The organism is Streptosporangium sp. CA-115845 (genome assembly GCF_050943795.1).
In the GTDB taxonomy this organism is placed as follows: Bacteria; Actinomycetota; Actinomycetes; order Streptosporangiales; family Streptosporangiaceae; genus Streptosporangium.
In genome coordinates this window covers 3,761,968-4,217,448 of sequence record NZ_CP191988.1, presented here as the reverse complement: position 1 = coordinate 4,217,448, position 455,481 = coordinate 3,761,968, and the positions used below count along the sequence as shown (strand labels likewise).

The 455,481-nt window shown below is 69.6% G+C and carries 441 protein-coding genes, 1 tRNA gene, 4 pseudogenes and 3 CRISPR repeat arrays (2 of these 449 cut by a window edge); of the genes and pseudogenes, 158 read left to right on the top strand and 288 right to left on the bottom strand.

Features of this window, described 5'->3' with window-relative positions; translation table 11 throughout:
- Window positions 1-169 carry the end of an ATP-binding protein gene (locus tag ACQP0P_RS21470; RefSeq protein WP_433379825.1) on the top strand. Its footprint begins 359 nt before the window's first position, so 169 of the gene's 528 nt are visible here — the last part of the coding sequence; its start codon lies beyond the left edge, outside the window; it ends in the stop codon at window positions 167-169.
- Here ACQP0P_RS21470 and ACQP0P_RS21465 read toward each other — a convergent pair.
- The 4 genes from ACQP0P_RS21465 to ACQP0P_RS21450 form a co-directional block, all read right to left on the bottom strand.
- Window positions 56-1,492, bottom strand: coding sequence for a WS/DGAT/MGAT family O-acyltransferase (locus ACQP0P_RS21465; RefSeq protein ID WP_433379822.1), 1,437 nt, complete (start codon window positions 1,490-1,492; stop codon window positions 56-58). The genes ACQP0P_RS21470 and ACQP0P_RS21465 overlap by 114 nt on opposite strands.
- Before the next feature lie 3 nt (window positions 1,493-1,495).
- Complete coding sequence (locus ACQP0P_RS21460) at window positions 1,496-1,654, bottom strand: hypothetical protein (RefSeq protein ID WP_433379819.1); 159 nt, start codon at window positions 1,652-1,654, stop codon at window positions 1,496-1,498.
- Between the two features lie 29 nt (window positions 1,655-1,683).
- Window positions 1,684-2,763: a PucR family transcriptional regulator gene (locus tag ACQP0P_RS21455; RefSeq protein ID WP_433379816.1), complete on the bottom strand. Its 1,080-nt coding sequence runs from the start codon at window positions 2,761-2,763 to the stop codon at window positions 1,684-1,686.
- Between the two features lie 729 nt (window positions 2,764-3,492).
- The gene (locus ACQP0P_RS21450) at window positions 3,493-4,593 is read right to left on the bottom strand and encodes an NADH:flavin oxidoreductase/NADH oxidase (protein ID WP_433379813.1); all 1,101 of its coding nucleotides are present in this window, start codon (window positions 4,591-4,593) and stop codon (window positions 3,493-3,495) included.
- 150 nt (window positions 4,594-4,743) lie between these two features.
- Here ACQP0P_RS21450 and ACQP0P_RS21445 point away from each other — a divergent pair, with 150 nt between their 5' ends.
- Window positions 4,744-5,103 (top strand): ArsR/SmtB family transcription factor, encoded by a 360-nt coding sequence (locus ACQP0P_RS21445; protein ID WP_433379810.1) that lies wholly within the window; start codon window positions 4,744-4,746, stop codon window positions 5,101-5,103.
- Window positions 5,104-5,184: 81 nt separating this feature from the next.
- Window positions 5,185-5,403: a DUF2277 domain-containing protein gene (locus tag ACQP0P_RS21440; protein WP_350927548.1), complete on the top strand. Its 219-nt coding sequence runs from the start codon at window positions 5,185-5,187 to the stop codon at window positions 5,401-5,403.
- 72 nt (window positions 5,404-5,475) lie between these two features.
- Here the strand turns inward: ACQP0P_RS21440 and ACQP0P_RS21435 are convergent, their stop codons facing one another.
- The gene (locus ACQP0P_RS21435; protein WP_433379806.1) at window positions 5,476-5,646 is read right to left on the bottom strand and encodes a hypothetical protein; all 171 of its coding nucleotides are present in this window, start codon (window positions 5,644-5,646) and stop codon (window positions 5,476-5,478) included.
- 356 nt (window positions 5,647-6,002) lie between these two features.
- Between ACQP0P_RS21435 and ACQP0P_RS21430 the strand changes: the two genes are divergently transcribed.
- Window positions 6,003-6,182, top strand: coding sequence for a helix-turn-helix domain-containing protein (locus ACQP0P_RS21430; protein WP_433379803.1), 180 nt, complete (start codon window positions 6,003-6,005; stop codon window positions 6,180-6,182).
- Between the two features lie 36 nt (window positions 6,183-6,218).
- On the top strand, window positions 6,219-6,920 hold the full coding sequence (locus ACQP0P_RS21425; protein WP_433379800.1) for a LysR family transcriptional regulator substrate-binding protein: 702 nt from the start codon (window positions 6,219-6,221) through the stop codon (window positions 6,918-6,920).
- Between the two features lie 121 nt (window positions 6,921-7,041).
- Here the strand turns inward: ACQP0P_RS21425 and ACQP0P_RS21420 are convergent, their stop codons facing one another.
- Entirely contained in the window at window positions 7,042-7,254 is a 213-nt protein-coding gene (locus ACQP0P_RS21420; protein WP_433379797.1) for an AsnC family transcriptional regulator, read from the bottom strand.
- Between the two features lie 656 nt (window positions 7,255-7,910).
- Here ACQP0P_RS21420 and ACQP0P_RS21415 point away from each other — a divergent pair.
- Window positions 7,911-8,717, top strand: a complete 807-nt coding sequence (locus ACQP0P_RS21415; protein WP_433379794.1) for an AMP-binding protein — start codon at window positions 7,911-7,913, stop codon at window positions 8,715-8,717.
- Between the two features lie 134 nt (window positions 8,718-8,851).
- On the top strand, window positions 8,852-9,808 hold the full coding sequence (locus ACQP0P_RS21410) for a quinone oxidoreductase family protein (RefSeq protein ID WP_433379791.1): 957 nt from the start codon (window positions 8,852-8,854) through the stop codon (window positions 9,806-9,808).
- Window positions 9,809-9,840: 32 nt separating this feature from the next.
- Here ACQP0P_RS21410 and ACQP0P_RS21405 read toward each other — a convergent pair whose 3' ends face one another.
- Window positions 9,841-11,811: a Xaa-Pro dipeptidyl-peptidase gene (locus ACQP0P_RS21405; RefSeq protein WP_433379788.1), complete on the bottom strand. Its 1,971-nt coding sequence runs from the start codon at window positions 11,809-11,811 to the stop codon at window positions 9,841-9,843.
- A gap of 550 nt (window positions 11,812-12,361) precedes the next feature.
- Between ACQP0P_RS21405 and ACQP0P_RS21400 the strand changes: the two genes are divergently transcribed.
- The gene (locus ACQP0P_RS21400) at window positions 12,362-13,012 is read left to right on the top strand and encodes a nucleotidyltransferase domain-containing protein (RefSeq protein WP_433379785.1); all 651 of its coding nucleotides are present in this window, start codon (window positions 12,362-12,364) and stop codon (window positions 13,010-13,012) included.
- A complete protein-coding gene (locus ACQP0P_RS21395; RefSeq protein WP_433379782.1) occupies window positions 13,009-13,773 on the top strand; it encodes a nucleotidyltransferase domain-containing protein in 765 nt (254 codons plus the stop codon). Before ACQP0P_RS21400 ends, ACQP0P_RS21395 begins: the two co-directional genes overlap by 4 nt.
- Window positions 13,774-13,807: 34 nt before the next feature.
- On the opposite strand, the gene ACQP0P_RS21390 is transcribed toward ACQP0P_RS21395, so the two are convergent.
- The gene (locus ACQP0P_RS21390) at window positions 13,808-14,977 is read right to left on the bottom strand and encodes an MBL fold metallo-hydrolase (protein ID WP_433379779.1); all 1,170 of its coding nucleotides are present in this window, start codon (window positions 14,975-14,977) and stop codon (window positions 13,808-13,810) included.
- Window positions 14,978-15,298: 321 nt separating this feature from the next.
- Here ACQP0P_RS21390 and ACQP0P_RS21385 point away from each other — a divergent pair, with 321 nt between their 5' ends.
- From ACQP0P_RS21385 to ACQP0P_RS21375, 3 genes are read left to right on the top strand one after another with little or no spacing between them, the layout of a single operon-like run.
- The gene (locus ACQP0P_RS21385; protein WP_433379776.1) at window positions 15,299-15,991 is read left to right on the top strand and encodes an endonuclease V; all 693 of its coding nucleotides are present in this window, start codon (window positions 15,299-15,301) and stop codon (window positions 15,989-15,991) included.
- Between the two features lies 1 nt (window position 15,992).
- Window positions 15,993-16,958 carry an ankyrin repeat domain-containing protein gene (locus tag ACQP0P_RS21380; RefSeq protein WP_433379773.1) on the top strand — a complete coding sequence of 322 codons (966 nt, stop codon included), beginning with the start codon at window positions 15,993-15,995 and terminating at the stop codon, window positions 16,956-16,958.
- Window positions 16,959-16,979: 21 nt separating this feature from the next.
- Window positions 16,980-17,528, top strand: a complete 549-nt coding sequence (locus ACQP0P_RS21375) for a hypothetical protein (RefSeq protein ID WP_433379770.1) — start codon at window positions 16,980-16,982, stop codon at window positions 17,526-17,528.
- A gap of 13 nt (window positions 17,529-17,541) precedes the next feature.
- On the opposite strand, the gene ACQP0P_RS21370 is transcribed toward ACQP0P_RS21375, so the two are convergent.
- Genes ACQP0P_RS21370 through ACQP0P_RS21360 form a run of 3 tightly spaced genes read right to left on the bottom strand, consistent with a single transcriptional unit; the run spans window position 17,542 to window position 21,177 of the window.
- Window positions 17,542-18,729, bottom strand: a complete 1,188-nt coding sequence (locus ACQP0P_RS21370) for a M20 metallopeptidase family protein (RefSeq protein ID WP_433379767.1) — start codon at window positions 18,727-18,729, stop codon at window positions 17,542-17,544.
- Complete coding sequence (locus tag ACQP0P_RS21365) at window positions 18,726-19,898, bottom strand: amidohydrolase family protein (protein ID WP_433379764.1); 1,173 nt, start codon at window positions 19,896-19,898, stop codon at window positions 18,726-18,728. The genes ACQP0P_RS21370 and ACQP0P_RS21365 overlap by 4 nt, the downstream gene beginning before the upstream one ends.
- Entirely contained in the window at window positions 19,888-21,177 is a 1,290-nt protein-coding gene (locus tag ACQP0P_RS21360) for a glutamine synthetase family protein (protein WP_433379761.1), read from the bottom strand. The genes ACQP0P_RS21365 and ACQP0P_RS21360 overlap by 11 nt, the downstream gene beginning before the upstream one ends.
- A gap of 198 nt (window positions 21,178-21,375) precedes the next feature.
- Between ACQP0P_RS21360 and ACQP0P_RS21355 the strand changes: the two genes are divergently transcribed.
- From ACQP0P_RS21355 to ACQP0P_RS21300, 12 genes are all read left to right on the top strand, one after another.
- Window positions 21,376-22,173, top strand: coding sequence for an SDR family NAD(P)-dependent oxidoreductase (locus ACQP0P_RS21355; RefSeq protein ID WP_433379758.1), 798 nt, complete (start codon window positions 21,376-21,378; stop codon window positions 22,171-22,173).
- A gap of 201 nt (window positions 22,174-22,374) precedes the next feature.
- Window positions 22,375-23,685, top strand: a complete 1,311-nt coding sequence (locus tag ACQP0P_RS21350; RefSeq protein ID WP_433379755.1) for an ABC transporter substrate-binding protein — start codon at window positions 22,375-22,377, stop codon at window positions 23,683-23,685.
- The gene (locus tag ACQP0P_RS21345) at window positions 23,682-24,527 is read left to right on the top strand and encodes a polysaccharide deacetylase family protein (RefSeq protein ID WP_433379752.1); all 846 of its coding nucleotides are present in this window, start codon (window positions 23,682-23,684) and stop codon (window positions 24,525-24,527) included. Before ACQP0P_RS21350 ends, ACQP0P_RS21345 begins: the two co-directional genes overlap by 4 nt.
- A 28-nt stretch (window positions 24,528-24,555) precedes the next feature.
- Window positions 24,556-26,145 carry a gamma-glutamyltransferase family protein gene (locus ACQP0P_RS21340; protein WP_433379749.1) on the top strand — a complete coding sequence of 530 codons (1,590 nt, stop codon included), beginning with the start codon at window positions 24,556-24,558 and terminating at the stop codon, window positions 26,143-26,145.
- A gap of 87 nt (window positions 26,146-26,232) precedes the next feature.
- A complete protein-coding gene (locus ACQP0P_RS21335) occupies window positions 26,233-27,048 on the top strand; it encodes an SDR family NAD(P)-dependent oxidoreductase (RefSeq protein ID WP_433379746.1) in 816 nt (271 codons plus the stop codon).
- Entirely contained in the window at window positions 27,045-27,791 is a 747-nt protein-coding gene (locus ACQP0P_RS21330; protein WP_433379743.1) for an ABC transporter ATP-binding protein, read from the top strand. Before ACQP0P_RS21335 ends, ACQP0P_RS21330 begins: the two co-directional genes overlap by 4 nt.
- The gene (locus ACQP0P_RS21325; protein WP_433379740.1) at window positions 27,788-28,519 is read left to right on the top strand and encodes an ABC transporter ATP-binding protein; all 732 of its coding nucleotides are present in this window, start codon (window positions 27,788-27,790) and stop codon (window positions 28,517-28,519) included. Before ACQP0P_RS21330 ends, ACQP0P_RS21325 begins: the two co-directional genes overlap by 4 nt.
- The gene (locus tag ACQP0P_RS21320; RefSeq protein WP_433379737.1) at window positions 28,506-29,381 is read left to right on the top strand and encodes a branched-chain amino acid ABC transporter permease; all 876 of its coding nucleotides are present in this window, start codon (window positions 28,506-28,508) and stop codon (window positions 29,379-29,381) included. Before ACQP0P_RS21325 ends, ACQP0P_RS21320 begins: the two co-directional genes overlap by 14 nt.
- A gap of 5 nt (window positions 29,382-29,386) precedes the next feature.
- Window positions 29,387-30,385, top strand: a complete 999-nt coding sequence (locus ACQP0P_RS21315) for a branched-chain amino acid ABC transporter permease (protein WP_433381993.1) — start codon at window positions 29,387-29,389, stop codon at window positions 30,383-30,385.
- On the top strand, window positions 30,382-31,707 hold the full coding sequence (locus tag ACQP0P_RS21310; protein ID WP_355551795.1) for an ArgE/DapE family deacylase: 1,326 nt from the start codon (window positions 30,382-30,384) through the stop codon (window positions 31,705-31,707). The genes ACQP0P_RS21315 and ACQP0P_RS21310 overlap by 4 nt, the downstream gene beginning before the upstream one ends.
- Window positions 31,708-31,873: 166 nt before the next feature.
- On the top strand, window positions 31,874-32,794 hold the full coding sequence (locus ACQP0P_RS21305; RefSeq protein WP_433379733.1) for a MurR/RpiR family transcriptional regulator: 921 nt from the start codon (window positions 31,874-31,876) through the stop codon (window positions 32,792-32,794).
- A 389-nt stretch (window positions 32,795-33,183) separates the two neighbouring features.
- On the top strand, window positions 33,184-34,461 hold the full coding sequence (locus ACQP0P_RS21300) for a hypothetical protein (protein ID WP_433379730.1): 1,278 nt from the start codon (window positions 33,184-33,186) through the stop codon (window positions 34,459-34,461).
- Window positions 34,462-34,844: 383 nt separating this feature from the next.
- Here ACQP0P_RS21300 and ACQP0P_RS21295 read toward each other — a convergent pair whose 3' ends face one another.
- The 7 genes from ACQP0P_RS21295 to ACQP0P_RS21265 form a co-directional block, all read right to left on the bottom strand.
- Window positions 34,845-35,246, bottom strand: a complete 402-nt coding sequence (locus tag ACQP0P_RS21295) for a hypothetical protein (RefSeq protein WP_433379727.1) — start codon at window positions 35,244-35,246, stop codon at window positions 34,845-34,847.
- Window positions 35,243-35,491, bottom strand: coding sequence for a hypothetical protein (locus ACQP0P_RS21290; RefSeq protein ID WP_433379724.1), 249 nt, complete (start codon window positions 35,489-35,491; stop codon window positions 35,243-35,245). Before ACQP0P_RS21290 ends, ACQP0P_RS21295 begins: the two co-directional genes overlap by 4 nt.
- Before the next feature lie 604 nt (window positions 35,492-36,095).
- The gene (locus ACQP0P_RS21285) at window positions 36,096-36,593 is read right to left on the bottom strand and encodes a DUF1203 domain-containing protein (protein ID WP_433379721.1); all 498 of its coding nucleotides are present in this window, start codon (window positions 36,591-36,593) and stop codon (window positions 36,096-36,098) included.
- Window positions 36,594-36,803: 210 nt separating this feature from the next.
- Window positions 36,804-37,748, bottom strand: coding sequence for a hypothetical protein (locus tag ACQP0P_RS21280; protein WP_433379718.1), 945 nt, complete (start codon window positions 37,746-37,748; stop codon window positions 36,804-36,806).
- A gap of 11 nt (window positions 37,749-37,759) precedes the next feature.
- Window positions 37,760-38,350 (bottom strand): matrixin family metalloprotease, encoded by a 591-nt coding sequence (locus ACQP0P_RS21275; protein WP_433379715.1) that lies wholly within the window; start codon window positions 38,348-38,350, stop codon window positions 37,760-37,762.
- 418 nt (window positions 38,351-38,768) lie between these two features.
- On the bottom strand, window positions 38,769-42,305 hold the full coding sequence (locus ACQP0P_RS21270) for a protein kinase domain-containing protein (protein ID WP_433379712.1): 3,537 nt from the start codon (window positions 42,303-42,305) through the stop codon (window positions 38,769-38,771).
- A 184-nt stretch (window positions 42,306-42,489) separates the two neighbouring features.
- A complete protein-coding gene (locus tag ACQP0P_RS21265) occupies window positions 42,490-43,929 on the bottom strand; it encodes an MFS transporter (protein WP_433379709.1) in 1,440 nt (479 codons plus the stop codon).
- A gap of 146 nt (window positions 43,930-44,075) precedes the next feature.
- Between ACQP0P_RS21265 and ACQP0P_RS21260 the strand changes: the two genes are divergently transcribed.
- Window positions 44,076-44,531 (top strand): MarR family winged helix-turn-helix transcriptional regulator, encoded by a 456-nt coding sequence (locus ACQP0P_RS21260; protein WP_433379706.1) that lies wholly within the window; start codon window positions 44,076-44,078, stop codon window positions 44,529-44,531.
- 33 nt (window positions 44,532-44,564) lie between these two features.
- On the opposite strand, the gene ACQP0P_RS21255 is transcribed toward ACQP0P_RS21260, so the two are convergent.
- Window positions 44,565-45,851: an MFS transporter gene (locus ACQP0P_RS21255; protein ID WP_433379703.1), complete on the bottom strand. Its 1,287-nt coding sequence runs from the start codon at window positions 45,849-45,851 to the stop codon at window positions 44,565-44,567.
- A gap of 516 nt (window positions 45,852-46,367) precedes the next feature.
- On the opposite strand from ACQP0P_RS21255, the gene ACQP0P_RS21250 reads away from it, so the two are divergent.
- From ACQP0P_RS21250 to ACQP0P_RS21235, 4 genes are all read left to right on the top strand, one after another.
- Window positions 46,368-46,799 (top strand): Hsp20/alpha crystallin family protein, encoded by a 432-nt coding sequence (locus tag ACQP0P_RS21250; RefSeq protein ID WP_433379700.1) that lies wholly within the window; start codon window positions 46,368-46,370, stop codon window positions 46,797-46,799.
- Between the two features lie 410 nt (window positions 46,800-47,209).
- Window positions 47,210-48,319 carry a fructose-1,6-bisphosphate aldolase/phosphatase gene (gene fbp, locus ACQP0P_RS21245; protein ID WP_433379697.1) on the top strand — a complete coding sequence of 370 codons (1,110 nt, stop codon included), beginning with the start codon at window positions 47,210-47,212 and terminating at the stop codon, window positions 48,317-48,319.
- Window positions 48,320-48,424: 105 nt separating this feature from the next.
- Window positions 48,425-48,682: a DUF1876 domain-containing protein gene (locus ACQP0P_RS21240; protein ID WP_433379694.1), complete on the top strand. Its 258-nt coding sequence runs from the start codon at window positions 48,425-48,427 to the stop codon at window positions 48,680-48,682.
- A 167-nt stretch (window positions 48,683-48,849) separates the two neighbouring features.
- Window positions 48,850-49,290 (top strand): OsmC family protein, encoded by a 441-nt coding sequence (locus ACQP0P_RS21235; protein WP_433379691.1) that lies wholly within the window; start codon window positions 48,850-48,852, stop codon window positions 49,288-49,290.
- A 102-nt stretch (window positions 49,291-49,392) separates the two neighbouring features.
- Here ACQP0P_RS21235 and ACQP0P_RS21230 read toward each other — a convergent pair.
- Together ACQP0P_RS21230 and ACQP0P_RS21225 are read right to left on the bottom strand one after the other, a co-directional pair.
- Window positions 49,393-49,467, bottom strand: a pseudogene (locus tag ACQP0P_RS21230) (hypothetical protein); the annotation flags it as partial.
- 20 nt (window positions 49,468-49,487) lie between these two features.
- A complete protein-coding gene (locus tag ACQP0P_RS21225; protein ID WP_433379688.1) occupies window positions 49,488-49,685 on the bottom strand; it encodes a hypothetical protein in 198 nt (65 codons plus the stop codon).
- Window positions 49,686-49,689: 4 nt separating this feature from the next.
- On the opposite strand from ACQP0P_RS21225, the gene ACQP0P_RS21220 reads away from it, so the two are divergent.
- Together ACQP0P_RS21220 and ACQP0P_RS21215 are read left to right on the top strand one after the other, a co-directional pair.
- On the top strand, window positions 49,690-49,908 hold the full coding sequence (locus ACQP0P_RS21220; RefSeq protein WP_433379685.1) for a fumarylacetoacetate hydrolase family protein: 219 nt from the start codon (window positions 49,690-49,692) through the stop codon (window positions 49,906-49,908).
- The gene (locus tag ACQP0P_RS21215; protein ID WP_433379682.1) at window positions 49,905-50,807 is read left to right on the top strand and encodes a dioxygenase; all 903 of its coding nucleotides are present in this window, start codon (window positions 49,905-49,907) and stop codon (window positions 50,805-50,807) included. The genes ACQP0P_RS21220 and ACQP0P_RS21215 overlap by 4 nt, the downstream gene beginning before the upstream one ends.
- 117 nt (window positions 50,808-50,924) lie before the next feature.
- On the opposite strand, the gene ACQP0P_RS21210 is transcribed toward ACQP0P_RS21215, so the two are convergent.
- The 18 genes from ACQP0P_RS21210 to ACQP0P_RS21125 all read right to left on the bottom strand — a co-directional run bounded on the left by ACQP0P_RS21210 (window position 50,925) and on the right by ACQP0P_RS21125 (window position 69,980).
- Window positions 50,925-51,569, bottom strand: a complete 645-nt coding sequence (locus ACQP0P_RS21210; RefSeq protein WP_433379679.1) for a lysoplasmalogenase — start codon at window positions 51,567-51,569, stop codon at window positions 50,925-50,927.
- A 203-nt stretch (window positions 51,570-51,772) separates the two neighbouring features.
- Complete coding sequence (locus tag ACQP0P_RS21205) at window positions 51,773-52,483, bottom strand: nitroreductase (protein WP_433379676.1); 711 nt, start codon at window positions 52,481-52,483, stop codon at window positions 51,773-51,775.
- 19 nt (window positions 52,484-52,502) lie between these two features.
- Window positions 52,503-53,732 carry an NAD(P)/FAD-dependent oxidoreductase gene (locus tag ACQP0P_RS21200; RefSeq protein WP_433379673.1) on the bottom strand — a complete coding sequence of 410 codons (1,230 nt, stop codon included), beginning with the start codon at window positions 53,730-53,732 and terminating at the stop codon, window positions 52,503-52,505.
- On the bottom strand, window positions 53,729-53,920 hold the full coding sequence (locus tag ACQP0P_RS21195) for a ferredoxin (protein ID WP_386323198.1): 192 nt from the start codon (window positions 53,918-53,920) through the stop codon (window positions 53,729-53,731). The genes ACQP0P_RS21200 and ACQP0P_RS21195 overlap by 4 nt, the downstream gene beginning before the upstream one ends.
- Before the next feature lie 26 nt (window positions 53,921-53,946).
- The gene (locus tag ACQP0P_RS21190) at window positions 53,947-55,263 is read right to left on the bottom strand and encodes a phytoene desaturase family protein (RefSeq protein ID WP_433379670.1); all 1,317 of its coding nucleotides are present in this window, start codon (window positions 55,261-55,263) and stop codon (window positions 53,947-53,949) included.
- Window positions 55,264-55,267: 4 nt separating this feature from the next.
- On the bottom strand, window positions 55,268-56,131 hold the full coding sequence (locus tag ACQP0P_RS21185) for an SDR family NAD(P)-dependent oxidoreductase (RefSeq protein ID WP_433379667.1): 864 nt from the start codon (window positions 56,129-56,131) through the stop codon (window positions 55,268-55,270).
- Between the two features lie 43 nt (window positions 56,132-56,174).
- The gene (locus ACQP0P_RS21180) at window positions 56,175-57,326 is read right to left on the bottom strand and encodes an acyl-CoA dehydrogenase family protein (RefSeq protein WP_433379664.1); all 1,152 of its coding nucleotides are present in this window, start codon (window positions 57,324-57,326) and stop codon (window positions 56,175-56,177) included.
- Between the two features lie 3 nt (window positions 57,327-57,329).
- Window positions 57,330-58,541, bottom strand: coding sequence for an enoyl-CoA hydratase-related protein (locus tag ACQP0P_RS21175; RefSeq protein ID WP_433379661.1), 1,212 nt, complete (start codon window positions 58,539-58,541; stop codon window positions 57,330-57,332).
- Window positions 58,542-58,594: 53 nt separating this feature from the next.
- Window positions 58,595-59,788, bottom strand: a complete 1,194-nt coding sequence (locus tag ACQP0P_RS21170; protein ID WP_433379658.1) for an acetyl-CoA acetyltransferase — start codon at window positions 59,786-59,788, stop codon at window positions 58,595-58,597.
- Window positions 59,785-61,161, bottom strand: coding sequence for an OB-fold domain-containing protein (locus ACQP0P_RS21165; RefSeq protein WP_433381990.1), 1,377 nt, complete (start codon window positions 61,159-61,161; stop codon window positions 59,785-59,787). Before ACQP0P_RS21165 ends, ACQP0P_RS21170 begins: the two co-directional genes overlap by 4 nt.
- A gap of 2 nt (window positions 61,162-61,163) precedes the next feature.
- Window positions 61,164-62,375, bottom strand: a complete 1,212-nt coding sequence (locus tag ACQP0P_RS21160; protein ID WP_433379655.1) for an acetyl-CoA C-acetyltransferase — start codon at window positions 62,373-62,375, stop codon at window positions 61,164-61,166.
- A complete protein-coding gene (locus tag ACQP0P_RS21155; RefSeq protein WP_433379652.1) occupies window positions 62,372-63,625 on the bottom strand; it encodes an acetyl-CoA hydrolase/transferase family protein in 1,254 nt (417 codons plus the stop codon). Before ACQP0P_RS21155 ends, ACQP0P_RS21160 begins: the two co-directional genes overlap by 4 nt.
- Window positions 63,618-63,839 carry a hypothetical protein gene (locus tag ACQP0P_RS21150; protein WP_433379649.1) on the bottom strand — a complete coding sequence of 74 codons (222 nt, stop codon included), beginning with the start codon at window positions 63,837-63,839 and terminating at the stop codon, window positions 63,618-63,620. The genes ACQP0P_RS21155 and ACQP0P_RS21150 overlap by 8 nt, the downstream gene beginning before the upstream one ends.
- A gap of 12 nt (window positions 63,840-63,851) precedes the next feature.
- A complete protein-coding gene (locus tag ACQP0P_RS21145; RefSeq protein WP_433379646.1) occupies window positions 63,852-64,328 on the bottom strand; it encodes an aromatic-ring-hydroxylating dioxygenase subunit beta in 477 nt (158 codons plus the stop codon).
- Complete coding sequence (locus tag ACQP0P_RS21140) at window positions 64,325-65,575, bottom strand: aromatic ring-hydroxylating oxygenase subunit alpha (protein WP_433379643.1); 1,251 nt, start codon at window positions 65,573-65,575, stop codon at window positions 64,325-64,327. The genes ACQP0P_RS21145 and ACQP0P_RS21140 overlap by 4 nt, the downstream gene beginning before the upstream one ends.
- On the bottom strand, window positions 65,572-67,269 hold the full coding sequence (locus ACQP0P_RS21135; RefSeq protein ID WP_433379640.1) for a class I adenylate-forming enzyme family protein: 1,698 nt from the start codon (window positions 67,267-67,269) through the stop codon (window positions 65,572-65,574). Before ACQP0P_RS21135 ends, ACQP0P_RS21140 begins: the two co-directional genes overlap by 4 nt.
- 73 nt (window positions 67,270-67,342) lie before the next feature.
- A complete protein-coding gene (locus ACQP0P_RS21130; RefSeq protein WP_433379637.1) occupies window positions 67,343-68,989 on the bottom strand; it encodes an AMP-binding protein in 1,647 nt (548 codons plus the stop codon).
- A 190-nt stretch (window positions 68,990-69,179) separates the two neighbouring features.
- Entirely contained in the window at window positions 69,180-69,980 is an 801-nt protein-coding gene (locus ACQP0P_RS21125) for an enoyl-CoA hydratase/isomerase family protein (protein ID WP_433379634.1), read from the bottom strand.
- A gap of 94 nt (window positions 69,981-70,074) precedes the next feature.
- Between ACQP0P_RS21125 and ACQP0P_RS21120 the strand changes: the two genes are divergently transcribed.
- On the top strand, window positions 70,075-71,106 hold the full coding sequence (locus tag ACQP0P_RS21120) for an MBL fold metallo-hydrolase (RefSeq protein ID WP_433379631.1): 1,032 nt from the start codon (window positions 70,075-70,077) through the stop codon (window positions 71,104-71,106).
- 48 nt (window positions 71,107-71,154) lie between these two features.
- Here the strand turns inward: ACQP0P_RS21120 and ACQP0P_RS21115 are convergent, their stop codons facing one another.
- The 4 genes from ACQP0P_RS21115 to ACQP0P_RS21100 form a co-directional block, all read right to left on the bottom strand.
- On the bottom strand, window positions 71,155-71,964 hold the full coding sequence (locus ACQP0P_RS21115; protein ID WP_433379628.1) for an enoyl-CoA hydratase/isomerase family protein: 810 nt from the start codon (window positions 71,962-71,964) through the stop codon (window positions 71,155-71,157).
- Window position 71,965: 1 nt separating this feature from the next.
- Window positions 71,966-72,721, bottom strand: a complete 756-nt coding sequence (locus ACQP0P_RS21110; RefSeq protein ID WP_433379625.1) for an enoyl-CoA hydratase/isomerase family protein — start codon at window positions 72,719-72,721, stop codon at window positions 71,966-71,968.
- A gap of 64 nt (window positions 72,722-72,785) precedes the next feature.
- Window positions 72,786-73,535, bottom strand: coding sequence for a 3-oxoacyl-ACP reductase FabG (fabG, locus tag ACQP0P_RS21105; protein WP_433379622.1), 750 nt, complete (start codon window positions 73,533-73,535; stop codon window positions 72,786-72,788).
- Window positions 73,532-73,984, bottom strand: coding sequence for a MaoC family dehydratase (locus ACQP0P_RS21100; protein ID WP_433379619.1), 453 nt, complete (start codon window positions 73,982-73,984; stop codon window positions 73,532-73,534). The genes fabG and ACQP0P_RS21100 overlap by 4 nt, the downstream gene beginning before the upstream one ends.
- A 159-nt stretch (window positions 73,985-74,143) precedes the next feature.
- Here ACQP0P_RS21100 and ACQP0P_RS21095 point away from each other — a divergent pair, with 159 nt between their 5' ends.
- The 6 genes from ACQP0P_RS21095 to ACQP0P_RS21070 all read left to right on the top strand — a co-directional run bounded on the left by ACQP0P_RS21095 (window position 74,144) and on the right by ACQP0P_RS21070 (window position 80,915).
- Window positions 74,144-74,941, top strand: a complete 798-nt coding sequence (locus ACQP0P_RS21095) for an SDR family NAD(P)-dependent oxidoreductase (RefSeq protein ID WP_433379616.1) — start codon at window positions 74,144-74,146, stop codon at window positions 74,939-74,941.
- 66 nt (window positions 74,942-75,007) lie between these two features.
- Complete coding sequence (locus tag ACQP0P_RS21090) at window positions 75,008-76,162, top strand: acetyl-CoA C-acetyltransferase (RefSeq protein WP_433379613.1); 1,155 nt, start codon at window positions 75,008-75,010, stop codon at window positions 76,160-76,162.
- A gap of 2 nt (window positions 76,163-76,164) precedes the next feature.
- Complete coding sequence (locus tag ACQP0P_RS21085; RefSeq protein ID WP_433379610.1) at window positions 76,165-77,319, top strand: acyl-CoA dehydrogenase family protein; 1,155 nt, start codon at window positions 76,165-76,167, stop codon at window positions 77,317-77,319.
- Window positions 77,320-77,721: 402 nt separating this feature from the next.
- Window positions 77,722-78,879, top strand: coding sequence for an acyl-CoA dehydrogenase family protein (locus ACQP0P_RS21080; protein ID WP_433379607.1), 1,158 nt, complete (start codon window positions 77,722-77,724; stop codon window positions 78,877-78,879).
- Between the two features lie 80 nt (window positions 78,880-78,959).
- Window positions 78,960-79,658, top strand: coding sequence for a TetR/AcrR family transcriptional regulator (locus ACQP0P_RS21075; RefSeq protein WP_433379604.1), 699 nt, complete (start codon window positions 78,960-78,962; stop codon window positions 79,656-79,658).
- A gap of 90 nt (window positions 79,659-79,748) precedes the next feature.
- On the top strand, window positions 79,749-80,915 hold the full coding sequence (locus ACQP0P_RS21070) for a CaiB/BaiF CoA transferase family protein (protein WP_433379601.1): 1,167 nt from the start codon (window positions 79,749-79,751) through the stop codon (window positions 80,913-80,915).
- Between the two features lie 76 nt (window positions 80,916-80,991).
- Here the strand turns inward: ACQP0P_RS21070 and ACQP0P_RS21065 are convergent, their stop codons facing one another.
- Both ACQP0P_RS21065 and ACQP0P_RS21060 read right to left on the bottom strand, forming a co-directional pair.
- Window positions 80,992-81,999, bottom strand: a complete 1,008-nt coding sequence (locus tag ACQP0P_RS21065; protein WP_433379598.1) for a MaoC family dehydratase — start codon at window positions 81,997-81,999, stop codon at window positions 80,992-80,994.
- The gene (locus tag ACQP0P_RS21060; protein WP_433379595.1) at window positions 81,996-82,208 is read right to left on the bottom strand and encodes a hypothetical protein; all 213 of its coding nucleotides are present in this window, start codon (window positions 82,206-82,208) and stop codon (window positions 81,996-81,998) included. The genes ACQP0P_RS21065 and ACQP0P_RS21060 overlap by 4 nt, the downstream gene beginning before the upstream one ends.
- 120 nt (window positions 82,209-82,328) lie before the next feature.
- On the opposite strand from ACQP0P_RS21060, the gene ACQP0P_RS21055 reads away from it, so the two are divergent.
- Window positions 82,329-83,018 carry a TetR/AcrR family transcriptional regulator gene (locus ACQP0P_RS21055; protein WP_433379592.1) on the top strand — a complete coding sequence of 230 codons (690 nt, stop codon included), beginning with the start codon at window positions 82,329-82,331 and terminating at the stop codon, window positions 83,016-83,018.
- Window positions 83,019-83,141: 123 nt separating this feature from the next.
- Here the strand turns inward: ACQP0P_RS21055 and ACQP0P_RS21050 are convergent, their stop codons facing one another.
- The gene (locus tag ACQP0P_RS21050) at window positions 83,142-83,954 is read right to left on the bottom strand and encodes an SAM-dependent methyltransferase (protein ID WP_433379589.1); all 813 of its coding nucleotides are present in this window, start codon (window positions 83,952-83,954) and stop codon (window positions 83,142-83,144) included.
- Between the two features lie 317 nt (window positions 83,955-84,271).
- Here ACQP0P_RS21050 and ACQP0P_RS21045 point away from each other — a divergent pair, with 317 nt between their 5' ends.
- Window positions 84,272-85,870, top strand: coding sequence for a M4 family metallopeptidase (locus ACQP0P_RS21045; RefSeq protein ID WP_433379586.1), 1,599 nt, complete (start codon window positions 84,272-84,274; stop codon window positions 85,868-85,870).
- 252 nt (window positions 85,871-86,122) lie between these two features.
- Complete coding sequence (locus ACQP0P_RS21040; RefSeq protein ID WP_433379583.1) at window positions 86,123-87,565, top strand: MFS transporter; 1,443 nt, start codon at window positions 86,123-86,125, stop codon at window positions 87,563-87,565.
- A 12-nt stretch (window positions 87,566-87,577) separates the two neighbouring features.
- On the opposite strand, the gene ACQP0P_RS21035 is transcribed toward ACQP0P_RS21040, so the two are convergent.
- The 3 genes from ACQP0P_RS21035 to ACQP0P_RS21025 all read right to left on the bottom strand — a co-directional run bounded on the left by ACQP0P_RS21035 (window position 87,578) and on the right by ACQP0P_RS21025 (window position 91,104).
- On the bottom strand, window positions 87,578-88,750 hold the full coding sequence (locus ACQP0P_RS21035; protein WP_433379580.1) for an NADH:flavin oxidoreductase: 1,173 nt from the start codon (window positions 88,748-88,750) through the stop codon (window positions 87,578-87,580).
- Between the two features lie 78 nt (window positions 88,751-88,828).
- Window positions 88,829-89,113: a DUF1540 domain-containing protein gene (locus ACQP0P_RS21030; RefSeq protein WP_433379577.1), complete on the bottom strand. Its 285-nt coding sequence runs from the start codon at window positions 89,111-89,113 to the stop codon at window positions 88,829-88,831.
- A 275-nt stretch (window positions 89,114-89,388) separates the two neighbouring features.
- On the bottom strand, window positions 89,389-91,104 hold the full coding sequence (locus ACQP0P_RS21025; RefSeq protein ID WP_433379574.1) for a right-handed parallel beta-helix repeat-containing protein: 1,716 nt from the start codon (window positions 91,102-91,104) through the stop codon (window positions 89,389-89,391).
- An 82-nt stretch (window positions 91,105-91,186) separates the two neighbouring features.
- On the opposite strand from ACQP0P_RS21025, the gene ACQP0P_RS21020 reads away from it, so the two are divergent.
- A complete protein-coding gene (locus tag ACQP0P_RS21020; RefSeq protein ID WP_433379571.1) occupies window positions 91,187-92,059 on the top strand; it encodes a TetR/AcrR family transcriptional regulator in 873 nt (290 codons plus the stop codon).
- 91 nt (window positions 92,060-92,150) lie between these two features.
- On the opposite strand, the gene ACQP0P_RS21015 is transcribed toward ACQP0P_RS21020, so the two are convergent.
- The 18 genes from ACQP0P_RS21015 to ACQP0P_RS20930 form a co-directional block, all read right to left on the bottom strand.
- Window positions 92,151-93,320 carry a saccharopine dehydrogenase family protein gene (locus tag ACQP0P_RS21015; RefSeq protein WP_433379568.1) on the bottom strand — a complete coding sequence of 390 codons (1,170 nt, stop codon included), beginning with the start codon at window positions 93,318-93,320 and terminating at the stop codon, window positions 92,151-92,153.
- A 61-nt stretch (window positions 93,321-93,381) separates the two neighbouring features.
- Window positions 93,382-94,488: an LLM class flavin-dependent oxidoreductase gene (locus tag ACQP0P_RS21010; RefSeq protein WP_433379565.1), complete on the bottom strand. Its 1,107-nt coding sequence runs from the start codon at window positions 94,486-94,488 to the stop codon at window positions 93,382-93,384.
- A gap of 49 nt (window positions 94,489-94,537) precedes the next feature.
- The gene (locus ACQP0P_RS21005; RefSeq protein ID WP_433379562.1) at window positions 94,538-94,792 is read right to left on the bottom strand and encodes a hypothetical protein; all 255 of its coding nucleotides are present in this window, start codon (window positions 94,790-94,792) and stop codon (window positions 94,538-94,540) included.
- Window positions 94,793-94,996: 204 nt separating this feature from the next.
- The gene (locus tag ACQP0P_RS21000; RefSeq protein ID WP_433379559.1) at window positions 94,997-95,206 is read right to left on the bottom strand and encodes a hypothetical protein; all 210 of its coding nucleotides are present in this window, start codon (window positions 95,204-95,206) and stop codon (window positions 94,997-94,999) included.
- Window positions 95,203-95,457, bottom strand: coding sequence for a hypothetical protein (locus tag ACQP0P_RS20995; protein WP_362766762.1), 255 nt, complete (start codon window positions 95,455-95,457; stop codon window positions 95,203-95,205). The genes ACQP0P_RS21000 and ACQP0P_RS20995 overlap by 4 nt, the downstream gene beginning before the upstream one ends.
- Window positions 95,458-95,625: 168 nt before the next feature.
- The gene (locus ACQP0P_RS20990; protein ID WP_433379556.1) at window positions 95,626-95,997 is read right to left on the bottom strand and encodes a hypothetical protein; all 372 of its coding nucleotides are present in this window, start codon (window positions 95,995-95,997) and stop codon (window positions 95,626-95,628) included.
- Between the two features lie 3 nt (window positions 95,998-96,000).
- The gene (locus ACQP0P_RS20985) at window positions 96,001-97,158 is read right to left on the bottom strand and encodes a hypothetical protein (RefSeq protein WP_433379553.1); all 1,158 of its coding nucleotides are present in this window, start codon (window positions 97,156-97,158) and stop codon (window positions 96,001-96,003) included.
- A gap of 412 nt (window positions 97,159-97,570) precedes the next feature.
- Window positions 97,571-98,641, bottom strand: coding sequence for a helix-turn-helix domain-containing protein (locus ACQP0P_RS20980; protein ID WP_433379550.1), 1,071 nt, complete (start codon window positions 98,639-98,641; stop codon window positions 97,571-97,573).
- Between the two features lie 4 nt (window positions 98,642-98,645).
- On the bottom strand, window positions 98,646-99,656 hold the full coding sequence (locus tag ACQP0P_RS20975; protein WP_433379547.1) for a hypothetical protein: 1,011 nt from the start codon (window positions 99,654-99,656) through the stop codon (window positions 98,646-98,648).
- Window positions 99,653-101,089: a hypothetical protein gene (locus ACQP0P_RS20970; protein WP_433379545.1), complete on the bottom strand. Its 1,437-nt coding sequence runs from the start codon at window positions 101,087-101,089 to the stop codon at window positions 99,653-99,655. Before ACQP0P_RS20970 ends, ACQP0P_RS20975 begins: the two co-directional genes overlap by 4 nt.
- Window positions 101,090-101,194: 105 nt before the next feature.
- Window positions 101,195-101,629, bottom strand: a complete 435-nt coding sequence (locus tag ACQP0P_RS20965) for a hypothetical protein (RefSeq protein WP_433379540.1) — start codon at window positions 101,627-101,629, stop codon at window positions 101,195-101,197.
- Window positions 101,630-101,823: 194 nt separating this feature from the next.
- A complete protein-coding gene (locus ACQP0P_RS20960) occupies window positions 101,824-102,102 on the bottom strand; it encodes a holin (RefSeq protein ID WP_433379537.1) in 279 nt (92 codons plus the stop codon).
- Window positions 102,081-102,713, bottom strand: coding sequence for a peptidoglycan recognition protein family protein (locus ACQP0P_RS20955; protein WP_433379534.1), 633 nt, complete (start codon window positions 102,711-102,713; stop codon window positions 102,081-102,083). The genes ACQP0P_RS20960 and ACQP0P_RS20955 overlap by 22 nt, the downstream gene beginning before the upstream one ends.
- Window positions 102,714-103,054: 341 nt before the next feature.
- Window positions 103,055-103,342, bottom strand: coding sequence for a hypothetical protein (locus ACQP0P_RS20950; RefSeq protein ID WP_433379531.1), 288 nt, complete (start codon window positions 103,340-103,342; stop codon window positions 103,055-103,057).
- Complete coding sequence (locus tag ACQP0P_RS20945; protein ID WP_433379528.1) at window positions 103,335-103,631, bottom strand: hypothetical protein; 297 nt, start codon at window positions 103,629-103,631, stop codon at window positions 103,335-103,337. The genes ACQP0P_RS20950 and ACQP0P_RS20945 overlap by 8 nt, the downstream gene beginning before the upstream one ends.
- Window positions 103,631-104,221 (bottom strand): hypothetical protein, encoded by a 591-nt coding sequence (locus ACQP0P_RS20940; protein WP_433379525.1) that lies wholly within the window; start codon window positions 104,219-104,221, stop codon window positions 103,631-103,633. Before ACQP0P_RS20940 ends, ACQP0P_RS20945 begins: the two co-directional genes overlap by 1 nt.
- A gap of 3 nt (window positions 104,222-104,224) precedes the next feature.
- A complete protein-coding gene (locus tag ACQP0P_RS20935) occupies window positions 104,225-104,554 on the bottom strand; it encodes a hypothetical protein (protein ID WP_433379522.1) in 330 nt (109 codons plus the stop codon).
- A 26-nt stretch (window positions 104,555-104,580) separates the two neighbouring features.
- Window positions 104,581-105,435, bottom strand: coding sequence for a hypothetical protein (locus tag ACQP0P_RS20930; RefSeq protein ID WP_433379519.1), 855 nt, complete (start codon window positions 105,433-105,435; stop codon window positions 104,581-104,583).
- A gap of 247 nt (window positions 105,436-105,682) precedes the next feature.
- Between ACQP0P_RS20930 and ACQP0P_RS20925 the strand changes: the two genes are divergently transcribed.
- On the top strand, window positions 105,683-106,045 hold the full coding sequence (locus ACQP0P_RS20925; protein WP_433379516.1) for a hypothetical protein: 363 nt from the start codon (window positions 105,683-105,685) through the stop codon (window positions 106,043-106,045).
- Here the strand turns inward: ACQP0P_RS20925 and ACQP0P_RS20920 are convergent.
- The 22 genes from ACQP0P_RS20920 to ACQP0P_RS20815 all read right to left on the bottom strand — a co-directional run bounded on the left by ACQP0P_RS20920 (window position 106,042) and on the right by ACQP0P_RS20815 (window position 122,428).
- Window positions 106,042-106,272: a hypothetical protein gene (locus ACQP0P_RS20920; RefSeq protein ID WP_433379513.1), complete on the bottom strand. Its 231-nt coding sequence runs from the start codon at window positions 106,270-106,272 to the stop codon at window positions 106,042-106,044. The genes ACQP0P_RS20925 and ACQP0P_RS20920 overlap by 4 nt on opposite strands.
- Before the next feature lie 39 nt (window positions 106,273-106,311).
- Entirely contained in the window at window positions 106,312-106,473 is a 162-nt protein-coding gene (locus ACQP0P_RS20915) for a hypothetical protein (RefSeq protein ID WP_433379510.1), read from the bottom strand.
- A 62-nt stretch (window positions 106,474-106,535) separates the two neighbouring features.
- A complete protein-coding gene (locus ACQP0P_RS20910) occupies window positions 106,536-107,582 on the bottom strand; it encodes a hypothetical protein (protein ID WP_433379507.1) in 1,047 nt (348 codons plus the stop codon).
- A gap of 3 nt (window positions 107,583-107,585) precedes the next feature.
- The gene (locus ACQP0P_RS20905; protein ID WP_433379504.1) at window positions 107,586-108,911 is read right to left on the bottom strand and encodes a hypothetical protein; all 1,326 of its coding nucleotides are present in this window, start codon (window positions 108,909-108,911) and stop codon (window positions 107,586-107,588) included.
- Window positions 108,912-108,935: 24 nt separating this feature from the next.
- Window positions 108,936-112,811: a hypothetical protein gene (locus ACQP0P_RS20900; RefSeq protein ID WP_433379501.1), complete on the bottom strand. Its 3,876-nt coding sequence runs from the start codon at window positions 112,809-112,811 to the stop codon at window positions 108,936-108,938.
- 55 nt (window positions 112,812-112,866) lie between these two features.
- Complete coding sequence (locus ACQP0P_RS20895; RefSeq protein WP_433379498.1) at window positions 112,867-113,454, bottom strand: hypothetical protein; 588 nt, start codon at window positions 113,452-113,454, stop codon at window positions 112,867-112,869.
- 3 nt (window positions 113,455-113,457) lie between these two features.
- Window positions 113,458-113,949 (bottom strand): hypothetical protein, encoded by a 492-nt coding sequence (locus ACQP0P_RS20890; protein ID WP_433379495.1) that lies wholly within the window; start codon window positions 113,947-113,949, stop codon window positions 113,458-113,460.
- An 82-nt stretch (window positions 113,950-114,031) separates the two neighbouring features.
- Window positions 114,032-114,472: a hypothetical protein gene (locus ACQP0P_RS20885; RefSeq protein WP_433379492.1), complete on the bottom strand. Its 441-nt coding sequence runs from the start codon at window positions 114,470-114,472 to the stop codon at window positions 114,032-114,034.
- Window positions 114,473-114,613: 141 nt separating this feature from the next.
- Window positions 114,614-114,895: a hypothetical protein gene (locus ACQP0P_RS20880; RefSeq protein ID WP_433379489.1), complete on the bottom strand. Its 282-nt coding sequence runs from the start codon at window positions 114,893-114,895 to the stop codon at window positions 114,614-114,616.
- 64 nt (window positions 114,896-114,959) lie between these two features.
- Window positions 114,960-115,574 (bottom strand): hypothetical protein, encoded by a 615-nt coding sequence (locus tag ACQP0P_RS20875; protein ID WP_433379486.1) that lies wholly within the window; start codon window positions 115,572-115,574, stop codon window positions 114,960-114,962.
- Window positions 115,571-116,383, bottom strand: a complete 813-nt coding sequence (locus tag ACQP0P_RS20870) for a hypothetical protein (protein ID WP_433379483.1) — start codon at window positions 116,381-116,383, stop codon at window positions 115,571-115,573. The genes ACQP0P_RS20875 and ACQP0P_RS20870 overlap by 4 nt, the downstream gene beginning before the upstream one ends.
- 4 nt (window positions 116,384-116,387) lie before the next feature.
- Window positions 116,388-117,092 (bottom strand): hypothetical protein, encoded by a 705-nt coding sequence (locus tag ACQP0P_RS20865; protein ID WP_433379480.1) that lies wholly within the window; start codon window positions 117,090-117,092, stop codon window positions 116,388-116,390.
- Window positions 117,093-117,235: 143 nt separating this feature from the next.
- Window positions 117,236-117,820 carry a hypothetical protein gene (locus ACQP0P_RS20860; RefSeq protein ID WP_433379477.1) on the bottom strand — a complete coding sequence of 195 codons (585 nt, stop codon included), beginning with the start codon at window positions 117,818-117,820 and terminating at the stop codon, window positions 117,236-117,238.
- Window positions 117,821-117,825: 5 nt separating this feature from the next.
- Entirely contained in the window at window positions 117,826-118,398 is a 573-nt protein-coding gene (locus ACQP0P_RS20855; protein ID WP_433379474.1) for a hypothetical protein, read from the bottom strand.
- 36 nt (window positions 118,399-118,434) lie between these two features.
- The gene (locus ACQP0P_RS20850; protein ID WP_433379471.1) at window positions 118,435-119,154 is read right to left on the bottom strand and encodes a hypothetical protein; all 720 of its coding nucleotides are present in this window, start codon (window positions 119,152-119,154) and stop codon (window positions 118,435-118,437) included.
- On the bottom strand, window positions 119,151-119,624 hold the full coding sequence (locus tag ACQP0P_RS20845) for a hypothetical protein (protein WP_433379468.1): 474 nt from the start codon (window positions 119,622-119,624) through the stop codon (window positions 119,151-119,153). Before ACQP0P_RS20845 ends, ACQP0P_RS20850 begins: the two co-directional genes overlap by 4 nt.
- Before the next feature lie 65 nt (window positions 119,625-119,689).
- Window positions 119,690-120,121 carry a hypothetical protein gene (locus ACQP0P_RS20840; RefSeq protein ID WP_433379465.1) on the bottom strand — a complete coding sequence of 144 codons (432 nt, stop codon included), beginning with the start codon at window positions 120,119-120,121 and terminating at the stop codon, window positions 119,690-119,692.
- Entirely contained in the window at window positions 120,118-120,480 is a 363-nt protein-coding gene (locus ACQP0P_RS20835) for a hypothetical protein (protein ID WP_433379462.1), read from the bottom strand. Before ACQP0P_RS20835 ends, ACQP0P_RS20840 begins: the two co-directional genes overlap by 4 nt.
- Complete coding sequence (locus ACQP0P_RS20830) at window positions 120,477-120,920, bottom strand: hypothetical protein (RefSeq protein WP_433379459.1); 444 nt, start codon at window positions 120,918-120,920, stop codon at window positions 120,477-120,479. Before ACQP0P_RS20830 ends, ACQP0P_RS20835 begins: the two co-directional genes overlap by 4 nt.
- Window positions 120,920-121,540: a hypothetical protein gene (locus ACQP0P_RS20825; RefSeq protein WP_433379456.1), complete on the bottom strand. Its 621-nt coding sequence runs from the start codon at window positions 121,538-121,540 to the stop codon at window positions 120,920-120,922. Before ACQP0P_RS20825 ends, ACQP0P_RS20830 begins: the two co-directional genes overlap by 1 nt.
- Before the next feature lie 84 nt (window positions 121,541-121,624).
- On the bottom strand, window positions 121,625-121,948 hold the full coding sequence (locus ACQP0P_RS20820; RefSeq protein WP_433379454.1) for a hypothetical protein: 324 nt from the start codon (window positions 121,946-121,948) through the stop codon (window positions 121,625-121,627).
- Between the two features lie 228 nt (window positions 121,949-122,176).
- Window positions 122,177-122,428 carry a hypothetical protein gene (locus tag ACQP0P_RS20815; RefSeq protein ID WP_433379451.1) on the bottom strand — a complete coding sequence of 84 codons (252 nt, stop codon included), beginning with the start codon at window positions 122,426-122,428 and terminating at the stop codon, window positions 122,177-122,179.
- Between the two features lie 137 nt (window positions 122,429-122,565).
- Here ACQP0P_RS20815 and ACQP0P_RS20810 point away from each other — a divergent pair, with 137 nt between their 5' ends.
- Window positions 122,566-123,066: a hypothetical protein gene (locus ACQP0P_RS20810; RefSeq protein ID WP_433379448.1), complete on the top strand. Its 501-nt coding sequence runs from the start codon at window positions 122,566-122,568 to the stop codon at window positions 123,064-123,066.
- A 346-nt stretch (window positions 123,067-123,412) separates the two neighbouring features.
- Here ACQP0P_RS20810 and ACQP0P_RS20805 read toward each other — a convergent pair whose 3' ends face one another.
- From ACQP0P_RS20805 to ACQP0P_RS20750, 12 genes are all read right to left on the bottom strand, one after another.
- Window positions 123,413-123,988: a hypothetical protein gene (locus ACQP0P_RS20805; protein WP_433379445.1), complete on the bottom strand. Its 576-nt coding sequence runs from the start codon at window positions 123,986-123,988 to the stop codon at window positions 123,413-123,415.
- 221 nt (window positions 123,989-124,209) lie between these two features.
- On the bottom strand, window positions 124,210-124,752 hold the full coding sequence (locus tag ACQP0P_RS20800; protein WP_433379442.1) for a hypothetical protein: 543 nt from the start codon (window positions 124,750-124,752) through the stop codon (window positions 124,210-124,212).
- Entirely contained in the window at window positions 124,743-125,534 is a 792-nt protein-coding gene (locus tag ACQP0P_RS20795; protein WP_433379439.1) for a hypothetical protein, read from the bottom strand. The genes ACQP0P_RS20800 and ACQP0P_RS20795 overlap by 10 nt, the downstream gene beginning before the upstream one ends.
- Window positions 125,535-125,656: 122 nt before the next feature.
- Entirely contained in the window at window positions 125,657-126,343 is a 687-nt protein-coding gene (locus tag ACQP0P_RS20790) for a hypothetical protein (protein ID WP_433379436.1), read from the bottom strand.
- A gap of 189 nt (window positions 126,344-126,532) precedes the next feature.
- Window positions 126,533-127,423 (bottom strand): PIN domain-containing protein, encoded by an 891-nt coding sequence (locus tag ACQP0P_RS20785; RefSeq protein ID WP_433379434.1) that lies wholly within the window; start codon window positions 127,421-127,423, stop codon window positions 126,533-126,535.
- A 246-nt stretch (window positions 127,424-127,669) separates the two neighbouring features.
- Window positions 127,670-127,972 (bottom strand): hypothetical protein, encoded by a 303-nt coding sequence (locus ACQP0P_RS20780; protein WP_433379431.1) that lies wholly within the window; start codon window positions 127,970-127,972, stop codon window positions 127,670-127,672.
- Between the two features lie 11 nt (window positions 127,973-127,983).
- Entirely contained in the window at window positions 127,984-129,891 is a 1,908-nt protein-coding gene (locus ACQP0P_RS20775; RefSeq protein WP_433379428.1) for a hypothetical protein, read from the bottom strand.
- Between the two features lie 170 nt (window positions 129,892-130,061).
- Complete coding sequence (locus tag ACQP0P_RS20770) at window positions 130,062-130,376, bottom strand: hypothetical protein (RefSeq protein WP_433379425.1); 315 nt, start codon at window positions 130,374-130,376, stop codon at window positions 130,062-130,064.
- A gap of 3 nt (window positions 130,377-130,379) precedes the next feature.
- Window positions 130,380-130,826 (bottom strand): hypothetical protein, encoded by a 447-nt coding sequence (locus tag ACQP0P_RS20765; protein ID WP_433379422.1) that lies wholly within the window; start codon window positions 130,824-130,826, stop codon window positions 130,380-130,382.
- Window positions 130,827-130,931: 105 nt separating this feature from the next.
- On the bottom strand, window positions 130,932-131,606 hold the full coding sequence (locus ACQP0P_RS20760; RefSeq protein ID WP_433379419.1) for a hypothetical protein: 675 nt from the start codon (window positions 131,604-131,606) through the stop codon (window positions 130,932-130,934).
- Window positions 131,603-135,622 (bottom strand): hypothetical protein, encoded by a 4,020-nt coding sequence (locus ACQP0P_RS20755; RefSeq protein WP_433379416.1) that lies wholly within the window; start codon window positions 135,620-135,622, stop codon window positions 131,603-131,605. Before ACQP0P_RS20755 ends, ACQP0P_RS20760 begins: the two co-directional genes overlap by 4 nt.
- Window positions 135,623-135,687: 65 nt before the next feature.
- A complete protein-coding gene (locus ACQP0P_RS20750) occupies window positions 135,688-141,654 on the bottom strand; it encodes a hypothetical protein (protein WP_433379413.1) in 5,967 nt (1,988 codons plus the stop codon).
- 70 nt (window positions 141,655-141,724) lie between these two features.
- Here ACQP0P_RS20750 and ACQP0P_RS20745 point away from each other — a divergent pair, with 70 nt between their 5' ends.
- Window positions 141,725-142,042: a hypothetical protein gene (locus ACQP0P_RS20745; RefSeq protein WP_433379410.1), complete on the top strand. Its 318-nt coding sequence runs from the start codon at window positions 141,725-141,727 to the stop codon at window positions 142,040-142,042.
- Between the two features lie 94 nt (window positions 142,043-142,136).
- On the opposite strand, the gene ACQP0P_RS20740 is transcribed toward ACQP0P_RS20745, so the two are convergent.
- Window positions 142,137-142,976: a hypothetical protein gene (locus ACQP0P_RS20740; protein ID WP_433379407.1), complete on the bottom strand. Its 840-nt coding sequence runs from the start codon at window positions 142,974-142,976 to the stop codon at window positions 142,137-142,139.
- A 128-nt stretch (window positions 142,977-143,104) separates the two neighbouring features.
- Here ACQP0P_RS20740 and ACQP0P_RS20735 point away from each other — a divergent pair, with 128 nt between their 5' ends.
- Window positions 143,105-144,079: a hypothetical protein gene (locus ACQP0P_RS20735; protein ID WP_433379404.1), complete on the top strand. Its 975-nt coding sequence runs from the start codon at window positions 143,105-143,107 to the stop codon at window positions 144,077-144,079.
- 46 nt (window positions 144,080-144,125) lie between these two features.
- Here the strand turns inward: ACQP0P_RS20735 and ACQP0P_RS20730 are convergent, their stop codons facing one another.
- Window positions 144,126-145,766: a major capsid protein gene (locus ACQP0P_RS20730; RefSeq protein ID WP_433379401.1), complete on the bottom strand. Its 1,641-nt coding sequence runs from the start codon at window positions 145,764-145,766 to the stop codon at window positions 144,126-144,128.
- Window positions 145,767-146,031: 265 nt separating this feature from the next.
- Here ACQP0P_RS20730 and ACQP0P_RS20725 point away from each other — a divergent pair, with 265 nt between their 5' ends.
- Window positions 146,032-147,945, top strand: coding sequence for a hypothetical protein (locus ACQP0P_RS20725; RefSeq protein WP_433379398.1), 1,914 nt, complete (start codon window positions 146,032-146,034; stop codon window positions 147,943-147,945).
- 43 nt (window positions 147,946-147,988) lie between these two features.
- Here ACQP0P_RS20725 and ACQP0P_RS20720 read toward each other — a convergent pair whose 3' ends face one another.
- Genes ACQP0P_RS20720 through ACQP0P_RS20710 form a run of 3 tightly spaced genes read right to left on the bottom strand, consistent with a single transcriptional unit; the run spans window position 147,989 to window position 153,995 of the window.
- Window positions 147,989-148,117, bottom strand: a complete 129-nt coding sequence (locus tag ACQP0P_RS20720) for a hypothetical protein (RefSeq protein WP_433379395.1) — start codon at window positions 148,115-148,117, stop codon at window positions 147,989-147,991.
- Window positions 148,118-148,167: 50 nt separating this feature from the next.
- Window positions 148,168-151,284: a phage minor head protein gene (locus ACQP0P_RS20715; RefSeq protein ID WP_433379392.1), complete on the bottom strand. Its 3,117-nt coding sequence runs from the start codon at window positions 151,282-151,284 to the stop codon at window positions 148,168-148,170.
- Window positions 151,284-153,995: a hypothetical protein gene (locus tag ACQP0P_RS20710; RefSeq protein WP_433379390.1), complete on the bottom strand. Its 2,712-nt coding sequence runs from the start codon at window positions 153,993-153,995 to the stop codon at window positions 151,284-151,286. The genes ACQP0P_RS20715 and ACQP0P_RS20710 overlap by 1 nt, the downstream gene beginning before the upstream one ends.
- A gap of 272 nt (window positions 153,996-154,267) precedes the next feature.
- A CRISPR array of direct repeats spans window positions 154,268-158,688; the repeat unit is 29 nt; unit sequence GGGACCATCCCCGCGTGCGCGGGGAGCAC.
- Window positions 158,689-159,016: 328 nt separating this feature from the next.
- On the opposite strand from ACQP0P_RS20710, the gene cas3 reads away from it, so the two are divergent.
- The 12 genes from cas3 (at window position 159,017) to istB (ending at window position 173,473) form a co-directional block, all read left to right on the top strand.
- Window positions 159,017-161,818: a CRISPR-associated helicase Cas3' gene (gene cas3, locus ACQP0P_RS20705; RefSeq protein ID WP_433379387.1), complete on the top strand. Its 2,802-nt coding sequence runs from the start codon at window positions 159,017-159,019 to the stop codon at window positions 161,816-161,818.
- Between the two features lie 63 nt (window positions 161,819-161,881).
- A protein-coding gene (locus tag ACQP0P_RS20700; RefSeq protein WP_433359003.1) for an IS3 family transposase occupies window positions 161,882-163,065 on the top strand; the annotation gives its coding sequence in 2 pieces (ribosomal slippage) (window positions 161,882-162,092 and window positions 162,092-163,065; 1,185 coding nt in all).
- The gene (locus ACQP0P_RS20695; RefSeq protein WP_433379384.1) at window positions 163,062-163,208 is read left to right on the top strand and encodes a hypothetical protein; all 147 of its coding nucleotides are present in this window, start codon (window positions 163,062-163,064) and stop codon (window positions 163,206-163,208) included. The genes ACQP0P_RS20700 and ACQP0P_RS20695 overlap by 4 nt, the downstream gene beginning before the upstream one ends.
- Window positions 163,198-164,895 carry a type I-E CRISPR-associated protein Cse1/CasA gene (gene casA / locus ACQP0P_RS20690; RefSeq protein WP_433379381.1) on the top strand — a complete coding sequence of 566 codons (1,698 nt, stop codon included), beginning with the start codon at window positions 163,198-163,200 and terminating at the stop codon, window positions 164,893-164,895. Before ACQP0P_RS20695 ends, casA begins: the two co-directional genes overlap by 11 nt.
- Before the next feature lie 116 nt (window positions 164,896-165,011).
- Entirely contained in the window at window positions 165,012-165,668 is a 657-nt protein-coding gene (gene casB / locus ACQP0P_RS20685; protein WP_433379378.1) for a type I-E CRISPR-associated protein Cse2/CasB, read from the top strand.
- Window positions 165,668-166,867 (top strand): type I-E CRISPR-associated protein Cas7/Cse4/CasC, encoded by a 1,200-nt coding sequence (gene cas7e, locus ACQP0P_RS20680; protein ID WP_433379375.1) that lies wholly within the window; start codon window positions 165,668-165,670, stop codon window positions 166,865-166,867. The genes casB and cas7e overlap by 1 nt, the downstream gene beginning before the upstream one ends.
- On the top strand, window positions 166,864-167,568 hold the full coding sequence (cas5e, locus tag ACQP0P_RS20675) for a type I-E CRISPR-associated protein Cas5/CasD (protein ID WP_433379372.1): 705 nt from the start codon (window positions 166,864-166,866) through the stop codon (window positions 167,566-167,568). The genes cas7e and cas5e overlap by 4 nt, the downstream gene beginning before the upstream one ends.
- On the top strand, window positions 167,568-168,257 hold the full coding sequence (cas6e, locus tag ACQP0P_RS20670) for a type I-E CRISPR-associated protein Cas6/Cse3/CasE (RefSeq protein ID WP_433379369.1): 690 nt from the start codon (window positions 167,568-167,570) through the stop codon (window positions 168,255-168,257). The genes cas5e and cas6e overlap by 1 nt, the downstream gene beginning before the upstream one ends.
- A gap of 4 nt (window positions 168,258-168,261) precedes the next feature.
- Window positions 168,262-169,227 (top strand): type I-E CRISPR-associated endonuclease Cas1e, encoded by a 966-nt coding sequence (cas1e, locus tag ACQP0P_RS20665; RefSeq protein WP_433379367.1) that lies wholly within the window; start codon window positions 168,262-168,264, stop codon window positions 169,225-169,227.
- Window positions 169,224-169,592: a type I-E CRISPR-associated endoribonuclease Cas2e gene (cas2e, locus tag ACQP0P_RS20660; protein ID WP_433379364.1), complete on the top strand. Its 369-nt coding sequence runs from the start codon at window positions 169,224-169,226 to the stop codon at window positions 169,590-169,592. Before cas1e ends, cas2e begins: the two co-directional genes overlap by 4 nt.
- A gap of 123 nt (window positions 169,593-169,715) precedes the next feature.
- Window positions 169,716-170,903: direct repeats of the CRISPR family, unit length 29 nt; unit sequence GTGCTCCCCGCGCACGCGGGGATGGTCCC.
- A gap of 258 nt (window positions 170,904-171,161) precedes the next feature.
- Entirely contained in the window at window positions 171,162-172,697 is a 1,536-nt protein-coding gene (gene istA / locus ACQP0P_RS20655; RefSeq protein WP_433381987.1) for an IS21 family transposase, read from the top strand.
- The gene (gene istB / locus ACQP0P_RS20650) at window positions 172,694-173,473 is read left to right on the top strand and encodes an IS21-like element helper ATPase IstB (protein ID WP_433379361.1); all 780 of its coding nucleotides are present in this window, start codon (window positions 172,694-172,696) and stop codon (window positions 173,471-173,473) included. The genes istA and istB overlap by 4 nt, the downstream gene beginning before the upstream one ends.
- A 153-nt stretch (window positions 173,474-173,626) precedes the next feature.
- On the opposite strand, the gene ACQP0P_RS20645 is transcribed toward istB, so the two are convergent.
- A complete protein-coding gene (locus tag ACQP0P_RS20645; protein WP_433379358.1) occupies window positions 173,627-175,531 on the bottom strand; it encodes an ISL3 family transposase in 1,905 nt (634 codons plus the stop codon).
- A 184-nt stretch (window positions 175,532-175,715) separates the two neighbouring features.
- A CRISPR array of direct repeats spans window positions 175,716-181,049; the repeat unit is 29 nt; unit sequence GTGCTCCCCGCGCACGCGGGGATGGTCCC.
- 217 nt (window positions 181,050-181,266) lie between these two features.
- Here ACQP0P_RS20645 and ACQP0P_RS20640 point away from each other — a divergent pair.
- Window positions 181,267-181,902, top strand: a complete 636-nt coding sequence (locus tag ACQP0P_RS20640; RefSeq protein ID WP_343961070.1) for a hypothetical protein — start codon at window positions 181,267-181,269, stop codon at window positions 181,900-181,902.
- Here ACQP0P_RS20640 and ACQP0P_RS20635 read toward each other — a convergent pair.
- From ACQP0P_RS20635 to ACQP0P_RS20600, 8 genes are all read right to left on the bottom strand, one after another.
- The gene (locus tag ACQP0P_RS20635) at window positions 181,899-184,028 is read right to left on the bottom strand and encodes a B12-binding domain-containing radical SAM protein (protein WP_433379353.1); all 2,130 of its coding nucleotides are present in this window, start codon (window positions 184,026-184,028) and stop codon (window positions 181,899-181,901) included. The genes ACQP0P_RS20640 and ACQP0P_RS20635 overlap by 4 nt on opposite strands.
- 90 nt (window positions 184,029-184,118) lie before the next feature.
- On the bottom strand, window positions 184,119-184,946 hold the full coding sequence (locus ACQP0P_RS20630) for an endonuclease/exonuclease/phosphatase family protein (RefSeq protein WP_433379350.1): 828 nt from the start codon (window positions 184,944-184,946) through the stop codon (window positions 184,119-184,121).
- The gene (locus tag ACQP0P_RS20625; RefSeq protein WP_433379347.1) at window positions 184,946-185,992 is read right to left on the bottom strand and encodes an aldo/keto reductase; all 1,047 of its coding nucleotides are present in this window, start codon (window positions 185,990-185,992) and stop codon (window positions 184,946-184,948) included. The genes ACQP0P_RS20630 and ACQP0P_RS20625 overlap by 1 nt, the downstream gene beginning before the upstream one ends.
- 53 nt (window positions 185,993-186,045) lie before the next feature.
- Window positions 186,046-186,999, bottom strand: a complete 954-nt coding sequence (locus tag ACQP0P_RS20620) for a GNAT family N-acetyltransferase (protein ID WP_433379344.1) — start codon at window positions 186,997-186,999, stop codon at window positions 186,046-186,048.
- Complete coding sequence (locus ACQP0P_RS20615) at window positions 186,999-187,811, bottom strand: hypothetical protein (protein ID WP_433379341.1); 813 nt, start codon at window positions 187,809-187,811, stop codon at window positions 186,999-187,001. Before ACQP0P_RS20615 ends, ACQP0P_RS20620 begins: the two co-directional genes overlap by 1 nt.
- Window positions 187,812-187,816: 5 nt before the next feature.
- Window positions 187,817-188,605: a methyltransferase gene (locus tag ACQP0P_RS20610; RefSeq protein ID WP_433379338.1), complete on the bottom strand. Its 789-nt coding sequence runs from the start codon at window positions 188,603-188,605 to the stop codon at window positions 187,817-187,819.
- Complete coding sequence (locus tag ACQP0P_RS20605) at window positions 188,602-189,243, bottom strand: hypothetical protein (protein ID WP_433379335.1); 642 nt, start codon at window positions 189,241-189,243, stop codon at window positions 188,602-188,604. The genes ACQP0P_RS20610 and ACQP0P_RS20605 overlap by 4 nt, the downstream gene beginning before the upstream one ends.
- Window positions 189,240-190,766 carry a hypothetical protein gene (locus ACQP0P_RS20600; protein WP_433379332.1) on the bottom strand — a complete coding sequence of 509 codons (1,527 nt, stop codon included), beginning with the start codon at window positions 190,764-190,766 and terminating at the stop codon, window positions 189,240-189,242. The genes ACQP0P_RS20605 and ACQP0P_RS20600 overlap by 4 nt, the downstream gene beginning before the upstream one ends.
- A gap of 197 nt (window positions 190,767-190,963) precedes the next feature.
- Between ACQP0P_RS20600 and ACQP0P_RS20595 the strand changes: the two genes are divergently transcribed.
- Window positions 190,964-192,298 (top strand): helix-turn-helix domain-containing protein, encoded by a 1,335-nt coding sequence (locus ACQP0P_RS20595; protein ID WP_433379329.1) that lies wholly within the window; start codon window positions 190,964-190,966, stop codon window positions 192,296-192,298.
- A 346-nt stretch (window positions 192,299-192,644) separates the two neighbouring features.
- Here ACQP0P_RS20595 and ACQP0P_RS20590 read toward each other — a convergent pair whose 3' ends face one another.
- The 5 genes from ACQP0P_RS20590 to ACQP0P_RS20570 form a co-directional block, all read right to left on the bottom strand.
- Complete coding sequence (locus tag ACQP0P_RS20590) at window positions 192,645-193,730, bottom strand: DUF6744 family protein (RefSeq protein ID WP_433379326.1); 1,086 nt, start codon at window positions 193,728-193,730, stop codon at window positions 192,645-192,647.
- Window positions 193,731-193,778: 48 nt separating this feature from the next.
- Complete coding sequence (locus tag ACQP0P_RS20585) at window positions 193,779-195,410, bottom strand: VWA domain-containing protein (protein WP_433379323.1); 1,632 nt, start codon at window positions 195,408-195,410, stop codon at window positions 193,779-193,781.
- Between the two features lie 15 nt (window positions 195,411-195,425).
- Window positions 195,426-196,652 carry an AAA family ATPase gene (locus tag ACQP0P_RS20580; RefSeq protein ID WP_433379320.1) on the bottom strand — a complete coding sequence of 409 codons (1,227 nt, stop codon included), beginning with the start codon at window positions 196,650-196,652 and terminating at the stop codon, window positions 195,426-195,428.
- Window positions 196,653-196,813: 161 nt separating this feature from the next.
- A complete protein-coding gene (locus ACQP0P_RS20575) occupies window positions 196,814-197,203 on the bottom strand; it encodes a DUF7715 family protein (protein ID WP_433379317.1) in 390 nt (129 codons plus the stop codon).
- 140 nt (window positions 197,204-197,343) lie between these two features.
- Window positions 197,344-197,529 carry a hypothetical protein gene (locus ACQP0P_RS20570; protein ID WP_433379314.1) on the bottom strand — a complete coding sequence of 62 codons (186 nt, stop codon included), beginning with the start codon at window positions 197,527-197,529 and terminating at the stop codon, window positions 197,344-197,346.
- Between the two features lie 1,133 nt (window positions 197,530-198,662).
- Between ACQP0P_RS20570 and ACQP0P_RS20565 the strand changes: the two genes are divergently transcribed.
- The 5 genes from ACQP0P_RS20565 to ACQP0P_RS20545 all read left to right on the top strand — a co-directional run bounded on the left by ACQP0P_RS20565 (window position 198,663) and on the right by ACQP0P_RS20545 (window position 208,121).
- The gene (locus tag ACQP0P_RS20565) at window positions 198,663-201,011 is read left to right on the top strand and encodes a DNRLRE domain-containing protein (RefSeq protein WP_433379311.1); all 2,349 of its coding nucleotides are present in this window, start codon (window positions 198,663-198,665) and stop codon (window positions 201,009-201,011) included.
- A 39-nt stretch (window positions 201,012-201,050) separates the two neighbouring features.
- Entirely contained in the window at window positions 201,051-201,926 is an 876-nt protein-coding gene (locus tag ACQP0P_RS20560; RefSeq protein ID WP_433378005.1) for an IS5 family transposase, read from the top strand.
- A 77-nt stretch (window positions 201,927-202,003) separates the two neighbouring features.
- Window positions 202,004-202,348, top strand: a complete 345-nt coding sequence (locus ACQP0P_RS20555; RefSeq protein ID WP_433378008.1) for a hypothetical protein — start codon at window positions 202,004-202,006, stop codon at window positions 202,346-202,348.
- A 41-nt stretch (window positions 202,349-202,389) separates the two neighbouring features.
- On the top strand, window positions 202,390-207,420 hold the full coding sequence (locus tag ACQP0P_RS20550) for a NucA/NucB deoxyribonuclease domain-containing protein (RefSeq protein WP_433379308.1): 5,031 nt from the start codon (window positions 202,390-202,392) through the stop codon (window positions 207,418-207,420).
- An 86-nt stretch (window positions 207,421-207,506) separates the two neighbouring features.
- Entirely contained in the window at window positions 207,507-208,121 is a 615-nt protein-coding gene (locus tag ACQP0P_RS20545) for a DUF6461 domain-containing protein (RefSeq protein ID WP_433379305.1), read from the top strand.
- A 27-nt stretch (window positions 208,122-208,148) separates the two neighbouring features.
- Here the strand turns inward: ACQP0P_RS20545 and ACQP0P_RS20540 are convergent.
- The 6 genes and pseudogenes from ACQP0P_RS20540 to ACQP0P_RS20515 all read right to left on the bottom strand — a co-directional run bounded on the left by ACQP0P_RS20540 (window position 208,149) and on the right by ACQP0P_RS20515 (window position 214,506).
- Window positions 208,149-209,157: pseudogene (locus tag ACQP0P_RS20540) on the bottom strand (IS630 family transposase).
- 406 nt (window positions 209,158-209,563) lie between these two features.
- A complete protein-coding gene (locus ACQP0P_RS20535; RefSeq protein WP_433379302.1) occupies window positions 209,564-210,367 on the bottom strand; it encodes a recombinase family protein in 804 nt (267 codons plus the stop codon).
- A 41-nt stretch (window positions 210,368-210,408) separates the two neighbouring features.
- The gene (locus ACQP0P_RS20530) at window positions 210,409-210,660 is read right to left on the bottom strand and encodes a recombinase family protein (RefSeq protein WP_433379299.1); all 252 of its coding nucleotides are present in this window, start codon (window positions 210,658-210,660) and stop codon (window positions 210,409-210,411) included.
- Between the two features lie 149 nt (window positions 210,661-210,809).
- Window positions 210,810-211,445: a hypothetical protein gene (locus tag ACQP0P_RS20525; protein WP_433379296.1), complete on the bottom strand. Its 636-nt coding sequence runs from the start codon at window positions 211,443-211,445 to the stop codon at window positions 210,810-210,812.
- Window positions 211,446-211,603: 158 nt separating this feature from the next.
- Window positions 211,604-213,325, bottom strand: a complete 1,722-nt coding sequence (locus tag ACQP0P_RS20520; protein ID WP_433379293.1) for a hypothetical protein — start codon at window positions 213,323-213,325, stop codon at window positions 211,604-211,606.
- 158 nt (window positions 213,326-213,483) lie between these two features.
- Complete coding sequence (locus ACQP0P_RS20515; protein WP_433379291.1) at window positions 213,484-214,506, bottom strand: tyrosine-type recombinase/integrase; 1,023 nt, start codon at window positions 214,504-214,506, stop codon at window positions 213,484-213,486.
- A gap of 303 nt (window positions 214,507-214,809) precedes the next feature.
- Between ACQP0P_RS20515 and ACQP0P_RS20510 the strand changes: the two genes are divergently transcribed.
- Complete coding sequence (locus ACQP0P_RS20510) at window positions 214,810-214,989, top strand: hypothetical protein (protein ID WP_433379289.1); 180 nt, start codon at window positions 214,810-214,812, stop codon at window positions 214,987-214,989.
- A 59-nt stretch (window positions 214,990-215,048) separates the two neighbouring features.
- Complete coding sequence (locus ACQP0P_RS20505) at window positions 215,049-215,285, top strand: hypothetical protein (RefSeq protein WP_433379286.1); 237 nt, start codon at window positions 215,049-215,051, stop codon at window positions 215,283-215,285.
- A gap of 60 nt (window positions 215,286-215,345) precedes the next feature.
- Here the strand turns inward: ACQP0P_RS20505 and ACQP0P_RS20500 are convergent, their stop codons facing one another.
- Window positions 215,346-215,708, bottom strand: coding sequence for a hypothetical protein (locus tag ACQP0P_RS20500; protein ID WP_433379283.1), 363 nt, complete (start codon window positions 215,706-215,708; stop codon window positions 215,346-215,348).
- A gap of 740 nt (window positions 215,709-216,448) precedes the next feature.
- Between ACQP0P_RS20500 and ACQP0P_RS20495 the strand changes: the two genes are divergently transcribed.
- The 4 genes from ACQP0P_RS20495 (at window position 216,449) to ACQP0P_RS20480 (ending at window position 220,391) form a co-directional block, all read left to right on the top strand.
- Entirely contained in the window at window positions 216,449-216,733 is a 285-nt protein-coding gene (locus ACQP0P_RS20495) for a hypothetical protein (protein ID WP_433379280.1), read from the top strand.
- Between the two features lie 186 nt (window positions 216,734-216,919).
- Window positions 216,920-218,188 (top strand): DUF7224 domain-containing protein, encoded by a 1,269-nt coding sequence (locus ACQP0P_RS20490; protein WP_433379277.1) that lies wholly within the window; start codon window positions 216,920-216,922, stop codon window positions 218,186-218,188.
- A 281-nt stretch (window positions 218,189-218,469) separates the two neighbouring features.
- Window positions 218,470-219,930, top strand: a complete 1,461-nt coding sequence (locus tag ACQP0P_RS20485; protein WP_433379274.1) for a hypothetical protein — start codon at window positions 218,470-218,472, stop codon at window positions 219,928-219,930.
- A 104-nt stretch (window positions 219,931-220,034) separates the two neighbouring features.
- On the top strand, window positions 220,035-220,391 hold the full coding sequence (locus tag ACQP0P_RS20480) for a hypothetical protein (RefSeq protein WP_433379271.1): 357 nt from the start codon (window positions 220,035-220,037) through the stop codon (window positions 220,389-220,391).
- A gap of 296 nt (window positions 220,392-220,687) precedes the next feature.
- On the opposite strand, the gene ACQP0P_RS20475 is transcribed toward ACQP0P_RS20480, so the two are convergent.
- The 10 genes from ACQP0P_RS20475 to ACQP0P_RS20430 all read right to left on the bottom strand — a co-directional run bounded on the left by ACQP0P_RS20475 (window position 220,688) and on the right by ACQP0P_RS20430 (window position 231,131).
- A complete protein-coding gene (locus ACQP0P_RS20475; protein WP_433379268.1) occupies window positions 220,688-220,810 on the bottom strand; it encodes a hypothetical protein in 123 nt (40 codons plus the stop codon).
- A gap of 178 nt (window positions 220,811-220,988) precedes the next feature.
- Complete coding sequence (locus tag ACQP0P_RS20470) at window positions 220,989-222,566, bottom strand: terminase large subunit domain-containing protein (RefSeq protein ID WP_433379266.1); 1,578 nt, start codon at window positions 222,564-222,566, stop codon at window positions 220,989-220,991.
- A 255-nt stretch (window positions 222,567-222,821) separates the two neighbouring features.
- Window positions 222,822-223,400, bottom strand: coding sequence for a hypothetical protein (locus tag ACQP0P_RS20465; protein ID WP_433379263.1), 579 nt, complete (start codon window positions 223,398-223,400; stop codon window positions 222,822-222,824).
- A 131-nt stretch (window positions 223,401-223,531) separates the two neighbouring features.
- Window positions 223,532-224,320, bottom strand: coding sequence for a ParB N-terminal domain-containing protein (locus ACQP0P_RS20460; protein ID WP_433379261.1), 789 nt, complete (start codon window positions 224,318-224,320; stop codon window positions 223,532-223,534).
- On the bottom strand, window positions 224,287-226,521 hold the full coding sequence (locus tag ACQP0P_RS20455) for a Hint domain-containing protein (protein ID WP_433379258.1): 2,235 nt from the start codon (window positions 226,519-226,521) through the stop codon (window positions 224,287-224,289). Before ACQP0P_RS20455 ends, ACQP0P_RS20460 begins: the two co-directional genes overlap by 34 nt.
- Window positions 226,522-226,547: 26 nt before the next feature.
- Window positions 226,548-226,620 (bottom strand) — tRNA-Arg (locus ACQP0P_RS20450).
- Between the two features lie 14 nt (window positions 226,621-226,634).
- Window positions 226,635-227,060, bottom strand: coding sequence for a hypothetical protein (locus tag ACQP0P_RS20445; protein ID WP_350946919.1), 426 nt, complete (start codon window positions 227,058-227,060; stop codon window positions 226,635-226,637).
- A gap of 66 nt (window positions 227,061-227,126) precedes the next feature.
- Window positions 227,127-228,482 (bottom strand): RNA-guided endonuclease IscB, encoded by a 1,356-nt coding sequence (gene iscB, locus ACQP0P_RS20440; RefSeq protein WP_433379255.1) that lies wholly within the window; start codon window positions 228,480-228,482, stop codon window positions 227,127-227,129.
- Between the two features lie 420 nt (window positions 228,483-228,902).
- Window positions 228,903-230,045, bottom strand: a complete 1,143-nt coding sequence (locus tag ACQP0P_RS20435; protein ID WP_433379252.1) for a ParB/RepB/Spo0J family partition protein — start codon at window positions 230,043-230,045, stop codon at window positions 228,903-228,905.
- Between the two features lie 135 nt (window positions 230,046-230,180).
- On the bottom strand, window positions 230,181-231,131 hold the full coding sequence (locus ACQP0P_RS20430) for an IS3 family transposase (RefSeq protein ID WP_433379249.1): 951 nt from the start codon (window positions 231,129-231,131) through the stop codon (window positions 230,181-230,183).
- A gap of 69 nt (window positions 231,132-231,200) precedes the next feature.
- On the opposite strand from ACQP0P_RS20430, the gene ACQP0P_RS20425 reads away from it, so the two are divergent.
- The 6 genes and pseudogenes from ACQP0P_RS20425 to ACQP0P_RS20400 all read left to right on the top strand — a co-directional run bounded on the left by ACQP0P_RS20425 (window position 231,201) and on the right by ACQP0P_RS20400 (window position 240,950).
- Window positions 231,201-232,276, top strand: a protein-coding gene (locus ACQP0P_RS20425) for an IS630 family transposase (protein WP_433365717.1) whose coding sequence is annotated in 2 segments (ribosomal slippage) — window positions 231,201-231,744 and window positions 231,744-232,276 — 1,077 coding nt in all. Because the reading frame shifts where the segments join, the coding sequence is not laid out codon by codon here.
- A gap of 176 nt (window positions 232,277-232,452) precedes the next feature.
- Window positions 232,453-232,647: pseudogene (locus tag ACQP0P_RS20420) on the top strand (IS630 family transposase); the annotation flags it as partial.
- 152 nt (window positions 232,648-232,799) lie between these two features.
- The gene (locus ACQP0P_RS20415; protein WP_433379246.1) at window positions 232,800-239,165 is read left to right on the top strand and encodes a DNRLRE domain-containing protein; all 6,366 of its coding nucleotides are present in this window, start codon (window positions 232,800-232,802) and stop codon (window positions 239,163-239,165) included.
- A gap of 129 nt (window positions 239,166-239,294) precedes the next feature.
- Complete coding sequence (locus ACQP0P_RS20410) at window positions 239,295-240,152, top strand: DUF4240 domain-containing protein (protein WP_433379243.1); 858 nt, start codon at window positions 239,295-239,297, stop codon at window positions 240,150-240,152.
- Window positions 240,153-240,428: 276 nt separating this feature from the next.
- Window positions 240,429-240,743, top strand: coding sequence for a transposase (locus tag ACQP0P_RS20405; RefSeq protein WP_433379240.1), 315 nt, complete (start codon window positions 240,429-240,431; stop codon window positions 240,741-240,743).
- 9 nt (window positions 240,744-240,752) lie between these two features.
- Window positions 240,753-240,950, top strand: a complete 198-nt coding sequence (locus ACQP0P_RS20400; RefSeq protein WP_433381984.1) for a transposase — start codon at window positions 240,753-240,755, stop codon at window positions 240,948-240,950.
- A gap of 209 nt (window positions 240,951-241,159) precedes the next feature.
- Here ACQP0P_RS20400 and ACQP0P_RS20395 read toward each other — a convergent pair whose 3' ends face one another.
- From ACQP0P_RS20395 to ACQP0P_RS20175, 45 genes are all read right to left on the bottom strand, one after another.
- A complete protein-coding gene (locus tag ACQP0P_RS20395; RefSeq protein WP_433379237.1) occupies window positions 241,160-241,444 on the bottom strand; it encodes a hypothetical protein in 285 nt (94 codons plus the stop codon).
- 146 nt (window positions 241,445-241,590) lie between these two features.
- Window positions 241,591-242,052 (bottom strand): hypothetical protein, encoded by a 462-nt coding sequence (locus ACQP0P_RS20390; RefSeq protein ID WP_433379234.1) that lies wholly within the window; start codon window positions 242,050-242,052, stop codon window positions 241,591-241,593.
- Window positions 242,053-242,130: 78 nt separating this feature from the next.
- Window positions 242,131-242,370 (bottom strand): hypothetical protein, encoded by a 240-nt coding sequence (locus tag ACQP0P_RS20385; protein ID WP_433379231.1) that lies wholly within the window; start codon window positions 242,368-242,370, stop codon window positions 242,131-242,133.
- Between the two features lie 134 nt (window positions 242,371-242,504).
- Window positions 242,505-243,659, bottom strand: a complete 1,155-nt coding sequence (locus ACQP0P_RS20380; protein ID WP_433379228.1) for a DUF3560 domain-containing protein — start codon at window positions 243,657-243,659, stop codon at window positions 242,505-242,507.
- The gene (locus tag ACQP0P_RS20375; protein ID WP_433379225.1) at window positions 243,656-244,237 is read right to left on the bottom strand and encodes a DUF4192 family protein; all 582 of its coding nucleotides are present in this window, start codon (window positions 244,235-244,237) and stop codon (window positions 243,656-243,658) included. Before ACQP0P_RS20375 ends, ACQP0P_RS20380 begins: the two co-directional genes overlap by 4 nt.
- A gap of 45 nt (window positions 244,238-244,282) precedes the next feature.
- Window positions 244,283-244,459, bottom strand: coding sequence for a hypothetical protein (locus tag ACQP0P_RS20370; protein ID WP_433379222.1), 177 nt, complete (start codon window positions 244,457-244,459; stop codon window positions 244,283-244,285).
- Window positions 244,460-244,536: 77 nt separating this feature from the next.
- Window positions 244,537-244,788: a hypothetical protein gene (locus ACQP0P_RS20365; protein ID WP_433379219.1), complete on the bottom strand. Its 252-nt coding sequence runs from the start codon at window positions 244,786-244,788 to the stop codon at window positions 244,537-244,539.
- 157 nt (window positions 244,789-244,945) lie between these two features.
- On the bottom strand, window positions 244,946-245,773 hold the full coding sequence (locus ACQP0P_RS20360; RefSeq protein WP_433379216.1) for a hypothetical protein: 828 nt from the start codon (window positions 245,771-245,773) through the stop codon (window positions 244,946-244,948).
- 12 nt (window positions 245,774-245,785) lie between these two features.
- Window positions 245,786-246,289 (bottom strand): DUF6349 family protein, encoded by a 504-nt coding sequence (locus tag ACQP0P_RS20355; RefSeq protein WP_433379213.1) that lies wholly within the window; start codon window positions 246,287-246,289, stop codon window positions 245,786-245,788.
- Between the two features lie 49 nt (window positions 246,290-246,338).
- A complete protein-coding gene (locus ACQP0P_RS20350) occupies window positions 246,339-246,767 on the bottom strand; it encodes a hypothetical protein (RefSeq protein ID WP_433379210.1) in 429 nt (142 codons plus the stop codon).
- A 126-nt stretch (window positions 246,768-246,893) separates the two neighbouring features.
- Entirely contained in the window at window positions 246,894-247,376 is a 483-nt protein-coding gene (locus ACQP0P_RS20345) for a hypothetical protein (protein WP_433379207.1), read from the bottom strand.
- A gap of 121 nt (window positions 247,377-247,497) precedes the next feature.
- Complete coding sequence (locus tag ACQP0P_RS20340; protein WP_433379204.1) at window positions 247,498-248,103, bottom strand: hypothetical protein; 606 nt, start codon at window positions 248,101-248,103, stop codon at window positions 247,498-247,500.
- An 80-nt stretch (window positions 248,104-248,183) separates the two neighbouring features.
- A complete protein-coding gene (locus ACQP0P_RS20335) occupies window positions 248,184-248,537 on the bottom strand; it encodes a hypothetical protein (protein ID WP_433379201.1) in 354 nt (117 codons plus the stop codon).
- A 35-nt stretch (window positions 248,538-248,572) separates the two neighbouring features.
- The gene (locus tag ACQP0P_RS20330; RefSeq protein ID WP_433379198.1) at window positions 248,573-248,842 is read right to left on the bottom strand and encodes a hypothetical protein; all 270 of its coding nucleotides are present in this window, start codon (window positions 248,840-248,842) and stop codon (window positions 248,573-248,575) included.
- Window positions 248,843-248,956: 114 nt separating this feature from the next.
- Complete coding sequence (locus ACQP0P_RS20325) at window positions 248,957-249,610, bottom strand: hypothetical protein (RefSeq protein WP_433379196.1); 654 nt, start codon at window positions 249,608-249,610, stop codon at window positions 248,957-248,959.
- Window positions 249,607-250,065 (bottom strand): hypothetical protein, encoded by a 459-nt coding sequence (locus ACQP0P_RS20320; protein ID WP_433379193.1) that lies wholly within the window; start codon window positions 250,063-250,065, stop codon window positions 249,607-249,609. The genes ACQP0P_RS20325 and ACQP0P_RS20320 overlap by 4 nt, the downstream gene beginning before the upstream one ends.
- A gap of 355 nt (window positions 250,066-250,420) precedes the next feature.
- Window positions 250,421-250,723 carry a hypothetical protein gene (locus ACQP0P_RS20315; protein WP_433379190.1) on the bottom strand — a complete coding sequence of 101 codons (303 nt, stop codon included), beginning with the start codon at window positions 250,721-250,723 and terminating at the stop codon, window positions 250,421-250,423.
- Window positions 250,724-250,874: 151 nt separating this feature from the next.
- Window positions 250,875-252,137, bottom strand: coding sequence for a DNA polymerase III subunit beta (gene dnaN, locus ACQP0P_RS20310; RefSeq protein WP_433379187.1), 1,263 nt, complete (start codon window positions 252,135-252,137; stop codon window positions 250,875-250,877).
- Window positions 252,138-252,206: 69 nt separating this feature from the next.
- Entirely contained in the window at window positions 252,207-252,377 is a 171-nt protein-coding gene (locus ACQP0P_RS20305) for a hypothetical protein (RefSeq protein ID WP_433379184.1), read from the bottom strand.
- 154 nt (window positions 252,378-252,531) lie between these two features.
- Window positions 252,532-253,029: a hypothetical protein gene (locus ACQP0P_RS20300; protein ID WP_433379181.1), complete on the bottom strand. Its 498-nt coding sequence runs from the start codon at window positions 253,027-253,029 to the stop codon at window positions 252,532-252,534.
- Between the two features lie 26 nt (window positions 253,030-253,055).
- Window positions 253,056-253,367, bottom strand: a complete 312-nt coding sequence (locus ACQP0P_RS20295) for a hypothetical protein (RefSeq protein ID WP_433379178.1) — start codon at window positions 253,365-253,367, stop codon at window positions 253,056-253,058.
- 91 nt (window positions 253,368-253,458) lie between these two features.
- On the bottom strand, window positions 253,459-253,707 hold the full coding sequence (locus tag ACQP0P_RS20290; RefSeq protein WP_433379175.1) for a hypothetical protein: 249 nt from the start codon (window positions 253,705-253,707) through the stop codon (window positions 253,459-253,461).
- A 342-nt stretch (window positions 253,708-254,049) separates the two neighbouring features.
- On the bottom strand, window positions 254,050-254,391 hold the full coding sequence (locus ACQP0P_RS20285; RefSeq protein ID WP_433379172.1) for a hypothetical protein: 342 nt from the start codon (window positions 254,389-254,391) through the stop codon (window positions 254,050-254,052).
- Window positions 254,388-254,702 (bottom strand): hypothetical protein, encoded by a 315-nt coding sequence (locus ACQP0P_RS20280; protein ID WP_433379169.1) that lies wholly within the window; start codon window positions 254,700-254,702, stop codon window positions 254,388-254,390. Before ACQP0P_RS20280 ends, ACQP0P_RS20285 begins: the two co-directional genes overlap by 4 nt.
- Window positions 254,699-255,148 carry a hypothetical protein gene (locus tag ACQP0P_RS20275; RefSeq protein ID WP_433379166.1) on the bottom strand — a complete coding sequence of 150 codons (450 nt, stop codon included), beginning with the start codon at window positions 255,146-255,148 and terminating at the stop codon, window positions 254,699-254,701. The genes ACQP0P_RS20280 and ACQP0P_RS20275 overlap by 4 nt, the downstream gene beginning before the upstream one ends.
- Entirely contained in the window at window positions 255,145-255,402 is a 258-nt protein-coding gene (locus ACQP0P_RS20270) for a hypothetical protein (RefSeq protein WP_433379163.1), read from the bottom strand. The genes ACQP0P_RS20275 and ACQP0P_RS20270 overlap by 4 nt, the downstream gene beginning before the upstream one ends.
- Before the next feature lie 53 nt (window positions 255,403-255,455).
- Window positions 255,456-255,773 carry a hypothetical protein gene (locus ACQP0P_RS20265; RefSeq protein ID WP_433379160.1) on the bottom strand — a complete coding sequence of 106 codons (318 nt, stop codon included), beginning with the start codon at window positions 255,771-255,773 and terminating at the stop codon, window positions 255,456-255,458.
- Window positions 255,774-255,895: 122 nt separating this feature from the next.
- Window positions 255,896-256,156, bottom strand: coding sequence for a hypothetical protein (locus tag ACQP0P_RS20260; RefSeq protein ID WP_433379157.1), 261 nt, complete (start codon window positions 256,154-256,156; stop codon window positions 255,896-255,898).
- A 66-nt stretch (window positions 256,157-256,222) separates the two neighbouring features.
- Window positions 256,223-256,531, bottom strand: coding sequence for a hypothetical protein (locus ACQP0P_RS20255; RefSeq protein ID WP_433379154.1), 309 nt, complete (start codon window positions 256,529-256,531; stop codon window positions 256,223-256,225).
- 175 nt (window positions 256,532-256,706) lie between these two features.
- The gene (locus ACQP0P_RS20250; protein ID WP_433379152.1) at window positions 256,707-257,186 is read right to left on the bottom strand and encodes a hypothetical protein; all 480 of its coding nucleotides are present in this window, start codon (window positions 257,184-257,186) and stop codon (window positions 256,707-256,709) included.
- Window positions 257,187-257,336: 150 nt separating this feature from the next.
- Window positions 257,337-257,780, bottom strand: a complete 444-nt coding sequence (locus ACQP0P_RS20245) for a hypothetical protein (RefSeq protein ID WP_433379149.1) — start codon at window positions 257,778-257,780, stop codon at window positions 257,337-257,339.
- Window positions 257,773-258,159: a hypothetical protein gene (locus ACQP0P_RS20240; RefSeq protein ID WP_433379146.1), complete on the bottom strand. Its 387-nt coding sequence runs from the start codon at window positions 258,157-258,159 to the stop codon at window positions 257,773-257,775. The genes ACQP0P_RS20245 and ACQP0P_RS20240 overlap by 8 nt, the downstream gene beginning before the upstream one ends.
- Window positions 258,160-258,654: 495 nt before the next feature.
- Entirely contained in the window at window positions 258,655-259,044 is a 390-nt protein-coding gene (locus ACQP0P_RS20235) for an Acb2/Tad1 domain-containing protein (RefSeq protein WP_433379143.1), read from the bottom strand.
- 42 nt (window positions 259,045-259,086) lie between these two features.
- Complete coding sequence (locus tag ACQP0P_RS20230) at window positions 259,087-259,386, bottom strand: DUF7196 family protein (RefSeq protein WP_433379140.1); 300 nt, start codon at window positions 259,384-259,386, stop codon at window positions 259,087-259,089.
- Complete coding sequence (locus ACQP0P_RS20225; RefSeq protein WP_433379137.1) at window positions 259,383-259,568, bottom strand: hypothetical protein; 186 nt, start codon at window positions 259,566-259,568, stop codon at window positions 259,383-259,385. The genes ACQP0P_RS20230 and ACQP0P_RS20225 overlap by 4 nt, the downstream gene beginning before the upstream one ends.
- Window positions 259,565-260,044: a hypothetical protein gene (locus ACQP0P_RS20220; protein WP_433379134.1), complete on the bottom strand. Its 480-nt coding sequence runs from the start codon at window positions 260,042-260,044 to the stop codon at window positions 259,565-259,567. Before ACQP0P_RS20220 ends, ACQP0P_RS20225 begins: the two co-directional genes overlap by 4 nt.
- On the bottom strand, window positions 260,041-260,364 hold the full coding sequence (locus ACQP0P_RS20215) for a hypothetical protein (RefSeq protein WP_433379131.1): 324 nt from the start codon (window positions 260,362-260,364) through the stop codon (window positions 260,041-260,043). The genes ACQP0P_RS20220 and ACQP0P_RS20215 overlap by 4 nt, the downstream gene beginning before the upstream one ends.
- Entirely contained in the window at window positions 260,351-260,710 is a 360-nt protein-coding gene (locus tag ACQP0P_RS20210; RefSeq protein WP_433379129.1) for a hypothetical protein, read from the bottom strand. Before ACQP0P_RS20210 ends, ACQP0P_RS20215 begins: the two co-directional genes overlap by 14 nt.
- Window positions 260,711-260,721: 11 nt before the next feature.
- Window positions 260,722-261,012 (bottom strand): hypothetical protein, encoded by a 291-nt coding sequence (locus tag ACQP0P_RS20205; protein ID WP_433379126.1) that lies wholly within the window; start codon window positions 261,010-261,012, stop codon window positions 260,722-260,724.
- Window positions 261,013-261,049: 37 nt separating this feature from the next.
- Window positions 261,050-261,256, bottom strand: a complete 207-nt coding sequence (locus ACQP0P_RS20200; RefSeq protein WP_433379123.1) for a hypothetical protein — start codon at window positions 261,254-261,256, stop codon at window positions 261,050-261,052.
- Window positions 261,253-261,453: a hypothetical protein gene (locus tag ACQP0P_RS20195; RefSeq protein WP_433379120.1), complete on the bottom strand. Its 201-nt coding sequence runs from the start codon at window positions 261,451-261,453 to the stop codon at window positions 261,253-261,255. Before ACQP0P_RS20195 ends, ACQP0P_RS20200 begins: the two co-directional genes overlap by 4 nt.
- A gap of 64 nt (window positions 261,454-261,517) precedes the next feature.
- Complete coding sequence (locus ACQP0P_RS20190) at window positions 261,518-261,799, bottom strand: hypothetical protein (protein WP_433379117.1); 282 nt, start codon at window positions 261,797-261,799, stop codon at window positions 261,518-261,520.
- Window positions 261,800-261,875: 76 nt separating this feature from the next.
- On the bottom strand, window positions 261,876-262,457 hold the full coding sequence (locus ACQP0P_RS20185; RefSeq protein WP_433379114.1) for a hypothetical protein: 582 nt from the start codon (window positions 262,455-262,457) through the stop codon (window positions 261,876-261,878).
- A gap of 72 nt (window positions 262,458-262,529) precedes the next feature.
- Window positions 262,530-263,423 (bottom strand): hypothetical protein, encoded by an 894-nt coding sequence (locus ACQP0P_RS20180; RefSeq protein WP_433379111.1) that lies wholly within the window; start codon window positions 263,421-263,423, stop codon window positions 262,530-262,532.
- A gap of 17 nt (window positions 263,424-263,440) precedes the next feature.
- Window positions 263,441-263,794: a hypothetical protein gene (locus ACQP0P_RS20175; RefSeq protein WP_433379108.1), complete on the bottom strand. Its 354-nt coding sequence runs from the start codon at window positions 263,792-263,794 to the stop codon at window positions 263,441-263,443.
- Window positions 263,795-264,308: 514 nt separating this feature from the next.
- On the opposite strand from ACQP0P_RS20175, the gene ACQP0P_RS20170 reads away from it, so the two are divergent.
- Both ACQP0P_RS20170 and ACQP0P_RS20165 read left to right on the top strand, forming a co-directional pair.
- Window positions 264,309-264,776, top strand: a complete 468-nt coding sequence (locus tag ACQP0P_RS20170; protein WP_433379105.1) for a hypothetical protein — start codon at window positions 264,309-264,311, stop codon at window positions 264,774-264,776.
- Between the two features lie 147 nt (window positions 264,777-264,923).
- Entirely contained in the window at window positions 264,924-266,018 is a 1,095-nt protein-coding gene (locus ACQP0P_RS20165; protein ID WP_433379102.1) for a hypothetical protein, read from the top strand.
- 258 nt (window positions 266,019-266,276) lie between these two features.
- Here the strand turns inward: ACQP0P_RS20165 and ACQP0P_RS20160 are convergent, their stop codons facing one another.
- The 13 genes from ACQP0P_RS20160 to ACQP0P_RS20100 form a co-directional block, all read right to left on the bottom strand.
- A complete protein-coding gene (locus ACQP0P_RS20160; RefSeq protein ID WP_433379099.1) occupies window positions 266,277-266,684 on the bottom strand; it encodes a hypothetical protein in 408 nt (135 codons plus the stop codon).
- A gap of 218 nt (window positions 266,685-266,902) precedes the next feature.
- Window positions 266,903-268,066 (bottom strand): helix-turn-helix domain-containing protein, encoded by a 1,164-nt coding sequence (locus ACQP0P_RS20155; RefSeq protein WP_433379096.1) that lies wholly within the window; start codon window positions 268,064-268,066, stop codon window positions 266,903-266,905.
- A 506-nt stretch (window positions 268,067-268,572) separates the two neighbouring features.
- On the bottom strand, window positions 268,573-268,875 hold the full coding sequence (locus tag ACQP0P_RS20150) for a hypothetical protein (protein WP_433379093.1): 303 nt from the start codon (window positions 268,873-268,875) through the stop codon (window positions 268,573-268,575).
- Between the two features lie 149 nt (window positions 268,876-269,024).
- Complete coding sequence (locus ACQP0P_RS20145; protein ID WP_433379090.1) at window positions 269,025-270,266, bottom strand: hypothetical protein; 1,242 nt, start codon at window positions 270,264-270,266, stop codon at window positions 269,025-269,027.
- 21 nt (window positions 270,267-270,287) lie between these two features.
- A complete protein-coding gene (locus ACQP0P_RS20140) occupies window positions 270,288-270,572 on the bottom strand; it encodes a hypothetical protein (protein ID WP_433379087.1) in 285 nt (94 codons plus the stop codon).
- Window positions 270,573-270,836: 264 nt separating this feature from the next.
- The gene (locus ACQP0P_RS20135; RefSeq protein ID WP_433379084.1) at window positions 270,837-271,199 is read right to left on the bottom strand and encodes a hypothetical protein; all 363 of its coding nucleotides are present in this window, start codon (window positions 271,197-271,199) and stop codon (window positions 270,837-270,839) included.
- A gap of 215 nt (window positions 271,200-271,414) precedes the next feature.
- Entirely contained in the window at window positions 271,415-272,395 is a 981-nt protein-coding gene (locus tag ACQP0P_RS20130) for a hypothetical protein (RefSeq protein ID WP_433379081.1), read from the bottom strand.
- Window positions 272,396-272,725: 330 nt separating this feature from the next.
- Complete coding sequence (locus tag ACQP0P_RS20125; RefSeq protein WP_433379079.1) at window positions 272,726-272,875, bottom strand: hypothetical protein; 150 nt, start codon at window positions 272,873-272,875, stop codon at window positions 272,726-272,728.
- A 145-nt stretch (window positions 272,876-273,020) separates the two neighbouring features.
- A complete protein-coding gene (locus tag ACQP0P_RS20120) occupies window positions 273,021-274,472 on the bottom strand; it encodes a recombinase family protein (RefSeq protein WP_433379076.1) in 1,452 nt (483 codons plus the stop codon).
- The gene (locus ACQP0P_RS20115; RefSeq protein WP_433379073.1) at window positions 274,469-274,870 is read right to left on the bottom strand and encodes a recombinase family protein; all 402 of its coding nucleotides are present in this window, start codon (window positions 274,868-274,870) and stop codon (window positions 274,469-274,471) included. Before ACQP0P_RS20115 ends, ACQP0P_RS20120 begins: the two co-directional genes overlap by 4 nt.
- 419 nt (window positions 274,871-275,289) lie before the next feature.
- A complete protein-coding gene (locus tag ACQP0P_RS20110; RefSeq protein ID WP_433379070.1) occupies window positions 275,290-276,084 on the bottom strand; it encodes an ABC transporter substrate-binding protein in 795 nt (264 codons plus the stop codon).
- Window positions 276,081-276,848 (bottom strand): ABC transporter ATP-binding protein, encoded by a 768-nt coding sequence (locus tag ACQP0P_RS20105; protein WP_433379067.1) that lies wholly within the window; start codon window positions 276,846-276,848, stop codon window positions 276,081-276,083. The genes ACQP0P_RS20110 and ACQP0P_RS20105 overlap by 4 nt, the downstream gene beginning before the upstream one ends.
- A complete protein-coding gene (locus ACQP0P_RS20100; RefSeq protein ID WP_433379064.1) occupies window positions 276,821-277,648 on the bottom strand; it encodes an ABC transporter permease in 828 nt (275 codons plus the stop codon). The genes ACQP0P_RS20105 and ACQP0P_RS20100 overlap by 28 nt, the downstream gene beginning before the upstream one ends.
- Window positions 277,649-277,815: 167 nt before the next feature.
- Between ACQP0P_RS20100 and ACQP0P_RS20095 the strand changes: the two genes are divergently transcribed.
- Complete coding sequence (locus ACQP0P_RS20095; protein WP_355551681.1) at window positions 277,816-278,298, top strand: cation:proton antiporter regulatory subunit; 483 nt, start codon at window positions 277,816-277,818, stop codon at window positions 278,296-278,298.
- Between the two features lie 8 nt (window positions 278,299-278,306).
- Window positions 278,307-279,464, top strand: a complete 1,158-nt coding sequence (locus tag ACQP0P_RS20090; RefSeq protein ID WP_433379060.1) for a cation:proton antiporter — start codon at window positions 278,307-278,309, stop codon at window positions 279,462-279,464.
- Window positions 279,465-279,527: 63 nt separating this feature from the next.
- Here the strand turns inward: ACQP0P_RS20090 and ACQP0P_RS20085 are convergent, their stop codons facing one another.
- The 3 genes from ACQP0P_RS20085 to ACQP0P_RS20075 are packed head-to-tail and all read right to left on the bottom strand — an operon-like array spanning window position 279,528 to window position 280,980.
- Window positions 279,528-279,821 carry a hypothetical protein gene (locus ACQP0P_RS20085; RefSeq protein WP_433379057.1) on the bottom strand — a complete coding sequence of 98 codons (294 nt, stop codon included), beginning with the start codon at window positions 279,819-279,821 and terminating at the stop codon, window positions 279,528-279,530.
- Window positions 279,818-279,988, bottom strand: coding sequence for a hypothetical protein (locus tag ACQP0P_RS20080; protein WP_433379054.1), 171 nt, complete (start codon window positions 279,986-279,988; stop codon window positions 279,818-279,820). Before ACQP0P_RS20080 ends, ACQP0P_RS20085 begins: the two co-directional genes overlap by 4 nt.
- Before the next feature lie 38 nt (window positions 279,989-280,026).
- Window positions 280,027-280,980 carry an LLM class flavin-dependent oxidoreductase gene (locus ACQP0P_RS20075; protein WP_433379051.1) on the bottom strand — a complete coding sequence of 318 codons (954 nt, stop codon included), beginning with the start codon at window positions 280,978-280,980 and terminating at the stop codon, window positions 280,027-280,029.
- 219 nt (window positions 280,981-281,199) lie between these two features.
- Here ACQP0P_RS20075 and ACQP0P_RS20070 point away from each other — a divergent pair, with 219 nt between their 5' ends.
- Window positions 281,200-282,129 (top strand): hypothetical protein, encoded by a 930-nt coding sequence (locus ACQP0P_RS20070; RefSeq protein ID WP_433379048.1) that lies wholly within the window; start codon window positions 281,200-281,202, stop codon window positions 282,127-282,129.
- On the opposite strand, the gene ACQP0P_RS20065 is transcribed toward ACQP0P_RS20070, so the two are convergent.
- On the bottom strand, window positions 282,113-282,475 hold the full coding sequence (locus ACQP0P_RS20065) for an MmcQ/YjbR family DNA-binding protein (protein WP_433379046.1): 363 nt from the start codon (window positions 282,473-282,475) through the stop codon (window positions 282,113-282,115). The genes ACQP0P_RS20070 and ACQP0P_RS20065 overlap by 17 nt on opposite strands.
- Window positions 282,472-282,897, bottom strand: coding sequence for a MarR family winged helix-turn-helix transcriptional regulator (locus ACQP0P_RS20060; RefSeq protein ID WP_350957749.1), 426 nt, complete (start codon window positions 282,895-282,897; stop codon window positions 282,472-282,474). Before ACQP0P_RS20060 ends, ACQP0P_RS20065 begins: the two co-directional genes overlap by 4 nt.
- An 86-nt stretch (window positions 282,898-282,983) precedes the next feature.
- On the opposite strand from ACQP0P_RS20060, the gene ACQP0P_RS20055 reads away from it, so the two are divergent.
- Window positions 282,984-283,394 (top strand): organic hydroperoxide resistance protein, encoded by a 411-nt coding sequence (locus ACQP0P_RS20055; protein ID WP_433379043.1) that lies wholly within the window; start codon window positions 282,984-282,986, stop codon window positions 283,392-283,394.
- Window positions 283,395-283,400: 6 nt separating this feature from the next.
- On the opposite strand, the gene ACQP0P_RS20050 is transcribed toward ACQP0P_RS20055, so the two are convergent.
- On the bottom strand, window positions 283,401-283,763 hold the full coding sequence (locus ACQP0P_RS20050; protein WP_433379040.1) for a DUF2203 domain-containing protein: 363 nt from the start codon (window positions 283,761-283,763) through the stop codon (window positions 283,401-283,403).
- A 99-nt stretch (window positions 283,764-283,862) separates the two neighbouring features.
- Here ACQP0P_RS20050 and ACQP0P_RS20045 point away from each other — a divergent pair, with 99 nt between their 5' ends.
- Both ACQP0P_RS20045 and ACQP0P_RS20040 read left to right on the top strand, forming a co-directional pair.
- Window positions 283,863-284,090: a hypothetical protein gene (locus tag ACQP0P_RS20045; RefSeq protein ID WP_433379037.1), complete on the top strand. Its 228-nt coding sequence runs from the start codon at window positions 283,863-283,865 to the stop codon at window positions 284,088-284,090.
- Window positions 284,091-284,092: 2 nt separating this feature from the next.
- The gene (locus ACQP0P_RS20040) at window positions 284,093-284,641 is read left to right on the top strand and encodes a Clp protease N-terminal domain-containing protein (protein WP_433379034.1); all 549 of its coding nucleotides are present in this window, start codon (window positions 284,093-284,095) and stop codon (window positions 284,639-284,641) included.
- A gap of 106 nt (window positions 284,642-284,747) precedes the next feature.
- On the opposite strand, the gene ACQP0P_RS20035 is transcribed toward ACQP0P_RS20040, so the two are convergent.
- Together ACQP0P_RS20035 and ACQP0P_RS20030 are read right to left on the bottom strand one after the other, a co-directional pair.
- A complete protein-coding gene (locus tag ACQP0P_RS20035; RefSeq protein ID WP_433379031.1) occupies window positions 284,748-285,590 on the bottom strand; it encodes an amidohydrolase family protein in 843 nt (280 codons plus the stop codon).
- Window positions 285,591-285,851: 261 nt separating this feature from the next.
- Entirely contained in the window at window positions 285,852-287,246 is a 1,395-nt protein-coding gene (locus ACQP0P_RS20030; RefSeq protein WP_433379028.1) for a cation:dicarboxylate symporter family transporter, read from the bottom strand.
- Between the two features lie 89 nt (window positions 287,247-287,335).
- Between ACQP0P_RS20030 and ACQP0P_RS20025 the strand changes: the two genes are divergently transcribed.
- The 3 genes from ACQP0P_RS20025 (at window position 287,336) to ACQP0P_RS20015 (ending at window position 290,089) form a co-directional block, all read left to right on the top strand.
- Window positions 287,336-288,991 (top strand): sensor histidine kinase, encoded by a 1,656-nt coding sequence (locus tag ACQP0P_RS20025; protein ID WP_433379024.1) that lies wholly within the window; start codon window positions 287,336-287,338, stop codon window positions 288,989-288,991.
- Entirely contained in the window at window positions 288,991-289,662 is a 672-nt protein-coding gene (locus tag ACQP0P_RS20020) for a response regulator (protein WP_433379021.1), read from the top strand. The genes ACQP0P_RS20025 and ACQP0P_RS20020 overlap by 1 nt, the downstream gene beginning before the upstream one ends.
- Window positions 289,663-289,744: 82 nt before the next feature.
- Window positions 289,745-290,089: an anti-sigma factor antagonist gene (locus ACQP0P_RS20015; protein WP_433379018.1), complete on the top strand. Its 345-nt coding sequence runs from the start codon at window positions 289,745-289,747 to the stop codon at window positions 290,087-290,089.
- Here ACQP0P_RS20015 and ACQP0P_RS20010 read toward each other — a convergent pair whose 3' ends face one another.
- Both ACQP0P_RS20010 and ACQP0P_RS20005 read right to left on the bottom strand, forming a co-directional pair.
- Window positions 290,090-290,275: an HGxxPAAW family protein gene (locus tag ACQP0P_RS20010; RefSeq protein ID WP_433379015.1), complete on the bottom strand. Its 186-nt coding sequence runs from the start codon at window positions 290,273-290,275 to the stop codon at window positions 290,090-290,092.
- 64 nt (window positions 290,276-290,339) lie between these two features.
- On the bottom strand, window positions 290,340-290,777 hold the full coding sequence (locus tag ACQP0P_RS20005; RefSeq protein ID WP_433379012.1) for a MarR family winged helix-turn-helix transcriptional regulator: 438 nt from the start codon (window positions 290,775-290,777) through the stop codon (window positions 290,340-290,342).
- Window positions 290,778-290,865: 88 nt separating this feature from the next.
- Here ACQP0P_RS20005 and ACQP0P_RS20000 point away from each other — a divergent pair, with 88 nt between their 5' ends.
- The 12 genes from ACQP0P_RS20000 to ptsP all read left to right on the top strand — a co-directional run bounded on the left by ACQP0P_RS20000 (window position 290,866) and on the right by ptsP (window position 299,699).
- A complete protein-coding gene (locus tag ACQP0P_RS20000; protein WP_350927369.1) occupies window positions 290,866-291,048 on the top strand; it encodes a hypothetical protein in 183 nt (60 codons plus the stop codon).
- Window positions 291,049-291,246: 198 nt separating this feature from the next.
- A complete protein-coding gene (locus tag ACQP0P_RS19995) occupies window positions 291,247-291,444 on the top strand; it encodes a DUF5302 domain-containing protein (RefSeq protein ID WP_343960976.1) in 198 nt (65 codons plus the stop codon).
- Between the two features lie 136 nt (window positions 291,445-291,580).
- Window positions 291,581-292,024, top strand: a complete 444-nt coding sequence (locus ACQP0P_RS19990; RefSeq protein WP_433379008.1) for a type II toxin-antitoxin system PemK/MazF family toxin — start codon at window positions 291,581-291,583, stop codon at window positions 292,022-292,024.
- Between the two features lie 79 nt (window positions 292,025-292,103).
- Window positions 292,104-292,646: an RNA 2'-phosphotransferase gene (locus ACQP0P_RS19985; RefSeq protein WP_433379005.1), complete on the top strand. Its 543-nt coding sequence runs from the start codon at window positions 292,104-292,106 to the stop codon at window positions 292,644-292,646.
- Window positions 292,647-292,857: 211 nt separating this feature from the next.
- Complete coding sequence (locus ACQP0P_RS19980) at window positions 292,858-293,619, top strand: DeoR/GlpR family DNA-binding transcription regulator (RefSeq protein ID WP_433379002.1); 762 nt, start codon at window positions 292,858-292,860, stop codon at window positions 293,617-293,619.
- 26 nt (window positions 293,620-293,645) lie between these two features.
- Window positions 293,646-294,575: a 1-phosphofructokinase family hexose kinase gene (locus ACQP0P_RS19975; protein ID WP_433378999.1), complete on the top strand. Its 930-nt coding sequence runs from the start codon at window positions 293,646-293,648 to the stop codon at window positions 294,573-294,575.
- A 67-nt stretch (window positions 294,576-294,642) separates the two neighbouring features.
- Entirely contained in the window at window positions 294,643-295,749 is a 1,107-nt protein-coding gene (gene mtlA, locus ACQP0P_RS19970) for a mannitol-specific PTS transporter subunit IIC (protein WP_433378996.1), read from the top strand.
- Between the two features lie 3 nt (window positions 295,750-295,752).
- Window positions 295,753-296,061: a PTS lactose transporter subunit IIB gene (locus ACQP0P_RS19965; RefSeq protein WP_433378993.1), complete on the top strand. Its 309-nt coding sequence runs from the start codon at window positions 295,753-295,755 to the stop codon at window positions 296,059-296,061.
- On the top strand, window positions 296,054-296,527 hold the full coding sequence (locus ACQP0P_RS19960; RefSeq protein WP_433378990.1) for a PTS sugar transporter subunit IIA: 474 nt from the start codon (window positions 296,054-296,056) through the stop codon (window positions 296,525-296,527). Before ACQP0P_RS19965 ends, ACQP0P_RS19960 begins: the two co-directional genes overlap by 8 nt.
- Window positions 296,524-297,561: a zinc-dependent dehydrogenase gene (locus ACQP0P_RS19955; protein ID WP_433378987.1), complete on the top strand. Its 1,038-nt coding sequence runs from the start codon at window positions 296,524-296,526 to the stop codon at window positions 297,559-297,561. The genes ACQP0P_RS19960 and ACQP0P_RS19955 overlap by 4 nt, the downstream gene beginning before the upstream one ends.
- Window positions 297,562-297,772: 211 nt before the next feature.
- A complete protein-coding gene (locus ACQP0P_RS19950) occupies window positions 297,773-298,057 on the top strand; it encodes an HPr family phosphocarrier protein (protein ID WP_433378984.1) in 285 nt (94 codons plus the stop codon).
- On the top strand, window positions 298,050-299,699 hold the full coding sequence (ptsP, locus tag ACQP0P_RS19945; protein WP_433378981.1) for a phosphoenolpyruvate--protein phosphotransferase: 1,650 nt from the start codon (window positions 298,050-298,052) through the stop codon (window positions 299,697-299,699). Before ACQP0P_RS19950 ends, ptsP begins: the two co-directional genes overlap by 8 nt.
- Window positions 299,700-300,495: 796 nt before the next feature.
- Here the strand turns inward: ptsP and tnpA are convergent.
- Window positions 300,496-300,924 carry an IS200/IS605 family transposase gene (gene tnpA / locus ACQP0P_RS19940; RefSeq protein WP_433363332.1) on the bottom strand — a complete coding sequence of 143 codons (429 nt, stop codon included), beginning with the start codon at window positions 300,922-300,924 and terminating at the stop codon, window positions 300,496-300,498.
- A gap of 23 nt (window positions 300,925-300,947) precedes the next feature.
- Between tnpA and ACQP0P_RS19935 the strand changes: the two genes are divergently transcribed.
- The 3 genes and pseudogenes from ACQP0P_RS19935 to ACQP0P_RS19925 all read left to right on the top strand — a co-directional run bounded on the left by ACQP0P_RS19935 (window position 300,948) and on the right by ACQP0P_RS19925 (window position 303,482).
- Window positions 300,948-302,213, top strand: a complete 1,266-nt coding sequence (locus tag ACQP0P_RS19935; RefSeq protein ID WP_433378978.1) for an RNA-guided endonuclease InsQ/TnpB family protein — start codon at window positions 300,948-300,950, stop codon at window positions 302,211-302,213.
- Between the two features lie 58 nt (window positions 302,214-302,271).
- A pseudogene (locus ACQP0P_RS19930) lies at window positions 302,272-302,478 on the top strand (alpha/beta hydrolase); the annotation flags it as partial.
- Window positions 302,479-302,741: 263 nt separating this feature from the next.
- Window positions 302,742-303,482 (top strand): DUF3152 domain-containing protein, encoded by a 741-nt coding sequence (locus tag ACQP0P_RS19925; protein ID WP_433378975.1) that lies wholly within the window; start codon window positions 302,742-302,744, stop codon window positions 303,480-303,482.
- A 151-nt stretch (window positions 303,483-303,633) separates the two neighbouring features.
- Here ACQP0P_RS19925 and ACQP0P_RS19920 read toward each other — a convergent pair whose 3' ends face one another.
- From ACQP0P_RS19920 to ACQP0P_RS19910, 3 genes are all read right to left on the bottom strand, one after another.
- Window positions 303,634-303,906 (bottom strand): WhiB family transcriptional regulator, encoded by a 273-nt coding sequence (locus tag ACQP0P_RS19920; RefSeq protein ID WP_433378972.1) that lies wholly within the window; start codon window positions 303,904-303,906, stop codon window positions 303,634-303,636.
- A gap of 260 nt (window positions 303,907-304,166) precedes the next feature.
- Window positions 304,167-305,825, bottom strand: coding sequence for a catalase (locus ACQP0P_RS19915; RefSeq protein WP_433378969.1), 1,659 nt, complete (start codon window positions 305,823-305,825; stop codon window positions 304,167-304,169).
- Window positions 305,826-306,064: 239 nt separating this feature from the next.
- Window positions 306,065-306,829, bottom strand: a complete 765-nt coding sequence (locus ACQP0P_RS19910) for a hypothetical protein (protein ID WP_433378966.1) — start codon at window positions 306,827-306,829, stop codon at window positions 306,065-306,067.
- Between the two features lie 229 nt (window positions 306,830-307,058).
- On the opposite strand from ACQP0P_RS19910, the gene ACQP0P_RS19905 reads away from it, so the two are divergent.
- From ACQP0P_RS19905 to ACQP0P_RS19885, 5 genes are all read left to right on the top strand, one after another.
- Window positions 307,059-308,063 carry an AAA family ATPase gene (locus tag ACQP0P_RS19905; RefSeq protein ID WP_433378963.1) on the top strand — a complete coding sequence of 335 codons (1,005 nt, stop codon included), beginning with the start codon at window positions 307,059-307,061 and terminating at the stop codon, window positions 308,061-308,063.
- A gap of 331 nt (window positions 308,064-308,394) precedes the next feature.
- A complete protein-coding gene (locus tag ACQP0P_RS19900; protein ID WP_433378960.1) occupies window positions 308,395-309,483 on the top strand; it encodes a DUF58 domain-containing protein in 1,089 nt (362 codons plus the stop codon).
- Window positions 309,480-310,427: a VWA domain-containing protein gene (locus ACQP0P_RS19895; RefSeq protein ID WP_433378957.1), complete on the top strand. Its 948-nt coding sequence runs from the start codon at window positions 309,480-309,482 to the stop codon at window positions 310,425-310,427. Before ACQP0P_RS19900 ends, ACQP0P_RS19895 begins: the two co-directional genes overlap by 4 nt.
- 32 nt (window positions 310,428-310,459) lie before the next feature.
- A complete protein-coding gene (locus ACQP0P_RS19890; protein ID WP_433378954.1) occupies window positions 310,460-311,074 on the top strand; it encodes a class I SAM-dependent methyltransferase in 615 nt (204 codons plus the stop codon).
- Between the two features lie 76 nt (window positions 311,075-311,150).
- Window positions 311,151-311,708, top strand: a complete 558-nt coding sequence (locus ACQP0P_RS19885) for a TrmH family RNA methyltransferase (RefSeq protein ID WP_355628495.1) — start codon at window positions 311,151-311,153, stop codon at window positions 311,706-311,708.
- Between the two features lie 3 nt (window positions 311,709-311,711).
- Here ACQP0P_RS19885 and qcrB read toward each other — a convergent pair whose 3' ends face one another.
- A complete protein-coding gene (gene qcrB, locus ACQP0P_RS19880) occupies window positions 311,712-313,391 on the bottom strand; it encodes a cytochrome bc1 complex cytochrome b subunit (RefSeq protein WP_433378950.1) in 1,680 nt (559 codons plus the stop codon).
- A gap of 241 nt (window positions 313,392-313,632) precedes the next feature.
- Between qcrB and ACQP0P_RS19875 the strand changes: the two genes are divergently transcribed.
- From ACQP0P_RS19875 to ACQP0P_RS19860, 4 genes are all read left to right on the top strand, one after another.
- Entirely contained in the window at window positions 313,633-314,430 is a 798-nt protein-coding gene (locus ACQP0P_RS19875; RefSeq protein ID WP_433378947.1) for a glycerophosphodiester phosphodiesterase family protein, read from the top strand.
- A gap of 218 nt (window positions 314,431-314,648) precedes the next feature.
- Window positions 314,649-316,004, top strand: a complete 1,356-nt coding sequence (locus ACQP0P_RS19870) for an MFS transporter (protein ID WP_433378944.1) — start codon at window positions 314,649-314,651, stop codon at window positions 316,002-316,004.
- 148 nt (window positions 316,005-316,152) lie between these two features.
- Window positions 316,153-316,497 (top strand): RNA polymerase-binding protein RbpA, encoded by a 345-nt coding sequence (locus tag ACQP0P_RS19865; protein WP_030904469.1) that lies wholly within the window; start codon window positions 316,153-316,155, stop codon window positions 316,495-316,497.
- Window positions 316,498-316,655: 158 nt separating this feature from the next.
- Window positions 316,656-317,474 carry an isocitrate lyase/PEP mutase family protein gene (locus ACQP0P_RS19860; protein WP_433378940.1) on the top strand — a complete coding sequence of 273 codons (819 nt, stop codon included), beginning with the start codon at window positions 316,656-316,658 and terminating at the stop codon, window positions 317,472-317,474.
- A gap of 159 nt (window positions 317,475-317,633) precedes the next feature.
- On the opposite strand, the gene ACQP0P_RS19855 is transcribed toward ACQP0P_RS19860, so the two are convergent.
- Window positions 317,634-317,816 carry a hypothetical protein gene (locus ACQP0P_RS19855; protein ID WP_433378938.1) on the bottom strand — a complete coding sequence of 61 codons (183 nt, stop codon included), beginning with the start codon at window positions 317,814-317,816 and terminating at the stop codon, window positions 317,634-317,636.
- Window positions 317,817-318,071: 255 nt separating this feature from the next.
- On the opposite strand from ACQP0P_RS19855, the gene ACQP0P_RS19850 reads away from it, so the two are divergent.
- Entirely contained in the window at window positions 318,072-319,193 is a 1,122-nt protein-coding gene (locus ACQP0P_RS19850; protein WP_433378935.1) for a S1 family peptidase, read from the top strand.
- A gap of 64 nt (window positions 319,194-319,257) precedes the next feature.
- Entirely contained in the window at window positions 319,258-319,836 is a 579-nt protein-coding gene (locus tag ACQP0P_RS19845) for a snapalysin family zinc-dependent metalloprotease (protein ID WP_433378932.1), read from the top strand.
- A 103-nt stretch (window positions 319,837-319,939) separates the two neighbouring features.
- Here the strand turns inward: ACQP0P_RS19845 and ACQP0P_RS19840 are convergent, their stop codons facing one another.
- The gene (locus tag ACQP0P_RS19840) at window positions 319,940-320,428 is read right to left on the bottom strand and encodes a GNAT family N-acetyltransferase (protein WP_433378929.1); all 489 of its coding nucleotides are present in this window, start codon (window positions 320,426-320,428) and stop codon (window positions 319,940-319,942) included.
- Window positions 320,429-320,633: 205 nt separating this feature from the next.
- Here ACQP0P_RS19840 and ACQP0P_RS19835 point away from each other — a divergent pair, with 205 nt between their 5' ends.
- A complete protein-coding gene (locus tag ACQP0P_RS19835; protein WP_350919365.1) occupies window positions 320,634-321,077 on the top strand; it encodes an SRPBCC family protein in 444 nt (147 codons plus the stop codon).
- Here ACQP0P_RS19835 and ACQP0P_RS19830 read toward each other — a convergent pair.
- The 4 genes from ACQP0P_RS19830 to ACQP0P_RS19815 all read right to left on the bottom strand — a co-directional run bounded on the left by ACQP0P_RS19830 (window position 321,064) and on the right by ACQP0P_RS19815 (window position 326,930).
- Window positions 321,064-321,651 carry an FxsA family protein gene (locus ACQP0P_RS19830; RefSeq protein WP_433378925.1) on the bottom strand — a complete coding sequence of 196 codons (588 nt, stop codon included), beginning with the start codon at window positions 321,649-321,651 and terminating at the stop codon, window positions 321,064-321,066. The genes ACQP0P_RS19835 and ACQP0P_RS19830 overlap by 14 nt on opposite strands.
- Window positions 321,652-321,781: 130 nt before the next feature.
- Entirely contained in the window at window positions 321,782-322,534 is a 753-nt protein-coding gene (locus ACQP0P_RS19825; protein ID WP_433378922.1) for a polyprenol monophosphomannose synthase, read from the bottom strand.
- Window positions 322,534-324,237 carry an apolipoprotein N-acyltransferase gene (gene lnt, locus ACQP0P_RS19820; protein WP_433378919.1) on the bottom strand — a complete coding sequence of 568 codons (1,704 nt, stop codon included), beginning with the start codon at window positions 324,235-324,237 and terminating at the stop codon, window positions 322,534-322,536. Before lnt ends, ACQP0P_RS19825 begins: the two co-directional genes overlap by 1 nt.
- Window positions 324,238-324,818: 581 nt before the next feature.
- Window positions 324,819-326,930: a HelD family protein gene (locus tag ACQP0P_RS19815; RefSeq protein ID WP_433378916.1), complete on the bottom strand. Its 2,112-nt coding sequence runs from the start codon at window positions 326,928-326,930 to the stop codon at window positions 324,819-324,821.
- Between the two features lie 410 nt (window positions 326,931-327,340).
- Here ACQP0P_RS19815 and ACQP0P_RS19810 point away from each other — a divergent pair, with 410 nt between their 5' ends.
- The 6 genes from ACQP0P_RS19810 to ACQP0P_RS19785 are packed head-to-tail and all read left to right on the top strand — an operon-like array spanning window position 327,341 to window position 333,981.
- On the top strand, window positions 327,341-328,537 hold the full coding sequence (locus tag ACQP0P_RS19810) for an ROK family protein (protein ID WP_433378913.1): 1,197 nt from the start codon (window positions 327,341-327,343) through the stop codon (window positions 328,535-328,537).
- Between the two features lie 38 nt (window positions 328,538-328,575).
- Window positions 328,576-329,919, top strand: coding sequence for an ABC transporter substrate-binding protein (locus ACQP0P_RS19805; protein WP_433378910.1), 1,344 nt, complete (start codon window positions 328,576-328,578; stop codon window positions 329,917-329,919).
- 6 nt (window positions 329,920-329,925) lie between these two features.
- Window positions 329,926-330,867, top strand: coding sequence for a carbohydrate ABC transporter permease (locus ACQP0P_RS19800; protein WP_433378907.1), 942 nt, complete (start codon window positions 329,926-329,928; stop codon window positions 330,865-330,867).
- Window positions 330,864-331,757, top strand: a complete 894-nt coding sequence (locus ACQP0P_RS19795) for a carbohydrate ABC transporter permease (RefSeq protein ID WP_433378904.1) — start codon at window positions 330,864-330,866, stop codon at window positions 331,755-331,757. Before ACQP0P_RS19800 ends, ACQP0P_RS19795 begins: the two co-directional genes overlap by 4 nt.
- Complete coding sequence (locus ACQP0P_RS19790) at window positions 331,754-333,013, top strand: 6-phospho-beta-glucosidase (protein WP_433378901.1); 1,260 nt, start codon at window positions 331,754-331,756, stop codon at window positions 333,011-333,013. Before ACQP0P_RS19795 ends, ACQP0P_RS19790 begins: the two co-directional genes overlap by 4 nt.
- Window positions 333,010-333,981, top strand: coding sequence for an N-acetylglucosamine kinase (locus ACQP0P_RS19785; protein ID WP_433378898.1), 972 nt, complete (start codon window positions 333,010-333,012; stop codon window positions 333,979-333,981). The genes ACQP0P_RS19790 and ACQP0P_RS19785 overlap by 4 nt, the downstream gene beginning before the upstream one ends.
- A gap of 221 nt (window positions 333,982-334,202) precedes the next feature.
- Here ACQP0P_RS19785 and ACQP0P_RS19780 read toward each other — a convergent pair whose 3' ends face one another.
- Complete coding sequence (locus ACQP0P_RS19780; RefSeq protein ID WP_350919333.1) at window positions 334,203-334,463, bottom strand: hypothetical protein; 261 nt, start codon at window positions 334,461-334,463, stop codon at window positions 334,203-334,205.
- A gap of 455 nt (window positions 334,464-334,918) precedes the next feature.
- Here ACQP0P_RS19780 and ACQP0P_RS19775 point away from each other — a divergent pair, with 455 nt between their 5' ends.
- On the top strand, window positions 334,919-335,758 hold the full coding sequence (locus tag ACQP0P_RS19775) for a carbohydrate-binding protein (protein WP_433378894.1): 840 nt from the start codon (window positions 334,919-334,921) through the stop codon (window positions 335,756-335,758).
- A gap of 133 nt (window positions 335,759-335,891) precedes the next feature.
- Here ACQP0P_RS19775 and ACQP0P_RS19770 read toward each other — a convergent pair whose 3' ends face one another.
- Window positions 335,892-336,848: a nucleoside hydrolase gene (locus tag ACQP0P_RS19770; protein WP_433378891.1), complete on the bottom strand. Its 957-nt coding sequence runs from the start codon at window positions 336,846-336,848 to the stop codon at window positions 335,892-335,894.
- A gap of 67 nt (window positions 336,849-336,915) precedes the next feature.
- Window positions 336,916-337,392 (bottom strand): Lrp/AsnC family transcriptional regulator, encoded by a 477-nt coding sequence (locus tag ACQP0P_RS19765; protein ID WP_433378888.1) that lies wholly within the window; start codon window positions 337,390-337,392, stop codon window positions 336,916-336,918.
- 124 nt (window positions 337,393-337,516) lie between these two features.
- On the opposite strand from ACQP0P_RS19765, the gene ACQP0P_RS19760 reads away from it, so the two are divergent.
- Together ACQP0P_RS19760 and ACQP0P_RS19755 are read left to right on the top strand one after the other, a co-directional pair.
- Entirely contained in the window at window positions 337,517-338,467 is a 951-nt protein-coding gene (locus ACQP0P_RS19760; protein WP_433378885.1) for a pirin family protein, read from the top strand.
- A 271-nt stretch (window positions 338,468-338,738) separates the two neighbouring features.
- Entirely contained in the window at window positions 338,739-340,148 is a 1,410-nt protein-coding gene (locus ACQP0P_RS19755) for a dihydrolipoyl dehydrogenase family protein (protein WP_433378882.1), read from the top strand.
- A gap of 699 nt (window positions 340,149-340,847) precedes the next feature.
- Here ACQP0P_RS19755 and ACQP0P_RS19750 read toward each other — a convergent pair.
- Complete coding sequence (locus tag ACQP0P_RS19750; RefSeq protein ID WP_433378879.1) at window positions 340,848-342,002, bottom strand: acyl-CoA dehydrogenase family protein; 1,155 nt, start codon at window positions 342,000-342,002, stop codon at window positions 340,848-340,850.
- A 205-nt stretch (window positions 342,003-342,207) separates the two neighbouring features.
- Window positions 342,208-343,323, bottom strand: coding sequence for a M24 family metallopeptidase (locus tag ACQP0P_RS19745; protein WP_433378876.1), 1,116 nt, complete (start codon window positions 343,321-343,323; stop codon window positions 342,208-342,210).
- 225 nt (window positions 343,324-343,548) lie between these two features.
- Here ACQP0P_RS19745 and ACQP0P_RS19740 point away from each other — a divergent pair, with 225 nt between their 5' ends.
- The 3 genes from ACQP0P_RS19740 (at window position 343,549) to ACQP0P_RS19730 (ending at window position 347,185) form a co-directional block, all read left to right on the top strand.
- Complete coding sequence (locus tag ACQP0P_RS19740) at window positions 343,549-344,766, top strand: PP2C family protein-serine/threonine phosphatase (protein ID WP_433378873.1); 1,218 nt, start codon at window positions 343,549-343,551, stop codon at window positions 344,764-344,766.
- Between the two features lie 17 nt (window positions 344,767-344,783).
- Window positions 344,784-345,677 carry a 5'-3' exonuclease gene (locus ACQP0P_RS19735; protein WP_433378870.1) on the top strand — a complete coding sequence of 298 codons (894 nt, stop codon included), beginning with the start codon at window positions 344,784-344,786 and terminating at the stop codon, window positions 345,675-345,677.
- Window positions 345,678-345,757: 80 nt separating this feature from the next.
- Window positions 345,758-347,185 carry an RNB domain-containing ribonuclease gene (locus ACQP0P_RS19730; protein WP_433378867.1) on the top strand — a complete coding sequence of 476 codons (1,428 nt, stop codon included), beginning with the start codon at window positions 345,758-345,760 and terminating at the stop codon, window positions 347,183-347,185.
- Between the two features lie 54 nt (window positions 347,186-347,239).
- Here the strand turns inward: ACQP0P_RS19730 and ACQP0P_RS19725 are convergent, their stop codons facing one another.
- The 7 genes from ACQP0P_RS19725 to ACQP0P_RS19695 all read right to left on the bottom strand — a co-directional run bounded on the left by ACQP0P_RS19725 (window position 347,240) and on the right by ACQP0P_RS19695 (window position 354,471).
- Complete coding sequence (locus ACQP0P_RS19725; RefSeq protein ID WP_433378864.1) at window positions 347,240-349,969, bottom strand: DEAD/DEAH box helicase; 2,730 nt, start codon at window positions 349,967-349,969, stop codon at window positions 347,240-347,242.
- Window positions 349,970-350,053: 84 nt separating this feature from the next.
- Entirely contained in the window at window positions 350,054-350,929 is an 876-nt protein-coding gene (locus tag ACQP0P_RS19720; protein ID WP_433378862.1) for a diacylglycerol kinase, read from the bottom strand.
- A 17-nt stretch (window positions 350,930-350,946) separates the two neighbouring features.
- Window positions 350,947-351,882 carry a twin-arginine translocase subunit TatC gene (gene tatC / locus ACQP0P_RS19715; RefSeq protein WP_433378859.1) on the bottom strand — a complete coding sequence of 312 codons (936 nt, stop codon included), beginning with the start codon at window positions 351,880-351,882 and terminating at the stop codon, window positions 350,947-350,949.
- 58 nt (window positions 351,883-351,940) lie between these two features.
- Window positions 351,941-352,282, bottom strand: coding sequence for a Sec-independent protein translocase subunit TatA (tatA, locus tag ACQP0P_RS19710; RefSeq protein WP_433378857.1), 342 nt, complete (start codon window positions 352,280-352,282; stop codon window positions 351,941-351,943).
- A 66-nt stretch (window positions 352,283-352,348) separates the two neighbouring features.
- Window positions 352,349-352,537: a hypothetical protein gene (locus ACQP0P_RS19705; protein WP_433378854.1), complete on the bottom strand. Its 189-nt coding sequence runs from the start codon at window positions 352,535-352,537 to the stop codon at window positions 352,349-352,351.
- Window positions 352,538-352,561: 24 nt separating this feature from the next.
- Window positions 352,562-353,518: a helix-turn-helix transcriptional regulator gene (locus ACQP0P_RS19700; RefSeq protein ID WP_433378851.1), complete on the bottom strand. Its 957-nt coding sequence runs from the start codon at window positions 353,516-353,518 to the stop codon at window positions 352,562-352,564.
- Entirely contained in the window at window positions 353,515-354,471 is a 957-nt protein-coding gene (locus ACQP0P_RS19695) for a helix-turn-helix transcriptional regulator (RefSeq protein ID WP_433378848.1), read from the bottom strand. The genes ACQP0P_RS19700 and ACQP0P_RS19695 overlap by 4 nt, the downstream gene beginning before the upstream one ends.
- A 39-nt stretch (window positions 354,472-354,510) precedes the next feature.
- On the opposite strand from ACQP0P_RS19695, the gene ACQP0P_RS19690 reads away from it, so the two are divergent.
- Window positions 354,511-355,608, top strand: a complete 1,098-nt coding sequence (locus ACQP0P_RS19690; RefSeq protein WP_433378845.1) for a DUF3866 family protein — start codon at window positions 354,511-354,513, stop codon at window positions 355,606-355,608.
- Here ACQP0P_RS19690 and ACQP0P_RS19685 read toward each other — a convergent pair.
- The 9 genes from ACQP0P_RS19685 to ACQP0P_RS19645 all read right to left on the bottom strand — a co-directional run bounded on the left by ACQP0P_RS19685 (window position 355,554) and on the right by ACQP0P_RS19645 (window position 363,657).
- Window positions 355,554-356,030: a DUF3291 domain-containing protein gene (locus ACQP0P_RS19685; protein ID WP_433381981.1), complete on the bottom strand. Its 477-nt coding sequence runs from the start codon at window positions 356,028-356,030 to the stop codon at window positions 355,554-355,556. The two genes, ACQP0P_RS19690 and ACQP0P_RS19685, sit on opposite strands and share 55 nt — an antisense overlap.
- Window positions 356,031-356,061: 31 nt before the next feature.
- The gene (locus ACQP0P_RS19680) at window positions 356,062-356,703 is read right to left on the bottom strand and encodes a helix-turn-helix transcriptional regulator (RefSeq protein WP_433378842.1); all 642 of its coding nucleotides are present in this window, start codon (window positions 356,701-356,703) and stop codon (window positions 356,062-356,064) included.
- 48 nt (window positions 356,704-356,751) lie between these two features.
- The gene (locus ACQP0P_RS19675; RefSeq protein ID WP_433378839.1) at window positions 356,752-357,648 is read right to left on the bottom strand and encodes an FKBP-type peptidyl-prolyl cis-trans isomerase; all 897 of its coding nucleotides are present in this window, start codon (window positions 357,646-357,648) and stop codon (window positions 356,752-356,754) included.
- Window positions 357,649-357,790: 142 nt separating this feature from the next.
- Entirely contained in the window at window positions 357,791-358,741 is a 951-nt protein-coding gene (locus ACQP0P_RS19670) for an FKBP-type peptidyl-prolyl cis-trans isomerase (protein WP_433378836.1), read from the bottom strand.
- Between the two features lie 95 nt (window positions 358,742-358,836).
- The gene (gene pafA, locus ACQP0P_RS19665) at window positions 358,837-360,195 is read right to left on the bottom strand and encodes a Pup--protein ligase (protein WP_030904553.1); all 1,359 of its coding nucleotides are present in this window, start codon (window positions 360,193-360,195) and stop codon (window positions 358,837-358,839) included.
- Between the two features lie 162 nt (window positions 360,196-360,357).
- Window positions 360,358-361,017, bottom strand: coding sequence for a hypothetical protein (locus ACQP0P_RS19660; RefSeq protein ID WP_433378833.1), 660 nt, complete (start codon window positions 361,015-361,017; stop codon window positions 360,358-360,360).
- Window positions 361,018-361,140: 123 nt separating this feature from the next.
- Window positions 361,141-361,953 carry a proteasome subunit alpha gene (gene prcA / locus ACQP0P_RS19655; protein ID WP_433378830.1) on the bottom strand — a complete coding sequence of 271 codons (813 nt, stop codon included), beginning with the start codon at window positions 361,951-361,953 and terminating at the stop codon, window positions 361,141-361,143.
- 25 nt (window positions 361,954-361,978) lie between these two features.
- Window positions 361,979-362,797, bottom strand: coding sequence for a proteasome subunit beta (gene prcB / locus ACQP0P_RS19650; protein WP_433381979.1), 819 nt, complete (start codon window positions 362,795-362,797; stop codon window positions 361,979-361,981).
- A 650-nt stretch (window positions 362,798-363,447) separates the two neighbouring features.
- Window positions 363,448-363,657, bottom strand: a complete 210-nt coding sequence (locus tag ACQP0P_RS19645) for a ubiquitin-like protein Pup (RefSeq protein WP_030904562.1) — start codon at window positions 363,655-363,657, stop codon at window positions 363,448-363,450.
- A 328-nt stretch (window positions 363,658-363,985) separates the two neighbouring features.
- Between ACQP0P_RS19645 and ACQP0P_RS19640 the strand changes: the two genes are divergently transcribed.
- Both ACQP0P_RS19640 and ACQP0P_RS19635 read left to right on the top strand, forming a co-directional pair.
- Complete coding sequence (locus ACQP0P_RS19640) at window positions 363,986-364,780, top strand: serine/threonine-protein kinase (protein WP_433378827.1); 795 nt, start codon at window positions 363,986-363,988, stop codon at window positions 364,778-364,780.
- 277 nt (window positions 364,781-365,057) lie between these two features.
- Window positions 365,058-365,870 carry a serine/threonine-protein kinase gene (locus ACQP0P_RS19635; protein WP_433378824.1) on the top strand — a complete coding sequence of 271 codons (813 nt, stop codon included), beginning with the start codon at window positions 365,058-365,060 and terminating at the stop codon, window positions 365,868-365,870.
- Window positions 365,871-366,027: 157 nt separating this feature from the next.
- Here ACQP0P_RS19635 and dop read toward each other — a convergent pair whose 3' ends face one another.
- The 4 genes from dop to ACQP0P_RS19615 all read right to left on the bottom strand — a co-directional run bounded on the left by dop (window position 366,028) and on the right by ACQP0P_RS19615 (window position 371,897).
- The gene (gene dop, locus ACQP0P_RS19630) at window positions 366,028-367,542 is read right to left on the bottom strand and encodes a depupylase/deamidase Dop (RefSeq protein WP_433378821.1); all 1,515 of its coding nucleotides are present in this window, start codon (window positions 367,540-367,542) and stop codon (window positions 366,028-366,030) included.
- An 87-nt stretch (window positions 367,543-367,629) separates the two neighbouring features.
- Window positions 367,630-368,787, bottom strand: coding sequence for an acyltransferase family protein (locus tag ACQP0P_RS19625; RefSeq protein WP_433378818.1), 1,158 nt, complete (start codon window positions 368,785-368,787; stop codon window positions 367,630-367,632).
- Window positions 368,788-369,058: 271 nt separating this feature from the next.
- Window positions 369,059-370,822, bottom strand: coding sequence for a proteasome ATPase (gene arc / locus ACQP0P_RS19620; RefSeq protein WP_433378815.1), 1,764 nt, complete (start codon window positions 370,820-370,822; stop codon window positions 369,059-369,061).
- A gap of 205 nt (window positions 370,823-371,027) precedes the next feature.
- Window positions 371,028-371,897 (bottom strand): tRNA (adenine-N1)-methyltransferase, encoded by an 870-nt coding sequence (locus ACQP0P_RS19615; protein WP_350919231.1) that lies wholly within the window; start codon window positions 371,895-371,897, stop codon window positions 371,028-371,030.
- A 159-nt stretch (window positions 371,898-372,056) separates the two neighbouring features.
- Here ACQP0P_RS19615 and ACQP0P_RS19610 point away from each other — a divergent pair, with 159 nt between their 5' ends.
- A complete protein-coding gene (locus ACQP0P_RS19610; RefSeq protein WP_433378811.1) occupies window positions 372,057-373,163 on the top strand; it encodes a GNAT family N-acetyltransferase in 1,107 nt (368 codons plus the stop codon).
- 9 nt (window positions 373,164-373,172) lie between these two features.
- On the opposite strand, the gene ACQP0P_RS19605 is transcribed toward ACQP0P_RS19610, so the two are convergent.
- On the bottom strand, window positions 373,173-374,396 hold the full coding sequence (locus tag ACQP0P_RS19605; protein WP_433378808.1) for an aminotransferase class III-fold pyridoxal phosphate-dependent enzyme: 1,224 nt from the start codon (window positions 374,394-374,396) through the stop codon (window positions 373,173-373,175).
- A 67-nt stretch (window positions 374,397-374,463) separates the two neighbouring features.
- Entirely contained in the window at window positions 374,464-375,378 is a 915-nt protein-coding gene (locus ACQP0P_RS19600; RefSeq protein WP_433378805.1) for a carbohydrate kinase family protein, read from the bottom strand.
- Between the two features lie 84 nt (window positions 375,379-375,462).
- Between ACQP0P_RS19600 and ACQP0P_RS19595 the strand changes: the two genes are divergently transcribed.
- Window positions 375,463-376,062: a TetR/AcrR family transcriptional regulator gene (locus ACQP0P_RS19595; RefSeq protein ID WP_433378802.1), complete on the top strand. Its 600-nt coding sequence runs from the start codon at window positions 375,463-375,465 to the stop codon at window positions 376,060-376,062.
- Between the two features lie 62 nt (window positions 376,063-376,124).
- Here ACQP0P_RS19595 and ACQP0P_RS19590 read toward each other — a convergent pair whose 3' ends face one another.
- A complete protein-coding gene (locus tag ACQP0P_RS19590) occupies window positions 376,125-376,913 on the bottom strand; it encodes a serine/threonine-protein kinase (RefSeq protein ID WP_433378799.1) in 789 nt (262 codons plus the stop codon).
- 119 nt (window positions 376,914-377,032) lie between these two features.
- On the opposite strand from ACQP0P_RS19590, the gene ACQP0P_RS19585 reads away from it, so the two are divergent.
- Window positions 377,033-379,024, top strand: a complete 1,992-nt coding sequence (locus ACQP0P_RS19585; protein ID WP_433378796.1) for a cation:proton antiporter — start codon at window positions 377,033-377,035, stop codon at window positions 379,022-379,024.
- Window positions 379,025-379,122: 98 nt separating this feature from the next.
- Here ACQP0P_RS19585 and ACQP0P_RS19580 read toward each other — a convergent pair whose 3' ends face one another.
- From ACQP0P_RS19580 to ACQP0P_RS19565, 4 genes are all read right to left on the bottom strand, one after another.
- Window positions 379,123-380,586, bottom strand: a complete 1,464-nt coding sequence (locus ACQP0P_RS19580) for an FHA domain-containing protein (RefSeq protein WP_433378793.1) — start codon at window positions 380,584-380,586, stop codon at window positions 379,123-379,125.
- Window positions 380,583-380,978 carry a hypothetical protein gene (locus ACQP0P_RS19575; RefSeq protein ID WP_433378790.1) on the bottom strand — a complete coding sequence of 132 codons (396 nt, stop codon included), beginning with the start codon at window positions 380,976-380,978 and terminating at the stop codon, window positions 380,583-380,585. The genes ACQP0P_RS19580 and ACQP0P_RS19575 overlap by 4 nt, the downstream gene beginning before the upstream one ends.
- A gap of 55 nt (window positions 380,979-381,033) precedes the next feature.
- Window positions 381,034-382,569, bottom strand: a complete 1,536-nt coding sequence (locus ACQP0P_RS19570; protein ID WP_433378787.1) for a hypothetical protein — start codon at window positions 382,567-382,569, stop codon at window positions 381,034-381,036.
- A 158-nt stretch (window positions 382,570-382,727) separates the two neighbouring features.
- Complete coding sequence (locus ACQP0P_RS19565; protein WP_433381977.1) at window positions 382,728-383,816, bottom strand: site-2 protease family protein; 1,089 nt, start codon at window positions 383,814-383,816, stop codon at window positions 382,728-382,730.
- Between the two features lie 179 nt (window positions 383,817-383,995).
- On the opposite strand from ACQP0P_RS19565, the gene ACQP0P_RS19560 reads away from it, so the two are divergent.
- The 3 genes from ACQP0P_RS19560 to ACQP0P_RS19550 all read left to right on the top strand — a co-directional run bounded on the left by ACQP0P_RS19560 (window position 383,996) and on the right by ACQP0P_RS19550 (window position 386,873).
- Window positions 383,996-384,874 (top strand): RecB family exonuclease, encoded by an 879-nt coding sequence (locus ACQP0P_RS19560; RefSeq protein ID WP_433378784.1) that lies wholly within the window; start codon window positions 383,996-383,998, stop codon window positions 384,872-384,874.
- Window positions 384,875-384,990: 116 nt separating this feature from the next.
- Window positions 384,991-386,193 carry a sensor histidine kinase gene (locus ACQP0P_RS19555; protein WP_433378781.1) on the top strand — a complete coding sequence of 401 codons (1,203 nt, stop codon included), beginning with the start codon at window positions 384,991-384,993 and terminating at the stop codon, window positions 386,191-386,193.
- Window positions 386,193-386,873: a response regulator gene (locus ACQP0P_RS19550; RefSeq protein WP_386316624.1), complete on the top strand. Its 681-nt coding sequence runs from the start codon at window positions 386,193-386,195 to the stop codon at window positions 386,871-386,873. The genes ACQP0P_RS19555 and ACQP0P_RS19550 overlap by 1 nt, the downstream gene beginning before the upstream one ends.
- 79 nt (window positions 386,874-386,952) lie before the next feature.
- On the opposite strand, the gene ACQP0P_RS19545 is transcribed toward ACQP0P_RS19550, so the two are convergent.
- The 8 genes from ACQP0P_RS19545 to metH all read right to left on the bottom strand — a co-directional run bounded on the left by ACQP0P_RS19545 (window position 386,953) and on the right by metH (window position 398,080).
- Window positions 386,953-387,969 (bottom strand): ABC transporter ATP-binding protein, encoded by a 1,017-nt coding sequence (locus tag ACQP0P_RS19545; RefSeq protein WP_433378778.1) that lies wholly within the window; start codon window positions 387,967-387,969, stop codon window positions 386,953-386,955.
- Window positions 387,970-388,004: 35 nt separating this feature from the next.
- Complete coding sequence (locus ACQP0P_RS19540; protein ID WP_433378775.1) at window positions 388,005-389,042, bottom strand: ABC transporter ATP-binding protein; 1,038 nt, start codon at window positions 389,040-389,042, stop codon at window positions 388,005-388,007.
- On the bottom strand, window positions 389,039-390,052 hold the full coding sequence (locus ACQP0P_RS19535; protein WP_433378772.1) for an ABC transporter permease: 1,014 nt from the start codon (window positions 390,050-390,052) through the stop codon (window positions 389,039-389,041). The genes ACQP0P_RS19540 and ACQP0P_RS19535 overlap by 4 nt, the downstream gene beginning before the upstream one ends.
- Window positions 390,053-390,129: 77 nt before the next feature.
- Window positions 390,130-391,893 carry an ABC transporter substrate-binding protein gene (locus ACQP0P_RS19530; RefSeq protein ID WP_433378769.1) on the bottom strand — a complete coding sequence of 588 codons (1,764 nt, stop codon included), beginning with the start codon at window positions 391,891-391,893 and terminating at the stop codon, window positions 390,130-390,132.
- Between the two features lie 45 nt (window positions 391,894-391,938).
- Window positions 391,939-392,940: an ABC transporter permease gene (locus tag ACQP0P_RS19525; protein ID WP_433378766.1), complete on the bottom strand. Its 1,002-nt coding sequence runs from the start codon at window positions 392,938-392,940 to the stop codon at window positions 391,939-391,941.
- A gap of 266 nt (window positions 392,941-393,206) precedes the next feature.
- Complete coding sequence (locus tag ACQP0P_RS19520) at window positions 393,207-393,737, bottom strand: cellulose synthase (RefSeq protein ID WP_433378763.1); 531 nt, start codon at window positions 393,735-393,737, stop codon at window positions 393,207-393,209.
- Between the two features lie 201 nt (window positions 393,738-393,938).
- On the bottom strand, window positions 393,939-394,589 hold the full coding sequence (locus tag ACQP0P_RS19515) for an HAD family hydrolase (RefSeq protein WP_433378761.1): 651 nt from the start codon (window positions 394,587-394,589) through the stop codon (window positions 393,939-393,941).
- A gap of 26 nt (window positions 394,590-394,615) precedes the next feature.
- Window positions 394,616-398,080 carry a methionine synthase gene (gene metH / locus ACQP0P_RS19510; RefSeq protein ID WP_433378758.1) on the bottom strand — a complete coding sequence of 1,155 codons (3,465 nt, stop codon included), beginning with the start codon at window positions 398,078-398,080 and terminating at the stop codon, window positions 394,616-394,618.
- Window positions 398,081-398,175: 95 nt separating this feature from the next.
- On the opposite strand from metH, the gene ACQP0P_RS19505 reads away from it, so the two are divergent.
- Both ACQP0P_RS19505 and ACQP0P_RS19500 read left to right on the top strand, forming a co-directional pair.
- Entirely contained in the window at window positions 398,176-398,634 is a 459-nt protein-coding gene (locus tag ACQP0P_RS19505; protein ID WP_433378754.1) for a universal stress protein, read from the top strand.
- 65 nt (window positions 398,635-398,699) lie between these two features.
- Window positions 398,700-399,554, top strand: coding sequence for a PAC2 family protein (locus ACQP0P_RS19500; protein WP_350955563.1), 855 nt, complete (start codon window positions 398,700-398,702; stop codon window positions 399,552-399,554).
- Window positions 399,555-399,569: 15 nt separating this feature from the next.
- On the opposite strand, the gene ACQP0P_RS19495 is transcribed toward ACQP0P_RS19500, so the two are convergent.
- The 7 genes from ACQP0P_RS19495 to ACQP0P_RS19465 all read right to left on the bottom strand — a co-directional run bounded on the left by ACQP0P_RS19495 (window position 399,570) and on the right by ACQP0P_RS19465 (window position 409,516).
- Entirely contained in the window at window positions 399,570-400,313 is a 744-nt protein-coding gene (locus ACQP0P_RS19495; RefSeq protein ID WP_433378750.1) for a sirohydrochlorin chelatase, read from the bottom strand.
- Complete coding sequence (locus tag ACQP0P_RS19490; protein WP_433378747.1) at window positions 400,310-401,479, bottom strand: uroporphyrinogen-III synthase; 1,170 nt, start codon at window positions 401,477-401,479, stop codon at window positions 400,310-400,312. Before ACQP0P_RS19490 ends, ACQP0P_RS19495 begins: the two co-directional genes overlap by 4 nt.
- A gap of 55 nt (window positions 401,480-401,534) precedes the next feature.
- Entirely contained in the window at window positions 401,535-401,888 is a 354-nt protein-coding gene (gene nirD / locus ACQP0P_RS19485) for a nitrite reductase small subunit NirD (RefSeq protein WP_433378744.1), read from the bottom strand.
- Between the two features lie 92 nt (window positions 401,889-401,980).
- The gene (gene nirB, locus ACQP0P_RS19480; RefSeq protein WP_433378741.1) at window positions 401,981-404,428 is read right to left on the bottom strand and encodes a nitrite reductase large subunit NirB; all 2,448 of its coding nucleotides are present in this window, start codon (window positions 404,426-404,428) and stop codon (window positions 401,981-401,983) included.
- 119 nt (window positions 404,429-404,547) lie between these two features.
- The gene (locus ACQP0P_RS19475; protein ID WP_433378738.1) at window positions 404,548-405,951 is read right to left on the bottom strand and encodes an FAD-dependent oxidoreductase; all 1,404 of its coding nucleotides are present in this window, start codon (window positions 405,949-405,951) and stop codon (window positions 404,548-404,550) included.
- Window positions 405,948-408,029 (bottom strand): molybdopterin oxidoreductase family protein, encoded by a 2,082-nt coding sequence (locus tag ACQP0P_RS19470; RefSeq protein WP_433378735.1) that lies wholly within the window; start codon window positions 408,027-408,029, stop codon window positions 405,948-405,950. The genes ACQP0P_RS19475 and ACQP0P_RS19470 overlap by 4 nt, the downstream gene beginning before the upstream one ends.
- A 167-nt stretch (window positions 408,030-408,196) precedes the next feature.
- The gene (locus tag ACQP0P_RS19465; protein WP_433378732.1) at window positions 408,197-409,516 is read right to left on the bottom strand and encodes an MFS transporter; all 1,320 of its coding nucleotides are present in this window, start codon (window positions 409,514-409,516) and stop codon (window positions 408,197-408,199) included.
- A gap of 465 nt (window positions 409,517-409,981) precedes the next feature.
- On the opposite strand from ACQP0P_RS19465, the gene def reads away from it, so the two are divergent.
- Window positions 409,982-410,458, top strand: a complete 477-nt coding sequence (gene def / locus ACQP0P_RS19460) for a peptide deformylase (RefSeq protein WP_343961111.1) — start codon at window positions 409,982-409,984, stop codon at window positions 410,456-410,458.
- A gap of 213 nt (window positions 410,459-410,671) precedes the next feature.
- Window positions 410,672-410,875, top strand: coding sequence for a cold-shock protein (locus tag ACQP0P_RS19455; RefSeq protein ID WP_030904638.1), 204 nt, complete (start codon window positions 410,672-410,674; stop codon window positions 410,873-410,875).
- Between the two features lie 213 nt (window positions 410,876-411,088).
- On the opposite strand, the gene mshC is transcribed toward ACQP0P_RS19455, so the two are convergent.
- From mshC to ACQP0P_RS19430, 5 genes are all read right to left on the bottom strand, one after another.
- Complete coding sequence (gene mshC, locus ACQP0P_RS19450) at window positions 411,089-412,312, bottom strand: cysteine--1-D-myo-inosityl 2-amino-2-deoxy-alpha-D-glucopyranoside ligase (RefSeq protein WP_433378729.1); 1,224 nt, start codon at window positions 412,310-412,312, stop codon at window positions 411,089-411,091.
- Window positions 412,313-412,402: 90 nt separating this feature from the next.
- Window positions 412,403-413,131, bottom strand: a complete 729-nt coding sequence (locus ACQP0P_RS19445) for an NRDE family protein (protein WP_433378726.1) — start codon at window positions 413,129-413,131, stop codon at window positions 412,403-412,405.
- Window positions 413,132-413,223: 92 nt separating this feature from the next.
- On the bottom strand, window positions 413,224-413,985 hold the full coding sequence (locus ACQP0P_RS19440; protein WP_350955576.1) for an SCO1664 family protein: 762 nt from the start codon (window positions 413,983-413,985) through the stop codon (window positions 413,224-413,226).
- The gene (locus ACQP0P_RS19435) at window positions 413,982-414,554 is read right to left on the bottom strand and encodes a DUF3090 domain-containing protein (RefSeq protein ID WP_433378723.1); all 573 of its coding nucleotides are present in this window, start codon (window positions 414,552-414,554) and stop codon (window positions 413,982-413,984) included. Before ACQP0P_RS19435 ends, ACQP0P_RS19440 begins: the two co-directional genes overlap by 4 nt.
- Before the next feature lie 9 nt (window positions 414,555-414,563).
- A complete protein-coding gene (locus tag ACQP0P_RS19430; protein ID WP_433378720.1) occupies window positions 414,564-415,265 on the bottom strand; it encodes a histidine phosphatase family protein in 702 nt (233 codons plus the stop codon).
- Window positions 415,266-415,330: 65 nt separating this feature from the next.
- On the opposite strand from ACQP0P_RS19430, the gene ACQP0P_RS19425 reads away from it, so the two are divergent.
- Both ACQP0P_RS19425 and ACQP0P_RS19420 read left to right on the top strand, forming a co-directional pair.
- Window positions 415,331-416,275: an aldo/keto reductase gene (locus ACQP0P_RS19425; protein ID WP_350919132.1), complete on the top strand. Its 945-nt coding sequence runs from the start codon at window positions 415,331-415,333 to the stop codon at window positions 416,273-416,275.
- A gap of 176 nt (window positions 416,276-416,451) precedes the next feature.
- The gene (locus ACQP0P_RS19420) at window positions 416,452-417,351 is read left to right on the top strand and encodes a hypothetical protein (RefSeq protein ID WP_433378716.1); all 900 of its coding nucleotides are present in this window, start codon (window positions 416,452-416,454) and stop codon (window positions 417,349-417,351) included.
- Window positions 417,352-417,415: 64 nt separating this feature from the next.
- Here ACQP0P_RS19420 and fabI read toward each other — a convergent pair whose 3' ends face one another.
- Both fabI and ACQP0P_RS19410 read right to left on the bottom strand, forming a co-directional pair.
- A complete protein-coding gene (gene fabI, locus ACQP0P_RS19415; RefSeq protein ID WP_343961094.1) occupies window positions 417,416-418,180 on the bottom strand; it encodes an enoyl-ACP reductase FabI in 765 nt (254 codons plus the stop codon).
- Between the two features lies 1 nt (window position 418,181).
- Window positions 418,182-418,886, bottom strand: a complete 705-nt coding sequence (locus ACQP0P_RS19410; RefSeq protein WP_030904652.1) for a beta-ketoacyl-ACP reductase — start codon at window positions 418,884-418,886, stop codon at window positions 418,182-418,184.
- A 76-nt stretch (window positions 418,887-418,962) separates the two neighbouring features.
- On the opposite strand from ACQP0P_RS19410, the gene ACQP0P_RS19405 reads away from it, so the two are divergent.
- Window positions 418,963-420,462: a TldD/PmbA family protein gene (locus ACQP0P_RS19405; protein ID WP_433378712.1), complete on the top strand. Its 1,500-nt coding sequence runs from the start codon at window positions 418,963-418,965 to the stop codon at window positions 420,460-420,462.
- Window positions 420,463-420,524: 62 nt separating this feature from the next.
- The gene (locus ACQP0P_RS19400) at window positions 420,525-421,892 is read left to right on the top strand and encodes a metallopeptidase TldD-related protein (RefSeq protein ID WP_433378709.1); all 1,368 of its coding nucleotides are present in this window, start codon (window positions 420,525-420,527) and stop codon (window positions 421,890-421,892) included.
- A gap of 66 nt (window positions 421,893-421,958) precedes the next feature.
- On the opposite strand, the gene ACQP0P_RS19395 is transcribed toward ACQP0P_RS19400, so the two are convergent.
- Complete coding sequence (locus tag ACQP0P_RS19395; RefSeq protein WP_030904659.1) at window positions 421,959-422,171, bottom strand: dodecin; 213 nt, start codon at window positions 422,169-422,171, stop codon at window positions 421,959-421,961.
- 75 nt (window positions 422,172-422,246) lie between these two features.
- On the opposite strand from ACQP0P_RS19395, the gene ACQP0P_RS19390 reads away from it, so the two are divergent.
- Complete coding sequence (locus ACQP0P_RS19390; RefSeq protein ID WP_433378706.1) at window positions 422,247-422,558, top strand: DUF3099 domain-containing protein; 312 nt, start codon at window positions 422,247-422,249, stop codon at window positions 422,556-422,558.
- 196 nt (window positions 422,559-422,754) lie between these two features.
- On the opposite strand, the gene ACQP0P_RS19385 is transcribed toward ACQP0P_RS19390, so the two are convergent.
- The 13 genes from ACQP0P_RS19385 to ACQP0P_RS19325 form a co-directional block, all read right to left on the bottom strand.
- Entirely contained in the window at window positions 422,755-423,003 is a 249-nt protein-coding gene (locus ACQP0P_RS19385) for a DUF6457 domain-containing protein (protein ID WP_350919434.1), read from the bottom strand.
- Between the two features lie 2 nt (window positions 423,004-423,005).
- Window positions 423,006-423,632, bottom strand: coding sequence for a molybdenum cofactor guanylyltransferase (gene mobA, locus ACQP0P_RS19380; RefSeq protein WP_433378704.1), 627 nt, complete (start codon window positions 423,630-423,632; stop codon window positions 423,006-423,008).
- Window positions 423,629-424,618, bottom strand: a complete 990-nt coding sequence (gene moaA, locus ACQP0P_RS19375) for a GTP 3',8-cyclase MoaA (RefSeq protein WP_433378701.1) — start codon at window positions 424,616-424,618, stop codon at window positions 423,629-423,631. Before moaA ends, mobA begins: the two co-directional genes overlap by 4 nt.
- Window positions 424,619-424,837: 219 nt before the next feature.
- Complete coding sequence (locus ACQP0P_RS19370) at window positions 424,838-426,025, bottom strand: RtcB family protein (RefSeq protein ID WP_433378698.1); 1,188 nt, start codon at window positions 426,023-426,025, stop codon at window positions 424,838-424,840.
- Window positions 426,026-426,252: 227 nt separating this feature from the next.
- Window positions 426,253-426,984 (bottom strand): aspartate/glutamate racemase family protein, encoded by a 732-nt coding sequence (locus ACQP0P_RS19365; protein WP_433378695.1) that lies wholly within the window; start codon window positions 426,982-426,984, stop codon window positions 426,253-426,255.
- 137 nt (window positions 426,985-427,121) lie between these two features.
- Window positions 427,122-428,450, bottom strand: a complete 1,329-nt coding sequence (locus tag ACQP0P_RS19360) for an NAD(P)/FAD-dependent oxidoreductase (RefSeq protein WP_433378692.1) — start codon at window positions 428,448-428,450, stop codon at window positions 427,122-427,124.
- Window positions 428,451-428,487: 37 nt separating this feature from the next.
- On the bottom strand, window positions 428,488-429,363 hold the full coding sequence (locus tag ACQP0P_RS19355) for a family 3 encapsulin nanocompartment shell protein (protein ID WP_433378689.1): 876 nt from the start codon (window positions 429,361-429,363) through the stop codon (window positions 428,488-428,490).
- A gap of 27 nt (window positions 429,364-429,390) precedes the next feature.
- A complete protein-coding gene (locus ACQP0P_RS19350; protein WP_433378686.1) occupies window positions 429,391-430,242 on the bottom strand; it encodes a class I SAM-dependent methyltransferase in 852 nt (283 codons plus the stop codon).
- A gap of 37 nt (window positions 430,243-430,279) precedes the next feature.
- Window positions 430,280-431,107: an SDR family oxidoreductase gene (locus ACQP0P_RS19345; RefSeq protein WP_433378684.1), complete on the bottom strand. Its 828-nt coding sequence runs from the start codon at window positions 431,105-431,107 to the stop codon at window positions 430,280-430,282.
- 43 nt (window positions 431,108-431,150) lie between these two features.
- On the bottom strand, window positions 431,151-432,161 hold the full coding sequence (locus ACQP0P_RS19340; protein WP_433378681.1) for a sulfotransferase: 1,011 nt from the start codon (window positions 432,159-432,161) through the stop codon (window positions 431,151-431,153).
- Window positions 432,158-433,339: an MFS transporter gene (locus tag ACQP0P_RS19335; RefSeq protein ID WP_433378678.1), complete on the bottom strand. Its 1,182-nt coding sequence runs from the start codon at window positions 433,337-433,339 to the stop codon at window positions 432,158-432,160. Before ACQP0P_RS19335 ends, ACQP0P_RS19340 begins: the two co-directional genes overlap by 4 nt.
- Before the next feature lie 2 nt (window positions 433,340-433,341).
- Window positions 433,342-434,751, bottom strand: coding sequence for a DegT/DnrJ/EryC1/StrS family aminotransferase (locus ACQP0P_RS19330; RefSeq protein ID WP_433378675.1), 1,410 nt, complete (start codon window positions 434,749-434,751; stop codon window positions 433,342-433,344).
- A 604-nt stretch (window positions 434,752-435,355) separates the two neighbouring features.
- Window positions 435,356-435,925: a PadR family transcriptional regulator gene (locus ACQP0P_RS19325; protein WP_433378672.1), complete on the bottom strand. Its 570-nt coding sequence runs from the start codon at window positions 435,923-435,925 to the stop codon at window positions 435,356-435,358.
- A gap of 54 nt (window positions 435,926-435,979) precedes the next feature.
- Between ACQP0P_RS19325 and ACQP0P_RS19320 the strand changes: the two genes are divergently transcribed.
- Window positions 435,980-437,161: an FAD-dependent oxidoreductase gene (locus ACQP0P_RS19320; protein WP_433378669.1), complete on the top strand. Its 1,182-nt coding sequence runs from the start codon at window positions 435,980-435,982 to the stop codon at window positions 437,159-437,161.
- Window positions 437,162-437,181: 20 nt separating this feature from the next.
- Here the strand turns inward: ACQP0P_RS19320 and ACQP0P_RS19315 are convergent, their stop codons facing one another.
- A complete protein-coding gene (locus ACQP0P_RS19315; protein WP_433378666.1) occupies window positions 437,182-438,051 on the bottom strand; it encodes a UbiA family prenyltransferase in 870 nt (289 codons plus the stop codon).
- A 196-nt stretch (window positions 438,052-438,247) separates the two neighbouring features.
- Between ACQP0P_RS19315 and ACQP0P_RS19310 the strand changes: the two genes are divergently transcribed.
- Genes ACQP0P_RS19310 through ACQP0P_RS19300 form a run of 3 tightly spaced genes read left to right on the top strand, consistent with a single transcriptional unit; the run spans window position 438,248 to window position 441,083 of the window.
- Window positions 438,248-439,486, top strand: coding sequence for a 3-oxoacyl-[acyl-carrier-protein] synthase III C-terminal domain-containing protein (locus ACQP0P_RS19310; protein ID WP_433378663.1), 1,239 nt, complete (start codon window positions 438,248-438,250; stop codon window positions 439,484-439,486).
- A gap of 8 nt (window positions 439,487-439,494) precedes the next feature.
- The gene (locus tag ACQP0P_RS19305; protein ID WP_433378661.1) at window positions 439,495-440,073 is read left to right on the top strand and encodes an isoprenylcysteine carboxyl methyltransferase family protein; all 579 of its coding nucleotides are present in this window, start codon (window positions 439,495-439,497) and stop codon (window positions 440,071-440,073) included.
- On the top strand, window positions 440,070-441,083 hold the full coding sequence (locus ACQP0P_RS19300) for an NAD(P)/FAD-dependent oxidoreductase (RefSeq protein WP_433378658.1): 1,014 nt from the start codon (window positions 440,070-440,072) through the stop codon (window positions 441,081-441,083). The genes ACQP0P_RS19305 and ACQP0P_RS19300 overlap by 4 nt, the downstream gene beginning before the upstream one ends.
- Window positions 441,084-441,178: 95 nt before the next feature.
- Here the strand turns inward: ACQP0P_RS19300 and ACQP0P_RS19295 are convergent, their stop codons facing one another.
- Together ACQP0P_RS19295 and ACQP0P_RS19290 are read right to left on the bottom strand one after the other, a co-directional pair.
- Entirely contained in the window at window positions 441,179-442,015 is an 837-nt protein-coding gene (locus ACQP0P_RS19295; RefSeq protein WP_433378655.1) for a hypothetical protein, read from the bottom strand.
- A gap of 145 nt (window positions 442,016-442,160) precedes the next feature.
- Window positions 442,161-443,996 (bottom strand): AMP-dependent synthetase/ligase, encoded by a 1,836-nt coding sequence (locus ACQP0P_RS19290; protein WP_433378652.1) that lies wholly within the window; start codon window positions 443,994-443,996, stop codon window positions 442,161-442,163.
- Between the two features lie 180 nt (window positions 443,997-444,176).
- On the opposite strand from ACQP0P_RS19290, the gene ACQP0P_RS19285 reads away from it, so the two are divergent.
- Both ACQP0P_RS19285 and ACQP0P_RS19280 read left to right on the top strand, forming a co-directional pair.
- Window positions 444,177-445,676, top strand: coding sequence for a peptide MFS transporter (locus ACQP0P_RS19285; protein ID WP_433378649.1), 1,500 nt, complete (start codon window positions 444,177-444,179; stop codon window positions 445,674-445,676).
- A gap of 38 nt (window positions 445,677-445,714) precedes the next feature.
- A complete protein-coding gene (locus tag ACQP0P_RS19280) occupies window positions 445,715-446,326 on the top strand; it encodes a trimeric intracellular cation channel family protein (protein ID WP_433378646.1) in 612 nt (203 codons plus the stop codon).
- Between the two features lie 17 nt (window positions 446,327-446,343).
- Here ACQP0P_RS19280 and ACQP0P_RS19275 read toward each other — a convergent pair whose 3' ends face one another.
- On the bottom strand, window positions 446,344-447,807 hold the full coding sequence (locus ACQP0P_RS19275; protein ID WP_433378643.1) for a PLP-dependent aminotransferase family protein: 1,464 nt from the start codon (window positions 447,805-447,807) through the stop codon (window positions 446,344-446,346).
- 48 nt (window positions 447,808-447,855) lie between these two features.
- On the opposite strand from ACQP0P_RS19275, the gene ACQP0P_RS19270 reads away from it, so the two are divergent.
- The 6 genes from ACQP0P_RS19270 to ACQP0P_RS19245 form a co-directional block, all read left to right on the top strand.
- Entirely contained in the window at window positions 447,856-448,500 is a 645-nt protein-coding gene (locus ACQP0P_RS19270; RefSeq protein WP_433378641.1) for a YczE/YyaS/YitT family protein, read from the top strand.
- A 9-nt stretch (window positions 448,501-448,509) separates the two neighbouring features.
- Entirely contained in the window at window positions 448,510-450,270 is a 1,761-nt protein-coding gene (locus ACQP0P_RS19265; RefSeq protein ID WP_433378638.1) for a glycoside hydrolase family 15 protein, read from the top strand.
- Window positions 450,271-450,432: 162 nt separating this feature from the next.
- Window positions 450,433-450,687, top strand: a complete 255-nt coding sequence (locus ACQP0P_RS19260) for a hypothetical protein (RefSeq protein WP_386316350.1) — start codon at window positions 450,433-450,435, stop codon at window positions 450,685-450,687.
- 103 nt (window positions 450,688-450,790) lie between these two features.
- Window positions 450,791-451,612 carry a nucleotide exchange factor GrpE gene (locus ACQP0P_RS19255; RefSeq protein WP_433378634.1) on the top strand — a complete coding sequence of 274 codons (822 nt, stop codon included), beginning with the start codon at window positions 450,791-450,793 and terminating at the stop codon, window positions 451,610-451,612.
- Between the two features lie 142 nt (window positions 451,613-451,754).
- Window positions 451,755-453,584, top strand: a complete 1,830-nt coding sequence (locus tag ACQP0P_RS19250; RefSeq protein WP_433378631.1) for a dynamin family protein — start codon at window positions 451,755-451,757, stop codon at window positions 453,582-453,584.
- 65 nt (window positions 453,585-453,649) lie between these two features.
- Window positions 453,650-455,481: the 5' portion of a dynamin family protein gene (locus tag ACQP0P_RS19245; protein ID WP_433378628.1), read on the top strand. Its footprint extends 94 nt past the window's final position; the window shows 1,832 of its 1,926 coding nt (coding positions 1-1,832); it begins with the start codon at window positions 453,650-453,652; the stop codon falls past the right edge of the window.

Sequence of the window (455,481 nt, the reverse complement as noted above, 5' to 3'; positions counted from 1 at the left end):
CTCGATCGTCTGCCTGGAGAAGACCCTGCGCTTCGTCAAGGGCGCGCCCGGCCTGTCACTGCTGCTCAGCGAGGAGCTTCAGTTCCAGCAGGGCGTCCCTGAGATAGTCGGTGACGGCCCAGACATCGGGAACCATCTCACGGCAGGCGATCACGCCGACATCAAGTGAGCCGTCGTAGGAGAAGACCGTGATGTTGAGGCCGCCACTGGCGTCGGTCACCACCGAGACGGGGTAGTACGACAGCAGCCGGGCACCACTCACATAGAGGGGGAGTTGCGGGCCGGGCACGTTGGAGATCATCACGTTGATCGGGCCCGCGCTGTCAGCGAAGAGGTTGAAGGCCGCCCGGGAGGCCAGGCCGGTCAGCGCGGAGGGCATTATGTCGCTGAGCTCCTGAATCCAGCTGACCGGGGCCAGCGACGAGCGATCCTTGATCAGCCGCATCGCGTCACGTACCGCCAGCAGCCGTTCCAGTGGGTCGGCCACCTGCGTCGCCAGCGTGGTGATCATGATGGTGACCTGGTTGCCCACCCGCCGGTCACCGGGGACGCGGAGCGAGAACGGCACCCCCGCGACGAGAGGCTGCTCGGGCAGCGCATCGTGCTTGATCAGCCACTGGCGCAACGCCCCTGCGCACAGGGCCATCACCACGTCGTTCACCGTGACGCCGAGGGCGTTCTTGACCAGCTTGACGTCCTCCAGCGGCAGGGCGGCGTAGGCGAACCTGCGGTGCGCGCTGATCCTGCCGCTGAAGGGGGTACGTGGGACGGTCATCCGGGGCATGTCGGGCACCTCCGCGGTACCCGACAGGCGGTTGGCCAGTTGCCGGGTGAGCCGCGAGACCAGCCCGGCCCCGGGCACCTGGGAGATCAGCGGGATCTCGTCCAGGTGCGGGACGGCGTTGATCAGGAACCGTACCGTGTTGGCCGGGTTGACCACCGCCTTGACGATCCCCCTGGCGACCATCTCCCGCGTGTCGATCCGCTCCTCGGGATCGGCCGCAGGCGCCATCTCGACCTCGGCGGGCTCGGGGGAGGTGTCCAGCAGGCTGGCCAGCACGTCGGCGCCGGTGACGCCGTCGACCGCGGCGTGGTGGACCTTCGTGTAGAGGGCCGTACGGTCGCCAGCCAGACCGTGGATCAGATACATCTCCCAGAGCGGCCGCCGCCGGTCGAGACAGCGGGCGTGCAGCCTGGCCACCTGCTCACCCAGCTGCTCGTCGCTGCCCGGGCCGGGCAGCGCGATCTCGCGCACGTGGTAGTCGAGGTCGATCCTGGAGTCCTCGGTCCAGTACGGATGGTCCAGGCCGAACGGGACGGAGACGAGTCGCATGCGGAAGGGCGCGGCCAGGTGGAGCCGCCGGGCCAGCAGCGACACCAGGTCGCTCCGCGACAGCCTGCCCGACAGGATCGCGAGCCCTCCGATGTTCGCGACGTTCGTCGAGGTCTCGAAATTCAGGAACTGCGTGTCCACCGCGCTGAGCTGCCGCATCGTCTACCTCCGGGAAGTCGTTCTTCCATCCTGCTCCCGTGCTGTCGCCAGAGCCAACGCCGCGAGTGCGACGAGGACGACCATCGACACGATGACCAACGACAGCGGGATGAGCATGAGCACGATGACGACGGTCATGATCTCGCTGATCAACTGCGGCATCGCAGAGCTGTGCCCGGATTGTCCGGCCGTTACACCGCATTCCAGCGACCGAGCTTCAGCGCGAGATGAAGTTCTAACCTGTGGGTTCCGTTCTTGAGGTTGCGGCCGGCCAGCTGCTCGATTCTGGTGAGGCGGTAATAGAGGCTGGTGCGGTGCAGGTGGAGCAGCCGGGCGGTCTCCTGGGCGTCTCCCCCGCTGTCCAGGTAGGTCTCCAGGGTGACCAGGAGCGCCGGATGCTCCCGCAGAGCGTCAAGCGGACCGCCGAGCGCGCCGGGAGTACCGGGAGTACCGGCGACCGGCTCGGCGAGCAGCCGGTAGACGCCCAGGTCCGGCCAGTGGGCGACCGGCCGCAGCGCCGGTTCCGCCGCCACCGCCCTGGCCGCGGTGAGCGCCTCCTCATGTGCCCGTACGGCTGACTCAAGCCCCGGGTGCGGTGCGCTGACCCCGGCGCCCGTGCGGGCCCGCGCGGCCAGCCGCTCCCCCAGCGCCGTCACGTCCTCGCCACGGTTGAGCAGCAGCACGGCGTGCCGGTCCAGGATCGTGAAGGCCGGTGGCCGGCGCATCCTGGCCAGCTCCGCGCCGATCGCCTCACGCAGGGAGGCCGGGTCGCCCCGCAGCGCCAGGACGCGCAGCGGCCCCTCCCCGAGCACGCCGGCCGCACGCCGCACACCGATCTCGCCGGTGAGCAGGAGGCTCAGGGTGTGGGAGCTGCCGCCGTCGTCGAGCAGGGCCGCGATCGCGGCGGCGTCGCGCATGGCCCTGCCCTGCTCCTGCGGGTTCAACGGCCCCGGGCCCTCGATGATCCACAGGTAGCCGACACGGCGGTCCTGGTGGAGCAGGGGCACGCAGAGCCGGGCCGCCATACCCAGCGAGGGATTCTCCGGAACCCTGACCGGCTCTCGGGTCGAGGCCACCCCGTGCCTCTCCTGCCAGGCCCCCACCGCCGCGGGAACCGACCGTGACAGAATGGCGCGGGCCCTGACCTGGTCGACCTCCCCGTGATGGGCACTGTGCGCGACGACCCGACCCTCCAGGTCGTCGACGGACATACCCCTGCCCACGCTCGCGGCCAGCGCCTCCAGCAGATCCTGAACATCATCCGCGATCACGTTCTAATCCTACAGATGTAGGAAGGATCTCCGCTGGCGGAACGATGACTCCCTCCGGCACTGGCCGTAGCGTCACAGTGTTCGTTGTGGAGGGGTCCACCTTGTGAGAGCCGCCTGACAGCCCTGTGAAAGGAGCTTCGTGCAGGAGCGCAGCCGCGTCGCCCCGTGGGCACCGCCCCAGGCACAGCCGCGCCTGGCCGAGCCCGAGGCCGAGGTGGCGGGGCTGAACCTGGAAGCGGTGACCAGGCTGGTCGACGCGGTGCTGGCCGAGCACCGCGGCCGCCTCGACGAGGACGGGGTGATCCTGTACGCGGGCACCAACAGGATGAGCGAGCGCGCCAGGGCCGCCCATGAGATCTCCCTGAGCTGCTGGCCTTCGATGGGCCGGCCGGGGGACAAACGCCAGACCGGCCTGGAGGAGCTGGACGTGCTGGAGGTGCTGGTCCCGCTCCAGATCGCGGCGCTGATGGGCGGTGAGTTCGCCGAGGTGCGGCCGCAGAGTGCCACACTGGCCAACCTCGCCTGCTACAGCGCGTTCGCCGGCCCCCGCGAAGGTCCGCCAGGACACGCTGGCCCTGCGCCGCGCCATCCCATGATCCCGGACCGGCCCGCTCGACCCCCGGGGGTGCGCCCCCTGGCGGGCCGGTCCGCTGCATCCTCCCCTGACCGTCTCCACCCGCGCGTCCCTTCCTCCGGGGAGCGACCCGCGGGGTGGAGGCGGACGGAGCCTCAGACCGCGCGATGGTACTGGTCGGGCCAGCGGCCTCTGGCGGCGCCGAGCTCGCGGGCGGCGCGGTTCGGCCAGTACGGGTCGCGGAGCAGCTCGCGGCCGAGCATGACCGCGTCGGCCTGACCGGAGGCGATGATCTCCTCAGCCTGCCGGGGCCGGGTGATCTCTCCGACCGCGCTCACCGGCAGGTCGGTCTCGGCCTTCACCTTCGCCGCGAACGGCACCTGGTAGCCGGGGCCCGTGGGAATGCGCGCGCCGGCGACGTTGCCCCCGGTCGAGACGTCGAGCAGGTCGACGCCGTGGGCGAGCAGGTCCTTGGCGAAACGGACCGTGTCGTCGGCACTCCAGCCCTCACGGTCGTCCCGCGGGTCCTCTGCCAGCCAGTCCGTGGCCGAGATGCGGAAGAACAGGGGAAGCTCGTCCGGCCAGACCTCGCGTACCGCGTCGACGACCCGGAGCGCGAACCGGGTGCGGTTGTCGTACGAGCCGCCGTACGCGTCGGTGCGGCGGTTGCTGAAGGGCGACAGGAACTCGGCGATGAGGTAGCCGTGCGCGCCGTGGATCTCGGCCACCTGGAAGCCCGCGGCCAGTGCCCGCCGCGCCGCCGCGGCGAAGTCGCCCACCAGCCGGTCGATGTCACCGACGCTCAGCTCCGCGGGGGTGGGGTGGCCGTCGTTGAAGGGGACCGGGCTCGGCGCGATCGGCTGCCAGCCGTGCTCGCCTGGGCCGGTGGGCCCACCGCCCTCCCAGGTACGGCGGACCGAGGCCTTGCGCCCGGCGTGCGCGAGCTGGATGCCGGGCACCGCGCCGTGTTCCCGCAGGAAGCGGGTGACGCGGGTGAACGCCTCCCGCTGGCGGTCGTTCCAGAGTCCGAGGTCCGCCGGGCTGATGCGGCCCTCCGGCGAGACGGCGGTGGCCTCGGCCAGGATGAGACCGGCGCCGCCCACCGCGCGAGCGGCCAGGTGGGACAGGTGCCAGTCGGTCGGCGCCCCCTGGTCGGGCCCCTCGACCGCCGCGGAGTACTGGCACATCGGGGCCATCCAGATCCGGTTGGGGATGGTGAGGTTCCGCAATGTCACGGGCTCGAACAGGGCACTCACTGCCGTACTCCTTCTTCGGGGGATCGCGTTCTCCGGAGGCATCCGGTGGCGCTCCGGCAACCCTCTAGTACGATAATCGACGTACTACGATAGATGTCAAACTACGATTCCTTTCGTACAATCGGGCCGATCTCCAGGAAGGGAGCCGCCGTGTCGACCGCGTCCGTCAGGGCTCTGGCGCACCCCGCCTGCCAGGAGATCCGGCTGGAGGGCGTGCTGCACGCGCTGTCCGACCCGATGCGCCTGCGGATCGTACGCTTCCTGTGGCGACTGGGGGGGGAGGAGGGTGCCCCCTGCTCGGCGATCGAGCTGGAGATCACCAAATCGACCACCACACACCACTTCCGGGTGCTGCGCGAGGCGGGTGTGATCAGCCAGGTCTACCGAGGGACCGCCAAGATGAACGCGCTACGCCGCCACGACCTCGACACGCTCTTTCCCGGACTCCTCGACGCCGTGCTGACCGCCGACGCGATCCAGCGGGAGCGTGACGGTCTGCCGGCGACCTGACTCGGCCCGGTGACGGTGCGGCCCGCGGCCGGGATGGCCGGGCGGGACCGGGAGAACCACCGGACGGAGTACCGTCCTGTCATGTGCCGCAGCATCAAGACCCTCCGTGAGCCCTACGCCAGCGACGTGACCGACGACGACGTACGAGCTGCCGCGCTCCAGTACGTCCGCAAGGTGTCGGGTTTCCGCTCCCCCTCGGCGCGCAACGCCGAGGCCTTCGAAAGGGCCGTGGACGCGGTGACCGCCGCGACCCGGGCCCTGCTCGACGAGCTCCAGCTGAAGCAGGTGTCCCAGGACTGACCGGAGACGTCCGCCCGCCCGCCGGCGACACGGGGGTGCCGGCGGGCGGCTGCCGGGCTCACCGGGCGTCGGTCAGTCGCGCACGTTCGAGGAGCGGAAGAGCCTGCTCGCGAACATGACCACCACGCCCACCAGGCCGATGATCAGAGCCCACTTGAGGAGCGTGAACAGGAAGCCCAGAACCGAGCCCAGCACGATGAAGGCGATCACCACGGCCGCCGCGATCAGAAGAATTCGTCCCATGCCCTCAACGCTAGGCCCTGGCCGGGCCCGGCGGCAGACCCGCGAGCCGATGTCAGGGACAGGCCAGGGTTATCCCTCAGACGGGCCCCGCCCCGGTCCCCCACCCGGGACGCTCGATGGACACGCCGGCCCGCCAGGAGCGACGGCTTCCCCGATCCGGTGAGCAGGTACGCCGGGAACGTGCCCGCTCATCCGGATCGAGGTCGTGACCCTGGTAGGACGGGGATGCGCTGGATCTCGGTGAGTGTCACGCCCATGGCGATCACCTAACGCCCCCGCTGACCGCGCCTCAAGTAAACTGCGTCAACGAGTGACGACATGGGCCGTTAACGATTGTGACGCATCGCATGCTTGACATGGAGAAACTGATGATGCTGCGGGCGATCGCCGCAGCGGGGTCCATCGCGGCGGCCGCACGGGAATTGCGTTACACGCGTTCGGCCGCGTCGCAGCAGATGGCGGCATTGGAACGACTGGCGGGGATGCCACTTCTGGTGCGTGCGGGGAACCGCATCAGCCTCACTCCCGTGGCATGACAGCTCGTTGAACACACCGAGCGGATCCTCGTCCAGTTGCGCGCGGCGGAGGCGACGCTGCACCGGGAGGCCGGTGATGCCGCTGGGCTGCTGAGGGTCGGCGTGCCTTTCCGCGAGGGGCCCGCCATCATGAGCAGCGCACTGACCCAGGCACGGCAACAGTTCCCCAGGCTCGAGATCAGGCTCGCCGCGACAACGGACGAAGCCGCGGCGGAGGAGGTGCGGCTCGGCCGGCTGGACATGGTCATCCTGTCCCGGTACGGCGCCGCGACTCCGCACAGCCGGCCCGGACTCTGTGAGTGGGTTCTCGGTAGCGATCCGTTACGGCTGTGCGTCCCGGTCGGTCATCGGCTGTCGGGTGAGCGGAGTTGCGCCCTCGACGATCTGCGCGACGAGCCATGGGTCATCAGTCCGACCAGCACGCTCGGACGCATCACCACGACGTTGTGCATCGCCGGCGGCTTCCAGCCGAAGATCGTCGCGACGGTGGACGACGTGGCGACCGCCCTCGGCCTGGTTGGCATCGGCTGGGGCGTGACCATCGCCCCGGATCTCACGCCAGCAGATTCGGAGGCGTCGGTGCAACGCATCAGCCTCATCGGGGTCGACGTGGTCCGGCACAGCGTCCTCGTCGTGCGCGACGGTGAACAGCTTTCGCCCGGGATCGCGGCCGTCGTGTCCGCCGTACATGCCGTCAACGCTGCGTTGCGACTCGCCCAGGCGGACCGCCCGACCTGACGTCTCGGCGGATCGCCGGAGGTGTTCGTGACCCCGGTGGTCGCATATGCCTCGATCACGCCCGGCAGGCTGAGCAACAGGTCGCAAACCTCTTCGAGGCGGCTCTACGTGATCTCGAGCGTCACCAGCGCCTGCACGGGATATCCAGCGACCACGACGTCGACCTGCGGCCGTACCCCGTGATGACGCCGACAGCCTGCATCCGGTTCAGGCGGGCCGTGACCGTGGCCCGCGAGACCCGGGCAAGCCGGGCCGGCTCGAGGATGCCGATGCGTGGGTGCTCCTCGAGCAACTGCAGCAGGGCGACGTCCAGGGCGTCCAGCGAATTGGCCACCGCGACTCCTCCGCGCTGGGCCAGATCCCAAAGATTCGTCCCGCTCGCTGAGCTCCAGCGTGGTCGCCGGCCGCCCCCGAGATGCCGCACCTTGTCCGGCGCGAACCCGAGCCATGGCTATGTGGACAGAGCCACATAGCGGCCCCAGCCGGTCGGCATGGCCTCGGCGCCCGGCTGTGATCAATGAACACCCGGCTCCTCGGCCGGCGTGCGGGTCAGTCGAAGATCCCGGGGAGCGCCGCGGCTGAGTCCGCGAAGCGCGGAGACCGGCGGTCCGCTGTGCGTGGCGCCAGTTTCGCTAACGCGGTCCGCTGTGCGTGGCGCCAGTTTCGCTAACGGTGGGGGCCGGATGGTAACGGTGACTTACTTGCCTTGGTCGCAAACCGGATGTCCAATTGTCGAATAGCGGTCGGCGACGATATCGGAGGTTGATGTTACCTTTCTCAGCGCTGCGGCTGCCGGATGACCGCGGCACACGAGAATCCGAACTGTTCACCGTTGTACCTCCGGCCCGGAATAATCGGCCGTCATCTCACCCTGTCCTTCGCCTCGCGCATTTGCGACACTCCTTTGCTCGTCGCAATCGGGGCCGACTTCGCGCCGTACCTTGGGATGGCCTGTAAAGATAAAGGAGTACCTGATGATCCGCAGGATTGTTGAGTTCTTCCGTCGGCGTCGCCGCAGTAAGCGTCGTGACGACGGCTCCATCGCGCTGGCCAGAGGCCGATCTCTCGAGCATCCGTCGCCTCTTGTGCGGCGGTGCACCGGTACGCCTGGCGACGATCCGTCGTTACCTTGACCGGGGACTGAACTTCGGTCAGGGATACGGTCTTACCGAGACGGCTGCCGGAGTGCTGATGCTCGACCGCGCTCATCTGGAGATCAAAGCCGGATCCACTGGCGTGCCTTCGTTCTTCACCGACGTCCGGGTCGTCGACGCCGATCGGCGAGAGGTGCCCAAGGGTGTCCCGGGGGAGGTCATGGTCAGCGGCCCGAACGTGATGCGTGGCTACTGGGGTCAGCCTGATGCCACCGACGCGGTCTTCGACGCGGGATGGTTCCAGACCGGTGATGTCGGCGTCGTTGATGAGGACGGTTACTTCTTCATCGTCGATCGGATCAAGAACGTGATCATCTCCGGCGGCGAGAACGTGTACCCCGCGGAGATCGAAGGCCTGCTGCGCGGCCTTGACGGTGTCTCCGCCTGCGCCGTGATCGGCGTGCCGGACGAGAAGTGGGGCGAAGTCGGCAAGGCCGTGGTCGTCGTCGATCCGCGTGCTCGCATCGACGAAGCCACGGTGCTTGCTCAGCTGCGGCTTCACCTCGCCGCGTACAAGGTGCCCAAGTCGGTGCAGTTCGTCGACGCGCTGCCCACCACCACGTCCGGCAAGATCTCCAGATCCGAGGTCCGCCGACGCTACGGTGACGAAGGGGTGCTGCGAAAACGTGGTTCGGATCAGTGACCGGTATTACTTGTGCGGCGGTGCTCTTTGCACCTGATTTCTTTGACTGTTCGCCATACATCACACAGTCATATTGACCGGGCCACACCCGGCAAAGCATATCGTTCGTAACTTCTACCTCAAGGAGTCAATCGGTGCGTGCTGTACAGGTCGGCGAGTTCGGCGGTCCCGAGGTGCTCAAAGTGGTGGACCTGCCGGAGCCGGTCCCGGCTGACGGCCAGCTGCTGGTGAAGGTGAGCCGCGCCGGCATCAACTACGCCGACACGGATCAGACCGAGAACTCCTTTCCGTCCCCGCAGAAGCTGCCCTTCGTGCCCGGCTTCGAGGTCGTCGGCCGCGCACAGGACGGCCGCCGCGTGGTCGCGCTGAGCGTCGACGGCGCCTACGCCGAGTACGCCCTGGCCGACGAGCGGCCGGCATTCGACGTGCCCGACGACGTGTCCGACACCACCGCACTGGCACTGGTTCTGCAGGGCGTCACCGCGTGGCACCTGCTGCGCACCTCGTCGCGTATGCGGCCGGGCGAGTCCGTGCTGGTGATGTCGGCCGCGGGTGGAGTCGGCTCGCTGGCCGTCCAGTTGGCCAAGCTGTGGGGCGCCGGCCGGATCATCGGTACCGCGTCCTCGGCCGACAAACGCGACCTTGCCGTCGAGCTGGGCGCGGATGTGGCGATCGACGCCAGTCCGACCGAGGGACTGACCGAGCGGATCATCGAGGCCAACGACGGCAAGCCGGTCGACATCGTGCTGGAGATGACCGGCGGGGAGGCCTTCGATGCCACGCTGGGCGCGCTGGCCGGCTTCGGCCGCCTGGTCGCCTCCGGCTCGGCCTCCAGGACCGCCCGCCCGCCGGTCTTGCCGTCCAAGCTGATGGCGAACTCCACGTCGGTGGTCGGCTTCTTCCTACCGGACTGCTTCCACCGGCCGCCGATGATGCGCGAGCCGATGGACGAGTTGTTCGCGATGGTCGCCGACGGTCGGCTGGTTCCGCAGTTGGGCGGTGACTACGCGCTGACCGATGTGGTGCAGGCGCATGAGGGCCTTCGCTCCCGCAAGACCGTCGGCAAGCTCGTGCTGGACCCCGCGAGGTAACCGGTTCGAGCGGGCCGTCACCGAACGTGAACTTACCTTGCTGCGGCGGAGCGGCCGCCGACGAGGGGAAGGGTGACCGAGCTGGCGCGGGGGTCGACCGAGACGGCGGTGCCCGGGGGCAGGCGCAGCGTGAAGTCGCGGTCCGTGGAGATGAGCACGACACCGATCCGGTGACCGGCCTTGACGACGTAGTCGCCGGGCTGGAGGTCGAAGCGGAAGTCGTAGAAGCGGTCCTCGCGCAGCAGTTCGGTCTTGGCCGCGGAGTCGCGGTTACGGACGTCCAGCCAGCCCCTTGTGATGATCTTGTAGGGGGCGGTCACCGTGACGTGCTCGGCCAGCCGGGCGCAGCCGGTGTCGCCGGGCACGCCCTGGCCGTAGCAGACCTGGGTGGCACCGTAGGCGACGTCGCCGTAGGCGCGGGCGTCGGTGCCGTAGTCGACGAGCAGCGCCGTCAGGTACGGCGAGCGCCCGCCCTTGAACGCGGCCCGCACCGAGACCTCCGGGGTGCCGGACAGGCGCGCGTCGCGGGCCAGCGGACTCGACAGGTAGGCCAGGCGGTTGGGATCGGTGCTCTCGGCGTTCTCGACGAGCTGCTCGGCACCGCGGGCGCTCTGGTCGACGAAGGACTCGACGACGGCGCGGCCTCGGGGACGGTCGGCGCCCAGGGTGCCGTTGCGGCCGTCCTGCCCGGCGGCCAGCTGGAGCCGTACGTCGCGGGTGCCCGGCAGCGGCCACGAGGCGTGCTGCGCCCACTGCCCCGGACCCGACTCCACGTCCGCCTGCGGCTCGTCCATGATGCCGTTGCGCAGGCCGTACAGGTGGAAGTCGAACCAGCGGTGGAGCTGGCGCAGCCACTCGGCGTTGCGCCCGGCGAAGGAGAACGGGTTGAAGTGCGCGCCCTGGTGGAGCCAGATCTTGCGGGGCACGTTCCGCTTCGCGAGGGCGTCCCACCACTGGACGGCCTGCTTGGTCTTGACGTTCCAGTCGTTGAGGCCGTGCACCAGGAAGACCGCCGCGCGGACCTTGCGCACGTCGTTGAGGTAGTTGCGCCGGTCCCAGAAGTCGGAGTAGTCGCCGCTGACCCGGTCCTGGTCCTTCTCTATCCGGTCCATCAGCGCGCCGCAGGCCTGCTGGGCGTTCTGACGGGTCAGCACGTAGCGGGCGAGCACGTCGGCGTCCTCACCCTGGTAGCCGCCGGGGGCCAGCACGCCGCCGTTGGCCCGGTAGTAGTCGTACCAGGAGGAGATGGCCGCGATCGGCACGATCGCCTTGAGGCCCTTGACCCCGGTCGCGGCGACGGCGTTGGGCAGCGTGCCGTTGTAGGAGACGCCGATCATGCCGACGTTCCCGGTGGACCAGCCGGCTTTGACCTCGTTGCCGGCCGCGTCGAATCCGCGGGCACGGCCGTTGAGCCAGTCGATCGCGGCCTTGGGACCCGCGGTCTCGTTGTCCAGGCCGGTGGTGGGACAGCCGGTCGCCCGGCCCGAGCCGAGGTTCTCCACCAGCGCGATCGCGTAGCCGCGCGGCACGAAGTAGTTGTCGTAGTAACCGCGGAAGGGCGGAGCGACCGCGCGGGTCACGTCGGAGCCGTCGCCGAACATCTCGTCGTGCAGGTCGTTGAACTTGTTGCGCCGGTACTCCATGCCCGCGGGGTCGGAGCCGTCGAGGTCGACGACGTGGTTGGGCACGTCGTTGCCGCCCGCGTAGTAGGGGCTGGCCTCCATGATGACCGGGACCTTCATCCCCAAGGCGGTCTCCTTGGGTCGCATGATGTCGACGGCGACCCGGTCGGGGAGCCCGTCTGCGTCACTGTCGACCCCGGCGACCTCGACGAACACGGTCTCGGTCAGCGCGTCGGCGCGCGAGTAGACCGGCTGGGTCTCGCCGTTCTCTATCAGGGGGGCCGTGGATCGGGCGGCCACTGCGGGTGACGCGGCAGCCGGTAGGACACCGGCCGGCATGATGACCGCCAGCGCGACGATGATCGTCTTCCATCTGTTCATCGGAGGAAAGCTCCCAGAGGGTCGCATAAACCTGACAACTCCGGTCAATCTCCTGCGAAGCAATCTTGACCTGCAAGATAGAAGATATAACGAATAGGCGACTATCTCGCGTTAAGCGAGAGTTCCGGAGTGTATTCGGGGGAATCGGTCGCCGCACCGAGCCCTCACCTCCCACTCCCCGGCCGCCCGCGGGACGTCATGCGCCTTCGGGCGGGGGTGCAAAGCAACCGGTCGCCGCGCCCAGGCTCTCCCCGTTCCGCTCCTCCCGCCGCTCGCGGAACCCCCATGCGCGCATCGGACGGGGAGGGTGCCGCTGAGGCAAGAATCAAGGAAGGTTGGCCTTACTTCATGCCTTCCCTCGATACCGGTGAGACCGGCCCGATCGTCACGGTCGACTCGGAAGAAGAACTCCGCCGGGTCGTCGGCGAGGTCGGCGAGGTCGTCCTGCGCAAGGACATCGGGAGGCGCTCACGCACGCTCCACGCGCGGTGGACGAGTTGTCCGGGAAAACCCGTACCGGTGCCGGGCACGGGGCTGGCAGGCTGTGCGGATGGAGGTACGGTACGTCCCGGATCACTCGGTGCTGTCGGTGGTGGTCGGCTCGCGGGCATACGGGCTGGAGAGCGAGGACTCCGACGTCGACAGGCGCGGGGTCTTCGTGGCACCGACCCGGCTGTTCTGGCGGCTGGCCAAGCCGCCCACGCATGTCGAGGGGCCGCTGCCCGAGCAGTTCTCGTGGGAGGTCGAGCGGTTCTGCGCGCTCGCGTTGGAGGCCAACCCGACGGTGCTGGAATGCCTGTGGTCGCCGATCGTCGAGCATGCCACCACCGCGGGCGAGGAACTGCTCTCCATCCGGGGCGCCTTCGTCTCCGGGCGGGCCGGACGGACCTTCGTCGGATACGCCAACGCCCAGTTCCGCCGGCTGGATCCCGAGCGCCCCAGATGGAAGCAGGCCATGCACATGGTCCGCCTGCTGCTCAGCGGTCTGCACCTGGTCCGCCACGGCGAGCCCCTGGTCCGAATGGACGCCCACCGCGACCGGCTGCTCGCCGTACGGCGGGGAGAGCTCTCCTGGGATGAGGTCGACCGCTGGCGCTCCGAACTGACCGCGAGGTTCGACGGCACGGGCACGCTGCCCGCCGAACCCGACCGGCGGCGCGTGGAGGAATATCTGGCGAGTACGAGAGAGGCGGCGCTGTGACCGTGTCCCTGCCGTCCTGGCTGGCCGAGATTCCCGCCGGGCAGGCGCATCCGACCGCTTTCGCCACGATCAGCGGGGCGCACCTGTACGGTTTCCCTTCCGCCGACTCCGATGTCGACCTGCGCGGCGTTCACCTGCTGCCGCTGGAGGAGGTGGTCGGCCTGCGGACGGGCAGTGAGACCCTCACCCGCTCCTGGGTGCGCGACGGTGTCGAGGTGGACCTGGTCACCCACGACCTGGCCAAGTTCTGCCGCCTGCTGCTGCGCCGCAACGGCTATGTGCTGGAGCAGTTGCTCTCCCCGCTGGTGGTGGCCACCTCGCCGGTCCACCGGGAGATGATCGCCGTCGCCCCCGGCTGCGTCACCCGCCACCACGCCCACCACTATCTGGGATTCGCCCGCACCCAGTGGCGGCTGTTCGAGCGCTCCGGCGAGCTCAAGCCGCTGCTCTACACCTTCCGTGTGCTGCTCACCGGTGTCCATCTGATGCGCACCGGAGAGCTGGAAGCCGACCTCACCCGGCTCTCCGGCGGGCCGCCCTATCTCGGTGACCTGATCGCCGCCAAGCGCTCCGCCGAACACGGCCGGCTACCGGCGGGCGCGCCGGGCCTGGCACGACTGTCACGCGACGTCAACCGGCTGACCCGGGAACTGGAGGAGGCGCGGGACGCCTCCCGCCTTCCCGACACCGCGCCGTCGGCGGACGCGGTGCACGATCTCGTCGTTCGCGCCCGTCTGTCGACGAGAACCGCGAGGGCCTGACAGCCGCCGGGGTACCGGTGCGTGAGCTCGTCGCTCAGAGTCTCGGTGCGGGAGGGAGCGACGGCTGTCGCGGCCGTCGGCCCGTCTCGCCGCCGCGCAGCAGTTCCCACCAGCTCTCCAGCAGCGGGACGTCGGCGGTGTCGACGCGCTCGCCCGGTCGGGGGACGGCGAGGCGGACGTCACGGGCCTTGGCCTCGCGCCAGAGGCGGTCGACCGGTTCGGCCCAGGGGTGCGTGGCCAGGGTGAAGGTCGCCCAGTGGACCGGAAGGAGCAGCCTGCCGCCCAGGTCGAGGTGGGCGTCGACCGCCTCCTCCGGGTTCATGTGAATGTCGGGCCAGGCGGCGTTGTAGGCGCCGATCGGCATGAGCGTGAGGTCGAACGGGCCGTGCGCGGCGCCGATCCCGGCGTAGCCGTCGAAGTATCCGGAGTCGCCGGCGTAGAAGACCTTCCTCTCCCGGCCGGCGATGACCCAGGAGCCCCACAGGGTGACGTTGCGGTTGAAGGTGCGACCGGAGAAGTGACGGGCGGCGGTCGCGACGAACCGCAGGCCCGCGACGCTCGCCTCCTCGTCCCAGTCGAGCTCGACGATCCGCGAGGCGGGCACGCCCCAGCGCTCCAGGTGGGCGCCGATCCCCAGCGGCACCAGGAACGGTGCGGTCTGCAGCGCGAGCAGGCCGCGTACCGTCGCGCGGTCGAGGTGGTCGTAGTGATCGTGCGAGATCACGATCGCGTCGAGCGGCGGAAGACCTGCCAGCGGCCCCGGCATCGGGTGCAGGCGCCGCGGGCCGACCAGCTGGGAGGGCGAGGCGCGCCTGCTCCACACCGGGTCGACGAGCACGCGGCGGCCCTCGATCTCCAGCAGCGCGGTGGCGTGACCGTACCAGATGACGCTCAGCCCGGTCGGGGACGGCCCGCCCGCCGGTGCGGTCACCACCGGGACCGGCGTGGCCGGGCGGCGCTCCTCGCGGTTGTGCAGCATGTTCCAGGCGATCTCCCGCGCGCTCTGCGGCGAGGGTACGAAGACGCCGGGCGTGGAGTTGCGAAAGAGGCCGTCGTGGAACTGCGGCGAGCGGCGCATCCGCTCCAGCCGCTCCCCCGTGGCCCTGCCCCCGAGTTCCGCGGGGATGTCCTTCAACGCCCACCCGGCGGCGGCCAGTGCCAGCCCGCCCACGAGGAGACGCCCGATCGATCTGCTGCCCGCCATGCGGCCCACGCTCCTGAAGTCGCCAGTGCCTGCAGAACGATCTCGGCTCCGCGACTGTTCCCGTCACGCCTTGGGCGGGACCCGCCCGGCGTCGCGCCGAACGGGGGCGGAAGGCATCATGAGGAACGGATCCCGGCTTCGCCGCCGCTCCCGTCACCCCATGGGCAGGACCCGCCCGGCAGCATGAGGACCCGGGACCGGAGGGCACCGCGGGGAGTGGGACACCGCGCGGCGACTTGACCGGTCACCAAAGAAGACGAACAGTCCCAAAATATAACGTCATACTGTAAAAATAGCGATCATGTAGTTATGAAGGTACAAATGCCGCGCACTGTCATGGAGGCCGAAGCCATCCAGGACGAGCTCAGAGCACTGCTCGACCTGACCGGTCCCGGTCCCCGCAGTCCGGCCAGGGTCGCGGGAGTGGACGTCGCCTACGACAGGGACCGGCTGGCGGCGGCGGTGACCGTGCTGGACGGGACGACGCTGGAGATCGTCGAAGAGGTCGCCGTCAGCGGGAGGGTGGCCTTCGACTACGTCCCCGGGCTGCTCGCCTTCCGGGAGGTTCCCGCCCTGCTGGACGCCCTTGAGCGGCTCTCGGTAACTCCCGACCTGGTCGTCTGCGACGGATACGGCCTGGCGCACCCGCGCCGCTTCGGCCTGGCCTGCCACCTCGGCGTGCTCACCGGACTGCCCACGATCGGGGTCGGCAAGACCGCCTTCGTCGGCACCTATCCCACGCCCGCGCCCGAGCGGGGCTCGTGGGCCGACCTGACGCTGGACGGCGACGTCGTCGGCCGCGTGCTGCGCACCCGGAACGGGGTCAAACCCGTCTTCGTCTCCGTGGGGCACCGCGTCGACCTCGCCACGGCCTGCCACAACGTGCTGAACCTGACACCCCGCTACCGCCTTCCCGAGACGACCCGCGCCGCCGACCGGCTCTCCCGCGAGGCACTGATCGAAAACTGTCGTCCGGACCTGATTGGATCCGCTCAGTACCACGAAATGGGATGAAGTGAGCGACGACGAGTGGGCCGAGGACGTCGACGCATGGCGCGACACCAACCTGGCGCGGATCCGACGGCGGCTGGCGAGCGGGTTTGATCCCGGGCAGTGGCTACCGTGGCTGCGCACGACGCCCCTGCACCGGGCCGCCCAGGAGGGTGCCGTCCAGGTGATAGAGCTGCTATTGGCCTCGGGCGCGGAGGTCGACCCCGTCGACGCCGACGGCGCCACCCCGCTCTGGGAGGCCGTACGCCACGGCTGGGACGACGCCGTACGGGTCCTGCTCGCCGCGGGCGCGGACCCCTGGCGGCCGTGCATCGCGGGCCGCTCCCCCGGCTCCCAGGCGCTCTTCACCGAACTGGCCGATCTGTTCGCCCAGCTGCCTGGGGCTCCCACCGTCAGCCCCAGGCTCCGCGAGCTCCAGGACACCGTCGACGCGATGATGTTCTCGTACGAGGACTACAACGAGGGACTGTGCGTCGCCTTCGTCGGCGAGGTGACCGAGGAGGAGGTCATCCGCCGCCTGGGCGCCGTGCCGGAGTCGTGCCCGCCGCTTTCGACCGGCGAGCTGTGGAGCGCCGAGCACGCCTCCCCCGTGGAGGTCCTGCGGGTGGCCAGCCCGCCGGGGGGTGGGGTGGTGCTCTTCCAGTCCGACGGCATCCTGCCGGTGCACGACGGGGTCGGCCGGGCCGTCACCTCGGGCGGCGGGGTGCTGGCCGGGGCCTTCCCGTTCGCCAGCGCGTCCGTCGACATCTGGCGGGACGGGTTCCCCGCCGGACGGCCCTCGGTGCACGAGCAGCTCTCCGACAGCAGCATGGTCGAACTGTGGATGTGCCGTTTCGGCGACTGCGGCGCCCACCCCTCCACCGCGACCGAGCGCACCCTGGGCCTGATGACGCTGCTGACCTCCACCTACATCACCGAGGAGTGGCTGTGGAGCGCTCCGATGAGACTGGTCCCTGTCACACTGCGGTGAAATGGGTAGAGTCGCACAACGATGAGAATCCATACGATCACCGCGCTCTGGGAAGACATACCCGACGATGCCGACGACCTCGTCCTGGTACGCGGCGGGTTCCGGGTCTATCTCTGCCTGTGCGGCAGGCCGCTGGCCGACAGGACCGCGGCCGAACTGCACGCGTCGGAGACCAACCAGTGCACCACCTGCCTGGGCAGCACCGTCGAGAACATCGTGCCCGACTTCTCCCAGCAGTGCACGGCCTGCGCCGGAACCGGCCGGCGCAGGGCGCAGCTGACCTGGCAGCTCGCCCACGCCGAGGCCGAGACGGTGATCACCGTCGAGTTCGTCCGCGGGCTCGTCGCCGGCCTCACCGAGCCGTTCCGGCTCTCCGAGGTGGCCGACCTGGTCCGCGACACCCTCAACCTCCCGGTGGGCCGGCTGCCGGTCGGCCCGCGGGTCCGCGACGTCCTGCGCACCCTGGAGGCGAGGGGCGAACTCGTGCTGCTCTCCGCCCCCGACGAACTCCTGCGCGGCACCTCGGTCATGCTCTACCGCGACCCCTACTGGGAACACGCCACCGGCTGAGCGCCCCTCGCGGCTACATCTTCTCCGCCGCCGCGAGGTAACCCGCCAGCATGGCCAGCGCGACATCGCGTACGGCGTCGTCGCCGGGCAGGAAGGCTGCGCTGTGCATGCGTACGTCCGTGCCGTCACCGACCCCGACGAACATCATCAGGCCGGGCAGCACGGCGGAGAGATAGGAGAAGTCGTCGGCGCCGAAGGAGAGCAGCGGCTGCGAGAGCGTGAGACCCAGGTGGGTCAGGTGGGCACCGGCTCGGGTGGCGAGCCCGGAGTCGTTGTACAGGACCGGCTCCCCCCGGGTGATGCTCACCTTGGCCTCGCAGCCGTGGGCCCGCGCGACCAGGTCCGCGACCTCCTCCAGCCGGGCGTGCACCTGGTCGCGGATGCGCTCGCTCAGCGCCCTGACCGTACCGCCGGCCGTGGCCTCGTCGGGCACCACGTTGGCCGCGCTGCCGGCCGCCAGCGTGGAGACGCCGAGGACCGCCGAGCTGGTCGGGTCGACGTCACGGCTGACCACCCGCTGCAGGGCGACGACGACGTGCGCGAGCGCGAGTACCGGATCGCTGGTCAGATGAGGGTAGGCGGCGTGCCCGCCGCGGCCCCTGACCACGACCGTGAACTCGTCGGCGGCGGCGTTCACCGTGCCGGGGGTGGCCGCGACCTCGCCTCGCGGCAGGGTGGGCTGGACGTGCGCACCGATGATGGCGGTGATCTGGTGCTCCGCCAGCGACGGCGACCGGGCGATGTCGTAGCCGCCGGAGGGGTAGGCCTCCTCGCGCGGCTGGAGCATCGCGACCAGCGGGGGCGCTCCGGGAGTGTCACCGACCGCGTGGCAGAGCGCCACCAGGGCGGCGAGGTGCACGTCGTGCCCGCAGGCGTGCATGCGGCCCGGCCTCCCGGACGCCCAGTCGACGCCGGTCTGCTCGGTCACCGCCAGCGCGTCGAGTTCGGCCCGTACGGCCACCGCGGGCCCGGGGCCACCGACACGCACCAGCGCGCCCGTGTCGGCCACCGCGTCCACGGGGCGTCCGGGCAGCTCGGCCAGGATCAGGTCGCGGGTCGGCCCCTCCTCCCCCGACAGGTCGGGGCGGGCGTGCAGCCGGCGGCGCAGCTCCGTCGCGGCGGGCAGCCGCCGCTCCAGTGCCACCCGGAGCCTGGCCTCGACGGAGTCGGCGGCCGAGCCGAAGGCAGTAGGCTCGATCATTTGGCCGCTTCCAGACCGTAGACGCGCAGGGCGTTGTCCACACCGATCATGGTGGCCACCCGGATGGCCTCCTCCTCGGCCCACTCGCCGGCGTCGACCCACCCGCGCAGTGCCCGGCCGAGCCCGCGGCGGAACAGGTGCGCCCCCAGCATGTGCAGCTCCGCCGGGCCCCAGGCGTCCGAGGAGAACAGGATCTTGGCGAACGGCGCGAGTTCCAGCGACTCGGCGATCAGCGCGTCCGACCGGCTGCCGGTGTAGTTGACGCCGAGACCGACGTCGAAGTAGACGTGCGGGAAGACCTGCGCGAGATAACCGGCGTTGCGGTGGTAGGGGTAGCAGTGCAGCAGCAGGACGTCCACGCCGTGCGGCTCGACGAGCTTCAGCCAGCGGGTGAGCAGCAGCGGGTCACACATGTGCAGCTCCACGTCGGGGTCCCCGTAACCGGCGTGCAGCTGCAGCGGCAGCCCGCGCTCCACCCCGGCCCAGAGTCCGAGGCGGAGCAGCACCGGGTCGTCCACCCGCCACTGGCCGCTCGCCTCACCGGCGGACAGCCAGCGGCCGGCCGCCAGGGCGACCTCCCGGTCGCCGGGTGGTGCCGGGTCGAAGGCGAAACCGTGCCGGTAGGCGACGATGCTCTTGAGGCCGACGGCGTCGGCGGTGCGGCGCTCCAACTCCTCGCGGAAGCGGCCCGGCAGCTCCGCGGCCGAGACCCCCGAGGCGGCCACCTGCTCCAGCACCCGCTCGATGCGGACCACCTCGTGCGCGGGCCGCCCCGACGCCTCCGCCATCCCGGCCGGGTCCAGGACGTCGTCGCCCCGATAACCGGTCTCCAGCAGGAAGCGGCCGATGCCGCTGGCGGCCAGTAGCAGCCGGTTCACCTCGGCGGCGCCCAGTTCGGTGCGGCGCGCCAGGTAGTCCTCCGGTGCGGCGTGGGCGGGCAGGCCGAGGACCGGCGCGCACCAGCGGCGGATCGCGAAGCCGAGCTGGGAGTCGAACTGGGTCATGAAGGCCGGGATCGGCCGGTCGGACTCGGTCACCAGCGTCTCGAACTCACCGCGGCCCAGGTCTCCCGAGGAGGCACCGTGCACATGGTGGTCGACCAGGGGCAGGGTGGCGAGCACGCTCTCCAGGTCGCCGGCCGCGTCCCCGGAGAAGTTCTCAGTAGACATCGGCGACCTTCCGGCAGAGTTCGTGGTCGGGCAGGCCTTTGACGCAGGCCAGCTCGGCCCGTCGCACGGCGAGGAACGTGTGGAGCAGTTCGTGGGGGAACCAGCCTCGGGCGACCTCGTCGGCCTCCAGCGCGGCGAGGGCCTCAGACAGGGAGCCGGGGAGCGCGGGCTCTTCGGCCAGGTCGGCCTCGGTCGCGGTCTCCGGCCACACCCGAGCGGGCTCGGCCCCGGCCAGTCCCGCGAGGCCGGCGCGGATCAGGACGCCGAGCACCAGCCACGGATTGGCCGTGGCGTCCGCCGCCCGGTACTCCAGGTGGAGCTGGCCCGCGGGGTCGGCTCCGCCGATCTCGACGGTCGGCGCGATGCGCAGCAGCGCCTCGCGGTTGCGCTCGGCGAGGAAGACCCCGCCGGCACTCCACCGATGCGGGGTGAGCCGCAGGTAGGAGCCGACGCTGGGCGCGGTGACGGCCACCACCGCACCGGCGTGCCGCAGGATTCCGGCCGCGAACCTGGCCGCGGTCGAGGAGAGCCTGCCGGGTGCTCCGGCGTCGAACATCACCGGGCCGCCACCGACCTCGCGGAGCGAGAAGTGCACGTGGACGCCGTTGCCGACGCCCGCGGGGTCGGCCAGCGGGACGAAGGTGACCGAGTGCCCCCGGCGGCGGGCGAGGTCGCGGACGAGCTCGCGCAGCAGGACCGCCCGGTCGGCGGCGACCATTCCGGGGGCGGGCCGCAGGGTGATCTCGAACTGACCGTCCCCGTACTCGGGGAGCCAGCTCTCCGGCTCCAGCCCGGCCGTCTCCAGCAGCGCGACCAGGTCGGTGCCGAACGGCTCAGCGCCGCGCAGGCGCTGGAAGGAGAAGGGCGGTGCCTCGGCCTGGCCGCCGAGCATGAACTCGTGCTCGAAGGAGGCGTTCACCTCAAGGCCCGCGATCTCCCTCAGGTCCGCCAGCGCGCGGGCGAGGAAGCCGCGCGGGCAGCCGGGCCAGGGGCTGCCGTCCAGACCGGTCTGGTCGGCGAGGTAGAGCCGGGTGCCCGGTACCGGGCCGTCGGCGGGCAGGTCGACGGCCGTCGCGGGGTCGGGGAGCAGCCTCAGGTCGCCCACCGAGCCGAAGACGTTGTCGTCGACCAGGTGGCCGAAACAGGTCAGCGCCAGATTGGCGGGGACCCACCCAACTCCGGTGCGCAACGTCTGGTCCAGCCGGGCCACCGGGGTAGCCCGGCCCCGCACCTGGGCCGCGAGGTCACAGGTCGCCACGAAGGCGGTCCCTGTCGTCATCGGCTCTCTCCTCCCAGTCCGGTCCGCACCTCGCGTCCCGGCCGCCCTAAGTGAAACATATGGTTCACATGTATGGTCAAGACGGCGGAATGAAACTTAGCATGCGTGTTACCTGGTAGCCCTGACAGAAGCCGCCCAGGTCATACGTGTCGAGCCGGCAGGAGGCCGCTCCCGCCCGGCATCACCGGAAGGCATCTCATGGCGGACAGCTTCTCTCCCGGCAGGCTCAACGGGGCGGTCGTCCTGGTCACCGGCGGAGCCCAGGGCATCGGCAGGGGCATCACCGGGGCGTTCCACGAGGCGGGGGCGACGGTCGTCGTCGCCGACCTCGACGAGACGCGCATGGCGAGGGTCACCGCGGAACTCGCCGCCGTCCCGGGCGGCTCACCGGCGGCGGCCTCGGCGGTGCGCCTGGACGTGCGTGACCCGGGGTCGGTGACCGCCGCCTTCGAGCAGGCGACCGCCCTGCACGGCGGAGTGGACGTGCTGGTCAACTGCGCCGGGGTCTATCCGAACACCCCGGTCCTCGACATGACCGCCGCGGAGTGGGACGAGGTGTTCGCCGTCAACGTCCGCGGCGTGATGCTGGCCTCACAGGCCTTCGCCCGTACCTCCGGCTCCCTCGGGGGCGGGCGCCGGATCGTCAACGTCTCCTCCGGCGCGGCCCGCTCGGCCCGGGTGGGCGCCGCCCACTACTGCTCGTCCAAGGCGGCGGTGGAGATGCTCACCAGGGTCCTGGCGCTGGAGTTCGCCCCGTCACAGATCACCGTCAACGCCGTCGCCCCCGGGCTGATCGAGGTCCCGGCCACCGCGGCGCTCTCGGCCGAGTACGTGGCGGCACTGGTCGCCGGGCAGCCGGTGCACCGCATGGGCACGCCGGCGGAGATCGCGCGGGCGTGCGTGTTCCTCGCCGATCCCGACTCCTCCTTCATCACGGGGAGTGTTCTCGACGTGGACGGAGGCTTCCTGGCCGGAACGGCCCTGCCGCCGAGCTGATCCACGTTTTACGAGATCAGAGCGGTACGGCGGATCGAGTTTAAGTAACAAACCTTTTACAGGTCTAGCCTTTGCCACAAGATGCAACGTACGTTTCAATTGTCGACAGTGACAGAACGCTGCAAAACAGACATGTAACGCCCTCCGGCATGTCCCGCATACGTTCGTCCCCTCGTCCCACAGACGCAGAGAGGCTTCACCGTGGCCCGTTCCCCCTTCCTCCGTCCCCGGACGCCCATCCGGGCGGCCACCGCCGTCGCGGTGACCGGCGCCCTGGCGGCGCTCACCGCGTGCTCCTCCACCTCCCCCGACACCTCCGCCGCGGAGACCGGCGGCGCGGCCGGCGCGAAGGAGATCCAGATCGGCCTGCTCGCCCCGCTGACCGGGGGCCTGGCATCCGACGGCCTGGGCATGAAGCAGGGGGCCGAGCTGGCCGTCAAGCAGCTCAACGAGGCCGGTGGCGTCAACGGGTACACGTTCAAGCTCAAGGTCGTGGACGTGCAGAGCCAGTCCAACGACGCGGTGACCAAGGGCGTGCAGACCCTGACCGACGACGAGTCGGTGAAGGCGGTCGTCACCGGCTACGCCTCCACGTCCAACTTCGAGATCGACGAGTTCGCCGCGGCGGAGAAGGTCTACCTCATCGGCGGCAACACCGCGCAGACCCAGGCCATCATCGAGAAGGACCCGGCGAAGTACCCCACGGTCTGGTCGATCACCCCTGACTACGACGCCTACGGCACCGAGCCGGTCGACCTGGCGGAGTCCTGGGCCGAGCAGGGGCTGTGGAAGCCGCGCAACAAGTCGGCGTTCATCGTCCGCTCCGACAACCCCTACAGCGAGAACATCGCCAACGGCCTGGTCGAGCACTTCAAGGCCAAGGGCTGGAGCATCGCCGGCCAGGAGAAGGTGCCGTTCGGCACGGTCAACGACTGGGGCACGGTCCTCGGGAAGATCCGCTCGGCCGACCCCGACTTCATCGTCAACACCGACTACCAGGTCTCCAACGAGGCCAGCTTCCTGCAGCAGTTCCTGCAGAAGCCCACCGAGTCCCTGGTCTTCATGCAGTACGGCCCCAACCAGCCCCAGTTCTTCGAGCTGACCAAGCAGCAGGCCGAGGGCGTGCTGTTCAACAACCTCGCGGGCATGGTGCCCTCGCCCAGCTACGCGCCGGCCGCGCAGCTGCAGAAGGACTGGCAGGCCGCGTACGGGACCGACAACGTCGACCCGCAGGGCGTGATGACGTACGTGGAGACCATGATCTACGCCGATGCGCTGCGCGAGGTCGGCGACCCCGATGACGCGCTGGCGATCGGTGCCGCCATCGGCAAGAGCGACAGCGAGCGGGCCTCCGGCCGGATCGCGTTCGACCAGGCCACGCACCTGGCCAAGCAGGGCGACGACTACGTGCCGCTGCAGTCCTTCCAGTTCCAGGACGAGAAGCGGGTGCTGATCGCCCCTGAGAAGTACAAGTCGGGTTCCTTCCGGCTCCCGCCGTGGATGAAGAAGTGACCTCGGCTCCCCTGGCGCTACCGCCAGGCAGGCGGATGGCCGTGGCGCTGACCTTTGACTTCGACGCCCACTCCCCCTGGATGGGCACCATGGGCCGCACGTCGCCGTCCTACCTGTCGCGTGGTGACTTCGGCGCCGAGCAGGGGGTGCCCCGGCTGCTGGAGCTGCTCGGCCGCAACCACCTGCCGGCGACCTGGGCCACCCCCGGCCACGACCTGGTGACCTTCCCGCACCGCATCGAGCAGATCCTGGCGGCCGGGCACGAGATCGCCGCGCACGGCTGCTACCACGAGGTCGTGCCCGACCTGGGGCCCGACGAGGAGCGCCGGCTCATGGAGGTCGCGCTGCGCCAGCACGAGCAGGTCGTCGGGCGCCGTCCCCGCGGCTACCGCTCGCCCGCCTGGGACTTCTCCGAGAGCACGCTGGACCTGCTCGAGGAGTTCGGCTTCGACTGGGACAGCTCGCTGATGGGCCGGGAGTTCGAGCCGTACCGGCCCCGGCGGGTCACGGTGAACTACGAGTCGGCCAGCGAGTTCGGCCCGGAGAGCCGGATCGTGGAGATCCCCGTGTCGTGGTATCTCGACGACTGGCCCTCGGTGGAGTACGTCGCCGGGGTCTCCCCGCTGGGTTCCCACCGCGACATGGAAGACCGCTGGAACACCATCTTCGACTACGCCCACCAGCGGGTGCCCGGCGCGGTCTACGTGCTCACCATGCACCCGCAGACCATCGGCCGAGCCCACCACCTGCTCGTCCTGGAGGCGTTGATCGAGCGGATGCTGGCGGCGGGTGACGTCTGGTTCGCGACGCTGAGCGAGATCGCCGATGCCTGGCAGGGCTGAGCCGGGCCCTGCCCCGGGAGCCGGCGGGATGGTCACCGCGCCCGACCCGAGGGCGGCACGCGCGGGGGCGTCGATGCTGCGCGCCGGCGGCAGCGCCGTGGACGCGGCGGTCGCCACGGCCTTCGCCACCGGAGTGGTCGAGCCCTACATGAGCGGGCTCGGCGGCGGCGCCTGGCTGGTGGTGCGCGAGCCGGGCGCCCCGGCCGCGACCGTCGTGTGCGGCCCGATCCGGGCCCCGGGCCTGGCGCACCCGCGGATGTTCGACCTCGCACCGTCCGCGACCGGCACCGGCCTGTACAACTGGCCGGCCGTGCGCGACGATGCGAACATCGTCGGGCCACTGTCGGTGGGCGTCCCCGGAGCGGTCGCCGCGTTGTGCCGGGCGCACGCCAGGTTCGGCCGCCTGCCACTGGCCCAGGTGCTCGCCCCGGCGATCGAACTGGCCGAGGCGGGGCACGAGACCAGCTGGTTCGCCTCCTCGGCGATCTGCGCCGAGGCCCGGACACTGCGGGCCTTCCCCTCCTCCGCGGAACTCTTCCTGCCCGACGGCCTGCCGCTGCGCGGCCCGTCCCAGGGCCCCGGCGACCGGCTCGTCCAGCCCCGGCTGGCCCGGGTGCTCCGCGAGATCGGCACCGGCGGTCCTGACGCGTTCTACCTGGGCCGGGCCGCCCGCGCGATCGCGACGGCGGTCACCGGAGCCGGCGGCCTGCTGTCGGAGAAGGACTTCAGCGGGTACACCGTCGACGAGTCCGAGGTCCCTCCCGTCGAGATCGGCCCGATGCGGCTGTACGGCCCGCACGCCACCGGGGTGATCTCGGTGATCGAGGCACTGCAACTGGTCGAGGCCGCCCGGCGGCGTGGGCTGGATCCGGGGGCTCGCCTGTGGGCGCGGGTGCTGTCCCACGTGTTCGAGGACCGGCTGCGCGAGGTCACCACCTCCCAGGAGGGTCCGGCGAGCTGGGCCCGGCTGGCCTCCCCCGAGTACGCCGACGAGATGGTGGCCCACTGGACCGCGGGTGGGAACAGCCCTCCCGCGCCTCCCGGCGGCTCCGCCAGGGCGGGGTGCACCTCGCACATGTCGGCGGTCGACGACGAGGGCATGACGGTCTCGCTCACCCAGACGGTGCTCGACCTGTTCGGCTCCCGCATGGTGGAACCGGAGACCGGCATCGTGCTGAACGACGGGATGATGTACTTCGACCCCCGCCCCGGCCGGGTGACCAGCGTCGCTCCCGGCTCGGCCGGGCTCAGCGCGGTCAGCCCCGTCGTCCTGACCGGCCCAGGGGACGCCGAGGCGACGCTCGGCGCCTCGGGCGGGCGGCGGATCATCTCCGCCGTCGCCCAGATCGCCGCCCGCTGGCGTGACGGCGCGGACCTCCAGGAGGCGATCTCGGCGCCGAGGATCCACGCCGAGGGCGACCGCGTCTGGCTGGACTCGCGTGACGCGGGAGCCTCAGCCGACCTCTCCGCCGCCGGGTTCGACGTCCAGGTCGTCACCGAGGAGCCCACCACCTGGCACTTCGCCCGGCCCAACGGCATCGCGCGGCGCGGTGGCGGAGCGTGGTCCCCCGGCGTCGACCGGATGAAGCCGTACGGGGTGGGCCTGCCCGGCGGATGAGACAGGCCGGCCGAGACGGCCACCCGGTCGCGGCCCAGCATGGCCGACCAACACCACGAGTACCAGCAGATTGAGGGAGATATCGCGATGGCGAGCACTCTGACCGGGCAACGCGCCCTGGTCACAGGCGCGGCGGGCGGGATCGGCGCGGCCATCGCGCACCGCCTGCGCGCGGAGGGGGCGCGGGTCATGATCGCCGACGTCGACGTGGAACGCGGGACACGTACCGCCCTGGAGTTGTCGGGGGACGGCCCCGCGTGCGTGTTCCAGGCGGCGGACGTGTCCGACGAGGGCAGCGTCGAGGCGCTGTTCGCACGGGTCTCGGACGAGTTCGGCGGCCTGGACATCCTGGTCAACAACGCCGGCATCGCGGAGAGCGGCGGCGGCGTCACCGGCGTACCGATCTCCGAGTGGCGCAGGGTCATGGACGTCAACGTCACCGGGACGTTCCTGTGTGCCAGGGCGGCGTTCCCGCTGCTGGCCGCGGGCGGGGCGGGCGCCATGGTCAACCTGTCGTCCGTCTTCGGGGTCACCGGCCTGCCGGCCTTCCCCGCCTACTCCGCGGCCAAGGGCGCCATCGCCAACCTGACCCGGCAGCTCGCCATCGAGGGCGGCCCGCGGGGAATCCGGGTCAACGCCGTGCTGCCCGGCTACGTCGACAACGACATGGGCGACTCGCGAAGCCTGCTCGACGCCGAGGCCGCCGCGGAGTCCCTGCGGCAGCGCGAGGCGGCGGCGGCCCGCCAGCCGGCCGGACGGCAGTGCTCGCCGGACGAGATCGCCGCGGCGGTCGCGTTCCTGGTCGCCCCGGACGCCTCGTTCGTCAACGGCGTGCTGCTCCCGGTCGACGGCGGTTTCCTCGCCCAGGGCGACTGGCGCGGACCGGGGCAGGTCGCGTCGTGACCGGGAACTCGCAGGTCATCCTCGCCGCGCACGAGGTCGGCAAGTCGTTCGGCAGCCTGCGGGCCGTCGACGGCGTCTCGATGTCGGTGACGCGCGACGAGGTCTTCGGCCTGGCCGGCCCCAACGGCGCGGGCAAGAGCACGCTGTTCAACCTGCTCACCGGTATCCCGATCCAGCCCGACTCCGGAAAGGTGATCTTCGACGGCCACGAGATCCAGAACCGCTCGCCGCGCTGGATCGCCAAGGCCGGCCTCAAGCGCACCTTCCAGACCGAGGCCGTCTTCGAGTCGCTGAGCGTGCTGGAGAACGTCCGCATCGGCTCGGCGTACGGCGGCGCGGGCAGGGCCAGGCGCTGGAACCCCGCCCGGTGCCGGGAGGCGCTGGACGCGGTGGAGCTCGGCGGCGACCTGAACCGCCCGGCCGACGGGCTTTCGCTGATCGACCGCAAACGCCTGATGATCGCCTGCGCGCTGGTCAGCGGCCCTTCGGTACTGCTGCTCGACGAGCCCGCGGCCGGCCTCGACCCGGCCGACCAGGACGCGCTGATCCGGTTGCTGGCCGGTGTGCACGGCACGGGCGTCACCATGGTGATCATCGAGCACGTGCTGTCGGTGCTGGAGGCGCTCGCCGACCGGATGGCGGTCCTCGACAGCGGCCGGATCATCGTGACCGGCCGGCCGGCCGAGGTCCTGTCCGACCCGAGGGTCGTCGAAGCCTACCTGGGACCGGGGGCCGCGCGATGAGCGATCTGCTGACCGTGGAGAACCTCACCGCCGGCTACGGCCAGGCGAAGGTGTTGCGCGGCATCTCGCTGCGCGTCGGACAGAACGAGGCGATCGGGCTGCTGGGGCCGAACGGCCACGGCAAGACCACGCTGCTGCGCTGCGTCTCCAACCTGCACCGGGCCGCCTCCGGCACGATCGCCTTCGCCGGACGGGACACCAGGGGCGAGTCCCCCGGCAGCCTGGTCAGGCGCGGGCTCATCCACGTGCCACAGGGCTCGCGGCTGTTCCCGCAACTGACCGTGGAGGAGGCACTGCGGCTCTCCGCGTCCTCCAGCGGGCACTCCTCGACCTGGCGGGACGGGATCGACCAGGTGTTCTCGGTCTTCCCCAAGCTCAAGGAACGGCGCCGGCAACTCACCGGCACGCTCAGTGGCGGGGAACGCCAGATGGCCAGCCTCGGCATGGGCCTGATGGCCCGGCCCACGCTGCTGATCCTCGACGAGCCCACGCTGGGCCTGTCACCGAAGGTCAAGCACGAGCTGAGCGAGTGCATCGTGCGGGTCCGCGCCGAGGTCTCGTCGGTCATCCTGATCGACGGCGACATGGACCTGGTGCTCGACCTGACCGACCGCTACCACGTCGTCCTGCACGGCGACGTGGTGGACAGCGGCGCGTCGGACGGCAGCCGCAGCCGCGACGAGATGATGTCGCTCTTCCTGGGAGGGACCGCCGATGGACGGCATTAGTGTCATCGTGACGAGCACGCTCGTCCTCGGCGGCCTCTACATGCTCATGGCGGCGGGGCTGACGCTGATCTGGTCCACGCTGCGGGTCTTCAACTTCGGGCACGGCGCGGTGATGATGTTCGGCGCCTACCTGACCTGGACGCTGCTCGACGCCGGCGGGCTGCCGGTGGTGGTCGCGCTGCTCGGCGCCGTGGCGGCGATGGCGCTGCTCGGGTTGGCCTACGAGTTCCTGCTGGTCAGCCCGTTCATCCGGCGCCCAGGAGGCGACATGCTGGTGATGGTCGCCACGCTGGCGGCCACGATGCTGCTGCAGAGCGGCGCCCAGCTGATCTGGGGACCGGAGATCAAGCAGCTCCCGCCGTTCGGCGGCGCGCGCGTCGAGGTCGCCGGGGCGGTCGCCCAGGGCAGCCAGCTCGTCACGATCCTGCTGGCCCCGCTGCTGGTGGGCCTGCTGGCCCTGGTCCTCAAACGCACCGGCATCGGGCTGACCGTACGGGCGCTGGAACAGAACCGCGAGCACGCCCAGCTACTCGGCATCGCACCGCGCCGGGTCTACGTCTTCGTGGTCGTGGTCGCGATCGGCCTGGCCACCGTGGCCGGGGCGCTGCTCGGCAGCATGCAGTTCATCTCCCCGGGCATGGGCGGCGACCCGCTGCTGCGGGCCTTCGTGGTGCTCGCCTTCGGCGGCGCCGGCAGCCTGGCGGGCACCATCGCCGGCGCGTACGCCATCGGCCTGCTCGAGGCCGTCACCACCTACTACTTCGGGCTCTCCTGGAGCCCGGTCCTGGTCTTCCTCGCAATGCTCGTGATCATGCTGGTCAAACCCGAGGGACTGCTGCGGACCAAGGTGAGGAGCGCGTGAACGTCATGACCAACCTGCGCTCCTGGGCCGGCTGGCCGGTCTACGCGATAGTCCTGGTGGCCCTGCCACTGGTCTTCACCGACCCGCACGCCCGGCTGCTGCTGATCCTCTTCACGATGTACGGCGTGCTCGCCATGAGCTGGAACCTCACCCTCGGTTTCGCCGGCATCTTCAACTTCGCCCAGATCGGGTTCTTCGGCATCGGCGCCTACACCACGGGCATCCTGGCCACCCGCACCGGCATCGATCCGTGGCTGGCCCTGCCGATCTCGGGGCTGTCGGCCCTGCTGGCCTCGCTGGTGGCGTTCCTGCCGGTGCTGCGGCTGCGCGGCATCTACGTGGGCCTGGCCACGTACGTCTTCTCCCAGCTCTGCATCTACCTGGTGCTCGGGCAGGCGGGCCTGACCGGCGGATCCAACGGCATCGTCGGCATCCCCCGCCTCAGCCTGGGCGACGTCAACCTGCGGGCCGACGGCCGGATCGGCTACTACTTCCTCGGTGCCGCGCTGCTGTTCGCGGTCACCGTGCTGGTACGGGTGCTGACCCGCTCGACCTTGGGCATGTCACTGCTGGCACTTCGCGACAACGAGGCGCTGGCCACCAGCCGGGGCGTCTCCAGGGTGCGCCAGCACCTGATCGTCTTCATGATCGGCGCGGCCGTGGCCGGGGTGGCCGGCAGCTTCAACGCCTTCCTCAACGGCGTGGTCAGCACCGACGTCTTCGGCTTCGGCTACCTGACCCTGCTGCTCAGCATGATCTTCCTGGGCGGCAGCGGCAGCGTCTACGGGCCGATCGTCGGCGCCGTGGTCGTCACCCTGGTCTCCGACATGCTGCAGGACGCCGGGGCCTGGCGCGACATGGTGATCGCCATGCTGATCCTCGTGGTGCTCTGGATCGCCCCCAAGGGTCTGGCCGGCATCGCGAACTCCGTCCTCACCTCGCTCCGGCGGCCCCGCCCCCCCGCTCCGGAGCCCCTTCCCACCACCTCGAAGGAGACCGTATGACCACCGAACACGACGTGACCCGCCGAGTGCTGGAGCAGGTCGACCTGCTCGCCGAGCGGATGGTCTCCAGCCTGGCCGACGCGATCGCCATCCCCAGCGTGAACCCGCGCTACCCCGGCCAGGAGTACGACAAGATCGTCGGGGCGGAGGGCGACGTCAGCGCGCTGCTCGGCGACCTGTACGCCGAGGCCGGGGCCGAGGTCACCAAGGTCACCGTGGAGCGGGGCCGCGACAACGCCTGCGGCGTCGTGTCCGGCGCCGGCGGTGGCCGGTCGCTGCTGCTCAACGGGCATGTCGACGTCGTACCGCCGGGCCGCCTCGACCGGTGGCGCGGCGACCCGTTCCGCGCCCAGGTCACCGACGACGCGGTGATCGGGCGCGGCGCGACGGACATGAAGGGCGGCCTGGTCGCCGCGGCCTACGCGGCCCTCGCGCTGCGCGGGGCCGGCGTGCGCCTGGCCGGTGACCTGGTCCTGCAGGGCGTCGTCGGTGAGGAGGTCGGCGACCACGAGGCGGGCACCACCGCGGTGCTGGAGGCCGGTTTCGGCGCGGACGCGGCCATCGTCTGCGAGCCGTCCGGGCAGGCGGGCACCCTGCCGGCATCGGTGCCGGTGACGCCGGGCCTGCTCTGGTTCAGCGTCTCCCTGGAGGGCAAGACCGCGCACTCCGGGCTGCGGGGCATGACCGTGCACCCGACCCTGGAGGGCGACGCGCTCGGCGTCAACACCGTCGACAAGTTCTGGGTCGTCTACCAGGCGCTGCGCGCGCTGGAGGACGACTGGGCCCGGCACAACCGGCACCCGCTCTTCCCGCCCGGCTACTTCAACCTGCTGCCCGGCGTGCTGCGGGCCAACCCCTCGGGCATCCTGGTGCCCTTCTTCCTCGCCGACGAGCTGGTCGTGGAGTACTGCGTCTACCACCACCCCGACCGGTCCAACGAGGAGGTCATGGCCGAGATCGAGTCCCGGGTCATGGACGCCTGCCGCACCGACCCGTGGCTGCGCGAGCACCCGCCGGTGTTCGAGTGGAAGCTGCTCTGGCCGCCGTACTCGCTGCCCGACGACGCCCCGCTGAGCGCGACGCTGGTCGGCGCGCACACCACGGCGGCCGGCGGGCAGCCGCCGCTGACGACCGGTTTCATGGGCGTGTGCGACCTGACCTGGATGGACCGCAAGGGCATCGGCGGCCTGGTGTACGGCCCGGGCGTCGGCTACACCGCGCACGCGGAGAACGAGTACGTGGAGATCGCCCAGCTGGTGCAGTCGGCGAAGACCTACGCGCTGACCGCGATCGACTGGTGCGGGCTCGCGGACGAGCGGTGAGCACCGGACGGCCGCGAGGCTGGGAACCGCCGATGGGCGGTGGGCGGTGGACGTCCGGCGGGCGGCGCTCGATCCGAGTACGGCGTTCTCTTTTCGTACGGTTCGTGGCATGATCCCTTCCTTGCGACGCGCCGCACGATCCGGCGGTCGTCCATGAGGAGGCAACATGCTCGGCACCCCTGAGCCGCGCACCGTCGCGGCCCAGCTCCGCGACGTGCTGCCCAAGCTGCCCCGTGCGGAGCAGCGGGTCGCCCGCACCCTGCTCGCGGGCTACCCGACCGCCGGTCTGGAGCCGCTGGCGACCGTCGCGAGCCAGGCCCAGACCAGCCCGGCCACCGTGCTGCGGCTGGCCTACCGGCTGGGCTTCGAGGGCTACCCGGAGTTGCAGCAGGCGCTCAAGCGCGAGACCCAGCAGCGCTACTCCTCTCCCCTGGCCCAGTACGGCAGTGCCGAGGAGGACACCGGCAGGGTGCTGAGCCGGTCCCGCCGGGTGCTGCTGGACGCCACCGCCATGACCTTCGACCAGCTTCCCGAGGGGGAGCTGGTCAAGGCCGCGGAACTGCTGGCCGACCCCGGCCGCCGCATCTCGGCGGCCGGTGGCCGGTTCAGCACCATCCTGGCCCAGTACCTCATCGCCCACCTGCACCAGTTGCGTCCCAACGCGACCTACATCGCCGGGTCCACCGCCGACCACGCCGCCCACCTGCTCGACATGGGCCGCCGCGACGTGCTGGTGCTCTTCGACTACCGGCGCTACCAGCGCGAGACGATCGCCTTCGCCCGCGCCGCCGCGGCGCGCAACGTGAAGATCGTGCTGCTGACCGACCCGTGGCTGTCGCCCGCCGCCACGGTGGCGGACGTCGTGCTGCCCGCCCAGGTCCGCTCGCCCTCCCCGTTCGACTCGCTGACCCCGGCGGTCGCGCTGCTGGAGACGCTGGTCGCCGCGGTGGTCGAGCAGCTCGGCGAGGCGGGCAGGAGCCGGGTGGCCGAGTACGACCAGATGGCCGACGACGTGCTGCGCGAGGACGACGGGCCGCTCACCCCGGCCGGTCCCGGCACCGAGCCGCCCGGCGGGACCCGGACGTGACCCGTACGCGTTGACCCCGCCACCGTGCGCCAACGGAGTACGGAGGTGGGGCAATGACGGCCCCGAGGAAACCGAGGCGGCCGTGGTGTGGGCTTGGGGAATCCAGAGCCGAGGCCGTTCCGCGCTCGGGCGACGCGATTACTTTTTCCCTCTGAGATTTTCTTGTATTCAGCGAGAGCGGCACGGATGTCGGCGGTGGCGGTCTCCTTGCCCCGCCGCGGAACACCGCCACCAGGGCAAATTACGGAAAAAAGCGAGCACCACACTAACCACGGGTTGAACATCTGCCGACCTACCCGCTCCTAGCGTTTCCATAGTCGACAAAAGTCGGCGTCGGGTCGAAGGGGTGGGTCATGCGGCGGCTGAGAAGTGAGCGGAGACGGCCCGGTGTGATCACCCCCCTGGTCGGGCTGGTGGCGTGCGTCCTGTCCGCCTGTGCGGGCGAGCGACCGGCGTCGGCGCCGGGCCCGCTTCACCACGCCGGGGCCGCCGGTGGGACGCCGGCCGCCACCTCGCCGGGCGGTGCGGCGAGCGCCCCGGCCACCACGTCGGCCGCGCCGGTGGACGTCTACGCCCACGACCGGCCCGGCATGCTCAGTCCGGTCGTGGCGAGGTTCCCCGAGCGGGTCTACGTGCCCAACAGCGAGAGCAACACCGTCAGCGTGATCGACCCGCGTACCTACCGGGTGCTCCGCACCTTCACGGTGGACCGTCGGCCGCAGCACGTCGTCCCCTCGTGGGATCTGAAGACGCTCTGGGTCAACAACAACGACGGCAACTCCCTGACGCCGATCAACCCCATGACCGGCAAGGTCGGCAAGCCGGTGTTCGTCGACGACCCCTACAACCTGTACTTCACCCCGGACGGCCGCACCGCCCTGGTGATGGCCGAGCGGGAGAACCGGCTCGACTTCCTCAACCCGCGCACCATGCGGCTCCGGCACTCGCTGCACATGCCCTGCCGGGGGATCAACCACGCGGACTTCACCGCCGACGGGACCCTCCTCCTCGGCAGCTGCGAGTTCTCCGGCCAGCTGGTGGTCATCGACACGGCCGCCCGTAAGGTCCTGGCCGTCATCGACCTGGCGGACGGCACCACCCGCCGCAAGGGCATCCGGCGCGCGGCCCCGCAGGGCGACAACGCGTCGTACGAGCTGGAGCACGACATGGCGCACGACGCCATGCGGCACGGACACATGCCGTACCCCAACATGCCGCAGGACGTGAAGCTCTCCCCGGACGGCACCACCTTCTACGTCGCCGACATGGCCAAGGACGGCGTGTGGCTCGTCGACGCCGGGGAGTTCCGGGTCACCGGTTTCATCAAGACCGGCGCGGGCGCGCACGGGCTCTACGTCAGCCGGGACTCGAAGGTGCTGTACGTCTCCAACCGGGGCGCCGGATCGGTCTCGGTCGTCTCCTTCGCCCTTCGCAGCCCGATCGACACCTGGCACATCCCCGGCGGCGGTTCACCGGACATGGGCGGCGTGTCGGCCGACGGCCGCCGCCTGTGGCTGTCCGGACGCTATGACGGGGTGGTCTACGTGTTCGACACCGAGAACGGCGGCCTCATCCGCAAGATCCCCGTCGGCGCCGGCCCGCACGGCCTGTCCATCTACCCCCAGCCCGGCCGCTACTCACTCGGCCACACGGGGGTCTTCCGCTGAGGTACGGACAAAAGCTGAGATACCTGGTGTTACCGCAGAAGGTGGGCCGCCCTCTTCCTTCGCTCCCACAGCCCCTCCTCTTCGAGTAGCCAAATGACTACTCATTGTCATACTCAAAGACGGCTATGAACACCCCCACCCCAGAAACGACCTCTAAACGCCCACTGCCTCCCCCATCTCTGCCAAACGACCAAGGGCCGGTCCTCGCCTCTCCAGTCGCCGCACGAGTTGAAGCGATCGAGGTCAGAGCCGGTACTCAAACACGAAGCAGCCCATCCGCAGGGCAGCCGTTCAGAACCCACCGCGGGTCCACGACAAGCGGCTGTCCTGAAAAATATGCGGCGTTCCGACCCCGCGGCCCTCAAGATGGCCGGTTTGCGGGTCTAACCGGCGAGGAGCTTGCTGACCGCCTGGTGGGAGACGCCGAGCAGCACGCCGATATCCCGATGGGGAAGTCCCTGGTCGTGCAGGCGGCGTGCGGCCTGGCGCGAACGACTGACCGCGTCGTCACGTAGCCGATCGGCCTCCCGGCGGACTTCCCTGGTCCGCGCGACCTCCGTGGCGAGTTCCTCCCCCAGAACGGGAACCACCGTGATCTGCCAGGTAGCCGCGACCGGATCATCGAGGCCGACGTCGAAACGGACGGCCAGTAGATCACGTACCGTCTCCTCGGCCTGATCGAGCCGCCGCGCCTGGGTATGCGCCGGACGTCGCAGCCCCGGCCCTTCGATCTCCAACGCCCACCAGCCGTCGGACCGCTGTGCCGTGACTCGAAACTCGCTCATTTGGCCTCCTCCTCGTCATCCTGGCTCATGTTCCGCTGAGCTTCGGCGAGCAGCGCGTCCCACTCCCTGAGGATGCCCTTGGCCGTCAACTCGTTGACCTCGGCATGACGCGGCACGATGACCGCATCCCCTCGGACGTACCACTTGTCGTGACTGCCACCATGCACGTCGGGCGTCTTCGAGAACTCGAAGCCGTACCGCTTCGCCAGGCGTGCCATCCGGCCAAGCAGATCGGTCCGTTTCATTCAGCGTAGTCAATGCAGTTGCCACCAACAAGGCAAGCGGCTTGCCGACATCTCCGGTTAGATCCCAAATGCCACGGCCGGCGTTGCCACTGGCTGCTCGGACACGGGTTCACCGGACCGAACATGTTCCGGGGGCGACCGAAATGCGTGGTCGGCGACAACGACCATCGGCCGATCAGCACGGCCACGATCTTCGTCGCCGCCCGCCGAATGAGCGGGGAACGGCCTTCGGTCATCCGTACCCCGTCGTGTTCTCCGCTGTGCACGATCACCGACAGCGAACGGAGCGTGCTCATGCGGCCATCCGGCGGCATCCCCCCGGGTGCTCACGGCCCCCGCCTCCGCCCCGGCCTGGCCCGCCTACGCCAGTGGACCGAACACCACCCGTCCGCGAGCGGCTAAGCGCCCGCTCCCGCAGCGGGACAGAGAGCCCGTCCGCGGCACAGCCGCCCCAGCGAACCTGATTACGGGTCCGCGACAGGCGGCTGTCCCGCAGCCGAGCGTACCGGGACGCAAGCACCCCGATGAGGTCATCGGCGCTCTCCGCTGGATCGAACCGGCAGGGTGACCGCCCCGTCTCATTACGGGCAAGGTCGGGCCGGGGTCAGGCGCGGCGCACCTCGAACATGAAGCAGCCGTACTCCACGGCCCGTACATGTACCAGCTCCACCTCGGGGTCGGCGAACTGTTCGGCCAGGATGGCCTCCGACGCGATGGCGTCACCGCTGATGTGGTGCTCCACCAGCCGTCCGCCCAGGATGCCGCCCTTGGCGTCGTAGGCGCGGAAGACCCGCCGCTCACCACCCATACCGGCCGGAAAACCCGTCCCGCCGAACCCCTCGCACGGCTCGGCGTGCACGAAGACCGGACCCACCTCCTCGTACGGGCCGGGGTCGGCTCCGGTCCGCGCCGCCCAGCGGCGCAGCGGCGCGTACGAGAGCAGGGCGAGCTCCTCTCCGGGGAGGCTGTGGCGCAGGCAGCAGCGCAGCGGGGAACCTCCCTCGGTGTCGGTGACCAGACGGGGCGTGCGCCCGGCGTCGTCACGGACCCGCAACCCGGCGACGACCTCTGCATCGATGGCGAAAGTACGGAAGGTGCTCATGGATCCATGCTCGGCCCTGACCGGTCGGTGCGCTGGCGGGAATCAGACCTGGTTGCAGGCCGGACCATCACGCTGTCGAACCGCCGGGGCGATCCGCGGACACCGGTCAAGAACCGAAACGAGACCCCGCCCCGGTTCACCGGGGCGGGGCCGTATCTCATCGGAGTGGCCGGGTCGGCAGGTGGCCGACGCGGTGTCGGTGCCGGCCTCTCAGGCCGCGCTCACCGCGCGGTTCAGCAACTGGCCCAGGGTCGGTGTGTCGGCCTCGGGCTCGTTCCCCGTGGGGCCGGGGGTGTCCGTCGTGACCGGGTCGGGGACGTCCACCACCGAGGCGTCGGGGTCGTCCGTGGGGTCCGGGACCGGAGTGGTCGTCGGCGTCTGGCCGGGGTCCTCCCCGTGCGGGAAGTCCGAGGGCTTGGGCGGCCTTGGGGTCTCCAGCTCGGGCTCCTCCTCCACAGGCGGCGGACCGCCGTTGAGGATCTGGTCCACCCGCTCCGGGTTGTCCATGAGCGGGGCGATGACCGGCTCACCCGGCGCCTGCTCGACGAACACACCCTCGCCGATCGGTAGGTGCACCGAGGCCAGGTAGCCGGCCAGTGCCTGGGGCACGGCCCGTCCCTCGGCCTGGCTGCGCTCCAGGGCGTTGTGCACGTAGAACAGCCCGTGCCCCGCGCTGCCGATGGAAGCACGCAGCAGGTCCAGGGAGACGTGATTGGGCTGCTTGACCTGCAGCCGGATCTGACCGTTCTGCACTCCGAGGCCGAGCCGTCCGGACAGCGTACGGTCCACCCTGACGACGAGGCCGGCATAGCGGACCGCCGCGTTGGGATCGTCGTAGCCGACGATGGGCGCGGTGCCGGTGCCGTCGTCGGAGCCGAAGGCGATCCCCGGCTCGATGCCGACGACGGTGCCCTCCAGCATCGCCGCCGCGGGGACGAAGGCGCCGGAGGCCGGCGCGCCCGGCGTCAGGTCGTCCAGCGAGTCGTAGAGGTACTCGCCCGTCGACTCGCCCGCGTCGGAGCGCATCAGGGACCAGAACGGAGGAGCGGGGTCGTTGGAGCGGGCGGCGGCCACACCGACGGCGGCCAGCAGGCCCAGGGCGGTGACCAGGGTGAGGCTCACTCCCGCGGTGCGGGATCGGAACGTCTTTGGCATGTGTCCCGTCCTCAGAATCGACCGTTGATGTGCGCGACGTCGTGCGAGGTGTAGGTGCGCACGGTGGAGCGGCCCGACTTCATGCAGGAGTCGCTCTGGGAGGAGTGGTCGAGCCCGGTGGTGTGCCCGACCTCGTGGCAGGCCGTCTTCTTACGCTCGTTCTCCGAGAAGCGGCTCATGTCGGCCAGATCGAAGCGGATCTCGTACTGGTCGCACTTCCACCAGCCGTTGATGAGCCCCGGGCTGATCATCCGTACGCACTCGGCGCGGGCGTAGATGTTCTTTCCGGTGCTCGACCCGTCCCAGTCGAGACCCCAGTAGTCGTCGTAGTACTGATCGAACATCTCCACATCGGTGTGCTTGTCAGGGGTGGAGTCGTAGTGCGTGGCCATGTCGGTCTGGGAGTCCAACTTGATCATGGCGTAGTTGCCCGCGACCTTCATGTACGAGGTCAACGACGAGTAGTTGTAGTAATGGTCCTTGTTGTCGGCCTGCGCGCAGCATCCTGACGGATGCAGAAACGACCATCCGAACGCGTTGGCGTTCGCCGGCGGCGCGAACGTGAGGAGCATGACGAAGGCGAGCAGGGTCGAGAGCGCCAAGGTGTGGCCTCGGACTCCCGATTCGCTCGATGGCTTTTTGGGCACCCGTAGTCCTTACAAAAGGCATGACAAAACGCGGTGATCTTCGCAGTTTCTTGACCATGTCCGCAACAGGCTTTTCTCACCGCTGACAGGAACGTCCTGACCAGGCACGTCGGCTCGTCCGGCCGGCCCCCGGGCGCCGATGGTCGGCGAGGGTGGCCCGCCTTCCCGTCCCCCCGTCCCCCCGTCCCCCCGTCCCCCCGTCCCCCGGGAAGAATGGCCTGCCGGTCGAGCCGCTTCGTATGCTCCGGCCTTCCTACCGCCGCCGGACGGTGACGGGCTCATCGCGATGCCCGAAGAGCCTCGGGAAACGACCGGGAGCCGGCCGGCACAGCCATGATCTTCGCCCGTCACGCCGGACGAACGGATGCGAGTGTCATGGGCAGACCGGCTGGTAGTCCACTTCGGGGACGTACCGCGCCCATTCCTCATGGGTCAGGGAATCCGCGACGATCGCGCAGAGCACCCCGGAGGGATCACCGGGGATGCCGACATCCCACAGGCGAACCGCGCCGTCACGACCGCCGGTGACCAGCGTCTGTCCGTCAGGGCTGAAGGGCACCGAGTAGACGGGGCCGGTGGAGCCCCCGGTCAGCGGGGCGCCGATCTGCGTGTGGGTCGGCACATCCCACAACCGCACCGTACCGTCGAAGCTGCCGGTGGCCAGCACCTGACCACCCGGAGCGAAGGCCACCGAGTAGACGGAATCGTTGGGACCGGTCAGCGGGGCACCGATCTGCGTGTGGGTCCGCACATCCCACAACCGCGCCGTACCGTCGTAGCTACCGGTGACCAGCACCTGACCACCCGGAGCGAAGGCCACCGAGGTGACCACGTTGGTGTGACCGGTCAGCGGGGCACCGATCTGCGTGTGGGTCCGCACATCCCACAACCGCGCCAGGCCGTCGTAGCTGCCGACGGCCAGCGACTTCCCGTCCGGACTGAAAACCACCGAGGTGACGGTTTCGGTGTCGGTGGTGAGAGGGCTACCGATCTGCCGGCGAGTCCGCACGTCCCACAACCGCACCGCGCCGTCGGCATCGCCGGTGGCCAGCACCTGCCCATCCGGACTGAAACTCAGGGAGAAGACGGCGTTGGTGGGATTGGCCAGGGGAGCACCGATCTGCCGGCGAGTCTTCACATCCCACAACCGCACCGCGCCGTCGGCATCGCCGGTGGCCAGCACCTGCCCATCCGGGCTGAAGGCCAGCGAGTGGACGGAGCCGGGGTAAGCGGTGAAGGGAAAAATGCCTGTCTGCTTGTGAGTCCGCACATCCCACAACCGCGCCGTGCCGTCACGGCCACCGGTGGCCAGCAGCCGACCGTCCGGGCTGAACGCCGTCGAGAGGACCTCGTCGGTGTGGCCGGTCAGCGGGGAACCGACCTGCCGGTGAGCTCGCGCATCCCACAGCCACGTTGTCCCGTTGGCACCGCCGGTGGCCAGCGTCCGCCCGTCCCGGCTGAAGGCCACCGCGTAGATGGCGTTGCTGCCGCTGGTCAGGGGGGCGCCGACCTGCGTGCGGGTCCGCACGTCCCACGACCGCGCCGTGCCGTCACGGCCACCGGTGACCAGTAGCTGACCGTCCGGGCTGAAGGCCACCGCGTTGACGTCGTCGGTGTGTGCGGTCAGCGGGGAACCGACCTGCTTACCGGTCCGCACATCCCACAGCCGCACCGTGGTGTCAGCGCTGCCGGTGGCCAGTGTCCGCCCGTCCGGGCTGAAGGCCACCGAGAGGACGGCCTTGGTGTGGCCGGTCAGCGAGGCACCGATCTGTTTGCGGGTCCGCACGTCCCACAGTCGCGCCGTGCCTTTGCCGTCGTCGTCGCTACCGGCGGCCAGTGTCCGCCCGTCCGGGCTGAAGGCCAACGAGGTGACGGAGTCGATGTGGGCGGCCCGTAGGGCACCGACCTGCCGACGGGTCCGCAGATCCCACAACCGCACCAGGCCGTCAATGCTGCCGATGGCCAGCAGCTGACCGTCCGGACTGAACGTCACCGAGAAGGCGGAGCCGGCGGTGTCGAGCAGGGGCTTGCCGATCTGCTCACGGGTCCGCACATCCCACAACCGCACCAGGCCGTTAACGCTGCCGGTGGCGAGCGTCTGCCCGTCCGGGCTGAAAGCCACCGAGGTGACCGGGTCGGTCCGGAGGGCACCGACCTGCCGACGAGTCCGCGCGTCCCACAGCCGCACCGTACCGTCATGGCTGCCGGTGGCGAGCGTCTGCCCGTCCGGACTGAAGGCCACCGAGGTGACCGAGTTGGCGTGGCCGGCCAGGATCGCGCGCTCCGGCTTTCCGGCAGCGGTGAGCATGCCGGCGCGGGCCTCGGGGGTGGGGCTGACCCGCCAGGCCGCCACCGCCAGCAGCGCCGACAGCCGGGGGTCGCCGGTGAGGAGTTCGCTCTGCGCGGCGAGCCTGCGGGAGACGGCCGCGTCGCGCTGGTGGTCGGCGGCCTGCTGCGCCCGCACGGCCAGGGCCGTCGCCACCAGGGCGACGGCGAGGAGTGCGGCCAGGAAGGTGGTGAGGGCCTGGCGGCGCCGGATGTCGCGGGTCTGGGTACGGGTGGCGGCGTTGAGGAACTCGGTCTCCAGCCGGTTCAGCACGAGATGTTGGTGACCTGTGGTGACCCAGAGCAGGGCCTCTTCCAGACCCCTGCCACTGAGTACGTCTCCCGGTCGCCGGCCGTGGGTCTCCCAGGCCTGCGCGGCCTGCCGGATCCGGTGATGTGCCGGCAGGCCGTCGCGCTCGGTGTCGAGCCAGCCGCGCAGCCGGGGCCAGGCCCTCAGCACCGCGGGCCTGGCGAGGGTGATCCGCTCATCGGCATGGGTGACCACGTCACGGAAAGCCATGAGCATGTTGTGCAGCGCCTGCTCCTGCGGGTGCGTCAGCCCGTCGAAGAGCTCGGCGTGCGGGACCGGCCGGGGCAAGAGGTCGCCGTCGTCGGCGACCGTCACCAGGCGGAGGAAGACCTCCGGGACACGGTCGCGTTCCTCGGGGGTGAGGGAGGTGTAGGCATCCTCGGCGATCATGCCCAGGGTCGGATCGATCGGCTCCCACCGGGCCAGCGCCCCGGCCTCCGCACTACCCGCCGCCATCAGATCGCCGGGGGTGTCCGGTGTGCCGTTGATGAGGGCGGACAGGATGGCGCGGGCCGTCGGCCGGGCGAGCGGGTCCTTGGCCAGCGCCGCACCGATCAGCGGACGCAACGACTCCGGCAACACACCGAGATCAGGATCGGCGGTGAGCACCCGATGAGCCACCGCGAGAACGGAATCGGCGTGAAAGGCATGCTCGCCCGTGACGGCGAACAACACGATCGCCCCCCAGGAGAAGACATCGGCCGCCGCTCCGGCACGCCTGCCCTCGAAGATCTCCGGCGCCATGTACGGTGGCGTGCCCGCGGGCATCCCCGTAGGAGTCAACGACATCTCCACAGTGCGGGCGATCCCGAAATCGATCAGCCGTGGACCGTCAGGACCGAGCAGGATGTTGTCGGGCTTGAGATCGCGATGGATCACCCCGGCCTCGTGGATGGCCACCAGCGCGGTGACCACCCCGATCGCCAGCCGATGCAGATCATCACCCCGGAAACGACGACCGTCCTGAACCACCCGGCCCAGACTCAATCCGTCGACGAACTCACTGACGATGTACGGCCTGGGACCCTCCAGACGCGCCTGCAGGATCCTCGCGGTACAGAACGACGCGACCCGCTGGGCCGCCCGCACCTCCTTGGCCATCCGGGCCAACTGCTGCGAAGCACTACCGAAGGTGTGCAGAACCTTGATCGCGACCCGGGCCCCGTCCTCGTCGTAGGCGTCGTAGACCACCCCCTGCCCCCCGGCCCCCAACCGCCCGGCCAGCCAGTACTCCCCCAGCCGCTGCGGATCACCCGGTTGAAGAGTGTCGATCATCGATGGCCCCCTCGCCTCATCTACTCCGTCGATGAGACGCCAACCATCTCGGTAAAGTTCTACACCGACTCAAACCGTCGGCGGCAATGTCAACAGACCCACCTCTTGGCGCAGTTCCCCTGTCCGGGCGTTCAAGGCGACCCGCGCGTTCGAGGCCGGAACGGCGGAATCCTCGGCAGAGGCGTCAGGACACGGTCGCCGGTTCGGCGATGACGGCGTCCTCGGCCGGGGAGTCGGCCCGGCGGGCCGGGATCGCGGAGGCGATCGCCGCGGCGACGAGCGCGACGCCACAGCCGATCAGCAGACCGGTGCGGAAGCCGCTCTCGGACGGCAGGGTGTGCCCGCCCACTCGCATGGTCATCTGGGTGAGGACGACACCGATCACCGCGGCCGACACCGAGGTGCCGATGGAGCGCATCAGTGAGTTGAAACTGTTGGCAGCGGCGGTTTCCGACCGGGGAACCGCGCTCATGATCAGGGCGGGCATCGCGCCGTAGGCCAGCCCGACGCCTATGCTGCAGAGGCAGGTGACGATCAGCAGGCCCCACGTCGTCCCGAGCAGGGCCATCGAGGAGCCGTACCCGAGCGCCATGACCAGGCTGCCGGCGACCAGAGTGACCTTGGGGCCGCGAGCGGCCGACAGCCGCGCACCCAGCGGCGAGACCACCATCATCATCAGGCCGGACGGGGCCGTCCACAGGCCGGCGGCCAGCATCGACTGGCCCAGGCCGTACCCGGTGGCCTCGGGCAGCTGCAGGATCTGGATCACGATCAGCGCCTGGGCGTACATCGCGAATCCGACCACGATCGAGGCCACGTTGGTCAGCAGTACCGGGCGCCGGGCGGTGACGCGCAGGTCGACCAGTGGATCACCGACTCGCAGTTCCCACCAGCCCCACACCCCGAAGACGACCAGCGCGACGGCGAACAGCCCGAGGGTGGTTCCGCTCGCCCAGCCCCAGTCCGCGCCCTTGGAAACCCCCAGCAGCAGGCAGACCAGGCCAATGCCCAGGCCGAGCGCGCCGACGACGTCGAGGCGTCCCGTGGTCCGGGCGGGCGTGGCGGGCACCAGCAGCCAGATCAGGCCGGCGACCAGCACGCTCAGCGCGGCCGCGCCCCAGAACAGTACGCGCCAGCTCGCGTACTCGGCGACCGCCGCCGCGACCGGCATCCCGAGCGCTCCGCCGATGCCCATGGACGAGCTCATCAGCGCGATCGCGGGGCCCACCCGCTCGGACGGCAGCAGGTCCCGCAGCGCGCTGATGCCCAGCGGGATCATGCCCATGCCCATGCCCTGCAGACCTCGCCCGATGATCATCTGGGTCACCGAGTCGGCCAGCGCGCAGGTCACGCAGCCCGCGATGATCGGCACCGAGCAGGCCAGCATCATGCGGCGCTTGCCGTACAGGTCGCCGAGCCGTCCGATCACCGGGACGGCCACCGCCCCCACCAGCAGCGTGATGGTGATCACCCAGGAGGCGTTGGCCGCGTTGGTGTGCAACATGCGCGGCAGTTCGCCGATCAGCGGCACCACCAGGGTCTGCATGAGTGAGGCGACGATACCCGCCACCGCCAGCACACCGACGATCCCGCCGGGGCGGGTGGTGGACGTGGAGTCGTCCACGTGGATCTCCCTTGTCTGGACAAATAAGGCGATGTGTACGATACACATAATGTGCTTAATGCATAACATGGGGGTGATACATAGTGACTGCCGATGCGCACCCGTACGGCGAAGCGGGACGCGGGGAAGTCTGGAGAGGGACCGGCATGGAGAAGCCCACACACTCGATCGAGTACGAGACCATGCTGCTCGGGCGGTACTATCACCTGACCCTGTCCAGCGCCGAACGCGAGGGCGACCATCTGGACCGCAGCGCCTACGTCCTGCTCAGTCGCATCCAGATCGTCGGCCCGATGTCCATCGGGCAGCTCAGCGAGGCGTTCGGCCTGGACCCCTCCACCCTCAACCGGCAGACCTCGGCCATGCTCCGCGCCGGGCTGGTCGACCGTATCCCCGACCCCGACGGGGGCATCGCCCGCAAGTTCCGGATCAGCGCCGAAGGCGGGCGCCGCCTCCGGCAGCAGCGCGACGAGATCGTCCGCAGCATGGAGAAGTTACTGTGCGACTGGACGCCCGAGGAGGTCGCCACCTTCGCCGCCTGCCTCAAACGGTTCAACACCGATATCGAACGTCTCACCGGCCGTCCCTGGCCCCGCCCCTGACCGCCTACCGGCGATGCCGGCCGAGGTTTCCGGTCAGGGCCGGCCTGACCCCTCGGGCACCACGCCCGTCTCGGAGAGGAGACCTCCGGCCGGTGACCCCGCGGGCCGCCGCGACCGTCCCAGCGCCGTGGCCGCCGACAACAGGGCCGGGACTGCCGCGATGACGAAGCACAGGGGCAGCGGCAGGCTGCCCACCAGCAGGCCGACGACCGCGGTCCCGCCGGACGTGCCGGCGTTGAAAGCGGTGTTGACCCATGCGCTCGCCCTGGTCCGGTTCCGCGGCGTGGCGGATTCGTCGGCGAGCAGGTAGGCCGTGGTCAGCGCGGGAGCGACGAACAGTCCCGCGACGCCCACCGCCGCGACCAGGACGTACAGGTTGGGCGAGAACCCCGCCGCGGCGAGCGCGAGGCCCAGCGCGGCCGCCAGCACCGGCAGCCGTACCTGCCCGGAGACCCGCCAGGAGCGGGCGCCGTAGACCAGACCACCGACCGCGCTGCCCGCCGACAGCGCGGCCTCGGCCCAGGCCACCGCGGCGATCTGGTGATGCCGCTCGGCGAAGACCACCATGAGCAGGCCCAGCGCCCCCAGGCACATGCCAACGCCGGCCGACACCATGACCGGCTGGATCAGCCCGCCCACGCCGGACAGCCACCGCCGTCGCGACGAGACCGGCGCGGGGGGCGTACCGGGCTCGGCGTGCGGCGGGCCGGTCCGGAGAGTCCGCGCGGTGCGCACCGCCGGAGAGGACACGAGCGCGAAGGTTCCGCTCAACACCAGGGCGGCGCTGAGGGCCACGCCCGCGGCGGGAGTGGCGAGTACGGCCAGCAGACCGGCCAGCAACGGTCCGGCGACGAAGAGCAGTTCCTCGGCGACGGTGTCCAGGCTGTAGGCGCGTTGCAGCAGTCGCCGGTCGGGCAGCAGGTCGCTCCAGAGCGTGCGCATCACCGGGCCCAGCGGGGGTGCGCAGGCGCCCGCCGCGACGGCCAGGGCCACCAGGGCGACCCCGGAGGCCCCCGGTCGCCAGGTGGCGGCGGCCAGGGCGGCCAGCAGCAGCGCGTAGCCGAGGGCCATCGGCGGCAGCGCCCGGCGAGGTCCGTAGCGGTCGATCAGCCCGGCTCGCAGCGGGGACAGCGCGGCGCTGGTGAGTCCGAACAGGGCCATGGCGACACCGGCCACGGCGTAGGAGCCGGTGGCGCCGGTGAACGCCAGCACCAGGGAGAGAAAGACGGTCCCGTAGGACAGCCGTCCCAGCAGTGCCGCGCCGAAGAGGCGGCAGGCATGGGGGGTGCGAAGGACGGCAATGTACGACGGCGAAGACATGGAGGTGTTCCTCAGAAGAGCAGCGCGCATCTGGGGCGCTGTGAACGTGCGGGGACGCCGAAGTGCCGCACCCGATCGGTGCGGTCAGTGCGAGGTCCTAGTCACGGGGGAGGAACATGCCCGCCATCCTAAAGGATCCGCCTGCCGCCACCGCCGGCCCGAAGCGGACGGCCGCTGAATCGATATCCGTTCGGCCGCTTCCCTACCGTCGGCCGTGCTGCCGGCGAACATGCCGGCGGCACGGGTCGGTGGATCAGTGGACAGGCCCGCGATCATCATCGATCTGCGCGATGTCCGGCCACCCGTCATCGGCGGGCACCTTGTCGATCATGATGTTGTGTCACCGCGTCACTCGAATCGCGCCCGAGCCACGGTTCGAACGACGGCGGCGGCTTTCCGGCGTCGGGCACGGCGGCCAAAAGACCTACGTGTTAGAGACCTCTGGCTGTTACCTCCGGGTCCTGCCCGGTGGTGTGATGGAGGTATGGGAAGACCTCGGTAGGCAAGGAGGACACCATGAGCATGCCGATGATCCGCGAGCGGCGAGGCCTCGTCCCCGAACTGTTCAACTGGTTGGACATGCCCCTCGCCGCCATGCAGTCGACGGCGGTGCAGCCCATCAAGTTCGAGGACTACGTCAAGGACGATCGCTACGTGCTGCGGGCCGAGTTGCCGGGAATCGACCCCGACAAGGATGTCGACATCACCCTGTCCAACGGCGTCCTGACCATCCACGCCGAGCGGCGTGACGAGCAGCGGGACCAGCAGCGGACGGAGTTCCGCTACGGCTCCTTCACCCGGTCGATCACGCTGCCCAGCGACGTGGACGAGAACGACGTCAAGGCCTCCTACGACAAGGGGGTTCTGGAGGTCAGCGTCAAACTCGCCGACACCAAACCGCAGGAAAAGCACATCCAGATCGAGTCCACGCCCCGGAAGAAGTCCTGACGGATCGGGCGGACCCGCTCGACATGACGCGGGTCCGCTCATGACCCGCGGATCGCAGCGATCCTCCGCTGCAGATCACCGGTCGGTCGCGAGTACTTTCTGCTATGATTTGACACACTCAGGGTAGTGATGTGGTTAGTCCGTAGCTTCGTCATAGTCCGCATGGGTTTCGCTTTCCTGGAGTGTTGATCGTGCTCACGGTCACGCCGCCCAGGGCCGCGAGGAGACCGTGGACACTCGTGGAGCCGACGCTGAAGCGAGCGCTCATGCGGTAAGGCGCGGGCTGCCGGAGCACACTCACAAGCAGGTACGGAAGTCCCGCCCGGCCGGGGCCTTCTGCCCTACCCATATACAAGGCCCCTGACCAGCGTGGAAGCAGGACAACCCACGGGGGGATCATCATGATCACTTTGAGTGTCATCAAGGCCGACACCGGGGGGTTCGTCGGCCACTCCGCGGTGCACCCGAACATGATGGCCGAGGCCCGCCGCGAGATCGACCGGGCGACCGCCTCGGGACTGCTCATCGACGGCCAGGTCGCCGGCTGCGGCGACGACATCTCGCTCATCATGACCCACACCTACGGCGCCGACGCGGGGCTCATCCACTCCTTCGCCTGGGACACCTTCCAGGCCACCACCCACATCGCCAAGGGACTCGGCCTGTACGGCGCCGGCCAGGACCTGCTGTCGGACGCCTTCTCCGGCAATCTGCGGGGCATGGGGCCCGGATATGCCGAGATGGAGTTCGAGGAGCGCCCGTCGGAGCCGGTGCTGTGCTTCCTGGCCGACAAGACCGAGCCGGGCGCGTGGAACCTGCCGCTGTACAAGATGTTCGCCGACCCGTTCAACACCGCGGGCCTGGTCATCGACGGAAAGATGCACGCCGGCTTCAGCTTCGAGGTCTACGACCTGTACGAGGAGAAGCGCATCGTCTTCGACTGCCCGGCCGACCTGTACGACATGCTGATGTACATCGGCGCCCCGGCCCGTTACGTGATCCACGGCGTCCGTTCCAAGACCCTGGATGAGACCGCGGCCACGACCAGCACCCAGCGGCTGTCCCTGATCGCCGGCAAGTACGTCGGCAAGGACGACCCGGTGATGATCGTCCGCTGCCAGTCCGGGTTGCCCGCGGTCGGCGAGGCACTGGAGCCCTTCGCCTTCCCGTACACGGTCGCCGGGTGCATGCGCGGCTCGCACCACGCGCCGTTCCTGCCGGTCCCGGTCCAGCAGGCGCATCCGTCCCGGTTCGACGGCCCGCCGCGCGTGGTCGCGCTGGGATTCCAGATCCACGACGGGAAGCTGATCGGCCCGCGCGACATGTTCGACGATCCGGCCTTCGACGGCGCACGGGCCCAGGCCGGCGAGATCATGGACTACCTCCGCCGCCACGGCCCGTTCGAACCGCACCGGCTGCCACTGTCGGAGCTGGAGTACACCACCATGCCCGCTCTCGCCCAGCGGCTCGCGAACCGCTGGACCCCGATGACCACCGAGATCGCGACACCCGTCGGATGATCCACGCGACCGCCCGGCCATCCCGGACGATCGGCATCTGATCGGGCTCGCCGCACACTCGGGAGCACGACACCGCGAACACCCGTTCGATCGGAGGTTCCTTCCATGGAAGCCAAGCAATGGACCGTGCAGATCTACATCACCGAAGAGGGCGATGACACCGCCGCCCGGGCGCTCCTGACCACCAGGGACGACACCCACCTGACCGGGATCGGTCACGCGCGCCGCAACCCGGTCGACCAGTCGGTCCCCGAGATCGGCGACGAGCTCGCGGTCGCCCGCGCGCTGGCCGACCTGGCGGAAAGGTTGCGCACCGTCACCGCGGAGGACATCGCCCATGTCGGCGGGCCCACCTCACGGTGACGGCCCCTCGCCCCGGGCCACCGGGATCGGCACGACCGCACCGTCCGCCTCGGCCACGATCCGCGGACGGTGCGTGCCCTTCCCCTGTCGACGCGCAGGGGCCGTCCCAGGGCGATGAGATCCACGTGCTCCACCTACGGAACCTGAACACACCCGTGGAGTCACCCATGAAACAGAACCGGAACGGCATGGTGAAGATCACCTGGCACGGCGGCGGCCGCTTTGACGTTCGGATACGCCGCCACACCATCCGTGTCGACCAGCCCACGGACTTCGGCGGAGGCGACACCGGTCCCGTCCCGGTCGAGCTGTTCGTCGGAAGTCTCGCGGCCTGCGTCGCCCATCGCGCCGAACGCTACCTGCACCGATGTGAACTGCCCGCCGGCGTCACCGTGACCGCCCACTACGACCTGGGGCTGCGTCCGGCACGGGTCGGCCGAATCGATCTGGTCGTCGACGCTCCCGGCCTTCCCGAAGGGCTTCGGGAATCGTTCACCACCGTCGTCGAGCACAGCGCCGTGCACAACTCGCTGCGGCTGCCGCCGGAGATCACCCTTCAGGTCCGCACCGAGGAGGGAGCGGTCATGGAGGCGATCGAAACGACCTGATGTCACCGGTGGCCTGAGCCCGGCACGTCCTCGGGCCGAGCCGGCCGCGCCCGGCGTGTCGATCACCATGACCACCGGTAGGCCGAGGTCCTCGGCGAGCCGCATCCCACGGCGTGCCTCGTGCGGCGCACCGATCCCCCTCGGATGGGAGGTCTGGGCGCGACGGTCGTGCCCCACGATCACGCACGGGATCCCGTTCACCCCGGCCAGGGCGAGCAGCACCCCGGGTTCGCTCTCACCCGGGCCGGTGCCGGCGTTGTCGACCGGACGTCGAGCCGCCTGGCCGGCGTGGTCCGGCCCTGCTCACCGGTGCCGTCCAGGCCGAAGAACCCCGCGGGGTGACCCGCCTCGCCCGGCTCCTTGACGAGCCGGATACCCTCGGTCTCCTCGACCAATAGGATGATCTTCTCAGTAGGGACGATTCTCTCGTTCAACGGCCGCACGTTCACGCTCCGTCCCGGTGGCATCATCGCCACCGGGACGCCGTCCGGGGTCGGCCACCCGCGTACACCCCCGTGGCCGCCGCACGACGGCGACGGGGTCGAGGTGGAGGTCGAGAAGCCGGGCGACGTCCGTACTCCAGTGATCAACACAGCGAGCGCAGAGGACTGGGCATGAGTGAGACCATGAGCTCCGGGCACGGCCCGGCCGGCAGCCCCCCCGTGACCGAGCAGGTCGTCGGCCAGCTCCAGGGCGCGGACACCCGATTGATGACCATCATGGAGAGCCTCATCCGTCACCTGCACGGCTTCGTCGAGGACGTGAGGCCGACGGCGGCCGAGTGGGAGGCGGGACTCGCCTTCCTCGCGCGTACCGGCTCGTTCTGCACGCCCACCCGGCAGGAGTTCGTCCTGCTCTCGGACATGCTGGGACTGACCACGCTCGTCGATGACGTGAACAACCAGGGACCGGCCGACATGACGCCGAGCTCGGTGGAGGGCCCCTTCCACTCCGTGGCCCCGCCGCGCGAACTGGGTGACCTCATCGCCGCGGGCCCCGAATGGGGCCGGGCCGAGAGTGCCGTGATCCGCGGCACCGTGCAGGACTGCCACGGGAACCGCCTGCCGGGTGCGATCCTCGACGTGTGGCAGGCCGACGACAAGGGCCACTACGACACCCAGGACGCCGAGCAGCCCGAAGGCAACCTGCGCGGCCTGTTCACCACCGACGAGAACGGCGAGTACTGGTTTCGCACCGTGAAGCCCGCCAGCTACCCCGTGCCGATGGACGGCCCGGCAGGCGACATGCTCCGCGCCATGGGACGTCATCCCATGCGCCCCGGCCATCTTCACATCCGCGTCGAGGCCGCCGGGCACCACACGCTGACCACCCACGTGTTCGTCAACGACGATCCCTACCTGGATTCCGACGCCGCCTTCGCGGTCAAGCCGGAGATCATCGTCAACTTCGAACCGTGCGAGGACCAGGCCTCGATCGAACGGTACGGGATGGACGGGCCCTACCTGGACGTCACGTTCGACATCAGGCTCGCCACCGAGTCGGAGATGAAGAGGTGATCACGGAGAACCCCGGCCCCTGCCCGCCGGCCCGCTGGTGACGATCTCCCCGAAGCAGGCCGATCGGATGCTCCCCTCCGCCGGAGGGGAGCATCCGCCGCCGGCGATGTGACCGCCTCAGGTACGGAGGCGGTCGACGATGCCCGAGGCCAGGAGGTACTGGGCCGCGACATAGGTCGCCATGATCACCAGGCCGGTCATCGGCGGGCGGGGAAGGTCCGCCAGGCCGAACGCGATCAGCGCGTCGGAGAGCAGGAACAGGGCGCCCCCGGCCCCGATGCGCGGGCCGAGACCGGCGGCGGTCACCGCGGTGGCGGTCAGCAGCAGCGAGTAGACGGCCACCGGCAGGCGCAGGTCGCCCAGGCCGGGCCAGAGGAGGAAGACCATGCCCGCCCACAGGACGCCGTAGACCACCGGGATCGCCGGGCGGCGGCGCAACGCCCGAAGTGCCCCCTCGCGGACGAGACAGGTCACGTAACAGACGTGCGCCCCGGCGAACAGGGCCATGCCCGCAAGGAAGAGACCGTCGATCTCCAGGGCCACGTCACCGCCCCAGGAGAGCAGGAGCGCCGCCACCAGCAGGCGCGGTCCCCGCCGCGCCAGCACCCAGGCCGCGAGCAGCGGCATCAGCAGCGCCTTGGTCACCGAGTTCATCGGGCCTTCGCCGGCGGCGACCAGCACCAGATGGACCGCGGAACAGAGCCAGAAGGCGGCCAGCAGGGTGCGGGGGACCACCCCGGCTCTCAGAACATCATTCTGCACATCTGGATGCTAGGGCCTGCCACCCGGCAGGCCCAAGGCGCCCGCCGCCTTTCGGCGGTACGCGGGCGCCAGGCGGCGTTCTCCGTACGGCCCGCCGCGCCCGGCGGAGTCAAGCGAGGACGGACACACCGTCCACCACGAGGGATCTCTCGATCAGGTGTCCGGCGAGACACCCGCCACCGGCCCGCCCGGCCTTTCGCCGGTTACCGGCCGCGCCAGTCGACCACGTTCGCCGGTTCCTCGCGGCCCACGCGGTAGGAGTTGGCCGGGTGCCCGGTGTCGGAGTAGCCGAAGGAGACGCCACAGACGATCACCCGGTCGCCGGGGATCTCGAAGTGCGCGCGCACGGTGTCGGACTGCATGGCGATCGCGGCCTGCGGGATCGCCGAGATGCCCAGGCTCTCCGCGGCCTGCAGGAGGGTGGCGACATAACCACCGCAGTCGATGTAGCCGTAGGGGCCGAGCGACCGGTCCGAGGTGATCACCGCGACGTGGGGCGCGCCGAAGAAGCGGAAGTTCTCCAGGAGCTGGCGGTTGCGCGCCTCGTGGTCCTCGCGGTCGATGCCCAGGCTGTTGTAGAGGCCGTAACCCGCCTCCCGCCGCCGCGTCCGGTAGACGCCGCGGTACTCCTCGGGTCCGGGGATGTCCGAGCGCATCGGCCGGGTCGAGGCGGCGGCGTACAGCTCGGCACGGAACCTCTCGGTCGCCTCACCACTGGTCAGGATCACCTGCCAGGCCTGGGAGTTGCACCAGGAGGCGGTGCGCTGGGCAAGGGCGAACATCCGCTCGATCAGCTCGGCCGGCACCTGCTCGGGGCGGAAGGCGCGGCAACTGTGCCGAGCCGTCAGGATCCGCTCCAGCGCCTCGTCGAGCCTGCTGACCTGATCGTCCTGGTCGGGCTCTTTGACGGTCACCGGCACTCCTCGTGCTCTCTCACACGCTCTCCTTGACCGCGGCCGCGGCCGCGGCCCGGCGACGGCCGGCGAACTCCAGCCCCTCCGCCCAGGAGGCGCCTCGCATGATCAACCCACGATATTTCATGATCTGGGCCTGCCCGTTCAGCGTGAGCGCGCCGACCAGGCGGTCGCCCTCGCGGTAGAGGGCGACGAAGCGCTCCCCCGCGGGATCACCGTCGACGACGCGGACCTCGTCGGTCGCGGGAACCCCGACGAACTGGATGCGCGCGCCGTACCAGTCCGACCAGAAGTACGGGACCGTGGAGTAGGGCTTGGCGGCGGCCGGATCCAGCGCGTTGCGCGCCGCCACGGCCCCCTGCTCGGCCGCGCTGGTCCAGTGCTCCAACCTCATGTGGCGGCCGAAGAGCGGGTTGTGCCAGCGGGCGACGTCTCCGGCCGCGTACACCCCCGGCACCCCGGTGAACAGGGTCTCGTCGCAGACGACGCCGTCGTCGAGGGTCAGCCCCGAGCCGGCCAGCCAGCCGGTGGCGGGCACCGCCCCGATGCCGGCCACCACCAGGTCGGCGGCGAGCACGGTCCCGTCGGAGAGCACGACCCGCTCGACCCCGCCGTCACCCTCCACCGCGCGCACACCGGCCCCGCACCGCAGGTCGGTGCCGTTCCGCGCGTGCAGGGCGGCGCACGCCCCGCCCATGGTCTCGCCGACGGCGCGCACCAGCGGGGTCGGCAGCGCCTCGACGATCGTCACCTCCAGGCCCCGCTTGCGGGCGGCGGAGGCGACCTCCGAGCCGATGAAACCGGCACCGACCACGACCGTCCTGGCGCCCGCGTCGAGCGCCCGCCGTACGGCCAGCGCGTCGTCACGGGTGCGCAGGGTGTGGACGCCGCGCAGGCCGCCGGTGCCGGGAAGGGCACGGGCGGCCGCCCCGGTCGCGATCACCAGGGCGTCGTAACCGAACTCCCGCCCCCCGGCCCGTACGGTCCCGGCCTCGGTGTCCAGCGCGGTCGCCGCGGCGCCGAGCGCGAGCTCGACACCCAGCTCCTCGCGGAGCACCTCCTCGCCGCGGAAGGCCGGCAGGTCCTCACCGTCGAGGAAGGCCTTGGACAGCGGCGGCCGGTCGTAGGGGAGGTGGGGTTCGGCGCCGATCAGGGTGATCCGGCCGTCGAAGCCGCTCTTGCGGGCGGCCTCGACCGCCCGCAGACCCGCCAGGGAGGCTCCGACGACCAGAAGGTGCCGCTCGCTCATGGCTCCAGCCGCAGTGCCTCGGTCGGGCAGCCCTCGATCGCCTGCCGGACCCCTTCGAGGTCGTCGGCGGAGATCGTCTCGGTCAGCACGACGAGGTCACCGGAATCGTCGACCTCGAAGACGCCGGGTGCCAGTGACTCGCAGATACCGAGGCCGGTGCACCTGGCGTAGTCGACGACGATCTTCATTGTTCCTCCTTCGGTGGGACGCGGGCTCAGCGGCCGGCGCCGACGGGGTGACGCTCGGTGATCTGCTCGACGATGAGCTTGGCGGTCTCGGCGCACGCGGTGGTGCCGCCGTTGGCGTACTCCTTGACCCCGTCCCCGACGTTCCACAGGTTCGGGATCGGCGTGGTGGGGGCCAGGTCGAAGCCGGCCACGGCGCGCTGCGGCGGCCAGCCGTCGCGCGTCACCACGGTGGACAGCACGCGCGCCCGTTCGAAGCCGGGCACCTGCTCGCGCAGGTCCTCCATGATCAGCTCGGTCTCGGCCCGCTCGTCGAAGTCACCGACGGCCGGCTTGGGCACGCCGGAGGCGGAGTACAGGTGCCAGCCCGGCGGCGCCATCTCCGGGCAGAGGTCGGTGAAGTTGGCGATGTAGCACAGCCGCCGGGTCTTGCCGAAGCTCAGCATGCCCTGAGCCTCGATGAGCCGCTCCTGGCTGGCGATGTTCACGGTGATCATCGCGCAGGGACGGTCCTTGCGCCGCACCTCCTCGCGGTAGTCGGCGGGCAGGTTGTCCGCGCCGACCATCTCGACGGTCGCCGCCGGTCCGGCGTTGCTGATCGCGACCCGGCAGCCCACCTCGACGCTCTCGCCGTCACGGGAGATCACCGCGCCGGTGACCAGACCGTCGGTGACGGTCAGCGACCGTACCTCGCTGTTCAGCCAGATCTCGCCGCCGTTCCCGGTCACCACGTCGGCCAGCGCCCGCCAGGCACCGATGGTGCCCTCGGGGTGGAAGCCGAACTTCTTGAAGGCGCTCTTGCGGGTGAAGTAGGTCAGGAAGACCCGGGCGGGCAGTTCCTCGGAGCCGACCGCGAAGATGGAGCCGCACATGTTGCGGAACATCCCGTGCACGTTCTCGTTCCCGGTGTACTTCGACACCCACTCGGCGGTGCTGAGCTCGGCCTCGGGCAGCCCGCTGTCCTCGCGGGCCGCGCCCAGGCCCTTGACCAGCTTGGCCCCCTGGCGGGTGAGCTTGCCGAGCAGGAACCCCCAGCCGCCGCCGGTCACGTCGATGTCCTTGCCGCCGATCCGGTAGAGCAGCGGGGGTGAGGGCATCCGGACGTCGTACGGCGCGCCGACGGTCGCGAAGGTCTCCTCGGTGACGCCACCGAGCTCCAGCACGATGGCCCCGTTGTTGACCTTGAAGCCATCGATCTCGTAGGTGGACGCCCGGCCGCCGACCCGGTCCAGCCGCTCGACCACGAGGGTGCGGTAGCCGAGGTGGGAGAGTCTGGCGGCGGCGCACAGACCGCCCGCCCCCGCCCCGATCACCAGGGCGTCGAAGTCCTCCACGGTCGTCTCCATCCTCTCAGCCCACCCTGTTGACGGCAGGCACCGCGCCGTCCATGTCGACGATCTCCGCCCAGCGCTCGCCGACCTGCTCGATGGTCGGCACGTCGGCGAAGGTGATGCCCTTGGACTCGAAGAGCTGCACCCGGGTGCAGAGGCCGCCACCGACGACGACCACGGTGCCGCTGTCGGTGAACTCGTCGGTGAGTAGATGGCCGACGACCGGCGCGACGTGCGCGGCCGGAAGTTTGGCCAGTAGCTCGGCCGGCGCGATGTCCTCGGTCATCCGGGTCGCGGCCTGCGGCGCGATCGCGTTGGCCAGGATGTTGTACTTGCGGCCCTCGATGGCGAGGCTGTTGATCAGACCGACCATGCCGAGCTTGGCGGCACCGTAGTTCGCCTGACCGAAGTTGCCGTACAGGCCGGTGTTGGAGGTGGCGACCACGATCCTGCCGTGCCCCTGCTCCCGGAAGTACGGCCAGGCCGCACGGACGACGTGGTAGGTGCCGTGCAGATGGACCTGGAGCACCGCATCCCACTGCTGGGTGGTCATCTTGTGGAAGGCCACGTCGCGAAGGATGCCGGCATTGCTCACCACTCCGTCGATGCGGCCGAAGGCCTCCAGCGCCGTGCGGACGACGGCCGCGCCACCTTCCTCCGAGGTCACGCTGTCGTAGCTGGCCACGGCCTGCCCGCCGGCCTCGGTGATCTCGGTGACCACCGCGTCGGCCATGGTCGTACCCGAGCCGGAACCGTCACGCGCCCCGCCCAGGTCGTTGACGACGACCTTCGCTCCGGAGCGGGCGAGCAACAGCGCGTACTCGCGGCCGAGCCCTCCCCCGGCTCCGGTCACGGCGATCACGCGATCCTGTACACCTGCCATCGGTAAACCTCTCTGTTCTGCGGCGGAAAAGTCGGAAACGGAACTAGTAGGAGAGCGGGAGCCGCAGACTGTGCTGGGCGATGTAGTTGAGCACCATCTCCCGGCTGACCGGGGCGGTGCGCAGCAGCCGGGCCGCGAACCACAGGTCGGCCAGGCCGTACTCTCGCGACAACCCGTTGCCTCCGTGCGTCTGAATGGACTGGTCAAGTGCCTTCAGCGACGCGTCGGCGGCGGTGAACTTGGCGATGTTGGCCGCCTCGGCGGCATCCTGGCCTGAGTCGTAGAGTTCGGCGGCGCGGGCGGTGGCCAGCCTGGCCAGCTCCACGGCGATGTAGGCCTCCGCGAGCGGGTGCGACACTCCCTGGTGGGCGCCGATCGGGGTGGACCACACCTGCCGCTCGCGGGCGTAGCGGGCGGCCTTGTCCAGGGCGTAGCGGCCGATGCCGTTGCTGAGCGAGGCGGCCAGGATGCGCTCGGGGTTGAGACCGGCGAAGACCTGGCGCAGCCCCCGCCCCGCCTCGCCGATCAGCGCCTCGGGACCGATCCGCACGTCGTCGAAGAAGACGGTGAACTGCTTCTCCGGGACGACGAGCTCGGTGACGATCTGCTGGAAGCGCAGGCCGGGGGCATCGGTGGGCACCACGAACAGCGAGAGCGGGGCGCGCCCGGACGGGCCCGGCTCGCCGTCGCGCGCCACCACCAGCAGCGCGTCGGACTCGTCGGCACCGGAGATGTAGTACTTGGTGCCGGTCAGCCGCCGGCCGTCGCCGTCGCGGTGCGCGCTGGTGGTGACCTGGTGGCTGTTGGAGCCGGCGTCAGGCTCGGTGAGCGCGAACGCCATCTTCTTCGTCCCGGCCGCCATGCCGGGCAGCCACTCGTCCTTCATCTCGGCCGATCCGTGCCGCCAGACGATCGAGCCGGTGATGGCGGGCGAGATGACCCCCATCAGCAGCGGCATGCCGTGTGCCGCCAGCTCCTCCAGCACCACGCCGTACTCGGCCAGGCCGCCTCCGCCGCCACCGTACTCCTCCGGCAGGTGCACGCCGAGGAAGCCGCCCTCGCCCAGTTCGGCCCAGAGTTCGTCGACTCGGCCACCGGCACGCGCCCGGTCGGCGAAGTAGGTGTGACCGTACCGCTCCGCGATCTTGCCGATGCTCTGCCGGAGCAGCCGCTGGTCCTCGCTGTCAATGATCATTCTTTACCGTCCGTTGAAGTCGGGTTCGCGCTTGCCTTTGAAGGCGGCCACGCCCTCGGCCGCGTCGGCCGTGGCAGCCGTCCGCTTCTGCGCCCCCTGCTCGGCGAGCAGTTGCTCGGTCAGAGTGTTGTCCCAGCCGGCGCGCAGGAGATGCCGCAGTTCCGCGAAGGCACGGGTCGGGCCCGCGGCGAGCCGCCTGGCGACGGTGAGAGCCTCGCCCTCAAGCGCGTCGTCCGCGACGACACGTGAGACGAGCCCCCACTCCTCAGCCTCGCGGGCGGTCAGCACCCGCGGCTGGAAGAACAGCTCCGCCGCCCGCCGCGATCCGATCATCCGGGGCAGGAACCAGGTGCTGCCTCCGTCACCGGACAGACCGAGGGCGCTGAAGCCGAGGGCGAATTTGGTGCCCTCGGCCGCGAGTACGAGGTCCGCGCAGTGCATCAGGCCGAGCCCGCCCCCGGCCGCGGCGCCGTGGACGGCGCACACGATGGGCGCGTCCAGCCCGGCCAGCCGGTCGAGTGCCTCGTGGTAGGGCACGATCATCTGGTGGACCAGCGAGGGTAGCTCCGCGTGTTCGGTCGAGGCGAACAGCTTCACGTCCCCGCCCACGGTGAAGGCCGGCCCCTCACCGGTCAGCAGCACCGCGCGCAGGTCGGGGGACTCGGCACAGCGCAGGGACACCTCGTTCAGGTCGAGCGCCATGTCGAGGTCGAGGGCGTTGCGCGCGGACGGCCGGTTGAGCCGGATCCTGGCCAGGCCGTCGTTCAGCTCGAAGTCGACGACCGACAGTTCCCTGCGGGGAGCCTCCGCCTTGGGGCTCGCGTCCAGCGCCTGTGCCCAGCGGGCGCTGTCGGTGTACTGGATCAGCTCGGAGACCTGATCCCCGGTGAACCGGAGTAGGTGGGCGAACGCCGCGTCGACCTCGGCGCCGGTGGCACGAGCCTTCCCTACGTACCCACCGGTCACGAGGAGACCCCCGCCGGTGAGCGGGTGGAAACCCTGCGGTTCGGCGCGAACGCCGAAGTTCTCTCCGATACGGCCCCAGAACTTCCTCCACGTCTCCTCGACGCCGTGGTAAACACCGCCCAGCCCCAGGGGCAGGCCCTCGGTGGTCCTGGCCACGAAGCTCGGATGTAGCAACTCCGACAGCCGCTCCCGGTCGCCGGCCTTCAGGGCGACGTAGAGATCGCGAGCCACCTGCACTTCATTCACCATGGACCCCTCCACTGATTTAATTTAATCTAAACTAAAAAATGCCCTGATGCCAATCAGCTGAGCTCGGAACCGACCACGGAGACGAAGGACACACATCCACCCGGGCGACCGCCCAGGTTGTGGGTGAGAGCAAGCCTGGGGTCGCTCAACTGCCGCCGCCCGGCCTCGCCGCGGAACTGCAGCCAGCACTCGTAGAGCATCCGCAGCCCGCTGGCGCCGACCGGGTGACCGAAGGACTTCAGGCCGCCGTCCGGGTTGACCGGCAGCCGTCCGCCGAGTTCGAAGGCGCCGTCGAGGATGTCGCGCCACGCCTCGCCCCGCTCGGCGAAGCCCAGGTCCTCCATCAGCACCAGCTCGGTGGGGGTGAAGCAGTCGTGCACCTCGGCCAGCGAGATCTCGGTGCGCGGATCGGTGATCCCGGCCTGCCGGTAGGCGTCCTGGGCGCTCCGCACCACCTCGGGAAAGGTCGTGTAGTCGTAGCCGGGATCCATCGCCGCGCGTCCCGGCGCCGCCGTCAGCGAGAGCGCCTTCACATACACCGGGTGGTCGGTGTAGAGGTGGGCGTCCTCGGCACGGACGATCAGCGCGCAGGCGGCGCCGTCGGAGACCCCCGAGCAGTCGAACACCCCGAGCCGCCCGGCCACCAGCGGCGCCGCGGCGATCTTCTCCTTGGACACCTGCGCGCGGTACTGCGCCTTGGGGTTGAGCGCCCCGTTGGCGTGGTTCTTCCAGGCCACGTGGGTCATCGCCGCCCGCATCCTCGCGGGGTCGACGCCGTACCTCGCACAGTAGGCCGGGTCGAGCAGCGAGAACGCGGCCGGCGCGGTGAGGGTGTTCTCCGCGGCCGTGCCGTCTCCCGGCGGGTCCATCCGGGTCAGCCCGGAGAAACCGGAGTCCTTGAGCTTCTCCACCCCGACCGCCATGACCCGGTCGTAGGCTCCGGACGCCACCGCGTAGCAGGCGTTGCGGAACGCCTCCGAGCCGGTCGCGCAGTAGTTCTCCACCCGGGTGACCGGCCGGTAGTCCAGGGCGAGCGCGCGGCTGAGGGTGAGGCCGGACTGCCCGGAGCCGAGCGTGCCGAGCCAGAACGCCTCCACATCGGCCAGGTCGGTGCCCGGTACGGCGGCCATGCACTCCTGCACCGCGTCGATCAGCAGATCGTCGGTGGAGGCGGTCCAGTGCTCGCCGAACCGGGTGCACCCCATGGCCACGATCGCGACCCGGTCCTTGATTCCCTTGGCGCTCATCGCTCGTCCTCCACGGGCCGTGCCTTCCAGAAGTAGTTGTGCACTCCCTGCGCCGTGTACAGCCTGCGGAATGTCGTCTCGACGCGCATCCCGATCGCCACCTCGTCCGGCGAGGCGTCGGCCAGCTCCAGCGTGTACCTGCCGCCGCCGTCGAAGTCGACCACCACGTCGATCAGCGGCGGCGAGGGAGAGTACGCCAGCCGGTCGGCGGTGAAGGTGACGACCGTGCCCCGCACGTCGGACAGCGGGCGCGGCTCCATCTCGTCCACGGCTCCGCACCCCTTGCACACCCGAGCCGGGGGCAGGTGGACGAAGCCGCAACCGCGGCACCGTGACCCGGTGAACGCGAACTTCCAGGCCTGCGACCGGGCCGAGGGCGGTCCCGCGGCCACCTCGGGTTCCGGCCGCCGGGGCGGTTCCCGGTCCAGCAGGCCACGCCAGGTGAGGTAGGTGGTGTAGGAGACGTCTCGCCCGGTGGCGAGCTGCGCCGAGAGCGGGTGCGCCTGACGCCCGTGCTCGATGCGGTCGGTGACCCGCAGCACCAGCGCGTCGCAGCCGTCCACGGCGGCGAGCACCAGGACGGTCTCACCCGGCGCCGCCCGGTCCAGGACCTCCGCCAGGCCCAGCCCGACGTCCGCCGCGCCCGCGTGGCCCGGCACCTTCCCCGAAGGGACCCGCGCGGGGAAGAGCGCGGCCCCCCGCCTGGCCACCAGCGGGTTCGGTGAGGAGATCACGACGTGGTCGGGTGCGGCGACATCCGCCTCCTTCAACGCCCGCTGTCCGGCCTCGGTCACCAGCGGCAGGTAGCTCTCCAGCCCGAAACGCTCCTCCCACCGGCGGGCGGCCGGCTGCTCCGGCGGGCGCCAGCGGTCGAGGAACTCCGCGGTCACCGACGCCCGGGCGACGATCTCGGCGATCGCCTCATCGGGATCGCCGAACAGGAACGCCGCGGCCCCGTCGGCCCCGTCACGCTCGTCGGCCGAGCCCGGCAGACCGGTCCGCACGTCGGCGAGCACGGCCAGGCCCCCGCTCGCGGCGGCGGCGAGCAGCGCGCCGGTGCCGGACCGCGCCGACCCGGCCAGGTCCACCGCGAAGCCGTCGACCCCCAGTCCAAGGGCCGCGTGCACGGCGGCGGCGTTGGTCTTGTCGAGGTAGGCGGGCGAGGTGGTGGCGAAGAAGATCGCCCCAGACCGTGCTCCCTCGCGCGGCAGCCGCCGCGCGGCCCCGATCCCCAGGGTGGTGCTGTCCTCGTCGAACGAGGCGGCCACCCGTGATCCTGGACCGCCCCTGGTGCCGAGCGCGGCGGCCAGGTCCGCGTGCCGCAGCCGGTGCCTGGGCAGGTAGACGGCGTAGGCCACGATCCCCTTCGGCATGTTCACGAGACTCCCTCGAAGAGGGCGGCCATGCCCTGACCACCGCCGACGCACATGGTCTCCAGGCCGTACCCGCCACCCCGGCGGCGTAGCTCGTGCAGCATCGTGGTGAGCATGCGCACCCCGGTCGCGGCGATCGGGTGCCCGAGCGAGATGCCGGAGCCGTTGACGTTCAGCCGGTCGCTCAGCTCGGCCGGATCGGAGAACCCCCAGCCCTTGAGGACACCGAGTACCTGGCAGGCGAACGCCTCGTTCAGCTCCACCAGGTCGATGTCGTCGAACTTCACACCGGTCGAGGCGAACAGCCTGGCCACGGCCGGCACCGGACCGAGTCCCATGGTGGCCGGTTCGCAGCCGGCCGCCGCCCAGCCGACCAGGAATCCCATCGGCTCCAGCCCGAGCTCGTCCAGCTTGTCCTCGGCCACCACCAGGCAGGCCGCGGCGGCGTCGTTCTGCTGGCTGGAGTTGCCCGCGGTCACGATTCCGCCCGGCATCAGGGTCCGCAACCTGGCCAGCGTCTCAGGAGTGGTGTCCGGGCGGATGCCCTCGTCGCGCTCGAACATGACCGGATCTCCGTGCCGTACCGGCACCTGGACCGGCACGACCTCGTCGTCGAAGGCTCCCGCCTCCCAGGCCGCGGCGGCCCGGCGCTGGCTGCCCGCGGCGTAGGCGTCGGCCTCCTCGCGGGTGATCCCGTACTCGCGGGCGATGTTCTCGGCCGTCTCGATCATCCCGGAGATCCGGCCGAAGCGCCCTTCGGGCTGGGACCGCTCACGGCCCCGGTCCAGCCGGTCGTGCAGCTGCACGCCACCGGAACGGCTGCCCCAGCGGACCTGGGTGGAGTAGTGCTCGACGTTGCTCATGCTCTCCACGCCGCCGGCCACCACCACGTCGGCGGCGCCGGTCTGCACCATCATCGCCGCGGTGACCACGGCCTGCAGCCCGCCGCCGCAGCGCCGGTCGAGCTGAAAGCCGGGGACGGCGACCGGCAGGCCCGCGTGCAGGGCGGCCCAGCGGCCCACGCACGGCGTCTCGGAGTTGGCGTAGGACTGGGCCATCGCCACGTCCTCGATCCGCTCGGGGTCGACACCCGAGCGCTCAAGGACGGCCCTGATGACCGTGGCCGCCAGATCCTCCACCGGCACCGGGCGCAGGGTTCCGCCGAAGGCGCCGACCGGCGTGCGGACCGGGGCGACGATCGCGGCTCTTCTCATTGACAACACTCCTTCTCGAGCGCGGGGCGATGGTCGGGGTGGGCGATGGCGAGCATCCGGGCGCGCCGCTCGTCCAGGGACAGCCCGCGCAGGTCGGCGACTCCGTACTCGGTGACGATGATCCCGGCGTCGGCGCGGGACGTGCTGACCGGCCCGCTCAGGTTCGCCACGATCCGGCTGGCGCTCCTCGCGGTGGAGGTCAGCGCCACGATGGGCAGGCCGCCGCGGGAGCGGGCGGCTCCGCGCAGGAAGTCGATCGCACCGCCGACGGCCCCGACGTACGATCCGCGCGCGACCTCGGCGTTGATCTGACCGGACAGGTCGACCTCGAGCGCCGAGTTGATCGCGACGAGGCGCTCCTGGGCCGCGAGCACCTCGGGATCGTGGGTGTGGCGGGTGTCGCGCAGCTCGATCGCCGGGTTGCCGTGGGCGTAGCGGAACAACCGCGACGTTCCCATCAGCGTTCCGGTGACCGTACGGCCCCGGCCGACGGTCTTGCGGGCGCCGGTGATCACTCCGGCCTCCATCAGGTCGGCGACGGCGTCCCCGATCTGCCCGGAGTGGACACCGAGGTCACGGCGGCCGGCCAGCCGGGCGGCGATCGCCTCGGGCAGCGCGCCGAGCCCGAGCTGCAGGGTCGCACCGTCCTCGATCAGGCCGGCGACGTGCTCGGCGACGCGCTCCTCGGCGTCACCGGGCACGCTCTTGACGATCTCGGCCGGTGGCCGGGAGGTGAACACGATCACATCCAGGTCGGCGGCGGCGAGCGTGCGCGCCCCGTGCGTCCAGGGCACCTGGTCGTTCACCTCCGCGATGACCACGCGGGCCCTGTCGATCGCGGCGGACAGGTAGTCGTCGGCCATGCCGAGGCTGTGCCGACCGGCGCCGTCCGCGGGCGAGAGCTGGACCAGGACGACGTCGACGGGAAGGGCCCCGCTCTCGATGAGGTCCGGCAGCGTCGAGTAGTGACACGGCAGGATGTCCAGGGCGCCGGCCCGGTGCAGCGCGCGGTTGCCGCCACCGCCGCAGTAGGACAGGAACGACACGTGGTCGGCGTGCTCCGGGCGGATCGTGTCCGAGGCGGGCAGTCCGAGGAAGCACCGGAAGCCACCGATCTCGGCACGCTGCTCGATGAGCCGCTCGGTCAGGGTGAGCGGCTCGGCGCAGGCCTGTCCCCACATGACCGCGTCGCCAGGCCGGACGTGGACCGTGAGGTCCAGCCGCCCGGCCCCTTCGAGGATCTCAGCCATCGGCGGGCCTGTCGCTCCAGCGACCGGCCGAGGGGTCCAGCAACTCCCGCATCCGCTCGTCGGAGAGCCAGACGACGGACTCCAGTTCCAGCGCGTCCAGGTAGCGCACCCGGCCGCCGCGCAGGTCCTCGACGCGCAGCCGTGGCCCGTTGGCGTCGGTGTCGAGGCTCACGGCCACCTCGGCGAACTCGCTGGCGATGATCCACTGATCCACTGCCGGACTCCTTCAGATGAGGAACGCCAGGGTGGAGAGCGCCTCCGCGCTGTTCACCAGGACTACCTTCTTGTAGGCCAGCCGGATGTCGTCCTCGACGCGGCGCAGCCGGTAGGTGACGCGGCCCGACCACAGGGTGGTCCCCCGCTCGCGGGACTCGACGAGCACGAAGTTCGCCTCGGCCACGGTGTCGGTCCCCTCGACCGCGACCACCTCGACATTGGAGATCAGCCGCCGCATGTTCGACGGAGGCGACTGGGAGTAGCGCTTACCCGTCTTGAGCTGGCTGATCCGCGTCCTGATCCGGCTGCGGTTGTCGTAGATCACCGACATCTGCAGGTTGGGGTCGACGTCGGGGCCCCCGGCGGGCACCCAGTAGAGCGCGTCGTCGGTCCACAGGGCCTCCCATCCGTCGTAGTGGTGCTCGTCGGCGAGCCGGGCCTCGCGGTAGAGGAACCGCTCGATCTCACCGAGTTCCAGACTGCTCACTGCGCGGCCCCCTCCTCCATCAGACCCCGGTAGTGCGACCAGAAGCCGCGCATCCCGGTCTCGTCGTTGGCGGCGCCGATCCGGAAACCGTTCTCGTCGACGCGCTCGCGGCCCACGCCGCGGCGGATGTCGAGCCATTCGGGCCGCCGGGCGGCCATGCCGCGCTGGTTGCGCTCGTACATCTCCGAGTCGTCGGCCAGCAGCATGCCCGCGGGCCCGACCGAGCCGACGCACTGCGACAGCAGCCTGCGGTTCATCTCCGGCGCGCCCTTGAGCTGCACCGCGGTGACGTTCTGCACTGTCTCGTCCACCGCCGTCGGCTGGATCATGAAAACGCTGATCTCGGCGATGAACAGGTTGGGGAAGACCATGACGTGCGGCGCGCCCTCGATGAGGATCTCCTCGGCCTGCTCGCCGTGGAGCGCGCGCATCTTCGCCACGTAGTCGGGGACCCTGGCCTCGGAGGTGCCGAACCAGCCCATGGGGCGGGCGACCCGGCGGAACTCCGGGCGCAGGTCGTTCTCGCTGTGGCCGCCGCCGAGGTCACGGGTGACGGCGGTCGACTTGTCGCTGTAGAGGGCTCCGATGGGGCTGCCGGTGACGCTGAAGACCGAGCCGTGCACGAACTGCGGGTGGTAGCCGTCGGTCTCGTTCTCGACCAGCAGCTTCCAGTTCGCCTTGGCACGGTGCCTGAGCCAGCCGGCGGTGAGCTCGACCTCCCCCTCGGGGGAGAGCCTGGCCAGCCGGTCCAGCTCACCCGCCGCCGCGCCGAGGTGCTCCTTCAGGCTCGGCCCTTCGGCGGCGAAGCTGGCGAACACGAAGCCCTGGTAGGTGTCCACCCGGGGGACCCTGCCGAGGCCGAGTTCGAGCTTGTTCTTACCGCCGTACCCCTGGTTGTAGGGGTAGCCGAGCAGCTCACCGGTGTTGCGGTAGGTCCAGCCGTGGTAGGGGCAGCGGAACGAACTGGAGTTGCCCCGCCGGTCCTCGCAGACCAGGTTGCCCCGGTGCGCGCACCGGTTGAGCAGCAGGCCGACCTCTCCGTCCGCGCTTCTGGTCATGATGACGTCCTGAGCGGCGACGTTCTTGCGCACGTAGTCGCCCGGCTTCGCCACCTCGCTCACGTGCCCGACGCACACCCAGGTGCGGTACCAGATCCGTTCGAGCTCTTCCGCGAAGATCTCCGGGTTGGTGTACAGCGAGCCGTGCACTCTCTCGGGCTGGATCAGCTCCGAGTACTGGACGGTCACGACTTCCCTCCTTGGATACGTGTCTTGGCCTGCTGAACAAGCCGAAATTTCTGGATTTTTCCGGTCGGTGTGGTCGGCAGCTCCGACGGCTCCGCGAAGAGCACGTGCTTGGGCACCTTGAAACGGGCCAGGTTCTCCTTGCAGAACGCGATGATCTCGTCCGCGTCGAGCCGCACTCCCGGCTCTGGAACGATCCAGACGCAGCCGGTCTCGCCCCACCTGTCGTCGGGCACGCCGACCGCGTACGCCTGGCTGATGCCCGGCCGCGCGGTGAGCAGTTCCTCGATCTCCTTGGGCATCACCAGCTCGCCACCGCTCTTGTAGAGCTCCTTGCTGCGGCCGGTGAGCACCAGGTAGCCGTCCTCGCGGACGATACCGAGGTCACCCGAGTACACCCAGCCGTCCCGCAGGGCGAGCGCGCTCTCCTCGGGCTTGTTCCAGAAGCCCAGCATGTGCGTCGGCCCGGTGGAGACGAGTTCGCCCTCGGCTCCGGCCGGCAGGAACTCCCCCGTCACCGGATCCACGGTCCGGTAGACGCAGATGTCGCCGGGGAGCCCTGCGACGCCGGCGAGCTTGGGCCGGCCGACGGTGGCGGAGGCGCGCTCCAGCGGGTCCTCGGGCAGGGACATCGTCATCGCCCCGCCGCACTCGGTCATGCCGTAGCCGGTGACCAGCTCGGTGACCCCGAGCTCGGTGCGGACCTGCTCCCAGAGCCAGATCGGGGAGGGCGCGGCGCCGGACAGCATGGCGAACAGCGAGGACAGGTCCCGGGTGGCCCGGTCGGGGTGCTCAAGCAGCGCGACGGTCATGGTCGGCACGCACAGGATCTCGGTGGCCCGGTGGCGCTCGATCCCCTCGAAGTAGCCGGCCGGGCTGAACGTGGTCTGCGGGATGATCGCCCCGCCCACCATCATGGCCGCGAGCAGGCCCTCGACGTAGCCGAACATGTGGTAGCAGGGCAGCGAGAACAGGATGCGGCGGCCGTCCTCGAAGGCCCGGCTCAGCGCGGAGGCGTAGGCCGTACGCTGCACCGCGTCATGGGTGACCATCACGCCCTTGGGCGAGCCGGTGGTGCCCGAGGTGTAGAGGATGTCGCCGAGATCGTCGGGGGTCCGCGTTCCGGGTGCGGCCGCGCCGGGCTTGCCCGCGCCCAGCTCGCCAAGGCCGTCCACGGTGAGAACCCCCTCGCGGGTCCGCCCGTCGGTGGAGAACAGCACGACCTGACGCAGCTCCGGCAGCACCTCGCCGCCGCCGCGCTCCCAGCCGGGGGCGATGGCGTCGAGCATGTCCAGGTAGTCCAGCCCGGCGAAGCCGGTCATGCTGATCAGCACGTTGCACTCGGACTGGGCCAGGACGTAGGCGAGCTCATCCTGCCGATACAGGTAGTTGAAGGGGATGGTGACCGCGCCGGCCCTGGCGATCGCGAACTTCAGCGGGACGAACTCCAGGTAGTTGGCCATCAGGAGGCCGACCCGGTCGCCCGGCCGGACCCCGAGCGCCGCCAGCCCGTCGGCCAGCCGCGCCGACCACTCGGCGGCCTCGGCGTAGCTGAGGGTCCGCTCGTCGGTCAGGACAAGGGGACGGTCGCCGAACTCCTCGGCGCAGCGCTCCAGCCGGCCGTCAAGGGTGAGCGGCGACCACTCGGCAAAACGCTCACTCAGTCGCGCACGGCGCTCTTCGACGCTCGGGATCACCTGGGAACCTCCTATTATTATTTAATATTAATTAGATTAATTCGTCAAACGCACCGGGCCCCGTGTGGGACCGTCACTCCACCGGCCTCAGTTCGCCGTCGGTGATGGACGACCTGATCGTGGGCTTGTGCGCCTTGCCGGTGGCGGTGAGCGGCAGGGCCTCGACGAAGAACCAGTGCTGCGGGACCTTGTACGGCGAGAGCCGCTCCCGGCAGTACGCGATCAGCTCCTCCCTGAGCCCGGGCCGCCCCGGCTCGCGCGGCACGACCACCGCGCCGACCGTCTCGCCCCACCGGTCGTCCGCGACCCCCACGACCGCGGCGTCCACCACGAGCTCGTGCGCGACCAGGCACGACTCGATCTCGGCCGGCGCGATGTTCTCCCCGCCACGGATGATCAGGTCCTTGATCCGGCCGGTGACGGTGATGACACCCCGTTCGTCCATCGTGCCGAGGTCGCCGGTATGCACCCAGCCGTCGGCGTCGACCGCGAGCGCGGTCGCCTTGGGGTCGTCGTAGTACTCGATCAACTGCTGGTAGCCACGGGCGCAGATCTCACCCTCGACGCCGAGCGGCTGCACCGCCCTGGTAACCGGGTCTGCGATCTTGCAGTCCACCTGTGGGATCGGGCGCCCCACCGTGTTCACCAGGTCCTCCGGCGTGTCCGTCTTGCGGGTCAGGGTGAGCACCGGAGCAAGCTCGGTCTGCCCGAACAGGTTGTGCACCGAGGCACCGAACTCCCGCGACACCGCATCGATCACCGCGCCGGGGACGTTCGCCCCGCCGCCCACCACGGCGGTCAACCTCGGCATCGGCCCGGCTCCGGCCCGCGCCGCCTCGAGCACGGCGATCAGAATCGTCGGCACGTAGAACAGTGCCGTGGCCGACTCCCGCTCGATCAGCCGCAGCACGACCGCCGGCTCGAACCGCTCGACCAGAAGCACGGTGCCCCCCAGCCACAGCGGGCCGAGCGTCGAGATCACACAGGCGGCGGTGTGGAACATGGGCAGGGGCGCGGCGCACACCGCCCCGGAGGGCATTTCCGCGACCTCCACGGTCAGCTTCGCCACATTGACCAGGGCCCGGTGGGACAGCAGCACGCCCTTGGGCCTGCCGGTCGTCCCCGAAGTGTACTGCAGCATGGCCGGCATGTCCGGAGAGACCTCAGGCAGCACGGCCGACTCCCCGAGGTCGACGGTCCAGCGCTCGGGAGAGGAAAGGCTGATCGTGTGCCGCAGTGCCGGGCACCGCGGACCGACCTCGGCGGCGACCGCGGCCATGTCGTAGTCGCGGCTGCGATCGGCGTGCAGCAGCACGGTGGCGCGCGAGTGGTTCAGGGCGTACAGGAGTTCGTCCGGGCGCAGCACCGGATTCAGCGCCACCAGCGTCACCCCGGCCAGCGCCGCGCCGTACTGAATGATCGGCCACTCCACGACGTTGTGCGCCCACAGCGCGACGTGCTCACCGGGCTCGACCAGCCGCAGCAGCCCTGCGGCCACTCGCCGAGCCTCGGCGTACAGCTCCTCGTAGGTGAGCCTGCGCTCCTCGCCCGTGCCGTGCGCGCTGGCCACGAGGGCGAGCGAACCAGCGTGGGTCCTGGCCCGCTCGGCGAGCAGCGAGCCGGCCGTGTGCTCGATCAGCGGCACGCTGGAGTCGCGCGGCCAGAAGGATTCCCGCAGCGGCGGTGTGACCGACGGGTGAGCGATCTGGTCAGTGGTCACGGGTTCCTACCTCCGAATTGTGAAGCCGATCTCACGGAACGAACGGTCGCGCCGCAAGGGTGACCAACGCTACCTAATCTAAATTAGAAAAATAAGACCTTCTGGCGAGTTATCCGCGAAGGCAGGTGAGCCGGGACACCCGCGGGGCGGGAGCCCCGGCCTCGGGAGCTCACCGCGGAAGTGGGATCGGCTACCTGCCGCGAAAGACCGGAGGCCGGCGTTCCCGGAACGCCGCCACCCCCTCAGCGAAGTCGTCGGTGTCGAACAGGCGGATCTGGTTGTCGACCTCGCGCGCCAGCACCTCGTACGGGTCGGACGGCCCCTCGACGAGCATCGCCTTGATCGCGGCGAGGGCCAGCGGCGGTGCCGCGGCGAGCCTCTCGGCATCGGCCAGCGCGGTCTCCAGTGCGGCGCCGGGCTCGGCCAGGACGTCGACCAGGCCCATCTCCAGCGCCTCCGCCCCCTTGACCTCCCTGGGCAGCATCAGCAGCCGGCGCGCCCTGGCCGACCCCGCGCGCCGGCTCAGCGACCAGAAGATTCCCAGGTCACCGGCGAGGCCGACCTTGGTGAAGGTCGGATTGAAGGCGGCGTCGGAGGCGGCGACCACCTGGTCGCAGGCGAGGGCCAGTGACGCCCCCGCCCCGAAGGCGAAGCCCTCGACCGCGGCCAGCACAGGCTTGGGGCCGGACCAGATCGCGCGCACGATGCGCTGCGCCGCCTCCGCCCTCGGCCTGTTCTCCTCGGCCGGCCGGCGGCGCATGGTGGAGATGTCACCTCCGGAGCAGAACGTACCGCCCGCCCCGGTCAGCACGATCACCCGCACCGCACCGTCGGCCATCGCCTCCTCGATCCGCTCGGCGAGCGTGATCCGCAACTCAAGGTCGATGGCATTGCGAAGGCGCGGCCGGTTCAGGGTCAGCACCCGTACGGCACCGCTCCCCCCCACCAGGACGCGGTCACCCTCGGTGATCTCACCGGCCTGCTCTGACATGTTCCCCGCCCTAAGTTTTTGAATTTATTTTCAAATAATAGAGTAGGGGTGATTCGGACTTCGAGACAAGCCACCGATGCTGAGGAGACGACGCATGACGATCGCAGAGCAGCCCGAGGACTGGACCGAGCCGGGTGCCCATCCGGTACGGCCGGGGATCCATCGGGTGCCGCTGCCGCTCCCCTCCAACGGCCTGCACGCGGTGAACGCCTACGTGATCGAGAGCCCGGAGGGCCCGGTGGTCATCGACTCGGGATGGGCGATGCCGGACACCGAGAAGGCGCTGGCCCAGGCGCTGGGAACGCTGGGACACCGACTGGCGGACGTCGCCCACATCCTGGTGACCCATGCCCACTGGGACCACTACTCCCAGGCCCTGAGGCTGCGCGAGACCTTCGGCACCCGGGTGCGGATCGGCCGCGGCGAGCAGCCCTCCATCGAGGCGTTCGACGTGGAGAAGGGGATCTACCCCCGCCAGATCGAACTGCTGCGCCGCTGCGGGGCCCCGGAGATCGCCGGCCGCGTCGCCGCCACCGAGGGCCACGAGTACGAGCGCGACCTGCCGTGGAAGCACCCCGACGGCTGGCTGGACGACGGTGAGCGGGTGTCTCTCCGCCCCGTCGAACTCGACGTGTTCGCCACGCCGGGACACACCAGTGGGCACGTGGTACTGCGCGACGCCGCGGCCGGCCTGCTGTTCGCCGGTGACCACGTGCTCCCGCACATCACCCCGTCCCTCGGTCTGGAGGTCGTCCCGGAGCCCAAGCCGCTGCGCAGCTATCTCGACTCCCTGCGGCTGGTCCGGGGGATGCCCGACACCCTGCTGCTGCCCGCGCACGGCCCGGTCACCCCCAGCGTCCACACCCGGATCGAGGAGTTGCTGGTTCACCACGAGGAGCGGCTGGACGCCTGCGCGCACGAGATCAAGGCCGGGGCGCGGACGGCGTACGAGGTGGCCGTGGCCGTGCCGTGGACCCGCCGCCGGCGCAGGCTGGACGACCTCGACCTGTTCAGCCAGATGCTCGCCGTGCTGGAGACCGACGCCCATCTGGACGTGCTGACCGACCAGGGCGTGCTCGTCGCCGCCGACCTGGACGGCGGTGTCCGCGCCTACGCGCCGTCCTGAGTGCCGCCCATCCGAAACCTGCGGGAACGCAGGTTTCGGATGGAGGGGTCAGCGGCCGGTGAAGAGCGGGCTCCGGCGTTCGATGACGGCGGCCAGACCCTCGCGCGCGTCGGCGGTACCGGACAGGTCGGCGACCGTACGGGCCTCCTCGGGCAACCTGGCCTCAACGTTCGCCCCGAGACCGTCCCAGAGCAGCCGCTTGGTGGCGGCCAGCGCCCGGGGGGCACCGGCGGCGAGAGCGCGGGCCAGCGCGAGCCCCTCGTCGAGCAGGGTGTCGTCGGCGACCACCTTCGTGATCAGGCCGATCTCAAGGGCCTCGGCGGCGGTGAGGACCGGATTGGTCAGCGTGATCTCCATCGCCTTGCGCAGCCCGACCAGCCGGGGGAGGGTGACCGAGACGCCCGCGTCGGGCGCCATGCCCACCCGGGTGGCCCCGGCCATGAACTTCGCCGACTCGGCGGCGACCACCAGATCGGCCGCGCACACCAGGCCGAACCCGCCGCCACCGGCCGCGAAGCCGTGCACGGCGGCGACCACCGGGGCCTGCAGCCGCATCAGCGCCGAGACCGAGATCTGCAGCCAGGAGGTGGCCTCACGCAGGTAGTCGGGCAGCCCTTCCCCCTTGGTCGCGAAGGTCTTGACGTCACCGCCGGCGCAGAAGTTACGGCCCTCTCCGGTGAGCAGCACGGCGCGCACGTCCGGTTCACCGTGGCAGCGCATGACCGCCGTGTAGAGCCCCCGCAGGAAGGGCACGTCCATCCCGTTGGACGCCTCGGGGCGATTGAGCCGCAGGCGCGCCACCCCGTCGGAGTCGAGGTCCAGCAGCACCGGGCCGGAATCGATCAGGTCACGTGTCATCTCAGGCTCCCTTGAAGGCGGCGATGCCCGCCGCGGCGGCCTCCCCGCCGAGGTGGTCGAGTACGGTCTCCAGTTCGAGCGCCAGCCCTTCCGATGGAGGCAGCTCCAGCCCGGCGTGGACCAGGCGCTTGATCCGGATCAGGGCATCACGACTGTGGCCTGCCAGCCGGGTGACGAACGCGTTCACCGCATCGTCGAAACCGTCCGCGGGCAACGACCGGTAGGCCAGCCCCCAGGCGACCGCCTCGGCCGCGGTCAGCCGCTCGCCGCTGAGGATGTGCCCGAGCGCACGCTGCCGGCCGACCAGCCGGGGCAGCCGCTGGGTACTGCCACCGCCGGGCACCTGCCCGAACCTGGCGTGGTTGTCGGCGATCTTCACGTTCTCGTGCACCAGCACGACGTCGCACGCCTGCATGAGCTCGAAGCCGCCGGCCATCGCGTACCCCTCGACGGCGGCGACCACCGGTACCGGCAGCTCCGCGATGGCGGCACAGGCCCGGCCGAAGTTCGAGAACAGCGGGCGCATCGCCTCCCTTCCGGCGACGCGCAGCCGTTCGAGCTCGTTGAAGTCACCGCCGACCGAGAAGTTCCCGCCGGCCCCTCGCAGCAGGATGACGTTCACGTGGTCCGCGAGCCGGACCAGTGCCCGCTCCAGCTCGGCGCCGAGCTCGACGGTGATCGCGTTCATCGCCTCCGCCCGGTTCAGGGTGATGTGCCCCACCCCTCCGTCCACCCGGCTCAGCACGACCCCGCTCACGTGGCCTCCTCGCCGACGCTCGCCGGACGCGCGAGCACGCTGCCGCGTCCACCGGTCCGCTCGCTCACATCAGCCTCCCGCCGCCGACCTCCAGCACCTCACCGGTCATGTAGCTCGCCAGGTCGGAGGCGAGGAACAGCACCGCCCCCGCGACCTCGCGCGGCTCACCGGCCCGCTTCATCGGGATGTCGGCCTCGCGGGCGGCGAAGACCTCGGGCGGCATGGCCTCGGTCATCGCGGTCCTGATGAGGCCCGGCTGCACGGCGTTGACCCGGACGCCTCGGTGCGCCAGTTCCTTGGCCGCGGCCTTGGTGAGACCGACGATGCCGGCCTTGGCCGCGCTGTAGTTGGTCTGGCCCGGGTTGCCGGACTTCCCCGACAGGGAGGAGATGTTGACGATCGAGCCGGAGCCGGCCTCGCGCATCACCGCCGCGGCGGCCCGCACGCCCAGCCAGGTGCCGCGCAGATGGACGGTGATCACCGCGTCGAAGTCCTGCACCGTCATCTTCTTCAGTGAGGCGTCCCTGGTGATGCCGGCGTTGTTGACGAAGATGTCCAGCGATCCGAACCGCTCGACGGTTCCCGTGACGAGCGCCTCGACCTGGGCCTCGTCGGTGACGTCGCAGCCGTAGGACCAGACGCTCCGCTCATTCCCGAGCCCGGCCGCGGCCGCGGCCGCCTCGTCGGCGTCCCGGTCGGCCAGGACGACCCGGGCACCGTTCTCGCTCAGCAGCCGGGCGATCTCCAACCCGATGCCCCGCGCCGCGCCCGTCACGATCGCGGTGCGGCCCGCCACCAGCCCCGCCCCCGTCACGCGAAGTACCTCACAACCGACTCGGCCACGCATACCGGCTTCTCGACCCCCTCGGCCTCGATGGTGGTGGCCAGCACGATCTGGGTCGCACCGTCCAGCGGGGTGACCTCCACCAGCCGCGAGGTCGCCCGGAGCTTGGAGCCCACCGGGACCGGCGCCGGGAAGCGCACCTTGTTCAGGCCGTAGTTGACCGCCATCCGGAGGCCGTCGACCCGGTAGATCTGCTGGAAGAACACCGGAAGCAGCGACAGCGTGAGGAATCCGTGCGCGATCGTCCTTCCGAAGGGCCCGTCCTTGGCCCTCTCCACGTCGACGTGAATCCACTGATGGTCACCGGTGGCGTCGGCGAACCCGTCGACACGCTCCTGCTCGACGGTGATCCAGTCGCTGGTGCCCAGCACCTCACCACTCGCGCCGGCGAGCTCGTCGAGACCGTTGAAGATCCTCATATTCCCTCCTCGGATGGGATGCCTCCGCACCAGCCATCTGTTCTAATCTAGATTAGATAAGAATTCGACTTCAAGACCGGGGTCCTGTCACCACCCGGAGCGGCCTCGGCCCATCCGGTCGGAGAGTATCCGGCCCCAGCGCAAAGGACGTGGCAACATATGGATCTTGCTCTCACCGGCGCTCGGGTTCTGGTGACCGGTGGCGCCTCCAACATCGGGCGGGGCATCGTGCACGGGTTCGCCGCCGAAGGCGCGCGGATCGCCATCTGCGACCTCGACGGGGAGCAGGCCGACAGGGTCCGCGGCGAGGCGCTGGAACGCGGAGCCGCCGCGGCCGAGGTGGTGCAGGCCGATCTGGCCGAGGCGGGAGCGGCCACCCGCGCCGTCGACCGGGTACTGGACGCCTGGGGCGGCATCGACGTCATGGTGAACAACGCGGGCATCAGCATCCCCGGTTTCGTCGCCGAGCACACCGACCGGGCACAGTGGCAACGCACCTTCGAGGTCAACCTCTTCGCGGCGATCGAATGCACCCAGGCCGTGCTCGCGCCGATGCGCGAGGCGGGCGCGGGGTCCCTGGTGTACATCGCCAGCGACGCCGCGTTCGGCGAGATCAGGCAGGCCGTCTACGGGGCCTCCAAGGCGGGGATCCTCGCCCTGGCCAGGACGACCGCCAAGGAGCACGGCCGGCACGGTATCCGCTCCAACGTGGTCTGCCCCGGCCTGGTCATCCCCGAGGGGCCCGAGGCCGTCGGCGCCACCAGCCTGTGGGCGGGTGGTCAGGATGCGATCTTCAACGACCGGCAGGTCGAATACATGCTCAAGGCCACCCCACTGCGTCGGCTGACCACGGCTCAGGACATCGCCGGCACCGTTCTCTGGCTCGCCTCACCGGCGGCCGCCCGCCAGGTCACCGGGCAAGTGATCTCGGTCAGCGGGGGCTACGCGATGCCCTGAACCGCACGCCCCTCCGCCCCTGTCCCCCCAGACCCGTACCATCCGCTCGTTCCATGGAGAAAAGAAATGCCCGAGGCCTACATAGTCGACGCCGTCAGGACCGCCACCGGCCGGCGCCGCGGCGGATTCGCCGCCGTCCACCCCGCCGACCTGGGCGCCGCACCGATCCGCGCCCTGGTGGAACGCAACGACATCGACCCGGAGACGATCGACGACGTCGTCTACGGCTGCCTGGACGCCATCGGCGCGCAGGCCGGCGACATCGCCCGCACCGCGGCGCTGGCCGCCGGGCTGCCCGAGTCGGTTCCCGGCGTGACCATCGACCGGCAGTGCGGATCGTCGCAGCAGGCCGTGCATTTCGCCGCCCAGGCGGTGATGAGCGGCACCTCGGACCTGATCATCGCCGGCGGCGTGCAGAAGATGAGCCAGTACCCCCTCCTGTCGTCGTTCACCGTCGGCGAGCCGTACGGCGCGGTCGACCCGTGGACCGGCTGCAAGGGGTGGGAGGAGCGTTACGGCAACCAGGAGATCTCCCAGTTCCGCAGCGCCGAGATGATCGCGGCGGAATGGGGCTTCTCCCGTCAGGACATGGAGGAGTTCGCCCTCGAAAGCCACCGGCGCGCCCTCGCGGCCCGTCAGGAGGGCCGCTTCGACCGCGAGATCCTGGTGTACGAGGGCGTCGAGCACGACGAGGGCCCCCGCGCGGACACCTCGCTGGAGAAGATGGCCGGGCTCAAGCCCCTGGCCGACGGCGGCCGGTTGACCGCGGCGGTCTCCAGCCAGATCTCCGACGCCTCCGCGGCGCTGCTGATCGCCTCCGAGCGGGCCGTCCGCGCCTACGGTCTCGTGCCCCGAGCCCGGATCCACCATCTGACGGTGCGCGGCGCCAGCCCGGTGAATCTGCTGGTCGCCCCGCTTCCCGCCACCGAGCATGCGCTGAGCAAGGCCGGCCTCACCATCGGCGACATCGACCTGGCCGAGGTCAACGAGGCGTTCGCCAGCGTGGTGCTGGCCTGGCAGAAGCACATCGGCGCCGATCCCGCACGGGTGAACGTCAACGGCGGCGCCATCGCTCTGGGCCATCCGATCGGCGCATCCGGCGCCCGCATCATGACCACGCTGCTGCACGAGTTGGAGCGCACCGGCGGCCGGTACGGTCTGCAGACCATGTGCGAGGGCGGCGGCCAGGCCAACGTCACGATCATCGAACGGCTGGGCTGAGGATGCGACGCGATCTCTACACCGACGACCACGAGCAGTACCGGCAGACCGTACGGGAGTTCCTGGCCCGCGAGGTGATCCCCCACTACCTCCGGTGGGAGGAGGAGCGCGGCATGGATCGGGGGGTTCTCGCCGCCGCCCGTGCGCAGGGCATCGCAGGCCTGGAGGTCCCCGAGGAGTACGGCGGCGCCGGGGTGAGCGACTACCGCTACCGCATGGTGGTGTGCGAGGAGGTGGCCCGAGCCCAGGCGACGACCTTCACCGTCACCCTGGGACTCCAGGACGACCTGGTCCTGCACTACCTGCTTGACCTCACCACCGAGGAGCAGAAGCGGCGCTGGCTGCCCGGGTTCGCCGGTGGCGACGTGATCGGCGCGCTGGCGATGACCGAGCCGGGCACCGGCAGCGACCTGCAGGGCATTCGGACCTCCGCCCGCCGCGACGGCGACTCCTGGGTGCTCACCGGGCAGAAGACGTTCATCAGCAGCGGCATCACCGCGGACCTGGTGATCGTCGCCGCCCGGACCGACCCGGAGGCGGGCTCGCGTGGGTTCAGTCTGTTCGTGGTCGAGGACGGAATGCCCGGCTTCACCCGAGGCCGCAGGCTCGAAAAGATCGGCTTGCACGGCCAGGACACCGCGGAGCTGTTCTTCGAGGACGTCCGGGTGCCGCATGCCAACCTGCTGGGCGTCGAGGGACAGGGGCTGCGGTACCTGATGAGCCATCTGGCCCGTGAACGGCTGGGCATCATCGCACAGTCCATCACGGGCGCCCGGGCCGTCTACGAGGTGACCAGGGAGTACTGCTTCCAGCGAGAGGCCTTCGGCAAGCGGATCGGCGATTTCCAGGCCACCCGCTTCGCGCTGGCGGAGATGGCCACCGAGCTGGACATCGCCGAGGCCTACACCGACAAATGTGTGCTCGCCTACAACGCGGGAGAACTGACGGCCGTGGACGCGGCCAAGGGAAAGTGGTGGATCAGCGAGCTGCAGAAGCGCGTCGTCGACCAGTGCCTGCAGTTGCACGGCGGTTACGGCTACATGCTGGAGTACCCGGTCGCCCGGGCCTTCGTCGACACCCGGATCCAGACCATCTACGGCGGCACCACCGAGATCATGAAGGAGATCATCGGCCGGGACCTCGCGGCACGGCCATAGGGCGCGTTTTGTAGATCTTCGCCTACGCTGCGGATCAGCCGGACGGACGCCCCGCAAGGCGGAGGAGGAGCTCATAACGGAGTTATGGGCGACGACGACAACGCCGCGGGGCGTCCGTCCGGGCGACCACGGTAGGCGGAAAGATCCACAAAACACATCGCAGTGTTCCGTTCCTCAACGGAGGACGCGAACGCGCGGCCGAAAACCTGAGGCTGTCAGGTGCCGGTGTGGATCTGCGCTTCCGACCAGGAACGTCGCAGTAGGCCGCACCTCCCGGCCGGGGCCTCGCGTCCCGGTTTTCCCCTCGGAGGATGCCGCTCTAGTTTTTTTAATCTATATTAAGATAAAGGAGAGTAGTCGGCCCGAACCCGCGCGGGCCGGCCGTACACGAGAGGAGCCGAAGTGGCAGCGCTGTCCGAGGAGGAGCAGGCGGTCGTGGCGACCGTACGGGAGTTCGTCGACCGGGAGGTCCGGCCCGTCGCCCGCGAACTGGAGCACGCCAACGAGTACCCGGAGAAGCTGATCGAGCAGATGAAGCAGCTCGGCATCTTCGGGCTCGCCGTCCCCGAACCCTATGGCGACGTCCTGGTCTCCACCGCCTGTTACGTCATGGTCACCGAGGAGCTCGCCCGCGGCTGGATGAGCCTGGCCGGTGCCATGGGCGGCCACACGGTGGTCGCGAAGCTCATCGCCACCTTCGGCACCGAGGAGCAGAAGCAGCACTACCTGCCCCGGATGGCCACCGGCGAGGTCCGTGCCACGATGGCGCTCACCGAACCGGGTGGCGGCTCCGACCTGCAGGCCATGACCACCCTCGCCCGGCGAGAGGGCGACGACTACGTGATCAACGGCGCCAAGACCTGGATCACCAACTCCCGCCGCTCCCAGCTCATCGCCCTGCTCTGCAAGACCGACCCGGCCGCCAGACCCGCGCACAACGGCATGAGCATCCTGCTCGTCGAGCACGGGCCCGGCCTCACCGTCTCCCGTGACCTGCCCAAGCTCGGCTACAAGGGCGTGGAGAGCTGCGAGCTCTCCTTCGACGACTACCGCACCCCCGCCTCCTCGGTGCTCGGCGGCGTCGAAGGACGCGGGTTCGCGCAGATGATGAAGGGGCTGGAGACCGGCCGTATCCAGGTCGCCTCCCGCGCTCTCGGTGTGGGCCGGGCCGCGTTCGAGGACGCCCTGCGCTATGCCCAGGAGCGCGAGAGCTTCGGCAAGCCGATCTGGAAGCACCAGTCCATCGGCAACTACCTCGCGGACATGGCCACCAAGCTCACCGCGGCGCGCCAGCTGGTCCTGCACGCCGCCGAGCGCGCCGACACCGGGCAGCGCTGTGACCTGGAAGCCGGAATGGCCAAGCTCTTCGCCTCGGAAACCGCGATGGAGATCACACTCAACGCCGTGCGCATCCACGGCGGATACGGTTACTCCACCGAGTTCGACGTCGAACGCTACTTCCGCGACGCCCCGCTCATGATCGTCGGCGAGGGCACCAACGAGATCCAGCGCAACGTCATCGCGGCGCAGCTCGTCAGCAGAGGAGGTCTGGATCTTTGACCCCAGAGCGCCCCGCACCCCGCCGGGGCCGCCGACGAGCGGCTCCGGTGGGCGAAGAAACCTCCCCGTATGATCGGTCGGTGCCCCGTAAAGCCAGCAGCAGGTCGGTCTCAAAAGACGCCACCGGCCCGAAGTCCAGCCGTACCCGCGAGCGTATTCTCGACGCGGCGGCGCACGTCCTCAGCCGCAAGGGCTACTCAGGAACCCGGCTCGGCGACATCGCCGACCAGGCACAACTCCAGGCACCGGCGATCTACTACTACTTCGGATCCCGCGAAGAACTGATCGAAGAGGTCATGTGGACCGGCGCCCAACGCGTCCGCCGGCACGTCCGCCAGGTCCTCGACACACTCCCCCCGGACACCACCCCGATGGACCGCATCTGCGCCGCCGTCGAAGCCCACCTGCACGTCGAACTCGAACTCTCCGACTTCGCCACCGCCCTGATCCGCAACTCCGGCCAGATCCCCGAAGACCTCCGCACCCGCCAACTCGCCGAAGAGGCCGAATACAGCAAACTCTGGCGCGACCTCTTCCGCGACCTCGACAACACCGGCCAACTCCGCCCCGACCTCGACCTGCGCGTCGCCCACCTCCTCGTCGTCGGCGCCCTCAACTGGGCCGCCGAATGGTGGAACCCCAAACGCGACACCTTCGAAGCCGTCGTCCGCACCGCCCAATCCCTCATCCGCCACGGCCTCAGCACCACACCACCAGACCAGCCCGCCGAGGAGACCACCCCCCGCCCCCGGCGGAACCCGGCTCACCGCACCTCCTGACCCCCGATCCGCACGGACGCCGACAGACGTTTATTATCTAATATCGATTAGATAATCGGTGTTCATGCTGCGTGATCAACTGGAGTCGTGATGAGTGGCGGGCCACTGTCCGGAGTCAAGGTGCTGGAACTCGCCGGGATCGGGCCGGCCCCGTTCGCCGGGATGGCGCTGGCCGATCTGGGGGCCGAGGTCGTGCGCGTCGACCGGCCGGGAGGCAGCGGGTTCTTCCCGGGGGCCGAGCATCTCGACCTGCTGAACCGCGGCAAGAAGTCCGTCCTTCTCGATCTCAAACAACCGGAGGCGGTGGAGGCCGTACTGGCCATGGTCGCCGAGGCCGACGTGCTGATCGAGGGGTACCGGCCGGGAGTCGCCGAGCGGCTGGGGCTGGGCCCCGACGCCTGTCACGCCCGCAACCCCCGGCTGGTGTACGGCCGGATGACCGGCTGGGGGCAGGACGGCCCGCTGGCACAGACGGCGGGGCACGACATCGGCTACATCGCGCTGACCGGCGCCCTGCACGCCATCGGCGAGGCGGGCGGGCCGCCGCAGATCCCGCTCAACCTGGTCGGCGACTTCGGCGGGGGCGGCAACTACCTCGTGATCGGAGTGCTCGCCGCGTTGCGCGAGGCGGACCGCAGCGGGCGCGGCCAGGTCGTCGACGCCGCGATCGTCGACGGCACCGCGCACCTGCTGGCCGGAACGCACATGATCATGGCCGCCGGCGCCTGGGTGGACGAGCGCGGCGCCAATCTCCTCGACGGCGGCGCGCCGTTCTACTCGGTGTACGAGACCTCCGACGGCCGGCACATGGCCGTCGGCGCTCTTGAACCCAAGTTCTACGTCGAGTTGCTCGCCGGACTCGGCCTCGACGAGGACCCCCGAAAGCAGCACGATCGGAGCCGCTGGCCCGAGTTGCGCGCCCGGATCGCGGCCGCCTTCGCCGGCCGGAGCCAGGCCGAGTGGTCGGCGATCTTCGCCGGGTCCGACGCCTGCGTGGCCCCGGTGATGAGCCTGCGCGAAGCCGCGGACCATCCGCACATCAAGGCACGCGGCTCCATCGTGGAGCACGACGGGCTGCTGCAACCCGCGCCCGCGCCCCGCTTCTCCCTGACCCCCACCGCCCTCGGCACGCCCCCTCCGGTGCCGGGCCGGCACACCGTGGAGGTGCTCGGCGCCTGGGGCGTCGACGCCGCGGCCCTGATCGAGTCGGGAGCGGCGGTGCAGGTCCCCGCCGACGACGCGAAGGACCCGTCCTGAGGTCTTCCGGCCACGACGGGACCGGAGAGCCCCCGCGGGCTCACCGGTCCAGGATGTCGTGGGGGGCGGCCCGCCGCTACGCCATGACCGCGACGTAACGCCAGTCAAGGACGTCCCGCGGCTCAGCGCCGCCCACCGCCTGGACGAGCGAGCGGAGGTGGACCAGCCCGCCGCCCCCCGGCAGCGCCTGGCGGCGCCCGACCACCACCTCACTGGAGAGCGTGTCGCCCTCGTGGACCGGGCCGACGTGGTCGCAGCCGTCCCAGGCCACGACCGTGACCAGGTTCGGCAGCGCCCGGGTGGCCTGGGACAGCGCGAGGCCGATGGTGTGCCCGCCGTACACCAGCCGCCGCTCGCCCGCGGCCCGCGCGTCGTGATGCACCTGTGCCACGTTGAGGGTGAGCCTGGCCAGTTCCGGAGCGCTGGACACCACGTCTCCCCCGCCCACCCGAAACACCTCGCCCTCGGCGAGGTCGGCGAAGTGCCGGCCCGTGACCCGTTCCCTGAAGCGATCGAGCCGCCAGCCCGCCAGCATCCCGGTCGCCGTCCCGGCGAGGTCCTCGTCGGTGGCGGCCACGCCCACCGAGTCGAGATCGGCCTCGTGACCGGTCAGCGCCTCGGGGTCGCGCAGCGGCAGCATCGCGCAGCGCCAGAAGTCCAGCACCGGGCGTCCGGCCTGGTCCACGGTGGTGATCTGGAGTACCGCCAGCCCGGTCGGCCGACGGCCCGGCTTCGCCCGGTTCTGGCGCAGTGCCACCACCCGCGTGCGGGTGCGCAGGGTGTCACCGATCAGGGGCATCCGGCGGAAGACGAGGCCCCGGTAGAACAGGTTCGCCTTGACGTGGTGGGTAACCAGGGTGGACTGGCCGATCGCCACGTCCCAGACCAGCGCCGGATGGGCCGGTGGCTCTCCTCGGGTGACGTCCCGGCAGAGGTCGGCGTCGAGGGGGAGTCTGAGCCGGTCACCGACGATCGCCTGGTGGGTCGCGGCATGCCCGGCGGTGAGGGTGACTCCGGGCGCGCCGTCGAACACCTGCCCGACCGTCAGCTCGTCGAAGTACGGGCCTTCCGCGGTCACCGTCATCGGTTCACTCCCCCTGCTCGTGCCAGGACCCGCCCGGCCGCCACCGCTTCGTCGATCATCTTTCCGTCCGGTTCCACGGCGCCCGCCCTGCTCTCCCGCAACGCGTCGAGCATGATCTCGTCGGCCTCGGAGTCCAGCGCCTTGCGGATCTTCCGCTCATCCACCCCGGGAACCGACAGGCACGAACGAGGTACGACGGTATGCGTCATCCGACTCTCCCTCCACACCCTTGTTTAATTTACATTAGGTTAAATGCAGGGCACGGGAAGAGGGCATCCCGGGTCTCGAAGAGCGAAGCCGACCGGTGACGGAGAGCGTATGATCGCTCCGTGCCCGTGAAAACCACCGCCTCAGCCTCGGAGGAGAGTTCCAAGGCCGCTCGAACGCGCGAGCGTATTCTCGACGCGGCGGCGCACGTCCTCAGCCGCAAGGGCTACTCAGGAACCCGGCTCGGCGACATCGCCGACCAGGCACAACTCCAGGCACCGGCGATCTACTACTACTTCGGATCCCGCGAAGAACTGATCGAAGAGGTCATGTGGACCGGCGCCCAACGCGTCCGCCGGCACGTCCGCCAGGTCCTCGACACACTCCCCCCGGACACCACCCCGATGGACCGCATCTGCGCCGCCGTCGAAGCCCACCTGCACGTCGAACTCGAACTCTCCGACTTCGCCACCGCCCTGATCCGCAACTCCGGCCAGATCCCCGAAGACCTCCGCACCCGCCAACTCGCCGAAGAGGCCGAATACAGCAAACTCTGGCGCGACCTCTTCCGCGACCTCGACAACACCGGCCAACTCCGCCCCGACCTCGACCTGCGCGTCGCCCACCTCCTCGTCGTCGGCGCCCTCAACTGGGCCGCCGAATGGTGGAACCCCAAACGCGACACCTTCGAAGCCGTCGTCCGCACCGCCCAATCCCTCATCCGCCACGGCCTCAGCACCACACCACCAGACCAGCCCGCCGAGGAGACCACCCCCCGCCCCCGGCGGAGGCGGCCCCGTCCCGCCCCCTGACCCCCTTCGGCCGCGAACACCTCTCGGTGTGGCCGGGGGTCACCGAGCCCTCCGGACCGGGCAGGGCCGATCCGGGGCTCCGGGGCAGAACGTGGGGTCAGGACGCGCGGACGGCGAGGCGCCCTACGGCTTGCGGCCCACGCCGCCGTACTGGAAGACGTCGCGGTCGCGGAAGCTGGTCTGCGGTTCGGGCCGCCACTTGGGCAGCGACACCACGCCGGGCTCCAGGAACTCCAGCCCGTCGAGGAACTCCTCCAGCTGCTGCTGGGTGCGGAGGGTGAGCGGGGTGGCGGCGCTGGCGTTCCACTTGGCGGCGGCCTCGTCCATCGACGGGCTGTGCACGCTGTGCGCGATGGCCAGGTAGCTGCCCGAGGGGAGCGCGTCCAGCAGCGTGCGCACCGCGCTGTGGGCCTGGTCCCCGTCGGGGACGAACTCCAGGACGCCCATCAGCATCAGCGCGACCGGCCGGGAGAGGTCCAGCGTCCGCGCGGCCTGTCGCAGGATGGGCTCGGGATCGCGCAGGTCGGCGTCGATGTAGGCGGTCTCCCCATCGGGGGTGCCGCGCAGCAACGCCCTGGCGTGGGCCAGCACGATCGGGTCGTTGTCGACGTAGACGATCCGCGCCTTGGGGTTGACCCGCTGGGCGACCTGGTGGGTGTTGTCCGCGGCCGGAATGCCGGTGCCCACGTCCAGGAACTGGTCGATGCCCGCCTCACCGGCCAGGTGGCTCACGACCCGGCCGATGAACTCCCGCTCGGCCCGCGCGTTGACCGGCAGATCCGGCATGACCTTCACGATCTCGTCGCCGACCGCGCGGTCGGGACCGTAGTTGTCCTTACCGCCCAGCCAGTAGTCCCACACCCGCGCCGAATGTGGGATCGAGGTGTCGATTCGCGCCAACACCTCGGTGTCGACCTCTGTGATTTCCTCGCTCATCAGAGCCTCCTCACAAGCACACCCCGTAACAACACGATCGGAGCCCACCTTAGATGATCTCCGATCGGCCAGGCGAAAAAAACGCCGTACATCAGGGCAATTCATCCTAGGAACTACCAAAACATGACGCCCTTGCCCGCGCCGGTGAGCCGTAGCGGCAGGGGCTCCCCGGTATAGATAGCCGCCCATACCACGGCGTTATGGGATTTTGTGAGGTATTCGTCCGCCTCGCTCGGTGTCAGCTTTGGGGTAGCCCCGACTCTCAGGGCTCCTTGTATCCCTCCTCCCCTCAAGGGACACCGAGAGGAGTCACCCCCGTGAATCCGAAGACCAAACTGGGCGCCGTGGCCGTACTGGCCATCACCGCCCTGATCACCCCCACCGCGGTGAGCGCCGCGTCAGCACCGGCGGACATCGCCGCCCGCACCGTCTCCGCCGACCCTCCGCCGTACTCACCGCCGGACGCGGAGGCGCGCAACCGCGCCGCGACCACGGCCAACGCCACCATCGCCATGAGGTCCGAAGCCCTCCTCAAGGGGCAGAACGAGAAGTTCACCCTCACCGCCAGCGTCTCCGGTGCCCAGGGCCTGCAGTACCTGACCTACGCGCGCACCTACCGGGGGCTGCCGGTGTACGGCGGTGAGGTGATCGTGTCCACCGACCGGGCCGGCGAGCTGGTCGGGTCCGTGAGCTCGGGCCAGCAGTCCAGGATCACGGTCGACGTCACGAGCAAGGTGGACGCCGCCGCGGCGACCGCCACCGCCCGCGCGCAGGTGCCCGTCGTGGAGAGCGTGAGCACCCCCCGGTTGCTCGTGCACGCCGCCACCACCACGCCCAGGCTGGCCTGGGAGGTGGTCGTCACCGGCACCAACGGCCAGACCCCGAGCGTTCTGCACGTCTTCGTGGACGCCGTCGACGGGTCGATCGTCGACTCCTACGACGACGTCCACGCCGGGACCGGCAACAGCTACTACAACGGCAACCCGGTGACCATCCAGACCTCGGGTTCCGGCAGTTCGTACTCGATGACCGACACCACCCGTCCCGGCCTGCGCTGCGGCGGGCAGGGCGGCACCGCCTACACCGGGACCGATGACGCCTGGGGCACCGGCAGCGGCACCAGCCTGGAGACCGCCTGCGTCGACGCCCTGTACGCGGCGCAGAAGGAATGGGACATGCTCCGCAACTGGCTGGGCCGCAACGGGTTCAACGGCTCCGGCGGCGCCTTCCCCGCCCGGGTCGGCCTGAACGACGTCAACGCCTACTGGAACGGCAGCTACACCAACTTCGGGCACAACCAGGCCAACACCCGGCAGGCCACCCCGATGGACGTGGTCGGCCACGAGTACGGCCACGGCATCTTCCAGTACTCCGGGGCCCCCGTGTCCAACACCCTCGAGGCCGGCAGCCTGAACGAGTCGACCGGCGACATCTTCGGCGCGCTGACCGAGCACTACGCCAACCAGCCCGCCGCCCTCGACCCACCGGACTACCTGGTGGGCGAGGAGGTCAACCTGGTCGGCTCCGGCGAGATCCGCAACATGTACAACCCGTCGGCCGAGGGGCACCCGAACTGCTACGGCTCCCCAGTCAGCGGGGTGCACGCGGGAGCGGGCCCGCAGAACCACTGGTTCTACCTGCTCGCCGAGGGCACCAACCCGGTGGGCAAGCCGGCCAGCTCCGTCTGCTCGGGTCCGGCCACCCTGACCGGCATCGGCATCCAGAAGGCCGGCCAGATCTTCCAGGCCGGGCTGAACACCAAGACCGCACCGTGGACGCACGCGAAGGCGCGGAAGGCCACCGTGGCCGCCGCCAAGGCGCTCTTCCCGGTCGGCTGCGTCGAGGTCAACGCGGTCAAGGCCGCCTGGAGCGCGGTGAACGTCCCGCTCGCGAGCGGCGAGGTGACGTGCCCGTAGCACCTGGCGTCTCCCGGCTCCGAGGATGAGTCACCGTCATGAGTCACCGTCCGGGCCCCGGCGAGTCGCCGGGGCCCGGACGGTGATTTGAACATCCGAAAGGGGTACGTACGGGCTGCTGAAAGCCGGAGGCGGAGAACGGGGGCGGATGATGGTCCTCAGCCGGTCACCCGTACCGTCCGGAGGGCTGGAACGCGGCGGGAGGGAAAGGCCCGCGGACCGGGGGGCCGGGTCCCCGCACCGCGCGGCCGGATGAGCGGCGAGACGACGGCCCTGAGGGACCAGGAGGGAGCCGACCCACGCCGCTGGAAGGCGCTGACCGTCTGCCTCGTCGCCGGCTTCATGACCCTGCTGGACGTCAGCATCGTCAACGTGGCGCTGCCGGCCATCCGCAGCGGGCTGAACGCCCCACGGAGCGACCTGCAGTGGGTGGTGTCGGGGTACGCGCTCACCTTCGGGCTGGCGCTGATCCCCGCCGGACGGTTTGGCGACATGCACGGCCGGCGCAACGTGTTCGTCCTCGGCGTCGTCCTGTTCACCCTGTCCAGCGCGGCAGCCGGAATGGCCGGGGACCCGACGTTGCTGGTCATCGCGAGACTCATCCAGGGGATGGCGGGCGGGGTGTTGAACCCGCAGGTCAGCGGATTGATCCAGCAACTCTTCCGGGGAGCGGAACGGGGCCGGGCGTTCGGGATGCTGGGCACCGTCATCGGCTTCTCGACCGCGATCGGCCCGCTGCTCGGCGGGACGCTCATCCAACTCGGCGGCGGCCCCGACGCCTGGCGCCTCGTCTTCTACGTCAACGTGCCGATCGGCATCCTGGCCGTGATCCTGGCGTACCGCTACATCCGGCCTCCGGCGCACGGGAGGCGCCCCAGGGAGAGCATGGATCCGGTGGGCGTGCTGCTGCTCGCCCTCGGTGTCGTGCTGGTGCTCCTGCCGTTCGTCGAGGGGCAGCAGTGGCAGGGCGCGGAAAGGTGGCCGACGCTGTTCGCCGGGCTCGTCGTGCTCGCCGCCTTCGTGGCCTGGGAGCGCCGCTACGGGCGGCACCACCAGCCGGTCGTCGACCTGTTCCTGTTCCGCAGGCGCTCGTACGCGCTCGGCGCCCTGCTCGGGACGCTCTACTTCGCCGGCTTCAGCGCGATCTTCTTCATTCTCACCCTCTACCTGCAGAACGGCCTGGGCTACTCGGCACTGGAGGCAGGGCTGGCGAGCACCCCCTTCGCGGCGGGGTCGGCCGTGGCCGCCGCGCTGAGCGGCCGGACCGTCACCCGGCTGGGCCGGCCGCTGGTGGTGGCGGGGCTGCTGCTGGTCGCCGCCGCGCTGGGCGTCACGGCGCTCGCCGTACGGCTGGTCCCCGGCGAGCAGGTGGCCTGGGCCATCGCGCTGCCGCTGCTCCTCGCCGGCCTGGGCAGCGGCCTGGTGATCTCCCCCAACCAGACGCTGACCCTGTCGGAGGTGCCGGTCGCGATGGCCGGCACCGCCGGCGGGGTGCTCCAGACGGGACAGCGGCTCGGCACGGCCGTCGGCATCGCGGCGATCGGCTCGGTGTTCTTCGCCGAGGTCGCCTCCTCCCGCGGCGACTACGCGACGGCGTTCCGGCACTCGCTGCTGGTCGCCATCGCCTTCGTGCTGGTCTCGCTGGTCGTGGCCGTCGTCGACGTGGTCACCGCCCGGCGTGCCGGGCTCCGCTGAGAGCGGGGGCGGTCACTCCGTGAGCACGCAGCGGGTGCCGGAGTAGATCGTCGACATGCACCGGTTGCAGTGGACGCACCGGGATTCGACCGCCCGGTTCTTCATGATCCGGTTGGGCAGGTCCGGCTCCATGAGCAGGGCCCGGCCCATGGCGGCGAACTGGAAGCCCTCGCGCAGGGCCAGTTCCATGGTCGCCAGGTTGGTGACGCCGCCGAGGAGCACCAGCGGCATCCTCAGGGCGGCGCGGAAGGCGCGGGCGTCGTCGAGCAGGTAGCCGTCCCGGTAGGGGTAGGAGCGCAGGAACCGGCCGCCCAGCAGCCGCACCCCCAGCCGCTGCGGCTGCCGCAGGGCCGCGGCGAAGTCACGGATCGGGGCGTCGCCCTTGAACAGGTACATCGGGTTGAGCAGCGAGCTGCCCACCGTCAGCTCGATGGCGTCGAGTCCGCCGTCCGCCTCCAGCCAGGTCGCGACCTGGAGGCTCTCGTCGGGTGTCAGGCCGCCGCTGACCCCGTCGTCCATGTTGAGCTTGGCCAGGATCGCGATCCGGCCGCCGACGGCCTCCCTTACGGCCAGGGCGACCTCGCGCGCCAGCCGGGCCCGGTTGGCCAGGCTGCCGCCGTAGCCGTCGGTCCTGTTGTTGAGCCGAGGGCTGAGGAAGGAGCTGACCAGGTAGTTGTGCCCCAGATGGATCTCGACGGCGTCAAAGCCCGCCTCCTCCGCCAGGAGCGCCGCGTCGGCGTGCGCGCGGACGAGGCGCTCGATGTCCGCGACGGTCGTCGCCCGGGTCATGCTCATGCCCAGCCAGTTGAACCGCCGGGACGGGCCCAGCGCGGGGAGCCTGTTGGAGGCGGGATTGGCCACCGGGCCGGCGTGGCCGATCTGCGCGGAGATGGCGGCGCCCTCGGCGTGTACCGCCTCGGCGAGGCGGCGCAGGCCGGGCACGGCCTCCGGGCGCATCCAGATCTGCCGCCACTGCGTGCGGCCTTCCGGTGCCACCGTGCAGTAGGCCACCGTGGTCATGCCGACGCCTCCGGCGGCCACTCGCCGGTGAAAGTCGATCAGCTCGTCGGAGACCAGCGCCTCGGGGGTCATGCCCTCGAAGGTGGCCGCCTTGATCAGGCGGTTGCGCAGGGTGATCGGCCCGAGCTTCGCGGGTGCGAAGACGTCGGCGGCGGTTTCTGCCATGGGCCAGTGTTACCAAACAAGCGCTTGGATGCCAAGAGGTCGGGGCCGCCGTTCCGTCGCCGTACGGCTCGTCCGCCGTCAGGCCGGCGCGTACGTAAGGCAGTCGATGTCCTTCTGCGCGTAACCGACGACGATGCCGGAGGCCTGGCATTCGTACTGGAGGTTGTGCTGGCAGTCGGACATCTTGCAGGCGCCGACGCGGCCGGTGGCGGCGGGGTCGCCCCCCTTCACGTCGACCTTGAAGAAGGTCTCGCACTCCGCGTGATGACTGTTGCCGACCGTGATGGCCAGCGCGTGGCAGACGTGCTCCGCGTTGTAGGCGCACGCATCGACCTGGCACTCGTTGACTGTGGGCATTTTCATGGCTGACGTCTCCTGAGACTCGGGCCGGCCCCGGACGCGACCAGCCATCGTCGGGGCCGGCTCCCCGACGCTCTGTTCGCTACCACCGCGCGGCGGTGCCGGCGCGTCCGGCCGGCACTCGGGCCGTCAGGTCCTCATCACGCTCTTTCGCGCTCACGAGTCGGACATGACACGGCCCCCGTTCCCGCACGCGGACTACCCGGTTTAGTACCGTGCCCAGATCACCGCCACGCTCATCCGTACCCCAAGGCTTCTCCAAGAGCGAGGCGCGGTGGTCACCGTCCGAGCAGGTGGGCGTAGCCGGGCTCCAGACCCGCCCGCGCGACGATGCTCGCCGTACGGACCTCGAAGTCCTTCTCGTCGGCCGACGTCACGTTGCCCTCCATGGTGACGCCCTCCGGCGGGTCGTCCCAGCCCACCGGGTCGGCATCCCAGAAGTTGCCGCGGAAGACGACGTTTTCCAGTGGTGGCCAGACCCGCAGGACGGCCGTGTTGTCGGCGCGCTGGACGGCATTGCCCTCGACGGTGACCCAGGCGGCGCCGTAGTCGGTGTAGAGCGCGAAGTTGTACGGCGTGAGCGTGTCGCGCACGACGTTGCCGCGGACGACCGCGCCGTTGTCGTGGGAGTCGCCCTGCGGGCCCGACAGGTAGATGCCACCGCCGTCGGCCAGCACCTTCAGCGTGTTGAAGGTGAGGTTGCGCAGGACCCGGGTGCTCTTGCCCGCGCCGACCACGATGCCGCAGTGCGGGACGTCGTTAACCTGGTTGTGCGCGAGCGTGGAGTCCTCGCTCCCGGTCACCGCGATACCGGGCGAGCCGGAGTACTCCAGGCCGACGTCGTGGACCCAGTTGTTCTCGACCCGGGCACCACGGCTCCCGCCGATCGAGATCCCGCCGCCGCAGAGGCTCTCGAACACGTTGCCCCGCACCAGGATGTCGGCGCTGTCGCCGGAGAACCGCAGGGCCGTGGCCCCCAGCCTGGTGAAGCGGCAGCCCTCGATCGCGACGCGCGCGGCGCCTTCGAACACGACGTTCGCCGGAATCTCCGACGACGCCCCCGGCACCGTCACCCACGCCCCTTCGCCGAACGACACCTTCTCGATGGGGCCGCCCTCGTAGTAGCCGGTGCCGTGGTAGTGCAGGAAGCCCTCTGGGCGGCTCGGCCGCAGCCAGGTGGCGTCTGCGAAGGTGACGCCGAGGAAGGCGACGTCGCGAGCGCCCGTGACCTTGACCAGCGTCTCCAGTACGGGGGCGACGACCTCCGTCCGCTCGGGGTCCTCGCCGGGGCGCGGCCGGTAGCTCAGCACGTGGTGACCAGGGCGGGACCTGTCGAGGGCGAAGGTACCCGGCTCCGTCAGGAAACCCGCGCCGTTCTCCACCCGGGTCGGCAGGCCAGGGCCGTAGGACTCCCCTCCGCCCTCCCAAGGGACCACCGAGTTGTAGAGCTCGATCGCCCAGCCGAAGGCGGGTTGGGCCATGGTGATGGTGGTCGAGTACTCGTCGCCTTCGACGGCGGCGACGCCGAAGCGGGCCTCGGTCCATGGGTAGACGCCGCGGAAGACGAACTCGACGTCGGCGGGATTGCCCCAGCTTTGCGGGGCCGTACTGTCGGTGACGTAACCCGTGTCGGTTCTGGTGGCCTTCCCGGGAATCGCGTCGATCGCGGCCCGTTCGGCCCTGCGTCCTTCCACGTAGAGCTGGCGGGTGTCGAGGTCGCCGACCTCGGCCAGCCAGACTCCGTCCCGCTCGCGCCAGCCGGTGACCCGGCGGCCACCGCTGACGACGGCCTCCCCCAGTGCCCGGTAGGTCACGCCGGAGTCGGCCTCGGTGAGCTCGAACGTCTCGGTGAGCCGGTGGGTGCCTGCCAGCAGGTGGACAGCGGCGTCCGCGCCGCGGGCCAGGTCCCGGGCATGGGCGAGGGTGGCGAAGGGTCGTTCCAGGGTGCCGGGCCAGGTGTCGTCACCGGAGGGGGACACGTAGAAATCGTTCAACGGGTGCTCCTCATTTATAATGTAAATAAGGTATACAGCATAAACAGATACTCGGGTCGAGCGTCAAGCGGAAGGAGAACGGGTGGCCTTCGAGGAGGATCCGGACCGGACCGTCGAACTGCTGTGGCGGGAGTCCCGGGACGCCGCGCCCCGGCAGGGACTGAGCGTCGGCGCGATCGTGCGCGCCGCCGTCGAGATCGCCGACGCCGACGGTGTCGAGGGGCTGTCGATGCGACGGGTCGGCGAACGGCTCGGATTCACCAGCATGTCGCTCTACCGGCATATACCGGGCAAGGCACAACTCATCGACCTGATGTGCGACATGGTGATGGGCGACGTGGCGACGGACGGAGCGAACGGCGGCGCGGCCGACACGCCGGGCGGCTGGCGTGCGGCGCTCGAGGCATGGGCGCGGGAGGGCTGGGCCCTGTGCCGCCGTCATCCCTGGCTGGCCGAGGTGCGCGGCACCCGGCACGTTCCCGGCCCGAACTCCATCGCCCACTTCGAGTACGCGCTCAGCACCGTGGCGGGAATCGGCCTGAAGCCCGCCGAGATGGTCGCGGTGGTGGGCCTCGTCGGCCGGTTCGTGGACAGCGAGGCGGCCAGGGCCGCGGAGGTCGCCAGGGTCGAGCGGCGCACCGGAGTCTCCGAGGAGGAGTGGTGGGGCGCCAGGGAGTCGCTGTACGAGAAGCTCCACCTCTACCCCACGCTGACCCACGTCTGGGAGGCGGGCGGCTACGACGAGCCGGAGGACTCCTTCGGGTTCGGCCTGCGGCGGGTGCTGGACGGCATCGAGGCGCTGATCCGCGAGCGTGAGGAAAAGCGTGACGAAAATGCCTCGTGTGCGATCTGTGGCACGAGCATGGACCGGGCGGAAGCGGGCCGCCCGCGCGCCTACTGCTCGCGGGCCTGCCAGCAGCGCGCCTACCGCAGGCGCCGCCGGTCCACACCGTGACCGGGTGACACCCCGGATCGAGCGGGTTCCGGCCGATCCCGTCCACGATCGTCACACCGGAACCCGGGAGCCGCTCGTCCCGAGCGGACGCCTACTTGCGCGAGTCGCTCAGCACCGTGAAGGTGATGCCCGCCCGCACCAGACGGCCGATCAGCGCGTCGCCCATCGCCACGGCGGTGGTCAGCTGACCGGAGACCTCCGGGAGGTCGTCCGTCGCCAGGCAGAGCGCCGACTCGCCGAGCATCTTGGCGGTCTCGCCGTAGCCGGGGTCGCCGCCCGCGACCTCGGTGACGACGCGCGCCCCGCCGCCCAGGCCGAGGAAGGTGACCTTGAACCAGCTCCTGGCCCGCTGCTCGACGCCGGGCCCCTCACCGGGTGCGAAGCGGCGCAGCAGCAGGGAGCGCGCCGGTGGGATCTGTGCGAGCAGCGCGAGGGCGCCCACCCCGGCGGCGAGGCCGAGCGCGACGGGCAGTCGCCTGACCGCGAAGTGGTGGCGGTAGGTGAAGTCGGGGCCGTAGCGGTCCAGTGCGCGGGCCGAGCGGGCGACGATCTGCGGGTCGATCGTGAGCAGCGGCAGTGCCCACCCTCCGACGTGGCGCACCGATCCGGGCATGCCACGCGTCCGCCTGGTCCCGGAGGCCGCGGACCCGCCTTCGAGCTCGCGCCGGATGTGCGCGGCCTCGGCCGTCTGCCGGAAGCGGGAGATCGCCATGACGGCGGAGTGCGCGGTGCCGCCGGAGGCGGCGCCGGAGGCCCGGACGAAGCCGCTGACCTCCAGCGGCACTCCCTCGGGCAGCCGCCTGACCGTGAAGTAGGCGCCGAGGTCGTGCGGGACGGAGTCGAACCCGCAGGCGTGCACGAGCTTGGCCCCGGTCCTCCTGGCCCGCTCGTGATGGCGGATGAACATGCGGTCGACGAACTCGGGCTCGCCGGTGATGTCTGCGTAGTGGGTGCCCGCGTCGGCGCAGGCGGCCACCAGCGGCTCGCCGTAGGAGACGTAGGGGCCCACGGTGGTCGCCACGACCCTGGCCTGCCTGGCGATCTCCACCAGGGAGGCCGGGTCGGTCACGTCGGCGTGCAGCAGCGGCAGCTCGGGCAGGCCGATCCGATCCCTGACCGCTTCGAGCTTGGCCCGGTTGCGCCCGGCCAGTGCCCAGCGGAGGGCGGGACCGGCGTTGCGCGCGAGGTATTCCGCGGTGAGCGCCCCGGTGAACCCGGTGGCGCCGAACAGCACGATGTCGTACGGGCGGTCGTCAGGCATGCACCGAGATTCCTCCCCGCGGAGATCACGCGCAAGACGGGCTCGCCGGATGTGGCCGTGATCACCCCCGGACGGACTCGGCGACGCGGGGGAGCACGTTCTCGCCGAACCAGTACGCCTCCTCCAGGTGGGGATAGCCGGACAGGACGAACTCCTCGATGCCGAGCGAGGCGTACTCCTCGATCCGCTCGGCGACCTGGGAATGGCTGCCGACCAGCGCGGTGCCGGCGCCGCCCCGCACGAGGCCGACCCCGGCCCAGAGGTTCGGATGGATCTCCAGGTCGCGGGCGGTGCCCCCGGTGAAGCCCTCGTGCAGCTCCAGCATGCGCCGCTGGCCGACCGACTCGCTACGGCCGAGCAGCTTCCTGGCCGAGACGATGTCGGCCGGATCGATGGCGGCCAGCAGCCGCTCGGCCTCCGCCCAGGCCTCACGCTCGCTGTCGCGGGTGATCACGTGCAGCCGGATGCCGAAGCGGAGTTTGCGGCCCTGTTCCTCCGCCAGCTCCCGGATCCACTCGATCTTCTTCGCCACCTGCTCGGGGGGCTCGCCCCAGGTGAGGTAGACGTCCACGTGCCTGGCCGCGACCGGTCCGGCGGCCCGTGAGGAGCCGCCGAAGTAGATCTCCGGGACGGGATCGGGCGTCTCGGCGACCATCGCGCCCTCGACGCGGTAGTGGCCGCCGTCGAAGTCGTAGGGGGTGCCGCTCCAGGCGCCGCGCACGATCGACAGGAACTCGTCGGTGCGCGCGTAGCGCTCGTCCTTGGACAGGTGGTCGCCGAACCTGGCCTGCTCGGCGCTCTCCCCGCCGGTCACCACGTTGAGCAGCAGCCTGCCGCGCGAGAGCCGCTGGTAGGTGGCGGCCATCTGCGCGGCCAGCGTCGGTGACATGAAGCCCGGCCGGAAGGCGACGAGGAACTTCAGCCGCTCGGTCTCGCGGGTCAGCGCGGCGGTGACCAGCCAGGCGTCCTCGCACCAGGTGCCGGTCGGGGTCAGCACCGCCTCGAAGCCGAGCTGCTCGGCGGAGCGGGCGACCTGCGCCAGGTACTCGATGTCCGGCGGGCGGAACGTGGCCGCCTCGGAGCGGCCGTGCCCCCTGCTGAGGCCGTGGCCGCCCCCGGTGAGGACCCGGCTGTCACCGGCGGTGGGCAGGAACCAGTGGAACTTCATCGGATGCCTCCAGGCGTGGGTCCTCCGGGCACGGACCTCGGGACGGGCGTCACGAGGGGTCGTCCAGGGTGGCGTCGAACCGGGTGTCGACGAAGTCCGCGAACGTGACGGGGGCGGGGATGAGCTTGGCCTCGCTGAACGCGTCGGCGACGAGCTGCTCGCGGTCGACGACGTCGCCGGCGAGCTTGAGGTCCTGGTACGAGCTGCGCTTGATCGCTGTGCCGACGATGGCCTGGTCCAGCCCGGTGAGCTCGGAGAAGACCTTGGACCACTCGATTGTTAATTCGCCATATAGGTGTGACACCACTGCCCTTAACAATTAACCCACTGGACATACTCATAATAACCGGTCGGATATGTATGGAACAGGGGCGCGAAAAAGCGGTACCCGGCTTTGAATTCAGGAGCCAGGCACCGCTGAGTCAGGTGATCGCGATCAGGGCGGTGGTCCCGCCCGCACCGGGCCGTGCCGGCCTCGCGCGGTGGTGCGCCGTCCACGGCCGGGTGCTTACGCGGGTTCCCGCACCGAAATGTTCACCGCCGCTGGGCAGCGAGGGCATCTGAACTGGTGGTCCGACAGCTGCTCGCCCTGGCCTGGCTTGCCCGTCCACCCCATGGTGTGGCCGCGTTCTTCCATCCGCTGCCCGCAGTGCAGCAGCGTGAACTCGCACCCGTCGGGCAGGAACAGCGCGGTCGGCGGTAGCGCGCCGCCGGTCACGCGGCCTTCCGTTCCCAGCCGCAGTCCAGGCAGCGCAGCGCGCCCGGCCACCAGAAGTGGCCCCAGCTGAGCGCGCACCAGATGATCCGCCACGGCCGGAACGGGATCGGCGCGGAAGGCGCCGCCTCGGCGGTGACCGCCGCCAGGGGCAGCATCGGGATGGGGGCGGTGATCCGCGGGGATGGCACGGTGACGCGCGGGATCACCTCGGTTACGGCATCAGGGCTCGCGGCCCAGGAACTGCTGCTCATGGGCCGAATGTAGCGAGCCACACCGCCGCCGTGCGGGGCTCGGCCCGCGTTCCTTGCCTTGACGGTTTGTGCGATGACCTGATCAAACACCGATCTGCGCGTGATGTCACAAGCTGCACGGCAAAGCGTTTTTTACATTGTAGATTCCTGGATTGGGGGTTTGGCTGGTCAGGTTCGGCGGCGGCGCAGCGGGATCACGTTGTCGAGCCTCGGCTGCGGCGGGGCCGGCGCCTGGGGGCGGCCCGGCGGGTCGGCGGCCAGGCCGGGAATCACCAGCTGGACGGCCGGCCTGCGGGGGCGGCACGTCAGCTGGTGCGGGACGAACCGCTCCTCCAGCGGGTGCGGCGGGTAGTCGGCGGCGGCGGCGAGCAGCGACCGGCACCACCACAGCCGCACCCCCTGCCGGTAGGCGGCGACGCTACCGCGAACCGGGTCGGGTTTCACGTCGAGCGGCTGCCGTTCACCGTTCCGCGTCACCGCGAAGAAGATCGGCTTCCCGCACTGTGTGCAGATGGTCTTCTCCCGGCTGTTCGGTTCCACCGCTCACCCCTCCTGCACGTCGGCGAGCTCATCTTCGGTCACGCCGAGCTGTTCCAGGGTGCGCTCCCAACCGGCCAGGTCCTCCTCGGTCCACGCGGCGTCGGCGGGCCGCGCCTTCGCCGGTCGGCACCGGCACCGGTCGGGGTGTTCGCCGCAGCCTCTGCAGGCTTCGCCGATCTGGACGGCCTGGCCGAGCAGGCACAGCGCGTGCCGGAACTCCGGAATGTGCTGGTGCGGCTGAAACAGCTGCGGGTCGACGAGGCGGGTGTAGGCGACGATGGCGTCCGGGCCGAAGTGCTGCAGCGCGGCCTGGGCGAGCTCGCCGAGGTGGATCTTCGCCCAGGGCGGCGCCTCCCGGTAGCGGGGCACCTCCGAGATCAGAGCACGACCACGCATGATCTTTCCTGGTTGCGCCGCAGGCGCCTCGCTCGCGCGCCTGGTACGGACCGTAAGCCCGCCTACGGCGGGAACCGGAGTTCTCTCTTCTCTCTGTTCTTCTTCTTTCTCTAAAACCCCTTCTCTTATATGTCCGCAGTTTGCGGACTGGCGGTTCCGCAAACTGCGGAGCGGCGGTTCCGCATTCTGCGGACTGGTCCCGACCTGCGGAGACTCGATGTTTTCGCAGGTCGGGGCCAGTCCGCATTCTGCGGACTGGTCGGCCGCCGCTTCGTCCTCTTCGCCTGCCGTGTCACCTTCTGCCCTTTCCGCATTTTGCGGACTGGTTCCGACCTGCGGTTTTTTCTTCTGCGTGGCACGGAGTTGACGATTCTCTTGCTCCAGTTCTAGGACTCTTGCCGCCAACCGGTTCTTATGGCTGTCCTTGAGGAGGTACTGGGACGTTTTCCAGTTGCCGGTGTGCTCGTCACGGGCGCGGATCACTGTCAGATAGCCGCACTCCACGAGGTTCTTGACGCCCCTGTCGAAGGTGTCAGTACTGATCCCCATCGCCGACGCCAGCCGCTCCCGTGTGATCTCCTCCGGGCGCCTCTCCTTGCGCCAGCCCAGCACCCGCACGATGCACACGTACGCGTCACGCCCTTGACGAGTCACCCGCGGATCGTCCAGGACGTGATACATAATCATCGCGAAGTACTCGCGTTTCGGGTTCGCATCGACGTCGATCTCTTCGTCGGGCGCCTGAGTCGGCCACTCCTCACTCACCAGTCACCGCCGGAACGCCGCACGACCACCACGCGCCAGCGCACCCCGGGACCTGCACCGTTCCAGGCCCGCACAACCGGCGAGGACACCCCCGCACATCCCCGAACCTGACTCACCTTTTGTGCGGGTCTGCAACCCCCGATCGCCTGTGAAGCTGGGACCTGTATGGGTACAGTGGTGCTTAGCACCGCGACCTCCTCGACTAGGTCGTTACAGCCCCGGACCGCTGGCAGGCGGACCCCGGGGCTAAACACTTTTATGGGCTCTTGTAGGGCTCTTCGGCGCACTCGTACGAAACCGGGGCGCCAGGTCAGCCGTAAGGGAACAGTAACGAGCGTTTGACATGTACCGCCGGAGATCCGCGCCAGGCACGGACCTCCGCAGCCCTCGCACTTTCCGCCGGCGGCCTGGCTCAGCCGTCGCCCGCCCCCTGGTCTTCCTCGCGTTGCCGCTTCTGGGCATCGAGGTCTTCCAGCCAGGCGACGAGGAGCGCGGCTGCTTTCACGATTTCGGCTCGCAACTCTTCCGGGTCGTCCCGGCGCAGCACCCGGCCGAACACAGCCTGGGCTCGCACCGCCCACGTGAGCTGGTCGCGCCGGCCAGCTTCAACTTCCTGACGTGCCGCCTCCTCGGCGACCGGCCCCCACTGGGGGCCGGTGCCGTCGGCGTGGAAGGGGCCGCCGCCTATCTGTGCTTCCCGGGTGCCGCGCTCCACCTCGATCTCCCGCAGCACGTCACGGCGGCGCCGCACCTCGGGCGTGACCTCCTCGCTTCCGCGCCGCACCACGTCCAGGTCGCAGTGAAGCGTCCGCGCGTACGTGATCAGGTCATTGAGGCTGGGGGTGACGAACCCGCTCGCCCACCGTTGCAGCGACGTTTTCGTCAACGCGTGCGACGACCGGCGCGGAATCTCCGACCGTGGCCAGCCCAGCTCAATCCGGATCGCTTCGAGCAGGACAACCAGCCGGTGCGGCGGCCGCCGTACCCGCTGCGCCGAAGCGCCACCATCAGCCGAGGCCGGGGGCAGGGTGGTGGGACGGGCAGGCGGCGGTACCCGCCGGGTGAGCGCCACCGCCCAGCCAACCGCGCTGGCGTAGCCGACGAAATTGGACAGCGACGGCGGATGGTCGACACTCCACCGGTTCGCCGTGTTGTACGACACGCCGACGGCCCGGGCGAGGCCTCGCCGTGACATGCCGATCCCGGCGCGGCGGCCTTCCAACGCGTCCAGCAGCCACGCAACACCCGCCGGTTCAGCACCGGCCGGCCCGGCTGGGGCTTCGGAGCCGGTGAACCCGACCGTGCAGCCGAGGGCAGCCGTGTATCCGACGACCTCGCCCAGCGACGGCAGGCGCAATCCCGCCGCCCACCAGCTGACCTCTTCGGGGGCGACGCCAACCGTGTCGGCGACGTCTTCAACGGGAACGCCGAGCTCGACGCGGACCGCGTCAAGCTCGGCGACCAGGCGATGTACGGTTCCCACCGGGTTAAGCCTGCTGCTCCGCGCTGTCGCCCGGGCCGGGTTCCGGTGCGGGGCCGAGCGCCAGGACGTCACCCAGCGCGCCCACCCGGTACAGGTCCTCGATGCGCTGCTTGCCGTTGGGGCGGCCGTTCTTCGCCGTAGCGTAGCGGGTGACGAACGCCCCCTTACGCTGGCCCGGGGTGACGGTGGCCAGCTTCACCAGCTCCCCCGTTTCCGGGTCGGCCTTGCAGCCCTGCTCGTCGATCTCCGACAGCAGGCGCGTCAGGTACGCCTCCCGCACCAGAGTCTTCACATAGGTGGGGTGGGTCATCGCGATGTACGCCACCACGTCGGCCAGGGCCAGCGCGCCGGGAGCCGCCTCCTGGTACAGCTCCGTACCGGCGTGCTTCTCGCAGAACGCCCGCACCGCGTCCATGTCCCAGACGATGTCCGGCTTGACGTCCTGGATGTGGAGGGTCGCCACGGGCGGGCCGCCGCTGTCGTCGGCCACGTCCAGCGATTTCATGCCGTGCACCAGCTGGGCAGCGGCGAACAGCTTCTCGGCCCGCTCGCGGGTGCGTTTGACTTCCCGGCCCAACGCCTTGTGCACCTGGTCCTGGTAGGCGAACGCGTGCGCCAACTCCAGCGGCCCCTCCCCCCGCTCCTCGGCGTCGGCCAGCAGCTGCTTCGCGGCGGCCACCTCCTCTTTGAGGATCTCCCCTTCGAGGACGTCGTCGCTGCCGGGCGGGGTGGGAACGCCGGCCATGCCCGCGAGCTGGGCCAGCTCCCGGAAGGACAGGTTGTCGAAGCCGGGCAACGCGTCGCCGCCGGTGAACACAACAGGCTCGTCACGGCCGGGGACGTCGTGAATGACAGTGGACAGCTCCGGCTCCGGCTTGGCCTCGGCCGGGGCCGGGTCGGCGGGGGCGGCGGGGGTAAATTCGCCCTTCTCGAAGTCGTACGTTCCAGGCCCCATGCCCGGCTTCCACACCCGGCTCTTACGGGCGGTCCTCTTGTGGGGGTTGCGGCGGCTCATGCGGCGGGCCTTTCCTCAGTCGGGGCGGACGTGCGGGCGGTCATGTTGGCGGTCAGCTGCGACTGCATCAGGGCGCGCAGCGCGTCGTTCGGTGCGGGTGCCGCGACCACCGGGGCGAGCATGACGACGAGTTCGGCGCCCATCGCGGTGGTCAGGGTGCGGCTGTTGGCCAGCCGCTTACCGGTGAGGATCTGCAGCACCACGTGCCGCTGGTCGGGGGTGGTGACCCCGCAGTCGGCGAGCATGCGGTGCACCACCAGCAGCGTCTGCTCGTCAAGCGGCGCCCCCGGATCCACCTCCTCCTCCTGCTCCTGCTCCTGCTGCTGGGGTGTGGGTGGTGGGGTGGCGGGGATTTCCGGCCGGTCAGCGGACCCCTGGATCACCTGCCCGCCGGGGCCGGGCTGGGCGACCACGCGGACCGGTTCGGTGCCGTACTCGTCGCCGCCCTGACCGGACAGCGCCCGCAGGCGGCGGCCGATCAGCTCGGTCAGCGTCTCCTCAGCCCCGTACTCGTTGTCGACCGGCAGGCCGCGGTGAACCGGGTGGGCGGCCTCGGTCAGCAGCTGCTGCAGCCGCTCCCGGTCGACGGTGGCCAGCGCGTCGTCACGGATCGCCTCCGGTAGCCGTTCCTGGCCGAGCCTCACCAGCTGGCGGGGCTGGCTGCCCGGCGACACCCGCAACGTCTTGAAGATCAGGTCGGCCAGGTTCAGGTCCGGGACGATGCGCGCCTCGTCCGTGCCGTGCGTGATGTTCAGGTGCTTCGACTGCACCCCGATGATCGTCGGCGGGGCGTCGAGGCTCAGGCGGATCCACACGGTCGCCGCGTGCAGCAGGTCACGGTGGCAGTCGACCTTGTAGCTGGCCATCTTCGGCACCGGGTCGGTGCTCTCCTCGTTGATCCACATTTCCCGGCCGCGTGCGGTGATCACCGTGATGCCGGGGAACGTCGTGAGCAGGTGCAGGAACTGGTCGTGCCGGTCGCGGACGTCGTCCCAGATGTTGTTGGGGATGCGCACCTCGGCGTTCGGGTCCCAGGCGAGCAGCCGCTGATGCTTGATCGACCCCTTGGCGCGGGCGTTGCCCCACGACTTGAGCATGTCCCACACGCGGGAGCCGCTGTCGACGCACAACACGACGGGCTTGCCTCCGGCGGCGTGCACGCGGGCCGCTTCGGCGTGTGCCGCCTCAACCTGCCCGATGATCGACGACCAGGTGCCGTCGTGCTGGATGAGTTCGTAGCTGGGGGTGCCGGTGATGGCGTCGCCGTACTCGTCGCCGCGGCCGTCGCCGAGGTCCAGCAGCAGGCTGCGGCCGACCAGCGGGGAAGCGGTGAGCTGCACGAACATCCACGATTTGCCGGAGTCCGCGGGCCCTTCGACAAGGATCGTCGGGTAGGGCACCACGCAGGTCGGCGGGCGCGTTTGAAGAACCACAGTGCTGTTTCCCTTTCCACGGGGGAGCTATCCGGGAACGTTCCTCGACTGTCCCCTTATAGCTAAAGGTCAGGGTTCGCCCCAGGCTGGGGCGAACGGTGGTGCTTACTGCTGGTCGGCCTTATCGGCCTGGTTGGTTCTGTTCAGAGCGGACACGTCGATGGGCCGGCCGGTGCGGCGGGCGAACTCCTCCCACGGCGGAACCGTCCAGATCCGCGTCCGGCCGATCTTCACGGCCGGGGCGGGTGGCCCGTTCCTCCGTTGGAACCAGGCGGTCACGGTGTCGGGGTCCACGTCGAACATCGCCGCTACCTCCTTCACCCCCACCAACGGCGGGAGTTTCGGCAGCGGCGCATCCGGGTCGGTCCAGCGTTGCTTCAACCAGAACGGGGTGCCCGAGACGACGACGTCGGCTTCGCATAGCTTGTCGTAGTCTTTCCGTCCCCGCCATGAGTGCAGCGTGTTGATGGGCACGCCGAGCATCGCGGCCAGGTCGGGCTGCCCCACCAGATCAGGCAGCGTTTCGGGCGCTTCGGTCACTATTTCACCTCCTTTAAGGTTGCAAGTCTTACACTACACCTAGGAGGAGACTCTGTGCAACTTTTCCCCAACAGTGAGGGTAAAGGGAAAGCAATGCGGTACTCTTCAACGGCTGGGCGCTTACGGGCGCAGCTCTCCGACCACGGGGGAGCGAAGAAGGGCCTGCCACCTCGACGGCGGGCCCTTCGCCCATTTCAGGGCGCTTCGGTGAACGACGCCGACTTGGCGTCGCCGGTGCCGGCCGCGGCCAGCGACAGCAGCAGCGACACCAGCGCGCCACCGCCGCCGAGCAGCAGCACCGTGCGGAGCGTCGACATTCGCACCGCGCCGAGCTGTTCGGCGCCGACCCCGGTGACCGCGGCGGCCGCGCCTGCGCGCACCGCCCGTTCCAAGGCGTCGCGCCACCACACCCGCGACCAGATACCGCCCTTCCCCGGCCGGCGGTGCCGGCCTACGTGATCGGCGCCAGCCACGCCGCGTCCCAGTCGTCGCGGCCCACCTTGCCGTCCGTCCGTAGCCCCTTCTCCCGCTGGAACCGGCGGGCGATGTCCCGCGACTGCGGCCCGTAGGCGCCGTCCACGGTGATGCGCCACCCGCGCAGCCGCATCTGCTCCTGCCAGGTGCGGACGTCCTCACCGACCGCCACCGGTGGATACTCCAGGACCCGGCCCGGCCACGGCGGCACCTCCACCCCCGTCGAGGGCTGCGTCGCCTCGCCGGGCCGCGGCCACCCGTCCTGAATCCACTCATACAGCCAGTCGCCGGGGCAGTCGGTGGCCCACCCGTCACGGTGCCCCAGCACCTCGTACCCGCACGGCTGCTGTTTCTCCGGCAGGCCCCGCAACCACTCGATGGCGTCGACCAGGCCGTGCAGCATGTCGTCTGGCGGAACGACCAGCCCGGAAGAGCCCACCATCGCCATCACCGCGTAATGGCGGGCGTTGAGATCCTTGCCGTTCGCGGCCGGCAGCACCCCGGGGCCGCGCCCCACCAGGAACTGCCGGTGCGGGCAGCACAACCCGGTGTACCCCAGATCCGCCCACAAGTTGCCGTCCATGTGCTGCTTCTGGATGGTCTTCGTCAACGCCAAACACTTGCTGTGATCTTTCACGATGCCCGGGTCAACGCGATCCCCCACATAGTGGATCTTCACTCCTTTGGGCCGGGCCTGCAGCAGCGTTTCGCCTTTCGACGAGCGCGCCCCCCACTTGTCGCGGCCCACCAGGTGCACCATCAGCGTTTCCCCCTCGCCGTTCGGGCGGCGCGCCGCCGCGCCGCCTGCTTCCGCCGGTCCCGGTAGGGCCGCCCCACCTGCGGCGCCTCCCCCCTGCCGGGCTTGCCGTGCCGGGCCGTCCCCGCCGGCGTGTGATGCTCACACGGAATGGTGTCCGCCACATACCAGCGAACGACGTAGCCGGAGCCCACTCACCACCCCCGCCACAGCGCGACCGCGGCGACGAGGAGCGCGCCGAACGCGATCAGCGTCGGCAGGCTTTTCGGCCACCGGTTCGCCTCCAGGTCACGGACACGGTTCTGCAGATCCGACACCGTCGTCACCACCCCGTCGACCTTGTGGTCCACGGCGCCCACCTTCCCGTCGACCAGGTCGACCTTGTGGTCCACACCGACGACCTGTTTGCCGACCTCCACTACGGCGTTGTAGACGTGCGCGGCCGTGACCACCCCGCTGAACGGGTCGGGCAGGTCACTCATCACCACCCCCGCCGCGGTGGCCGGACAGGCGGCGCGCCGTCGCCTCCGGGGCACCCAGCGCCAGCAGCGCCTCGTAGTCGGCGCGCCGCACCAGGTCGGCGGCCGCCCCCTGTTCCGCCACCCACGCCTTGGCCTGGGCTGCGTGGCCGGCGCGGAGCTTCTCGGCCTGCTCGGCGGAAATCTCCACCGCGTCGGACGGTACGGTGAGCGCCATCGCGTAGGAGCCCTCGACCTCCAGGGAGCGCGACAGCAGCGTCCCGTCGGCCCGCCGGAAAAACTTTGTGATCATCACAGTCCTGCCAGGGCTAGCACTCTCATCTGCCATCTGATCTCGCCGTACTGGGCTCCGCCCTGCCCGGACCCCACATCGATCGGGCTGGTGAACGTGTTGCTGCCGCCCGCGGGGATCGTCCCCGACACCAAGGTCTGGTGCATATCCCAGTGGACGCCGGTCTCCTGCGTGCCGCCCGCCGGCGACGAGTTCTCCAACGCCATCATGCTGTTGCCGTTGATGCGGAACCCGGCCCTCGAGTCCGTGCCCGGCGGCAGGTAGAAGTCCACGTCGACCTGGATCCACTGCACGACGATCGCCGTGTAGCAGTCGGACGGGTTCTTCACCTCGATCTCCGCCTGGGCGACCTCGGTGAACCCGGCTGGGACAGTGACCAGGGCGCCGCCGGACGTGCCGGACGCGGACGCCCGCCCGGCCTTCGCGTACGGCGGCACCCACAGCCCGCAGTTCGGGTCGATCCGCAAAGGGTTGCTGCTGGTGGGGCACGCGTACGGCCACGCCTGCTCGGCGGGGCCACCACACAAATCCAGTCTCAAACGGCCGTTCGGGTCGACGGTGAATTCGGGGCCGACACATACCTGGGGCATCGGTCACCCCTCCCCTGCGGGGTAGCCGGCCAGGCGGCGGGCGAGGCCTTCGGGGATGCCTGCGGCGCGCAGCGCCTCGTGGTCGCCGCGGATGCGTTCCTCGTCCTGCGCGCGCAGGTCGGCGAGCAGCCGCTCCGTCCCGGCGTGCAGTTCGGCCAGCTCCCGCCGGTACTGCCTGGCGGTGATCTCCACGGCGTCGTCGGGCAGCGACGAGATCCCGGCGGCGGACTCGGCGATCTCCCCCACGCTGCCGGTGCCGGTGCGGAAGTAGCGGACGTGCTCCAGTGCGGCGCGGTCCCCGCGGAACCCCTCCGGCGGTGTGGTGTCGTCCATCCTGTCTGACCTCCTCAATGTGTCGGCTACAGCGCGATCAGCACGGCGCGGATGTACGACTGGATCCTGTTGTACGTGGCTCCGGCCAACCCGAAACCCAGCCCGATCACCAGGTCGATGTTCTGCGTGGCGCCAGGCGGGACGATGGTGTTGCCGACCACTTTGGTCGTCTGCGTGTGCACGTTGCTCACCGTCGCCGACCCCCGGTTCTCGAACCGGTACGTTTCGTCGCCGTACATGAACATGCCGGCGCGGCCCCCGGCGGGAATCACGAAGTCCACGTCGAGTTCGGTCATCGTGATGGCCAGGGCGGGCCGGCACGGGTCGGGGTTGGTGACCGACAACGACCGCGTCTCCACGGTGGTGCCGCCGGTCGTGGTCGTCGCCGGCACCGTCAGGTTCGCGTACGTCTGATTCAACGTGGTGGTGAAATACTCCGTTTTGCCGCGTGGTTCTGATCTGAGGGTGCCGCTGCTGTCGCAGTACACGAGGCCCGCCTGCGCGTCGACCGGGCACGGGTAAGGCCACGCCGACACCTTCGCCGCCAGCGGTGACGCCGCGGTGCCGGCGCCCTGCAAGCCGCACGCGCCGACGGTCAGCAACGCCTGCAGCCCGGTCGCGGCGCACGCCAGCAGGTTCCCCGCGGTCGGCGCGATAATCGGCGCCGCCCTCAACGGCTGCGGCACCGTGCCCAGGCCGCTCAGGTCGATACACGGGGTGTCTTGCACCGCGACCGTCGTCAACCCGCCGCTACCGCCGCCGCCTCCGGCCGCGTACAGGCCGCCGTCGCCGCCGACGACCATCGCGTTGCCCGCGTCGCCGGAAATCAGCGCGGACACCACGTACGGGTTCGAGGCGCTGCCGTTGCCGGTGACTCTCACCCCGGAGCCAGCGGAGATCAAACATGAACAGCCGGACGCGCACCCGCACCTGGGAATCGTGACCACCCCGCACCTGTCCGCAGGTAGGCCCGGCCCTCACGCCAGCAGCTCACGGCCAGCGTACCGGGGGCGGCCGCCTCCTTTCCGAAGCGCCGCCGCCCGGCAGACGCCGCCCCGGTGGGAGAGCTCTGCGTGTTCTTCGCCCGCTCGTAGGTTTCCAACCCGGGCGAACTCCTACCATCGGCGCATGCGCCTCTCCCCCACCTGCTGGGCCGCCCTGGCGGTGGCCGGCGTGCTCGGCGTCGCCGTGCTCGCGCTTCTACCACGATGCCGTAACCCGCCCGGGGCGCGAACACCGGGCCGCCAGCGGGCACAGGCCGGCGGCCGCCTCCCGGCGTACGTCCTCCCAGGAGGCGCGTACCTGATCTCAATGGAAAGCACCGAACCTCCGCCGACGCTGTTCCTGCCGCCACCTGCCGCCGCGCAAGGCGGCTGCTGCCCGGACGTGTACTTCTGTCCCACGTCAGGCGACGTCGAATACCCGCGACACGGCGGGTTCGACGTGTGCTGTGCCTGGCCGGGGGCGCACCGGCCGGTCACCACCCCTTAGAACAGCTCCAGGGCGACCGCCTGCCCGGCCGCGGCGTGGCCGCCGCCGCGCCGCAGGCAGCGCCGGCAGTTGACGGGTTCCTGCGACGCGCACAGCCGCCGCGGATCCCACCCGCCGATCGGGGTCTGACAGTCGGGGGCGGGTAGTTCCTCGCCGTACCGATCCCTGCTCGTGCCTGGCCGGTGCACGATGCGGGAATTCTCAAGGCGTAGGCCGTGTGTTTCCACACGTCAACCCTACCAAGATCACTTTTTGTGGTGACTTGATTACGGTGCGGCGACGACGGTGACGGTGCCGGTGGTGGCGTGCCGGGCGGTCAACCGGCCCGAGGCGTCGACCTCGAGAACGTACGCGTCGGGGGCGACGCCCACGACCACGCTGGTGCGGTGTTCCAGGACGCGAACCCGGTCGTCCAGGTCACGCAGCACCTGAGCCGGTGTACGAGCCCGTGTCTGCACTCTCGCCATGGCGTCCCCCTCTCCCTTTTTCGTTAGGCGGCAGTCGCCGCGGTGTCAACGCCGAGCGGCGCCAGCGTGACGCCGACCTTCTCGCCGTCGGTCTCGGTGTAGGTGACGCGGACGCGCAGCAGCCGCAGGTCAGCGGCGACCGTGCGGCACGTCGCGGTCGACGTGACCGGGACGACAACGCCTGGGATCAGGTCGGCGATGCCGACCGGCGCCTCCGGCGCCAGCTGGGAGTCGTCGGGCACCTCCAGGAACACGGGGGCGGGTTCGCCGGCCGCGACCAGGGCGTGCGCCTCGGCCTGCGCGGAGGGGACGTCTTGGATTTCCTCTTCGGTGGCAAGGTACTCCAGCAGCCCGCACCCGCCGACCCCACCCGAGGAAGCCATGATCCCTTTGCCGATGACGGTTGCGTGCGTGACCGCCGCCAAGCCGTCCTCGATCACGGTGAGCGGGCCGACGAAATGCTCGTCGGTCAGGCCCGCCACCCTGCCCAGCGGCCCCTCCCCCGTCAAGATGATGCGCCGCCCCAAAACGGTGAAGTCCACTCCGGTTCTGGCGAGCTCTCGCAGGTGGTCCAGCACGTAGCCGCCGTTCGCCGCGTACTTGCGTTCCCCGACGATCTGGGACGACGACACCCACAGGTAGGCGAGCACGTTCGGGTCGTCCGGGGCGAAGCCGTGCTCCACCAGCAGCCGGGCGATCACCGCGAGGTCCGCTTTGTTCGTGCCGGTGTAGTCGAGCAGCTGCCGGATCTTGCGGCGGAACAGCCACTGGGTGACGTCGCGGGCGCCGAGCACGGTGTCCTCGCCGCGGTGGGCGATCCGCGTGATCGGCCCCTCCCACACCCGCTGCTGATCCCGGTAGAAGATCAGCGAGTTGCACCAGGTGCGGGTCTTGCCGAGCAGCTCGCAACACTCTTCCCCCCGGTAGGGGACGGTCACCGACGCGTCGGAGGTGTCGTCCAGGACACGCGACCAGTCCAGAGCGGACGGTTCGATCGTGCCGTACTCGCGGCCGCCGGTGCGATCACCGATCGCGACCGTGTACGTTTCGGGGCATCCGAGCGGGCCCACGTTCTACACCTCTCTCACGATGGTGCGCAGCGTGACATTCGCGTCGGCGGCGACCGTCGTGGAATCAGCGCTGACACACACCAGGTAAGGGATGCCGCACTCCAGGACCGGCCAGTTCAGCGGCTGGCCCTGCGGCCCGGACACGATACCCTCCGCCGGAGTGTCGGCCCGGCCCGGGCACTGCACCAGCACGGTGCGGCCGGCGCCGTCCAACGTCAGCCTCGACGCCGCCGGCAGATACGACACGTTGATCTCGCTGCACCAGGCGCACGGGTCAAGGTCCTCGTACGACACCCCGAACGGGTTGGGGTAGAACCGGATCCGAATGCCACGCAGCAGGTTCGACCCGGCGTACAGCTCCACGAGCGGCACCAGGTCAGCCCAGATCGGCGCCGCGCTCTGCGGAATCTCGATACACACCTGCCGCCTGGTGAACGGCTCACACAGGCACGGGTTGGCCGGCAGCGGCAGACTGGGCAGTGTCGGCGGCGGGCAGAACGGGTCCAGCGGGCACGGCTGCGGCTGCTGGGCGGCGCACTCCCCCGCCTCGTCCAAACAGCCCGAGTCGGTCGACCATTGGACGCACTCGTCGTCAGGGGTTTCCGCCGGCCACCCGACTGTTTCGGCCACCGTCACCGAGGGGCGCAGCGCATGCGGCCGGCCGGCCGTCAACGTGAACGTCACCTCTCGTAGCTCGCCCGGGCAGCAGGCGCAGCCGGTGAAGCTGCGCACCTTCCGCACCTCACTGGTCAGGGCGACGTCACGCAACGTCCTGAACACTCCTTCGCCGCAGGTCTGCGCCGTGCACGGCCCCGGGCAGCAATCACCGGGCGCGGCCGGCGCGGTGGGGCAGCACGTCATGAATTCCAGGTCGTCGCCGCCGCACGAACCGGCCCCGCAGCTGAGGGCGCCTTGCAGCACCGACGACAACCAGCGGTGGCCGTAGTCGACGGCGCACGAGGTGCGTCCGATCAGGACGCCGTCCACGGTGATGACGCGCGGCCCGTACCGTCTGCGGCCGATGACGGCGCCGGCGCCGAGCCGGTTGGTCACCGGCCGCGACACCGGCGCCGATTCCAGTCCTTCGATACTGGTCACCAGGAACCCGGCGAAGTCGACCGACGACGCCTCCGCGGGGTCGTACCAGGGGGCGTCGTCGGCGGCGGGCAGCGTGTACGGGTCATCGCCGAGAACCTCCACCAGGCCGTCGCATCCGCAGTCGCGTACCGAGGCGTGCACCGGCGCGAGCCCGGCCTGACTGTAGGCGTACACGCGAGCGTGGTTGGTCACCTCCACCCCGGAAAAGCACAGCCACGCTTCCGAAGCCATCCCAGCCGCCCCCCTTTTTTCCTGTTATCGGATTGCGTCGAGCAGGCGGCGTTCCTGCTCGGCGACGATTTCGCTGGCGGTGGCCATGACGTGCGTGTACGTGTTGTTGAACGTGATGTCCCGCACCGAGGAGCTGGCCGAGGCCCGGGCTGGGGCGGGCGGGCGTACAGCCGCTGCTGTTTCCCGGGCGGGCCGGAACGCCGCCGCCCGGGGCAGGGCGACCGGGGCGACGAGGCGGCGGGCGGCCGCTTCGACCGCGGGCGCCATGTCTTCCAGGCCGAGCAGGTAGCCGCGGGCGGACTCGCGGCCATCAACGCGTAGCCTCCGAGACGGCGATTTGATTTTCAGTTCTTTCCGGATGGTCGACGAAATGCTTTTCGCGATGTCTTTCATCAGCGCGGCGATTTCCTTCTGCTGCGATTTCAGACCCGCGAGGAAACCTTTACCGGCGTTGACTCCGCTGTCGTACAGGAAATCAGCGGACTGCTGGCCGAACGTTTTGCTGTCGAGGTTGATGCGCCGCTGCAACGCGCTGATTTCGCGCAGGGTGGTGTTCGACGCCTGGGCGAGGGTAGCGGCGAGCTGCCCGGACTGGTCGGGGCCGCCGGTGACAAGCTGTTCGATCAATGACTTGTTGACGCCGCGCCGCTGTAGCCGGGCGACGTCGTCCTGAAACTTGTTGATCACTTTCAGGCGGTTGCGGAGTGCGGCCGCGATCCCTGCCGGGGTGGCGCGTTCCTCGTCGGTCAGCGTCGACAGGGCCGCGGAGGAACGGGCCCGGTCGGTGACGTCGGCGGCGGTCTGTGTTGCTTTCTCCAACGCCGCGGTGAGCCGGTCCCGTTCTGCTGCCAGCTTGCCCAGCGCCGCGTTCAGCGTCGTCAGCCGACCGACCAGCACGGTGTCGACCCGGGTGTTCGTCGTGGCCAGCGCCGAGGTGATGGACCGCTGCAAGTCACGCAGTTGCCGGCTGATCTCCTCCGGGCTGGCGGAGACCAGGTCGCGGACGAAGTCGCCGCCCACCGACCGTCTGATGTCGGCGAGCTTCCCCCGCACACTCTTGCTGATCTTGCCGAGTTCGGCGTTGATGGCCCGCTGTGAGCGGGCCAGGCCGCGGGCCAGGTCGGTGCCGAGCAGCTCCCCCAAATCGATCACCGGGTTGCGGCCGCGGGTCAGGCCGCCGGACGCGAACCGGGGCAGCTGGTCGCCGACCTTGCCGCCGGACGCGAACTTGTTGCTGTTGATGGCCCGCAGCAGGTCCTCGTACCTGCGGGTCGCTTTGGCGTTGACGACGAACTCGCCGGTGCTGAGCCGCGCCAGAATCGAATCGCTGGTGCCGGTGCCCGGCCCGCGGAGTTTCCCTCCGGCTGCGAAAGCGGGGAACGTTCGGGGTTTGAGCTCCTCGGCCATGCCGCCGGTCGCGCCGGCCTGCGCGGTGACGCGGCCCATGCGCAGGGTGACGTCGACGACCTGGCCGCTGGTGTTACGGATGAACGACTGGACGGCGGCCTGAGCAGGACCGGTGTTGGCGCGGACGGTGACGGTTCTCGACTTCAGCCCGTTGATGCTGTTGGCCAGGTTGGCGACCTTCGGCGCCGCCGCACCGGCGGAGCTTCCGACGGTTTGCGCGTCCACGGCCAGGTCGGCGACGTTGCCGGCGGCGCCCTGGGCGCGCCTGTCGAGAACGCCTGCCTGCCGGGCCGCTTCCGACAAGCCGTTCTTCGCGCTGTCGGCTTTGCCGCCCAGGCCGCCCAAGGCGCCGCCCGCGGTTTCAGCCGCGCTTTTCGCCCCGGCCAGCGCGTCTCGCATCTCGTTGATCAGCGCCCGGCCTTCCCTGCTTTTCCCGGCCAGCGCCGTCAAGGCGGGCAGCTGGTTACGGAACGCCGTACTGGTCTTGTCGACCGCCTGGTTCGCCGTGAACTCGGCGTTCGCCTGATCACGCAGCGACCCGATGAGGTTCTGCAGGGCGGTACGGCGCGCCTGCCCGGTGGCGTTGCCATCGGCCAGCACCTTGTTCGCCGCCGCGTACGCGTCCCGCACCCGAGTCGTCGCCGTGTACAACGCCAACGACGGGTTGATCGTCAAATCAAACGCCGACTGCAGCGCTTTCACCCGGTCTGTCAGGTTCAGTGCTTCGTTGGCGGCGTTCGCGAACGCCGCCTGGATCGCCAGCGTCGGATTCTGCGCCGCCTGCACCGCGGCCTGGTAGGCGGCGAACTTCCCGGCCGCCCCCGCCGTCAGGTTGCCGCTTTCCGTGATGCCGCGCGACAGGTCGACACCGACGGCGTCGGCCAGCGCGATCGCCTGCTGCGTGGTGATCCCGTACGTGGCGGCGACGGCTTTCGCCCCGGAATCAATGTTTTTCAACGACGCCCGGTTCTGCTCCAACGCCCGGGAAGCGGCGACGTTCACGTCCGACAGGCCTCGCTGCGCCAGCGCCGCCTGCGCCAACGCGACCGTGTTGGCGTTCAGGTCCCGGTTGAGCGCCTGCGCCGCCCGGCCGACCGCCGCCTCCGTCGGCGCCAGCTTCGACGCCAGCACCCGGTTGGCGTTCTCGTAGCCGGCGACGTTGTTCCGCAACGCCAGGTTCTGCGCCTGAATCGAATCGACGAGTTCCTCGCCGCGGGTCTTCGCCGTCGCCAGCGAGATCGCGAAAATCCCCAGGGCGGCCGCACCGGCAAGGTAGACGTTCGGGCCGGCCGACGCCGCCGCGGTCAGCGCCTTCGACGCCAGCGAAGCGCCTTTCGTTTCCTTCGCGAACGCTTTGGCTTTCCCCACGCCGCCGGTGAAGGCGGTACTGAGTGCCGCCACCGGGCCGCGCAACGCAACCGTCGTCACCAGCAGCTGCAACAGCTCCGGCGACAACTCCGACAGGGCGGTGACCAGCTGAAACGTCCCTGATACCAGGCCGCCCATGACTGGGGCGAGCGGCGCGAGGGCCTGCAGCAGCGTCGCGACCGCCGCCCCCGCGTCCTGGACGATCGCCACCACACCGGTGACCGCGCCGGACGACGACTGCTCCAGAAAGTCGAAGAAGCCCTGCGCCCGGTCGGTGTCGAAGCCGTCACCAAGCGCGTTGACGGCGTCGACCAGCGCGTCCGTGACCTCGCTCGCGATCGGCACCAGCCTGGGCAGCAGCTCAGATGTTTCGGTGAGGGCGGCGTTGTAGACGCGCAGCGTCCCCGGGGCGAGCGCTTCCGACAGTGTCTGGTACTGGTCGATCAGGTTGGCCGTCGACACCGAAGCGATCTTCTGGTCGTCGCTGAGGGACGCCCACTCGTCGGCCATTTCCTTCTGCGACTTGATGACCTTCATGATCGTCGGGACGGTGAACGCGGCGAACGCGGCGACCCCGCCGCCGGCCAGGGCGAACATGGGGGCCAGCCCGGCGGCGGCGGCGATCGCCGAAATGATCGCCTGCCGGGTGAACGTCAGCCCGCGCACCGCCCGCTGCGACGCCGGCGGCAGCCCGGCCAGGTCACGCAGCAACCCTTGCAAGCCGCCCCGGTTCCGGTCCCTCTCACCGATGGCCGCGAGCGCTTCACGGACTTTCGTCGCGGCCGGCAGCAGCCGCCGGTTGATCGTGTCGGCGGCTTCGTCGCTGGACTTCTTCGCCTCTACACCGACCCGCGCCGCGGCCTTCGCCGTCTTGTCGAGCTCGGCGGTCGCGGCTTTCGCCCCCCGCTGCACCGCCTCAACGGCCGTTTCAGCGGTCCGGGCTGAGCGTTGTGTTTCCGTGCCGATCCCCGAGGCGGCTTTCTCCACCTGGGTCAGCTCTTTGGCCGCCACCGCGGCGGCCGCCTTGACCCGCCGCTCCAGCCCGTCGCGCAGCTCCTCCGACAGACCCTCGAAGTTGAGGATCAGCTCGACCTCGGCGCGGCTGAGCGGCTGGCCTGCGGCCATGGGCGGGCACCCCTACCGGTCGCGATGGTGCCCGGCCCTCAGCGCAGCAGCGCTCCTAGGCTACGCGGGCCGGGCTCCGCCCTCCCGCATCGCCTTGCGCCCGGTAGGCGTCCATGAACGCCCGCCCCTGCTCCTGCGGCGACCACGCGCCCGCCGCCTGCCGTTTCGTCATCCCCGCCGGCGGCCGCGTCAACTGCATGTCCAGGCGGCGGCGCCCCTGCTCGTCGGCGCCGTCGACCAACCACGCGTACACCAGGTTGCAGGCGCGGGCCGGGGCCGGCAGCAGCGCCGCCAGCTCCACGCCGCGCAGCGACAGCTGCCCGTCCAGCTCCGCCCACGACGCGGCCAGCGTCGCGTACAAGCGTTGCGCCACCCACCATTTACGGCCCGTCGCCTGCTGGACGAGCCGCTCAGCGACCGCCCGCACCTCCTCCCGGGTCAGCGGATCCTCACCGTCGTCCAACCGATCCGACAACCGGTCAGCGTCCAACGGGTGCAGCAACCCGTACAGGACATGCATGTGCCACCGCTCGGCGGGCAACCACTCCAGCAGCACCTGCCACGACCCGGCCAGCTCGTACACCTCGGCGTCGAGCACGAACGACCGCGGCGGCCCGAACAGCGCCGGCCGCCACTCCCCCACCGGCTACCCGCGCGGCGCGGAGGCCGACCGGGCGGCCCGCGCCCGAGCCGGCGCCGGCTGGCGGGCCCCCACCCCCGCCTTCGCCTGCTCCTTCGCGTGCAACGTGCGGATGATCTGCGGGATCAGGTCGAACAGGTCGCTGCGCTCGAAGTCGTCGCTGTCGTCCTTCGCCCTGTTCAGCAGCCGCCTCAGACTCTCCGCGGTGACGACGGTGTGCAGGAAATCCCAGCCCTGCCACAGCACGTCCGGAGTGGTCGCCCGCCGCGCCGCCGTCTCCTCCAGGGACGTCAGCAGGTCCTCCCACTTGCGTGGCTTCACCAGGTAGTACGTTTCGCCGTCCAGCTGGAACGCGACCGTCCGCTCCTCCACGGTCGCCTGCGTGAGGTGCGGCTTCGCTTTCGTGACGAACACCAGCTCCGGGTCAACGACGACGTCTTGCACCTCCTCGCCGGCCTCCACCGCCTGGGCGTCGTCCTTCACCGCTGCATCGCTCATCGTTCCCCCGAACGTGTTGATCCGCTGAAATCCCCGTGCGTCACCCATCATCGCGCGAACACAGAACTCCCTGAGCGTGCCGTCACTTCGGCCCCAGGTCGAGCACCGGGTACGGGCACGCCGCCGCGAACGCCCTACGCAGCCACCGGTCGCCTTTCAGCCCCTTCACGGAGGCGGCGAACACCGTCACGTTGCTGCCTTTCGGCGTGAACACCAGCACCTTCGCCCGCTTCGGCACGATCGGCTTACCGAACGGGCCGTAAACCCCCGTGCCGACGTCGAGCCAGTACGCGTAGTGGGCGTATGACCCGGCTTTCCCCACGATCCGCGTCGCGTACGGCAACACCAGACTGTAGATCTGCGAACGCGCGAACCCCCGATCGACACGGATGGTGCGCTTGCCGAGGTTCGCCGTATCCCGCATGATCTTCTCGACGTGCTGGACGACCGGCCCGTCCTTGCCGCGCAGAAACCGCTGCAACGCCACCTGGTTGTTCCGCACCCGCACCCGGTACGTCGCCACCACCCACCACCCTCTCTTCTGCGGCGGGTCAGGCCGCCTCGTCGTAGTCAGGCCCGCGCACCGTCAGTTCGAGGTCCGGCGGCGGCGGGTCACGCAGCGCCTCCCGGTCACCGTCCGGGTCGGTGACCAGCCGCACCCCTTTCACCGCTGGTGTTCCTTCCGCCGCGAAACACCCTGCTGCTCCGCCCCTTCGCCGGCGGCGCCGGACCAGTTCTCCTCCACGAACGACGCATCGGCCAGCAACGTCAACTTCCCCGACGCGATCACCCTGCGGATAAACGGCGAGTCCGCGACGTCGTACTGGCCGCCGTCGGCCATGCCCAGCACCGGCGCGTGCGCTTTCACAGTCAACATGCCCATGACCAGCAGCAAAGCAGAAAGCCACCCCCTGCTGCGGCAGGGGGCGGCCTTGAACGACCACACGTGTTGTGATCTTAGGCAGGGTTGCGCCGAAACCAACAGCCGCACCGGGGCGTACCCACTCGCCTCACGCCTGCTGGCCGCCGTCTCCCATGAGGCGGGGGCCATCGGGATGCCAGTCGGTGCCGTACCCGTTACGGGTGCAGCACGGGCAGATCATCGTCCACTCGCCGGGAGAGCCCGACACCGGCAGCGCGTCGGGGCGACCCTTCACCCGCCGTCTTTCGTGCCCGCCAAACGACTGGCGGCACACCGGGCACGGCAGCCAGAAGAAGCCGAGCCGAGCCGCGACCCGCTTGTGCACGCCCCGCCAGGAGTACGGCAGCCACGACGCCCAATGCCGCCGCCCGCCGCCCGCCAGAGGGCGGGGCCGCCACTGGAAGGTGCGGGCCGTGACGTTGCGCACGTAGTCGTCGAGGAACGCAGTGAGGGCATCGGCCGCGTAGGCAGCGTTGACCTCTTCGCCGACCGTCGCGACGTGCGTGAACGCCGCCTGGTCGTCGGGGTGAACGACCTCGCTGGCCAGCGCGGCCAGGACCGGCAGCCGCTCGGAGGCGGGCCGCTTGTGCACGCCGAACGTATCCAGCGCGGCAACAGCGGCCAGCCACCCGTCCACGTCAGACGGCAGGTGCGCCCGCACGTCGTAGTCACCGACCCGCACCGTTGTGATGATGGTCGTCACCGGCTGTCTCCCCCGGCTGCGGCGCCCGCGGGCACGCCGGCGAGCACCGGGCCGGTCAGCTGCGCGTACTCCTCGCGGGTGACGTACCGGATGCGCGCCTCATCCCAGGTGGGCGCGTCGACGAGTTCGACGCTCGTGACCCGCCATCCCGGCTGCAGCTGGCCGTGCTGCACGTAGTCGCCGGACCGCAGAACGTCCCGGTCGGACGGGATGGCCCATTCAACGCCGGAAAGATCAACGGTGACGGGTGTCGGCTGGTCGAGGACACCCGCCGGGGAGGCTCCTTCAGCGGACGGTTGAAGGTAGCCGGCGCCCATCAGCTGGCCGCCCGACACCCAGGCCAGCTGCAACACGCCGATGGAGGCCGCGTCTGCGGGGTTACCGCGCCGGTCGACCAACGGCACCGGCAGGTTCCGGATGTCGATCGGCAGCTTCTCCGGGTGCTGAATACGCCGCCCGCCGCCGTGGCCGAAGACGGCCAGCACCCCGCACCACGGCACCAGGCCGGCGTTGGCGGCGTCACCCGGGTCGAGCAGGTCGCCGCGGCCCGGGGCGGACACGCAGTCGTTCCAGCCCACGGTGATCGCGTTGTGGAGTTCCGTCAGGGCGGCTCCGGTGTTGGCGACAGCGGCCGCGATCCGGTTACCGCCGTAGCGGCCGCCCACGTCGACACCGCACCGTTCCAGAACGTCGGTGAGGTGGCCGAGATCGAGCAGCTGGCGGGCGATCAGGAAATGAGCAGCAGCCTGGGGGGCCGCCGCACCACCCCCCTCGGACACGCCCACGACTGTTTCGCTGGGTACATCCACGCTACTACTCCTCCGGAAAGTTAAACATTGAAGTTTCTGGTGGTTGGTTGCCTTCGCCGGTGGCGAGCTGCTCCCGCAGATTGCGCGCCGTCTCGTCCAATTCGTCGTCTGTCTGCCCGTAGGGGGCGGCCGCTGTGAGAACCACCGCGGTCACGTTGAGGACGAGCAAACTGTTGAGGCTGCTGCGGCTACACGCGTCGACCAGCCGCGCCGCCTCCCCCTGAGACAAAACAGCGCTGACATCAGCGAGGTTGCGGGGGCGGTGAGCTTCCAACTCGTCGGCGGCGGCGGCCAGCAGCGGCGCCACGAACTGGTGCGCCTGCCCGCACACGCTTCCCGACGGCGACGACCAGTGAACGTCGTGCGTGCCGGCGAGCAGCCTCGGATGGTCGGTGCCGCCGCGGAACTCCACGTACTCGCCTTTGTCCATGCCCGCGCACACCGCTTCGTCGCTGTCAGGCTCCGGATACCGGCACGTGTACAGCGCCGCCGCAGCAGCAGGCGCCGCCGGTTGAAGCGTCTGGTACAGCAGCACCCCCATGGCGGCGACCAGCACCGCCAGCGTGCCCGCCAACGCGACGGCGACAGCTCGGGACGCCCGCTTGTCGCCGTGTTCGGCACGGCACCACCGAACGTAGGCCCACACGCCGCACGCGGCGAACACGACGACGAACACACCCACCAGGACGGCGTAGTCGGCTTGGCTCATGGCTACGGACAGCTCCTAACTCGGGGGAAACCCCTGCACCTACAGCCGGTGGCCGGGCGGTGACGGGGTGTACGACCTACCAGGGTGGCGGGCGCGGCCCCACCAAACAGCCGATTCGCCCCACCTGGCCGGGTCGTGCCACGTCAGCCACGGCCCACCGCCGCCAGCACCCACCGCACCGCCGCCGCCCGGCTTTTCAAACCGTCCGTCGTGTCGCGCGGCTGATACCCGTACCAGGCGGCCGACAGGGGCTGGTAGTTCGCGTGGGCGTACCACCTCGACGCCACCTGCCGGCCACGGGTCCGCGCCTGCCCGATCACCCCCAGTACCTGCGACCAGTCCGAAGGCCGCTCCGCTGATTCGGTCACCACGTAGTAGGCGGGGCCTTCGCCGTTGTTCCAGTAGCGCAGCAGCGGCCCGCCCGGGTGCAGCCACACCTCGGCCACCTGCAGCGGAGCACTGCCGTACCCGACCTGGTCAACGGTCATCGTGTGCCATCTCCACCGGTCGCTGGGCCCGCCGAAGGGGGTCGCGGCGGGCTCGTTGTCGAACTCGAACTCGACGACCTTCCCGCACCCGTCCGGCAGCGGGCACACCAGCTGCACCGCGGCCCGCCTCGTCGTACCGTCGGGGCTTTCCTCGGTCTTCTGGCGCACCGCCCAACCTCGCGCGCACCCCTGCCGGTGCTCAACCAGCTGCCACGCGAAGTACTCGTAGTGAACACCCACGCCGTTCACGCCGTACCGCCCACGGGCTCCTGGCACGCCTCGCAGTACCGTTGCCCGTCCTGGCGGGCCTTCCCCAGCGGCCGCTGCCCGCGGGTGCCGCAGCGGGCGCATGTGCGCGCCAACTCCCAGGCGGCGTGCCGGGCCGGCGGCAGCGGCGGCAACTCTGCACTGTCGGCGACGGCGAACAGCGGCGCGTACCCCTTACGCGTCGGGTACACGGCAAGAGGCTGCTGCCCGGCCGCGGGGCGGCGCCGCAGGTGCCGCAGCATCGTCGCGGTGGCCAGCTGCGCGGCGGGCAGATCATCGTGCCGGTAGATGAGCAGCCCGTCAGAGCAGTGGATTCGGCGCGACTCCTCCACGCTCACCTCCGGCCGCACCTGCCACCGGGCCGGGTCGAGTTCCAGCGGCGGCTCGCCGCCGTCCGGGTGCAGCCGCAGCAGCCCCCCGGCGGGGGGCAGCATCACCCCGGTCACCGTGTGCCCGGCGGGGACGCTGGTCGCGGTCACCCGCCGCCCCGCCAAGGGGGGCGGGGCGGCGTCCGCCCGCTCGGGCGGCTCGGCAGGGCTGGGATCGAACATGGTGTGCTCCTCCACAACTCGGCAAGGCGGGGCCTGTCAGGTGCCGGACGGGCGGGGGGCGAGGTAGGCGGTGATGACCGCCTCCCCCCACGGGGCCTGGCCGGCGCCGACGAGCCGCACCGCCGTCACCCGCCACCCGTTCAGCAGCACCACCTCACGGATGCCGGAGCCGTCGTCGCTGTGCTTCCGGGTGCGGGCGTCGTCGAACTGGACGGTGACGTGCTGGACGGACGCGATACAGGCGGCGGCGACCCGGCCCGCCGGGGTGGAGGCGTCCACCCGGCCACGAGCCCGTATCCTGCGCTGCTCGTCCACCCACACGTTGTCGACCACGCCGACGAGTGCGCCGTCCTGGTCGCGCAGCTCAGCGGGCGGCCCCACCGGCCGGTCCTCCCCGGCGCAGATGATGACCAGCCCGTCGCGGGCGGGAACACCGCACCGGGCGATCGTCCCCGCCCACGGCACCGCATCCATGATCAGCGGCTGCAGGTTCGTCTGCAGGGCTGCGCCGATACGCCGCACGTTACGCACCGCCCGGTGGGCGGCTTCCAGTTCTTTCACACCGTCCCGGTAGTCGGTGGGGCTCAAACCCTCACCGTTGGAGCGCAGCAGCGCGTTGACGCACCGGTCGGCGTCGCCGAGCTTCTCCTCCACCTCGTCCAGGATGGTGAGCAGGCCCATGACGGTTTCCCGCTGGTCGGCCAGGCGGCGCCGGTGGGAGGCGTCCACGCGGCCGTCGGCGCCGGTGACGATCATCGTGTTTTTCCTTTCCAGGTCAGGGCGGCGTTGATGGTGCGCAGGGCGTCAGCGAGGGCGGCCCGGTCGGTTTCGTCGGCGCGGCCGGTTTCCTGAATGGCCGAGATGCGGTGCACCGCCTGGTCGAGCGCGTCGGAAACCCTGGTGAAGGCCAGCCCTTTGCTTCGGTCCGCGGTGAGGCAGGCGTTCACCTCGGCGATGACGTCCGGCTCGGTGAGCAGGTCACGCGCCGCGGTGATGCTGGCCACCCTGGCGTCTCCGGCGCTGGTCTCCTCGATGGCGGCCTGCGCGAGGTGCAGCGCGGGCTGCACCGCCACACGGGCGTCCCCGCACGCGTCCACAGCGGTGGCGGGGCGGTCAGGCGCGGGCAGGGCGGGATTCGTCGCACTGGCGGGAACCCACCCGCACGAGTAAGCGGCGTAGACGAGCAGGGCGACGGCGACAAGCACGCCGACCCGGAAGGGCTTCACGAGGATGCCACCTTTCCAACGGTGAGGTGCCGCCCGGGAGGCTCCCGGGAGGCACAAACGAATGATCAAACTGGGGTGGTGTCGGGGCCGACCCTGACGACGCCGCCGGGGCCGCCGGGGTCGCGGGCTTTCACCGCTCGGTACAGGTCGAGCAGGCGGCGGCCTTTCCTGCACCGGCAGTGTTCGAAGACGTCCGGGGTTGCCGGGTCACGCACCGTCCCGGTGTCGGCGCAGCCCGCACAGTCGGGGGCGCCCCGCCAGCTGTGCTGTTCCACCTGCGGCGTCTGCCCGTCGGGGTCGTCCGGCACGGCTTGCACGGCGGCGACGATCAGGTGGGCGATGACGAGGGCGGCCACCGGGTCCGAAGCGGCGACGTCGATCTGCACGTCGGGCTCTACCACGCCGGGCCTGCCGCTACGGGCAGGCCACCCGACGATCCGGGCTTTCCCGCCAGGGGTGGGAGGGGACTGCACTTTCCAGCTGTTCAGGTCGCTCACCGCTCGCCTCCTGTCAGGTCGTGGCCCAGCACGTCGGACAGGTAGCGGCCCACCAGGTCGGCGCCGGTTTTCTCCTGCTCGTACAGGGGGAGCCCCCCGCCCTGGCCGGCCGCGTCGAACCCGGCGGCCTGCACCGCCTCCGACAGAGCGCCGTGCACGTCGGCGGCTTCGCGGAAGTCCAGCCACCGGCTGGCCGACCAGTCGCCGGCGGCCGCTTCGGCCTGTCGGAGAACCGCCTGCGCGTTCTCGACGAGCTTCACGGCGGCGCAGACCTTCAGCTCGTAGTGCATGTCGATGAGCTGCTCGGCGGCGTGCCGTTCGACGCCGGTGAGCGGCACCAGGCTGTGGTCGCCGCTCACCGGCCACCGCCGGGGGTGAGCGCGGCACGGAGGCGGGAAGCCGTTTGGCGCGACAGCAGCCCGGCCCGGCGCAGCTCCTTGATTTCGTGGTGGGCGGCGACGATCGCCGTTGAACTTCTGTCCGCTTCCCGCATGGTGGCTTCGAGCAGCGCGACGCTTTCCTGCGCGGCCGCCCGGTACAGGGCGGCGGCGCGGAGGGTTTGAGCCGGGTCGTGGCCGGCGGTGAGCAGCTCAACGAACCGTTCAAGCCGCTGCCACCCGGCTTGAATGTCCTCCACCCGGATATCGGCGGGCTGCGCCTGCCCGGCCTGGGTGGCGAGGAACTCCGCGCTGTTCAACGCCCGCACCGGGTCACGCGGCCGCCCCGTCGGCGAGGGGACAGCGAACAGGAATCCCAGCAGGTCGGAAACGGCTTGCGCCTCTCCTACGGTGAGCCCCATCAGCGGCCACCGTCCTCGCCTGGCCGGGTGTACCGCTGCAGTTCGAACCGCCACGACATGGCCAGCACGTCCCGCAGCCACAGGTCGACGCCTCTGAGCAGGATCTGCGCTTCCTCCTCGGCGCGGGCCTGCCGCTGCGCCCGGAACGGCGCGTCCTCGCCCAGCTGGTGGCTGGCCCACACGCAGTACAGGGCTCGGGCGACCGGCATCAGCTGCACCAGCACCTGCCGCGGGTCGGCGACGCCGCCGAGCAGCTGCCTGGTGCGGGCCTGCAACTCCTGGTCTTGGCCGCGTTTGCAGGAGCAGCGGCCCTGGTGGCGGGACCCTCCCAGGCGGGCGGCAAGCTCTGCGACGCCAGCCCGGGTCGCCGAGCTGGTGTCGCCGCCCGCAGCGGCGGCGGCGGCGGCGGCTTCGAACGCGGCGACGAGTTCCCGCGTCTGTTCAACGGTGAGGTCGCCGGGCGGGGGAATCACCTCGTCGACCATGCCGGTGTCGTAGCAGCGGCCGCAGTCAGGGACGGTGTCCTGCCCGCCCCTGCTCGGGGCGATGTCGTCTCCGGCGGCCCGCGGGGCGGGCAAACCAAAGGGGCCGGGGGCGTCTGGCCCCGGGGGTTCGTTCATAACGTCCGTTCTGGTGTCGGGTGCCGATCCGCCCGCCCAGCCTTCGGACGGCTGGGCGGGCGGAAAGAAAATTCAGGGCCGCGTCTACAAGTCGTGCGCGGCCGTCTCCTGGCCGCGCAGCCGGCCGACGGCGGCCAGCCACGCGCGGTGCTCGACAGGGTCGCGGCGGCCCAGACCGCTGGGGGTGCCGAGGGCGACGGCGAGCGTGTTCGCGACCAGGGCGTGGCCGACGCCGAGGAGCGCTTGGACCAGGGCGGCCTCGCGTTCCCGGTCGGCTTCGCTGGTGGACTTGGAACCACGGTTGCCGGGGTTGTCGCAGCTGGCTTTCAGCAACGTCCGGGACGTGATCAGGGAGTCGATGGCGGCCAGCAGGTTGTCCTGGCCGGTTTTCGGGTGTGCGGGGGGCATCGGTTCTCCTGGCAGACAGGCGAAAGGCGCCCCGCCCGAGGGCGCCTTTCGCATTTACAGGTCATGGAGGTCGAACAGGCCGTCACCTTCGGTTCCGGCGGCGGCGCCGGCTTGACGCCGAAGTCCGTCGGGGCGGTGTCGATCCACGCAGGCATGCGAACCTCCGCAGCTCATCCAAGAATGCAATTCATACACTACGCACGTGTGGTGACGATTGCAAGTGTTTCACTACACCTGGCGGGAGGGGCGCTTTTTCGTGGAAGTCTCGGCCACCCGGGAAGGGCGCGGCAGGTGGCGCAGCTGCGCCCGCACCTGGGCGCCGCTCCCCGACCCCATCAGCAGGTGCGCGGACACCTCGGGGCGGCAGGTCCGACAGGGGCGGACGAAGTCACGGCCGTCAGATCCCGCCAGGGTGATCCACCCGTACTCACAGCCGACATGCAGGCACTCGCAGGTCGCGAACGGGCAGGGGATCGCCATGTCACCCACACCTCCTAGGAGGGGACAATGATGATTGTCATCCTTCATGTGGAGGATACGCATCGCGACTGACAGAAACACCTGCATAAGTGCGATCACACGGTGCGCCCGTCACCCACGGGACACAATCGGCTGCTATGAGCGACGATGTGTTCGACGTGCGGGCGCTCCTGCCCGGCCTCGACGAATTCCCCCCAGCCCTCTACCTGTCACCCGAAGTCGGCGACCCGGCAGCCAACCTGCTGCCGCTGATGACCCGCCTCGGGCTGGCGCCCCTCACCCTCACCAACAACGGCGGCCACACCACCATGAACCTCTACGAGGCGCAGGGCCGGCAGTGGCAGGTCAGCATCGGCACCCGCCGCGACGTGGAGGTGCGCTGTCCCGGCCCGGTAGGCGGCGACCTGCCCTTCCTCACCGGGGTCACGATCACCGACCCGGCGCCGTGGTGCGGCGCAGCCCTGAAACAGGGGCGGGCGCTGCTGTTCGTCGGCCCGCCCCTACCGTGGACGCGCGGGCAGGCGAGCATGTCCCAGATGCTGTCCATGCTCGGCACCCGCGCGGCGTGCGCCGGCGTCGTCCCAGTCCGGCCCGCCAACCTCTGCGGCCCCTTCCAGAACACGGCCGCCACCCCCTGACGGCGGACACGAAGACACGAAGAAGGGCTTCCGCCCTCGACAGCGGAAGCCCTTCGTTCACGCGCGGCGCCTACCCCCACTGCACCGCCGGAGCCCACCAGGACAGACCCGGAAGCGCACGGTTGCCGCAGGTCAGAACGCTCATGACTTTTCCCTTCCACGGGGGCTTTTGATGCAATTCATACACTACAGACATAGGGTGTCAGTTGTACATTGTCCCCATATCTCAATTACATAAAGACATGCCTGTGAGGCCCGCTTCGGGCAGGGTCGTGCCGGGATGGTGCCGCGCGAAGCTACTCCGGGCAGCAGTCGTACGCGGACACCGTGACGGACATCTGGCCGCCTATATCTGGATCTCCTCCGGCAGTTGACCCGCGACGCGGTCACACAAACGCCAGGTGCAGTTCCTGCCGAAGCTGGAGCGCTCGATCACACCTGCGTTGCGCAAGTCGTCCATCCGCAAGCGGACCCGCTTGGGAGACCCTCCGGTGACGGCGATGATCTGAACGCGCGTCACGCCCTCCGAGCCAGCTTTGGCGACTTCATCGATGATCGCGTTTCTCAGCATGTCTGGCTGGTCAACTACGACCGCCCTCCTGGTTCCCGCAACAAAGCGGCCCGCCCCGTCACGAATTTTCGCTCGATGCATCGTGTAAGGCGACGATGCGATGTTGTCATTCTGCGATGTCGCCCGCAGGTGGTCACTTCGATAGCAGCGCCGGTGAAGGCATGTGACTCCTCCGGCACACGTCCCCTGCGCGGCCGCCTCGTTATGACACGTGTGATCGACTTGCTCCCCTGGCAGGAGCGGCCGGCGCTCTGCCTCGAACACCACGCGATGGACTAGTAGTTCGACAGACTTCGAGTTACCAAAGCCCTGCTGAGCCTTGATTACGCCGTACCCATAGGTGGAGATCATGCCCGGCCAGAGAAGGCATTCCTCCCACTCGATCGGAGTCCTGAACCGCACCCGTTCGATCGGACTGGTGTGGCTGGGCGCCCGTCCGCCTTCCGGATCACCATGGCGCTTCCAACGCTTGTAGTGCCGATAGCAGTAGCCCTTACGGCCTGGAGCCTTGCCATCCTCACATGCGGGGACGGAGCAACTGTTCATACATATAGGCTAGTCCCGGAAAGCTGTTATTGGGGGCAGCAATCGTAAGCGGAGACCGTGACGGACATTTGAGAACCTACGCAGCCGCCCTCGGGGCCGAGGGGCCGCCACGCGCCGACGAGGAGTTTCCGCGCCGACCGGCGCCCCTCCTCGCTGTCACGGAAACAACAGGTCACAGCACGGCGCATCGCGGCCGCGTCATCCAGGATGATCTCAGCGTCGCGGGTCAGCCGCTCCGCACTCGGAAACCGCCCCCGGTTGTCGATCTTCGCGGCGCACCGGTAGGCGCCCACCTCCAGCTCGACCGCCCACAGGTTCAGCGGGCACCTCTCCACCTGGGCGACCCGTTGCGGCCACGCCGCGGTCGTCGGCCACATCTCCGCCACCCGCACCCACGCCTGCCCGTTACCGTCGCCGCAGTCGCAGCACAAATCCGCGGCGACCTGCGCGCCAGGCAGAATCGAGCACCGGCACGCCGCCCCGCCCACGCTGGCCGCCAACGCCTCGCAGAAGCAGCCCAGCAGTTCCTCCGCGAGACCGAACGCCACCTGGTCGACGTTCACGGCCATGACGTCCTCCGCAGCCGGGGCCGGTCCGGCGACAGCACCCGGGACCGTTGCCGCAACCCGTACGGGTTCACCGCGCTGAGCCACAGGTCGACTTCGGGGATGCCGGTCCGGCCGCGGTCCAGGAAATCCATCGGGTCGACGAACCCGACCGTCACCCCCTGCCGGGTGATCGTCGTCACCCGTTCGGGGAGCCGGCAGCAGTCGTCGCCGTTGCACGCGTTCAGCAGCTCGCACGCGTACGTCGAGTAGGCGTGCATCGCCGCCTCGTCGAGCGGCAGCCCCCGCGTGTACGTCACCAGGAAACCGCCGCCGCCGACCTCGTCGACCGGGGCGGCCAGGTCCGCGCATTCGGGCCAGCATTCGCCGTCGACGCGCACCAGTTCGCGGTGCAGGTCGATCCGGTACGCCTGCGGCGGCAGCTGCACCCCGTCGACCACCACCCGCACGATCTCCTGCGCCGGGCCTTCCAGATCGACTTTGCACACGTGGCAGCAGGAGCAGGCGCCGGAGCAGACGCGGCAGTTCACCCACCCGGCGCTGGTCAGCATCGGGTAGAACGGCGGCCCGACCCCGACGTCCAACGGCCCGCCACCACCGCACGTCTTCCCGCACGGGCGGACCGTCAGCTCACACACCCCGTACTGGTTGCCGGCCAGCGGCGACAGGATCCTCGCGGCGATCCTCCCCAGGCGGGTCCGCAGCGCCGGGTCGGCGTCCGCCCAGCCCGGGCAGCACGACGGGTCCGGGTCAGGGTCCGGCCAGCAGGGACCGTGGTCGGTCACCCCCACAAGCCACCCCTCTCTCCCCCAACCACACTGTTGCAAAAACGCCCCTTTTGGGGGTGAGGGCTCCGTCTTCAAGGGCCGAGGGCGGAGCCCCAGGGCCGGAACGCCCGGCCGTGCCGCTACGCGGCCAGCGGGACGCACCCGCAGGCAGGCTCGGGCGGCGGCACCGTCGTCAGGTGCAGGTCCATGTGGTCTTTCGACCCGATCGGGGTGAGCAGCGGCCCCGCCGTGTTCGCGGCATCGGTCGCGTCGACGTCGTGCGGGCCGACCCCCCAGCCGGCCCCCTTTTCCGACCGGCCCGACAGGGTGAACGTCGTCTCACCGTTCTGAATCTCAAAATCACCGATGATCATGTCTTTGAGCCACGGGATCAAGAAGTACCCGTACTGCGGCAGGCCCGTCGCACCGCAGCGCTCACCCGGCACCTCCGACCAGATCTCCAGGCCGACACCACCGGCGCAGAGGATGTCCTCGCCGATACGGTTTCCAACACTGGTGCCCTGCCAATCCAAAACCGTCTCATAACCTGACAACAGGGTGAAAAGGTCCGGGTCCACGCCGCATAGGTTGATTTCGAAGTTCACCCATTTCAGCTGGGGGCAGTCCTTCGACGCTATGCAGATTTTCCCGGCGGCGTTCTTCACCTCGATTTCGTCGCCCTCCGCGATCTCAGGCGAGTACGACGCGGTGATGAGCCCGTCCGTAGTGACAACGGAGCAGGGACCCACGACCGGAATACCGCACGCGTCGACCTTGGTCGCACGGACCACCAGCCCGTGAATCGACTTCCAGCATGTCGCCGGCAAAGGACGCACCTCCCATCGGAGTTCGCGCCCGGCCCACGACCAGCGGCAATCTACGAGGTCAGGCTATCCGCTGCACCGGTCCCCTTCCGCCTTACCTCACACGCGGCATGTCTGCCCCAGGCCAGGACGCGCGCCGGCCGACCATCCCGGCCGACCGGCCGCCGCCGTCGACGTTCAGCCCGCGCCAGGCTAGGAACGGGCAGGCTCCTGGCCCAAAGTGTGCTGCAGCTTGACAACGTTCAGGCCCGCCGCGCGGGCACGGGTCGACTGGCCGGTGTCGTAGGTGAGCAGCGTGACACCGCCATCCACGAGCGGACCGATCGCCACCATCCTGTCGATAATCTCGTCATCGGCGTTGGGCAACCGCACATGCCCCGGCGGGTCGAAAAGAATCTCCGCGGTGAACTTACCGACAGGCGCCGGGTTCCCGCCGCTGTCCTTGGCCAGAGCACTCCGCTCCCGAATCACCGCTATTTCAGCGGGCGCCTCAAACCTCCGGTCGATGAAGCTCAACGTATACCCTGCCCGCCAGCGCACATGGTTCTTACTGCTCTCCTTCAGCTGGTCGAGCTCGTCGATGACCGCCATCGGGAACAGCAGGTGAACCTGCTCCCCCTCCACCACGTCCAGCAGAGGGCCGGGGTCGACCTCTTCCAACTTCTTCGAATGCTGAATGTAGAAGCTGGTGTCCGCGACGACGAAACAACCGCCGAACGACCAGCGGCCCACCTGCTGCTTCAACGCCTGGACAGCGCCAGCGAACGCGACTTCCCGCTCCAGCATTTCGAGGTAGACGTTGCCCGAGAGCGTCACACCGAGATCACCAGTGATCGCATCGGCAGACATGATCGCCTGCTGGAGTGCCCAGTACCGGTCAGTGAAGATGAGCCTGTTCATGTCCGCCGTGCTGATCTGGCCACGAAGGGCTGCGTGGGCTTCCTGCGCCCACCGCAGGTAGCCCACGCACCGCTGAAACGAGTCGCCCCGACTCTGAACAGCGTTGACCAAATCAATATGGGCACGGCGAAGAACACGCTGAACGTTTTCCTTTTTCGCCCCAGGCAGGGCGGTTATGAGCATCCGTCCAGCATGCCACCTCCAGATCACCCGTACGCCACGAACAACACCGTGCCGATCTTCTTGCGTGCCCCGTAGGATCGCCGCGCGGCGCTCGGGCACCTGGCCGGGTCGACGGCGGGTGGGGGCTGACCACGTCATGGTGCGCCGGTGCCGGCCGACTACCCCGGCCGCCCCGCGCCCCGCACAGGGCCGCCCCCGCTCAACACGCCGGGGGCGGCCCGCATCGAGCGGGGCGGCACGCGCGTCTCAGCGATTACGACGTTCCGCGTCGTACCCAGACAGGCGCTGCGCCGTTGCCTGCGGAATCCCGGCGGCGCGCAACGCCTCGTAGTCCTCCTCGGCCCGCTCAGCTTCGGCCTCCTCCAGGCCGGCGACATGCTCGGCGACTCCGGTCTGCCACCCGGCGTAGGCCTCCTGGAACTCCTTCTCGGTGATTTCCACCGCCCCTTCGGGCAGGCCCCCAGCGCCCGGCTGTGACTCGTTGATCTCACCGATGCTGCCGCCCTGGCTGCGGAAGTACCGCGTGTGCTCGCCGTTCCGCGTTTCCATGCGTCCCCCTTCTACAGCGCGAACACCATCGCGCGGATGTACGACTGAACCCTGTTGTAGGTGGCCCCGGCCAGGCCGAACCCCAACGCGATGTCCAAACTCACGGTGATCGTGGCGCCCGGCGGAATCGTCGTGTTGCCCAGCACTTTGGTGGTCTGAGTGTGGACGTCCGACACGGTCGCAGAACCACGATTTTCGAACCGGTACATTTCGTCGCCGTAGACGAAGTGGCCGGCCCTGCCGCCCGGCGGAATAACGAAGTCGACGTCGACTTCGACCGACGTGATAGCGATCGCCGGCCGGCACGGGTCCGGGTTCGTGATGTCCAGCGTCCGGGTGGCCACCACCGTGCCGCCTGTCGTGGTCGTCGCTGGCACGACAGGGTTTGCGGGAAACAGCTCGTTGAGCGTGGTGGTGAAGTACTGGTACTTGGCGCGCGGCTCCGCCCGAAGCTGTCCGGAGCTGTCGCAGTACACGCCGCCCGCGTTGTCGTTGACGTCACACGGGTAGGGCCACGCCTGCACCGCGGCCCCCAGCGGAGCTCCCGCAGACCCGTCACCAGTTAGGCCGCACTGGAGCGCGAGTGTCGGCGCTGACACTCGCAGCCCGTTCGGGCCGCACTCCAACGTGTTCGCCGGGTCTGGGTCGACGACAGGGGCGGCCGTGATCGGGTTACCCGCCGAGCCGTCCCCTGACATGGCGATGCAGTCACTGCCTGCGGTGACGACGGTCGCCCCGCCGCCTGTCGGCACGTAGATGCCGCCGTCGCCGCCGAAGGCCGCGCTGTTCCCCGCATCCGTGCTCAGGCGCGCACGCATCTGGTTGGCCGCGTCGTCGTAGACGAGCCCATTCCCCAGAGCGGCGCCCACGCAGTCCTGCACCGCTTCGCACGTCACCGCCACCCCGGCCGGGCCGGTGGTGAGCAGGTTGCCTGCGGCAGGATCGGGAATCACAGCGGCGGTGATCGGGCTGCCCGCCGACCCGTCCCCGGACATGTCCACCGTCGACGAGTCCTGCACGGTGACCGTCGAACCACCGCTGGCCGGCACGTAGAGGCCGCCATCAGGGCCGAAGGTAGCGTTGTTGCCGACCTGCGTGCTCAGCCGGGCCCGGAACTCGTTGGCCGCGTCGTCGTACATCAACCCGTCGCCAAGGGCACTGCCGACACAGTCCTGCACCGCCTCACAGGGCACCGCCACCCCAGCCGGACCGGTCGTGAGCAGGTTGCCCGCGGCAGGATCGGGAATCACAGCGGCGGTGATCGGGCTGCCCGCCGACCCGTCCCCGGACATGTCCACCGTCGACGAGTCCTGCACGGTGACCGTCGAACCACCGCTGGCCGACACGTAGAGGCCGTCATCGCCGCCGATGGACACCTGGTTACCCGCATCGCTGGAGATGTTCGCGGCGATCTCACCAGTTGCCGGGTCGTAGCTCACACCCGGCCCGGCGGACAGGCAGCCGCGGACCTGCGTGCACTCCACATAGAGCCCGTCCGGGCCCTCCTGGATGAGGTTGGTGCCACCGCCGGGCGGGGCCGGGTCCAGGATCACGTCGCCTTGGACGACATACGGGTTGCCGGCCGAACCGTCGCCGGTCAGCTCCAAGTCGAGGGTGGGGCTGTCCTGCGCCTGCAACGAGGTGCCGCCGGGCGGGACGAACAGCCCGTCGTCGGAGCCGAGGGCGACCTGGTTGTCCGGGTCAGCGGAGATGGCGGCGCCGATGACGCCCGTGGCGGGGTCGTAGGTGGCGCCGGGACCGACCGACAGGCAGGGCCGCACCTGCTCGCAGGTGACCGCGGCGCCGGTCGCGCTGATCACATACGGGGCGGCGGTGCCTCCGTCGCCTTCCACGGTGATGTTGTCGCCGGCGACGATGACGCATTCGCACCGTCCGCCGCCACAGCCGCATCTGCTCAAGGGTGCTCCTGTAGGGAGTGCCTGAGCCCGGCCCGCAACCAGCGGCTGTTCCACAGACTACCGTTGGGCCTTCTTCCAGGGCTTGCCCTAGCTGTGCAGCCGGTGAAGGACGAAGCGCAGCCAACGGTCAGGGGCGGAAACACCTGCCAGTTCGTCGAAGGGTTCGGCGTCTAGATCGAACCCGCCTCGACGGCCATGCAGTGCACGGTCACCCCCGAGGCGGGCTGCGGCACCTGGATGACTGAGATGCCGAGGAGGGTCACCGCCGGGGAGCGGCGGACGTTGAACGTCACCGAGCTCGCTGACAGGGAGGTGATCCGGCACTCCGTAAGGTCAGCGACGCCCGTCTGTGTCGCATGAGTGATCACGGGCACGCCGGTGAAGGCCGGATTGAAATTGAAGACCACGTTGCCCGAAGCGTTGGTGATGCCTGTGGCGGCGAATACACGCCGTCTTGCTGGCGTGTATTCGCCGCTGGTGGCCACTGGTTAGACCTCGCGCGTGGAAAGCACGGCGAAGTCACTGCCGACTACACCGGTGAAGATGAACTCGTCCTGCAGGCTCTCGCCGGCCTCGCCTCCGCGGTCCACGCTCCAGGTGGCCGCGGCCCCGGCCGGGAACACCACCGCCGCCCCGCCACCGATCGACACGGTCGGCGCGCCAGCGAACACCATGAACGTCACCGAGCGGGCGCCCGCCGCGATGGTGACGGCGCCTGCCCCAGCCTGGCGCTGCGCCGTGCTATCGATCTGCGGATTCGCTGCGGGCGACTGCTGGGCGTCGCAGCGGACGACGGTGCCGGTCGGTGTGTAGGCCGTGGTCCCATCGAGCGCGGTGTCCGTGACGACGGTTGCGCCGTCCTCGGTGCTGTAGCGGCGCAGGAAAGGCACGCTCGTGCCGCCGCCCTGGTCGTCGCAGAGGACTTCGTACTCCAAATCTGGGAGTGCGGCCGAGACGCTCCCGCTCGTACCAGACATGTGAACCTCCAGGTTCTAGGACGTAAGTAGTGATTCAGTACGCCGACGGGCCGAGCCACCCGCCTAGTCGCTGATCTTCTTGAAGGCGAGTCGCGTGTTGGAGACCTGGAGGCCGGTGGTGGAGACAGGCGTGCCGCTGCTGTTGAGCCGCATGACCTCCAGACGGACCGTCGTGGGCACCGTGACCGCCATGAACTTGTGGAAGGTGCACAGGTCGGCGTCTGACTCGAAGTTCGTCGGGGCGGCGTTCGCGGCCCACTGCTGCACCGTGTACTGGCTGCCGATCACGGCCGTGCCTGCCTCGGCGTTCCACAGGCGGCCGGAGATCGAGATGTTGAACGCCCCGCTGGACGGGTTGACCGCGATCACCGTGTGAAGGGTCGCGGACACCTCATAGACGCCCGCCTCCGGCAGGTCGACGGACAGCGTGCTGTCCACCCATCCGCCGCTCGGCGTGGCGACGAGGTCCACGAACGCCTGGAGCAGCTTCTCGTCGTACGGGGGCGTGAGCCGCGCCCCGACCTGCCACTCCTGCGGACAGGCGCCGGCAGCCGGGGCGGCCACGTCCACGTCCACGGAGCGGCCGGTACCGACCGCCGTCCCGGGGGCGAGGCCTTCGACGGTCGTGGAGGGCACGAGGAGGCCGCTGGGCCCCTCGGTGAGGGCGTTGCAGGGGTCGGGGTCCACGGTGACCGCCGCTGCGCCCACCATGCCGATTCCGGCGTTCGTTCCACTCATGACAGGTACGTCCAGTTCAAAAGGTAAAAGGCGGAGGGGTTGGCCCCGGCGAAGGACGCCGCGGCGAGGGCGGTGTCCGTGTCCTTGGAGACGGACCAGGTGAGGGTGACGCCTGCCGGGATCGGGACGGCGCTGCCATCGCTCATGGTCGCGTTGACCGCGCCGGCCAGGACGGCGAGGCTGACGGACTGGAGGCCGGTGAACTCCGCGGCGAGGTCCTGCGCGGCGGTGCCCGTCACGGCCCGCACTCCGGTGTTGACCGGGCTCGGCTCCGTCGCGGTTGTGGTGCCCGACGTCCCGGAGCAGACGCCCACCTGGCCCTGGGGCGTGTACGTGGTGCTGCCGTCCAGCTCTGTGTCCGCGGTGGTCAGGAGCAGGCCGGTGCAGTCGTAGGTGTACGCCCGCAGGAACGGGATCGCGGTGAGCTCGACGCCTTCCGTCTCCACCGTGAGGGGGCGGATCACCAGGTCTCGGTTCAGGGCGCCGCCGGTGCTGAGGTCGGTGAACCGCACGGTGACGGTGCCGCTCGGTGGAGCCGTGAACGCGAGGGGCGGCTGCGCGACAACCGCCCCGGCCGAGCCGCTGCCGTTGGACAGGTTGACGGTGCTGGTCGCCAGGACGGTCGCCCCGTCGAGGACTTCCGCCCGGTAGATCGCGTCGTTGGTGGCCGGCGGATTGCCGCCCCCGCCCCACCCGGCATCGAACAGCAGCTCACTGGCGGCGCCGCTGATGAGGCCGGTCACGGCGCGCTGCGCCACTCCATTCGGGGGGACGTTGTTGCGGGAGAATTGCAGCGTGTCGCCGATGACTTGGACGTTCCCCGTCAGGGTGAACGAGTCGGCTGGTACCGGGAGCGGCGTCGCGGGTGCGGCTACCAGGTCACAGAGCTGGGCGATCTCGGTGTCCCCGCACGGGGTGGAGGACTCGCCGCCGCAGCAGCCGCCCGGCTCCACCGTCATCCCCTGGAAGGACAGCGCGGAGCAGGAGACGCCGCCGCCCTGGTTGAGCACGCTCCAGCCGACCTGTGCGGGCGGGTTGTCCCAGTACATGTAGCCGGTGCCGTCGTTCTCGGAGGGCACGATCCTCGTGTGGGCGGCGTTCCATCCGGCGGTGCCGCCGAGGCGGGTCGGTAGCGGGTAGGTCGTATTGATCGCGACCGGCTCGAAGGTATCGAAGTCGGCCAGGTCGACCCGCAGGTAGCTCATCTCTTGCGCCACGGCGTCCAGGGTCAGCGTGTACGCCGAGGTGTTGGAGAAGACCAGATTGTTGATGTTGTAGGCACTGCAGGGCGCACCTGCCGCCCGGGAGACGTGCACGCGGATCGTGCCGATCCGGGCCGGGTCGTTCTCCGGGGACACGGTGTAGATGAAGTCCTGGCGCGGCAGCCCGGCCGGGTCCTCGACGACGCTGACGACCTGCCACGGGACCTCGATCGTGGACGTCAGGCCCTCGCCGCTCTCACACTGGCAGTCCACGACCTGGACCGGCGTGTACGGGGTGGTCCCGTCCAAGCTGGTGTCATGGAAGCTGCTCAGCTCCCCCGCGCAGTCGTAGGCGAGGTGCCGCAGGAACGGCACGGCGCAGCGGCGCCCGTCCTCGTCGGCCTCCACGGTCGGGTCCAGGTCGCACAGCCGGATGGTCTGCACTGCGGCCGTGGCGCAGGCGACCCCTCCGGGCGCCTGGCAGTCCAGGACGGCGCCGGCCGGGATCGGCTCCCGGGTGTCCGGGTCCACGGTGGTGATGACGCCCTGGCAGTCGGCGAGCCGCAGCGCCGGCCACGGCACCGTCTTGACGGTGACATCACAGAGCCGCTCGTGCAGGGACGGCGGGTCGGCGAACCCGGAGGTGTTGACGGTGAGGCGCACCGGCTTCGAGAAGTCGAGGCGGAACGCGTCGCCCGGGTTGATGTAGAGGCCGGTGTTGTTGGCCTGCCAGATCCCCAGGCCGTTGCCGCCCGTCGCGGTCAGGGTGACCGTGACGCCGCTGATGACGGCGGTCCCCGTATACGCCGCAGCGGACTGGGCCGGGTTGACCGGCAGGGCCGGGGTGAACGCGGTGAAGTTGATCGCGCCGCCGAGGTCAGGGCTGTTAAACAGGACGACGGAGCTGGTGTTGGAGTCCGACTGGTACGTGGCGGCCCACGACGTGACGCGGTCCCCGTACGCGTAGGACGGGGCCCCGGCCGTGCCGACCCAGCACCCCGGGTAGGCGGGATCGGCGAGGGCGAACCCGGTGGGGGTGTCCGGCAGGCTGTAGGTGCACTCGCCCAGCACGGTCGTGTCGCAGCACCGGCCTACGGTGCCGGCCGAGGCGTACGGGGTGATGCCGTCGAGGGCGGTGTCCACGGTGACCGTGGGCCCGCTATCGGAGTAGATGAGGGTCCGCAGGAACTCCGTGACCGTGCCGTCCGCTGCGGTGTCGCACAGCGTCAGCGTCTCGGCGTCCCGCCAAGGCGGAGGCGGGCAGCATTCGGCGAGAGGCTCGCACTGGCCGACCTCGCCGGTGACCGTGTACGGGTCGCCGTCCAAAGTGGTGTCCGTCTGGGAGACGACGGCGCCCGTCTCGCAGTCCACCGTCTGACGGCGCATGAACTGCACAGTCCGCGTCATGACGATGTTGAGGCGGCCGGTCACCCAGTTGAAGCCCCAGTCGTCTCGGACTTCCAGCTCGATCACATTGGGGCCGGCAGTGACCGGCGCCTGGCCGCCACCTCCGACGCCGGGCTGCCCCCACTGGGAGTAGAGGCCCATGTCGACGCCGTTGATCCGGACCCGGCCGCCGCCGTCCGCCCGGAAGCCCACGGCGGTCAGCGTCGCGGTGCCGTCCTCCGGCGCCGTGAACGTCTTGCGGATGATCCAGCGCACCGGGGCGTTGTCGTAGCCGGGCCACGGGATGCTGTTCGGTCCTGCGTTGAGGTCCGGGCGCGCACCGTAGGAGACCTGACCGGCGTTGTTCGTGCCCCGGTAGACGTCGTACGGCATGGCACCGGTCGGCCCGTAGCCGGGCTGGTTGCCCGTGAAGGAGACGACCTGCCAGCCGTCCGGGCCGGTGACGTTCGCCGGGTCGAAGACGGTGACGGATTCGGTGGTCGTGGTGTCGCACAAGAGCGTGCTGGAGGTGTCCCGGCACGGCTCCACGTCGCAGGCGCCCACCGTGCCGGCCAGCGTGTACGGGGTGCCGTTCAGGGCGTAATCCGTGTGTCCGGTGATCTGCCCGTTCTCGTCGCGGGCATAGTCCCGGATGAACTCGGTCACCGTGCCGTCGGCGGCGGTGTCACACAGCTGCACCAGGTCCCGCTCAGGCTGCTCGACACCGGCCGGGCAGGTGGTGACGGTGCCGGTCGGGGTGTAGGTCGCGCCGGTCGTGGCGTCGACCAGGCGGACGCCGGCGATCGTGCCGTCCGCCGCGTAGCTGTACTCGATCAGCACCAGCCCGGCGACCGTGCCGTCCGCCAGGACGTCGCAGAACGTGCCGGACACCTGCACCGACTGGGAGCTGCCGCAGGCGACGGTGCCGACCGGGGGCGCACCCGCGCTGTACGCGCCAGTCTGCAGGTTGATCCATCCCTCGCTGGTGACCGCCCCCTCGCAGTCGCGGATGACGGTGACGGCGATGGGCGTGCCGTCCGCCAGGCACAGGCCGACTGTCGCGGTCGGGGTGGTCGGCGACTCGCAGTCCGGGGAGGTGGGGCACACGCCGACCGTGCCGGTGACGGTGTACGGCTGGCCGTCGAGGGTGCGGTCCAGGACGCCGAGCACAGCACCGGTGCAGTCGTGCGTGGTCGCGCGGGCGAAAGGCCCGTTGTCGTCGCACAGCAGCTGAGACGTGGTGCTGGCGTTGCAGCCGTCCGCCGCGCACGGCCCAAGCGTCCCGACCGGGGTGTACGGGTCGCCGGTGACAGGGTCCACCAGCCTGGTGCCGACCCGGTCCCCGGTATTGGTGTCGTAGATCGGTTCGACCAGCACCAGGACCGCAGTGCCGTCGGCGAGGAGATCGCAGAGGACGACAGCCTCCACGTCCAGCCTCGGCGTCGCGTTTGCGCCGGTGACGATGACCGGGCCAGGCCCGCAGCAACCACTCATTACAAGATCACTCCGATTGTCCAGGTCACGCCGACATTCCCGGTTGTTACGGCAACACTGAGAGGGCCGACCAGCGCGCTTTCCTGATCACGCTGCACCGACCAAGTGACCGACTCCCCAGGCAGCAGAGGCGACGTTCCGTCCGCCGTGGTGACACTCCCCGACCCGCCACCGCTGACAGTCACGGTCACCGACTGCAGGCGGGAGATTCCGGCCGCGTCCCACGACCCACCAGGGCTGAGCACGACACGGCGGGCCTGCACCCCGTAGGCCGGTGGTGCCCCCTCGACCGGGCACTCTGTGGGCGACACGGGCTCGTATGGAGCGCTGAGGTCCGGCAAGTAGGTGCCCAGAGTGGTGAGTTCGCCCGTGCACCCGTCAACGGCGATGAGCTCCAGGTACGGAGTATCCGCCACCCCGCCTGTCGTCGCGTCCCAGCGGCACTCCGTCAGCAGGTGCGACGGGCATGCGCAGTCGCCGCTCTCCCCCGTGACCGTGTACGGCGTCACCGCATCCAACAGGGTGTCAGCGGTGCCGGTGACCTCGCCTTGGCAGTCCCGCGTGATGTGCCGCAGGAACCGCGTCCTCGTGCCGTCGGGGAGGACGTCGCACAGCTCGACCGTTGAGACGGTCTGGCACTCCTGCGAGGGAGGCGGGCACACGCCGACTTCCCCGACCGGGGCGTACGGAGTGACGACGTCGAGCTCCGTGTCCGTGACGACCGGCGCGGTCGCCCCAGGCAGGTAGGCGAGGTGCCGCAGGAACGGCACCGGGTCCTGGCCGTCGACGAGGTCGCACAGCTGGATGACCTCGATGTCCGGTGTCGGGTCGGGCTGCTCCTCGGGGCACACGTCCAGGTGCGTGCCGCCGGGCAGCGCCACCGGCCCCCACGTGATCGGGTCGACGTAGTTGACTCCGAGCCGGTCGCCGGTGGCGGTGTCGTAGGTGACCTCGGCGAGGATCCGTTGAATCACGCCGCCGCTGTTGTTGTCGACTACGCACATGGGCGTGAGTTCGACGTCCCGGCCCTCGGCCGCGCCCTGGCAGATGTCGACCGTCCCAGCCGGCGTATACGAGGTGACGCCGTCCAGGGCGATGTCCACGACGGTCGGGGTATCCGCGCCTGGCTCATAGGTGAGCTGCCGCAAGAACGGCGTGGACGAGCCGTCCGAAGCGACGTCGCAGAGTTGGATGACTTCCGTGTCCGGGCCGGGCGCGGCGCCTCCGCTGCTGTCCCCGCCGCAGGTGCCTTCTACGCCTTGCAGCGTGTACGGCGTGACGCCGTCCAGGCCGAGATCCTGGGTCGAAGTGAGGCCGCCGTCGCAGTCGAAAGTGAAACGCCGTAGGAACGGTGTGCGTTTGAGGGTCAGCGCCGCCGTCCGCACCTCGAACGGCATCAGGAACAGGTCACGGTCGTTGATCGCACCGCCGGTCGTCTGGTCAATGAACCGGATCGTGACCGCGCCAGTAGCGGGGGCGATGAACGCCAGCGGCGGCAAGTCCTCGGACAGCACACCGCCCGGGAACACGTTCGACCCGTTGGAAGTGTTCCGAGTCCTCGTGGCGAGCACCGTGGCGCCGTCAAGGACTTCCAGCAGATAGATGGCGTTGTTGTTAGCCGGGTCGGGGGCTCCCGCACCGATCCACGCGGACGCGAACCGAAACTCATACAGCACGGCCGGGAGCAGCCCGCTCACGGTCAGCTCAGCTACGCCGTTAGCGGGCTGGTTGGCCTGGGCGAACCACAGAGTCGTGCCTTCATTGCCGGCCACCACGTTCCCGGTCAGCGTGAAGTCGCCCGCCGGAGTCGGAATTGGGGCCTGCGGGTCGTAGGTCAGGTCACAAAGCAGCGCGAGCTCGGTGTCCCCGCACGGCTCTACGACCGTGCTGCCGCTGCTGGTCGGGGTGCACTGCCCGGCCTCCCCGGTGACGGTGTACGAGGCACCGTCGAGGGTGGTGTCCGTGACGGAGACGACGGCGCCGGTCTCACAGTCGGTGGTGACGGTGCGGAGGAACTGGGCGGGGCATCCGGCCTGGTCGTAGACCACGGTGGCGTCGAACTCGGCGAGCTGCCACCCGGTGCGGCGCGGCGGCGGGCAGATGGCGCCGCTGTCATCGTAGGCGTCGAACGCGACCAGGACGGCGACGTTCCCGGCTGCAAGATCGGCGGCCGGAACGTCTGCCTCGGCGGTGAGCGTGCCCGTCCACCCTGCGGGGGTGTTGGGCGGGGCGAGTGCCAGGGCTACCCGGTTCGCTTCGCCGGTGCCGTTGTAGAGGCCGAGGAACCCGGTGGCGGCGCAGCCAGTGTCAGGGCCGAGCTGGGTGACGTCGACCTGGACTGTTACGTGCGCGGTGCCGGCGTCGCAGACCGGCCGTGGCGCCTGGATGGTCGCCGCAGCGGTGCGTACGGTGCCTGTCGTGCCCGGTTGTGGGCCCGCAGCGTCCGGGAGGGTCAGCGTGCCGCCGTCCCAGAGCGTTTGGGCTCCGGCCGTGGGTACGCCCGTGGTGTACGGGTAGTACGGCGTTCCGCTCGTGTCCGTGACGGTCGGGGTGGGCGTCCCGTCTGTCGGCAGGTCGCACAGCAGGAGCGTGGAGGCGTTCCGGCATACCGTGTTCTCGGCCGGGCATGCGGCCAGGACGGCGCCGGCCGGGAGCGTCAGCGGGTCTCCGGTGGTCGGGTCGGTGAGCCGCTGCTCCGTGCGCTCCCCGGTCTGGTCGTCGTAGAGGCGTTCCACAAGGACTTGACCGAGCGTGGTGCCGGTGGCCTGGTCCACCGCGCACATGAGGGCGGTCTCGACGTCGAGGCGGGTCTCGGGGGGCGGTTGCTCGCAGCACTCCGCGACCGGCTCACACTGGCCCACCACGCCGGTGACCTCGTACGGCTCGCCGTCCAGGGTGGTGTCCACGACGGAGACGGTTTCGCCGGTCTCGCAGTCCACGACCGTGCGCCGCATGAACTGCTGCGTCCTGGTCATGACGATGTCGAGGCGGCCCTGTACCCAGTTGTTGCCGCCGCCGTCACGGACCTCGATCTCGACCGTGTTGGGGCCGGCCGTGACGGGGATCTGCGCCGTGCCCGAGGTGGCGGGCTGGTTCCACTGCCCGTACATGCCGGCGTCCTGGCCGTTGACCCGCACCCGGGCCCCGCCGTCGCCGCGGAACCCGACAGAGGAAACGGACGCGATGCCGTCCTCCGGGGCCGTGAACGTCCTGCGGAGCACCCACCGGTGCGGGGCGAGGTCATAGCCGGGCCAGGCCGGGCCAGGGCCCGCGCTCAGGTCGTTGCGGGCGCCCATGAACGGGCCCGGCGGGTGCGGGGCGTCGTACAGCAACGGCCCCTCTGGCGGATAACCGGGGTTGGCGCCGGTGAAGCTCACGACCTGCCAGCCGTCCGAGCCAGGCCGGGCGGCCGGGTCGAACACCGTGATGGCGTCCTGCGCAACGGTGTCACACAGCAGCGTCGAGGACGAGTCCCGGCACGGCTCCGCCTCGACCGGCGAGGGCTGGCACACGCCGACCGTCCCGACCGGCGTGTACGGCGTGACGCCGTCCAAGGCGGTGTCCGCCACCGTGGGTGTGCCGCCGCCGGCCGGGAAGGTGAGCACGCGGAGGAAGGCCGTGCTGATGCCGTCCGCGGCGGTGTCGCAGAGCTGGACGACCTCGGTGTCCGGCTCGACGGGCTCCCCCGGCTCCTCCGCGTCCGGCTGGCAGACGCCGACGAGCCCGACCGGCGCGTACGGCGTGGTCCCGTCGAGGAGGGTGTCGGTGCTGCTGACGACCTCCCCGGTGCAGTCCCGGCACACCGTGCGCGCGAACTGTCCGCCGAGGAAGACGTCGAGGGCGCCGAACTCCCAGGTACCGAATCGGCGGCACTCAGTGCTGAGGGTCCTGCCGCCCAGGTACTGGAGCGTGAACGTGGACACCCCAGTGACGCGGAACCGGGCGGACGCCGCGCGGGTAGGGCTGTTGAGGGTGCAGCCGGTGAGGGTGGCGTCCGCGCGCAGGATGCGGGTTACCTGGTTGTAGGTGTAGCCGGACGGCAGGCTGAGCGGGACCGCTCCGGGCGGGAGCTGGACCGTGTTCTCGCTGGTCGCGGTGCCGGTCGAGTAGACCATGGCGACGCTGAAGTCGACCGTGACGGGCTGGTTGAACGTCCACCGGGTGAGGGGCACGTTCGGGTTGGGGAAGAGCGCCACGCCCCACCAGGCCGCGCCGTCGCTCTGCCTGCCCGGCGGGAACGCTGACGGGGCGGTGACCGAGTAGGTGACGCCGTTGGGCAGCGTCCCCGCCGCGGCTGTCCCGGCGATGGTCGTCGGCGGGAGGGCGATGGTGTCGCACAGGACGACCGTCTCGCAGTCCCGGCACTGGTCGACGCACCGGCCGACGGTACCGGTCGGCGTGTACGGGCTGCCATCGAGCAGGTAGTCCGTGTGGCCGGTGATGGCGCCGTTCTCGTCGCGGGCGAAGTCCCGCACGAACGGGGTGACCGTGCCACCGCCCGCGGTGGTGTCGCAGAGCTGCACCAGGTCGCGCTCCGGCTGGGCGACGCCGGCCGGGCACGTCGTCACCTCGCCCTGCGGCACGTACGTCTGCCCGGTGGTGGCGTCGACGAGGCGCACCGCGGCGACCGCGCCGTCCGCGCCGTAGGTGTACTCGATCAGCACCAGGCCGTAGACGTCGCCGCTGGCCGGGTCGACGTCGCAGAACGTGCCCGTGGTGGAGATGGAGCGGGGGTTGCCGCATGCCATCGTCCCGGCCGGCGGCTCGCCCGCGCTGTAGGTGCCGGTGGTGAGGTTGAGCCAGCCGTCCCGGGTGATGGTGCCGTTGCAGTCGCGGGTGACGAGGACGGCGATCGGCGTGCCGTCGGCGAGGCACAGGCCGAGTGTGGCGGCCGGGGTGGTCTGCGCCTCACATGGCGTCTCGGCCGTGCAGGTGCGCACGGTGCCGGTGACCACGTGCGGGGTCTGCCCGTCGAACTCGACGTCCTCGTACGAGGCGGCGCCGTTGAGCCAGGTGTAGCGGCGCAGGAAGGGCCCGCTGTCGTCACACAGGGTCAGCGCCTCGGAGGCGACGGCGCCGTACCCGCACTCGACGGGGGCGACCGGGGTGTACGCCACGGACGGGTCGTCCTGGTAGGTGAGGACGAGGTCGGCGGAGCCGTCCGCGTGGACGCACCACAACTCGCTGTAGGTGGCGTCCGCCTGGCCATCGCCGTCGGTGTCGTCGCAGCGGGTGCGGCATACGGTGTCGAGACAGTCGCTATCGGAGGCGCAGACGCCGACGGTGCCGGTGACAATGTGCGGGGTCTGCCCGTCGAGTTCGACGTCCTCGTAGGAGGCTTGGCCGGTGAGGAAGGTGTAGCGCCGCAGGAACGGCCCGGACGCGTCGCACAGGGTCACCGTCTCGGTCTCGGGGCAGCCGTAGGTGCACTCCACCGGCGCGATCGGGGTGTACGGCGTGGACGGATCTGCCTGGTAGGTCAGCACCAGTTCGGCACCGCCGTCCGCGCGGACGCACCACAGCTCGCTGTAGGCGGCGTCGGCCTGGCCGTCGCCGTCGGTGTCGTCGCACCGCTGCACACAGATCGTTTCGACGCATCCGGCCGAGCACGCGGCGCAGCTCCCCGCCGTGCCGGTCACCGTGTACGGGGTGACCCCGTCCAGGGTGGTGTCCACCGAGCTGGTGACCGCGCCGTCGCAGTCCCGGACCAGGTGCCGCAGGAACATCTGGCAGTCGCCGTCGGGGAGCAGGTCGCACAGCTGGACGGTGGTGACGGTCGCGCACCCGCCGTCGCACGGCCCCGCCCCCGCCGGCGGAACCCCCGGCGTGAAAACGCCCGTTTGGGGGTTGATCCAGCCGATGGCCTGCGGGTCGGCGGGGGTGGTGCCGCACTCGACGCAGCCCGAGCGGACGACCAGCAGGACGGGTGTGCCGTCGGGCAGGCACAGCGCCTGCGCGGCGATCACCGGGGCACAGCACGGCGGTGGCGCGTCAGGGTCACCGCCCCCAGGCGTGCACGGTTGCGGCTCGACCGGCATGTCAGCGCCCCTTCTCGCTCTTGCCGCGGCCTCGCCGCCTGGCCGAAACCGACGCCGAGCCGGCGGGATCGTCTTCCTGCCCAGCCGCAGGCTGAGAGGCAGGCTCGCCGCCGGCCAGCAGTGGCTGCTCTGCCTGCTCGCCGGTGTCCTGGGCGGCGGGCGGGAGCGGCACCTGCCCCTGATCGGCGTCCCCTCGCGTAGCTCGCGCATCGGGGGCAGGTGCCACGTACAGCTGGCCATCCAGCCGGGCACCGGCGAGAAGGTGCTCAGGGATGGCTGGGATGAGAGCGTCGGGGACAGCGAACTCGACCGGTGAGGTGGTGCGGACCTTCGGTCGCTGCTGCACCGCCCACGCCGCGAAAGCCTGACGGAGGTCTCGACGGGGCCAGATTCTGATCACGAGATCTCCCTCAAGGGCAGCACAGACACAGGTCGACCAGCACGGCTTCGACAGCGCACGTCGTCGAGGGGACGAACGTCCTCTCCGCGAGCACCAGCCGGTCGTTGTTGCGGATGTTCACCGAGGCGGGCGCTCGGCCGGGGATGACGTCAACGGGGCCGCGCCGCACCACCACCGGGCCGGACGCGTACAACCACGCCTGCCCCGCCGGTGCGGGGCTCCCATCCGGGCCGGTGTTGACGGCGTAGCCGGCGCCGAGCACCACGCAATTGCCCAACCAGGTGCGCAGCCGGGAACCTTGCACCATCAGCTGGTTGAACCGGCCGAGTAGCGCGGCCGCGCCGGCCGGGACGTGGATGACGCCGACGCCGCCGTAGTCGGTGGCCAGCCACCCCTCCAAGATGGCGATGCCCTGCGTGACCGACACGGGCCCGGCCGCCGGGGTGCGGTCCACCGCCGTTGAGGCGAGCACGTCGCGCCAAAACCACTCCTCCAGGGCGCGGCCCTCGCCCTGGGACAGGCCGGCGCGGGCGTGCTGTTCCGCCTCCGCGTACGAAAATCCCGGCGCCGAGCACACCGCCCCGGCGTAGACGGTGACCGGGCCGGCGGTTTCACTGTCGGGCCGTTCGAACGTCTTCGGGCCGGGGGCCGGCAGCGGGTTGCCGGCGTCGTCGGTCGGGCACCAGTCGGTCGGGTGCGCTTCCTTGCACGACAGGCTGATCCAGTCGACGCCGAGCAGCTCGTGCGGGTCCTCAACGTCGAGGATGGTCGTGCAGCCGCCGAGCAGTCCGTTCGGCATCGGCGTGCCCGGGATGGCCTGGACACGGCGCCTCATGCCGGGGTGCGGCATCTCTACCGAACCTCCTTGAACCGCCGGACCGGCCCGATAGCCTGACCAGGTCCAACAGCGCAGGTGGGTCGACGGTGTAGCGAGCACCGCCGACCCTGATCGAGTCCTTGGTAAGAAGGAGCCCGACCATGCCCGACGTTACATGCAGCGTGCTCGAAAGCGGAACGCGATGCCCCCGCCCCGCCATCGCACGCGGTTGGTGCAACAAGCACTACGTCCGCTGGCAACGGACCGGCGACCCGCTTGGTAATCGATCTCGTGCAGGGCAATACACGTTCTGTGCTGTTGTCGAGGACGGGCGAACCTGCGGCGAGCGATCCGTCAGCAAGGGGATGTGCCGTAAGCATTACTCCCGGTTCCAGCGGCACGGGAACCCGCTCGTCAAAGGACGCCGCCGGTTTATCTACACCGATGACGCTGTCGCCGACTTCTGGCGACTGGTCGACCGCAATGCTCCGGAGGAGTGCTGGCGCTGGCAGGGCACGATCAGCGTCCACGGATATGGCACGTGGCACAAGTTCCCAGCCCACCGTTACTCCTACATCTTGGAGCATGGCTCCGTCCCCCACGGTCTGGTCGTCGACCACGCCTGCCATGTGCCCGCCTCCTGCGCTGGTGGGCCGACGTGCCTGCATCGGAGATGCGTCAACCCAGCTCATCTGAAGGCGATCCCGCACGCCGACAACGTCAGCGGTGACCGGTCGAGCAATAGCCGCCCGCTGGACGACTACTGCTCGATTGATGGTTGTAAGAAGCCATACGTGGCGTTGGATCTCTGCGCTGGTCACTACCAGCGGCTTCGAGAGCATGGCGACGCCTTCCCGAACAGGCCCCTGGGCGAGCGGATCTCTATGACGTGCGCCGTTGATGACTGCGAAGTGATCGCCGTCAAGCGCGGATGGTGCGACATGCACTGGAAACGGTGGTATCGAACTGGTGACCCTCTCACTGCGAGGAAGCCGGGTAAGCGACCGCAAGCCACGCACTGCACCATCGATGGTTGCGGCAGGCGGATTCATGCTCAAACCCTGTGCACTGGGCACTATCAGCGTTTGCTCAAGCACGGCGATCCCCTTCCCGATAAACCCCTTCTGGGCGCGTAGGTTCATTTAGGGCCGGTCACCTTCAGAGGTTGACCGGCCCGTTCTTCTACGCAATCGGGCAGGCCGCGTCGATCTGCGCGGCGGTCGCACCATTCGGACAGATTGGCATGGTGATCAACCTGAGGTCGGGACCTCTATTGATCAAGGTCACGCACTCTTCTGAAAACAGGGCCGTATAATCGTTTGTCGAAAACTTGGTCGAATCATGGACGACACCGAGACTGATCTCGCCGCCTCGTCCGGCCTGTAGCGACCCGGCCACGTAGATGAGGAACTGGATCTGATCAGGCCAGGTGACGGCCGGGGTAGTGCCGCCGATGTCGGCTGGCACGGTCGGACCCAGACCGCGCGCCCACTGGATGCGCACGCCCAGGGTCGCGAACAGGTTGATGAGTTCCTGCACCCGCACCTCTGATAGGGCTCGCCCGTTCTGCCGCGCCAGGTCGGCCAGCATGAGGCTGCGCGACCACCAGGGCAGCGTCACCTCAATGTTGATGCTGTCGCACAAGGAGTGCCGCTCGACCATGTCAGCGGCCTGTAGGGCGATCGCCGCGTACACCGCTGAGAGAGCACCAAAGCTGACGCCGATGGTGACCGAGGTGGCCTGCGCCAAGGCCAGCTCAAACAGGTGCTGGCGGATGCGCAGCTCATGCGCGACCATGACGTTCCGCTGGTACCAGGCGACGAGCTCAGGGAAGTGCCTTTGAGTGAGGATGCCCGACTCCAGGCACACGCCGATAGCGTCACACCTGACTTCGATCGGATCTGGGCACGGAATCCTGAAGCACGGCTTGGTTGAGCCCGCGATGTCGTCAGCCTCGGTGTGAACGAACGTCATACTAGCAACGTCGAGCGATGGGATCGGGAAATAGCGCAGACCGCCTCGGGCGAGCTGGATTTCCGGCAGGTCCCACAACATTTCCGGGCAGGCGATGCTCGTGAGGTCGTACACCGTCTCCGACGGCGCGCACCAGCCGCCTGAGGCGACCAGGTCGGTGCCGGGCAGACGCGACTGGTCGGAGGCGAGGATCACCGCGCGGGTGCCCTCTGTACCACTCGACGAGTCATTGATGATCAGCTCGTTCTGGAACGGCAGCCGGTACGACGCCGTCAGACCGACACCACCACCGGCGGTCTTGAGGGCGTTCGCGCGGCGGATGATGCCCTCGGTGACGCCGTCCATGTCGAGCGGCTGACCCGGCTGGTAGCCGGGAACGTCCACACTGGCGGTGATCTCCGGGCCGGCGGGCGGCGCGGGCGGCAGGACACGCGGCTGACGGCGGCGCACCCCGGACAGGTCCAGGGCCGGGCGGCGGGCCGGGAGCTGCGCAGAGGCGACCACCGGCTCAGCCGGGGGCGGGGTCGGCTCCGGGCCGACAGCCTCCTCGCCTTCGGCGGCTGCCTCCTTGGTTTCGGTGGCGGCCTCCTCGGCGGGAGTGCCGCGCACCTCGGCGGCGAGGGCGTCGATCTCGGCGGCGGCGGCCTCGGCCGCAGCCGCACGGTCCGCCATCTCGCCGCGGATGTTCTGCACGCCCTGCGACAGGCGCCGCAGCTCGGTCATGTCGGCCGGCGAAACCCGGTCACTGGTGGATAGCTGGTCGAACGCGGCGACAGCACCCTCAAGGAGCGCTGAAAGTTCGCCGTCGTCCAAGCTGGTGATGTCGTCGGGCAGTTCGAACCGCTCCACGGTCTCTCCTGAGTCAGTCGGAGAGCCCGGCCCGCGGCCAGCAGCTATCTAGCGAGTCAGCTTAACCGCTGCCTGACCTTCTGGTTCGTGACCAACACAAGCTCAAGAGACCCAGCAAATTGAGGTTTTGGCCAGGTATCTTCGCTGCGGATTCCGCTGAGGGGCGTCGTGGTTGCCCTCGCTGCACAGAGCTCGCGCACACCATACAACCCTCCTGCCCATTTATGACACTCTAGGTGCTGCTGTTGTTACTTAGGGAGGATATGTGGCCGAGTCGTCTTCCATTGAACCCAGGGAGCCAGACACTGCGGACGAGGTGCGACACGCCTTGAAGGCGCCGACACGCGGATGGGCCAGCCCTTCACTGCTGAGCTTTCCCGCGGCCGCCGCAGAGCTGCTGGTGTGGCTGGGAGACGCCCGCAACTTCGACCCTAACTACCATCCGCCGGCGCTGGCTTCGGCGATCAGCGACTACGACCGCTCGGTGAAATCCGGGTTCGGCGAAAAAATCAAGATCGCGCTGCAGGGCGACCTCGCCGCCTTCGAGACATCGCTCACGCCTCTTCGGAACGATCCATCCAAGAACAGAACGCCTGTGGAGACGGCGCTGAACACCCTCATTCACCGTCTCAAGAGCCCCGACGTGCTGCAAGCGGCCTGGCTCGACCTGTGGTCGAAGTGCGGGCGGGACAATTCTCCACCCGAAGCGATCGCGATCAGGCGTGATCTTTTCCTCGCGCTCGCGCGCCTCGCCGAACACGACATCGAACAGCTCATTTGCGACCTGGCCGGACTACTCGACAACGATGCTCCGACTGTGTACCGGGCGCGCCTCGCTCTTGGTGACATCTCAGTACCGGACTCCTCCGGTACTGACCCGCAGGTCTGGGAACTGGCTGAGTTGAACGCCGGACAGCGATGCGAACTGGTTGGGCGGTTCCTCGCCCTACCTCCCAGCGCATCCCAGCACGTGGTTTGGCTGGCGTACGAGCGGGCTGCTCTCTATCTCCGGGGCGTCGAAACGATCGGGAACATGGTCTTCTTCGACAGTGAGATCGTGCCCCGTGAACCAGACGAAGTCACCGCCAAGTTCGGCATGCACGGCGAGCGGTGGACCGACAAAGACGGCAAGCTCATGGCCAGGATGCCGCACGCTAAGGGCGTCGTGCTGGTCCGCGTCTCTCTGCCCGCGGACACCTACATCGACCCCGTCAAGGCGGCCCGCGACCAGGTGGAAGCGCTGGTAACGCTCGGGAAGTTCAAAGCGGGCGTCTACGACGAACGCATCTGGCGTCTCCTGCCCGGCGCCAGCCACATCTCTCCCGTGCAAGTCCGTTGGCAGCTCATCTCGCCCAGTTCCGACGCCGCCAGCCAACGAAACGACCGCCAACAGCAGGCCAGCGTCTATGTCGCGATGGCCGATTGGGCGCAGGCCCACGGCAAGATTCGGATCACCGAGCCCAGGCTGGCCGAAGCCGTGGAGCTGCTGGGCCGGTGGCGCGACACTCAAGCCGGGTCGGCTCTCGGCCGGGTGACCGCGAACGTCCAGGTGATCGAGACCGCCGCGTCCCGTGTCGGCACGGCCCCGTGGAACCAGCACCTCGGCGCGTACATGAAAACGGCATGGCTGGAGTACCAGACTCGCACCCACTTGTCTGGCACGATCTTCGACGCTATTGGCGGCGATCTTTCAGAGCTCCCCCTCACCGCGTGGGAGGAACTTCGGGCTATCCAGAATAGGACGGTGAAGTTCACCGACCTGAGACTCATGGAGCTCTTGCCGAATTCGACACAGCAGGCTCTCCATGATCTCAAAGACCTCTACCCGAGTCATCACCAGTTGGGGCGGCGGCTGCGCACTCTAGACAAACGACTAAGCAACTCCGCCTCCTTCGCCACCTGGCTGACCCAGCTCGGCAACGAATGGGAGCACCAGCTCGACCGGCTCCTTCGGATCCGTAACGCGGTTACCCACGGCGGCCCCGCAACCACAGACGCCGTGAACAGCATCGACCTCTTCAGTAGCTATCTCGCCATGTGGGAAGTGGAGATCTTCTTGGAATCCGCCCTGGCCGGCACCGACCTGGTGACCGCCCACGATGACTTTCACACCAAGAACACCAGCCGACTGGACGTACTGCGCACGGCGGCGCAGCCAGGCGACCACTTGCACATGTGACAGCGGGCCACCGCAACGCCTTGGTGGCCCGCTCTTGGAGTGGCTACGGCACGGGCGGCTGATCATCCCCCGCGGCGGGCACGATCTGCCCGCCCGGGTACCGCTGCACCATCGCCTCAACCTTCAACAGCGACACGTGCTCGTAGACGACCCTGCCGGTAGCGTCTTTCACCTGCAGGAGCGGCTGGTTCGCGGTACGCGCCGAGCACGGCCTACATGCCATCACGCCGCCTTGACGTCGGTGGCCAACGCCTGGGCGATCTCAGCGCGGACCGGCGCGACTCGCTCCCTCATCGCCTCGATCTCCGCGCGGGCCGCGACCCGCCGCTCCATCTCGTCGACCACCGCGACAGCCAAAGCCCCGTAGTCGACGACCGGCGGGGCCAGGTGGACGGGGGCGGCGGACGCCGTCAACGCCAGGTTCGCCCGGTCAATGACCGCTGAGGCCGCCAACCGCGATGGGTGCCCGGGCACCGGCACCGACAGCACCGCGCGCAGCGCCCACCGCCCCGACGGCTCCTGCCGCATGTGGTAGCTCGGCTGGCACGCGGCGAACACCATCCGGTCCCAGTCCGACAGCCACGGCGCGGCCGCCCCAGAGAACCACATGCCGCCCTCCGACATCCCGACCGTGATCACCCCGGCGACGGTGCGAGTGTCGTCGAACTGGCAGCTGCTGGTCTCGCATTCGGCGCCGTCCCGGTGGTGGCCGACGTTCATCGTGAACGCGCCGACCTTCACCGTTGTCCCATCGTCCAGGTTCATCCTGGCGCGCAGGAAACCCGTCAGGTCGATGTCGCCGAGGCTCTCAATCGTCAACCGGCGCCCGGGAAACCCTTCGTGCGGCACACCGGCCTGCGCCACCCACCCGTAGATCCGGCCGTCGGCGTAGTGGACGCCGCCCGAGTCCGACGGCAACTCCTTCACCGTCGGCTCGTGGAACCACGCGGCGGGCAGAGCGGGCAGGGCTTGCAGCTCGTGCCAGGCGGACGCGGTCAGCGGGTCCATCACCTCGAGTTCGCCGCCGCTGCCGCACTCTTCGCAGTCGCCGGAGGCGGCCAGGCCCGGCCCAGGCGCGACGGGGTCGAGGGTGATGCACGCCTGCGCGAACGCGGGCATGGCCACCAGGGTGGCGCCGCGCACCCGCGCCTTCGTGATGCGCATGACGAAGTCACCGGCCTGCTCGGAGAACAGCACTTCGCCCGGCTTGTCGTCGCCGTCGCCGGCAGCCGCGGCGATGCCCGCCGCGGTGAGCGCCGCCCGCAACCCGTCGCCGCTCATCGCGCCCTGCTCGCCGGTCGTCCACTCCACCACCTGGGTGGCTCGCACCGACCAGGCGCCGCCCGGCAGCTGCGTGACCGACGCCTTCTTCAGGGACGCCAGCAAAACCACCTCGTCCTCAGCCGGGTGCTCTTCGCGGCGGCGCCGGTCGACGAACTCCATGTCGACGTCGTCCAAGTCGACGGACACCCCCAGCGGCGCCTGCTGCTCCAGCAGGTCGATCGCCGCCTGCCCCGCCTCCCGGTCCGGGTACAGGACGCCGCCGCCGGTGATACGGCCACCCACCCGGTTGATCTGCTGAATCTCCCCGGCGAGGACAGCGCCCTGGTGGCCGCCGCGCATTTCGTCGGCGTACTGCAGCGGCCACGACTCGCCGTCCCAGTACAGGGCGCGCGGCGCGAAAATCCGGCCGTCCCCCGTCTCCTCGTCTTCGAACGCGAGCGCGGTTTCGCCCGGCGTGGACCAGCGGCGGGGCGGCTGCGCGGCAGCGGAAAGGTCCTGGTCAGGCATGGCGTCTCCTTCAGAAGCCGCGTCGAGTGGAATGTCGGTGACGTCGCCGTTGAACACGACGCGCAGCCGATCAAACGTGATCGGCCCGGTCCGGTCGACCAGCCCGGCAAGCTGGGCCAGGTCGTCGCTGTAGGTGAGGGTGACGTGCGCCACCCACGGGGTGTGCTGGTCTGGGAACGCGTACACGTCGCCGACGCAGTACGTCACCGCGTTTTTCACCTGGGCGAGGTGTTCGCCGCCGACGCCGAGCACAAGCGCCGTGTCCGGCTCGGGGCTACCGGGGTTGAACGCGCTGAGCGCGAACCCGTCGCCCTGCAAGGGCAGCGGCACACCGTCGACGTCGCGCAGCTCCGCGACACACCCCCGCAGCCGGTCCACGATCTCCTGCCGGGTTTCGGCGTCAATGTCGTCGCCGTCGCCGAGGAACAGCAGCGTCAGGTGCAGGTCGTCGGCGAGTTCGCCGTCGTCGACCAGCAGCCGGTCGATGTCGGCCTGCGACGGCACCAACGCCACCATCGCCCCGGTGTACGGGCCGCCCGAAGCGGCACTGATGTCCCTCACAACCCCTCGCTTTTCGAACGCGTTGACGACATCGTTGATTTCCTGGTCGGACAGTCCCTGCCGGCCGGTGTCGGGCGGCGGCTCGGCCGACTCCTCGGAATGGAACGTCATCGCACACCGGCAGTTCACCGTGTTGCCCGGTGAAGCGATCGGGTCGCCGGGGAAGTCGAGGAACTCTCCGCCCACACGGAACACCCCGTCCAACGGCACCACCTGCCCGTCAGCGCGGAAATGCGCGTCGCGGGTGCGCAGGTCCATCGTCGCCAGCCAGCTTTTGAACAGCGGCCGCGACCCGGACGGCTGGGAGCGGGCGACATGCAACGCCGCCCAGTTCCACGCGGCCAGCGTTTCCGTGCGGGCGATACGGGCGGCGCGGGCCTCCCCCAGCTGGGCTCCGCCTTCCCGGAACGTGGCCTGCAGCCGAGCCCGTAACCCGTCCATGGTGTCGCCGGCGGCGACCCCGTCCGCGAGGGACTGCCGGGCGGCCCGCCACAGGCTGTCGCCGACGTCACGCAGCCGGTTCTCCGCGGCGAGCAGGTAGTCACGGACCACGTCGGGCAACTCCAGCGGCCGGTTCACATACAGGTCGACCAGGTCTGGGATGTCAGCGGGCCGGTCCGGTTCGCCAGCCTTCGCCGGCCCGGGCACCGGCGAAGGATCAGGCGGGGTGTCGGGCTGCGGGTCGGGGACGCCGAGCGCCCGCCGCGCCGCCACCAGGGCGGCGCCGAACACGGTCAGCAACGCCAGCACGATCACGAGGAGCGCCGCAGCCCACAACTCCGAGACGCGGCGCGCGTCAGCGTCATCAACCGGCTCCCCCTGAGCCACCAAGCCCCCCACGGGGGTGGATGCTCGCAGGGAGGCCGCGTACTGGGCGGCGACCCGGTCCAACGCTGCCCGCACAGTCCGCCCCACCATGGGTTCCAGCCCGGCCAGAGCGCGCGCCACCTGATCACGCTGCCCGGCCCGCGGATCACGCCCGGCCATCACGTCTCCTTGGAGTGCAGCAGCACCAGGCCGTACAGCACATCCCGTAGCTCGTCATCGTTCAGGCCGTGCCGACGCTTCATCTGCTCGACCAGGTCGCGTCCCCGCCGGTCCATGTGGGCGAGCGTCCCCGCCTGGTCGTGCACGGCTGCGGCAGCGGGCAGTGTGTCCGGCATGTTCTCGGTCTCGTCGACCGGCAGCACCGGCTCCCGCCCGACCGGCTCCTCGCGGGCATCATGGGCGTCGCGGGCGGCGCGGGCTTGCTTCTCCTCCAGGGTGGGCGCGTCGTCGTCGTCGAACCCTGTCTCCCGGCGCAGCGCCTGATCAGAGATGACCCCGCGGTCGTGCACCTCCAGCGCGGTCTGCGGCCGGTTCGCGCGGATCCGCAGCAAACTGGTTTCGTACCAGACCAGCGCCTGCTCAGCGTCTGGGTGGTTCTCGTCTTCCAGGGTGGGGCGCAGCCACTGCGTGGTCAGCGCGTCGGCGAGGGTGCCCAGGCGCGGTTCCACCGCCAAAGTGATCGCTTCCTCTTTCAGCTGCCAGCCGGAGTTACCGGTGAAGAACACCGTCCCTTCGTGGCGGGCCAGCCACGTGCCGTTCGGCGTGGTCGGGCACCAGATCGTGCCGGTGTACAGCTCCTCGGTGAAGCTCCGGCCGCGTGGCGCGAACGTCGCCCGGCCGGAGCCGATGACCATGTGCTGGGTCTTCTTGCGCGGCCCTGACGCGGACGTTCCCCACCCGTTGTGCTCGGTCCGGTACGACGAGCGTCCGGACAGGATCAGAGCCAGTTCAAAGGCGTCGCACATGCGCGGGTCCTTCTGCCCGAACACTGGCGTCTTGCCCTGCATGTAGTGGCCGTCTGCGCGGATCGCGGTGTCGATGAACAGCTCCAGCTGCGCGGCGGTGAGGGAGCGGATGAAGTCGAGCGTGACGATCCGCTCGGGGGCGTGCTCGACAACCACTTCGGCGGCGGCCGAGTTCAGCCGGAATTCCGTCAGCTGGCCATTCGCCGAGATGGTCATCCGCCAGCGCGGTATGGCGTCGCGGGTCTTGCTGTCGCCGGCGAGGTACTTGCCGGCCATCACCTTGGAGACGCCGAGCCGGCGGCCGATGTCGGCGTTGGTCATCTTCGGGTTTTCGGCCTTCAGCCGCTTGGCTTCGTCGCGGCGGGCGACCGATTCGGGGCTGGCGTAGCGGCCGCCCTTGTCGAGGGTTTCACTCGCCGGGCCGAACAGGGCCGTCAGGGCGCGCATGATGCGGTCGCAGTTGCCGGGGTTGACGTGGTGCGACTGGTAGATGGACACCTTCGGTGTGTTGCGGCCCTGCCGGACACCGGAGGTTCCCTCGGTGAAGTACCAGGCGACCGCTTCCACCAGGGCGTCGCTGTACTTGGGCTCCGTGGGCAGGTCGGCGTTCGGGGCGGCCAGCACCAGGTACTCCTGGCGTTGCGTGTCCGGGCCGTCGTGGTGGGCGGCGTCGGCGAGCTCGCCGCTGGTCGTCCAGGTGCGGGCGCGGTTGCGTCCGGTGACGAGCGGCCAGCGGTGCTTGGCCGTCGTGATCGAGGTGTGACGCCTGCCCTTGATCTTGATCATGGGTTCGTCGACGACGTCCCAGGTGTTGACGGCTGCGAGGGGCTGCCACTGCGACAGGCCGGTCTCGTGGTTGAGAGTCAGAACCGGTTCGCCGACCGTGAGCTGGTCGTAGGTTTTCCAACCCGACAGCGTCATGATTTCCACATGGCGCACCGTACACCAATGATTTACCTCACCTGTGCCCAACAGGATTTCCGCCGGAGTATCCAAACCTGTGGCGAACCGGCGGATGGTTTCCTCGCGGAGCCTCGCCGCCAGGTCGTCGAAGTCTGACTCAAACGTCACCCGTTCGATCTTGCCGATCGCGTCGGCCGGCACCTCCAGAATGATCGGCACCGCGGCCGCCGCACTCTCGGGATCCTTGTACGCGGTTTCAGCGACCTGCATGAACACGTCAATCAGGTCGTCTTCTTCGCCGTCCAACACACCCGGCTTGGACGGGAACCGGGTGCCGTGCGGCACCAGCAGCACGCCGCGCCCCGTCAGCCGGGAACGGGCGATCGACGCGACAGCCGCGTTCAGCAGCCGTAGTTCTTCCAGCAGGCCCAGCGACGACCGGATCGGCGAGTCCGCTTCGATGTGCCGGCGCGGGTGCGGCTCCCACACGCGGATCGCGGCCGGGGCCAGCGGGTCAGCGGGTTTAGACGGGTCGTGCGGCGGAATCGGCACCGGCTCGCCGTCGATCTCCGCCTCCAGGTCCTGGCCTTTCGACGTCACCTCCAGCACCGACAGGGCCCGCCAGTCCTCGCCCGCACGCTGCCCGGTGCGGGCGTCCTCGGTGGGGCGGATAACGATCCACCCTTCGCCGGCGACCACCAGGTGCGGGCCGAACGCGGCGAGCAGCTGCGACTGCCCGGCCGGGCCGCCGGCGATGGACGCGACCAGCTCGGACGCCCGGTGGCTGTCGGGCAGCGGTTTGACGGTGCCGTCGTCGTCGCGGACACCGGCGAACAGGCGGCCTTTGCCCATGGCGTTGCCAATCCACTTCGACGCGAACCGCACCTCGGGCGTGGTGTCGTAGTAACTCCACGCCCGGTGCTGCCACGACTGGTCGGGCTGGGCGGCCCTGAACCGGCGCTGCGTCCACCGCTGGGCGGCCGCGACAAGTTCCCGCGCCATCTTCACGCTGGGCCGCCGGGCTGGTAGCTGGTCACGTCACAGGCCCCCTGAGCAGACGCAGGTGCCCGGCCCTCAGCTCAGCGGCGCACCGGCCACCCTACCGGCCAGCTACGAACAAGTCTGGGTAGGCGAGGCGACGGTACCGCCCCTTCAGGCCGAAGAAGGGACCATCCCCGCGTGCGCGGGGAGCACACCTCGGCGCGGCCGGTCATCCGGTGGCCGATGGGACCATCCCCGCACTTGCGGTCGGGCGGCCCTGTTGAGCGTCCCAAGGGACCATCCCCGCGTGCGCGGGGAGCACATCTCGTCCCAGGTCGTCTTCGCGTTGTAGTCGGGACCATCCCCGCGTGCGCGGGGAGCACACCGCGTAATGACCGGTGTTCAACCCGGGCCCGGGACCATCCCCGCGTGCGCGGGGAGCACCAGGCCCCGGGGATGGAGAACGCCAACATCGTGGGACCATCCCCGCGTGCGCGGGAAGCACGAGACGCAAGAGGAGTTGTTGACCGTGACCGCGGGACCATCCCCGCGTGCGCGGGGAGCAGGCATGAGGGGGACCTGTGGCCACCACAGACCAGGGACCATCCCCGCGTGCGCGGGGAGCACTACACCGAGGCGATTGCCTGGCTGGACGACCGGGGACCATCCCCGCGTGCGCGGGGAGCACTTCCGGCGTGTCCACGTCCTCGCCGTACCGGAGGGACCATCCCCGCGTGCGCGGGGAGCACGGGATAAGCATGGCGAGGAAATTGTCGCCACGGGGACCATCCCCGCGTGCGCGGGGAGCACTGGTCGGTGGTCTGCTCGGGGATGTCGTTCCAGGGACCATCCCCGCGTGCGCGGGGAGCACTGCTTCCAGGTGACCCTGGGGAGACTGTCCAGGGGACCATCCCCGCGTGCGCGGGGAGCACGGGGCAGCGAACCCCTGTTCCCCCCGGGCGTCAGGACCATCCCCGCGTGCGCGGGGAGCACGTCGTGCCGGTGATCCGGACCGGGCCGTAGAAGGGACCATCCCCGCGTGCGCGGGGAGCACCCGTCCTGGCCGGACCAGAACGACGTGAACGTGGGACCATCCCCGCGTGCGCGGGGAGCACTCCTGGCACAACCGGCCCGGCCCCCGCCGTCATGGACCATCCCCGCGTGCGCGGGGAGCACATGCACAACGCCTCTGACGAGCAGTACTTCTGGGGACCATCCCCGCGTGCGCGGGGAGCACTTCTTTTTCTTACCGAAGGTACGGGATACTCCGGGACCATCCCCGCGTGCGCGGGGAGCACTCTTGTTCGAAGAGGAAGCGGTCGTTCGGAACGGGACCATCCCCGCGTGCGCGGGGAGCACAGCGCGGTACCGCTGAACAGCCCCATGCCCTCGGGACCATCCCCGCGTGCGCGGGGAGCACGGCACCCGCACCGAGCAGCGCATGCGCGCCACGGGACCATCCCCGCGTGCGCGGGGAGCACTGGGCGCCCTCTGTCCGCTGGCGCCGGTTGCCGGGACCATCCCCGCGTGCGCGGGGAGCACCGCGTTCGCGGTCGTCGGTGACGCCGTACATGGGGACCATCCCCGCGTGCGCGGGGAGCACAGTCGTGACTTGGGCCTGCCGTACCAGGCCTTGGGACCATCCCCGCGTGCGCGGGGAGCACTCGGTGGGGTCCTCCTTCCACAGGGCGAGCTGGGGACCATCCCCGCGTGCGCGGGGAGCACAGTTCGGCCAGGCGCTCGTCGATCTCGCGGGGGGACCATCCCCGCGTGCGCGGGGAGCACTGGACGCCTCCCGTACGTCGCTGGAACAGCTCGGGACCATCCCCGCGTGCGCGGGGAGCACGGTGGGTCCGGCGAGGGTGCGGTGTCCGCCGGGGGACCATCCCCGCGTGCGCGGGGAGCACATGAGAACGTCCAGCCTCGGCGCCTCTTCGTCGGGACCATCCCCGCGTGCGCGGGGAGCACCGCCTGGTCGCGATGCAGCGCAAGGGCACGCCGGGACCATCCCCGCGTGCGCGGGGAGCACGGGCCCTGCTGTTTTCTACGGGTGCTTCACCCGGGACCATCCCCGCGTGCGCGGGGAGCACTGGGCGCCGGCCTCGACGGGTCCGATGAGGTGGGGACCATCCCCGCGTGCGCGGGGAGCACACGGCGTCGGCCACGATGGGGCTGATGACGCGGGGACCATCCCCGCGTGCGCGGGGAGCACCTGATCTGTCAGGCGCGACCACAAGGCACCTTGGGACCATCCCCGCGTGCGCGGGGAGCACAAGAAGTCCGAACGCCTCGAAAAGGCTCTGGAGGGACCATCCCCGCGTGCGCGGGGAGCACAACGTCTGAATGAGGGCGATGTCTCCGGAGTTGGGACCATCCCCGCGTGCGCGGGGAGCACGGCACCCCCGTTGACCGGGTGCTGGAGGACCTGGGACCATCCCCGCGTGCGCGGGGAGCACTTCACTCGCGCGGCGCGCGAGCATCTGGAGCCGGGACCATCCCCGCGTGCGCGGGGAGCACCGCTCCGCAGCGGCCGCGATCCCCGGCACCAGGGGACCATCCCCGCGTGCGCGGGGAGCACCTGAACACCACCGTGATCACCTTCGCTGCGCCGGGACCATCCCCGCGTGCGCGGGGAGCACTCCACCCGAGCGACTTCGCGGCCGCATCGGCGGGGACCATCCCCGCGTGCGCGGGGAGCACTTGATCACGGCCTTGTCGGCCAGCCACGTGGGGGGACCATCCCCGCGTGCGCGGGGAGCACGTGATCGTGGCCATGTCGCCCCCTCAGGTCTGGGGACCATCCCCGCGTGCGCGGGGAGCACGTGTGGCTGGCGACACCGATCTTGATGACGTGGGGACCATCCCCGCGTGCGCGGGGAGCACGACCGGCTGGAACATGTCGGCCTTGACCGGGGGGGACCATCCCCGCGTGCGCGGGGAGCACCGGTGCGCATCGTCAAGCTGACCTCCATGGTCGGGACCATCCCCGCGTGCGCGGGGAGCACTCAGCGTCAGTGATCTTCGGGGACTCGTCGTCGGGACCATCCCCGCGTGCGCGGGGAGCACATCGCGGCCGCCCCCCTGTTCCTCGGCGACCAGGGACCATCCCCGCGTGCGCGGGGAGCACGGGGGTGCCCCTTTGGCTGCCCTCGCTGAAGCGGGACCATCCCCGCGTGCGCGGGGAGCACCCTACGGAGGCGTCGTCGAGAGGCTGACGGGAGGGGACCATCCCCGCGTGCGCGGGGAGCACATGCGCTGGTTGGGCCACAGGCGGCCGACGTGGGGACCATCCCCGCGTGCGCGGGGAGCACACCGGCAGGTGAGAATGACCGAGCGGATCACGGGGACCATCCCCGCGTGCGCGGGGAGCACCGACTCCCCACGGTCACGCACCTGGAGCAGGAGGGACCATCCCCGCGTGCGCGGGGAGCACATCGCCTCGACGATCGCCGGGCCCTGGGGGCTGGGACCATCCCCGCGTGCGCGGGGAGCACAGCAGGGCGGGCACGTCGAAGTCGAGCAGGTCTGGACCATCCCCGCGTGCGCGGGGAGCACGAAGACGGTCCGGGGCTGCGTCGTTGTGGAGGGGGACCATCCCCGCGTGCGCGGGGAGCACAGATGTAATTAACGCATTTGTCGAACGCTGGGGGGACCATCCCCGCGTGCGCGGGGAGCACACCGGCGTGCACAACCGGAACCGCTTCATATAGGGACCATCCCCGCGTGCGCGGGGAGCACAATCCCGAGAGCGGGCCGAAGATCGGGGCGCCGGGACCATCCCCGCGTGCGCGGGGAGCACTATCTACTAACTTGCGCCGCGGACTGCGGTGGGGGACCATCCCCGCGTGCGCGGGGAGCACAGCGTTCTTGTGGCCGTTGCAGGCCCAGACGAGGGACCATCCCCGCGTGCGCGGGGAGCACGACGTCCAACGAGCCGGCGGAGCGAGGCCGTTGGGACCATCCCCGCGTGCGCGGGGAGCACCGCAGCGCCGAGGCCAGCACTTGGCAGGCTTCGGGACCATCCCCGCGTGCGCGGGGAGCACAAGAATCGGATTGATGTCACAGAGTGCGTCTAGGGACCATCCCCGCGTGCGCGGGGAGCACATCGGCTCAGCGTTGTCGTCCGTGAGCCCCCTGGGACCATCCCCGCGTGCGCGGGGAGCACCTCCCGGGGTGCCGCAGGACCTGGTGTGGGCGGGGACCATCCCCGCGTGCGCGGGGAGCACACCGTGTGGTCGTCGAAGGAGGACCTGTGGGAGGGACCATCCCCGCGTGCGCGGGGAGCACAAGCCGGTGGTTCTCACTGAGCTTCACGGCAGGGGACCATCCCCGCGTGCGCGGGGAGCACGACCTTTCCGGCGTCTTCGACGTAGGCCACCAGGGACCATCCCCGCGTGCGCGGGGAGCACAAAACGTTCTGGGACACGGAGATCTACAACCGGGGACCATCCCCGCGTGCGCGGGGAGCACTTCCTGGAAACCCTTCCCCTGAGTACTGAACTGGGACCATCCCCGCGTGCGCGGGGAGCACTCCAGAGCCGAGGTGTCCACGATGCCGTGCACGGGACCATCCCCGCGTGCGCGGGGAGCACCTGGGGCAAGGCCGCGAAGCACAGCCCGAGCGGGGACCATCCCCGCGTGCGCGGGGAGCACTCGAGGCTGCTCGCGTTGAAGTCGGGGTAGCGGGGACCATCCCCGCGTGCGCGGGGAGCACACTCGCTGACCTGCAGGATTATCGGTGGTGAGCGCCAAATTTGAGCACTTTCAAAGAATCGGACATTTCGGACTTTTTCGGACTCTTCCATCAATTCATCCCAGAGTGCACGATCCGTCTCCCGCGAGCAAGCTACAGGCTCTCAGATGAGGCCTTGAGTCGAATAGATGCAACCTCTCAACTAGCGAGGACTTTGGGCGTTTACGGGCACGGCAGAATAAAAAGGATTTTTTAGAAAAATAGGACTATTTCGCCTCTTTTGATATCTCCTTCAAGAAGAATCCCCGATCTTCGAAATTTTGTCTGCGACGGTGGCTTTAATAGCTCCATGCCCAATGAGGAGCCGTTGATTGACCGTTTCGTTGATGGGATTTCGGACAAGGCGCGTACGGTCTGGGCCAAGCATGATCGGGAGACCGACGGCTGGTTGCCGCTGTGGCGGCATCTGGCCGACAGCGGTGCGGTGGCCGGGTTGTTGTGGGATCGCTGGCTTCCTCTTCAGGTGCGGCGACTGGTCGCCGAGGCGCTTCCCGGGGGTGCCGATGACGCGCGTCGGCTGGCGGTCTGGCTGGCGGCCACGCACGATGTCGGGAAGGCCACTCCGGCATTCGCCTGCCAGGTGGAATCGCTCGCTGATGTCATGCGGGCGGCCAGGCTGGACATGCCAGCCCACAAGCAGATGCCCGATCGCAAGCTCGCTCCACACGGGTTGGCCGGGCAGGTGCTGCTCCAGGAGTGGCTGATCGAGCGATACGGCTGGGCGCGCTCCGCCACCCTGCCGTTCGTAGTCATCGCCGGTGGTCATCATGGAGTTCCGCCGACTCACACAGACATCCGGGAGTTGAACCTCCGCCCCGAACTGCTGCGTACTCCCGGGTGCGAGTCACTATGGCGGAACGTACAGCGCGAGATTCTTGATCACTGCGCGAGGGCGTGCGGCGTCCAGAATCGCCTGGCCGGTTGGGGGCAAGTAAAGCTTCCACAACCTGTGCAGGTGCTGCTGACCGGGCTGGTCATCGTCGCCGACTGGATTGCCAGCAATCCCGACCTGTTCCCGTACTTTCCCGAGGCCCTGCGACAAAGTGACAGGGAGCGGGTAGAGGCGGCGTGGCGCGGTCTCGACCTACCCTCGCCATGGCAGGCATCAGATCCCACGGGGAAACCGGCTGATCTTTTCGCTTCCCGGTTTCGGCTGCCACCAGGGGCGCGGGTCCGTCCGGTTCAGGAGCGTGCGGTCCAGGCGGCACGGGCGATGTCGTCTCCCGGTCTGATGGTGATCGAGGCCCCGATGGGAGAAGGGAAGACCGAGGCAGCGCTGGCGGTGGCCGAGATCTTCGCAGCTCGTTCGGGAGCGGGCGGCTGTTTCGTCGCGCTGCCCACCATGGCCACGGGAAACGCGATGTTCCCCCGGCTGCTCGACTGGCTGCGCCGGCTTCCCGATGATCAGGACGATCAGGGGCGGCGTTCGGTCCTTCTCGCCCATTCCAAGGCCGCGTTGAACGAGGAGTACGCCGGGTTGCTGCAGGCCGGTCGGCGGGCGATACGCGGGGTCGATCTGGACGGCGGCGGGGATGAGTGGCGCCCCCGGGGCGACCGCCGGGTTTCCTCCGCTGAGCTTGTCGCGCACCAATGGCTGCGAGGCAGGAAGAAGGGGATGCTGTCGTCGTTCGTGGTGGGAACGGTCGACCAGTTGCTGTTCATGGGGCTCAAGAGCCGCCATCTGGCGCTACGTCATCTCGCCCTCGCGGGCAAGGTCGTCGTTATCGACGAGGCGCACGCCTACGACACCTACATGAACTCCTATCTGGATCGGGTGCTGTCGTGGCTGGGCGCCTACCGGGTACCGGTCGTGGTGTTGTCGGCGACGCTTCCGGCTGGGCGTCGGCGTGAACTCGCCGAGGCGTATGCGGGCGATGCGGGTTTCAGCGAAGTACAGGAGGCAGCCCATTATCCGCTACTGACGATGGTTGAGCCGGGTGGGCCGGCTGTGACCGAAGCCATCGACCCGTCTGGCCGGGGCACCGAGGTGCGTCTTGAGCGCTTGAGCGACGACCTCGCCGAGCTGGGCGATCGCCTTGAGTGGGAACTGGACGAGGGCGGATGCGTCCTGGTGGTGCGCAACACCGTTGACCGGGTCCTGGAGAGCGCGGCTTCCCTGCGGGAGCGGTTCGGGGCCGACCGGGTCACTGTGGCGCATGCCCGTTTCCTCGATCTGGATCGGGCTGGTAAGGACGCCGATCTGCTGGCTCGATTCGGGCCGCCGGAAAGAAGTACCGGCCGTCGGCCTGTCGGCGCGCACATCGTGGTAGCCAGTCAGGTCGCCGAGCAGTCCCTCGACATCGACTTCGATCTACTGGTGTCCGACCTGTGCCCCATCGACCTGTTGCTGCAGCGGATGGGGCGGCTGCATCGGCATGTGCGTGGCGAAGGGCAGAGTGAACGCCCGGAGCGTCTGCGTACGGCTCGCTGCCTGCTGACCGGTGCGGACTGGGAGGCGGTGCCGGTCGAACCGGTGCGGGGTTCCCGGCGGATTTATCGGACGCATGCGTTGCTGCGGTCGGCTGCCGTGCTGGAACCGTACCTGTCCGGGACTGCGGAAACGGGGCACGTGGTGTGTCTACCGCAGGACATCAGCCCGCTCGTGCAAAGAGCGTACGGGCTCGATCCGGTTGGCCCGGGCGCCTGGCAGGAGGCGATGGACCAAGCACGCGACGACGAGGACCTGCACCGGGAGCAGCAGGGGGAGAAAGCGCGGGACTTTCAGATCAACGATGTCGGCAAGGCCGGTCGCGCGCTGGTCGGCTGGGTTGACGCCGGGGTCGGGGATGCCGACGACACCCGTACCGGCCGGGCGCAGGTCCGAGATAGCGCCGAGTCTCTGGAGGTGCTGGTCGTGCAACGCCGCACCGACGGCACCTTGGCCACGCTGCCGTGGCTGAGCAAGGGACGCGGCGGGCTGGTGCTGCCTACCGATGTCGCGCCTGACCCCAGGCTTGCGCGCATCGTGGCCTCGTGCGGCCTGCGGCTGCCCTATCACTTCTCGATTCCCAAGACTCTCGACCTGGCGATCGCGGAGCTGGAGGCCGAGTGCGTCCCGGCATGGCAGTCCAAGGAGAGCCACTGGCTGTGAGGTTCCCCCTGAGGCGTGAACACCCCTGACAATGGATCTTGTTCCATAGAGGGGAGCCTCCGGGTGGCACGACCGTCGAAGTTCGGCGATGAGTTCAAGCGTGATGCGGTGAGGCTGGTCCGGACGACGGGACGGACCTGTGCCGATGTGGCGCGGGAGCTCGGGATGAACCGCGAGACCCTGCGCACCTGGGTACGTGAGGCCGAGACCACCGGCAGCGAGTCGGGCGCAGGTCTGGCCAAGGCCGAGCGCGACGAGCTCGCCCGGCTGCGCAAGCGGGTCGCCGAGTTGGAGATCGAAAAGGAGATCCTGCGCAAGGCGGCCGCGTATTTTGCGAAGGAGATGGATCGTTGACCAGCCGCTTCAGGTTCATCTCCGCCCACGCCGACTTCGGCATCGCGCGGCTGTGCAGGGTGTTGAACGTTGGCCGCAGCGCCTTCTACGCCTGGCTCAAGCGGGAACCCGCCCGCCAGGCCCGGGCGGCCGAGGACGAGCGGATCGTGGAGAAGATCCGTGCCTTTCACACCGAGTCGGGTGGGACCAACGGCTCGCCCCGGATCACTGCCGACCTGCGCGAGGACGGGGAGATCGTCAACGTCAAGCGGGTGGCGCGGCTGATGCGCCAGGCGGGCATCGTCGGCCTGCACCTACGCAAGGGCAGGCGGACCACCATCCCTGATCAAGCGGCCGCGCCCGTACCCGACCTGCTCCAGCGCGACTTCGGCCCGGGCGCGGTCGACGAGCGCTGGTGCGGCGATATCACCTATCTACCGGTCGGCGACTCGTGGTTGTACCTGGCCACGGTCATCGACATCGGATCACGCCGGCTGATTGGCTGGTCGATCGCAGGCCATCTGCGCACCGAGCTGATCAGCGACGCCCTGACGGCGGCGGTGCGGGCCCGCGGCGGCCGCGTCACCGGAGTGATCTTCCACGCCGACCGCGGCTGTCAGTACACCTCAGCCGACTTCGCCGCGCTGTGCGCCGCTCACGGCATCCGCCGATCGAGCGGAAGGACCGGGACATGCCTGGACAACGCGCTCGCCGAGGCGTTCAACGCCACCCTCAAGCGTGAACTGCTGCATGGCAAGGGCAAACGTCGCTGGAGCGACGAGGCCGACGCCCGCACCGACATCTTCCGCTGGATCGCTCGCTACAACCACCGCCGACGACACTCGGCAATCGGGAACCTCCCCCCAGCCGTCTACGAAGATCGGCTTGCTAGGATGACCGCACTGGCTGCATGAAACCGGGTGTCCACGCCCCGGGGGGAACGCCACTGGCCGGGGAGCTGATTCTCATGCTCGACGAGAAATGTCGGGCCCACCTGGCAGGCTACGACCTGCATTACACCCCCGCAGATGGTCTGAAGGTGGCTCATGCCAACTGAACTCGCCGCACTGTCCTTCGATCTGACCAGCAGGCCGTGGCTGCCAGTGCAGCGCCACGACGGCACCGAGGACGAACTGCCCCTGCGAGACGTTTTCGTGCAGGCCAATGACCTGCGGCGGCTGGTGGGAGACGTCTCCACCCAGGAGTTCGCGTTGCTGCGGCTGTTGCTGGCGATCCTGCACGACGCGCTTGACGGACCTCGCGATCTCCAGGAGTGGCAGGAGTTGTGGGATGACGGGCTGCCAATTGCTCGCATCACCGGATACCTGGACCGAAACCGCGAACGCTTCGACCTGCTCCACGCCGAGCAGCCCTTCTTTCAGACCGCCGGCCTGCGTAACGCCACCGGCGAGGTCGGCTCGCTTGACCGCATCGTCGCTGACGTACCGAACGGGGCGCCTTTCTTCACCATGCGAGCCCGCGGTGCCGGGCGGCTCGGTTTCGCCGAGGCCGCCCGTTGGGTCGTGCACGCTCACGCCTTCGACACCTCCGGTATCAAAACCGGGGCTGTGGGCGATCCCAGGGTCAAGGGCGGCAAGGTGTATCCGCAGGGTGTCGCCTGGGCCGGTGCTCTCGGTGGGGTTCTCGCCGAAGGTGGGAACCTGCGCGAGACCCTGCTGCTCAACCTGATCGCCTTCGACACCGACAACCTGCGCATCGACCCCGACCACGATCATCCCGCCTGGCGTCGCCCTCCGCCTGGTCCGAAGCAGGCGGACCCGGTGGAGCTGAGCAGGCGTCCGGGCGGGGTGCGTGACCTTTACACCTGGCAGTCCAGGCGGGTGCGGCTCGCCTACGACGAGGAGGGCGTGTACGGGGTGCTCCTTGCCTACGGCGATCCGCTCACCGCGCACAACCGGCATCAGCGTGAGCCGATGACGGGCTGGCGGCGCAGCGGCTTCCAGGAGAAGAAGCTCGGGCTGGCACAGGTCTATCTGCCGCGCGAACACGATCCCAGCCGGAGCGCGTGGCGTGGGCTCGGTGCGCTGATCGCCGGCCGCGCGGAGCGGGCCGAGCAGCGGGATGAGGCCGCGGCCATCGTCCGGCCGCGCATCCTCGACTGGGTCGCCCGCCTCACCGTCGAAGGCGACCTGCCGGCTGACTTCTTGATTCGGGCGCGATTGTTCGGCGTGGTTTACGGCACCCAGCAGTCCGTCATCGACGAGGTGATCGACGATGCCGTGGCGATGCCGGTGGTGCTCCTGCACGAGCGAGACAGCGGCCTGGGCCAGGCCGCGATCGACGCGGTCGCGGATGCGGAAGAGGCGGTGAGCGTGCTCGGTGACCTCGCGGTCGACCTCGCCCGAGCTTCCGGAGCCGACCCTGACTCGCTCAAGACCGCGGCACGGGATCTTGGCTTCGGCACGCTTGATGGACCGTTCCGCGACTGGCTCGCCGGACTTCACCCCGGCGACGACCCTCAGGAGCGCAGATCCGCCTGGCAGCGTCAAACGCACCGGATCACCGCCCGGCTGGGAGATGAGCTGTTGAGGTCCGCGGGCGACGCCGCTTGGGCGGGGCGGGTCATCGAGACGAAGAAAGGTCAGGAGCTCTGGTTGAACACATCTCAGGCCGATCAGGCGTTCCGCTTCCGGCTGCGCAGGGCGCTGCCCGCGGCCGTGCCGGAGGTTCCCCGGCCCGGACCTCAAGACCGTGACGGCGAACAGCGGAACGTGGAGGCGTGACTCGTGAGTTCAACCACCCCCACCATCCGACACCGGCTGCTCACAGCCGCATCGAACACTTCCCAGCCCAGCCGTCAAGACAGTGGTGGCGAACAGCGGAATCCGGAGGCACAACCATGACCCCAGCCATCCCCACCACCCGACGCCGGATGGTTGATCTGGTCGGTGACGCCGCTGGCGCGTACGTCACCAAGCTGCAGCAGAGTTACCTCGCCGACAGGAGCGCAGCCGTCGCCACTCTCGCCCAGCTCAGACGCGGCGCAGGCAAGCTTCCTGCGGATGTGCCGGAGCTGTGGGGTATGACCGGTACCGAGCAGCTGTATGCCGATGGCCCGTTGTCCGACACCGAGGCCGACAGGGCTGAGGCCGCCCTGTTCCTGGCAGTGACCCTGTACGCGTCGCATCAGCAGTCGCGCTCCGACCGGGGAATGCACCACGCCGGCGTCGAGCTGGGAGCAGCCGTACGTCGGCTGATGCCCGGCGGCATTGACGAGCCGATCCGGCGCCGCTTCGTCCGGGCCGGAACCTCCGACACTCGGGCGGCGCTCGCCGACCGGCTCCGGGAGATCGTCTCCCTGCTGCGCCGGGAATCGATCCCGCTCGACTACGCGCTGCTGGCCCGCCAGCTCTACCAGGCTCAGTTCCCCGAAGGGCTGCGCCAGGTGCGCCAGAGCTGGGGCCGCAGCTTCCACGCCTACCGCCCCGACACCACTGGGGCTGATTCTTCGCCTGCCCTTAGCGGCGATGTCCCCTCTGTCAATAAGGACAATTGATGACCCGTACGATCCTCGAAGTCCACGCGCTGCAGACCGTCCCCCCGAGCTGCTTGAACCGTGACGACACCGGCACCCCTAAGACCGCCGTGTACGGCGGGGTGCGTCGCGCCCGGGTCTCCAGCCAGGCATGGAAACGCGCCACCCGGCGCGGTTTCCACGACCTGCTCGACCCCAGCGAACTCGGGGTGCGCACCCGACGGGTCGCCGAGCTGCTGGCCGAACGGATCGGCAGACTGGATGGGGCGATCGAGCAGGCCGAGGCGTGGGAACTGGCCGCCCAAACGGTTCAGATCGCGACCGGCTCCAAGATCGAGGCGCCCAAACGCAAAGCGGAGACGGCCAAGGGCAACGGCGGGGCCGAGCCCGCGCCGGAGTCCAAATACCTGATGTTCCTCAGCGCCCACCAGCTGGACGGCTTGGCTGAGATCGCCGTCAAGGGGCGCGGCGCCAGCAAGGAGTACTTCAAGGACAAAGCCATCAAGGACGAGGCCAAGCGGATCGCCAACAGCCGGCATTCGGTGGACATCGCCTTGTTCGGCCGTATGGTGGCCGACGGCGCCGACATCAACGTCGACGCCGCCGCGCAGGTCGCGCACGCTATCAGCGTGCACCGGGTGGAGAACGAGTCCGACTACTTCACGGCGGTCGACGACTACAAGAACCGGGAGAGTGACGATCTGGGCGCAGGCATGATCGGCACCGTGGAGTTCAACTCCGCCACCCTCTACCGGTTCGCCGCCGTCGACGTCGACCTGCTGCGTAGAAACCTCGGTAAGGGGCTGCGGAAAGACGAGCCGGTCACCGAGCCCGTGCGCCGGGCCATCGAGGCGTTCGTCGAGTGCTTCCTCACCTCGCTCCCCACCGGAAAGATCAACACTTTCGGCAACCACACGCGGCCCGACGCAGTCGTGGTGAAGGTCCGCTCGTCTCGGCCCATCAGCTTCGTGGCGGCGTTCGAGGAGCCCTGCCGGGCCGAACCGGAGACCGGCGGCCATCTGCGGCAGGCGTCCGAGGCCCTGGCCTCCTATATTCCCGACGTCGAGCGAGCCTATGGTGTCGCGGAGAACACGCCGACCTGGGTGCTGCGGGTCGGTAAGAACACCGAGGCGCTGTCCGGCCTCGGCACCGAGCTGCCGCTTCAGGAAATGGTCGCGGCGATCGGCGCGGAGGTCGTCCGCCGGCAGGGCGAGGCATGAGCGTCCTGCTGATGCAACTCGCTGGACCCCTGCAGTCCTGGGGGGCGTCCTCGCGCTTCGCCCGGCGCTCCACCGAACCCGCGCCCACCAAAAGCGGGGTGATCGGGCTACTGGCCGCGGCTCTGGGACGCGAGCGGTCAGATGACCTCGACGATCTGGCCGCGCTGCGCTTCGGTGTGCGCGTCGATCAGCGTGGCACCATACTCCGCGACTTTCACACCGCGCACCGGTTCGACACCGGAGAGGCCCTACCGGTGTCGGAGCGCTTCTACCTGGCCGACGCCGTCTTCGTGGCCGCCGTCGAAGGCGAGGAAGAACTGATCAACCGGCTGCACCGGGCGGTACGCGATCCGATCTTCCTTCCCTACCTGGGACGTCGATCCTGCCCGCCGTCGCGACCGGTGGACCTGACCGTCCAGCACGAGCGCACACTGCACCAGGCGTTGGAGCGGGAGCGATGGCGGGCTTCACGCTGGCATCAGCGCCGCCGCCGCGACGAGTCTCGCATCGACCTGGAGGTTTTTCTCGAAGCCACGACGGAGGCTGATGGACCGGTCGACAGCTTGCGCGACCAACCGATCAGCTTCGACCCCCTGCACCGCCGGTACGCGCTGCGCGGAGTCCGCCGCACAAGGGTGAAGGTGCCCAACCCCGCCGCACGCCCCGCCCATGATCCGATATCCGTCCTGGGAGGCATGTGATGCACCTGACCCGGTTTCGCATCAACACCGCCCGGGTGGGCGCCCGCAGGCTGCTGTCCTCACCACAGATGCTGCACGCCGCCGTGATGTCCTCGTTCTCTGAGATCCCGCCGACTGGCAACGACGGGCCGCGGGTGCTGTGGCGCATCGACCGCAACAGCCAGGCCGAGACCTATCTCTATGTCGTCAGCCCGGCCAAGCCCGACCTCACTCACCTGGTCGAGCAGGCCGGCTGGCCCGAAACGGGACGCTGGCAGACCTACGACTATCAGCCGTTCCTCTCCAAGCTGGCCGCGGGCGACCGGTGGGCGTTCCGCCTCACCGCCAACCCGGTTCACAGCATCCGCCGTACCGACCAGGAACCCACCAAACGCACCGCGCACGTCGGCCCCCGCCACCAGCTGCGCTGGCTCCTGCAACGACAGGAGAACGCCGGGTTCAAAGTGGTGGAAAAACCAGCCGAACAGCGTCTGCTCCCCGAAGGCGACGAGCACGAGCTGATCATTCACGACCGGCGCCAGCTCGCCTTCAAGAAAGCCGGACAGCGGCAGTCGGTGACCCTGGTCACCGCCACCTACGACGGGCGGCTGGAGGTCACCGACCCCGACGCTCTGCGTCGTACCCTCACCCGGGGACTCGGCAAGGCCAAGGCGTACGGGTGCGGCCTGATGACCCTGGCTGAGGCGTGACACCATGGCCACCATCGGCCGGCGGGGCATGTCCTCGCCACGCGAACTCACCCGGATGGGTGACCGGCTCTCGTTCGTCTACCTGGAACGGTGCACCCTGCACCGCGACGACAATGCCATCACCGCCGAGGACGCGGAGGGCATCATCCACATCCCCTCCGCCACCATCGGAACGCTGCTGCTCGGCCCCGGTACCCGCGTCACCCACCAGGCGATGAGTGTGCTGGGCGACAGCGGAGCGGGAGTGGTGTGGGTCGGCGAGCACGGTGTGCGCTTCTACTCCGGCGGCAGATCACTCAACCGGTCCTCCGCCCTGGTCGAGGCGCAGGCGACCAGGTGGGCCAACCAACGCCTGCGGCTCGACGTGGCTCGCGAGATGTATCGGATGCGGTTTCCCGGCGAGGACCCAGCCGGTCTCACCCGGCATGAACTTCTCGGCAAGGAAGGGCGAAGGGTCAAGGAGTGCTACCGCAGGGAAGCCGCACGGGTCGGCATCCCGTGGAACGGCAGAACCTACCTCCCTGGTGACTTCACCTCCGGCGATCCCGCCAACCAGGCGGTCACCGCAGCTGCCCAGTGCATGTACGGAATCGCCCAGACCACCGTCACCGCACTGGGCTGCGCCCCCGGACTCGGCTTCATCCACTCGGGACACGAGCTGGCGTTCGTCCTCGACATCGCCGATCTCTACAAGACCGAGATCGCCATTCCCATTGCTTTCGACGTAGCGGCGCAGAGCCCCGAAGATGTCGGCTCCCGCACACGCAGAGCCATCCGCGACCAGGTCAACCAGATCGGCCTGCTGAGACGATGCGTGGACGACATCAAACACCTCATCGTGCCGAACGGGGCCAAGGGCGACCCCACCGGAAACGATGCCGACCGTGTCACCCTCCAGAGCGACCACGGAGCCGAGGTAGAGTCAGGCCGCAACCACGCCGACAACTACGCCGGCGAGGTGGACTGGTGACCATCATCGTGCTCACCCGCTGCCCCACCGGGCTGCGCGGCTTCCTGACCCGCTGGCTGATGGAGATCTCCCCCGGCGTTTTCATCGGAGGCCCGTCGGCACGGATCCGTCAGGCACTGTGGGCAGAGGTACGGGAGTATGCGGATACCGGACGGGCCCTTCTCGCCTACAGCACCAACAACGAGCAGGGCTTCACCTTCGAGGCCCATGACCACAAATGGCACCCTATCGACCATGACGGGCTTACCTTGATCCGCCGCCCGAAGGACAAGCCCGCGATCTCCTCAGCACCCGCAACGTCCGCAGCCGTCACTCCCAGCGGCTGGAGCAAAGCATCCAAACGCCGCCGATACGGACAGCACTGAGAAACACCAGAGCATCGAAACTTGCTCCGATTGCATAGCCCACTCCGAGAGTTCGAAATGTCCGAATCTTTGAAAGTGCTCAAAATCCGCACCTGCCCGGAGTAACTGTGCAGGTCAGCGAGTGTGCTCCCCGCGCACGCGGGGATGGTCCCTGGATCGCCCCGGCCTCCGGGCCGGTCTCATTGTGCTCCCCGCGCACGCGGGGATGGTCCCGGCGGCGGTGGGGGCGGCGGCACACCGTCCGGGTGCTCCCCGCGCACGCGGGGATGGTCCCGTTGACCCGTAGGCGGCCGTTGCTCGGGTGGAGTGCTCCCCGCGCACGCGGGGATGGTCCCAATGGCCAGCTCTTCGCGGTACAGCTCGCGCGGTGCTCCCCGCGCACGCGGGGATGGTCCCCGTCCCGGGGATGGCCAACCCTTCACCAGAGAGTGCTCCCCGCGCACGCGGGGATGGTCCCCGGCGGAACAAGCGGCGCCGGCGGGAACGCGGGTGCTCCCCGCGCACGCGGGGATGGTCCCCCGCCGCGGATCTCCGGATCCACAAGGACGCCGTGCTCCCCGCGCACGCGGGGATGGTCCCCAGGCGGGCGATGGACTCCAGCGCCAAGGTGGGTGCTCCCCGCGCACGCGGGGATGGTCCCCGGCCCTTGCCGATCCGGGTGATCTCCGGCTTGTGCTCCCCGCGCACGCGGGGATGGTCCCAAGGCGCTCCAGCCGGCGCAGCCGAAGCCCACGTGCTCCCCGCGCACGCGGGGATGGTCCCTCCTCACCGCCTGCCGGGACACCCTCAGCGACGTGCTCCCCGCGCACGCGGGGATGGTCCCGGCCCGCGTCCAGCTCTCCAACTGATCGGCCAGTGCTCCCCGCGCACGCGGGGATGGTCCCCCGCGACGATGCCATCTACCTGTGCCGCAAACGTGCTCCCCGCGCACGCGGGGATGGTCCCAGCCGAGCTGGCCGGCGGCGTCCTTGGGCTTGGTGCTCCCCGCGCACGCGGGGATGGTCCCACATCGATAAGGAACTCGCCGCCGGACTGGGCGTGCTCCCCGCGCACGCGGGGATGGTCCCGCCGTTGAGGTCACTTTCCACGTCATGCCTACGTGCTCCCCGCGCACGCGGGGATGGTCCCTACAGGTCAGCCCCCCTGTGACACCCCGTGACGTGCTCCCCGCGCACGCGGGGATGGTCCCCCCTTGATGGGGCGAACTACGGTCACCGTGCCGTGCTCCCCGCGCACGCGGGGATGGTCCCCGGGCAGGCAGGTCCGCCCCGTCCGGCAACCCGTGCTCCCCGCGCACGCGGGGATGGTCCCCATCGACGCCGCTGGAATCTCTCGCCGAAACCGTGTGAGAGCGGCCACGTGGAACTCTTGATCAGCGGACAGGAAAGTCGCGGCTGATGGACACAGGTTCTTGGTTGGTGGCCATCAAAAGTCCTGGTCAATGGCCAGGTTGATCTCCTGATCCTGTCCGTGTGTCACAGCGCGGGTCCCCCTCCGCGGGGGCTTGGGTTGCCGGTTGTCGAGACCTTGCACCCCAGACCCGCGGAGGGGCCCGTGACGAAGTCTGGCATGGAGCTGATGGAGATTTACGAGGCCTACGACCTGACCGGGTGCGCCTGGTCGGCGGCGCAACTGGCGGGGTGTGACCCCAAGACGGTACGCCGGTATATCGCGATCCGCGCGGCGGGCGGCAATCCGCACCAGCCGACGCCGCGGCCCAAGGCGATCGACACCTTCCTGGCGAAGATCGAGGAGAAGGTCGACCGGTCGAAAGGGAAGATCCGCGCGGATGTGGTGCACAAAGACCTGGTCGCGATGGGATTCGCCGGCTCTGAGCGGACCACGCGGCGGGCGGTCGCCGAGATCAAGGCGGCGTGGAAAGCCGGACGGCGGCGCGTCTACCGGCCCTGGGTGCCCGAGCCGGGAATGTGGCTGCAGTGGGACTGGGGCGAAGGCCCGCGGATCGGACAGCGCCGCACGCAGCTGTTTTGTGCCTGGCTGGCCTGGTCGCGGTTTCGAGTGGTGATCCCAGCGTGGGATCAGACACTGGCCACGTTGACATCATGCCTGGACGCGGCGCTGCGGCGGCTGGGCGGGGCGCCGACGTATCTGCTGACCGACAACCCCAAGACGGTCACGATCGAGCACATCGCCCGCATCGCGGTGCGCCACCCGCAGATCGTCGAGCTGGGACGGCATTACGGCTGCGTGGTAACGACCTGTGAGCCGTTCGATCCCGAGTCCAAGGGCGGAGTGGAGGCGACGGTGAAGATCGCCAAGGCGGATCTGGTGCCCACTCACACCAACCTCCGCGCCGCCTATGGGAGTTTCACCGAGTTGGAGGCCGCGTGCGCCACCTGGAGTGAGCACATCAACGGCCGCCGCCATCGCGAGACCCACCGGCCGCCGATCGAGATGCTGGCCGAGGAACGCGCTCGCTTGCACGTGCTGCCCGCCGATCCCTACGTGCTCGCGCTCGGGGCCGAGCGCCTGGTCGGTGACGACCGGACCGTCCGCTGGGGCGATGTGCGCTACTCGGTGCCACCCGGCCACGAAGGACAGAGGGTCTGGTGCCGCGTCCAGGGCGAGGAGTTGGTCATCGTCGGCCGCTCCAGCGCCGATGAGCACGCTCACCACGCTCACCACGGTCTGAAGGAACTGTGGCGGCATCGGCTGTCGGTTCCGGGCCGGCCGCAGATCGTCGATGCCCACTATCCCGAGCATGAGGGCGGCAACGGCCCCAAAGCGCCCCGGCCTCGCCCGCAGACCAAGGCCGAAGAAGCGTTCCTGGCGATCGGGCCGGGTGCGCAGGCGTGGCTGATCGAGGCCGCCGCCACCGGAGTGGTGCGGATCCGCGCCAAGATGGCCCGCGCGGTCGAGTTGAGGAGCCTGCTGGGCGCGGCCCGGGTGGATGAGGCGCTCGGCCTGGCCGCGATCAACGGCCGATTCGCCGAAGCCGACCTGGCCTCCATCTGCGATCACCTCGCCTTGCACGAGCGCGCCGGTGAAAACCTCCGCGTCGATGAGGCTCACTCGGCTCAGCCCGGCACTGCCTCCTGGGCTGCCTTCGGTAACACCGGCAACGTCAAAGGAGATCACTCGTGAGCGTCACCCTGCCCGCGGCCCCACCGGTCCCGGCCGAGTTGGAGGCCCTGTTTCGCCGGATGCGTTTTCCTTATGCCCGCAAAGCGGCGCCCGAGGTGCTGGCGACCGCCCGCGCGCAACGCTGGGACCCAGCCGAGGTCGTGCGCGTCCTGCTCAATGAGGAGGTCGTCGGCCGTGACCAGGCGACCCGCCGCAACCGGCGCAAGAGCGCGGGCTTTCCCTCCGGCAAGACCTTCTCCTCCTGGCGCCAGGAGGACTCCACGATCAACGAGGCCACCCAGAACGCGCTGATGACGCTGGAATGGGTCGGCCGCGCGGAGAATCTGGTGATCGCCGGGCCGTCCGGCACCGGCAAGTCCCACTTCGCTGAGGCACTGTCGCATCTGGCGATCGAGAAGGACCTGCGGGTGGCCTGGTTCACCCTGGAGTCTCTCAGTGCCACGGTCGGCCGAGCCAAGATCGACGGATCGGTCTCGCGCGCCATCGGCCGCATCTGCCGCAGCGACGTCATCGTTATCGACGACATCGGGTTGCTGCCGGTCGGCCACGAGACCGCCGAGGCGTTCTACCGCGTTATCGATGCCGCCTACGAGCGCCGCTCGGTCGCGGTCACCAGCAACATCCACCCGTCGGGCTTCGACACCATCATGCCCAAGACGCTCGCCACCGCGACCGTCGACCGGCTGATGCACCACGCCCATCTGGTGGAGACCAGCGGCGATTCCCACCGCCTGGCTGAGGCCCTGTCCGGACGCGGGGTGATCTCGTTGACCTGATCGCTCACCGGGAGATCGCTCTGGCCACCCGCCGGGATTTCCGGTGACCGCACCAGGAATTTTGATGGCCACCAGCCAGGAGAAATCTGGCCGCTTAACTGGAGAACGGCGGCTCTGTCTCACTCTGCGGGGTCGGGCTGTCGGCGGTGACGCTCAGTTGTGAAGGATCATGGTTCGGAGGAGGTCGAGGTTGGCGCGGCCGAACATGATTCTCTTGAGGTGCTTGATCTTGCAGTTTTCGCCCTCGACAGCGCCGGATGAGTAGGGCAGGGACAGTCCGTTGAGGACGGCGGTGTGGTCGCGGCGCAGGCCTTGGGCGAAGGACCGCAGGTGGGGCAGGTCTGTGGTCTCGGTGTCGACGGCGGTGAGCCAGTCGTCGAGGTCGCGTTCGCCGGTGCGGTGGATGAGCATTTTGGCGAAGGTGGTGACGTGCTGGTCGAGGGCGGCCAGGGGCTGGCTGCGGTCCAGGATGGCGGCGAGGTGGTCTTTGTCGTCGTCGGTGAGGTGGTCGGGGTCGCTGGTGATCCATCGGCGCACGTCGCGGACGGACGGTGGCTTGGGTGGGAGGTCGGGGCCGTGCAGTCCGGCGCGGAGCGGGACCAGGTAGCGGCGGATGGTTCGGGTGCTGCCGCGGTATCCCTGATCACGTAGTTCCCGGCACAGCAGCGCGGCGTTGTCGCAGCCGTCTTCGATGACGCGTTTGCGCAGGTAGGGGACGAACCTCTCGAAGAGGCGGTACTGGTTGCCGGGGTCCCCCAGCAGCTCGTCGGCGGTGGCGGCTCGGCGGAACTTCTTGACGGTCTGCTCGGACAGGCCGGTGATCTGGCAGATCTGGGTCTGATTGAAGCCCTGGGCGAGCAGGGCGTGGATCTCGGCGTGACGCTGGCGGGTCCGGTCGGCGACTGACACAGTGCTGGGGCCGGACAGGGGCACCGACGGTAACTTTCGCGCGGCCAGCTCGTCCCGGAACGGGACCAGGTAACGGCGAAGGGTGCGGGCGCTGCCCTGATAGCCGTGTTCACGCAGTTCCTGGAAGAGGAGGGCGGCGTTGGCGCACCGATCATCGAGGATGCGTTTGCGCAGGTAGGGGATGAAGTTGTGCAACCGGGCGGATGCCTCGGCGCTGGGAAGTAGATCTTCGGCGCCGGTGCGGCCGGCCTCCTCAAGAGGCTCGGAGATCTGAGTGTCGGCATTGTTCTGGGCGGCGGCGGTGGTGCCGGTACCCGAGGCCTCCGGCGCGTCCTGGCCGTCCCCGGCGGGGATGGGTTCGCGCAGGTCGGCGCGGTTTGCTCGGATCGTCTTGTCGACCACTACGCACAGGTTGTTGTAGAGATGCCAGCGGTCGGCGCATTGCCGGGCGTCCGGCGCTCCCAGCCGTGCGCCTTCGGCGAACCCTCCCGCCCGGTCACGGCACACGATGCCAACCCCGGGGTGGGCGGCCAGCCAGTCGGCCAGAGGTTGGGCCTCACGGCCGTCCAGCACGTCGACCGGACGGTGAGTGTCCAGGTCGATCAGGATGGTGGCATAGCTTTGACCACGGCGTTTGGCGAATTCGTCGACGCCCAGCACTCTCACCGTGCCGACCTCGGGATCGGGCAGGGCACGGATCAGCCGCAGCATCGTGCACCGCGACACCACCGCGCCCAACACCGCCGCTAGGCGCGCTCCGGCCCGCCCGGCCAGTGCCAGGCCGACCCGCTCCAGCACATGGCGCAGGCCCGGAGTCCGCCGCTGCCGCCACTGGGTCACTCCCTCGACCTGCTCGGCGAACGTCACCACGGCGCAGTCGGCGTTCAAGCAGCACAACCGGCGGACCTCCAACTCCACCCGCACCGGCCGACCCGCGCACGACATATCCTCCAGCCTGCGCCGATACCGCTCATGCAGCCGTGACGACGGTGTCCCGCACCCCCGGCAGGCCATCGGCTCCGGCGCGGTCCTGGCCACGACGACCAACCCGGCATCCCCGGCCCTGACCCCGACGAACTCCAGACCGTCCAGATGCGGGAACAACATCCCCAGCAGACGGGCCTGGTCGGACGACACCTCGTGCAGCACAATGACCCCTACGCGGCCGTTCTTCACGTTTGATCTTCGAGTGATCCAAATCGTGACGGAACGGCCGCGCCCATGCGCACCGTGTTACAAGACCGCGACCAACACCAACAGCCCCACACCTCACACTCTGTAACCCGACCCCGCAGAGTGAGACAGAGCCAGAACGGCGTGTCCGCTAGCAACCGTGCTCCCCGCGCACGCGGGGATGGTCCCGGGCACCTCCCGGGATAGTCCCCTATCTCGGGGTGCTCCCCGCGCACGCGGGGATGGTCCCACCGAGCGGTTCCTGATGCGCGCCCAGGGCAAGTGCTCCCCGCGCACGCGGGGATGGTCCCTTGCGCCGGCTCGCGGTCCGGGTCGGTAAGGCGTGCTCCCCGCGCACGCGGGGATGGTCCCCACTCATGACCCGCACCTACACCCACCCCGACGTGCTCCCCGCGCACGCGGGGATGGTCCTCAGAGTTTGCGGAACTTGCAGAAGAGTACCGAGTGCTCCCCGCGCACGCGGGGATGGTCCCCCGAACTCGCTGCTGAACCAGGCGCGCTTGGGGTGCTCCCCGCGCACGCGGGGATGGTCCCAACGACGTCGACAACCGCAGCCGGAACGTTGAGTGCTCCCCGCGCACGCGGGGATGGTCCCGGCCGGGTACTCGGCGTCCAGACCCTCCAGCCGTGCTCCCCGCGCACGCGGGGATGGTCCCAGTACAAGATCGGCGAGAAGCTGCGGGTAGCCGTGCTCCCCGCGCACGCGGGGATGGTCCCCAGCTGTCTGTGCCCGCGAGGGTGCCGGCCATGTGCTCCCCGCGCACGCGGGGATGGTCCCTTGGGGTTGGCCTTGAGGTGGTCGCGGAGTTCGTGCTCCCCGCGCACGCGGGGATGGTCCCGGCCGGGTACTCGGCGTCCAGACCCTCCAGCCGTGCTCCCCGCGCACGCGGGGATGGTCCCAGTACAAGATCGGCGAGAAGCTGCGGGTAGCCGTGCTCCCCGCGCACGCGGGGATGGTCCCCAGCTGTCTGTGCCCGCGAGGGTGCCGGCCATGTGCTCCCCGCGCACGCGGGGATGGTCCCTTGGGGTTGGCCTTGAGGTGGTCGCGGAGTTCGTGCTCCCCGCGCACGCGGGGATGGTCCCGGCCTCCAGGAACTGCTCACCGCGGCGAACATGTGCTCCCCGCGCACGCGGGGATGGTCCCCTCACGAGAGGTAGTTCCATCATGCCAAAGATGTGCTCCCCGCGCACGCGGGGATGGTCCCGGGAAAGCGCCTCGGTCGGCATCGAGCAGGGCGTGCTCCCCGCGCACGCGGGGATGGTCCCGAACCGCTCGCCGCGCTCGCGCGGCGCCTTCAGTGCTCCCCGCGCACGCGGGGATGGTCTCGCCGCCCACGGCATCAAATGGGACGCCAACCAGTGCTCCCCGCGCACGCGGGGATGGTCCTCAGGGGGAACGTGACTCTCGGCAGCGGAAGAGTGCTCCCCGCGCACGCGGGGATGGTCCCGGGATCGTCAGCTTCGTCGCGGACCTGAAATTGTGCTCCCCGCGCACGCGGGGATGGTCCCCGGGCCGTACGCGCGGGCAAGGTCCCCGCCGCGTGCTCCCCGCGCACGCGGGGATGGTCCCAGACCAGCGAACGGGCTCTTGCCGGACCCCTTGTGCTCCCCGCGCACGCGGGGATGGTCCCTGAGGACGGGAAGCGGCTTGCCGAGGCGGTCCGTGCTCCCCGCGCACGCGGGGATGGTCCCGGCGACATCACCTGGGAAGGCGGAGCGCGCCGGTGCTCCCCGCGCACGCGGGGATGGTCCCGCCGGGCCTTCAAGGTGGTTCGCCCTCGGTCAGTGCTCCCCGCGCACGCGGGGATGGTCCCCGTTGCCGATGCGGAGACAACGGCGGGGAGGGGTGCTCCCCGCGCACGCGGGGATGGTCCCGGTTCCTCACCACGGGTCGGCGCACCATCATGGTGCTCCCCGCGCACGCGGGGATGGTCCCGTGGTGATCCTGCTGCACCGCGAAGAGGTCTAGTGCTCCCCGCGCACGCGGGGATGGTCCCCGGCTCGCCCGCCGGGGGGTTCGGATTCACGGGTGCTCCCCGCGCACGCGGGGATGGTCCCGTTGAAGGGCGGGTAGCTCGTGAGTGATGTCCGTGCTCCCCGCGCACGCGGGGATGGTCCCTGGAGGAAGCGTCCCGCCGCCACCCGTCGTCAGTGCTCCCCGCGCACGCGGGGATGGTCCCTTCCGGTACGTCACGCGCTGCATCATCGGCCAGTGCTCCCCGCGCACGCGGGGATGGTCCCGTGATCCGGAACGGAGGCACGGCCGCGCGCTCGTGCTCCCCGCGCACGCGGGGATGGTCCCTTGGTGGCGGACTGGAGCGTGAACGTGGTCTCGTGCTCCCCGCGCACGCGGGGATGGTCCCGACCGGCGTCGTGAGGAGGTGACCGGGTGGCTGTGCTCCCCGCGCACGCGGGGATGGTCCCTATGCAAGGAACGCGGCGCCACCAGTTACAAGGTGCTCCCCGCGCACGCGGGGATGGTCCCCACGGTGGCGTCGCTGACCCTCGGCGAGCCAGGTGTTCCCCGCGCACGCGGGGATGGTCCCGGGCCATTCACAATCTTGTCGTATGCGAATTCGTGCTCCCCGCGCACGCGGGGATGGTCCCTCACCAGCCGCGGGCACGAGGGTCAGATCGAGGTGCTCCCCGCGCACGCGGGGGTGGTCCCGATTTCGCCGACCGAATTGGGTATACGGTTCGGTGCTCCCCGCGCACGCGGGGATGGTCCCAAGGACGGCAAGCAGCCGAAGGAGGTCCCGGTGTGCTCCCCGCGCACGCGGGGATGGTCCCGGTATGCGCGTAAAGAGATCGCTGCCATGGTCGTGCTCCCCGCGCACGCGGGGATGGTCCCACGCTGACGGCTCTGGTCAACTCACCAGACAAGTGCTCCCCGCGCACGCGGGGATGGTCCCCCCACTTCCCAGAGTTGCGCGTCCTGGCACAAGTGCTCCCCGCGCACGCGGGGATGGTCCCTGCTCCATGACGGGTTGCAGGACCCGGTTGATGTGCTCCCCGCGCACGCGGGGATGGTCCCTCATGGGCGGCTCCGGCTTGGCCTCGGCCAAGGTGCTCCCCGCGCACGCGGGGATGGTCCTAGACTCCAGCGTGATTGTGACCAATAGCGGCAGTGCTCCCCGCGCACGCGGGGATGGTCCCATTCGAGTGGCGGATGGCCGAAACCCGGTGGCGTGCTCCCCGCGCACGCGGGGATGGTCCCCGGTCCGGGTCGGCGCCTCGGGCACGCAGGTGGTGCTCCCCGCGCACGCGGGGATGGTCCTCGGTTCTGCATTGATCGTCCGGCCTTGGAGTTGTGCTCCCCGCGCACGCGGGGATGGTCCCGTATCTCACGGTGCAAGACGGTGCAAGGCGGTGTGCTCCCCGCGCACGCGGGGATGGTCCCGGGACCGGCGTGGCCACGCGCGTGGAGTACTCGTGCTCCCCGCGCACGCGGGGATGGTCCCTTGAACCGGTTGAGGTTCGCGCTCGCGTCGTTGTGCTCCCCGCGCACGCGGGGATGGTCCCTTCCCGTCCATCGCCGCCGGAGCCACGGCGGAGTGCTCCCCGCGCACGCGGGGATGGTCCCGCACCGGCCGCCCCGAAGAGTGGCGTCTGCGGGTGCTCCCCGCGCACGCGGGGATGGTCCCTGCAGGATCCCGCCCGGCAGGGGCGGAACTCCGTGCTCCCCGCGCACGCGGGGATGGTCCCGCACCGGCCGCCCCGAAGAGTGGCGTCTGCGGGTGCTCCCCGCGCACGCGGGGATGGTCCCTGCAGGATCCCGCCCGGCAGGGGCGGAACTCCGTGCTCCCCGCGCACGCGGGGATGGTCCCGTGTTCGTCGCATGGCGTGTTCCTCACAAGGAGTGCTCCCCGCGCACGCGGGGATGGTCCCGCGGCGGGGTTGCCGTCGCCGGCTCGGGTGGGGTGCTCCCCGCGCACGCGGGGATGGTCCCGACGAGGCGTTCCCCCTTGAAGGCCAGGCGCAGTGCTCCCCGCGCACGCGGGGATGGTCCCTGGCAAGGGTTGCGAGGGATCAGCCCACGCATGTGCTCCCCGCGCACGCGGGGATGGTCCCGCGCGGGTTCGAGCGCGAGCCGGTGACCTGCGGTGCTCCCCGCGCACGCGGGGATGGTCCCAGCCCAGTCGGGGACGTCACGGGCGACGCGCTGTGCTCCCCGCGCACGCGGGGATGGTCCCCCGTCACGAACCTTCCGCAGGAAGGCGCTCATGTGCTCCCCGCGCACGCGGGGATGGTCCCAGGCACCGGTCAGCGGTAACCGCATAGCCGGGGTGCTCCCCGCGCACGCGGGGATGGTCCCACGGTGGCACTCGACCCGAGCGGCAGCTTCCTGTGCTCCCCGCGCACGCGGGGATGGTCCCCATCTCGGTGCATTGTGCGGCCCCGGGGGCGGGTGCTCCCCGCGCACGCGGGGATGGTCCCCAGGCGATCGTCCTGACCGAACGGATCGCCCTGTGCTCCCCGCGCACGCGGGGATGGTCCCAGCGTTGACGAGGTCGCGTGCGGTCACCCGCTGTGCTCCCCGCGCACGCGGGGATGGTCCCCGTTGGCAACCAAGGTGATCAGCACGCTTAAGGTGCTCCCCGCGCACGCGGGGATGGTCCCTAGACTCCGCCCATGACGCGCACCACCTCATGGTGCTCCCCGCGCACGCGGGGATGGTCCCCAAGCTGAGGCGGTCTGCGTGGGACGCCGACGGTGCTCCCCGCGCACGCGGGGATGGTCCCGAGGTCGGCCAGGCGCTCGGTCTCGATCCCGCGTGCTCCCCGCGCACGCGGGGATGGTCCCGGGCGCGGCCGGGAGGAGTGGCTCCGCCTCGTGTGCTCCCCGCGCACGCGGGGATGGTCCCCAGCACGGAGAGTGAGCAATGACCATCACCCTGTGCTCCCCGCGCACGCGGGGATGGTCCCAACTGGGCAACGCCCAGTCCGGGGTTCCGTCAGTGCTCCCCGCGCACGCGGGGATGGTCCCCGGGCGACCTGGGTGGGTGAGGTGGTCACCTTGTGCTCCCCGCGCACGCGGGGATGGTCCTCCCCGAGTTGCGTCACTTAGCAGAGCAGGACCGTGCTCCCCGCGCACGCGGGGATGGTCCCTGCTGGCCCGCGCTTCAGTGGACCGGGTTCGAGTGCTCCCCGCGCACGCGGGGATGGTCCCAATTCGGCAACTCACTGCAGAAGGCTTCGCTGGTGCTCCCCGCGCACGCGGGGATGGTCCCTGCTCGCCGTACAACGGCAGGACCGGACATCTGTGCTCCCCGCGCACGCGGGGATGGTCCCTGGAAGGCGCCGCTGTAGACCATGGTGGAGTCGTGCTCCCCGCGCACACGGGGATGGTCCCCCCGGAAGTGCTTGCCGATGTCAGGAAGCCCGTGCTCCCCGCGCACGCGGGGATGGTCCCTGTCTCAACAGGTCTACGGGCACGGGATCGCCGTGCTCCCCGCTCACGCGGGGATGGTCCCCAGTTGAGCTTGGCATAGAGGGGCGCACCGGCCACCCTACCGGCCAGCCACGAACAAGCCGGGGTAAGCGGAGGCGACGGTGCCGCCCCCGCGCAGGCGCCGAAGCCCCCTCGTCTTCTGCTCACGGCCAGGGCGCAGCGCACTGAGTTGCCGGACGCCGCCACCAATTACCGTCAACCTGCGTAGTCGACGACACTGCTGTTACTACGCTGACCCGGTGACCGACCAAACACTGTCCGCAGACGCGCACACGACCGCTCTTGATCTTGACGTCTTCCTCGCTGCCAAGTGGGCCAACCCTGAGTCGTTTCCCGCCGGCGAGTTCGCCCGAGCCGAAGCGTTCTGGCAGGCGCGCCGCGCGGAGGACCCGCGGCTCCTGCGGATCCGTGCCGAAGCAGCCCGGCTCGTCGAGTCATGGACGGGCCACACCCCGCGCGATGTCGGCTCTTTCGGCATTCAGCTCAACTTGGAGTCCAGCGACCTGGACCTGGGTATCGGCTACCCCGTCGCCGAGCGGGACGAGCTGATGGCGGCGCTCGCCCCGCACGCCGCGTTCAAAGGTGAACGCTTCACCAGTTTCACCACCACCCGGCTGGTGTTCTCCTTTGACGTCGATGGTGTCGACATCGACCTGTCGGCGCTCACCGAGGAAGACTTCACGGTCGCCTGCCGCATGCTCGACGAAATCGACGCCGGCATGAGCCGGGAGGAACGCGTCGCTCACACCTGGGTGAAGCACCTGCTGCGCGGCTCTGGCCGCACCGGCGACTACGCGACGTGGAAACTCGTCACGTACGCCCGCCACTGCCCCGAGTTCAACTGGGTGCCGATCCCTGAGCCTTCCGCCGGTTAGGTTCCGCACGGGTCAGCAGCGTTGATCAACTCCCAGCCTGTTGAGGCCGCCCACCGCTGGTGCTCGTAGACGAGCCGGTCGGCGGCCTGGCCCGGCAGCGCCGCCACCACCGCGGGGACAGTGGTGGCCATGCGGTCGCGCAGCCGGTCGAACTCGGCGTCGAGCAGGGCGTCGAGCCCCGCGGTGAGCGGCACGCCCTGCGACGGGTCAACATACCCATCCACCAGGTTGATCATGCCGGTGAGGATGGTGAACGCGGCGTCCTTGATGACGACGCGGGCCGCCCGGACCTGCCGGCGCGGCTCACCGTCCAACACCTTTTCCAGGGATTTCAGCGTGTAGTCGATCGCGAAATTGCGGTCCACCCACAGCTGCGCCCGCTCGGAGCACACGCCGATCCGTGAATCGGCGAACGCCGCGTCGACGCGGCCCATCGACGGGCGCACCTGCCCGGCCAGGCCCGCCGCCTGCACCTGCCGGGTGTAGGCGGCGCCGATCAGGCACTCCATCGACACCAGCATGTATGACACGCCGGTGTAGAACGGCCGGCCGGTGCTGTGCTCGGCGACGAATCCCGGGTCTCGGACACCGTCGACGATCTGTTCGGCGCTCAGGTGCGGCAGCGGGCGCAGCAGCAGATCAGTGCGGCCCAGGAAGGCGTGCGTGGCACGCAACTCCTCAACCGTCATCAGCTGGTCGAACGTGATGTAGGTGAAACGGGTCGGTGTGCCCAGCGCCGACAGGGTACGGATGCCCAATGCGTTCTGCTCCGCAGTGGTCTCCTTGTTGAAACGTTCCAGAATAGACGTCACCCCGGATTCCACGCCGAACAGGCAGCGGCGCAGCCCGTCACGGACGAGGGTCCGCCACATGTGGGCCCGCTCCACATGCCAGTCGGTGTCGTGCCCGGGGTGGGCGACCTGGTCGATACGGCACGACGTCTCCCACCGGAAACCGGCTTTCGTGATTTCCGCGGCGACAGCCAGGGCTCGCGGCACCGCGTCGTCGCCGCGCCCGATGGCCTCCTCGTCGACCAGGTACAGGGTGCGGGAAATCCCGGGGTGGCGGTTGAACTCCTCGTCGAGGGCGGCCAGCATCCACGGCAGCTGCTCCGGGGCTCCCCCCGCCCAGGCGCCTTTGTGGCCTCTCGGGCAGAACGAGCATTTACTGGTGCAGCCTCTCGTGGTTTCCAGCTGCGCCACCCCTTGGTGGGCGAACGTGTCCTGCATCAAGTCCAGTTCGGGGAAGAAGTCGTCGGCGTCCCGGTTCGGGACGACCGCGGTGCGGCGGCGGGCCAGCGTGAAAGCGCCGCCGCGGGCCGCCCCCACGTACCCGATGCCGTGGATCTGATCACGTTCGAGGTCGCCGTGCCAGTGGGCGATGACGTCACGGATGGTCGGCTCGCCCGCGCCGCGGGCGATGAGCAGCTGCGGGTAACGTTCCAGCAGCAGCGCCTCGTTGCGGACCGTCAAGCTGCCGCCGGCGAGGACCAGCGGCACGTCGTCTTGGACCGCGTCGAGCAGGCGGGTCATCAAATCGTGCTGGCCGAACGTCGCCGACACGCCGAGGATGTCGGGCCGCTGGGCGCGGACGGCTCCGATGATGTCGTCGAGGGTGGCGCCGAGCTGCATGTCCATCAGGTTCACCTGCCCCGACAGGGTGGAGCGGGCCGCCCTCGCCAGGTCGGAGATCGCCAGCGGGAAACGCGGCAGCGGAAAGTACTCGGGCCGGTACAAGGCGGCGAGGAGGATCCGCGGCCGGGTCAGCCGGGCCACCGCGGCGCCCGTCAGGTCGGTGCGGCTGACCCACCTCCCGGGGGTGTGCAGCCGCAGGTGCTGCGCGGCCCAGCCGGGCCAGGCGCGGGTTTCGTGCGGCTGCCCGGACAGGTCGGCCAGCAGCCATGTGCCGGGCCGGCCGGTGGTGGCGGCCAGCAGCCGCCGCTCCAACGTTCCGGCGAGCACGACGTCGTGGCCAGGCAGCAGCCCGGCCACGACGTCACGCAACCTGTTCGGCTGGGAGTAGGGGACTTCCCGGATCGTCTGCTGCTGGGCGGCGGTCAGCGGGGTGAGTCTGAGCCGGTCGACGGCGTCCAGCAGCAGGTTCAGGCTGGCGGCGGTGGGGGGCATGCGAACCTCCGTGCATAGAAGAAGAAGGGCATGACGAACTCGCCTCGTGGCGCCGCGAAGCGGCGTCCGGAGGGTGTGAGACGAGCGGTGTTAGAGAGTGCTGGCGGGCACGGCGAGGGTCGCGGTCATCGCCGCGTGGTCACTGAGTCCCGTGGTGCGTGGCTCGTGCACGTAACGGCAGTCGACGACCGCGGCCACGGGCGAGCTGAAAATATGGTCGAAGCGGTAGCCTTCGCCGCTGCGGCGCCCGTACCAGGAGTGGTCGAGCCCGTCGGGGTGGCAGTGGCGGAAAGCGTCGCCGTACCCGGCGGCGGCGAACGCGGCGTAAAACTCGTACTCCCAGGCGCCGAACACGGTGTGGTGCGGCCGGTGGCCCCGTTCGACGACGTTCAGGTCTCCGGCGATGACGACAGGGCCCGTCACGGCGAGCTCACCAGCCATGTCGGGCAGCAACTCCACCACCGCGTTCTGAAACGCGCGTTTGTCGACGTTGCGGCGTTCTCGGGGGCCGCGGGACGGCACGTACAGGCCGACCACGCCGACGGTGAGCCCGTCGTCGAGGTGGACGCGGACAGCGGCGCACCGGTGCGGCAGGTGACCGGGCCGCACCTCGGGGACCGGTTCCTGCTTGCCGACGCGGGAGGCGACCACAGTCAGGTAGTCGGAGCCGCCGTCGGCTAGGTGCACGGCGAACCCCCGCTCGCTCAACTCCTGAGCGATGCTGTGGCCGCCCGGCGTCACCTCGGTCAGCACAACCACGTCGGCGTCCTGCCCCGTCAACCAGTCAGCTTGCCGCCGCGACCGGGACGGGCTGGCGTGCTGCACGTTGAGCGTCAGCACCCGCACCTGGCCCGGCCGCACATCATGCTGCGCCTCCGGCGGCGAGAAACTCAGCTGCTGGTGGCCGGCCCCGCCCATCAGGCGCCTCCCCCGGTTTCGTCGAGGAAAACCTCGCCTTGTTCGTCCAGGCGGGACTGCACCCGCCCCATGATCGCGCGGGCTTGGGCGATCAGCTCCGGGTGCGGGGGGTCGCCCAGCGCGGACAGGTTCATCGCCACCTGCTCCGGCGTGGTGAACCCCACCAGCACCGCCGCCTGCTCGTACCGGCCCAAACACGCCCACAAAGCGACCCGGATCAGGTCTTTGCGGTTCCAGCCGACCACGCCGTGAAGTTCCTTCAACCCGCCGTTGATGACCTCGATCGCCGCGGGGGTGAACCACCGCTTCCGGGCGCGGTGATCTCCCGCCCCGAACAGCGGCAGGGCCGTGGGGTCGTAGACGCCGGTGAGCAGGCCCTGCGCCAACGGCTTGTTGATCAGCACGCCGACGTTGTGCCGCTCCGCGAACGCGAAAATCCCTTCCGAGCGGGCGGCAGGTGACAGCAAGTGGTCGCGGACCGCGAGCACGTCCGGGCGAACCACGTCGAACACCGCCCGGAACCGGGCGATCTTGTCGCCGCGCTGGTCCGCAGCCACAGTAAGACGATCACGCGCGAACCGGTGCGGCCCACGCATACCGACCGCCCGGATCAGCCCCTCCCGGGTGAACGCCCGCATCGCCTCGACCGCAGGCTCCAACCATCGGTCACCGGCCCCGAACTCCGAATGATGCAGGAAATACACGTCGACGTGGTCGGTGCGCAGGTTGTCCAGGGTTTGTTCCAGCTGGCGGCGCATGTGCCGCGGGTCGAACCCATGCTGGGCGGTGCCTGCGAAGTAGCCGACCTTGGACACCAGCACGATCTCGTCGCGCGGCACCCGCGCCACCAACTCCCCCAGCAGCCTCTCAGACCGGCCCAACCCGTACACGTCAGCGGTGTCGAACAGGCGGGCGCCGCCCTGCCAGGCGGTTTCCAGGCCGGCGGCGGCAGCCGCTGCGGAACCACCGGTGGACCACCCCATCGGTAGACCCAGGTTTTCCGCCGGGCCGCCGATCCCCCAGCAGCCGACCCCGACCGCGGGCACGGTGATACCGCACCGGCCCAACGTCCGATGCGACGACGAAACAGCAGGCGATGTCATGACGCTTCCCTTCGAGCAGATGATGTCAGCGGCGCCTGGTAGTAGCGGATGTCTTCCCGAGCGGTCAGGCCTGCCGCGCGCAGGTCTGCCAGCAAGTCACGCTGGGCGGCCGGAACCACGGCGCGGGCCACCACGGCGTCATGGCGGGCGCCGGCGGCCAACGCCGCCGCGATCAGCGGCTGCGCCACCGCCGCCCGGTCCTCGCCGGGCCGCACGAGCACGTCGGCCAGTAACGCCTCCGCGGGCTCCCCCGGCGACGCGTGAATGAGCGGGTACACCAGGGCGGCCGCCCGCAACTCCCCGACGGCGCCGTCCACGCCGAGCAGCCCGTCAGCGACGAACCGTTCGTCGCTCCCCCACCGCCAGTACGTGTTCTCCGCCACGGCACTCCCCTGCCCGGGGTTGACCGCCCGGTACAGGCGGCCCAGCGCGGCCGCGTCAGACACCCCCACCGGCCGCACCCGCACCCCGCCGGCTGGGGGGCGGGCGGGTGGTGCGAGCGGCCCTTTCAGCAGCACCGCCGACGAGTGCGGAACCCATCCGGCGCGTTCGTACAGGGCGCACCCGTGCTCGCGGGACGCCGGGATTTCCGCGGTGAGCGCCACCACCCCATGACCGGGCAGATAATCCGTCACGTACTGCAGCAGCAGGGTGCCCAGCCCGCGCCGCTGCCATTCGGGGGCGACCACAGGCCCCCACAGCCGGGCCGGTGCGCCGGGCGCCGCGGAATGCCGCACCGCCGCCGCGGCGGCCAGGCCGCCGCTCGCCGTCCGCGACACGAACAGCATCGTCGGCAGCGCCTTCCCCGGCGGGCGGAGCCGTGACCGCACCAGCGCGGCCGTCACCGGCCGCTGGTCCGGCCAGCCCCGCATCGCCGCGTACCCGAGGCCGGCGAGCTCGTCGTCCAGGACGGTACCGGGCCGGTACACGGAAATGTTGACCGGCTGCATCACCGCTCCTCTCTCGGCAGGGCGGCGACCACGCCGACACACACGCTGCCCCGCCCTACCCAAAACGCCGGATGCGCCGCCAACGTCAGCGTCGGCGCCGCCGCCCGAGTGAACACCCTCACCTGCTTGAACTGCGCGCGGAACGCGTCAGCGACCTGCCCAGCCGTCTTGTACGGGGCGGGCCGGGACGGTGTCTGCCACCGCTCCCGGGCGAGCCGCACCCGCTCCGCCGGCGGGGCGGGCCACGCCGCGGCAGCTAACGCCTGCACCGCCCGGCTGGGTTTGTCGAACTCCAGCCGGCCGCCCGGACCCGCCAGCCGGGTCGTGTACAGCAGCACACCGTTGCCGGCCAGCAGCTCCGCCCACCGGGCGAGCAGCGCGTCTCGCGCGGCCGTGCCCGGCAGCAGCGACAACAACCCGTCAGTGACGATCACATCGAATGGTCCGGACAGGCCGGCCAACCTGGGGGCGTGTGACCGGGCGGTGACAACGTCCGCCCCCACCCAGTCGGCCCACGCGTCGATGAGACGCAGCGGCGTAGGGCAGGCGTCCGCGACAGTGACCTCCGCGCGGGGCAGCAACCCGGTCAGCAGCTGCGGCATCGTCTCGTCCGACGAGCCGCACACCAGCACCCTGGCGGGGGTTCGCCCGGCGAGACCCTGCTGGTAGAAGTCGAGGTGCCAGCGCGGGTTGCTTTTCATTCCGGCCTGGCGGAACGGCCGCCACGTCGCGTGGTAGCAGAAACACGACCGGCTGCAGCTGCGGCGCGCCATTGACCAGGCGTCCACCACGGTAAGAGGTGCTGTTCGCATTCCGGTCACTGTCCTTCCCGGGCGGTCCACGCGACGAAATGCAGCAGCCGGGCGACCCGCCGGTACGGGTCGCGGCGCCCCGCCTCCCATTCGGCGTCGAGCACCAGGTCGAAGTTCTCCCCTACGGGGGCGTCGCCCAGATGGTCGGTGAACACCCGCACCCCGTACCAGGCGGTGGTGGCCGCGCCCGCCTCCGCCAGCATCGTTGCGACAGCGGCGGCGCTGTGGGCGCGGCTGGTCACCCCCAGGTTGCCCAGCTGCGGGCCGCCACGCAGCGCGGTGAGCGTGTCAGGCCACCGGCCTTCCAGCCCGGGCCGCATGGCCAGCGCGTCCTGGTTTTTCGTCATCAACGACACCAGGCCGCCCGGCCGGGCCGCCCTCGCCAGGTGCCGGATAAACCGGTCAGGGTCAGCGACGTACATGAGCACGCCGTGGCACAGCACCGCGTCGAAGCCGCCGCCGACCACGTCTTCGGCGTGTTCGCCGTCTCCTTCGACGAGACGAACCCGGTCCCGCACCTCGCCGGGTTCGGCGGCGATCCGGGCAGCGGCGCGTTCCAGCATTGCCGTGTCCGGGTCGAGCACCGTCACCAGGTGGCCGGCGCGGGCAAGCTGCGCGGCCTGGTGGCCGTCGCCGCCGCCGACGTCCAACACCTGCTGCTGCCCGTCAGGCAGGTGGGTGCGCAACGCCCGAGCCACCAGGGCGTGCCGCAGCGCGCCCCGCAACGTTCCGGCGTGGCGGGCATACCCGGCTGACAGGTCACCGCCGGACGGCGAAAACCAACTGCTAGTCAACGTGTCTCCTTCGTAAGTAACGTTTCGAACAGGTGCGGGTTTTCCAGCACCAGGCGAAGCGACAGGTAACGGGTTTCCAGCAGCGCGTACAGCGCCCGAACGGCCCCGCTGTCAGGTAGTTCCCTGGCCCGCACCGCACCCCGCAACCTCAGAAGGTGCGGCAGCCACTGCTCCACGATTTTCAGGTCAGCGCTGTCACGGCCCAGCCACGCCTGGAACCGGTCGGCGTGCATGACTTCCCACACCGCGACATCCCGCCACGCCCCGTCGCGCCCTTCGACAGTGACCAGGTGCGGCAGCCGGCACAGCCGGGCCCGCGGCAGCGGCGGCCTCACCGGGCTCGTCACACACGCCCCCCGCAGCCCCCGTAACCGCCGCACCTCGTACAGGTGTTCGCCGAACGCCAACGCCAGGCCCGCCCCGGCCAGGGCAACCCCGGCGGGGACGACCGTTACCGCGTCGATCCAGGAGCGGCGGGCGACGGTGAGCGCGATCCTCACCGCGGCGGCCGGGTCGTGTTCCTCGTACCAGACGCGGCGGCGGCGGGCGTTGCTGGTCACCACTCCCGGGTTGAACATCGTCCCCGCGTCGGCGACGGTGAAGTACCGCTCCCCCTGTCCGGTGACCGGCCGCGTCACCGGGCGGCTTTCGGACCGAACCGGGCGTAGTACCGTTCCAGCAGCCCGCACGATTCCAGAACCCGGTTCGACGCGGCCACGTTATGGCCCGGTGCGAACCCGTGGCCGGGGGCGGCGAGAGTGGCGGCGCCCACGAGGAGACTCGCGAGGATCACATCGGAGTAGCTGTTCGGCAGCGACTCGGCGTGGTGGAAGTTCACCGGGTACCCGTCGCCGACGATCGTCACCCGCGCCCCTGATCGCAGCCGCAACCCCAGACCCAGCAGCCCGCCGTCGCTGACGTGCACGGCTTCGCCGGCGAGCTCGGCGACCGCGAACTCCCGGTCCCGTGACGTGGTCGACACCAAGTGGCAGTCGCCGCGGATGGCGGCGGCGTGCTCGCCCCGCAGACACGTCCGGCCGGTGCTGCCGACGACCAGCACCGGCCGGTGCTCCGACAGCAGCGCGCTCAGGCAGCGGCCGGTGACGAATCCCCGCTCGTGGGCGGCGACGAGCCGCACCAACTGCTGGTCGTGCACCGCCACCCGCATCCGCCGGGACCGCAGTACCTCCGCGACCTGCTCGCCGATGCGGCCCCACCCCACCACCAGGGCGGGCTGCCCTTCGAGTTTCTCCTCCGGCAGCAGCCGCAGCATGTTACGGATCGCCGCGTCCGCCACCCCGTACGACTCCACCGTTGCTTTCATCGTCGACTCGGCGACGGAGAACACCGGCAACGGCAACCGCCCCTGCCACGGTTCCAGCTTCGTGATGCCGGACATGGTTTGCTCGACCAAGCCGACGAAGCCCGGCAGCAGGCCGGGCCGGTCGGCCAGCAGCACCGGCAGGGTGTACCCGCCGTCGTCGACCAGCAGCCCTTTCCGGCCGAGCTGGGCGGCCCGGCAGGCGTGGTCGTCCAACGCGTCCGCGGCCCGCTCCCACGACCACACCGTGACGCCCTGCCGGGTCAGGTGGGTGTCAACCCGGGCGGTGTGCCGGTACGGGTACCCCTTGTCGAGCACGGTGATGGCTTGCGCCGGCACCCCCATCGCCCGCACCGCTTCGACGAGCACCAGGAAGTCCGTCATGTGGTGCACGGTCAACACCGGCGCCACCTGCGACAGACAGCCCGGCGGCGCGAACAGCGGCAGCTCCCCGGTCAGCGGCATCTGCGCGCGCAGCACCCCCATTTCGGTGGCGGTGAACGGTACCCGCCGCACCGCGCCGAGAATCGCTTTCATCTCCTCAAGCGACCAGCCGGTGGTTTCCTCCAGCACCATTGTCACGACGAGCGTGCCCGCGCTGAACGCTTTACTCTGGGCCGGCGCGCCGGCCAGTAACCGGACCACGCCGCCGGGCCGTGCCCGTACCCGTGTGTCGAACGCGTCGCCGGTCACGTCGACCACGTCGACGAGTTTCGCGACCGCTTCGATCACCGCCGCGAACGCTTCCGGCAGGTCCGCCGGCTCACCCCGGAAGTCAAGGGACGCGACCCGTCCCGGCGGGATCACCCGAACCACCCGGTTCCGGTATCCGCCACCCACATGAAGATCATCACCGAGAGCTCCTTATTCGAAGCGTGGGGAGAAGGGGACGGCCATCACTGGCCCCTCCCGTCGCACCTCGCGCTCTGCTGGTCACGTTCTGATGTCAGCCAAGCCGGTACCAGCAGCCCAGGCCAGGGCGACGACGTAATCTCGCTGTCATCTCCTGCACCCTCCTGGACAGAAGGGGGTTCCGCGTGGGCGGCGACCGGAACCTGTTCCACCACCCGCTGACGTACCTACGGCACCAGCGCGGCTGGACCCTCGCCGACGTCGCCGAACTCGTACGGCGACGGTCCGGCCTGAACATGGCCACCCACCGGCAGAAGATCCACCGGTGGGAGCGCGGCACCGTGCCGGAACTCGACGCGCAGTTCGCGATCGCCGAGGAAGTCGGCGTCGACCCGAACACCGTGCTCGCTTTGCCGTGGCCGTCGTGGCTGCTGACCGTCCACGGCACCGAACCACTGCACGAGGTGTGGACGGCCAGCACAGCGAAACTCACCCTCACCGGCTGCCTGGACGCCAACACCGACCGGCGGGCGTTCTCCCTCATCGCGGGCGACGACGCCGCCCGACTGGCCAGCGCGTGGGCGGCCGTGCCCGCGCAGAAAATCAGCCACGCCGCCAACGGCGGCACCGTCGATACCGACGTCACCAACTGGGTCGAATGCCGAACCCGCCAGCTGTGGCACCTCGACGACCTGGTCGGCGGCGACTACTGCCTGAACCTCGCCCAAGCCGACCTGCAACTCGTGGCCCGGCTGCTCCACCGCGGCCGCTACCGGGCCTCGGTCGAACAGCGCCTGCTCGGCTTGGCCGGTGAACTGCTGCGCTTCGCCGGCTGGTGTGCGTTCGACTCCGGCCGCCAGGCCGCCGCCGACCGCTACTGGCATGCGGGGCTGCGCACCTCCGCCACCGGAAGCGACACCCTGACCGGCGCGTACATTCTGTCGCTCATGGCGATGCAGCACACCTACGCCGGCGACGGCCGCGCCGCCCTCAATCTGCTGCACACCGCCCGGCAACGCATCGGCGCCGGAGCTTCCCGCACCGTGCACGCCATGCTCGACGCGTGGCAGGTCCGCGCCCACGCCGCCGCCGGCGAACAGCGGCAAGCCATCGAAACCCTGTTCCGCGCCGACGACCATTGGGGGCGCCGCAACCCCGACGACGACCCGCCGTGGATTTACTGGATGCGGCAGCCGTCCCACACGATCGAGGTCGGGTTGGGGTTCGTGCGGCTCGGCCGGTCCGACATCGCGGTGCGGCTACTGGAGCAGGGCGTCGCTGAGCGCGGCGGCGACTACACCCGCGACGCGGTGCTCGGCCTGGCCGCTGTCGCCGCCGCTGAACTCGACCAGGGCGACCTGGGCAGTGCCCTCGACACGGCGCGCCGCGCCGCCGACCTCCTGCCCGGAGTCGAGTCCAGCCGGGCCGCCGACCAGCTCCGGGCGTTCGCCGGGAAGCTCCCCGACAGGGAACCCGCAGCGGAGGAGTTCCGCACCCACCTGGAGTCGCTGCCCACCTGAAAATCCGGGGCTGTACCAGCCGGGGGCGCGTCGGGGAGGCACTGAACTCGCCGGTGACGCCCTCTCCCCCCACCGACAAGGGTGCGGGAGGGGGCGGCCTCGTCGAACACGCCCCCCACCCCCAGGGGTTCCCGCCGCCGGCCAGGTAGGGCGGAACAGGCCGGGCGGAGATCTTCGCGGGGCGCCCTGAGTCCGCCTGTGACGCCCTGTTCCCGCCTGGGTGGGGAACAGGGGTGGGGTGGGGTGGGGAAGCCGTACGGTTCGGCCGCCGACACGGAAAACCCCACCCCCTTCTGCCTGCTGGCCGGGGGTGGGGTGGTGGTTTCCGTCGCGCTGTCTGGTCGCGTCACCCGCTGCGGGACAGCAGGTTGCTGAACTGGGCGTTGACCAGCAGCAGGGCGTCTTTGGTCTCCTTCAGGGAGGAGCTCAGCAGCGTGGAGTGTTCGGCGGTGGCGGCCTGCAAAGCCCGGAACCGCTTGTGCAGGCCGGCGATCGTGGCGTCGGAGTGGCCTTCCCGCTGGGCTGCGGCGATGTCAGCGGCGAGCTTGTTGAGATCCTCTTTGGCTTTCGCGGTGAACGCCGCGATGACCATCTCTCGCATCTCCTCCTGGTCGGGGAGAGGGACACGCGCCAGGTGGCTGCCTCCGCCCATGCGTTCGGTCAGCTCGCGCAGCGCCGCCAGCGTGTCGGCGTGGGCGCGGTGGACGAAGTAGACGCCTCCGGTGGCGCGGACCCGTACCGCCTGCAGCGCTTCCACGTAGGTGCGGATCACGGTGCGCAGCCGGTCACTGGTCAGGTACGTGCACTGGTACCGGAACTCAGCTTCGATCTTGTCGAGGGTTTCGCGGACCTTCGCCTGCTCTTCGGGGGCCAGCGCGGTGATCGCGGCGTGGTCGGGGATGACCTGCAAGGTTCCCTTGCCGGGTTTGCCGGAGTCGAGCGGGTCGCGCCAGAACACGACCTCCGCGAGCCGGGTGTCGTAGGTGAGCCGGGAGCGGCCTTCGTCGCGGACCTCCCGCACCAGGTGCCTTACCAGGCGCAGTCCCTCACGGCTGACGTGGCGGATCATCAGGGTCGCCTCCCGCGCCTTGTCGCCCGGCGCGCGGCGCCGCCGCCCGGCCGGGGCGCCGTCCAGCGAGTAGGTGACGCGGACCCCGGTCTTGCCGGTCACCCGCTCGTAGGCGTCGATCTCGCGGATCTCGCCGGGTACGAACGCCGAGTCCAGGCCCAGTTCCAGGAACCAGCGGCGCATCATGTCGACGGTCACTTTCCCCTCGAAAATCGAGTACAGGACGAGGTGTCCCAGGATCGGTGTCTGCCCGCCTTCCAGGGAGGCGTAGTTGCTGAACGCTGCGAGCGTGTCGAGGGCTCCGCCCTCCTGCGGGGCGCCCTGCTGGGCTGTCTGCGGTGCTGCCTGCGGGTCGATGCTCATGATCCGATTCCCTTCTGCTGCTTTAACGGGCGTTTCAGTACCGTGGGGTTAGATGAGGCGGAACAGGTCGGCGGCCGTGTCGAGGTCGGCCAGGTCGGTGACGGTTCGGACGGTGTCGCACAGCTCTTCCAGGACCGGGCTGGGGCGGGTGGTGACCGTCACCCCGAACACGCGGTGGCCCAGCAGCGCCTTGCGCCGGCGCCACTGCGCCATCCAGTCGTCGTCGACGCCGCACTCCCCGTCAGTGATCAGCACGATGTCGCCGTGCCGGGTTCCGTCGCCGTCGTACTGCCCCTGCAGCACGTCGGCCGCCGCGTCCAACGGGGCCTGGAAGCTGGTGCCGCCGCCGAAGAAACGTTCGGCGAACGCCAGCACCTGCTCCAGGTCGGCGCGGCCCTCCCGGAAGGTGAACACCTCCACCTGCTCGGCGCTGGCGAACAGGACGCCGACGAACGTGCGGCGGGAGGCGCGGGCCTGGTCCAGCAGGGCCAGCGCGCACGCCTTCGCCCACGCCTCCCTGCTGACGTCGCCGCCGTCCTTCGACTCCATCGAACCGGAGCAGTCGACGCAGGCGATGATGGCGCCCTCCCCCGCGATGTCCTCACCGCGCGTCTCGTACGTCATCAGCCGCCGCTCGGCCAGACGGCTGACGAAGTCGGCGCGCAGCGGCGCCACCGCCAACGCGGCCAGCTCCGAGGGGACCAGCCGGGACAGGTCGTCGCCGAGGGTGACGCCGACCAGCTCGCCGGGCGCGCCCCGTACCTTGCTGGCCCGCTCTCCTTTCGCCACGGCGCGGAACCGGCCGATCAGCGCCGCGAACTCCGCCAGCCGGTTACCGGCCAGCCGCTGCGCGAGCTGGCTGCGCTCCTCGAAGCTCATCCGCTGCAGCTGCCCGGCTTGTACTCCCCACGCGGCCAGCACGTCGGCTTCGTCGCTGGCCTGCTGTGCGGCCTCGGCGGCGGCGGCGCGGGCGGCGGCGTCGATGCGGGGGCCGGCTTCAGCGAGCGCCGCGTGGGCGTCCACATCGGCCTGGGCGGCGGCCTGATCTGCGGCCTCGGCGGCTGCGATCGCCGCCGCCACCTGCTGTTCGGCACCGTCAGGAACACCAGCGTCGCCGCCACCGCCACCACCGTCGCCGTCGCTGGCTGCTGCGGCGGCGGCCTGTAGGGCGTCTTGCACGGCGTGTGCCGCCTGCGCGGCGAGCTGGCGGGCGTCTTCGGCGGCTTGGGCGGCCTGCTGCGCCTGCCGGGTCTCCTCCAGCATGGCGCGCAGCGAGGCGCTCTGCGCCAGTACCGCCATCGCCGCGGCGTAGGGATCGCCGACGGTGTTGTTGCGCAGCTGCGTGAAGTCGGCGCTGCCCAGCAGCGCGGACACCACCCGGTGGTTCAGCAGACTGGAACGGTCCATATCGGAGCTGGGCCGCAGCTGGGGCGCCGCCTTGTAGGCGGCGCTCCACACGTCGCGCAGCAGGTCATCGGTGTGGTCGTGCCGGTCGGCCAGGTCGTAGGCCAGGTCGCGTAGCGCGCCCGCCTGCTCGTAGGTGTCGCGCCACGCCATCTCGTCGAACGGGTCGCTTGCGATGGCGCTGGTGTGCAGGGTGGGCGGGGCGGCCAGGCCGAGCCACCGCCCGGCGCGGGCCGCGAGGTCTTTCAGCGCGGTCAACGGCTTACGTTTGATCATGTCGTTTGCCCCTTCTCAGGCGGTGATCATGGAGGCGTCCATGCCGAGCGCCTCGACCATCACGCGGGCGTGCACGGCGCGGCGCTTGGCGTCGATCTGGGTGATCTGGGTGGTGGAGCGGCCCGCCGCCTTCGACTGCTGAAGCAGCTCCTCCAGGCGCTGGCCGGCCTTGCGGAGCTTCCCGTTCGCCTCGTTGATGGCCCAGTCAGCGACTTCCTCCCGCGCCTTGCCCGCGAGCGCGTCCAGCTCGACCTCCAGCGCGATGACGCCGTCCAGCAGGGTCAGCGCCTCATGCGCGTGCGGGTTGATGAGTTGCAGCACCTCCCGTTCCACGGCGGGCTGCTCCTCGGGGGCGTCCCACAGCACGTGGGTGAGGATCTGCAGGTCGTTGACCTCGACGCTGGAGCGGCCCTCAAGGAAGGCCAGCGCCTGCAGCAGCCGCATCGCCTGCCGCCACCGGCGGTCGGAGGCGATGATCCCGATGCGGCGCAGCGCGGTGCGCAGCGTGCACACGGCGTCCACGATGGGGTCGGGGACGGCGATGCCGGGCACGTGGGTTCGGATGGCGGTCTGCAGGTCGGCCAGCGCCACGGTGGTCGGCGCCGTGGCGGCGGGGGCGGAGGTGGAGCGCAGCAGCCGCGCGAAGTTGCTGAGGTCGGCCAGGTAGTCGACCCTGATGCGGACGAGCAGCCGGTCGTAGATGGCGGCGCTTTCCTCACCGGACGGCAGCTCGTTGCTGGCCGTGATCGCGGTGAGCAGCGGGCATTCGATCGGGGCGCCCCCGTTTTCCGGGTGGTACAGGCGTTCGTTGAGGAGCCCCAGCAGTTCGTTCAACGCCCCGGGCCCGCATTTGAAGATCTCGTCGATGAACGCGATGTCGGCCTGCGTGGCGCGGCCCTCGAACACCTGCGTGTAGGTGCCCTGCATCAGGGCGGCCACGTCGATCGGGCCGAACATGCGCTTGGGGTCGCTGTACGCGCTGAGCAGGATCTCCCACATCCGGGCGCCGGTGATGCGGCCGGTCAGGTCCCGCGCGAGTTCGGATTTGGCCGTTCCGGGCGGGCCGAGCAGCAGGCTGTGCTGGCCGGCCAGCATGGCGGCCACCAGCGTCTGCACCACCCCGGGGCGTTCCATGTAGCGGTCGGAGACCTCGCTGACGATCGCCCGCAGCTGGGCGGCGGTGACGCTGCCGTTTCCGGGGTCGGCCGGGCCGTGCGGGTGTTGTGCTGCTGTGGTGGTCATTGCCCCTCCTGGTCGGTGCCGGGAGCCCTGAACAACTCCCGATATATCTTCATCATATCTAACTATACTATTGATAGTTGTGGGTTTCGGGGAAAATAACCCTGAATTCCCCGCCGCCGGGAGGGCCCCCTCCGCGAAGGGCGCCCTCTCGGCGTGGCCGGCTACACGCCGTCCACCACGACCCGGACGCGAACCTCCTCCCCCCGCACCTCGACGACCGCGCCGAGCGGCAGCCGCCCGGCCAGGGCGATCAGCCTGTCCGCCTCGGCGGCAACCAACGCCTCCATGCCGGCCACAGGGAAGGCGTACGCGGAGACCAGCGCCTGGACGTAGTCGTCGCGGCTCATGTCGACCTCGCACACCAGGGCGGTGGTCGTGGCCTTCGCCGAGGTGAATCCGGTGAAGGACCGGGCACAGCCGCACCCTCCGGCGGGGTCGCCGCCGTCGCGCCCGCAAAGGGACGCGAAGCGGACGAGCTCACCTTCCTCACCGTTGTGGAAGTCGTCGCCGCGGCGGCCCTGCGTCTGGGTCGTCGCTACCAGCAGATGCATGCAAACCCCTCCTTCGCACGCATCAAGATCATATCAATATATGAACTTGATATACAGCTGGAGGTGTAGCGAATTCCGCACCCCACAGGAACATCACGACGCCACGGCCACCGGCCTACGAACAGCCCCAGCCCCGACACTCACCACACGGGCGGGCGCTCCTGGTAGCCGCACGCGCCGCAGTAGTCGTTCGCGGCGTCCTGCGGGTGAGCGGATCCGGCGCCGCACGTCGGGCAGTGGAACACGTGCCCGCAGGTGCTGGGGCGACAGCAGGGGGGCGGCCTGCGCAGGCCGCCCGGCTGGACAACGGTCGAAGAGTCGGCCACCCCCCGATCATCTCGTAACGGCCGTTGCCGCACAGGCCATACTGCCGACACCGGGACTATTCGTCGCGGTCAGGCACCCGCTCCTCGGCCCGGGTCACGATGACAGCGAGCGTTCTCGGCGGGAAGTGCACCGCATGCTCACCGCTGACCAGCACACCCGATGGTTTTGTTCGCCAGTTCCGACCGCAGTTGTTTGCAGCCGACGACCGCACCTCTGACCCGGCGGAGTCGATGTTCGCCAGTTCTGACCGCACTCAGCCACCACGTGAGCGGACGCCACCGACCTCCGCCAACACCCTGCTTCTCGTCGATGCCAACGCCCCTGAGCCCGCGACTGCGGTCACTTCTCGCGAACGCTGGCCCACCTCGGTGCGGCCGGAAGTGACGAGCATTCGCGGTCACTTCTCACGAACGAAACCACCAGCAGCAGCAAGGCCGCGACGGACCGCTCAACGATGCCGCCATCCAGGCCGCTATCCCAGGGCACTGATGTCACGGTGGCCAACCAATCACACAGCGCCGACAAAATGCTCACTCTCCGCAACAGGGAAGTACGGATCAGGGTTCGTAAAGCACACATAAAACAAAAGGCCCATACGGGATGGTTGACTGACAGATTTGCTGATAACGTCCCCTTGACCGAAATGATCAGCTAAACACCTCATCCCGCCCGGGAAAGGCCTACTGCCGCGTGTTCAGGAGCCCATGACGTGAGACCTGCAGTCGGAACCGATCGCGCTCCTGCCGCCTCCGTTGGCCTCCAGTGCGATGCCCATCCGCCGACCGGGAACTCCCGGCTCTGAATCGCCCGAGTTTCGCGCTTGGCCATCCTGCCGAGCGCGTTTTCCGCATGTCTGAAATCAGGAAATCCCCCAAATAGTCCTGCTTATCGATTAAACGCAGGTATGTCGCTTGTAGGAGTCTTGAAAGTGATACCCGTGAGCAGCGGACAGGCGCGTGTGCCACGTCCTCGCGGACGCCGGAAGCGCGTGAAAGTCACACTGACGGCGACCGTGACAATAGCGTTATTTGCCGGGCTGACTGCAGGTCCGGCGCTGGCCGACACCCCCACACCCACAGCCGCCCCCACGCAGGTCCCGTCCACGCCCCCATCGCCGGTCGACCCCGCCACAGTGCCCGAAGACAAGGTGCTCGAAGCGGCTTGGGCGAAAGCCGTGAAGACGGGCGAGCCGGTGGAAGTGCCCGCCCGCTCAGGCGAGAACCTTAAGGTCTTCGCGAACGCGGACGGTAAGACTCTCCGGGCCGAGGTGCACACCAGCCCCGTACAACTGAAGACCGTAAACGCGGCCGGGCGGGCGTCGTGGCAGCCGATCAACACGACCATCATCGCCCATAAGGGCGAGTTTAGTGCCAAGCGGGTCAAGACTCCGCTGAAGTTCGGCAAGGAGGGCTCGACAGCGCTGGTCTCCGGCGTCGGCAAGGTCGGCGCGGCGGGCATCAGGTCCAGCCGCAAGCTGCCCACCCCTCGCATCAAGCACAACCGAGTGGAGTACCGCAACGCCGTCGCGGCGGGAGCGGACCTGGTCGTGACCGCCCTGCCCGACGGGTTCACACAGAGCGTCGTATTGCGCTCCCGCCCGGCCGAGCCCCTGACGGTCCGCCTGCCTCTGACCCTTCCTGAAGGAATGTCCTACGGCACGACCTCCGACGGGCACCCGCAGCTGCTGTCGAAGGAGGCGACGCCGATCGCCCCGCCCCTCGTGGTCCAGGCCGTCGATGCACGGGCCGAGGAGTCCCCCGAGGTCGGCCGGATGGGTGAGGTCTCCGCCACCGTCGAGTCGGCCGATGGCCAGAGCACCCTGGTCCTGCGGCCCGACGCGGCGTTCCTGGCCGACCCGGCCGTGACCTATCCCATCACCATGTCGGTCTCCAGTGACTGGGTGGGCCTCGGCCTGGCCGCCGATGCATGGGTGAACAGGAACAACCCCACGCTCTCCCACGCCAGCGACACGTGGCTGCGCGCCGGCACGACCTCCACCAGCCAGGACATCGCGCGTATCTACCTGCGTTACATCATCAACGGCACCGATCTGGACTACGCGCGTATCCTCAACGCCGACTTGCTGTTGTGGAACTACCGCTCGGGTGCGCCTGCGGGCAGCGCGAAGAACTGCGGGCTGCAGGTCGGTTCCGGCATCGTGGCCAGGCAGCTCACCTCGGAGTGGAGCCCCGCGACGATCTCCTGGAACAACCAGCCGCGCGCCACCACCAGCGGGCAGGCCGCCAACCAGGCCGCCTACAGCGACACCACCGGATGCTCAGGCGGAGGAGAGTTGCTGCACTCCATCGAGCACATCGTGCAATCGTGGGCCGACGGAGCGCCGGACTACGGCCTGATCCTGCAGGCCGTGAGCGAGACGGCCGTCATCAACTGGCGGCAGTACCGCTCCTCAGAGGGCGGATCATGGGACCGCGAGGACAACCACGCGCCGATCCTGTTCATCGACTACGAGCCCGCCCCCTCGGAAATGATCCCCTTCGCCTACAACGGGGACCGCACCGACTGGCCGACCTACCAGGAGGCCAAGTCGCTGAAGGTCAGGACCGAATCGTCGGTTCCCAACCTTCCCGGGGTCTCGCAGAGCGAGATCCCCGCCATCCAGAGCCGACTGGAGTACCCGCACCACGTCAACACCAACAAACTACAGCCGCTCCCCGGCGAGGACTGGGACGCCCCCAACCCCGAAGAGGACGGCGAAACTGATCCTCCCGTCGTCACAGGCACACTCCCCGCCGCCGAGGCAGCCGACGTACCGCGAAGCACGAAGGTGACGGCGACTTTCAGCGAGCCAATCTGGGACGGACAACTGTCGCTGAAGAACGCTGACGGCCAAAACATCCAGGGGGCGTCCTCCATCGCCGCGGACCGTGGCAGCATCGTCTTCACACCTGCCGCGCAACTGCCCGATGGCAAGTACACCGTGACCGCCTCCGACGCGGTCGACACGTGGTCCAATCCGATGGACGCGCCATTCATATGGTCCTTTCATGTCGGGCCGCTTCCGGCGGTGCCGGTCGTCTCGCAGCTTTCCGCGCTTCCGTCCGTTCCCTCCGCCCCGACGCCCACGACTTCGTCCATCACACCCTCGCTGCAGGCGCGGGTGGACGACGCCGACGGCCGGGCGATGACAGTCGACTTCCAGGTCGAACACGCCCCCGAGGCGCCCGCCCAAGGCAGCGGCCAGATTTGGGCTGGCTCGGCGGTGAACGTAGCCGCAGGCACGACAGCGACAGTCGAGATCCCCTCGGGTAACCTTGCCAACGGCCACCGGCTGCGCTGGCGGGCCAGGGCGAGCGCGGGCACCTCGATCAGTCCATGGTCGGAGTGGCAGCCGCTCACGGTCGATCTGCCCAAGCCCACAATCTCCTCCTTGCTTGTCACCCCGGCGTCGTCCGCCGGCGACGTGACAGAGGTCTCCTCGCTCACTCCCACGCTCCAAGGCCTAGGGCCTGTTTCATAAGTTGATCTTTGTGTTACTTCTTGTCGAGATGATCGCTGCGTGCGTGGGGATCTGACCGATGAACAGTGGCAGGTACTTGAGCCGCTTCTCCCGGACACGGCCAAGCGTGGTCGCCCGGTTGTATGGCCGAGACGCCAGCTCATCAACGGGATCAGATGGCGGGTGCGGACCGGTGCCCCATGGCGGGACATGCCCGCCGTCTACGGGCCCTGGCAGACCGTCTACGGCCTGTTTCGCCGCTGGCAGCGCGAAGGAGTCTGGATGCAGATCCTGGCCAGGCTGCAAGCCAGGGCTGATGCCGCCGGGCTGATCTGCTGGCAGGTCAACGTGGACTCCACCGTCTGCCGTGCGCATCAGCACGCGGCCGGCGCCCGCCGCGATGGCAACGCGCAAAGGCAACCGCCGGGCGGTATCAGCAGGCCGGAACCGGCTGATCACGCGCTCGGCCGTTCTCGCGGCGGGCTCACCACGAAGATCCACCTGGCCTGCGAGCAGCGGCAAAAGCCCTTGTCCATCCTCCTGACCGCCGGTCAGCGTGGAGACTCCCCGCAGTTCGCTGCGGTACTGGACGCCATCAAGGTGGCCCGGCTGGGTCCGGGCCGACCTCGCAGCCGACCCGAGCGGGTGCGCGGTGACAAGGCCTACTCCTCTCGGGCCAACCGCACCTACCTGCGTCGCCGCGGGATCCGCGCCACCATCCCCGAGCCCGCCGACCAGATCGCTCACCGTAAAAAGCGCGGCTCGGCCGGTGGCCGCCCGCCCGCCTTCGATACCGAGGACTACAAGGCCCGGCACGCGGTGGAGTGCGGCATCAACCGGCTCAAGCGCCACCGGGCGGTGGCCACCCGCTATGACAAGCTCGCCGTCCGCTTCGAGGCCACCGTCCAGATCGCCGTGATCGGTGAGTGGCTGTGACCAAGACCCCGCCCAAGGCTGGGATCCTAAAACCACCCGTTAGGGCAGGCGTAGGAGGCGACAGAAGGGACGAAGCGATGAGAAGCGACGACATCCGGCTGAAAGCCGAGACCGAGGGCGGCGAACTCATCGTGGAGCCATCCGAGGACGCTCTCCACGAAATGATCCTTGAGTTGTCCGCGCCCGACAACACCTTCGTCATCGTCGAGCCCGACGAGGACGACCCGGTCTGGTTCGCCTCGGTCTCCCGCCTCGATAACGGCACCTACGAGGTCGAATACCGCGATGCCGTCCGCAGTCGTCACCACCTCAACGTCGAGACCGATCCCAGCCGCATCGCCAACGACGTGACCTGCTGGAGCGCTGCAACCGCCCGGGCACACAGAGCTCTCAACCAAAACCAGCCCTCAACCGACTTCTGAAACAGGCCCTAGCCGACGACCTGCTGGGCGGGACGCTGAGGGTGGAGTACGAGGTCGAGCACGACCCCTCGGCGACCGGCCAGGGCAGCGGCCCGATCTGGTCCAACGCGGTCGACGGGCTCACATCAGGTCAGCGTGCGCAGGCTCAGGTGCCGGCCGGGAAGCTGAGTGACGGCTGGAAGGTGCGCTGGCGAGCGCGGGCCGTGGCAGGGACATTGTCCTCGACGTGGTCAGACTGGCAATCCTTCACGGTCAAACTGCCCGTGCCGGTCGTGGCCGGGCTTGAGGTGATGCCGTCCAAGATATCGGATGAGGTGCGTGAGGCGACTTCGCTCGTACCGGAACTGCAGGTTCTGGTGCAGGAACCGTCCGGCGCGGCCTCCAGGGTGGAATACGAGGTCGAGCACGACCCGTCAGCGACCGGTCAGGGCAGCGGCTCGATCTGGACGTCGGCGGTGCAGAATGTGGCCTCCGGCGATCTGGCCAAGGCTCAGGTGCCGGCCGGGAAGCTGAGTGACGGCTGGAAGGTGCGCTGGCGAGCGCGGGCCGTGGCAGGGACATTGTCCTCGACGTGGTCAGACTGGCAATCCTTCACGGTCAAACTGCCCGTGCCGGTCGTGGCCGGGCTTGAGGTGATGCCGTCCAAGATATCGGATGAGGTGCGTGAGGCGACTTCGCTCGTACCGGAACTGCAGGTTCTGGTGCAGGAACCGTCCGGCGCGGCCTCCAGGGTGGAATACGAGGTCGAGCACGACCCGTCAGCGACCGGTCAGGGCAGCGGCTCGATCTGGACGTCGGCGGTGCAGAATGTGGCCTCCGGCGATCTGGCCAAGGCTCAGATACCGGCCGGGAAGCTGAGTGACGGCTGGAAGGTGCGCTGGCGAGCGCGGGCCGTGGCAGGGACATTGTCCTCGACGTGGTCAGACTGGCAATCCTTCACGGTCAAACTGCCGGATCCCTCGATCGCCGAGTTCGGTGTCATGCCCTCTTCGCTTGTCGACGGCATGCTGGTCACCCACTCCGACAGCCCGTTCCTGAACGTCTGGCCGGTCGATCCTGCCGGGCGTACCATGCGTGTGGAATACCAGCTCGCCGACGACCCGGACCTGTACGGCGAGGACTCGCTGAAGGAGCCCTGGACAGGCGCGGTCGAGGGCATCACCTCCGGTGAGCGGGCCTCGGTCGTCGTGCCGCCCACCCGGGCGCCCTGGGTCACACAGGTGGTCTGGCGGTCCCGCGTGGTCATCGGCGAGGAGAAATTCGCCTGGTCGTCGTGGCAGAAGCTGGCGGTCGACCTACCAACCTCCGAGCCGAACCCAGCGACGGGGATCAACTCGCTACGGATGGCCCGCTCGTACGAGATCGACGGCGCGGCTGTGTCGATCAGCACGAGGCCGACCTTCGAGACGTTCATCGACAACAACTACATCGGCAAGGTCGAGTACGAGGTCGAGCACGATCCCCTGGCCGAGGCGCAGGGATCAGGGAAGATCTGGTCCACCAGCGCCACGCCCGGCGAGCTCTTCGTCAACTACGTCGCGGTGACGGTTCCCGACGGGCTCCTGCAGGACGGCTGGAAGGTCCGCTGGCGGGTCCGCGGGGTGGGCGACGACGGCGCCCTGGACTGGAGTGCCTGGCAGAACGTCACGATCAATGCGCACGATCTGATCATCAATAACCTCGACTTTGCCCCCGGCACGGGTGTTGCCAACAGGAACATCAGTACCTCGCTGACTCCCGAGCTGTACGCGAGCATGCTCGATCCGGCGGATTCGGGTGCGATGAGCATCGAGTACGAGGTCCGGCATCACCCGTCTGCCCCCGCGTCCCAGGGCAGCGGGGCGATCTGGTCTACGTCGGCGAACGCCCACATCGAGGAGTACGAGGAGGATTGGGATCCCGGTAAGCCGGTCGCTCAGTACGGCTGGGCCGTGGCGAGCGTTCCCTCGGACATGTTCTCCGCCGGCTGGAAGGTTCAGTGGCGCACCCGCGCCGTGTCCGCCAACGGCACGTCGGCATGGTCGGGGTGGATCTCCATGGAGATCGTTCCCAGCGTCCCCGTCTGCTGCGACGTCTGGGCGTCTATGCGCGGTCGCGACACCGACGGCAGTCGTGACGTCATCGTGTCCACAACGCCGACGTTCAACATGGAATACCTCGACCTCGGCCACACGGCCACCGGCTTCGAGATCCAGTTGGAGCATTCCCCCGGCGCCCCCGCTGGGCAGGGCACCGGTCTCATCTGGTCGACGACGGCGACCGCCGAACTCGATGGCGCGTACGGCTGGATGACCATCACAGTGCCCGAGGGCACGCTGCACGACGGGTGGAACATCCGCTGGCGGGTCCGCGCCGTGGGCACCGCCGCCCCGTCGGAGTGGACCGAGTGGGCCGACGAGAAGATCCGGGTGACCCGGCCAGTGATCGACTCTATGCGGGTGGACCCGTACGAGATCATTGACGGCGTCCGCACGGTCCGGTCTCTCGCACCGTCCTTCTTGGTGTACATCTATGATTGGGAGGCTTTCCAGCGCCCGCTCTACGAGATCCAGGTCGAGCACGCGCCTGACGCGCCCGCCGCTCAAGGGGAAGGACTGATCTGGTCCCTGCCGGAGAGCAACGGATCGTCGTTGACCGAGATGCCGCAGGGCCTCCTGCAGGACGGCTGGCAGCTTCGCTGGCGTGCCCGCGTAGTGATGGACAGTTGGAAGGGAGTTTGGGCTCCTTGGCAGGAATTCGTGGCGGAGGTTCCCGCTCCGAAGATCACCTATCCGGACTTCACCCCCCGCGTGCACGAGAGCCGCTCGCCCAGCCTGGAGCCGTCGTTCACGGTGATGCCCAACGATCCGCTCGACCGCTCCTCCACCGTGGAGTACCAGCTCGAACACGAGCCGGCGGCCGGTGACACGAACAGCACCGGTCTGATCTGGTCCACGAGCCAGGAGAACGTGTGCTCGCAATGCTGGAGCGAGGCACAGGTGCCCGCCGGAATACTCTCCTATGGCTGGGCCATGCGCTGGCGGGCGCGCGCCATCGCCGACGACGGCACCGAGGGCCGCTGGTCGTCCTGGATGGCCATCGAGACCGATCTGCTGCGGGAATTCGATCTGCGCAGCTCAGAGGAGATCGACGGCAGAACCGTCGCGACCAGCGTGACTCCGCTCCTGGACGCCTACATCACAGGCACACCGGAGACGCCCGCCGGGGCGGAGTTCCAGATCGAACACGATCCCTCCGCACCGGGGAGCCAGGGCAGCGGCCTGATCTGGTCGGGTGCCACCGAGCCTGTGGACTGCTCGTGCATCGCCTACACGGAGGTACCGTCCGGCGAGCTGGACTACCAGTGGAAGGTTCGGTGGAGGGCGCGGGCCGTCACCGGCGACGAGCGCGGACTCTGGTCGTCCTGGAAGTCGTTCGAAACCCCGAAGCTGAACGTCGATCTCACAACGGTCAGTCCCTCGGAGACGACCGGTGACACGACCGTCACTTCCTCGCTCACCCCGTACCTGGGTGCGTATGTGCGGGACTACTCCGACCGGATGTTCTCCGTGAACTTCCAGGTCGAGCACGACCCCGCAGCGCCCGCCGGTCAGGGAGAGGGCCTGATCTGGGACGACACGGCGACCGAGGTGTGCTCGGCCTGCCACGCCGGGGTCCAGGTCCCTGAGGGCGAGCTGCAGGACGGCTGGCGGGTGCGGTGGCGTGCCCGCGCCCGGGCCGGTGACGTCGTCGGCGTCTGGTCCGCATGGGAGCGCTTGACGATCGAGGTGCCGGACACGGCAGGCGCCACGGCGTCGGCCAAGCCGAAGTCCTCGGTCCTGGCCGCCCAAGCCAGCAGCGGAGGCTTCTACTACGAGCGTGTCGATGTCCCCGAATGCAACAGCCTCCGGCTTGCCGACTCGGACTACACCTACAAGAAGGAGGGCTTCGCCAAAATCACCCCCTACACCGTCTGCTACAGCAAGTGGATCGGCTGGGGTGAGTATAAACTTAAGCCGGTCGTCATCGGCAACGTTCGCACGCTGGTGCCGATCCCCATGGTGAAGAACGCCAGGCGCGTCGAGGCGACCGTCGTCATGCACTCCTACGCGGGAAATACCAACGGCACGTCGGTGATGAACTCCGACGAGACGGCCAGCGGGCGACAACCACGTGACATCGCCGTCTGGAGCAAACTCGAACGCTTCGAGGGTCTGCTCAACTGGAAGCCGTCGAATATCTACGACGATCAATACTGGCGGCTGGACTTCAAGCACGAGTCCGGAGATTCCACCAGTTGCAACATGATCGAGGGCAGCAACCGCAGGGACACCATCCGCAACTGGCGCAGGAACGGATACAACGAGTTCGTGTTCCGGTCCACCGGCACTGCCGTGAACAACTGCACCATCCGGCCCTGGCTCACGTACGAAGACGCGTGGACGGCCGGTGACAGCGTCGTGGCCTTGTGGAACCGCCCGGAGGACGAGGCCTTCGAAGACAACGACGACCGCGCTCCCGTGTTCCGCTGCGACAGCGCTCAGAAGGGCGCGCCCGGCACGTTTTACACGGGCGGCTGCGTCTTCATCGGAGCCAGGCCGGTCCTGGACCTGTACACCGGGGATACGACGATGACGGAGGTCGTCGACCACATCAAGACGGCCCTCTACACACCCAATGCGACCGATCCCAAGCGCAACACGGCGGGTGAGCTCCTGAGGAAGCGCATCCCGGGCAACCTGCTGGCGCACACCCTCGACCAGCCGGTGATCCCGCTGACGTTCTTGGCGAACAACACCAAAACCGCCGATGGGAGAAACTGGAAGGGGACGAACTCGACGGCGAAGACCCGCGAATGCAAGCGTATGGTCAGGGAGCAGGGGACCGTCACCACCGGGAAGCAGTGCGATGAGTATCCCTTCGCCTCCACCTATGAAGGCGCGGGACGAAACGACTGGAACTTCTCCGTCAGGTACGTTACTAAGGCACAGAACACCGCGCACGGCAACTACCTCAAGGCGTTTCAAGCCCGGTACCGTTTCGCCGACGGGGACCAGTTCTATGTCAAGATCATCAATGGTGTGATCGTATAGACGGTCAGACCATCCTTCCGTGAAGCGTGGCGGAACGGCTTCGGCCGTTCCGCCACGCTTTGCCACTGTGAGTGAAAAGAGAATTCATGAACTTCGATACGCGGTTGTACGATCTGCTTCTCTCCCACGTCGAGCAATACGACGACGAGACTAGCCCGTTCGAGCAGTTCGCCGCCCTCTGGTGCGAGGGCCGGGATCCGCGGTCGATCGCCGCCCTGCTCGGTGCCGACCTTAGCTCCGCCCGTATGTGCACCCTCGCCGGGGTCTGCGACGAACTGGACATCCAGTACGGTGACGGCTTGATCCTGGCCGGGCAGGCCGGTGCATGGGCTCTGATCCTCCAGGTCGCGGGTAATGACGTCATATTCGACGAAAACCTCATGCGACTCTCCGAAGACGGCCGCCGGGCCCTGAGCGTGAGCTGGGACATCGGCGGCAACGAGGAAATCCACTACGCGGTGAACGGCACTGTGGCTGCGAGGCTCTCCTTCATCCTCCCCGAACACCGCACCGGGACGGACATCACCGCGCTGGATCCCTTCATGAATGGCCTGAGATTCGATCTGGACGAGAACGGCGGGTCGATCGAGGAGAGCATCTCGTCGGCGTTCGTCCTGGCGGGCCGGGTGACCGGTGAGGAGATCCACGCGGCCTGGCTGGACTCCCCGCATGAGCGCTTCGTGATCCCGCGTGCACGTTGACGACGGCTGCGAACACCGGCCGAGCTGCTAAGCGGCACTCCAGAAGTTCCGCTTGTAACCGGCCGGGAGCCAGGGGCTGGTCCACGGGGCGGCAGTGGCCAGCAACTGGTCCGGTGAGCGGGCGCGGAAGAAGGATGGATCTACCGCTGACTGACGGCGGTGTTGGCGATGAACGCCTTGAGCGCGGCCCAGATCCGCTTGCCCGGGTTGTCGTGGGGACTGTAGCGCGCTCCGTACAGCACCTCTATCCGCAGGTGCGCCTGCAGGTAGCACGCGACGACCCGGGCATGGTGGATGCTGTCGTTGTCGCGGATCACCACGATCTTCGGTGCGGCCGGGAACGCGGCGGCCACCTGATCCAGCAGGTGCAGGAAGTCGGCCGCGCACCGGCGGCCCAGCCGATACACCCACCGCCCCGCGGTCAGCTCCACGGCGCCGAACACGGTGACCTGCCGGTTTTTGCCCGGTGTGACGATGGCCGGGCGCTCGGCGCGCAGTGTCCACCCTGTTCGGAGACGGGGCAGCAGGTGCACGTGGGTTTCATCGGTGGCCCAGAGCACCGCCCCGCGCGGCAGTGCACGCAGCCGCTCAACGATGGCGGCCACCACCTGCCGGCGGCCGGGATCGCCCCGCGCGACCAGCTTGGAACGCCGTCAGACGGCCACCAGGCGCACCCGCCGATACAGTGTGCGCCTGCTCAACGGGGCCGGTTCAGATACCGCCACAGCCGGGCAATGCTCCACGGTCCCGGCCGGGCCCGTAGCTTGGCGATCCGACCCGTCAGGTGTTCGCCGCCCAGGCGAGGGCGGCCGGGGCGGGGACGGTCGGCCAATCCCGCCAGGCCCTGGCGGTTGAACCGGTCGACCCATCGGCACACGGTAGCGGCGCCGTAGTCCAGCAGGTCGGCAATCTGCGCCGCCGACAGGCCACGCAGCGACAGCAGAACCATCACCGCGCGTATCGCCTGCCGCCAGTGACCTCGCAACTGCGCGTGTAATTGCTCGATCGAGGTGGCCGGAGCATTGGCTAACAGGATGCCAGATACCGTCTGATCCCGGTGCAGAGTAAGGGCGGCTCTTCAGGTTCGCTGCGGTTCATCGGCCGAGGCCGCAGCCGAACTCGGACACGTTGACCTCGGAACCACACAGGAACATCACGACGCCACGGCCACCGGCCTACGAACAACCCCAGCCCCCGCACTCACCACGCGGGCGGGCGCTCCTGGTAGCCGCACGCGCCGCAGTAGTCGTTCGCGGCGTCCTGAGGGTGAGCGGATCCAGCGCCGCACGTCGGGCAGTGGAACACGTGCCCGCAGGAGCTGGGGCGACAGCAAGGGGGCGGCCTGCGCAGGCCGCCCGGCTGAACAACGATCGAAGAGCCGGCCACCCCCCGATCATCCCGTAACGGCCGTTGCCGCACAGGCCGTACGGCCGACACCGGGACTATTCATCGCGGTCAGGCACCCGCTCCTCGGCGCGGGTCACGATGACAGCGAGCGTTCTCGGCGGGAAGTGCACCGCATGCTCGCCGCTGACCAACACACCCAGGCCGTAAGGGGCGCAGCTGGCGGTCAGCGCGGCGACGTCCTCGCCGGCGATGTCGTACGGCTCGGACACCACGGCGAACAGCCGGCCGTCTCGCCACCAGGACGAGCCGTGATCCAGCAGCCCGCCGTAGTCGATGCCGCACACGTCGCGGCGGCGCCGCTCGTGGGCGTCGCGGCGCTCGGGGTGACGCAGCAGACACGGACAGCACCAGGGCTTCACCGTGACCCGCAGGTCCTTCTCCAGCCGGCCGACGCGTTCGGCACGTTCGGCGAGCTGCCGCTTCATTTCAGTGATGCGGGCGACGCGCCGGGCGCGGCTCTCCTGCAGCCAGCCGCACACGATGGGCGCGGCCGCCACAGTGAGATCACCGACGGCGATACGCCCCTGCCGCACGGCGTGAAGGTCGGCTCCGGTCTCCAGCACCAGCTGCCTGACCTGTTCCAACTCCGCCGTCTTACGGGTGAGCCGGCCAAGGTCGAAGACCAGGACACGGTCCGCGCCGCCGCCGCCGACCTGGGCGAACGCGGCAGCGCGGCCGGACCGGTGCGACCCGACGTCGCTGTGCTCGCCGACGACCACCCCTCCCGCAGAGGCGACGTGGTCCCGCATCACGGCGAACTGGCGTTCCAGCGATTCATGCATGTCCTCGGCAGCGAAGGCGTACAGAACCCACCTGACGGGGTCAGAAATCAAAGCCACCCACACAGCGTAAGAATTCGATCACCCGTCGTGGTGTGGCGTTATGAATTCGCGGCCTCGTCTGCCCAGCGGTCGAGCGCGCCGCCATCGACCTCGCGGTGAAGCGCGGCAAGGTCGACACCGGCAGCCGCGGCGATGTCATCCGGCAGCCAGCGCCTCGCACCGGGCACCGGGGCGTGGTTACGGTTGAGATGCTCGGCGATCTCCTCCACCGTGGCGCCTGCCACGTAGCGGGCGACTATCTCGCGGACGATGCCGGCCTCGGTCGCGTCTGCGTACATGTCGGGTGCCATATGTTCACGCTATCCCGGCCTCGCACGGGTTTGACAATTTCTGACACCCGCTGGACGGGGGTGCCTCCCCCTCCTCGCAGAGCTCCCAGCCGCCGCCCAGGCCGGGATCGACCGTTACCCGGCATGAGCTGCCAGCCGCTGCCGCTCGGCTAGCTGTTCTGCAGCACTTCCACGAGCCGTTCGGCGAACACCCGTTCAGCCCGTGCGGCGGCGATACGGGCCTGCATCACCTCCGGCCGGACACCGAACCCAGGCGGGCTGTCGGCCTCGGCCTGCCCCAGCTCCGCCTGGGCCGCGCACATCTGCCTGCGCAGCAGGGACAGCACACCGTCGTGGTACCAGGAGGGAGAACGCTCACCCAGCTCGTCAGGGCCGACCCCCGCGGAGGTGAACACCTGCCGCAGCTCCTCCTGCAGCTCAACCGGTAGGCGCGTGCCACGCTCGCGGATCTCCGACAGGGCGAACAGCTGGGCGGACGAGACGGCGAACACCTCCTTGAGGGTGGCCGCGTCCAGGAACGCCTCGGCCGGGCTCGCCAGCTGGCCGGCCCGGCGCTCCAGCCGCGCCAGGTCGGCGACGAGAACACAGTCGACCATGTTGGCGTGCATCAGCGTCAGCAGCATCTGCCTGCCGGGTCCCGGTCGGCCGACGTCGAAGCATTCGACGTGCAGCCCCCCTTCGGTCTCGCCTTGGACGTAGGCGCGCAGTTCGGCCAGCTGGGCGCGCACAGCGCCCTCGTCGGCGGCACGGGCGTACAGGGCCCAACGGGGCGGTGTGTCGTTCAACGCTTGTTCTCCTGGTCAGGTGCGAGGTTGTGGGTCTGGGACGAGGGGCGTCGAGCGGAACAGGCTCCAACCACAAGATGACACCACGCATAGCATTGTGCCGCCGTCGGGTACGGGCGGCCCTGCTGGCGCACTGGCCCTGGGCGGTGTGGTGGCCGCTACCTCTCCGCCGCCACCGGTGGCAGGACGAGAGGCCCTGCCATTGCTGTCGTCACCGCGTGGGGGCCGGGTACCAAGGTGATTGTGTCATCGGCGGATTCGCTGAGAAGGGCGCCTTGGTAGAACACATGCATGGCGCGGTCGAGCACGATCTCCCGCCCTTCTAACTGCAGGCTCATCACCTGCGCTGTACGCAGGCGCACCTCCTGGTCAATACCCGAGGGGATTTTCAGCGCGTGGGCGGGCAAAGACAGCCGATCCCAGGACATGGGAACCTGCTCGCCTTTGAGCAGGTGACCGAACAGCAGGAGCTTCTTAAGCTCCTCCGTGTCGAGGTGGGCGGAGGGGATCACCACTCTTTGGGTGGTGTGCTGCTGCACCACCCGCAGCGCCTCCAGCACCTTGATCGTTCGGGATCCCCACGGCGTGGTCGCTTCGTCGACCTCCCCCAATTTCCAGACGGGGGAGAACGGCTGTCCCTCGCGCACTGCCAGCATGACCCCGGCGCCTGGGACGGAGGCAGAGACCAACCGGACTGCGGGAAGCACCTGCGCCGGTGTCTTGCCGGTGAGTGGCTGCATCATCATTCGCAGTTGGCCCATCTCAGGCCCGCTCACCAGGAACTCGAATTCCAGCACGCCGCTGTGGTCGCGTGCCGCGATCCACTGCCCCTGCCCAGCCGGGCCCTGGGCATAGCGAACGTCAACCACATCCAAGTTCCCCAGTGGTGTCTCATCCGGGGCGATGAGCCGAACCTCCAGATCCGGTAGCTCATCGGCGGCTCTGGGCGGGATCATGATGTGGATGCGGCCGGCACCGGTATCTCTTCCCAGGCGTGGAGGTCCCTCCATGGCCGTGATCGTGGCTGGCACGTCTCTCAGCGGGGCACCGTACTCAAGGAATTCCCGCACCGACTGCAGTTCGGGGGATCCCTCCTCGGGCTGGAGGGTGACGGATACGGTGATCGGCCTCAGGTAAGCGGACTCGGCCGCCCGCGGGATGGTCCACAACACCACGTAGGTGTCCTCGTCCAGTTCCTTGTACTCGATGAGTGCCGCCGAGGGACAGGACCGGGCATCGGCGTCGTCCCAGGGAAGATCTCTGAGTCGCCCGCTACGGATCTCGATCCTGTAGGTGTAGAACGGGTCGACGTCGTTCAGCGCGGCTGCGAGGCTGGTGTACCGACTCATCACGCCGTCGAGCAGGCCCTGGCTGCCGAGACCTGGTTCGATCCGGGATCCGGCGTACATGGCCTGCGTCATCAACTCCTGCAGCCGTACTGCTCCGTTGCCGAAGAAGTACTCGACCAAGCGCGGGTTGTTGCCGGCTTTGCCATCGAGCTTCGCGCGTCCCATCCAGCGGGCGGGGAACGCTTGGCCTCCTGTGAGCTCGTCAAACCAGTCCAGCCGCTCATTCGACGGGTTCAGTGGCGCCACTAGCGTCCACGAGCGCACGTGACGAACTGGCAGTGTCTCGGCGAGGAAGGTCTCCCATGACTCCTTCACCGCGTTCTTCTGGGCGGTAGTGAGCGGCTTGGTGTAGCGCTTGACCTGGTAGATGTCGAATCCGCCGTCGGGATGTTCGATCTGGATATCAACGCCCCGGTCGCCACTTGACGGAGTGATCCGGTTGCCGTGCGGGTTCTCCAGCAACAGCAGTGCCGCCACGAACCGCTCAATGAGGTCACCATCTAGGTCGCTATCCCAGGGCACGGGGGTCATGACGGTCACCTAACCACACGGCCCCGACAGAACTATTCACCGCACATAGGGAGATACAGCGCGCCCGCAGCAGGCCACCACGGAACCGTCGCGACTTGCAGGGTTATGAAGCGGAGCGTGAGATCGTGCAGCGAAATTTGAGACCCTACAGATGCGGATTACAGGCCGACGCCGCGCATGGCGTTGTCGCGCCAGCGGTCGACAGCGCGGATGTAGCGCAGGAGCACAGGCGAGGTCGGGGACCATCGGCCGTGCTTGGCGATGATCGAGATCGGGCGGCCGGCAGCGTAGGCGACGGTGGCGCCGCCAGCGCGGAGGCTGTGCGCGGTGTACTCCGCGGCGCGCGGGACGCCGGCCCGGATGGCGCAGGAGCGGACGATCTCGTTGACGGCGTCGCCGCCGAGGGACCGGCCGATGGTGTCGTACACGTACAGGCGGCGCAGCAGGCGGCCGTTGTGGTGGCCGGCCTCGTCGAGGAGGCGGGTCCAGGCCAGCCAGGCGTCGACCGGGTCGGTGAGCGGGTGGTCTCCCCGCGGGACGGCGATGATCTCGCCGACGCTGTTCTTGTCGGTCTTGCTGGTGCGGATGGCCACGTCCAGGCCCTGGTCAGTCTGGGTGACGTCGGCGCGGTTGAGGGCGACCAGTTCGGAGCGGCGGCCCATGAGGGCCAGGCCGAGCACCAGGAGGAGCCGGTCGCGGATGCCGACCACGGTGTCCTGGGGGCAGGCGTCGACCATGGCGCGCAGGACGGGGATGGTGACGGGTGGCGCTTCCTTCTGGTGGCGTTGCCCGTTCTCGGCGAGGTGGCGGCGGTGCTGGCGCAGGACTTGCAGGGCGGCGCGGCCGTGGGGCTGGCCTTCGTATCCGGCGGCGGTGTGGCAGCTGCGGATCGCGCCCATCGCCTGTTCGATGCTGGCCGGGGCATAGCCGGTGTCGGCGAGGTGCGTCACGTAGTCGGTGAAGGTCTGCGCGGTCGCCAGCAGCGGCACGCGGCCGCCGTTGGTCGCGCACCAGGCGGTGAAGGCGTTCCATTGGCGGGTGTAGGCGCGGCGGGTGTTGGCGGGGACGCTGTCGGCGAGCCGCACACGAGTGCTGTCCGAGATGGCGAAGTCCGCAGCCGTGTAGGCGGGTTCCGCTGGTATGGGCGCGGTGCCTGCCTGGTCGGGTATGGCGAGTTCCACCCCGATCCCTCCCCGACTCTTCGAGTACCCGCGATAAGCCACCTTATCGCGTGTATCAAGGGAAGGTCAGGCGAACGACTTACACACCAAGGCGGCACCAAGAACAGGGCACGACCACACCTATATACAGGGGCCCGCTACGAGCCCCACCCGATACGGCCCACTCTGCGGCTTCGCTGCCCCGCTGTCTCGCGTGCCCGGTTCGGCTCCGCTCCCTCGAGTGCGACCTCCCCAGGACACCGCCCCGCCTGTCGGCGCCGATCCGTAAGCTGTAGTCCTCTACACCCTGACGGAAGGTGCCTCGTGGACACTGAGCCGCGCTCTCTCGCCGAGCAGCAGCAGGCCCTCATCGCCCAGGCACGCGAGGCCGGCCACGACGCTGAACCGAACCTCCCCGGCGAGACGGCGGCCGACGTCCTCCTGCGCACCGTGGAGAATGGCGACGTGTCGGCCATCATCACCCGGCGCGACATCGACACCTGAAATCGACCGCCCACCGTCCCACGAGAGACACATGCGCATGGACGTCTCCCCACCTGCTGATGCCTAGCGGTGGCCCCCTTATCGCCGCCCAGGCCCTGGATCCGGCCGGGCAGATCGTCACCGGCGCGGCCTCGCAGATCCGCGGGTACCCGCACGACGGCGTGATCATCATCGACGACCCGGGAACCCTTCGCGAGACGCCCGGCCCGTCCTCGCCCATGGCCGAGGCCTTGGTCCGCTGCTACCTGAGCACGCACCCGGCTGGCCGGCGGGCTCGACTATCGAGCGCGTCATAGACGGTGACGAGGACAAGCCCGCGTGATCCATACGCGCGGGCCAGCCTCCCCGGCGGCGCTCTACTCGTACGGAAGCGTCATCGCGAGCATGTCGCCTTCCCTGCCCTCGACCGCCGCGAGCACGTACCCCTCAAGGGCCGTCCGCGGCAGCCACCGCAGTCCAGTGCCGGGGGGCAACCCCTCGCCTACGGTGATGAACGCGTCGTCCCAGCCGTAGGGCACGACGTCGCTGCCCTGCGGCCTGCGGGCCGAGGAGCCTGTGTCGTTGGCCCGGGCGAACCGGGCCTCGCTGTGCTCGCCGCGTTCCCGTAGCTCGGCCTCGGTCTCAGCCCGGGTGCCGATCCACTCGGGGGCGGCATCGGTTGCCGACCAGATCACGTAGCTGTCCCGATCGGGCGAGATCTTGATCAGGTGAGACGCCATCACAACCCCCTTCTGCCGGCCAGTGGCGGACCGCCACATCCCAAAAGTACCGTCGGCGTGGGCGGACAACTTACCCTTCCACTTCGCTGGCTGCGCGGATCTGGGCGGCCGGCAGAGGCCAAGGTCGCGTCCCGCTCATGCTCGCTCAGGCGGGAGGCCGGCTGTGTCTGCGGGACGGCTGGGGTCACGTCCCGGTGGCCGACGCCGGGGGCGTGCGCTGAACCCGTCCGGGCTGGCGTTCCGCGGCCGTTCCGACCTCATCCGTACCCGTTCCGTTCTGTTCTGTTCCGCGGCCGTTCCGTTCCGCGCCCGTTCTCAGTCGCCGCCGAAGCGTGCCAGCACGTCCCGGAACTGTGGCAGCATAGCGGCGCGCTTCACAGTGCCCGATAAGTACGCTAGGCGGGTCACGATAAAGCCGCCGTGCGCCTTGGTCGCCGCTCTGCACTGGCTCATCGTCGGCCCAAAAGTCACACGGTGATCATCACCCAGCGTGAGATTCAGACATCAGACGCTGACACGGGTATTTCTCATGAGTTGACACGAACTCTTGCAACTTGATCAAGATTTGGTAGGCTTTCGTTCGAAAGTTCGGGCTTATGCACTCTGGTTGCAAGTTGGGGCTTCTGTGGGGGCATAAGTTCACTAACACGCAAAGGGGAATAATGTTCGTTAAGCGCGTTGTCAAGAGGCTGGCAACTGCCGCCTCCGCCGCTGCGATCCTCGGGGTCGGCGGTCTTGCGATGACCACCTCCAGCGCAGCGGCCGTCGCCGACCCGGTTGGCGTGCTCGCGGTCGGCGGTGGCGTCAACAAGTGCTACGGCGAATACTTCACCAACCGCTGGAGCAGCACCTGCGACAAGGCATCCAAGTCGGGCAACTACTACACGGTCGCCACCTGCGCGAATGTTGGCGCTATGTACGGTGTCTCCGTGTACGTCAACCAGTACTCCTCGCTTAGCGGCTTCAGCGAGGGCACGTGCTACCCCGAGCGGGTTCAGTACGCCTCGACCGCAGTGTGGTACTAATCATCCCAGTCCCTAAACGGACAATAAGGTGATGCGGCCTGCGTGAAGCGTGCGCGGCTATGGACGCGTTTCGCTTCGCACGTTTCACGCAGGGCCGCTTGCGAGATGATCGCTGGTCAGTTCCTTTATTGAGCAATGTGAGAAGGCTTTGCCCTCAGAAGATATTCGTACGTCCAGGCACGATTTATGAGGAGCCAACTTGTTACGGAAGTCCGTAGCTCTCCGCTGCGCTGGCTGATCCTCCCGCTCCTCGCGCTTGATCTGATCTTTCTGTTTACCGGTCCGCGATACTGGATCGGCGTCTGGCCACAGGCGAGCGTCGTGGCGCAGCTCGCCGCGCTGTATCTGGGGCCGGCGATGGCCGGAGTCGCAGCGTGGCTGGCTGCCAGGCGAGGGCCTCAAAGCGAGGGGGACGACGGCCAGTCTCTGAGCGCTCGCCTGCGCTGGCGTGCGGCAACGGTACTCTTCGCCTCGACGGCCATCTATGGTTTGTCGGTATACGCGGCGGGTGCCATCGTCGCGGCAGCTGTCTCCGTGGCAGATGCGGGGCTGGGCTTTGTCTGGGTCGGCTCGATGCTGCCGGGCGTGGCGGTGATCCTTACCTGCACGGCGCTGGGGCACTCCGCCGGAGTGGTGACGCGGTCCACACTGCTGGCACCTCTGGCGTGTTTGGTTGGGTCCTTGGTGGTGCTGCGCTATTTTGCGAACAGCCTGAGCCTGCTGGTCTTCTACGGCGACCCTTACCGCGAAGTTGCACCGGCGGCGGTTTCCTTTCGGCTCGCAGCCGCACTCCTGGCCTGCGTGGCGGCGCTAGCCCTGACAGTGTCGCTGACGCGGTGGTGTGTGGGCCAGCGTCTGCGAGCGGCCTGCATGGTCGCGGGGAGTGTCATCGTCTTGCTGGCGGCCACTGGTCTGCTTTTTCTTGCGCCTTACGCGGGCCCGCTGGTCGTGGCCCGCGATGCGCCAGCCCCCCTGTGCTCGACCTCGTCACCGAAAGTGTGCGTGTGGCCCGAGAATCGCAAGTACCTTCCGGCCCTGAGCGCTATGGCCGAGCGCCTCCGGAACCTGCCTGCGGCGATTTCGACCCCTCCCGCCTTCTTCGAGCGTGGCCTGCGTAGCGGGCCGGGTGAGAGCGAGCAGAGCTTCGAGATTATCGAGGGCTATCTATGGTCGGCCGCTGACGGCATGGCTCAACAAGTACTCGATCTGTCGATGCCGCCTGCCTGCGAACCCGAGTCGCCCGCCGACGAGGATCGGGCTGTGCAGGCCCAGCGCGAATTGCTGACCTGGCTGAAGAGCCGCGCTATCGACGGCCGCCGCCCGGCTGAGATTCGTGGTGGCCCGTCGGTCGACCATGAGGCGATCGGGCGTCTGGTCTTGGAGCCGGAGCACACCCAGCAGATATGGGTACAGGAGCGTGTCAAGGTCATCAAGGAGACTCCGTGCGTCATGTGAGGCGCTCCCCGAGTCTGCTGGCCGCCGCCCGGCGCACCAGGGCGTAACCGTCGGCGGGCCAGGATGTGCCCGCTGCCAAGATCTCCGGCCGGACGCCTGGCATTAGTTTGGGGCTTCTGCGGCGTCCGGCCGGATAAACAACACGCACTTCGCAGAGTAGCCGATCCGCGACCTATGCGCGCTTTCGTTAAGGCCCCGAAAGGGCAACGAGGAGGCCTGGCGCCAAGGGCGCACCCCAGGACCTTTCGTCCGCGCGAACTTCCCCCAAGGACTCCCAAGTCATGCAAACAATCCTGCGGCAGCGTCTGCTGTGTTACACCCTCACTGTTGCCATCGTGGTCCGGCTGTGCACCGTGGCGGGCTTCGCGCCCGTGTGGTTTGACGACTCTTTCGAATACGTCGGCGTCGCTCAGCGGATGCAGCCCTACCCGGTACGGCCCAGCGGCTACTCCTTTCTCCTGTCGGCCCTGGAGCCGCTGCACAGCTTCGCCGCCGTTGCCGTCGTACAGCACGCCATGGGGCTGGGCACCGGGGTCATGGTGTACGCACTACTACGCCGCAGACTCCCGCGTCTTCCCCAGTGGGCGGCGGTGGCGGCCAGTGTGCCGGTCCTGTTCGACGCCCAGCAGATCTTTTTTGAGCACGCGATGCTCAGCGACGTGTTCTTCACCTTTCTGGTGACCGGCGCGATCACCGCCGCCCTCTGGCGGGCACGCCTGTCGAATCGGCGGGCACTGCTGTGCGGCCTGCTGCTGGCGGTGGCCACGCTCACCCGCTCCATTGGGCTGGCGCTGCTGATTCTGCTGGCTGCCCACCTGCTGCTTACGCGTCCTGGGTGGCGTCCGGCGCTGGCATTGCTGGTCGCAGTCGCGCTGCCGCTAGGCGCTTACGCCACCTGGTACGGGACGGTCCACGGGCGGCCAGCCCTGACCGGCGGGACGGGGGTTTGGCTGTGGGCTCGGACCATGCCGTTCATGGATTGCGATCGTCTGGTCCCGCCACCGGCTGAGGCTGTCTTGTGTCCCCGTCAGTCGGTTCAGGATCGGCCCCGATCCCCCTACTTCATCTGGTCGTCCTGGTCACCGCTGCGCAGCGTGCCGGGCTATCGGGTAGAAAGCCGTGCCGATCTTTTCCAGCCAGGAATCGATGCCTTGGCGCAACGCCTGGCCTTCAGAGCCCTTATCGCCCAGCCCGGCTCTTACGTGGCGACCGTCGGACAGGATCTGCGGCAGATGTTGATCTGGCGACGGGGCACCGATCCTCGACGCACGGACATCGGATACAACAGGTACGCCTTCCCTAATACCCGTCAACCCTTGCCCGGTGGTGACGTCAGGATTGCGGGGGCGACGGTCGCCGTCGATCTGCGGACTTACGAAGCCGGCCAGGTGAAGGTGGACTTCTTGGAGCCTTTCGCGTCGGCGATGCGCACCTATCAGACCTACGTTTTCATCCCTGGTCCCGTTTTCGCTGTTCTGCTCCTGGTGGCCTCATGTATGACCATCGCCGCCGCCGTCAACAGGCGCTGGCGAGGGGCGGCGCATGTTGCTTTCCTGCCCATGGCCGCCGCGCTGACGCTCGTAATAGCCCCAGTGCTCGTTACCAGCTACGACAGCAGGTATCTGCTGCCCGCATTGCCCTTGCTGGCGATGGCGCTGACCGCCTCATGCGCCGCGATCTTCAGCCGTCGTTCTCCGGGACGAATCAGCGAGCCGGACCAGACTCCAACCCTTGCGACTTGATCAATACTTGGTAAGCTTTCGGTTGAAAGGTCAGGCTTATGCACCCTGGTTGCAATTTGGGGCTTCTGCGGGGACATAAGTTCATTAACACGCGAAGGGGAAAAATGTCCGTTAAGCGTTTTGTTCGGAATGCTGCCACCGCTGCCACCGCTGCCGCGATTCTCGGAATCGGCGGCGTTGCGCTGACGACCTCCAGTGCAGCCGCCGACCCGGTCGGAGTGATGGCCGATGGCGGCAGCGTCAATCGGTGCACGGCCGAATACTTCACCAACCGCTGGAGCACTCGCTGCGACAGCGCGCAGAAGGAGGGCTACTACCGGACGGCAGCTGACTGCGAAGGCACCAACAGCTACGGGGCCTGGACCTACATCAACCAGTGGGCGACGGTTCGCGGATTCAGCTCCGGGACCTGCTACCCCGCCATTGTTAACTGGGCCGCCGCCCAGTACAAGGCCTCTTGACGCTGACGCGCGACACTGAAGTAGGAGCCCTCGCAGGAGGCTTCCGCTCCGCGTAGTCGCGTCGAAGCACGAGCAAGCCCCCGGCGCATCTACAGTCGGGGGCTTGTTCCAATACAGCACAATCCGGATCTCGCGCGACCATTTCGCCCGCTCGCTTCGGTGTCGCCGGACGGCTGCGCGGCTAGTGCGACGTTCCTCACCGGAAGTACAGATCCCCCGGTCCTGGCATCAGGAAGGCAGGGCCGACGATCCCGGCTTCCCCACAGCGCGTTCGCAACCTCATGGGGAACGGAGCACTAGGCGATCCGGAAGGCGATGCCGTTGGTAAGGAGGATCGCGGTGAGCGTCTCAACCTGCTCGGCGGGGACGGGGACGGTGGTCTCGGAGCCCTCAGCGGTGATCACGAAGGTGGTGGTCATTGCGGCGTCCCCTTAATGGTGGTGGTGAAGGTTTTTGTTATATCTTTATCATAGTCAACTATGCATCCGACAGGAATCTTGCGGCGGTTGGAATAACCTGAAATTTTCAGCCCCAGGACCCGCACACCGACACCTCCGCCCGGCCCGCACCTCCGGCTGATCCGCGACGCGCTCCGCCCTAACGTCCGCTGCTGCCGAAACTACGCTGGTAGCCGGCCGCCGCCCCCGACCCGCCAGGGCCGGGCCGCTGCGGCAGCGGCGCGTGGATCGCCGTCCCGCTGTTCGGTATCGGCAACAGCCCGTACACCAGGTACACCGACGCGTCGATCCGGCCCGGCGAGTCCGGGTCGGTCGGCATCCACGTCGCCCACTCCCGTTCGAGGTCGGTGTGAACCCCACGCAGCCGCACCTTGTCCAGAATCATCTGCTGCGCGATCGGCTCAGCCCGCAAGACCTTGCCCTGCTTGGCGCGAACCGACTTCACCAGCGGCGGCAGCTTCCGCTCCGGAATCTCCCCACTGCGCTGCAGCGCCTCCCACGAGGTGCGTATCGCCAGCTCGCACATGTCGCCGCCGTAGTTGCTCTCCACGAACACCACACCCGCGTTCGTCTCGTGCGCCAGCTTGCACGCCGCGGTGGACCACTCCGTCGACGACATGACCCCCGACCAGTCATGGGTGATCCACACCCGGCCGTCGTCGCCGAGGAACCCCCCGACCACGCCGGCGACATCACGGCCGCCACCCGACGGATCCACCGACACGGCGACCTTCTGCGGCTCGACACCGGCCCCCGGGTCGCGGAGCTGCCGCAGCAGCTCCTCCGACACCAGGGCACCCTCGGACGGCTGCGGGTCACCCTGCCCGAGCGCGTGCCAGTCCCGCACCAGCGACGTGCGTTTCATGTCGTGCCACCAGGCCAGCAGCGCCGCCCGATCCCGCGTTCTGACCTTGGGGTGCGGCAGCGGATCACCGGGCTGCCTGCCCAGCGGATCCGGCCCGAACTTCGAAGCGGCGATCGCCGGCAGGTGCACGACCTTCCACCGGCCGCCCTCCTCCAGACGGCCCTCCTCGGCCAGGCGACGGCCGGCCAGGTCGTCCGGATGCCACCTCGTCAAGATGACCACCACAGCGTTACGGTCCGGCTGCAGCCGCTTGAGCGCCGTGCTGGAGTACCAGTCGTGGACGGCTTGCCGCATACGAAACGACTCCGCGTCAGCACGGTCCTTATGCGGATCGTCGACCACCAGCAGGTTCACGCTGAAGCCGGTAAGGCCAGCTCCTATGCCGACGGAGCGGACGCCTCCGCCGGTGATGAGCTCCCAGTCCTTGGCCGCGCCGGAACCGGGCTTTTCGCGCAGGCCGTACTCAAGGCCGTACTCCTCGACGAGGTCGCGGATCATCTTGCCCCGGCGCAACGCCAGATCATCGGAGTACGACGCGACGGCGATCTTGTCCTGGGGGTGCAGGCACAGCCACCAGAACGGCCCCCACTCCGCAACAGAGGTGCTCTTACCGACCTGCGGAGGGGTCACGATGAGCAACCGGTCGTAGTCGCCGCGTTCGACGCCGGCGACCGCGTCGCCGATCACTCGCAGGTGCGGCCTCATCCGGAACTGCGCGTCCAGGCCACGGGCCAGAGTGACCGGGTTACGCAGCAGGTCTCCGCTGGTGGCGCGGGACGCGGCGGCCAGCCGCCGGTACAGGTCGACGTCGTCCAGGTGGCCCAGCTGGTCGGTGAGATCCTGGCCGCTCAACCGCGGACGCTGCCCTCGGGCAGTTCAGGCCGTGCGGGCCGGTCATGGCCGCTACCAGGGATCGGCCCGCGTGCGATCAGATGCGGCGGCCGCCGGCACAGCACTGCGGCCACCTCGTCGACAAGGCCGGCACCAACCGTGGACACAAAAAGCCCCTCCGTGGAAGGCCCGGCCCACGACCAGCGGCATGCGGCACATGGTACTGGCCGCCACTCACCTCCGGAGCGTGCGCCCGCGCCGCAGCACCCCGGCCGGTCACTCGTCGTCGAGGTCGCCGACCGCCGAGACGCGCCGCGCCACCTGCTCGGACAGGGCGGCGAGCTCCTGGCGGCGCTGCTCGGGTGTCAGCTCAGCGAAGCGGGCGATGAGCGCCGCCAGCGGGTCGGCGCCACCAGGCCCGGTGATCGCGATCGTGTCGGTCGGGTCGCCGAACAGCTGACGGCGTAGCCGCATCGTCGTCTCGGCCAGGCGGGTGAACTCGGTCCACGTCATCGTGTCGGGCCGCATGTTCGGCAGTGCCCGGCCGACGAGGCCCGTCATGGCGCGCAGGATCGTGGCGTCGGCTTCGGCGGCCCGGCGCCGCTCCTGTTCGAGCATCGCCTGGTACTGCTGCGTGTTGTGCGCGTCCCAGGCGGCGACCCGTTGCTGCCACAGGCAGACGGTGGCGAGGTTGCGGGTGTGGCCGTAGGACAGTGTCAGCCTTTCCGCAGCTTTCGTCAGCGTGCGAACAAGCCCGAGGTCACGGTAGGTGACGAACTGTCCGTATTTCTTCGCGCTTTCGCCGGGCTGACGATCCCAGGGGGGCACGGTGGGGTCGAGCTGGAACGTAGTCATGTGCCTCCTCGAGAAGGTTGGGCTCCGGCGCGGGCGGTTCCGATGGTGTGTCCCGGGGGCTGCGAGGGGGTGCTGGGCGTGTCTGGGGGCGGTCTGGGCCTGTGGGGGGTGCCGGGGTGGAGGTGGGGATTTCAGCTGGCGAGGGCCGGTTCGCTTCCGGTGTCGGTGTCGGTGTCGGTGTCGGTGTCGGCGCTTTCGAGGCGGGCTTGTTCGACTTCGCGGCGGGCGAGGTCGGTGAGCAGGGCGACCATCGTGGTGAAGTTGCGGATGTCGCGGCAGCGGCCGAACTCGTAGACGGCGGCTGAGAACTCGTCGAACTGTTCGGTGTTGGCGACGCCGAGGAGGTCGGTGGCGTTGTCGAGGATCTTGATGGCGTCTTTGAAGTCGGTCATCTGGTGGGGCAGGAACATCAGGGTGGCCACGCGCCAGTCGAACTCCCCGTGGGGGATGGACAGTTTCGTGTCGTCGGGGGCGACGGTGGGCAGGGCTTCTTCGGGCAGGCCGGTGGCGAGGAGGTCGTCGACGTTGTCGATGAGCGCGACGAGGTGGGCGAGGATGTCGCGGTCGGTCTCGCCGTGGAGCTCGTTGTGCGCGATCTGCTTAGCGATGATCTCTGAGCGTCGCATGGAGCGCATGTCGACGATGGCCCAGACGTGTGAGAGGCCGGCGGCGCGGGTGGCACGGCAGCGGTGGTGTCCGCTGATGACCTCAACGGGGCCTTCGCCGCGGGGCTGGTGGCAGTACGGCATGCTTTCCAGGGCTCCGCGGTTGCGGATGTTCTCAGTGAGCCGTTCGAAGTGGCGGGGCTGCATGACCTGCGCGTTGATGTCCTGCTCGCGCAAGGAGGCGATCTCTACTTGCATGACCCACAGGTCGTCGCCGATTTTCAGGCGGTCTGCTGACGGCGTGCCTTTCGCCATGTCTTCTCCTTCATGAGGAAGCGGGTACGGATGTCGTCGATGCTGTCGTCGGTCCAGTCAGCGCGGTAGGACAGCTTGTGCCCGTCGGGGTGCTTGTCGCGCTTCTCCAGGGTCATGAGGCCGCGGAGCCCCTTGACTTCGGGGTGGCGGGTCATCTCGACGGTGACGAGGCCGTGGGAGGCGGCGAGCAGGATGCTGGACTGGCCGACGAACACCAGCTTGGCGGTGTCGCAGCGTAGGGCGAGCATCGTGACCAGGCGGGTGAGGCGTTGGGTGAGGGTGGGTGCGCCGAACGCGAAGCGCAGCAGCAGGTGAGACTGCCAGCGGCTCTTGCCGTGCGGGAAAGGCCGGGTCATGGTTTCGGCGCCGTAGCCGATGACGCCGGCGGCGTAGCCGTCGATGGCGACGAGCACGTTGTAGGAGCCGGTGCTGGAGGAGATGCGGTGCATCCACAGGTTGCGGTAGTAGTCGCACTCGCTGCCCTTGACGGGGATCAGCTGGATCGTCGAGGTGGCGGTGACCTCGTGGTCTGGGGGGATGATCGGGAGCGGGGCGGGGTGGTAGGAGCGGGGTGCGCCGAGTGCCACCTTGGGGCCGCCGGTATAGGTGAAGATCTCGTCGGGGCGGTTGGAGATGACGTAGGCGCAGGAGCCGGGGCCGAGCGGGTGAGCGAACACCGGGCGCGGGTGCGCGGCCTGGCCGGTGCGGTCTTCCTGCAGGAACATGAGCAGCGCGGCTTTGCCTTCCATGTCGTCGGCCAGGCGCTGCATGTCGGTGTCGGGGTCGAACACGCTGTAGGTGGGTTCGGCCCATTCGATGCGGCCGCCGGTGTCGAAAAACTTTTCGAAGCCGCTGTTGTGCATCAGGTAGCCTTCGCCGATGTACGTGCGAGCGCTGGTGGAGATGGACTGCACCGGTGTGGGTCCGACCGGCTCGATGGAGACGACCTCGACGTGCTCCAGGACGCGGACGGCGCGTTTCTCGAGGGCCTGCTGCCCGAACTTGGCGATCAGCCGCTCGGGGCGTAGCTCGCCGAGGACACGGCAGATCTCGGCGAATCCGCCGGTCATGTAGTAGTTGGACACCGGCTTGCGGCTGAGCGGGCCGAGGGTGCGCATCGAGGAGGAGGCTGGCTTGAACCCGCACTCGGTGAGCCGGGACTGGATCAGCTCCGCGATTGGGCCGTCGGCTTGTGTGATGGAGAGCTTGTTGGCGTGGCCGAGCCGGAGGCTTCCTTCGCCGTCGAACATGCCGGCCAGCCAGCCCGCTTCGTACGACCGCTGCGGCTCCCATGTGTCCATGGCTCGCAGCACGTACCGGGCTTTGCGGGCCGGGCCGCGCCCGTTGTCCTTCAGTAGCTCGTCCGCGCGGATCCACTGTCGTTTAGCGCCCGGGCCGGTGGAGGCCAGCCACGGGTGATCGGTCGTGCAGACCACCGAATCGCCGTTGCCGAGGGTGACCCGCACGCACTCCTTCACGGTCGGCTGGGAGTGGGTGATGGTCGCGAACTGCCAGTTCCGGCGCGGGCCGGCTGCTTCCTCGTCGAACGCAAGGATGCGGTCGCCGACTTTCAGCTCCCCGCAGGGAACCCATTGGAGATCGGCTGTCAGGATGCGCTCGGAGCGCTCCAAGCACTTATAGGTCGGGGGGGCTGCCACGATGATCGTTCCTGGGTCGTCGGCGACCTGGGCGATGTGGTCCCACATGCATTGCGGGCGGAATCTGATGCCGGGTAGGCGGTCGGCGAGGCCTTTCAGGGAGTCGCGCAGGTGGGCGCGGTGCTCGTCGGCGCGGTCGACGATGTCGATGACGAGGCTCTGCCAGTAGTCGACTTCGGGTTTGGCCTGCATGCGGGTCAGCCAGTGGACGTACAGCAGGTGGGCGGCCTGGTCGACGGGGTCGGCGTCGGGGATGGGGACGAGTTCGCCGTCCAGGGTGATCTGGAGTGCGGCCAGGTCGCCGCCTGACACGAGGGTGCCGACGATGGCGGTGTAGAGGGTGACGTCGGATGTTTCCATGCAGGTGGTCGGGATGCCGGCGTTGGCGGCGACCAGGGTGGCGGCGAACGAGCCGACGCCGACTTCGACGTACCGGGTGTATGTGGCGGTGGGCAGGGCGTTGAACACCTGCCGGTAGAACGCCCGGTCGGGGGCGGCGGAATTACCCGCGAACAGCACTCCGGGGGCGGCGAATCCTGGCATAAGGCTTATCCCCCTATTGTGCGCAGACCGCAGAGGAGGACTCGAACCTCCGGCCTCCGCCTTCGAAAGGCGGTGCTCTATCCACTGAGCTACCTGCGGGGCAGTTGCAGCGGTCAGAATGCTAGCAGCTGCAGATCACCTGTTCCAATTTCCGGGATGTTCCATCCGTACCGTTGTTTGAACCATTCAGCGGCCCATCGGCGGTGGCAGGCTTCGCCGGCGTTGACGTTTTCGTAGCAGAGGAGGACGCCGCCTCTGCCGGGGTGCTTGCGGGCGACCGAGCGGAGTTCTTCCAGGATGGCGGCTTCGTGCTCGGCGAGGCGCTTGTTGTACACCCATCGTTCGGTGGGGATGTCGTCGATGTCCTTGTAGGGGGGTTTGAACAGTTCGTGCGGGGCGAGCGACAGAGCCTCCTCATAGGGGTATCGGACGAATCGCGGGCGGCCTACGGTGATGCGGATCGCGACTCCGTATTTCGGGTCGAAATCCTTGTACCGCCCTGTTGTCAATAGCAGAGGCTGACCGTTTACGAGTTCCATAAACTACGTCCTAATTTACGTTCAAATCGGCGGCTGTGTGTGCTGCGTGAATGGGGACGGCGTTTATCAATTACCTCCAGTGTGGAGACCCGGTCCTTCAGGGCCGGGAGGAAACGGGGCGCGGTGCCGCGTTTCTGGGTGGGTGGTGTAGCCGTAGCCGTCTGCTCGTTGGAGCAGGCGGACGTGGCGGTGGCCGATGCCCTGCACGGTGCCGTGCCGGGTGGTGATGTTGAAACTGCCGGTGGTGCGGACCGCGACACGGCCGCAGTGGACACCGGTCTTCTTGCCGCTCGATACGACGGTGCGGACCAGGTCGCCGGTGGCGAACCCCTTGACCTGCTTGGTCCGGGGCAGCCGCAACCTCGGGAAGCCGTAGCGGTCGGTGCGGGTGCGGGCGTAGGTGCCGCGCCCGGTTGCCTTGACCACCAGGACCGTCGAGGGCCAAGCGGTGACGCCTCCCAGGTGGCCGACGTGCAACGCGTCAAGGGTGTGCGATTTCGGCGCTTGGGTGCGGGAGCGGTTCCACTTTGTGCGGCCTCCGGAGGAGGTGGCCACGGGCAGACCGGTCGCCACCAGGGCCCGCCACAGCGCCCACCTGGTGGTGTTGACGGCGGCGGCGTCGCGCAGCGGAGTCTTCGCCTGCTTGAGGATCTTCGCCAGGAGGGCGGGCTTGCCTTTCAGGAACTCCTCCACCGGGGTGGCGTTCTTGGCCTGGTTGCAGCCGATGCAGGCCAGGGTGAGGTTGCTGATCCGGTCGGAGCCGCCCCGGCTGCGGGGGTGGATGTGGTCGAGGTTGAGCGGCACGCCACTGGCGCCGCAGTACGCGCACGCCCGCCCCCACGTGGCCAGCAGGTATTCACGCACCTCGTACCCGGCGAGGGTGCCTTGCTGATACTCCACGCCTTCCAACGGCTTGCCCGCCGACAGGGCGTGGGTGTCGAACGCGACCCGCTCCACATGGACGGCGGTGACGGGCGCCCAACGGGTGAGCCGGGTCACCCACGACAGGGTGGTGTCGACGCGGTGTCGCGAGGAGGGCGCGAGCCACCCTTTCGGCTTGGTGCGGTTGAGGAACCGGGGGGAGCGGTAGCGCAGGTTCGCGCTACGGCGTCGCCGCCGATAGTGCGAGCGGGCGGTGAGCTTGTCGCGGATTAGTGCGCCTCGGTGGTCGAGCTGGAGCGCATACCTGCCGGTCCGGTTGCTGTCGTGGTCGGTGAACACGGCCAGGCCGGTGTGCTTGGAGCCGGGGTCGATGCCCACTCGCACGCCGGTCACGGTGGAGTCGGCGACGGTCCGGTCTTTCAGGCGGATGACGAACGGGGTGTGGCGGGCCACCACCGCCCGCCCGGCCGCCAGCAGGCGGCGGGCGCGGGCGGGATGGCAGGGGTCGAGCGGGTGGCCGCGCTTGTCGAGGACGAACACGGCCGGGTGAACCTCACGGTTGGCTCCCTGGGGCGCCGAAGCGTCCTCGGGGTGACGCCGGTGCGGCGGTGCGGCCGCACCGGTCTCCCCTCGCCCAGGTTGAACACCCGTTGCCTTGCGGCGTCCACGTCCCGTTTCGTCCCCACCCCGGGGGTTGTCTGCTGACGTGGATTCGAGGGTCCGGAGCTGAGGAAGCACTCCGGAGTCGGTCTGCCGGCGTGTGTTCAACGTAGCCATCTGGATCACACCTCCAGTTCGTGATGGCTGGGGCTGGTCAACATGGGGCTTCAAGTGCGCGGTGCTGCACCTCAAGCCCCGGCCTTCAGGCCGGGGGCGTTGACTATGGCCAGTTTCTCCTTTCGTTTGGTCGTCGGTTCGGGGGCGCCCCCACGGTTAGGCGGGGGCGGGTCCGCTGGGCTGTCACGCCGCGACGGTGGAGGCATCGTCGGAGGCGGCCTCGGGGGCGGCGTCGGGGGCGATGTCGGGGGCGATGTCGGGGGCGATGTCGGGGGAGATCCGCAGTGAGCCGGCGCGGACGGCCGCCACCGCGCTGGCCTGGCGCAGCGCCGTGGTGGCCTTGCCGGTCATCTCCTTGAGGTAGTCGACGCGCAGGCGCTGGGCGGGCAGGCCGCCGGGGGCGCCGGCGAGCAGCAGCGCCAGCTCGGCGGGGTCCATGGTGGCGATCTCGGCGAGGATGGCGCCGGCGGCGCTGAGCCGCTCGATCTTCCCGAGGAGCAGGCGGCGGTCGGCGGCGAGCTGCTCGCGCTTGTCGTCGGGCAGGTCGAGGCCGCCGAGCAGGTCGGCCTGCTGGCCGCCGCCGCTGGTGCGCATCGTTTCGACGGCGTCTTCGGACAGGACGAAGAAGCTGCCCTGGCTGGCCTGCTCCTCTTCGGCCTTCCGGCACGCCTGGGCGAACGCTTCGGCGTCGCGGACGGTGGGGAACTCTCCGCGGGTGAAGCGGGCCAGGAACCGGTTCTGGTTGTCGGCTGCCAGGCAGGCGACGTACCAGGCGAGTCCCACCGGGATGTGCCCCTTGATCAGCGCCTCCTGCATGGAGGGGGACAGCTTGAGCAGGTCCACGCGCAGCTCGACGAAGTTGAGGGACTTGCCGCAGACGGTGGCGACTTCCTCCATCGTGTATCCGAAGTCGATCAGCCGCTGGAACGCCTTGCCTTCCTCCAGCGGGGTCATGTCGACTCTGCCGACGTTCTCGGCGACCGCCTTGGCGAACGTCTCCGGGTCGCCCTCCTCGACGCCGTGCAGCACCAGGCAGTGCATCTCGGGGAGGCCGGCCTGCTGGGCGGCCCTCCAGCGGCGCTCTCCCATCACGATGGTGTACCGCCGGGTCGTGGGGATGTAGCGGACGCTGATCGGCTGCAGTTGCCCGATCGCCTTCATGGAGGCGGCCAGCTCGTCGAGCTTCTCCTGGTCGAACACTTCGCGGGGCTGGTTCGGGTCGCGGTCGATCCGGTCGGTCGGAATCGTCTTCTGGCTGATCTTCGCGGGGGTGGCTGGCTTCGCGGCCTCCGGGGCCGTCTTGCTGGTGGTGGTCTTGATGGCCATCTGGCTCTCCTTCATGGTGGTGGAGGCAACCGCCCTTGCTATATCTAAATCATATGATGCTATACTTTTGATATCAATCGGGTTGGGGGTTTGAGCGGAGAAAAATCCCCTCCCCCGGCGCAGCGAAGCCGGCGCTCAGACCCGCCTCACGCAATGAGTTGCAGCTGCTTCGGACCTCGCAGCCCCTTCTCCCACGCCTCGTCGAAGCCAGGGTGATGTATCCCGAGTTCGGTGGAGTTGGCTTGGTTGACTCTCATGCCAGCTGGGCGTTCGGGTAGAGCATCTCGTACTCGATGGGGGTGAGCATCCCAAGGCGCTGTGGCGTCGTTGCCGGTTGTGGAAGATCTCCAGGTACTCGAAGATCGCATTTGCCAGCTCGATCCGGGTCTTCCATCGTTTGCGGTTGAGCAGTTCGGTCTGCATCCGTCCCCAGAACGACCCGATGACGGCGTTATCAAAGCAGTCACCGATCGAGCCCATGGAGGGGACCAGACCGGAGGCTTTGGCGCGCTGGGTAAAGGCCCAGGAGGTGAATTGCACCCCGTGATCGGAGTGGATCAGTGTTCCAGGCGACGGAGTGCGATTGCCGATTGCCATGCCGAGCGCGTTGGTGACCAGCGTGGCGGTCTGCGTCGAGTCGATGGACCAGCCCACCACGCGCCGAGAGTAGGCGTCCAGCACGACGCAGCAGTAGACCTTGCCCTCGCGGGTGGGGTGTTCAGTGATGTCGGTGACCCACAGCTGGTTCGGCGCAGTGCGGGCGAATCTGCGGTCGACCAGGTCCGCGGCGGTGGGTGTTTGCTGGATGGGCCGACGCCGCCGGTTGCCAGGGAGTCCTTTGATGCCGGCCCGGCGCATCAGCATGGCCACCGCTCCGTGCCCGACCGCGATGCCTCGCCCCATGGTGAGCTCGGCGTGCACCCGCAGGCCGCCGTAGACGCCGTTGGATGCGGCGTGCACTTTCCGGATTTCGTCGGTCAGCCAGGCATGCCGGAGCGTTCGAGCTGAGGGCGGCCGGTCTCGCCAGGCATAAAAGCCCGACTCCGAGACGCTTAAGATGCGGCAGCAGACCTGGATACTGATCAAGAAGTGTGGGCGTGAGGTAACTACCAGGCGCCTGCCAGGTGGTATTTGTCCAGGTGGCAGTCTTGAAGGATGAGGTACTCCGATAGAAGCGGAGGACTGTCCGCGCCAGAGCGGGACCGTCGGCAGAGGCTGCGGTTCCGGGCCGCGGACATGTTCGCCGGGGGAATCACCCCGACCCGGGTCGCCCAACTGCTGGGCATCACGCCCAAGTCCGCCTACGAATGGCACGCCCTGTGGAGTCGTGGAGGCAAGGCCGCGCTGGTCTCCAAAGGCGCCGCGGGCAACGGCTGCAAACTCACCGCCGAGCAGTTGAGGCTGCTGGAGACGCTACTGGGCCAGGGCGCCGCCGTGCACGGCTGGGACGACCAGCGCTGGACCAGCCCGCGTATCGCCCTGCTGATCGCGCGGAAATTCCACGTCTGCTATACCCCGCGTGCGGTGGCCTACCTGCTGCGGCGGCTGGGCTGGTCGTTCCAGGTGCCCGCGCACCGGGCCGGCCAACGCGATGAGGCGCAGGTCGCCACCTGGGGAAAGCGGGCGTGGTCGGCGATAAAAGCACCCGGGCGGCCTGGGGCTCGTGGCTCGTCTTCGCCGACGAGTCCGGCCAGAGCCTAAGACCGCCCAAAGGCAGAACCTGGGCACCCAAGGGCCACACACCGGTCCTTCCGGTGTCCTATCGCGGCTCGGGCCGTACCTCGATCGCCGCGCTGCTGTGCGTCCGGCCCGGCGAGCGGACCCGGCTGATCTACCGCACGCTCACCTATCACCGCCGTAAACACGAGAACAAAGGGTTCAACGAGGTGGCGCTGCAGTCCCTGCTGAACTCCGCGCACGCCCAGCTGGGCGGCCCGATCTCGCTGGTATGGGACAGCCTGCCCGAGCACGTCTCGGCCCGGATGCGCGCCTGGATCGCCAACCAAAAAGACTGGCTGCTGGTCTACCGGTTCCCACCGTATGCCCCCGACCTCAACCCCGCCGAGGGCATCTGGGCGGCGCTGCGCACCAAGCTGTTCAACTTCACCGTGAATGACATCGACCAGCTGACCGCCCTGATCAAGAACCGGCTCAAGCCCATGCAATACCAACCCGAACTCCTGGCCGGATTCATCGCCGAGACCGGCCTCGTCCTGTCCGACGCACCGTAGCAACGCCCAACTTTCAGGCTCAGTAACGCTAAATATCCACTCGATCACACTGTGACATTACGAACATCGGCTCACAAACCGCCCTCTCAGGGGGATATCTCTTCGACATGCCGACCTCTCCAAGGGGGCGGAGGCATGTAAGTCAACCAAAGCGACTCCACGAAAGCCGGAGTACATCATATGCTCCCGACCTCAATTCGGTGGAGGGCATCTGGTCGCTGTTGAACCGTGGCGGGCTGGCCAACCTCGCCGCAGCAAGCCTAGATCACCTGGTGCGCGTGATCAAGCAGGGTCTGAAGAAGATTCAGTATCGGCCGTATCTGATCGACGGCTGCCTGGCCGGAACTGGCCTGGTCCTCAAATCGTCGTAACTCCACGAATTAAATATCAGTGATCATTTTCTTCTCCCACTAAACCCATATCCAACATGTAATTTTTGTGATCCTAAACACCCTAGTAACTCTTTGATCTTGCTTGTACATTTTGATCGTTTTGCTCCCCCTCTAACTCGAATGGAGGTTGAGTGGACTCCCCCCTGAAGGTCCGCTCTTCCACGCCGGTACGCCGGCGTAAATCGCTCAACCGCGTCATGGTTATGGGTCTCACAGCCGCTCTCCTGACCACATCGACGCAGGCAGCCGAAGCGTCAACGGCGCCTCCAACGCCGCAGCCGAAAACACCACAAGCCAAGCTGGTGACCGAGCGCCCGGATCGGGTGGCAGCAGCGCTGACCGCACGACTGCAAGGCGGCCGGGTGCTGGTCACTAATGAGACGACGGAATCCAGCCTCACCTACGCCAACCCCAACACCTCCTTCACCACCGAAATCACCACCGGCCCGGTCCGAGTGCGGCAGGACGAGACATGGGCGCCGATCGACACCACCCTCGTCGAGCAAAGTGGTGTGCTGAGGCCCAAGACGGCCGCCGCGCAGGTGGAGTTCTCGGCTGGCGGTGATGCTCCACTGGCGAAAATGTCACGTGGGGATGATCAATCGTTCGCGTTGAATTGGCCGACCGCGCTGCCCAAGCCGCGGGTGGAGGGCAACAAGGCGACGTTCGTCGACGCCGCCGGAGCCGGGGCCGACCTGGTGGTCACCGCTTTGCCGACCGGTTTCCGGCATGACGTGGTGCTGCGGGAAAAGCCGACCGGTCCGGTGGAGTTCAAGCTCCCCATCGCCGCCAAAGGCCTCACCCTCGCCAAAACCGAGCAGGGCGGCCTGGCGCTGACCGACGGCAAGGGCAAGACAGTCGCCTCCGCCCCTAAGCCGGTCATGTACGACACCGCAGCCCAGCCCACACAAGGGGCGCAAAGCGCGACGCCACAAGTTCAACAAGCCCGGCAAGCCCCGTCGACCGGTGAGATCGATACCTCCGTGGTCACCGAGGACGGCCGGCAAGTGCTGGTACTCAAGCCCGATCCGGCGTTCCTGGCCGCCCCAGACACGCAGTATCCGGTGACGGTGGATCCCACCACGACGCTGGCGATCCAGACCGACACCACCTACCGGTCCGGCGCCAACATCAACAGCCCTGGCGGCCAGTCCCTGAACGTGGCCACTGATGACACCAGCGGCAGGCAGTTCTGGCGGTCGCTACTCAGCTTCAACACCACGGCGTTGGCCGGCCAGGTGGTTACCGACGCCAAGCTGAACCTGTGGCGTGACGAAGAGTCTTGGGGATGCGTCTCTGGCCAGGGCGTGAAAGTTCAGCGAGTCACCAGCGCCTGGCAAGCCAACAACACCTTCTGGAGCAACCAGCCAACCACCACGACCAGCGGCGAACAGAGCGCCAACGATGCGGCCGTCTGCACGGGCAGCGCTCCTGAAGGCCAGCAGGCATGGAGCTGGTCGATTACCCAGATCGCCCAGGCCTGGGCGGGCGGCGCGGCCAACCACGGAGTGATGCTGCGCCTGATCGATGAGCACCCGATCCAAAACGCCCGCCAGTACGAGCGATACTTCCACTCCTCGGAGATGACCGGCACCGGCGCCCACCCGCCCACACTGATCGTGACTTACGGTGCCACCCCGGCGATTGACCGGGTACGTACCGCCCCGATCAATGTCACCAACGGCACCGTCTACACCTCCACCACCACACCAGCGCTATACGCGTTCGTCAAAGACCTCGACACCGCAGCGGTCCGCGCCGACTTCGAAGTCGAACGCGACCCCGCCGAGGGCGGCGGGCAGCTGTGGTCCGGGACCGTGAACGACATCGCGGTCGGAAGCGAGGCCAAGGCCGTAGTACCGACAGGCGAGATCCCGGATGGCGCCAAAATCCGTTGGAGGGTCCGTGCCTTCGACGGCAACGAATACTCCGCCTGGTCGCCCTGGCAGTCGCTAACGGTAGACGCTACCGCTCCGGCCGCGCCTTTCGCTGAATGCAGCGATTTCCCCGTAGGACAGTGGCGCAACTGGCTCGCAACCAGCGAGACGATTTGCGAGATCGACACATCCGCAGGAGATGCACTCGATTACCTGTGGAGCCTTGACGATCCTTCCACCTTAATCGCTGAAGAGATCCCGCAACGCCCTAACGATCCGAGCAACAAGGGTACAGTCCTTGAATTCGAACCCCTTGAGGGATGGCACACCCTCTACGTGAAAGTCCGCGACAAGGCCCACAACACCTCAACCGTAAGCACTTACAGCTTCGGCGTCAGCCCAGGCGGAATCGTCAGCCCCAAGGACAAGACACGCACCCAGCGGGCAGTGTCCCTGATCACAGCAGGACCGCCTACGCGCACCCAGGTGCGCTATGAGTACCGCCGAATCGGCTACGGCCTCGGAACCTACACACCCGTTCCACCGGCAGATGTGACCGTTCCCGGTTCGGCACAACCGATCGGTTCCTGGCCACAGACCCGCCTCGACACATCAAAGAACTTCCCGGAACTGTCGTGGGATCTGGCTAAGACCCTCCGAGACGCACAGATCACAGATAACGCGATTGAACTGCGCGTGTGTCTGACCGGCGGCGCCACTGCTGCGGAATGCACCAAACCGATCACCGTGATGCTAGACCAATCCGCCTTCGGCGGCTCCTACGCTACCGATGACCTGGGCCCCGGCGAGGTGGCCCTTAACACGGGTGACTACTCGCTGACTGAGTCCGACGCCGAGCTCTTCGGCCTGTCGGTGGGACGTAGCCACACCACGCTCAAGCCCACCATCACGATCACAAGCGGCCCGACGGGGGTGTTCGGTCCCGGTTGGAAGGCGGCCTTCCCTGCCGGATCCTCCGACGTCAGCCCCTACCAATTGGAGGGTGACCCAGCCGGAGGGGTGCTGACGTTGGTCGGCCCCAACAGCGAGACGCTCAGCTATACCCGCGCCATCGACGGCACCTTCAAGGGGGTGGGCGACGCCGCCAACGGCTCGAAAATCATCGTGGACTCAGCAACCCAGGTCACTCACCACGACTCCGCTGGCATCCGAACCGCCTATACCTGGTCGGGTGGCCGCTGGCTGATCACCAAAACCGAAGACGCCGCCGAGAAGTCCACCTTCACCTACAGCCGGGATGCTCAGGGCCGGGTGATCCGGATGAACGCCCCTGCTCCCACGGGCGTGACCTGCGGTGCCATCCTGGTCGCCGGCTGCCGGACGCTGGAGATCGTCTACGCGTCGGCGACCACCGCGACCGGCACTGGGTCAGGTTGGGGCGACTACAACGGGCTGGTTAAGCAGATCGCCTTCACCGCCTACGATCCTGAGACCGTAGCGATGAAGACCGTCCCAGCAGTCACTTACAGCTACGACTCCACCGGACACCTGCGCACGGTGACCAACGCCCTTACCGGGCTGACCAGCACCTACTACTACAACGCCCAGGGCCGCATCTCTCAGATCACCCCGCCCGGGCTCGCCCCATGGCGGATGGACTACGACAGCACCGGGCGCATCGCCCACGTCCAGCGTGAAGGCGGAGACGTCGACCCGACCGAAGCGGTGGTCTACAACGTCCCGATCGGCGGAATCGAGGCTCCGATCGACCTGACCTTCGCCGAGACCGCCAAGTGGGGTCAGTTCTCCGGCCTGCCTCGCGTGGGTGTGGCGATCTTCCCCCCTTCCCGGGTTCCGGCCCGCGGGGGCGACGGCGCCTACCAGCCCTCAGCCGAGGACTTCAAGGACAGCAAGATCTCCTATTTGGACGTCAACGGGCGTGCGGTAAACGCCGCGGCCTTTGGCGCTGGCGCCTGGCAGATCTCTGCGGCCAGTTATGATGACAAGGGCAATCCGATCTGGGCTCTTACCCCGGGTAATCGGATACAGGCCTTGACACCGAACGAGGACACCGACCCGTACGTGGCCGCGCGCAGCGATTCGGTCGAGCGAGCCAACCTGCTAGCGTCGAAGAGTACCTATAACGCCTACAGTGACCTTCTTACTAAGGATGGCCCTGCCCATCAGGTAAAGCTCGCTTCCGGTGCCTACGCGACTGTGCGTGAGCATTCCATGCTGACCTATGACGAGGGCAAACCACGCTCGGACATCGATTATCACTTGGTGACCACGTCTAAAAGCGAGCCGATCGTCCTAGACGGTGCTGCTGTTCCCACCTCCGCTGATACCCGCATTATCAAAACGGGCTACGATCCAATCGCCAGTGGCGATGCCTCTGGCTGGGATCTTCGAACAGCGACCAGCGCTATCGTCATCGTCGACGGCCAGGCTGACCTAGTCCGAAAAACACGCTATAACGCCATCGGCCAGGTGACCGAAGAGCGTATGCCGCAGAGCAATGGCGCGGACGCTGGGACGAAGATCACCAGCTACTACACTGCCGACAGTTCAGGACCCGCCGAGTGCCGCAAGCCCGAGTGGGTAGGCCTGGTCTGCCAAAGCGGCCCGAAAGCTCAGCCAACCTCGGGCAAGCCGCTACCGACTTCGAAAGCCGTCGCTTACAACTACTTCGGCCAGCCAACGATCGCCACCGAAACCGCTGGAACGGTAACTCGGACAGTGACCGTTCGCTACGACGGCGCTGGGCGAGCCATAGGAATGAAGACCGAAGTGACCCCGGAGGCCGAAGGCGGCGTCGCGATCCCGGAAATCACCACCGTCTACAATCCGGCGACGGGCCTGGTTACCAGCCGTGCCATGGCTGGTACATCAACTTCCACCGCCTATGACACGTTTGGCCGTTCACTGTCTTATACCGACGCAGACGGCAATATCTCCGCCATCACCTACACCATCGATGGCAAGCCTGCCACCACCACTGACGGTAAAGGCACCACGACCTACACCTACGACGGCACCGACTATTGGGGACGGCAAGAGCATCGTGGCCTGCTCACCAAGGTCGATACTCCCGGCGTTGGCGCCTTCCAGGGCGTCTATGGTGAAGACGGTCAGCTCATTCAACAGGCCTACCCCAACTGGCTCATCGCCGAGTACCGCTACGACAATGTCGGCAATGACATCGCTCTGACCTACTCCAAGGACCAGACACAATGGCTGAAGTTCACCAGCACCCCTGGCGCTAACGACGGTGTAGTCCAAGAGACCAGTCCTATCAGCAGGCAAGACTACACCTACGACACCGCAAACCGTCTGACGAAGGTTGCTGACAGCTACGCCGGAAGATGCACGACCCGCGTGTACGGCTTCACCCTGAACAGCAACCGCAGCAGCCTTGAAACCTACAGTCCGGCAGCCGATGGCAGCTGCTCCACCACAAATCCAGTGGCACGGGCCTATTCTTACGACCAGGCCGATCGGCTCATAGATACCGGCTATACCTATGACGCGTTCGGCCGCACGACCGCCCTGCCCGTGACCGATATTTCTGGCGGTTCAGCTGTTTCCCTGAGCTACTACGCCGATGACTTGGTCGCTTCCATGGCCGCTGGTGGGGAAAGCCGCACCTTCACCCTCGACCCGGAAAAACGCATCCGCTCTACAGTCCAAGTCGGCGGCACGACGCCCGGAACCATGGTTAATCACTATGCCGACTCCGACGATCGGCCCGTATGGATCGCCGAGGCTGATGGTTCCTGGAGCCGCTACCTCGAAAACATCAGTGGCGATCTAGGAGCGATTCAGCGATCCACCGGTCAACTCACTTTACAACTAGCTAACTTGCGCGGCGATATCGTCGCTACCGCTGATGCCAGCATTCTCACTACCGGAATCAACTCTTACTCCGAGCAAACCGAATACGGTATCAACCGAGCCGAGAACACCGCCACCCCCCAGCGGTATGGATGGCTCGGCTCCAAGCAACGCTCAAATGACGCGCTTGGCGGCCTTGTTCTTATGGGTGCGCGTCTCTATAACCCTACGACAGGACGCTTCCTTCAAGTAGACCCTATCAATGGGGGCAGCGCTAACTCCTACGACTACTCTGGTCAAGACCCCGTTAATCGGTCCGACCTTGACGGAAAGTGCTTTTGGGACGCGTGCGTCGCCGAAGCATACGCTGTCGCAGTAATCGGTGGCCTGGTAATTGCACTTGCCACCTCAATAGCTGTCAAAAGCGCATATGACCAGTGCATGGAAAGGGGGTGCACGCTAACTTTTTCGTGGCCCAGTAGCGGAAACGTAACTGCTGGCCCGCTTGCAGTGAGCGTACCCTATCCAAACCCAAACGCTCCTTCAGCAAAGAAATACAGGAATACGCTATACATCGTCTACAAGATCGAAAGCCCGACGGGTTTGGTCTGGAAATATGGAATCAGCCGCGTAGGGAAAAGCAGGCCAGCAAGTCAGATAAGTAAATGTAATGCATACTACGGCGTCCGATCCGGATGCACATACGGAATCGTCATGACAACTCGCGGGTGGTATAATGCCCGATTGACGGAGGCTCGACTGATCGCTGGCTACGTGCGCGTTTACAAGAAATGCCCGCCCGGCCAGAGGAAGAGTTGTCGCTAAATACCAAATCCCACAAAATCGCACCTTCGATCGATCGTTTTCTAAATTAATATAGTTTCCAGGGTGGTCACCTACGACCACCCTGGAAACTATTAACAGATCAAAATATCTATACGAGGGAGAATCTATATGATGGCCGAGGATAGGTTTTGGGAAGTTATCAGCCTACTCGGCGGAGCAGTGAGTGAAGACTCGGCGCTACGGCTAGACCGAGCTATTCGCCGCTTAACTCCAGCCGATGCATCGGACTTCATGGACCATCTCACTAGAAAGCTGAGTGACCTAACAGAGCTTCCCCTAGAGGGTATTCCGGTTTCTGACATTACCGATCCAGAAGACGTTGAGCCACTGCCACTCGTGGGCGACAGTCTCCGATACTTCTATTACGCCGTAATCGCCTCCGGAAAAGACAGCTATAAAGATGTCAAGGAAAGCCCATCAAATATCTCAAAGAAGCGATGGGATTTTTCCGAATCCGAACTTTTTATCGAAGTAGTCTCGGCAATTCTATGGGAAAATGATGGCACGCAATGGGAGTCTGTAGACCCTACCGCTTCCACACAATGTCCAGGAGAGAATGCCGAGAGCGAGGCCGAAGAGCCATGGTGGTATGCTCCTACACACGGCACCATAAATGTCAAGCTTCCCATGAATTACCGTCAAGCGATAGTCAAAGTCACCGAGGCTATAAATACCTCAAAAAAATGGAAGTCATGGTGGCGAGAATCATCACTCGATCACCTAGACGCCGATATTCTAATCGGAACTAATCGCCCCTCCGTAGTATTCAAATTGGGTCGCAAGGCACTAAAAGCAGAATTTGAGATGGGTCCATCGCGTTTCGAAAACAAAGGGCCTTCCGAATTAATGGATCTCGCCCTAGAAGAAGTTCAATACGTAATGAATAAAGTGGCAGATCGACTAAAGCTTGGACCGGTTCCTCCAATCGCAGAAATAAGAGAAGAAATTCACCGTACACACACATAAGCGCATCGCCGGAGAAGCGTCGGATGACCATCGCCGTCGGTACGCTGAGTGGGCTAACCGCGCTGTTGTAGCCGAGCTTCCCCTCGAAGCAGGAGAAGAGGAGGTCATCGTCTCCTGTCAGGAACATGACCTCTGCCTGCAGGAGGCCCTGGCCGTCATCGGCTGCGACCGGCGCCTTGAGGCCTTGGTGGCTGACCAGTTCAACGCTTCGAGCCCGAAACGCGTGGCGGACGCGGCGTCAACCGGCAAAGGACAGTGTCAACTCCACCGACTGACTTGTCCGATGCCGGGTGGGAAGCTCTTGCCCCGCTGGTTCCGCCGTCCAAGCCGGGCGGTCGCCCGGCGGTGCATGAGCGGCGGGAAATCGTCAATGCGCCGGCCTACTGGCTGCGGGCCGGGTGTGCCCGGCGGTTGCTGCCGCGCGATCTGCCGTCCTGGCAGACGGTTTATCACTACTGGCACCTGTGGCGGATCGAGGGTCGCTGGGAGCAGATGCTGACGGTGCTGCGGGAGGCCGAACGCATCCGGCAGGGTCGGCCACCCGCTGCCCAGCGCGGGCATCGTGGACAGCCAAAGCGTGAAGACCACTGAAAAAGGGGGATCCACGGCTACGACAGCGGCAAGAAGGCCAATGGTCGCAAGCGTCATCTGCTTGCCGACACGCTTGGGATCGTCTGCAAGGTGTACGTGAGTGCGGCGAACATCGGTGACCGGGACGGGGCCGCGGTGTTGTTGAGGCGCTCCACCCACCCCGTCTCTTCCAAAGCGGTTTCGTACACCTCCTCGCGCAGCGGCTGATAGTTATCTGCGTCTGCGGTGTGCGCAGCCGCGACGCGGGCCAGGGTGTCCAGCGCCTGTGCCAGGGTGCCGCCCGCCTCAAGGCAGTCGCGGGCGGCCTGGGCGGGGCTGTCGCCGCACGGCGGCGGGCGGTCAGGGGTGGGGGTGGTGTTCACGAAGCAACGTCCTTCCGGTAGGGGCGGCGGATGCCGCCGCGCCGTTCGAGTGGGCTACGGGAGCGAGCCGCTGAGGAGGTAGGGCTCGAACGTCCACGTGCGGTCACCGCAGGTGACGACGATCTCTTCAGGAGTGCTGCCCCGCAGTGGCTGAGTGTCAGTGACGATGTAGCGGACGGTGACGTCGAACTCCTTGCCGGTGTGGTTGCGCAGGTCCCTCCGGATCAGCGCAGCGATCTGACTGTCGGTCGCGTACCGGAGGGGGACGTATTCGCCGGTTATGCACTCGGTGCAGCCGCAGTCGAATGGGTCGATCGCAATAACTCTCGGACGGGACATGGGGTGCTCCTTTGGTGCACGTACGCGTGAGCTGGGAAGGGCAGCGCGGTCGGCCCGGCCGGGGGGTTAGAGGAGTCCGCCGTGGGCGGCGTACCAGCGGCCGAGAACCTCGCCGTACTCGTCGTGCTGGCCGTCATCCACCACGATCACATCGCGGCTGAAACCGTCGTCGGTGCGGACCGCGATGCGCTCAGGCAGGTGGCGTTTCCGCCGGCGAGCTCGGCCTTGGCGTACGCCTCGACGTAGCCGACGTAGTAGCCCTTGGCGGCGTCGGTGGCTCGGGCCTTGCGGGGATCCTTGGCCTTGGAGGGGCCGAACCAGCCGCGGGTGCGGCCGTTGGGGTCGTCGGTGGCGAGCAGCACCCAGTAGTAGCCCCAGTCGCCTTTCACCCGCTTGGCTGCCACCAGGTTGCCGGCCAGGTCGAACAGGGCGGGGAAGGTGGCGCGGCCGCCGGCCTCTTCGAGGTCGGCCTGCAGCCGCTTCTGGGCGGCCATCAGGCCAGACGCCCACTGGGATACGAAGCCGTCGGTGTCGCAGCGCTCGCGGGACTCGTAGGCGTCGAGGTCGTGCTGGGCGGCTTGGGCGCGGAGTTCGGTGGCGGTGGTCACGGTGTCTCGCTTTCAGCGGGGAAGGTGGCTGGGGCGGGATGGCCCGGAGCCCCAGTGAGGGGCTCCGGGGCGGGCCGGCTACCGGCTGGTGTGCGTGGCGAGCAGGTCGGCCGACCACTTCGTGCCGATCGCCGTGACGAACGCGGCGAGCCCGGCGGCCGCCTCGGCGTCCCAGCCCTCGGTCAGCGCCGCGGTCTTCGCGGTGGTTCCGGCGGCCTCGGTGGCGGCCTCGACGGTCAGGCCGGCGAACACGCCACGGCCGATCTCGGTGAGCGCCTGGGCCTTGAGGTCGGCGAGCAGGACGACGGTGGTGGCCATTTCGACTCCTTGAGGAGGGGGAAGCTGCTTTTCGTTATATCTAAATCATAGGAATCTATGTATATGATAGCAATCGGCTTGGGTGGGAATTGCTGAGTTTTCACAGCCCCTCCCCGAGCGGTGCGGCGGCCCGTCTACGCGCCGGCGGCCTCCTCGCACGCCTCGCCGCGTGCCTCCCGGATCTTCGCGGCGATCAGCTTCCGTGCCTGCCCGGCGTTCAGCCCCTCCAGTTCGGCCCGTGTCACCTTCCCCTGCACCTCGTCGTAGGGCAGCGTGTCGGTGTGCATCCTGCCGTGGGCGAGTTCCTGGCACTGGGCGGCGGTCCACACCGGGATCCCCTTCGCCACCCAGTAGTGCGACCACGGGATGCTCACACTCTTGGAGTTGGCCCGCACCACTTCGACCGCCGTCTCGTGGCAGATCACATAGTCGCCCTTGTCGAAGTCGGCGCGTGACCACACCTTCACGCCGTTCTCCTGCGCCTGGGCGATGACGTCCCGCCAGTAGCTGATCTCGTCGTCGAGCTGGGCGACGTCCGCCTCCAGCCTGGCCTTGTAGTCCCCGGACGGTCTCACCCGGCAGTCCCGGTAGCCGTCGTCGTAGGTGCGGGTCACCTGCGCCCCTTCGGGCAGGTCAGCGCCTGGGCTGATCGTCTTCTCCCAGCCGTCTTCCAGGGTGCGGGTGAGACGCCGCCGGTTGGCTTCCAGCTTGGCGAGGCGCCGCAGCGTCGTCCCCGGGTTCGTGCGGTGCTGCTGGTAGTGCTCGGCGGCCTGGGCGCGGCCCTCCCAGTACTTGCCGCGCCTGACCTCCTCGTGGCCGCGGCCTTCCTTGACGTGCCGGCGTTCCTGCGCGCGCACCGACCGGTTGTAGCTGGGGTGGCCGATCAGGTGCGGCTGGCCGAGCGGAATATGGGACAGCTCCTCGGCCACCTGCTTCAGCATGCCTTCGCCGCGGGCCACCGCGGTGTCGGCCCGGCTGCTGTAGCGGTCGGCGCGGTCTTCGGCCCGCGCGACCCGGTCGGCTTCGGCGTCGGCGAACGACGGGCCGAGGGTGACGTCGTCGATGTCGACGTCGACCGTGTATCCGGCGTCGCGCAGCGCTTCCGCCGCAGCGTCGATCACCCATCTTTTCGCGGCCTTGCCGCGGGACTGCTGGATGCCGAGCTGGCCGAGAGAGCGGAAGGACCGGAAGCCATGGCCGCGGACGATCTCGAACACTCCGTCGCCTTTCGTTGACCCTTCGATCAGAGTGCCTTCGGCCCGGCTGTGAACGATACGGATCGTTTTCATCGGTGCTGCTCCTTACGGGGTATGGGGATCATGAACCGGAGGATGCGGTTGACCAGGGGGCGTAGCAGGGCGGCGGAGGGGGGCGGCGCGGGCAGGCTGGAGTCGGACAGGTCGTAGTAGCCGCGGGACGGCCCGAGGTTCAGCAGCCTTTCCAGGTGGAGTGCCGCCGTGTAGCGGGGCTGGCACAGCAGTGCGATGCGCAGCGCGTGCCGGGCGGTGTCTTCGTCGCCGGCGAGCGCGGAGGCGCACCCGGACAGGAACATGGCGGGCGCGCCGAACAGCGGGGTGGCGGCCACGGCGACGTCGGCCCACAGGAGGGCGCGGGAGGCGGCGTTGCCGGGGTTGATGTCGCACCAGGCACGGTCACGCAACCAGATGACGTGCAGCGCGACGCCCAGTTTGGCCTTGTCGAAGTCGGGCAGCGCGGGCGCCGCATCCTCCCCGGCGTACAGGCCGTCCAGGAGTCGGCGGCCGGCGACGATGAATTGCCGCGGGTAGTCGGGGCGGGTGCCGTTGGCGGTGAACCGGTGCAGAACGTCGCGGCAGTGGGCGTTCAAGGCGGACAGGTCGGTGCGCATGACGGATGCTCCTGTTCTTCGGGAGGTGGCGCGCCTCCCAGAGGGTTAGGGGTGCAGGACGTCGGTCACGGTGGAGTTGCGGTCGCACGGCCCGCACCAGCGGCCCATGCCGGGCACCCAGCCCAGGTCCCGTCGCGGGTCGACGCCCTCCCACGTGCTGTGGTCGGCGCGGTGGCCGCAGTCGAGCACGAGGGTGAAGGCGGAGGTGGTGAGGGCGGTCATCGCGGCTCCTTCGGGGCGGGCGGGTCGGACGGAGGGGCCGAGAGCGGGAGGCCGGCCGGCCTCCCGCTCTCGGCCCGCTACACGAGCTTCTCCAGCTCCTCGGGGCTCAGCCTCAGCAGGCGGCTGGCCTCGCGCACGCACTCCACCTGCCACTCCGTGGCGCGCGGGGCGGCCTCCGCCTTCTCCAGCGCGTCGGTGACGAAGCCGACGACCACGCCGAAGGGGACGTTCTCGTGGAGGCGCTTGGCCTGCTCGACGATCACGACGTACGCGGAGTTGACGTACAGGCGGTCGGTCAGGTTCTTGGGGAGGGTGTCGAGAAGCTTCATGGGAGCCCTTCCTGGGTGGTGGTAGCCGCTTTTCCTTATATCTAAATCATAGGATTCTACGACTTTGATAGCAAACGGGTTGGTGGGAAATCGCGGAAAAGATTTCGCGGGACCATCAGGGGGCGGCGGGCCGCGGGAGACTCACACCGGCCCGGACCTACCCGAACAGGGCCAGCTGGCGGGGCCGGCTGCGGTGCCAGGCGTGAGTGCGGATCGTGCAGCCGTCCTGGCCGGTCGGGATGACCGCCAGCACGCTGCGAACGTTGGCGCCGGACGGTTTGAACGCGTCCTCCGGCAGCGGCAGGAGTTCGCCGCCGTTGCCGTCGACGAGCGCACGGAACTCCTTGCTGACCCGGTCGGTGTGCCAGGTGACGTTCTCGGGCAGCACCGCCACGAGCAGCGCGTCCTCACCGAGGAAGCCGAACGCATGGCCGACGTGGGCGAGCGCGTTGTGAAACGGCGGGTTCATCAGCACCCGCTGGAACCCTTCGGCGTAGTCGAGCGGCTTGACGCACGTCAGGAAGTCGCCTTCGTGGACCAGGCGCGCGTACCCGCCGGCGTGCAGGACGGCGGCGCGGCGCTCGTCGAGCTCCACGACGTCGACGACGGCGCCGCGTCCGGCGGCGGGCCCGGCGACGGCGCCGGTTCCCGCCGACGGCTCCAGCACCGTCATGCCGGGCCGCAGGCCGGCGTGCTCCAGCATTTCGTGCACCACGGCGGGCGGCGTCGGAAACCAGCCGAGGTCACGGTCGGAGACGAACTCCCCGGCCAGCAGCGCCTGCCGCATGAACTCCTCCACCTCGCGGTCGAAGACGTGCGCGCGGACCGCTTGGCGGCCGTCCCACCTGCCGCCCGCCGTCTTCAGCAGCTTGTTGACGCGCTCGTACAGGTTCTTGTCGAGTTCGAATGGGATCTGGACGCGGTCGCCGGCGATGACGGTCCGCGGGTCGGCCAGGACGCCCAGGACGTCGTCGGGGATCTTCACAGCGGTTTCCTTTCAGTCGAACAGGCTGGTCTGGACGGTGGCGGCGCGGGCGGGCGGCTGGGCGGGGGCGGCGCGTAGCACCGCCATGCAGTAGCCGCCGCCGGGCGCGTAGCCGGGCACGTGCCGGGTGGCGCCCGGGGTGCGGTACTCGCGGACAGGCCCCATGCGGTCGAACCAGCCGGGCGGGTAGGCGGCGCGGGCCGCCTCCTCCCAGCGGGCCAGCGGCTTGCCCTGGTAGGGGCGGTGATCCATGACGGGCAGGTCGCGCCAGCCGGGGTAGGCGTGGTCGCAGCCGTCCTCGGCGGCGCGGTTCTCGCGGGAGCGGGCGGGTCCGGTGTGGCCGCAGCCGCCGCAGTAGGAGTGGTAGCGCAGGTGGAACGGCTCCTCCTCGGTGGGCTCCATCGGCACGTCGTCGGGCCGGTACTGCCAGGTGACGGTGACCCGGCAGTGGCCGGGCGGGCCCTTGCCCGGGTCGGGGTGGGTGATCGCGGTCGTCGGCTGGGTCGTGGCGGGCACGGCCTGCCCCCTTTCGTGAGGTGCGGGCGCGGCGGGCGGTGGGCGGTGGTTACGTGAGCTGGGCGGCGAGGACGGCTCGCGCCCTGTCGTAGGCGGAGGTTCTGCGCTGCTCCTGCTCGCAGCCGTCGCAAAGGTCGAACCAGTTGGGGCAGTGGCTGTTGATGCCGCGGCCGACGGCTTCGGCGGCCTCGTCGATGGAGGCGGCGAGGAGTTGCGCCTTCTCGGCGGGCAGCCGCAGAGCGGGGCGGGAATCGTCCGCGTCGCACAGCAGGCGGTCGACCGTGGCGCGGAGGCTCTGGTAGGCGCGGCGGCGTAGCTCCTGGGCGCAGCCGGTGCACGAGTCGTTGTCGTGGGTCTTCGGGTCGTGCCGTTTCCAGGCGGGGGTGCGCAGCTGTCGTTCCGCGACGTCCATCGCGTCGAGCAGCACGTTCCACGTGCCGGCGGGTGCGGCCACGACGATCTCGGCGGGGGCGGGCATGGTTCCTCCAGGGCGGTCACACACAACGAACCTCCTTATCTGAATCGCAGTTTTCTATGATTCAGATAGCTGCTTGGCCGGGCGGGGGTGCTCGCGGGAAGGAGCGTTCCGCCCGGCCGGGCGGGGTCAGCGGCGGCCACGGGAGCGGGCGCGGGTGCCGCGCGGCTTGCGCGGCCTGCGGAGCCGCAGGGTGAGGCGGGCTTGCAGGGCGCGGTAGGCGCGGGCCAGGCAGCGCTGCTCGGCGCAGTCGTCGCACGGGTCGTTGTGGCGGCAGTTGAGGCAGACGCAGTCGGCCGCCTGGTCGGCGCCGACCCCCAGGCCGCTGATGATCTCCTGCCAGGAGCGGGCGTCGAAGGCGAGCGCGACCGGGCGGGGTCCGGCGTCGAGCAGTTCGGTGATCTCGGCGCGGTAGTCGCGGTAGCGGTAGGCGCGGTCGAACTGCTCGGCGCAGTCGGCGCAGATGCCGTACTCGCCGGCGCCGGGGCACCAGCACCAGCCGGCGTTGTCGATGCGGTCGGAGGCGTCGCCCAGGGCGTCGGCCAGGAGGTCCGTCAGGTCGTTCGGCAAAACGATGGTGACCTTCGGGGCGGGGGCGCGGACTGCGATCACGCTTGCTCCTCTTGTGGGGTAAAACCAAATCTCTATATCAAAATCATATGATACTATCCTTTTGATAGTACAGTGTTTTTGCGGGTGGATCGCCGGAAAGTCACCGCCTGGTGCGGGACCGTCAGCGGCGGACGGCGCGGGCGCCGCGCCGTCCGCGTGGCCGCCGGCCGAGCTGCGCGGCGATCGCCGCACGGTCGCCGCGCAGCCTCTCCCACGCGTTCCACTCCTCCCCAGGGGCGGGAACGGCGCGGGTCATGTCGAACAGGTCATGCCCCCAGTCGCTGATCTGCTCGTCCAGCTCGGCGAGCTCGTCGCGCAGGAGCACGTGCTCGTGCGCGTCCGGTGTGCGGGCGCCTGCCCCGTGGGCCCGGCGGACGCGCCGGCCGACCCGGGTGGCCAGGGCGCGCAGGCGGCGGGCCTTCCAGGGGCTGGTGGCGCGGTACCCGTGCAGGGCGTCGGCGGCCATCTCCCAGGTGGCAGCCGAGAACACCAGACTGAAACGGCCGTTTCTGCCGCCGAGGGTGGCGCGGATCGCCTGCTCCATCTGCCGGTAGTCGTGGGAGCGGACCGGGCCAGCGTAGGTGGCGCAGTGGTCTCGGTCTTCGGCTTCGCAGTTCCAGGCGTGGTCGTAGAGCCGGTCGGCCGCGTCGGCGAGGCCGAGCAGCAGTAGTTCCCACTGGGGGCGGGGCAGGGTGACGGCGACCTTGACGGTGCGCGGTGTGAGCATGATGACGTCCCTCCAAAGAGCGATGGGGCTGGCTGCCTGCGGCTCCCGGGGGTGGACTTGCCTCCCGGGGGGCTGCGGGTTTACGAACGTGCTTCGCGCAGCTCGTGGTAGTCGGACCAGATGGCGAGGAGTTCCCCCTGGACGAGGGCGGCGGCCTTCGGGTCGGCCTGCTCGGCCGCCTTGCGGGTCCGCTTCTCGGCCCGGTCGGCGACGGTCAGCGCGTTCCGGTCGGTGTCGTACAGCTTCTCCGCCCGCTGGCGGCGCTCGGCCGCGCCGTAGAACCCCCTGCGCTTCTCGTCGTTTTCCACGGCGCACAGCCAGCCGGCGCGGCTGGACTCCTCGGCGCACTGGGCGGGCAGCGCGTTACGCCCCGCCCGCAGGTAGGCGTCGGCCTCCGCGTTGCCGGTGCTGACGAGACGGTCACGGATCATCATGTGAACCTCCAGGCGGGAGAAGGGAGTCGGACAGCTCAGACCGGGCGGGGGGTGCCGTCGCCGCCGCGCTCGACGCGCACCAGCGCCTCCAGGTGGTAGGTGGCGGTGAAGCCTTCGACTCCGGGCCAGGTGACGATGACGCAGGCGACGCCCTCGTTCGCGGTGTGGTCGTGGCCGACGACCTCGCCGACCGCGGTCCGGGCGTGCGGGGCCCCCTCCATGGCCGCGCGCATGGCGACCCGGCAGCCGACGGGCAGCGGGTGCGCCGGCGCCTTCAGGGAGAGGGGAAAAAGTCGAATTTTCATATCTTGATCATATCGATCTATGCTTTTGATAGTAAAGGGTTGGTGGGGGTGAATCGCAGGGAAAAACCAGCTCCGCCGCCGCGGCGGCCGACTTCTTCACCCCCGCCAAGGGGCCTACTCGTCGTCGTCGGGCGGGACCGGCGCCCGCACCAGGAGGCCGCCACAGCAGCCGCAGCGCAGGTCCTCATCGTCGAAGCACAGGTCGACCGTCCACGGCTGCACATCACCGACGTGCAGCCCGGCGTCGGCCCGCTCCTGCGCCTGACCGTGCGGCAGGCACCGGGTCGCGCACACCACCCGCCCGTCGCCGAGCTGGTAGGCGAGCGGCTCCAGACCGCAGGGCCATGCCGCGTCCTGGCTGGGCGGCGGGACCGCGCCGCGCAGCGCGGCGGCCAGCCGCGCCCGCCCGCCGGGCAGCCCCCCGGCCCCCGGCGTGCCGAGCCGCCGGCGGACGGCTTCGCAGTACGCCATGAGCGCCGGCCGATCCCCCAGGTGGCGCGGCCGGCGCATCCCCAGGTCGACGCCGAGGTGCGCGGCGAGGATCTCCGCCGCGGACAGGGCGACACCGGCCTGGGCGGCCTCCTCGCCGGTGAGCTCCCGCGGGAACGGCGACGCCCACAGGCGGGCGCGCACACCGGCGGCGCGGGCGAGGGCCCCCAGCAGGAGGCCGCCGTCGTCGGGCAGGGCGGTGCGGGCCGGTTCAGCGGCCAGGAGGCGGGCCGCTTCGAGCAGCACCGCGTACGGGCAAACAGGGGGCGAACTGGTCATGGCTGTGACCTCCTGGGAAGCGGGGCCGGGTGGGAAGGAGGGGGCTGCGGTGCGAACGGGTCTGAGAAGCGCTGTGAGCGGCTGGTCCGGCAGGTGGCCGGGGCGGCGTCGCGAAGCCGGTCGAGGCGGGCGATGACGTGGGCCGGCGGGTCGAGTTCGTGTTCGTGGACGGCGCGGCGGCCGGCGACGCACTGTGCGGCGTCGCAGGTGTTCAGCTCATACCGGCGGGGTCCGGCCCAGGCCAGGGCACGGGCGCGGGCACGGCACCAGGTGCAGGCGCGCACCGTTTCCGTGCGGGCCACCGGGCTGATCGTGATGGGCAGGCCCCATCCGCGGGCGGCGCGCAGCAAACTGGCCAGCCTGCTGTTGCCCAGCCCGTCGACGGGCAAAGTCCATTCCTCGCCGAGGTAGCGCACCCGGTGAAAGCGGCGGGTCTGCTGGATGGTGATTGCCATGTCGCCTTCCTCCACACCCTCCACGGTCATATCCCAACCACAGAGGCGTATGGGTTTGATAGCAGTTTGGGGGTTCGGGTGCCGGGGCGCCCCGGGGGGCGGCCGCGACGGTTTCCCCGGCGGCGCCCCTCAGTGCGCCGCCGGGTAGTTGGCGAACGTTCGGGTCACTCCGCGTTCCGGCAGCAGGAGCTCGTTCCCGGGGGCGGCCGGCCGCCTTCGGTGAGGCCGGCGAGGACTGCGGGGCCGGTCTCGCCGGACACCTTGAGCCCGGCCATGGACGGCCCGGGCGCCCCGGCCCCGCCCGGCAGGAAGCCGCGGTTGAACGCGCCTGCTCGGGCGGGGGGGCCGGGGCGGGTCAGCTGGCGGCCAGGCCGAAGAAGAACCAGCCGATGCGGGCGCCGGCCTCGTTGTGGATGGCCCAGGCGGCGCATTCGTCGCGGCGCCTGATGCGCGGGTCGTCGAGCCGGTCGAGGAAGGTCTGGGATGCTTCGGCAAGGGTGACCGGGGGGGCGTCGAGGACGAAGTAGCCGTCGGTGGTGGAGATGCTGCCGTTGTAGGGGTCGTGGCCGTACTCGCTGATGGCCGCGTCGATGGCCTCCTGGTAGGCGGCCTCCACGTCGAGCGTTGCGATGTAGTCGGTGAAGGGGTGGGCGCCCATGATGACCTCCAGGTGAAAAACCCGATTTCTTATATCAAAATCATAGCAAACGTTGATCTTGATAGGCGAGTTTTGCTGTGTTTGAGCTGGGAGAACGCGCTCCGGCGCGTCGCCGCCCGCCCGGCGTCGCCTGCCAGGCGGGCGGCGCAGGTCAGCTCGCCAGACGGATCGGCATGACCAGGTGCTCGTAGCCGGGGACCTGCTGGCCGTCCTCGGTGACGCCGACGAGGACGGCGGGGCTGACGTCGTCGTTCATCTTGAGCCTGACTGTGGCCGCCCCGGACGCGCCGACCCCGTCCAGCAGGAAGGCGCGGTTGAACGCGATCGTCATCGGCTCGCCGCTCCACTTCACCGCCAGCGACTCCACCCCTTGCGCTTCGTCACCGGTGCCGGCCTCGATGGTGACCTGGTCGCCGTCGAAGCGGAGCCGGACCGGGGTGTCACGTTCGGCAACCAGTCCGATCCGCTTGACCGCTTCGACGAACGGGCCGGCCGGCAGGTCGGCGTGCGCGGTGAAGCTGTCGGGCAGCAGCGACCGGTACTTGGGGAACTCCGGGTCCAGGAGGCGGATCGTGGTGCGGCGGCCGCCGCCGGACAGGCCCACCAGTCCTCCGCCGTGCGTCGCGTCGCCCGACAGTGAGACCTCCACCTCCCCGACGGTGGCGAACGCCTTGGCGGCGGCTGCCAGTGTCTTCGACGGGACCACCGCCGTGGCGGCGCAGTCCGGGGCCTGCGGCCGCCAGGCGAGTTCGTCGACCGCCAGCCGGTACCGGTCGGTGGCGGCCATCGTGATCGTCTCGCCGGTGAAGTCCAGGTGGACGCCTTCCAGCATCGGCAGCGTGTCGTCGCGGCCCGCCGCGATGACCGTGCGGGCCGCTTCGGCGGCGAACACGGCCCCGCTGACGCGCCCCACCGTGGGCGGCATCTCCGGCAGCGTCGGATAGTCCTCGACCGGCATGGTCAGCAGGGTGAACCGGGCCGCCCCGCACACCATCACCAGTTTGGTGCCGTTCACGGTGACGTCGATCGGCTCGGCCGGCAGGGCGCGTGCGATCTCGGCGAGGACCTGGCCGGGCAGCAGCAGCTGCGCGGCGCCGTCGAAGACGGCGTCGATGGTGGCCTCGGAGGACACCTCGTAGTCGAACGCGGACAGGCGCAGCTCGCCGTCGGCCAGGTCCAGGCGGATGCCCGCCAGCACGGGAACGGAGGGGCGAGAGGGCAGGGACCGTGCGGTCCAGGCGACGGCGCGGGCGAACTCGTCGCGGTCGACGCGGAAGCCGGTGAACACCGCGGGCGCGGCCTGCTTCTGCGCGGCGGGCTGCGCCTTGGCCTTCTTTCCGGCCGCGGCCTTGGGGGCGGCCGCGCGCTTGGCGCGAGCCTTGCCCTGGGGCTTGTTCTCGGTCGTGGCGGACATGCGAACTCCTTCGGTGAGGAAGCGATCAGAGCGGGCGGAAGGGGTGGCCGCCGGGGCGGCCACCGCTGGTTACGGGAGGACCTTCCAGGTCCCGGCGGGCAGCTTGGCGGTCTGCCCGGAGTACAGGCCGACCAGGTTGATCACGGTGCCGCCGGCGCCCTCGAAGAACCAGTTGCCCTCGCCGCGGGGCTTGGCGCCGTGGCTGAGCTCGAAGGGCTCGGTGTTGATCTGGGCGCGCATGGCGACTCCTTGGAAGTGGCGACAACTACCCCGCTTATATCTAAATCATATTAAACTATATTTTTGATAGTACAGTGGCTGGGTGCCGGCCAGCAGAAATATCGGCTGGATGTCCGGCACCCTTCCCGACCCGCCAGGGCCGGCGCTCACCAAGTCACCGCCGGGGCGGCCCGGCCTCCTTCGCGATGCGCACATACCCGTACTCGACCCGCCTGCCCGGAACCGTCTTGCTCGCCGCGGTGACGGTGACCAGCTCGACGCGGCCCTCGGCGACCAGCTCGTGCAGCGACGGCGCGTCCCGCAGGGGAAGCCAGCCGACCGGCAGCCCAGGCCATCCGGCCCGGACGACCACCTCGCGCTCGCGGTGGATCGCGGCCATGACCGCCGCCTTGCTCTCCTCGTTCGCCGGGTTGAACTCGAACCCCGATCCGCCGCCCGGGGCGGGCGCCGGCTCGGCACGCTCACAGCGCTCGGCCTGGCGGACCTTCTCGATCAGCGAGATCAGCTCCTTCGACTTGCCCTTCCAGGCGAGGTCGCAGATGAGCTGGTGCTCGTCCGGGGAGGGCTCGATGCCGTCGAGTGCTTGGCGCACCTCTTCGCGGCGGGCCTGGGCGATGCGGGCGGCGGCCTCGTCGAAGTCAATCGGATTCATGGTGGCCTCTCTTTACGGGGAGCCGGTCAGGCGGCGATGTGGGCGAGGCGGGAGCCGAGCTCCTCGCGCAGGGGCATCGTGTCGGGGTCGGCCTCCTCTTCGAGGTCGGCGAGCATCTCCTCAAGCGCCTCCTGCTCGCTGACGGCGCCGAGCGGGTCGGCCGTCTCGGGGCCGCACAGGAGCAGGTCCGACAGCCGCGACAGGCGGCTGGTTCCGCCGTCGGACCGGATGTGGCCGATGTCGCTCGCGACGCAGACCTCCTCCAGGATGAACCGCTCGCCGGGGCGGCCGGCCCAGTGGACGTGGTCGAGGCCGGGGGCGCTACAGATGACCGTCATGGGATACGACTCCTTCGTGCTCGCTTGAGGTGAGGGCGGATGGTCTTCGGGGGCGAGGGCGGGAGGCCAGAGGGCTTCCCGCCCTCGCCGGCTAGACGAGCTGCTCCAGCTCGTCCGGGTCGGCGGCCAGGAGGCGGTTGGCCTCGCGCGCGCTGGCCACCTTCCACTCCAGGAGGCGGGGGTTGTCGCCTGCGGCGGCCAGGCCCTGCTGGATGAAGGTGACGACCACCGCGTGGGGAACGCGCTCGTGGAGGCGCTCGGCCTGGGTGCGAAGCTCGGCGACGTCGGGGGCGAGGAGCTGGGTGCGCAGGTCGGCGGAGAGGGTGGCGACGAGGTCCACGAGGGTTCCCCTTTCGGAGGTGGTGAAGTGGTGAATTTCTATATCTAAATCATATCTTCTTATGAATCTGATAGTACAGAGATGGGGTGGAGAAAACGGAAAAAATTGCGGGGAATTATGCGACTCGGAGGTGCAGGGATCGGCCGGCCCGGCGGCGAGGAACTCCCAGACCAGGGGGCTATACGTGCGGACGGCGTCCGGTTGTTCGTTGCCCGGCTCGACAGCGATGCTCTCCCAGATTCACCCCCGGCCGCGGCGGCCACCGCCGCGGGCTCGGCGCGCCCGGGTCGGCCCGGGCGAACCCGGCGGCCTCCTGCCGCCGGACCACGATCGTGGCGAATATCAGACGTTCACCTCCAGCGGGGACTCCTCAAGCCAGGCGCGGACGGTGACCCGGGCGCCCAGGTGCCAGCCGGTCGCACGGTACTCGCCGCCGTGGCCGGGCAGTCTCTCCCACGACGGGGTGACGCCCAGGCGGCGCGCCCACTCGTCGACCGCGTCGACCCGGCTGGCCGGGTCTCCGTCGTCGCGGACGCCGAGCAGGGAGCCCGCCGCGTGCTCCGCGGCCTGCACGTGCCACAGCAGGGCGGGGAGTTCCTCGGCGAGCAGGTCGGCCAGGGCGAGCGCGGCGCGGCCCTGACGGCGGTGGGCACGCGCCGGCAGGCAGGTCGTGCTGATGATCATCGCTTTTCTCCTTCGGTGACGGTGCGGGAGGTGAGGCGGTGCGGCAGCCGGAGCCACTGCGCCCGGGAGACGCAGGAGACGGCCTCGCCGGGACGCACGTGCAGGATTCCAGTGCTCGGCTCGCCGGGGGCGACCGCCACGGCGGCCTCCCAGCGGATTCGCCAGGAGCCGCCGCCGAAGTGCTTCGTGGCGCGCACGAAGCCGTACACGTCGTTGGCGGCGAGGATCTCTGAGGCGGTGACGCGGATGATGTGGTGGCGGGTCAGCGCCTCGGGCGCGACGGGGTGCAGGTCGGGCAGGACGACGCTCACACGGCCCTCCCGTGGGTCAGGGCGAACAGGTCGAGCTGGGCGGTGCGGGAGGCAGGCCGGTCGGATCGGTCGGGCAGCACCGCGGAGGGGTCGAGCGTCGGGGAGTGCGGGGAGGCGTGGTGCACGCAGCAGGTGCCCAGGTGGTACTGGCAGGCGTCGATGATGCGGCCTCCGGAGCGGCGCGCGGTGTACCAGCCGCTGTTGTGGGTGGCGGCCCGCGTACGGGCCTCCTCGACGGTGTCGGCGTTGACGTACAAGCGCATGGTGCAGCCGCCCGCCTCGCAGTCCAGGACGACGCTGGAGACCTTGCCCGCCGCCGTGTCCGGGTACAGGACGGCCAGCAGGGCGCGGGCCGAGGCGACGCTGTCGACGGCGAACCCGCGGTCGTCGTCGCATCGCAGCAGCTGGGGGTGTTCGGGGCACGACAGGAAGATGTGCGCGGTCATCGCTGGGCCTCTGTGGCGGCGAGGCCGGCCACCCGCTGCGCGCCGACCCTCACGACGCACACGGCGATCGCGGTGGCGCTGGATTCGGGCCAGCCCTTGGAGAGCGCTTCGGCCTTAACGTCCGTTGTGGCCTTCACCGTGGTGTCTTTGACGTCCATGCCGACCAGGACGTGCCGGCCAATCTGGGTGAGGGCGCGGCACTTGAGGCTGCGCTGTCGGGTCTTCGTCTCGGTGCGCTTCGGAGTCTGGTTCACGACCTGTCCTCTTTCTGGGAGCGGGAGGGGGCGGGCGGCCCCCTCCCGGGCGATCAGGTGAGGCGGGCGAGCCGCTCGGCGAGGTCGGCCTGGGCGGCGAGCTGGTAGGGGCTGAGCGACTTTTGGGCCTGCAGCTGGGCGGCCAGGGCTCGCATGGTGGTGGCGTCCTCGCCCTCGATCGCGTTGGCGAGGTCGAGCATGTAGTGGCCAACCCTGGTGATCGCGATGGTTCGCGCCTCGTCGAGCTCTCCCCGGTTTCCCTGGCCTCTGACGTACAGCCTCCACATCAGGTCGAAGTGGCAGAGCGCGGTGCGCACGTCCTCCTCGCGCTTGATGGTGCGCTGGTTGCTGGTCATGGCTGCGACGGTCACGGCGTCCTCCGGGAGTGGCTGCGAAGCGTTTTCTTATATCTAAATCATAGCAATCTACTATTCTGATAGCACAAAGGTTGTGGTGATTTACCTGCGGAAATACGCCCGCGCACGGGTCGCCATCAGATGAGGCAGACGGCCAGCACGTAGTAGCTGACAGGCTCCAGGAACGTCCCGGCGGGGGCGGTGACCCGGTCGCCGGCGTGGTAGGCCCACTCCTCGGGGCCTTCCTCCCAGACGATGGTCCACTGGCGGTCGTCGAACCCCTCTTCCATCAGGTGGGGTCCGTAGCCGGGGTGGGCCTTGAACTCGGCGGCGATGTCGGCGACGAGCCGCTCGATCTCTTCGCGGGCGCACACGTAGGTTCCGGTGGCGAAGTCCATGACGTCCTTCCGATCGTTTGAGGTGGGAGGGAGGCGAGGGCGGGCCGCAGCCCGCCCTGGTGGCCGTCAGGCGGCCCGGACCTTCACGGCGAGGTCGAGGAAGGCGCCGGCGGTCCCGTCGGCGCCCATGCGGGTGACGAAGGCGCTCTCGTCATCGGCGAGGTCCACCCCCCGCAGGGCCTCCGGGAGGCCGTTGACGACCCGCCCCTCGAAGATCAGCTTGTGGGTCAGGTTGAGGAACGTGGTGGGCGCGTTGAGGCGGACGAGGTAGTCGATGAAGGCCCAGTTCTCGCGGGTCAGAGCGTGGGAGCCGAGAGCGGCGTAGAGGGCGTGGATGCTCTCGACCAGGGTGGGGGCGGCGGCCTTGGCGCTCATGCTTCGCTCCGTGGGGTAGTGAGTTTTTGTTATATCAATCACATACCCAACTATACTTTTGATATCCCTTGGAGCTGCGAGGAATTTTCAGGAAAATCGCAGGCTGGCACCCCACAAGGAAGATCACTTACAGTGGGTGCCCCCGGCGCGCCGGGGGCTCCGCGCGGGGTGACGGCTACCCAGGCCTGGCATCCTCTCGCACCGTGAAGATGCGCTTCTCCTCCAGCATCGGCTTGTACTTGGCGATCGCGTTCGGCTCTTTCATGCCGACTGCCTCAGCGATCACCCCCCACGTGACGCCCACGCTGCGGGCGCCGGCCACCTCCCGCACCTCGTCACGTTCGGCGTCGGCGAGCGCCCGGTGGGCGCGCCGCACGGCGACCAGCGCCGGCGTCACCGGATCCGCCTCGTTCTCCCACCGCTGCTCCGGCTCCCGCTCGTCAAGGGACGGCTTGAACTTGCGGATCGCGTTGGGCTGCGCGATCCCCAGCTCGTCGGCGATCCCCTGCCACGACGCTTTGACGTGCCGCGCGTCCACCACAGACTGCACCACGCCGTCCCTGGCCTCGCCCAGGTGTTCGTGCGCCGCCTGGAGGGCGGCCGCCGCTGCCGCCTTCTTCTTCTCTTCCACACTCTTCTTCTCATCCACGCTCATAGCAAAAGCATCACATGCTATGTAGTTGATAGCAACCTGTGTGGTGGTTTCACGCCGGGGCAGGGCGGCGCCCGGCGCGGCGGAAACGCCTCACGGCGGCGGAAAGAACGCGGCGCCCCGGGCCGGGGCGCCGCCTACCCAAGGGGGCCGTCAGCCTGCGACCTGTACTTTCCGCAGCGACTCCGCGGTACTCCGCCCGCGTTCGATCTTCGCGAGAACCGCGTCCATGATCCCCGCGTACACGTCTCCGCTGATCGCCGAGGAATCCACGATTTCGATCAGTTCCAAGCGGTCGCCGACCGCGAGAGCCGCGGTGATCACTCCTGACCTGAGAACGGCGTCGACGCGTGCGGCGAACTCCTCGCCGTCGGTGGCGCGCAGCCCGGCGACCTGGGCGGCCGTCACCGGGGCGTAAGCCCACACGTTGATGTCCCAGGCGTGGCCTTCCACACAGTCGAAGATGTAACGCTGGCCGCCCTGCTCCAGCAGGCCGCAGGTGGGCCTGTCGTGCTGGTCGAACACCTCGAGAACGGTGGCGTTGTCGGCGGGGTTCCACGGCAGCGCCCCGAACCGGAGGTGGATCTGATCAGGCATCGTTGTCCTCCATCCACGTCGGGTCGCCAAAGCAGTCGTTGAAGCGTTCGCTTTCATCGTCTGTCCATTCAGTGTCCCCGTCCAGGCTTACGGACACGTGATTGGGGTTCCTTTTCCCGCCGTCGAGGGTGAGGGTGAACCCTGCCGCGCGGAGCCGGCCTGCGGTGGTGCGCCGCACACCGTCGTGCATGCTGGCGCTGCGACGGCCCCGGTACAGAAGATCAACCATCTCTTTGACGCTCGGCTTCCCGAGCGTCAACGACAGGCCTTTCTCCCCCAGCCGCAGCTGGTTACGGAACGGGAAGATACAAAAGCCCGGGTTCAACCGGTTACCGAACTGGGTGAGGGGCGCGGCGTCGGGAATGTCGGGGGGCGGCATAACTCACCATCGTCGCCCCACTACTGATCGTTAGCAGCCGCTCTCGGATTTTCCGCTGCCGGCCGGTGAACGTCCGGCGCCCCCGCGGCCTCACGCCGCGGGGGCGCCGCCCCGTGGGCGTTTAGAGCACGTCCACGAAGACCAGCACGTTGTTCAGCACATCGTTCAGCACGTTGATCATGTCTTTTTCCTGTTCTTCGTCAGCACTTTCAGCCTGGCCTGCTGTGTCAGCCGTGAGCCGGCGCCGGGTGGGGCGGCCCGCGTGCCCGGCCGTGTCTGCTCACAGCTGCCCGTGCTTCAGGCAGTGGGCCGCACGCACCACGCCGTTCACGGGATGCCAGTGGCAGCCGCACCGCAGCGCGTTACCCGGCACGAGGTACAGCGCGACGTACAGGCGCGCTTTCGCCCACCAGACCGCCCAGGGCCGCAGGCGCGGCCGCGCCGGACCTGCGGGGCGCCGGCGCCGGGGCCAGGGCCTTCCTGGGGCGGAGGCGGTCATGGGGCGGCGTCCAGCCCGCCGCACCGGCCCGGGCAGCCGGGGTCGGCGAGCAGGTTGCCGCCCGGCGGGGCGGCGGGCACGCCGGGCTGCGCCGCTGCGGACCGGTCGACCATCATCGCCGCGGACCGCCCGTAACCGGCCGGCCTGTTCTCGCGGGGCGCGTCCGGGTCGGGGCTGAGCGCCAGGCCCGCGTTCGCCCACATCGCGACCTGCCGCAGGTACCACAGGGCGGTGTCGAGCTCGTTGCTGGGCGGCACCGTGTCCGCCAGCGTGTGGGCCAGGTGCCGGCAGCTGCCGCGCACCGCGACGTGCGCGTCCCGGCGTTCCGGCGACGCCGGAGGGTGGAACGTGAACCAGTCGTCGATCTGGTCGTGGACGTCATGCACTTCATTACCCTTTCGTTGCCGGCGGAGGCGTATCGTCGCCGTTCACGCCTCGCCCGCACCCTTGACGACGACGCTTTCCACAGCGGGCGCGGCGGCTGCCACAGCGGGTCGGGCGGCCGCGGTGACGGTCTTCACAGGGGAGGTGGCGCCGGCCCGTCGTTTCTCCGCGTCGGCTTCCCGCGCCGTGGTGTACGGGGCGCTTTCGCTGCCGTCGTTGTACACGACGACGTACCTGCTGACCTGCTGGTTCTTTTTGTTGCAGCCGCATCCCATGACGGTTCCTCCTATCGGGTGGCGGCGGCCGGGCAGCCACCGTCGCTGAGCGGGTGCGAGGCTCGTCATCCGCCGCTGCACACGCCTTCGCTGATCGTGTGCAGCAGCGTGGCCGCCCAGCCTCGCCACGCGGTGGCCTCCTGCGCCGCGGTGCGGCCCTCGCAGTGCGCGCACCAGCCGAGCAGCTGGTGAGCGGCCTCGCTGTGCCCCCACAGCGGCGCCCCCGCCGGGCCGGGCAAGCCGCCGCTCATACGCCGAGGTCTTTCAGGGCGGCGCGGGCGTCGTCGACGGTGTCGAACCGGCCGGGCAGCGTCCCGGTGCGGTCAGCGATCCGGTAGAAGATCCGCCCGTTGCTGCGGTGGAAGTAGATGCGCCGGTCCCGGTACTCCTCCACGAGGCCGTCGGGGTAGCCCAGGGCCAGGCGGCCGCCCAACGTCACGAAGTCGTGGGCGTGTTGCAGCAGCCCGTCAGAGACGGGCACATCAATGCTGAGCCGTTCGTGGAGTTGCTGGTACAGGCCCGTCAGCAGCAGCGTGAACTCGATGTCGCCGGGCGGTGCCGGCCCGGTCTCCCGGGTGAGCGCTTCGATCCGGCGGATCAGCCTGCGGCATTCCTCGGACTGCTCCGGCGGGTCGACGCGGCTGCGCCGGTGGGCGGCGGCCAGGTCATGCCACAGTTCGGCCAGCTCTTCACGCATGACCAGGTGCAGGCGGCGCTGAGTGTTCACTGCGGCTTCTCCGTCCAGGGGTGCGCCGTCACCGCGGCGACGGCGGCGTTGGCGGCGGCCAGCGCGCTCGGGTACGGGGCGAGCGCCCGGGCGAGCACCGGGGCGAGGGACCGCCACAGGCGCGGCCGGTCAGCGGGAACCATCACCCAGCCGGGGTGGCCGCAGCCACGGGCGCAGAACGCGGCCTGCGGCTGCCGGGAAGCGCCGGACACGACATGTTCCAGGTCGTGCCCGTACCGTGCGCATTCCAGCTGGTCTTGTTCGGTGTGCACGCCACCCGGCGTGAACAACGGGCGGCCGTGCCCGCTACTGGTGTTCACGCTTGTCTCCTATCGACATCAGGGCCCGCATCAGCCACCGCGTTTCGTGCGGCAGGCCGGACCGCAGCAGGTCACGCACGTACTCGTCGACGACGCCGATCAGGTCGCCGCGGTGCGGCAGAACCTGCTGCAGGCACGTCCACGCGTCGGCGAGGAGCCGGTCCAGGTCGTCTTCCCGGGCCGGGATTTCGGTGTGTAACTTCCAGGCGGGCAGGTGCTGGTACTGCGACCTGCGGTCGCGGGTCAGCAGCCGTTTCCCGGCGACTTCAAGGGCCCGCATCACGGCGACGTTCGCGGCTAGGGCGACGCATTCGGCGTCGTCGGAGTGAACGGGCTGCGAGGTCACCTTGTAGGTCCTCAGTCGTCCAGCTGGGTGGCGGCGATGCCGTACAGCCAGGACGCGCCGAAGCCGGTGGCCAGCAGCCGGAACCAGGGGCGGTCGCCGTAGCGGTAGGCGACCGGCACCGCGACGGCAGCCACCCAGATGGACGCGCACCAGCCGCAGCCCACCAGGTAGGCGGGGCGCGAGTCGGGGCCGAAACGGCGGTCGACGTATTCGCGGATCGGCCGGGCCAGCTCGTCGGAGGTGACGAACCGGGTGACGCGGAACACGATCGCGAGGACGGCGAGAATCAGCGGTACGGGCACAGTTTCCGACTGTAGCCACATGGCTTCCAAGAGCAGGTCAGGGCTGCTTTGCCGTGTCCTGGGGCGGGGCGGGGGCGGGGCTGGCCCAGGAGGCGACGACGGTTTCCCACCGGGGCGCGCAGCCCGAGCAGTACCAGCCGTTGAGGAACCGGCGGGTCGGGATGGCCCCGCACCGGCGGTGGACGCCGTCCATCTCGCGGACGTAGGTGCACGGCGCCCGGTACAGCGGGTGCAGGTCGTTCACCTGCCGGTCAGGCCGACGTCGCCGACGGCGGCCAGCGTGATGAGCGTCATCAGGCCGACGTATCCGGCGGCCAGTTTGGACAGGGCCAGCCACGCCGAGCAGGCGAGGACGGCAACGGACACGAGCGCCGCGGCGGCGAGCGTCAGCAGCCGGGCACGGACGGTGCGCGGCGGTCGGACAGGCGTGATGTGAGGCATGCAGGACTCCCCCGAGTTCCCTGGTGGCGGTAATTTCAAACCCTATCGAGGTGCGGGGGGACAGTCAGGAACGTTCCTCCTGTGGCGTGCGGGACTTCACCCCGGGCTGGTGCTGTGCGGCGGGGTGGCAGCAGTCGACGACGAACCGGATCGCCTCCTCGGTGCCCTGAACGTAGACGGCGATCACTCCGGGTGGGGCGCCGGTCTGCCAGGCCGGGCGCGGTCTGCATTCCTGGCCGCCGAGGCTTCCGAAGGTGGCGGCCCACTGCTGGCTGGTCTGGCCCGGCAGGCACACGCCGCGCTGCAGCCACTCCTCCCGGGAGTAGATCACGGTCGCTTCGGTCACGGTGCTGGTGTCCTTTCTCAGCTGAGCGGGCGTTCTGTCCGGCACCCCGGGGCGGGCCGGGGCGCCAGGCACACCGTCAGCGCAGCCCGCAGCAGGGAAGGAAACTCACCGGGCGGGCGTCGTCGCTGGTGGGGTGTTCGCCGGCGATGCCCTGGTGCAGTTCGGCGGCGACCTTCTGCGGGGTGGTGGCGGCCACGTCGAACAGCTCGGCCTGCTGCGCGGGTCCGGTCAGACCGCAGCAGCCTGCCCGGTGGACGCGGAAGCCGTCGTGCGGCGACAGCACAGCTTGGAAGGAAACACCGTCGGCAGCGGTGCCGGAGGGGATGGGCACCCACTGCCGGGTGACGAGTTCCGCGTCGACGGGCAGCCCGGCTTCGGCCTGCTGTTTGCGGTAGGCGGCGACTTCCGTTTCGGCCCACTGCCGGTCGAACGGGTTGCTGGCGCTGGTTTCGATCCGCGAGGCGGGATCCTGCGCCCACCGGCCGGTCCACCAGGTGCGGCGCACCCCGTACTCGACGGCGGGTTCGGTCGGATGGTTACGGATGCGCTCACACAGCTCAGCGCGGGCCTGCAGGTCAGCGCTGCTGAGGCGGGGATGAGCGGTGAGGGCGGCCAGGAGGTCGGCGACGGGCGTGGCGTCGAGGTTCACGAGAGTCATCGCAATGCTCGCTTTCGTTGACGTTCACGGGTGCTGGGCCGGCGCCCACGCTGGGCGCCGGCCAGGGTGCGGCTACCGCAGGGAGAAGACCGGGCGGATGGCGGGGGCGATGCGGGCGGCGACCCAGTCGGCGCCCGGGGTGCGGCGGCGGATGACGAGTTCCGCGTCGGGCTGGTTACCTTGGTGCTGCTGCCAGGTGCGCATGACGGAGACCGCGCCGATGCCGTAGGCGAGGCTGGGGAAGTCCACGACGACCGGGGCGCCGTCGACGTCGCTGCAGCGCATCCCGTAGTCGACGCGTTCTTCCTTCGCGGTGAGGATGGCGGCTTCGGCGGCGGTCTTGGGCATGTCGACGGTGGCGTCGAGGTCTGAGCGGACGACGGTGGCCAGCCCGATGCTGGTCGGGCAGCTCGCCAGGGTGCGGCAGGGAACAACGACCGGCGCCTGCTCGCCGTCGACATCGTCGTAGTAGACGTGGTGGTGGCGTACCTCGGGCAGGAGTTCTTCGATGACGTGGGTGACGGGCTGCCAGCCGGGGGCGGGCTGCCAGCCGTCCGGGGTGCGTTCAACGGGGACCGCGTCGGGGGTGAGGCCCACGTCGTGTTGCAGGCGCTGCGCGTGTTCGATGACGAGCTGGTCGGAGGTGTGCGCGCGGGAGCGGCGCGGCACGATCACGACGGTGCCGCGGCCGAGGGTCAGCCGGTAGGCGATGTCAGCGGGGGCGCCGTCGTCGCGCTGCGCGGCGACGTGGGCGCCGGTGAGGAGAGTCGCCTGGCGGGCGCGGTGGTCGGCGGCGAGGGTCGACGGCCCGGCCCCGTCGAAGATCAGGTGGGCGCGGATCCATTCGCTGTGGCGCGGGTTGCGGGCGCTTTTCTGGGCTGCGGTTTCGACGACGACCCAGATGCCGGGCTTGCCGTCGAGGGAGACGGCGTCCCCGAGGTTCAGGGCGGGGCGTTTGGTGGTCATGCGGAGCCTTTCGGGGGTTAGGCGGCGCGGCGGACGGTACGGGTGGCGGTGAGGATGGCGACAGCGGCGCGGTGGTAGCAGCGGCGCTGCTTGATACCGGCCAGGCAGGTGCAGCCCTGGAGGGCGACCAGGTAGACCGTGGTGCCGTCGGAACTGACGGCGGTCCACAGGTGGGGGCGGCTGGTGGGGACGATGCCGCCCTGCTCGATGGCTTCGACGGCCCGTTCGATCTGGGCGGGCGTGTAGCCGGTGAGGTCGGTGTGGTGGGCGGCGGCCCGGATGAGGGACAAGCAGTGGCGGCCATACCTGGCGGCGATCGATGTGGCGGAGCGAAGCACTCGCCCGCACCGCAGGCAGTGGGCCTGGTTCACACGGCTCTCCCTTCGACTACTACCACCTGTTTGCAATTCTTACACTACAGATATGGGGGCACAGTTGCAAGTGTTGCCGGACAGGAAATCGCGGGAAGCCTGAAAGATTCACAGGTCACAGCGTCGAGGCCGGGGCGCCGGATGTCCGGGCCGCGAACCTGGGGCGTCTTCGCAGATCCGCCCGGCGCGGAAGCGAGAGCGTCTCGCCGGCGGGGCGGTGAACCTCGCCGCACAGGCCCCCCCCCTTTGGGAGCCCGTGCGGCGAGGTCGTACATGAGGCGCCCACCCGCGGGTGGCGGGTGGGCGCACGTGTGCGTGCGCCGCCGCCCGCACCGGGTGAATCCTGGGAGATCCACGGCGGCGCACTTGGCGGTAGTATTTCACCTACCACCATAGATCGCTATACCTCAGCATAGAAATATAGTGATGGCTTGCGAGAAGCTGGCCCTTTGTCCCCTAAATGCAATAGGACGATCTATTCATGTGGCTAGCTATGGTCTGTCATGCTGGGCGGGTGGACTCTGACGCGTTCCTCGACTACGACCGGCTCGCCGAGATGGTCAAGAGCCGGCGCCTGTCCCTGCACCTGTCGATCAACGGCGCCGCACGGCAGGGCGCCATGAGCCCGATCACCTGGACCCGCGTGGAGAAGGGCCTCAACGTTCGGGAGCTCACCTACGCCGGCGTCGACCGCGCCCTCGGCTGGGAGCAGGGCAGCGCCGCACGCGTCCTCGAAGGCGGCGATCCGCCACCGGGCTTGGCGGACGAGGCTGCGGACGAAACACCCGCGCCGGAGGCGCCGGCGCGCTACCCGGACGACCCGCTCCTGCAGTACCTGTGGGACCTTCCGGACCCCGACCTGCCCGACGACCAGCGCGAAACGCTCGTTCAGCTGTACCTCGCACTGCGCCGCAACGCCCACCGGCGCCGGCTCGACGCGCCCAGCCAAGGGCAACTGAAGCCCCTACCTAACGCAATGTAACCATTTGATTACGGATGATCGCGGGGTGTTGCCTCGCGCTGGACTCCGCGATGAGGTGAGCGAACCTCCGAAATCCTGCGCGTTTCACCAGGTGGTATGACGTTGACAGAAAGTGATAATAATTCGACGATCCGCGATATTGTGTCGGTGGTTATGCAGCGCCTCCGCGCGATCAACGGCGCCGCTCCTACCTCCGACATCAGCACGCGAATCGAACTCCGACACCAGATCGACAACCTGAAACGCGCCCTCGACGCGGCCGTCAGCCTTCACGAGGTGCCGATCGAGTTGTGCCACACACTGCGCGCCCCACCAGGCACATCCCACATCGTCGAGCTCGCCGTCGACGACCAGTCCATGCGCGTGGTTGTCAGCCCGCTCGGCCGCGTCGACCCCGAACGTGAACTGGCGGTCTGGCGGGAACTACTCGACACCGCCGCCCTATGCACCCACCCCGGCGAACAGCTACACCGGATGGATCCAGCAGTCCTCGCCGTCCACCTGAACACGGCAACCCTGGTGGTCAACACCGGGCATCCGCGGGCCGTGATGCGCGCCGCGATGAAACTTCTCCAGCCAGGCGCACTGGTGCCCATCCCCGTGGCGTGGCTGTTAGACCAGGCACGCACCCGGCCCGGCCGCACGACCGCCGCGACCGCCGCAGTCGTCGGCGCCGCCGCCGCCGCACTCACCATGACGTTCGTCAGCTTCACCGCGCCACCCCAACCCCCCCGTAACCTTCCCGTCGTTGCCGCCAGCCCGAACGACGACCAGCCGTCCCCGAACGACGCCGACACCCCCGCCGCCACCGACCCGGCACCCACCCCCCCGCTCATCGCGTTCGAACCGGCCCCGCCCCCCACAGGCGACCCCGCACCCGACCGGGACAGCCCCGACCCGCTCGACCCGGCACCGCCGGGCAAGAAGGAAGAACGCAACGAAGACGACAACAGCGACGACGCCCCCGGCAGCCCGAAGCCCACAGCGCGGCCAACCAGGTCGCCTCCGCCTCCTCCCGACCCCCCGGCCCGCACACCGCGTTCTTCCTCCCCGCCGGACCAGCCGACCTCTGCCGCCCGCCCTCCCGCCCAAACATCAGCCCCAGACCCGGCCCCCACACCGACACCAACACCGGCGCTGGCGCCGGCGCAGACCAGCAGCCCACCGCCGCCGGACCCGACCTGCCACGTGCTCGACATCGAGCTGAGCCTCCCCATCCTCGGCGTCGACGTCTGCGTCTAACACCGCCGCGGGGCGGCGAAGCCCCGGACACGGCAAGGCCCCACCGTGGCGGTGAGGGCCTGGACTTCGTCGCCGCGTACTTCTGCCCCCCCGGGGGGCAGAAGTACGCGGCGACGAAATTTCCTGTTTCGTTGAAAAACAGCAGCGGATGTGTCACGAATACGCAGAGGGGGCGGTGCTCTGTCGCACACCACGTGTGGGTCTGGGAGATCCCAGAGCGCCGCCCCCTCCTCGTCGCGCAGCGAAAGCGCGACGTCTTCAACCGGTGGGCGAGTCCACGCGCAGGACGTTCGCGATCCGGTCGGCCGCCACGTCGACGTCGGCCGCGCTGGTGAGGCGCTCCATTTCGTCGGCGCGGCTTTCGCCGGCAAGACGATCGCCCTGCCACCACCAGTACCAGGCCAGGACGGGCGGCCCGCCCTCAGGCTGCGGAGCCTCCTTGTCCCGCACGAGAACAACCATCTGTGACAGGCCCGAGAACAGCAGCCGGGCGCGGTCCAGGTCGGCGGGGCTCTCTTCGCTGCTGTACTCGGGCGGCCGCGAGAAGTTCAGGATGGCGTTCCCGGTCTGCTTGACGGTCAGGCCACGCTGCGTGGCGGCTTCGATGAGCTGTCCGATCAGCTCCGCAGGACTAGGGGGAACCTGCGGGGCATCAGCGTGATGCAACGGTGGAGATGTCATATGGGTCGGCTTTCGTCCAGTGACAGGTCAGGACCCGTGAGGTCCCGCGGTCGACGTCCCGCCTTCCTGGAAAGCGGCGCCCGCCTCGGACGACAACGAGGTGACGTGGACCACATTTCGACCGTAGGGGGCCCCACACCCTCTGTCACTGACAGTTTGTTCCAGCGATCACCGGAACTAGCAGTGGCTGTTATCTTCCCTGGTCAGTAGGGCAAGCCGACCGCGTCGGCGAGATCACGCATCTCCTGGGTCAGCTTGCGTTTCGCCGTGAACATATGGCTCAGGATGTCGCGGCCGTACCGCTGCGCGGCCAGCCACTCCGGCGCCACCCCCGCCAGCCGCTGCAAAACGGCAAGCGATTCGGCGTGCCTCCTCGTCACCGTCAGCGCGTGGGCGACGTCGAGCTGGTGCCGCAACCGGCTGACCGAGGTGGCGTACCGCGGCTGGGTGGAAATACGTTCGGCGATTTTCAGAACCCGGTCGGGCTGGTCCATCACCGCCGCGTTCTCCGCCGCGATCATGCCGACTGTTACGGGCCCGAACGTCCGCGTCGTGCTCGTGTCCGACAGCGCCTCATATCCGATACGGACGGCCGCCGCCCGCGCCAGCTTGATCGCGTCCTCCGCCTCGCCGGGGCGGTTGTCGCGGACGGCCGCGTTGGACACACTGATCAGCAGGCGCCCCCACATGGTCAGCTCGGCTGTGGTCGCCTTCGAAAACCTCGGCTCCATGTCGTCGGCCCACTTCGTCGCGAGGGTGCGCGCCTGGTCGAGCTGGCCCTGCCGCAGGTGCAGCCACACGCGGGTGTTGACGGCGGCGGCTGCGTCGAGCCGGTCCTCGGCGATGTCGATCGCCCGGTCCAGGGTGGGTTCGGCCATGGCGAACTGGCGGGTTTGAGTGAGCACCCATCCGGTCGTGTTCAGCAGCTGAGACCGCAGTGCCCGGCCGTCCCCGTCGAGTGTTTCGACGTCGCGCAGCAGCAACGGCAGCATCGCGGCCAGCTCGCTGTAGCGGTTGCTGGCCAGCGGCTCCTTCAACGCCTCCATGCCGCCGCGCACGCTGTCGATGGTCGGCTCCTCGGCGGGCTGACCCGCCAGGCCGATCAACGCCTGGTAGGTCGGCGCCCACAACGTCCGGTCAGGCTCGACCTCGTGTTCGGTGTCGCCTCGGCCGCCCATCAGGTACGTGGTGGACACCTGCAGCGCGGCCGCGAGTTTACGCACGGTGCTCAGCCGCACATCGCGGGGAACTCTCTGCTCCAGCTTCGACACCCAGCTTTCCGACACCCCGGACAGGTGGGCGAGCTGTTTCTGGCTGAGTCCGCGCCGCTTGCGGACACTGAACACTCGTGCCGCCAGTTCGTTCACCGTGCTACCTTCGGGCATAGCCCCGCCCTTTCCCTGTGACGTAGACACTCTCAGGCTAAGCGTGCGGGGCTAGCTTGTCGGCAGAGACGGCCAGGTGTTTCTTCCCGGCCCGTTCTCGGCTCGCCGCGGGTCGTCCCAGGCCGCCGCGTCCGGAGTCATCCGGTGCTGTCCGAGGTGAGGGAACCGTCTTTTCGCCGGTCGCCGGCGGCAGCTACGCTGAACGCAGCTTCTCGCCTCACGCGGGGAGCGGGCGGATCCTGTCGGGAACGCCATGAACGGCCCGGCACCCACCAGGCCACTAGGGGGCTGGTGGGTGCCGGGCCGTTCGTATGCCCGCCCGCTGATCACCTGTCTCTGGGCTGGGTGTGGCGACGGCCCGGGGTCCTGGGCCGAGACGGGCGGGGCGTGAAACCGTCACCGTCTGCGGGCGATGCCCAGGTCCGGGCCGTCGCGCGGGGTGCCTTGGAGGCGCAGCCGACTCTACGCAGAAGGGCCGCGCACCCCGGTCACGGCTCGCCGTCGCGGGCGGCGAGTTCTCCCCTGCGGCGCTCTTCGAGGTCGCGGCGCATCTGCCCGGTGTCGGCGCGTTCGATATAGCGCGACAAGCTGCTGCCCACCCCCAGTCTCCGTTCGACCTGGCCGCGCGAGCCGGGACGAAGCCGGCCGTCCGGTGTCCGCAGCAGCTTCTGCGCCAGCTCGTAGAACTCGATCTGGTCCAGGTCCGCCTGGTAACGGCTGTCCTGCTTACGGCGCAGCACAGCGAGGGCTTCCTCCCATTCCGTTTCGGAAGGCTCAGGCAGCGTGGTCATGATCGGATTGTAGTTGCCGGGTTGCATGATGACCACGCGCTGTCACCGCCCCCGCACGGCGCCGATGGCACCTTCCGCGCGGCGGGTCAGCGTGTCGTTCCCGCCGGCCCGGGCGGTTACCGGCCGGGCCTGCCCCGCGGAGAACCGCATCACCCCGCACCTTCCACCTGGTCGTTGTCGTCGGCTTCGACCTTGCCGCGCAGCATGGTGCCCTTCACCTCTCGGATACGGGACCGCGCCCATGACTCCGACATTCTGTAGGCCGAGGCGATCGCCGGGCCGGTGAGCTCGACACCGTCGAGACGAGCTGTGCGGTAGGCGTCGCACGCCGATTCTCGTTTCTCGTCAGCTGACATCGCGGTGACCTCGTCCGGGGCCGGCAGGTACCGGCCGTGCCCGCCGGCGGGCAACTCACCGTGCTGCTTGGCGGCGAGCTCTGCGGCACGCTTGGCGTCCCGTGCGGCGCGCTTGCCGGTGAGGTGTTCGACGGCCAGGCCGACGGCCACGTCAGGGTCGCTGATGCGCAGCCTGACCGCTTGCCGCTTGGCCGCGAACGTCTCGGGAAACCACATGAGCCACCGCAACACGTCGAACGAGGCGATCTCCGTGTCGCTCTGTGCTGGGGCCGTGCTGGTGCTTGCCGCACGCGTGCTGCTGCTTGCCGCACGCCTGTCACGGGCCAGCGCGGCGACCCGGCCGGCATGGCGGGCGTTCGCGTACCACGCCCACAGGACCGGCGACATGAGCGACATGAGAGCGAATCCGGCGGCCAGGACTTGCTGCCCGGGTGCTGCTGACCAGTGCGAGTAGTTCATGGAGGCGACAAGCCCCGCGAGCAGGGCCGCCAGGACGAACGCGAGGAGGAAGGGCCGCTTTTCACGGCGGGCGTCCAGGCCGTAGTCGAGCACCGTCACGGCCATCAGTTCCAGCCCTGCGGCGAGGATGACGGCCCACAGCACGTCGAGGCCGGCCTGCTCGGTGAGGAACTTGAACTGGCCGAACCCGGCCGCCGTGTTGACGCCGATGTTCACCAGGAGGCGCCGGATCCGGGAGGAGTGCTCGGCGAGCAGCAGACGGACATGATCGCCGCGGTCGCGCCGCTTGCTGCGCCCTGCCGCAACCTTCGTCACGCGTGCCGCTTCGGCGTCACGGCTCTGTTTCACCGCGGCATGGCGGGCGCGTTCTTCGGCTTGCAGCCGCGCCCGGTGCTTGATCGCTTCGACTTTGGCCGCTGCTTCGGCTTCGCGTACGGCGGCTTCGGCGAGGGTGGTTCGCCGGTCGGCGTCGGCTCGTGCTGCTAGTGCGGCAGCCTCAGCACGTTCGGCTTCGGCGAGCGGGTCGACGGGCGCGGGGGGCGGCTGCCGGCGCAGCCCAGCCAATAGGTGGATCACGGTGCATCCTCGGGGGTCGGTTCAAAGGGCGAGGTAAGCGGCGGAAGCGGCGGCCGCGCAGACGTATCGGAACAGCCGAAGCGCTACCGGGTTGGTCGAGTGGGTCCAGGCGTACAGGGCGGAGACGGCGGCGCACACCAGGCCGATCACCATCAGCAGCGCCAGGGCGGCGAGCTGCACCAGGTGCCGGGCTTGGGGGAACAGCGTGGCTGCGACGAACGCGGCGGCCAGAACCAGCAGCGTCTCCAGCCAGGCGACAGCCAGGCGTCTTCCGCGGATCTCGGCGGCCTCCTGAGTTCTATGCATGATCGCCTTTCCTGTGGTGGCGGGCGGTGACGCTCAACGGTGTCCGGTTCCTGCCAGCGAGGGCCGGTCGGCGGCGGCGCCGGAAGACACCCCACCCGATTCACCATCATGAGAACTGTTGAGCATTGTCCCCCCGCAGGTGTAGTGCGCAGCTTACTACACAGCGTGGCCGGGTTTTCACGATTGGCCACCACGGGTTTCTCACACAGAAAGCCCCGCCGCTGCGACGCGACAGCGGCGGGGCTTCCTGGAATCGAGGCCGGGCTAGCTGGCCGCTACGAGCCTCCCTTCCAGGCGGTTGCCCGCAGGGCCTGCCGCGCCAGGGGCGGCGCCGCCCGCAGCGGCGGCTGCGGCGGCCTGGGCCTCGATCGACTGACGGCTTTCACCGACCGGATACGCCGGAACGGGCGACACCGTTCCCACAGGTCCGCGCCGGTCAGCGAAAGCGGGAACATGCGGAGCCCAATGGGCCGCACTGACGAGCGGGCAGGCGAACACCTCGCCGCCACGGTCGTCGAAGAACGACAGGATTTCCCTCTCGTGCGTCAGGTTGTAGCTGGCCGCGGTGATCTCGACGTCCTTGACGCCTGGGTCACGGAACCTGATGGTCCACAGCACCATGAGCATTTCTCCTCGACTTCCCCTGTCCGTGTCATGTCCTGTCCGCGTGGCCACGTTCCGTGGGGGGCGGAACACGCGCGGCACGAAGGTACCGGGAGACAGTTGACAGATGTCTCCCTATCGCTGTAGCTGGCTACACACGGTACAGACGCGGCGACGCTTCGCGGTGTACTTCGCGAAAGAGAAAACGCCGCCCTGGGGCCGCCTCGAGTGCGCGGCGGCTACGACGCGGCGGCGACCGGCATGAACACGGTCGAAGCGTCAGCAGCGGCAGGCGCCGCCCCAGCAGATGAGGCCGGCGGGGCCGGCGGGGCGACGATCGCGTCCCACAGTGCGACGGTCAGCGCCAGCCGCCCGGCCGCGGAGACGACATCGGCGTAGGCGGCGGGCGCCAAACTCATCTCCCGGGCAAGGTCGACCGCCCGCCAGGGCAGGCCGTACTCGCTGGTGTCGATGGCGCTGTTCAACATGTTCGGCCTCGACGGGTTCTCCTCGCCGAGCAGGCCAGGCTGGAGACCGACGTGCCGGTTCCACCCGGCGGCGTAGCCGTAGGCGGCGCCGGCGGCGAACGCGGTGAGCGGCACCGCGCTCTTCCACCCGGCCGGCTGGCCGTTACGGCGCAGCAACGCCCCCAGGAACGGCTGGTCATACTCGGGGTGCAGCATCACAGGGTGGGCGTCGACGAGGAACGCGGCCAGGTTACGGGTCAGGTCGGCCATCGCGACGGGCCGGTAGCTGTTGAGCTGCGGATCCAGGGCGGCAGGCTCACCGAACTCGCGGTACCGAGTGTAGAAACCGCTGCTGTGCAGGCGGGCGCCCTCGCCGCGGTGCAGTTCCTGCACCGGCAACTGCCAGTGGTGGACGGCGTCGCGGGCCCCTGGGGAGGCGCGGCGTAGCCGCACCGACAGTTCCCAAATCTCGTGGGAATCGACGGACGGGCCGGTCGTGGTCATCGCAACGAACGCGAGGTGTCGCATGGTGGCGTCCTTGTCGTCGGGGTCGTCGGGATCGGTCAGCCGGGTGACGTCCAGCACCCGGCCCAGCGGGTGAGTGACACGCACCGGCGCGCGGGAGCGGGTGACGCCGCACAGTTGCAGGCCACACCAGCCGAGGACCCGCATCGGCGCCGCGGTGTCGTGGATGACGTCCCCCTCGCGGACCGTCCAGGCAGGCCGGGGTCTGCGGTCGGCTCGGCTGCTCATCGGCGGGCGCCACCCGGCGGGCACGAAGTACAGCGGTCCAACATGTCGGCCTCCTGGAGCTGGCGGCAGAAAAGCGCCGACGAGAGCAGGGCGGCGGCCACCCGAAGGCCACTTCAGCGCATCGCGCCCCGAACTGCCCCGCGTTCCCCCCACACCGCTGCAACTTTTACCTTACACCTCGATGTCGAGCGATGCTGATTACCGCCGTACTGGAGGACGGGCCGGGCGGGCGCACGAAAAAGGCCGCGGAACCCTTTTCCGGGTTTCGCGGCCTTCCGCGTGTCGCACCCCTGCGGAGGGTGGACCGAGCAGTGCGGTCTCCTTGCTGGCTCAGGCCACAGCGGAGAAGACTCGCGCGGGGGCGGCACCGGCTCCGATGATCAGAGCCGCGGCCTCCACTTGTTCGTCGCTCATCTCCACGTCCGGCTCACAGGCCAGGTGCTCTGCGATTCGGGCGGTGAGGCGGTCGACGTCATCCACAGGACCCTCCGTTGGGCATTACGGTGAGGGCAACCCTACGGGCGATCTCCCAGGATCAACGTCACCCACCGTAGGCGGGTCAGCACAAGCTGCGCAGCCGAAACGGCGGATTCGCGGTAGCCAGTCGAGTTCGTCCCGACTTCGTTTAGTCGCGCCACACCCAGTTCAGCCGCGCCAAATCCAGCCCGGTGAAGCCCACCCGGGTCGTCGGCCCGACCGAGATGTGGTCCAGCACCGCGGAGACCAGGTCGCGGCGCCGCTCCAGCGACGCGTCGACCCACCATTCGGCGAGCTCGCGCGGGCCGAGCCCTTCGGGTAGCGACGCCAGCCGGGTCGACTGGGCAATCTGCCCGCGCAGCTTGGCGATCTCCGCCTGGGTGCGGCGGTCAGCGGCCTGGAAAGCCTCCTTGGAGATTCTCCTCGCCACCCAGTCGCCGGCGAGTTCGGCGATGCTCTCCTCGTGCTCCTTGATCTGGTCGAGGAGCTGGTGTTCGGTCTGCGAGGCCATGGCCCCGCTCAGGCGGCGGGCGATGGCCGGCGACGCGAACCGCGCCAGGACCCGCGTGGCGACTTCCTGTTCCAGCGCGTCGGCGGCTATCCGGATACGGCCGCACCCGCCGACGGGCGGGCTTTTACGGCACACGTAGCCGCGGGAGCCGGCGTTGCTCGGCTGGGACTGCAAGGGTTTACCGCAGCCGGGGATGCCGCAGACCAGCAGGCCGCCCGACAGCAGGTACTTGCGGGCCGAGCCGCCGCCGCCCTTGTTGCGGGCGGGGTCACCGAGGATCGCCACGAGCTTCGCCTGCGTCTCATCGTCGATGATCTGTTCCCAGTTGCCTCGGGCGACCTTCTCACCGTTGAGGGTGCGCCAGCCCGCGATCCGCGGGTTCTGCAACGCTCTGCGCAGCGTCACGGCCTGCCAGGGCTTGCCGGTCGACGTGCGGATCTCCCGCCGGTCGAGGTCAGCGACGATCGAGCGCAGCGACTGGCGTTCCAGCACTCGTTTCGCGACCTCACGCAACACCTCGGCTTCCGCCTCGATAAGCGTGGTGCCGTCTTTCTCATATCCGTAGGCGCGCATCCCACCGGACCAACTCTCACCTTGTAGTGCTCTTTGCCTATTGGCGGATCTCTGCCGTTCGGCTTTGTGCTCGACCTCTCCGCGCGCCGCCGCCGCCGCCATTCGGGCTGCCATCCTGCCCGTTGAGGTTCGCAGGTCGATATATCCGTGGACCGCAGCAAACAGCGTTCCGAAACTTTCAGCGTAGCCGCACAGGTATTCCAGCTCTAAATTGCGGCGTGTTACCCGGTCCAAATGCCAGCAGCCGACCGCGGTGACCACTCCTGATTCGATATCGGCGATCATCCGGTCGTAATCCTTGCGGCGTTTCCTCACGTTGCTGGCGCTCATGTCGTTGTCGTTGTAAACCTCGACGATCACAGCCTCCGGGTCGAGGCGCGCGATCATCTCGCGGATCTCCGACTCCTGGCGTTGCACGCCGAGGCCGGCGCCGATCCGGTCCCGGGAGATCCGCACGTAGATTCCCCACCGGTGGCCGATGTGGCTCAGCGTCGCCGACGCGTACGGCAGGCTCACGTGTTCCCGCCACAGCGGCGTGACCAGCGCGTTCGCGTCGCGGCGACGTCAAGGGCCGCGACGGGGAGAACGCTGTCGGCGCCGGTGTCGAGGTCTTCGCCGGTTTCGGCGAGCGTGACACCAACCCGCAGGTCATGAAGGGCCGCCAGGGTCCGCGCCTGGGCGTCGGCCGGGTACCGGCCGAACCTGGGAAGGTCCCAGACCATGACCCGGTCGGCCTGGCCGTGCTGTACGGCCTTCAGCAGGCCGGTCATCCCGTCGCCAACCCCACCCAAGTCGCAGAAACGGGCGTTGATGGTTCCGCCGGTTTTCGTGACGGCGTCTTCCAGAAGCGCGAGCTGCCCGTCGACCTGATCCGCTTCGCCGCTCACAGAACGCGCGTACAGCGCCCAGCGCACCCTTGCGTGAAGTCTGAGGTCCGAGGGGCGGGCTTCGGCGCTCTCCGTCGCCCTCAGGGCCACAGGAGGGGTACGGGGAGGGTCGGTCATCTGTCCCCCTGAAGGTCACTACAGCCGAGAGGTGCGCGGGCCGCGCCGGACACGCCGTGGCGGCACCCATGCGTCTGTCCCCCCTCGCAGGTGGCGCGACGCTCCCGGACCGTGGCCGGAATCGTCCACTCACCCTTTCGGCTATATGGCTTCACGACAATCGCGGCGGCGACCATCAGCAGACCATACAACGCCGATATTCCCAGCCGGACGGCGATAAGAGTACGACGGCGACCAACCCCCGGTCAGTCGTTAACTGTCCCCCGGCAGCCCCCTCACCAACCACCTCAGTCGGCGGGGCTGTACCTCACCAGGTCAGAGCTATATGGCTAAACGATAGTCGTACACTCGTCCGGGTGCTCGTTGGCCCACCGATGAGCCCTGCGGATGCGCGCCACCCAGTCGCCCAGCGCGACCGTGCGGGCCGGGTCGGCGAGGGCCTCCCTTCCGGCGATCTGGAACTCGAAGCCGTTGGCGTAGCCCTCGCCGTCGACCAGGATGCGCGCCTTGGTCTGGGACTCGGCCTGGGCGGTGTAGGGATCCCAGATGGCCCAGGCGTCGATCCTGCCGGAGGAGAGCGCGGCCAGGGCGTCCGGCGGCTGGAGGTACTGAGGCCGGATGTCGGCGAAACTCAGCCCCTCCTTCTTCAGCACGGCCAGCAGGTGAAAGTTGGCGGAGCTGCCCTTGGCCACCGCGACGCGCTTGCCGCGCAGGTCCGCGGGGGACTTGACGGGCGAGTCGGCGGGGACGACGACCGCCTGGCCGCCGAGGCCCTTCTCGGCGACCGCGATGACGGAGATCTTCGCCCCGGCGGCGGCCGCGAAGACCGGCGGCGCGTTGCCGACCGCGCCGAAGTCCACCGAACCGGCGTTGATGGCCTCCAGGATCGGTGGCCCCGAGGTGAACTGTGACCAGGTGACCTTGTACTCGACGTCGTCGAGCTGGCCGGCCGCGGTCAGCAGCGCCTGCAGGCCCGTGCCCTTCTGGTCGCCGACGCGGAGCGTCACTCGGGACAGGTCGACCGAGCCGTCGGCGCGGACGCCCTGTTCCTCCCCGGCCCCGCACGCGGCGGTGACGGGCAGGAACAGAGCCGCGGCGATCACCGCGGCGATACGACGTTTCATACGGTTCCCTCCGGGGTGACGCCCAGCCTGTTGAGCAGGGTGGAGCGCAGTGCGATGAGCTCGGGGTGGTCGCGGTGGCGGGGGCGGGGCAGCTCGATCCTGGACTCGTGGGCGATGGCGCCCCCGTCGAGCACCAGGACGCGATCGGCCAGCTGCATGGCCTCGTCCACGTCGTGGGTGACGAGCAGGATGCCGGGGCGGTGCCGGGCCCACAGGTCGAGCACGAGCCGGTGGATGGTGATGCGGGTCAGCGCGTCCAGGGCGCTGAACGGCTCGTCGAGCAGGAGCAGGCCGGGCTCGCGGACCAGCGCCCTGGCCAGGGAGGCCCGCTGGGCCTCGCCGCCGGACAGGGTGAGCGGCCAGGCGTCGCGCAGGGCGCCGAGACCGACCTCCTCCAGCGCGGCCAGCGCGGCGGCGCGCGGGTCGGGGGCGCGCAGCCCAAGTGCGACGTTGGCCAGGACCCGCTTCCACGGCACCAGCCGGGGCTCCTGGAAGGCCACGGCGGCGGTACCGCCGACCTCGACCTCGCCCTCGGCGCCGGGGTCGAGTCCCGCGAGCACCCGCAGGAGTGTGGACTTGCCCGAGCCGCTCCGGCCGAGCAGGGCGACGAACTCGCCACGGCCGATCTCCAGGTCGACCCCGTCGAGAACCCGCCGCTCCCCGAAGGCCCGGATGAGTCCCCTGACCGCGGCCACCGGGGCCGCCGCACGGAGCGGGGTCACCGTGCGCGACGGGGTCAACGTGACAGGAAGCTCTGTCGCCATGACAGGGCCCTCCTTTCCAGCAGGCGCACCAGCGCGTCGGTCAGCAGGCCGAGGATCGCGTAGACGATCAGGCCGACGACGATCACGTCGGTGCGCAGGAACTCCCGGGCATCGTTGATCATGTGTCCCAGACCGGCGTCCGCGTTGATCTGCTCGGCCACGATCAGGGCCAGCCAGGCCACGCCCAGGCTCTGCCGCAGGCCGACGAGGGTCTGGGCCAGCGCGCCCGGCAGGACGATGTGGGTGACGGTCTCCGTACGGCTCAGCCGCAGCACCCGGGCCACCTCGGCGAGCCTGCCGTCGACGCCGCGGATCCCGGAGAAGGTGTTGAGGTAGAGCGGGAAGGCCGCGCCGAGGGCGACCAGTGCCACCTTGGGCGTCTCGCCGATCCCGAACCAGAGGATGAAGAGCGGGATCAGGCCGAACAACGGGAGTGCCCGCAGCATCTGCAGCGGAGGGTCGACGGCGTTCTCGCCCACGCGGCTGAGCCCCGCGACGAGGGCCAGGCCGATCCCGGCGACCGCGCCGAGGGCGAAGCCGATCGCCGCCCGCTGGAGCGAGACGGCGATCGCCTCGGGCAGGACGCCCTCCGAGACGAGTCCGGCGGCGGTGGTGAGGACCTTGACGGGGGAGGCGAGGAGTTGCTCCTGGAGAAGTCCGGTGGCGCTGGCGACCTGCCAGACGGCGAGGATCACCAGGGGGCTGGCAAGGCGCTGCCAGGCGGCGGAGCGCAGGGGCAGGCGTGACCGCGTTCGCACGGCCCGTTGTGGCAGCCCGACGTCGGCGACGGGAGCGGACACGGAAGACCTCATTCGTGGCTGGGGGCTCGGTTCCCGCTCATCCTCAGCCAAATAACCCACAAAGCCAATCGGTAATACCTGTTATGCTCGACGTCGCTCGACAAAACCCGAGTTGGTAGGTTCTCCTGGCAAGAGAATCAGGCATACACACGCAAGGAGCTGGCACGGTGGAGGTCGAGCAGACGGCACTGCCAGGTATAGGACTGCGGCACGAGTTCACAACACGGTCAGGCAGGCGAATAGGAATCGTCTCTCACCGCACGGGCCGTCGTGACCTGGTGCTATACGACCCGGATGATCCCGACCGCGCATGCGAGACCATAAAACTGAACGACGAGGAGGCCGACGCGCTCGCCGAACTGCTCGGCGCCCCGCGCATCGTACAGCGCCTCAACGCCCTGCACAGCGAGGTCGAGGGGCTGGTCAGCCTGCAGCTGCCGATCGTGCCCGGTTCGCCGTACGCCGGCCGGCCGATGGGTGACGCGCGCGTCCGCACCCGCACCGGCGCCTCCATCGTGGCCGTGGTTCGCGAGGGCCAGGTGTTCGCCAGCCCCGCCCCTGATTTCGGGCTGCTCGGAAACGACGTGGTGGTCGTGGTGGGCAGCCCGGAGAGCACCTCCGCCGTCTCCGACATCCTGTCCGGCGGGTAGGAAACCTGGTGCACACTGCTGTTCTCTTTCTTGAGCTCGGTGCTGTCCTTCTCGGGCTCGGCATCCTCGGCGCACTGGCCCTTAAAGTCGGCATCTCGCCCATCCCCCTGTACCTCCTCGCCGGACTGGCCTTCGGCACCGGCGGCATCCTGCCCCTGGCCACCAGCGAGGAGTTCACCTCCGTCGGCGCCGAGCTCGGCGTCATCCTGCTGCTGCTCACCCTCGGCCTGGAGTACAACGCCTCCGAGCTGGTGACGAGCCTGAAGGGCAACGCCCGCGCGGGCGTGGTCGACCTGGTGCTCAACGCCGCGCCGGGCGCGATCACCGCGCTGCTGCTGGGCTGGGGGCCGGTGGCCGCCATCGCCATGGCCGGCGTCACCTACGCCACCTCCTCCGGCATCACCGCCAAGGTCCTGTCCGACCTGGGGTGGATCGGTAACCGCGAGACACCGGTGGTGCTGTCGCTGCTGGTCTTCGAGGACCTGACGATGGCCGTCTACCTGCCGATCCTCACCGCGGTGCTGGCCGGGCTGAGCTTCGCCAGCGGGGCGATCGCCGTGGCGATCGCACTGGGCACGGTCAGCGTCGTGCTGCTGGTCGCGCTCCGCTACGGCAGGTTCATCGAGGCGTTCGTCTCCAGCCCCAACTCCGAGGTGCTGCTGCTGAAGGTGATCGGGCTCGCGCTGCTGGTCGCCGGAGTGGCCCAGCAGCTCCAGGTCTCCGCCGCGGTCGGCGCCTTCCTGGTCGGCATCGCCCTCTCGGGTGAGCTGGCCGAGGACGCCCAGGAACTGCTCACCCCGATCCGCGACCTGTTCGCCGCGGTGTTCTTCGTCTTCTTCGGCCTTCAGACCGATCCGACCAAGATCCTCCCGGTTGCCGGGCTGGCCGTGCTCCTCGCCGTGATCAGCATGATCACGAAGCTGCTCACCGGCGCCTACGCCGCCCACCGGGCGGGCATCGCCAGAGCCGGACAGGCCCGTGCCGGAATCGCGCTCATCCCCCGGGGCGAGTTCAACATCGTGATCGCCGGTCTCGCGGTGGCCGCCGGGGTCCACCCCGACCTGGGGCCGCTGGCCGCCGCGTACGTGCTCATCCTCGCCGCGTTCGGCCCACTGGCCGCCCGGATCATGCAGCCCTTCATCACCGCCATCGCCAAACGCGCCTGACGCACCCGACCTGACACGTGGGCCCGGCCGCGGCGACGGACGTGGCCGGGCCCACGGGCACTCCTACCTGCCGCCCAGGATCCACAGCCGCAGGTCCGCGCCCTCGCCGGGCACCGCGTGCGCGGCCACCCCTCCGGGGAGCGGTAGGTGCCGGCGATCAGCGCCGCGATTCTGGTGCCCGAGCTGTACGGCTCCCGAGCCGACCCTGATCGCGCTGGTCGCGGCGGCCACCAGGGCGATGAGCACGGCCGGGGCGGCGTTCTCGACCACCTCGCGCAGGCGCGCGTTGGTCGACTTGAGCTCACCGGTGATGGGGTTGGGGCCGTGCACGATGAGGGTGATGGCGAGGAATTTCAACGGTGCTCCTCCAGCCCCAGGTGGCCGCGTAGCGTGGTGGTCTCGTACTCCGCGCGGAGGACTCCGCGCTCCTGCAGCAGCGGGACGACCTTGTCGACGAAGTCGTCCAGGCCGCCGGGGATGAGGTGCGGCACCAGGATGAAGCCGTCGGCGGCGTCGCTCTGCACGAACTCGTCGATCTCCTCGGCGACGCGTGCGGGCGAGCCTACGTGGCGCCGTCGATCTCGTCGAGCCGTGCCTTGCGCTCGCGGGCGCCCCTCGCGTCGTCGTCGAGGAGGACGACGAGGTCCGCGAATATCCTCAGCTCCGCCGCGGCCGGATCGCGCACCTGCCCGGAGATCTCACGTACCTCGCGCACGATGGCCCGCGCCTGCTCACTGTCGTGTGGCGTGACGTAGACGACGTCGGCGCCGCGCGCGGCGAACTCGTACGGGAGCCGGGAGTGGGCCAGCGCGGTGACCAGCGGCTGCCCCTGGGGCGGCCTCGGCACGATGGAGGGCCCCTTGACCGTGAAACTCGTCCCCTCGAAGGCGACGTGGTGGAGTCTGTCCCGGTCGACGAACCGGCCGGTGGCCACGTCGCGGATGACCGCGTCGTCCTCCCAGCTGTCCCAGAGGCGCCGCACGGCCTCGACGGCGTCGGCGGCGTCGGCGAACAACTCCCGCACGACGCCCGCCTTGTCGAGGTCACCGAGGTCCTCGGGGCGGAGCTCGGGAACCTCCCGGCGGCCGAAGTGGGCCGCCTCGGTGCGGCGCCCGGAGATCTGGGCGCGCCATCCGGCCCGCCCGGTGCTGGCGTAGTCGAGGGTGGCGATGGAGCTCGCGACGTGGAAGGGCTCGGTGTGCGTGGTGGTCGCCGTGGGCACCAGCCCGATCCGGCTGGTCAGGGGGGCGATCCTGGAGGCCACCAGGACGGCGTCGAGCCGGCCGCGCACCTGGTCGACACGGCCGTCGTGGCCGTCCAGAAGAGTGGTCTGCAGGGCGAGGGAGTCCTCGATGGTCACGAAGTCGAGCAGGCCGTGCTCGGCTTCGGCCACCAGTTGGGCCCAGTAGGCGGCGGTGAACAGGGCTTTCGGGGAGGCGGCGGGGTCACGCCAGGCCGCGGGATGCCATCCGGCGCCGTCGAGAGCGACGGCGAGATGCAGGGGAACTGCCGACATACAACGACGGTAACATTAAAACCCGTAATCTCTACATGTTTAGTTGGTTGTATCGCGAGAGGTCGACCGGCAGGCCCGGCGTGTCCCGAGGCACGCTTCCGGAAGCCCTGGCTCGGAGTAGATCTCCATGGCGCGGACCTTCGCGGAACACCCCCGGAGCACCCCTCCCAGAGGTCGCCTTCCTGCCGCCGCCGCCGGGATCTGGTAGGCATTTGTCCCGTGACGCGTTTGCTGACGGTCCTCGCGACCGCCCTCCCCCTCCTGGCGGCCACCACTCCGGCCTCCGCCACCGCCCCCGGCAAGCCGCATGTCCCGGCCGGGGTGACCGCCGGTTACGTGGTCTTCGACCGGCAGACCACGAAGGTGACCGAGTACCGCAACGCGCATCGGAGGTTCCGGTCGGCGTCGGTGGTGAAGATCCTCATCGCGATCGACCATCTGGAGTCGCACAGCGGCGTCTCCACGAAGGACCTGGCGCTGCTCAAGGTCATGCTGCGGGTCAGCGACGACGCCGCCGCGACCTCCTTCTGGAGCAGAGGCGGTCAGGGAAGGATCATCCAGCGGATGGCGCGCAAGCTACAACTCACCGACACCGCTCCCCCACCGGCCGACAAACCAGGCTTCTGGGGCTACACCTCGCTCAGCGCGATGGACGTCGTCAAGACCTACCGCTACCTGCTCGACCGGGCCGACCCCAAGGTCAGCGCTCTGATCCTGGGCCACCTGCGCAGGGCCGGGCAGTGCGGCTCCGACGGCTTCGACCAGTACTTCGGCATCCCCCGCGGGGTGCGCGGGCCGTGGGCGGTCAAGCAGGGCTGGTCGGGGTACGGCTCCACACCCCCGGTCCGCTGCCGCCCGGCGACCTCCCCCGCCGCCCGCACCGCCTCCGCCGCCTTCACCTCCGCCTCTCCGGCTACGGTGGCCCTGGGCGCCGCCGCACCGAGCGGGGTCACCACGGCGGCACCCACCGGGGCCGGGCCCGTGCCCGACCTGGACCGTCCCGTACTGCACAGCACCGGCCTCGTCGGCCCCGGGGAGCGCTGGATCATGGTCCTGCTGACCGCCCACCCGGCCGGGGCCACCTGGCAGCGCTCCACCGGCCAGACGACAAAGCTGGCCCGGGAGGTCCATCTCAGCGGGACCTCCTGACCACCGGCTCCCCGAAGTGGGCGGCCGCGACCCGCTTGGGCACGACCATCCGCCAGGCGTCCTCGACCAGCTCGCGCAGCTCGGTCGCGTCGATCGCCGCGAGCCGGACCCGCACCCAGTTGTAACGCTCGTCGGAGGGCCGGGGCATCTGGAACGTCTCCGGCGCGGACGCGATCAGCGCGGCCCGCTCCTCCTTGGGGAAGGCGAATCCCATCGAGGTCTCGTCGGGCGAGATCGCGGCGTAGACGATCCGGCCCACCCGGAACGTCACCCGGTCCCTGACGACCCTCTCCTCGGTCCTGGGCAACGCCATGGCGACGCGGCGCACGTCGTCGGCCGTGATCATCGTGACGACTCGTCGAGGGAGGCGATGACCCGGCGCAGAGTCCGTTGCAGGTCGAGAACCTCCGAGGGCGCGAGCCCGGCGGCCTCGAAGATCCGGCCGGGGACGTCGCACGCCCGCTCCCCCAGCTCGACGCCCTCAGGCGTGGGCCGTACCAGCACGGAGCGCTCGTCGGAGGCGCTGCGTTCGCGGCCCACCAGGCCCGCCGCCTCCAGCCTCTTCAGCAGCGGCGACAGGGTGCCCGAGTCGAGCCGCAAGGTGAGGCCGAGCTCCTTGACCGTCACCGGCCCGCGCTCCCAGAGCACCGTCATCACCAGGTACTGCGGGTAGGTGAGGCCCAGCTCGCGCAGCACCCTGCGGTAGACCGCGTCCAGCGCCCGCGAGGCCGCGTGCACGTCGAAACAGACGAGGTTCTCGACGGAGATCTTCACGATCCCGATTATACCGAACTTGACTGTTACCAACTAAATTGCACACAATTAAGTTGTCCAAAACCGAGAAGGGGATCCTGATGAGTACGCTCTACACCGCCATCGCCACCGCCAACGGCAGGGAAGGCCGGGCGGTCTCGTCCGACAAGCGCCTCGACGTGACCCTCGCGCCGCCGTGGGAGATGGGCGGCTCCGGCGAGGGCACCAATCCCGAGCAGCTGTTCGCGGCCGGCTACGCCGCCTGCTTCGCCGGCGCGCTCCAGCTGGTCGGCCGGAGGGAGCAGGCCGACGTCTCCGAGGCGTCGGTGACCGCCGAGGTGAGCCTCCACCCGGAGGGCAGGGGCTTCGCGCTCGGGGTGACGCTGCGCGTCGAGCTGCCCGACGAACTGCACGGCGAGACCGGCACCGCCCTCGTGGAGGCCGCCCACCAGGTCTGCCCCTACTCCAACGCGACCCGCGGCAACATCCCGGTCAACCTGGTGATCGAGTAACCGCGATCAGGGAAGGGGCCGGCGACCGGCGAAGCCCAGCTCGTCGCGGTGGTACCAGGCCAGGTCGCGGTCTCCTTCGAGCCAGCACAACCGCACCGAAACCCCGTCGAGCACCGAGGGGAAGTCGACGAGCAAGGGCGCGACGCCCTTGACCTCGACGCCCCGCTCCTCGAACCAGCCGAGGATCTCCTCCAGCCTGGCCTCGTACGCCTTCGCCTCGGCCAGCCCGCCGGCTTCCGAGGTGCCGGTGCTGCGGAGCTCGTACGCGAGCTCGGCCAGTTCTCCCCGCATCGTCACGAACGCGGCGGCCCGCTCCAGCAGCGCGGGCATGAGCGCCCGCGCCTCCTCGACGGTGAAGATCCCATCCACCCCTGCACGCTAGCGCGTCCCCGCCCGAGGCGTGCAGGGGGCCGGGAATTCCGTCAGCATAAGCTGACAAAAATGAATCCGTCAGCTTATGCTGACACCATGGGATCGCTGAGCGAGTTCTCCGAGGCCGTCGACGGCAAGGACCCGGTGGCGGCACTGGCGGCCGTGGCGGCGCTGCGCAGGCTCCTGGAGGAGCTGGAGGCGGCGCACGTCATCGAGGCCAGGACCCGGGGCTCGTCCTGGGAGGCCATCGCCGCGGCGCTCGGCGTCAGGCGGCAGACGGCGCACCGCAAGCACGCACACCGGATCATCGACGGCGGGAGCTGACAATGTTCGCGAGGTTCACCCCCGAGGCCCGGCGGACCACGGTCCGGGCCGGGCTGCTGGCACTCGACCACGGCCGCACCACGCTCGACGAGGACATGCTCCTGCTCGCCCTGGCGGAGTCATGGCCGGCTGCGGGTTTCGGTGTCACCCCGGAGGCGGTCCGCACGGAGATCGGGGAGCGCGAGGCGGCACGGGGCCTGGCGGGCGACCGCGAACTGCTGGCCGCCATCGGCGTCGACCTGGACGAGATCAGGCGGCGCCTGCCCTCCCGGCGGGACGACCCTCTGGCGTGGCGGCTGTCGCGCTCCCGGCTGCGCCCGCTGAACGTGGTGCTCAGCGGCCCGGCCGGAGACCTGCCCCTCACCGCGAGGGCGAGGAAGGTCGTCGAGGTCGCCGTCAGCACCGGCGGCCACCCCGGGGTGACCGGGGAGGACCTGCTCAAGGGCCTGCTGGCCGACGGCTCGAACGCCTCGGTCTCCATCCTGCACCGCCTCGGCGTCGACCTCCGCGGTCTCGCCGCGAGCATCGGCTTCCTGCACCGGTCGGCCTGAGCGCTCCCGGACGCCCAGGCCCGAACAAGAGCCGGTGTCCCGCCGGGACGGTCAGGTCAGGTCAGGTCGGCGGCGGCCGCGATCGGGGTGAGCAGATCCAGCGCGGTCAGACCTCGATCCCGTAGAAGCGCGCGGCCGTGCCTCCGAGTACGGCCGCGCGGTCGTTCTCGCCAAGGTCCGCGAGCAGCACGCCCGTCTCCCGCCACACCTTGGCGTAGTCTCCGGCGAGGACGGCCACCGGCCAGTCACTGCCGAACATCAGCCGGTCGGGGCCGAACGCCTCGATCGCGTGGTCGACGTAGGGGCGGAGGTCCTCGGCGGTCCAGGTCTCGGCGTCGGCGGCGGTGTTGAGGCCGGACACCTTGGCGTGCACATTGGGATGCTCGGCGGCTCGGGCGATCAGCGACGCCCACGGCTCCCAGCCCTTCTCCCTGATCGGCGGCTTGGCCAGGTGGTCGATGACCAGCCGCAGCCCGGGGACACGCTCGGCGAGGACCGGCACGTGCTCCAGGTGCCTGGGCAGCACCGCGACCACGTCGAACGGCAGCCCCGCAGCCGCGAGGAGGCCCAGCCCCTCGACCACCGAGTCCTGGATCACCCAGTCGGGGTCGGGATCGTCGTGGATGAGATGCCTGACCCCGGCGAACCTCGGGTGCCGTCCATAGCGCTTCAGCGCCTCGGCGGCCTCGTCCGGCCGGTTCAGCGGAACCCAGCCCACCACGGCGGCGATGAAGTCATGGGCGTCCGCCTGCGCCAGCATCGCGTCGGTGTCGGCGTAGGTGTCGGCGGCCTGGACCAGCACGGTCCGCTCCACACCTGCGGTGGCGAGCTGCCCGAGGAGCTCTTCGGGGGCGAAGGTGCGGTGGATCGGCCCCGCCTCCGGCGTCAACCAGGCGTAGGAACCCGTCTCCAGGTTCCAGAAGTGCTGGTGGGCATCGATGACGGCCATCCACCGCTCCTTTCCGATCAATCGTTTGAGTTTGCACAAGCTAGGACGCTCCAACGGGGGTGTCAACGCCGCTGGACCCGGGGAGTTCGTCAGCGGGGCGGTGGCTGTACGAACTCCAGGGTGATCTCGTCCGGGTCGAGGAATAGCAGGGCGGTGATCTCGTTGGGCGGCGAGACGAACTGATACGGGCCGGTGCCGGACACTCGCTCCCCCGAGACGAGTGTCCGGCACCGGCTCGCACCCCCGCCGCCCGGTCTCCCGCTATGCCGGTGACATCACCGGGTCGTCCGAGCGCGCGGCGGGCGGCGGGGTGTCGTCGCCGTCATCGTCGCCGTCATCGTCGTCGTCATCGTCGTCGTCATCGTCGTCGTCGTCCAGGAGGGTCGTCTCGTCGAACGGGACCCTCCCCGCCAGCACCTCGGCCGCGCGCTCCCGGTCGAACTCCCCGGTCCAGGTGCCGACCAGGACCGTGGCGACCGCGTTGCCCGCGAAGTTGGTCAGCGCCCGTGCCTCGGACATGAAGCGGTCGATGCCGACGATGAGACCGACGCCGTCGACCAGGTCGGGGCGGTGGGACTGCAGGCCCCCGGCGAGGGTGGCCAGGCCGGCGCCGGTGACCCCGGCGGCGCCCTTCGACGCGATCATCATGAAGACCAGCAGGGAGACCTGCTCGCCGAAGGCGAGCGGCGCGCCGGTGGCGCTCGCGACGAACAGCGTGGCCATGGTGAGGTAGATGGCGGTGCCGTCCAGGTTGAAGGAGTAGCCGGTCGGCACGGTGATCCCGACGACCGGCCTGCTCACGCCGAGGTGCTCCATCTTGGCGATCAGCCGCGGCAGCGCCGACTCCGACGACGAGGTCGACAGGATCAGCAGGAACTCCCTGCCCAGGTAGCGCAGGAGCGAGAACAGGCCGACCCGCGCCACCAGCCAGAGCATCGGACCGAGGATGACGAACACGAAGAGCAGGCAGGTCACGTAGAAGGCGAGCATGATGACGCCGAGGCTCTTGAGCGCGTCCACGCCGGTGGCGCCGACGACCGCGGCCATCGCGCCGAAGGCACCGACGGGGGCGGCCCACATGATCATGGCGAGGATCCGGAAGACGAGCCGCTGGATGTGCGTGATGCCGTTCAGCACGGGCCTGCCGCGCTCGCCCATCGCCTGCAGGGCGAACCCGGCGAGCAACGCGACGAGAAGGGTCTGCAGCACCTCACCCTCGGTGAACGCCGACACCAGCGTGGTGGGGATGATTCCGAGCAGGAACGTCACCGTGTCGCTCTCACCGCCCTTGGCCGCCTCGGCCTCGGCGGCCTTGCGGAGCTCGTCGGTGAGCGCGAGGCCCTGCCCGGGGTCGATCAGGTTGCCCACGATCAGGCCGATGCCCAGCGCGACCGTCGACATGGCGAGAAAGTAGCCGAGTGCGAGACCGCCGACCTTGCCGACCTTGGCGGCCTTGGTGACGGATCCGACGCCGAGCACGATGGTGCAGAAGATGATCGGGCTGATCATCATCTTGATCAGGCCGACGAAGGCGGTGCCGAGTGGCTTCAGCTCCTTGCCGAGATCGGGAGCGACGAGCCCGACCGTGACGCCGGCGATCACTGCGGCGATCACGGCTATGTACAGGTAGTGTGTTCGGTCTCGGGCCGCGCTCATGCGTGTCTCCACCGTGGTAGAAGAAAAATCCGGTCGAGCGACTATCCGCCGGCGCTGTGATCTAAGTCACCATTGCGTACATTTCGTTCGTGAACTTGCGGGAGCTTTCCAAACAGGTGCGCGGCTGGAGTCTGGCCAGGCAGATGCTGGCGCTGCAGATCGTCGTCGTGGGCGTCACCGTGACCGGTGGCGCGCTGCTCGCCTTCCTGCAGATGCGCGACCTGCTCGTCGAGGAGGCCGTCGGCACCGCCAGGGCGGTGACGGTCAGCGTGGCCGACTCCCCCTCCGTCCTCGCCTCCCTGGGCGACTCGACGGTCCTGCAGCCGTACGCGGAACGGGTGAGGCGGGAGACCGGGGTCGACTTCATCACGATCATGAGCCTGGACGGCGTGCGCTACACGCATCCCAACCCGGCCCAGATCGGCCACCGCTTCCTCGGCAACACCGCGCCCGCCCTGGCCGGGCAGACCTTCACCGAGACCTACACCGGCACGCTCGGCCCCTCGGTCCGCGCCGTCGCCCCGGTCCGTGACGACCGCGGCCGGGTGAGGGCCCTGGTCAGCGCGGGCATCACGATCAACAAGATCAGCGTCAGGCTCCGCGGCCAGATCGCCGGCGCCGCGCTGATCGGCCTGCTCGGCCTGTCCCTCGGTGGGGCGGGCACCTACCTGGTCGGGGCCCGGCTACGCCGCCAGACCCACGGCATGGGCCCCACCGAGCTGAGCCGGATGTACGAGTACCACGACGCGATCCTGCACGCCGTACGGGAGGGACTGCTGCTCGTCGACGACGCGGGCAGGGTGACGCTCTGCAACGACGGCGCCAGGGAGCTCCTGGGCCTCGCCGGCGAGGTGAACGGACGGCACGTCACCGAGCTGGGCCTTCCCTCCGCACTGGGCGAGCGGCTCTCGACGGCCGAGAACCGCACCGACGAGATCCATATGACCGGGGAGCGGACGCTGGTGGTGAACGCGGCGGTGGTCCGCTCCGGCAACCGCTCGCTCGGCACCGTGGTCACCCTCCGCGACCACACCGAACTGCAGTCCCTGGCCGGGCAACTGGACGCCGAGCGAGGCTTCGCCGACTCCCTGCGGGCCGCCGCGCACGAGTCGGCCAACCGGCTTCACACGGTCATCACCCTCGTCGAACTGGGCCGCGCCGAGCAGGCCGTGGCGTTCGCGACCGCGGAGATCAGGGCCGCACAGCAGCTCACCGACCGGGTGGTGGGCGCCGTACGCGAACCCGTGCTCGCCGCGCTGCTGCTGGGCAAGAGCGCCGAGGCCGGGGAACGGGGGGTGGAGCTGGCGATCGCCGCGGACAGCGAGCTCGACGACCTCGGCCTGGACACCCGCGATCTGGTGACGATCGTCGGCAACCTGATAGACAACGCGGCCGAAGCGGCCATGGCGGGAACCCGGCCCGCCCGGGTGGAGGTGCGGCTGCGCGCCGACGAGACGGCCTTCGTGATCAGCGTGGCCGACAGCGGCCCGGGGCTCGACCCCGCGACGGCGGGCGAAGCCTTCCGCAGGGGATGGACCACCAAGGGCGACGGCCGTGGCCTCGGGCTGGCCATGGTCGGCCAGGCGGTCCGCCGCCTGGGCGGAACCGTCGAGGTCGGCGGGACCGTCGAGGCCGGTCACCCGGTGCGGGTGCCCCATGCGACGGGGGCGGCCCATACCGTCCCGGAGAGCGAGACGGGCGCGGTGTTCACCGTACGGCTGCCGCTGCGCGGAAAGGAAGTGTGATGATCTCGGTACTGGTGGTCGAGGACGAGGAGATCACCGCCGAGGCGAACCGGGTCTTCGTGGAGCGGGTGCCCGGCTTCCGGGTGGCGGGGGTGGCCAGGTCCGGCGGGGAGGCGCTGCGCTTCCTGCGGCGCCACCCGGTCGATCTGATCCTGCTCGACCTCTACCTGCCCGACATGCACGGTCTTGAGGTGTGCCGGACGCTGCGGGCGGCGGGCGTGATGTCGGACGTCATAGCGGTCACCTCGGCACGGGACCTGTCGGTGGTCAGGTCCGCGGTCTCCGTCGGCGTGGCCCAGTATCTGCTCAAGCCGTTCACCTTCGCCTCGCTCAAGGAGAAGCTCACCCACTACGCGGAGTTCCGCTCGTCGGTGGAGGGCCTGGGAGAGGCCAGTGGCCAGGGTGAGGTGGACCGCACGCTGGCGGCGCTGCGGGGCCCGGCGCAGAGCCTCCTGCCCAAGGGGATGACCCAGGCCACTCTCGACGCCGTGCTGGCGGAGCTGCGCAAATCCCCCGGCGGCCGGTCGGCCCAGACCACCGGGGCGGCGATCGGCGTCTCCCGGGTGACCGCCCGCCGTTATCTGGAGCACCTGACGGAGAGCGGAATCACCCGCCGGGTTCCCCAGTACGGTGGGGTCGGCCGGCCCGAGCTGCTCTACCGGGTCGTTTGACGCCCTCCGGAAGCACCGCGGCGCCGGACCTGGTAGGAAAAAGGGCAGCCCGCCCTGTCACCCGCGGGCGAAGGAGCCGGCCATGACCTTTTTCACCACCTCATCGAGGCTGCTCGGGACGGTGTTCGTCGTCCAGGTGCTCGGAGAGCTCGACTACCGGCACGCCCCCGTCTTCCGCCTGGAGATGGAGAAGGCCTGGGAGGTCGAAGCGCCTTCCCTGATCGTGGCCGATGTCACGGGGCTCACCTTCTGCGACTCCACCGGGGTCGCGGAGCTGATCCTGGCGCTCCAGCGAAGTCGCGCTCTGGGTGTCCGTCTGGCGCTCGTCGGCGTGCACGGCACCCTGGAGCGCATCCTCGCCATCACCGGCCTGCGCCCCTCCTTCGAGGTCTTCACCTCTGTCGAGGAGGCGCTGCAGGAGGCCTGATCAGCTGTTGCCGTTGTCCAGCGGCACCCGGGGGGCGTCGATGATGACATCCGAGAAGATGTCGACCGCCAGGGCGACCACTCCGCCGATCGCGACGATCCCGGCCCCGATCCAGAAGAACATCCAGTTGGGGCCGAGGCACAGGGCCACGCCTCCCACGGTGAACCCCAGCAGAATGATGATCACCGCAAGCCAAGACTTCGGACTTCCTCCGTGGCTTCCAGCCATGAGCCTTTCCTCTCCACATGAATCAGTGATGCGCGCCGTCCACCGCGGCGATCACCCGGTTCAGCGACCGGTGGAGCTCCTGGAGCTCCTCCAGGTTCATTCCCAGACGCCTGACGATCGCCGGCGGAACCTTCTCCGCCTCGTCCCGCAGCCCTCGGCCCTCCGGCGTGAGCGAGACTGCCAGGACACGCTGGTCCTGGCCGTCACGCTGCCTCCGGATGTAGCCAACGGCCTCGAGACGCTTCAGCAGCGGGGACAGCGTACCGGGGTCGAGTCTCAGTAGCTTGCTCAGCTCCTTGACCGACAGCGGCGCCTGCTCCCAGAGTGCGAGCATGACCAGATACTGGGGGTGGGTCAGCCCCATCGGCTCCAGCAGCGGCCGGTAGACCCCGATGACGTTGCGCGAGGCGACCGCCAGCGCGAAGCACACCTGGCTCTCCAGGCTCAGGGGATCAGTCATGTCACTCACGCACACCTCCACCCGACATAGTACGATAATTAATACACAAACTATTATCGCCCCAAGCATCGGCGAGCAAAGGATCCCCATGTTTCACAGCAAGTCGATCGAGGAGCGGATCGCCGAGCGCCAGGCCGCGCGCCCCGCGCTCAAGGAGGGCCGGCACTTCGAGCACGGCCCGGCGAAGTTCGTCTTCGTCTTCGTGATCGTCTTCGTGGTCGTCGGCCACCTCGCCGGACTGCTGCTGCTGATGGCCATGGACCTGAACTAGAGGGAGTGCCCGCCCTCCCGTGTCACCTCACGTCCCGGCCGCCGCCAAAGGCACCGTCGGCGACCGGCCCTCGCGGTCAGACCCGGACGCGTTCCAGCCAGCCGGACCCATGTTCGAAACATGAGAGGATGAGGTCCGGCTGGCCAGGGTGGGACCGTCCGCCCGGATCAGCCGGATCGGCCAGATCAGGAGGTCTGCATGTCTGACGTCACGCCGGAGGAGCCTGAGAGTTCCGACGACGAACTGAAGCGCAAGTTCCGCGAGGCCCTGGAGCGCAAGAAGCTCGCCCAGGCGGACGCGAACGCCGGGGGCAAGGGGAAGAACGCCTCGAAGATCCACGGTGCTCACGGCCCGGCTGCGGCCAAGCGCTCCTTCCGCCGCAAGAGCGGTGGCTGAGCCGCGTATCCGAACCGGGTCCGGATGCCCCGGACCGACCGCCGCCCCGCTGGCGTCCGGCCAGCGGGCGGCACCCACCCGCCCACGGAACCGCCCCCCTTTGAAGGGCACCGTGCGCCTGCAATAGGCTGTGCCTGTGCGTGATCTTGGCGAGGACCCCCGACCGGCTCGGGGCGCGGTCAGCGAGGTCTACCGTGTCGACCGGGCGGCGACCCTGAACTACTCCCCCGACCTCGACGGGCTCGCCGACCCCGGCGAGATCGTCTGGGCCTGGGTCCCCTACGAGGAGGACCCGAACCGTGGCAAGGACCGGCCGCTGCTGGTCGTCGGCCGCCACGGGCGCAAGCTGCTCGCGCTGATGCTGTCCAGCCGAGGCGGCAGCGGCGACCCGAGCGACTGGCTGGAGCTCGGCCCCGGCCGCTGGGACCGGGAGAACCGCGCCTCCTACCTGCGCCTTGACCGGATCTTCACCCTCAACGAGAACGACATCCGGCGGGAGGGCTCCATCCTCGACGCCGAGCGCTTCGCCCGCGTGGCCGCCGTGCTCAAGCGCACCCACGGCTGGGCCGCCGACGGCTGAGGCCGTCCCCCCGAGACCGGGAACCGCCCCGCGCGAACCCGCTGGAAAGCGGCGGGGCGGTTCAGCATCCTGTTGTCCCATGGACAGCAGACGACTGGTTCGAGTCTCCAAGTATCTCGCCGCGCACCTCCGGCACCAGCCCGAGCGCATCGGGCTGGTCCTCGGCCCACAGGGGTGGGCGGACATCGACGCCCTGCTCGCCGCCGCCGCGCGGCACGGCTTCGCGATCACCCGCGACGAGCTCGCGCAGGTGGTCGCGGGCAACGACAAACGGCGCTTCACCATAGAAGGTGACCGGATCCGCGCCAACCAGGGCCACACGGTCGAGGTCGACCTGGACCTTCCCGCGGTCGAGCCGCCCGAGGTCCTGTTCCACGGAACGGTGGGCTCGCGGGTGGCCGCCATCAGGCAGGACGGCCTGCGGCCGATGGCCCGGCACGCGGTGCACCTGTCCTCCGACCGGGAAACCGCGACCCGGGTGGGTGCGCGCCGGGGCAGGCCGGTCGTGCTGGTCGTTCGCTCAGGTGAGATGCACCGGGCGGGTCACGAGTTCCAGATCAGTGCCAACGGCGTCTGGCTGACCGCCCACGTGCCGTCCGCCCACATCTCGTTTCCCGGCTGAGGGGACCTCGCCCTCGGCGAGGGGCACCGTTTCCAACGCACTCCAAAATCTCGGGCATCCGCCCCCTCCGGCCCACGCGTGCCCGCACTCCAGGTAAACACCTAGGTTTTTCATGCTCAACTCAGCCTGACGGAAGCCAACCGTTGACGTTCCAACACACTCGGGTGTAAATAAAGCTGAAACAACATTGAAACGGCGGTGAACCAACAAGATGTACGCCGAGGAACGGCAACAGGAGATCCTGCGCCGGGCGCGGACCGTCGGACGGGTGGACGTGGTGACGCTCTCGGAGGAGTTCGCCGTCACCACCGAGACGATCCGCCGGGACCTGACCGCGCTGGAGCGCGCGGGTGTACTGCGGCGTGTGCACGGAGGCGCCATCCCGGTCGAGCGGCTGGGGTTCGAACCCGAGCTGGCCGCCCGCGATGAGGTGATGACGGTGGAGAAGGAGCGTATCGCCAAGGCGGCGCTGGCCGAGTTGCCGCAGGATGGCGCGATCATCATTGACGCGGGCACCACGACGGGTCGTTTGGTGCAGGCGTTGCCGGTGGATCGGGAGTTGACGGTGATCGTGAACTCGCCGCCGTTGGCGGCCGCGTTGGCCACCCGCGCGAATTTGACGGTGTTCATGTTGGGTGGGCGGGTGCGGGGGCGGACCCTGGCCACGGTTGATGACTGGGCGCTGCGGCCGTTGGCGGATCTGCATGTGGACGTGGCGTTCATGGCGGCCAACGGTTGTTCGGTGGCCAAGGGGCTGACGACGCCGGATCCGGCTGAGGCCGCGATCAAACGGGCGATGGTCACCGCGGCGCAGCGGTGTGTGTTGCTGGCCGATCACACCAAGTTCGCCAATACCTATCTGTCTCGTTTCGCCGCGTTGCAGGAGATCGATGTGGTGATCAGTGATGTGGGGCTCGATACCGGGGTGGCGGCCGAGATGGCCGCGGCCGGGCCCGAGGTGATCCGGGCGTGATCGTGACTTTGACTCTTAATCCCAGTTTGGATCGCACGATCGAGGTCTCCTCGTTGCGGCGTGGGGCGGTGATCCGTGCCGCGGCCACTCATCTGGATCCCGGTGGTAAGGGGGTCAATGTCTCGCGGGCGTTGCTGGCCAACCGGGTGCGTTCGTGTGCGGTGGTGCCTTTCGGCGGGGATGAGGGGCGGCGGTTGGTGAGCCTGCTCTCAGCCGAGGGCATCGAGATGGTCACCGTGCCGGTGGCCGGGGCCACGCGTTCCAATGTCGCGCTGGCCGAGCCCGATGGCACGGTGACGAAGGTCAACGAGCCGGGGACGGCGTTGTCGGCGGCCGAGTTGGAGGCCATCGCCGAGGCCGTGCTCGGCGCGGCCGGTGCGGGTGGTGCGGGCGGTGGTGCGGATTGGGTGGTGGCCTCCGGTAGCCTGCCGCCCCAGGTGCCCGTTGATGTGTATGCGCGGTTGTGTGAGCGTTTCAGCGGTGCGGGGATCAACGTCGCGGTCGATACCAGCGGGCCGGCTTTGGTCTCGGCGCTGGCTCAGGGGCCGGCGCTGGTCAAACCGAACCGGGAGGAGTTGAGCGAGGCCACCGGGATGGTCATCTCCTGTCTGGGCGATGCGATCAAGGCCGCGGAGAGTCTGCGGGCCCGTGGCGCGGGCACGGTCTTGGCCAGTCTGGGCGCCGATGGCGCGATCCTGCTGCAGGGCGAGCGGGTCTGGTACGGGCGGTGCGCGGTGGCCGAGCCGCGTAGTTCGGTCGGTGCCGGTGACGCCATGCTGGCGGGGTTTTTGGCCGGCGGCGCCCGAGGTGAGGGCGCGCTGGTCGAGGCGCTGGCCTGGGCGAGTGCCGCGGTCGGGCTGCCGGGTAGCCGGATGCCCGCCTCTGATGACATTCGGCGTGATGACGTGCGTGTCATCGGCGCCGATCCCACCTTGTCGCTGCGGTCCGGGGGCTGACAGCGGCGCGGATCCACCCCCCTTTGGCCGGCTGATCGGCCGGCCTCCCCGGAAGGAGCAACACCACGTGAGCACCGATTACACCCCCACCGTCACCGGAAGCGGGGTCCGAGCCAAGATCCAGCGTTTCGGCGGGTATCTCGCCGGGATGATCATGCCGAACATCGGGGCGTTCATCGCCTGGGGTCTGATCACCGCGCTGTTCATTCCCACCGGCTGGTTGCCGAACGAGAGTCTGGCGGCCCTGGTCGGGCCGATGATCACGACGCTGCTGCCGGTCTTGATCGGTTATACCGGCGGGCGGATGGTCCATGGTCAGCGCGGCGCGGTGGTCGGCGCGGTGGCCACCATGGGCGTCGTGGTCGGCGCGGAGAACCCGATGTTCCTCGGCGCGATGATCATGGGTCCGCTGGCGGCGTTCCTGCTGAAGCTGATCGACGGTTTCACCTCCGAGCGCACCAAGGCCGGCTTTGAGATGCTGGTGGACAACTTCACCGCCGGTATCGCCGGTGGCGCGATGGCGCTGCTGGGCGTGTGGGGTGTGGGCCCGATCGTCTCGGCGGTGACCAGCGCGGCCGGTGAGGCGGTGGGCTGGCTGGTGGAGTCCAACCTTTTGCCGCTGGCCTCGATCCTGATCGAGCCGGCCAAGGTGTTGTTCCTCAACAACGCCATCAACCATGGGGTGTTGACCCCGCTGGGCGCCAACGAGGTGACCCAGTTCGGTAAGTCGATCCTGTTCATGCTGGAGTCCAACCCCGGTCCCGGGCTCGGGTTGTTGCTGGCCTATCTGTTCTTCGGGCCGCGGGCGCTGCGTCCCAGTGCCCCGGCGGCGATCATCATTCACTTCTTCGGCGGGATCCACGAGATCTACTTCCCGTATGTGCTGATGAAGCCCCGGCTGATCCTGGCGGTCATCGCCGGTGGCGCCACCGGCATCCTGGTGTTCATCATGACCGGTGCCGGGCTGGTCTCGGCGGCCTCGCCGGGCAGTATCTTCGCCTATCTGGCGGTGACGCCCAAGGGTGGCTGGTTCGGGGTGCTGGCCGGGATCTTCGCCGCGACCGCGGTGTCCTTCGTGGTGGCCTCGGCGCTGCTGGGATTTGGCCGGGGCAAGGACGACGGCGACGGTCAGGAGGCTCCGCAAGGGGCCTCCGCGCAGACCCAGGAGGCCTGAGCGGTGCCGAGTATCGACAGCAAGGACATCCACAAGGTCATCGTGGCGTGTGACGCGGGGATGGGCAGCAGCGTGATGCTGGCCTCCCAGCTGCGCAAGCAGCTCAAGAGCCATAACGTGCAGGTCGAGCACACCCCGGTCAACTCCATCCCGGCCGATGCCGACGTGGTGGTGTGCCATGCCGGCCTGGCCGGCCGGGCCAGGGTCGGCGCCCCGGACAAGGTCCTGATCTCCTTTCAGGTCTTCATCGGGGACCCGGCGGTGACCAGACTGGTCAACACGATCAAGAACGGCGGCACCGTCGATGGCTGAGACGCCGCCGCCGCCGCTGCTGCCGCTGCCGCTGGACCCGCGCGCGATCCGGCTGGCGGCCTCGGCCACCGGCCGAGACGACGCGATTGGCCAGTGCGGGCAGGCGCTGCTCGCCGTCGGCGCGGTGGAAGGCGCCTATATCGGCGCGATGCTGGAGCGGGAGCGCTCGATCTCCACCTACGTCGGTGAGGGGGTCGCCATCCCGCACGGCACCCTGGCCGCCAAGGACGCCGTTCGTCATGACGCGATCTGTGTGCTGCGTTTTCCCGATGGCGTGGACTGGGACGGCGAGCAGGTCACGGTGTGTATCGGTATCGCGGCCAGGGGGGATGGTCATGTGCGGCTGCTGGCCGAACTCGCCCAGATCCTGATGGATCCCGAGCAGGCCCGGGCTCTTCGTGAGGCGACGCAGGTCGCCGAGGTGGTCCGGTTGCTGCAACCCAACGAAGAGGACGAAGCACAGTGAAGGTCGCTCGTTTCCATGCCCCTGGTGACATCCGTGTCGAGGAGGCGCCCGAGCCCGTCACCGGGGCCGGTGAGATCAAGATAGGTGTGCGTAACTGCTCGACGTGTGGCACGGATGTGAAGATCTCCAAGCATGGTCATCATCACATCAGGCCGCCCAGGGTCATGGGGCATGAGATCGCCGGCCAGATCGCCGAGGTCGGTCAGGGCGTGAGCGGCGGCTGGGCTGTGGGTGATCGGGTGCAGGTGATCGCCGCGATCCCGTGCGGGACCTGCGTGGAGTGTCGCCGGGGCCGGATGACGGTGTGCCCGAACCAGGAGTCGATGGGCTATCACTACGACGGCGGGTTCGCCGAGTACATGATCGTCCCGGCCAAGGTGCTCGCGGTCGACGGCCTCAACCGTATCCCCGAGGGGGTGGGTTTCGCCGAGGCCTCGGCGGCCGAGCCGCTGGCGTGTGTGCTCAACGGTCAGGAGCTGGCGCGGGTGGGTGCCGGCGACGATGTGGTGATCATGGGGTCGGGTCCGATCGGCTGCCTGCACGTGCGGCTGGCCCGCTCGCGCGGCGCGGCCCGGGTGTTCCTGGTCGATATCAACGCCGAGCGGTTGGAGATGGCGGCCGGGCTGGTTCACCCTGACGCGGTGGTGCATGGTCAGGACGTGGTCGAGCAGGTGCTCAAGCTGACCGAGGGCAGGGGGGCCGATGTCGTGATCACCGCGGCTGCTTCCGGGGCGGCTCAGGAGCAGGCGTTGCGGATGGCGGCTCGTCAGGGGCGGGTCAGTTTCTTTGGTGGTCTGCCCAAGGATGATCCGATCATTCGTTGTGATTCCAACCTGGTGCATTACCGGGAGTTGACGATCGTGGGTGCGAACGGGTCCAGTCCCGCGCACAACGCGCGGGCGCTTCGGTTGATCGCCGAGGGAGCGGTTCCGGTCTCGGACCTGATCACGCATCGTCTTCCTCTCGCCGAGGTGCTGGAGGGGATCGACATCGTCAGCAGGGGTGAGGCCATCAAGGTCACCATCGAACCCTGACGCCCCCGGCCCCGGAACTTCGGAACTTCGGGGCTTCGGGCCTTCGGGCCTTCGGGCCTTCGGGCCGGACCGGAGCGAAAGACCGTGCCGGGGAACCTCCGCAAGGCCCGTCGCCCCGCACCGGGGCGCCTCGCCCGCCTCCCGCCGGATCCGGCGGGAGGGCCGGGGCAAGCTCACACCATTCGCAGAACGCGCAGAAGGAGAACCGGAGATGCCGGAGAGGACAGTGGTCATCGCCTCAAGCACGGGCCTCCACGCCCGGCCCGCGAAGATCTTCGTACAGGCCGCGGCCAAGCAGGGGGTGCCCGTCCGCATCCGTGTCGGGGAAGGCAAACCCGTACCCGCCAACAGCATGCTCGCCGTGCTGGCGCTGGGCGCGACGCACGGCACGGAGGTCACCCTGGACGCGGAGGGACCGGGAGCCGACGAGGCACTCGCCTCCCTCGCCGACCTGCTCGCCCGCGACCTCGACGCCGAAGAGACACCGCATGGCTGAGACGCTCAAGGGCCTGGGCGTGAGCCCAGGGCGGGCCGCCGGACGGGTCTGCCGGATGGCGGCCCCGCCGGAGCTGCCGGCCCCCACGCCGGTCGCCGACGCCGACGCCGAACTCGGCCGGGCGCTGGACGCGCTGCGAGCCACCGCCGCCGAACTGGCGGAGCGGGCGGAGAAGGCGCCCGGCACCGACGCGCGGGCGATCCTGGAGGCGCAGTCCTTCATCGCCGACGACCCCGGTCTGCACGAGTCCGTAGAGGCCTGCGTCAGGGCGGGCAAGGACGCCGCGCACGCCATCGACGAGGCATGCGCCCACCACCGGCGCGCACTGCTGGCGGCGGGCGGTTACATCGCCGAGCGAGCCGCCGACCTCGACGACGTCCGCAACCGGGCCGTCGCGACGGTGCTCGGCCTCCCCGTCCCCGGGGTGCCCACCCCCGGACATCCCTTCGTCCTGGTCGCCGAGGATCTCTCCCCCGCCGACACGGTGAACCTGGACCCCGGCACCGTCCTCGCCCTCGTCACCTCAAAGGGCGGCCCGACCAGCCACACCGCCATCCTGGCCCGCGCCCGCGGCCTGCCCGCCGTGGTCGCCTGCCGGGAGATGAGCGAGGTCGGCGAGGGGACGTGGGTGTCCGTCGACGGTCTGCGGGGCGAGGTGGAGGTCGGCATCGGCGAGGAGGCCGCCACCGAGATCCAGCGCCTGGCGGAGGCCGAACGCCGCCGGGCGAGCACGAGCCGGGGCCCCGGCCGCACCTCCGACGACCACCCGGTCAAGCTGCTGCTCAACATCGGCTCCGCGGCCGACCTCGCCCCGCAGGGGGTGGACGCCGAGGGAGTGGGACTGTTCCGTACGGAGTTCCTCTTCCTGGACCGGCGTGAGGAGCCGGGCTACGAGGAGCAGGTGGCCGCCTACGCCGCGGTCTTCCGCGCCGCGCCCGGCGGGCACGTCGTGGTCCGCACCCTCGACGCGGGCACCGACAAGCCGCTGCCGTTCCTCGGGCTGGCCGAAGAGACCAACCCGGCGCTGGGCGTGCGGGGGCTGCGGGTGTCCCGGGTCAGGCCCGAGGTGCTCGACACCCAGCTCGACGCCATCGCCGAGGCCGCGCGCCAGAGCGGAGCCGAGCCGTGGGTGATGGCGCCCATGGTGACGACGGTGGGCGAGGCGGCCGACTTCGCCGGGCGGGCCCGCGTCCGGGGAATCGCCCGCGTCGGGGCGATGGTGGAGGTCCCCGCCGCCGCACTGCGCGCCGAACGCCTGCTGAAGGAGCTCGACTTCCTGAGCATCGGCACCAACGATCTGAGCCAGTACACCTTCGCCTCCGATCGGCAGCACGGAGATCTCGCCGACCTGCTCGACCCCTGGCAGGCGGCGCTGCTCCAGCTGATCGCCGACTGCGCCGCGGCCGGGCAGGCGGTGGGCAAGCCCGTCGGCGTGTGCGGCGAGGCGGCGGCGGACCCGCTCCTGGCGACGGTCCTGGTCGGGCTGGGCGTCACCAGCCTGTCGATGTCGGCGCCCAGCGTTCCCTCGGTGCGGGAGAGCCTCGCCGCGCACTCCCTGGCGCAGTGCCGCGACAACGCCCGGTTCGCCCTGGGCGCGGACGACCCCGGGCAGGCCAGAAAGCTGATCGTCCCGGGCTGGTGAGCACCCCCTGAACCGGGCCGGAGACCCCCTCCCTCCGGCCCGGTTGCCGCCTCCGGCCCGTTTCCCCGGCGCGCATCGGTGAAATCACCGGTCTTTCCCGCGGAAAGCGCCGAGGCGCCGGCGCGGACCGGCGGAGACCCCGCACCGGCCCTTTCCAGGCGCGACATACGCGCGTAACACTGGGACATGCCCTCCCCCTCCCCCGTCACCCGGTCACCGGCGCTGCACGGCCGTGACGCGGAGCAGTACGGGTGATTTCACCGATGCACTCCGGGCCTGACAACGAGAAAGTGGCGACTGTCGGAAACTCAAGGGGCCACCCGGTGGCGCTGATCGTGCCGTCGCCACCTCCGGCGGCGAACCGGCGCGCGACGAACAGTTGTCGGCCGACCACCGTATCGCCCTGGTTCCCCCACAGGAACGGAGTACAGCAACGTGCAGCCGTACAGTACCCCCCAGGCCCACGCGCACAGGCGGTCCCGCCGGGCGACGATTGTCGCCACGCTGGCCCTCGCACTCGCTCTGCTCGGCACCGGCGGGGGCCTCGCGCCCGCCGCGCAGGCCGCCGCCGCGGGCCCGTACGACCGCGGCCCCGACCCGACCCGACCAACGCCGGCATCGAGGCGGTCAGAGGGCCGTTCGCGATCGCGGAGACCAATGTCTCCTCGCTCCGGGTGACCGGCTTCGGCGGAGGGACGATCTACCGAAATGCGGGCCAGTGCTCCGGCCTTCAGGCCGGGGGTGAAGGCCCGCGCGGGAGTGCCCGCTAGAGCGCGGGCGTGCCTTCACCCACAGGTCACGGTGGGCGTTGCTGCTGCTCGATGTACTGCTTGAGTACCGTGAGCGGTGCGCCGCCGACCGACCCGGCGAAGTAGGACCCAGACCAGAAGTGTCCACCCCACAGATGGTTGCGGACATGCGCGGCATACTCCTTGCGCAGGAGCCGTGCCGAGACGCCCTTGAGACTGTTGACCAGTTTGGACAGGGCGACCTTCGGCGGGTAGTGGATCAGCAGATGGACATGGTCGTGGTCGCCGTTGAACTCACGCAACTCGACCTCGAAGTCCGCGCACACCTCCCGCATGATCTCCTCGCAGCGGGCCAGCATCTCGTTCGTGAACACCCCCCGCCGATACTTAGTGACGAACACCAAGTGCGCGTGAAGGTGATAAACGACATGGCGTCCCGTCCGGACATCGGGATTCGGATTCCAGCGCGGTGACATAAACCAAACGATACGATCAATGCGTGGAGTTGGTGAAGCAGACCCGGGCGCACGTGGCGCGTCTCGACCTGAGCGCGGCACAGGTGGCCGTGCTGGATGGTCAGGCGCACACCGCTCGCACCCTGTGGAACCTGCTGCATGAGTACTTCACCTTCCGCCAAGGCCGTCTGGCCTCGGTCAAGGACTGCGACGCGGCGATCCGGCAGGCCCGCCGCGAGATCGACTGGATGGGACAACTGCCCGCCCAGGCGGCGCAAGCGGTGCTGAGAACGTATCGGCAGGCATGGGCGAATTTCCTCAACCCCGACCATCCGGCGAAACGGCCCACGTTCAAGGGCCGCCTGCGGTCCCGGTTGGCCGTGGATGTCCCCCAAGCCCGCGATTTGCAGATCAAGCGGGTCAACCGGCGGTGGGGTGCGATCAACCTGCCCAAGGCCGGGCGGGTCCGGTTTCGGTGGACCAAGGACCTGCCCGGCCTCACCAAGGGCGGCCCTGCCGGGCGGATCACCGGAGCCCGCCTGGTCAAGGAAGCCGACAGCTGGCACATCGTGTTCCGGACCGAACGCCAGGTGCCCGCCCCGCTCTGCCACCCCGGCCCGCAGGTCGGGATCGACCGGGGAATCAACATCGCCCTGGCCCTGTCGGACACCACCATGCGTGAGCACGCACCCTGGCTCGCCGGCGGCGAGAGGGAACACCTGCGCCGCTTGGAGAAGAAGTCCGCACGCCAGCGCCGCACACGCACTCCCGGCCGGCCCACGTCCAAACGGCTGAGGCGCACCTACGACCAGATCGCCAAGGCCCGCGCGACAGCCAAGCGCCGAGCCGTGGACTGGCAGCACCAGACCACCACCGAACTCGCCGACACCTTCAGCGTGATCAAGGTGGAAGACCTGAAGATTACGAACATGGTCCGCTCTGCCAAGGGCACAGTCGACAACCCCGGCGTGAACGTCGCACAGAAGGCCGGACTGAACCGCTCGATCGCCGGGGAGGCCTGGGCTCGCACGGTCACCCTGCTGGAGTACAAAACCCGTGATCGCGGCGGGATGGTGGTGAAGGTGCCCACCCCGGGCACGTCGCAGACCTGCCACCGGTGCGGGCACCGCGACCCGGCCAGCCGCGTCAAAACCGTGTTCACCTGCACAAGCCCCGCGTGCGGATGGGTCGGGCATGCCGACACCAACGCCACGATCAACATCAACAACGCCGACGGAACAGCGGTGTCAGGACGTGGAGACCTCGGGGTTACCCGGTCTGCGAAGCGTCAACCCCCGCGCGCCGCTTAACCGCGACGCGACGGGAGAATCCCCGGCCCCAAGCCGGGGAGGAGTTCAAAACAGCATCCCGGCCTCCTCGGAGAAGGCCTACCTGGAACTCGACGGCGCCGGCCACTTCGCGCCCAACGCCTCCAACACGACGATCGCCAAGTACAGCATCTCGTGGCTGAAGCGATTCGTCGACAACGACACCCGCTACGAGCAGTTCCTGTGCCCCGCGCCCCGGGGTGACCGGAACATCTCCGAGTACCAGGACACCTGCCCGCACTCCTAGGGCACCGGGCCGCCACCGGGCCGCCGTCGAAGCACGGCACCGGCGGCGGCCCAGGATCGCGAACCCCCTGACCCGACGGCGGCCGCCACCCGCGGCCGCCGTTGGCGTACCCTCCCCAAGGCTCCCAGAGATGCCACCATCTGGTGGATTTTCCCCTGGTTTGATCAGTTACCTCCGGAGGGCAATAGGGTTTACGGACTATGTCCAGGAACGAAAGTCGACGTGACTCCAAGACCGTTATGTGGCTTCTCGCGTTCAGCGTCATGGCCACGTTCACGGCCGGAGCGGTCACCCTGCTGAGCGGTCACCTCGAGCCTGTTCCCGACATTCCCCCACCCCCGGACGCCGCCCTGCCCCAGATACCCGTGACGCCGGTGACACCGACCCCGCCACCGCAGCCTCGGGGTACGGCCGACCCCTCCGGCCCGGCCGAGGAGCCGCTCCTGCTGGCCAACGGCCGGCAGCAACCGCTGAGGATGAAGGTGCCCCGGGCGGCCAAGGGCCGCTACGCCGTCGCCCCCGGCGAGGCCAGACCTCCCAGGGGCAAGGGCAGGGTCGTCCGGTACGCGGTGGAGGTCGAGCGCGGCCTGCCGTTCGAGGTGGAGGAGTTCGCCTCCGAGGTGCACCGGATCCTCAACGATCCGCGCGGCTGGGGGTACCGGTTCAAACGGATGGCGCGCGGCCCAGTGGAGCTCAGGGTCTCGCTGAGCAGCCCGGAGACGGCCGACCGGCATTGCCTGCCGATGCGGACCAACGGCACGCTGTCCTGCTGGAACGGCGGGCGCGCGATCATCAACGCGGTCCGCTGGAACACCGGGGCGCGAGGCTACGGCCGTGACGTGGCCTCCTACCGCGAGTACGTCATCAGCCACGAGGTCGGGCACGGCCTCGGCCATGGCCACGTGTCCTGCCCCGGCCCCGGCCGGCGGGCCCCGGTGATGCTCCAGCAGACCAAGTCCCTGTACGGCTGCCGCCCCAACCCCTGGCCGTCACCCCGCCGCTGACCGGCACGGCGGTCACGTGCGGCCGGTGAACCAGGTCACCCACGTGCTCCTCGACAACTGCCGCCGGGACAACGCCCAGCGCAACGCCGCCAGGTTCCGCGCGCTCGTCGAAGAGGCGGGCGAGATCCGAACGGCCGGCTCCGGGGCACCGCTACCTGACCTGGCGCCTCGCCCTGGTCATGGTGGCCCTGCGCTCGTCGGGGGTGGTGCCTCCCCACACACCGTCCATCTGCTGGGTGTTCAACGCGTACTCCAGGCAGCGCCCGCGCACCGGGCAGCGGCTGCACACGGCTCTGGCGCGCTCGTACTGTTCACGCCCCGGCCCCTCGTAGGACACCGGAAAGAAGAGTTCGGGATCCTCACTGAGGCAGGAGGAGCGGCGGGACCAGTTAATGATCGGAATAACGTTGCTCTTAACAGGCATGGCGATCCAATTGGGAGTGAGAACGGCTCAGATACTGGCAGCTCAGGTTGAGGATCGCGTGCCCGCTGTAGTGGTACTCATACCTTTTAAGCGGAAAAATCGGGCGATTTTGACCGATGCTCTCTTCCGTTAAGGAAGGCCCCGATCAGCGGGTCGAACCCCGGCGGTGCGCAACGGCGGACCATTTCCGCGCGCTCCGGGGCCCGGCGACCGCCGCTCCCGCCGGGCCGGGGCGTATACTCCGGCCCGGCGGCCGGTTCCTACCGCTCCACCCGTGCCCGCTCGTCGGGCACGCAGTGCGTCATCTTCAGGCCGGTCACCTCGCGCGGCCCGTTCTTGCCCAGCTTGGACAGCCGCTCGCGGTCCTCGCCCGTCAGGTCCTGGCCGATCAACGGCTTCAGGTGGGAGACGTCCCCGGGGCTGATGCCCAGCCCCTCTCCCACCCTGAGCCCGAGATCGTCCTCGGCCATCAGGAAGTGCCAGACCATACGCTCCTGGACGGGGCGCGAGGCCTGGGAGAGCAGGTCGACGAAGTTCAGCACGAGATCGTCGCGCTCCCACTGCTCCATGAGCAGGTAGCGCTGACCGGCCTGGGTGTAGTCGTTGGTGCGCGGAATGCGCTTGCGGGTCAGCCTCCCGGAGATGACCGGCCCCTGCTCGTCGTAAGTGGGGTACTGCCCCTCCCGGAGCCCCCCGGTGATGGACGGCTCGTAGTTGACGTGCGGGTTGGCGCCCTGCCCGTCGACGTAGTAGGCCATCTCGCCGTCGCGCTGGTTGGTGCGCACCTGGGCGTGCCTGGCCTGGTTGACCGGCAGTTGCAGGTAGTTGGGGCCCACCCGGTGGCGCTGGGTGTCGCTGTAGGAGAACGTACGGCCCACCAGCATCTTGTCGTCGGAGAAGTCGAGGCCGTCGACCAGGACACCGGTCCCGAAGGAGATCTGTTCGTTCTCGGCGAAGTTGTTGGCCACATTGCGGTTCAGCACCATCTTGCCGACCGGCATGGGCGGGAACTCGTTCTCCGGCCACACCTTGGTGTCGTCCAGTGGGTCGAAGTCCAGCTCGGGGTGGTCGTCGTCGCTCATCATCTGCACCCGCAGCTCCCACTCGGGGAAGTCGCCCCGGTCGATCGCCTCGTGCAGATCCTTGGTGGCGTGCCCGAGTTCCAGTGCCTGTACGGCCGCGGCGTCCTCGGCGGTCATGCTGCGCACGCCCTGCTTGGGGATCCAGTGGTACTTCACCAGACGGCTGTCGCCCTCCTGGTTCTCCCACTTGTAGGTGTTGACCCCGAAACCCTGCATATGCCGGTAGTCGGCAGGGATGCCGCGCGGGCTGAACAGGTTGACGAGCATGTGCATGCTCTCCGGCGTCTGCGACATGAAGTCGAAGATCCGGCCGGGCTCCTGCCTGAACGTCACCGGGTCCGGCTTGAGTGAGTGGATCACGTCGGGGAACTTGAGGGCGTCCCTGATGAAGAAGACCGCCAGGTTGTTACCGACGAGATCCCAGTTGCCGTCCTCGGTGTAGAACTTCACCGCGAACCCGCGCGGGTCGCGGGCGGCCTCCGAGGAGTCCCTGCCACCGATCACCGTGGAGAACCGGACGGCCACATCGGTCCGCTTTCCGGGCTCCTGGAAGAGTTTCGCCCGGGTGTAGCGGCTGATCGGCTCATCACCGAACGTGCCGTAGGCCTCGAAGTAGCCGTAGGAGGTCACCCCTCGCGCGTGGACCACCCGCTCGGGGACGCGCTCGCGATCGAAGTGGCTGATCTTCTCCAGGAACTGGTAGTTCTCCAGCGTGGCCGGGCCCCTCGCGCCGACCGTACGCTGGTTCTGGTTGTCGTAGACCTGGTGCCCCTGCCGATTGGTCAGGATCGGGCGGTCATCGCCCGGCTGGGGTCCCATGCTCGACACATCCGTCATGATGACGATTCCTTCCCTGCCGCGGTCGTATTCGGCGCACCAATCCATATCGGCACACAGTCCCCCTTAACCGACACAGAACGCCTTATAGCGATAAAGAGAAGAATCTCCACAAAGAGGGGTGGCAATTTAAACAGCCGGCGACGGCTCGGCGGGCGCCCTTTCCCAGCCGGCCGACACACCCGCGCCCGGAGGTGGACCACCCAGCGGCCGCGTCCCCGGCCTCACCGGCGGACCCCCTAGATCGGCTCGCCCTCGTTCTCGTCGCCCCGCTCAGGGCCGGGGGTACCGGTCCCGCTCCGGCTCGGCGACGGCGAAGGGGTGGGCCGGCCGGGATCCGGCGTCGTCGGGACCGGTGGCGGGGTCGGTACGAACACCGTGGGCGGCAGCGGCCTCGGCGGCGGTTTGAAATCGTCCTCCTTGCGCAGCAGGAGCCAGACCGTCACGGCCAGCAGCACGAGCAGCACGGTCAGCACGACCCCCGCGACGATCACGGCTCGGCGGGTCTCGGTCGGCGGCGGCGCGCCCTTGGGCGGCGCGGGCAGCGCGGGCGAGCGGTCACCCACCCAGTGCGGCGCGAAGTCGGGGCCGTGCTGCTCGCCGATCAGCGTTCCGCTGACCAGCACCGGTTCGAGGAACCGCTCCGCTCCCGCCCTGTCGGGCTCGTACGGCGTGGCCACCCACGGGGCGCTCCCACCGTCCATGGCCAGCACCTGCGGGACCGTGTCGGCCACCGCGGTGCGCCCGCGTGTCGCCCTGGCCATCCAGCCCCGGACGCCGGAACGGCTGACCGCCGCGTCACGGACACCGGTGACGAAGCGGTCGCGGGCCGCCGGGTCGAGTGCGGCTCCCCTGGTCAGCACCGCGACCGAGACGGCCCTGCCGTCGGGCGCGAGCCCGAGATAGACCAGCCCGGCGGGTCCCACCCGCAGACGTGCCTGCACGACGAAGGGTCCCAACTGGGGCGGGTCACCATACTGGAGCGGAGTGGCCACGTCTGACATGAAAGCACACCCGGGTGATCACCCCATGCCACCCGGGTGACGAGATCGGGCACACCGTGCGAGCCACCACCGGGCCCGGGTGACTTCCCCCCATCCGAGGAGTCGGCTTCTCGCCTCCCTCGGCCGAGACGGGCACCGGCCGCCCCGAACACGGGAACCATGACGGGGAAGGCGATTCACCGCCGGGTCGACCCGGCGGTTCCCTCGCCGGACGTGATGGAATATCGACATGACCGTCGCAGAAGAACTGCCGAGCGAGATCGACACCGGACTGCTGCGCGACGCCCTGACCGAGGTCCGGCGGGTCATCGTCGGGCAGGAGCACATGGTGGAGCGGTTGCTCGTGGCGCTCCTCGCCCGCGGCCACTGCCTGCTGGAGGGCGTGCCGGGCGTGGCCAAGACCCTGGCCGCCTCGACGCTGGCCACCGTGGTCGGCGGTGCCTTCGCCCGTATCCAGTTCACCCCCGACCTGGTCCCCAGTGACATCGTGGGCACTCGGGTGTACCACCCCTCCCGCGAGGTCTTCGACGTCGAACTCGGCCCGGTGTTCGTCAACTTCCTGCTCGCCGACGAGATCAACCGGGCCCCGGCCAAGGTGCAGTCGGCGCTGCTGGAGGTCATGGCCGAGCGGCAGGTGACCCTGGCCGGGGAGACCCACCCGCTGCCCAGGCCGTTCATCGTGCTGGCCACCCAGAACCCGATCGAGTCCGAGGGCGTCTACCCCCTCCCCGAGGTTCAGCGCGACCGGTTCCTGTTCAAGGTCCGCGTCACCCATCCCAGTGCCCACGAGGAGCTGGAGATCCTGCACCGGATGAGCGTCACGCCGCCGGCTCCCAGGGCGGTGCTCGACCCCGCGCGGCTGGCCGCCCTGCAGTCGATGGCCGATCAGGTCTCGGTCCACCAGCTCGTCGCCGACTACGTGGTCAGGCTCGTGATGGCCACCCGCTCCCCCGCCGACTACGGCCTGGCCGGGCTGGAGGAGAACATCGAGATCGGTGTCAGTCCCCGGGCCACCCTCGGCCTGGTCGCCGCGGGGCGTGGCCTGGCGCTGCTGCGGGGCCGCGACTACCTGCTTCCCGACGACATCCGCGACGTGGCGGTGGACGTGATGTCCCACCGGCTGATGCTCACCTTCGACGCCCTGGCCGACGGGATCGACCCCGAGGACGTGATCCGCCAGATCCTCGCCGCCGTTCCACCCCCCCTCGTCGTCTGGAACCAGGGCCCCCGGTGACCACCTCAGAAAGCGGTGTGGGGACGTGCCCATGCCCGCCTGAGGGACTTCCGTGAGGCCGCGCCGGGGACTGGACTGAGGAGGGAAGGAGCCGGGTCCCAGCGGCCGAACCGCGACGCGCAGCGTCGCAAATGGCTCGTGAGGCCGCGCCGGGGACTGGACTGAGGAGCGAAGGAGCCGGGTCCCAGCGGCCGAACCGCGACGCGCAGCGTCGCAAATGGCTCGTGAGGCCGCGCCGGGGACTGGACTGAGGAGCGAAGGAGCGAAGCGGATGAGCGACGAGGGAAGGAGCCGGGTCCCAGCGGCCGAACCGCGACGCGCAGCGTCGCAAATGGCTCGTGAGGCCGCGCCGGCGACTGGACTGAGGAGCGAGGGGTCGCGAGGCACGAGCGACCCCTCGCGACGAGGGAAGGAGCCGGATAAGAGCGGCCTCACCGCGACGCGCCAGCGTCGCCATCAACACAGCGTCGCCATAGGCACCTCCGAGCAGGCGCTGCGGCGGCTGGAGCTCACCATCGTGCGGCGCCTGGACGGGTTGCTGCAGGGTGCGTACCAGGGGCTCCTTCCCGGTCCTGGCAGCGAGTTCGGCGACAGCCGGGTCTACGTGCCCGGCGAAGACGACATCCGGCGGATGGACTGGGCGGTGACCGCCCGCACGACGGTCCCGCACGTGCGCGACCTGGTCGCCGACCGGGAGCTGGAGACCTGGGCGCTGGCGGACCTGTCGCCCAGCATGGACTTCGGCACCGCCGACATGGAGAAGCGGGACCTGGTCGTGGCCGCCATCGGGGCGATCGGCTTCCTGGCGGGCCGGATCGGAAACCGCTTCGGCGCGTACGTCCTGCACGACGAGTACGTCCACCGGATGCCCGCCAGGAGCGGCCGCCCGGCACTGTACGGCCTGCTGCACTCACTGATGGAGGCTCCCAGAGGTCGTGCCGTCGCCGACGCCCCCGACCTGGCCGAGGCCATCGAGGTGATGGCCTCGGCACGGCGACGGCGCGGCCTACGAGTGATCGTCTCCGACTTCCTCGATCCCGAACCCACTCTCGATCCCACCCTGGAGCTGCCCTGGGAGCGGCCGATCCGCAGGCTGGCCGCCCACCACCAGGTAATGGCCGTCGAGGTGATCGACCCCCGCGAGCTGGAGCTGCCGGCGGTCGGACTGGTCAACCTGACCGACCCGGAGTCGGGGCGGAGCCGCCAGATCCAGCTCACGCCCAAGGTCCGCCGGGCGTACGCGGAGGCCGCCGCCGCGCAGCGGGCGGCCAACCAGACGGCGTTGCGCCGCTGCGGGGTGGCCCACCTGGTGCTGCGCACCGACCGCGACTGGGTCTTCGACATCGCCCAGTTCGTACTGCGGCAGCGGCGCATGGCGTACCTGACCCATAGGCACCCGAGGTCGGGAGCGACACGGTGACTTTCCTCTCTCCGGCCTGGCTGTGGCTGTTCGCCGCATTGACGCTGCTCGTGGCGGGCTACGTGGCCGCCCAGTTCGCCCGGCGCCGCTACGCGCTGCGCTTCACCAACCTGCCGCTGCTGACACTGGTGACCCCCCCGGGGCCCGGCTGGCGGCGGCACGTCGCCCCGCTGCTGTTCTTCGTCATGATGGGGCTGCTGATCATGGGCTCGGCCCGTCCCGCCGATTCGGTGCGGATCCCCCGCGACCGTGCGACGATCATCATCGCGCTGGACGTCTCGCTGTCGATGGAGGCCGACGACGTCCAGCCGAACCGGATCTCCGCGGCCAAGGAGGCGGCCCAGAAGTTCGTCGCGGACCTGCCGGAACGCTTCAACGTCGGGCTGGTCGCCTTCGCCCGCTCCGCATCCGTCGTGGTCTCCCCCACCACCGACCACCAGGCGGTGAGCACCTCCCTCGGCAATCTGAGCACCCGTGCGGGCACCGCGATCGGCGAGGCGGTGTTCAGCTCCCTGGACTCGTTGCGCTCCTTCGACCAGCGGGCGGTGACCGACCCCCCGCCGGCGGCGATCGTCCTGCTGTCCGACGGCGACAACACCTCTGGCCGCTCGGTGGCGGAGGCGATCGAGTCGGCTATGAGCTCGCGTGTGCCGGTCTCCACGATCGCCTACGGCACCCAGGAGGGCACCGTCTCGATCGACGGGCGCGACGTGAACGTGCCGGTGAACAAGACCACCCTGCAGACCCTGTCGGACGGCACGGGCGGCCGGGCCTACGAGGCGGAGTCCGGCAGCCAGCTGCGGGAGGTGTACGAGCAGATCGGCACCTCGCTGGGCTACCGGACGGTCAACCAGGAGGTCACCCAGTGGTTCGTGGTGGCGGCGATCCTGACCGGGCTGGTGACCGCCGGGGTGGCCCTGCTGCTGGGGTCGCGGCTGCCCTGAGCAGGTCCCGGCCATTGGTAACGTTCTACGACGTGGCACATTACTTCGAGGAGCGTCCCGAGGCCGCCGGCCGTCCCGGCTCGGTCACGCTCGTGCTCCCCGACCTTCACCTGAAGCTGGAGACCGACAGCGGGGTCTTCTCCGCCGAGCGCGTCGATGTGGGCACCCGGATCCTGCTGGAGAGCGTGCCTCCTCCGCCGTCCGGTGGCGACCTGCTCGACCTGGGCTGCGGCTACGGGCCGATCGCGCTGACGATGGCCTCGCGCGCCCCCGAGGCGACGGTCTGGGCGGTGGACGTCAACCGCAGGTCCGTGGAGCTGTGCGCCAGGAACGCCAGGTCCGCCTCCCTCGGCAACGTGAGGGCGATGCATGTCGACGAGGTTCCGCCCCAGGTGCGGTTCTCCGCCATCTGGTCCAATCCGGCGATCCGCATCGGCAAGGCCGCGATGCACGAGATGCTGACCCGCTGGCTGTCCCGCCTCACCCCCGACGGCGTCGCCCACCTGGTGGTCCAGAAGCACCTGGGCTCGGACTCCCTGCAGCGCTGGCTGAACGAGCGGGGCTGGCCCACCGAGCGGGTGGCCTCCCGCTCGGCGTACCGGATCCTCCGGGTGGAGGCCGGGTCACCGGCGGACCCGGCGCGGTGAGCGCGGTCATCCCGGCGGGCGGGACACGAGCCGCCCGAGAGACGAACGAGGAACGACGAGGAACGGTGAACGACCGATGACGGCGAACCCGCGCAGACAGCTGCGCCCGACCGATGTCAAGCGCCTCAACCGCACCTGGCGGAGAAACACCGAGGGGCGGCTCGCACTGATCCTGGAGTCGGTGACCGGCCCGTTCAACGTCGGTTCCATCTTCCGCACGGCCGCCGCCTTCGGGGTGGAGCGGATCTGGCTGGCGGGCAACGCCACCCCGCCGACCAACCCCAAGGCGCAGAAGACCGCGCTGGGCACCGACCGCCTGGTGGCCTGGGAGGAGCCGGTGCCCGTCCTGGAGGCCGTACGGGCGGCCAGGGACGACGGATTCACCGTGGTCGCGGTGGAGTTGACCGGCGACGCGGTGCCCCTGTCCGAGGCCAAGCTGGACGGCGACGTGTGCCTGGTGGTGGGCAGCGAGGACCACGGATGCTCCCCCGCGCTGCTGGAGGCCGTCGACGGCGTCTGCTACATCCCGCAGGTGGGCCGGGTCGGCTCGTTCAACGTCTCGGTCGCGGCGGCGATCGCGGTGGCGGAGGCCCGTCGCCAGGAGTGGTCGGGCAAGGCACTGCCGGAGGACTGATCGTCACCGGGACGGGCGCCCGCTCTCATCCGTGCTCGAGCCGGCGCCCGAACCGATGGCCGCGCGCCCTTCGGCCCCCTGCCCGTCACGCCTCTGCCCGTCGTGCCCCCCGGCACCGTCGAGCGGTACCTTCTCGCCTCCGTAGATCCTGCTCATCCTGGCGCGAAGCCTGGCGAGCCGGCGGTGTCTCCCGGCCGCGGGGATCCCCTCCTCGTCCTCGACGGCCTCGGGGACGGTCGGGATCGGCCTCTTGCCCCGGATGAGAGCCTCGATGCCCTCGTTGGGCGGGACGTGCACCTCGATGTAGTCACCCAGCGGCCGACGCTTGATCACGCCGGTCTCCACGCCGTGGCCGATCTGCGCGGCGTCGCGGCGCTGCAGGCCCAGGCAGATCCGGTAGGTGATGTAGTAGACCAGGGTCGGCCCCAGGAAGATCATGACGCGGCCGGTGTAGGTCAGCGCGTTCAGCGAGAGGTGGAAGAACGCGGCGATCTCGTCGTTCGAGGCTATCAGCCACAGGATCCCGTAGAACGTGATCGCGGCCATGCCGATCGAGGTGCGGTGCGGATTGTTGCGGGGACGGTCCACGACGTGGTGCTCGCGATGGTCTCCGGTGACCCACGGCTCGATGAACGGATACAGCGCCAGGCCCGTCATGATGATGCCCATCGGCACCAGCGCCGGGATCAGCACGCTCAGCGGCAGCGTGAAGCCCAGGAAATTGATCTCCCAGGAGGGCATCAGGCGGAGCGCGCCGTCGAGGAACGCCAGATAGAAGTCGGGCTGCGAGCCCGCCGAGATGTTGGCCGGGGTGTAGGGACCGTACAGCCAGATCGGGTTGATCTGGGCGAAGGTGCCCAGCAGCGCGATGACGCCGAAGGTGAACATGAAAAAGGCGCTGGACTTGGCGACGAAGGACGGGTAAAAGGGGCCGCCCACCACGTTGTCGTTGGTGCGGCCCTTGCCCGGCATCTGGGTGTGCTTCAGCACCCAGGTCAGCATCAGGTGGGCGGTGATCAGCGCCAGCAGGACGCCCGGCAGGAGCAGGATGTGTATCGAGTAGAACCGCGAGATGATGTCCTCGCCGGGATACTGGCCGCCGAAGAGGAAGAAGGTGAGCCAGGTGCCGATCACCGGAAACGAGATCATCGTGCCTGCGGTGATCCGCAGGCCGACGCCGGAGAGCAGGTCGTCGGCCAGGGAGTAGCCGGTCAGCCCCTCGGCCAGGGCCAGCGTCAGCAGCAGCACGCCGATCACCCAGTTCAGCTCCCGGGGCTTGCGGTAGGCGCCCATGAAGAAGATCCGGAGCATGTGCACCAGCATCCCGGCGACGAACAGCAGGGCGGCCCAGTGGTGCATCTGCCGCATCAGCAGGCCACCGCGCACATCGAAGCTGATGTTCAACGTCGAAGCGTACGCCTCGGACATCATGACGCCCCGCAGCGGGCCGTAGGAGCCGTCGTAGACGACCTCGCCCATGGTGGGCCTGAAGAAGAACGTCAGGAACACGCCGGTCAGCAGCAGGACGACGAACGAGTAGAGCGGGATCTCGCCGAGCAGGAACGTCCAGTGATCAGGGAAGATCTTCCGCAGGTTGCGCTTGAGAAAGGGGGCGGCGCCGAGGCGGTCGTCGACGAAACCGCCGACGCCCGCCACGGGCTTCGGAATGTTCCCGGTGCTCATACGCGGCCTCCGTTCTCGTGGACCTCGGTCTCGACGTCGTGCTCCCGTGAACCGAGAACCAGCTGAAGCGGCGAGGTCTGCCGTGAATGACCAGGTGTTTTTCATCATCCATGGCGATGAACAAGCCGGTGAACAAGCCGAGGCAAAGACTCGCCGATCGGCCCCGTTCCGGGGTCTTGTGACCCAAATGTTCATCTGCTCGCGATGACGAGCCCTGCGCACAGGGGGCATACTCCTGCACGTGCAGCGTCGTTACCCCTTCCTCGACCATCCCGCCCCGCTTGCCTTCGCCCACCGGGGCGGGGCCGCCGAGGGCAGGGAGAACACCTTCGCCGCCTTCGAGCGGGCCGTCGAACTCGGCTACACCTACCTGGAGACCGACGCGCACGCCACCTCCGACGGGGTGCTCCTGGCCTTCCACGACCACACACTGGACCGGGTGACCGACCGCCGGGGACGGATCGCCGCGCTGCCGTACCGGCTGGTGCGCGAGGCGCGGATCGGCGGCGTGGACGAGATCCCGTTGATGGAGGACCTGCTGGGCTCGTGGCCCGAGGCGCGCTTCAACATCGACGTCAAGGAGGCGGCGGCCATCGCGCCGCTCGCCGAGGCGGTCAGGCGGACCGCCTCCCATAACCGGATCTGCCTCACCTCCTTCTCCGAGGAGCGACTCGCCCGTGCCCGCGCCGCGATCGGTCGCGAGGTGTGCTCCTCGCTCGGGCCACGCGGCGTGGCGGCCCTGCGTGCCGCCGCCACCACCTCCGGGTACGGCCGGATGCTCGCCCGCCTGGCCCGCGCCGGGGTGCCGTGCGCGCAGGTGCCGGTGGGCTTCCGCGGCCTGCGGATCACCACGCCCGCCCTGGTCCGCACGGCGCACGCGCTCGGCATGCAGGTCCACGTGTGGACCGTCAACGACACCGGGGTGATGGAACGCCTGCTCGACGCGGGCGTGGACGGCCTGATGACCGACAACATCTCCGGGCTGCGCGACGTGCTGGAGGCCCGTGGCCAGTGGCACCCCGGCCGTCTCGCCGCGTGAGCCGCGTGAGCCGCATGAGCCGCGTGAGCCGCGTGAGCCGCGTGAGCCGCGTGAGCCGCGTGAGCCGCGTGGGTGGCACGCGGGCGCGTGACCGCCGGAACAGGCGCGGCCCCGCGAGAGCACCGACCCGGCCACCACGCGCGTGCCCTCTCGTGGCGACCTGAGCGCACGACGGCGCGAGCGCCCCTTCCCCCGCCCCCCAGCGAACCGAGGACCCCATGACCTCCGAACAGGTCGTCGAGGAAACCCCCCAGGCCCGCCGCCGCGAACAGCGCGGCTGGTACTTCTACGACTGGGCGAACTCCGCCTTCCCCACCACTGTCCTGACGGTCTTCCTCGGCCCCTACCTGACGACGATCGCGGAGACCGCCGCCCAGGGCCGCCCTTACGTGGACGTGCTCGGGTTCGACGTACGGCCCAGCGCCTACTACTCCTTCGTGGTGGGCAGCGCGGCCATCCTGCAGATCATCCTGATGCCCGTGGCGGGCGCCCTGGCCGATCACACCGGCCGCAAGAAGGAGCTCATGGGGCTGTTCGCCTACCTCGGCGCCGGTGCCACCCTCTGCTTCTGGTTCGTCGCCGACGGACGCTACCTGCTGGGCGGCGCGCTGTTCCTGGTGGCCAACGTCGCCTTCGCCGCCGCGTTCGTGATCTACAACTCGTTCCTGCCGGAGATCGCCACGGCGGACGAGCGTGACCGGGTCTCCGCCCAGGGATGGGGTTTCGGCTACCTCGGCGGCGGCCTGCTGCTCGCCTTCCACCTGGCGCTCTTCCTCAAGCACAAGTCCTTCGGCGTCACCGAGGGCGAGGCCGTGCGCATCGCCCTGGCCTCGGCGGGCCTGTGGTGGGGCGGGTTCACCGTCATCCCGCTGCTGCGGCTGCGCAACCGGCGGGCGCTCGCCCCCGGCGCCGAGACGGCCGTCCAGGCCGTGACGGGCAGCTTCCGCCAGCTGGGCCGCACGATCAGGGAGCTACGGCGCTACCCGCTGACCCTGGGCTTCCTGGTCGCCTATCTCATCTACAACGACGGCGTGCAGACGGTCATCTCCTTCTCGGCCACCTATGCCGACAAGGAGCTCGGTCTTGACCAGACCGTGCGGATCGCGGCGATCCTGATGGTGCAGTTCGTGGCCTTCTTCGGGGCGCTGCTGCTCGGCCGGCTCGCCGGCTCGTACGGGGCCAAGCGGGTCGTGATGGTCGCGCTGATCGCCTGGGTCGCCGTGGTGGCCGTGGCCTACTTCCTGCCCAAGGGGTCGGCGGGGCCTTTCTTCGCGCTGGGATTCGCCATCGCGATCGTGATGGGCGGGACGCAGGCACTGTCGCGCTCGCTGTTCTCACACGTGATCCCGCGGGGCAAGGAGGCGGAGTACTACAGCCTGTACGAGATCAGCGACAAGGGCTCGACATTCCTCGGGTCGTTCACCCTCGGCCTGGCGCTCCAGCTGACCGACAGCTACCGCCTGGGCATCATCTCTTTGGTGATCTTCTTCGTGCTCGGTTTCGTGCTGCTCGCCCTCGTCGACCTGCCCAAGGCCATCAGAGCGGCCGGAAACCAGGTGCCGGAACGCCTCTGAGAACGCCCCGGAAAAGGGTTCCTTCACAGACCGGGTCAAGAACGTGCGATTGGATCACCCTGTCTGTGGGAATCCACACACGGTATCAAGCGTTGTACGCCGTGGGAGACGAACCCCTCACGACGGGGCCCTCAGGAGGCATTCAGACATGGGCGAGCGTGCGCTACGCGGTACCCGGCTCGGGGCGACCAGCTACGAGAACGACCGCAACACCGATCTGGCCCCGCGCCAGGAGGTGTCCTACACCTGCCCGAAGGGCCATCGATTCGACGTTCCGCTTGCCGCTGAGGCCGAGATCCCGGCGACCTGGGAGTGCCGCATGTGCGGTGCGACCGCCCTCCGGGTGGACGGCGAGGTGCCGGAGGCCAAGAAGGCCAAGCCCCCACGCACGCACTGGGACATGCTGCTGGAGCGCCGCACGATCGAGGACCTGGAGGAGGTGCTCAACGAGCGCCTGGCGATTCTACGCGCCCAGCGCCGCAAGAGCGCCTGACGTATTCGAAGGAACGGAGACCTTCGGCCCCCTGGCCAGGGGGCCGAAGGTCTCCGTCTTCTCCGCTGCCCGGTGACGGCCTGGGCACGAAGTGGCTCAATCGATTAATGCGGGATTGGTCCTTGGGGTCGGTCCACTTTCTCCCTAAGGTCACTTCCATGACCACTCAGACCAGCAGAGAAACCACCGGCGCCACCTCGACGACGGCCGGTGAGAAAGCCGCGACGCTCCGGGCGCTGCACGTGCCGGGCCACCCGCTGGTGGTGCCCAACGTCTGGGACGCCGCGTCGGCACGTGCCGTCGAGGCCGAGGGGTTCCCGGTGATCGCCACCGGCAGCGCCGCCGTCGCCCCGGTGCTCGGCTACGACGACGGTGAGGAGACACCGGTCGAGGAGATGCTGGCCGCGATCGCCAGGATCAGCCGCTCGGTCGGCCTGCCCGTCACCGCGGACATGGAGCGCGGCTACGGGCTGGAGCCCGCCGAACTGGTCGAGCGGCTCGCCGCCGCCGGGGCCTCCGGCTGCAACCTGGAGGATTCCGATCCGCGCACCGGCGCCATGGTCGACGCCGACGAGCAGGCGGCCTTCCTGGGCGCCGTCCGGTCCGCCGCGGTCGCCGCCGACGTGGACCTGGTGATCAACGCTCGGATCGACACCTACATGAACGGCACCGGAGACGCCGGGGAGCGACTGGCCGAATCGGTGCGGCGGGGCCGCCGCTACCTGGAGGCGGGCGCCGACTGCGTCTACCCGATCTTCGCGGCCGAGGCCGAGGCCGTCCGCGCACTGGCCGAGCGGATCGAGGGTCCGATCAACATCCTGTTCCGTCCGGGTACGCCGTCGCTCGGCGAGCTGGCCTCCCTCGGGGTGGCCCGGGTGAGCTTCGGCCACGGCCTGCACAAGGCCGTGCAGGCGTACACGGCCCGGATGCTCACCGCGATCCGGGACGGCGAGAGCCCCTACTCCCCCGCGCTCTGACCCGGCGCCCCACCGGGCCGGAGGCTGAGCCTGCCCCGGCCCGCGCCGGACGCCGAACACGAGTGACCCATCCGGCACCGGTGAGAGAACCGCTACCCCGCGAAGGGGATCGACCCGGTTCTCTCAGCGGGATCCGTACCCGTGCCGTGGGGCGGCCCGTCAATCACCCCCGCACAGGGCGACGGCCTGCTGGTGCGGGTAGACGTGCTCCAGATCGTGTCCGGGGGGCAGGACGCAGCGGCGCTCGTCGTGCTCGGTGTGCGGGCACCGGGACGCGTCATCGCGGCGTGGTAACGGCGCCGGCCCTCCGCTCCCACCGTCGACGGCGACTTCTTCGGCCATGGGCACGCGTCCTCCTGCAACCGGTCGTTCGACGCCGCTCCGTCCGATCGCTTCCAGAGATCGGCATCTGTGCGCCGAGGGCAAGATGATCAGTCTCCCAGAGCCCTTCGCAGCCGCGCGAGTGGGGTGGACCAGTCGATCACTCGCCCGCCATCGGTGATCAGGACTCCATAACATCGCGATAGGGATCGTTTGGGAGATCCCTTAACGAACGTCCCGCAAATACCTTGACAACACCCCTCACAAGGAGTGTTCATGTTACGTCGAGGTACCCTCCTGGCCGGAGCTACCACCGTGGCCCTGTACCTGGTCGCCACCGTGGCGCCCGCCGTCGCAGCACCCGCCCCCCTCGCCCCCCGGCCTCCGGCAGCGATGCTCGAGGCCCTCCAGCGCGACCTCGGCCTCACCGCCGAGCAGGCTGTCCAGCGACTGGCCAACGAGCAGCGCGCGGCCGCCTCGGAGTCCGCCCTGAGCGGCGAGCTCGGCGCCGACTACGCCGGCGCCTGGCTCAACGGCGACGCCTCCCAGCTCTCCGTGGCCACCACCGACGCCGCCGACGCCACCGCCATCAGGGCCAAGGGCGCACACCCCGTGATCGTCGGCCGGACCCTGGCCGAACTCAACGCCGTCAAGGACGGCCTCGACCAGGCCGCCGCGGAGGCGAAGGCCGGCGCGTCCCTCTGGTACGTCGACGTGGCCACCAACAGCGTCGTCGTCCTCACCGGCGACCAGGCCGCGGGCGAGGCCCTCGTCGCCGCCGCGGGCGTCGACAAGAACGCCGTACGGGTGACGCTCTCCGCCGAGAAGCCCCAGCCCCTCATCAACATCATCGGCGGCAGCGCCTACTACATCGGCTCCAGCCGGTGCAGCATCGGCTTCTCCGTCCGTAAGGGGACCACCCCCGGCTTCGTGACCGCGGGGCACTGCGGCCGGGCCGGCAACGCCACCACCAACCCGTCCGGTACCTTCCAGGGCTCGTCGTTCCCCGGCAACGACTACGCCTGGGTCGCCACTCCCGGCCACACCGTACAGCCGTGGGTGCGCGGTTCCGGCGGCGCGAACGTGATCGTCCGCGGCTCCACCCAGGCCTCGGTCGGCGCCTCGATCTGCCGCTCGGGCTCGACCACCGGCTGGCGCTGCGGCGTCATCCAGCAGCACAACACCAGCGTGACCTACTCGCAGGGCACGGTGAGCGGCCTGACCCGCACCACCGTGTGCGCCCAGCCCGGCGACTCCGGCGGCTCCTACATCTCCGGCAGCCAGGCCCAGGGCGTCACCTCCGGCGGCTCCGGCAACTGCACCGTCGGCGGCACCACCTACCACCAGCCGATCAACGAGATCCTCTCGGTGTACGGGCTGACGCTCGTCACCGGCTGATCCCACCTCCTCACCAGCTGCTCCCCGTGAGCAACCCCCCGATGGCCGAGGAGGCCCGCTAGAAATGTCCAGAATCACTCGCCTCGGTGTCGCCCTCATCCTGGGGCTGGCCTTCCTGATGGCCAGCCCCGCCCAGGCCAGCCCCGCCCAGGCCGCGCTCGTCCACGCGGCGGACGCCCGTACGGCGGCCGTACGCGTGCTCAGGTACGACGCGAGCAGAGCCGCGGAGTTCCGGTCCGCCGTGGATCAGGCGGCACAAATCTGGAACTCCAGCGTCTCGAACGTGCGACTGGTGGCCGGCAGCCCCGCGGACTTCGTGGTGCTCGCCGACAACGGCTGGCCTCGCGCGCAGCCCACCAGCCTGGGCCGCGGAACCGTGTGGATGGGACGGCAGGCGACCGCCGAAGGCCACAACCCGCTGCGTATCGCCACCCACGAGATCGGCCACATCCTGGGCCTGCCCGACCGGCGCACCGGCCGGTGCACGGACCTGATGTCCGGCGCGAGCGCGGGCACGAGTTGCACCAACCCCTACCCGAACGCGGCGGAGAAGGCAGAAGTCCAGCAGAACTTCGCCGGGTTCGCCCCGGCGATCGACTTCGGTGAGATCTACGTCGACAGCCCGGAGCGCGTGGCGTCCTAGCCGATCATCTAGGTACCCGCGGGCACCTCGCCGGCCCGGCCGAACCCATCGGCCAGGCCGGCGAGGGCCTGTCGGCCTGCGCTTGCCGGGAGTCTCGGGCTTTTCATGACAGGGGTTTCTCGAAGCAGTGGGAACCCGCGAGCCGCTCGTACGGAGGGAAGATCGGGACAGGGGTGTACCCCTCTCTCCGGTACAGCCTCACCGCGTCCGGCTGGCGGTCGCCGGTCTGCAGGATGACCCGGGGCGCGCCCAGCGCGCGAGCCGCGTCCTCCGCCGCGGCCAGCAGGGCTCGCGCCACGCGGGTGCCCCGGTGCGAGGGTGCCACGAACATCCGCTTGAGCTCCAGTTCCTCGCCGAGCCTGCGTAGCGCCACGTGCCCGACGGGGAGACCCTCCGCCGAGTACGCGACCCCGCTGTAGGCGACGGTCTCGGGCTCGACGTCCATGCCCCGGGGCAGCAGGTCGGGGGTGGCGGCGAGCAGGTCGGCATAGCGGGCGCTCATCTCCTCGGCCATGGCCTGGCGCAGCGCCACGGCCGCGCCGTCGTCCCAGGGCACGGACCTGACCGTGACCCCCTCCGCGAACGCGGTCATGACAGCCCCTCTCTCCCTCTCTCTGTTCCCACGGTCACAGACCCGCATGGCACCGGCCCGCACCGGCGTCGCCCGTCAGGCCATCACATTCTCATGGCCCAACTCGACTAAATATCGATTTAAAAGGTAGGAAAATAGGATTTTCCTGTCAATGTTCGCGGCGCGCCCCAGGGGGCGGCCGCCGGGTAGTGGGAAGGAACCGGAGGTGACCCGTTCTCATATCAGCGTCTCGGTGGACGCACATGCCCGGCCCGAGCAGGTCTTCTCCGTGCTGACCGACTGGTCGAGGCACGACGAGTGGATGGTCCTGACCCGGGCCCGGGTCACCGCCGGGAACGGCCGTAGCGCCGGAAGCCGGCTGGCGGCCTTCACCGGCGTGGGGCCTCTCGGGTTCCTCGACACCATGGAGATCACCGAGTGGGACCCACCCAGAAGCGTGGGGGTCCGGCACACGGGGCGGCCGGTGCGCGGCACCGGGGTCTTCCGCGTGCTGCCCCGCGAGGGCGGCGGCAGCACGATCATCTGGGAAGAGGATCTCGACCTGCCGTTCGGCGCGGCCGGACGGCTCGGCTGGCTGGCGGTCAGGCCGCTGAACGCCGCGCTGTTCCGGCTCTCGCTGCGCCGTCTGGCCGCGCTCAGCGATCGGTGAGGCTTCGGGGGGCGGCGGTCCCGTCGGAGGCCCCTTCGGGGGCTCTTCCGGAGGCTCTACCAGGGGCGGCCGGCTCGTCACGGATGACCTCCCCGTGCAGGACCGGACCCGAGCCGGGCGGCCTCCCGGCGTCGCGCGGCACGTCGAAGGGCGAACCGTCGCCGAACGGCGAACCGAGCCCGGCACCCGCCGCGTTCCTGGCCATGATGGTGCGGATCCGGCGGGCGAAGAACCAGGCTCCGAGCCTGCGGACCATCGGCCGGGTGAAGGGCAGCAGGCACAGGATGCCCAGCACGTCGGAGAGGAATCCGGGGATGAGCAGCAGCGTGCCGCCCACCAGGATCAGGCCGCCGCCGGTGAGCTCGCGGTCGGGCATCCGCCCGCTCTGCAGCGCGCTCTGCAGGTTACGCCAGGCCCGGCGGCCCTCACGGCGCACGATCCAGGAACCGAGCAGGCCGCCGGCGAGCAGGAGGGCCAGCGTCGTCCAGCCACCGATGACCTGACCGACCTGAATGAGCACCAACACCTCAAGGACCGGCACTACCAGGAAGGTCAGGACCAGCAGAAAGCGCATCTTTGCCTCAACTCATGCGACAGCCGTATAACATGACAACGCCGCGGGGCGGCCGCGCGTTCCGCGTTCGCTCAGCGTGGACGCGTCTTCGGCGGAGCCTTGGGACCACGCTCTCGCCGTACCCCGGAGATCAGCGACCACGGCGGCGGCGCAGACGCGCGGGCAGGCCCATGACACCCCAGGCGGCGACCCGCCAGAAGGCCTCGACCACGACGCCGCGGCCCATCTTGCTGGTCCCGATGGTGCGATCCACGAAGGTGATCGGCACCTCGGTGACGCGCAGCCCGTTGCGGACCGTGCGCAGGGTCAGATCCACCTGGAAGCAGTAGCCCTGCGACTCGACGTCGTCCAGGCCGATCTTCTCCAGGGTGGCGGCACGGTAGGCACGGAACCCCGCGGTGGCGTCGCGGACCGGAAGGCCGAGCATGAACCGGGTGTAGACGTTGGCGCCGCGCGACAGGAACTCCCGCGAGGCCGGCCAGTTGACGACCTTGCCGCCGGGCACCCACCGGGAGCCGATCACCAGGTCGGCCCCGTCGACCAGCCTGTCCAGCAGCTTGGGCAGTTCCTCTGGCCGGTGGGAGCCGTCGGCGTCCATCTCCACAAGGACGCCGAAGCCCTCTTCCAGGCCCCAGCGGAAACCCGCGATGTAGGCCGCGCCCAGGCCCTGCTTGCCTCCCGGCCGGTGCAGCACGTGGACGTGGTCGTCGTCGGCCACCAGCTTGTCGGCGACCGCCCCCGTGCCGTCGGGGCTGTCGTCGTCGACGACCAGGAGGTGCGCCTCGGGCACGGCCTCGCGCAGCCGCCGGGTGATCATCGGCAGGTTCTCCCGCTCGTTGTACGTCGGGACGATGACGAGCACCCGACCAAGCATCCGCTCCATCACGCGTCTCCCACCTGCTGATCGTCTTTTCGGATCACGGGGTGCCCCACGCTGCGCGTCCGGCGCCGCCAGGCGACGGCCAGCGCGCCCGCACCCACAAGTATCAAGGCCCATTCGGGCAGCGCGCCCACGCGTGTGGCGATGGTTTGCGCGGTCCTGACCGGGACCGTCAGGACGTTCATGGCGGGCACCAGTTCCCCGGTGCGCCAGGCGATCGAGCCGTTCGGAGTCACGTATGCCGATATACCCGTAATTGCGGAAGTGATCACCGCCCGATTGTGCTCCACGGCCCGCAACTGGGACATGGCGAGTTGCTGCGCGGGCAGGTTGGTCAGCGCGTAGGTGGCGTTGTTGGTCTGCACCACCAGCGGCGAGGCGCCCGTCCTGGCGGTGTCGCCCACGATGCCGTCGAAGGCCACCTCGTAGCAGTTGATCGCGCCGATGGTCACCGGCCCCAGTCTGAGGTCGCCGTCGCGGGTGCCCGCCACCGACTGCTTGCCGACCAGGGACGCGCGTTCGAACAAGGCCAGCACGAGGTCCTTGAGCGGGGTGTACTCCCCGAAGGGGACCAGCTGCTGCTTGTCGTAATAGGCGCCGGGCCCGGTGACCGGGTCCCAGACCAGGCTGCGGGTCGCCCGGTTGTTCTCCCCGATCCCGACCACCGCGCCGACCAGGACGGGCACCCCGATGTCCTTGACCGCCGCGTCGATCTCGCTCCTGGCGAACTCGCTGCGCAGCGGGTCGATGTCCGTGGAGTTCTCCGGCAGCACGACCAGGTCGGGACGGGGAGTCCTGCCCTCCCTGACGTCCCGTGCCATCTGGTGGAGCATCCGGGTGTGGTTGCCGAGGACCACGGCCGGCTCGTCGCCCAGCGGGTGCATGCCCCGGCCGGGGACGTTGCCCTGGATGACGCCGACGGTCACGTTTCTGCCCTCGTCGCCGTACCGGGGGACGGCCAGCGCCCCGGCCGGCACGGCCAGCGCCCCGGCGAGCGGCCACGCGACGGCCCGCCCCCAGCGCGGGCCCCGGGCCCCTTCCGGGGCCGAAGACGTGCGCGGGGCCGAAGACGTGCGCGGGGCCCGGAGCGCGGGCGAAGCCGGGAACGATCGCGACACCGCCAGCGCGAGCAGGCCACCGCACAGGGCCACCGCGAAGCTCACCAGCGGCGCTCCACCGAGTGCCGCGTACGGGGTGAAGATCGACTCACCCTGGCTGAAGGCCACCCGTGCCCAGGGGAACCCGCCGAAGGGAAACTCGCCCCTGGCCCACTCGGCCGCCACCCAGAGCGCGGCGCTCCACAGCGGCCACAGGCGCAATCTGGCCACCAGGGCGGTGCCCGCACCCCAGGCGGCGTAGAAGGCGCTCTCCATGGCGACCAGCCCCAGCCAGGCATCAATGCCGATCGGGCTCACCCAGTGCAGGCCGGGCAGCAGCAGGGCGAGCCCGGCCAGCAGACCCAGCCAGGCGCCACGGCGCGGGCGGGTGCCGTGCACCGCCAGGACCGCCGAGGCCATGCCGAGCGGCGCGAGGAACCAGAGCCCGAGCGGCGGGAAGGCGAGGAAGATCAGCAGGCCACCGGCCACCACACCCGCGACGCGGGCGGGCAGTTCCAGACGGGAAGGGGGAGGCGAGGTCACCTCACCTGACGGGTCGTCCGTCTCGGACGCCTCCGGCACCGGGGCGGCCGTCTTCTCCTGCACCACGGGCGGGGCTCCTTGCGATGTCGTACGGGCCGGTGACACCCGGTCCTCCTAGCCCGAACGCTACCGCCCAGCGGGCACGCCCCCAAAAAGTTCCACGACATATTCCTCGCAAGCCCACCAGGTCGCCCTGAAACCAGCAAGCCCCCCAGAGGGGCTCCACAGCCGGCAACGGGGCGGTCCGGGGTGTCCTTCGACACCCCGGGACCGCCCCGACGCTTGCGGCGCTCGCACGGGAGCGGGAAGAGAGCCCGGGCAACCCTTCGGACCGGTTCCGTCCCGTCGGCGGCGAGCGCGGATTGCCGTTGTCTACTGGGTGCCCGGACCCCTCCTGGGTCCAACCCCCCGCCCGGAAGGAGTGCCCCGCCTCGACGGACTGCCGGCCCTGCGTCTGGCTGAACGGACGGGGTCACCCCCGTCACGGGCGCAGGAAACGGCGATGTCGAAAGGCGGCCGACCGGCCAGTCCCGTGCTGGACTGGGCAGCAAACTACCGAGCCCAGCGCAGATGTCAACCGTGTCACTAACAGCGGAAACATCAAGTTTTCGCAGCTGGGACATGATCGACGAGAGCCGTCAATGGTCTCATGTGATCCGATGTCTCTCAAGTCGAGCAAGGGCATCGGGAAGCGGACCGTCGTGCACGACGCCAAGCCGCTGGGTCGCGCGGGTCAACGCCACGTAAAGGTCACTGGCCCCGCGCGGGGACTCGCCCAGGATCGACTCCGGTTCGACCACGATGACCGCGTCGAACTCCAGCCCCTTGGCCTCGGCGACGGTCAGCACCGCCACCTGGGCGTCCAGGGCGGCGGCCCCCGGACCGGCGACCGCGCCGTCGACGGAGCGGACCACCACCTCTCCGAGTTCCCGCGCGCGCGACTCGGGGACGATCACGACAAGTCGCCCACCCTCCACGATCTCGGCCTTGACGACGTCGCCGAGTGAGGCCGTCGGTGAGGCCGCCCACGGGCGCGCCCCGGTCTCCCTGACCGAGGCCGGGGCCTTCAGCGCCGGATCGACCAGGGTGAGCACGTCGGCGGCCACCGCCATCAGCTCCGCCGGGGTGCGGTAGTTGACGCTGAGGGTCTCCTCGCGCCAGCGCCCGGCCACGTAGGGGTCGAGGACCCGGCCCCAGGAGTGTGCCCCGGCCGAGGATCCGGTCTGGGCCAGGTCTCCGACGATCGTCATCGACCGTGTCGGGCAGCGTCGCATCAGCATCCGCCAGTCCATCGGCGACAGCTCCTGCGCCTCGTCCACGATGACGTGGCCGAAGGCCCAGCTGCGGTCGGCCGCGGCGCGCTCGGCGGTGGTCAGGAAGACGTCGTCGCCGAGATGGCGGGCGGCGAACTTCTCGGCGTCCATGATGTCGGAGAGCCCGGTCAGCTCCAGGACCTCCTTGGCGTAGGCGAGCTGGTGCTGCCGCTCGTCGAGCGCGGCGGCACGCTGCGCCGCCTGCTCCTCCTCGGCCATCCACGCCCCGGCCCGCAGCACCGCGGGGTCGATGTCGCCGAGCAGTTCGGCGGCCTCGTCCAGGAGCGGCACGTCGGACTCGGCCCACCAGCTCTCCCCCTTGCGGGGCGGCTCGCGCAGCAGCAGCTCCCGCTCGGCCTCGCCGAACTCGGCGGCGGCGTAGTCGAGGCGTTCCCGGGAGGTGAACAACCCGATCAGGAGCTGCTGTGGTGTGACGTAGGGCCACAGCCGGTTCAGGGCCGCCTTGACGGGCCGCTCGGTACGGAGCTCCTCACGGATGTCGGCCAGCTCGTCGTCGTCGATCATCCCCTTGCCCAGTTGCCTGGCCGCCTGACGGGCGAGCGCGTTGAGCAGGTGGCGGACGAGGATCGCGCGGGCCTCGTTGTGCGCCCGCCTGGAGCGGGCCGCCCTGTTGCGTGCCGCCTCCAGGACGTTGCCCTCCAGCCGCAGGGTGTAGCGGTCGAGGCGGATCTCGATCGGCTTGCGCGGCACCCGCTGCCGCTCGCGCACGGCCCGCGCGATGACCTGGGCCATCCGGGAGTCGCCCTTGAGCCCGGCCACCTCCGAAGGCTCCTTGTACCCGGGAACGACCCCCGGGTACAGCTCGGAGACCGTCGACAACAGCACGTCGGTCTCCCCCAGGGAGGGCAGTACCTGCTCGATGTAGCGCAGGAATGTCAGGTTCGGCCCGAGGATGAGCACCCCCCTGCGGGCCAGCTTCTCCCTGTGGGTGTAGAGCAGGTAGGCCGCGCGGTGCAGCGCGACCACGGTCTTGCCGGTCCCGGGACCGCCCTGCACGACCAGTACCCCGCCCAGGTCCGAGCGGATGATGCGGTCCTGCTCCGACTGGATGGTGGCCACGATGTCGCGCATCCGCCCGGTGCGCCGCGCGGCCAGGGAGGCGAGCAGGGCGGCCTCCCCGTTGAGGGTGGCCACGTCCTCGTCCGTGAGGTTGTCGAGATCTAGGAGATCATCGTCGATCCCGATCACCCTGCGGCCCTTGGTCTGCAGGTGGCGACGGCGGGTGACGCCCATCGAGGACGCGGGGGTGGCGCCGTAGAAGGGCTGGGCGACCGGGGCACGCCAGTCGATCAGCAGTCGGCGCTGGTCGTCGTCGGCCATGCCGATACGGCCGATGTAGAGGGAGGTGTCGTCGGCGTTGTCGAGCCGGCCGAAGCACAGGCCGTTCTCGACAGCCCACAGACGGCCCAGGCGCTCGGCGTACATCCCGGCGAAGCTGTCGCGCTCAGAGCGGTTCTGGTGCGTGCCCCCGCTCCCTCCCTGCGCGAGGACGCCGTCCAGCTGCCGCTGGGTGCGCTCGCGCAGCAGATCGAGCCTCGCGTAGAGACCGGAGACGTACTCCTGCTCCTTGGTCAGCTCGATTTGACGGGTTGCCGTCGCTCCATTATCGTTGCTATTAATGGGATACTCCGGACCATTGCGCTAGTTGTTATGACAAACCATCACCCTAGCAGGTCCGTTGAGAAGTTTACCCGCCCCCTGCGCCATCACAGCTTGATTGCGGCGCCCCCTGTCTGCTTGACGAGGATCCACCGGGTTCCTTACATTCACTAGAAGTTAGGAAAGTTTCCTAACTTCGCTTCATCAGTGAATGCGAGGACGCACACGGAGGGCCAGTGAAGCAGCCGACGCCGGGCACCCCCAGCCTGCTGCGCGCGATCAACGACCGCGCCGCCCTGCAGGCGCTGCTGGAGCGCGGTCCGCTGACCCGCCCGGAGATCGGCGCCCTCACCGGCCTGTCCAAGCCCACCGCCTCACAGCTCCTCATCCGCCTGCAGGAGGCGGGCCTGGTCGTGCTCGACGGCATCCGCGAGGGACTGCCCGGCCGCACCGCCGAGGTCTACCGGCTCAACCCGGCCGCCGCGTACGTCGCCGCGCTGGACGTCACGCGCGCGGGCATCGACGTCAGGGTCGCCGACATCACCGGCACCGTGGTCGGCGAGCACCACCTGCCCACTCCAGGCCGCTCCGGCGGCGACGCGGTGGAGCGGGTCGCCGCCGCACTGAAGGGTGCGGGCCCCCCGGCGACGCCGCGGTGCGCGGTCATCGGCGTACAGGGCACGATCGACCCGGGCACCGGCAGGCTGGCCTATGCCACCAACAGGGACATGCCCGGCTGGCACATCCCCGATCTGGTCCGCACCCTCGGCGAAGGGCTGGACATACCGGTCTCGATAGAGAACAACGTCAACCTCGTCGCCCAGGCCGAGCAGGCGCACGGCGCGGGCCGGGGCCACCGGGACTTCGTGCTGCTCTGGGCCGACGAGGGCCTGGGCGCGGCGCTGGTCCTCGGCGGCCGGTTGCACCGGGGCGCCACCGGCGGCGCCGGCGAGATCGGCTACATGCCCACCCCCGGCGCACCGACCGCCAGGGAGACCGGCCGCTATGCCAACCACGGCTATCAGGCGCTGACCGGCGGCCCCGCGGTGCTCAAGATCCTCCGGTCGTACGGCGTGCGCGGCGGCACCCCCGCGCAGGCGGTGCTGAACGCGGTGCGGGCCGCCGCGTCCACCGGCAGGCGTGCCGACGACGCCCGTGCCGGGCTGCGCGACATCGCCTCCCGGCTGGCCGTCGGGCTGGCCTCGATCACCTCGGTCGTCGACCCCGAGATCATCGTGCTGACCGGCGGGACCCTGCTCGCGGGCGGCGACACCCTGCGCGAACTCGTCGAGCACGAGTTCCACGCGCTGACCATCCCCCGGCCGCCGCTGCTGCTGTCGACCGTCGAGGGCAATCCCGTCCTCGCCGGCGCGCTCGACCTGGCCCTCGCCACCGTGCGCGACGAGGTCTTCGGCTCCACAGTCCCTTCCTGACCCCCCTCGCACACCCCCCACCCCAGGAGGCAGCCGTCGTGCACCGACGCTTTCTCACCCTTGCCCTTGTCACCCTGACGGCCACCGCCCTGACCGCCTGCACCGCAGGCACGGAGAGCGCGCCCGCGCTGGGCTCGCAGCCAAAACCCTCCACCTCCGCCTCCGCCTCCCTACCGGCCTCGGCCATCGAGCTGTGGCACGGATTCTCCGCGCCCGGCGAGGTCAAGGCGTTCGAAGACGCCATAGCAGGATTCCGCACAAAATTTCCCCAGATAACCGTCAAATTGGTCAAGGGTGTCCAGGACGAGCAGATCACCCAGGCGGTGCGCGGCGGGAAGGCCCCTGACGTCGCCTCCTCCTTCACCACGGACAACGTGGCCCAGTGGTGCCGCAGCGGAACGTTCCAGGACCTCACCCCGGTGATCAAGCAGGACGGCATCGACCTGTCCGTGCTGCCCGAGGTCTCGCGCTCCTACACCGAGTACGAGGGCAAGCGCTGCGTGATGCCCCTGCTCGCCGACGCGTACGGGCTCTACTACAACAGGGCCCTGATGAAGGGCTCCGAGCCGCCCAAGACGCTCTCGGAGCTGACCGAGCTGACCAAGAAGCTCACCGTCCGCGACGCGGACGGAAACATCAAGGTCGCCGGGTTCGTCCCGAGCTTCCAGTACTACGAGAACTCCGCCTCGCACCTCGCCCCGCTGGTCGGCGCCACCTGGTACAAGCCGGACGGCACCTCGGCGGTCGGCTCCGACCCGGCGTGGAAGGAACTGCTGCGCTGGCAGAAGGAACTCGTCGACTGGTACGGCTACGACAAGCTGGAGAAGTTCCGCAAGAGCCTGGGCCAGGAATGGTCGGCCGACCACCCGTTCTACAAGGGCAAGATCGCCATGGTCCTGGACGGCGAGTGGCGCAACGCCATGATCGCCAATGAGGCCAAGGGCCTCGACTACGGAACCGCGCCGCTCCCGGTCTCCGACACCAAGCCCGACCTGTACGGCAGCGGCTTCACCGCGGGCACCGTGATCGGGGTGCCCAAGGGCGCCAAGAACCCGCAGGCCGCCTGGGAACTGGTCAAGTACCTGACCACCGACACCTCGGCGCTGGTCACGCTCTCCAACGCGCTGCGCAACGTGCCGACCACCAAGGCCTCGCTGGAGTCACCGGACCTGGACAAGGACCCGAACTTCCAGACCTTCCTCGACATCTTCGCCCACCCGAAGACGAGCACGGTCCCGGCGAACGTCAACAGCACCTTCAACCAGGACGCGGTGCAGGAGTTCCTCGTCAAGTGGGAGAACGGCTCGGCCACCGACCTCGACGCCGGGCTGGCCGCGGTCGACAAGCGCCTCGACGACAAGCTGAAGCTCTCCGGGGGCTGATCCTCGATGAGCATCGTCCACGCCGCGCCGCCCAGACGGCGGCGCGGCGAGGGCTTCAAGGCCCTCCTTTGGATGTCGCCCTGGCTGGTGGGGTTCGCGGTCTTCTTCGCCTACCCCCTCGCCGCGACGGTCTACTTCTCCTTCCACCGCTACGACCTGTTCACGCTGGAGTTCGTCGGCCTGGACAACTACCGCTACTTCTTCGTGGACGACCGGGCCTGGGTCTCCATCAAGAACACGCTGTGGCTGGTGGTCCTCATGGTCCCGGCTCAGGTGATCTTCGGGCTGGGCGTGGCGTGGCTGCTCACCCGGCTCAAGGCGGGCGTCGGTTTCTTCCGCACGGTGTTCTACCTGCCGTCGCTGATCCCGGTGGTGGCCGGGACGGTCTCCTTCGTGTTCCTGCTGAACCCCTCGGGACCGCTCAACCAGTTCATCGAGCTCTTCGGGATCGGCGCACCCGACTGGTTCGGCGACAAGGACTGGTCCAAGCCCGGCCTGACCATGCTGGCCATGTGGGGCATCGGCAACACCATGATGATCTTCCTGGCGGCCCTGCTGGACGTGCCCAAGCACCTGTACGAGGCCGCGGCCATCGACGGGGCGGGCGCGTGGCGGCAGTTCAGGAGTATCACGCTGCCGACGATCTCGCCGGTGCTGATGTTCTCGACGGTCACCGGCGTCATCTACGCCCTGCAGTACTTCACCCAGGCGATGATCGCCTCCCGAGTCGCCTCGGGGATGACCGACTCCCCTGGCACCGCCTTCGTCCCCGGCTACCCCGAACTGTCGACGCTGACGCTGGCCCAGTGGCTGTTCCACGTGGGCTTCCGTGACTTCAGCATGGGCTACGCCTGTGTGCTGGCCCTGCTGCTGTTCGTGGTCTCCATGCTCTTCACCCTCATCCTGCTCCGCCGGTTCCGCGCGTTCGACGAAGGAGGAGACCGGTGACCACCCTGGCCACGAGGCCCGCCGAGGCCGCCTCCCCCGCGCCCCGCCTCGCGCCGCGCCGCCCGCGCGTCCGGGTGATCCTGTACTGGATCGCCACCCACGCCTTCGCCGTGGCGCTGTCGCTGATGTTCATCGGCCCGCTGGTGTTCGTGGCGCTGACGGCCGTCATGAGCACCGACCAGACGCTCACCGGCGACCTGTGGCCGGACACCTGGAACTGGGGCAACTTCGCCGAGGTGTTCGCCAGGTCGCGGCTGCTGGCCTGGCTGGGCAACACGTTCCTGTACGCCGGGCTCGGCACCGCGTTCATGCTGCTGTCGTCGATCCCGGTGGCATACGCGATGTCCCGCTTCCGCTTCCGGGGGCGCAAGCTGGCCTTCCTGGCGGTCATCACGATGATGATGCTGCCGCCCCAGGTCATCGCGGTCCCCGTCTATCTCATCTGGGCGCGCCTGGACCTCACCGGCACGCTGTGGCCGCTGATCCTGCCGATGCTGTTCGGGGACGCCTTCTCGATCTTCCTGCTCCGGCAGTTCCTGGTCACGATCCCCAGGGAGTACACCGAGGCCGCCCGGGTGGACGGCTGCTCGGACTTCCGGACCCTGATCAAGGTGATCCTGCCGATGGCACGTCCGGCGATAGCGGCGGTGGGTCTGTTCCAGTTCTTCTACTGCTGGAACGATTACTACGGGCCATTGCTCTACTCCCAGATAAACGAGGAAAACTGGACGCTCTCCCTCGGGCTGGCGTCCTTCCGGGCACTGCACAGCGTGCAGTGGAACCTCACCATGGCGGCGACCCTGCTCGTCATGGCCCCGGTGATCATCGTGTTCTTCTTCGCCCAGAAGGTCTTCATCGAGGGCGTCACACTGACAGGAGTAAAAGGGTGAAACTCGCCGTTGTCGGGGGCGGCTCGACGTACACGCCGGAGCTGATCGACGGGTTCGCGCGGCTACGCGACGAGCTGCCGCTGACCGAGATCGCGCTGGTCGACCCGGACCCCCACCGGCTGGAGCTGGTCTCCGGCATGGCGCGCCGGATGCTGGCGCGAGCCGGGCACCCGGCCACGGTCGTCGCGACCACCTCGGTCGAGGAGGGCGTCGCCGGGGCGCACGCGGTCCTGCTGCAGCTGCGCGTCGGCGGCCAGGCGGCACGCGACATGGACGAGACGCTGCCGCTGGAGTGCGGCTGCGTCGGCCAGGAGACGACCGGGGCGGGCGGGCTGGCCAAGGCGCTGCGCACGGTGCCGGTGGTGCTGGACATCGCGGAGAAGGTCGCGAAGCACGCGCCCGACGCCTGGATCGTCGACTTCACCAACCCCGTCGGCATCGTCACCAGGGCGCTGCTGGAGGCCGGGCACCGGGCCATCGGCCTGTGCAACGTGGCCATCGACTTCCAGCGCCGCTTCGCCGCGAACCTGGGCGTCGCCCCCGAACGGATCTCCCTGGGCCACGTCGGCCTGAACCACCTCACCTGGGAGCGGGCCGTCCACCTGGACGGAGTCGACGTGCTGCCGCGGCTGCTGGAGAGCCACGGTGAGGAGATCGCCGAGGACATCGGCCTGAGTGCCGCGCTGATCCGGCACCTGGGCGTGGTCCCCTCCTACTACCTGCGCTACTTCTACGAGCACGACCTGGTGGTGGCCGAGCAGCGGACCAAGCCGTCGCGCGCGGCCGAGGTCGCGGCGATGGAGACGGCGCTGCTGGAGATGTACAGCGACCCGGCCGTGGACACCAAGCCGGAACTCCTGGAGAAGCGCGGCGGGGCCTTCTACTCGGAGGCCGCGGTGGCGTTGATCGCCTCGCTGGTCGGCGACCGCGGCGACACCCAGGTGGTCAACCTGCGCAACGACGGCACGCTGCCGTTCCTGCCCGACGAGGCGGTCATCGAGGTCCCGGCCACGATCACCTCGGCGGGCGCGACCGCGCTGCCGGTGGACCCGGTGGAGCCGCTCTTCGCCGGGCTCATCGCCCACGTCACGGCGTACGAGACGCTGGCGCTCGCGGCCGCGCTGCACGGCGGCGAGGACCGCGTCGCCGACGCGCTGCTGGCCCACCCGCTGATCGGGCAGACCACACTCTCGAAAGACCTGGCCCGGCGCCTGATCGAGGCCAACCGCCCTCACCTGTCCTGGGCGAACGCGTGAGGACGGTCCTGGCCGTCGACGGCGGTAACAGCAAGACCGACGTCGCGCTGGTCGGCGAGGACGGCTCGGTCATCGCCACCGGGCGCGGCGGCGCCTTCCAGCCGCAGAGCGTGGGGGTGGGGGCCGCGATCGACGTGATCGGCGACGCCGTGCGCTCCGCGCTCGGCGAGGGGGCGAGGACACCGTACGCCGACCACGTGGCCGCCTACGTGGCGGGCGCGGACCTGCCGGTGGAGGAGGACGCGCTCCGCGCGGAGATCCTCCTGCGGGGGTACGGCACGGAGGTGACCGTCGGCAACGACACCTTCGCGCTGCTGCGCGCCGGGGCCTCGGGCCCCGTGGGCGTGGCCGTGGTGTGCGGCGCGGGCATCAACGCGGTGGCGGTCTCCCCCTCGGGGGAGGTGGCGAGATACCCGGCCCTGGGGCGGCTCACCGGCGACTGGGGCGGTGGTCTCGGCCTCGGCGAGGAGGCGCTCTGGCACGCCGTACGCGCCGAGGACGGCCGGGGTCCCGCCAGCGCGCTGACCTCCGCGATCCGCGAGCACTTCGGCACCCGCACCGTCGAGGAGGTGTCCCTGGCCATCCACTTCGGCGAGCTGCCCTACGGCAGGCTGAACGAGCTGGTACCGGTGCTGATGACCGTCGCCGCCCGGGGTGACGGGGTGGCCCGCTCGCTGGTGGCGCGGATGGCCGAGGAGGTCGTCGTGCTCGCGGTGGTCGCGCTGCGCCGCCTGGACCTGCTCGCCGTGCCGATGGAGGTGGTCCTGGGCGGCGGCGTGCTCACCGCCCGCGACCCGCTGATGAGCGAGCTGCTCGAGCGGGGCTTCGCCGAGCGGGCCCCGCATGCCAAGCCGATCGTCGCCGACGTCGCCCCCATCATGGGGGCCGCCCTCCTGGGGCTGGACGCCCTCGGCGCCACCGAGGAGGCCAGGGCCCGCCTGCGGGCCCACTTCCACGCGCTGACCTGAGACGCGCCCGGCTCACCCGCCCTCTCCCGGAGATCGGTCCTCTCCCCGGCGCCGCATCCAGGTGCGGAGCTCGGTGAGAGGGCCGGGTACCGGCTGCGGAAGCGGCGCTCCCGGCGCACGGTGCGGTCACGGGCGTCTCCACCCCGGGCCGTCCGGGAGAAGGTGGTCGGGGAGCCCGTCGTCCCCGCGTGCGGTGCGGTCGCCTCTCCCCTGACCAGCCGTTACAGGTACTGACCGGCTTCGGCTCCGTCCGTCTTCGACACCCGCACCGACACCACGTTGGCCAGGTTGACGACCATGCCGATCATCTCGGTCTCGAAGCCGTATCTCACCTGGGTCAGCACCAGGCTGCGCCGCTCGTCCAGAGCGCGGGAGATCGCCTCCACCGCCTCGGACTCCCCGTCGAAATCCCCGCTCGTCACGGAGACGTCCTCACCTCCCACCGGGTGGAATCGGATGATCAGTACATCGTTGTCAGGCACAGCCGGCTCCTTTCGCCAGTGTCCACAGGAAGTACCTGCCCAGCGTCGAACGCCGTAGACAACCGTCGCCACCCGGGCTTCACGCGGAGGACCCGACGCCCCGTCCCCATGCGGTAAAACGGAGATATCCGCGAGGTGAATCACCCCACCGGAATTTCGCCGGTCATGTCATCCCATTCGTGTCATAAATATTTGGTATGCCGTGGCGAAAGCCTTATTCGGGCGGCCCTCACCTGCGTGTTCATTACCACGATAGCCATATGGCAAAGTTATAGAAACATGGAGGGTATTGCGGCCTCACGTCCAATGTCAGCCTTGTGCACGTCCAGGCTGCCAGGTCCCGCCGGTTCCCCGCGGCGGTGTCGCACGGTGCCGGTTTCGACCGGCCGCCCCGGCGCCGCACGCGTTCGACAGGTCACGTCCAGGCACGTCCCCCGGAGGCCAAGGAGGCCATTGTGGACGCCGAGAACACCCACAACCAGAATACCGGCAACGAGAGCGGGGGCATCAGCCGCAAGACCCTGCTGAAGGCCGCTCTCATCGCCCCGATTCCGCTGCTGGTCAGCCAGGCTCCCGTGCTGGCCCGCGACGCGCAGCGGACGGGCGGGCTGCTCGACCCCACCCCCTTCTGCGACGACGGCGACGCCCCGACGATCGCCCAGACCGAGGGTCCCTATTTCAAGCCCAACTCGCCACGGCGCACCTCACTGGTCGGGCCCGGCACACCGGGCGTCCCGCTGACCGTCAGCGGTTACGTGTTCGGCCGCTCGTGCCAGCCGATCGCCAACGCGCTTCTGGACTTCTGGCAGGCGGACACCAACGGCGCCTACGACAACAGTGGATTCAGCTTCCGCGGGCACCAGTTCAGCGACGCCCAGGGCGCGTTCAAGCTGACCACGATCGTTCCGGGCCTGTATCCCGGACGCACCCGGCACATCCACGTCAAGGTCCAGGCCCCGAACCGGCCGGTGCTCACCACCCAGCTCTACTTCCCGAACGAACCGCGCAACAACACCGACACGATCTTCGACCCGTCACTGGTCATGACCGTGCGCACGGTCGGCTCCGGCAGGGAGGCGACGTTCGACTTCGTGCTCAACATCGTCGGCACCCCGTCGCCCAGCCCGACGCCGACCACGAGCCCCCCGCCGGGCGGGACGTGGAAGGCCGGAACGAACTACAAGGTCGGCGACCAGGTCACCTACGGCGGCGTGACCTACCGCTGCCTCCAGGGGCACACGGCCTACGCCGGATGGGAGCCGCCGAACGTACCGGCCCTGTGGCAGCGTGTCTGACGCACCGACCGGCCGACGTGACCGGCGACCACCACCTGCGCTGCCCTCTCCCCTCGTGGACGTCGGGTCGCCGTAGCCCGGGGGCCCGGTCCGGCCTCTCCCCGGACCGGGCACCCCGCCCGAGGTCTCCCGGTCAAAGTCCGACGCGCTTCTCCCCGCGTTCGATCGACTCCGCGACCCGCGCGTAGACGGCCAGCAGAAGGTCCCAGAAGCGGCCGACGTCAAGCGAGGTGCCGACCAGGGCGTTGGGGGCGCGGCCCCGGAGGTTGAAGTCGGTCACGGTCATCCCCGAGGTGAAGCGGCCCGCCGTCTCGACGTCGACGACCGCGGGTTCCAGGGTGATCAGCGACGGGTCGATCAGGTGGGCGACCGCGCAGGCGTCGTGAATCGCGGGCCCGTCGTCGGCGGTGATCATGCCGTAGAACCGCACGCACGGGATGAGCAGGTCGGTGCCGAGCCTGCCCATGGCCGCCATTCGGGCCGCCACCGCCTCCGTGGTCATGGCGGCGCGGCTCACGTCCAGGCCGATCATGGTCACCGTCCAGCCCGCGCCGAAGACGATCGCGGCGGCCTCCGGGTCGGCGGCGATGTTGAACTCGGCCGCCGGGGAGAAGTTGCCCCGGGTGTACGACCCGCCGAGGATGGTGAGCCCCCGCGCCCACTCGACGATCCTCGGTTCCCTGAGCACCGCGAGCGCCACGTTGGTCAGCGGGCCGATGGCGACCAGGGTCACCTCGCCCGGGTCGGCCCTGAGCGTCTCGACGATGAAGTCGACGGCGTGCCCGGCGGCCGGCGGGAGCGTCGCCGGAGGCAGCAGCGCGTCCCCGAGACCGGAGCCGCCGTGCACGTCGGCCGCGTCCACCCGGGCGCGCAGCAGGGCGCCCGCGCTGCCCGCGGTGACCGGTACGTCGCCGAACCCCAGGAACTCGCGGAGCCGCAGCGCGTTGTCCGTGGTCCTGGCCAGGTCGACGTTGCCGCCGACCGTGGTGATCCCCAGGACCTTCAGGTCGGGGCTCCCGTGAGCGAGGACGAGCGCCAAGGCGTCGTCGATCCCCGGGTCACAGTCAATAATGATCTTCCTGGCAGACACCCGTTCAGCTTGGATTAACTACCCTCTGCCCGGCAAATCGGTACTTAGTAACCTGTGCCCACGGAGCTCAGGCGCGCTCGTCGGGCTTACCGGCCTCCGTACCGGCCGGCTCCGGGGGACGGTGCTCGTACGGCGTGCTGAGCACGACCGTGGTGCGGGTGGAGACGTTGGCGGCGGTGCGGATCTGGTTCAGCAGTTCCTCGAGCGCGATCGGCGAGGCGACCCGGACCTTGAGGATGTAGCTCTCGTCCCCGGCCACGCTGTGGCACGCCTCGACGGCGCTCAGGTGGGCCAGCCGTTCCGGGGCGTCGTCGGCGGCGGCCGGATCGATCGGTTTGATGGACACGAACGCGGTGAGCGACAGCCCGATGGCGTCGTAGTCGACCAGCGCCGCGTAACCCCGCAGCACCCCGCGTTTCTCAAGCCTGCGCACCCGCTGGTGCACCGCCGACACCGACAACCCGGTCTCCCTGGCGAGATCGGTGAAGCTCATCCGGCCATCCCTGGCCAGCAACGTGACGATACAGCGGTCGATCTCCTCCATCCCGTAAACGGTAACGGCACCGGAGAGCACACGCACCGCCCGGATGTCACGGCACGGTCCCAACCCACGGGCAACCTCGCGACCCGGTTCCCGCGGCGGCCGGATCAGAACGTACAGTCGCGAAATGAGCAACCTGGAAACGGATCCGCGAGAGTCGGCGTGCGGTGGCCTCGCGGACGTGATGGCGGAGCCGGTGACCGAAGTGCTGGCCGGCAGGGACGTGGTACTGGGCGGCCCGCGGGCGATGAAGGTCACCAGAACCCTGCCGAACCGGGACATCAGAATGGTCGGCGCCTGGTGCTTCGTCGACCACTACGGCCCTGAGAAGACAACGATGAGCGTCCCCCCGCACCCGCACACCGGGCTGCAGACCGTCAGCTGGCTCGTGGAGGGCGAGATCCTGCACCGCGACAGCGTCGGTAGCGAGCAACCGATCAGACCGGGCCAGCTCAACCTGATGACCGCGGGACGTGCCATCTCCCACTCCGAGGAGTCGGCCGCCGAGGCCGCCCTGCACGGGGTCCAGCTGTGGGTGGCGCTCCCCTCCGCCGCCCGCGAGACGGCTCCGGCCTTCGAGCACCACCCGGTGCTGCCCGAGCTGACCCTGCCGGGCGCCAGGGTGACCGTCATCATGGGCGAGCTGGGCGGCGTCACGTCACCGGCGACGGTCCACACCCCGCTGGTCGGGGCCGAGGTGAGGCTGGAGGCCGACGCGGCGATCTCCGTCCCGCTCCGTCCCGGCTTCGAGTACGCCGCGCTGGCCCTGTCCGGCACCGTGCGGGTCGACGGGACGGACCTGTCCCCCGGGCCACTGCTCTACCTGGGCAGCGGGCGTCCGGCGCTGGCCATAGGGGCCGAGGACGCCGGTCGGCTGCTGCTCATCGGCGGCGAGCCGTTCGAGGAGCGGATCGTCATGTGGTGGAACTTCGTCGGCCGCAGCCACGAGGAGATCACCAGGTTCCGGCAGGAGTGGATGGAGGGCGAGGAGTTCGGCACGGTGCCCGGCGGCGCCGCCCCGCTGCCCGCTCCCGAGCTTCCGCTGACCGTCCTGAAGGCTCGCGGACGCCGCCGCTAGCGACCGGCCCCAGCCCCGCCCCTCGCCAGGCCCTGTGCCGCGCCCCTGGCCCGCGGCTCTTGCCGTGGCGGGGACCACCGGTCAGGCCACGCCGCTCAACACGGAGGAGGGAGCCGCGGCGACCGACGACAAGGCGACGAGGCGACGAGGCCCCGCGCCTCGCCGAAGCCCCGCGCGTGGCTCCGGCCCGGATCGGAGGATGCAAAGCTGATACGACCCGCGCCACGAGAGCGACGCGGGTCCATGACCGGTTCTGCCTGGGAGGTAAGTCGTGTCTGACGAGTTCGACGTGGTGGTTGTGGGCGCGGGCCCGGCGGGCGAGAACGTCGCCGACCGCGCGGTCAGGGGAGGGCTGACCGCCGCGATCGTCGAGAGGCACCTGGCCGGCGGCGAGTGCGCGTACTGGGCGTGCATCCCCAGCAAGGCACTGCTGCGCCCGGTGGAGCTGGCCGCCGAGGTCGCCCGGGTACCGGGCCTGACGCTGGGCCCGATCGACACCGCCGCCGTGCTCGCCCGGCGCGACGAGGCGGTGTCCCACCTGGACGACAGCGGCCAGGTCGAGTGGATCAGGAGCGTGCCCGCGGAGTTCGTCCGCGGCCACGGGCGGCTGGACGGCCCGAGACGGGTCGCGGTGACCGCGCAGGACGGCTCGGTCCGCACGCTGACCGCCAGGCACGCGGTCGTGCTGGCCACCGGCAGCGGTGCGGTCGTCCCGCCGATTCCCGGCCTGGCCGAGGCCAGGCCGTGGACCAGCCATGAGGTGACGGCGGCCAGGAGCGTTCCCAAGCGGCTGGCCGTGCTGGGCGGCGGCGTGGTGGCCTGCGAGATGGCCCAGGCCATGCACGGACTCGGTGCGGCGGAGACGACGGTGCTGGCACGCGGCGGACTGCTCGGCAGGATGGAGCCGTTCGCCGGGGAAATGGTGGCCGCCTCGTTCACCGAGGCGGGCATCACGGTGCGCGAGGGCGTCCAGGTGACGAAGGTCGAGCGGCCCAGGCCGGGAGGCCCGGTCACACTCCACCTGTCCGAGGGACCGCCCGTCGAGGCGGACGAGCTGCTGGTGGCCACCGGCAGGCGTCCCGCCACCGGCGACCTGGGCCTGGAGAGTGTCGGCCTGGAGGCCGGGCGCTCGGTGGAGGTCGACGACAGCATGCGCGCGACCGGCGTCCCCGGCGGCTGGCTGTACGCGGTGGGCGACGTCAACGGCCGCGCCCTGCTCACCCATATGGGCAAGTACCAGGCACGGCTGTGCGGCGACGTCATCGCGGCGCGGGTCAAGGGCGAGCCCGACGACCTGCCGGGAATGCGCGACGTGGCGGACGGCTACGGCGCACCGCAGGTCATCTTCACCGACCCGCAGGTGTGCGCGGTCGGCCGGACCGAGGCACAGGCCCGCGCCGAGGGGTTCGACGTCCGCGTGGTCGAGTACGACCTGGGCAGGGTGTCGGGAGCCTACCTGCAGGGCGACGGCTACCGCGGCCTGGCCAAGGCGGTGGTGGACGAGCGGCGCCGCGTCCTGCTGGGGGTGACCTTCGTCGGCCCGGCCGTGGGCGATCTGCTGCACGCCGCGACGATCGCCGTCACCGCCGAGGTGACCCTCGACCGGCTCTGGCACGCCGTGCCGTCCTTCCCCACGGTCAGCGAGATCTGGCTGCGGCTGCTGGAGACGTACGGGCTCTAGCGGGGTTGTGCCGGAGGCTGCGGCCCGGGTGGGGTGTCCCCGGTGATCTCGTCGACCCGCAGAACACCCCGGGGAGGGGCGTCCACCTCGTGGCAGACCCACACGCGGTGCGCCCCGTCCCAGTAGACGACGCGCCACCCCGGCTCCGCCGGGGGAAGCCATTGAAACTCCTTTGGCCTTCTCTGTCCGGTTGGCTGAGGTGTGGGAGGAGACGGTCCGCAGTGTCGGGGTTCGGTCCCGTGCCGATGGCGGCCTTCCTGATATCGAGGAGCTGTCGGTCATCCCCGAGGACAAGTTAACCGTCATCAATCGATGGCGGTGAGTGAAGGGTGGGGCGGTGCGGATTCATCAGGCCTACCGCTATACCCTCGCCCCCGCTTCCGCGCAGGCGGCCCGCGGCAACGCGGCGGCTCGCTGGTTCTCACCGACGAACACTGAGAGTCGGCGAACGGATCAGGGACGATGTCGCCGCGCAGGCGGCCGACCACGTCTACGCCCGGCTGGATCCCGGCGTCCCGCCCGGCGCCGGCGTCGCCGACGCCGTGCACGGCGCGAGCCTGGCCCTTCGCGAGCGATACCGCGGCCGGATCTGTGGGCCGCCGTCATCCACGCCGACCCCCAGAACTCCGGCGACGCCTCGGGATGACGACCGGGATCCCCGCTGCCCGGCCTGGGCTCACAGCCCGGCCGGTCGGGACGTCACGCCCGGTCGCTCCTGGCGAGGGCGCGGGAGATGACGAGGCGCTGGACCTGGTTGGTGCCCTCGACGATCTGCAGGACCTTGGCCTCCCGCATGTAACGCTCGACCGGGAAGTCCTCCACGTAGCCGTAGCCGCCGAGGACCTGGACCGCGTCGGTGGTGACCTTCATGCACATGTCGGTGGCGAAGAGCTTCGCCATCGCCGCCCGCGTGCCGTAGGGCCGGCCCGCGTCGCGCAGCCGGGCGACGTCCAGGTAGAGGGCGCGGGCGGCGGCGATCTGGGTGGCCATGTCGGCGAGCATGAAGCCGACGCCCTGGAAGTCGACGATCCGCGAGCCGAACTGGCGGCGCTCGGCGGCGTACGCGGTGGCGGCCTCGAAGGCGGCCTGCGCCACGCCGACGGCGCAGGCGGCGATACCGAGCCTGCCACCGTCCAGCGCGGCCATGGCGATCCTGAAGCCCTCCCCCTCGGCGCCCAGCAGCGCCTCCGGCCCCAGTCGCACCTCGTCGAAGCGGACCTGGGCGGTCGGTGACGACCTCATGCCCATCTTCCGCTCGGGCGCGCCGAACGACAGCCCCTCCGTCCCCGCGGGCACGTGGAAGCAGGAGATGCCGCGCGCGCCGTCGGCCGAGGTGCGGGCCATCAGCGTGTAGAAGTCGGCGGCGCCGCCGTGGGTGATCCAGGCCTTGACCCCGTCGACGGTGTAACCGTCCTCGCCGGGAACCGCCCGGGTCGCCAGCGCGGCGGCGTCGGACCCCGACTGCGGCTCCGACAGGCAGTAGGCGCCCAGCCACTCACCGCCCAGCATCCGGGGAAGCAGCGCGGCGCGCTGCTCGGCGGTGCCGTAGGCGGCCACCGGGAAACACGACAGGGTGTGAACCGACAGGCCGAGCCCCACCGCCAGCCAGCCGGCCGCGAGTTCCTCGATCACCTGCAGGTAGACCTCGTACGGCTGTGCCGCCCCGCCGTGCTCGGTGGGGTAGGGCAGGCCGAGCAGTCCCGCGCGGCCCAGCGTGGTGAACACCTCCCGGGGGAAGCGCTCGGCGGACTCGTCGGCCGCGGCCCGGGGGGCGACCTCCTTGCCGATCAGGTCGCGGACCAGGTCCAGCAGGTCATGGGCGTCACCGGTCGGCAGAACGCGTTCAACGGTCATCTGAATCCTTCCAACGTGGAGACCCCGCCCCTGGGCTCGGGGGGAGGGGATCGCATCCGCGTGCTCCAGGTCCTGGCGCGGACGACGAAGGTGGGTGGCCGGGGTCGCCGGCCACCCCGATTCTGGCACCCGCCGGACGACCACGGCTCCACCCCGGGGCGCGATCGCCACGGCGCGACCGGACAGGGGCCTGCCGGGGCACCCGTCAGACGACCACGAGCTCGCGAGTGCGGTGGTTGACCCGCTCGCCGCCCTCCTCCGTGCAGATGAGAATGTCCTCGATGCGGGCGCCGTGTGCCCCGGGCAGGTAGATGCCCGGCTCGACGGAGAAGGCGAAACCGGGCGCCAGCGGCTCGGCGTTGCCCGCGACGATGTAGGGCTCCTCGTGGGTCTCCAGGCCGATGCCGTGGCCGGTGCGGTGGATGAAGTAGTCGCCGTACCCCTCGGCCGCGATCACGTCTCGCGCGGCGGCGTCGATCGCCTCGCACGGCACCCCGGGACGCACGGCGTCACAGGCCGCCTGCTGGGCCTGCCGGAGCACCTCGTAGTACTTCAGGAAGCCCGCCGGAGGCTCGCCGACGGCATAGACGCGGGTGGAGTCCGAGCAGTAGCCACTGGGCATCTGACCCCCGATGTCGACCACGATCGGCTCGCGCTCCCTGACGATCCGGTCCGACAGCTCGTGGTGCGGGCTGGCGCCGTTGGGACCGGAGCCGACGATGACGAAGTCGACGGTGGAGTGCCCGGCCGCGATGATCGCCTCGGCGATGTCCCTGCCGATCTCCCGCTCGGTTCTGCCGGCCCGCAGGAAGCCGGGCACCTGGGCGTGGACGGCGTCGATCGCGGCGCCCGCCTCGCGCAGCGCCGCCACCTCGGCCGGGCTCTTGCGCATCCGCAGCCCGCGCAGGACCGTCCCGGCGAGCACCTGCTCGGCTCCGGGGATCGCATCGCGCAGGCGCAGCGACTGCATCGCCCACATCCGGTCGGCGAGGCCCACCTTTCCAACCGCGCCCAAACGCCCGCCGACGACCGCGTACGGGTCGTCGGTCTCGTCCCAGGGGACGAACTCCACGCCGAGCCTGGACGCCGGAGAGCGCTCGGCGGCGGGCAACTCCAGGCGGGGCACAATCAGGAACGCCTCACCTACGACCGGGAGCACCAGGCAGGTGAGCCGCTCCAGCGGCAGCGCCTCATAACCAGTCACGTAACGCAGGTCTGGGCCTGGCGTGAGCAGCAACGCGTCGAGCCCGGCGGTGGCGGCGGCCTCGCGGGCGGCCTCCAGGCGGGTCACGGGATAGAGATCAGAGGACTCCGTCGTCACACCGACCAATCTAATCCCGGGCGGAGCGGTGATGCATCCGGGAGCGGCCCCGGGACCGAAACTCAGGAAAAGGAGAGTACGACGGCAACCCCGCCACTACAATCCGTTGAAGTACGATCACATTTTGTTGGCAAAATGTCCGCAAAGCCATACATTCCGAGAGCGAGCTACATGGTCGGCGTAGTGGGCGGCCACCAGCCCCCCCTCCACCCACGAAACGACCAGGTGACCGGTCCGGCTCCGTCGATCGCCGCTGAGATGGCGCAGCGGTTGCGAGACGAACCGGACGAGCACATGGCCGTGGAGCGGCAACTCCTCAACACCCGCCTGGCGCACGCGGAACGCCTGGGCGATATGGGATGGACCGAGTGGAATCTTCAGACCGGAGAGTCCACCTGGTCCGATCAGGTGTACACCATATTCGGCCGAGATCCCGGCGACGGCCCGATTCACCTGCGCGATCTGGCCGGCCATGTCGAGGCGGCCGATCGTCCCGACCTCGACCTGCGTCTGTGGTCCGTCATGCACCGGGCCGAGCCCGGCGAGGTCGAGTTCCGCATCCGCCGCCACGGCGAGCTCCGCCACCTTCGCGCCGTGCTCGACCCCGTCGTCACCGACGGTCACGCCGCCGTGCACGGTGTCGTCCAGGACATCACCTGCCGACGTCGCGCCGAGCGCATCATGGCCGAGTCGCGGAGCAAGCTGCTGCGGGTCCGCGAGCAGGCCGAGAAGGAACACCACATGAGCCTCGCGCTACGCGAGGCGATAATGCCCGGCCTGGGAGAGACCATCGACCTGCCGCACGCGCGCATCGCGGTCCGCTATGTGGCGGCGGACGCCAAACCCAGCCTCGGCGGCGACTGGTACGACGCCGTTCCCCTGCCCGACGACAGGGTGCTGCTGGCCATCGGCGACGTGGCCGGGCACGGGATGCCCGCGATCTCCCAGATGGCCCAGCTGCGGCACGCCCTGGTCGGCCTCGCGATGACCGGCCACTCCCCCGACCGGCTGCTGGCCTGGCTCAACGACTTCGTGCTGCACCGGATGCCGGAGACGACGGCGACCACGATCGTCGGTCACCTCGACCCGGCCACCAGGATGTTCACCTGGGGACAGGCCGGGCACCCGGCACCGATCCTGGTCCGCGAGGGGACCGCCACCCAGCTCGACCCGCCCACCGGGGTGCTGCTGGGCGCCACCCCCGACGAGCCGTACGAGCTGGCCGGGGTCGAGCTGCGGGAGGGCGACCTGCTGCTGCTTTTCACCGACGGGCTGGTGGAGCGGCGCACCCGGGACATCGACGAGGGCCTGGCACTGACCATGGAGGCCGCGGCCCTGCTGAGGGGGGATCCGAACGACGGGCTCGATCAGCTCATCGAGGTGATCGGCGGCCCCAATCCCGAGGACGACACCTGCGTTCTGGCCATCGGGGTGCTCGGCTGATTGGTTAAATGGTCGCCATGCCCGGCCTGATGCTTCTTGACACCCCGTCGCTGTACTACCGCGCCTTCTACGGGATTCCCGAGTCGATGACCTCACCCGAGGGCATGCCCGTCAACGCGGTGCGCGGCGTCATCGACATGATCGCCATGCTGGTCCGCCGACACTCCCCCCACGAGCTCGTGGCCTGCATGGACGCCGACTGGCGCCCCGCCTTCCGGGTGGCGGCCATCCCCACGTACAAGACCCACAGGGTCGCCGAGGACGGTGCCGAGGAGACTCCGGACACGCTCGCCCCGCAGGTGCCGGTGATCGAGCAGGTGCTCGACGCGGTGGGCATCGCCCGCATCGGCGTGCCCGGCTACGAGGCCGACGACGTGATGGGCACGCTCACCGCACGGGCGAGCTGCCAGGTCGACGTCGTCACCGGCGATCGCGACCTGTTCCAGCTGGTCGACGACTCCCGGCCGGTCCGTGTTCTCTACACCGCCAGAGGGGTCAAGAACCTCCAGCTGGTCGACGAGGCCACCATCGCCGAGAAGTACGGCATCCCCGGTCGCTCCTACGCCGACTTCGCCACCCTGCGCGGCGACCCCAGTGACGGCCTGCCGGGCGTGCCGGGAGTGGGCGACAAGACCGCGGCGGCTCTGATCACCCGGTTCGGCTCCCTGGAGGCGCTGCTGCGCGCCGTCGACGGGGACGGCGACCTGACCTCGGGACAGCGTGCCAGGCTGTCGGCCGCCCGCGACTACCTGCGGGTGGCCCCCGAGGTGGTCTGGGTCGCCCGCGACGTGCCCCTGCCCGAGACCGACCTCACGCTCCCGACCAGGCCCCGCGACCCGGACGCCCTGGCGGCGCTGAGCGAGCGCTACGGCCTGGGCGGGCCGCTGGAACGTCTGACCACCGCGCTCTGACCCACCCCGCGAATGTCCGATCTGACCATTTCGCCCTAGTCGGTGGGGCGGGACCGCCGCAAGCCGGTAGGTTGCTCCCTGTGCCTCACAAGAGCATCCGGGTACCCGGAGAGTCCCATCCCCGGCTCGACGACGGTTTCGAACGGATCCGCCGTGAGATGAAGCTGCCCGAGGGGTTTCCCCGGGCGGCGGTCGACGAGGCCGAGTGGGTCGCCGAGGTGCCCGCCCTGCCCCGGCTCGACCGGACCGACCTGCCACTGATCACCATCGACCCTCCGGGGGCGATGGACCTCGACCAGGCCGTGCACCTGGAGGAGCAGCCCGGCGGCTACCGCGTCTGGTACGCCATCGCCGATGTCGGAGCGTTCGTCAGGCCCGGCGGGGCGATCGACACCGAGGCCCGCACCCGGGGCGAGACGGTCTACATGCCCGACGGGCGCGTGCCGCTGCATCCACCCCTGCTGTCGGAGGCCGCCGCCAGCCTGCTGCCGGGCGTGACGCGGCCCGCCGCGCTGTGGTGCGTCGACCTCGACGCGGAGGGCCGGATCGTGGGCGCGGACGTGACCAGGGCGCTGGTGCGCAGCCGCGAGCGGCTCGACTACGACTACGCGCAGGCCGCGATCGACACCGGCACCGCCGACGGCACGCTGCGACTGCTGGCCGAGATCGGCCGGCTCAGGCTCGCCCTGGAGCGGGCCAGAGGCGGCGTCACGCTGCCCACCCCCGACCAGGAGGTCGTTCCGGACGGGGACGGCTACCGGCTGGAGTTGCGCGCCCCGCTGGAGGCCGAGGCGTGGAACGCGCAGATCTCGCTGCTGACGGGCATGGCCGCCGCCTCGATGATGCTGGACGCGGAGATCGGCCTGCTGCGGGTGCTGCCGCCCGCCCCCGCCGAGAGGGTCGCCCAGGTCCGCAGGGTGGCCGCGGCACTCGGCGTGCCCTGGCCGGAGGGCGCCGGGTACGGCGACGTCGTGCACGCCCTCGACCCGAAGATCCCCGAGCAGGCCGCGTTCCTGCAGGAGTCGACGATGCTGCTGCGCGGTGCCGGCTACGTGGCCTTCAACGGCGAGCCCCCCTCGCAGGCGGAGCACGCCGCTGTGGGCGCGCCGTACGCGCATGTGACCGCGCCGCTGCGCCGGCTCATCGACCGCTACGCCACGGAGATCTGCCTGGCCATCGCGGCGGGCGAGCCGGTGCCGCGAGACGTCCAGGAGGCCATGGGCGAGCTGCCGGAGATCATGCACGCCACCGGCCGGCGCGTGAACGGCGTCGAGCGGGCGTGCGTGGACCTGGTGGAGGCCTTCGTGCTCCGTGAGCGGGTGGGCCAGACGTTCGAGGCGGTGGTGATCGACGTGGCCGAGGACCGGCCGTGGGGCCAGGTGCAGCTCACCGATCCGGCGGTGGTGGCCCGCTGTGACGGCGAGGGGCTCGGGCTGGGCAGGAGCGTGCGCGTGCGGCTGACGCGCGCCGACCCGACCACCCGCGAGGTCCGCTTCAGCCTGGCCTGACCGCGCCTCGTCCGGGAAACCAGCCGTACCCGGTACGCCCCCGTACGGCCTGACTCAGGCCAGGGACGAGTAGGCCACCACCCCGCGACGCAGCGCGTCCATCGCCTTGCTCGCGTTCTGCTTGACCTTGCTCCCGGCGGGGGCGGCAGTGGAGATCTGGCCGAGAAGGTCGAGCAGCTGCTTCATCCAGCGTACGAAGTCTCCCGCGGCCAGCTCCGCACCGCCGGCGCCGTCTCGGAGCACGGAGTCCAGGGTGTGGCCCCTGGCCCAGCGGAAGGCCGCCCAGGCGAAGCCGAAGTCGGGCTCCCTGATGAACGACAGCCCGTGGTCGCTCTCGATCGACTCCAGCTCACCCCAGAGACGGACCATGTCGGCCAGCGTCTGCTGCGCGCCGCCCGCGGGGATCCTGGGCTGGCGGGCGTCGTCGGCCTGCCTGGACTCGAAGACCAGCGAGGAGACGCACGCGGCCAGCTCGGCCGGATCCAGGTCGTTCCAGAGCCCGGCGCGCAGGCACTCGGCGGTCAGCAGGTCCAGCTCGGTGTAGAGCTGGGCCAGGCGGCGGCCCTCGGTCGTGACGCTCTCACCGTCGAGGTAGCCGAGTTGGTCGAGCACCCCGCAGACCTTGTCGAAGGTGCGGGCGATGACGTGGGAGCGGCCCTCGACCCGGCGGCGCAGCCCCTCGGTCTCGCGGAGCAGCTTGTGGTAGCGCTCGGCCCAGCGGGCGTGGTCCTCGCGCTCGTCGCATCCGTGACAGGGATGCCTGCGGATCTCCCGGCGCAGGCGGGTGATCTCCTCGTCCTCGGTGGCGTGGTCGCGTGCCCTGACGGGCTTGCCGAAGTCCCGGTCGCCGATCTTGGCGTGTATCGAGGAGACCAGGTTGGCCCGCTCCTTCGGCGAGCGGGCGTTGAAGTTCTTCGGGATGCGCAGACGCTCGACCGGTTCGACCGGGACGGGGAAGTCGGCCGGCGACAGCTTCTTGACCTGCTTGCCGATGGTCAGCACCAGCGGGGACGGGCCCTCGCCCCGGGAGTTGAGGCCGGGGTCGAGAACGACGGCCAGGCCGGCGCGGCGCCCGCCGGGAATCCTGATGATGTCGCCGGGCTTGAGCGCCTCCAGCGAGCGCAGCGCCTGCGTCCTGCGGGCCGCGCCGCGCTGGCGTGACAGCTCGGCCTCCCTGTCGGACAGGGCCCTGCGCATCGCGGCGTACTCCTCGAAGTCGCCCAGATGGCAGGTCATCGCCTGGCGGTAGCCCTCCAGTGCCTCCTCGGCTCGGCGCACCTGCTTGGCGATGCCCACCACGGCCCGGTCGGCCTGGAACTGCGCGAACGAGGACTCCAGCAGCGTCCTGGCCCGCTCCCTGCCCACCTGGCCGACCAGGTTGACCGCCATGTTGTACGAGGGGCGGAAGCTGGAGCGCAACGGGTAGGTGCGGGTACTGGCCAGGCCCGCGACCTGGAGGGGGTCGGTGCCCGGCTGCCACTGGACCACCGCGTGGCCCTCCACGTCGATGCCGCGGCGCCCGGCGCGCCCGGTGAGCTGGGTGTACTCGCCGGGGGTGAGGTCGGCGTGGGTCTCGCCGTTCCACTTGTCGAGCTTCTCGATCACCACGGAGCGGGCGGGCATGTTGATGCCCAGCGCGAGGGTCTCGGTGGCGAACACGGCCTTGACCAGGCCGCGGGTGAACAGTTCCTCGACGACCTCCTTGAAGGCCGGGAGCATGCCCGCGTGATGGGCGGCCAGGCCCCGCTCCAGGGCGTCGCGCCACTCGAGGTAGCCGAGCACGGCCAGGTCCTCGTCGGGCAGGTGCGCGGTGCGCTCGTCGACGATCTGGCGGATCTCGTGGCGCTCGGCGTCGGTGGTGAGCCGGATGCCGTCGTGCAGGCACTGCATGACGGCGGCGTCACAACCGGCCCTGGAGAAGATGAACGTGATCGCGGGCAGCAGGGCGTCGGCGTCCAGTCGCTCGATGGCCGCGGCCCGGTCCGGCGGGCCGTTCCTGCGGGGCCGCGAGTAGCCGCGGCGGCCCCTGCCGTACGCCTGGCGCTCCTCGTCCCTGGCGATGCGCAGCAGGTTGGGGTTGATCTGGGGGCGACGGTCCTCGTCGCCGGTGACGAACAGGTCGTAGATGCGGTTGCCGACGAGCATGTGCTGCCAGAGCGGGACCGGGCGGTGCTCATCGACGATGACGCTGGTGTCGCCGCGGACCTCTCCCATCCACTCGCCGAACTCCTCGGCGTTGCTGACCGTGGCGGACAGGGCGACCAGCCGCACCGACTCGGGCAGGTGGATGATCACCTCTTCCCAGACCGCGCCGCGGAACCGGTCGGCGAGGTAGTGGACCTCGTCCATGACGACGAAGCCGAGCCCCGCCAGGGTGCCGGAGCCGGCGTAGAGCATGTTGCGCAGCACCTCGGTCGTCATGACGACGATGGGAGCCTCACCGTTGACGCTGTTGTCACCGGTGAGCAGGCCCACCTTGGTCGCGCCGTACCGCCTGACCAGGTCGTTGTACTTCTGGTTGGACAGTGCCTTGATCGGGGTGGTGTAGAAGCACTTGCGGCCCTCCGCCAGGGCCAGGTGCACGGCGAACTCGCCCACGACCGTCTTTCCCGAGCCGGTAGGTGCCGCCACGAGGACCCCGTCGCCCGCCTCCAGTGCCCGGCAGGCGTCGATCTGGAAGTCATCCAGCTCGAAGTCGTACAGGCCGCGGAACGAGGTCAGCGCCGGCCCACTCTCAGCCTGGCTCTGACGGAAGGCAGCGTATCGTTCCGCTGGGGTCGTCATACCTCCCAGCCTACCGATATCGGGATTCCGGTCCGTCCCCCCTTTTGACCCGGTGATCCGGCCGATCGCGCGAGCGGAGCGGCCCTAAACGAGGACCGCCAGCGCTCCGGGAACGACCTCGCAGGTCAGCGGGGTGGGACCGACCCGCTCGCCGTCGGCGTAGGCGATCACTCCGGGGGCCTCCACCCGCACCCTGCGGGCGCGGTGCATGGTGACGGCGGGGTGGCTCGCGTGCGAGCCCCGGTAGACGCGGGGAAAGACACGCAGGAACTCCCCCCGAGGGACGGCGCCGAGGATCGTCACGTCCAGCAGGCCGTCGTCGGGTACGGCATCGGGGCACACGCGCATGCCCGCGCCGTACGAGCGGGTGTTGCCGACCGCGACCAGCATGGCCTCCCGCTCGACGATCTCACCGTCCAGGTCGATCCGGAACGGGATGGGCCTGAAGGAGCGCAGTTCCTCGGCGAGCGCGACCAGGTATCTGGCCATGCCGGGCGGCCAGGTCATCCGGTTGGCCCGCTCGTTGACGCGGGAGTCGAAGCCACAGGCCACCACCCCGGCGAACCACTCGTCCTCGCCCACCTTCGCGGCGTCGACGGTGCGCACCCGCCCGCGCAGCACGGTGTCGGCGGCGGCCAGGGGTGCCTTCAGCGGGATGCCGAGCGCGCCCGCGATGTCGTTGCCGGTGCCCACGGGGATGACGCCCAGCGGCACGCCACTGCCCGCGACCGCCTGGAGTGCCAGGTGGACCAGGCCGTCACCGCCGAAGGCCACCAGCGCCTCCGGTTCCTCGGCGACGGCCATGCAGGCGCGGTCCAGGGCGTCGGTGGCGGAGTCTCCGAGGATCACCGATACCTCGCGACCGCCCTGCCGCAGCCGGTCGAGCACCGGGGAGAGCAGTCCCCGTGAACGGCCGCCACGGGCGGCGGGATTGACGAGGACTGCGATCTCTGCGGGCACAGGTCGGAACTTATCCCCTATTTGCTGGGATCGGTGTCGGTCGTTCTCGAATCGATAGGAGCCGGATCACCGACGGGGGTCACGTCGCCCAGAGGCGAGGTGTCGTCGTCGAGCGAGGAGGCCTCGTCGTCGGAGAGGTGGGAGAAGTCCTCGCCCTTCGGCCGCCTCTTCTCCCGCAGGTACATGAACCCCTCGGCCAGGGCGAACAGCAGCACCATCGGCAGGGCGAGCGCGATCATCGTGAACGGATCGCCGCCGGGGGTGGCGACCGCTCCGAAGACGAACATGAGAAAGATGACCATGCGGCGGTGCTTGGCCACCAGCGCGTGCGGCAGCACCCCGATGATGTTCAGGAACACCATGAGCAGCGGCAACTCGAAGGAGATGCCGAACACGATGAGCATGATCAGCGCGTAGCTGAGGTACTCGTCGATCGTGATGCCGGTCAGCGCTCCCGGCGGGGCGAACCCGAGCAGGATCGACAACCCCGTGTCCATCACGAAGTAGGCCAGAGCCGCGCCCGCGAGGAACAGCGGGACGGCCAGCACGATGAACAGGATCGAGTAGCGCTTCTCGTTGCGGTACAGGCCGGGGGTGACGAAACCCCAGATCTGCCAGAGCCAGACCGGTGAGGAGACGACGAGGCCGAACATCGCCGCGACCTTGAGGTTCACGAAGAAGGAGTCGAAGACGCCGAGGATCAGCATCGTGCACTGCCCGGGCCGCAACTCCTGCGCCTGGGGAAGCCCGCAGTAAGGAGCAGACACGAACTGCCAGATTGGTCCAAAGAAAATGAAACCAACCACGATGCCCGCGAGCAGGCCGAGCATGGCGATGATCAGCCGGTTGCGCAGCTCGCGCAGGTGCTCCATGAGCGGCATGCGACCGTCGCCAGAGTCAGCGGGCGGTTCCGTCCCGTTCCGGCCCGGTTTGGGCCACTTCAGCAGCGCCATTCACGAATCCTGAGGTGACGAGTCGGTTGATCAGGGTAGATCTTCAGGCTACCGCCGATCACTGCGTCTTGGGCGCTCCAGACTGAGCTCGCAGCCTGGCCGCCTGCTCCTCAAGCTGGCGGGCCTGCTCCTCGACGCTGAGTGCGGAGGCCGGCGTCGAGGTCGCGGCCGGGATCGGCTGCGGCACCGGGGCGGCGGGCTGGGCCTGGGCCTGGGCCTGGACGACCGTGGTGGTCGTGCCGTCGGCCTCGTCGTCATCGCGGAGCTTGGCGGTCTCCGACTTGAAGATGCGCAGCGACCGGCCGAGCCCGCGGGCGGCTTCCGGCAACTTCTTGGCACCGAAAAGCAGCACCAGGATCAAGCCGATAATGATCAGCTCAGTGGGTCCGAGGTTTGGCATTACACATCCTTACGCCGAACGACGTGCAGTCTCTGCGTCCGATCGTACGCTGCCCCGAGGGCAGACTCATCCCTTCGGAACACGTATCGTCCCCCCGCTCTCGCCGAACAGCACCCGGACGGGCTCCAGCCTCCCGTGCGCGCGGTCGATCTCGCGGCCGAGTTCGGTGGCCGCGCGCAGTACGCGAACGGCCAGAAAACCGAGGATGCCCAGCCCCGCGAGGGCCAGCGAGAGCGCGGTGATGATCCAGCCCATGGTGGGAGATCCTAGTACCGCACGTCAGGAGATCGATTCGTAACGATTCAGCGCGGCCGTCGCGGCGGCACGCACGCTCGCGTCCAGCGAGGCGGGCGAGATCACCCTGCCGGTGTCGCCCAGGCGCAGCGCCAGACGTACCACCCAGCCCTGGTCCCTGGCGCGCAGCGCCACCCGCACGCGGCCCTCGCCGAGCTCGGTGACCCGCTCGCACGGGTAGTACTCGGCGACCCAGCGGCCCGCGGCGGTCAGCTCCAGCTCCACCAGCTCGTCGGTCGGCGAGGGCCGGAACACCCCGGGCGTCACCTCGTCCGGCACGGCGTCGGCGGGCGGGTCGGCGGGCACGTCGAGCACGTCGACGGAGAGCATCCGGTCCAGCCGGAACAGCCGGACCGCCTCGGCCCGGTAGCACCAGCCCGACAGGTAGGGGCGGCCGTCCACGACGACCAGGCGCATCGGGTCGACCTCGCGCGGGGTGATCTCGTCGCGCCCCGGCACGTAGTAGCGCAGCGACAGCCGTCTACCGCGCCGCAGCGCCTCGTTGACGCTGGGCAGCGCGTCGGGCGCGGCGTCGACCTCCACCGCGACCTGGCTGCTGACCGCCGCCGCGCCCTCGCCCGAGGCCTGCTCGAACTTGGCGATGACCCGGGCCAGCGCGTCGCGCTCCCCGAACTCCGGCATCTCGGCGAGCAGGCGCAGCGCGACCAGCAGGGCGCTGGCCTCGTCCACCCCCAGCCGCAGCGGGCGGGCGATGGTGTCGGCGTTGTCGATGACGATCTCCCCGCCGTCCCACGACACGTCGATCAGGTCGCCGGGGGTGTGGCCGGGCAGCCCGCACATCCACACCAGCTGCAGGTCGTCGATGAGCTGCTTCTCGCTCAGGCCGAAGATCTTCGCGACCTCGGGCACCTGTGCCCCGGGGTGCGACATCAGATAGGGCACCAGCGCCAGCAACCTGGGCAGGCGATCGGCGGTGCTCACGCGAGTGCTCCCTTCAGGCGGCAGATCACCGCGTCGCGGGCGTCCGGCGGGCCGACCACCTCCGCGTCGGCGGCGAAGCCCACGATCCACCCGGCCAGCCGGCCGGTATCGGTGAAGTCGACCTCCAGCTCGTCCCATCCGTCGCCGGCGGGCCGCACCGCCTTCGCCACCTGGCGCAGTCCCTGGCAGGTGTCCTGCCTGACCCGGACCAGGGCGGTACGCTCCCGGACCGCGGCGTCGCTGTAGACGACCATGGACTTGATGTCGACTCCCTCGGGCACCGTCACGGAGCCCGGACGGCCGACGGTGGTGACCGCCCCGCCGATCCGGCTGAGCCTGAAGACCCGCGGCGCGTTCCGGTCGCGGTCGTGACCGACCATGTACCAGCGGCCGCGGCGGCTGACCACACCCCATGGCTCCACGGTGCGGGTCAGCACGTTCTGGCTGGCCGCCGCCCGGTAGGCGAAGCGGACCGCCCGCCGGTCGCGCACGGCCTCCCAGAGCGCGGGAAAGGCCGGATCCTGGGTGTCGACGCGCAACTCCAGTGCCCCGCCGAGCACCCCGTACGCCTCGTCGGTCTCCACTCCCCCGGCGCGCAGCTTCAGCAGCGCGCCACTGGCCGCCTCGGCCAGGCTGGCCCGTTGCCACACCTGGGCCGCCAGGCCCACCACCGCGGCCTCGTCCGGCTCCAGGGTGATCTCCGGCAGCTCGTAGGCCTGGCGGACGATCCGGTAGCCGGGATCCTCCTCCCAGGGGTCCTTGTGGACCTCGATCGGAATGCCGATCTCGCGCAGCTCGTTCTTGTCCCGCTCGAACATCCGCTGGAAGGCCTCGTCGTTGTCGGCGTCGTAGCCCGGCACCGCCTGGCGGATGTGCTCGGCGCTGAGCGGCCGCCGCGTGGCCAGCAGGCAGATCACGAGATTGAGCAGCCGCTCGGTCTTCCGGCGCGACATCCGGCCTCCTCCCTGTTCAAGTGACGCTACCCTTCCCCCGTGATCAGATGGCGCAGGGGCGAGGTCGTACGGATCCGGCGCGAATGGCCGGGGGCAATGGAACTCGACGTGACCACCGAGGACGGCGAGGCGCGCGCGCTCGCCTATCCGGCCCTGGTGGGACGCCCGGAGCCCGGTGACGTGGTGCTGCTCAACACGACCGCGCTCGCGATGGGTCTCGGTACGGGAGGTTACGCCATGGTGGTGGCTGTTCCCGACCGATTGCCACAAGATCCTCAAGGTCCCGGACACCTGGTGAAGGCACGCTACACCCCGTTGCAGACCACCGTACTCGGCGCGGACGAGCAGGACTCGCCCTTCCACCACCTCCTGCGTGACGCCGACTCCGTGGACGGCATGCCGGTGATCGTCGCCGACCTGCACTCGGCGCTGCCGGCGATTCTCTGCGGCCTGTACGGCTCGAATCCGCCGCGTACCGGGGAGTCCGGCGGGCACCGGCCCGCCAGGGTCGCCTACGTGATGCTCGACGGGGGCGCGCTGCCCGCCTGGTTCTCCATGTCGTGCGCGCGGCTGCGGGAGGCCGGCTGGCTGTGCGGGGTGGTCACGGTGGGCCAGGCCTTCGGCGGCGACGTGGAGGCGGTGACGCCGCACACCGGCCTGCTGGCGGCCCGGCACGTCCTGGGGGCCGACGTCGCGGTCGTCACCCAGGGACCGGGCAACCTGGGCAGCGGCACCCGCTGGGGCTTCTCCGGCGTCTCGGCCGGCGAGGCGGTCAACGCCGCCGCCGTCCTCGGGGGCCGCCCGGTCGCGGCGCTGCGGGTCAGCGAAGGCGACCTGCGCGAGCGCCACATCGGGGTCTCGCACCACTCGCTGACCGCCTACGGCCGGGTGGCGCTGGCCCCCGCCCAGATCGCCGTGCCCGTGCTGCCCGGCGACTTCGGCAGGCGGGTGACCGAGCAGTCGCGCCCGCTCGCCGCGCGGCACGAACTGATCGAGGTGCCGGTGGACGGGCTGTACGCGGCGTTGCGGGAGTCTCCGGTCAGGCTGTCGACGATGGGCCGTGGCCTGGACGAGGACCTGGCCTACTTCCTGGCCTCGGCCGCCGCCGGACGCCACACGGCCTCGCTGCTGTCGTAGAAGTCCCTGAAGGTGAAGGCCTCCGGCGTGGGGCCTTCCCTCCTGAGCCGCTCCAGGCGCTCCATTCCCTCGGCCAGGAGCGGCTCGTGCCCCTCGGGAATCCACCACATCACCGAGGACGGCTCCGCCATGCGCAGGAACCATTCCCTGCGCCGCTGCAGGAACTCCAGGTGGCCGCTGCGGTAGACGTAGTCCCACAGCACCTCGCGCGACTCCCAGACCGAGAAGTTGATCAGCAGGTGGTCACCGTACTCGTGCCTGACCGTGTCCTGGGGGGCGTCACCGCCCTTGAGCCTCCAGACGAAGCCAGGAGTCGCCTCGGCCAGCCGGTTGACGGGGTCGAGGGCCGCGGCGAAGGCGGCCAGTTCCGGGGAGTCGACGGAAGCGCGCATGTGGGCGATGTTCAGCTGGGCCAGATGCATGAGCACAGCAGATCACCGTCGACCTTCTATGTCAATTCTCATTGTTTTTAGAGAAGGTGACGCAACACTCCTCCGGGCGCGGGTCCAGCCGGGCCGCCGAGGCGTCCTGGCCGAGCGCCTCCAGCAGCCCTCGGCACAACCCCAGGTTCACCGAGCAGACCAGCAGCGGATGCTCCTCGGCCGGCACGTGGAACGGGCAGTTGCGCAGCCGTACCCGGCCCTCCTCCTCGTACGGCTCGTAGCCGCGCCGCCGCAGCACCCCGACGAGATCGTCGCCCTGCCGCGCGAACCCGGCCCCGGCGCGTCGCGCGACCTGCTCGGCCCGTTCCTCCCCGCCGAGCGACTCGACCGCCTCGGCCAGCACCAGGGCGAGCGTTCGGTAGTCCCTGGCGGGCACACTGACCTGCCACTCCCCCCGCGCCCTGTGATAGACCTTCGCCGGCCGGCCGCTGCCGGGTCCCGCCCGCTCCGTCAGCCGCCTGAAGCCCGCGTCGAGCAGGCCGGCCTCGACCAGCCTGTCGAGGTGGAAGGCGGCCAGAGTCCGCTGGATCCCCACCGCCTCGGCCGCCTCGTTGCGCCCCACCTCCCGGCCGCGGGAGGTCACATAGTCGTAGACGGCCCGGCGCACCGGGTCGTGAAGTACCGCCACCCTGTCGAGGTCATCACCGCTCACAGCCCGGATTGTAGGTGGGGGCGGCAAAGGTCACGCCCGGCGCACGGATCAGTAGGCGGCCAGCACGTCGACGACGAAGACGAGCGTCTCGCCGGGTTCGACGGACGGCGGCAGGCCGTTCTCGTAGCCGAACCTGGGCGGGACGATCACCAGGACACGGCTGCCCACCGGGACGCCGACCAGAGCCCGGTCCCAGCCCGCGATGACGCGGCCCTTGCCGATCTGGAAGGCCTTGGGTTGCCCCGCCGCCCAGGTGGAGTCGGAAACGTCCTCGCCCCAGACCCTGCTCTCGTACTGGGTGACGATGAGCTGTCCCGCACGGGTCGCGGCCCCGGCGCCCCGGACGAGGATCTTGCTCCTCAGGCCGGCGGGAGGCGCGGTGCCCGGCAGGGAGATGACCGGGCGCCCGCCGGAGGCTCCGGTGACCCTGACCCCGTCGAGAACCCCGCCCCCGCCCTTCGCGGTGGCGTCGGGCGGGAACGCGCCGAGCACGTCGACCACGTAGAACAGCTCGTCCTCGGCGGTCATCCCGCCGGGCGGGTTGGGGCCGTAGGCCTCCTCCGGCGGAACCACGACGACCACCCGGCTGCCGACCTTGTGGCCGCGCAGGGCCTTGCCCACACCGGTGATCGTCTGGTTCAGCGGAAAGGACGCCGGGGCGCCCTGGTTGAAGCTGGAGGCCAGCAGGCGGTTGTCCTTGCCGTCCCACACGTGCGCGGTGTACTGGGCGACGACCAGGTCGTTCCCCCCGATCTCCGCGCCGGTGCCCGTCATCAACTCGGTGAATTCCAGGCCGCCGGGGGGCGCGCCCTCGGGAAAGCGCACGGTGGGCCTGTCACCGAAGTTCCCGAGCACCTCGACCTCCGGCCCCGCCTGCCCGTCGCCGGAGGCGCAGGCGGTGACCAGCACGAGCGAAAGCGCGGCGAGCAGTGCCGTGGGACGCATCCGAACTCCCGGGGCCGGTGGCTGCGCCAACCCTAACGCCCTATTGGGAGAATTGTCAGTAGCTGGAGATCGCGATCGGAAAACGCGAACCCGGCCGTGCGCGCACGGCCGGGTTCGGGGGTGAGTCGCTCCTCAAGGAGCGTCAGTAGGCGGCCAGCACGTCGACCAGGAAGACCAGCGTGTCGGTTCCCTTGATCTTGTCGCCGGAGCCCGCCTTGCCGTAACCGAGGTCCGGCGGGATGCTCAGCAGCACCCGGCTGCCCACGGGGACGCCGACCAGACCCTGGTCCCAGCCCTTGATGACCTTTCCGGTGCCGATCTGGAACATGATCGGCTGGGCACCACGGGACCAACTGCTGTCGAACTCGACGTCCGAACCCCAGATCTTCCCGGCGTACTGGACCAGGATCGACTGGCCGGACTTGACCTCGGGCCCCGCGCCCTTGATCACGGTCTTGGCGACGAGTTCCTTGGGCGCCTTCTCCTTGGTCTTGGTGGTGAGCTTCGGCGCGGTCTCACCACCCGGGCTCTCCACCTTGACGCCGGCGACGCCGGGGTCGGTCGCGGTGCCCTGGGCCGCGTTCCCCTCGGGGACGCCGACCACGTCGACCACGAAGACCTGCGACTGGCCCGCGGGAGCCTGCGCCTGCTGCTCCTTGGGCAGCGCGTCCTTGGCCACGACGGACATGAACCTGCCGCCGCTCTTGGTCTCGGCGAAGCCCTTTCTGAGGATCTCCGGGACCTGCTCGTTGAGCGTGATGACCTGCGGGCCGCCCTCGTCGTAGGTCGAGCCCGCGAGCTTGTTCTCCTTGCCGTCCCAGGCGAAGACCGTGAAGTTGGCCACCACGTTGGTGCCGAGCTTGGCGGTCTCCCCCGCGGTGCCGGGGGTGAGCACCTTGTAGGAGGAGGTCTCGACGACCTTGGCAGGGAAGGCCACGTTCGGCTTGGCGCCGATCTCCCCGGTCACCTTTAGCTCGGTGACTCCGCTGCCGGCGGAAGTGGAGGCGCCGGTGGTCGCGTCCCCTCCCGAGCCACATGCTGCGGCGAACATCAGGGGCACTGCGGCCAGTACGGCCATGCTGCGGCGGCGCATAGGTATCCCTCAAGCAGACGTCAGGTTCGCGCCACACTACCCGTACCGGCATACGGAGGAGGTAAGCATGGAAGGAGCTTGCCGAAGCGTGACCATCACATTCCGGCGATGAGCTTGTCCACCCTCTCGTCGACACTGCGGAAGGGATCCTTGCACAGCACCGTGCGCTGTGCCTGGTCATTGAGCTTCAAGTGCACCCAGTCGACCGTGAAGTCACGGCGCTTCTCCTGCGCCTTGCGGATGAACTCCCCGCGCAGCCGGGCACGGGTGGTCTGCGGCGGCACCGACTTGGCCTCGAAGATCTTCAGATCGGAGGCCACCCGCTCCACCGCGCCACGCTTCTGCAGCAGGTAGAACAGGCCACGGCGGCGGTGCACGTCGTGGTAGGCGAGGTCGAGCTGGGCGACCCGGGGGCTCGACAGCGGCAGATCGTACTTCTTGCGGTAGCGCTCGATCAGCTGGTATTTGGTCACCCAGTCGATCTCGCGGGCGACCTTGTCGAGGTTGCCGGTCTCGACCGCGTTGAGCGTGCGCTCCCACAGTTCCAGCACCCGGTGGCTGATCTCGTCGCCGCCGCGGCGGTCGACGAAGTCACGGGCCTTGGAGAGGTACTCCTCCTGTATCTCCAGCGAGGACGCCTCCCTGCCGTTGGCCAGCCGGACCCGCCGCCGCCCGGTCATGTCGTGGGAGACCTCCCGGATGGCCCTGATCGGGTTCTCCAGGGACAGGTCACGCATCACGGTGCCCGCCTCGATCATGCGCAGCACCAGGTCGGTGGCGCCGACCTTGAGCAGCATGGTCGTCTCGCTCATGTTGGAGTCACCGACGATGACGTGCAGGCGGCGGAACCGCTCGGCGTCGGCGTGCGGCTCGTCACGGGTGTTGATGATCGGACGTGACCTGGTGGTGGCGCTGGAGACGCCCTCCCAGATGTGCTCGGCCCGCTGGGAGACGCAGTAGACCGCCCCACGCGGGGTCTGCAACACCTTGCCGGCCCCGCAGATGATCTGCCGGGTGACCAGGAACGGGATCAGCACGTCGGCCAGGCGGCCGAACTCGCCGTGCCGGCCAACCAGGTAGTTCTCGTGGCAGCCGTATGAGTTTCCCGCGGAGTCGGTGTTGTTCTTGAACAGGTAGATGTCGCCGGCGATGCCCTCCTCGCGAAGACGCTTCTCGGCGTCGACGAGGAGGCCCTCCAGGATGCGCTCTCCCGCCTTGTCATGGGTGACGAGCTCCACGACGTTGTCACACTCGGGGGTGGCGTACTCGGGGTGGCTGCCCACGTCGAGATACAGGCGCGCCCCGTTGCGGAGGAAGACGTTGCTCGATCGGCCCCAGGAGACGACACGGCGGAATAGATAACGCGCTACCTCATCGGGCGACAGCCGCCGCTGCCCCCTGAATGTGCAGGTGACGCCGTACTCGTTCTCAAGCCCGAAGATGCGACGATCCATTGCCTCACACTATTCGCCGAACCCCTCTCGTGGGAGGGATCATGGGGTTTTCGGTCGTACGGCTTATGCCCCGGGCTGTGAGCGGCTAAGCGCGAACGCGTCTCGCACCCGGGGCGTCGCCGGGTGCGAGCGATGCGCGGGCGCCGGGCTCGGTGAGCCGGATCAGCCGCCGCCCTGCCAGAAGATCTCGACAACCTTGGTGATCCTGCCGTTCTCCGTGGTGATCAGGGCCGGCCGGTAGAGGCCCTCCACCCCGGCCAGGGACGCCGCCTCCTTGACGTTGTCGATCAACGTCTGGCGGGTGCACTTCTCGGTGCCGAGGTTGGTGGCCTTGTCGTAGGTCTGCGACGAGCCGTCGCAGCCACTGTCCGCGAGGAACAGCACGTCCTTGGCGATGGGCGCCGCGTAGCGGGTCACGTCGCCTTCCTCGGGGCCGTCGAAGTGGCCGTCCTCGCCGCCGCTCTGGGTGAAGCGGATCGGCCGGTACTCGGCCACACCGCTCTCGTCCACGTCGGTGAGCCAGCCGCGCAGGACACCTTCGAAGGGGGGCGGGCCGCCCTTGCTCCAGTCATGCTCGGGAGCGGCCTGGAACTCGGTGCCGAAGAGCTCGGGGGTGGCCGCGGGGCTGGAGGAGGAGGCGTCGTCGGGCGCTCCTCCGGTCGAGGGGGCGGAGAAGGTGGCGGCCGCCCGTGGAGAGGAGGCAGGAGCCGGCGTCTCACCACAGCCGGACACCAGTACCACGGCTGCGAGCAGTGCGAGCGCGGCGGGACCGGCCGAGGGGAGGGTGAGCCTGGTCCAGGCTCGGGGGGTGGCGTTTTTCACACAGACTGTGACCATCGGTGAGCGGGTTCGGTTGTCAGGAGAAGAAGTGATCCAGGACACACCGAGAGCGCCGCCCCGGGCAGGACGGCGCTCTCCCGTCTCATGGTCGGTCGTCGGGCCCGGTCAGCCGCTCGCCCCGGTGTCGATGTCGCCGTCGGGCGCGGTCGGCGGGGCACCGGGCGTCTCTGGCGCGGAAAGGGGACTCTCCGGCTGGGCGGGCTGGGCGGGCTGGGCGGCCGCTTCGGCCGCGGGAACCCCGTCGGACAGCAGGCGTTCCAGCCTCGGGCCGCTGAACCGCAGGAACTTGCGGTGCGGCCGGTTCCGGTCGAGGACCGCGACCTCCAGCTGGCTCGCGGGGAAGCGTTCGCCGCCCGGCTCGGTCAGTGCGAACAGCGCCGCCTCCAGGGCCTCCGCCAGCGACAGGCCGTCGCGGTAACGCTCCTTGAGCCGGCCGGCCACCGCCTCGGCCTGGCCACCCATGGCCACCAGACCCGCCTCGTCGAAGACCGAACCGTCGAAGGTCAGCCGGTAGATGTGGTCCTCGTCGGAGGAGTCGCCGACCTCGGCGACCACGATCTCCACCTCGAACGGCTTCAGCGACTCGGTGAAGATCTGGCCGAGGTTCTGCGCGTAGAGGTTGGCCAGGCCGCGGGCGGTGACGTCGTCGCGGGCGTAGGTGTAGCCGTTGATGTCGGCATAGCGGATACCGCCGAGGCGCAGCGCCTCGAACTCGTTGTAGCGGCCCACCGCGGCGAAGCCGATCTTGTCGTAGATCTCGCTGATCTTGTGCAGGGCCCGGGACGGGTTGGGCGCGACGAACAGGATGCCGTCCTCATACTGCAGGACGACGACACTACGGCCCCGCGCGATCCCCTTGCGCGCGTAGTCCGCCTTGTCTCGCATCTGCTGCTCGGGCGAGACATATCCAAAAGGCATGGACACCTGGGGTGATCCTCTCGTGTTAGCGCAGCGGGGCGGTGGGGCCGTCGGGGAGGTTCGTTCTGGAGTCGATCACGGTCCGGACGAACTCACCCACCTCCTCGTCGGGGAGTCGGCGGTATCCGTCGGCGGTGATCACCGCGACGACGGGCCAGATCTTGCGGATCACATCGGGGCCGCCGGTCGCCGAGTCGTCGTCGGCCGCGTCGTAGAGGGCGTGAATGAGCGTCAGCACGGTGTCCTCGGGCGAGGCACCCTCGCGGTAGAGCTTCTTCAGCGCGCCCCGCGCGAAGATCGAACCGGACCCGATCGCGTGGTGCTGGTACTGTTCGTAGGGACCACCGCCCACGTCGTAGCTGAAGATCCGGCCGCCGTCGACATCGGGGTCGTAGGCGGCGAAGAGCGGCACGACCACGAGCCCCTGCATCGCCATCGGCAGGTTGCCGCGGATCATCGTGGCGAGCCGGTTGGCCTTACCCGCCACCGAGAGTGTGCGGCCCTCGCGCTTCTCGTAGTGCTCGAGTTCCACCCGGTAGAGGCGGGCCATCTCGATCCCGGTGCTCGCCGTCCCCGCGATGCCCATGCCCGAGTAGTCGTCCGTGCGGAACACCTTCTCCATGTCGCGCTGGGAGATGATGTTTCCCGAGGTCGCCCGGCGGTCTCCCGCGATCACCACGCCACCCGCGCATATCGCCGCGACGATCGTGGTGGCATGCGGAATCTGGTCACCCACCGGGGTCGCCAGAGTCTCGTTACGGCCAGGCAACAAGTCTGGCGAATGGGACCTGACAAACTCGGTGAACGAGGAGCTCCCGGTGTCGGTAAAGATATGGTTCACCATGCCGGCGGGCAGGTCCCTGTGCGATCCCACGCGACTCCCTCCAAAGGTGCAGTCCTTTAAGGCCCGACCTTACTCATCTTGCCGTCCTGCTTGCACTTCCCTGGATCAGCTCAGCGCGAACCCACCTCCGCCGGGCTTTTGAATCTTTACGGGTGATCACATCCGTGTGGTGGCCGAGTCGTCGCGACATGCCGACCCCCTGGCCCGTCCTCCAGGCGCGCGGGCGAGCGCACCTCGGCGTCGACGCCGGGCGCGAGCCGCACGGCCCGCCTCCGGGCGCGCGGGCGGGCGGGCCGGAGACCCGCCCGGTACCCGGGGCTCCTCCCCCCGCCGCTCCGCTCTCCCGCCCGGTAGATCGAGCGGAAGCCACCTCGCTCGGCGAACATCCGACCGACGCCGGCCTCGATGACGTCCCTCGGTAATGCCATGGCCCGGTTTCGGCCGGTAGCCGCGCTCGCCGCCGTGGTTCTTGACTTCGCCGGCCCTCTTCATCCAGCTGCGACAGGGCCTGCGGTGAGAAGTCAGTCCATCTGGTCGTGCTCGGTCACGGCTGAATTCGGCCCACGGCCTGGTCGCCTGGTATCTCCGACGATATTCGCGGCCGGTGGAAACCTCCGGCCGCTCCCTGGCGGCTTTTTCCGCGCGGCCCCCTACTCCCCGCCCTTTTGCACGTAGCTTCGTACGAATTCCTCCGCGTTCTCCTCAAGAACCTCGTCGATCTCGTCGAGGATCGCGTCGACGTCGTCGGAGAGCTTCTCGTGACGCTCCTGGACGTCGGAGGTCTCCGCCGCGGCGGTCTCCTCGACTTCCTTGTCGGTCCGGCCGGTCTGCTTCTGGCCGCCGGTGTCCTTACTTGCCATGTGTGGCACCTCCGCTTGGGGGACGCATCTGACTCATATCTTCCCCGAACCGGACGACATTGCGCGCGGATCGTCCCGCGATCTTTGCGGGAGCTCCCCTGCTCCGTCCCGGGGTACCTCCCGTCAGGAAACCTCCCCGGGGGCTCCGCGGCAAATCCCCTCCGCCCCGTTCTCCTGGACGAGATGTCGCCCGCCTCGGGCGTGCCGCCGCCCTGGTCGACCCTGTGTGACCACCATCACCCTCGAATCCGGGGTTATCCGGCGCCCACGGGAAGGTGGGGAACGTTCCAAGTAGGCCTATCGGGTGGAAAACTGCGATCATTGAGGGGTGAGCACCATCATCGCGCGCAGGTACAAGCTCGTCTCCCGCGTCGGCCAGGGGGCGACCGGCGTCGTCTGGCGCGCATACGACCTGCTTCTGGAGCGAGAGGTGGCCCTCAAGGAGATACCCCTGCCACCTGGACCCGCCGCGGCCGAGCAGCGGCGGCGGGTGGTCCGGGAGGCGCGGATGGCGGCACGGCTGAGCCACCGTGGCATCGTGACGGTGCACAACCTGACCGAGGAGGCCGAGCGCCTCTGGATCGTCATGGAGTTCCTGGAGGCCCTCACACTGCACGACACGCTCGTGCAGGCGGGTCCGCTCCCGGTCGACCTGGTGGCGGCGATGGGGTGCCGCCTGCTGGAGGCGCTGCGGCACGCGCACGACGGCGGAGTGATCCACCGCGACATCAAGCCGGCCAACATCATGCTGACCGGTGATCGGGTGGTGCTGGCCGACTTCGGGTTCGCGGCACCGGAGGGTGCGGCGACGACCTCGATGCGGGGCACGCCGGCCTTCATCGCTCCGGAGGCGCTGCAGGGCAGGGGTGGCACCCGCGAGGCGGACATGTGGTCGTTCGGCGCGACGCTCTACATGGCGGTGGAGGGCAGGACCCCGTTCCGTACGGTGAACTCGATGGCGTCGCTGGTGGCGGCGCTGCGAGAGGCGCCGCGCGCGCCGAAGCGGGCGGGTGCCCTGGAGCCGGTGCTGCGAGGGTTGCTGCGCAAGGATCCACGGGCTCGGCTGAGTGCCGAGCGGACGTCGAAGATGCTGGAGGACGTGCGCTGTTTCAGCGCGGCCTGACGCGTTTCCCGGCGCGTTCGCCGACTTCTGGGCAATTTTTCTGATTACAGAATAGGGATTTAAGGACGCGGAACAAAATTCCATCATGCCCATGCAACTAAATTGTTACACATAATTACCATAAGTAACCACATAGTGCACCGTTCCAGGTGAAAATATGAATCAGCTGAGGGGCCCGGCTTCTATGTGCAACAGGTGATTCATGGGAACAAGTGCAGGAAAGGCACGCCCACTGGGGGGTCGTTATCACCTGACCTCGCCGATCGGGCAGGACGGCATGGGCATTGTGTGGCGTGCCCATGATTCCCTGCTCAGGCGGAATGTGGCGATCAAGGAGATCCAGCCGCGGTTCGGCGAATACGGGGCGGACATGCGCGACGCGCGGCGGCGAGCCCTGCGCGAGGCGCGCTCGGCCGGGCGGCTGAACCATCCGGCGGTGATCTCCGTGCACGACCTGCTTGAGGAGGACGGGCGGCTCTGGATCGTCATGGAGCTGCTGGAGGCCCTCACGCTCAAGGAGACGGTGCGGCACATGGGCCACCTGCCGATCCACTGGGTGGCGTGGATCGGCTTCCAGTTGCTGGGCGGGCTGCGCCACGCGCACGGGGCCGGCGTCCTGCACCGGGCCATCAACCCGCGCAACATCCTGCTGACCGGCGACCGGGTGGTGCTGGCCGACTTCGGAATCGCGGCGCTGCACCGCGACTCGGGCACCTCCACGACCCTGCCGCTCACCCACGCTCCCGCCTTCATCGCGCCGGAACGGCTACGGGGCGGCTCGCCGACCCCGGCGGGCGACCTGTGGTCGTTCGGGGCGAGTCTGTACTTCGCGGTGGAGGGCCGGCCGCCTCGATCCGGTCACCGCGCGCCGACGCCCCAGGGCTCGGCCGCCGACGGGAACCCGGAGACGATGGTGCGGGCGGGAGCGCTGCGTCCCGTCCTGGAAGGGCTGCTCCGGCGCGACCCGGCGGCCCGTATCAGCATGGGTCAGGCGGGTCGCATGCTGTCGGCGATCCTGCACGCGGAGGGCGTGGCTCTGGCCCGGCCGCGACTGCCCGCGGCACGGCTGCCACCGGACGCCTACGCGTAGCGCCTCGCGCCCGCTTTCGACCGGGCGGGCAGGCCGTACGGCACCTACCGATCACCACCGGGCCGGGCAGCCGCTTCCCGCACGGACCTCGGGTGGCAGGTAGGGACAGCCCGGATCGAGAGGGAGGCCGCCGGGAGCCTCCCCCTCGGGAGCGTCACTACTCACCGGTCAGCGCCGTCACCAGCTCCGCGGCGGTACGGCAGCGGTCGAACAGCTCGCCCACGTGGGCCTTGGTACCGCGCAGCGGCTCAAGGGTGGGGACACGCTGCAGTGACTCGCGGCCGGGGATGTCGAAGATGACCGAATCCCAGGAGGCCGCGGCCACCGACTCGCTGTACTGGCTCAGGCAGCGGCCTCGGAAGTAGGCGCGGGTGTCGTTGGGCGGCACCTCGACAGCCCGCTGGACCTCTTCCTCGGTGACCAGGCGCTGCATGCGGCCCCGGGCGACCAGCCGGTTGTAGAGCCCTCGGTCAGGGCGGATGTCGGAGTACTGAAGGTCGACGAGTTGCAGGCGCGGATGCGACCAGGGAAGGCCGTCGCGGGTGCGATAGCCCTCCAGGAGCTCCAGCTTGGCCACCCAGTCAAGCTCCCTGGACAGCTGCATCGGGTCATCCGCCAGGCGGGTGAGAACCGACTCCCAGCGCTCCAGGACGTCCTTGGTGGGCTCGTCCATGCCGTTGACGCTGCGTTCCTCGGCATACTTGCGCGCGAGTTCCAGGTATTCCATCTGGAGCTGCACCGCCGTCAGCCTGCGGCCGTCGCGCATGGAGATCTCGTACTTGAGCGTCGGGTCGTGCGACACCGCGCGCAGCGCCTGGACCGGGTTGTCCACGGTGAGGTCACGGGTGAAGTAACCGTCCTCGATCATGGCCAGGACGAGCGCGGTGGATCCCAGTTTCAGGTAGGTCGAGATCTCCGACATGTTGGCGTCACCGATGATGACGTGCAGCCTGCGGTACTTCTCCGGGTCGGCGTGCGGCTCGTCCCGGGTGTTGATGATCGGCCGCTTGAGCGTCGTCTCCAGGCCCACCTCGACCTCGAAGAAGTCGGCCCGCTGGCTGATCTGGAAGCCCTCACCCCGGGAGTCCTGGCCGATGCCGACCTTGCCCGCGCCGGTGACGACCTGCCGGGAGACGAAGAACGGCGTCAGGTGCCTGACGATGTCGGCGAACGAGGTCGCCCGGCGCATGAGGTAGTTCTCGTGGCAGCCGTAGGAGGCGCCCTTGTTGTCGGTGTTGTTCTTGTAAAGCTGGATCGGGGCGTTGGCCGGCATCGCCGAGGCGCGAACCGCCGCGTCGTGCATCACCCGCTCACCTGCCTTGTCCCAGATCACCGCCGCCCGAGGGTTGGTGCACTCGGGAGTGGAGTATTCGGGGTGGGCATGGTCCACGTACAACCGGGCCCCGTTGGTGAGGATCACGTTCGCCAGGCCGAGGTCCTCGTCGGTCAGCTGGCTCTGGTCGGCCACCTCCCGCGCGAGGTCGAACCCCCGCGCGTCGCGCAACGGGTTCTCCTCCTCGAAGTCCCATCGCGCGCGCCGCGCTCTGGCCGCCGAGGCCGCCAGATAGGCGTTCACGACCTGAGAGGAGGTCACCATCGCGTTGGCCCCCGGCTGTCCGGGCACGGAGATGCCGTATTCGGTCTCGATGCCCATCACCCGCCGTACCGTCATGCGCACCCTCTGTTCATCAGGGACTGTTTCTCTCCGAGGTATCTATTCCCGACCCTAGACCCTTCACTATGCCCGGTGGTCGGACAGTTATGGCACCGAAGCCTTTTCGCCCGTTGCGAGGGGGATCGAGGAGAACCCGGGAGGCTGTGCGGACGACGCCTGTGCGGCCTTCCTGCGCCTCCTCGACTTGACGAACTCCTGAAGGGGACGCTCGGCCACCCGATACACCAGGTAGGAGAACGCCATCGCGGCCAGCACGGTGACCAGGGCGGTCAGCGGCGGCGGCAGCGTGTCCCGCAGGGCCGGGACGATCAGGACGGCGGCCGCGGTGTGGAAGAGGTAGAGCGGGTAGGTGAGCGCGCCCAGGACCACCAGGCCGCGCCAGCGCAGCCACCGCAGCCAGCCGAGCGCCACCATCGCCATGAGTACGTAGAAGCCGACCACCGTGGCGACGACGGCCCAGTCGGGCACGGGCATCGCGGCGTAGCCGACCTTCTCCACGCGCCCGGCCACCCGGTCGAGCGCCGCACTGACGGCCAGGCCGCCACTGATCCCGGCCAGACACCACAGGACCAGCCTGGGACCGAATCTGGTCATCAGGAAGAACGCCATGCCACCGACGAAGTAGGCCGCGTACTTGGGCATGATCACAAGTTCGACCCACGCCTCATCGCTTCCCGCGAAGAAACCCGCGGCCAGCAGCCAGACGCCCATGAAGGCCAGGCAACGGTTGAGCGTAACCCCGGTGATCACCAGGATCGAGATCAGCACGTAGAAGCGGAGTTCTACCCAGAGCGACCAGTAGACACCGTTGGCGTCATAGACGCCGAAGGCCCGCTGGAGCATGGTGAGATTGACCCCGTACTCGCCGAGGCTGAGCTTGGGGTCCAGGGCCGTGGCCGCGGTCAGCCCGTAGACCGCGGCGGTGACCACCACGCTGACCCAGTAGGCGGGAAAGAGCCGCACCAGCCGGGAGAGGGCGAACGCCCCCAGACCTCGGCCCCAGATGCTCATCAGGATCACGAAGCCACTGATCATGAAGAACAGTTCGACACCGAGGATGCCGAGTCCGGAGATCGTGGAGATCGCCGGGAACAACGTGGCGGGACGGTCGCCCCACACCGAGGCGAAGGCGATGAAGTAGTGGAAGGCGAGCACCGCCATGGCGGCGGCGAAGCGCAGGAGGTCGAGTTCGGCGAGGCGGCCGCTTCCCCGAAGCGCCTCGCGAGACCCCGTGCCGGTCACCTGGCGGCCGGGCCGGAATGTTCACGCACGCCACTTGGACGGCGCTTCGATCATTCGGGTTCCCTGTGACGGCTGTTGATTTCCGGTCACTTTCGGGATGGGTGTGACTGGAGATACGGGTGGTGACGGGTCCGCGCAGCCGAATACGGGTGACGGCAGACCCAAAAGCGACAAAATCCTTTAAATGCCGCAAAAGTAGACAGAAATCTGGCGAGACGCCGACGGCGCGGCCCCGAGGAGGCCGCGCCGCCGATCGGCACGCGTGCCGCTTTTACAGGTACTGACCGGTGTTGGCCACCGTGTCGATGGAACGCCCGGCCTCGGTGCCCTGCTTGCCCGTCACGAGGGTGCGGATGTAGACGATCCGCTCGCCCTTCTTGCCGGAGATGCGGGCCCAGTCGTCGGGGTTGGTGGTGTTGGGCAGGTCCTCGTTCTCGGAGAACTCGTCCACGCAGGCCGCCAGCAGATGCTGGATCCGCAGACCCTTCTGCCCGCTCTCCAGGAACTGCTTGATCGCCATCTTCTTGCCGCGGTCGACGATGTTCTGGATCATCGCGCCGGAGTTGAAGTCCTTGAAGTACAGGACCTCCTTGTCCCCGTTGGCGTAGGTCACCTCAAGGAAGCGGTTCTCCTCGCTCTCGGTGTACATCCGCTCGACGACCCGCTGGATCATCCCGAAGATGGTCTCCTCGCGGTTGCCACCGTGCTCGGCGAGGTCCTCGGAGTGGAGTGGGAGCTCCGCGATGAGGTACTTGGAGAAGATGTCCCTGGCCGCCTCGGCGTCCGGCCGCTCGATCTTGATCTTGACGTCCAGGCGGCCGGGCCGCAGGATCGCCGGGTCGATCATGTCCTCGCGGTTGGAGGCGCCGATCACGATGACGTTCTCCAGGCCCTCGACGCCGTCGATCTCCGACAGGAGCTGGGGAACGATGGTGTTCTCGACGTCGGAGGAGACGCCCGAGCCCCGGGTCCGGAAGATCGAGTCCATCTCGTCGAAGAACACGATCACCGGGGTGCCCTCGGAGGCCTTCTCACGAGCCCGTTGGAAGACCAGGCGGATGTGCCGCTCGGTCTCGCCGACGTACTTGTTGAGAAGCTCGGGACCCTTGATGTTGAGGAAGAAGCTCTTGCCGGACTGGCCGGTCTTCTCCGCGACCTGCTTGGCCAGGGAGTTGGCGACGGCCTTGGCGATGAGCGTCTTGCCGCAGCCGGGCGGTCCGTAGAGCAGGACGCCCTTGGGCGGGCGGAGCTTGTGCTCGCGGAAAAGGTCGGCGTGCAGGTACGGGAGCTCGATGGCGTCCCGGATCTGCTCGATCTGCCGCATCAGCCCGCCGATCTCCTCGTAGGAGATGTCGGGCACCTCCTCCAGGACGAGCTCCTCGACCTCGGACTTGGGGATGCGCTCGTAGACGTAACCCGAACGGGATTCGAGCAGCAGGGAGTCGCCTGCCCGGATCGGCTGGCCCACCAGCGACTCGGCGAGCTTCACCACCCGCTCCTCGTCGGCATGCGAGATCACCAACGCGCGCTGGCCGTCCTCGAGAAGCTCCTTGAGCATCACGATCTCGCCGAGCTCCTCGAAGCCGAGGGCCTCGACCACGTTGAGCGCCTCGTTGAGCATGACCTCCTGGCCACGCTTCAGCGAGTCGACGTCCACCGCCGGACTGACGTTCACCCTGAGTTTGCGACCACCGGTGAAAACCTCCACCGTGCCGTCTTCTCTGGTTTCGAGGAACACGCCGAACCCGGATGGCGGCTGCGCCAACCGGTCTACCTCCTCCTTCAGGGCGACGATCTGGTCTCTGGCCTCCTTGAGGGTGGCCACCAGACGCTCGTTCTGGCCGGTTACGGCCGCGAGGTTCGCCTGCAAGTCATGGAGACGCTCTTCAAGGATCCTGGCCTGCCGGGGAGACTCCGTCAGCTTCCGACGCAACACGGTGATCTCCTCCTGCAGGAAGGAGACCTGTGTTGTGAGGTCAGCGACCTCCCGTTCGCGCTGCGCGGCTCGAGCCTCAGCGTCGTCGCGAGCTGCCACGGCGTCACCTCCTTCCCAGTCGAGACCGACTACTCGAAACCCTACCCATCTAAGGGCTGTCCCTTACCTGGCTGAGCAGTGTTCGTATGACTACATTAAGTGCGCGATGATTAATCCCTTTTGGTGCTTTTAGTGCTAGAAGCATAAGAACACGAAGGTCCGCTCCCGTGTCACTCCCTCGCGAACCGTCGTGGCCGAATCGTCATCATGTGGCGGAAGACGTGGACTCCTCACCCTGTGCACCCTTCGCCGGACGTCTACGTCGAGGTGGTGGCGTCACCCCGTCGGCCATGCGACGGGCCGTGACCAGGAAGCCGGTGTGGCCGACCATTCTGTGGTCGGGCCGCACAGCCAGCCCCTCGACATGCCAGTCACGAACCAGGGTCTCCCACGCATGGGGCTCGGTGAAACTCCCGTGCTCCCGGAGAGTTTCGACCGTACGCGACAGCTGGGTTGTGGTCGCGACATAACAGCAGATCACACCACCAGGGGTGAGAGCCTTGGCCGCGGCGTCCACACATTCCCACGGGGCGAGCATGTCGAGGATGATCCGGTCGACGTCACTCTCGTCGAGGTCCGCGACGAAGTCGCCGACCACCAGGCGCCACTGCGACATCGGGCCGCCGTAGAACTTCTCCACGTTCTTGGTGGCGATCTCGGCGAAGTCCTGGCGCCGCTCGTAGGAGGTGACGGTGCCCTCGGAGCCCACCGCGCGCAGCAGGAAGCAGGTGAGCGCGCCGGAGCCGACCCCTGCCTCCACCACCCTGGCGCCCGGGAAGATGTCGGCCATGGCCACGATCTGCGCCGAGTCCTTGGGGTAGATGACCGCCGCGCCGCGCGGCATGGAGAGCGTGTAGTCCTGGAGCAGGTGCCTGAACGCCAGATACTGGGTGCCCCCGGACGAACGCACCACCGAGCCCTCAGGCCGGCCGATCAGCTCACTGTGCGGGATCCCGCCCTTGTGCGTGTGGAACACGCCGTCTTCCTTCAGCGTCACCGTATGACGCTTGTTCTTGGGGTCGGTGAGCTGAACCTGATCCCCGGCCTGAAACGGCCCATGCCTGCGAAAACCCATGACCGCAAGGTTAACGGCGCGCGACCGCGGCCGATCCCGCCTCTGGCCGGGAGCGGCGGTCGAGCAGGGGGAAACGGACACGGCTGTCCGGAGCAGACGGACAGCGACGATCCTCAAAATGGTTCGCTCCACTATGGGGGAACTGGTAGCTGTTGTCGCATGTTTCCCCAAGATGTGATTCCGGCGGGCCCCGTCGTCCTGAGGCCGCTCGCCCCCGCCGACACCGAGGCGATCGTCCGCGCCTGCGCGGACCCGGAGATCGTCCGGTTCCTCCCCTTGGTGCCAGCGCCCTACACCCAGGATGACGCGCTCCAGTACCTGGAGATGGCCGAGCAGGATTGGAAGAGCGGGGGAGCGGCGTTCGCCATCGCGGACGCGGAGACGGGCGAGTGGCTGGGCAACATCGGCCTCAAGCCCTCCCGACTGCGGAGCACCAACGAGATCGGCTACCTGGTCGCACCGTGGGCGCGGGGCCGGGGGGTGGCCACGGCCGCCACCGCCGCGCTGGCCGGATGGGGCTTCGGCCACGGAGTGGAACGCGTCGAACTCCTCGCCGACGTGGAGAACCTGGCCAGCCAGCATGTCGCCCTGGCCGCCGGTTTCCGGCACGAGGGCGTTCGGCGCGGGGCCGAACAGCAGCGTGACGGCACCCGCCGCGACCTGGTCTCCTTCGCACGCCTGCGCGGCGACTCCGGCGAGCGCGTGACGCCGTTCCTGCCGGACTTCCCCGGCGGCTCACTGACCGACGGGATCGTACGGCTCAGGCCGCTCACCTCCGCCGACGCCGCCGACTACCTGGCGCTGCGCAACCTGCCCGACGTCGTGAGGTACAGCGTCCCGCCCGAGCCCCGCAGCCCCGAGCAGGTCGAGGAGCGGTGCCGCACGGCGGGCGCGACCCAGCTGGCCGACGGGGGGGTCGAGGCGGTGATCACGGACGCCGCGACGGGCGCGTTCGCCGGGGAGATCCAGCTCTCCAACCTGGCCCCGCTGCTGGGGCAGGCCATGACGGGCTACAGCCTGCTGCCGGCGTTCCGCGGCCGGGGCTTCACCACCAGGGCGGTGAACCTACTGGTCGACTGGGCCTTCGAGCACACCTCCCTGAGCCGGATCATCGCGGGCACCTCCCCCGCCAACGTCGCCTCGCAGCGCGTGCTGGAGCGCGCGGGCTTCATCCGCGAGGCGCTGTTGCGCGGGCTGCTGCCCGGCCCCGACGGCACCCGCCTGGACGACCTGCAGTGGTACCGGCTGCGGGACGCCCCACGCTAGGGGCCGTGTTCAGTCGGCGCCGAAGTGGGCCCTGAGCCTGGCGTAGGCGGCGTCGGTGCCCTGCAGCACCCGGTCGATGTCGGCGTCGGTGTGGGCCGCCGACAGGAACCAGTTGTGCCACGGATGGAGGTAGACCCCCTCCTGCAGGCAGGCCGCGGCCCAGAACATGCCCTTGTCCAGGGTCACATCGCCCTCGAAGGAGAGCCATGGGATCTGCACCGGGCCGGTCTGGTTGACCGTGAAGCCATGGGAGGCGGCCTGGGCGGCGAGGCCCTCGCGCAGGCGGGTGCCCGCGCGCTCCATCAGGGCGATGCCGTCGATGTCGCGCAGCGTCTCGATGGTGGCCTTGGCCGCGGCCATCGGAGCGGCGTTGAACCAGAAGGAACCCGTGGAGTAGAGCGTCTGGGCGGGCCCTCGCAGGGCGTCCACACCGGTGACGGCGGCGATCGGGTGACCGTTGGCCATGGCCTTGCTGAAGGCGTACAGGTCGGGGCGCACGCCCAGCGGCTCCCAGGAGCCGCCCAGGTCGATCCGCCAGCCACCGCGCACGTCGTCGATCACCAGCGCGGCGCCGATCCGATCGGCCAGCGCCCGCACCCCCCGGGCGAACTCCGCGGCGACGAGTTCCTGGTCCTCGAACGAGTCGTGCTTGAACGGCGTCACGATGATCGCGGCGACGTCGCCCTCCGCCTGCGCCGCGGCGGCCTCGACGCTGGCGAGGTCGTTGTAGGTGAACTCGACCAGGTCCGCGCGCTCGCTGGGGGTGGTCCCCGCCGTACTGGGCGTGCACCACGGGTCGGCCCCGTGGTAGGCGCCGTGCGCCATGAGGACCTTGGTCCTGCCGGTGGCGGCGCGGGCCACCATCAGCGCCTGGGTGGTGGCGTCGGTGCCGTTCTTGGAGAACATCACCCAGTCGGCCTGCGGGACGGCGTCCACCAGAAGCTCGGCGAGCTCCACGTAGACGGGGCCGGGGCCGTTGAGGCAGTCGCCCGCGGCGAGCTGGGCCGCGACGGCGGCCTCGACCGCGGGGTGGCGGTGGCCGAGCACGACGGGACCCCAGGAGCACATGAGGTCGACGTACTCGCGCCCGTCGGCGTCCCGCTGGCGGCAACCCTCGCCGCCGACGAAGAACTGCGGGTAGGCGGGGCCGTGCAGGGCCGCGTTGAGGTGGCCGTACATGCCGCCGGGGACGACCTTGGCGGCCCGCTCCCTGAGTCTGGCGTCGATGGACATGCGTCGTCCTTTCAGATCTGGATCGGTTCGGGCGGTTCGGTGCCGTGTCCGACCACGAGCGGCGGGATCACTTCTCCTCACGTAGTGCGCGCGCCCCGTCCAGGCCGGCGTCCGAACCCAGGCCTCCCGCGACGCGGGCGGCCAGCGCGGTACCGAGCCGTGCCGCGCCGGCCACGTCATGGCCGTCGACCAGGCCGGCGATGAACCCGGCGCAGTAGGCGTCACCGCACCCCGTGGTGTCGACCACTTCGACGTCGAGGGCGGGAACGCGGGTGACGCCCTCCGCCTCGGCGATCAGGCTTCCGTCCGCGCCGAGCGTGACCAGGACCGCCGAGGGCCCCTCCCCCAGCAGGGCCAGCGCGGCCTCCTCCGCACTGCCCGCACCGCTCATCAGCAGTGCCTGCTCCTCGTTCGGCAGGAGGTAGTCGACGTGCGGGAGAAAGCTCCGGACCCCCTGCATGAGGTCCGGCATATTGGACAGAAGGTCCATTGTGATGATCGTGCCCGCCGCGCGCGCCTCGTCGAGCAGCGCGAAGAAAGCGGGGTCGTACAGGCCCCAGGTCACGTCCATGCCCCCCAGGTGCACGACGCGCGCACTGAGGATCCGCTCGCGGCCGACGTCGGCGACGGCCAGGCCCAGGTTGGCTCCGGGGACGTGGAAGGACGGGCGCCCGCCGTCCGGGCGGATAGGCAGGATCGAGGCGGCGGTCTGCTCTCCCCGCCTGCGGACCACCCCGGTCACGTCGACGCCGCACCGCCCCATCATCATGACGAGCAGATCTCCGAGCTCGTCGTCGCCGACCGCCCCCACCGAGGCCACCGGGACACCGAGCGCGGCCAGGTCGACGGCGGTCGCGGCCGCGGCACCCGCGGCGGTGACGCGGATCTGCTCCAGCAGGTGGGTGTCCTGCCCGGCGGGAATCGACTCCACCGGCCTGGCGAGCACGTCCACGATGTGCACCCCGAGGGCTACGACGGTCATAGCGAGTCCTCCTCATGTCTTCAGCGGATAATAGACGGGCGACCGACTACAATGTCAACGGATTCCGTTCGGGAGGGAACCGAGTTGCCAAAGATCGTCGATCACGAGGAGCGCCGCGAGGAGGTCATCGAGGCCGCTCGCCGCATCATCCTGCGCGAGGGCATCGAGGCCGCCACGACCAGGGCTATCGCCAAGGAGGCCGGCTACTCCAACGGCGTGCTGACCCACTACTTCGCCGACAAGGACGACATCATGCTGTCGGCGCTGCGCTCCTCGCACCGGCGCATCGTGGAGCGCCTGCGCGGCAAACTGGCCGGCCTCACCGGGCTGGCGGCGCTACGCGAACTCCTCCTCGACAACCTGCCACTGGACGAGGAGCGCACCCGGGAGAGCGGGCTGGAGGTCGGCTTCTGGAGTCGCAGCATGACCAGCCCGGCGATGCTGGAGGCCCAGCGCACCGAGGCCGAGGAGCTGCGCTACCTGGTGCGCAGCCTGCTCGGCGCCGCGGTCGCCGGTGGGGAGATCTCCACCACCGAAGACCTCGACGACGTGACCGAGCGGCTACTCGCCCTGGTCGACGGGCTGAGCGTGCACCGCCTGCTCTACCCGGGCAGGCTCGGCACCGCACGCCTGGAGCGGGTGCTCAACGCCGAACTGGACCGCCTGCGCCCCACCGGCGCGTAGCACCGGCCCCCGCGCCCGGCCGCCCCGTGCCCGCTCGGCTCCCGGGGCGCGCGGGCGGAAGCTCAGACCAGCAGGGCGTAGAGCCGGTCGGCCACCCCCCGCGCGGTGGGCCGCTTGGCCACGTCGCCAAGGCATGCCTGGACGAGATCCGACAACTCGGGCTCCAACCCCGGATCGATCGACGGCGGCGTGCTGTACACCTTCCGCAGGGTCAGCAGCGGGTCGTGGGTGGGCAGTTTCCCGTAGAGCCCGACGCCGCTCACCGCCCAGTGCAGCGTCGCACCCAGCGACCACACGTCACCCGCGGGGGTGGGCGTCTCCCCCTGCAGCAACGTGGGGTCGGTGAACTCCACCGAACCGATGTCCCCCATCCCGGTCACCGTCACGCCCGGCGTCAGCACCTGTGACAGGCCCAGGTCGGAGAGCTTGCCCCCGCCGTCGGCGAGCAGCACGTTACCGGGGCGGATGTCGCGATGGACGATGCCCTCCTCGTGCAGTGCCTGCGCCGCGTGGGAGACGCAGGCGATCGAGCGCAGCACCCGCTCGCGCGAGGGTCGCTCCGCGGGACGCGCCAGCGAGCCGTCCGGCAGGTACTCCATCGAGTAATAGAACACCCCACCCTGCTGGCCGGCGTCGTAGAGCCGCACCAGATACGGGGAGCGCACCGCGGCGAACGCCTTCAACTCCCTCGTGGCACGGCGGAAGGCGTCGTTCCCCGTGCCCCCCACCACCTTCACCGCGACCAGATCCGCCTCGATGGGTAACCGCTCGGGCCTTTTCGCCAAGTAGAACTCACCGTGGTTACCGGCTCCCAGTGACCGGATGAACTCATAATCGGCGATGCCTTCCATAACGGTCTCCCTCCATGCCTGCGCAACGTTCGCGACGACATCCCACACACGGTAACGTCGCCTTCGCCATTCTCGGGGCTTTTCTTTGCATACGGAAAGCGTGCTCGCAATTGCTGCACATGGATCTGCTCCTGCTTGACCTTGTCATCGTCCTCGCGGCCGCGCGGCTTTTCGGAGCGCTGGCCAGATGGCTCGGCCAACCTCCGGTCATCGGCGAGATCGTGGCCGGCATCCTGCTGGGACCCACCCTGCTGGGACCCCTGATCGGTGACGAGCTGTTCGGCTCCGAGATGCGGCCCCCGTTACAGGCCCTGGCCAACGTCGGCCTGGTGCTGTTCATGTTCGTCGTCGGCCTGGAACTGGACCAGAAGCTGGTCAGGGGCAAGGGACGGATCGCGGTGACCGTGGCGCTCGGCTCGACCGTGGTGCCGTTCGTCCTGGGCTGCGTGCTCGCGCTGGCCATCGCGGGTGAGCATGTGGGAGGCGACAAGACCCTGCCGTTCGTGCTGTTCATGGGCGCGGCGATGGCCGCCACCGCTTTCCCGGTGCTGGCTCGGATCCTCACCGACCGGGGAATGCAGCGGATCACGCTCGGCGGCCTCGCCCTGGCCTCGGCGGCCGTCATCGACGTGCTCGCCTGGACCGTCCTGGCGGTGGTGGTGGGCATCGCGGGGGCCGGAGAGTCCGAGGGGCAGTGGAAGGTCCTGCTCGCCCTGCCGTACGCACTGGTGATGTTCCTGGTCGTCAAGCCCCTGCTGGCCCGGCTGGTGCCCGCCTACGAGAAGGCCGGGCGGCTGACGCCCGGCCTGCTCTCCCTGGTGCTCATCGGTCTGATCGGATCGGCCTGGGCCACCGAGTGGATGCACGTCCACTTCATCTTCGGCGCGTTCGTGTTCGGCGCGGTGATGCCCCGCGAGGGGGCGGAACGGCTCAACCACGAGATCCTGGAGCGGCTGGAACAGCTCGCCGTACTGCTGCTGTTGCCGATGTTCTTCGTGGTGGCGGGGCTCAACGTCAACCTGCGCGAACTCGACCTGTCCAGCCTCGGCACGCTCTCCGCGATCCTGGTCGTCGCGATCGGCGGCAAGCTGCTCGGCTCCTACGCCGCCGCGCGGACCCAGCGGCTGCCCAACCGGCAGTCCTGGGCACTGGCCTCCCTGCTCAACACGCGAGGGCTCACCGAGATCGTCATCCTCACCGTCGGCCTGCAGAAGGGCGTGCTCGACGACGAGCTCTACTCGCTGATGGTGGTCATGGCCCTCGTCACGACCGCGATGACCGGCCCGCTGGTGCGCAGGATCTACCCCGACAGACGGGTGGCCCGCGACATCGCCGAGGCCGAACGTGCCGCCCTCGGCGTGACCGCCGCCCACCGGGTGTTGGTGATCGTGCCCGATCCGCCCGCCGAGCAGGCCCCGTTGGTCGGCCTGACCACCACCCTGGCCCTGTCCAGGTCGCCGTCCGAGGTGGTCCTGGGCCACCTGCGCCCCTACCCGGCGGGCCGCCTGGAGGTCGGCAGCGGCCTCTCCTCGGAGCTGGCCGAGCTGGCCGAGACCCTCCACGACCTGGAGGCGCTGGCCGGCAGTGCCCGCGAGCGTGGCTCGGAGACCAGGGTGGTGAGCCGGTTCAGCGCGGATGTGGCAGGCGAGCTGCCGGAGCTGGCCTCCGGTGCCCGAGCCGACCTGCTGGTGCTGCCCGCCGGTGTCCCCGGCTATACCGCCGTGCGTGACGGCGCGGTCTGCCGCGTGGTGACCGTGTCCTTGCCCGTGCCGGAACAGGCCGAGCCCGGCTTCGGGCCGGGGCCGGTCGCGGTACGTTACGGCTCCGGTGACGACGCGGCCGCGCACGTGGCGCTCACCCTCGCGATGCTGTGGGACCGGCCACTGGTCGTCACCGGTGGGAACCGGGCCTCAGCCCTGGCCCAGCGGCTGTCCAAGCTCGGGGTCGCGGCCGACGCGGGTGCGATCCCCGAGGGCGCGCTGGTCGTGGCCGCCGACACCGGGACCACCCCGGAGGGCGCGCACCTGCTGGTCCGCGCCGAGCAGGACCCCGACCCGGTCGACTGGGCCGAGGCCGTCTCCGCTCTGCGCGCCCCGGCCCCGCAGCCCTGATCGCACACCGACCGCACGCGAGCGGCACGGTAAAACACGCCGGGCGGTACGGCCATGGCCGTACCGCCCGAAAACCGCCAGGAAGGCGAAAGGCGTTCTCAGCGGTTGCGGTGTGACTCGTAGCGCATGGTGCGCGAGACACCGATCCGCACGGTGGTGCCGGGCATGATCGTAACCGGCTCGTTCGGCGGGATGTCGTAGAAGTTGGGGTCACCGGGCGGCTGGATCTGGGTGCCGTTGACAGATCCAAGATCGACCAGGTTGACGTCCCAGCCGTCCAGCGCCACCCTCAGATGCCGGCGGGAGACCGAGCCGTCGGGGCTGGTGACCTTGGCCGGGCGCACAGAGCCGTCGGCCACCTCGGGTGCCCGCTCGGGGTCGCGGCCCACCAGATAGTCGGTGTCGAGCCGCAGTGTGAGACCGTCGTCCAGGAGCAGGACCCCCAGCGGCGGGCGCGGGCCCTTGTAGGGAACGAGGGTGCGCTGGACCAGTGCGATACCGCAGACCGCGCAGTAGGGCACGCGAGGGTCATTGAAGTGGTCGTTCTTGCAGTCGACCCCGTAGACCAGCGGCCGCGCCTCGGGTTCGGCCCCGGAGTTCGGCGCGGGCGCCGGAGACTCGGCCCCGGGCTGTGAACCGCCGGGCGTCAGCAACTCGTACTCGAACGGCTGGTCGCGGACGTCGACGGGATCCCCGCCCATCCCGCCGGCCCTGGCCGTGTCGATGTCCTCGTGACGGACCTCTTCATGGTGGACCATCGCGGGGGCGGGTCCGGTGGAGGGCATCGGCCCCTGCGGGGAGGCCGCGGGGATCGGCTCGGAGTGCCACGCCTGCGGCTGCGGCTCCATCGGCGGCGGGGCGGTGACCGGCGGATAGGGATCCGCCGGGCCCATCGGATAGGGCTCGGCAGAGCCCATCGGGTAGGGCGCCGGCGGGGCGCCCTCCGGGAGGGCCGACCACTCGGGGGAGGTCGGCCGCTCCGGTGGCGCGGGCATCGGGGTGGGCGCGGGGGCCACGGGCTCCATCCGGGGCGCCTGCTGGACCTGTGACGCGGCGGGCTCCATCCGCGGCATGGCCTGCGGGGCGGCCCCCGCCTCCGTCAGGTCGCACCAGACGCCGCCCGCGACGATCACTCCGGCGTCCAGCCGGGACAGCGGGTGCGCGGTCCCGGCGTCGGGCAGGCTCAGCTCCACCCGGGTCACCGGGCCGGGGACCAAGCGGTCGGACCACGTGAGCGCGTCACGCCCGGCGAGCTGGATCTCGCCGGCCGCGCCGGTCACCGCCGCGAACGCCGGGCCGCTGACCAGGACGGCCACTCCCCCGCTGACCGGACCGGCGACGGCACACGCCACCGGCTCGCCTATCACGACGGCGAGGATCTGGGCGGTCCGGCGGGCCAGCGACCGGCCGTCGCCGCCCGAGGCCGCGGTCTCCCGCAGCGCCCTCAGCAGATCCTCAACGACGGCCTCGGCCGCGTCGCACACCAGCAGCAGGCCGCCCACATAGGCCACCAGCCCGTTGCCCGGAAGCGGACGCACCACCCCGAAGCCCTGGTCGGTCACAGAACTCTCCCTCCCCGGAAACGCCACCGGATGAACGGCACCCGCATGGGGCCGTTCGTCACCAGCCAGATGCATACCCAGACAACCGTGAAGTGCGTCCAGAAGGCGGCCGGCGGAACCGGATCGATAACATCGACTGCACCGGACCGTAGCAAAAAGTACAGCACAAGGCCTTCGGGCACGAGCGTCAGCAGACCGAAGAGGGTCGGCCAGTCCTTCTCCCATCTGAACTGCATCAGGAAGTGATATATCAGCTCCCAGACGATCCCCAGCACAGCTACCGCCGCGAGGACCAGGAACCCGTTGACGTAGCGCCCGGAGAGCGGCCCGGAGGAGCCGGGAAGCACCGGCACGATCAGCAGGGTGATGATCACGCCAACGGTGGCGAGCATGAAGAGGCGCGTCTGAAGACGGCCCCACAGAGTCGGAACCACGGGGGACTACTCCTTACAGCGACGAGTTGAAGGCCCATTTGAACCACTGCGAGGTCGAGCGCAGCGGTCCCATCTTTTTGACGAACCCTCGTCTTGCCAGATCGTCGGCTATCTCCTGAGCCGCGACCTGCAGGCCGAGGAAGGTGTCGACACCCGGGAAGTAACCTCCGAGCGTGGCCGATCCCGAGGCGTAGAGGGCACCGTCACCATTGGCCGTCCCCTTCACCTCGAAGTGGCGCTCCACCTCGAGCCTGCCCACCGGATTACGGAACGCCCCACCGTGCTGGAGCAGGTCCGCGAAGATCCGGTGCTCGGCGATGTCGGCCTCCAGGCCGGTACAGTCGATGATGTAGTCGGAGACCGGCTCGCGGACGATGCCGTCGCTGCTGCGCACGTAGCTGACCAGTCGCCCGTCCTGGCCGTGCTCCACGCGGTCGACGGTGCCCTGCACAGGGTGGTAGTAGCCGCCACTGCGCCCCGCGCGCATCTGCTCCTGCCAGTGCCGCCGGTAGGGGGTGTTGGTGCCGCCCATCTCCTTGTACTTCTTCGCCCGGTCGGCGCCCTCGAGCTTGCGCATCTGTGCCTTGAGCTGACCGCCCCACACCGACTTGGGATAGTTGAAGCCCTGGTAGGCCCAGCCGTCCCCGCCCTTGCGACGTGACCAGATGTGCGAGCCGTGGGAGCCGCTGACGAACGTGCGGAAGATGTGGATGATCTGGGTCTGCAGGCCGTACCGCGCCCGGTCGTCGAACAGCCGCTGGAGCACCCGGGAGGCGACGATGCCACCGCCGCGAATGACCACGGTGCCCGGCCTGGTCTTCAGGAACTCGTAGACCTGCTCATGCGGCTCGTAGGCGTTGACGACGTGCTGGTAGTCACCGTGCTTGGTCCGGAACTCCTGCAGGTCGGGCAGGAACTTCAGGCCCGGGTAGCCGATCGCGATGTGCACGAAGCGCGAGCGGAAGATGATGCGCTTGGTCGCCGCCGCGCCGTCCGGCGGGGTGACCACCGTGAAGTAGCCGCCGCCGGCCCGACGGCGGACCATCCGCACCTGTCCCTTGACCAGCATGTCCCAGTAGTTGATGCGTTTGGCTTCGCGCTCCAGGTTCTCGAAGACCGTGCCCGCGCGCGGGGTCCAGTAGTCGTTCAGGAGCGGCTCGGTGAGGATCTGCCACAGGTACGACGGTTTCTTCTCCTTCCACGCCTCTTCCAGGGCGTAGGAGGGGAACCCCCACAGGTTGTCCGGGCGGGAGGAGGAGTCGGAGCGGATCCGCTCCCCACGGGGGATCTGCGAGCACCTGGTGAGGAACTCGTAGGTCTGCCATGGGTGATCGATATTGGAGACCACCCGCATCTGTGAGGTGGGGACGCCGTAGATCCTCAGATAGTCGAGCGTCACGAAGGAGCCCATGCCGCCACCGACCGTGAGGAACGGGATGTCGTACATGGGGATGCCCGCGGCGGCGACCATCTGGTCGGTCCATTCGGGCGCACCGAGGAGATCCGGCGTCAGATCGCCGGCCGGAGCCGGCGTGTGGGGGGGTGCCAATTGACGTCCCTTAAGCTACATGGCCAGCCAGTTCACTAGCCAAAACCCTAGTCCTGGTACGAGCCGAAAACGAGTGGGACAAACAGGGATGATTTTCCCTGGCCGTCCTGTCTCCGGCGAGTATTCAGTGAGACGCCTGCAAATGACATGTGGTTCGCTTAAACTCCGCTGAACACTCGATTCACGTCGGACGTCGCGAGCACCCCGAAGATCTCGCCGCCACGCTCCACCAGGAGATACTCACCCGCCGGGGATTCACGCATGGCGTCGATCAACGGCTCCCCCTCCAGGTCGGCGGCCAGTACCAGTGAGGGTTCGAGGCTGCGCGAGAGCGAACCCGCCGTCACCCAGGGGCGGCGACTCTCCGGAGTGGCCTCCACCGCGACCTCGTTGACGATGCCCGTGGGGTGGCCCTCATGGTCGACGACCACCATCGCCCCCGCCTGCGCCTCCGCCGCCCGGCGCAGGGCCTCGGCCAGCGGCACGTCACCGGTGACCGCGATGGCCCTCCTGGCCAGGGCACGGGCGTTGACCTTGGGGATGCGGGCGCGCACCCGGGCACCGCGCAGCGCCTGGGTGGCACCGAACCAGATGAAGGCGGCCAGCAGCACCGACCAGGCGAACGTCATGTCCGGTGCCGACCCGGTCGCCAGCGCCAGCCCGATGGGGATCGCGACCAGGGCCACGGCCAGCCCCCGGCCCGCCCAGGCCGCGGCGATCGTGCCCGTACCGGGCTTGCGGGTGATCTTCCAGACGCCCGCGCGGAGCATGCGCCCCCCGTCGAGCGGCAACCCCGGCAGCATGTTGAAGACACCGACGATCAGGTTGGCGAACCAGAGCTGGAAGACCAGGACGCCGGGGATCGTGCCGGGGTCGATGATCCGGGAGGCGGCGAAACCGATCCCGGCCAGGCCGAGCGAGAGCAGGGGGCCCGCGAAGGCCACCATGAACTCCCTGCCGGGCGTCTCCGGCTCGCGTTCGATCTCCGAGACGCCGCCGAGCAGGTAGAGCGTGATGCGCCGGACCGGCAGGCCGTACATCCTGGCGACCACGCAGTGCGCCAGCTCGTGCAGGAGCACCGAGACGTACAGCAGCACCGCGAAGACGAACGCGACGGCGTACGTGATCGGGATGCTCAGTTCGGGCAGCCAGAAGGCCACCACGCCCTGGAACGAGTAGGTGATGAAGGCCGCCACGATGAGCCAGGTCGGCGAGACGTAGACCGGAATGCCGAACGGCCGGCCCATCCGCAGTCCTGAACCGTCCCGGCGTGGGCTGTCGCTGCTCACCGCTGGCTCACCACTCCTCGTTCAACCCGTGTTCAATCCACCCTCAAGCCTCGATGGTACGCGCCACCGGACCTTCGGCAGACGCCACAAGGGCACCTCGGGCGCAAACTGTCGTCACCGTGACCTACAGTGCGGTCATGTCGCTGACCGAGCCCACGATCATCGGAGCCCTGTCGCCGTCGCGGGCGGGTGACTTCATGACGTGCCCGCTGCTCTACCGTTTCCGGGTGATCGACAGGCTCCCCGAGCCTCCGTCGCCGGCCGCCGTGCGCGGCACGATGGTCCACTCCGTGCTGGAGCGGCTGTACGACCTGCCCGCCCTCGATCGCACGGTCGCCGCGGCCCAGGACCTGCTGGAGCCGCAGTGGCGCAGGTTGCAGCAGGAGGATCCTTCGTATGCCGGCATGTTCACCGGTGACGACGACCGCGTCGAGTGGCTGGCCCAGGCCCGCGTCATGCTGGAAAGTTACTTCACCCTTGAGGACCCCACCTGCCTGGAGCCCGCCGAGCGGGAACTCTACGTGGAGGCGGTGCTCGGCAGCGGCCTGATGCTGCGGGGCTACATCGACAGGCTGGACGTGGCGCCCGGCGGCGAGGTCCGCGTCGTCGACTACAAGACCGGCAGCGCCCCGGGGCCCGCCTTCGAGGCCAAGGCATTGTTCCAGATGAAATTCTACGCGCTGGTGCTGTGGCGGCTGCGCGGCTCGGTGCCCCGCCTGCTCCAGCTGATGTATCTGGGAGGTGGCGGCGAGGTCCTGCGCTACGCCCCCGACGAGGCCGACCTGCTGGCCACCGAGAGGAAGGTCCAGGCCCTGTGGCAGGCCATCGAGCGGGCGCTGGAGACGGGTGAGTGGCGGGCCAGGCCCAGCAGGCTGTGCGGCTGGTGCAGCTACAAGGACCTGTGCCCGGAGTTCGGCGGCACTCCCCCGCCGGTGCCCGAGCGCCAGCCAGGCGACACCGTCCGCAGCAACCGCCGCCCCGCCAAGACCTCAAGGGCCGCCACCGACGAGTTGTAGCGGCTGTGTCGATCGCGACGCACCCGCGTCGCAATCGGCGCTGTCCTACGTGGGGATGAGGCGGATATCCCCCTCTGGCAGGGTGGCCGGCGGGGAAGGGCACCTAAGTTGGTTGTGTGCGCAACACCATCGGTAGCCTGCGGGCCTGGTTCCGCGGGCATCCGCTGATCCCTGATCTGCTCCTCGGGGGGGCGCTGGCGGCCGCCTCGGTTCCCTTCGCCCACGTCGCCCAGGTTTTCGGCGATCCGGCCCGTCTCGGGGAGCCGGACGCGATGAGCCTCGGCCTGATCGTGACCGGTTGCCTGTCGGTGGCGCTGCGCCGCCACTGGCCTTTCCTGCTGCTCTGTCTGGTCTGCCTGATCGAGATCACGTTGGCCGCGGCGGGCCGGAACCCCTCCCTGCTCTGGCTCGCCGCCCTGGTGCTGGTCTACACGATCGCCGTCCGGCGCGGCCTGGCGGTCAGCCTGTGCGCTCCCGCACTGGCCCTGGCCGGCCACTTCCTGTCCGCGGCGGCCGGCGGCGGGCTTGGCGAGTGGAGCACCCACCTGCTGATGGTCGTCTTCACCGTCTCCCTGTGGATCGCCGGCCGGAACGTGCGGCTGCGCCGAGCCTACCAGGCGGAGCTGCACGACCGGGCACGGCGCATGGAGCATATCCGGGAGGCCGACACCCGGGCGGCCAGAGCCGAGGAGCGCTCCCGCATCGCCCGTGAGCTGCACGACGTGGTGGCCCATCACGTGAGCGTGATGACCGTCCAGGCCGCCGCGGCACGCCGGGTACTGGCCGGAAACCCCGAGGGGGCCCGGGAGGCCCTGTCTGCGATCGAGGAGCTTGGCCGGACCGCGATGTCGGAGATGCGCAGCCTCGTGGGCGTGCTCAGAACCGACGCGGCGCCCGCCGAGCGCAATCCGCAGCCGGGGATGCGTGAGATTCCCGCCCTGGTCGACCAGATGCGCGAGGCGGGGCTGCGGACACAGCTGTGGATCGAGGACGAGCGCGGGACCACCGGGGTACTGCCGCCCGGAGTCGACCTGGCCGCGTACAGGCTGGTGCAGGAGGCCCTGACCAACAGCCTGCGGCACGCGGGGCCGCAGGCACGAGCCTGGGTGACGGTGCGGCACGAGTCAGGCGAGCTGGCCGTGCGGGTCACCGACGACGGCCTCGGCCGGAAAGCGGGCGAAACGAGCGAGGGGGCGACCGGTCACGGACTGGTGGGCATCCGTGAACGCGTTGCCCTCTATGGTGGACTTCTGAGGATCGGCCCACGTCCCGAGGGCGGATTCGAGGTTGATGCCCGGTTCCCCCTCAAGGACACATGATGACGATCAGAGTGCTGCTGGTGGACGACCAGCCACTCCTGCGCACCGGTTTCCGCCTGATCCTCGAGGCCGAACCCGACCTCACCGTGGTCGGTGAGGCGGGGGACGGCAAGGCCGCGCAGGACCAGTCGCGGGCGCTGCTGCCCGATGTGGTGCTGATGGACATCCGGATGCCGGGCGTGGACGGCATCGAGGCGACCCGCCGGATCGTACGGGAGGCCGCCGGAGGTGCGCACGTGCCCCGGGTGCTGGTGCTGACGACCTTCGACCTGGACGAGTACATCGTGGAGGCGCTGCGCGCCGGAGCCAGCGGCTTCCTGCTGAAGGACGTCCCGCCGGAGGAACTGGTGCAGGCCATCCGGGTGGTGGCGGCCGGCGACGCCATCGTCGCGCCGAGCATCACCAGGCGGCTGCTGGACAGGTTCGGCGCACACCTGCCGACCCACCGGCAGTCCACCCCCACTCGCCTGGAGCGGCTGACCGAGCGTGAGCTGGAGGTGCTCAAGCTGATCGCCAAGGGCATGTCCAACGCGGAGATCGCCGCCGAGCTGGTGGTGAGCGAGACGACGGTCAAGACCCACGTCGGCAACGTGCTCACCAAGCTGAGCCTGCGCGACCGCGTCCAGGCCGTCGTCCTCGCCTACGAGACCGGTCTGATCACCCCCGGCTCGCCTCCCTGACCCGGCACCCGGCGCGAACGGGCGTGCCCGCGCACCGGCCGGTCACCACGGCGAGTACGCGGGCCTGAGCCGGGATCGATCAGTCCGAAACGGCCTGCAGGGGCGGCTGCTCCTTGGGGGCGTTCTCCGGGAAGTGACAGGCCACCTGGTGGCCCGCCGCCAGCTCTGTCAGCGGCGGTTCCACGGTCTTGCAGATCTCCTGGGCCTTCCAGCACCGGGTGTGGAAGCGGCAGGCCGGCGGAGGGTTGAGCGGGCTGGGCACGTCGCCTTGGAGACGGATACGCTCGCGCCCCTCACGCCGCTTGACGTCCGGAATGGGGACCGCGGACATCAGCGCGGTGGTGTAGGGGTGCATGGGCGACTCGTACAGGTTCTTACGGTCCGCCAGCTCGACGATCTTGCCGAGATACATGACCGCGACCCGGTCGCTGATGTGCCGGACCACCGACAGGTCGTGCGCGATGACCACGTAGGTCAGGTCGAGCTCGTTCTGCAGGTCTTCCAGAAGATTGACGACCTGGGCCTGGATCGACACGTCCAGCGCGGACACCGGCTCGTCGGCGACGATGAGCTTGGGCTTGAGCGCGAGCGTGCGGGCGATGCCGATGCGCTGGCGCTGGCCACCGGAGAACTCGTGCGGGTAACGGTTGTAGTGCTCGGGGTTGAGACCGACCAGGGCGAGGATGTCCTGGACTTCCTTCTTGATCCCCTGTTCGGTCTTGATCCCCTGGATACGGAACGGCGCACCGACGATGGCGCCGACCGTGTGGCGGGGGTTGAGCGAGGAGTAGGGGTCCTGGAAGATGATCTGCATGTCGCGCCGGAGGGGCCTGATCTTGGACTGCGACATGTGAGTGATGTCGTGGCCCTCGAAGACGACCTTCCCGCCGGTCGGCTCGATGAGCCTGGTGATCATGCGACCCGTCGTGGTCTTGCCACAGCCGGACTCGCCCACCAGGCCGAGGGTCTCCCCCTTGAGGACGTCGAAGCTGATCCCGTCGACCGCTTTGACCGCACCGACCTGGCGTTTGAGCAGGCCCTTGGTGACGGGGAAGTGCTTCTCCAGCCCTTGCACTGACAGAATTGGCTCGGTCACAGACTTTCCGTTCGTCGAACGCGCGTCTCGCTCGCTCACGAGGACTCCAGGTTCACTTTGATCTCGTTCTCCCAGATGTCCCGCCTGACCTCGTAGGGCAGGTGGCACCGGACCAGATGGCCGCCGTCGCTCTCGAGCAGCTCGGGCACCTCGGTGCTCGACCTCCCTCCGGTGCGGTCGGCATAGGCGCAGCGCGGGTGGAAGGCACACCCGGTGGGCACGTTGATCAGCGAGGGGGGAGTGCCCTTGATCGGCAGCAGCCGCTCGGTCCGCTCCCGGTCCAGACGTGGCATCGATCCCAGCAGGCCCCACGTGTAGGGATGTTCGGGCCGCTCGAAGATGTCCTCCGCCGTGCCGTACTCGATGCCCTTTCCGCCGTACATCACCAGGATGTCGTCCGACAGCTCCGCGACGACACCCAGGTCGTGGGTGATGACGATCAACGCGGCGTTGAAGTCACGCTGCAGGTCGCGCATCAGGTCCAGGATCTGTGCCTGGACCGTCACGTCGAGAGCCGTGGTCGGCTCGTCCGCGATCAGCAGTTCCGGGTCGCAGGAGAGCGCCATGGCGATCATCGCACGCTGGCGCATACCGCCGGAGAACTCGTGCGGATAGCTGTCGACGCGCTTTTCCGGCTGTGGGATGCCCACCCGGCCCAGCATGTCGATGGCGTGCTTGCGCGCGACCTTCTTGCTGACCTGGTTGTGGATCCGGTACGCCTCCACGATCTGCACGCCCACCGTGTAGAAGGGGTGCATCGCCGAGAGCGGATCCTGGAAGATCATCGCCATCTTCTTGCCGCGCAACGTCCGGACGTGGTCGGCGGAGGCGGTGACGAGTTCCTCGCCGTCCAGCCAGATCTCACCGGAGATCTTCGCCCGGCCGCCCTTGTGCAGGCCGAGGATGCCCAGCGAGGTGACGCTCTTGCCGGATCCGGACTCGCCCACGATGCCGAGCGTCTTACCGCGCTCCAGCTGGAAGGAGAGCCCGTCGACGGACTTGACCAGGCCGTCGTCCGTCGGAAAGTGGATCCGCAGGTCCCTCAGTTCGAGAAAGCTCGACGGAGCGCTCATCCCAGCCTCACCCTCGGGTCGACCACCGCGTACAGCAGGTCGACGATCAGACTGGCCAGCACGACGAAGAGCGCCGCGACCATGGTGACACCCATGATCTTCGGAAGGTCGTTCGTCACGATGGCCTGGACGGCGTAGTCGCCGATGCCCTTCAGCGAGAACGTGCTCTCGGTGAGCACCGCGCCACCGAGCAGCAGGCCAAGGTCCAGACCGAAGATCGTCAGGATGGGGGTCAGCGCGGCGCGCAGGCCGTGCTTGAGGACCACCCTGGACTCCTGCATGCCCTTGGCCCTGGCCGTGCGAATGTAGTCCTCGCTCATGGTCTCCAGCATTCCCGCCCTGGTCAGACGCGCGTAGGACGCGGCATAGAGGAATGCGAGGGTGATCCATGGCAGCAGGAGGCTGTAGGCCCATTCCGCCGGATTCTCCAGGAACGGCGTGAAGCTGCCGCCCGGCGCGGTGATACCTAACCCGTAGCTGAAGACGACAAGGGAGACGATGCCGGTGAAGAAGACCGGCAGGGAGACCCCGGCGAGCGCGATGCTCATCGCCGCCCGGTCGAAGACCGTGCCTTTTCGCAGCGCGGACAGCACGCCTGTCGCGACGCCGCAGAGCAACCAGATGACCGCCGCGCCCAGGGCGAGCGAGAGGGTCACCGGGATGCGATCCACCAGGTCGGGCCAGACCGGCTGCCTTCTGATGAAGGAGTAGCCGAAACAGGGAGCGGGGCACTCCTCGATGGTGGCGCCGGTGTCGTACTCCGAGCCGACGAAGACACCTGAGATCCAGCGGCCGTACTGCACGGGAATCGGGTCGTTGAACCCGAGTTTTTCCGCCGTGACCGCGATCATCTCCGCATCGGCGGATCTGCCCATGTAACGGCTGGCGAAGTCCTCAGCCGTGGCACCCGCGATACGGGGAACCACGAAGAAGATCGAGAACGTGACCATGCTCACGATGACGAGCATGAGCACCGCGCCGATCAGGCGCCGGATGATGTAAGTGACCACAGTCCCCCCGGCTCCAGGGGCCGGCCTTGTGGGCCGGCCCCTTCAAGCCTCGACTAACTGAACAGGATTTCCGACGGTTACTGGACGCCCAGGTTCAGGTAGTCGTACATGTCGAACGCACCGGTGACGAAGACGTTCGTCGCACCCAGGGGGCGGACCATGACGCCCTTGGACCAGACCGAGGGCAGCACGTAGGCCTGCTCCATGATCCTCTGGTCGATCTCGCCCCAGAGCGCGTCACGCTTGGCGACATCGGTCTCGGTGAAGATCTGGTCGATCTTCGCGTCGACTTCCTTGTCCCTGATGCTGAGGTTGTAGTTACCGCCCGACTCACGGATGGTGCGGCTGTCGACGATCTGCGACATGAAGCCGAAGCCGTCGTTCCAGTCGGCACCCCAGCCGTTGGTGGCCAGGCCGATGCCGTTCTTCTTCACGAAGTCCGGCTTGCCGGCGTAGAGCGCGAAGTAGTCACCGGTGGGGTAACCCTTGAGCTCCAGCTTGATGCCGACCTTGGCCAGCGCCTGCTGGAGCGACTCGGCGGTCGCCTTCTCCTTGGGACGGTCGGCGCGGTAGGCCATGATGGTCTCGAAGCCGTCAGGCTTGCCACAGGCGGCGAGTGCGGCCTTGGCCTTCTCCACGTCGCCGGTGCCGGTCGGGTAGAGGTCCAGCTTCTTCCAGCCTCCGATCGACGGCGGCATCAGACCGGTCGCGATGTCACCGCCGGCGAACTCGCCGCCGTAGGCGTTCTGCAGGCCCACCCGGTCGGCGCCGTAGATGATCGCCTTGCGGCACTCCACGTTGTCCAGCGGGGCCACCTCGGAGATGATCGAGGTGTACCAGGTGCGGGCACCGGTGGGGTTGTCCGCCCGGGCCTTCAGCGCCGGGTCGCTCAGCACGCGACCGAGCGCGGCGGGCTGGACGCCCGAGCCGGCGAGGTCGATGTGCAGGTCGCCGGAGAGGATCCGGTTGTCCAGGTCGTCGGCGTTGACGCCGAGGGAGATCTCGTAGCTGTCCGGCAGCGCCTTGCGGATCGGGTCGGTCGCCGGGTCCCAGTGCTCGTTGCGGACCAGGGTGTACTGCTTGCCGGCCTCGACCTTGTCGAACTTGTAGGGGCCGGAGGCCATCACGTGCTCGCGGTACTTGACGCCGGTGTCCTTGTCCTTGGGGACCGGGATCGTGCCGGGCAGGGCCGCGAAGTTGTCGAAGCCGCCGTAGGCCTTCTTCAGGTGGAAGACGATCGTCTGGTCGTCCGGCGTCTCGATCGCGGAGTCGGTGTTGACGTCCGGGGTCTTGTAGACGCTCTTGAAGTCCTTCGGCAGGTCCAGCCAGTCGTTGAAGTACGTCGGGCCGTTGACCAGCGTCTCCTTGTCCATGGAGCGCAGGACCGCGTACTTGACGTCCTTGGACGTGATCGGCGTGCCGTCCTCGAACTTCAGACCGGCGCGGAGCTTGTAGGTCCAGGTCTTGCCGCCGTCACTCGACTCGCCCAGGCTCTCGGCCAGGTCGGGGGAGAGCTTGCGGCCCTCGGCACCGGGAGCCGGGGTGTAGGTCACCAGCGAACGACCGTAGATCCGGACAAGGTTCCAGGAGAGTGCGTAATAGGTGTCACCGGGGTCCACCGAGTCCCAGTCCTCGGAGATGGCCATCTTCAGGACGCCCCCCTTCTTGTCAGAAGGGTTGAACACCGCCTCGAGTCCGGCGTTGAACGCGTCCGCGGCCACCGGCGCGGCCGAAGAACCGTCGGCCGGCTTCGTCTCGCTGCCGCCGCCGCCACAGGCGGAGAGCCCCAGTGAGAGAGCGGCACCCGCGGCCGCGAAGGCCAGTGCGGATCTCTTGTTCATTTACTTGCACCCCTTGTTAATTCCAGGAGAACGGGAGGTTGAGGGTCAGCGGGACGATTTCGGGTCAAGGGCATCGCGCAGCCCGTCGCCGAAGAGATTGAAGGCCAGCACCGTGATGAAAATCGCCATACCGGGGAAGAACATGAAATGCGGCACGTTGTAGAACTTCACCGCCTGCGAGATCATGCCTCCCCAGGTCGCCGTGGGCGCCTGGATACCGACTCCCAGGAACGAGAGTGCCGCCTCGAACATGACATTCGTCGGAATGAGCAACGTCGCGTAGATGAGAATCGGCGCGATCAGATTCGGCAGGATCTCACGGAACAGGATGTACGGTCCGCGGGCGCCCAGGCTACGGGCGGCGTCGACGAATTCACGTTCCCGCAGTGACAGTGTCTGGCCGCGGATGATCCTGCCGATGTACGGCCAGTTGAAGAAACCGATCACGAAGATCAGCAGGCCGATACGCAGCGTGTCGCCTGTCACCCCGAGGTCCTTCTCGAACTGACCGAGGACACCGACCAGGGCCATCGCGAAGACGAGCAGGGGGAAGGCGAGGAAGACGTCCATCGTGCGGCTGATCACGGTGTCGACCCAGCCACCGAAGTAACCGGCCATCACGCCCATGACGGTACCGATGACCACCGAGAGCAGGGTGGCGAGAACCGCGATCAGCAGCGAGATCCGCGCTCCGTAGACGACCCTGCTGAAAAGGTCACGGCCGTTGACCGGCTCCACCCCGAACAGGAACTCCCCGCTGATGCCCGTGCCGCCCTTGGGCGTCATGGTGGAGGTGTCGATCATCTCCTGGTGGAACTCGTTCGGCGGATGACCGAACAGGTTCACGATCAGCGGAGCGAAGATCGCGATGACGATCAGCAGAACGACCACGCCGGCACCGACGAGCGCGACCTTGTCGCGTTTCAGATGCATCCATGCGATCTGCCCGAGCGAGCGGCCTTGGACGGCCTTCACGCCCGCTCCCGCGAGCACTGCCTCCGGTGAGACCTCGGTGGTCTTACCGGGGGCGTCGAGCGGTGCGGTCATACAGTTGGCCCCCTGGATCCCAGACGACGTTGTCCGTCAACGCGTTTCCCGGGTCGGGTAGCGCGCCGTAAGTCTACGGGCCAGTAGTTCGTGGCCCCGTGCGCAGAATCTATGGGCTGAACTGCGCTGACCAGTCCTCTGGGGCGCTATGTGGCTTAACTGTGATTCACGCGAAATTCATTCGTTCTGATCTTGGAGCTAATGTCCGGAAGCCGTTCCGCTTCTGTCTTGGATTCGTGACATGGGAATGAGCCGATTACTCAGCGTCACCCGATCCCGCGACGCTTGAGGATGTCCTCGATATCGGAGAAGTCGTCGTCGGCGGCCGGCTTCGCGGCGGGTCCTGAGGCGGGCGCGGGCGCGGCCTTGCGCTGCGGCAACGGCTGCGTGGCGGCCGTCGCGGCCCCGCCCCGCCCGCCAGGCCCCGCCGCTGCCACAGCGGGCACAGAGGGCGCGGAGGACACCGGGGGCGCTGAGGACGCCGCGGCCCTGAGGCGGCGGCCACGCAGGAACCCGGAGACCAGGAAGAGCACCACGGCGAGTCCGGTCACCGCCACCCCGGACCACACCACGGGGTTGAACACCAGACCTGTGAGGAAACCGATGATCGCCGTGCCGATCTGCCACAGGGTGGGAAGCACGCCGGTCAGAAAGGCGGCGACGGGTAGCAGTGACCAGGCCGCGGCACGTAACCCCGCCGCGACGCCACGGCGCCGCATCAACAGGAAACTCAGCACCAGCCCCACACCGGTGACCCCGGCGCAGAGCGGCAACCACGCGATCTGATTGAACGACACAGCGGACCGCCCCTCATGTTGACCTATCCGACATCCATCCTGGCACGTCGGATCGGGACGGGCCCTCCTTCTCAAGGAGGGATCATCCCTTAGGGGGTGCGGCCAGGATCGTATGAAAGATCAGGGAGGATCCCCGACCACGCGCTCTCACGAAAGGGCGCACCGGCCGTCCTCATGTCATCCGCCGGACGACAGGGCCGCTCAGCGGACACCGGCGGACAGTGAGCGCAGCACCTCCACATCGACCTCATGCAGCGACCCGACGACAAGACGGCCCGGCGCACCGGGAATCGGCAGCACGCTCGGCACCGCCACCACCCGGCAGCCCGCCGCGGTAGCCGATGTCACCCCGTTCGGGGAATCCTCCAGCGCGACGCAGCGGGCCGGGTCCACGCCCAGCAGACGGGCCGCCGTCAGATAGGGCTCGGGATCGGGCTTGGTCCTCGCGACGTCGTCACCGGTGACCACGTGGTCGAAGTGATGCCTGCCGATGCTGCGCAGGCACGCCTCGGCGATCGACCGCGCCGAGGAGGTGACCAGGGCGGTGGCCATGCCCTCCCCGTGCACCCCCGCCAGCAGCTCGGCGGCGCCCGGCATCAGCTCCACACCACCGGCGAGCCTGGAGATCATGCCTTCCAGCATCCAGCGCTCCACCGCCTCGGGAGCGGCGCTCCCGCCGGAGACCCGGAGCATGTACGCCACGGTCGCCGACATCGAGCCGCCCACCATGTTCTCCTGGTGAGTGGCCCCCCACTCGCCGCCGAGCCGCTCCATCACCTCGGTCTCGACCCGGAACCAGATCTTCTCGCTGTCGACGAGAAGCCCATCCATGTCGAAGAGAACCGCTTCCATCCCCTTGTAGCCCCTCCGGCAGACGGTCACACGTTGAAGTAGTTGGCCTCAGGGTGATGGACGATCAGCGCGGACGTCGACTGTTCGGGATGGAGCTGGAACTCCTCGGACAGCTCGACACCGATCCTGGACGGGTCGAGCAACCCCATCAGCTGGACCTGATCCTCCAGATTGGGGCAGGCCGGGTAGCCGAAGGAGTAGCGGCAGCCCATGACGTTGACCTTGAGCATGTCCTCCAGGGACTCGTCACCGCCGATGCCCAGTTCGGTGCGCACCCGCGCGTGCCAGTACTCGGCCAGGGCCTCGGTCAGCTGCACCGACAGACCGTGCAGCTCCAGGTAGTCGCGGTAGGCGTCCTTGGCGAACAGCTCGGCCGCCGCCTCGGACACCCGGTTGCCCATCGTCGCGACCTGGAAGGCGACGACGTCGACCTCACCGGAGTCCTTGGAACGGAAGAAGTCGGACAGGCACAGGTGCCGGTCGCGGCGCTGGCGCGGGAAGGTGAACCGGGTGCGCTCGTTGCCCCCCTCGTCCAGGATGATCAGCGAGTCGCCGTCGCTGACGCACGGGAAGTAGCCGTAGACGACCGCCGCCTCCAGCAGGCCCTCGGTCTGCATCCGCTCCAGCCACATCCGCAGGCGCGGCCTGCCCTCGGTCTCGACCAGTTCCTCATAGGAGGGCCCGTCACCACCGCGGGCGGCCTTGAGGCCCCACTGACCCATGAACGTCGCCCGCTCGTCAAGGAACGCGGCGTACTCCGCGAGCGGTACGCCCTTGATGACGCGCTCGCCGAGGAAGGGCGCCGTCGGCACCGCGTTGTCGACGGCCACGTCGGAGCGGGCCGGTAGCTCCTCCACCGGCGTCCTGACCAGCGTGGCTCCGGTCTTGACCCGGCGCTCGCGCAGCGGCGGCAGGCTCGCGCCCTTCTCGCCGCGCTTGACCGCCATGAAGGCGTCCATCAGGCGCAGTCCCTCGAAGGCGTCGCGGGCGTAGCGGACCTCGCCCTGGAAGAGTTCCGCGAGGTCCTGCTCGACGTAGGCACGGGTCAGCGCGGCCCCGCCGAGCAGCACGGGGAACCTGGAGGAGATGCCCCTGGAGTTCATCTCCTCCAGGTTCTCCTTCATGACGACCGTGGACTTCACCAGCAGCCCGGACATGCCGATGACATCGGCCTTCTTCTCCTCCGCGGCCTCCAGGATGACCGACACCGGCTGCTTGATGCCGAGGTTGACGACCTCGTAGCCGTTGTTGGAGAGGATGATGTCGACCAGGTTCTTGCCGATGTCGTGCACGTCGCCCTTGACCGTGGCGAGCACGATGCGGCCCTTGGTCTCGCCCTCGACCCGGTCCATGTGCGGCTCCAGGTAGGCGACCGAGGTCTTCATCACCTCGGCCGACTGGAGCACGAACGGCAGCTGCATCTGGCCGGAGCCGAACAGCTCGCCGACGGTCTTCATGCCGTCGAGCAGCACGTCGTTGACGATCTCCAGGGCGGGGCGCTGGGCGAGGGCCTCGTCGAGGTCGGCCTCCAGGCCCTTGCGCTCGCCGTCGACGATGCGGCGCTTGAGCCGCTCCCACAGCGGCAGCGCGGCGAGTTCCTCGGCCTTGCTCGCTTTGAGAGCCGCGGCGTCGACGCCGTCGAACAGCTCCATGAACCGCTGCAGCGGGTCGTAACCCTCCCTGCGCCGGTCATAGACCATGTCCAGGGCGACCTGGCGCTGCTCCTCGGGGATGCGCGCCATCGGCAGGATCTTGGAGGCGTGCACGATCGCCGCGTCGAGGCCGGCGTTGACGCACTCGTTGAGGAAGACCGAGTTGAGCACGATGCGGGCGGCGGGGTTGAGACCGAACGACACGTTCGACAGGCCCAGAACCGTCTGCACCCCGGGATGGTGCCGCTTGATTTCCTTGATCGCCTCGATCGACTCCAGCGCATCGCGCCTGGTCTCCTCCTGGCCGGTGGCGATGGGGAAGGTGAGCACGTCGACGAGGATGTCCTCGACGTTCATACCCCACTTCGTGGTCAGGTCCTCGATGAGGCGCAGCGCGATCCGGACCTTCCAGTCGGCGGTGCGCGCCTGGCCCTCCTCGTCGATGGTCAGGGCCACCACGGCCGCGCCGTACTCGCGTACCAGCGTCATGTTCTTGTGGAAGCGCGACTCGACGCCGTCGCCCTCCTCGTAGTTGACCGAGTTGACGACCGCGCGCCCGCCGAGCATCTGCAGCCCGGCCTCCAGCACGGCGGGCTCGGTGGAGTCGAGGACGATCGGCAGCGTGGAGGCGGTGGCGAAGCGGAAGGCCAGCTCCTTCATGTCGGCCACGCCGTCGCGCCCCACGTAGTCGACGCACAGGTCGAGCATGTGCGCGCCGTCGCGGGCCTGCGCCCGTGCGATCTCCACGCACTCCTCCCAGTCCTGGGCGAGCATCGCCTCCCGGAATGCCTTGGAACCGACGGCGTTGGTGCGCTCGCCGATGGCCATGTACGAGATGTCCTGGCGGAAGGGGACGCTCTGGTAGAGAGAGGAGGCACCGGCCTCGGGGCGGGGCCGGCGCGAGGCCGTCTCCTGCCCGCGTACCCTCTCGACGACCCGGCGCAGGTGCTCGGGCGTGGTACCGCAGCAGCCGCCGATGAGGGAGAGGCCGTAGTCGCGGGTGAAGTTCTCGTGCGCCGAGGCCAGTTCCTCGGGGCTCAGCGGGTAGTAGGCGCCATCGGAGGTCAGCACGGGCAGTCCGGCGTTGGGCATGCACGAGAGGCGGACCCGGGCGTGGCGGGCCAGGTAGCGGAGGTGCTCGCTCATCTCGGCGGGACCGGTCGCGCAGTTCAGGCCGATCACGTCGACGCCGAGCGGCTCGATCGCGGTCAGTGCCGCGCCGATCTCCGAGCCCAGCAGCATCGCGCCGTTGGTCTCGATGGTCACCTGAGCGATGATCGGCACGTCCCGGCCGGCGTCGGCGATGGCCCGGCGCGCGCCGATCACCGCCGCCTTGACCTGGAGCAGGTCCTGGGAGGTCTCAATGATCAGGGCGTCGGCGCCACCGCCGACCAGCCCCGCGGCGTTGTCGTAGTAGGCGTCGCGCAGCACGGCGTACGGCTTGTGCCCGAGAGTCGGGAGCTTGGTGCCGGGGCCGATGGAGCCGAGCACGAAGCGCGGCCGCTCGGGGGTGGACCAGGCGTCGGCCGCCTGCCGGGCGACGCGGGCGCCGGCCTCCGAGTACTCGAAGACCCGCTCGGGGATGTCGTATTCACCGAGAGCCGAAAGGTTGGCCCCGAAGGTGTTGGTCTCGACGCAGTCGACCCCCACCTCGAAGTAGGCCTCGTGCACGGCGCGGACGATGTCGGGGCGGGTGACATTGAGCACCTCGTTGCAGCCCTCGTGGCCCTGGAAGTCGTCCAGGGTGACGTCGTGGGCCTGAAGCATCGTCCCCATGGCCCCGTCGGCGACCATCACGCGCTCGGCCAGGACTTCACGGAAGGACGGGGTGCTTGTCATGAGACAAGAGTACTGGGCTCCACATGGCCGTTATTGTTGTTGGCAACAATTGAACTTCTTGTCCAATTAACCACGGTCACCCCTGTGAGGCACCGATGGCGACCTACCGCACCATCCTTGTCGGCACCGACGGCTCCACCTCCTCCTTCGGCGCGGTCTCCTCGGCCGCCTCCCTAGCCGCCGCCACCGGCGCCGACCTGATCCTGGCCTGCGCCTACTCCCCCATGCGCGAGCGCGACCGCAACGCCGCCGCCGACGTCCTCGGCGACCTCTCCTACAAGGTGACCGGCTCCACCCCGGCGGACGACGCCCTGCGCGCCGCCCGGGAGCGCGCGGTCGCCGCGGGCGCCCGGACGATCGAACTGGCCGCCGAGGAGGGTGACGCGGTGGACGTGCTGGTCTCGCTCGCCGGCAGGCGCGGGGCCGATCTCGTGGTCGTCGGCAACCGGGGGCTCAACAGCCTGGCGGGGCGGCTGCTCGGCTCGGTGCCGTCCGGCGTGTCCCAGCGCGCGGGCTGCGACGTCCTGATCGTCCACACCACATCCGGAAGGTGACGTGAAGGTCCCCTCACGGCATAGGCTTAGCCGGATAGGACGGTGCGATGAGAAGGAGGGGGCGCGTGATCGAGATCGAAGGTCTGCCCGAGCTCGTCGACCCGGTGATGATCGCCGCGTTCGAGGGGTGGAACGACGCGGGTGAGGCCTCGAGCGGAGTGATCGCGCACCTCGAGGGCGAGTGGAAGGCGACCCCGCTGATCTCCCTGGACCCCGAGGAGTACTACGACTTCCAGGTGACCCGCCCGATCGTCGAGATGGGCGAGGGGCTGACGCGCTCCATCACCTGGCCGACCACGAAGCTGTCGGTGGCCAGGCCACCGGGCGTCGACCGCGACGTGGTGCTGCTCCGCGGTATCGAGCCCAACATGCGCTGGCGCGCCTTCTGCGAGGAGATCGTCCTGGTCTGCCGGGAGCTGGGGGTCGAGCTGGCGGTTCTGCTCGGCGCGCTGCTCAACGACTCGCCGCACACCCGTCCGGTGCCGATCGTGGGATCGGCGACCGACGAGGGGCTGGCCAGGGCGATCAACCTGGAGCTGAGCCGCTACGAGGGACCGACCGGCATCGTCGGCGTGCTCCAGCAGTCCCTGGGCGCGGCCGGGCTGCACGCCGTGTCGCTGTGGGCCTCGGTGCCGCACTACGTGGCCCAGCCCCCCAACCCGAAGGCCACCATGGCGCTGCTCAGCCGGATGGAGGACCTGCTCGACATCCCGATGCCGCTGGGCGAGCTGGCCGAGGAGTCCCGGGCCTGGGAGCACGGCGTCGACGAGCTGGCCTCTCAGGACAGCGAGGTCGCCGAGTACGTCAAGGAGCTGGAGGAGCGCAAGGACGCCGCCGAGCTGCCCGAGGCCAGTGGTGACGCCATCGCCGCCGAGTTCGAGCGCTACCTGCGCCGGCGCGACCGCGACTCCGACGGCTGAGCCCGCGGCCGGCGGTCACCACCGGTCGTTCCCCTCCGCCAGGACCGGGCGCGCGGAGACCAGGCGCCTCCGGTCCAAGGTCACCGGCGCCGGGCACACCTGGTCGAACCTGGCCCACACCAGCGCGGCCAGATCGGCGTCCACCCCCAGGGGTGCGGCGACCAGGTCGGCCCCGGACGTCTCCAGGCGGTCCTGGAAGAAGCCCGGGGCCAGGAGGTAGGAGGCGAGCGCGATCCGCGGCGCGGGTCCTGAGCGCAGCCGCTCCAGGACCTCGGCGATCGAGGGGGTGCCCGTCGCGGCGAAGGCCGCGGTGACGGGGCGGGAGAGCCGGACCGAAAGCAGCCGGGCCACCGCCCGCACGTCGGCCGGCGCCGCAGGGTCGGACGACCCCGCGGCTCCCAGGATCACCGAGTCCGCCGCCCTCAGCCCCGCGGCGGCCAGTCGTCTGGCGAGCACGGCCGCGAGCAGCGGATGCGGCCCCAGCGGGGCCGTCACCGTGGCGTCCGGCCTGGCCGCGGCCACCACCGCGGGCAGGTCGATGTGGACGTGGTAGCCGCCCGCCAGCAGCAGCGGGACCACCACGACAGGGCCGGGCACGCGGGCAAGCACGTCGGCCAGCGGGGGTGAGCTGATCTCCAGGAACGCCTGCTCGACGCGCGTTCCCCGGCGGCCCTCGCGTACCAGGTCACGCAGACCGGCCAGGGTCTCCTCCCCCCTCGCGCTGCGCGTCCCGTGCCTGGCGAGAACCAGCGTCGTCACAGGCCTTCGCCCCGGTCGCAGGCCAGGCGGTAACCGCGTTTGACGACCGTCTCGACGATTCCCGAGGGGCCGAGCGCCCGGCGCAGGCGGGTGATGGCCATCTCGACCGCATGCTCGGCCGAGTCCCGCGACGGGCCGCCGGGGAGCACTGTCCGCAGGTCGGAGCGGGCCACCACGTGCCCGGGTTTGTCGGCCAGACGCTTGAGCACCGCCATCGGCGCCGGCGGCAGCGGCTTCAGTTCGCCGTCCACCGCGACGGCGTGACCGCGGATCTCCAGCCGGTGGCCGCCCGCGACCAGGCGGGTGACGCTGTGCTCGGGCAGGTGCCTGGCGAGGGTACGGGCCAGCGTGCCCAGGCGGGAGCGCTCGGGCTGCACGGTGGGCACCCCGCGTGCCTCCAGGGGCCCGGCGGTGACCGGGCCCACGCAGGCGGCGACGACCGGCCCCGCGAAGGCCGCGACCAGTGCGTCCTCCAGGCCGTCCGCGCGGGCCGAGTTGAGCATGGCCAGCACGGCCGGGGCACTGGTGAAGGCCACCGCGTCCACCCCGCCGGAGATCGCCTGGCTGACCAGGCGGCGCAGCGGCGACACGTCCCGGTAGGGCAGCCACCGGTAGACCGGCACCTCGATGACCTCCGCGCCGGCTTCGCGCAGTGCGGCCACGAAGCCGGTCAGCGGCTCCCCGTGCAGTTGCACGGCGATGCGGCGGCCGCGCAGGTCCTGGGCCAGGAGGTGCTGCTTGACCTCCTCGCACGACTCCGTGGGCGGGGTCCAGTGGTCGTTCAGCCCGGCGGCCCTGACCGCGCCGCGGGCCTTGGGCCCGCGGGTCAGCAGCCGTGCGGAGGTCAGGTGCTCGGCGAGGTCGCCCGCCAGCCCCCAGCCCTCGGCGGCGGCCATCCATCCCCGGAAGCCGACGCCGGTGGTGACCACCACGTCGTCGATCGGGGCCGACAGGCCGGCGCGCGTCGCGGCCAGCAGGTCGGCGTCCTCGGCCAGGGGTACCAGGCGGATCGCGGGGGCGCGCACCACCCTGGCGCCCCTGCGTTCCAGCAGCGCGCAGAACTCCTCGCGCCGCCGGGTGGCGGTGACCCCGATCGTGAACCCGGCCAGCGCGTCGGGCGCGGTCTCGGGAGAGTCGACGGGGCTGTCCAGAACGGCGATGCTCATCTGTCGTTCACCACTCCTCGCTTGATCTTCTTCAGGTATCCGGCCGCCTGCGGGCTCACCCCGTGCCCACCTCCACCGTTTCGCCGGTGAGGCGGACCGGGTAGGTCGGCACGGCCGTCGCGGGGTCGTCCAGGCACACCCCCGTCGCAAGGGAGAAGGCCTGCTTGTGCATGGGGGAGACCACCACCGGTTCGCCGGCCCTGGTGCCCATGATCCCGCGGGACAGGACGTGGGCACCGCTGAACGGGTCACGGTTGCCGATCGCGAACAGGGTGCCGTCGAAGGCACGGAACAGCGCGATCTGGCGACCACCGACGAGCGCGCACACGCCGCGCTCGGGCAGCAGGTCGGTGTAGGAGCAGATCGGCGTCCAGCCGGCCTGCTCCAGCTCTTCGCTCAGGACGGTCATCGGTGAGCGCCTCTCCTCTGGATGTCGGCGGTGGCGGACCGGAGCGGGCCTCCCACCGCGCCGGCGGGGGATGTGGGACATGGGGCGGCTGGTCAGGAACGGACCACCTCCAGCGGGATGAGGACCGGTTTCACCTGGTCACGCTGGGGTTCGAAGGCGATCGAGGGGTCCGGCGTACCGGGGGCGTTGATGAAGGAGACAAACCGCCGTAGCCTCTCCGGGTCCTCGATCGTGGCGCGCCACTCGTCGGCGTAGCCGGCCACGTGCCGCTCCATCTGCGCCTCCAGATCGGCGCAGATCCCGAGGGAGTCCTCCAGGACGACCTCCCTGACGTAGGCCGGCCCCTGTGCCTCCAGCCAGGCGGAGGTGCGCTGCAGGCGGTCGGCGGTACGGATGTAGAACATCAGGAACCGGTCGATGACGCGAACCAGTTCCTCGGTGCCCAGATCGGAGGCGAACAGGTCGGCGTGGCGCGGGCTGAAGCCGCCGTTGCCGCCCACGTGGAGGTTCCAGCCTCGCTCGGTGGCGATGACGCCGAAGTCCTTGCCCCTGGCCTCGGCGCACTCTCGGGCGCAGCCGGAGACCGCCGACTTCAGCTTGTGCGGCGAGCGCAGCCCCCGGTAGCGCAGCTCCAGCGCGATGGCCAGGCCGACGGCGTCCTGCACGCCGTACCGGCACCAGGCCGAACCCACGCAGGACTTCACGGTGCGCAGCGCCTTGCCGTACGCGTGCCCGGACTCGAAGCCCGCGTCCACCAGGCGCTTCCAGATCAGCGGAAGTTGCTCCACACGGGCCCCGAGCAGGTCGATCCGCTGCCCGCCAGTGATCTTGGTGTACAGGCCGAAGTCGCGGGCCACCTCGCCGATCACGATGAGCCCGTCCGGGGTGATCTCCCCACCGGGGACGCGCGGCACCACCGAGTAGGTGCCGTTGCGCTGGATGTTGGCCAGGAAGTGATCGTTGGTGTCCTGCAGGGCGGCCTGCTCTCCGTCGAGGATGTGGCCGCCGCCGAGCGAGGCGAGGATCGAGGCGACCACCGGCTTGCACACGTCACAACCGCGCCCGGTGCCGTGCTCGGCGATCAGCTGGGAGAACGTCGTGATGGCGCGCACCCGGACGATGTCGAACAGCTCCGCCCTGCTGTACGCGAAGTGCTCGCACAGAGCCTTGGTGGGTTCGACGCCCGATTTGACGAGAATCTGGTTGAGCATCGGGACGCAGCTGCCGCAGGTGGTGCCCGCGCGGGTGCAGCCCTTGATCCCGGCCACGTCGGTGAGACCGTGGTCGGCGATGGCGGCACGCACCTGCCCCTTGGTGACGTTGTTGCAGGAGCAGACCTGCGCGTCGTCGGGGAGCTCCACGCTCGCCGGGCCACCGCTGAACAACAGCTCGCTCGGCGATCCCGGCAGATCGCGGCCGACGAAGGGCTTCAGGGTGTTGTACGGGGTGGCGTCGCCGACGCAGATCCCGCCGAGCAGGGTGCGCGCGTCGTCGCTGACGAACAGCTTCTGGTAGACCCCGCCCACCGGATCCATGAAGGTCACGTCCAGCGCGCCGTCCATGGCGCCGAACTGGGCGACCTCCACACCGAGCAGTTTGAGCTTGGTGGAGAGATCCGCACGGGTGAAGACCGCCCCGCCGCCGAGGATGCGGTCGGCGGCGACCTCGGCCATCGTGAGGCACGGGCCGGCCAGCCCGTAGACCACGCCCTCGTGCGACGCGCACTCGCCGATCGCGTAGATCGCCGGGTCGGCGGTGCGCATCCGGTCGTCCACGACGATCCCACCGCGCCCGCCAACCTCCAGGCCGGCCTGCCCGGCCAGCTCGTCACGGGGCCTGACCCCGGCGGAGAAGATCACGATCTGCGCCTCGACGGTCTCCCCGTCCGGCTTGACCAGGCCCGCCACCCGACCGTCCGGGCCCGCGACGATCTCCCGCACACCCGCCTCGGTGTGCACCCTCAGGCCGAGCGCCTCCACGTGACCGCGCAGGACCGCGCCGCCGCCCTCGTCGACCTGGCGGGGCATGAGCCAGCCGCCCATCTCCACCACGTGCGTCGACAGGCCCAGACCACGCAGGGCGTCGGCGGCCTCCAGCCCCAGCAGCCCGCCGCCGACCACGACGCCGCTCGTGGCGGCCGAGGCGGCCTCCCTGATCGCGTCGAGATCGTCGATCGTGCGGTAGGTGAAGCAGCCGTCCAGTTCCCTGCCCGGCACCGGCGGCACGAACGGGCTGGACCCGGTGGCCAGCACCAGCACGTCGTACGGCTCGCGATTGCCGTCCGCGGTGGTGACCTCCTTCTTCCACCTGTCGATGTCGACGACCCTGGACGACAGGCGCGGCACGACCCCCTCCGGCACCGGGTAGCTGAGATCCTCGACGCTTCTGCCCGCCAGGTAGGAGGTCAGCGCCACCCGGTCGTAGGCCGGTCTGGGCTCCTCCCCCAGCACCGTGATCCGGCCCGTGAACCCCTTGGCGACCAGGGCCTCGACCAGCCGGTGCGATGTCGGTCCGTTTCCCACCACGACAAGTCGTGACATGATCGCGTTCGCCCTTCCGTCCGCTCCGTCTGCCCGTCCCCGATGGATCGCCCCGCTCACCGGTCGGGGCGGCTCCGTGTCCGTCCGGCGCCCGGCCGTTCCCTCGCCTCCAGCGCCGGTCACGCCGAGACTCCTTCCTGCTCACAGAGCCAGCCGACGATGCCCTCGACCGCGTCGCGGCAGCCACCGCAGCCGGTGGTGGCGCGGGTCGCGGCGGCCACGGCCGCGACGTCCCTGGCGCCCGACTCCCAGCAGGCCCTGATCTGCCCCTTGGTCACGTCGTTGCACTGGCAGACCTTCGCCGCGTCCGGCATCCTGACCGGGCTCTCGGCTACCGCGTTGCCCTGCAGACCGGGGAAGAGCAGGCCGGCCCGGTCTCCCGGCAGCGGCCCGCCCCGGTCGAACAACTGGGTGAGGTCGCCCACCGCCGACGTCTCACCGAGGAGGATCACGCCGACCAGGCGGCCGTCGCGGATGACGAGCTTGCGGTACGTGCCCGCCGCCCGGTGGCTGAACCGCACGACCTCTGCGTCGTCCTCGGTCAGGTGCGTCTCGCCCATCGCGGCCAGCTCCACGCTCCTGGCCTTCAACCGGGTCACCAGCCGCGATCCCCGGTATCGGGCGGCCTTGTCGGCCCTCGTGACGATGTCGGCGACCACCGCGGCCTGCTCCCAGGCGGGCGCGACCAGCCCGTAGACCCTGCCCCGGTGCTCGGCGCACTCGCCGATCGCGAAGATCGACGGGTCGTCGGTGCGCATCTCGTCGTCGACGACGATCCCGCGCGCCACCTCCAGCCCGGCCTCGCGGGCCAGCCCGGTCACCGGGCGGACCCCGCAGGCGAGCACCACCAGATCGGCCTCGACCGTGTCGTCTCCCGCGAGCCGCACACCGCCGTCGAGGATCTCCTCGACCACGACACCGGTCCTGATCCTCACCCCCAGCCCGCCCAGGGTCTGGCCGAGCACCAGCCCTGCCTCGGCGTCCAGCTGACGGTCCATCAGGTGCCCGGCCAGGTGCAGCAGCGTCACCGGCAGGCCGCGCCCGGCCAGGCCACGCGCCGCCTCGACTCCGAGCAGACCGCCTCCGATCACCACGGCGTGCCGCGCCGCGCCGGCGGCCCGCAGGATCCTCCTGCAGTCGTCCATCGTGCGGAACGTAACGGCCCTGCCCGCACCCGGTACCGGCGGCACGACCGCCTCGCTGCCTGTCGCCAGCACGAGGACGTCGTACGGCTCGCGCCTGCCCGTGGCGGTGAGCACGGCCCGGTTCTCCCGGTCCACGGCGGTCACCTCGACCCCGGGCAGCGCCGTCACCGAATGATCGGCGTACCAGGCCGGGTCGAGTAATCGCACCTGGTCGGGCGGCATCGTCCCGGCCACGACGTTCGACAGCAGCACGCGGTTGTAGGGCTGCGACTCCTCGGCCCCGAACACGGTCAGCCCGACGTGCTGGTCACGGGCACGGATCTCGCTCACCAGACGGGCGCCCGCCATCCCGTTGCCCACGACCACGATCCGGGTCATCCGGCACGCTCCACTCTGACCGCGCAGACCTTGAACTCCGGCATCCTCGACACCGGGTCCAGCGCGGGGTTGGTGAGCAGGTTGACGCCCGGCCAGTGGAACGGCATGAACACGGTGTCCTGCCGGATCGCCGGATTGACCCTGGCCGGCGCCTCGGTCGCGCCGCGCCGGCTGACCACCCGCAGCATCTCCCCCGGGGCCACGTCCAGGTGCTCGGCGAGATCGGGGTGGAGTTCCACGAACGCCTCGGGTGCCGCCATGTTCAGCGTGGCGATCCGCCGGGTCTGCGCACCGCTCTGGTAGTGCGCGAGCACCCGTCCCGTCGTGAGACGGAGCGGATATTCCGGGTCGACGTCCTCCTCGGGCGGACGGTGCTCGACCGGTACGAACCGGGCGCGCCCGTCGGGCGTGGCGAAGCCGTCCAGAAAAGGCCGGGGAGTACCCGGGTGATCCTCGGCCGGGCAGGGCCAGAACACCCCGGTCTCGGCGGCTATCCGCTCATAGGTGATGCCGGCGTAGTCGGCGATCCCACCTGCCGAGGCCCGGCGGAGCTCATCGAAGACCTCACGCGGATCGGTGGGGAAACCCTCGGCTCCGGCTGTCCCGCGCAGTCTCGTGGCGAGTCCCCGGAGAATCTCAAGGTCGCTCCGCACCCCTGACGGCGGAGCGGCCGCCTGGCGGCGGAGCAGCACCCGGCCCTCCAGATTCGTCATGGTGCCGTTCTCCTCGGCCCACTGGGTGGTGGGCAGCACGACGTCGGCCATCGCGGCCGTCTCCGACAGGACCAGGTCCGAGACCACGAGCAGGTCCAGTGAGCCGAGCCGCTCGGCGACGTGCCCGGCACGCGGCGCGGAGACCAGCGGGTTGGAGCCGAACAACAGCAGCGCCCGGGGGCCGCCGCCGGTGCCGAGCACGTCCAGCAGTTCGTAGGCGGAGCGGCCGGGCCCCGGTAGGTCATCGGGGTCGACGCCCCACACGGCGGCGACGTGGGCGCGGGCCGCCGGATCATCGATCCTGCGGTAGCCGGGGAGCTGGTCGGCCTTCTGCCCGTGCTCACGGCCTCCCTGCCCGTTGCCCTGCCCGGTGACAGCGCCGTAACCCGACCCCTCGCGCCCCGGCAGCCCGAGGGCGAGCGCGAGGTTGACGAACGCGCTGACGGTGTCGGTGCCCTTGGCGTGCTGCTCGGCGCCGCGCCCGGTGAGGATCGCCGCCCGGCTCGCGCCCGCGAGGATCGCGACCGCGGCGTGCATCCGGGCGACCGGCACACCGGTGATCCGTTCCACTCGCTCGGGCCACCAGGCCGCGACCGAGGTGCGGACCGCGTCGAACCCGCTCGTCCTGGCGGCCACGTAGTCCTCGTCGACCTCACCTTCGGCGACCACGATGTGCAGCAGGCCCAGCGCCAACGCCAGGTCGGTGCCGGGGGTCGGCTGCAGGTGCAGGTCGGCCTGCCGGGCGGTCGCGGTGACCCGCGGGTCGATGACGATCAGCCGGCCGCCCGCCGCGCGCATCGCGGTGAGGTGACGGACGAACGGCGGCATGGTCTCGGCCACGTTTCCGCCCGCGATCAGGACCGCGTCGGCGCGGGCGAGGTCGGTGATCGGGAAAGGCAGGCCACGGTCCATCCCGAAGGCTCGGTCGGTGGCCGCGGCGGCCGAGGACATGCAGAACCGGCCGTTGTAGTCGATCTGGCTGGTCCGCAACACCACCCGGGCGAACTTGCCGAGCTGGTACGCCTTCTCGTTGGTGAGGCCGCCGCCGCCGAACACGGCCACGCCGTCGGGGCCGTGTTCGGCCTGGACGGCACGTATCCGGCCGGCGACAAAGCCGAGCGCCTCGTCCCAGCCGACCTCCTCGCCGTGCAACAGCGGGGTGGTCAGCCGCTCGCCGGTGAGGAGCTCACCGGCGGTCCAGCCCTTCTGGCACAGTCCTCCCGCATTGGCCGGGACGTCGTGCCGCGGAGTGATCGTGATGGTCTCGTCCACCGCGACGTTCATGCCGCACTGCAGAGCGCAGTAGGGGCAGTGCGTCGCCGTCCCACCCTTCACAGGTGTCTGGGGAGAAAGTGAGACCGGCATGGGTCCGATGGTGCTTTCAGGCGGTTTCACCGTGAGGTCTCCCCTGTTACCGATGTGCTACAAGCCACTAACCGTGTTCACATTCGCAATGAGGTGGATGTGAGTTATCCGTCGGCCAGGCCGGTGCCGGATGTGAGCACGGCGAGTGCCGGGCCTGGCCGCGGCGCTCACACCCGGGCCGCCGCCAGGCTCGGCACACTGCCTGCGGCACGCAGGTAACAGGCCCAGGTGATGGCCGCGCACACCAGGTAGAAGGAGGCGAAGGAGGCCAGTGCGGCTCCCGCCCCGCCGGTCGCGGCGATGGAGCCACCGAATCCGCGGTTGACGAAGAACCCGCCGAAGGCACCGATCGCGGAGATGATCCCGATGGCCGCGGAGGCGTCCCGCTTCCCGACGGCCACGGCGGCGTCGTGAGCGGCCGTGGCCGGGGGGACGCCAGTGACCGCCTTGGCCCGGAAGATCGCCGGAATCATCCGGTAGGTGGAGCCGTTGCCGATGCCGGTGGTGGCGACCAGGAGCATGTAGGCACAGAAGAACAGCACGAAGCCGCGCTGGGACAGCCCCTGCCAGACCAGCACCGCCGCCCCCGCCATCGCGGCGAAGTTGACGAACGTCACCCGCGCCCCGCCGAGCCGGTCCGACAGCCAGCCGCCCACCGGGCGGACCAGGGAGCCGAGCAGCGGGCCGAGGAAGGCCAGCCAGACCAGCGAGGCCTGCTCGGGGAACTGACTCTTGATGAGCAGCGGGAACGCGGTGGAGTAGCCGATGAAGGAGCCGAACGTACCGATGTACAGGACTGACATGATCCAGGTCTGGACCCGGCCGACGACCTTCAACTGGTCCGCGGGACTGGCCTTGGCCGAGGTCAGGTTGTCCATGAAGAAGTAGGCGCCCACCGCGGCGGCCAGGATGAGGGGAATCCAGAACAGCCCCGCGGCGGCCAGCCCGAACGCCCCGATCACCAACGGCATGAGAAGTTGGACGGAACCGACCCCGATGTTGCCGCCGGCCGCGTTGAGCCCGAGTGCGGCCCCCTGCCTGTCCCGAGGGTAGAAGTGGGTGATGTTGGCCATGCTGGAGGCGAAGTTGCCGCCGCCCAGCCCCGCCGTGGCCGCGATGAGCAGGAACACCTCGTAGGGGGTGCCGGGGTCGCCGACCGCGATGGCCAGCAGCACCGCGGGCACGAGCAGGAGCAGAGCGCTGACCACCGTGAAGTTCCGGCCGCCGAACCTGGCCGGGGCGAAGGTGTACGGGATGCGCAGCGCCGAGCCGACCAGGTTGGGCAGGGCGACGATCCAGAAGAGCTGGTCGGTGGAGAACTCGTAGGAGCCGAGGTGCACGGCCACGATGCTCCAGACGGTCCACAGCGTGAACCCGAGGTGCTCGGCGAAGATGGAGAAGACCAGGTTCCGCCTGGCCACCTTCCGGCCGCGCTCCTGCCAGAAATCCGGATCGTCGGGCCGCCAGTCACTGATCCAGGGCCTCATCGTCTGTCCTCCTGTGGTTTCGGGGGGCTTCGATCCCCGAAACTAGGAGGACGGCGTTACGCACATTCACTGTCTGTGATGGTGCACCGGTTACACGTAACTAACCCTGGAAATACGCAATGCACACGCCGCACACTCGCAACACTCCGGAAACCCCGGGGGTGCGGAAATCCGTCGACCGTTCGGTCGGGAACACGCTCTGTCACGCTCCCGCGCCCCCAGAGTAGCGGCGCGGCCGGCTCCTGGAGTGTGATCGCGCTCACGGTCACGCCGCCCAGAGGTGCGGGGAGAGGCCGAACGCCCGTGGAGCCGATGTGGCCTGAAGTGAGAGAACGCTCATGCCGTAAGGCGTGGGCCGCTCGGAGCGCGCCCACCGAAGCACACTCACAGGTAACGGCAATGGTTGAGCCGGTGTGACAACGGGAACCGTCACCGGTGCCGATTCATCCGCCTCGGGGAGTGCGCGTGGCCGTCCAGCCGATCCGACTGTTCGACGATCCCGTGCTGCGCACGGTGGCCGAGCCTGTGACCACCTTCGACCGCGCGTTGCGCGTCCTGGTGAAGTCGCTCCAGGCCACGATGCGCGCCGGCACGGGCCGCGCGGGACTCGCCGCCCCGCAGATCGGCGTCCCGCTCAGGGTCGTCGTCTACGAGTTGGACGGCAAGTCCGGCCACCTGGTCAACCCGCGCCTGGAACTGTCCGAGCGGAGGATCGTGGCCGACGAGGCGTGCCTGTCCGCCCCCGGCCACTGGTGGCCACTGGAACGCTCCTACATGGTCACGGCCCGTGGTCGTGACATGTTCGGCAAACCCGTCACCGTCCGGGCCCTGGGCATGCTGGCCCGCGTTCTCCAGCACGAGGCCGACCACCTCGACGGCACCCTCTTCATCGACCGCCTCCCCGAGGAGGAGCGGGAACGCTTCCTCGCCTCGATCTCTTGACTTGCACACCTCAAAACTGTCCGATAGAGTGTTGCAGTTGCAGTCGTAATTCTCAGTTTAGCCTTATCATCTCAAGTGCTTATGAGAAGTCCGCCGACAGCGGACGTTACAGTTTCTCCGGATGGTTTCCGCGGGTGCATGGTAGGGTCCGCAACGCAGCCCCGTGCCGCCGACCTGGTGGTTCGGTGAGGCTCCCAATGAGGAGAAGTAGTTTTGTCTGAGGGCACCGTTAAGTGGTTCAACGCCGAAAAGGGCTTCGGATTCATCGCACCGGATGACGGCACCGCCGATGTCTTCGTGCACTACTCGGCTATCAACTCCAGCGGCTACCGCAGCCTGGAGGAGAACCAGCGTGTCAGCTTCGTCACCACGCAGGGCCAGAAGGGCCCGCAGGCCGACAAGGTCGAGCTCATCTGACCTGGTTTGACCTCAAAGGCTTCGGGCTGAGCCCGCACCGCGCAAGCGGTGCGGGCTCAGTCATTTTCCGGCCCCTGCTCCCCCTTCGGAGGTGCTCTCCAGGCCGCCACCCGAAGAGCACCGGCCTCAGAGCGGGCAGGGCGGCTCTCAACACGGCCGAGAGCCCCGGGCAGCGGCCAGAGGGGAAAGAGACACCCCGCCTTCAAGTGCCCTTCAGAGCGCGACTCCGAGCAGCGCGTCCGCGATCCGCCCGACAAGGAGCGGCGCGCCCGGGTCGCTGCCGCCCTCCGACAGGGCGCGCTCGGCCCAGTCGTCGATGACCGCGAGGGCGCCGGGAGCGTCCAGGTCGTCGGCCATCCGGGCACGGACCCTGTCGAGCACGACACCGGCGTCGGGACCGGTCTGCAGGCCCGCCGCCGAGCGCCAGCGCGCCAGCCGCACCTCCGCCGAGGCAAGCTGGTCGGAGGTCCACTCCCAGTCGGAGCGGTAGTGATGCGCCAGCAGGGCCAGCCGGATGGCCATCGGATCGGTCTCCCGACGCAGGCGGGAGACGAAGACCAGGTTGCCCTTCGACTTGGACATCTTCTCGCCATCCAGGGCGACCATGCCCGCGTGTACGTAGGCCTTGGCGAAAGGCCACTCGCCACACGCCACGTGACCCTCGTGGGCGCCGCACTCGTGGTGCGGGAAGATCAGGTCGGAGCCTCCACCGGCGACGTCGAAAGCACTGGACAGGTTCGCCAGAGCGATCGCGGTGCACTCGATGTGCCAGCCGGGCCTTCCCTGGCCGAACGGCGAGGGCCAGGACGGCTCCCCCGGGCGCTCCGCACGCCAGAGCAGCCAGTCGAGCGGGTGCTTCTTGCCTGGGCGGTCCGGGTCCCCTCCGCGCTCGCCGAACAGGGCGAGCATCTGCTCCTCCGGGTAACCGGAGACGGCACCGAACTTGGGGGCCGCGGCCACGTCGAAGTAGACGTCACCCTCCAGGTCGTAGGTGGCGCCCTTGTCACGCAACAGCTCGATCAGGGCCGCGACCTGGTCGATCACCTCGGTCACGGCGACGTAGTCGCGCGGCGGGAGGATGCGCAGCGCCTCCATGTCCGACCGGAACAGCTCGATCTCGCGCTCGGCGAGGTCACGCCAGTCGATGCCGGTCTGCTCCGCGCGCTCCAGCAGGGGGTCGTCGACATCCGTGGCGTTCTGGGTGAAGTGCACCTCGTGCCCGGCATCCCGCCAGGCCCGGTTGACCAGGTCGAAGGCGAGGTAGGTGTTGGCGTGTCCCAGATGGGTGGCGTCGTAGGGCGTGATGCCGCAGACGTACATCCGTGCCGTGGGATCCGGCTTTGTGGGGACGACATCTCGCACGGCGGTGTCGAAAAGCCGCAGCGGGACACCGGCACCGGGAAGCCGAGGAACCTTCGGCGCAGACCACGATCTCATAAAGTGAGCCTATCGAGCAGACAGACCACCCCGATCAGCTCGGGGCGGCGGATACAGAGGCATTCGTCTCAACTCCGCGAAGCGCCCAGATCATTCCGTGCGGACTTCACGGAAGGCATCCGGATCACGAGGGGCAGCGGTGAAGTCGTAGCGGACACCGTCCGGCGCCAGGGCGAGCAGGGTGACGGAGAGCGAGCCGAAGATCCGCCCGTCGGGCAGCTCATGATGAATGATCATGGACCGAAGGTCCTCAGGGGGAATCCCCGCCCCGGTGGCGAGTTCCCGCCACTCCTCCCAGGGGCCGTCGAGCTCCGTGGGGCGGCCGGCCTTTGCGAACAGGGGGCGGAAGAACGCGACGCGCTCGTTCTCCTCACCACGTTCCCAGCCGCTGTTGACGATCATGTGGGTTCCCGGAGGAAGGACGTCTCGCTCCAGCGCGATCCCATCCCAGTGCCACAGGCAGGCCCCGGTGGGATCGGCGCTCAGCAGGTGGAAGGGGTCATAGCGGTCAAGGTCGCTCTCCACCGGCCGGCCTCCGGCGGCCGCCAGGAGCGGGAGCTCACCGCGTGAGCGGCGCGTCTCCTCCGGGGCGAGCACACCGTGCCCGTTGAGAAGGGCCCCAACCCTCCTGGCCCGGGGGTCGACGGCCAGCCAGGTACCGCCGCCCTGAAGGTCTCGACCGCCGATCAGGCCGGGCCGGTCCCTGTGCCAGTGTCCCGCCGGTGGAACCCAGGGACGGCCGGTGAACTCATCACGCACCCCGACCACGATCAGGGGGATCTCGGCGCTCGGATCGATGCTGACGACAACCGTGCACATGCCCGGAGGCTACGCCTCCGCCGCGAGCGGGTGCGGAGCGGGGTCCTGCACCGGCAAGGAGTCCGAGGTCACGGCACCTGCCACCCGGGGACTCAGATCGGCGGCCACGGGATCGCCGGCCACTCCTTGGAGGGGAGGGGGTGCAGGCCGGTGTCGAGAAGCCTGCGGACCCGCGACCAGGTCGCCTCGACCTCGGGGAGGGTGAGGAGTTCTCGGAGGCGGCGGCCGAGCCGCCCCTGCTCCAGGTCGCGTTCGAGGCGGGTCAGGACGTTCATGGCCTCGCGGGACAGGGGCTTGCCGCGCCACTGCCAGAGCACGGTGCGGAGCTTGTCCTCGGCGGAGAAGGAGACCCCGTGATCGACCCCGTAGACATGGCCGTCGGCCAGCGGCAGCAGGTGGCCACCCTTGCGGTCGGCGTTGTTGACGACGGCGTCGAAGACGGCCATCCGCCGCAGCGAGGGCTGGCGACTGCGGATCAGCACCATCAGGTCGATCTCGGGGTCGGTGTCGATCCAGAGCTGGCACATTCCCGGGCCGAACGGGCCGTCCCGGTAGACGGTGGGCGGCACGATCCGCCAGCCGATCGCCGCCGAGACCTCGTAGGCGGCGACCTCGCGGGCGGCCAGGGTCCCGTCGGGGAAGTCCCAGAGCGGGCGCTCCCCCCGTACCGGCTTGTACACACAGGCCGCCACGAGCCCGCCGAGCCGGACCGAGCAGTAAAGCGTCATGTTGGTCGCCTCGACCAGGCGACCCGCCACATCCAGCCGTCCGTCACGGAGCAGACGCATCGCGGTCTCGTCATCCAGCCCCGCGGCCGGCGCCGTGCTCAGCGTCGGCTCGCTCTCAGCGCTCATTCGCCTCCTCCACCAGATGAAGCGCTACTACCCCGGTAACCGTTGAGCCGCACACAAATATGCCCTTCGACATCGAGAGGCTGGGCGCAGAGCGGGCAGGGCGGACGCCCGGCGGCGACGAGTGCCATGGCCCGCTTGGTGAAGGCCCTGGCGGCGCTTGGGCTGATGTGCACGCGCAGCACCGTGAGATCGGCGGACGAGGACGGCTCGATCTCCTCCTCGACCCCGGCCTCCTGGGCCTCGATGACCACCTGGTCGGCCTCGGGGTCCCAGGCCAGAGCCATGGTTCCGACGCGGAAGTCCTCACTGATCGGCACGTCGAGAGGGGCGTTGTCGGCCAGCGCGGCCGGAGCGACGGCGGGCACCGGGACACCGGCCTCGCCGCGCCGCAACACCTCGTCGAGCAGTTGGTCGAGGCGGTCGGCCAGCGCGGCCACCTGGAACTTCTCCAGCGCCACGGTGGTCAGCCTGCCCTGTCCCCGCGCCTGCAGGAAGAAGGTTCGTGATCCCGGTTGCCCCACGGCACCGGCCACGAATCTCTCGGGTGGATCGTAGTCGAAGACCGGCATAGCCCGACCTTACGTGGTCCCGGATCCGCCGCCGACTGCGGCATCACTCCCGGTGGGATTTTCTCCCCCGTCCTCGCCTTCCGAACCCTCCGCGAGGCGCAATCCAGCCATATCCCCACCCGTGTCGTTGAGCCTGAGCACGAAGGGGCGCAAGGGGGTGTAGCGAATGACGGTGAGCGAGGCCGGATCAGCGGTTATCCGTTGGAACTGGTCCAGGTGCAGCCCCATGGCGTCGGCCACGATGGCCTTGATCACGTCTCCGTGGCTACAGACGAGGTAGACCGCCTTCGGGCCGAGACGCTCGTTCCATTCCCTGACCGCCGCCACGGCGCGGTACTGGACAGCCGGCAGGGATTCTCCCCCGGGGAACGTCACCGCGCTCGGATGGGCCTGCACCACCGGCCAGAGGGGGTCCTTGACGAGTTCGGCGATCGGGCGGCCCGTCCAGTCACCGTAACGGCACTCGCCGAAGCGCTCATCGGTCAGTACCTCCGCCCCCTGTCGCCCCTCGGCGACCGCCTGCGCGGTCTCCTGACAGCGTTCCAGCGGGCTGGAGACGATCGCGTCGAGCTCCAGCGAGGTCAGCCGGGTGGCGAGGGCCTTCGCCTGGGCCTGTCCCGCGTCGTTGAGGTGAACGTCCGGGGTCCATCCCGCGAGGACCGGACCGGTGAGGTGGGTAAGGCCGTGTCTGGCCAGCAACAAGGTCGTCACGCGGGCAAGTCTTGCAGCCCTCACTCCACTACTTTTAAGTGGCCGAGCGGTAATCTGGCCGGATCATGGAGCAGCGCTATGTGGGCCGGAGCGGCTTGTCGGTGTCCCGCCTGGGACTGGGGACGATGACATGGGGACGTGACACCGGCGCCGAGGAGGCCGCGGCGCAGCTCCGCATGTTCGCCGAGGCCGGCGGCACACTCATCGACACCGCCGACGTCTACACGGGCGGCGACGCCGAACGGCTGCTCGGGCGGCTGCTGCGCGACTCGGTGCCGCGTTCGGAGCTGGTGCTGTCCACCAAGGCCGTGCTCACCCCTGCCGGGCGCAGACCCCGCGACGCCTCAAGGAAGCACCTGGTCGCCGCGATCGACGCCTCCCTGACCCGCCTGGGCGTCAACGAGGTCGACCTGTGGCAGCTGCACGCCTTTGATCCCGACGTCCCGCTGGAGGAGACCCTGGCCGCCGTGGACGCGATCGTGTCCTCCGGGCGGGCCGCGTACGCCGGGGTGTGCGACTACGCGGGCTGGCAGCTGGCGACCGCCGCCGTGGGACAGCGGGCGGTTCCAGGGCGGGTGCCGATCGTCGCGGCCCAGGTCGAGTACTCGCTCCTGGCCAGAGAGGCCGAGCGCGAGCTGATCCCCGCCGCCGAGCATGTCGGCGCCGGGGTGCTCGCCTGGTCGCCGCTCGGGCGCGGAGTCCTCACCGGCAAGTACCGCACGGGCATCCCCGCCGACTCTCGGGCCGCGACCCCGCACTTCGCCGATTTCGTCACGCCCTACCTCGACGAGCGGTGCCGCCGGGTCGTGGAGTCGGTGACGACCGCCGCCGAGGGGCTTGGCGTCTCACCGCTGTCGGTGGCCCTGTCGTGGGTACGCGACCAGCCGGGGGTGGCCTCCGCCATCGTCGGCGCCCGCACCCACGCGCAGCTGTCCGGGGTGCTCCAGGCCGAGGACCTGGCGTTGCCCGTGGAGATAAGGGAAGCACTCGACGACGTGTCGGCCGACTGAGACGCCCAGGACGGAAACCGAACGAGAATTCGCCTCGCGTATCACTAGTCGATACCGAATAGCAACTTTCCGCGAAAAAGCCGGGCCTCCCCACAAGACTGTCGAACAGGTGGCGGGGGCACCCGGATGTCGGCAGCACATCACGGCCGATATCCGCCCCAGGGGAAAGGAGACGAGTGCGAACCGCGATGTCGGCAGGCGCGCTGGCGCTGGTGCTGGGCAGCGGGATCCCGGCGGTCTTTTCGGTGGACGCCGCCCGGGCGGACACCGTCACGCAGGTGGACGACTGCGATCACGGAGGGCTGCTGGGCACCGTGACGGGCGGGATCTGCCGGACCGTGGACAACGTGGTGAGCGGCATCACGTCCGACACCTCCCCTCTCGCACCCCTGCTGGCCCCGCTCTCGTCCTCGCCCGCCGGTGACGACCTCGCCGGCACCACGGCTCAGACGCCCGCCGCCGAGAAGACGTCCCCCGTCGGGGAGAAGACACCGGCGCCGGCCACCTCGGCCGCCAGAACCCGGCCCGCGGAGGGCGAGGAGCCCCCCTCCGGCAACGGGCCGCGCCCCGAGGATCCCACCGGCACCTGCCGGCCCACCGCGGCCTCCCCGAAATGCCCGGACCCGCCGGAGAGTGCCCTCTCTCAGGAGGCCGCCCGGCCCAGGCCGTCGCCGAGCCCCTCGCGCGACCACGGCCACCGGCCCGCGCGGAAGGAACCGGTGCCGGTGCCGACCAGCCGGACGCGACAGCCCTCACGGCCGCCGTATCCGGAGGCCGACACGCCCACGACCGACGTGGACGCACCGGTGACCTCCGAGCCGTCACCCGTGGTCGACGCCGAGGCACCCCGGGTGGAACTGCTCTGGCCGGCCCCGCTGATACAGGAGTTGCAGCGGCAGATGTCAAACGAACGGCCGGTGACGCCCAGCCGGTCATCCGACAGGGCGGGCACCGTGCTCACCACCGCGGTGCTCATTCTGGCCATCCTCGCGGTCCGCCTGCTGTACAGCAGGCGGAAGGTCACGGAGTCGATCCCCTTCGAGCCGGTGCCACCGGGCCATCACCGGGTGGCCTAGACCCTGCTCTCTGGATCTTTTGCCCACCTCGGCCACGGGTGCCACCTGACCCGCGGGACAGGATCTAGGCGCCGATGGCGTGCACGCCGCCGTCGACATGGACGATCTCACCGGTCGTGGCGGGGAACCAGTCCGACAGCAGGGCGACACACGCCTTGGCCGCCGGAATCGGGTCGTTGATGTCCCAGCCGATCGGGGCCTTGGCGGGCCAGCTGTCCTCGAACTCGCCGAAGCCGGGGATGCTCTTGGCGGCCATGGTCCGGAGCGGACCCGCCGCGACAAGGTTGACCCGGATGCCGTGCTTGCCCAGATCGCGGGCCAGGTAGCGGGAGCAGGACTCCAGGCCGGCCTTGGCCACCCCCATCCAGTCGTACACCGGCCAGGCCTTGGTGGCGTCGAAGTCGAGGCCGACGATCGCGCCGCCCTCCTTCATGAGCGGGAGCGCGGCCACCGCGAGCGACTTGAACGAGTAGGTGGAGACCTGGACGGCGGTCGCCACGTCCTCCCATGAGGTGTTCAGGAAGTTACCGCCCAGGGCGGTCTGGGGGGCGAACCCGATGGCGTGCACCACACCGTCCAGGCCGCCGAGGTGTTCGCCGACCCGGTCGGCCAGGGAGTCGAGGTGCTCGGTGCTGGTGACGTCGAGTTCCAGCACCGGCGGCGGCTCCGGCAGGCGCTTGGCGATGCGCTCGACCAGGCTGAGCCGGCCGAAACCGGTGAGCACGATCTGGGCCCCCTCCTGCTGGGCCAGTTTGGCCACCGAGAAGGCGATGGAGGAGTCGGTGAGCACCCCGGTGACGAGAAGCCGCTTGCCTTCGAGAATTCCCACGTCAGTGCCCCATTCCAAGGCCGCCGTCAACGGGGATGACAGCCCCCGTGATGTAGGCGGCGTCCTCGCCGGCCAGGAATCTGACCACGCGTGCGATCTCCTCAGGGCTGGCATAGCGGCCCAGGGGGATGTTCTTCCTGATCTGCTCTTGGTACGACTCGTCGAGTTCGGCCGTCATGTCGGTCTCCACGAAACCGGGGGCGACCACGTTGACCGTGATGTTGCGCGAGCCCAGCTCCCTGGCCGCCGACCGGGCGAAACCGATCATCCCGGCCTTGGAGGCGGCGTAGTTGCTCTGCCCCGCGGAGCCGAGCATGGCCACCACCGAGGAGATCAGCACGATCCGCCCGCGCTTGAGCCGCAGCATGCCGCGGGTGGCGCGCTTGGCGACCCGGTAGGCACCGGTCAGGTTGGCGTCGATGACATCGGTGAAGGTCTCCTCCTTCATCATCGGCAGCAGCGTGTCCTTGGTGATGCCCGCGTTGGCGACGAGCACCTCGACCGGGCCGTACTCGGCCTCGACCTTCGCGAACGCGGCGTCCACGTCGGCCGTGCTGGTCACGTCGCAGCGCACGCCGAACAGCCCCTCGGGGGGCTGTCCGGAACGGTAGGTCACGGCGACGGCGTCGCCGGCCTGGGCGAGTTCGCGGGCGATCGCGAGGCCGATGCCGCGATTGCCGCCGGTTACGAGAACAGATCGAGCCATGGTCAGACGGTATCGGCTACTTGGGGGTAACCCTCTTGTCCGGGAAGGACAAGATCACGGGGTTAGGATCGTTGACATGCGCCAGATCGACTCCGACTTTCTCGCCCTGCCGCTGCGGCGGCTGGCGGACGCGGCCCTGCAACGCGCCCGGGACCTGGGCGCCGAGCACGCCGACTTCCGGCTGGAACGCATCCGCGGAGAGACCGTACGCCTGTCCGACGCCGCACTTGAGGGCTCCATCGACGCCGACACCCTCGGCTATGCCGTGCGGGTCGTCAAGAACGGCACCTGGGGCTTCGCCGGAGGCATCGAGCTCACCCCCGAGGCGGCCGTCCGCGTCGCCGAGCAGGCGGTGGAGGTGGCGCTCGTCTCGGCGGCGATCAACCGCGAGCCCGTCGAGCTGGCGCCCGAGCCGGTTCACTCCGACGTCACCTGGGTCTCCTCCTACGAACTCGACCCGTTCGAGGTGCCGATGCGCGACAAGGCGGAGTTGCTCGCCGACTGGTCGCGCGGCCTGCTGACAGATCCCAGGGTGGACCACGTCCAGGCGTCGCTGATGCAGGTCAAGGAGCAGAAATTCTACGCCGACACGGCGGGGACCTCCACCACGCAGCAGCGGGTGCGCGTCCACCCCCAGCTGGAGGCGATGAGGGTGCTGGACGGCCGCTTCGACTCGATGCGGACGCTCGCCCCACCCGCGGGCCGGGGGTACGAGTACCTCACCGGCACCGGCTGGGACTTCCCCGGCGAGCTGGCGCGCGTTCCCGAACTCCTTGAAGAGAAGCTCAAGGCCCCCTCCGTCGAGGCCGGCCCCTACGACCTGGTGATCGACCCGTCGAACCTGTGGCTGACGATCCACGAGTCGGTCGGGCACGCCACCGAACTCGACCGCGCCCTCGGCTACGAGGCGGCGTACGCCGGGACGAGCTTCGCCACCTTCGACCAGCTCGGCAAGCTGGTGTACGGCTCGCAGGTGATGAACGTGGTCGGCGACCGCACCGCCGAGCACGGCCTGGCCACGATCGGCTACGACGACGAGGGCGTGGCGACCAGGGAGTTCGACATCGTCTCCGGCGGCGTACTGGTCGGCTACCAGCTCGACCGGCGGATGGCGCTGCTGAAGGGCCTGGGCGCCTCCAACGGCTGCGCCTTCGCCGACTCCCCCGGCAACACCCCGATCCAGCGCATGGCGAACGTGTCGCTGCGACCGGCGCCCGACGGTCCCACCACCGAGGAGCTGATCTCCGGCGTCGACCGGGGCGTCTACGTGGTGGGCGACAAGAGCTGGTCCATCGACATGCAGCGTTACAATTTCCAGTTCACCGGCCAGCGGTTTTATCTGATCAAGAACGGCAGGCTCGCCGGGCAGTTGCGCGACGTCGCCTACCAGGCCACGACCACCGACTTCTGGCGGTCGATGGCGGCGGTCGGCGGGCCGCAGACGTACGCGCTCGGCGGGGCGTTCAACTGCGGCAAGGGGCAACCGGGCCAGATCGCCCCGGTCAGCCACGGCTGCCCGTCGGCGCTCTTCCGCGGCGTGCGCGTCCTCAACACCGCCCAGGAGAGTGGCAGTTGAACGCGTACGGCGAGCGGACGGATGAAGGCGGCGGCCGGGCGAGCCGGCAGGAGAGGAGCGGGATGAGCCCCCAGGAGATGATCGAGAAGGCTCTTGAGCTCTCCACGGCCGACGAGGTCGTTGTGATCGTGGACGAGGGGTCGAGCGCCAACCTGCGCTTCGCGGGCAACACCCTCACCACCAACGGCGTGTCCCGCTCCGCGCAGCTCACCGTGATCTCGATCGTGGGGCGGGGTGTGGGCGTGGTGTCACGGGCGGCGGTCCGCCCCGACCAGCTCGACGACGTCGTGGCGGCCGCCGACCACGCCGCGGAGGACGCCCAGCCGTCCGAGGACGCCCGGCCGCTGCTGGAGGGCACCCGATCCGACGGCTGGGACGACCTGGTCGAGCCGACCTCGATAGGGGTGTTCGGCGCCTTCGCCCCCGCCCTGGGTGAGGCCTTCACCGCGGCCGAGGCGAGCGGGCGCAGGCTGTACGGATTCGCCGAGCACACGGTCACGACGACCTTCGTGGGCACCTCCACGGGCACCAGACTGCGGCACACCCAGCCCACCGGCCGCCTGGAGCTCAACGCCAAGTCCTTGGACATGAAGCGTTCGGCGTGGACGGGCGTGTCCACCCGCGACTTCTCCGACGTCGACGTGGCGGCTCTGGACGCCACGCTGGCCCGGCGGCTTGAGTGGGCGAAGAACCGTGTCGACCTGCCCGCGGGCCGGTACGAGACGCTGCTGCCGCCGACGGCCGTGGCCGATCTGATGATCTACCTGTACTGGACGGCCGGAGCCCGCGACGCCCTGGAGGGACGCACCGTCTTCTCCAGACCCGGCGGCGGCACCCGCGTCGGCGAGGTCCTCTCCGAGTCGCCGATCCGCCTGTACGGTGACCCCGCCGCGCCGGGCATCGAGTGCCCGCCGTTCGTGGTGGCGCATGCCTCCAGCCGGGAGAACTCGGTGTTCGACAACGGGCTGCCGCTGGCGGCCACCGACTGGATCTCCGACGGCAGACTGGCCAACCTGCTGCAGACCCGGCACTCCGCCGAACTGACCGGCCTTCCGGTGACCCCGGCCATCGACAACCTGATCATGCGAGGCCCCGAGGGCGGCCGGTCGCTGGAGGAGATGATCGCCGCCACCGAGCGCGGCCTGCTGCTCACCTGCCTGTGGTACATCCGCGAGGTCGACCCGCAGACGCTGCTGCTGACCGGTCTGACCCGCGACGGCGTCTACCTGGTGGAGAACGGCGAGGTCGTGGGCGAGGTGAACAACTTCCGCTTCAACGAGAGCCCGGTGGACCTGCTCCGCCGCCTCACCGAGGTCGGCGCCTCCGAGCAGACCCTGCCGCGCGAGTGGAGCGACTACTTCAACCGCGCGATCATGCCGGCGATCCGGGTGCCCGATTTCAACATGTCGACGGTCAGCCAGGCCAGCTAGGCCCTGCCTGGCAGATCGTGCCGTGGCGAGGAGGGGGCCTCCATAGGGGGCCCGCCGCGGGCGGGCTCAGTCGTCCTCCAGCCGGAATCCGACCTTCATCCCGACCTGGAAGTGCCCGACCTCCCCCTCCTCGATGTGCCCTCTGATCTCGGTCACCTCGAACCAGTCGAGGTGACGCAGGGTCCGGGAGGCGCGGCGGACTCCGTTGCGCACGGCCGCCTCGATGCTCTCCCCCGAAGTGCCGACTATCTCGGTCACCCGGTACGTTCGATCTGTCATCTCATGCTTCTTCCCGGAAAGCGATGATTACATGACCGTTCGCCACCAGCCGATATGAGGCCTAGATTGGGAATCGTGAAGGGATGGCACAAGCGCCCGGTGGTTCATCAGGTGACGGATGCCCAGCCCTCCCTGAGTGCCGACATCGGCAAGCGCGAGAAGAGCTACTTCATCAAGATGGGGATCCGGCTGATCTGCCTGATCCTCGCCTTCACCGTGCCCGCTCCGCTACCCGTCCGACTACTGCTCTTCGCCGGTGCGATCTTTTTACCATACATTGCCGTGATCGGGGCCAACGCGCCGCCACGTGGGGCGACGGGAGCCCCTGACATGGAAGATTCCGGACAGAGCGAGATTCCACGCCACCGACGCGAGATCGGGTCGTGACTAAGTCTTGACGCACTCTAAGGGTTGTAGGTGTACGCTTTAGCCAAGTGCCCTGGTCCCCCGTCGGGGCACTGGTGCCGGCGTTCCGGGCCCCCGTCGGAACGCCGATGAAGCGACGCCGGGTGGTTTGCCCCCGTAACCACCCGGCGTCGCCCTTTTCTTATGGCTTTTACTTGTTCTCGCCTTTTCCTTGATGTTATTTCTCACCCTGTGTATCGGTTGTCTGCTCCCAGTTACGCGCCAGCGCGGTCAGCCTTTCCACGACATCCGGCGGTGCCGTGCCCGCCCCCAGCGCCACGCCGAGCAGATAGGCCGTCAGCGGCGCGGCCGGCCGGGCCACCCCGTGCGCGACCTCCTTTGTCAGATCGAGCACCTCGTCACGATCGACTGTCGCAGGATCGATGCCCAGCTCCCGGCAGACCAGCGCGGTCCACTCCGTCAGCACGTTCAACTCTCACTCCTTCTCAGCGGTAGCGCCCGTCCCGGGCCTTCCGAAGCCCGCGCCCGCTGCAGATCGTCCATGGTGTCGCAATCGAACCACGGCTGCCCGGCGAGATGAAGCGTGACCGGGTCGAGCGGGGCCAGCAGCCCGTGCAGCGACCGTCCCTGGTAGCGGGCGAGCGCCCGCACCAGGCTCGCCGTATGCCAGACCCCGGCGAGCCACTGCTCGCGGCCACCGTCGTCGACGAGCACCGCTCCCGCCCGTGCCCCCTTCGCGTACGCGACCGTCCCCGTCCCCGCGCCTGCCGCGTCCAGCAGCGCGGACACGTGCTCGGCGGTCAGGAACGGAAGGTCGGCGGCGAGCAGCACCACCCACGGCGCGGTCACCTCGGCCAGCCCCGCCCGCAGCGCCGGAACGGGGCCGCCTCCGGGTGGATCCTCACGGCGGAAGATCGCGCCCGGCAGCCCGGGGCGGGGCGGCCCGACGACGACCAGCCTGCCGGCGCCGGGTACGGCGGCGGCCACCGACTCGACCAGCGGGCGGCCCGAGACGTGCAGGGCGGGCTTGTCCCGGCCGCCGAGCCGTCTCGCGAGACCGCCCGCCAGGACGCAGGCGTCGTGGCGGGCGGTCATCCGCCGATGGCGGACATCGGGCGGGACGGCTGCAGGAAGGCCGGGTCGTCGATGCCGTGACCGGCCTTCTTGATCCGGACCGCGGACCGCCAGCGCTCGACGATCTCGTCGTCGCTCGCCCCCGAGCGCATCGCGCTCCTCAGGTCGGACTCGTCGGTGGCGAACAGGCAGTTGCGGATCTGGCCGTCGGCGGTGAGCCGCACCCGGTCGCACGCACCGCAGAACGGGCGGGTGACCGAGCCGATGACGCCGACCCTGGCCGGGCCGCCCTCGACGAGGAACAGTTCCGCAGGAGCGCTACCGCGTTCCACCGGGTCGGCGTCGGTCAGGTCGAAGGCGGCCTGGAGCCGGACGAGGATCTCGTCAGCCGTGATCATGTTCTCCCGGCGCCAGCCGTGCTGGGCGTCCAGCGGCATCTGCTCGATGAACCGCAACTCGTACCCCCGTTCCAGGCAGTAGCGCAGCAGCGGCACGGCCTCGTGGTCGTTGATCCCGCGCATCAGCACGGTGTTGACCTTGACGGGGCGCAGGCCGGAGGCGTGGGCCGCCTCCAGGCCCTCAAGAACGTCGGCCAGCCGGTCGCGGTGGGCGAGCTTCTTGAAGGTCTCGCGGTCGAGGGTGTCGAGGGAGACGTTGACCCGGTGCAGGCCGGCGGCGGCCAGGGAGGCGGCCATCCGGCTCAGCCCGATCCCGTTGGTGGTCAGCGAGACCTGCGGGGTGGGGCCGAGCGCGGTGGTGCGGGTCACGATGTCGACCAGTTCGCGGCGGAGCAGGGGCTCGCCCCCGGTGTAGCGGACCTCGGTGATGCCCAGCCGCTCCACCCCGATGGTGACCAACCGGACGATCTCGTCGGCGGTCAGCAGTTCGGGTTTGGGCAACCATTCCAGGCCCTCGGGCGGCATGCAGTAGGAACAGCGCAGGTTACAGCGGTCCGTGAGGGACACCCGCAGATCGGTCGCCACACGACCGAACAAATCCTGCAGCACGGGGCGCCACCTCCCAGTCGGTCACCTATTGAGCAGGGGGCCAGCCTATGGCCGACCCCCCGCTCGACCCTAAACAGGCCTCGACCACTGCAACATCATCACGAGATGGTTGATTCCTTGGGAGATCGCCAGATCTGTCCGGACGATCCGGTCCCTGAGATCCCCGCGTCCTCATGTCCCTCGAAACGGCCCCGCACGCCCTGGTCGCAGACCGATCGCTCAGCCCTTGACGCAGACCAGCTGCCGCAGGTGCGCGACCACCTCGACCAGGTCGGTCTGCGCGGCCATGACCGACTGGATGTCCTTGTACGCGCCGGGGATCTCGTCGATCACCCCGGTGTCCTTGCGGCACTCGACGCCGGCGGTCTGCGCCTTGAAGTCCTCCAGGGTGAAGGTCTTCTTCGCCTTGTTCCGGCTCATCCGGCGACCCGCGCCGTGCGAGGCCGAATTGAACGCGTCGAGGTTCCCCAGACCCTTCACGATGTAGGTGCCGGTCGCCATCGAGCCGGGAATGATGCCGAACTCACCGGATCCGGCGCGGATCGCCCCCTTTCGGGTGACGAGCACGTCCACACCGTCGTAGCGCTCCTCCGCCACGTAGTTGTGGTGGCAGGAGATCGGCTGCTCGAAGGTGATGCCCGCCAGGTGGCGCCGGAGCACGTCGCAGACCAGGGCCATCATGACCGCCCGGTTGCGCCGCGCGTAGTCCTGCGCCCAGAACAGATCGCGCCGGTAGGCGTCCATCTGCGGGGTGCCCCCGACGAACACCGCCAGGTTGCGGTCCGGCAGGTCCTGGTTGTGCGGCAGGTCCTGGGCCTGCCCGATGTGGTGCTCGGCCAGCTCCTTGCCGATGTTGCGCGATCCGGAGTGCAGCACCACCCAGACCACGCCCTCGTCGTCGGCGCAGACCTCCAGGAAGTGGTTACCCCCGCCCAGGGTGCCCATCTGCACCTCGGCCCGCTCCCTCTTCTGGCGCACCGCCGGGGCCAGCGTGTCGAAGTCCTTCCAGAAGCCCGCCCAGTCGGCGGCCTTGAACCCGTGCAGACTGGTCGGGTCGACCGGCCGCCGGTGGTGCCCGAAGCCGACCGGCACCGCCTGCTCCAGCTTCGAACGCAGGTAGGCCAGATTGTCGGGAAGGTTCTCCACCCGGTAGGAGGTTCGCACCGCGGTCATCCCGCACCCGATGTCGACCCCGACCGCCGCGGGCGAGACCGCGTCACGCATCGCGATAACCGACCCCACCGTCGCGCCCATCCCGTGATGCACGTCCGGCATCACCGCGACCCCCTGCACCCACGGCAGGTTCGCCACATTACGCAGCTGCTGCATCACGTTCGGCTCGATCTCGGCCGGCTCGGCCCACATGCGGATCGGCGCACGCCCACCCGTCACCTCGTTGTACGACATCTCCACATCGCCTCCTCCCGGTCACATCCCGAACGAGATCAATAACGCCAGAACCGCCTGCCTCCCCGCAACTCAATAACCATACGAACAGGGCACCCGAAAGGGCTCCCCGGGGAGTCCGGGCGGCGAGAAACGGACGGCGCCCACCTCTCGGCCGGCGAGCCGGCCCGCCCGCGCGCACCGGGTGCCGGCGGCGGTGGGTGTCACGGCGGACGAGCCCCGGGGCGCTAGGCCGTGCCGGAGGCGCCGAAGGGGCGGCGGGTCAGGCTCCGGTGGACCATTTCGGTGAGGGTCACGATGTCGAAGACCGGTATGCCGAGGTGTGCCTGGATCTGGTGGGCGTAGGGCACCACGTCGGTGCACTCGATGACGAGCGCCCCCATGTCGGGGTTCTCCTTCGCCAGCTGTTCGACCTGGCCCAGCACCTCGCGGCCCAGACGGTCGGCGTCGAGGTCCGGGCGCCGGGCTTCGAGCATGACCTCGCGGAACTCCGGCTGGTCCTCCAGGCCGGCGACGCAGACCGGGACGTGCTCGGCGCCGACGGCCGCCAGGTGACGCCGGGTGAGGGCGGGCTTCTTGGCGACCAGCAGCCCGACCTTCTGATCCGAGCGGATCATGCGGTGCACCATGGGCAGTTGGATCAGGCTTGAGGCGTGCAGCGGGACGTTGACCGCGTCGGCCAGCTGCCTCTGGAAGATGACGAGAAAGCCGCAGGCACCGGTGATGGCGGCCGCGCCCCGCGCTTCGAGCTCCTGAGCGGCCTGGATGAACGGGTCGAGCAGGTGCGGGTCGGCCTGGGTCACCACGCGTTCGGCGGTCGCGCCGTCCACGACCCGGTAGATGACGGGGAAGTCGAAGGTGGCCCGGTTGCGGATGTGCCCCGGGACCTTGGTGAAGTTGGTGTCGCAGCACAGTACGCCGATCGCGACGTCGTGCTCCGTTTCCGCTCCGGTGGCCATGGCGGTTCTCTCCCGTCGGGTGTTGCGGTCGTGTCGTCTGGCGGCGGGCCCCGGGCCGGTCACGGCGCGAGGTCCGGTGTCCCATCGCCGCGGGCGGGGGGCGGGACGCGCCCCGGTGCGAAGGCCGGGGACACCTCTCATCGCCCGGGACGCAGGCGGAGGCGGCGCGGGGGCCCGCCGCCGTAGCGGCCGGGGCGCAGCGGGGTGAGGTCCATCTCGGGTCGCTCTCCGGCGACGAGCTGGGCGATCAGCCTGCCGCTGACCGGTGCCAGGCCCATGCCGATGTGGCCGTGACCGCACGCGACGGAAAGGTTGCGGTAGGGGGCGGCACGCCCCAGGAAGGGGAGGCCGTCCGGGCTGCAGGGACGAAACCCACTCCAGGTTTCGAGAGTCTCGGTGCTCTCCATCTTCGGGAGGTACATCCGGACGGTTCGCAGGATGCCGTCCACCCGGCTGCGGGAGATCGCGGTGTCCATGCCTGACAGCTCCAGGGTTCCGCCGAAACGGAGGCGGTCGCCGAGTGGTACGAGCGCGACCTTCCCCTCGCCCAGCAGGACCGGCAGCCGGGGCGCGTTGCCCGGTGCCTTGACCGTGACGGAGTAGCCCTTGGCGGGTTGGAGCTTGAGCCCGATGTCCAGCTCGCGGGCACATTCCGCCGACCAGGTCCCGGCGGCGATGACCGTCTCGCGCGGGCTGAAGTCCCCGTGGACCGTCCTGACCCGCTTGACCTCGGCTCCCGCGACCTCGAAACCGACGACCCCGGTGTGCTCGTGGATCTCCACGCCCATGTCGCCGAGCGTCCGGGCGAGTCCGGTGACGAAGTCGGGGACACGCAGGTAGGCGCCCTCCTCGTTGTACAGGGCGCCGTGGATGTCGAACTCGGCGTCCGGTTCGAGCGCGCGCAGCTCCCCCGGGCCGAGGACGCGCAGCGGCACGCCGCTCGCGACCGTTCCCGACACCGTTCGACAGGCCTTCTCGAATCCCTGCCGTGTCCGGTACGCGAGCAGCATGCCCTGGGCTGTGAAGGTGGAGGCCAGGCCGTCCGACGCGCAGAGCTCGCGGAGGATCCCGAGGCTCCGCTTCTTCATGTCGACCAGTACCTGGAAACCGGCCTTCGCGTCGCGCTCGTTGCAGGCACGGCGAAAGTGCCAGAGCCACGACAACAGCTCGGGGTCCGGGCGCGGTCTGATGTAGAAGGGACTTTCCGGGTTCAGCAGCCAGCGCAGTCCCTGGGCCATCACGCCGGGCTCGGCGAGGGGAAGCGCGCCCTGCGTGCCGACGAAGCCGGTGTTCCCATACGAACAGGACTGGGGACCGCCGACCGGCCCGCGTTCCACGACGGTCACGCTGTTGCCCATGCGGCGCAGGTAGTAGGCGCAGAACAGGCCGACGACGCCGCCGCCGATGACGAGGACGTCAGGGTCGTACCGGAGGGGTGCCGGGTTCGGGGAGGGCATCGTCGGCATGTGCTGTCCTTTACGGCGACGCGATCACGGGGCGCGGCTACAGGGTCACGATGAAGAAGTTGGTCAGCAGGTTGATCACGACCCGCTCGTAGATCTCGGCCATGAGCGCGATGCCGGGCTCGGCGAAGGTTCCCGGGGGCGGCTCGGCGAAGCGGATCACCGAGCGTCCCGCGTCGAACAGCTGGGCGCCGTGCCCGAAGTCGCCGACGATGGCCGTTCCCGGATCGACCAGGCGCGTCCGCACGATGAAGACGCCGTTCTGCTCCAGATCGTCCATCAGGCGGCCCTGCCCCATGAACCTGTAGTAGTCGACGGGATTGATGATGAGGCCGTCGGCGGTGCCTCCCATCTGCTCCGCCTCGTTGCACGCCGCGAGGATCGTCGAGCCGAACGGTCCCTTCGAGGTCATGCGAATGACCCCCGGGATGTTCAGCAACCCGGCCCGGCCTCGGATGATCGTGTGGTTCTCGGCCGTGCCGAGACGGACGATCAGCCGGTAGTTGATGAACGACTCGAAGGTCTCGGGGTCCTCCCACAGGTCCGGCGGGACCTGCACCCACGCGGTGGTGGGATAGAGCTCGGGGATCGGCGACCGGTGGAAGCGGTTGGCCGCCTCGCGCCTCAGGTCGGCCTCGGTGACCTGAGGGTCGCCGGGAAGGGGCGGGCTCTCGTGCCAGTAGAACCGCCGGGGGTCCCTGGAGAGGTCGACGACCTTGAGCATGTTGCGCGCCGGGTAGCGTGGTTTGCGCCGCGAACTCGTCAGCGAGTCAGTGATCGTCACGTCGTACTCTACGGAGGCTTCGAGGCCCTTGGCGGTACAGGCCTCGACGAACAGCCGGCCCGGCGACATCTGCTTCTTCCGCTCGGCGACGACTTCCGCCATCGTCGACTTCATGCCTTCTGTGCGCTGCATGGCTTCCTCGCTACTGGTGGTTCGGCGCTAGGGCGTGGCGTTGCCGGGCTTGCGGGTGACGAACATCCCCCAGCCGAACTCACCGTCGTCGATGGCGATCTGGATCTCCGCGCAGGACTTGGAGAAGGCCAGCATCCAGTCGCGCGCCGAGGCGTCCGGCGTCGCCTCGGCGCGCTCGCGGGCGGTCCTGCCCAGCACGCGGTAGGTCTGCCGGATGTGGCTCTCCAGGTTGCGGGCGAGGAGGATCTCGAATCCGGCCTCTTCCAGCGCGGCCTGGTAGCCGACGAAGGAGTAGCCGCCGTTCCATTTCACCCGGTCGTAGACGTGCCGGCGGGCGCGCTCGCCGATCTCCTTCTTGGGCTGGAGGAAGTCGGAGAAGGCGAAGATGCCCCCGGGCCGCAGGACGCGGTGGATTTCGAGGTGACTGCGCGGCTTATCCGGTACGAGGCAGAGCGCGTCCTGGCTGACGACGTGGCTGAAGGTGCCGGTCTCGTACGGCATCCGGGTGACCGAGCCCTGGCGGAACTCGATGTCGAGCCCGTTCTCTGCGGTCAGGGCCTCCCTCGCGAACCTGACGCGCTCGGCGCTCAGGTCGAGTCCCCCGCAGCGGCAGCCGAATCGTCTGGCGAGGTGGATCGGGAAGTTGCCGCAGCCGCAGCCGACGTCGAGCACGAACGACGACCCGTCGATTCCGGCATCCGCCGCCAGGATGTCGGACGTCCGCTCGGCGGCGGCACGGTAGTCGTCGTCGGCGTCGCCGGCGAAGTAGCCGGTGTGCAGGACTCCGTCACCGTCCCAGAAGCTCAGGTAGGTCTGAAGGGTCTGGTCGAAGAAGTCGCTGACGTCTCTCTCGGTGTAGGCGTGGCCGGTCGTTGACATCACGGGGTCCTTCCTTCGGCGGAGATCGCCTGGGTCGTCATGTGTAGGTGTCCTTGCGCGCGGACGTGAGGTGCGCCGGCTCCGGCCCCACCACGCCGGCGCCGCCGTCGATCAGGTGGAGCGCGCCGGTGACGAACGAGGCCCGCTCTCCGGCGAGGAAGGCCGCGACGGCGGCGAACTCGGCCGGGTCCCCGACACGGCCCAGGGCGTTGTGCCGGCCCATGGCACGCAGCCGGGCTTCGACGTCGCCGTCCTCGGCCAGCCTCGCCGCCGCCCGCTCCACCGGCGGGGTACGGGTCGTGCCGGGTGCCAGCACGTTGACGGTGATGCCGTCGCGGCCGACTTCGGAGGCGAGGGACTGGGCGAAGCGCACGATGGCGGCGCGGGTCACCCCGGAGAGTGCCAGCTGGGCTATGGGGACGCTCGCCGTCTCCGAGGCCACGAAGAGCAACCGGCCCCACCGGGCGGCCTTCAGGTGCGGCAGCGCCGCGAGGGCCAGGGTCAGCGCCGGGGAGAGCACCTTGTCGATGGCCGCCTGGTAGTCGGCCTGCTCGAACTGCGAGGCGGTGCCGATCGGCGGGCTGCCGCCGCTGACGAGCACGATGTGAAGGACGCCGAAGTCGGCGGCGACCTCGTCGACCCAGCGGCGCGCCGCCTCCCCGTCGGTGACGTCGACGCTCGTGGCGTGGACCCGGCCGCGCGCCACCTCCTTGAGGCCTCGTTCGGCCTCCGCGAGCCGGTCGCGGTCGCGTGCGCCGATCGCGACATGCGCGCCCTCCCTGGCCAGCTCCATGGCGGCGGCGAGGCCGAGGCCGCTGGATCCGCCGGCGACGAGCGCGACCTTGTTCTCAAGCCCCAGTTCCAAACGTCCTCCTCCTTGCCGTACGGGCCGTTCGACATCCGGCCTCCTAGCGCTCCCTGGTCGCCCGCGGCGGCGCGGTGCCGGCCCGCCGTGAACCGCTGGGAAGCGTGCCGCCGTAGCGGTAGCCATAGCGCCGGAACAGCGGCCATGACAGCGTCGCCGCGGCCAGCCTGGCGGGCAGCGGCAGATCGGTCCGCCAGGAGTCGTCCCGGTCCCGGATGACGGTGGTGCCGCTGTGGAAGCGATCGGGATTGCCGGTGACCGTGTGGTTGGTACGGAGCTCGATCGTCTGGCCCCGCATCGGGTTGGCGGCCGGATCCTCTCCGCAGAGCCGCAGCAGCGCGTCGATCGTTCGCACCGGGTCGGCGATGAACTCCTCGTAGCGCAGGAACATCGACCGGTCCCGATGGCGGCGGATGATCGCCTGCGAGGCCACGTTGAAACCGTGCCAGTAGGCCGTGCTCTTCCTGGACGACATGACGTAGCAGTACTGCTTCTCCCGGCTCCACGACTGGGCTACCGCCCTGGGGTCGCGTACGAGATGGACGTAGTACGGTGTCACCCCGTCGAGGTGTGGCAGCAGGGCCGCCTCGCCGGGGATCTTGGTGGTGTCCACGAGGACGCGGGCGCCGGTCAGTTCGGCGACGGCGTGGTAGGTCCGCGTCATCAGGGCGGCGTGCTCACGGATCTCCTCGGAGTGCAGCCCGCGGTCGAGCACGCGCCAGGTGTGCCTCGTCCGTACGCAGGCCAGCTGGCGGCGGATGACGGCGTCCGCGTGGGCCTGCGCGGAGACCCCGGCCGGTCGGCCGAGCGGGAGGATCCTCGACCAGATGTGGCATTCGGTCAGCGGCCTGCCGCAGCCGCACGAGCTGTTCGCTCCCCTGCCCGCCGCGTTCTTCCACAGGAAGTGCAGTTCCCCGACGTGGAAGACCTCCGGGACCTCGTTGAGGATGTTGCCGATGATGGTGCTGCCGTTGCGGCACCATCCGGTGATACAGAGGATCTTGAGAGGTGTCTTCGAGAGGTTCGATCCGTTGATGACGTGCTCCTGACTCAACTCACGGCCGCCGGCTGCGTGTCCTGCCCGCGGACACAGAGCGCCACGGCCACGGCCAACATCGCGCAGACGGCGCCGACGACGAACACCGCGGGATAGCCGAGACCGGCGGCGACCACTCCGATCAGCGGCCCCCAGACGGCCAGGCCCAGGTCCCAGAAGGAGGTGTAGGCGCCGATCGCGGCCCCCTGCCTCGACGGGTCGGTGCGGTTCATCACCATCAGGGCGAGCGACGGGTGCAGCAGCGAGAACCCGGCCCCCATGACCAGGCTGCCGAACACGGCGACGGGCAGGTTCGGCGCCAGGGCGATGATCGCAAGGCCGATGGCCTCACCGATGCCGGACCAGATGGCGACCCTGCGCGGCCCGAGCCGGTCCGGGAGGTGGCCGATGAACAACCTGGTGCCGGCGTAGACGGCGCTGAAGCCGCTCAGCACCACGACGCCCGACTGGACGCCGCGGGCCTGAAGGTGCAGGACGACGAAGGCGGCGAGGCCCGCGTACCCCGCGGCGGCGAATCCGAGGGCCAGCCCCGGCAGCAGCACCGGGCGTGGCAGCAGGGTGTGCCCACCGCCCTGCCGCACCTCGCCCGGCTGCCCCGCGCGTGCGGGGGCGGGAACCGCGCTGATCAGCAGGAGGCCGACCAGCGCGGCTACGGCGCTGAAGCCCCACACCGCGCCGTAACCGAAGTTCAGCAGCAGCGCGCCCAGGAAGGTCCCCACCGAGATCCCGCCCCACATGCTGACGCCGTAGAGCCCGATCAGCTGCCCGCGGCGGTCGTGCGGCGCGAGCGAGACGACCCAGACGGCGCCGGCGGTGAAGAGCGACGCCTCCCCGACGCCGGCCAGCAGGCGGACGGCGACCAGGCCGCTCAGGCCGAGCGGCAGGAAGTAGAGCAGGCCGCCGACGGCGATAATCAGCGCGCCTGCCCGCATGACGAGGCGATGGCCGTACCGGTCGGCCAGGTGGCCGGAGACGGGCCTCACCAGCAGAGCCGTGAGCGCCGTCGCCATGACCACCAGCCCGACGGCGAAATCGCCGGCGCCGAAGCTCTCCCTGACGAAGCCCGGCAGCACCGGGATCGCCGCGGTGAGGCCCAGGTAACCGCAGAAGAGTCCGCCGAAGACCCCGGCGAGGGCGAGGCGCGGCATCGTGCTCTTCTCCGTGGGGGCTTCCATCGCTACTGCCCGACGGGTGCGGTGTCGGCCAGCCCGGTGACCGGATCCGCCGGCAGGGCGGAGCCCTGGTCGACGGAGGCGTACCCGTCGACCGGGGAGGTTCGCGGGCGGCGGTCCGGCGCGACGGCCGCCGCCACCTTGCGGACCGCCCTGATCAGGTGATCGCAGTCCTGCGCCGAGAGGTTGGAGGACAGCGGGACGTCCACCGCCTGCTCCAGGTATCGCGTGGTGTTCGGCAGCAACGCCTTGATCTCCTCGACACCTCTGGCGCCGAACATGAACCGCCAGTTCCAGAAGACCCGCACGTTGGTGTCCTCGTCGGAGCCGAGGTTGCGCGCGTCGACGCCCTCGCAGCAGAGCGCGCGGGCGAACCATTTCGCGTCCACGCCGGGAACGCGGAAGATGAACGCCTCGCCCAGATAGGCGCCGGGGTCCACGGGCTGGCGGATGGCGATCTGGGGGAGGTCGGAAAGGGCCGCGGCCACGTAGGCGTAGTTCCCCCGGAAGCGTTCCAGGCGCATCGGCAGCCGGGTCATCTCGGCGCGCAGCAGGGCCGCGCGGATCTCGTCCATGCGGAAGCTGAACAACGGCAGGTCGAGATCGGTGGCGATCGGTGGCTCGCCGTCCGGGAAGTGCCGCCGGAAGCGTCCCTCGTACGCGCCGGAGAGCACGACGGCGCGGGCGAAGAGCACGCTGTCGTCGGTGGCCAGGAAACCGCCCTCGCCGCAGTTGAGCGACTTGTCGGACTGGGTACTGAAGGCGCCCGCGAGGCCGAAGGTACCGAGTTTTCTGCCTTTCAGTTCCGCGCCGAGGGCAGGGACGGCGTCCTCGAACACCGGCACGCCCATGTCGGCGGCGAGGCGCGTCACCGCCTCCATGTCGGCGGCGAAGCCGCGCATGTGGACCACCAGGATTCCCTTGATCTCGGGTGTCCAGCGGCGACGGAGATCGTCGACATCCATGTGGAGGTTCTCGTCCACCTCCACCAGGACGGGCGTGCATCCGGCGAGCACGATGGCGCTGGGGGTGGCCACGAAGGTGAAGCCGGGACAGGCGATCAGCGAGCCCGGCGGGATCCCCGCCGCCATGATGGCGAGCGCGAGCGCGGTGGTGCCGCTGGACACGGCCAGCGCGTGCTTGCTACCGAAATAGCGGCACAGTTCCTCCTCGAACTTGCCGCACTCGGTGTCCTGCTGGGATCGGTGGTCGTAGCGGAAGTAGAGATGGCTGCGGATGGCGCGTAACGCCGCCTCCTCGTCCTCGGAATGGACGAAGACGGCCCCCTTGTCGTAGGTCGGCCAGGGCGTGCGCCGGACGGGGTCACCGCCGTTCACAGCGAGCCGCGTGTCCTCGGCCGGTCCGGTCTCCGGCAAAGGCCGGACCGGCGCCGGCCCCTCCTTATTTCTGTTCACCGTCGAGCTCCTTGTTACTGGCTGGCTGGTTTTCTCGTCGATGTTCTCCGGGCAGGCGTGACCACCACCACCGGAGCGGTGGTGGTGGCGTCGAAGGTGGCGGCGGTGAACTTGTCCGTCACTCCCCCGCTGTGGCCGCGGGGCTGGAGCGAACCGGAAACGGCGCTGGTGGTCGGTCAGGAAGCCACGGGAGGCCGATTCTCCCGAGGGTCCACCCGGCGAGTCCGAGGGGCTTATTGATCACATTGTCGGCCAAGGAAAACCTTTTGAATGTTCCCTAAATGTCCGAAGGGTGTCAATGGGGGAAAATGCTATGAGACCAATAATGGCGAATCGATCTCGGAACAGAAAAACCCACAAAACCTATAATAAAACTCGAAAATCGGGAATGAATGCCACCGTCAACCGGAGGTATTTCCCATTTCCACTCCCGGGCGACGTTTGACATCCCGGTTTCGGCCGACACCTTACCGGCATTTGAGAAAAACTTTTCGGGCGACAGCACTGTCGTCACAGCATTTCCGCGTAGCCGAATTAATAGCCGCCGCTCATCCGAAAGGATTTCCGGGCGACGCGGTCACCCTCAGCGTTCACCGAGCCGGCGTCAGAGGCGGAAGTCCCAGTCGATCAGGCCCGCGCGCAGGTCGTCGGCGAGGCCTTGGACATAGTCGAGTTCGGCCTTGAGCACGGCCCGCTGGTACTCGGTCTCCACCAGGAAGAGGCGCGGGAGGAACTTCGCCCCCTCGGTCAGGTCGCGGCCCAACTCCGACAGTCGCGCCTCCAGGGAGATCAGGCGCTCGTCGAGCGCCGCACAGACCTCATCGGGCGGCAGCACGGGCATGAAGGCGAGTGCGGCGGGGAACTCCGGGAACTCGCGGGCCCGCGCGGAGAGCATCGTCCGCATCCACTGCCGCAGCGTGTCACGGCCCGCGTCGGTGGGCTCGTAGACGGTCCGCTCGGGCCGGTTCTCCTCGCGCGAGGTCTCACGGACCGCGATGAGCCCGTCGCGGAGCAGCCTGTCGATGGTCTGGTAGACGCTGTTGCGCTGCGCGACGTTGACGACGTCGTCCTTGTGCCGCTCCTTGATCATCCGCTGCATCTGGTACGCGTGCATCGGCGCCTCACAGACCAGCGAGAGCAGCGCCATGGCCAGGGGGGACCGCCTCGTAGACATGGTGCACATCGTAACGGCCTACCCAACAATAGTTATTCTATGTATAGTCATTTTATGACTAAAAAAGCCCTGATAGCCGGCGGGGGCATCGCCGGCCCGGTGACAGCGATGGCCCTGCAGCGCGCCGGCATCGACAGCGAGGTCTTCGAGGCGTACGACCAAGGTTCCGATGGCGTGGGCGCCTTCCTCACGCTCGCGGTCAACGGGCTGGAGGCACTACGCCCCCTCGACCTGCACGATCTCGTCAGCGACCTGGGCATGGACTCCTCGCGGATGCTGATGTTCAACGGGCGCGGCAGGCCGCTCGCCTCCGTCTGGCAGCCCAGCCGGACGCTGAAGCGCGCCGATCTCTATCGGGTGCTGCGCGACGAGGCCGTACGGCGCGGCGTGCGGATCCACTACGGCAGGCGCCTCACCGACGCCTCGATCACCGCGGGCGGGGTGCGCGCGGTCTTCGCCGACGGCGGCGCGGCCGAAGGCGAGCTGCTGATCGGCGCCGACGGGCTCCACTCGCGGACCCGCACGATCATCGACGCCGGGGCGCCTCGCGCCCGGCACGTCGGTCTGCTGAACACCGGCGGTTTCGCGCACGGCGTCAAGGTGCCCGGCGAGCCGGGAACGAGCCACTTCATCTTCGGCAGACGATGCTTTTTCGGCTACCTGATCCATCCGGACGGAGCGGTGTGGTGGTTCGCCAACCCGCCGAGCCCCAGGGAGCCGACGCCGGAGGAACTCGCGGCGATCACCCCGGCACAGTGGCGCACCAGGCTGACGGAACTGTTCAGCGGCGACACCGGGCCGATGCTCGACATCATCGGCGCGACCGACCACATCATGGCCGGCTGGAACACCTACGACTTCCCGACCGTGCCGAAGTGGTTCAACGAGCGCATGGTGATCCTGGGCGATGCCGCGCACGCGACCTCGCCCTCCTCCGGCCAGGGGGCGTCCATGGCGATCGAGGACGCCGTGGTGCTGGCCAAGTGCCTGCGGGACGTCCCCGGCACCCGCGACGCGTTCGCCACCTTCGAGGCGGTGCGGCGCAAGCGGGTGGAGCGGATCGTGGAGCACGGCAGACGCAACGGGAGCGGCAAGGCGCAGGGAGCCGTCGGCGCCTTCTTCCGCGATCTCACACTACCGGTGATCATGCGGCAGGTGGACAGGAGGAACGCGCTGGCCTGGATGTACGACTACCGGATCTCCTGGAACGAGCCGGCCTCCGCGACCTCCGGCTGAGAGGCACCCGGCCTGCGGGGTCAGGACCCGGTGATGGCGGTGCCGCGCGCGAGGAGCAGCAGGACGGCGACCGCGGCGACGGCGACCGCCACGGCGAAGGGAACGCGCGGCGAGGTTCGGCCCAGCGCCACCCCGCAGGCGGTGAGGGCTCCGGCCACCGCCAGCGCCGCCCAGCCCCCCGCGCCCGGCGACCCCGTGGGGCCGAAGACGAGCAGGGCGGTCGCGGCCAGCAGCGGCAGCGGGATCAGGACGCGGACGCGGGCGACACCGAGCCGCTGCGGCCAGCCCCGGACCCCACCGGCGAGGTCCGCGGGGATGTCGGGGAGCACGTTGGCCAGGTGCGCCCCGCAGCCGAGCAGCGCCGCGGCCAGGACCGCCCACCAGGCGGGCCACGGATGTCCCGGCAGGCCCAGGGTCACGAACCCGGGAAGCGAGCCGAAGCCCACCACGTACGGCAGCCAGGAGAGCGCGGTCGCCTTGAGTCCGAGGTCGTAGGCCCAGGCCGCGGTGACGCCGACGAGGTGGACCGCACCTGCCGCCGGCCCCGAGGCCAGGGAGAACGGCACGCAGAGCGCCAGGGCCGCGATCGCGGCGACCCACACCGTGCGGACGTTCACCGCGCCACCGGCGACGGGCTTGCCAGTACGGCCCGCGGCGGCGTCCCGCGCCGCGTCCACCGCGTCGTTGCACCAGCCGATCGAGAGCTGCCCGGTCAGCACCGCCGCGGTCACCAGGACGCACCCGGCCGCGTCGCGCCCGCTCAGCGCGGCCAGCGCGGCCACCAGGACGGTGACCGCCGCGCTCGGCCCGGGGTGGCAGGCCAGCAGCAGCCCCCGCGCGGCCCTGAGCACCGGTCCTGTCCCCGGGCACATCGGCCGGCTCGTCGTCACTGATCGATCGTAGGCCGAGGCGTCCAGGAAAGCGGGTACCGACCATCTCAAAAAAGCGGTCATCACTACAAGAAACAGACAGCGTTGCGAGGTGGGACACCCCGAGAAACGGGCAGCGGGACTGTTGCGACGCATGCCGCAGATCCAGCTGGGCAAAAAGCAGATGTCCGCTGTTCACGAGCCGGGAGCCTGTCCCATGACGCGAATCATCGCTGTCCGCGGCGCGCTCCCACCGAACCGGCACTCCCAGGCAGAGATCACCGAGGCGTTCGCACGGGTGTGCCTGCCCGAGGGTGCCAACCGCCGGCTGCTCGACCGGCTGCACACCTCCGCGCGGGTGCAGTCACGACACCTGACGTTACCGCTCGAGCAGTACGCCAAGCTGGACGGCTTCGGGGCGGCCAACGACGCCTTCGTGGAGACGGCCGTGGAGCTGGGCACCGAGGCGCTGGGCGGCGCGCTGGAGGAGGCCGGGGTCCTCCCCGAGGACGTGGACATGATCCTCTTCACCTCGGTGACCGGCGTCGCGGCCCCCTCGGTGGACGCCAGGGTGGCCGGGCGGCTCGGGCTGCGCCCGGACGTCAAGCGGATCCCCATCTTCGGACTGGGCTGCGTCGCGGGGGCGGCCGGAATCGCCCGGCTCCACGACTACCTGCACGGCTGGCCCGAGCAGCTGGCGGTGCTGCTCTCGGTCGAGCTGTGCTCCCTCACCCTGCAGCGCGGTGACGCCTCCGTCGCCAACATGGTGGCGAGCGCCCTGTTCGGCGACGGGGCGACGGCCGTGGTGGCCTGCGGTGACGAGTGGCGACCCCGGCGTACCGGCTCGCCCGCGACCTCCCGGGCCGGTGCGGTGAGTGGCGCGTCCGCGACGACGCGGCCCGCGGGACCCGCGGGGTCCTCTCCGGCGGCGGGCGCTCCCGCGACCGCCTGGCCCGCGGGACCCGCGGGCTCCTCCCCCTCCACCGGCGAGCCGACCTCCCACCGGTCCTGCGGACGGGCGGCTCCGGCGGTGGTGGCCTCGCGCAGCCATCTGTATCCCGGTTCCGAGCACGTGATGGGCTGGCAGGTCGGCGACACCGGCTTCCGCGTGGTGCTCGACGCGAGTGTTCCCGAGGTGGTGCGCACCTACCTGGCCGACGACGTGCACGACTTCCTCGCCGACCACGGCCTGAGCAGCGAGGACGTGACGGCGTGGGTCTGTCACCCGGGCGGCCCCAAGGTCCTGGAGGCGGTGGCCGAGACGCTGCGGCTTCCCGAGGGCGCGCTGGACCTCACCTGGCGCTCGCTCGCCGCGATCGGAAACCTCTCCTCCTCCTCGGTCCTGCACGTCCTGCGGGACACGCTCGCCCTGCGGCCACCGCCGCCCGGCACTCCGGGGATGCTTCTGGCGATGGGGCCGGGTTTCTGCTCCGAACTCGTACTGCTGCGCTGGTAGGAGCCCCGATGTCCTGGCATCTGTCGTCCTGGTACCTGCTCCTTGTGCTGCTCGTCGGCCTTGAGCGGATCGCCGAACTGATCGTCGCCCGACGTAACGCGCGATGGAGCACGGCGCGCGGCGGGGTGACGTACGGGCGGGGCCACTACCCATGGATGGTCGCCCTGCACACCGCCCTGCTGGCCGGATGCCTGCTGGAGGCGGGTCTGGCCGGCCTGCCCTTCGTGCCCGCGCTCGGCTGGCCGATGCTCGCCCTGGTGGTCGCCGCGCAGGGTCTGCGCTGGTGGTGCGTGGTCTCGCTGGGTCCTCAGTGGAACACCCAGGTGATTGTGGTGCCGGGCCTGCCACTGGTGGAGCGGGGGCCCTACCGGCTGCGCCTGCTCCGCCACCCCAACTACGTGGCGGTGGCCGTCGAGGGGGCGGCGTTGCCGCTGGTGTACGGCGCGTGGGTCACCGCGCTGACGTTCACGGTGCTCAACGCCGCGCTGATGAGGGTGCGGATCCGCTGTGAGGAGGACGCTCTGGCCTCGCTCGCCACGGCGACACCGGCCGGTGCGCCGCCCGCCACCGGGCGGGCGCCGACATGATCGACGTCCTGATCGCGGGCGGGGGGCCGGCCGGGCTGGCCACCGCCATCCACGCCGCCCTGGCCGGGATGGAGGCCGTCGTCGTCGAGCCCAGGGCCGTACCGGTGGACAAGGCGTGCGGCGAGGGACTGATGCCCACCGGGGTCGCGGCCCTGCGGTCGCTGGGGGTGCGGGTCGAGGGCAGGCCGCTGCGCGGCATCCGCTACCTGGACGGCCGTCACGAGGCGGAGGCGGCGTTCCGCGACGGGTCGGGCCTGGGCGTACGGCGGACCATGCTGCACACCGCACTGTCCCTGCGGGCGCGGGAACTGGGCGTGCGGGTCGTTCCCGGCAAGGTGGACGGGGTGCGGCAGGACTGCCGTCTCGTCGAGGCGGCGGGGCTGCGAGCCCGCTGGCTGGTGGCCGCGGACGGCCTGCACTCCCCGCTGCGCGCCCTGCTCGGACTGGAACTGCCCTGCCGCGGGCCGCGCAGGTACGGGCTTCGACGGCACTACCCGATCGCGCCGTGGACGGACTTCGTCGAGGTCCACTGGGCGTCGGACGGCGAGGCGTACGTGACGCCGGTGGGCGAGAACCTGGTGGGCGTCGCCGTGCTGAGCTCTCGACGGCGCGGTTATCCGGAGCACCTGACGGACTTCCCCTCGCTCCTGGAGCGGCTGGAGGGACCGGCCGCCACCCCGGTGCGCGGGGCGGGGCCACTGCGCCAGCGGGTCCGCGCCCGGGTGGCGGGGCGAGTGCTGCTGGTCGGCGACGCGGCCGGCTACGTCGACGCGCTCACCGGGGAGGGGGTGTCGCTCGCGCTGACGTCCGCGCGGTTGCTGGTCGACTGCCTGAGGGCCGGCGCCCCCGGGGCGTACGAGGCCGCCTGGCTGCGGCTGTCGCGACGGCACCGGCTGCTTACCGGGGCGCTGGTGGGCAGCCGCCGTTACCGGGCGGCGGGGCGGCTGATCGTCCCGGCCGCCCGGCGGCTGCCCGCCCTGTTCGGCGCGGCGGTGCATGCCCTGGCCTGACCCGGCCACCGGGCTCCGCGCCGCTCCGTTCCCGGACGGAGATCACGGACGGAGATCACGGACGTGCGGCCGTCGAGGCGGCAGGTGACCTCACATCAGCGTGGCGAGACCTTGTGGATGACCCCCAGCCTGGGGGCGTAGTGCGTCGTGCCCTCGAACCTGAGCCGCCACTCACCGCCGGTACGCCCCTCCACCATCCTGGTGAAGCGTCCGTGGGAGTCGGTCGTGGCACCGGCCGCCTTCGTCCAGTCGGCGTCCTTACCGGCCCGGTGCATGATCTCGACGGGCTGGCCGGGGAAGGGGGCGTAGTCGAGGTGCCCCTGAGGGTCGACCCGGTTCAGCGCGCCCGTCACGCGCACCCCCGAGCCTCCTGGGGCCACCTGGACTCCGCCGAACCTGGTCAGCCGCTTCAGGAGGAAGCCCGTATGTCCGGTGACCTCGGCGCCGTCCGCGCCCCTCGCGCTCACGGAGACGGTCCAGGGTCCGGCCGGATACCAGCGGCTCAGGCTCTTCTCCGGCGCGAACCGCCAGGTCTCCCACCCCTCTCCCGGACGGAACCCGGTCATCCCCACCGCGCCCGGGGCGAGGCGGGCGGACACGGTCGGGCCGGGTACGGGGCCGGGCGCGAGGGCGGGGCCCCTGCCGGGACCGCCGCCCGGGCGGGACGCGGTGACGGGGAAGGACGTCCCCTTCGAAGCGGGGGGCGCACCCGGCTCGACCTTGATCGTCACCCCCTCGGGACCGGTGACGCCTCGGGCCACCACCTCTATCACCATGCGTACCGTGTCGGCGGGCCCGACCACGGGATTCGCGGGACGCAGGGTCACCGAGCGGATCGTCAGGTCCTCGGCTGCGGTCGCCGGAGCTCCTGCCGGTACCGGCAGGGCCACGGCCCCGGCCGCCAGGGATGCGAGAAGGACTCTCAACGTCATGACCAGGAGGCTAGGAGTCCACCGGTAACAGGCAGGTAGAGGACACACGCCCCGTTGGGCAAAGCGGCGCCCGGCCGCCGGGGGCCGGGCGCCGGAGACCGAAGTCCGAATCCGGAGCCGGCGGGCGGCGGGCGGCGGGCGGCGGTCAGTCCTCGTACATGCCGTCGATGATCTCGGCGTACTTGGCGTGGATGATACGACGCTTGAGCTTCAGGCTCGGGGTGAGCTCAGCGGTCTCGGCGGTCCACTCCACCGGCAGCAGGCTCCAGCGCTTGACCTGCTGGACCCGGGCCAGTTTCTCGTTGGCGACGGCGATGGCGCCCTCGACGGTCTTGAGGACGTCGGGGTGCTCGGCGAGGTCCGCCAGGGTGGTGAACGTGATGCCGTTGGCCTGCGCCCAGCCGGGGGCCACCTCGCCGTCGAGGGTGAGGATCGCCACCGGGTAGGGCCTGCGGTCGCCGTAGGCGAGGGCCTGACCGATGAGCGGGTGCTCCTTGAGGTAGTTCTCGATGTTGGCCGGGGAGATGTTCTCGCCTCCCGCGGTGATGATGAGCTCCTTCTTGCGGTCGAGGATGCTGACGAAGCCGTCGGCGTCGACGGAGCCCACGTCACCGGTGTGCAGCCAGCCGTCGGCGTCGACCAGCTCGGCGGTGGCCTCCGGCCGTCCCAGGTAACCGTGGGTGTTGGCCGGGCTGCGGGTGATGATCTCGCCGTCCTCGGCGATGCGGACCTCGACGCCGGGACCCGCCTGGCCGACGGTGCCGAGCTTGAAGCTGCCGGGGGCGTTGGCGGTGAAGGCACCGGTCGTCTCGGTCATCCCGTACACGTCCAGGACCCGCAGGCCGAGACCGGCGAAGAAGCGCTGGACCTCCAGCGGCATGGGCGCGGCCGCGGTGGCGAGCCAGCCCGCGTTGTCGAAGCCGATCATCGACCGGATGATCGACAGCAGCGCCGCGTCGGCCTGCTCGTAGGCGGCCAGGACCTCGGGCGAGGGGGTGCGCCCGTACTGGTTGGCCTCGATGTAGGCGAGCCCGGCGGCCATGGCGTTGCGCACGCCCTCCTGCTGCTCCTCGGGCTGGGTGGCCAGCAGTGCCTGCAGGCGGGCCATCATCTTCTCCCACACACGCGGGACGCCGAAGAACAGCACCGGCTTGACCTGGCCGAGGGTCGCGCCGAGCTGGGCGAGGTCGGTGCAGAAGTGGGTGTGGGAGAGCTTGAAGAGCGGCAGGTAGAGGCTGAGCACCCGCTCGGCGATGTGCGCGTAGGTGAGGTAGGAGATCTGGGTGCCCTTGCTGGGCAGGTCGGCCATCCTGTCGGTGGCCACGACCTCGAAGAACACGTTGGAGTGGGTCAGCGGCACGCCCTTGGGGTTGCCGGTGGTGCCCGAGGTGTACAGGACCGTGAGAACGTCGTCGGCGGTCACCGCCTGCCAGCGGGCGTCGACGGCGGCGGGGTCGGCCGCGAGCCGGTCGCGGCCGAGGGCCAGGAAGTCGTCCCAGGAGACGAACCGGTCACCGGCCGGGGCACCCTCCAGCACGATCACCTTGCGCAACTCGGGAAGGTCGTCAAGGACCGGCTCCCACCTGGCGAGTTCCGCCGGTCCGCCGAGCACCGCGATCTTCGCCTTGACGTCGCCGGCGACGAAGGCCACCTGCTCGGGGGTGAAGGTCGAGTAGACCGAGCACGACACCGCGCCGGCGTGCACCGCGCCCAGGTCCGCCAGCACGTGCTCGCTGCGGTTCACCATCATGAGCGCGACCGCCTCGCCGGGCTCCAGCCCGAGGGCGGCGAACCCGGCGGCGATCTCCAGAACTCGCTGCCGGGCCTCGGAGTAGGTCAGGGTGGACCAGCCCCCCTCGACCGGGTCGGAGTACGCCGGGGCGTCGGGGTCACCCTCGGCCGCCTCCCTCAGCTGATCGCAGACCGTACGGCCCGCGATCTTCCTCTCGATGGCCGCCCGCTCCTCAAGGACACCGGTCATACAGAGCCTCCTGAAAGTGCTTACTTGCACGAGTGGCATGCATCGCACCACACGCCGTTCCTCCCGGACAAGACCCTGAAAGGGAGAAGAAACATCACAATGCACGGCTGCCTTCGGCCCCCCAACAGGAGGCGCACGTAGAGTTGTCACTTGATCACACTGTGACATTCTGGGGGGCGCATGCCATCGGGGAGACGTGCCCGCGAGAAGACCTTCTTCGGGCACCCGCGCGGCCTGGCGACACTGTTCGGCACCGAGATATGGGAGCGCTTCAGCTGGTACGGCCTGCGGGCCATCCTCGCCACCTTCATGGCGGCCTCCCCCGCCATCGGCGGCCTGGGCCTGAGCCAGCAGACCGCCCAGGCGGTCGTCGGCATCTACGGCGCGCTCATCTACCTCGTCGCCCTGCCCGGCGGCTGGATCTCCGACCGGGTGCTCGGCGCCCGCAGGGCGGTGCTGTGGGGCGCCTCCATCATCATGTGCGGCCACATCAGCATGGCCATCCCCGTCGAGACCGGCGCCTTCGTCGCGCTCGGACTGCTCCTCATCATCGCCGGGACCGGGCTGATGAAGCCGAACATCTCCACGATGGTCGGCAAGCTCTACCCGCAGGATGACGACGCACGCAGGGACGCGGGGTTCTCGATCTTCTACATGAGCATCAACATAGGCGCCTTCATCGCCCCCCTCGTCGTCGGCTGGCTCGCCTCGGGCGACCGCTGGCACCTGGGCTTCGGCGCGGCGGCGGTCGGCATGGCCCTGGGTCTTGCCCAGTACGTGCTGGGCAGGCGGCACCTGAAGGGCGTGGGCGAGCGGCCGGGACACCGGCTGACCCCGCGCGAGCGCAGGCACTTCGGCCTCGCGGCGGCCGTCGCCGCGCTCGTGGCCTGTGGCGGCCTGGCCGTCTGGACGGCGTCGGGCACCTTCGACCTCGACACCTTCGCACTCGTGACGACGCTGTTCATCGTGGCCGTGCCGGTGTTCTACTTCGGCTACATCCTGCTGGGCAGCCACAACCTGACCGATGACGAGCACTCCCGGATGAAGGCCTACGTCTGGCTGTTCATCGCCGCCGCCATCTTCTGGATGATCTACGACCTGGCGCCGACCGTGCTGCTGTTCTTCGCCCAGAACAAGACGGACCTGTCACTGTTCGGCATCCGGATCACCCCGGCCACCACGCAGTCGTTCAACCCGCTGTTCATCATGATCTTCGTGCCGGTCTTCGCGGCGCTCTGGGTCAGGCTGGGCAACCGGGTGACCGCTCCGCACAAGTTCTCGGCGGGACTGTTCATCAACGGCCTGAGCTTCATGATCATGGCACTGGCCGCCAAGCTGGCCGAGAGCGGGAGGATCTCGGTCTGGTGGCTGGTGCTGGTCTACCTCGTCCAGGTCTTCGGTGAGTTGTCGCTGAGCCCGGTCGGCCTCTCGGTCACCACCAAGCTCGCCCCCGAGGCGTTCAAGAGCCAGATGCTGGGACTGTGGTTCATCTCCATCTCGGTGGGCGATGCCGTGGGCGGGCAGACGGGGCGGCTGAAGAACCACATGTCGGAGCCCGCGTACTTCCTGACCCTCGCGCTGATCGCCGTCGTGGCATCCCTGGTGCTGCTCGCGTTCGCCGGCAGGCTCCATGCGATGATGCGCGAGCACCGGCCGCCGAGCACCGCCCCACCACCTTGACGGAAATCCCATATATCCGGTCATGGGATGATTTATCGGTGAACAATGTGCTCGATCTCGTCGGGATCTTCGTCTTCGCTCTCTCCGGCGCCCTGGTGGGCGTGCGCAGGCGGCTCGACGTGGTGGGCATGGCCGTGCTGGCCGAGATGACCGCGCTGGGCGGCGGAGTCGCACGCGACCTGATCCTGAACGTGCGGCCCGCCGCCTTCTCCAGCATCGGCTACGTGGTCGTGCCGGTGCTGGCCACGATGATCGTGTTCTTCTGGCACCCGCAGGTGGAGCGGGTGATGCCCGCGGTGAACGTACTGGACGCCGCGGGCCTCGGGCTGTTCTGCGCGGTCGGCACCGAGAAGGCGATGTACTTCGGCCTCACCCCCCTGCACGCGGCCCTGCTCGGGGTCATCACCGCGGTCGGCGGCGGCATCCTGCGTGACGTCCTCGCCGGGCAGACCCCCACCCTGCTGTACGACCGCCAGTTGTACGCGGTGCCCGCCACGCTCGGCTCGGCGGTCATGGCACTGCTCTACACCCTGAACCTGCACGGCTGGCCGGCCACGCTGTCCGCCGCCCTGCTGGCCTTCGGGCTGCGCATCGTGGCCATGCGGCTGAAACTGCGGGCCCCGCTGGCCAGGGGCGTCACCTCCGAGTAAGCCCTCCCGGGGCGGGCTCAGAGGGCGGGGGTGAGCGGCTCGGCGGGCCGGGTACCGTACGCCCCCCTGAGCCTGGCCTCCGCGATGCGCCGCACCGCCTCGGCGAGGACCCGGGGCGGCTGGGTGAAGGGCAGCCGCAGCCGCCCCTCCAGCGTGCCGTCCACGCCGAACCACTGCCCGGGGGCCAGCCGGACCCCCTGGCAGGCCGCCGCGTCGGCCAGCGGGGTGGCCGAAGGTTCCGGCAGCCGCACCCAGAGCGAGCCGCCGCCCCTGGGCGGAACGAAGCTCCAGTCGGGCATCCGCGCCGCCAGCTCGACCGCCAGGGCGTCCCTGGAGGCGCCGAGGAGGCGGGCGCGCTCGGCCCTGGCCCCCTCGATGTCCTCGAACAACCTGGCCACCACCAGCTGTTCGAAGAGCGGGCTGGCGATGTCGATGGAGGCGCGGAGCACGGCAAGACGGCGGACCGTGGCGGCGGTGGTGCGGACCCAGCCGATGCGCAGCCCGCCCCACCACAGCTTGGACGCCGAGCCGATGGTGATCACCCTCCCGTCGGTGTCGAAGGCGGCCAGCGGCGTGGCCCGGGCCTCCTCGTCGAGCGCCAGCTCACACCAGCTCTCGTCGACCACCAGAACCGTGCCGTAGCGCCGCGCCGCGTCGGCCAGGGCCGCTCGCGCCGTGTCGTCCATCAGGTGTCCCGTCGGGTTCTGGAAGTCGGGGATCACGTACGCGAGGCGGGCGGCCGACTGGCGCATCGCGCAGGTCAGCAGGTCCAGGTGGCGCCAGCCCTCGTCGGGGATGCCGACCCCGACGATCCTGGCACCGCGCATCCTGGCCAGGTCGATGGCGTGCGGGTAGGTGGGCGACTCCAGCAGCACCGGGTCCCCGCGCGAGAGCAGCATCGTGGTCACCAGGTGGATGGCCTGCTGGGCTCCGGTGGTCACCAGGATCTGCTCCGGCCGGGTGGCCACCCCCCGCGCGCTGTAGCGGGCGGCGATCGCCTGGCGCAGCGGGGCGATCCCGAGCGGGTCGTAGCCCGTCCCGAGCGTGTAGCGGGGATACTGGCCGGTGACGGCGGCGATCGCCTCGGGCAGTGTCGAGATCGCGCTCGGGGCCGCGGTGTGCATCGGCAGCAGCCCGTCGTCCTCGGCGGCGATCCACGGGTTGTCCGCGCCCAGCGAGCCCGCGTCGGGCAGCGCCGTCCAGCTCCCCGCCCCCCGCCTGCTCTCCAGGTACCCCTGCTCGCGAAGGAGGTCGTAGGCCGCGGTCACGGTGGTGCGGCTGACGCCCAGTGCCTCGGCGAGGTGGCGCTCGGCGGGCATCCGTACCCGCACCGGCAGCCGCCCGTCGAGGACCAGCGACCGCACACCCTGGGCCAGCACCCGGTAGTACGGCCTGGCGCCGGGGGCGATCGCCAGGAGACGGGCGAGCTGGGGGCCACTGAGATACCGGTCCACACCAACCACCATAAGGCCACTTTTCATGATTGGCCCTTTCATCCGGAAATGGCGGCCTGAACGATTGGGGCCATCATGAGCGAACTCTCCCTGCCCACCCTCGGTTCCCTTCCCAACCGGCTCACCCGCCTGTACGCGGGCCTGGCCCTCTACGGCGTCGGCGTCGGCCTGCAGATCGAGTCCCAGCTGGGCAACAGCCCCTGGGACGTGTTCCACCAGGGACTCTCCATCCACCTGGGCCTGTCGGTCGGCGCCTGGATCATCATCGTGGGCGCCCTGGTCATGCTGCTGTGGATCCCGCTGCGGCAGAAGCCGGGGCTGGGCACCCTCAGTAACGTCGTCCTGCTCGGACTGTTCGCCGACGCGGTCATATGGCTGGCCCCGACCCCGGACGCGCTCACCGCGCGCTGGGCGTACCTACTGCTCGGCGTCGTCGCCACCGCCGTGGCCACCGGTCTCTACATCGGCGCCGGTCTCGGCCCCGGGCCGCGCGACGGCCTGATGACCGGCCTGAACCGCCTGGGCCTGTCCATCCGCTCGGCCCGCACCGTCATCGAGGTCACCGTACTGGCCGCGGGCTGGCTGCTTGGCGGGACCGTGGGAGTGGGAACGCTGGTGTTCGCCCTCGCCATCGGGCCGCTGACCCAGTTCTTCATGCCGCGGACCCGTCCGGGAACGTGGTTGCGCTCCAGCCCCCCGGGGAGCGCGCCGAAGCGTTAGCTTCGAGGCATGTGGATCGAGGACTACGCTCTCATCGGCGACATGCAGTCAGCGGCACTGATCGGCAGGGACGGCTCCATCGACTGGCTCTGCCTGCCGCGCTTCGACTCACCCTCGTGCTTCGCGGCACTGCTCGGCAACTCCGGGAACGGCCAGTGGTGGATCGGCCCCGCGGACGCCGGGCGGCCCCACGCCACCCGGCGCCGCTACCGGGGCGAGACCCTCATCCTGGAGAGCGAGTGGGACACCCCCGGCGGCACGGTCCGGGTGACCGACTACATGCCCACCCGGCACACCAACCCCGACCTGGTGAGGATCGTGGAGGGCGTGTCGGGGACGGTGGAGATGGCCACCGAGATCCGCATCCGCTTCGACTACGGCCGGATCGTGCCCTGGGTGCGCCGCAGCGACGGCCTGCTGCAGGCCGTCGGCGGACCCGACTCCGTGTGGCTGCACTCCCCCGTCCCGCTCCAGGGCGGCGACTACGCCCACAAGGCGAGGTTCGAGGTCTCCGAGGGCGACAGCATGGCGTTCATCTTCACCTGGCACCCCTCCCACGAGCCCAGGCCCGAGGAGATCGACCCGTACGAGCAGCTGACCGCGACCGAGGAGCTGTGGGCCGAGTGGGTCGAGCGGTGCGGCTACCAGGGCCCGTGGCGCGAGGCCGTGGTCCGCTCGCTCATCACGCTCAAGGCGCTCACCTACGCCCCCACCGGCGGCATCGTCGCCGCCCCCACCACCTCACTGCCCGAGGACCTCGGCGGCGTGCGCAACTGGGACTACCGCTACTGCTGGCTGCGCGACGCCACCATGACCCTGGACGCCCTCATCGGCTCCGGCTACCTGGACGAGGCCCGCGCGTGGCGGTCCTGGCTGCTGCGGGCCATCGCGGGCCGCGGTCAGGACCTGCAGATCATGTACGGCGTCGCCGGGGAGCGCCGGCTCACCGAGCTTGAGCTCGACTGGCTGCCCGGCTACGAGGACTCCCGGCCGGTCAGGATCGGCAACGGCGCGGTCGACCAGCTCCAGCTGGACGTCTACGGCGAGGTCCTGAACTCCCTGTACCTGTCTCGCGTCTCGGGCCTGGAGTCCGACCATCGGGCCTGGACCATCCAGTTCGAGCTGATCTCCTATGTCGAGGAGCACTGGGACGAGCCGGACGAGGGGTTGTGGGAGGTCCGCGGCCCACGCCGGCACTTCGTGCACTCCAAGGTCATGTGCTGGGTCGCACTCGACCGGGCCGTCAAGCACATGGAGACCTTCGGCAAGCCCGGCCCGCTGGCGCGCTGGAAGGAACTGCGCGACCGCGTCCACGCCGAGGTCTGCGACAAGGGCTTCGATCCGGTACGCGGCACCTTCACCCAGTCCTACGGCTCGGACGAGCTGGACGCGGCCCTGCTGCTGATCCCGCTTGTCGGCTTCCTGCCGCCGGAGGACCCGCGCGTGATCGGGACGGTGGAGGCGATCCAGCGCGAGCTGATGGTCGACGGCTTCGTGCTGCGCTACCCGGTCTCGGCCGACAACGAGGTGGACGGCCTGCCCGGCAGCGAGGGGGCGTTCCTGGCGTGCAGCTTCTGGCTGGCCGAGGTCCTGGCGATGATCGGCCGCAAGGACGAGGCAGTCGAGCTGTTCGAGCACCTGCTGTCGCTCCGCAACGACGTCGGCCTGCTCGCCGAGGAGTACGACCCTCGCTACGGCCGGATGGTCGGCAACTTCCCACAGGCCTTCAGCCACGTGCCGCTGATCCACACCGCCCGCGCGCTCAGCTGAGACGACGGCACCTGGCTGACCGTTTTATACCCTTTAATCCCTATAGAGCGGCCAAGTCGGCAGATTTCTTAAAAATCATCAAGAAATCTGGGATTCGGCTGCAACAATCCGGTGCGAGCGTGACTCTCATCCGCTGTAACACCACCGGAAAGGAACGAACCAATGAGCGATTTCGACGTGACCACCACGGACCTGGTCGACTACGACGGCGACGGGGGAACCGATGCCCAGCTGATCGACACCGACGGTGACGGACTCGCCGACGAGGAGCGCTACGACACCGACGGCGACGGCGTCACCGATGTCGTCTACCTCGACCACGACGGCGACGGCTACATCGACGAGACCCGGGTCGACCTGAACGGCGACGGGGTCGCCGACTACACCGAGTACTCGGGTCCCTTCCCGACCGCCTGACGGAAAGAACCGGCGTGAGCCCGCGTGACCTCACCGGGAGGGGGACTCGGATCCGGGTCACAAGGGCCGCCGACGAGAAAGGCGATCGATGAGGAACCGACGTGTGTTCCTTCCCCTGCTGTTGCTGGCCTGGCCGGCACTGACCGGCTGCGGCGCGGTGGCGGGACTCCGAGGGGAGACCGTCGGCACGCCCTCGGCATCCCTGCGAGGCGACGGTGTCGGCTCCCTGCGCCCCGGGGAGGCGGGATCCGTCACGGTGGGAACGCCGATCGGACTCCTCCCGCTGCCCCTGGTGCTCGCGGTGGCGGCGGGCACCCTGGCCGCGGCGGCCGCGGGCCTGTATCTGTGGCACCGCAACCGCCGCCCCGCCCAGGCACCCGTGCCGGGCACCTGGCAGGCGGCCTCGTACGAGACACCGTGGCAGGGGACGCGGCCGCAGGGGACGACTCCGTTCCCCGCGGGCCAGGCGGGCTCGGTGCCGGACCGACCCGCCGCCGACCCTCCCGCCGGCCCGTCGGACGACCCGCTGTCCGAGGCACTGGCCCAGGTCTCCGGGAGCGGGATCAGCCCGGCGCTCACCCAGCAGGTGGAGAGGCTCTTCTCCGGGGGCCACCCCGGGCGTGCGGCCCTGGTCGGGGCCTGCGTGGGCTACCGGGACCAGCTCGCGGAACGCCACCCCCGGCTGGCCGGGACACTGCTGGAGGCGCTGAACCGGGCCGGCGTCCAGGAGATCGTCGCGGACGGGCAGCGCTTCGACCCGCGCCTGCACGAGGCGTTCGGCACCGCGCCGACCGACAGCCCCGACCTGCACGACATCGTCGCCGAGACCGTCAGGCGAGGGTATGCCGACGGCGGGCACGTGATCCGCGTACCGCAGGTCGTCGTCTACCGCCATGTCTCACCGGGCTCCGGGGCGGAGCTGTGAGCGGCTCGGCACCCCGCGAGAGCAGCGGGCCGCACCTCGCGACGGGCACCCGGTTCACCCCGGCCCTTCAGACGGGCCCGCGGCCTCTCCCGGCCCGCGCGGCAGGTCGCGAGAACGCACCGGACGGCCAGGGCGGTGACACGTGAGCACCGGACCCGTGGATCTGCTGCGCCACCTGTGCGACACCACCTCGGCCAGGCTTTCCGGCGCGGAGCTGCGCGAGCGGGTGGCGCAGGTGCGCGCCGGCCTCGACGCGCCGCTACGGGTCGCCGTGGCGGGCGCGGTCAGCAGCGGCAAGTCGACGCTGGTGAACGCGCTGCTCGGACTGCCCGTCGCTCCGGTGGACGCCGGCGAGTGCACCTTTGTCGTCACCCAGTACGAGTACGGCGAGGACGACGGCCACATCACGATCGAGCTCCTTGACGGCGGCGTGGCCCACTCCCGGCTGTTGCCCGGCCACCGGCTCCCCTCGAAGCTCGGCGTCGACGTGGCCCGGATCCGGCGCCTGCGGGTCTCCCTGGACCTGCCGTCGCTGCGCACCATCACCATCATCGACACCCCCGGCATGAACACGGTGACGGCCGCCAACGAGCGGGCGGCCAGGAGCATGCTGTTCGGCTCCGGCGACGAGGACGACCGCGCACAAGCGATGATCTACGTGCTGCGCTACGTCCAGAAATTCGACGACACCACCCTCGCGGAGTTTCGCGGGCTGACCGATGCCTGCGGAATGAGCTGCGTCAACACCCTCGCCGTGCTCGGCCAGGTCGACCGGCGCGGCGACGAGGGCGACCCGTGGCCGACCGCCAGGCGGCTGGCCGCCAAGGGGTACGAGGACCTGTGCACCTCCGTCTTCGACGTGGTCCCGGTGATCGGCCTGCTGGCCGAGACCGCGCGGGCCCTCCCGCTGGGCGGCGAGGAGGTGGCGGCCCTGGAGACGCTGGCCGGGCTCGACGAGGACGACCTGGAGGACTACCTCCTGGACCTGGACGACTTCCGCTCCGCGCCCGAGATATCCGTGCCGGCCGAGGTGCGCCACCGGCTGGTGGAGCGGCTGCACCGCTACGGCATCACCAGCGCGGTCGAGGCGGTGCGCGCGGCCGGCACCGTCTCCCCCGAGGCGCTCACCTCCCACCTGCTGGAACGCTCCGGCTACTCCTCCGCGGGGCGGGCCGCGACCGGCTCCGTGGCCGCGGGCATCGCCCACTTCGCCCGCCGCGCCGACCAGCTGAAGGCACTCGACGCGCTGACCCGGCTCCGCGCACTCGCCAGGACGCCCGCGATGGGGGCCGACCGCGCCACCCTGGACGCGCTGGCGGCCCAGCTCGACGAGAACCGGCCGATCGCGACCTCCCTGGGCGGCCTGCGGATCTTCACCGCCGCCGAGGCGCTCGGCCGCGGAACGCTGGTCCTGAACGAGGAGATGACCGCCGAGCTGCTGCGCCTGGCCCGCCACGACGAGCCCGCCGAGCAGCTCGGCCTGTCCGCGGGGGCCTCCTCCGAGCAGATCGCCGCCGCCGCCACCGCGGCGTCGATGCGCTGGCGCACGCTCGCCATGATGAGCGAGGGACGTGCCGGCGGGCACCGGGCCAGGGACGTGCTGACCGTCCTGGAGGACCTCGTCTCGGCGGCGTTGGAGGCGCAGGCGCCCCCCGGCGGCGACGGGGGCGGCGAGAGGCTCCCGCCGGTCCGCGTGGACCCCGCCGCGGTCGAGACGCTGCGGGCCTCCCCCATGGTCCCGGCCGACGACCGGCGTGCGCTGGAGCTGCTGCTCTCCGGGGCCGAGCTGGCCACCCAGCTCGGGGCACCCCCCGGGACCCCGCGCGCCGAGATCGCCGGTTACGCCGCAGCCCTGAGCGCCCGGTTCCGTACCCTCACCCACCGGCCACTCCCCCTGCGGCAGCGACGGGCGGCCGAGACCCTCTGCGAGGCGTACGAGACCATCTGGTCGCACCACGCGGACGGTTCCTGAGGCGGGACACCGCCGGAAGGCGGCACCGGCCCATCCCCATCCATCCCCGACAGGAGAAAAGGATCATGACGACCCCCGACCCGACCGGCCCCGTGGCCAGGCTGCTGCGCTACGCCAACGAGGTCCACGCGCTGGCCGGGCAGTGCGGCAGGCAGGACCTCGCGGAGGTACTGGCCGCGTGCGCGGGCCGCTGGAAGGACGAGTGCACCGACATCGTGGTCGCCGGGGCACAGAAACGCGGCAAGAGCCGGCTGCTCAACACGCTGGTGGGCCACCCCGACCTGCTCCCGGTCGACGCCGACGTCGCCACCAACTGCTTTCTGTCGCTGCGGCGCGGTCCCCGGCTGGCCGCCGTCGTCCACCGCAGCACCGACTCGGGGCCGCTGCAGACACCGATCACCATCGAGTCGATCCCCGACTACGCCTCGATGCGCGGTGACGCGGGCAAGCGTCGCGACGTGGTGAGCGTGGACATCACCCTCGACAACCCCCTGCTCGACGGGTTGCGGCTGCTCGACACCCCCGGCGTGGACAGCCTGACGGTGGGGCACCGGCAGGTGACCGTGGCCATGCTCCAGCGGGCCGACGCGCTGCTGTTCGCGCTCAGCGCGCAGGACCAGCCGGTGCTCAGGCACGAGCTGGAGTTCCTCGCGGAGGCCGCCGAGCGGGTCCAGGCGATCGTGTTCGTGCTGACCAAGGTGGAGGATTCGACCAACTGGCGAAACCTTCAGGAGGAGAACAAGACCCGCCTGAGGACGTTCGTCACCGAGGCGATCGCCGCCGACCCCGCCAGGGCCGCGACGCTGGCCCCGCTCCTGGAGGCACCGTGGATCCCGGTGAGCGCCAAGCTCGCCGAGGCCGCCGAGGCCAAAAGGCGCGAGGGGCGCGAGGAACGGGCGAACACGCTGCGGGCGCGCAGCGGCATGGACACGCTGGAGCGGCACCTGCGCGCCTTCGCCGAGGGCAGGGAGTCGGCGCGGGGCGCCACGGTGGTCGCCGCCGCCCTGTCGGTGCTGGGCTCGCTGGCGACCAGCGCCAAGGACGACGTCGCCGCGGGCTCCGACGACGACGGCGACGTCACCGCCCGGCTCACCGAGGTGGACGCCGATCTGGCGGGCCTGGCCGAGCTGTCCGCGCGGCGCAGGGCGGGCATGGTGGCCAACACCTTCATCGGACGCGAGGTGGGGGGCATCGTGGGCGCGCGGGTGGCCGAGATCCGCCAGCCGTACGAGAACACGATCGCCACGCTGAAGAAGCAGGCCCAGATCGACCAGTACATGGCGGAGCTGCCGGTGAGCGTCCAGCGTTCCCTGGAGGCCGCCTGGTCGCAGATCGTCTACGACGTGGAGAAGCTGGCCAGGACCACGCTGGACGCCTTCGCCCGCGATCTCGGCCTCGACCCGGTCGAGCTGACCGCCGACAGGCAGGCGATGCCCAACCTGTCGCAGGTCCAGGTCAGGGGCGACATGGCCGCCGAGGCCCCGGAAAGCGTGGACCTCATCCGGGACGTGCTGCCCTCGGCCTCGATCGGGCTGTCCCTGGGCGGCTTCGCCACGGCCCTGCTCGGCCCGGTGGGCTTCATCCTGGTCGCCCCGGCCATCGGCGCGGCCATCTTCATGGGGCGGCGCTCGATGGAGAAGGTGCAGCGCAGCCAGGCGGCGATCAGAGGGGCGCTGCGCGACCAGTTCGCCGTGGTCACCAGGGAGATGACACTCGACCTGGAGCGGATGGTGGCCACCTGGCGGGTGAGCGTCGAGCAGGCCGCCGACGACACCCTGGCCCGGCGGCGCAGGGAGCTGGAGACCAGACGCGCCGAGCTGAAATCCGCCTCCGCCCGCTCGGCCGCCGACCGCCTCAAGGCCCGCAAGTCGGGCCAGGACCGGATCGCCGCGATCGG

Bases quoted from the DNA above. Each gene is read 5' to 3' on its own strand.
- ACQP0P_RS21465 (WP_433379822.1), bottom strand. From the start codon at position 1,492: ATGCGGCAGCTCAGCGCGGTGGACACGCAGTTCCTGAATTTCGAGACC.
- ACQP0P_RS21460 (WP_433379819.1), bottom strand. From the start codon at position 1,654: ATGCCGCAGTTGATCAGCGAGATCATGACCGTCGTCATCGTGCTCATG.
- ACQP0P_RS21440 (WP_350927548.1), top strand. From the start codon at position 5,185: ATGTGCCGCAGCATCAAGACCCTCCGTGAGCCCTACGCCAGCGACGTG.
- ACQP0P_RS21435 (WP_433379806.1), bottom strand. From the start codon at position 5,646: ATGGGACGAATTCTTCTGATCGCGGCGGCCGTGGTGATCGCCTTCATC.
- ACQP0P_RS21430 (WP_433379803.1), top strand. From the start codon at position 6,003: ATGGAGAAACTGATGATGCTGCGGGCGATCGCCGCAGCGGGGTCCATC.
- ACQP0P_RS21405 (WP_433379788.1), bottom strand. From the start codon at position 11,811: ATGAACAGATGGAAGACGATCATCGTCGCGCTGGCGGTCATCATGCCG.
- ACQP0P_RS21400 (WP_433379785.1), top strand. From the start codon at position 12,362: ATGGAGGTACGGTACGTCCCGGATCACTCGGTGCTGTCGGTGGTGGTC.
- ACQP0P_RS21390 (WP_433379779.1), bottom strand. From the start codon at position 14,977: ATGGCGGGCAGCAGATCGATCGGGCGTCTCCTCGTGGGCGGGCTGGCA.
- ACQP0P_RS21385 (WP_433379776.1), top strand. From the start codon at position 15,299: ATGCCGCGCACTGTCATGGAGGCCGAAGCCATCCAGGACGAGCTCAGA.
- ACQP0P_RS21375 (WP_433379770.1), top strand. From the start codon at position 16,980: ATGAGAATCCATACGATCACCGCGCTCTGGGAAGACATACCCGACGAT.
- ACQP0P_RS21370 (WP_433379767.1), bottom strand. From the start codon at position 18,729: ATGATCGAGCCTACTGCCTTCGGCTCGGCCGCCGACTCCGTCGAGGCC.
- ACQP0P_RS21365 (WP_433379764.1), bottom strand. From the start codon at position 19,898: ATGTCTACTGAGAACTTCTCCGGGGACGCGGCCGGCGACCTGGAGAGC.
- ACQP0P_RS21360 (WP_433379761.1), bottom strand. From the start codon at position 21,177: ATGACGACAGGGACCGCCTTCGTGGCGACCTGTGACCTCGCGGCCCAG.
- ACQP0P_RS21355 (WP_433379758.1), top strand. From the start codon at position 21,376: ATGGCGGACAGCTTCTCTCCCGGCAGGCTCAACGGGGCGGTCGTCCTG.
- ACQP0P_RS21340 (WP_433379749.1), top strand. From the start codon at position 24,556: ATGGTCACCGCGCCCGACCCGAGGGCGGCACGCGCGGGGGCGTCGATG.
- ACQP0P_RS21335 (WP_433379746.1), top strand. From the start codon at position 26,233: ATGGCGAGCACTCTGACCGGGCAACGCGCCCTGGTCACAGGCGCGGCG.
- ACQP0P_RS21325 (WP_433379740.1), top strand. From the start codon at position 27,788: ATGAGCGATCTGCTGACCGTGGAGAACCTCACCGCCGGCTACGGCCAG.
- ACQP0P_RS21320 (WP_433379737.1), top strand. From the start codon at position 28,506: ATGGACGGCATTAGTGTCATCGTGACGAGCACGCTCGTCCTCGGCGGC.
- ACQP0P_RS21315 (WP_433381993.1), top strand. From the start codon at position 29,387: ATGACCAACCTGCGCTCCTGGGCCGGCTGGCCGGTCTACGCGATAGTC.
- ACQP0P_RS21310 (WP_355551795.1), top strand. From the start codon at position 30,382: ATGACCACCGAACACGACGTGACCCGCCGAGTGCTGGAGCAGGTCGAC.
- ACQP0P_RS21305 (WP_433379733.1), top strand. From the start codon at position 31,874: ATGCTCGGCACCCCTGAGCCGCGCACCGTCGCGGCCCAGCTCCGCGAC.
- ACQP0P_RS21295 (WP_433379727.1), bottom strand. From the start codon at position 35,246: ATGAGCGAGTTTCGAGTCACGGCACAGCGGTCCGACGGCTGGTGGGCG.
- ACQP0P_RS21290 (WP_433379724.1), bottom strand. From the start codon at position 35,491: ATGAAACGGACCGATCTGCTTGGCCGGATGGCACGCCTGGCGAAGCGG.
- ACQP0P_RS21285 (WP_433379721.1), bottom strand. From the start codon at position 36,593: ATGAGCACCTTCCGTACTTTCGCCATCGATGCAGAGGTCGTCGCCGGG.
- ACQP0P_RS21280 (WP_433379718.1), bottom strand. From the start codon at position 37,748: ATGCCAAAGACGTTCCGATCCCGCACCGCGGGAGTGAGCCTCACCCTG.
- ACQP0P_RS21270 (WP_433379712.1), bottom strand. From the start codon at position 42,305: ATGATCGACACTCTTCAACCGGGTGATCCGCAGCGGCTGGGGGAGTAC.
- ACQP0P_RS21260 (WP_433379706.1), top strand. From the start codon at position 44,076: ATGGAGAAGCCCACACACTCGATCGAGTACGAGACCATGCTGCTCGGG.
- ACQP0P_RS21255 (WP_433379703.1), bottom strand. From the start codon at position 45,851: ATGTCTTCGCCGTCGTACATTGCCGTCCTTCGCACCCCCCATGCCTGC.
- ACQP0P_RS21250 (WP_433379700.1), top strand. From the start codon at position 46,368: ATGAGCATGCCGATGATCCGCGAGCGGCGAGGCCTCGTCCCCGAACTG.
- ACQP0P_RS21240 (WP_433379694.1), top strand. From the start codon at position 48,425: ATGGAAGCCAAGCAATGGACCGTGCAGATCTACATCACCGAAGAGGGC.
- ACQP0P_RS21235 (WP_433379691.1), top strand. From the start codon at position 48,850: ATGAAACAGAACCGGAACGGCATGGTGAAGATCACCTGGCACGGCGGC.
- ACQP0P_RS21220 (WP_433379685.1), top strand. From the start codon at position 49,690: ATGATCTTCTCAGTAGGGACGATTCTCTCGTTCAACGGCCGCACGTTC.
- ACQP0P_RS21215 (WP_433379682.1), top strand. From the start codon at position 49,905: ATGAGTGAGACCATGAGCTCCGGGCACGGCCCGGCCGGCAGCCCCCCC.
- ACQP0P_RS21200 (WP_433379673.1), bottom strand. From the start codon at position 53,732: ATGAGCGAGCGGCACCTTCTGGTCGTCGGAGCCTCCCTGGCGGGTCTG.
- ACQP0P_RS21195 (WP_386323198.1), bottom strand. From the start codon at position 53,920: ATGAAGATCGTCGTCGACTACGCCAGGTGCACCGGCCTCGGTATCTGC.
- ACQP0P_RS21190 (WP_433379670.1), bottom strand. From the start codon at position 55,263: ATGGAGACGACCGTGGAGGACTTCGACGCCCTGGTGATCGGGGCGGGG.
- ACQP0P_RS21185 (WP_433379667.1), bottom strand. From the start codon at position 56,131: ATGGCAGGTGTACAGGATCGCGTGATCGCCGTGACCGGAGCCGGGGGA.
- ACQP0P_RS21180 (WP_433379664.1), bottom strand. From the start codon at position 57,326: ATGATCATTGACAGCGAGGACCAGCGGCTGCTCCGGCAGAGCATCGGC.
- ACQP0P_RS21175 (WP_433379661.1), bottom strand. From the start codon at position 58,541: ATGGTGAATGAAGTGCAGGTGGCTCGCGATCTCTACGTCGCCCTGAAG.
- ACQP0P_RS21170 (WP_433379658.1), bottom strand. From the start codon at position 59,788: ATGAGCGCCAAGGGAATCAAGGACCGGGTCGCGATCGTGGCCATGGGG.
- ACQP0P_RS21165 (WP_433381990.1), bottom strand. From the start codon at position 61,161: ATGCCGAAGGGGATCGTGGCCTACGCCGTCTACCTGCCCAGGCACCGG.
- ACQP0P_RS21160 (WP_433379655.1), bottom strand. From the start codon at position 62,375: ATGAGAAGAGCCGCGATCGTCGCCCCGGTCCGCACGCCGGTCGGCGCC.
- ACQP0P_RS21155 (WP_433379652.1), bottom strand. From the start codon at position 63,625: ATGGCTGAGATCCTCGAAGGGGCCGGGCGGCTGGACCTCACGGTCCAC.
- ACQP0P_RS21125 (WP_433379634.1), bottom strand. From the start codon at position 69,980: ATGTCAGAGCAGGCCGGTGAGATCACCGAGGGTGACCGCGTCCTGGTG.
- ACQP0P_RS21120 (WP_433379631.1), top strand. From the start codon at position 70,075: ATGACGATCGCAGAGCAGCCCGAGGACTGGACCGAGCCGGGTGCCCAT.
- ACQP0P_RS21115 (WP_433379628.1), bottom strand. From the start codon at position 71,964: ATGACACGTGACCTGATCGATTCCGGCCCGGTGCTGCTGGACCTCGAC.
- ACQP0P_RS21100 (WP_433379619.1), bottom strand. From the start codon at position 73,984: ATGAGGATCTTCAACGGTCTCGACGAGCTCGCCGGCGCGAGTGGTGAG.
- ACQP0P_RS21095 (WP_433379616.1), top strand. From the start codon at position 74,144: ATGGATCTTGCTCTCACCGGCGCTCGGGTTCTGGTGACCGGTGGCGCC.
- ACQP0P_RS21090 (WP_433379613.1), top strand. From the start codon at position 75,008: ATGCCCGAGGCCTACATAGTCGACGCCGTCAGGACCGCCACCGGCCGG.
- ACQP0P_RS21085 (WP_433379610.1), top strand. From the start codon at position 76,165: ATGCGACGCGATCTCTACACCGACGACCACGAGCAGTACCGGCAGACC.
- ACQP0P_RS21070 (WP_433379601.1), top strand. From the start codon at position 79,749: ATGAGTGGCGGGCCACTGTCCGGAGTCAAGGTGCTGGAACTCGCCGGG.
- ACQP0P_RS21065 (WP_433379598.1), bottom strand. From the start codon at position 81,999: ATGACGGTGACCGCGGAAGGCCCGTACTTCGACGAGCTGACGGTCGGG.
- ACQP0P_RS21060 (WP_433379595.1), bottom strand. From the start codon at position 82,208: ATGACGCATACCGTCGTACCTCGTTCGTGCCTGTCGGTTCCCGGGGTG.
- ACQP0P_RS21050 (WP_433379589.1), bottom strand. From the start codon at position 83,954: ATGAGCGAGGAAATCACAGAGGTCGACACCGAGGTGTTGGCGCGAATC.
- ACQP0P_RS21040 (WP_433379583.1), top strand. From the start codon at position 86,123: ATGAGCGGCGAGACGACGGCCCTGAGGGACCAGGAGGGAGCCGACCCA.
- ACQP0P_RS21035 (WP_433379580.1), bottom strand. From the start codon at position 88,750: ATGGCAGAAACCGCCGCCGACGTCTTCGCACCCGCGAAGCTCGGGCCG.
- ACQP0P_RS21030 (WP_433379577.1), bottom strand. From the start codon at position 89,113: ATGAAAATGCCCACAGTCAACGAGTGCCAGGTCGATGCGTGCGCCTAC.
- ACQP0P_RS21015 (WP_433379568.1), bottom strand. From the start codon at position 93,320: ATGCCTGACGACCGCCCGTACGACATCGTGCTGTTCGGCGCCACCGGG.
- ACQP0P_RS21010 (WP_433379565.1), bottom strand. From the start codon at position 94,488: ATGAAGTTCCACTGGTTCCTGCCCACCGCCGGTGACAGCCGGGTCCTC.
- ACQP0P_RS20995 (WP_362766762.1), bottom strand. From the start codon at position 95,457: ATGAGCAGCAGTTCCTGGGCCGCGAGCCCTGATGCCGTAACCGAGGTG.
- ACQP0P_RS20975 (WP_433379547.1), bottom strand. From the start codon at position 99,656: ATGAGCCGCCGCAACCCCCACAAGAGGACCGCCCGTAAGAGCCGGGTG.
- ACQP0P_RS20950 (WP_433379531.1), bottom strand. From the start codon at position 103,342: ATGAGTGACCTGCCCGACCCGTTCAGCGGGGTGGTCACGGCCGCGCAC.
- ACQP0P_RS20945 (WP_433379528.1), bottom strand. From the start codon at position 103,631: ATGATCACAAAGTTTTTCCGGCGGGCCGACGGGACGCTGCTGTCGCGC.
- ACQP0P_RS20940 (WP_433379525.1), bottom strand. From the start codon at position 104,221: ATGCCCCAGGTATGTGTCGGCCCCGAATTCACCGTCGACCCGAACGGC.
- ACQP0P_RS20935 (WP_433379522.1), bottom strand. From the start codon at position 104,554: ATGGACGACACCACACCGCCGGAGGGGTTCCGCGGGGACCGCGCCGCA.
- ACQP0P_RS20925 (WP_433379516.1), top strand. From the start codon at position 105,683: ATGCGCCTCTCCCCCACCTGCTGGGCCGCCCTGGCGGTGGCCGGCGTG.
- ACQP0P_RS20905 (WP_433379504.1), bottom strand. From the start codon at position 108,911: ATGGCTTCGGAAGCGTGGCTGTGCTTTTCCGGGGTGGAGGTGACCAAC.
- ACQP0P_RS20900 (WP_433379501.1), bottom strand. From the start codon at position 112,811: ATGGCCGCAGGCCAGCCGCTCAGCCGCGCCGAGGTCGAGCTGATCCTC.
- ACQP0P_RS20890 (WP_433379495.1), bottom strand. From the start codon at position 113,949: ATGAGCGATGCAGCGGTGAAGGACGACGCCCAGGCGGTGGAGGCCGGC.
- ACQP0P_RS20865 (WP_433379480.1), bottom strand. From the start codon at position 117,092: ATGAGCCAAGCCGACTACGCCGTCCTGGTGGGTGTGTTCGTCGTCGTG.
- ACQP0P_RS20855 (WP_433379474.1), bottom strand. From the start codon at position 118,398: ATGTTCGATCCCAGCCCTGCCGAGCCGCCCGAGCGGGCGGACGCCGCC.
- ACQP0P_RS20850 (WP_433379471.1), bottom strand. From the start codon at position 119,154: ATGATCGTCACCGGCGCCGACGGCCGCGTGGACGCCTCCCACCGGCGC.
- ACQP0P_RS20830 (WP_433379459.1), bottom strand. From the start codon at position 120,920: ATGGGGCTCACCGTAGGAGAGGCGCAAGCCGTTTCCGACCTGCTGGGA.
- ACQP0P_RS20825 (WP_433379456.1), bottom strand. From the start codon at position 121,540: ATGAACGAACCCCCGGGGCCAGACGCCCCCGGCCCCTTTGGTTTGCCC.
- ACQP0P_RS20820 (WP_433379454.1), bottom strand. From the start codon at position 121,948: ATGCCCCCCGCACACCCGAAAACCGGCCAGGACAACCTGCTGGCCGCC.
- ACQP0P_RS20815 (WP_433379451.1), bottom strand. From the start codon at position 122,428: ATGGCGATCCCCTGCCCGTTCGCGACCTGCGAGTGCCTGCATGTCGGC.
- ACQP0P_RS20810 (WP_433379448.1), top strand. From the start codon at position 122,566: ATGAGCGACGATGTGTTCGACGTGCGGGCGCTCCTGCCCGGCCTCGAC.
- ACQP0P_RS20805 (WP_433379445.1), bottom strand. From the start codon at position 123,988: ATGATCTCCACCTATGGGTACGGCGTAATCAAGGCTCAGCAGGGCTTT.
- ACQP0P_RS20800 (WP_433379442.1), bottom strand. From the start codon at position 124,752: ATGGCCGTGAACGTCGACCAGGTGGCGTTCGGTCTCGCGGAGGAACTG.
- ACQP0P_RS20785 (WP_433379434.1), bottom strand. From the start codon at position 127,423: ATGCTCATAACCGCCCTGCCTGGGGCGAAAAAGGAAAACGTTCAGCGT.
- ACQP0P_RS20780 (WP_433379431.1), bottom strand. From the start codon at position 127,972: ATGGAAACGCGGAACGGCGAGCACACGCGGTACTTCCGCAGCCAGGGC.
- ACQP0P_RS20760 (WP_433379419.1), bottom strand. From the start codon at position 131,606: ATGAGTGGAACGAACGCCGGAATCGGCATGGTGGGCGCAGCGGCGGTC.
- ACQP0P_RS20745 (WP_433379410.1), top strand. From the start codon at position 141,725: ATGTCAGCGCCCCTTCTCGCTCTTGCCGCGGCCTCGCCGCCTGGCCGA.
- ACQP0P_RS20740 (WP_433379407.1), bottom strand. From the start codon at position 142,976: ATGCCGCACCCCGGCATGAGGCGCCGTGTCCAGGCCATCCCGGGCACG.
- ACQP0P_RS20735 (WP_433379404.1), top strand. From the start codon at position 143,105: ATGCCCGACGTTACATGCAGCGTGCTCGAAAGCGGAACGCGATGCCCC.
- ACQP0P_RS20715 (WP_433379392.1), bottom strand. From the start codon at position 151,284: ATGGCCGGGCGTGATCCGCGGGCCGGGCAGCGTGATCAGGTGGCGCGC.
- ACQP0P_RS20710 (WP_433379390.1), bottom strand. From the start codon at position 153,995: ATGGCGCGGGAACTTGTCGCGGCCGCCCAGCGGTGGACGCAGCGCCGG.
- cas3 (WP_433379387.1), top strand. From the start codon at position 159,017: ATGCCCAATGAGGAGCCGTTGATTGACCGTTTCGTTGATGGGATTTCG.
- ACQP0P_RS20695 (WP_433379384.1), top strand. From the start codon at position 163,062: ATGAAACCGGGTGTCCACGCCCCGGGGGGAACGCCACTGGCCGGGGAG.
- casA (WP_433379381.1), top strand. From the start codon at position 163,198: ATGCCAACTGAACTCGCCGCACTGTCCTTCGATCTGACCAGCAGGCCG.
- casB (WP_433379378.1), top strand. From the start codon at position 165,012: ATGACCCCAGCCATCCCCACCACCCGACGCCGGATGGTTGATCTGGTC.
- cas7e (WP_433379375.1), top strand. From the start codon at position 165,668: ATGACCCGTACGATCCTCGAAGTCCACGCGCTGCAGACCGTCCCCCCG.
- cas5e (WP_433379372.1), top strand. From the start codon at position 166,864: ATGAGCGTCCTGCTGATGCAACTCGCTGGACCCCTGCAGTCCTGGGGG.
- cas6e (WP_433379369.1), top strand. From the start codon at position 167,568: ATGCACCTGACCCGGTTTCGCATCAACACCGCCCGGGTGGGCGCCCGC.
- cas1e (WP_433379367.1), top strand. From the start codon at position 168,262: ATGGCCACCATCGGCCGGCGGGGCATGTCCTCGCCACGCGAACTCACC.
- istA (WP_433381987.1), top strand. From the start codon at position 171,162: ATGGAGCTGATGGAGATTTACGAGGCCTACGACCTGACCGGGTGCGCC.
- ACQP0P_RS20635 (WP_433379353.1), bottom strand. From the start codon at position 184,028: ATGCCCCCCACCGCCGCCAGCCTGAACCTGCTGCTGGACGCCGTCGAC.
- ACQP0P_RS20630 (WP_433379350.1), bottom strand. From the start codon at position 184,946: ATGGGCGGGGCCGGCCACCAGCAGCTGAGTTTCTCGCCGCCGGAGGCG.
- ACQP0P_RS20620 (WP_433379344.1), bottom strand. From the start codon at position 186,999: ATGCAGCCGGTCAACATTTCCGTGTACCGGCCCGGTACCGTCCTGGAC.
- ACQP0P_RS20615 (WP_433379341.1), bottom strand. From the start codon at position 187,811: ATGCGAACAGCACCTCTTACCGTGGTGGACGCCTGGTCAATGGCGCGC.
- ACQP0P_RS20590 (WP_433379326.1), bottom strand. From the start codon at position 193,730: ATGAGCATCGACCCGCAGGCAGCACCGCAGACAGCCCAGCAGGGCGCC.
- ACQP0P_RS20585 (WP_433379323.1), bottom strand. From the start codon at position 195,410: ATGATCAAACGTAAGCCGTTGACCGCGCTGAAAGACCTCGCGGCCCGC.
- ACQP0P_RS20580 (WP_433379320.1), bottom strand. From the start codon at position 196,652: ATGACCACCACAGCAGCACAACACCCGCACGGCCCGGCCGACCCCGGA.
- ACQP0P_RS20575 (WP_433379317.1), bottom strand. From the start codon at position 197,203: ATGCATCTGCTGGTAGCGACGACCCAGACGCAGGGCCGCCGCGGCGAC.
- ACQP0P_RS20555 (WP_433378008.1), top strand. From the start codon at position 202,004: ATGAGAAGCGACGACATCCGGCTGAAAGCCGAGACCGAGGGCGGCGAA.
- ACQP0P_RS20545 (WP_433379305.1), top strand. From the start codon at position 207,507: ATGAACTTCGATACGCGGTTGTACGATCTGCTTCTCTCCCACGTCGAG.
- ACQP0P_RS20530 (WP_433379299.1), bottom strand. From the start codon at position 210,660: ATGGCACCCGACATGTACGCAGACGCGACCGAGGCCGGCATCGTCCGC.
- ACQP0P_RS20520 (WP_433379293.1), bottom strand. From the start codon at position 213,325: ATGACCCCCGTGCCCTGGGATAGCGACCTAGATGGTGACCTCATTGAG.
- ACQP0P_RS20505 (WP_433379286.1), top strand. From the start codon at position 215,049: ATGCCTAGCGGTGGCCCCCTTATCGCCGCCCAGGCCCTGGATCCGGCC.
- ACQP0P_RS20500 (WP_433379283.1), bottom strand. From the start codon at position 215,708: ATGGCGTCTCACCTGATCAAGATCTCGCCCGATCGGGACAGCTACGTG.
- ACQP0P_RS20495 (WP_433379280.1), top strand. From the start codon at position 216,449: ATGACCACCTCCAGCGCAGCGGCCGTCGCCGACCCGGTTGGCGTGCTC.
- ACQP0P_RS20490 (WP_433379277.1), top strand. From the start codon at position 216,920: ATGAGGAGCCAACTTGTTACGGAAGTCCGTAGCTCTCCGCTGCGCTGG.
- ACQP0P_RS20485 (WP_433379274.1), top strand. From the start codon at position 218,470: ATGCAAACAATCCTGCGGCAGCGTCTGCTGTGTTACACCCTCACTGTT.
- ACQP0P_RS20480 (WP_433379271.1), top strand. From the start codon at position 220,035: ATGTCCGTTAAGCGTTTTGTTCGGAATGCTGCCACCGCTGCCACCGCT.
- ACQP0P_RS20475 (WP_433379268.1), bottom strand. From the start codon at position 220,810: ATGACCACCACCTTCGTGATCACCGCTGAGGGCTCCGAGACCACCGTC.
- ACQP0P_RS20465 (WP_433379263.1), bottom strand. From the start codon at position 223,400: ATGACTACGTTCCAGCTCGACCCCACCGTGCCCCCCTGGGATCGTCAG.
- ACQP0P_RS20460 (WP_433379261.1), bottom strand. From the start codon at position 224,320: ATGGCGAAAGGCACGCCGTCAGCAGACCGCCTGAAAATCGGCGACGAC.
- ACQP0P_RS20455 (WP_433379258.1), bottom strand. From the start codon at position 226,521: ATGCCAGGATTCGCCGCCCCCGGAGTGCTGTTCGCGGGTAATTCCGCC.
- ACQP0P_RS20445 (WP_350946919.1), bottom strand. From the start codon at position 227,060: ATGGAACTCGTAAACGGTCAGCCTCTGCTATTGACAACAGGGCGGTAC.
- ACQP0P_RS20435 (WP_433379252.1), bottom strand. From the start codon at position 230,045: ATGGCCATCAAGACCACCACCAGCAAGACGGCCCCGGAGGCCGCGAAG.
- ACQP0P_RS20410 (WP_433379243.1), top strand. From the start codon at position 239,295: ATGATGGCCGAGGATAGGTTTTGGGAAGTTATCAGCCTACTCGGCGGA.
- ACQP0P_RS20395 (WP_433379237.1), bottom strand. From the start codon at position 241,444: ATGTCCCGTCCGAGAGTTATTGCGATCGACCCATTCGACTGCGGCTGC.
- ACQP0P_RS20385 (WP_433379231.1), bottom strand. From the start codon at position 242,370: ATGGCCACCACCGTCGTCCTGCTCGCCGACCTCAAGGCCCAGGCGCTC.
- ACQP0P_RS20380 (WP_433379228.1), bottom strand. From the start codon at position 243,659: ATGAAAACGATCCGTATCGTTCACAGCCGGGCCGAAGGCACTCTGATC.
- ACQP0P_RS20375 (WP_433379225.1), bottom strand. From the start codon at position 244,237: ATGCGCACCGACCTGTCCGCCTTGAACGCCCACTGCCGCGACGTTCTG.
- ACQP0P_RS20370 (WP_433379222.1), bottom strand. From the start codon at position 244,459: ATGACCGCCCTCACCACCTCCGCCTTCACCCTCGTGCTCGACTGCGGC.
- ACQP0P_RS20365 (WP_433379219.1), bottom strand. From the start codon at position 244,788: ATGAAGCTTCTCGACACCCTCCCCAAGAACCTGACCGACCGCCTGTAC.
- ACQP0P_RS20350 (WP_433379210.1), bottom strand. From the start codon at position 246,767: ATGCCCGCCCCCGCCGAGATCGTCGTGGCCGCACCCGCCGGCACGTGG.
- ACQP0P_RS20340 (WP_433379204.1), bottom strand. From the start codon at position 248,103: ATGCTCACACCGCGCACCGTCAAGGTCGCCGTCACCCTGCCCCGCCCC.
- ACQP0P_RS20335 (WP_433379201.1), bottom strand. From the start codon at position 248,537: ATGATGATCCGTGACCGTCTCGTCAGCACCGGCAACGCGGAGGCCGAC.
- ACQP0P_RS20330 (WP_433379198.1), bottom strand. From the start codon at position 248,842: ATGAAAATTCGACTTTTTCCCCTCTCCCTGAAGGCGCCGGCGCACCCG.
- ACQP0P_RS20325 (WP_433379196.1), bottom strand. From the start codon at position 249,610: ATGACCAGTTCGCCCCCTGTTTGCCCGTACGCGGTGCTGCTCGAAGCG.
- ACQP0P_RS20320 (WP_433379193.1), bottom strand. From the start codon at position 250,065: ATGGCAATCACCATCCAGCAGACCCGCCGCTTTCACCGGGTGCGCTAC.
- ACQP0P_RS20315 (WP_433379190.1), bottom strand. From the start codon at position 250,723: ATGGGCGCCCACCCCTTCACCGACTACATCGCAACGCTCGACGTGGAG.
- dnaN (WP_433379187.1), bottom strand. From the start codon at position 252,137: ATGTCCGCCACGACCGAGAACAAGCCCCAGGGCAAGGCTCGCGCCAAG.
- ACQP0P_RS20305 (WP_433379184.1), bottom strand. From the start codon at position 252,377: ATGCGCGCCCAGATCAACACCGAGCCCTTCGAGCTCAGCCACGGCGCC.
- ACQP0P_RS20300 (WP_433379181.1), bottom strand. From the start codon at position 253,029: ATGAATCCGATTGACTTCGACGAGGCCGCCGCCCGCATCGCCCAGGCC.
- ACQP0P_RS20295 (WP_433379178.1), bottom strand. From the start codon at position 253,367: ATGACGGTCATCTGTAGCGCCCCCGGCCTCGACCACGTCCACTGGGCC.
- ACQP0P_RS20285 (WP_433379172.1), bottom strand. From the start codon at position 254,391: ATGATCATCAGCACGACCTGCCTGCCGGCGCGTGCCCACCGCCGTCAG.
- ACQP0P_RS20275 (WP_433379166.1), bottom strand. From the start codon at position 255,148: ATGACCGCGCACATCTTCCTGTCGTGCCCCGAACACCCCCAGCTGCTG.
- ACQP0P_RS20260 (WP_433379157.1), bottom strand. From the start codon at position 256,156: ATGGACTTCGCCACCGGAACCTACGTGTGCGCCCGCGAAGAGATCGAG.
- ACQP0P_RS20255 (WP_433379154.1), bottom strand. From the start codon at position 256,531: ATGAGCGCCAAGGCCGCCGCCCCCACCCTGGTCGAGAGCATCCACGCC.
- ACQP0P_RS20250 (WP_433379152.1), bottom strand. From the start codon at position 257,186: ATGAGCGTGGATGAGAAGAAGAGTGTGGAAGAGAAGAAGAAGGCGGCA.
- ACQP0P_RS20245 (WP_433379149.1), bottom strand. From the start codon at position 257,780: ATGCCTGATCAGATCCACCTCCGGTTCGGGGCGCTGCCGTGGAACCCC.
- ACQP0P_RS20240 (WP_433379146.1), bottom strand. From the start codon at position 258,159: ATGCCGCCCCCCGACATTCCCGACGCCGCGCCCCTCACCCAGTTCGGT.
- ACQP0P_RS20230 (WP_433379140.1), bottom strand. From the start codon at position 259,386: ATGACGAGCCTCGCACCCGCTCAGCGACGGTGGCTGCCCGGCCGCCGC.
- ACQP0P_RS20225 (WP_433379137.1), bottom strand. From the start codon at position 259,568: ATGAGCGGCGGCTTGCCCGGCCCGGCGGGGGCGCCGCTGTGGGGGCAC.
- ACQP0P_RS20195 (WP_433379120.1), bottom strand. From the start codon at position 261,453: ATGCCTCACATCACGCCTGTCCGACCGCCGCGCACCGTCCGTGCCCGG.
- ACQP0P_RS20185 (WP_433379114.1), bottom strand. From the start codon at position 262,457: ATGACTCTCGTGAACCTCGACGCCACGCCCGTCGCCGACCTCCTGGCC.
- ACQP0P_RS20180 (WP_433379111.1), bottom strand. From the start codon at position 263,423: ATGACCACCAAACGCCCCGCCCTGAACCTCGGGGACGCCGTCTCCCTC.
- ACQP0P_RS20150 (WP_433379093.1), bottom strand. From the start codon at position 268,875: ATGACCACGCTGCCTGAGCCTTCCGAAACGGAATGGGAGGAAGCCCTC.
- ACQP0P_RS20140 (WP_433379087.1), bottom strand. From the start codon at position 270,572: ATGCATAGAACTCAGGAGGCCGCCGAGATCCGCGGAAGACGCCTGGCT.
- ACQP0P_RS20135 (WP_433379084.1), bottom strand. From the start codon at position 271,199: ATGCTCATGGTGCTGTGGACCATCAGGTTCCGTGACCCAGGCGTCAAG.
- ACQP0P_RS20130 (WP_433379081.1), bottom strand. From the start codon at position 272,395: ATGAGCAGCCGAGCCGACCGCAGACCCCGGCCTGCCTGGACGGTCCGC.
- ACQP0P_RS20110 (WP_433379070.1), bottom strand. From the start codon at position 276,084: ATGAAACGTCGTATCGCCGCGGTGATCGCCGCGGCTCTGTTCCTGCCC.
- ACQP0P_RS20105 (WP_433379067.1), bottom strand. From the start codon at position 276,848: ATGGCGACAGAGCTTCCTGTCACGTTGACCCCGTCGCGCACGGTGACC.
- ACQP0P_RS20075 (WP_433379051.1), bottom strand. From the start codon at position 280,980: ATGTCGGCAGTTCCCCTGCATCTCGCCGTCGCTCTCGACGGCGCCGGA.
- ACQP0P_RS20065 (WP_433379046.1), bottom strand. From the start codon at position 282,475: ATGATCACGGCCGACGACGTGCGCCGCGTCGCCATGGCGTTGCCCAGG.
- ACQP0P_RS20055 (WP_433379043.1), top strand. From the start codon at position 282,984: ATGAGTACGCTCTACACCGCCATCGCCACCGCCAACGGCAGGGAAGGC.
- ACQP0P_RS20045 (WP_433379037.1), top strand. From the start codon at position 283,863: ATGGGATCGCTGAGCGAGTTCTCCGAGGCCGTCGACGGCAAGGACCCG.
- ACQP0P_RS20040 (WP_433379034.1), top strand. From the start codon at position 284,093: ATGTTCGCGAGGTTCACCCCCGAGGCCCGGCGGACCACGGTCCGGGCC.
- ACQP0P_RS20035 (WP_433379031.1), bottom strand. From the start codon at position 285,590: ATGGCCGTCATCGATGCCCACCAGCACTTCTGGAACCTGGAGACGGGT.
- ACQP0P_RS20030 (WP_433379028.1), bottom strand. From the start codon at position 287,246: ATGAGCGCGGCCCGAGACCGAACACACTACCTGTACATAGCCGTGATC.
- ACQP0P_RS20020 (WP_433379021.1), top strand. From the start codon at position 288,991: ATGATCTCGGTACTGGTGGTCGAGGACGAGGAGATCACCGCCGAGGCG.
- ACQP0P_RS20015 (WP_433379018.1), top strand. From the start codon at position 289,745: ATGACCTTTTTCACCACCTCATCGAGGCTGCTCGGGACGGTGTTCGTC.
- ACQP0P_RS20005 (WP_433379012.1), bottom strand. From the start codon at position 290,777: ATGACTGATCCCCTGAGCCTGGAGAGCCAGGTGTGCTTCGCGCTGGCG.
- ACQP0P_RS20000 (WP_350927369.1), top strand. From the start codon at position 290,866: ATGTTTCACAGCAAGTCGATCGAGGAGCGGATCGCCGAGCGCCAGGCC.
- ACQP0P_RS19995 (WP_343960976.1), top strand. From the start codon at position 291,247: ATGTCTGACGTCACGCCGGAGGAGCCTGAGAGTTCCGACGACGAACTG.
- ACQP0P_RS19985 (WP_433379005.1), top strand. From the start codon at position 292,104: ATGGACAGCAGACGACTGGTTCGAGTCTCCAAGTATCTCGCCGCGCAC.
- ACQP0P_RS19980 (WP_433379002.1), top strand. From the start codon at position 292,858: ATGTACGCCGAGGAACGGCAACAGGAGATCCTGCGCCGGGCGCGGACC.
- ACQP0P_RS19960 (WP_433378990.1), top strand. From the start codon at position 296,054: ATGGCTGAGACGCCGCCGCCGCCGCTGCTGCCGCTGCCGCTGGACCCG.
- ACQP0P_RS19950 (WP_433378984.1), top strand. From the start codon at position 297,773: ATGCCGGAGAGGACAGTGGTCATCGCCTCAAGCACGGGCCTCCACGCC.
- ptsP (WP_433378981.1), top strand. From the start codon at position 298,050: ATGGCTGAGACGCTCAAGGGCCTGGGCGTGAGCCCAGGGCGGGCCGCC.
- tnpA (WP_433363332.1), bottom strand. From the start codon at position 300,924: ATGTCACCGCGCTGGAATCCGAATCCCGATGTCCGGACGGGACGCCAT.
- ACQP0P_RS19925 (WP_433378975.1), top strand. From the start codon at position 302,742: ATGGCCACGTTCACGGCCGGAGCGGTCACCCTGCTGAGCGGTCACCTC.
- ACQP0P_RS19920 (WP_433378972.1), bottom strand. From the start codon at position 303,906: ATGCCTGTTAAGAGCAACGTTATTCCGATCATTAACTGGTCCCGCCGC.
- ACQP0P_RS19915 (WP_433378969.1), bottom strand. From the start codon at position 305,825: ATGACGGATGTGTCGAGCATGGGACCCCAGCCGGGCGATGACCGCCCG.
- ACQP0P_RS19910 (WP_433378966.1), bottom strand. From the start codon at position 306,829: ATGTCAGACGTGGCCACTCCGCTCCAGTATGGTGACCCGCCCCAGTTG.
- ACQP0P_RS19905 (WP_433378963.1), top strand. From the start codon at position 307,059: ATGACCGTCGCAGAAGAACTGCCGAGCGAGATCGACACCGGACTGCTG.
- ACQP0P_RS19900 (WP_433378960.1), top strand. From the start codon at position 308,395: ATGGCTCGTGAGGCCGCGCCGGCGACTGGACTGAGGAGCGAGGGGTCG.
- ACQP0P_RS19885 (WP_355628495.1), top strand. From the start codon at position 311,151: ATGACGGCGAACCCGCGCAGACAGCTGCGCCCGACCGATGTCAAGCGC.
- qcrB (WP_433378950.1), bottom strand. From the start codon at position 313,391: ATGAGCACCGGGAACATTCCGAAGCCCGTGGCGGGCGTCGGCGGTTTC.
- ACQP0P_RS19870 (WP_433378944.1), top strand. From the start codon at position 314,649: ATGACCTCCGAACAGGTCGTCGAGGAAACCCCCCAGGCCCGCCGCCGC.
- ACQP0P_RS19865 (WP_030904469.1), top strand. From the start codon at position 316,153: ATGGGCGAGCGTGCGCTACGCGGTACCCGGCTCGGGGCGACCAGCTAC.
- ACQP0P_RS19860 (WP_433378940.1), top strand. From the start codon at position 316,656: ATGACCACTCAGACCAGCAGAGAAACCACCGGCGCCACCTCGACGACG.
- ACQP0P_RS19855 (WP_433378938.1), bottom strand. From the start codon at position 317,816: ATGGCCGAAGAAGTCGCCGTCGACGGTGGGAGCGGAGGGCCGGCGCCG.
- ACQP0P_RS19850 (WP_433378935.1), top strand. From the start codon at position 318,072: ATGTTACGTCGAGGTACCCTCCTGGCCGGAGCTACCACCGTGGCCCTG.
- ACQP0P_RS19845 (WP_433378932.1), top strand. From the start codon at position 319,258: ATGTCCAGAATCACTCGCCTCGGTGTCGCCCTCATCCTGGGGCTGGCC.
- ACQP0P_RS19840 (WP_433378929.1), bottom strand. From the start codon at position 320,428: ATGACCGCGTTCGCGGAGGGGGTCACGGTCAGGTCCGTGCCCTGGGAC.
- ACQP0P_RS19830 (WP_433378925.1), bottom strand. From the start codon at position 321,651: ATGCGCTTTCTGCTGGTCCTGACCTTCCTGGTAGTGCCGGTCCTTGAG.
- ACQP0P_RS19825 (WP_433378922.1), bottom strand. From the start codon at position 322,534: ATGGAGCGGATGCTTGGTCGGGTGCTCGTCATCGTCCCGACGTACAAC.
- ACQP0P_RS19815 (WP_433378916.1), bottom strand. From the start codon at position 326,930: ATGTACGCCGAGCGCCTGGGCCGTCTGTGGGCTGTCGAGAACGGCCTG.
- ACQP0P_RS19800 (WP_433378907.1), top strand. From the start codon at position 329,926: ATGAGCATCGTCCACGCCGCGCCGCCCAGACGGCGGCGCGGCGAGGGC.
- ACQP0P_RS19765 (WP_433378888.1), bottom strand. From the start codon at position 337,392: ATGGAGGAGATCGACCGCTGTATCGTCACGTTGCTGGCCAGGGATGGC.
- ACQP0P_RS19760 (WP_433378885.1), top strand. From the start codon at position 337,517: ATGAGCAACCTGGAAACGGATCCGCGAGAGTCGGCGTGCGGTGGCCTC.
- ACQP0P_RS19750 (WP_433378879.1), bottom strand. From the start codon at position 342,002: ATGACCGTTGAACGCGTTCTGCCGACCGGTGACGCCCATGACCTGCTG.
- ACQP0P_RS19735 (WP_433378870.1), top strand. From the start codon at position 344,784: ATGCCCGGCCTGATGCTTCTTGACACCCCGTCGCTGTACTACCGCGCC.
- ACQP0P_RS19725 (WP_433378864.1), bottom strand. From the start codon at position 349,969: ATGACGACCCCAGCGGAACGATACGCTGCCTTCCGTCAGAGCCAGGCT.
- tatC (WP_433378859.1), bottom strand. From the start codon at position 351,882: ATGGCGCTGCTGAAGTGGCCCAAACCGGGCCGGAACGGGACGGAACCG.
- tatA (WP_433378857.1), bottom strand. From the start codon at position 352,282: ATGCCAAACCTCGGACCCACTGAGCTGATCATTATCGGCTTGATCCTG.
- ACQP0P_RS19705 (WP_433378854.1), bottom strand. From the start codon at position 352,537: ATGGGCTGGATCATCACCGCGCTCTCGCTGGCCCTCGCGGGGCTGGGC.
- ACQP0P_RS19695 (WP_433378848.1), bottom strand. From the start codon at position 354,471: ATGTCGCGCCGGAAGACCGAGCGGCTGCTCAATCTCGTGATCTGCCTG.
- ACQP0P_RS19685 (WP_433381981.1), bottom strand. From the start codon at position 356,030: ATGCATCTGGCCCAGCTGAACATCGCCCACATGCGCGCTTCCGTCGAC.
- ACQP0P_RS19675 (WP_433378839.1), bottom strand. From the start codon at position 357,648: ATGCGTCCCACGGCACTGCTCGCCGCGCTTTCGCTCGTGCTGGTCACC.
- ACQP0P_RS19670 (WP_433378836.1), bottom strand. From the start codon at position 358,741: ATGCGCCGCCGCAGCATGGCCGTACTGGCCGCAGTGCCCCTGATGTTC.
- pafA (WP_030904553.1), bottom strand. From the start codon at position 360,195: ATGGATCGTCGCATCTTCGGGCTTGAGAACGAGTACGGCGTCACCTGC.
- prcA (WP_433378830.1), bottom strand. From the start codon at position 361,953: ATGCCTTTTGGATATGTCTCGCCCGAGCAGCAGATGCGAGACAAGGCG.
- prcB (WP_433381979.1), bottom strand. From the start codon at position 362,797: ATGGTGAACCATATCTTTACCGACACCGGGAGCTCCTCGTTCACCGAG.
- ACQP0P_RS19645 (WP_030904562.1), bottom strand. From the start codon at position 363,657: ATGGCAAGTAAGGACACCGGCGGCCAGAAGCAGACCGGCCGGACCGAC.
- ACQP0P_RS19635 (WP_433378824.1), top strand. From the start codon at position 365,058: ATGGGCATTGTGTGGCGTGCCCATGATTCCCTGCTCAGGCGGAATGTG.
- dop (WP_433378821.1), bottom strand. From the start codon at position 367,542: ATGACGGTACGGCGGGTGATGGGCATCGAGACCGAATACGGCATCTCC.
- ACQP0P_RS19615 (WP_350919231.1), bottom strand. From the start codon at position 371,897: ATGGGTTTTCGCAGGCATGGGCCGTTTCAGGCCGGGGATCAGGTTCAG.
- ACQP0P_RS19610 (WP_433378811.1), top strand. From the start codon at position 372,057: ATGTTTCCCCAAGATGTGATTCCGGCGGGCCCCGTCGTCCTGAGGCCG.
- ACQP0P_RS19605 (WP_433378808.1), bottom strand. From the start codon at position 374,396: ATGTCCATCGACGCCAGACTCAGGGAGCGGGCCGCCAAGGTCGTCCCC.
- ACQP0P_RS19600 (WP_433378805.1), bottom strand. From the start codon at position 375,378: ATGACCGTCGTAGCCCTCGGGGTGCACATCGTGGACGTGCTCGCCAGG.
- ACQP0P_RS19590 (WP_433378799.1), bottom strand. From the start codon at position 376,913: ATGGAAGGCATCGCCGATTATGAGTTCATCCGGTCACTGGGAGCCGGT.
- ACQP0P_RS19585 (WP_433378796.1), top strand. From the start codon at position 377,033: ATGGATCTGCTCCTGCTTGACCTTGTCATCGTCCTCGCGGCCGCGCGG.
- ACQP0P_RS19575 (WP_433378790.1), bottom strand. From the start codon at position 380,978: ATGCTCGCCACCGTTGGCGTGATCATCACCCTGCTGATCGTGCCGGTG.
- ACQP0P_RS19565 (WP_433381977.1), bottom strand. From the start codon at position 383,816: ATGGGCCGGCCGTTCGGCATTCCGGTCTACGTCTCGCCGACCTGGCTC.
- ACQP0P_RS19560 (WP_433378784.1), top strand. From the start codon at position 383,996: ATGTCGCTGACCGAGCCCACGATCATCGGAGCCCTGTCGCCGTCGCGG.
- ACQP0P_RS19550 (WP_386316624.1), top strand. From the start codon at position 386,193: ATGACGATCAGAGTGCTGCTGGTGGACGACCAGCCACTCCTGCGCACC.
- ACQP0P_RS19540 (WP_433378775.1), bottom strand. From the start codon at position 389,042: ATGAGCGCTCCGTCGAGCTTTCTCGAACTGAGGGACCTGCGGATCCAC.
- ACQP0P_RS19530 (WP_433378769.1), bottom strand. From the start codon at position 391,893: ATGAACAAGAGATCCGCACTGGCCTTCGCGGCCGCGGGTGCCGCTCTC.
- ACQP0P_RS19525 (WP_433378766.1), bottom strand. From the start codon at position 392,940: ATGACCGCACCGCTCGACGCCCCCGGTAAGACCACCGAGGTCTCACCG.
- ACQP0P_RS19515 (WP_433378761.1), bottom strand. From the start codon at position 394,589: ATGGAAGCGGTTCTCTTCGACATGGATGGGCTTCTCGTCGACAGCGAG.
- metH (WP_433378758.1), bottom strand. From the start codon at position 398,080: ATGACAAGCACCCCGTCCTTCCGTGAAGTCCTGGCCGAGCGCGTGATG.
- ACQP0P_RS19505 (WP_433378754.1), top strand. From the start codon at position 398,176: ATGGCGACCTACCGCACCATCCTTGTCGGCACCGACGGCTCCACCTCC.
- ACQP0P_RS19490 (WP_433378747.1), bottom strand. From the start codon at position 401,479: ATGAGCATCGCCGTTCTGGACAGCCCCGTCGACTCTCCCGAGACCGCG.
- nirD (WP_433378744.1), bottom strand. From the start codon at position 401,888: ATGACCGTCCTGAGCGAAGAGCTGGAGCAGGCCGGCTGGACGCCGATC.
- nirB (WP_433378741.1), bottom strand. From the start codon at position 404,428: ATGTCACGACTTGTCGTGGTGGGAAACGGACCGACATCGCACCGGCTG.
- ACQP0P_RS19475 (WP_433378738.1), bottom strand. From the start codon at position 405,951: ATGACCCGGATCGTGGTCGTGGGCAACGGGATGGCGGGCGCCCGTCTG.
- ACQP0P_RS19470 (WP_433378735.1), bottom strand. From the start codon at position 408,029: ATGCCGGTCTCACTTTCTCCCCAGACACCTGTGAAGGGTGGGACGGCG.
- ACQP0P_RS19465 (WP_433378732.1), bottom strand. From the start codon at position 409,516: ATGAGGCCCTGGATCAGTGACTGGCGGCCCGACGATCCGGATTTCTGG.
- mshC (WP_433378729.1), bottom strand. From the start codon at position 412,312: ATGAGATCGTGGTCTGCGCCGAAGGTTCCTCGGCTTCCCGGTGCCGGT.
- ACQP0P_RS19445 (WP_433378726.1), bottom strand. From the start codon at position 413,131: ATGTGCACGGTTGTCGTCAGCATCGATCCGAGCGCCGAGATCCCCCTG.
- ACQP0P_RS19440 (WP_350955576.1), bottom strand. From the start codon at position 413,985: ATGAGCGCTGAGAGCGAGCCGACGCTGAGCACGGCGCCGGCCGCGGGG.
- ACQP0P_RS19435 (WP_433378723.1), bottom strand. From the start codon at position 414,554: ATGCCGGTCTTCGACTACGATCCACCCGAGAGATTCGTGGCCGGTGCC.
- ACQP0P_RS19425 (WP_350919132.1), top strand. From the start codon at position 415,331: ATGGAGCAGCGCTATGTGGGCCGGAGCGGCTTGTCGGTGTCCCGCCTG.
- ACQP0P_RS19410 (WP_030904652.1), bottom strand. From the start codon at position 418,886: ATGGCTCGATCTGTTCTCGTAACCGGCGGCAATCGCGGCATCGGCCTC.
- ACQP0P_RS19405 (WP_433378712.1), top strand. From the start codon at position 418,963: ATGCGCCAGATCGACTCCGACTTTCTCGCCCTGCCGCTGCGGCGGCTG.
- ACQP0P_RS19400 (WP_433378709.1), top strand. From the start codon at position 420,525: ATGAGCCCCCAGGAGATGATCGAGAAGGCTCTTGAGCTCTCCACGGCC.
- ACQP0P_RS19395 (WP_030904659.1), bottom strand. From the start codon at position 422,171: ATGACAGATCGAACGTACCGGGTGACCGAGATAGTCGGCACTTCGGGG.
- mobA (WP_433378704.1), bottom strand. From the start codon at position 423,632: ATGACCGCCCGCCACGACGCCTGCGTCCTGGCGGGCGGTCTCGCGAGA.
- ACQP0P_RS19370 (WP_433378698.1), bottom strand. From the start codon at position 426,025: ATGTCGTACAACGAGGTGACGGGTGGGCGTGCGCCGATCCGCATGTGG.
- ACQP0P_RS19365 (WP_433378695.1), bottom strand. From the start codon at position 426,984: ATGGCCACCGGAGCGGAAACGGAGCACGACGTCGCGATCGGCGTACTG.
- ACQP0P_RS19360 (WP_433378692.1), bottom strand. From the start codon at position 428,450: ATGCCGACGATGCCCTCCCCGAACCCGGCACCCCTCCGGTACGACCCT.
- ACQP0P_RS19355 (WP_433378689.1), bottom strand. From the start codon at position 429,363: ATGCAGCGCACAGAAGGCATGAAGTCGACGATGGCGGAAGTCGTCGCC.
- ACQP0P_RS19350 (WP_433378686.1), bottom strand. From the start codon at position 430,242: ATGTCAACGACCGGCCACGCCTACACCGAGAGAGACGTCAGCGACTTC.
- ACQP0P_RS19335 (WP_433378678.1), bottom strand. From the start codon at position 433,339: ATGGAAGCCCCCACGGAGAAGAGCACGATGCCGCGCCTCGCCCTCGCC.
- ACQP0P_RS19325 (WP_433378672.1), bottom strand. From the start codon at position 435,925: ATGTCTACGAGGCGGTCCCCCCTGGCCATGGCGCTGCTCTCGCTGGTC.
- ACQP0P_RS19320 (WP_433378669.1), top strand. From the start codon at position 435,980: ATGACTAAAAAAGCCCTGATAGCCGGCGGGGGCATCGCCGGCCCGGTG.
- ACQP0P_RS19310 (WP_433378663.1), top strand. From the start codon at position 438,248: ATGACGCGAATCATCGCTGTCCGCGGCGCGCTCCCACCGAACCGGCAC.
- ACQP0P_RS19305 (WP_433378661.1), top strand. From the start codon at position 439,495: ATGTCCTGGCATCTGTCGTCCTGGTACCTGCTCCTTGTGCTGCTCGTC.
- ACQP0P_RS19300 (WP_433378658.1), top strand. From the start codon at position 440,070: ATGATCGACGTCCTGATCGCGGGCGGGGGGCCGGCCGGGCTGGCCACC.
- ACQP0P_RS19295 (WP_433378655.1), bottom strand. From the start codon at position 442,015: ATGACGTTGAGAGTCCTTCTCGCATCCCTGGCGGCCGGGGCCGTGGCC.
- ACQP0P_RS19290 (WP_433378652.1), bottom strand. From the start codon at position 443,996: ATGACCGGTGTCCTTGAGGAGCGGGCGGCCATCGAGAGGAAGATCGCG.
- ACQP0P_RS19285 (WP_433378649.1), top strand. From the start codon at position 444,177: ATGCCATCGGGGAGACGTGCCCGCGAGAAGACCTTCTTCGGGCACCCG.
- ACQP0P_RS19275 (WP_433378643.1), bottom strand. From the start codon at position 447,807: ATGAAAAGTGGCCTTATGGTGGTTGGTGTGGACCGGTATCTCAGTGGC.
- ACQP0P_RS19270 (WP_433378641.1), top strand. From the start codon at position 447,856: ATGAGCGAACTCTCCCTGCCCACCCTCGGTTCCCTTCCCAACCGGCTC.
- ACQP0P_RS19265 (WP_433378638.1), top strand. From the start codon at position 448,510: ATGTGGATCGAGGACTACGCTCTCATCGGCGACATGCAGTCAGCGGCA.
- ACQP0P_RS19260 (WP_386316350.1), top strand. From the start codon at position 450,433: ATGAGCGATTTCGACGTGACCACCACGGACCTGGTCGACTACGACGGC.